324 protein-coding genes, 2 tRNA genes and 3 pseudogenes are annotated in these 381,542 nt (G+C 59.8%); 177 read left to right on the top strand and 152 right to left on the bottom strand.

Translation table 11 applies throughout. From position 1 onward, the window contains the following. Positions 1 to 196 precede the first annotated feature (196 nt). Genes BMX68_RS01650 through BMX68_RS01640 form a run of 3 tightly spaced genes read left to right on the top strand, consistent with a single transcriptional unit; the run spans position 197 to position 3,762 of the window. Positions 197 to 856 carry a paraquat-inducible protein A gene (locus tag BMX68_RS01650; protein ID WP_017130588.1) on the top strand — a complete coding sequence of 220 codons (660 nt, stop codon included), beginning with the start codon at positions 197 to 199 and terminating at the stop codon, positions 854 to 856. Beyond that, positions 843 to 1,466: a paraquat-inducible protein A gene (locus tag BMX68_RS01645; RefSeq protein ID WP_017130589.1), complete on the top strand. Its 624-nt coding sequence runs from the start codon at positions 843 to 845 to the stop codon at positions 1,464 to 1,466. Before BMX68_RS01650 ends, BMX68_RS01645 begins: the two co-directional genes overlap by 14 nt. Beyond that, positions 1,459 to 3,762 carry a PqiB family protein gene (locus BMX68_RS01640; protein WP_017130590.1) on the top strand — a complete coding sequence of 768 codons (2,304 nt, stop codon included), beginning with the start codon at positions 1,459 to 1,461 and terminating at the stop codon, positions 3,760 to 3,762. Before BMX68_RS01645 ends, BMX68_RS01640 begins: the two co-directional genes overlap by 8 nt. 62 nt (positions 3,763 to 3,824) lie before the next feature. Here the strand turns inward: BMX68_RS01640 and mksF are convergent, their stop codons facing one another. From mksF to mksB, 3 genes are read right to left on the bottom strand one after another with little or no spacing between them, the layout of a single operon-like run. Further along, positions 3,825 to 6,665, bottom strand: coding sequence for an Mks condensin complex protein MksF (gene mksF, locus BMX68_RS01635; protein ID WP_017130591.1), 2,841 nt, complete (start codon positions 6,663 to 6,665; stop codon positions 3,825 to 3,827). Then, entirely contained in the window at positions 6,662 to 7,375 is a 714-nt protein-coding gene (gene mksE / locus BMX68_RS01630) for an Mks condensin complex protein MksE (protein WP_017130592.1), read from the bottom strand. The genes mksF and mksE overlap by 4 nt, the downstream gene beginning before the upstream one ends. After that, a complete protein-coding gene (gene mksB, locus BMX68_RS01625; protein WP_017130593.1) occupies positions 7,365 to 8,645 on the bottom strand; it encodes an Mks condensin complex protein MksB in 1,281 nt (426 codons plus the stop codon). The genes mksE and mksB overlap by 11 nt, the downstream gene beginning before the upstream one ends. A gap of 168 nt (positions 8,646 to 8,813) precedes the next feature. Between mksB and BMX68_RS01620 the strand changes: the two genes are divergently transcribed. The 3 genes from BMX68_RS01620 (at position 8,814) to can (ending at position 10,775) form a co-directional block, all read left to right on the top strand. Beyond that, entirely contained in the window at positions 8,814 to 9,593 is a 780-nt protein-coding gene (locus BMX68_RS01620; protein ID WP_026013030.1) for a superantigen-like protein SSL4, read from the top strand. Next, positions 9,586 to 10,038, top strand: a complete 453-nt coding sequence (rimI, locus tag BMX68_RS01615) for a ribosomal protein S18-alanine N-acetyltransferase (RefSeq protein ID WP_017130595.1) — start codon at positions 9,586 to 9,588, stop codon at positions 10,036 to 10,038. The genes BMX68_RS01620 and rimI overlap by 8 nt, the downstream gene beginning before the upstream one ends. Before the next feature lie 92 nt (positions 10,039 to 10,130). Continuing rightward, the gene (gene can / locus BMX68_RS01610; protein WP_017130596.1) at positions 10,131 to 10,775 is read left to right on the top strand and encodes a carbonate dehydratase; all 645 of its coding nucleotides are present in this window, start codon (positions 10,131 to 10,133) and stop codon (positions 10,773 to 10,775) included. A gap of 52 nt (positions 10,776 to 10,827) precedes the next feature. Here the strand turns inward: can and BMX68_RS01605 are convergent, their stop codons facing one another. After that, complete coding sequence (locus BMX68_RS01605) at positions 10,828 to 12,003, bottom strand: hypothetical protein (RefSeq protein ID WP_017130597.1); 1,176 nt, start codon at positions 12,001 to 12,003, stop codon at positions 10,828 to 10,830. A gap of 29 nt (positions 12,004 to 12,032) precedes the next feature. Between BMX68_RS01605 and BMX68_RS25265 the strand changes: the two genes are divergently transcribed. Next, positions 12,033 to 12,233 (top strand): hypothetical protein, encoded by a 201-nt coding sequence (locus tag BMX68_RS25265; protein WP_143063216.1) that lies wholly within the window; start codon positions 12,033 to 12,035, stop codon positions 12,231 to 12,233. A 281-nt stretch (positions 12,234 to 12,514) separates the two neighbouring features. Here BMX68_RS25265 and BMX68_RS01600 read toward each other — a convergent pair whose 3' ends face one another. After that, positions 12,515 to 14,215, bottom strand: coding sequence for an acid phosphatase (locus BMX68_RS01600; RefSeq protein WP_017130600.1), 1,701 nt, complete (start codon positions 14,213 to 14,215; stop codon positions 12,515 to 12,517). 107 nt (positions 14,216 to 14,322) lie between these two features. On the opposite strand from BMX68_RS01600, the gene BMX68_RS26605 reads away from it, so the two are divergent. Further along, positions 14,323 to 14,595, top strand: a complete 273-nt coding sequence (locus BMX68_RS26605) for a HepT-like ribonuclease domain-containing protein (RefSeq protein WP_051000593.1) — start codon at positions 14,323 to 14,325, stop codon at positions 14,593 to 14,595. 82 nt (positions 14,596 to 14,677) lie between these two features. Here the strand turns inward: BMX68_RS26605 and BMX68_RS01590 are convergent, their stop codons facing one another. Continuing rightward, positions 14,678 to 16,096: a short-chain fatty acid transporter gene (locus BMX68_RS01590; RefSeq protein WP_017130601.1), complete on the bottom strand. Its 1,419-nt coding sequence runs from the start codon at positions 16,094 to 16,096 to the stop codon at positions 14,678 to 14,680. A gap of 327 nt (positions 16,097 to 16,423) precedes the next feature. Between BMX68_RS01590 and BMX68_RS01585 the strand changes: the two genes are divergently transcribed. The 4 genes from BMX68_RS01585 (at position 16,424) to BMX68_RS01570 (ending at position 19,840) form a co-directional block, all read left to right on the top strand. After that, positions 16,424 to 17,737: an MFS transporter gene (locus BMX68_RS01585; RefSeq protein ID WP_017130602.1), complete on the top strand. Its 1,314-nt coding sequence runs from the start codon at positions 16,424 to 16,426 to the stop codon at positions 17,735 to 17,737. Between the two features lie 138 nt (positions 17,738 to 17,875). Beyond that, the gene (locus BMX68_RS25805) at positions 17,876 to 18,826 is read left to right on the top strand and encodes a hypothetical protein (protein ID WP_017130603.1); all 951 of its coding nucleotides are present in this window, start codon (positions 17,876 to 17,878) and stop codon (positions 18,824 to 18,826) included. Between the two features lie 92 nt (positions 18,827 to 18,918). Continuing rightward, complete coding sequence (locus BMX68_RS01575) at positions 18,919 to 19,092, top strand: metallothionein (protein WP_074861793.1); 174 nt, start codon at positions 18,919 to 18,921, stop codon at positions 19,090 to 19,092. Positions 19,093 to 19,144: 52 nt separating this feature from the next. Then, a complete protein-coding gene (locus BMX68_RS01570; protein WP_017130604.1) occupies positions 19,145 to 19,840 on the top strand; it encodes a metallophosphoesterase in 696 nt (231 codons plus the stop codon). Here BMX68_RS01570 and BMX68_RS01565 read toward each other — a convergent pair. From BMX68_RS01565 to BMX68_RS01555, 3 genes are all read right to left on the bottom strand, one after another. Further along, on the bottom strand, positions 19,831 to 20,055 hold the full coding sequence (locus BMX68_RS01565; RefSeq protein ID WP_017130605.1) for a DUF6555 family protein: 225 nt from the start codon (positions 20,053 to 20,055) through the stop codon (positions 19,831 to 19,833). The genes BMX68_RS01570 and BMX68_RS01565 overlap by 10 nt on opposite strands. Positions 20,056 to 20,188: 133 nt before the next feature. Next, positions 20,189 to 20,671: a RidA family protein gene (locus BMX68_RS01560; protein WP_017130606.1), complete on the bottom strand. Its 483-nt coding sequence runs from the start codon at positions 20,669 to 20,671 to the stop codon at positions 20,189 to 20,191. 64 nt (positions 20,672 to 20,735) lie between these two features. Next, a complete protein-coding gene (locus tag BMX68_RS01555; protein ID WP_026013031.1) occupies positions 20,736 to 21,458 on the bottom strand; it encodes a purine nucleoside phosphorylase YfiH/LACC1 family protein in 723 nt (240 codons plus the stop codon). 143 nt (positions 21,459 to 21,601) lie between these two features. Here BMX68_RS01555 and ddlA point away from each other — a divergent pair, with 143 nt between their 5' ends. Continuing rightward, the gene (ddlA, locus tag BMX68_RS01550; protein ID WP_017130608.1) at positions 21,602 to 22,696 is read left to right on the top strand and encodes a D-alanine--D-alanine ligase; all 1,095 of its coding nucleotides are present in this window, start codon (positions 21,602 to 21,604) and stop codon (positions 22,694 to 22,696) included. 295 nt (positions 22,697 to 22,991) lie between these two features. Here ddlA and BMX68_RS01545 read toward each other — a convergent pair whose 3' ends face one another. From BMX68_RS01545 to BMX68_RS26685, 4 genes are all read right to left on the bottom strand, one after another. After that, on the bottom strand, positions 22,992 to 23,399 hold the full coding sequence (locus tag BMX68_RS01545) for a PIN-like domain-containing protein (protein WP_017130609.1): 408 nt from the start codon (positions 23,397 to 23,399) through the stop codon (positions 22,992 to 22,994). After that, the gene (locus BMX68_RS01540; protein WP_026013032.1) at positions 23,396 to 23,983 is read right to left on the bottom strand and encodes a hypothetical protein; all 588 of its coding nucleotides are present in this window, start codon (positions 23,981 to 23,983) and stop codon (positions 23,396 to 23,398) included. Before BMX68_RS01540 ends, BMX68_RS01545 begins: the two co-directional genes overlap by 4 nt. Positions 23,984 to 24,443: 460 nt before the next feature. After that, positions 24,444 to 24,520 (bottom strand) — tRNA-Met (locus BMX68_RS01535). Positions 24,521 to 24,634: 114 nt separating this feature from the next. After that, positions 24,635 to 25,846 (bottom strand): methyl-accepting chemotaxis protein, encoded by a 1,212-nt coding sequence (locus BMX68_RS26685; RefSeq protein WP_439896035.1) that lies wholly within the window; start codon positions 25,844 to 25,846, stop codon positions 24,635 to 24,637. Between the two features lie 1,182 nt (positions 25,847 to 27,028). On the opposite strand from BMX68_RS26685, the gene BMX68_RS01525 reads away from it, so the two are divergent. Then, complete coding sequence (locus BMX68_RS01525) at positions 27,029 to 28,246, top strand: MFS transporter (RefSeq protein ID WP_017130612.1); 1,218 nt, start codon at positions 27,029 to 27,031, stop codon at positions 28,244 to 28,246. A 102-nt stretch (positions 28,247 to 28,348) separates the two neighbouring features. On the opposite strand, the gene BMX68_RS01520 is transcribed toward BMX68_RS01525, so the two are convergent. The 12 genes from BMX68_RS01520 to BMX68_RS01465 form a co-directional block, all read right to left on the bottom strand. Next, positions 28,349 to 29,200: an urea carboxylase-associated family protein gene (locus BMX68_RS01520; RefSeq protein ID WP_017130613.1), complete on the bottom strand. Its 852-nt coding sequence runs from the start codon at positions 29,198 to 29,200 to the stop codon at positions 28,349 to 28,351. 14 nt (positions 29,201 to 29,214) lie between these two features. Continuing rightward, entirely contained in the window at positions 29,215 to 29,901 is a 687-nt protein-coding gene (locus tag BMX68_RS01515) for a GntR family transcriptional regulator (protein WP_051000594.1), read from the bottom strand. Further along, on the bottom strand, positions 29,898 to 31,406 hold the full coding sequence (locus tag BMX68_RS26575) for an amino acid ABC transporter permease/ATP-binding protein (RefSeq protein ID WP_017130615.1): 1,509 nt from the start codon (positions 31,404 to 31,406) through the stop codon (positions 29,898 to 29,900). Before BMX68_RS26575 ends, BMX68_RS01515 begins: the two co-directional genes overlap by 4 nt. Before the next feature lie 83 nt (positions 31,407 to 31,489). Further along, positions 31,490 to 32,344 carry an ABC transporter substrate-binding protein gene (locus BMX68_RS01505; protein ID WP_017130616.1) on the bottom strand — a complete coding sequence of 285 codons (855 nt, stop codon included), beginning with the start codon at positions 32,342 to 32,344 and terminating at the stop codon, positions 31,490 to 31,492. Between the two features lie 701 nt (positions 32,345 to 33,045). Beyond that, positions 33,046 to 34,146 carry a redox-regulated ATPase YchF gene (ychF, locus tag BMX68_RS01500; RefSeq protein WP_017130617.1) on the bottom strand — a complete coding sequence of 367 codons (1,101 nt, stop codon included), beginning with the start codon at positions 34,144 to 34,146 and terminating at the stop codon, positions 33,046 to 33,048. A gap of 22 nt (positions 34,147 to 34,168) precedes the next feature. Then, complete coding sequence (gene pth / locus BMX68_RS01495) at positions 34,169 to 34,753, bottom strand: aminoacyl-tRNA hydrolase (RefSeq protein WP_017130618.1); 585 nt, start codon at positions 34,751 to 34,753, stop codon at positions 34,169 to 34,171. Between the two features lie 170 nt (positions 34,754 to 34,923). After that, positions 34,924 to 35,520 carry a 50S ribosomal protein L25/general stress protein Ctc gene (locus BMX68_RS01490; protein ID WP_017130619.1) on the bottom strand — a complete coding sequence of 199 codons (597 nt, stop codon included), beginning with the start codon at positions 35,518 to 35,520 and terminating at the stop codon, positions 34,924 to 34,926. Between the two features lie 211 nt (positions 35,521 to 35,731). Continuing rightward, the gene (locus tag BMX68_RS01485) at positions 35,732 to 36,673 is read right to left on the bottom strand and encodes a ribose-phosphate pyrophosphokinase (protein ID WP_003171603.1); all 942 of its coding nucleotides are present in this window, start codon (positions 36,671 to 36,673) and stop codon (positions 35,732 to 35,734) included. Positions 36,674 to 36,719: 46 nt separating this feature from the next. Beyond that, positions 36,720 to 36,794: transfer RNA gene (locus BMX68_RS01480), tRNA-Gln, on the bottom strand. Between the two features lie 35 nt (positions 36,795 to 36,829). Further along, the gene (ispE, locus tag BMX68_RS01475) at positions 36,830 to 37,681 is read right to left on the bottom strand and encodes a 4-(cytidine 5'-diphospho)-2-C-methyl-D-erythritol kinase (RefSeq protein WP_017130620.1); all 852 of its coding nucleotides are present in this window, start codon (positions 37,679 to 37,681) and stop codon (positions 36,830 to 36,832) included. Position 37,682: 1 nt separating this feature from the next. Next, a complete protein-coding gene (gene lolB, locus BMX68_RS01470) occupies positions 37,683 to 38,300 on the bottom strand; it encodes a lipoprotein insertase outer membrane protein LolB (protein ID WP_017130621.1) in 618 nt (205 codons plus the stop codon). Positions 38,301 to 38,304: 4 nt separating this feature from the next. Beyond that, complete coding sequence (locus tag BMX68_RS01465) at positions 38,305 to 40,029, bottom strand: tetratricopeptide repeat protein (protein ID WP_026013034.1); 1,725 nt, start codon at positions 40,027 to 40,029, stop codon at positions 38,305 to 38,307. Between the two features lie 185 nt (positions 40,030 to 40,214). On the opposite strand from BMX68_RS01465, the gene hemA reads away from it, so the two are divergent. The 6 genes from hemA (at position 40,215) to BMX68_RS01435 (ending at position 45,573) form a co-directional block, all read left to right on the top strand. After that, a complete protein-coding gene (gene hemA / locus BMX68_RS01460) occupies positions 40,215 to 41,504 on the top strand; it encodes a glutamyl-tRNA reductase (protein WP_017130623.1) in 1,290 nt (429 codons plus the stop codon). Beyond that, the gene (prfA, locus tag BMX68_RS01455) at positions 41,501 to 42,583 is read left to right on the top strand and encodes a peptide chain release factor 1 (RefSeq protein WP_017130624.1); all 1,083 of its coding nucleotides are present in this window, start codon (positions 41,501 to 41,503) and stop codon (positions 42,581 to 42,583) included. The genes hemA and prfA overlap by 4 nt, the downstream gene beginning before the upstream one ends. Continuing rightward, a complete protein-coding gene (prmC, locus tag BMX68_RS01450) occupies positions 42,584 to 43,414 on the top strand; it encodes a peptide chain release factor N(5)-glutamine methyltransferase (protein ID WP_017130625.1) in 831 nt (276 codons plus the stop codon). It abuts the gene before it with no gap. Further along, positions 43,408 to 44,163 (top strand): molybdopterin-synthase adenylyltransferase MoeB, encoded by a 756-nt coding sequence (locus tag BMX68_RS01445; protein WP_017130626.1) that lies wholly within the window; start codon positions 43,408 to 43,410, stop codon positions 44,161 to 44,163. Before prmC ends, BMX68_RS01445 begins: the two co-directional genes overlap by 7 nt. Continuing rightward, positions 44,156 to 44,947 carry a glutamate racemase gene (gene murI, locus BMX68_RS01440; RefSeq protein WP_074861790.1) on the top strand — a complete coding sequence of 264 codons (792 nt, stop codon included), beginning with the start codon at positions 44,156 to 44,158 and terminating at the stop codon, positions 44,945 to 44,947. Before BMX68_RS01445 ends, murI begins: the two co-directional genes overlap by 8 nt. A 107-nt stretch (positions 44,948 to 45,054) precedes the next feature. Beyond that, the gene (locus BMX68_RS01435; protein WP_017130629.1) at positions 45,055 to 45,573 is read left to right on the top strand and encodes an acyloxyacyl hydrolase; all 519 of its coding nucleotides are present in this window, start codon (positions 45,055 to 45,057) and stop codon (positions 45,571 to 45,573) included. 21 nt (positions 45,574 to 45,594) lie between these two features. Here BMX68_RS01435 and BMX68_RS01430 read toward each other — a convergent pair whose 3' ends face one another. Both BMX68_RS01430 and BMX68_RS01425 read right to left on the bottom strand, forming a co-directional pair. After that, entirely contained in the window at positions 45,595 to 52,119 is a 6,525-nt protein-coding gene (locus BMX68_RS01430) for a TcdA/TcdB pore-forming domain-containing protein (RefSeq protein WP_074861787.1), read from the bottom strand. 147 nt (positions 52,120 to 52,266) lie between these two features. Then, complete coding sequence (locus BMX68_RS01425) at positions 52,267 to 52,572, bottom strand: YkgJ family cysteine cluster protein (protein ID WP_017130630.1); 306 nt, start codon at positions 52,570 to 52,572, stop codon at positions 52,267 to 52,269. Positions 52,573 to 52,694: 122 nt separating this feature from the next. On the opposite strand from BMX68_RS01425, the gene BMX68_RS01420 reads away from it, so the two are divergent. Then, positions 52,695 to 57,551 (top strand): hypothetical protein, encoded by a 4,857-nt coding sequence (locus BMX68_RS01420; protein ID WP_017130631.1) that lies wholly within the window; start codon positions 52,695 to 52,697, stop codon positions 57,549 to 57,551. 135 nt (positions 57,552 to 57,686) lie between these two features. Beyond that, a complete protein-coding gene (locus BMX68_RS01415) occupies positions 57,687 to 62,579 on the top strand; it encodes a dermonecrotic toxin domain-containing protein (RefSeq protein WP_143063215.1) in 4,893 nt (1,630 codons plus the stop codon). 72 nt (positions 62,580 to 62,651) lie between these two features. On the opposite strand, the gene BMX68_RS01410 is transcribed toward BMX68_RS01415, so the two are convergent. From BMX68_RS01410 to BMX68_RS01390, 5 genes and pseudogenes are all read right to left on the bottom strand, one after another. Continuing rightward, entirely contained in the window at positions 62,652 to 63,503 is an 852-nt protein-coding gene (locus BMX68_RS01410) for an SDR family NAD(P)-dependent oxidoreductase (RefSeq protein WP_017130633.1), read from the bottom strand. Next, positions 63,496 to 64,941, bottom strand: coding sequence for a deoxyribodipyrimidine photo-lyase (gene phrB / locus BMX68_RS01405; protein ID WP_017130634.1), 1,446 nt, complete (start codon positions 64,939 to 64,941; stop codon positions 63,496 to 63,498). Before phrB ends, BMX68_RS01410 begins: the two co-directional genes overlap by 8 nt. Positions 64,942 to 64,958: 17 nt before the next feature. Then, on the bottom strand, positions 64,959 to 65,888 hold the full coding sequence (locus tag BMX68_RS01400) for a MerR family transcriptional regulator (RefSeq protein WP_017130635.1): 930 nt from the start codon (positions 65,886 to 65,888) through the stop codon (positions 64,959 to 64,961). A 2-nt stretch (positions 65,889 to 65,890) separates the two neighbouring features. Then, a pseudogene (locus BMX68_RS01395) lies at positions 65,891 to 66,403 on the bottom strand (YbgA family protein); the annotation flags it as partial. A gap of 368 nt (positions 66,404 to 66,771) precedes the next feature. Next, complete coding sequence (locus tag BMX68_RS01390; RefSeq protein ID WP_017130638.1) at positions 66,772 to 67,758, bottom strand: NAD(P)/FAD-dependent oxidoreductase; 987 nt, start codon at positions 67,756 to 67,758, stop codon at positions 66,772 to 66,774. 187 nt (positions 67,759 to 67,945) lie between these two features. Here BMX68_RS01390 and BMX68_RS01385 point away from each other — a divergent pair, with 187 nt between their 5' ends. Together BMX68_RS01385 and hemH are read left to right on the top strand one after the other, a co-directional pair. Beyond that, a complete protein-coding gene (locus BMX68_RS01385) occupies positions 67,946 to 68,848 on the top strand; it encodes a TIGR01777 family oxidoreductase (protein WP_017130639.1) in 903 nt (300 codons plus the stop codon). Between the two features lie 13 nt (positions 68,849 to 68,861). After that, positions 68,862 to 69,884: a ferrochelatase gene (gene hemH, locus BMX68_RS01380; protein WP_017130640.1), complete on the top strand. Its 1,023-nt coding sequence runs from the start codon at positions 68,862 to 68,864 to the stop codon at positions 69,882 to 69,884. 37 nt (positions 69,885 to 69,921) lie between these two features. Here hemH and BMX68_RS01375 read toward each other — a convergent pair whose 3' ends face one another. Beyond that, positions 69,922 to 71,193, bottom strand: a complete 1,272-nt coding sequence (locus BMX68_RS01375; protein WP_017130641.1) for a uracil-xanthine permease family protein — start codon at positions 71,191 to 71,193, stop codon at positions 69,922 to 69,924. A 1-nt stretch (position 71,194) separates the two neighbouring features. Then, the gene (upp, locus tag BMX68_RS01370; RefSeq protein ID WP_017130642.1) at positions 71,195 to 71,833 is read right to left on the bottom strand and encodes a uracil phosphoribosyltransferase; all 639 of its coding nucleotides are present in this window, start codon (positions 71,831 to 71,833) and stop codon (positions 71,195 to 71,197) included. 240 nt (positions 71,834 to 72,073) lie between these two features. Here upp and BMX68_RS01365 point away from each other — a divergent pair, with 240 nt between their 5' ends. The 3 genes from BMX68_RS01365 to BMX68_RS01355 all read left to right on the top strand — a co-directional run bounded on the left by BMX68_RS01365 (position 72,074) and on the right by BMX68_RS01355 (position 74,121). Next, complete coding sequence (locus BMX68_RS01365; RefSeq protein WP_017130643.1) at positions 72,074 to 72,631, top strand: hypoxanthine-guanine phosphoribosyltransferase; 558 nt, start codon at positions 72,074 to 72,076, stop codon at positions 72,629 to 72,631. 3 nt (positions 72,632 to 72,634) lie between these two features. Next, complete coding sequence (locus BMX68_RS01360; protein WP_017130644.1) at positions 72,635 to 73,108, top strand: WbuC family cupin fold metalloprotein; 474 nt, start codon at positions 72,635 to 72,637, stop codon at positions 73,106 to 73,108. A 71-nt stretch (positions 73,109 to 73,179) separates the two neighbouring features. Further along, positions 73,180 to 74,121, top strand: a complete 942-nt coding sequence (locus BMX68_RS01355; protein ID WP_017130645.1) for an AEC family transporter — start codon at positions 73,180 to 73,182, stop codon at positions 74,119 to 74,121. A gap of 27 nt (positions 74,122 to 74,148) precedes the next feature. Here BMX68_RS01355 and BMX68_RS01350 read toward each other — a convergent pair whose 3' ends face one another. From BMX68_RS01350 to gatC, 5 genes are all read right to left on the bottom strand, one after another. Next, positions 74,149 to 75,204 carry a calcium/sodium antiporter gene (locus tag BMX68_RS01350; RefSeq protein WP_026013037.1) on the bottom strand — a complete coding sequence of 352 codons (1,056 nt, stop codon included), beginning with the start codon at positions 75,202 to 75,204 and terminating at the stop codon, positions 74,149 to 74,151. A gap of 49 nt (positions 75,205 to 75,253) precedes the next feature. After that, positions 75,254 to 75,625 (bottom strand): septal ring lytic transglycosylase RlpA family protein, encoded by a 372-nt coding sequence (locus tag BMX68_RS01345; RefSeq protein WP_017130647.1) that lies wholly within the window; start codon positions 75,623 to 75,625, stop codon positions 75,254 to 75,256. Positions 75,626 to 75,810: 185 nt separating this feature from the next. Beyond that, entirely contained in the window at positions 75,811 to 77,256 is a 1,446-nt protein-coding gene (gene gatB / locus BMX68_RS01340; RefSeq protein ID WP_017130648.1) for an Asp-tRNA(Asn)/Glu-tRNA(Gln) amidotransferase subunit GatB, read from the bottom strand. Between the two features lie 10 nt (positions 77,257 to 77,266). Next, positions 77,267 to 78,718 (bottom strand): Asp-tRNA(Asn)/Glu-tRNA(Gln) amidotransferase subunit GatA, encoded by a 1,452-nt coding sequence (gene gatA, locus BMX68_RS01335; protein WP_074861784.1) that lies wholly within the window; start codon positions 78,716 to 78,718, stop codon positions 77,267 to 77,269. A gap of 16 nt (positions 78,719 to 78,734) precedes the next feature. Beyond that, positions 78,735 to 79,022 (bottom strand): Asp-tRNA(Asn)/Glu-tRNA(Gln) amidotransferase subunit GatC, encoded by a 288-nt coding sequence (gene gatC, locus BMX68_RS01330; RefSeq protein WP_017130649.1) that lies wholly within the window; start codon positions 79,020 to 79,022, stop codon positions 78,735 to 78,737. A gap of 208 nt (positions 79,023 to 79,230) precedes the next feature. Here gatC and mreB point away from each other — a divergent pair, with 208 nt between their 5' ends. The 9 genes from mreB to tldD all read left to right on the top strand — a co-directional run bounded on the left by mreB (position 79,231) and on the right by tldD (position 96,051). Beyond that, on the top strand, positions 79,231 to 80,268 hold the full coding sequence (gene mreB / locus BMX68_RS01325) for a rod shape-determining protein MreB (RefSeq protein WP_002555108.1): 1,038 nt from the start codon (positions 79,231 to 79,233) through the stop codon (positions 80,266 to 80,268). A gap of 143 nt (positions 80,269 to 80,411) precedes the next feature. Next, entirely contained in the window at positions 80,412 to 81,542 is a 1,131-nt protein-coding gene (mreC, locus tag BMX68_RS01320; protein WP_074861781.1) for a rod shape-determining protein MreC, read from the top strand. Continuing rightward, the gene (gene mreD, locus BMX68_RS01315) at positions 81,542 to 82,033 is read left to right on the top strand and encodes a rod shape-determining protein MreD (protein WP_017130651.1); all 492 of its coding nucleotides are present in this window, start codon (positions 81,542 to 81,544) and stop codon (positions 82,031 to 82,033) included. The genes mreC and mreD overlap by 1 nt, the downstream gene beginning before the upstream one ends. 80 nt (positions 82,034 to 82,113) lie before the next feature. Then, positions 82,114 to 82,719, top strand: coding sequence for a Maf family protein (locus BMX68_RS01310; protein WP_074861778.1), 606 nt, complete (start codon positions 82,114 to 82,116; stop codon positions 82,717 to 82,719). 56 nt (positions 82,720 to 82,775) lie between these two features. After that, entirely contained in the window at positions 82,776 to 84,233 is a 1,458-nt protein-coding gene (gene rng, locus BMX68_RS01305; protein ID WP_017130654.1) for a ribonuclease G, read from the top strand. A gap of 78 nt (positions 84,234 to 84,311) precedes the next feature. Then, a complete protein-coding gene (locus BMX68_RS01300) occupies positions 84,312 to 88,127 on the top strand; it encodes a YhdP family protein (protein WP_017130655.1) in 3,816 nt (1,271 codons plus the stop codon). A 192-nt stretch (positions 88,128 to 88,319) separates the two neighbouring features. Next, on the top strand, positions 88,320 to 93,479 hold the full coding sequence (locus BMX68_RS01295; RefSeq protein WP_017130656.1) for a dermonecrotic toxin domain-containing protein: 5,160 nt from the start codon (positions 88,320 to 88,322) through the stop codon (positions 93,477 to 93,479). A gap of 261 nt (positions 93,480 to 93,740) precedes the next feature. After that, positions 93,741 to 94,586: a carbon-nitrogen hydrolase family protein gene (locus tag BMX68_RS01290; RefSeq protein ID WP_017130657.1), complete on the top strand. Its 846-nt coding sequence runs from the start codon at positions 93,741 to 93,743 to the stop codon at positions 94,584 to 94,586. A 22-nt stretch (positions 94,587 to 94,608) separates the two neighbouring features. Next, entirely contained in the window at positions 94,609 to 96,051 is a 1,443-nt protein-coding gene (tldD, locus tag BMX68_RS01285) for a metalloprotease TldD (RefSeq protein WP_017130658.1), read from the top strand. 48 nt (positions 96,052 to 96,099) lie between these two features. Here tldD and yjgA read toward each other — a convergent pair whose 3' ends face one another. Beyond that, a complete protein-coding gene (gene yjgA, locus BMX68_RS01280) occupies positions 96,100 to 96,621 on the bottom strand; it encodes a ribosome biogenesis factor YjgA (RefSeq protein ID WP_017130659.1) in 522 nt (173 codons plus the stop codon). A gap of 123 nt (positions 96,622 to 96,744) precedes the next feature. Between yjgA and pmbA the strand changes: the two genes are divergently transcribed. The 4 genes and pseudogenes from pmbA to BMX68_RS01260 all read left to right on the top strand — a co-directional run bounded on the left by pmbA (position 96,745) and on the right by BMX68_RS01260 (position 99,725). Beyond that, positions 96,745 to 98,091 (top strand): metalloprotease PmbA, encoded by a 1,347-nt coding sequence (pmbA, locus tag BMX68_RS01275; protein WP_017130660.1) that lies wholly within the window; start codon positions 96,745 to 96,747, stop codon positions 98,089 to 98,091. A gap of 305 nt (positions 98,092 to 98,396) precedes the next feature. After that, positions 98,397 to 98,645: pseudogene (gene aspA, locus BMX68_RS01270) on the top strand (aspartate ammonia-lyase); the annotation flags it as partial. Between the two features lie 26 nt (positions 98,646 to 98,671). After that, complete coding sequence (locus tag BMX68_RS01265) at positions 98,672 to 99,112, top strand: DUF2753 family protein (protein ID WP_017130662.1); 441 nt, start codon at positions 98,672 to 98,674, stop codon at positions 99,110 to 99,112. A gap of 1 nt (position 99,113) precedes the next feature. Continuing rightward, a complete protein-coding gene (locus BMX68_RS01260) occupies positions 99,114 to 99,725 on the top strand; it encodes a superoxide dismutase (RefSeq protein WP_017130663.1) in 612 nt (203 codons plus the stop codon). A 218-nt stretch (positions 99,726 to 99,943) separates the two neighbouring features. On the opposite strand, the gene BMX68_RS01255 is transcribed toward BMX68_RS01260, so the two are convergent. The 10 genes from BMX68_RS01255 to BMX68_RS01210 all read right to left on the bottom strand — a co-directional run bounded on the left by BMX68_RS01255 (position 99,944) and on the right by BMX68_RS01210 (position 106,974). After that, positions 99,944 to 100,222 (bottom strand): HPr family phosphocarrier protein, encoded by a 279-nt coding sequence (locus BMX68_RS01255; protein ID WP_017130665.1) that lies wholly within the window; start codon positions 100,220 to 100,222, stop codon positions 99,944 to 99,946. Between the two features lie 16 nt (positions 100,223 to 100,238). Continuing rightward, positions 100,239 to 101,096 carry an RNase adapter RapZ gene (gene rapZ / locus BMX68_RS01250; RefSeq protein ID WP_017130666.1) on the bottom strand — a complete coding sequence of 286 codons (858 nt, stop codon included), beginning with the start codon at positions 101,094 to 101,096 and terminating at the stop codon, positions 100,239 to 100,241. A gap of 5 nt (positions 101,097 to 101,101) precedes the next feature. Further along, positions 101,102 to 101,563 (bottom strand): PTS IIA-like nitrogen regulatory protein PtsN, encoded by a 462-nt coding sequence (gene ptsN, locus BMX68_RS01245; RefSeq protein WP_017130667.1) that lies wholly within the window; start codon positions 101,561 to 101,563, stop codon positions 101,102 to 101,104. A gap of 10 nt (positions 101,564 to 101,573) precedes the next feature. Next, on the bottom strand, positions 101,574 to 101,879 hold the full coding sequence (gene hpf, locus BMX68_RS01240) for a ribosome hibernation-promoting factor, HPF/YfiA family (RefSeq protein WP_017130668.1): 306 nt from the start codon (positions 101,877 to 101,879) through the stop codon (positions 101,574 to 101,576). A 77-nt stretch (positions 101,880 to 101,956) separates the two neighbouring features. After that, positions 101,957 to 103,450, bottom strand: a complete 1,494-nt coding sequence (locus tag BMX68_RS01235) for an RNA polymerase factor sigma-54 (protein ID WP_026013038.1) — start codon at positions 103,448 to 103,450, stop codon at positions 101,957 to 101,959. A gap of 186 nt (positions 103,451 to 103,636) precedes the next feature. Beyond that, positions 103,637 to 104,362, bottom strand: coding sequence for an LPS export ABC transporter ATP-binding protein (lptB, locus tag BMX68_RS01230; RefSeq protein WP_017130670.1), 726 nt, complete (start codon positions 104,360 to 104,362; stop codon positions 103,637 to 103,639). After that, positions 104,362 to 104,907 carry a lipopolysaccharide transport periplasmic protein LptA gene (gene lptA, locus BMX68_RS01225; protein WP_017130671.1) on the bottom strand — a complete coding sequence of 182 codons (546 nt, stop codon included), beginning with the start codon at positions 104,905 to 104,907 and terminating at the stop codon, positions 104,362 to 104,364. Before lptA ends, lptB begins: the two co-directional genes overlap by 1 nt. Then, positions 104,894 to 105,466: an LPS export ABC transporter periplasmic protein LptC gene (lptC, locus tag BMX68_RS01220; protein WP_017130672.1), complete on the bottom strand. Its 573-nt coding sequence runs from the start codon at positions 105,464 to 105,466 to the stop codon at positions 104,894 to 104,896. The genes lptA and lptC overlap by 14 nt, the downstream gene beginning before the upstream one ends. Positions 105,467 to 105,474: 8 nt before the next feature. Beyond that, positions 105,475 to 105,999, bottom strand: a complete 525-nt coding sequence (locus BMX68_RS01215; protein WP_017130673.1) for a KdsC family phosphatase — start codon at positions 105,997 to 105,999, stop codon at positions 105,475 to 105,477. Next, entirely contained in the window at positions 106,000 to 106,974 is a 975-nt protein-coding gene (locus BMX68_RS01210) for a KpsF/GutQ family sugar-phosphate isomerase (protein ID WP_017130674.1), read from the bottom strand. A gap of 289 nt (positions 106,975 to 107,263) precedes the next feature. Here BMX68_RS01210 and BMX68_RS01205 point away from each other — a divergent pair, with 289 nt between their 5' ends. The 10 genes from BMX68_RS01205 (at position 107,264) to hisC (ending at position 115,282) form a co-directional block, all read left to right on the top strand. Continuing rightward, complete coding sequence (locus BMX68_RS01205) at positions 107,264 to 108,073, top strand: ATP-binding cassette domain-containing protein (protein ID WP_017130675.1); 810 nt, start codon at positions 107,264 to 107,266, stop codon at positions 108,071 to 108,073. Continuing rightward, the gene (gene mlaE / locus BMX68_RS01200; RefSeq protein WP_017130676.1) at positions 108,073 to 108,870 is read left to right on the top strand and encodes a lipid asymmetry maintenance ABC transporter permease subunit MlaE; all 798 of its coding nucleotides are present in this window, start codon (positions 108,073 to 108,075) and stop codon (positions 108,868 to 108,870) included. Before BMX68_RS01205 ends, mlaE begins: the two co-directional genes overlap by 1 nt. Beyond that, the gene (mlaD, locus tag BMX68_RS01195; protein WP_017130677.1) at positions 108,870 to 109,337 is read left to right on the top strand and encodes an outer membrane lipid asymmetry maintenance protein MlaD; all 468 of its coding nucleotides are present in this window, start codon (positions 108,870 to 108,872) and stop codon (positions 109,335 to 109,337) included. Before mlaE ends, mlaD begins: the two co-directional genes overlap by 1 nt. An 11-nt stretch (positions 109,338 to 109,348) precedes the next feature. Then, positions 109,349 to 110,008, top strand: coding sequence for an MlaC/ttg2D family ABC transporter substrate-binding protein (locus tag BMX68_RS01190; RefSeq protein WP_017130678.1), 660 nt, complete (start codon positions 109,349 to 109,351; stop codon positions 110,006 to 110,008). After that, the gene (locus BMX68_RS01185; protein WP_017130679.1) at positions 110,001 to 110,306 is read left to right on the top strand and encodes an STAS domain-containing protein; all 306 of its coding nucleotides are present in this window, start codon (positions 110,001 to 110,003) and stop codon (positions 110,304 to 110,306) included. Before BMX68_RS01190 ends, BMX68_RS01185 begins: the two co-directional genes overlap by 8 nt. Positions 110,307 to 110,420: 114 nt before the next feature. Continuing rightward, positions 110,421 to 110,660 (top strand): BolA family protein, encoded by a 240-nt coding sequence (locus tag BMX68_RS01180; RefSeq protein ID WP_017130680.1) that lies wholly within the window; start codon positions 110,421 to 110,423, stop codon positions 110,658 to 110,660. A gap of 24 nt (positions 110,661 to 110,684) precedes the next feature. Next, positions 110,685 to 111,950 (top strand): UDP-N-acetylglucosamine 1-carboxyvinyltransferase, encoded by a 1,266-nt coding sequence (gene murA, locus BMX68_RS01175; RefSeq protein WP_017130681.1) that lies wholly within the window; start codon positions 110,685 to 110,687, stop codon positions 111,948 to 111,950. Between the two features lie 169 nt (positions 111,951 to 112,119). Beyond that, positions 112,120 to 112,755, top strand: coding sequence for an ATP phosphoribosyltransferase (hisG, locus tag BMX68_RS01170; protein ID WP_017130682.1), 636 nt, complete (start codon positions 112,120 to 112,122; stop codon positions 112,753 to 112,755). Between the two features lie 140 nt (positions 112,756 to 112,895). Beyond that, the gene (gene hisD, locus BMX68_RS01165) at positions 112,896 to 114,233 is read left to right on the top strand and encodes a histidinol dehydrogenase (protein ID WP_017130683.1); all 1,338 of its coding nucleotides are present in this window, start codon (positions 112,896 to 112,898) and stop codon (positions 114,231 to 114,233) included. Further along, on the top strand, positions 114,230 to 115,282 hold the full coding sequence (hisC, locus tag BMX68_RS01160) for a histidinol-phosphate transaminase (protein WP_017130684.1): 1,053 nt from the start codon (positions 114,230 to 114,232) through the stop codon (positions 115,280 to 115,282). The genes hisD and hisC overlap by 4 nt, the downstream gene beginning before the upstream one ends. A gap of 131 nt (positions 115,283 to 115,413) precedes the next feature. Here the strand turns inward: hisC and algW are convergent, their stop codons facing one another. Further along, positions 115,414 to 116,571, bottom strand: a complete 1,158-nt coding sequence (algW, locus tag BMX68_RS01155; RefSeq protein ID WP_017130685.1) for a Do family serine endopeptidase AlgW — start codon at positions 116,569 to 116,571, stop codon at positions 115,414 to 115,416. A 101-nt stretch (positions 116,572 to 116,672) separates the two neighbouring features. On the opposite strand from algW, the gene BMX68_RS01150 reads away from it, so the two are divergent. The 3 genes from BMX68_RS01150 (at position 116,673) to cysN (ending at position 120,515) form a co-directional block, all read left to right on the top strand. Then, positions 116,673 to 117,431 carry a Nif3-like dinuclear metal center hexameric protein gene (locus tag BMX68_RS01150; protein ID WP_060782145.1) on the top strand — a complete coding sequence of 253 codons (759 nt, stop codon included), beginning with the start codon at positions 116,673 to 116,675 and terminating at the stop codon, positions 117,429 to 117,431. 254 nt (positions 117,432 to 117,685) lie between these two features. Continuing rightward, the gene (gene cysD / locus BMX68_RS01145; protein WP_017130687.1) at positions 117,686 to 118,603 is read left to right on the top strand and encodes a sulfate adenylyltransferase subunit CysD; all 918 of its coding nucleotides are present in this window, start codon (positions 117,686 to 117,688) and stop codon (positions 118,601 to 118,603) included. Between the two features lie 13 nt (positions 118,604 to 118,616). After that, positions 118,617 to 120,515, top strand: coding sequence for a sulfate adenylyltransferase subunit CysN (cysN, locus tag BMX68_RS01140; RefSeq protein WP_074861774.1), 1,899 nt, complete (start codon positions 118,617 to 118,619; stop codon positions 120,513 to 120,515). A gap of 79 nt (positions 120,516 to 120,594) precedes the next feature. On the opposite strand, the gene yihG is transcribed toward cysN, so the two are convergent. Genes yihG through BMX68_RS01125 form a run of 3 tightly spaced genes read right to left on the bottom strand, consistent with a single transcriptional unit; the run spans position 120,595 to position 123,993 of the window. Continuing rightward, a complete protein-coding gene (yihG, locus tag BMX68_RS01135) occupies positions 120,595 to 121,500 on the bottom strand; it encodes a 1-acylglycerol-3-phosphate O-acyltransferase, YihG family (RefSeq protein WP_017130688.1) in 906 nt (301 codons plus the stop codon). Continuing rightward, positions 121,501 to 123,600 carry a phosphate acetyltransferase gene (gene pta, locus BMX68_RS01130; protein ID WP_017130689.1) on the bottom strand — a complete coding sequence of 700 codons (2,100 nt, stop codon included), beginning with the start codon at positions 123,598 to 123,600 and terminating at the stop codon, positions 121,501 to 121,503. A 54-nt stretch (positions 123,601 to 123,654) separates the two neighbouring features. Continuing rightward, positions 123,655 to 123,993 carry a DUF3565 domain-containing protein gene (locus BMX68_RS01125; RefSeq protein ID WP_074861796.1) on the bottom strand — a complete coding sequence of 113 codons (339 nt, stop codon included), beginning with the start codon at positions 123,991 to 123,993 and terminating at the stop codon, positions 123,655 to 123,657. Here BMX68_RS01125 and BMX68_RS01120 point away from each other — a divergent pair. Continuing rightward, positions 123,962 to 124,447, top strand: coding sequence for an FKBP-type peptidyl-prolyl cis-trans isomerase (locus tag BMX68_RS01120; protein ID WP_017130691.1), 486 nt, complete (start codon positions 123,962 to 123,964; stop codon positions 124,445 to 124,447). The genes BMX68_RS01125 and BMX68_RS01120 overlap by 32 nt on opposite strands. A gap of 135 nt (positions 124,448 to 124,582) precedes the next feature. Continuing rightward, positions 124,583 to 125,065 carry a glutathione peroxidase gene (locus BMX68_RS01115; protein WP_017130692.1) on the top strand — a complete coding sequence of 161 codons (483 nt, stop codon included), beginning with the start codon at positions 124,583 to 124,585 and terminating at the stop codon, positions 125,063 to 125,065. A gap of 39 nt (positions 125,066 to 125,104) precedes the next feature. On the opposite strand, the gene BMX68_RS01110 is transcribed toward BMX68_RS01115, so the two are convergent. Both BMX68_RS01110 and cysZ read right to left on the bottom strand, forming a co-directional pair. After that, positions 125,105 to 126,283, bottom strand: a complete 1,179-nt coding sequence (locus BMX68_RS01110; protein ID WP_017130693.1) for a glycosyltransferase family 4 protein — start codon at positions 126,281 to 126,283, stop codon at positions 125,105 to 125,107. A 133-nt stretch (positions 126,284 to 126,416) separates the two neighbouring features. Continuing rightward, positions 126,417 to 127,166, bottom strand: coding sequence for a sulfate transporter CysZ (gene cysZ / locus BMX68_RS01105; protein ID WP_017130694.1), 750 nt, complete (start codon positions 127,164 to 127,166; stop codon positions 126,417 to 126,419). Between the two features lie 315 nt (positions 127,167 to 127,481). Between cysZ and trxB the strand changes: the two genes are divergently transcribed. Further along, positions 127,482 to 128,429 carry a thioredoxin-disulfide reductase gene (gene trxB, locus BMX68_RS01095; RefSeq protein WP_017130695.1) on the top strand — a complete coding sequence of 316 codons (948 nt, stop codon included), beginning with the start codon at positions 127,482 to 127,484 and terminating at the stop codon, positions 128,427 to 128,429. 81 nt (positions 128,430 to 128,510) lie between these two features. Here trxB and BMX68_RS01090 read toward each other — a convergent pair whose 3' ends face one another. From BMX68_RS01090 to BMX68_RS01065, 6 genes are all read right to left on the bottom strand, one after another. Then, entirely contained in the window at positions 128,511 to 128,849 is a 339-nt protein-coding gene (locus tag BMX68_RS01090) for a HopJ type III effector protein (RefSeq protein ID WP_017130696.1), read from the bottom strand. After that, entirely contained in the window at positions 128,846 to 129,139 is a 294-nt protein-coding gene (locus BMX68_RS01085) for a DUF1244 domain-containing protein (RefSeq protein ID WP_017130697.1), read from the bottom strand. The genes BMX68_RS01090 and BMX68_RS01085 overlap by 4 nt, the downstream gene beginning before the upstream one ends. Positions 129,140 to 129,232: 93 nt before the next feature. Beyond that, a complete protein-coding gene (gene folX / locus BMX68_RS01080; protein WP_026013040.1) occupies positions 129,233 to 129,604 on the bottom strand; it encodes a dihydroneopterin triphosphate 2'-epimerase in 372 nt (123 codons plus the stop codon). A gap of 2 nt (positions 129,605 to 129,606) precedes the next feature. After that, positions 129,607 to 130,167, bottom strand: a complete 561-nt coding sequence (gene folE, locus BMX68_RS01075) for a GTP cyclohydrolase I FolE (protein ID WP_017130699.1) — start codon at positions 130,165 to 130,167, stop codon at positions 129,607 to 129,609. A gap of 24 nt (positions 130,168 to 130,191) precedes the next feature. After that, a complete protein-coding gene (gene folM / locus BMX68_RS01070; protein WP_017130700.1) occupies positions 130,192 to 130,902 on the bottom strand; it encodes a dihydromonapterin reductase in 711 nt (236 codons plus the stop codon). Between the two features lie 71 nt (positions 130,903 to 130,973). After that, a complete protein-coding gene (locus BMX68_RS01065) occupies positions 130,974 to 131,228 on the bottom strand; it encodes a putative antibiotic biosynthesis monooxygenase (RefSeq protein WP_026013041.1) in 255 nt (84 codons plus the stop codon). 221 nt (positions 131,229 to 131,449) lie between these two features. Between BMX68_RS01065 and BMX68_RS01060 the strand changes: the two genes are divergently transcribed. Beyond that, positions 131,450 to 132,409, top strand: a complete 960-nt coding sequence (locus tag BMX68_RS01060; protein WP_017130701.1) for a MerR family transcriptional regulator — start codon at positions 131,450 to 131,452, stop codon at positions 132,407 to 132,409. On the opposite strand, the gene BMX68_RS01055 is transcribed toward BMX68_RS01060, so the two are convergent. Beyond that, positions 132,406 to 133,020 (bottom strand): hypothetical protein, encoded by a 615-nt coding sequence (locus BMX68_RS01055; RefSeq protein ID WP_017130702.1) that lies wholly within the window; start codon positions 133,018 to 133,020, stop codon positions 132,406 to 132,408. The genes BMX68_RS01060 and BMX68_RS01055 overlap by 4 nt on opposite strands. Before the next feature lie 69 nt (positions 133,021 to 133,089). Further along, positions 133,090 to 133,554 (bottom strand): PAS domain-containing protein, encoded by a 465-nt coding sequence (locus BMX68_RS01050; RefSeq protein ID WP_017130703.1) that lies wholly within the window; start codon positions 133,552 to 133,554, stop codon positions 133,090 to 133,092. A gap of 156 nt (positions 133,555 to 133,710) precedes the next feature. Here BMX68_RS01050 and BMX68_RS01045 point away from each other — a divergent pair, with 156 nt between their 5' ends. From BMX68_RS01045 to BMX68_RS01040, 3 genes are all read left to right on the top strand, one after another. Continuing rightward, positions 133,711 to 134,166 (top strand): flavodoxin, encoded by a 456-nt coding sequence (locus tag BMX68_RS01045; RefSeq protein WP_017130704.1) that lies wholly within the window; start codon positions 133,711 to 133,713, stop codon positions 134,164 to 134,166. Further along, a complete protein-coding gene (locus BMX68_RS25260; RefSeq protein WP_143063214.1) occupies positions 134,120 to 134,356 on the top strand; it encodes a hypothetical protein in 237 nt (78 codons plus the stop codon). Before BMX68_RS01045 ends, BMX68_RS25260 begins: the two co-directional genes overlap by 47 nt. Positions 134,357 to 134,459: 103 nt before the next feature. Continuing rightward, a complete protein-coding gene (locus BMX68_RS01040) occupies positions 134,460 to 135,242 on the top strand; it encodes a class II aldolase/adducin family protein (protein WP_060782153.1) in 783 nt (260 codons plus the stop codon). 84 nt (positions 135,243 to 135,326) lie between these two features. On the opposite strand, the gene BMX68_RS01035 is transcribed toward BMX68_RS01040, so the two are convergent. Further along, a complete protein-coding gene (locus BMX68_RS01035; RefSeq protein ID WP_017130705.1) occupies positions 135,327 to 136,106 on the bottom strand; it encodes an N-acetylmuramoyl-L-alanine amidase in 780 nt (259 codons plus the stop codon). Between the two features lie 258 nt (positions 136,107 to 136,364). Here BMX68_RS01035 and BMX68_RS01030 point away from each other — a divergent pair, with 258 nt between their 5' ends. Then, positions 136,365 to 137,891: a glycoside hydrolase family 10-like protein gene (locus BMX68_RS01030; protein WP_017130706.1), complete on the top strand. Its 1,527-nt coding sequence runs from the start codon at positions 136,365 to 136,367 to the stop codon at positions 137,889 to 137,891. Positions 137,892 to 137,917: 26 nt separating this feature from the next. On the opposite strand, the gene BMX68_RS01025 is transcribed toward BMX68_RS01030, so the two are convergent. Beyond that, positions 137,918 to 138,712 carry an IclR family transcriptional regulator gene (locus BMX68_RS01025; RefSeq protein WP_017130707.1) on the bottom strand — a complete coding sequence of 265 codons (795 nt, stop codon included), beginning with the start codon at positions 138,710 to 138,712 and terminating at the stop codon, positions 137,918 to 137,920. A gap of 179 nt (positions 138,713 to 138,891) precedes the next feature. Here BMX68_RS01025 and hmgA point away from each other — a divergent pair, with 179 nt between their 5' ends. The 3 genes from hmgA to maiA are packed head-to-tail and all read left to right on the top strand — an operon-like array spanning position 138,892 to position 142,149. After that, on the top strand, positions 138,892 to 140,190 hold the full coding sequence (hmgA, locus tag BMX68_RS01020; protein WP_017130708.1) for a homogentisate 1,2-dioxygenase: 1,299 nt from the start codon (positions 138,892 to 138,894) through the stop codon (positions 140,188 to 140,190). Positions 140,191 to 140,193: 3 nt separating this feature from the next. After that, entirely contained in the window at positions 140,194 to 141,498 is a 1,305-nt protein-coding gene (gene fahA / locus BMX68_RS01015; protein WP_017130709.1) for a fumarylacetoacetase, read from the top strand. A gap of 12 nt (positions 141,499 to 141,510) precedes the next feature. Further along, positions 141,511 to 142,149 (top strand): maleylacetoacetate isomerase, encoded by a 639-nt coding sequence (gene maiA / locus BMX68_RS01010; RefSeq protein WP_017130710.1) that lies wholly within the window; start codon positions 141,511 to 141,513, stop codon positions 142,147 to 142,149. Positions 142,150 to 142,421: 272 nt separating this feature from the next. On the opposite strand, the pseudogene BMX68_RS01005 reads toward maiA, so the two are convergent. Then, positions 142,422 to 143,299 (bottom strand): annotated as a pseudogene (locus BMX68_RS01005) (queuosine precursor transporter). Then, a complete protein-coding gene (locus tag BMX68_RS01000; RefSeq protein WP_017130711.1) occupies positions 143,289 to 143,888 on the bottom strand; it encodes a helix-turn-helix transcriptional regulator in 600 nt (199 codons plus the stop codon). The pseudogene BMX68_RS01005 and the gene BMX68_RS01000 overlap by 11 nt, the downstream one beginning before the upstream one ends. 798 nt (positions 143,889 to 144,686) lie before the next feature. Between BMX68_RS01000 and BMX68_RS25800 the strand changes: the two genes are divergently transcribed. Further along, positions 144,687 to 144,830 carry a hypothetical protein gene (locus tag BMX68_RS25800; protein ID WP_157214218.1) on the top strand — a complete coding sequence of 48 codons (144 nt, stop codon included), beginning with the start codon at positions 144,687 to 144,689 and terminating at the stop codon, positions 144,828 to 144,830. Next, positions 144,823 to 145,320 carry a LasR-specific antiactivator QslA gene (locus tag BMX68_RS25050; RefSeq protein ID WP_017130713.1) on the top strand — a complete coding sequence of 166 codons (498 nt, stop codon included), beginning with the start codon at positions 144,823 to 144,825 and terminating at the stop codon, positions 145,318 to 145,320. The genes BMX68_RS25800 and BMX68_RS25050 overlap by 8 nt, the downstream gene beginning before the upstream one ends. 437 nt (positions 145,321 to 145,757) lie before the next feature. Here BMX68_RS25050 and BMX68_RS00990 read toward each other — a convergent pair whose 3' ends face one another. Then, entirely contained in the window at positions 145,758 to 146,561 is an 804-nt protein-coding gene (locus BMX68_RS00990) for a SirB1 family protein (RefSeq protein WP_060782159.1), read from the bottom strand. Between the two features lie 194 nt (positions 146,562 to 146,755). Between BMX68_RS00990 and BMX68_RS00985 the strand changes: the two genes are divergently transcribed. Next, on the top strand, positions 146,756 to 147,775 hold the full coding sequence (locus BMX68_RS00985; protein WP_026013042.1) for a Leu/Phe/Val dehydrogenase: 1,020 nt from the start codon (positions 146,756 to 146,758) through the stop codon (positions 147,773 to 147,775). 55 nt (positions 147,776 to 147,830) lie between these two features. On the opposite strand, the gene BMX68_RS00980 is transcribed toward BMX68_RS00985, so the two are convergent. Further along, positions 147,831 to 148,100 carry a YebG family protein gene (locus BMX68_RS00980; protein WP_017130716.1) on the bottom strand — a complete coding sequence of 90 codons (270 nt, stop codon included), beginning with the start codon at positions 148,098 to 148,100 and terminating at the stop codon, positions 147,831 to 147,833. A gap of 476 nt (positions 148,101 to 148,576) precedes the next feature. Between BMX68_RS00980 and BMX68_RS00975 the strand changes: the two genes are divergently transcribed. Beyond that, positions 148,577 to 149,014, top strand: a complete 438-nt coding sequence (locus tag BMX68_RS00975) for a phosphate-starvation-inducible protein PsiE (protein WP_017130718.1) — start codon at positions 148,577 to 148,579, stop codon at positions 149,012 to 149,014. Between the two features lie 109 nt (positions 149,015 to 149,123). Here BMX68_RS00975 and BMX68_RS00970 read toward each other — a convergent pair whose 3' ends face one another. Further along, a complete protein-coding gene (locus BMX68_RS00970) occupies positions 149,124 to 149,453 on the bottom strand; it encodes a DUF3509 domain-containing protein (protein ID WP_017130719.1) in 330 nt (109 codons plus the stop codon). A gap of 405 nt (positions 149,454 to 149,858) precedes the next feature. Between BMX68_RS00970 and BMX68_RS00965 the strand changes: the two genes are divergently transcribed. From BMX68_RS00965 to BMX68_RS00945, 5 genes are all read left to right on the top strand, one after another. Next, positions 149,859 to 150,272 (top strand): HPF/RaiA family ribosome-associated protein, encoded by a 414-nt coding sequence (locus BMX68_RS00965; protein ID WP_017130720.1) that lies wholly within the window; start codon positions 149,859 to 149,861, stop codon positions 150,270 to 150,272. Positions 150,273 to 150,521: 249 nt separating this feature from the next. Beyond that, on the top strand, positions 150,522 to 152,042 hold the full coding sequence (gene dacB, locus BMX68_RS00960) for a D-alanyl-D-alanine carboxypeptidase/D-alanyl-D-alanine endopeptidase (protein WP_017130721.1): 1,521 nt from the start codon (positions 150,522 to 150,524) through the stop codon (positions 152,040 to 152,042). Positions 152,043 to 152,213: 171 nt separating this feature from the next. Then, positions 152,214 to 152,393 (top strand): DUF6026 family protein, encoded by a 180-nt coding sequence (locus BMX68_RS00955; RefSeq protein ID WP_017130722.1) that lies wholly within the window; start codon positions 152,214 to 152,216, stop codon positions 152,391 to 152,393. A gap of 201 nt (positions 152,394 to 152,594) precedes the next feature. Next, a complete protein-coding gene (locus BMX68_RS00950) occupies positions 152,595 to 154,340 on the top strand; it encodes a phosphoethanolamine transferase CptA (RefSeq protein ID WP_017130723.1) in 1,746 nt (581 codons plus the stop codon). A gap of 365 nt (positions 154,341 to 154,705) precedes the next feature. Continuing rightward, complete coding sequence (locus BMX68_RS00945) at positions 154,706 to 154,930, top strand: co-regulatory protein PtrA N-terminal domain-containing protein (protein WP_017130724.1); 225 nt, start codon at positions 154,706 to 154,708, stop codon at positions 154,928 to 154,930. Between the two features lie 59 nt (positions 154,931 to 154,989). Here BMX68_RS00945 and BMX68_RS00940 read toward each other — a convergent pair whose 3' ends face one another. The 10 genes from BMX68_RS00940 to BMX68_RS00895 all read right to left on the bottom strand — a co-directional run bounded on the left by BMX68_RS00940 (position 154,990) and on the right by BMX68_RS00895 (position 163,393). Beyond that, positions 154,990 to 155,985 carry a 2-hydroxyacid dehydrogenase gene (locus tag BMX68_RS00940; protein WP_017130725.1) on the bottom strand — a complete coding sequence of 332 codons (996 nt, stop codon included), beginning with the start codon at positions 155,983 to 155,985 and terminating at the stop codon, positions 154,990 to 154,992. A gap of 105 nt (positions 155,986 to 156,090) precedes the next feature. Continuing rightward, positions 156,091 to 157,047 (bottom strand): LysR family transcriptional regulator, encoded by a 957-nt coding sequence (locus BMX68_RS00935; RefSeq protein ID WP_017130726.1) that lies wholly within the window; start codon positions 157,045 to 157,047, stop codon positions 156,091 to 156,093. A 98-nt stretch (positions 157,048 to 157,145) separates the two neighbouring features. Continuing rightward, entirely contained in the window at positions 157,146 to 159,470 is a 2,325-nt protein-coding gene (locus tag BMX68_RS00930; RefSeq protein ID WP_017130727.1) for a hypothetical protein, read from the bottom strand. A gap of 6 nt (positions 159,471 to 159,476) precedes the next feature. After that, a complete protein-coding gene (locus BMX68_RS00925) occupies positions 159,477 to 159,827 on the bottom strand; it encodes a hypothetical protein (RefSeq protein WP_017130728.1) in 351 nt (116 codons plus the stop codon). Between the two features lie 15 nt (positions 159,828 to 159,842). Then, entirely contained in the window at positions 159,843 to 160,259 is a 417-nt protein-coding gene (locus BMX68_RS00920; protein ID WP_017130729.1) for a hypothetical protein, read from the bottom strand. Positions 160,260 to 160,481: 222 nt separating this feature from the next. Then, positions 160,482 to 161,168, bottom strand: a complete 687-nt coding sequence (locus BMX68_RS00915; protein ID WP_086009293.1) for an RES family NAD+ phosphorylase — start codon at positions 161,166 to 161,168, stop codon at positions 160,482 to 160,484. After that, positions 161,168 to 161,572, bottom strand: a complete 405-nt coding sequence (locus BMX68_RS00910; protein ID WP_017130731.1) for a hypothetical protein — start codon at positions 161,570 to 161,572, stop codon at positions 161,168 to 161,170. The genes BMX68_RS00915 and BMX68_RS00910 overlap by 1 nt, the downstream gene beginning before the upstream one ends. A gap of 232 nt (positions 161,573 to 161,804) precedes the next feature. Continuing rightward, entirely contained in the window at positions 161,805 to 162,629 is an 825-nt protein-coding gene (locus tag BMX68_RS00905) for an SDR family oxidoreductase (RefSeq protein ID WP_017130732.1), read from the bottom strand. A 9-nt stretch (positions 162,630 to 162,638) separates the two neighbouring features. Beyond that, positions 162,639 to 163,040 (bottom strand): thioredoxin family protein, encoded by a 402-nt coding sequence (locus BMX68_RS00900; RefSeq protein ID WP_017130733.1) that lies wholly within the window; start codon positions 163,038 to 163,040, stop codon positions 162,639 to 162,641. Positions 163,041 to 163,207: 167 nt separating this feature from the next. Then, the gene (locus BMX68_RS00895; RefSeq protein WP_017130734.1) at positions 163,208 to 163,393 is read right to left on the bottom strand and encodes a hypothetical protein; all 186 of its coding nucleotides are present in this window, start codon (positions 163,391 to 163,393) and stop codon (positions 163,208 to 163,210) included. Between the two features lie 269 nt (positions 163,394 to 163,662). On the opposite strand from BMX68_RS00895, the gene BMX68_RS00890 reads away from it, so the two are divergent. From BMX68_RS00890 to BMX68_RS00875, 4 genes are all read left to right on the top strand, one after another. After that, positions 163,663 to 167,166: a Tc toxin subunit A gene (locus BMX68_RS00890; protein WP_017130735.1), complete on the top strand. Its 3,504-nt coding sequence runs from the start codon at positions 163,663 to 163,665 to the stop codon at positions 167,164 to 167,166. 34 nt (positions 167,167 to 167,200) lie between these two features. Then, the gene (locus BMX68_RS00885; RefSeq protein ID WP_074861767.1) at positions 167,201 to 172,072 is read left to right on the top strand and encodes a Tc toxin subunit A-related protein; all 4,872 of its coding nucleotides are present in this window, start codon (positions 167,201 to 167,203) and stop codon (positions 172,070 to 172,072) included. Positions 172,073 to 172,176: 104 nt separating this feature from the next. After that, the gene (locus BMX68_RS00880; protein WP_017130738.1) at positions 172,177 to 176,661 is read left to right on the top strand and encodes a SpvB/TcaC N-terminal domain-containing protein; all 4,485 of its coding nucleotides are present in this window, start codon (positions 172,177 to 172,179) and stop codon (positions 176,659 to 176,661) included. Positions 176,662 to 177,110: 449 nt separating this feature from the next. Then, entirely contained in the window at positions 177,111 to 179,969 is a 2,859-nt protein-coding gene (locus tag BMX68_RS00875) for an RHS repeat domain-containing protein (RefSeq protein ID WP_083400851.1), read from the top strand. 185 nt (positions 179,970 to 180,154) lie between these two features. Here BMX68_RS00875 and BMX68_RS00870 read toward each other — a convergent pair whose 3' ends face one another. From BMX68_RS00870 to yaaA, 13 genes are all read right to left on the bottom strand, one after another. Next, the gene (locus tag BMX68_RS00870) at positions 180,155 to 181,606 is read right to left on the bottom strand and encodes a mannose-1-phosphate guanylyltransferase/mannose-6-phosphate isomerase (protein ID WP_060782168.1); all 1,452 of its coding nucleotides are present in this window, start codon (positions 181,604 to 181,606) and stop codon (positions 180,155 to 180,157) included. Positions 181,607 to 181,715: 109 nt separating this feature from the next. After that, on the bottom strand, positions 181,716 to 182,372 hold the full coding sequence (locus BMX68_RS00865) for an alginate O-acetyltransferase AlgF (protein WP_017130742.1): 657 nt from the start codon (positions 182,370 to 182,372) through the stop codon (positions 181,716 to 181,718). A gap of 16 nt (positions 182,373 to 182,388) precedes the next feature. After that, entirely contained in the window at positions 182,389 to 183,567 is a 1,179-nt protein-coding gene (locus BMX68_RS00860) for an alginate O-acetyltransferase (RefSeq protein ID WP_017130743.1), read from the bottom strand. Between the two features lie 11 nt (positions 183,568 to 183,578). After that, positions 183,579 to 185,129: an MBOAT family O-acyltransferase gene (locus BMX68_RS00855; RefSeq protein ID WP_017130744.1), complete on the bottom strand. Its 1,551-nt coding sequence runs from the start codon at positions 185,127 to 185,129 to the stop codon at positions 183,579 to 183,581. 132 nt (positions 185,130 to 185,261) lie between these two features. Then, the gene (locus tag BMX68_RS00850) at positions 185,262 to 186,380 is read right to left on the bottom strand and encodes a mannuronate-specific alginate lyase (RefSeq protein ID WP_017130745.1); all 1,119 of its coding nucleotides are present in this window, start codon (positions 186,378 to 186,380) and stop codon (positions 185,262 to 185,264) included. Between the two features lie 11 nt (positions 186,381 to 186,391). Continuing rightward, positions 186,392 to 187,825, bottom strand: a complete 1,434-nt coding sequence (locus BMX68_RS00845; protein ID WP_017130746.1) for an alginate O-acetyltransferase — start codon at positions 187,823 to 187,825, stop codon at positions 186,392 to 186,394. Positions 187,826 to 187,836: 11 nt separating this feature from the next. Then, complete coding sequence (gene algG, locus BMX68_RS00840; RefSeq protein WP_074861764.1) at positions 187,837 to 189,453, bottom strand: mannuronan 5-epimerase AlgG; 1,617 nt, start codon at positions 189,451 to 189,453, stop codon at positions 187,837 to 187,839. Beyond that, on the bottom strand, positions 189,453 to 190,952 hold the full coding sequence (locus BMX68_RS00835; protein WP_017130747.1) for an alginate export family protein: 1,500 nt from the start codon (positions 190,950 to 190,952) through the stop codon (positions 189,453 to 189,455). Before BMX68_RS00835 ends, algG begins: the two co-directional genes overlap by 1 nt. Then, complete coding sequence (gene algK / locus BMX68_RS00830) at positions 190,949 to 192,352, bottom strand: alginate biosynthesis TPR repeat lipoprotein AlgK (protein WP_017130748.1); 1,404 nt, start codon at positions 192,350 to 192,352, stop codon at positions 190,949 to 190,951. Before algK ends, BMX68_RS00835 begins: the two co-directional genes overlap by 4 nt. Positions 192,353 to 192,361: 9 nt before the next feature. Beyond that, entirely contained in the window at positions 192,362 to 193,534 is a 1,173-nt protein-coding gene (locus BMX68_RS00825; RefSeq protein ID WP_017130749.1) for an alginate biosynthesis protein Alg44, read from the bottom strand. A 36-nt stretch (positions 193,535 to 193,570) separates the two neighbouring features. Beyond that, on the bottom strand, positions 193,571 to 195,052 hold the full coding sequence (alg8, locus tag BMX68_RS00815) for a mannuronan synthase (protein ID WP_017130750.1): 1,482 nt from the start codon (positions 195,050 to 195,052) through the stop codon (positions 193,571 to 193,573). 104 nt (positions 195,053 to 195,156) lie between these two features. Further along, complete coding sequence (locus tag BMX68_RS00810; RefSeq protein WP_017130751.1) at positions 195,157 to 196,473, bottom strand: nucleotide sugar dehydrogenase; 1,317 nt, start codon at positions 196,471 to 196,473, stop codon at positions 195,157 to 195,159. Positions 196,474 to 197,492: 1,019 nt separating this feature from the next. Further along, a complete protein-coding gene (gene yaaA / locus BMX68_RS00805) occupies positions 197,493 to 198,272 on the bottom strand; it encodes a peroxide stress protein YaaA (protein WP_017130752.1) in 780 nt (259 codons plus the stop codon). Between the two features lie 171 nt (positions 198,273 to 198,443). Here yaaA and BMX68_RS00800 point away from each other — a divergent pair, with 171 nt between their 5' ends. The 5 genes from BMX68_RS00800 to moaE all read left to right on the top strand — a co-directional run bounded on the left by BMX68_RS00800 (position 198,444) and on the right by moaE (position 202,605). Continuing rightward, positions 198,444 to 199,568 (top strand): polysaccharide deacetylase family protein, encoded by a 1,125-nt coding sequence (locus BMX68_RS00800; RefSeq protein WP_017130753.1) that lies wholly within the window; start codon positions 198,444 to 198,446, stop codon positions 199,566 to 199,568. 337 nt (positions 199,569 to 199,905) lie between these two features. Then, the gene (locus BMX68_RS00795) at positions 199,906 to 201,300 is read left to right on the top strand and encodes a PhoH family protein (protein ID WP_017130754.1); all 1,395 of its coding nucleotides are present in this window, start codon (positions 199,906 to 199,908) and stop codon (positions 201,298 to 201,300) included. Between the two features lie 141 nt (positions 201,301 to 201,441). Next, the gene (gene moaC / locus BMX68_RS00790) at positions 201,442 to 201,915 is read left to right on the top strand and encodes a cyclic pyranopterin monophosphate synthase MoaC (protein WP_017130755.1); all 474 of its coding nucleotides are present in this window, start codon (positions 201,442 to 201,444) and stop codon (positions 201,913 to 201,915) included. Further along, positions 201,912 to 202,154: a MoaD/ThiS family protein gene (locus BMX68_RS00785; protein ID WP_017130756.1), complete on the top strand. Its 243-nt coding sequence runs from the start codon at positions 201,912 to 201,914 to the stop codon at positions 202,152 to 202,154. Before moaC ends, BMX68_RS00785 begins: the two co-directional genes overlap by 4 nt. 1 nt (position 202,155) lies before the next feature. Continuing rightward, a complete protein-coding gene (moaE, locus tag BMX68_RS00780) occupies positions 202,156 to 202,605 on the top strand; it encodes a molybdopterin synthase catalytic subunit MoaE (RefSeq protein WP_017130757.1) in 450 nt (149 codons plus the stop codon). 22 nt (positions 202,606 to 202,627) lie between these two features. Here the strand turns inward: moaE and rhlB are convergent, their stop codons facing one another. Beyond that, the gene (gene rhlB / locus BMX68_RS00775; protein WP_017130758.1) at positions 202,628 to 204,103 is read right to left on the bottom strand and encodes an ATP-dependent RNA helicase RhlB; all 1,476 of its coding nucleotides are present in this window, start codon (positions 204,101 to 204,103) and stop codon (positions 202,628 to 202,630) included. Between the two features lie 75 nt (positions 204,104 to 204,178). Continuing rightward, positions 204,179 to 204,835, bottom strand: a complete 657-nt coding sequence (locus BMX68_RS00770; protein WP_017130759.1) for an alpha/beta hydrolase — start codon at positions 204,833 to 204,835, stop codon at positions 204,179 to 204,181. 470 nt (positions 204,836 to 205,305) lie between these two features. Here BMX68_RS00770 and BMX68_RS00765 point away from each other — a divergent pair, with 470 nt between their 5' ends. From BMX68_RS00765 to BMX68_RS00730, 8 genes are all read left to right on the top strand, one after another. Beyond that, positions 205,306 to 206,337, top strand: a complete 1,032-nt coding sequence (locus BMX68_RS00765) for an amino acid ABC transporter substrate-binding protein (protein WP_017130760.1) — start codon at positions 205,306 to 205,308, stop codon at positions 206,335 to 206,337. Positions 206,338 to 206,403: 66 nt separating this feature from the next. Further along, positions 206,404 to 207,585, top strand: coding sequence for an amino acid ABC transporter permease (locus BMX68_RS00760; RefSeq protein WP_017130761.1), 1,182 nt, complete (start codon positions 206,404 to 206,406; stop codon positions 207,583 to 207,585). Between the two features lie 10 nt (positions 207,586 to 207,595). Continuing rightward, positions 207,596 to 208,690, top strand: coding sequence for an amino acid ABC transporter permease (locus tag BMX68_RS00755; RefSeq protein WP_017130762.1), 1,095 nt, complete (start codon positions 207,596 to 207,598; stop codon positions 208,688 to 208,690). Positions 208,691 to 208,700: 10 nt separating this feature from the next. Next, on the top strand, positions 208,701 to 209,465 hold the full coding sequence (locus BMX68_RS00750) for an amino acid ABC transporter ATP-binding protein (RefSeq protein WP_017130763.1): 765 nt from the start codon (positions 208,701 to 208,703) through the stop codon (positions 209,463 to 209,465). A 361-nt stretch (positions 209,466 to 209,826) separates the two neighbouring features. Continuing rightward, on the top strand, positions 209,827 to 210,486 hold the full coding sequence (locus tag BMX68_RS00745; RefSeq protein WP_017130764.1) for a FadR/GntR family transcriptional regulator: 660 nt from the start codon (positions 209,827 to 209,829) through the stop codon (positions 210,484 to 210,486). Continuing rightward, positions 210,476 to 211,789: a CynX/NimT family MFS transporter gene (locus BMX68_RS00740; RefSeq protein ID WP_017130765.1), complete on the top strand. Its 1,314-nt coding sequence runs from the start codon at positions 210,476 to 210,478 to the stop codon at positions 211,787 to 211,789. The genes BMX68_RS00745 and BMX68_RS00740 overlap by 11 nt, the downstream gene beginning before the upstream one ends. Before the next feature lie 93 nt (positions 211,790 to 211,882). Further along, on the top strand, positions 211,883 to 212,200 hold the full coding sequence (locus BMX68_RS00735) for a GIY-YIG nuclease family protein (RefSeq protein WP_017130766.1): 318 nt from the start codon (positions 211,883 to 211,885) through the stop codon (positions 212,198 to 212,200). 142 nt (positions 212,201 to 212,342) lie between these two features. After that, the gene (locus BMX68_RS00730) at positions 212,343 to 213,278 is read left to right on the top strand and encodes a glutathione S-transferase family protein (RefSeq protein ID WP_017130767.1); all 936 of its coding nucleotides are present in this window, start codon (positions 212,343 to 212,345) and stop codon (positions 213,276 to 213,278) included. On the opposite strand, the gene BMX68_RS00725 is transcribed toward BMX68_RS00730, so the two are convergent. Continuing rightward, complete coding sequence (locus BMX68_RS00725; RefSeq protein WP_026013046.1) at positions 213,275 to 213,634, bottom strand: glutaredoxin family protein; 360 nt, start codon at positions 213,632 to 213,634, stop codon at positions 213,275 to 213,277. The two genes, BMX68_RS00730 and BMX68_RS00725, sit on opposite strands and share 4 nt — an antisense overlap. Before the next feature lie 3 nt (positions 213,635 to 213,637). After that, the gene (gene yejK, locus BMX68_RS00720; RefSeq protein WP_017130769.1) at positions 213,638 to 214,645 is read right to left on the bottom strand and encodes a nucleoid-associated protein YejK; all 1,008 of its coding nucleotides are present in this window, start codon (positions 214,643 to 214,645) and stop codon (positions 213,638 to 213,640) included. A gap of 394 nt (positions 214,646 to 215,039) precedes the next feature. On the opposite strand from yejK, the gene BMX68_RS00715 reads away from it, so the two are divergent. Next, positions 215,040 to 215,321: an HU family DNA-binding protein gene (locus BMX68_RS00715; RefSeq protein WP_010445708.1), complete on the top strand. Its 282-nt coding sequence runs from the start codon at positions 215,040 to 215,042 to the stop codon at positions 215,319 to 215,321. A 62-nt stretch (positions 215,322 to 215,383) separates the two neighbouring features. Here BMX68_RS00715 and rlmF read toward each other — a convergent pair whose 3' ends face one another. The 5 genes from rlmF to BMX68_RS00690 all read right to left on the bottom strand — a co-directional run bounded on the left by rlmF (position 215,384) and on the right by BMX68_RS00690 (position 222,005). Further along, the gene (gene rlmF / locus BMX68_RS00710) at positions 215,384 to 216,412 is read right to left on the bottom strand and encodes a 23S rRNA (adenine(1618)-N(6))-methyltransferase RlmF (RefSeq protein ID WP_017130770.1); all 1,029 of its coding nucleotides are present in this window, start codon (positions 216,410 to 216,412) and stop codon (positions 215,384 to 215,386) included. A gap of 109 nt (positions 216,413 to 216,521) precedes the next feature. After that, on the bottom strand, positions 216,522 to 219,368 hold the full coding sequence (locus BMX68_RS00705) for a valine--tRNA ligase (RefSeq protein WP_017130771.1): 2,847 nt from the start codon (positions 219,366 to 219,368) through the stop codon (positions 216,522 to 216,524). 237 nt (positions 219,369 to 219,605) lie between these two features. After that, positions 219,606 to 220,019, bottom strand: coding sequence for a hypothetical protein (locus tag BMX68_RS00700; protein ID WP_017130772.1), 414 nt, complete (start codon positions 220,017 to 220,019; stop codon positions 219,606 to 219,608). An 8-nt stretch (positions 220,020 to 220,027) separates the two neighbouring features. Continuing rightward, a complete protein-coding gene (locus tag BMX68_RS00695; RefSeq protein WP_017130773.1) occupies positions 220,028 to 220,456 on the bottom strand; it encodes a DNA polymerase III subunit chi in 429 nt (142 codons plus the stop codon). Between the two features lie 58 nt (positions 220,457 to 220,514). Beyond that, positions 220,515 to 222,005 carry a leucyl aminopeptidase gene (locus BMX68_RS00690; protein WP_017130774.1) on the bottom strand — a complete coding sequence of 497 codons (1,491 nt, stop codon included), beginning with the start codon at positions 222,003 to 222,005 and terminating at the stop codon, positions 220,515 to 220,517. Positions 222,006 to 222,290: 285 nt separating this feature from the next. Between BMX68_RS00690 and lptF (BMX68_RS00685) the strand changes: the two genes are divergently transcribed. From lptF (BMX68_RS00685) to pdxJ, 9 genes are all read left to right on the top strand, one after another. After that, the gene (gene lptF / locus BMX68_RS00685) at positions 222,291 to 223,409 is read left to right on the top strand and encodes an LPS export ABC transporter permease LptF (RefSeq protein WP_017130775.1); all 1,119 of its coding nucleotides are present in this window, start codon (positions 222,291 to 222,293) and stop codon (positions 223,407 to 223,409) included. After that, a complete protein-coding gene (gene lptG, locus BMX68_RS00680) occupies positions 223,402 to 224,463 on the top strand; it encodes an LPS export ABC transporter permease LptG (protein ID WP_060782181.1) in 1,062 nt (353 codons plus the stop codon). The genes lptF (BMX68_RS00685) and lptG overlap by 8 nt, the downstream gene beginning before the upstream one ends. 168 nt (positions 224,464 to 224,631) lie before the next feature. After that, positions 224,632 to 226,431: a translation elongation factor 4 gene (gene lepA, locus BMX68_RS00675; protein ID WP_017130776.1), complete on the top strand. Its 1,800-nt coding sequence runs from the start codon at positions 224,632 to 224,634 to the stop codon at positions 226,429 to 226,431. Between the two features lie 5 nt (positions 226,432 to 226,436). Then, positions 226,437 to 227,291, top strand: coding sequence for a signal peptidase I (gene lepB / locus BMX68_RS00670; protein WP_017130777.1), 855 nt, complete (start codon positions 226,437 to 226,439; stop codon positions 227,289 to 227,291). Between the two features lie 65 nt (positions 227,292 to 227,356). Further along, positions 227,357 to 227,734, top strand: coding sequence for a DUF4845 domain-containing protein (locus BMX68_RS00665; RefSeq protein ID WP_017130778.1), 378 nt, complete (start codon positions 227,357 to 227,359; stop codon positions 227,732 to 227,734). Beyond that, positions 227,731 to 228,420 carry a ribonuclease III gene (gene rnc / locus BMX68_RS00660; RefSeq protein ID WP_017130779.1) on the top strand — a complete coding sequence of 230 codons (690 nt, stop codon included), beginning with the start codon at positions 227,731 to 227,733 and terminating at the stop codon, positions 228,418 to 228,420. The genes BMX68_RS00665 and rnc overlap by 4 nt, the downstream gene beginning before the upstream one ends. Then, complete coding sequence (era, locus tag BMX68_RS00655; protein ID WP_017130780.1) at positions 228,413 to 229,315, top strand: GTPase Era; 903 nt, start codon at positions 228,413 to 228,415, stop codon at positions 229,313 to 229,315. The genes rnc and era overlap by 8 nt, the downstream gene beginning before the upstream one ends. A 110-nt stretch (positions 229,316 to 229,425) precedes the next feature. Beyond that, on the top strand, positions 229,426 to 230,115 hold the full coding sequence (recO, locus tag BMX68_RS00650) for a DNA repair protein RecO (protein WP_017130781.1): 690 nt from the start codon (positions 229,426 to 229,428) through the stop codon (positions 230,113 to 230,115). A gap of 51 nt (positions 230,116 to 230,166) precedes the next feature. After that, a complete protein-coding gene (pdxJ, locus tag BMX68_RS00645) occupies positions 230,167 to 230,913 on the top strand; it encodes a pyridoxine 5'-phosphate synthase (RefSeq protein ID WP_017130782.1) in 747 nt (248 codons plus the stop codon). A gap of 38 nt (positions 230,914 to 230,951) precedes the next feature. Here pdxJ and mltF read toward each other — a convergent pair whose 3' ends face one another. Then, positions 230,952 to 232,412: a membrane-bound lytic murein transglycosylase MltF gene (gene mltF, locus BMX68_RS00640; RefSeq protein WP_017130783.1), complete on the bottom strand. Its 1,461-nt coding sequence runs from the start codon at positions 232,410 to 232,412 to the stop codon at positions 230,952 to 230,954. Positions 232,413 to 232,700: 288 nt separating this feature from the next. Between mltF and purL the strand changes: the two genes are divergently transcribed. Next, the gene (gene purL, locus BMX68_RS00635; RefSeq protein WP_026013047.1) at positions 232,701 to 236,597 is read left to right on the top strand and encodes a phosphoribosylformylglycinamidine synthase; all 3,897 of its coding nucleotides are present in this window, start codon (positions 232,701 to 232,703) and stop codon (positions 236,595 to 236,597) included. 8 nt (positions 236,598 to 236,605) lie between these two features. Next, the gene (locus tag BMX68_RS00630; RefSeq protein WP_017130785.1) at positions 236,606 to 236,917 is read left to right on the top strand and encodes a YqfO family protein; all 312 of its coding nucleotides are present in this window, start codon (positions 236,606 to 236,608) and stop codon (positions 236,915 to 236,917) included. Between the two features lie 138 nt (positions 236,918 to 237,055). Here the strand turns inward: BMX68_RS00630 and nagE are convergent, their stop codons facing one another. The 7 genes from nagE to BMX68_RS00595 form a co-directional block, all read right to left on the bottom strand. Further along, positions 237,056 to 238,768, bottom strand: a complete 1,713-nt coding sequence (nagE, locus tag BMX68_RS00625) for an N-acetylglucosamine-specific PTS transporter subunit IIBC (protein WP_017130786.1) — start codon at positions 238,766 to 238,768, stop codon at positions 237,056 to 237,058. 23 nt (positions 238,769 to 238,791) lie between these two features. Beyond that, entirely contained in the window at positions 238,792 to 241,308 is a 2,517-nt protein-coding gene (ptsP, locus tag BMX68_RS00620) for a phosphoenolpyruvate--protein phosphotransferase (RefSeq protein WP_017130787.1), read from the bottom strand. Positions 241,309 to 241,321: 13 nt separating this feature from the next. Next, positions 241,322 to 242,344 carry an SIS domain-containing protein gene (locus tag BMX68_RS00615; RefSeq protein ID WP_026013048.1) on the bottom strand — a complete coding sequence of 341 codons (1,023 nt, stop codon included), beginning with the start codon at positions 242,342 to 242,344 and terminating at the stop codon, positions 241,322 to 241,324. Continuing rightward, the gene (gene nagA, locus BMX68_RS00610; RefSeq protein WP_017130789.1) at positions 242,325 to 243,431 is read right to left on the bottom strand and encodes an N-acetylglucosamine-6-phosphate deacetylase; all 1,107 of its coding nucleotides are present in this window, start codon (positions 243,429 to 243,431) and stop codon (positions 242,325 to 242,327) included. Before nagA ends, BMX68_RS00615 begins: the two co-directional genes overlap by 20 nt. 20 nt (positions 243,432 to 243,451) lie before the next feature. Continuing rightward, positions 243,452 to 244,183, bottom strand: coding sequence for a GntR family transcriptional regulator (locus BMX68_RS00605; protein WP_017130790.1), 732 nt, complete (start codon positions 244,181 to 244,183; stop codon positions 243,452 to 243,454). Between the two features lie 172 nt (positions 244,184 to 244,355). Then, positions 244,356 to 244,856, bottom strand: coding sequence for a L,D-transpeptidase family protein (locus BMX68_RS00600; protein ID WP_017130791.1), 501 nt, complete (start codon positions 244,854 to 244,856; stop codon positions 244,356 to 244,358). Positions 244,857 to 244,889: 33 nt separating this feature from the next. After that, complete coding sequence (locus BMX68_RS00595) at positions 244,890 to 245,447, bottom strand: NUDIX hydrolase (RefSeq protein WP_017130792.1); 558 nt, start codon at positions 245,445 to 245,447, stop codon at positions 244,890 to 244,892. A 146-nt stretch (positions 245,448 to 245,593) separates the two neighbouring features. Here BMX68_RS00595 and BMX68_RS00590 point away from each other — a divergent pair, with 146 nt between their 5' ends. The 4 genes from BMX68_RS00590 to purT all read left to right on the top strand — a co-directional run bounded on the left by BMX68_RS00590 (position 245,594) and on the right by purT (position 248,382). After that, the gene (locus tag BMX68_RS00590; protein WP_017130793.1) at positions 245,594 to 246,193 is read left to right on the top strand and encodes a CoA pyrophosphatase; all 600 of its coding nucleotides are present in this window, start codon (positions 245,594 to 245,596) and stop codon (positions 246,191 to 246,193) included. A 57-nt stretch (positions 246,194 to 246,250) separates the two neighbouring features. Continuing rightward, positions 246,251 to 246,775, top strand: a complete 525-nt coding sequence (locus tag BMX68_RS00585) for a gamma carbonic anhydrase family protein (protein ID WP_017130794.1) — start codon at positions 246,251 to 246,253, stop codon at positions 246,773 to 246,775. After that, positions 246,772 to 246,981, top strand: a complete 210-nt coding sequence (locus BMX68_RS00580; protein WP_017130795.1) for a DUF1289 domain-containing protein — start codon at positions 246,772 to 246,774, stop codon at positions 246,979 to 246,981. The genes BMX68_RS00585 and BMX68_RS00580 overlap by 4 nt, the downstream gene beginning before the upstream one ends. A gap of 219 nt (positions 246,982 to 247,200) precedes the next feature. After that, positions 247,201 to 248,382 carry a formate-dependent phosphoribosylglycinamide formyltransferase gene (purT, locus tag BMX68_RS00575; RefSeq protein WP_017130796.1) on the top strand — a complete coding sequence of 394 codons (1,182 nt, stop codon included), beginning with the start codon at positions 247,201 to 247,203 and terminating at the stop codon, positions 248,380 to 248,382. Positions 248,383 to 248,439: 57 nt separating this feature from the next. Here purT and BMX68_RS00570 read toward each other — a convergent pair whose 3' ends face one another. The 4 genes from BMX68_RS00570 to BMX68_RS00555 all read right to left on the bottom strand — a co-directional run bounded on the left by BMX68_RS00570 (position 248,440) and on the right by BMX68_RS00555 (position 255,184). Then, positions 248,440 to 249,756: an MFS transporter gene (locus BMX68_RS00570; RefSeq protein ID WP_017130797.1), complete on the bottom strand. Its 1,317-nt coding sequence runs from the start codon at positions 249,754 to 249,756 to the stop codon at positions 248,440 to 248,442. 224 nt (positions 249,757 to 249,980) lie between these two features. Beyond that, positions 249,981 to 252,941: an autotransporter outer membrane beta-barrel domain-containing protein gene (locus tag BMX68_RS00565; protein ID WP_017130798.1), complete on the bottom strand. Its 2,961-nt coding sequence runs from the start codon at positions 252,939 to 252,941 to the stop codon at positions 249,981 to 249,983. A gap of 176 nt (positions 252,942 to 253,117) precedes the next feature. Continuing rightward, complete coding sequence (locus BMX68_RS00560) at positions 253,118 to 254,359, bottom strand: HlyC/CorC family transporter (RefSeq protein ID WP_017130799.1); 1,242 nt, start codon at positions 254,357 to 254,359, stop codon at positions 253,118 to 253,120. A 12-nt stretch (positions 254,360 to 254,371) separates the two neighbouring features. Continuing rightward, a complete protein-coding gene (locus BMX68_RS00555) occupies positions 254,372 to 255,184 on the bottom strand; it encodes a cytochrome C assembly family protein (protein WP_026013049.1) in 813 nt (270 codons plus the stop codon). Positions 255,185 to 255,384: 200 nt separating this feature from the next. Here BMX68_RS00555 and ffh point away from each other — a divergent pair, with 200 nt between their 5' ends. From ffh to xerD, 6 genes are all read left to right on the top strand, one after another. After that, the gene (gene ffh, locus BMX68_RS00550) at positions 255,385 to 256,761 is read left to right on the top strand and encodes a signal recognition particle protein (RefSeq protein WP_017130801.1); all 1,377 of its coding nucleotides are present in this window, start codon (positions 255,385 to 255,387) and stop codon (positions 256,759 to 256,761) included. A 250-nt stretch (positions 256,762 to 257,011) separates the two neighbouring features. Then, the gene (gene rpsP / locus BMX68_RS00545; RefSeq protein ID WP_017130802.1) at positions 257,012 to 257,263 is read left to right on the top strand and encodes a 30S ribosomal protein S16; all 252 of its coding nucleotides are present in this window, start codon (positions 257,012 to 257,014) and stop codon (positions 257,261 to 257,263) included. Positions 257,264 to 257,268: 5 nt separating this feature from the next. After that, the gene (gene rimM / locus BMX68_RS00540; RefSeq protein WP_017130803.1) at positions 257,269 to 257,805 is read left to right on the top strand and encodes a ribosome maturation factor RimM; all 537 of its coding nucleotides are present in this window, start codon (positions 257,269 to 257,271) and stop codon (positions 257,803 to 257,805) included. A 3-nt stretch (positions 257,806 to 257,808) separates the two neighbouring features. Continuing rightward, positions 257,809 to 258,561, top strand: coding sequence for a tRNA (guanosine(37)-N1)-methyltransferase TrmD (gene trmD, locus BMX68_RS00535; RefSeq protein WP_017130804.1), 753 nt, complete (start codon positions 257,809 to 257,811; stop codon positions 258,559 to 258,561). 45 nt (positions 258,562 to 258,606) lie between these two features. Further along, positions 258,607 to 258,957 carry a 50S ribosomal protein L19 gene (rplS, locus tag BMX68_RS00530; RefSeq protein WP_003175895.1) on the top strand — a complete coding sequence of 117 codons (351 nt, stop codon included), beginning with the start codon at positions 258,607 to 258,609 and terminating at the stop codon, positions 258,955 to 258,957. 122 nt (positions 258,958 to 259,079) lie between these two features. After that, positions 259,080 to 259,976 (top strand): site-specific tyrosine recombinase XerD, encoded by an 897-nt coding sequence (gene xerD / locus BMX68_RS00525; protein WP_017130805.1) that lies wholly within the window; start codon positions 259,080 to 259,082, stop codon positions 259,974 to 259,976. A gap of 44 nt (positions 259,977 to 260,020) precedes the next feature. Here xerD and BMX68_RS00520 read toward each other — a convergent pair whose 3' ends face one another. After that, a complete protein-coding gene (locus BMX68_RS00520; protein ID WP_017130806.1) occupies positions 260,021 to 260,278 on the bottom strand; it encodes an acyl carrier protein in 258 nt (85 codons plus the stop codon). Positions 260,279 to 260,916: 638 nt separating this feature from the next. On the opposite strand from BMX68_RS00520, the gene BMX68_RS00515 reads away from it, so the two are divergent. From BMX68_RS00515 to BMX68_RS00495, 5 genes are all read left to right on the top strand, one after another. Then, the gene (locus tag BMX68_RS00515) at positions 260,917 to 261,648 is read left to right on the top strand and encodes a thioredoxin fold domain-containing protein (protein WP_017130807.1); all 732 of its coding nucleotides are present in this window, start codon (positions 260,917 to 260,919) and stop codon (positions 261,646 to 261,648) included. A gap of 138 nt (positions 261,649 to 261,786) precedes the next feature. After that, positions 261,787 to 263,091: a homoserine dehydrogenase gene (locus BMX68_RS00510; protein ID WP_017130808.1), complete on the top strand. Its 1,305-nt coding sequence runs from the start codon at positions 261,787 to 261,789 to the stop codon at positions 263,089 to 263,091. Positions 263,092 to 263,122: 31 nt separating this feature from the next. Continuing rightward, a complete protein-coding gene (thrC, locus tag BMX68_RS00505) occupies positions 263,123 to 264,532 on the top strand; it encodes a threonine synthase (protein ID WP_017130809.1) in 1,410 nt (469 codons plus the stop codon). A 195-nt stretch (positions 264,533 to 264,727) separates the two neighbouring features. After that, positions 264,728 to 268,255 carry an ATP-binding protein gene (locus BMX68_RS00500; RefSeq protein WP_039792265.1) on the top strand — a complete coding sequence of 1,176 codons (3,528 nt, stop codon included), beginning with the start codon at positions 264,728 to 264,730 and terminating at the stop codon, positions 268,253 to 268,255. 88 nt (positions 268,256 to 268,343) lie between these two features. Next, the gene (locus BMX68_RS00495; protein WP_017130811.1) at positions 268,344 to 269,582 is read left to right on the top strand and encodes an EAL domain-containing response regulator; all 1,239 of its coding nucleotides are present in this window, start codon (positions 268,344 to 268,346) and stop codon (positions 269,580 to 269,582) included. Positions 269,583 to 269,588: 6 nt separating this feature from the next. Here the strand turns inward: BMX68_RS00495 and BMX68_RS00490 are convergent, their stop codons facing one another. Continuing rightward, positions 269,589 to 270,251 carry a response regulator gene (locus tag BMX68_RS00490; protein ID WP_017130812.1) on the bottom strand — a complete coding sequence of 221 codons (663 nt, stop codon included), beginning with the start codon at positions 270,249 to 270,251 and terminating at the stop codon, positions 269,589 to 269,591. Positions 270,252 to 270,607: 356 nt separating this feature from the next. On the opposite strand from BMX68_RS00490, the gene BMX68_RS00485 reads away from it, so the two are divergent. Further along, the gene (locus BMX68_RS00485) at positions 270,608 to 270,898 is read left to right on the top strand and encodes a DUF3509 domain-containing protein (protein WP_026013051.1); all 291 of its coding nucleotides are present in this window, start codon (positions 270,608 to 270,610) and stop codon (positions 270,896 to 270,898) included. A gap of 234 nt (positions 270,899 to 271,132) precedes the next feature. On the opposite strand, the gene BMX68_RS00480 is transcribed toward BMX68_RS00485, so the two are convergent. Next, positions 271,133 to 272,332 (bottom strand): CaiB/BaiF CoA transferase family protein, encoded by a 1,200-nt coding sequence (locus BMX68_RS00480; protein WP_017130814.1) that lies wholly within the window; start codon positions 272,330 to 272,332, stop codon positions 271,133 to 271,135. A 139-nt stretch (positions 272,333 to 272,471) separates the two neighbouring features. Here BMX68_RS00480 and BMX68_RS00475 point away from each other — a divergent pair, with 139 nt between their 5' ends. The 4 genes from BMX68_RS00475 (at position 272,472) to BMX68_RS00460 (ending at position 276,447) form a co-directional block, all read left to right on the top strand. Then, positions 272,472 to 273,014, top strand: coding sequence for a YaeQ family protein (locus BMX68_RS00475; RefSeq protein WP_017130815.1), 543 nt, complete (start codon positions 272,472 to 272,474; stop codon positions 273,012 to 273,014). Between the two features lie 54 nt (positions 273,015 to 273,068). After that, complete coding sequence (gene recJ / locus BMX68_RS00470) at positions 273,069 to 274,778, top strand: single-stranded-DNA-specific exonuclease RecJ (RefSeq protein WP_017130816.1); 1,710 nt, start codon at positions 273,069 to 273,071, stop codon at positions 274,776 to 274,778. Between the two features lie 185 nt (positions 274,779 to 274,963). Then, positions 274,964 to 276,070, top strand: a complete 1,107-nt coding sequence (locus tag BMX68_RS00465; protein ID WP_017130817.1) for an NADH:flavin oxidoreductase/NADH oxidase — start codon at positions 274,964 to 274,966, stop codon at positions 276,068 to 276,070. Positions 276,071 to 276,255: 185 nt separating this feature from the next. Then, the gene (locus tag BMX68_RS00460; protein ID WP_017130818.1) at positions 276,256 to 276,447 is read left to right on the top strand and encodes a hypothetical protein; all 192 of its coding nucleotides are present in this window, start codon (positions 276,256 to 276,258) and stop codon (positions 276,445 to 276,447) included. A 99-nt stretch (positions 276,448 to 276,546) separates the two neighbouring features. Here BMX68_RS00460 and BMX68_RS00455 read toward each other — a convergent pair whose 3' ends face one another. The 5 genes from BMX68_RS00455 to ydcS form a co-directional block, all read right to left on the bottom strand. Beyond that, entirely contained in the window at positions 276,547 to 277,971 is a 1,425-nt protein-coding gene (locus BMX68_RS00455; RefSeq protein WP_017130819.1) for a gamma-aminobutyraldehyde dehydrogenase, read from the bottom strand. 166 nt (positions 277,972 to 278,137) lie between these two features. Next, positions 278,138 to 278,965, bottom strand: a complete 828-nt coding sequence (locus BMX68_RS00450; RefSeq protein ID WP_017130820.1) for an ABC transporter permease — start codon at positions 278,963 to 278,965, stop codon at positions 278,138 to 278,140. After that, positions 278,955 to 279,902, bottom strand: a complete 948-nt coding sequence (locus BMX68_RS00445) for an ABC transporter permease (RefSeq protein WP_017130821.1) — start codon at positions 279,900 to 279,902, stop codon at positions 278,955 to 278,957. Before BMX68_RS00445 ends, BMX68_RS00450 begins: the two co-directional genes overlap by 11 nt. A gap of 1 nt (position 279,903) precedes the next feature. Continuing rightward, a complete protein-coding gene (locus BMX68_RS00440; RefSeq protein ID WP_026013052.1) occupies positions 279,904 to 280,929 on the bottom strand; it encodes an ABC transporter ATP-binding protein in 1,026 nt (341 codons plus the stop codon). A 201-nt stretch (positions 280,930 to 281,130) separates the two neighbouring features. Continuing rightward, a complete protein-coding gene (gene ydcS, locus BMX68_RS00435) occupies positions 281,131 to 282,282 on the bottom strand; it encodes a putative ABC transporter substrate-binding protein YdcS (RefSeq protein WP_017130823.1) in 1,152 nt (383 codons plus the stop codon). Positions 282,283 to 282,573: 291 nt separating this feature from the next. Between ydcS and BMX68_RS00430 the strand changes: the two genes are divergently transcribed. The 7 genes from BMX68_RS00430 (at position 282,574) to BMX68_RS00400 (ending at position 289,566) form a co-directional block, all read left to right on the top strand. Beyond that, positions 282,574 to 283,293 (top strand): tellurite resistance TerB family protein, encoded by a 720-nt coding sequence (locus tag BMX68_RS00430; RefSeq protein ID WP_017130824.1) that lies wholly within the window; start codon positions 282,574 to 282,576, stop codon positions 283,291 to 283,293. A 142-nt stretch (positions 283,294 to 283,435) separates the two neighbouring features. Further along, a protein-coding gene (prfB, locus tag BMX68_RS00425) for a peptide chain release factor 2 (RefSeq protein WP_143063213.1) occupies positions 283,436 to 284,531 on the top strand; the annotation gives its coding sequence in 2 pieces (ribosomal slippage) (positions 283,436 to 283,507 and positions 283,509 to 284,531; 1,095 coding nt in all). A 105-nt stretch (positions 284,532 to 284,636) separates the two neighbouring features. Beyond that, positions 284,637 to 286,139 (top strand): lysine--tRNA ligase, encoded by a 1,503-nt coding sequence (lysS, locus tag BMX68_RS00420; protein ID WP_017130827.1) that lies wholly within the window; start codon positions 284,637 to 284,639, stop codon positions 286,137 to 286,139. 103 nt (positions 286,140 to 286,242) lie between these two features. Further along, positions 286,243 to 286,959 carry a TetR/AcrR family transcriptional regulator gene (locus BMX68_RS00415; protein ID WP_017130828.1) on the top strand — a complete coding sequence of 239 codons (717 nt, stop codon included), beginning with the start codon at positions 286,243 to 286,245 and terminating at the stop codon, positions 286,957 to 286,959. Positions 286,960 to 286,993: 34 nt separating this feature from the next. Beyond that, positions 286,994 to 288,271, top strand: coding sequence for a flavohemoglobin expression-modulating QEGLA motif protein (locus BMX68_RS00410; RefSeq protein WP_017130829.1), 1,278 nt, complete (start codon positions 286,994 to 286,996; stop codon positions 288,269 to 288,271). Between the two features lie 57 nt (positions 288,272 to 288,328). Next, positions 288,329 to 289,243, top strand: a complete 915-nt coding sequence (locus BMX68_RS00405) for an alpha/beta hydrolase (RefSeq protein WP_017130830.1) — start codon at positions 288,329 to 288,331, stop codon at positions 289,241 to 289,243. Then, a complete protein-coding gene (locus BMX68_RS00400; RefSeq protein ID WP_017130831.1) occupies positions 289,240 to 289,566 on the top strand; it encodes a PA3694 family proteiin in 327 nt (108 codons plus the stop codon). The genes BMX68_RS00405 and BMX68_RS00400 overlap by 4 nt, the downstream gene beginning before the upstream one ends. Before the next feature lie 118 nt (positions 289,567 to 289,684). Here the strand turns inward: BMX68_RS00400 and lptF (BMX68_RS00395) are convergent, their stop codons facing one another. The 3 genes from lptF (BMX68_RS00395) to BMX68_RS00385 form a co-directional block, all read right to left on the bottom strand. Further along, a complete protein-coding gene (gene lptF, locus BMX68_RS00395) occupies positions 289,685 to 290,476 on the bottom strand; it encodes a lipotoxin F family OmpA-related lipoprotein LptF (RefSeq protein ID WP_017130832.1) in 792 nt (263 codons plus the stop codon). Positions 290,477 to 290,534: 58 nt separating this feature from the next. Continuing rightward, the gene (locus BMX68_RS00390) at positions 290,535 to 290,957 is read right to left on the bottom strand and encodes a DUF4398 domain-containing protein (protein ID WP_017130833.1); all 423 of its coding nucleotides are present in this window, start codon (positions 290,955 to 290,957) and stop codon (positions 290,535 to 290,537) included. 286 nt (positions 290,958 to 291,243) lie between these two features. Then, positions 291,244 to 291,588, bottom strand: coding sequence for a hypothetical protein (locus BMX68_RS00385; RefSeq protein WP_017130834.1), 345 nt, complete (start codon positions 291,586 to 291,588; stop codon positions 291,244 to 291,246). 384 nt (positions 291,589 to 291,972) lie between these two features. Between BMX68_RS00385 and ppc the strand changes: the two genes are divergently transcribed. The 5 genes from ppc to BMX68_RS00360 all read left to right on the top strand — a co-directional run bounded on the left by ppc (position 291,973) and on the right by BMX68_RS00360 (position 297,784). Beyond that, positions 291,973 to 294,603, top strand: a complete 2,631-nt coding sequence (ppc, locus tag BMX68_RS00380) for a phosphoenolpyruvate carboxylase (RefSeq protein WP_074861761.1) — start codon at positions 291,973 to 291,975, stop codon at positions 294,601 to 294,603. A gap of 288 nt (positions 294,604 to 294,891) precedes the next feature. After that, the gene (gene adk / locus BMX68_RS00375; protein ID WP_017130835.1) at positions 294,892 to 295,539 is read left to right on the top strand and encodes an adenylate kinase; all 648 of its coding nucleotides are present in this window, start codon (positions 294,892 to 294,894) and stop codon (positions 295,537 to 295,539) included. An 88-nt stretch (positions 295,540 to 295,627) separates the two neighbouring features. Beyond that, positions 295,628 to 296,302, top strand: a complete 675-nt coding sequence (gene tsaB / locus BMX68_RS00370) for a tRNA (adenosine(37)-N6)-threonylcarbamoyltransferase complex dimerization subunit type 1 TsaB (protein ID WP_017130836.1) — start codon at positions 295,628 to 295,630, stop codon at positions 296,300 to 296,302. Between the two features lie 299 nt (positions 296,303 to 296,601). Continuing rightward, entirely contained in the window at positions 296,602 to 296,901 is a 300-nt protein-coding gene (locus BMX68_RS00365; protein ID WP_017130837.1) for a hypothetical protein, read from the top strand. Between the two features lie 13 nt (positions 296,902 to 296,914). After that, positions 296,915 to 297,784: a DUF72 domain-containing protein gene (locus BMX68_RS00360; RefSeq protein WP_017130838.1), complete on the top strand. Its 870-nt coding sequence runs from the start codon at positions 296,915 to 296,917 to the stop codon at positions 297,782 to 297,784. A gap of 72 nt (positions 297,785 to 297,856) precedes the next feature. Here BMX68_RS00360 and BMX68_RS00355 read toward each other — a convergent pair whose 3' ends face one another. Next, complete coding sequence (locus BMX68_RS00355; protein ID WP_017130839.1) at positions 297,857 to 298,471, bottom strand: hypothetical protein; 615 nt, start codon at positions 298,469 to 298,471, stop codon at positions 297,857 to 297,859. Positions 298,472 to 298,563: 92 nt separating this feature from the next. On the opposite strand from BMX68_RS00355, the gene BMX68_RS00350 reads away from it, so the two are divergent. Beyond that, positions 298,564 to 299,346 (top strand): class I SAM-dependent methyltransferase, encoded by a 783-nt coding sequence (locus BMX68_RS00350; RefSeq protein WP_017130840.1) that lies wholly within the window; start codon positions 298,564 to 298,566, stop codon positions 299,344 to 299,346. Positions 299,347 to 299,496: 150 nt separating this feature from the next. On the opposite strand, the gene BMX68_RS00345 is transcribed toward BMX68_RS00350, so the two are convergent. The 3 genes from BMX68_RS00345 to plsB all read right to left on the bottom strand — a co-directional run bounded on the left by BMX68_RS00345 (position 299,497) and on the right by plsB (position 303,724). Continuing rightward, on the bottom strand, positions 299,497 to 300,186 hold the full coding sequence (locus tag BMX68_RS00345) for a DUF4197 domain-containing protein (RefSeq protein WP_017130841.1): 690 nt from the start codon (positions 300,184 to 300,186) through the stop codon (positions 299,497 to 299,499). A gap of 295 nt (positions 300,187 to 300,481) precedes the next feature. Next, positions 300,482 to 301,102 carry a hypothetical protein gene (locus BMX68_RS00340; RefSeq protein WP_017130842.1) on the bottom strand — a complete coding sequence of 207 codons (621 nt, stop codon included), beginning with the start codon at positions 301,100 to 301,102 and terminating at the stop codon, positions 300,482 to 300,484. A gap of 123 nt (positions 301,103 to 301,225) precedes the next feature. Continuing rightward, positions 301,226 to 303,724 (bottom strand): glycerol-3-phosphate 1-O-acyltransferase PlsB, encoded by a 2,499-nt coding sequence (plsB, locus tag BMX68_RS00335; protein ID WP_017130843.1) that lies wholly within the window; start codon positions 303,722 to 303,724, stop codon positions 301,226 to 301,228. 257 nt (positions 303,725 to 303,981) lie between these two features. On the opposite strand from plsB, the gene BMX68_RS00330 reads away from it, so the two are divergent. After that, positions 303,982 to 304,191, top strand: coding sequence for a cold-shock protein (locus BMX68_RS00330; RefSeq protein ID WP_017130844.1), 210 nt, complete (start codon positions 303,982 to 303,984; stop codon positions 304,189 to 304,191). 86 nt (positions 304,192 to 304,277) lie between these two features. On the opposite strand, the gene BMX68_RS00325 is transcribed toward BMX68_RS00330, so the two are convergent. From BMX68_RS00325 to BMX68_RS00310, 4 genes are all read right to left on the bottom strand, one after another. Next, positions 304,278 to 304,655, bottom strand: a complete 378-nt coding sequence (locus BMX68_RS00325) for a hypothetical protein (protein ID WP_017130845.1) — start codon at positions 304,653 to 304,655, stop codon at positions 304,278 to 304,280. Between the two features lie 84 nt (positions 304,656 to 304,739). Further along, positions 304,740 to 305,549: a putative RNA methyltransferase gene (locus BMX68_RS00320; RefSeq protein ID WP_017130846.1), complete on the bottom strand. Its 810-nt coding sequence runs from the start codon at positions 305,547 to 305,549 to the stop codon at positions 304,740 to 304,742. Next, complete coding sequence (gene dapE / locus BMX68_RS00315; RefSeq protein WP_017130847.1) at positions 305,549 to 306,700, bottom strand: succinyl-diaminopimelate desuccinylase; 1,152 nt, start codon at positions 306,698 to 306,700, stop codon at positions 305,549 to 305,551. Before dapE ends, BMX68_RS00320 begins: the two co-directional genes overlap by 1 nt. Before the next feature lie 182 nt (positions 306,701 to 306,882). After that, the gene (locus BMX68_RS00310; RefSeq protein WP_017130848.1) at positions 306,883 to 309,474 is read right to left on the bottom strand and encodes a glycosyltransferase; all 2,592 of its coding nucleotides are present in this window, start codon (positions 309,472 to 309,474) and stop codon (positions 306,883 to 306,885) included. 261 nt (positions 309,475 to 309,735) lie between these two features. On the opposite strand from BMX68_RS00310, the gene tcdA reads away from it, so the two are divergent. After that, positions 309,736 to 310,545 (top strand): tRNA cyclic N6-threonylcarbamoyladenosine(37) synthase TcdA, encoded by an 810-nt coding sequence (tcdA, locus tag BMX68_RS00305; protein WP_017130849.1) that lies wholly within the window; start codon positions 309,736 to 309,738, stop codon positions 310,543 to 310,545. 49 nt (positions 310,546 to 310,594) lie between these two features. Here tcdA and BMX68_RS00300 read toward each other — a convergent pair whose 3' ends face one another. The 7 genes from BMX68_RS00300 to map all read right to left on the bottom strand — a co-directional run bounded on the left by BMX68_RS00300 (position 310,595) and on the right by map (position 318,604). Continuing rightward, complete coding sequence (locus BMX68_RS00300) at positions 310,595 to 311,008, bottom strand: SufE family protein (RefSeq protein ID WP_017130850.1); 414 nt, start codon at positions 311,006 to 311,008, stop codon at positions 310,595 to 310,597. Next, complete coding sequence (locus tag BMX68_RS00295; RefSeq protein ID WP_017130851.1) at positions 311,005 to 312,210, bottom strand: aminotransferase class V-fold PLP-dependent enzyme; 1,206 nt, start codon at positions 312,208 to 312,210, stop codon at positions 311,005 to 311,007. Before BMX68_RS00295 ends, BMX68_RS00300 begins: the two co-directional genes overlap by 4 nt. Positions 312,211 to 312,329: 119 nt before the next feature. Further along, a complete protein-coding gene (dapD, locus tag BMX68_RS00290; RefSeq protein ID WP_017130852.1) occupies positions 312,330 to 313,364 on the bottom strand; it encodes a 2,3,4,5-tetrahydropyridine-2,6-dicarboxylate N-succinyltransferase in 1,035 nt (344 codons plus the stop codon). 46 nt (positions 313,365 to 313,410) lie between these two features. Further along, positions 313,411 to 313,719, bottom strand: coding sequence for an arsenate reductase (locus BMX68_RS00285; RefSeq protein WP_017130853.1), 309 nt, complete (start codon positions 313,717 to 313,719; stop codon positions 313,411 to 313,413). A 142-nt stretch (positions 313,720 to 313,861) separates the two neighbouring features. Beyond that, entirely contained in the window at positions 313,862 to 315,061 is a 1,200-nt protein-coding gene (gene dapC / locus BMX68_RS00280; protein ID WP_017130854.1) for a succinyldiaminopimelate transaminase, read from the bottom strand. Positions 315,062 to 315,097: 36 nt separating this feature from the next. Then, on the bottom strand, positions 315,098 to 317,800 hold the full coding sequence (locus BMX68_RS00275; RefSeq protein ID WP_017130855.1) for a [protein-PII] uridylyltransferase: 2,703 nt from the start codon (positions 317,798 to 317,800) through the stop codon (positions 315,098 to 315,100). 21 nt (positions 317,801 to 317,821) lie between these two features. Beyond that, the gene (gene map, locus BMX68_RS00270; RefSeq protein ID WP_017130856.1) at positions 317,822 to 318,604 is read right to left on the bottom strand and encodes a type I methionyl aminopeptidase; all 783 of its coding nucleotides are present in this window, start codon (positions 318,602 to 318,604) and stop codon (positions 317,822 to 317,824) included. Between the two features lie 399 nt (positions 318,605 to 319,003). Between map and rpsB the strand changes: the two genes are divergently transcribed. The 24 genes from rpsB (at position 319,004) to BMX68_RS00150 (ending at position 346,060) form a co-directional block, all read left to right on the top strand. After that, positions 319,004 to 319,741: a 30S ribosomal protein S2 gene (gene rpsB / locus BMX68_RS00265; RefSeq protein ID WP_017130857.1), complete on the top strand. Its 738-nt coding sequence runs from the start codon at positions 319,004 to 319,006 to the stop codon at positions 319,739 to 319,741. A gap of 193 nt (positions 319,742 to 319,934) precedes the next feature. Beyond that, positions 319,935 to 320,798, top strand: coding sequence for a translation elongation factor Ts (gene tsf, locus BMX68_RS00260; protein ID WP_017130858.1), 864 nt, complete (start codon positions 319,935 to 319,937; stop codon positions 320,796 to 320,798). A 200-nt stretch (positions 320,799 to 320,998) separates the two neighbouring features. Continuing rightward, positions 320,999 to 321,742, top strand: a complete 744-nt coding sequence (gene pyrH / locus BMX68_RS00255; protein ID WP_003189161.1) for a UMP kinase — start codon at positions 320,999 to 321,001, stop codon at positions 321,740 to 321,742. Next, positions 321,739 to 322,296, top strand: a complete 558-nt coding sequence (gene frr / locus BMX68_RS00250) for a ribosome recycling factor (RefSeq protein WP_017127121.1) — start codon at positions 321,739 to 321,741, stop codon at positions 322,294 to 322,296. Before pyrH ends, frr begins: the two co-directional genes overlap by 4 nt. Positions 322,297 to 322,312: 16 nt before the next feature. Then, complete coding sequence (uppS, locus tag BMX68_RS00245) at positions 322,313 to 323,068, top strand: polyprenyl diphosphate synthase (protein ID WP_017130859.1); 756 nt, start codon at positions 322,313 to 322,315, stop codon at positions 323,066 to 323,068. Continuing rightward, the gene (locus BMX68_RS00240; RefSeq protein WP_017130860.1) at positions 323,068 to 323,880 is read left to right on the top strand and encodes a phosphatidate cytidylyltransferase; all 813 of its coding nucleotides are present in this window, start codon (positions 323,068 to 323,070) and stop codon (positions 323,878 to 323,880) included. The genes uppS and BMX68_RS00240 overlap by 1 nt, the downstream gene beginning before the upstream one ends. After that, a complete protein-coding gene (gene ispC / locus BMX68_RS00235; RefSeq protein ID WP_017130861.1) occupies positions 323,877 to 325,067 on the top strand; it encodes a 1-deoxy-D-xylulose-5-phosphate reductoisomerase in 1,191 nt (396 codons plus the stop codon). The genes BMX68_RS00240 and ispC overlap by 4 nt, the downstream gene beginning before the upstream one ends. 54 nt (positions 325,068 to 325,121) lie before the next feature. Beyond that, positions 325,122 to 326,474 carry a sigma E protease regulator RseP gene (gene rseP, locus BMX68_RS00230; RefSeq protein ID WP_017130862.1) on the top strand — a complete coding sequence of 451 codons (1,353 nt, stop codon included), beginning with the start codon at positions 325,122 to 325,124 and terminating at the stop codon, positions 326,472 to 326,474. 78 nt (positions 326,475 to 326,552) lie between these two features. Continuing rightward, the gene (bamA, locus tag BMX68_RS00225) at positions 326,553 to 328,940 is read left to right on the top strand and encodes an outer membrane protein assembly factor BamA (protein ID WP_060782214.1); all 2,388 of its coding nucleotides are present in this window, start codon (positions 326,553 to 326,555) and stop codon (positions 328,938 to 328,940) included. A 44-nt stretch (positions 328,941 to 328,984) separates the two neighbouring features. Continuing rightward, positions 328,985 to 329,488, top strand: coding sequence for an OmpH/Skp family outer membrane protein (locus BMX68_RS00220; RefSeq protein ID WP_017130863.1), 504 nt, complete (start codon positions 328,985 to 328,987; stop codon positions 329,486 to 329,488). A 3-nt stretch (positions 329,489 to 329,491) separates the two neighbouring features. Further along, complete coding sequence (lpxD, locus tag BMX68_RS00215; RefSeq protein ID WP_017130864.1) at positions 329,492 to 330,547, top strand: UDP-3-O-(3-hydroxymyristoyl)glucosamine N-acyltransferase; 1,056 nt, start codon at positions 329,492 to 329,494, stop codon at positions 330,545 to 330,547. Between the two features lie 114 nt (positions 330,548 to 330,661). Continuing rightward, on the top strand, positions 330,662 to 331,102 hold the full coding sequence (gene fabZ / locus BMX68_RS00210; RefSeq protein ID WP_017127129.1) for a 3-hydroxyacyl-ACP dehydratase FabZ: 441 nt from the start codon (positions 330,662 to 330,664) through the stop codon (positions 331,100 to 331,102). Next, a complete protein-coding gene (gene lpxA / locus BMX68_RS00205; RefSeq protein WP_017130865.1) occupies positions 331,099 to 331,875 on the top strand; it encodes an acyl-ACP--UDP-N-acetylglucosamine O-acyltransferase in 777 nt (258 codons plus the stop codon). Before fabZ ends, lpxA begins: the two co-directional genes overlap by 4 nt. Positions 331,876 to 331,877: 2 nt before the next feature. Next, positions 331,878 to 333,008 carry a lipid-A-disaccharide synthase gene (gene lpxB, locus BMX68_RS00200; protein WP_017130866.1) on the top strand — a complete coding sequence of 377 codons (1,131 nt, stop codon included), beginning with the start codon at positions 331,878 to 331,880 and terminating at the stop codon, positions 333,006 to 333,008. Between the two features lie 11 nt (positions 333,009 to 333,019). Beyond that, positions 333,020 to 333,646 carry a ribonuclease HII gene (gene rnhB, locus BMX68_RS00195; RefSeq protein ID WP_060782216.1) on the top strand — a complete coding sequence of 209 codons (627 nt, stop codon included), beginning with the start codon at positions 333,020 to 333,022 and terminating at the stop codon, positions 333,644 to 333,646. Positions 333,647 to 333,717: 71 nt separating this feature from the next. Further along, positions 333,718 to 337,239, top strand: a complete 3,522-nt coding sequence (dnaE, locus tag BMX68_RS00190) for a DNA polymerase III subunit alpha (protein WP_017130867.1) — start codon at positions 333,718 to 333,720, stop codon at positions 337,237 to 337,239. A 149-nt stretch (positions 337,240 to 337,388) separates the two neighbouring features. After that, a complete protein-coding gene (locus BMX68_RS00185) occupies positions 337,389 to 338,336 on the top strand; it encodes an acetyl-CoA carboxylase carboxyltransferase subunit alpha (RefSeq protein WP_017130868.1) in 948 nt (315 codons plus the stop codon). 167 nt (positions 338,337 to 338,503) lie between these two features. Next, complete coding sequence (gene tilS / locus BMX68_RS00180; protein WP_017130869.1) at positions 338,504 to 339,832, top strand: tRNA lysidine(34) synthetase TilS; 1,329 nt, start codon at positions 338,504 to 338,506, stop codon at positions 339,830 to 339,832. Positions 339,833 to 340,106: 274 nt separating this feature from the next. Then, positions 340,107 to 341,738 (top strand): CTP synthase, encoded by a 1,632-nt coding sequence (gene pyrG, locus BMX68_RS00175; protein WP_026013055.1) that lies wholly within the window; start codon positions 340,107 to 340,109, stop codon positions 341,736 to 341,738. Between the two features lie 5 nt (positions 341,739 to 341,743). After that, positions 341,744 to 342,589 (top strand): 3-deoxy-8-phosphooctulonate synthase, encoded by an 846-nt coding sequence (gene kdsA, locus BMX68_RS00170; RefSeq protein ID WP_017130871.1) that lies wholly within the window; start codon positions 341,744 to 341,746, stop codon positions 342,587 to 342,589. Between the two features lie 156 nt (positions 342,590 to 342,745). Next, positions 342,746 to 344,035: a phosphopyruvate hydratase gene (gene eno, locus BMX68_RS00165; protein ID WP_017130872.1), complete on the top strand. Its 1,290-nt coding sequence runs from the start codon at positions 342,746 to 342,748 to the stop codon at positions 344,033 to 344,035. Positions 344,036 to 344,202: 167 nt separating this feature from the next. Beyond that, a complete protein-coding gene (gene ftsB / locus BMX68_RS00160) occupies positions 344,203 to 344,481 on the top strand; it encodes a cell division protein FtsB (RefSeq protein ID WP_017130873.1) in 279 nt (92 codons plus the stop codon). After that, complete coding sequence (gene ispD / locus BMX68_RS00155) at positions 344,478 to 345,188, top strand: 2-C-methyl-D-erythritol 4-phosphate cytidylyltransferase (RefSeq protein WP_017130874.1); 711 nt, start codon at positions 344,478 to 344,480, stop codon at positions 345,186 to 345,188. Before ftsB ends, ispD begins: the two co-directional genes overlap by 4 nt. A gap of 365 nt (positions 345,189 to 345,553) precedes the next feature. Beyond that, positions 345,554 to 346,060 carry a hypothetical protein gene (locus BMX68_RS00150; RefSeq protein ID WP_017130875.1) on the top strand — a complete coding sequence of 169 codons (507 nt, stop codon included), beginning with the start codon at positions 345,554 to 345,556 and terminating at the stop codon, positions 346,058 to 346,060. Between the two features lie 799 nt (positions 346,061 to 346,859). On the opposite strand, the gene BMX68_RS00135 is transcribed toward BMX68_RS00150, so the two are convergent. Then, entirely contained in the window at positions 346,860 to 347,756 is an 897-nt protein-coding gene (locus BMX68_RS00135; RefSeq protein ID WP_017130878.1) for a LysR substrate-binding domain-containing protein, read from the bottom strand. Between the two features lie 107 nt (positions 347,757 to 347,863). Between BMX68_RS00135 and BMX68_RS00130 the strand changes: the two genes are divergently transcribed. From BMX68_RS00130 to rpoS, 8 genes are all read left to right on the top strand, one after another. Continuing rightward, positions 347,864 to 348,976 (top strand): S-(hydroxymethyl)glutathione dehydrogenase/class III alcohol dehydrogenase, encoded by a 1,113-nt coding sequence (locus BMX68_RS00130; RefSeq protein ID WP_017130879.1) that lies wholly within the window; start codon positions 347,864 to 347,866, stop codon positions 348,974 to 348,976. Positions 348,977 to 348,984: 8 nt separating this feature from the next. Continuing rightward, the gene (gene fghA / locus BMX68_RS00125) at positions 348,985 to 349,833 is read left to right on the top strand and encodes an S-formylglutathione hydrolase (RefSeq protein WP_017130880.1); all 849 of its coding nucleotides are present in this window, start codon (positions 348,985 to 348,987) and stop codon (positions 349,831 to 349,833) included. Positions 349,834 to 350,066: 233 nt separating this feature from the next. After that, the gene (gene ispF, locus BMX68_RS00120) at positions 350,067 to 350,540 is read left to right on the top strand and encodes a 2-C-methyl-D-erythritol 2,4-cyclodiphosphate synthase (RefSeq protein ID WP_017130881.1); all 474 of its coding nucleotides are present in this window, start codon (positions 350,067 to 350,069) and stop codon (positions 350,538 to 350,540) included. Further along, positions 350,537 to 351,595 (top strand): tRNA pseudouridine(13) synthase TruD, encoded by a 1,059-nt coding sequence (truD, locus tag BMX68_RS00115; protein ID WP_017130882.1) that lies wholly within the window; start codon positions 350,537 to 350,539, stop codon positions 351,593 to 351,595. Before ispF ends, truD begins: the two co-directional genes overlap by 4 nt. After that, complete coding sequence (surE, locus tag BMX68_RS00110) at positions 351,583 to 352,332, top strand: 5'/3'-nucleotidase SurE (RefSeq protein ID WP_017130883.1); 750 nt, start codon at positions 351,583 to 351,585, stop codon at positions 352,330 to 352,332. The genes truD and surE overlap by 13 nt, the downstream gene beginning before the upstream one ends. A 38-nt stretch (positions 352,333 to 352,370) precedes the next feature. Continuing rightward, positions 352,371 to 353,006, top strand: a complete 636-nt coding sequence (locus tag BMX68_RS00105; protein ID WP_176986606.1) for a protein-L-isoaspartate(D-aspartate) O-methyltransferase — start codon at positions 352,371 to 352,373, stop codon at positions 353,004 to 353,006. A gap of 240 nt (positions 353,007 to 353,246) precedes the next feature. Continuing rightward, positions 353,247 to 354,095 (top strand): peptidoglycan DD-metalloendopeptidase family protein, encoded by an 849-nt coding sequence (locus tag BMX68_RS00100; protein ID WP_039792256.1) that lies wholly within the window; start codon positions 353,247 to 353,249, stop codon positions 354,093 to 354,095. 107 nt (positions 354,096 to 354,202) lie between these two features. After that, on the top strand, positions 354,203 to 355,207 hold the full coding sequence (gene rpoS, locus BMX68_RS00095; protein ID WP_017130887.1) for an RNA polymerase sigma factor RpoS: 1,005 nt from the start codon (positions 354,203 to 354,205) through the stop codon (positions 355,205 to 355,207). A gap of 149 nt (positions 355,208 to 355,356) precedes the next feature. Here rpoS and BMX68_RS00090 read toward each other — a convergent pair whose 3' ends face one another. The 8 genes from BMX68_RS00090 to BMX68_RS00055 all read right to left on the bottom strand — a co-directional run bounded on the left by BMX68_RS00090 (position 355,357) and on the right by BMX68_RS00055 (position 364,922). Further along, a complete protein-coding gene (locus BMX68_RS00090) occupies positions 355,357 to 356,454 on the bottom strand; it encodes a DUF1513 domain-containing protein (protein ID WP_017130888.1) in 1,098 nt (365 codons plus the stop codon). A 2-nt stretch (positions 356,455 to 356,456) separates the two neighbouring features. After that, positions 356,457 to 357,521, bottom strand: a complete 1,065-nt coding sequence (locus tag BMX68_RS00085) for an imelysin family protein (protein ID WP_017130889.1) — start codon at positions 357,519 to 357,521, stop codon at positions 356,457 to 356,459. Positions 357,522 to 357,547: 26 nt separating this feature from the next. Further along, complete coding sequence (locus BMX68_RS00080; RefSeq protein WP_026013057.1) at positions 357,548 to 358,969, bottom strand: di-heme oxidoreductase family protein; 1,422 nt, start codon at positions 358,967 to 358,969, stop codon at positions 357,548 to 357,550. A 273-nt stretch (positions 358,970 to 359,242) separates the two neighbouring features. After that, positions 359,243 to 360,586 carry an imelysin family protein gene (locus tag BMX68_RS00075; protein ID WP_017130891.1) on the bottom strand — a complete coding sequence of 448 codons (1,344 nt, stop codon included), beginning with the start codon at positions 360,584 to 360,586 and terminating at the stop codon, positions 359,243 to 359,245. A gap of 160 nt (positions 360,587 to 360,746) precedes the next feature. Then, positions 360,747 to 362,798 carry a putative bifunctional diguanylate cyclase/phosphodiesterase gene (locus tag BMX68_RS00070; RefSeq protein ID WP_017130892.1) on the bottom strand — a complete coding sequence of 684 codons (2,052 nt, stop codon included), beginning with the start codon at positions 362,796 to 362,798 and terminating at the stop codon, positions 360,747 to 360,749. A gap of 315 nt (positions 362,799 to 363,113) precedes the next feature. Next, on the bottom strand, positions 363,114 to 363,710 hold the full coding sequence (locus BMX68_RS00065; RefSeq protein WP_017125974.1) for a superoxide dismutase: 597 nt from the start codon (positions 363,708 to 363,710) through the stop codon (positions 363,114 to 363,116). Positions 363,711 to 363,885: 175 nt separating this feature from the next. Next, the gene (locus BMX68_RS00060; RefSeq protein WP_017130893.1) at positions 363,886 to 364,488 is read right to left on the bottom strand and encodes a LysE/ArgO family amino acid transporter; all 603 of its coding nucleotides are present in this window, start codon (positions 364,486 to 364,488) and stop codon (positions 363,886 to 363,888) included. Between the two features lie 5 nt (positions 364,489 to 364,493). After that, positions 364,494 to 364,922 carry an ACT domain-containing protein gene (locus BMX68_RS00055; RefSeq protein WP_026013058.1) on the bottom strand — a complete coding sequence of 143 codons (429 nt, stop codon included), beginning with the start codon at positions 364,920 to 364,922 and terminating at the stop codon, positions 364,494 to 364,496. Between the two features lie 96 nt (positions 364,923 to 365,018). Here BMX68_RS00055 and BMX68_RS00050 point away from each other — a divergent pair, with 96 nt between their 5' ends. From BMX68_RS00050 to BMX68_RS00035, 4 genes are all read left to right on the top strand, one after another. After that, positions 365,019 to 365,912 carry a LysR family transcriptional regulator ArgP gene (locus BMX68_RS00050; protein ID WP_017130895.1) on the top strand — a complete coding sequence of 298 codons (894 nt, stop codon included), beginning with the start codon at positions 365,019 to 365,021 and terminating at the stop codon, positions 365,910 to 365,912. 52 nt (positions 365,913 to 365,964) lie between these two features. Further along, positions 365,965 to 366,963, top strand: a complete 999-nt coding sequence (locus tag BMX68_RS00045; RefSeq protein ID WP_060782229.1) for an NAD-dependent epimerase/dehydratase family protein — start codon at positions 365,965 to 365,967, stop codon at positions 366,961 to 366,963. 115 nt (positions 366,964 to 367,078) lie between these two features. Continuing rightward, positions 367,079 to 367,918 (top strand): ATPase, encoded by an 840-nt coding sequence (locus BMX68_RS00040; RefSeq protein WP_017130897.1) that lies wholly within the window; start codon positions 367,079 to 367,081, stop codon positions 367,916 to 367,918. A gap of 201 nt (positions 367,919 to 368,119) precedes the next feature. Next, positions 368,120 to 368,467: a hypothetical protein gene (locus BMX68_RS00035; protein ID WP_074861757.1), complete on the top strand. Its 348-nt coding sequence runs from the start codon at positions 368,120 to 368,122 to the stop codon at positions 368,465 to 368,467. Positions 368,468 to 368,524: 57 nt separating this feature from the next. On the opposite strand, the gene dspII is transcribed toward BMX68_RS00035, so the two are convergent. Then, the gene (dspII, locus tag BMX68_RS00030; protein WP_017130899.1) at positions 368,525 to 369,637 is read right to left on the bottom strand and encodes an enoyl-CoA hydratase/isomerase DspII; all 1,113 of its coding nucleotides are present in this window, start codon (positions 369,635 to 369,637) and stop codon (positions 368,525 to 368,527) included. A 134-nt stretch (positions 369,638 to 369,771) separates the two neighbouring features. On the opposite strand from dspII, the gene ung reads away from it, so the two are divergent. The 4 genes from ung (at position 369,772) to BMX68_RS00010 (ending at position 378,079) form a co-directional block, all read left to right on the top strand. Then, the gene (gene ung, locus BMX68_RS00025; RefSeq protein WP_017130900.1) at positions 369,772 to 370,464 is read left to right on the top strand and encodes a uracil-DNA glycosylase; all 693 of its coding nucleotides are present in this window, start codon (positions 369,772 to 369,774) and stop codon (positions 370,462 to 370,464) included. Between the two features lie 697 nt (positions 370,465 to 371,161). Further along, positions 371,162 to 373,144: a hypothetical protein gene (locus tag BMX68_RS00020; protein WP_017130901.1), complete on the top strand. Its 1,983-nt coding sequence runs from the start codon at positions 371,162 to 371,164 to the stop codon at positions 373,142 to 373,144. Between the two features lie 495 nt (positions 373,145 to 373,639). After that, positions 373,640 to 375,523, top strand: a complete 1,884-nt coding sequence (locus BMX68_RS00015) for a hypothetical protein (protein WP_017130902.1) — start codon at positions 373,640 to 373,642, stop codon at positions 375,521 to 375,523. A 342-nt stretch (positions 375,524 to 375,865) separates the two neighbouring features. Continuing rightward, on the top strand, positions 375,866 to 378,079 hold the full coding sequence (locus BMX68_RS00010) for an autotransporter outer membrane beta-barrel domain-containing protein (protein WP_017130903.1): 2,214 nt from the start codon (positions 375,866 to 375,868) through the stop codon (positions 378,077 to 378,079). Between the two features lie 79 nt (positions 378,080 to 378,158). Here BMX68_RS00010 and BMX68_RS00005 read toward each other — a convergent pair whose 3' ends face one another. After that, entirely contained in the window at positions 378,159 to 381,509 is a 3,351-nt protein-coding gene (locus tag BMX68_RS00005; protein ID WP_143063212.1) for a hypothetical protein, read from the bottom strand. Between the last annotated feature and the right edge of the window lie 33 nt (positions 381,510 to 381,542).

Here is a 381,542-nt window from a genome sequence, read left to right as displayed (position 1 = left end):
ATGGTAGTGTGGGGTTTCCCCATGTGAGAGTAGGTCATCGTCAAGATTGAATTCCGAAACCCCTATCTGCTCAGCAGATAGGGGTTTTGTTTTTTGCGCGAAATGCACCTGTAGTGCCCCGATAAATTTGCGCAGTTATTTTCGGGCTAGACCACTAGAATAGGCGCTATCTTTTACAGAGCCTGAGCCTCTATTTATGCTGGATCCGGTTGACACTACCCAAGTGTCGAAGCTGCCTCTGAACGAGCTGGTGGCTTGTCATGAGTGTGATCTGCTGATGCGCAAGCCCCAGCTCGGCTTGGGTGAAAAAGCCCAATGCCCGCGCTGTGGTTATGAGCTGTACGCCCACCGCCACAATGTCGTCGAGCGCAGCCTGGCCTTGGTGATCGCGGCCCTGTTGCTGTATGTTCCCGCGAACTTTTTGCCGATCATGCAACTCAATCTGCTGGGACGTTCTTCCGAAGATACGGTATGGAGCGGTGTGTTAGGCCTGCATGACACCGGCATGACCGGCATCGCCGTCGTGGTGTTCCTGTGCAGCATGGGCATTCCGTTGCTCAAATTGCTGTGCCAGCTGGCGGTGCTGTTGAGCATCCGCTGGGATATCGGACGCAGCTACGGCCTGCTGCTGTATCGCGTTTATCACCACCTGCGTGATTGGGGGATGCTTGAGGTCTATCTCATGGGCGTTCTGGTCGCCATCGTCAAGCTGGCGGACCTCGCAGAGTTGAGCCTCGGCGTCGGTCTGGCCTGTTTTGTCAGCCTGTTGTTGGTCCAGGTGCTGCTGGAGGTAATGATGTCACCCCACCAGATCTGGCAAGCGTTGTCGGGAGAGGATGAACATGCGGGCGATTGATGCGGGCATCCTGATCTGCACGGAGTGCCATGAACTGAACCGGCAGGAGCCCGACGCCAACGAGCAGGTCTGCAGCCGTTGTGGCGCACGGATACACCCGCGTCGGCCGAACAGCCTGATACGCACCTGGGCACTGCTGTTGACCTCGGCCATTCTCTACATTCCGGCCAACGTCCTGCCGATCATGACCGTCAATTCCCTGGGCAAGGGCGGCGCCGATACGATCATGTCCGGTGTCGTCACCCTGGTGCAGCACGGTATGTTCCCGATTGCCGCCGTGGTGTTTGTCGCCAGTATTCTGGTGCCGACGTTCAAACTGGTGGGCATTGCCCTGCTATTGTTTTCGGTACAGCGCCATCAGCCGCTGTCGGCCCGGCAGCGGATCATTATGTACCGTTTCATCGAATTCATTGGCCGTTGGTCAATGTTGGATATCTTTGTGATCGCTATCCTGGTGGCGGTCGTGAACTTTGGAAGAATAGCCAGCGTCGAGGCCAATCTCGGCGCAGTGGCTTTTGCCAGTGTGGTGGTGTTGACGATGCTTGCCGCAGTAACTTTTGATCCCCGACTGATTTGGGACAACACGGAGTCGGACGACGACCATGAGTGATTTGCCAAAAGCCAAAACCCGCCCGGCCTCGAACTGGTCGGCCATCTGGGTCCTGCCGCTGATTGCCCTGATCATTGGCGGCTGGCTGGGCTGGCGGGCCTATAACCAGACCGGTATCGAAATCCAGGTACGTTTCGAGAGCGGCGAGGGTATCCAGGCCAACAAGACCGAAATCGTCTACAAGGGCATGTCGATCGGTAAGGTCAAGGCGCTGACCCTGGACACCGAAGGCAGCACCCAAGGGGTAATCGCTACCGTCGAGATGAACAAGGACGTCGAATCGTCCCTGCGTACCAATACCCGCTTCTGGCTGGTCAAGCCGAGTGTCACGCTGGCCGGTATCACGGGCCTGGAAACCCTGGTTTCCGGCAACTATATCGCGATCAACCCCGGTGATGGCGAGCCCTCGCGCAAGTTCAAGGCGCTGTCCCAGGAACCGCCGCTGTCGGACCTCAAGCCTGGATTGCACATCACCATCAAGGCTGACCGACTGGGCTCCCTGAATCGTGGCAGCCCGGTGTTCTACAAGCAGATCCAGGTCGGCCAGATCAAGAGCTTTGCACTGTCTCCCGATCAGAACATGGTCGAGCTCAAGGTCTTCATCGAGCCGACTTATGCCAACCTGGTGCGCAAACACACGCGCTTCTGGAATGCCAGTGGCATCAGCATCGATGCCAACCTGTCCGGTGTAAAGGTGCGTAGCGAATCGCTGGCCAGTATCGTTGCCGGTGGTATCGCCTTCGCCACGCCGGAGAACCGCAAGGACAGCCCACCCACCGACCCGAGCCTGCCGTTCCGTCTCTATGAGGACTTCGATGCCGCCCAAGCCGGGATCCGCGTGAAAGTCAAACTCAGCGACTTCGAAGGCCTGCAGGCTGGGCGTACCCCGGTCATGTACAAAGGGATCGAGGTAGGTAGCCTGAAAGCCTTGAAGATCGACCCCGACCTGACCAGCGCCAATGCCGAGCTGACCCTCGATCCCCTGGCCGAGGACTATCTGGTGGAAGGTACCCAGTTCTGGGTGGTCAAGCCGTCGATCTCCCTGGCGGGCATCACCGGTCTGGAGGCCCTGGTCAAAGGCAACTACATTGCTATTCGCCCTGGGGACAAGGGCAACCATCCACAGAGGGAGTTCGAGGCCCGGAGCAAGGCGCCGCCGCTGGACCTGCGCTCCCCCGGCCTGCACCTGGTGTTGTTCACCGACAGTCTCAGCTCCCTGGCGGTGGGCAGCCCGATCCTCTACAAGCAGGTCAAGGTGGGTTCGGTGCAGAGCTACCAGTTCTCCCGTGATCGTAAGCGGGTGGTCATCGGCGTGCATATCGAGAAAGAGTACGAGGGCCTGGTCAACGCCTCGAGCCGGTTCTGGAACGTCAGCGGCATCACCCTGAGCGGTGGACTGACCGGCGGTATTCAGGTGAAAAGCGAGTCGCTGCAAACCCTGATCGCCGGTGGTATTGCTTTCGAGACGCCGCAGGAGAAGGCGCCGCTGAAGAGGCGCATTCCACGTTTCCGGCTGTTCGCCAACCACGACGATGCCCAGCAGCAAGGCACTCCGATTACGATCCGGGTCGATCGTGCCGACGGCCTGCGTAGCGGCACGCCGATCCGCTTCAAGGGGCTGGAGGTGGGTAAGGTCGAAAACGTCGAGCTGAGCGAAGATTTGCAGTCGGTGTTGCTGTCGGCCAGGATTACCGAAGTGCCAGATAAGATCGCCCGGGCCGGTAGCCAGTTCTGGGTGGTCAAGCCGGAACTGGGACTGATCAAGACCGCCAATCTCGAAACCCTGGTGAGCGGGCAATACATTGAAGTGCAGCCGGCGCTCGGCAAGCAGGGCCCGCGCAAGGATTTCGTCGCGCTTAAGCAGGCTCCGGATACCGTGACCGCGCAAGCCGGCCTGAGCCTGACGTTGAGTGCCGCCCGTCGTGGCTCATTGAAGGAGGGCGTGCCGGTGACCTACCGCGAAGTGGTCGTGGGTAAGGTCACGGGGTACGAGCTAGGCGCCACCGCCGATCGGGTGTTGATCCATATCCTGATCGAACCGCGTTATGCGCCGCTGGTACGCACGGGCAGCCGGTTCTGGAGCACCAGTGGGTTTGGTGCCGACTTCGGCTTGTTCAAGGGTGTAACGATACGTACCGAGTCGCTGGAGACGCTGATCCAGGGCGGGGTTGCCTTTGCGACGCCGGATGGCGAGCGGATGGGGAGCGCGGCGCGGCCGCAGCAAACCTTCGCATTGTTCGACAAGTTCGAGGACGAGTGGCTGACCTGGGCGCCGAAGATCCCCTTGGGCAAATAACTGAGACTAAACAAGAAGGCCGCGAGCAATGATCGCGGCCTTCTTGTTTACCGCCTTGGGAATCAGACCTCGTCCAGTTCCGGTTCCGCCGCTTCGCGGTGCTGCGTTGCCTGCACGGAGTCGTGGCGACGGATGTACTTCCAGTCCGCCTCGTCGATATAGATCCCGTTCGGTCCGCTGCCGCCTTCCAGGTCGATGGCGACATGGGCCGAGACCTGCGGCTTCACGCTCGCCAGGATCGGCACGAAGCCCAATTGCAGGCTGGTTTCCAGCAGCGCCGCCTGGTTCTTCTCGTCGATGTCCGCTGCCTCGTCGAGGTAGTACGGCAAACGCACGCGTCCGGCTTGGTCGCGGTCCATCAGGTGCAGCAACAGGTACATGTTGGTCAGCGCCTTGATGGTCATGGTGGTGCCGTTGGACGCGGCCCCGTCGATATCGGTGTGAATCACCGGCTGGCCATGCACTTTGGTGATCTCGAACGCCAACTCGAACAGATCCTTCAAACCCAACTGGTTGTGGTTGGCCGCCACCAGCCGTGCCAGATACTCCTTGGCCTCTTCGTTCTTGTTGTCCTGCTCGGCGCTCTGACTCAGGTCGAACACCGACAGCGTCTCGCCCTCTTCGTACTGGCCGGCGCTGTGGATGATCTGGTCGATATGCTTGAGCGCTTCCTTGTTCGGTGCCAGGACGATGCGGAAACTTTGCAGGTTGGAGACCTGGCGCTTGTTGATCTCGCGGTTGAACAACGCCAACTGGTGTTCGAGGCTGTCGTAGTCACTGCGGATGTTGCGCAGGGTCCGGGCGATATCGGTCACCGCCGCACGGCGTGCCTTGCCCAGGGTCAGCGCCTCGTCGGTGCGATGGTCATAAGCGTTGATCAACAATTGCAGGCGCCGTTCGACATCGTCCTCGCTGTCGAACTTCGCCACACCCTTGAGACGGACCTGGGCATACAACGCTTCAATCTGCCCGTCGACCCGCTGCAAGCCCTGCCAACTGTCCTGATAGTCGTTGAGCAATGGCAACAGGTTGTCCATGGAGTCGTCGACCGGGTCCATGAACGGCGTACCGAAGGGCAGGTCCGCTGGCAGTAACTGGCGCCGCCGCAGGGCGTCGTCGAGAGTACGTTGCTTGGCTTCCATGTCGCCGATCTGCCGACCGACCAGTTGCAGTTTTGCCGAGAGTTGCTGGACGCGCTCGGTAAAGGCGTCGCTGGAGCGCTTCAGTTCGTCCTGGGCGGCTTCCATCTGGGCCAGTTGTTCCAGTTTGTCGCCTTCCTCGGCGCCTAGGGTTTGGGCGCGCCGGAAGTCTTCCAGGGCCTTTTGTGCATCCAGTACCTGCTGATACAGCGCTTCGGTCTGGGTCTTGCTCGCAGCCCGGTCGGCCGCCACGGCCTGTTGGGTCTTCAGTTGCTTGAGTTCTTTGTCCAGACGCTCCTTCTGGTCGCGCAGGGCGGCGCGATCGGCCAGGGCCTGGAGTGCTGGCGGCTCGATATGGGACACATCGATGGACAGGCCTGGCACTTCGAAGCGCTCGCCCTTGAAACCGTCGAGGATCAGCTCCATCGACTTGACCCACTCGCCGTCGTCATCCAACGCAATGCCATGCTCACCCAGCGGTAGGCTGAACAGCGCGCTATTGAACAAACGCATCAGGCGCTCGACGTCCTGCTGCGAGAACTCTTCGCGCAGGCGTGCGTAGCTGTTGTTGTCCGCATGGTCGAGCTGCTGCTTGACCGATTTCAGACGCTTTTCCAGGTCGCGCAGGCGCTCTTCCAGGTCTTCGGCGCTGAACTGTCGGGACTGGGCCAAGGCGCCGGCCAGCTCGTCGTGGGCATCCTTGGCGGCCAACAGTTGCTGTTCCAGAACCTTTACGTCGTCGACCAGGGCAAAGCGATGTTTGAGCACCGACAACTCGCCGAGCCAGCGCTGGATGCCGCTGATTTCCCGCTCCAGGCGCATCAGTTCCTGGGTGCTGCCGCGCTGGTCGTTCTGCAGCGCGTCCTGCTCGTTGCGGTAATGCTCGGACTGGATCAGCAGTTCTTCCTTGCGGGCGCTGGCGTAGTCCGACCAGGTGCCCAGCAACGAGTCGAGCAATGGCGAGATCCGGTGCAGCTTGCCACGCAAGACATCACGCGAGCGCACGCCGGCAGCGAGGGCCTCGACCAGCGGGCCGGCGGCCACCAGCGCGTTGTAGTCTTGTTCCATGCGCCGTACATCGCGAAAAGCTTCTTCGCAGGCGGCGATATAGTCGACGCTGCCGGAGCGCAGGCTGTGCTCGAAGGCGTCGAGGAACAGTTGCTTGAGCTTAGCGGCGGTGATTTCACGCATGTGCAGCAGGTTGATGAACAACGCGCGGAAGGTCTTCAGACTTTGTTCGCTGGTGGAGCGCAGCGGGATCAGGGTCAGGTCCAGCGGGATTGACGTGTGTCCGCCGACCAGCAGGCGGCGCAGTTCGTCGGGCTTGAGTTCGTAGGCTTTCAGGCCGTTGCGCTCAAGATTGTTGAACAGCTCTTTCTGGCGCAGGCAAGTCTCGTCTTTCTGGTAGTGGGCCAGATCCAGTTGTCCGGCGTAGGCGAAGAACTGGTGACCGAAACCGCCGCCCGGACCGCGTCCGACCACGCCGATCACGTGTGGGCCATGGGGCAGGGCGACTTCGACGAGGATATAGCTGGTGTCGCTGGCGAAATAGAAGCGGCGCGATTGTTCCAGACTGTACTTGCCGAAGCTCATGTCCGACATGCGCGCCAGGATCGGGAACTGCAAGGCGTTGATCGAGGCCGATTTGCCCAGGTTGTTCGCTCCGTAGACCGACAGCGGATGTTCCAGCGGGAACAGCCCAAGGCTGTAGCCGGCGGTGTTCAACAGGGCGAAGCGGCGAATACCGTAGCGTTCCTGGCTCATGCGTCCATCTCCTGTTGTTCGGCGGCGATGGCGCGGGCCAGCGCCGCCTCTTCACTTTCTTCTTGCGGTTCGACGAATTCACTGAGGTCCAGCGGATCATCGGTTTCGAGTAACTTCTCGTCGCTGTCGTCATCCACCAATGCTGGCGTCGGCAGCGGTAGCACGCTGTGCAAGCTGGCGGCCATGTCGCGGTCTTGTTGGACCGACAGGCAGACATCGAGAAAACGGTGCATCGGTGGCAGGAAGCGGTACAGGCCGGGTTCTTCGAGGGCGAAACCGAGCTGGGTCATGCGGCGCATGATCTTTTCCTCCAACTCGTCCTGGGTGGTGACTTCGGCCTGGACGAACAGGTCGCGGTATTTATCCAGGAGCGACGGCAGCTCGTCACGGCCCAGGCTGCCGCCGTCGAGCACGGCGATCGGGTCGCGGCCCTGGTCGGCCAGGTGCTCCACCAGGATAAAGGTGAACAACGCCAGGCGCTGCGCGGTCTTGTTCACCTGCGCGGCGGCGTTGTCCGGGACGAAGTAATAGAAACCGCGGGTATCGCAAACCAGCTCGAAGCCCAGGGCCTTGAACAGCGTGCGGTACTGGTCCTGGAAGTTCGATAACTGGGCGTACAGCTCCGGGTCGCGGCGGCTGACGTGATAACCCTTGAACAGCTCGCGAAAGATCGGTGCCAGTTGGGACAGCTCGGAAAGATCAAGATGCATGAGGTGTGCTCGCGAAATTCTCGGCGGTTTCTTCAACGCGCGCGAGCAGGGCGAAGGAGCGTAGGCTGACCTGATGCTCCTGTGTGTGGTAGTCACGGCGTTCGAGGCGTTGGCGCTGGAAACGCTTTTCTCGCGACAGGCGCGAGAACCAGTACAGCAATTCGTCGGTGGCGCCGTCCGGTTCCTGTTCCAGCAGCCAGCTCATCAGGTCCGGCATCGGCAGGGCGTCGGTGCAGCGTTCGAGCATCTCCTTGACCGTGCGCGGTGCCCGTGACGACTCGCCACCCTTGGTGGACTTGTGCGCCTTGGGAAAGCGCGACGGCTTGGCTTCGAAGCGCGCCAGGGCGTAGACATAGGCCTCGACCTGCCCGGAGCTACCGAGAAAGGTACTCTGTGGGCGGGTGAACATCGGCATGGCCGCTTGCGGCACGGCGTCCAGGCCCTTGCGGCGGATCACCGACAGCGCCAGGGCCGCGCCACGGGTCACGGCATTGTGTCGGCGCGCTTCTTCGCGTAACGGCAGCAACAGTTCGCGAGCGTGACGCAGGGTCAACTGGGCGCTGGTCTGCATCTCCAGGATCCGCGCGTGGGTGCGCAGCAGCCTATCATCGTCCACCAGGTGGCCGAGACGCTGTTGTTCGCTGAGCATGCGTAGTAGCACATGCTCGACCTTGCGCACCCCTTGTTCGAAGGCGCCGTCGGCGTTCACCAATTGGATCATCGGCTCGACGTATTCGTCCCAGGTCGCCAGGACCTCGGCATAGCGCTGGCGCAGCGGGATCTGCCGGTCGCTGGTCTTGGCCCGCTCGGCGACGGCCACTAGAGCCTGTTCGTCGTTGGCGAGCTTCTTCAAGACGTCACGCACGCGCATGTCGAGCAAACGCAGTTGGCGGGCCAGGTCGTTGCCGTCGCGGATATCGAAGGCATCCTGGATATACCCGGCCAGGCGTTCGAGATGGCGCAGGTAGGCTTCGATTTCCAGGCACAGGCCCAGGCGATGCTCGCGCCGCAGATAGGCCAGGAAGTCATGGATCTGTGCGTTCAGCTCGAAACGGTTCGGGCTTTTCGCGACCGGTACCAGGATGTCGAGGCGAATCCACACGTCCAGCAGACTGGTGATGTCCTGGGGCGTGCTGTCCAGTTGCTGGGCGGCCAATTGTTGACGCAGCTCGCCGAGGCTCAGGGTGCCTTGGTCGAAGTGTTCGCACAGAGGCTCCAGAAGGGCCCAGTGCTCGGCGAGGGCGCGCAAGACGCGCTTGGGTTCGATCATGGGAGAGGCCGGCTGGTTGGCAAATTAAAAGGAGCGATTGTACTGCATGACGCGCCTGATTTATCCCCAAGTGATCAGAGGGTGGGTGGTGTTGCGATCAACCACGGGCGATCTTCGCCGAAGAACGGTAGAATCCCTGTCCTCAACTTATCCACAGATGGCTGACCTTTGCTAATCGAGTCCCGCCGCCGCGCTTATCTGACTGCCATGCAGGTGGTCCATTGGCTGCCGCGCACCGAACTGCCGTTCGCCGCGCCGTCGCGTCCTGAGCTGTTCGTCGAGCCGCCGCCGTTGGTCGAGACGCCGCCGACAGCGCCTCAGGCGCACAGCGTCGCTGAGCCTGTGGCCAAGTCGCTCGAGCGACCGAAAATCGAAATGCCACGTCCTGCGCCGATCAACCGTGCGCCAGGCCAGCCGGAGGTCGACACGCCAGAGGCGCCGGCACCGGCCAAGGTGACTCAGTTGCCGCCGCCGCGCTTCTCCCTGCAATTGCTGCGGGCCGGACGTTGCCTGCTGCTGGTGGAGCTGGTGACCGGCCAGGCGTTCCAGAGTCGCGATCCGTCCTATCTGTTGCTCAAGGACATGTTGCGCGCCGCCGGTCTGCCGGATGCCCCGCAGATCATTGGCGAGCCGGTGCATTGGCCATTGCTGGCCCGCGGCAACCTCGACCAGGGCCCCGACCGTGCCCGTGAATTTGTCCAGGGCTTTGTCCAGGCGCGCCTGGAGGAAGGCGAGTGCGCTTGCCTGTGGCTGATCGGCCTGCCGGCCATACGCTTTGCCGGGGAAGCCGACGCCGAATCGTACAACCGAGAGCTTCAGATCGAAGGGCTGGGTTCGGCCTTGGCGCTGCCCGGCCTGGAGTTATTAATGGAAGAGCCACAGCGTAAGGCTGATGTCTGGCAAGCCATGCGCCGGCTGATGGTGCGTTGGAACCGCGTTGATGAGTGATGCAATAAGCTTTCGCCTGGCCACCGAGGCGGATCTGGAGGCGATCCTGAAGGTCGAATATGCGGCGTTCAGTCATCCTTGGACCCGTGGGATTTTTCTCGATGCGCTGAAGTCTTATAAGGTCTGGCTGATGTTCGAGGGCGGTCAGCAGGTGGGGCACGGGGTGATCCAGGTCATCATCGATGAAGCGCATCTGCTCAATATTACCGTCAAGCCGCAAAGCCAGGGCCGTGGCCTGGGGTTGCGATTGCTCGAAGAGCTGATGAAGCAGGCCTATGAACTGGGCGCGCGGGAGTGTTTTCTGGAAGTTCGCGACAGCAACCAGACGGCGTATCGTCTGTATGAGCGCTACGGTTTCAATGAAGTCGGGCGTCGTCGCGACTACTACCCGGCAGCCGGTGGCCGTGAGGATGCGCTGGTCATGGCTGCTACCCTGGTCGATTGAGCCCGGTCGAAGGGTATTTGTCGCGATTGTGGACGTGACCTCGACCGTTGGTCGGTTGTCACAGCGGTGCATCATTTTCGAGGCCTTACAGCATGAACGAACTACAAGACCTGATTGATAACAACGAGCGCTGGGCCGCTGCGATCAAGGAAGAGGACCCGGAGTTCTTCGCCAAGCTGGCTCGCCAACAGACCCCCGAGTATCTCTGGATCGGCTGTTCCGACGCACGAGTACCGGCCAACGAAATCGTCGGCATGTTGCCGGGCGACCTGTTTGTCCACCGCAACGTAGCCAATGTGGTACTGCATACCGACCTCAATTGCCTGTCGGTAATCCAGTACGCAGTGGATGTGCTCAAGGTCAAGCATATCTTGGTCACCGGCCACTATGGTTGTGGCGGCGTGCGCGCGTCGATGCAGGACCGGCAACTGGGGCTGATCGACGGCTGGTTGCGTTCGATTCGCGACCTGTACTACGAGAACCGCGAAGTGCTTGCGCAGTTGCCGAGCGAGGAGGAACGGGTTGACCGCCTGTGCGAGTTGAACGTTATCCAGCAGGTGGCCAACGTCGGCCATACCACCATTGTCCAGAACGCCTGGCATCGTGGCCAGAGCCTGTCGATCCATGGTTGCATCTACGGCATCAAGGATGGACGCTGGAAGAGCCTGGATACCACCATCAGTGGGATTGAGCAGTTACCGCCCCAGTATCGCCTGCGGCCTGTCGACGCGCCCTGAGCCTGAATCAACCCTGTGGCAAGCCTGCTCGCCACAGGGGTCGGATCGGCCACTAGATGGGTGGCAGTGTGGTCAGCGGCGCCGGAGCCGGTGCTCGCAGTTGCTTGAGCTCGGTCTTGATCGAGGCGCTCGAGCATTTCTTCTGCGCGTCGGTTTCGCTCAGGTTGCGCACCGAGACATAAAACAGCTCACAGGTCTTTTCCTTGTGGGTCACCTGCCAGTTCTCGGTGCAGCTTTTGAGCAGGGTCGCTGGATCGCTGCTCGGCTTCTGGCCCATTCCGGCCTGCCAGCAGGCGGCACTCAGGTCCTGTCCCATGACCTTCAGGCCCGCCGCATCGGCCTTGGCCTGATCGCCACCATAGCTCGCCGGATCCGCTGCGTACCAGATGTAGCTCGGGTGATTGGAGCCCAGTACCGGTACCTTTACCCCTCCGCCCGGATTGATCTCGGCCAGACCGAGGACTGCGACCGTGACGCCATACTGCTGCTTGATCCAGTTACGTACCGGTGCTCCGAAGGCCACCATCGGTAGCGCGCTACCCTTGGCGGTCACACTGACTGCCTTGACCATGGTGGTCTGGTAATCGGTGAAATAGCCGTAGACCCCTTCCAGAGCACTGCCGGCGTTGGACGGCGCGGCAATCGGCGCGATGTCGACGATAGTTTGGTAAGCCGGCGTCTGCTCCGCGGGAATGCCGTTGTCGGTCAGCAGTTCGGCCCAGCGGTCGGTGGTTTTCGATTCCAGGTAGTCCTGGGCCTGGGTCAGCGAGTAATCCGGCGGGAAGTGCAGCAGCTCGACACTCTTGCGGTTATCCAGGGCCATGCCCAGCGGCAGGAACAGGTACCAGTTGTATTCCCATTTGCCATCGGCATTCAATTTCGAGGCGCCCTGATAGGCCAGGTCGCCGGCATCCAGCAGCGCCGCCAGCGGCTTGTCGTAGCCGTTCGGCACGCCACTGAAGTGAGCGTACAACTGACCGTTGTCACTCTTGACTGTCACTTTGGCGTTGTTGTAGCCGTCGCGTTGTACGCTCTGGTTCAAGTAGTGCTCGGCGGTCTGCTCCAGCGTCCAGTTGCGGTAGCAGATCACGTTGCAATTGTTGGGGTAGGCGAACAGTTGGGTGACCCGTTCGGTGCTGCCCAGCTTCAAGTCGACATCGGCGTGGGCGCTGGCCATGCCCAGGGTCAGGGCGGCGAGGGTGGACGACAGTACGGCGAGTTTCGACATGCTCAGATCCTTTTCAGCGTGAGCCCCCCATGATTGGGGTGAGTGTGCCGCTGCTCCCTGGCCGACCGGCATTGGCCTTCATCGGCGAGACCGACGGCGCTCGGCGTCAGGAACTGGCCGAGGGCATTGGGCATCCATCCATTCATGGGGTTACCCACGCCGGACGGCGGCGAAGCCGTAGCTGGTTTCCAGGTCAACGCTACGATCATTGCGGCGAAGTCTTTTTTTAACTGCAAAAAAGCTTAAGCAGAAGGGGGCCAGGGCAGGATATTACTGGATGGGGAAGGGGTAAAGAAAATGATAGCTAAAGGCTACTTTTCCCCGGTAAATAACACCCTTTGACGGTCGCCGTGGTGTCGGTGTCCCGGCTTTGGCGGATAAATCTTGTGGCGAACTCAAGTGGTGGGCACCTATTCGATTTTCTCCGACAACCGAGCCCTGGCAGCGGGATTTATCCGCGAAGAGGTCCTTGAGCAGCCTCGTGGATAACCGCTGCCCGGCAGTCAGATGATCAGGCGCTGAAGCGCAGGGCGTTGGTCAGGTCGCCCATCGGTGTTTGGCCTCGGGCGGTCATTGCGGCGTCCCGCTCCTTGATGCCATCGAGTTTCTCCAGTTGGAAGACCCGGGTAATCAGACGCAGGATCGAGGCGGTGTCATACACCGTATGATCCACCGTGCCTTTACGGGCGAACGGTGACACGACCAAGGCTGGAATCCGTGTCCCTGGGCCCCAGCGATCACCTTTGGGCGGTGCCACGTGGTCCCACCAGCCGCCGTTCTCGTCGACCGTGACGACCACCACCATGTTGTCCCATTGCGGGCTTTCGCGCAGCACTTTCAGTGTTCGCACGATATGCCGGTCACCGGCTGCCACGTCGGCATAACCGGCGTGCATGTTCAGGTTGCCTTGGGGCTTGTAGAAGGTCACCGCTGGCAGTTTGCCCGCCACCGCATCGGCGAGGAACTTGTTGGTAGTGGTCTCGTCGCCCAGGCCGGCATCACGCAGGCGCTTGGCACGCTCCTGCGGGTTTTCCGGGCCTTGGCGGCGGAAGTAGTTGAACGGTTGGTGGTGATACTGGAAGTTCGGGATCTTCGGAATGCCGCCCGAATCCTTGAACTGTTCCAGGGTCACCTGCCAGGCGCCGGCATACCAGGCCCAGTCGATGTTCTTCTTCGACAACTTGTCGCCGATATGCTCGTGGACCTGCGGTACTAGCACGGTCGGCAGGTCTGGCTTGGCGTAGTCCGGGCGCTCGAGGTCGCGGATCCAGGTTGGCCAGTACGGCGGCGCCATGGTGTTCACCGCATAACCATCGGGCGTCAGCGCGCTGGGACCAAATTGCGGTGGGCCGCTCATGGCGCTGGCCGGGGAGTTATCCAGCGGCATCAGGCGCGTATCGGTCGGATCGTCGCTCTGCAGCTTGGCGATCTGTGGTTTGGCTACCGAGTTGGCGGCGTCGGGGTAGAACGGCACCTTGGCGCTGATCAGGTACTGGTGGTTGAGGAACGAACCGCCAAAAGCGCCCTGGAAGAAGTTGTCACAGAGCACGAACTCCTTGGCCACGTCCCACAGTCGCAACGAATAACGGGTCTGGGCGTAGTGGCCCATGGTCAGGCCACCGGAGTCGGCCCAGGCGACGAAACGGTCGTTCTTGCCGCCGTTGATCTGCATCTGGTTCTGGTAGAACACGTGCCACAGATCGCGTGTCACCACACCCAGGGGCAGGTCTTCGCCGCTGGGTCCCTTGAGGGCGTAAGGCGCGTTAGGTAGGTTTTCCTGGTACTGGGTTCCCACCGGGTAGGTCACGCCGTCGAGGCTTTGCGGACCGACCTGGACTACGCCGCCCCAGGCGGGCGGTAAGGTTTGCAAGAGGCTGGCGTCGCGGTCGTATTGTTGATAGTCCGCAGGCTTGAGGGACGAAAGAGGTTTCTGGACACCCGGAAAGTCACCGAACAGATTGTTGAAGCTGCGATTCTCGGCGTAGATCACCACGACAGTCTTCACCTGGTCCCGTAGGGCCTTGTCCAGCGCCGCGCCTGACAGTTCCTCGGTCGGAGGCTGCTGGCCCGGTTCGCTCGGCGAGCCGCAGGCGCTTAGGGTCGCACCAACGCCCAACACGGCGACACCACCGAGGAAACGCCGGCGGCTGGTATCGGTGGGGGTATCGGTGTCTACGGTCTGCGACGGCTCGAGGTCTTTCTCGTCACTCATCCTGGGTTCCTGTTGGCTGGGTTGGACGTAACAAAATATTTCGCATCGCACGCTAGCAACGCAATGTGACAGAACGGCGATGGCCGTCCTGTCCACAGCCGGTCAGTATGCCGATTATCGAGGGGAGAGGGCAGTCCTGGCATTGTTGGACGCTTGTCTTTGAGGATAAGCGCACTCAACAAGCGGTCGTCATGCGCCTGGTGATCATGGGGAAGCCTCGACCAACGTTAATGATTCGATATGCCGAGTTTGCCGCCCATCACTCTCAAGTACCCTGGCGGAGGATGCACGGTATGCGTAATCGCATTGCCCATGGTTATTTCGATATCAATCTTGAGATCGTCTGGGAGGCGGTTCAACGCGCATACCGCCATTGTTGAAGTGCCTGGCGAATGAGTCTGAAGGTCCAGGTTGATCATTGCCGTTCGGGGCAGCAATGATCAGCCCTTCAGGACGTTTCAGTTAAGGCATCACCGGTCCGCTATAGGTCAGAGTCGTCCCCAGTGCCCAGAGTAGCAACAGCACCAGCGGCGCATGCACCAGCAACTGCACGAACGAGAAGCCGATCAGGTCCCGCGCCTTCAGCCCCAGCACACCCAGCAGCGGCAGCATGTAGAAGGGGTTGATCAGGTTCGGCAGGGCTTCGGCGGCGTTGTAGATTTGCACCGCCCAGCCCAGGTGGTACTTCAGTTCGTTGGCGACCTGCATCACATATGGCGCCTCGATGATCCATTTACCGCCGCCGGACGGGATGAAGAAACCGAGTACCGCCGAGTACACGCCCATCAGCAGGGCGTAGGTATCGTGGGAGGCGATCTGGGTGAAGAAGGTCGAGATGTGATGGGCCAGGGTCTGGGCGTCGACCCCCTTGACCGTGGTCATCAGCGCGGCAATCGAGCCGTACAGCGGGAACTGGATCAGTACCCCGGTGGTGGTCGGCACCGCCCGTGAGACCGCGTCGAGGAAACTGCGCGGCCGCCAGTGCAGCAGGGCGCCGACCATCAGGAACAGGAAGTTGTAGGTGTTCAGGCCCGAGATGGCGCTGATCGCCGGTTTGGTCGAGAACTCATGGAACAACCAGCCAGCGGCCAGCAGGGCCAGCAGGAGGGTCAACAGCGGACTGTGTTCCAACCATTCGCCGGGACGTGTGCGCGGGCTCAGTGGCGGCAGGTTGAAGCTCGGATCGACACCGCAAGCCTTGGCATCACGGGCCGAATTCGGACCAGGCGCGGTGGCATAGGCGACGGCCAGCGAGACCACGATCAAGGCCAGCAATAGAGCCCCGGACTGCCAGAGAAAAATGGTCTGGGTAAACGGAATCACTCCGGTGATCGACAGGATCGACGGCGGCAGACTAGCAGGGTTGGCCTGCAACTGCGCGGCGGACGACGACAGGCCCAGGGCCCACACCGCTCCCAGGCCGAGATAGGCGGCGGCGCCAGCGGCGCGGTAGTCCATGCGCAGATCAGTACGGCGGGCGAGGGCACGCACCAGCAGACCGCCGAACACCAGCGACAAACCCCAGTTCAGCAGCGAGGCGACCATGGAAATCAAGGCCACCCAGGCCACGGCGGAGCGACCGTTTTTTGGCAGGCGGGCCAAGCGGTCGATCAGTTTCACCGCTGGTGGCGAACTGGCGACCACATAGCCGCCGATGACCACAAAGGCCATCTGCATGGTGAACGGGATCAGGCTCCAGAAACCGTCGCCGAAAGCCATGGCAGCATCGGTCGGCTTGGCGCCCATGGCCAGGGTGCCGAGGGCAACGATGATCACCGCCAGCGCGGCGAACACCCAGGAGTCGGGAAACCAGCGCTCGGCCCAGTTCGAGCAGCGCAGGGCAAAGCGGGCATAGCGGCTTTCATCAATGACTGCGGCCACGGAAACACCTCGTTTTTATGATTGTGAGGAGGTCGGTCGCTCCAGGCAGAAGCGACCGAAAACTGCGTCAGAATGCGGTAATTAGCGCTCGCTGCAAAGCCATATACGTTTCAGTATCGGTTGGTTTGAATTGTCAAAAAATGGAACCCAGTACGCGAATTTCTGCTAAAAAGTGACCCGCCGATGGCTGTGAGGTGTTGATCGCCAGCAATCGCACTCATCTGTGCTGGCCGCGAACCAGGGAAGACCTGGTTCGCTTGAGTGTTTTTTGTACAGTGTTGAGCCGCCGATGACGCAGCTCGCGAATACGGTATCCAGAGTCCTTTTATGACCGTTGATTGTTACCCGCCGAATCGCCGCTTTTCCCGGTCCGATTACCGGATCTTGGGCCTGGCGGCGCTGGGCGGGGCGCTGGAAATCTACGATTTCATCGTCTTCGTGTTTTTCGCCCTGACCCTCAGCCAGTTGTTCTTCCCGCCGCAAATGCCCGAGTGGCTGCGGCTGCTGCAAAGCTTCGGGATCTTTGTCACCGGTTACCTGGCCCGACCGCTGGGCGGAATCCTGATGGCGCACTTTGCCGACCGTCTGGGGCGCAAGCAGGTGTTCAGCCTGAGTATCCTGATGATGGCGTTGCCCTGCCTGTTGATCGGGGTGATGCCGACCTACGCCCAGATCGGTTACTGGGCGCCGCTGCTGCTCCTGTGCCTGCGCGTGCTGCAAGGCGCCGCTGTGGGCGGCGAGGTGCCCAGCGCCTGGGTCTTCGTGGCCGAGCACGCGCCGCCGGGACATCGCGGTTATGCCCTGGGTGTATTGCAAGCAGGGCTGACGTTCGGGTATCTGTTGGGCGCGCTGACGGCCACCTGGCTGGCGCGAGTCTACAGTCCGGAGCAAATTCTAGATTTTGCCTGGCGCTTTCCCTTTCTGCTCGGCGGTGTGTTCGGGGTGATCGGGGTGTGGTTACGACGCTGGCTCAGCGAGACCCCGGTATTCATGGCCTTGCAGGCCCGGCGCGAAGCAGGCGACGAACTGCCTTTGCGGGCGGTGTTGCGCGATCATCGCCGTTCGATTTTTCCAGCGATGCTACTGACTTGCGTGCTGACTTCGGCGGTGGTGGTACTGGTGGTGATTACTCCGACCGTCATGCAGAAGAGCTTTGGTATGAGCGCCGGAGAGACCTTTGCCCTGAGCAGTCTGGGCATTGTGTTCCTGAATATCGGGTGTGTGCTCGCCGGCCTGTTGGTGGACCGCATTGGCGCCTGGCGCGCGGTGCTGTTCTACAGCCTGTTGCTGCCGGCGGGGGTAGCGCTGTTGTATGCCTGCCTGATCAGCGGCGGCACTTGGATCAAGCTGGCCTATGCCCTGGCTGGGCTCGCTTGTGGCGTGGTGGGCGCGGTACCGTCGGTGATGGTCGGGTTGTTTCCCAGCCGGATCCGCGTGTCTGGCATTTCGTTTACCTACAATATTGCCTACGCGCTCTGGGCAAGCACCACACCGTTGCTGTTGATCGGCCTGATGCCCTGGAGCCTCTGGGTCTGCGTGGGATATAGCCTGGTGATGGGCACGGTTGGGGGGCTGACGGCGCTGTTTTTTGGCGGGCGAATTGCCATAAGTGCCGATTCGCAGGCCTGCATCGGGCACTGAGCGTCATCCGCGAGAGTCCGATTTTTTGAAACGATGACCGTTCTGCCATTCTGAACAGGACAACGCAGGGAATAGCGGCGTCGACTCAGGCATTTTCTCGCAAGAGGCATTGCTACATTTGGCTTGGAGTGATCGTGAATGAGAACCATCGCACACAAAGTCAAACGCTATCGAAAGAGTTTTTCTGGGTTTCCCGCGAGTATGTTGAGAAGCACCATTTTTTATCTGGTGTTGACCCAACTGATACTAACGTTGGGTGCGGTGCTTTTGTATCTGTTCTTCAGTATTTATCAGCATTCCGACCTTTATCACTTACTCCCGTTGTGGGTATTGCTGTTAGAGGTTTTTCTCATGTTCGGATTTATACAGCTGCGTTTCGATCTCGATCGTAAACGCCTTGAACGACTCAATCCTGAGCTTTGCCGGGTCGCTTTCAGGAAAGCCTATTCACTTTTGGAGCGAGAGAAAGTTCGGCGCATCGAGATGCTATTTGGTCCTCGCCTCGACCTTCGTGATCTTGCTAGGGAGCTGATTGATGAATGGGAGTGGCGTCGAAGCATTCAAATACGAGCGGGGCAACCGGCGGAACGCAGGGCCAGGAATTTTTTCGGCCTGCCTTCCGCGGGCAACTTTGCGACCTACCTGGCTGGGCTGATTGCCGTTTTGGCCGCAGTGGTAGTGACCTTGATCGACAAGGTTGAGTTTTATCAGGCACTCCCGGAGATGGGAGAGAATTTTCTGAACATATTTATCTTGCTAACTACTGCGATTGTCTTGCCTATTGCCGCCAGTGTTTATCCGTTGGCAGCAATTTTAGGTGGGGCCAAGGTCGCCGCTAACAATTTATTGGAAGCACTTGATGATGATTACTTGAGCGATGCTCGTTTCTATGGATTTATCAAGGAACTCCTTGAACTCGAGGAGCGTAAGGAAAAGCGGCTGCTGATGAAAACAACAGGTCGTCTCTACTGGTGCATGCGCGCCGGCATGGCCCCTATAGGACAAGTCTCTAAAGTCATGCGCAATGCCCGCCGTTCGGTGCGGATAGAGAAGTTGAGACGCGCCGGGTTATGCAGGGCAAGAGCGTAAACGGCTGGGCGCTTTCGATGGGACTATAATCATGGGTTAACGGGCAGCGGCTTCGCTGCCTGTCGACGACCAGACGAAATGGAGTCCACCTCATGAACGAGAAAACCTGCGACTGCCCGCATTGCAACTGCAAAGTGGGCAACAATCCCATCGTCAGTGCTGGAAAGTCCTATTGCTGCCAGGCCTGTGCTGATCACCATCGTAACGGCGAGCCGTGTGCCTCGACGGCTGACGGCTGCCAGTGCTCAAAGGCCGCGCACGATTGAGCGTGTGTCTGCCCTCCGGCAACGGTTGTCGCGGGGTGCTGGAGTAACGGTCATGCCTCGGTTTGCTCACTACCCCATCAATAGCCGGGGGCGGGATTTCGCCGTTGGCGATATTCATGGTCATTTCAGTCGCTTGCAGGCAGCGCTGGATCGGCTCGGGTTCAATCCCGAGGATGACCGCCTGTTCAGCGTCGGTGACCTGGTCGACCGGGGACCTCAGAGCGAGCTGGCCCTGGAATGGTTGGGGCGTTCCTGGTTCGCGGCGGTGCAGGGCAATCACGAGGCGTTGGCGATCCGGCATGTCGAGGGCGGGCTCCTGGACTACGACATGTATCGCGCCAGCGGTGGTGGTTGGTTTCTCGATAGCGGCGCGCAGCGACAGCGATTGTTCGCCGCGCGCTTTGCGCAGATGCCAATTGCCCTGGAAGTCGAGACCCGGCTCGGCCTGGTAGGGGTGGTGCATGCCGATTGTCCTTTCGCCTCCTGGAGTGCCTTGCGTGACTATCTGCTGGGCGGCTCCCAGGTGCGGATAACCGTCGAAGAGGTCTGCCAATGGTCACGCACGCGACTGAAAAACCATGACGTCAGTGGCATCCGCGAGGTGCGGGCAGTGATGGTCGGGCATACCCCGCAGCGCCAGCCCACCGTATTGGGCAATGTCTATCATATCGATACGGCTGGCTGGGGCAGCGGTCATTTCACCTTGGTAGAGTTGGGCACCTTGAGCCTGGCGCGCCCTCAGGCCTGACGCCAGCTCACTGCCTCGATGCCGAACTTTTCGGCCATGGGCTTGCTGGTCTTCTTCACTCGTTCGCGCCCGAACCTGCCGATGCGGCCTACACCGGCATCGCAGCTTGCCCAATGCCAGGCTTCGGCATTATCCATATGTTCGGAGCGAATGATGAAGGACTTAGGATTGCCGTGAAGGGTGTAATCGATAATAAAAAGTTTCGCTGTATTCATGGATCTAAAATTCCTCCCTGGTGTTCTAGAAATGATCCTTGAGCGTAGGAAAAATTCCGTCGAGCAGCTAGATGGTGGGTTGTAACAAATGATTGAGCAGGTGAATCATGCGCCGGCCTTAGTCAGCCCTGCGTTACGGGTTGAGTGCCACGATGACATCGACTTCCACCGAGGCATTCTTCGGCAGTTGGAATACCCCAACCGAGGTTCGGGTGTGTACTCCGGCCTCGCCGAACACGTCATAGAGTACCTGCGAGGCGCCATCGGCCACTTCGCTCTGTTGCGTGAAGTCCGAGGCGCTTTGCACATACACGTTGATGCGTAGGACTTTCTTGATCCGCCCCAGGTCGCCTTCGAGCATTTGCCGCAGAATCGCCAGCGCACGCATGGTGCTGATCCGTGCTCCATGCCTGGCTTGTTCCAGGGTGGTTTGCGCGCCCACACGGCCTGTCACCATCACCGTATTGTCGACACGCGGGATCTGCCCACTGACATAGATCTCGAGATCGTTCTGTAGCGCCGGCACATAGTTGCCGCCGATCTTCATTTCACCGTCAAAGTTGTAACCGAGCTGCTCGGCGACTTGGAGAAATTGCGCATTTCTGGAGTGCGGCATCATTATCTTCCTGATGATCGAGGGGCCATGGCTTGAGGGGAGGTCAGTCAGGCGGCGCGAGATCTTATGTCCGCCGGATCCAGGAATACTGGAAGGCTTTTCTCTCGCCGGCCTCATGGGTTCGGCGCCGGTAGCTGTCAAACCTCGGTGACGAGCAATAGGTACAGTGCGAACTGACCTCGACCTGTGATTCTTCTATCCCTGCTGCCTGCAAGAGCAGCAACGCATAGGCCTGCAAGTCGAACCAGTAGCTGCCTGATTGTCTCGCTGCGGGAGGGGCGATGGCGGGAGATGAAACGGGTGCCGGCTGCTCTCGTCTCCAGGGCGCAACCGTTGTTTGCCAGAGATGCCCCTGGGCAGCCTGCAACTCGCCGACGAACCGCTCGCTGACTTCATAGCAGCACGCTTTGATCGATGGACCGATGGCGATGCGCAGCGCCTGCCGGGGAGTCTGCAACGCCTCGAAGCGCGTGATGGCGTGACCGATGATGCCGCCTTGCAGGCCCTTCCAGCCACCATGAATGGCCGCCACCCGCGAGCCGTCCGCCGCTGCCACCAACAATGGCAGGCAATCGGCGGTGATCACTGCAATCGGTCGTTTGCCATCGGTGTACACGGCATCGCCTTGCAGTGATCCCGCCGGCAGATTGTCCGGCGCCTCGATCAATCTCGCACCGTGAGTCTGTTGGCAGGTGAACACCTGGGCGGGTAGGCCCTCATTGCCCAGTGTCAGGAAACCGTGGCCAATACCCCGGATTTGACTGAGATTGTTGGCGTACTCACTCACGCTGGCTGCTCCATACGTCGTCCGAATCGCTTGCAGCATACCCGGATTGATCATTTTGGGGGTGCGCAATCGGCGCCCTGCGCATAGGCTGCACACAGAGGGAGGTGGCTCCCGCAAACACACTTTGGAAACGAGGCTGGATGATGGGCAAGTTGCGAGTCGGGATTATTTTCGGTGGGCTGGGTGCTGAGCATGAGGTGTCGCTGCAATCGGCAAAGAACGTGGTCGATGCGCTGGATCGCGAGCGCTTCGAACCGATCCTGATCGGCATCGACAAACAAGGCGGTTGGCATCTCAACGACAGCTCCAATTACCTGATCAATGCACAGAACCCCGCGTTGATTGCCCTTAATCGATCCAATCGGGAGCTGGCGGTGGTGCCGGGCAAGGCCGGCGGGCAATTGGTCGAGACTAACAGCCAGGCCCTGCTGGAACAGGTCGATGTGATCTTCCCGATTGTCCACGGCACCCTCGGTGAAGACGGCTGCCTGCAAGGCCTGCTGCGCATGGCGGACCTGCCCTTTGTCGGCTCTGACGTGCTGGGTTCGGCGGTGTGCATGGACAAGGATGTCAGCAAGCGCCTACTGCGCGATGCCGGACTGGCGGTGACCCCGTTTATCACGGTGAACCGGGTAACAGCCGCGCGCGTAGACTTCGACACGGCGCGGGCGACGCTCGGTCTGCCGATGTTCGTCAAGCCGGCGAACCAGGGCTCCTCGGTGGGCGTGAGCCGGGTAGAAACCGCTGTGGAGTACCGAGAGGCGCTGGCACTGGCCTTGGGGTTCGATGAAAAGGTGTTGATCGAGTCGGCGGTCAGCGGCCGGGAAATCGAGTGCGCAATCCTTGGCAATGAGCGACCGCTGGCCAGTGGCTGCGGCGAGATCGTTGTGCGCAACGGCTTCTACTCTTACGACAGCAAATACATCGACGCCGATGCCGCCGAAGTGGTGGTGCCAGCGGCTATCAGCGAGGAGGCCTGCGAGCGTATCCGGGCCCAGGCAATCGAGGCATTCCAAGTGTTGGGGTGTTCTGGATTGGCGCGTGTCGATGTGTTCCTGACCGACAGCGGCGAAGTGTTGATCAACGAGGTCAATTCGCTACCGGGGTTCACCCGCATCAGCATGTACCCCAAACTGTGGCAGGCGGCCGGACTGAGCTATAGCGAGCTGGTAAGCCGGTTGATCGAGTTGGCGCTGGAACGCCATGAGACACGACGCGGATTGAAGCACTGTCGCTGAGCGTCCCGTTATCCGCTGACGCCCGAGTCGCTGCCAGGCCGAAACACCAGGTGCTCCACCTGCACTCGGCACGTTGGCTTACTCCCTCGATGTGTGTTTGGCTGGAAACGAAATAAACGCGGAGGACAAGTATTTCAGGTTGTTGAAGAGGGTCGACGACATGGAGTACGGACCTAATTATCAGCCAGGAATGGCGAAAGCTTGTGCCGCAGGCTTGAGCGTCTTTTGCCGACACTGCAGAGTGTATCGGTGGAGCAGGGCAGAGTAGAACGAAAAAGTCCGGCGCTAAGCCGGGCTAGATCCTCAACTGCTCGAACTTTCCAGGCGCTGAAAAACTCCAGACGACCTTAAACGCCGCGCCGCCCGATATCAGTTCCGCCTGTCGTATTATGGCCGGCCACCAACGCACTAAATTTTCAGCCTTGCTCCAGTAGGTCGTTTGCCCCCACTGCTTTGCAAGGCAGAAGATTGGTAGGCCGCATTCTCTAAAGGCTTCTCTCTCAGCATTTCCTTTAGAAAATTTGTCCTGAGACACCACAGCCCATCCCCCTTCGGTGCTCAGCGCTGTTATCCAGTGAATGTCACTGGCGCTTGCTTGGAATTTGTCTCTCAGCGGAACTACTGCATGGCCTTCGGCCTTGCAAAGCTGGTGCAAGGCCCTGGCAATAGCTGGTGGAAGATTGTTATCAATCAGAAAATTCAAGCAGCGATCCTATGCTCAAAGTTCACTGCCGCATCCACTGCCGCAGTTGAGATTTCAAAAATCATCGAGACGCGCTTGGTGTTTTGCCCTTCGACCAGATATGCGTGATAAATCGAAGCGGTGTCGACTCCGGTGGAGGATAGGACTGGCTTACCAAAATTGCGGTTGGGATCAAGAACAATAGCCTTGCTTCGCTTGATTGGATACCAACGTTGTGCTGTCCCTTCCCCGGTATAATCAATCCCCTCATAAAGCGAAGGACCGATTACCTGCCTAAAGGCATCCTGCCGCTTCGCCAGGTCGAGAATCGCCTCGTCGCCAGTTTCATCGAAAACTGTCGCGAAGATGCTCCTGCCATCGGTTTGGAATCGCTTGCAGGTGAATGGGTAACGTTGAACGAAAATCTCTCTGGCTTGCCTTGATGCAGAGCGAATGGCTTGAAGGCTCACGCCATGTTTCCGAAAGGCATGTACAAACCTGATCTCTAGCAGATCATGGAAGCCAAGTAGCTTCTCCTCAGAAAAAGCCAGCTCCGGCCTCCAAAGCCCAGAATGCTCGATGCCCTCCGATTTGTAACCAAACATCCACCTACGGATGTCTTTAGCCGGTATGCCCGTGTATAGGGCGGCCTCCGCTGGTGTGTAGATCCCCACTCCAATGAGAGGGCTTGCTGCTTTTGCTGTTTTCATTTGCCCTCTTGTTCGTGGGTTAACCAAAAAATCCATTTTGGGGATGAGCGAGCTTTCGTTCAATAGATCTTAGACGGACTGCGCCAGAAAGGTCGTCTTTTCGACTGAAATACGGGTAGTGCTACTTAATCTACGGTATCGGTAATGAAGAAGCCCCCCGGCTTTACCGCGACTTAAGATGAGCCAACCTCCCTCGGCTCAATCTTTCAGCGAGGATACACAGGGGATACAGGGGATACAGGGCGGGAAGGTATAGGGATAGATAAGGAGATACAGCCAGAAACAAGAAAACCCGCACTAGGCGGGCTTTCTTGTTAGCTTCGTAGACATCCGCAGATATCACGAAACAGGTACTTGGTGGCTACACAGGGACTTGAACCCCGGACCCCAGCATTATGAATGCTATGCTCTAACCAACTGAGCTATGTAGCCAAGTGGCGCGCATTATTCGCTTGGATCGATGTTGTGTCAAGCAAATATCTGAAAACTTTCTCTACGCTATCAAAAGCTTAAGGCTCGCCGGTGAAGTCCCGGACCTTCGTCGTTTCAACTCAGGCGGAATCGCCCGGTGTTGTTACTCAGGGCCTTGCTGCCTTCGCTCAGGGTGTCCGCTGCACGGTTCACCGCACGAGCCCCTTCGAGTAGGCGGAGCGCCGCTTGGTCGACCTGCTGGATATTGCCACTGACTTCGTCGGCGGTGCTCGCCTGTTCGTCCACTGCCGTGGCGATTTGCGCCAGGGTATCGGTCACGCTCTGCACTGCACTGGCGATTTCCCCCAGGCGCTCGCCCAGCCCAGTTACCGATTGGGCATCGGTTTGCGCCTGGCCGCAGGCCGTTTCCATCAGGGCTACCGCCTGGCTTACGGTGGCTCGCAGGCTGTCGACGGTGCTGGCAATCTGTGCGGTGGAGCTCTGGGTACGCTGCGACAGGCTGCGCACTTCGTCCGCCACTACGGCAAAGCCGCGACCTTGTTCACCGGCCCGTGCCGCTTCGATGGCAGCGTTGAGGGCGAGGAGGTTGGTCTGTTCGGCGACACCGCGAATGGTGTCGACCACCAATTGAATCTGCTGGCCCTGCTCGCTGACCCGGCCCAAGGCGGCGGCGGTTTCGTTCAGGCGTTGGTTGAGCTGTTGGATGCTGGCGGTGGTGCGCAGGCTGTCGCGGCTGCTGTCCGAGGCAATGCGCTGGGTATTCTGAGCGCTGCCGGAGGCCTGCTCACAGCTCTGGGCGACCCCCAGTGAAGTGGCCGCCAGTTGTGTCGCCGCCGCAGCGATCTGGCTGATTTGTTGCTGCTGCGCTTCGACTTCGTTGAGGGCACCGCTGGAGTGGCTGTTGAGGGTGCGCACGGCGTCGCTCAACTGCAGGGTTTCGTGATCCACGCCCTGCAGGCTGGTGCGCAGTTGCACCACGGCGACGTTGAGGGCGGTGCTGATGGCCGCCAGTTCGTCGCGGCCTTCCACCGGTACTTGCAAGCACAGGTTGCCGTCACGCAGTGATTCGGCCAACAGGGTGATGCCGCTCGCGCTGCGGCGGATCGAGGCCTGCAGGCAGATGAACAGGTACAGCGCCGCCAGTAGCAGGCAGCCGAAGATCACCGCCACCAGAGTGAACTGGCGGATGCCCTGCCCATGGTAGTAGTCCAGGCGGCTGTCGAGGGTGGTCAGGGAGTCTTGACGTAAGCCGGACAACTGACCCAGCAAGCTGTCGAGGGTCTTCTCGAAGCCTTCGGGCTTGAGGGTGATACTGCCGCCAAACATGCCTTCGTCCAGTGCTTTGAGGCCCTCATCCAGGTGATTCAGGCTTGTCTGGTAACGTCCCGCCCAGTTTTGCAGTTCGGCCGGCAAGCGGGCTTCCAGTTGCGCACCGGTCTTGGTCAGCCGGTCGCGGGCATCACCGATGCGGCTGCGCAGGTCTTTGAGTTGCAGGCGGCTTTGCAGGCTGAACTGGCCCGACACCACCGATGCCTGGCCGACGCTGGCGAGACGGCCAACACGCTCGATCAGATCAGGTGCGTATTGGGTGGAGATTTGCGTCAGCAGGTAGGTTTCCATCCAGGGCGCGAGGATCAGCCGGCTGTCCAGGGCGATCTGTTCCCGCAGGCCTTGCAGGGCGCTCAGGGCGGAGGTGAAGCGGTCGTAGCCGTCCGGCCACCAGCCGACCTTGCTCAGGCTGGCCGAGTCGAGGCCGGAGAGGCTAGCTTGCAGGACCTGATAACGCTTCAGGGTCTCGTCGGTGGCACCTTCGTTTTTCAGGGCCTGGCCCAGTTGCTCGATGGCCTGGTTGACTTCGGGCTGGGCCTTGTCGAGTACGGCCATGGCCGCGAGGGTGGTGGGTGTCGGTTGACGATTGGTTTCCGTGGCCCGCCAGCGGGCGGCGCGGTCGCGTTGGGCGGTCAGCAGGCTGTCCAGGGAGTCCTGGGCCAGCAGTTGGCGGACACCGGCACGCTCTCCGGCAATCAGCGCCAGTTTGCCACGGTAGTCCTGGCCGATCATGTACAGACTACCCATCAGCGGTACGATGAACAGCAGGAACAGCACCTGAAATTTACGGGCGAAACCGAATCGCCCCAACAGTCGCATCCCTGGTGATAAAAAAGCCTGCATGCCCGATCACTCCTCAAGGCATCCAGCACTGTTTGAGTGCGCTCATGACGGGTTGGTCATGACGGATACCGTCGTTAAAGACCTCGGAAGATTCGTCAGTGAGGGCGTTGTTGGCCAGCCGCTGTGGCGAAACTTCCCATTCTCGAGCCTCTTTGTAAGGGGCCACGCTGTAGGCGCTAAAGTACGCAAGATTCACACCAGTAGCAAAAAGCTATCAGCTATTTTTTTGCGATTGAATAGATCGTTAGCTCAACAAGCATCTGGTGTTGCCGCACCCAAAAATGGCACATTGACGCACTTGCAATCGTGCATCCATCCATGTGACGGAATTCCCTCATGGCTCTCACTGAAACTCCCGCTGGCGCGACTGTCGCATCGACGGCGCCGCAATCCAGTCCCCTGGTGATGCGTATTATCGGCGCGGTGGCGCTGGCGCACTTGATCAACGATCTGATCCAGTCGGTCCTGCCGTCGATCTATCCGATGCTCAAGGCCAATTACGGGCTGACCTTTACCCAAGTCGGGCTGATTACCCTGACTTTCCAGGTCACGGCATCGCTGTTGCAGCCGTGGGTCGGCTTTTATACCGACCGCCATCCGAAACCGCTGCTGTTACCGGCGGGAATGATTTGTACGCTGATCGGCATTCTGATGTTGTCCCAAGTGGGCAGCTTCGCGTTGATCCTCCTGGCATCGGCGCTGATCGGCGTGGGTTCTTCGACGTTCCACCCGGAGGCCTCCCGTGTTGCACGCCTGGCTTCGGGCGGTCGTTACGGCCTGGCGCAGTCGAGTTTTCAGGTCGGTGGTAACGCCGGTTCGGCTTTTGGCCCACTACTGGCGGCGGCGATCATCATTCCGTTCGGCCAGGGCAACGTCGCCTGGTTCGGGCTGTTCGCTTTGTTCGCCCTGGGTGTGCTCTACGGCATCAGCCGCTGGTATCGCGCGCACCTGAACCTGTTCAAGCTCAAGCAGGGCCAGAAGGCCACTCACGGATTGTCGAAGAATCGGGTATTGGCGGCGTTGGTGGTGCTCGGCCTGCTGGTATTCTCCAAGTACTTCTACATGGCCAGCTTCACCAGCTACTTCACCTTCTACCTGATCGAGAAGTTCCAGCTGTCGGTGGCCAGTTCGCAGCTTCACCTGTTTCTATTTCTGGGCGCGGTCGCGGCGGGGACGTTTGCCGGTGGGCCGATCGGCGACAAGATCGGGCGCAAGGCGGTGATCTGGTTCTCGATCCTGGGGGTGGCACCGTTCACGTTGATACTGCCGTATGTGGATCTGTTCTGGACCACGCTGCTCAGTGTGGTGATCGGCTTTATCCTGGCCTCGGCCTTCTCCGCCATCGTGGTGTTTGCCCAGGAGTTAGTACCGGGCAACGTCGGCATGATCGCCGGAGTGTTCTTCGGCCTGATGTTCGGCTTCGGCGGGATTGGCGCGGCGCTGTTGGGGCACCTGGCGGACATTCACGGCATCGAGTACGTGTACACGATGTGCTCGTTCCTGCCGTTGTTGGGCGTGTTGGCGGTGTTGTTGCCGAAAACCAGGCAGGTCTGAATTGTCCCGTTCTGAATAAGGGTTACACCTTCTGACCTTTCCTCAGAAGGATTCAATGGATTCGGGGCGAGTGGGCGCCCCGGGCGTCGATTTAGCCTGTAGTTACTTTTCCCACTCGGCTTTAGGGATCAGCAGGCCATGGTTGCCGTTGTATGTGGCACGCTCGGGTTGTTTCCAGCCGTCCAACAGCGACTCGTCGAGGCGGTAGATTTCCACGCCCAATGGGCGGCAGACCTTCAGCGGGTCCTCGGCATCGGGGCCCCACATCGGCAGCGACAGGTCACCGCCCGGGCAGGTGGAGAGGGCGCACAGCAGATCGATTTCGGCGAAGAGCTCCAGGTAGTCACCCTGTTTCGCCGGGCAGGCTTTCATGAAGTACATGTCGTCGTGATTGAGGCCGGTACATTGGAAGATGTTCAGCACGTCGTGCACGTCGAACTCGGTCAGGCCATGGGGCAACACCGCACGAGTCAGGTTTGAATGGCAGTGGTGGTGGAAGTCCTCGCCGGTGAGCATCTTGTTCACGTAAGGGTCGCAACGGGTGCCCAGCAAGTCGTGCAGACGACCGCCGTGTTCGTCGATGCCGTAGTCGGCCAGGCTGTCGTCGGTGATGGTGACCATTGGCCTCAGGAAGGGCAGGTTCGACCACAGGCGGTCATACGTGCTGACGTGGGCGCCTTGTAGCTGGCGAGTTCGGGCTGCCCACATGCGTTCGCGGGGGTCGTCGGCGCTCCACACGTTGAAGTCCCCGACCTGTGGGCCGACCGGTGTGGTCACGCGAAACACATGGCCCGCCGGTACTTTCCAGGCGCGGCCGGTACGGATCGGTACTTCGAATTGCTCGATCAGAGTGCGGCCATCCTTGGACTCGCGCACGCGGTCATAGAAGGCTTTGTCAACGTGCAATGCGGCGCCTTTGCTGACTTGGTAGGCCGCTGGATAGTCCTTGTACATGGGGGATCCTCTTTTTAGTGTTGTGGGATGCTGCTCAGAATGTCCAGCAGCACCAACTCGGAGTCGTTGAGGTAGCTGCTCATGGCTTCCTCGGCTTCTTTCTTGCGGCCATCACCCAGTAGGTCGTGGATATGCCGGTCGCGTTCGAGCCAGGGTTTCTGGAAGGTTTCCTCGCTGGGAGCGTTGGAAAACACCAGACGCATCTGGGCCGCAACGTGGGTGAAGAATTCGTCGAACAGGGGGCTGCGCAGCAGGCCGACGATGTGCTGGTGAAAGCGCAGACTGTGGGTGCCGAAGGCTTGCCAGTTCTCGCGGTCTTGGGCCAGTTGCGCGGCCTCGATGGCTTCGAGCATCAGGTCGGATTGGTATTCGCGCAGCGGCTTGCTCGCGGCGATCGCCTGCAATTCGAGGGTGCGGCGGACCTTGAAGATATCGCGCACGTCGTCGATGCCCAGCCGGCGCACCATCACGCCTTTGTTACGCACGTAGCTGGTCAGGCCTTCACGACCCAACTGGTGCAACGCTTCGCGCACTGTGTTGCGCGAGGCGTTGTAAGCATTGACCAGTTCGCTTTCTACCAGCGGCATGCCTGGCAACAGACGCCCGCCGATGATGTCTTCGCGCAGCTCGATGGCAACCTGATCGGCCAGCGACAGACTTTTTTCCTTGGGTTGACTCACCGTTATGCCCCCCCGGCTCATGCCAGTTGTACGTCTTTGAGGAACTTGATCATGCGCTCGCTGCGCTGCTCCAGCATCTCTTGCGGCGCGGCGTTCTGGATAATTTCGCCGCCTTCCATAAACACCACCCGATCGGAGAGCTTGAAGGCGAAGTTCATTTCGTGAGTGACGATCACCATGGTCATGCCTTCGCGGGCCAGTTCCTCGATCACCGCCAGTACATCGCCGACCAGCTCCGGGTCGAGGGCCGAGGTCGGCTCGTCGAACAGCATGACCGAAGGTCGCATCGCCAATGCCCGGGCAATCGCCACGCGCTGCTGCTGGCCACCGGAAAGCTGGTGCGGGTATTTACCGGCGTGTTCGAGCATCCCAACCTTGCGCAGCAGCGCCAGGCTCAACAAACGCAGCTCTTCGCCACCGCCATGAGTATGATAGAGCGGTGCGAGCATGACGTTTTCCAGGGCAGTCTTGTGCGGGAACAAATTGAAGCCCTGGAAAACCATTCCGACATGCACGATGCCCTGCATATGCACTTTGTTACCCAGAGCGCCCTCCGGCGCTTTGGTACCGCGCAGGAACGGCTGGCCTTGCAGGATGATTTCGCCGTGGTCCAGGCTTTCCAGGCCATTCATGGTGCGGATCAGCGTGGTCTTTCCCGAGCCCGATGGGCCGATGATCGACACCACCTCGCCCCAACGCACATTCAGCTCGACGCCCTTGAGTACTTCCAGTTCGCCATAAGACTTGCGCACGCCCCGCGCTTGCAGAGCAAACTCACCTGGCTCGGACTGGCTGGCGGCACGCCGGGTCGCCACTTGCCCGAGTTCGGCGGAGGCGATGTGTTTCGGTTTACGCCGGGTTACGTCCAGGTGGTTCTCCAGCAGGCGCAACAGGCGGCTGAACACGGTAACGATAAGCACGTAGTAGAAGGCCACCGCGAGCATGGTCTCCATGACCAGGAAGTTCTGGGTATAGAGCTGTTGGCCCACCAGAAGGATTTCCGACAGCGAAATCACCGACACCAAAGAGGTCAGTTTGACAATGGTGATGTATTCATTGACCAGGGTCGGCAGGGCTATGCGTAGCGCCTGGGGCACCACGATCAGTCGCTGAACGCCACGATAGCCGATGCCCAGGGCCTTGCCCGCTTCCAGTTGGCCTTTGACCACCGCCAGTAGGCCGCCGCGATGAATCTCGGCGATATACGCCGCTTCACTGAGCACCAAGGCGATCAGGCCTGCCGAGTAGGGATTGGACAGCAGCGCACTGGTAGACGCAAACACCTGGGGCAGGTTATAGATGAAGATCAGTAGAACCAATAGCGGCAGGCTGCGAAAAAACCAGATATAGAGACCGGCCGCACCTCGCAGAAAACGTCGCTGCGACTGTCGCGCCAAAGCCAGGAGAAAGCCGAATACGATACCCAGTAGCCAGGTTTCCAGGCTCAGTTCGACCACGGTTGCCACGGCTCGCCAGAAATCGCCGTTCCACAACAGGCCCAAGGTGTAATACCAATCGAATTGCATGTACTTACTCCGCGTTGCTGTGATTCTTCCGCAGACCGGAAAGAATCAATGAATCCGCTACTGGGTGCGCTCGGCGCAGGGTTTCAGGGAGTGGTGGTGCCCAACGCCGCCTTGATTTCCTCGGCATTCGGTTCGGCCAGGTTGTAGCGGGTGAGCAGTTCGCCGTAACTGCCGTTCTGTTTGATTTGGCCCAGAGCAGTGGTCAGTTCTCCCAATAGCGCCAGATTGCCTTTGCGCACGGCCAGCCCGATGACTACCGGATAGATCAGTTCGCTGGAGCTGATAACGGTTTTGCCCTGCAATTTTTCGACGGTGATCTTGGCTACCGCGGGATCTTCCATCTGCACGTCGACTGCCTGGGCCAGTAGGGCCTGAGCCGCTTCGGGCGAGGTGGGAAATTCACGAGACTGGATCGCCGGTTTGCCGGAGGCCAGGCAATACTCGGTCGAAACCTTGTTGAGTTTGGGAACCCAGGATGCGCCCTTGATCGAGCCCACGCGCTTGCCGCAAAGGTCTTCGGGCCGTTGTGGTCTGAAATCGCTGGCACTGAGCACCATCAAAGAGGAGCCGGTCTTCAGATAGCTGATGAAATCCACCTGTTTGGCGCGTTCCGGGGTGACATAAAGTGCCGAGGCGACCACGTCGAAACGCTGGGCATTGACGCCCAAGATCAAGTTGGCAAAGCGGGTGTCGAGGAAACGCGGCTCCAATCGCAATTGTTTGCCTATCAATTGCATGAACTCGGGGTCGAAGCCGCTTGGCTGCTTTTGGTCCAGATAGGTGTAGGGCGGATAGGTCAGGTCGGAGCCGACCGACAGCTCTCCCTGTTTGAGCGTGCCTTTGATCTCCGCCGCAGACAGCAGCGGCACCATGCAAGCCAGGGAGATCGTCAACGCCAGGTTGGGCATGGTTTTCTTACCCGTCAGACCTTTTTGCATGTTCGTATCCTCGGTTTTTGACTGCAGTGAGCAAGATTGATTGTTCAACAATCAGTTGCTAATTGTTCAGCGTTTTTCATACCATCTTTTGAATTTCGGTCTATTTGAACACTGTTTGTTGGTGAAGCATGTTTTATGAGCGTGCGGGAGCACTGAGGCGGCGCGATTCGTTACCGAATGCAACATCGTGGAGTGCAAGAAGGTGTTTTTAGCTCGGGTGAGGTTCAGAGCTGTTACCGAGGTGGCGCGATGCCGGCATGGTTCGTAGCGAGTGGAAAACTGCAGGGATTGATCGTTATTGTGGGGGGGGGGAGCAGCCTCATGGACAGGCTCGTTTCGCTGGTTTGCCTGCCGCGCATTGTCGCTTGCGCAAGTGCTCAAGCGCTCGCCGGATCTACTGTGAGGTACGGCTTTGAATGGCCAAGGCAGGCATGCCCAAAGATGGTTTAAGCCTGTAGTTAGCGCTGTTGGTCAATTTCGAAGCCTTTGGCCTGTGTTGCTCTTCGCCATAGTGGGGCCAGGCTGGTCATGGCGCCTTGGTCATGGGCCTGTGGTATCCGAACTTGAGCTAACGAACTCACCGTACAGGCCACCAGCGCTTCACTCGCTACAGGCTATAGCAAAAACGAAAAAGCCCCGAAATTCGGGGCTTGCACGTGCTGCTAGGAGTCTGAGGTAATCTCCTGAATGCTCTCTACGATTTACACATTGAAGCGGAAATGCATCACATCACCGTCCTTGACGATGTATTCCTTGCCTTCCAAGCGCCATTTGCCGGCTTCCTTGGTTCCGGCTTCGCCCTTGTACTGGATGAAGTCGTTGTAGGCGATCACTTCGGCGCGGATAAAGCCTTTCTCGAAGTCGGTGTGGATCACGCCGGCTGCTTGTGGGGCGGTGGCGCCGACCTTGACGGTCCAGGCACGGACTTCCTCGACGCCGGCGGTGAAGTAGGTCTGCAGGTGGAGCATTTCGTAGCCGGCGCGGATCACCCGATTCAAGCCAGGTTCTTCAAGGCCCAGGGCTTCGAGGAACATGTCTTTTTCTTCACCGTCGTCGAGCTCGGCGATTTCCGCTTCGATCTTGTTGCACACCGGTACCACGACCGCGCCTTCTTCGTCGGCGATAGCCTTGACCACGTCCAGCAGCGGGTTGTTCTCGAAACCGTCCTCGGCAACGTTGGCGATATACATCACCGGCTTGGTGGTCAGCAGATGGAAGCCGCGAATCACTGCCTTTTCGTCCGCGCTCATGTTCTTCATCAGGCTGCGCGCCGGCTTACCTTCGCTGAAGTGGGCGATCAGCTGCTCCAGCAGGCCCTTCTGGACGACTGCATCCTTGTCGCCGCCCTTGGCGTTGCGCGTGACTTTTTGCAGTTGCTTCTCGCAACTGTCGAGGTCGGCGAAGATCAGTTCCAGGTCGATGATCTCGATGTCGCGTTTGGGGTCGACGCTGTTGGCGACGTGAATCACGTTCTCGTCTTCGAAGCAGCGGACCACGTGGGCGATGGCATCGGTTTCACGAATGTTGGCCAGGAACTTGTTGCCCAGGCCTTCGCCTTTTGAGGCGCCCGCCACCAGGCCGGCGATGTCGACGAATTCCATGGTGGTCGGCAGGATGCGCTTGGGGTTGACGATCTCGGCCAGGGCTTGCAGGCGTGGATCGGGCATCGGCACGATGCCGCTGTTAGGCTCGATGGTGCAAAAGGGGAAGTTCTCCGCCGCAATGCCGGATTTGGTCAGGGCGTTGAACAGGGTGGATTTGCCGACGTTGGGCAGGCCGACGATGCCGCAGTTGAATCCCATGGTGTTTCCCCTCGGGTAAGAGTCAGGCCTTCTGGGTGTGCAGGTGTTTCATCGCGCGGTTCCATTCACCGGCGAGAATATCCGGCAGCACGCCGAGGGCAAAATCGATGCTGGCATCGAGTTTTTCCTGTTCGGCGCGTGGCGCACGACCCAGGACGAAATTTGAAACCATACTCGCAACGCCTGGGTGGCCAATGCCAAGTCGCAGGCGGTGAAAGCTATTCTGGTTGCCGAGCTGCGCGATGATGTCCCGCAGGCCGTTGTGACCGCCATGGCCGCCGCCTTGCTTGAGCTTGGCAACGCCAGGTGGCAGGTCGAGTTCGTCATGCGCCACCAGGATTTCTTCGGGCGTGATCCGGAAGAATCCAGCCAATGCCGAGACGGCCTGGCCGCTGCGGTTCATGTAGGTGGTGGGAATCAGCAGGCGAACATCCTGACCCTGGTGACTGAAGCGCCCGGTCAGGCCGAAATATTTGCGCTCGGCGACAAGATGGATGCCTTGTGCGCGAGCGATGCGGTCAACAAAAAGGGCCCCCGCGTTATGCCGGGTCTGTTCGTATTCGGTGCCTGGATTTCCCAGGCCAACGATCAGTTTGATGGCAGTCACGACAGGGGCCCTTCTGTGGAGTGGTGGATAACATCGCCGCGATGTTTGGGGGCGGCAAAAAAGTGGACGAAAAACGCTTATTTACCAGGATGTAAACGTCGCATTCTCGCCCGCTTTCTCGCTACGTTCCAGTCCGCGATGTTTTCAGTCACTCCGGCGCCGGAGTAAAATTACTCTGCGGTGCCTTCTGCTTCTGGAGCAACACGTGGAGCGTGAACGTTGGCAACAGCCTTGTCGTCACCGTGTGCCAGAGCAACAAACTCAACGCCTTTAGGTGCCTTGAGGTCGGACAGGTGAATGATCGAACCGACTTCGGCATCGGCCAGGTCGACTTCGATGAACTCAGGCAGGTCCTTGGCTTCGCAGGAAACTTCGATCTCATTGACAACGTGGGAGATCTCGCCGCCTTTCTTCACTGGAGCCGCTTCGTTGATGAAGTGCACAGGAACAACAGCAGTCAGTTTCTTGCCAGCCACAACGCGAACGAAGTCGGCGTGCATGATGAACTGCTTGGCCGGGTGACGCTGCATTGCCTTAACGATCACGTCTTGCTTGACGCCGCCAATGTTCAGTTGGATGACGTGGCTGAAAGCCGCCTCGTCTTCGAACAGCTTGGCGACTTCCTTGGCCAGCATCATGATGGATTCGGGAGCCTTGTCACCACCGTAGACAACGGCGGGAACCTGGCTGGCGAGACGACGCAGGCGGCGGCTCGCACCTTTCCCCAGGTCGGTACGCACTTCGGCGTTCAGGATGAAATCAGTCATTTTGTATCTCCAAAATAGCCATGTCCGGGTGACGCCTGCGACCGACGTCAAAGCGGCATGGGCAAAAAAGCCCCGCCCCAATATGAGTATTGGGGCGGGGCGCTTTACGTCAACGAGATGTCTGCTGGGCGCGACAACTGCCTGTGCGACTATCATGCTGCGTTGAAAACACGTTGGCATGATCGCCGCTCGGCGAGTTTTCGTACAGAACCTAGCGGAACATCGCGCTGATCGATTCTTCGTTGCTGATGCGGCGAACCGCTTCGGCGACTACCGGTGCGATATCCAGTTGACGGATACGCGCACAGGCTTGTGCCGCGGCGGACAGCGGGATGGTGTTAGTCACTACCAGCTCGTCCAGCACGGAGTTTTCAATGTTTTCAATTGCCCGACCCGACAGCACAGGGTGTGTGCAGTAGGCAAAAACCTTGGCGGCGCCATGTTCCTTGAGGGCTTTGGCCGCGTGGCACAAGGTGCCGGCGGTGTCGACCATGTCGTCGACGAGAATACAGGTGCGGCCTTCGACATCACCGATGATGTGCATCACTTCGGAGTGGTTGGCCTTCTCGCGACGTTTGTCGATGATGCCCAGATCCACGCCCAGCGACTTGGCGACGGCCCGTGCACGCACGACGCCGCCAATGTCTGGAGAGACGATCATCAGGTTTTCGAAGCGTTGGTCTTCGATATCATCCACCAGCACGGGGGAGCCGTAGATGTTATCTACCGGAATATCGAAGAAGCCCTGAATCTGGTCGGCGTGCAGGTCAACCGTGAGAACACGGTCGATGCCCACCACGGTAAGCATGTCAGCCACGACTTTCGCGCTGATAGCCACACGTGCGGAACGCGGACGGCGGTCCTGACGGGCATAACCAAAGTAGGGGATCACCGCAGTGATTCGAGTGGCTGAGGAGCGACGGAAGGCATCTGCCATCACGACGAGTTCCATCAGGTTGTCGTTGGTCGGTGCGCAGGTCGGCTGAATGATGAAGACGTCCTTACCACGGACATTTTCATTGATCTCGGCGGTAATTTCGCCGTCGGAAAATTTACCGACAGAGATGTCACCGAGCGGGATATGCAGCTGACGTACAACACGCCGAGCCAGATCGGGGTTAGCATTCCCCGTAAAGACCATCATCTTGGACACGCGCAGTACCTGAAGGCTGAGGGTAACCTGGATGAGTATTAGAAAATGGCAGGGGCGGCTGGATTCGAACCAACGCATGGCAGGATCAAAACCTGCTGCCTTACCGCTTGGCGACGCCCCTGTATCTGTTGCAACGAGTACTTAGTACCCGAATTCCTATAGCAGACTCTGTAACTTGCGATGCAACATCGAAATATTGCTTCCCTTTGCTACAAACCCTGTGTGGGTCTCTGCAAGAAGGGCCGAGACTTTATCAGCTTCAGCTTTGCTTGGGAAGGCCCCAAACACACAACTTCCAGTTCCGGTTAATTTTGCCTCGGTAAATTTACCTAGCAAATTCAAGGCGTTACGTACTTCTGGATAACGTCTCGCGACAACCGGCAAGCAGTCATTTCGACTGTTTCCCTTGGGAACGGGGCGCACTTTAATGGGCGCGGAGTCACGTGTCAACAGCGGATCTGAAAAAATTTCTGCTGTACTTACAGAGACTTGCGGAACAAGCACGACATACCAGGATTCTTCGGGGTCCACCGGGGTGAGTTTTTCCCCAACACCTTCGGCAAAAGCCGCATGGCCGTGGACGAACACCGGAACGTCGGCACCCAGCGTCAGGCCCAGGGCTGCCAGGCGATCTTGATCCCAGGCCAGCCGCCAAAGGTGGTTCAGGGCGAGCAGGGTGGTCGCGGCATTCGAACTACCGCCACCGATACCGCCGCCCATGGGCAGGATCTTTTCGATCCAGATATCCATGCCGAGGGCGCAACCGGATTGTTCCTGGAGTTTTTTTGCCGCGCGCACGATCAGATTGCTGTCGTGAGGGACGCCGTCGAATTCGGTGTGCAGGTGGATCACGCCATCGTCACGCACGGCGAAACTCAGTTCGTCGCCGTAATCGAGAAACTGAAACAGCGTTTGCAACTTATGATAGCCGTCGGCACGGCGACCGATGATGTGCAGCATCAGGTTCAGTTTTGCCGGCGCGGGCAGAGTCAGGCGTAGGGGCGGCATGTCACTGTCCTAGCTGGCGGGGCTGCCAGTCCTTGATCACCAGCGTCACGTCGAGGTCGCGACCGTGCAGTTTGAGGCGCTCGGGCAGCCAGTAGCCGTTCTGCTCGGTGTAGCTGAGGTATTCGATCTGCCAGTCATCCTGATCCAGGGTGGCGAGGCGGCTGTTGTTGTCCAGGCTCAGGCGACTCTTGTCGTCGGGCGCGGGCAGGCCGCGAATCCACCAGACCAGATGGGACACCGGCAGGCTCCAGCCCATCTGTTGTTCGAGCAGGGCTTCGGGCGTAGCGGCTTCATAGCGGCCCTGGTTGGCGACTTCCAACGACACCTGGCCGGGGCGGCCGGTCAAGCGGGCAGCGCCGCGACCCAGCGGGCCGGACAGGCGGATATCGTAGTAGTTCTGGCGCTGCAACCAGTACAGGGTACCGCTGCCGGAGTCTTTCGGTGCGCGAATCCCGACCTTACCATTGATCTGCCAGCCATCAAGGTTGGTCAACTGCTGCTTGTGCCGGGCCCACTGGGTCGGGTCGCCGTGGCCCTCGACGGACTCACGGGCACCAAAACCCGCACAGCCGGCGAGCAAGGCGATCAGGCTGAAAACAACGATTTGGCGCAAAAACATAAGCTTAAAGAGTCTCGGAACCGGTCAGGCGCTTGATGGTGCCGCGCAGGAGTGGGCTATCGGGTTGGTCTTTGAGGAACTTGCCCCAGATTTTCTTGGCTTCGCTTTGTTTGCCGTTGGCCCACAGGACTTCACCCAGGTGGGCGGCGACTTCCTGGTCGGGAAAACGTTCCAGGGCCTGGCGCAGCAGGCGCTCGGCTTCATCGAGGTGGCCCAGGCGGAAGTTCACCCAGCCGAGACTGTCGAGCACCGCCGGATCTTCCGGGGTCAACTGGTGGGCCTTCTCGATCAATTCCTTGGCTTCGGCGTAGCGTGTGGTGCGGTCCGACAGGGTGTAGCCCAGGGCGTTCAGCGCCATGGCATTGTCCGGGTCGTGTTTGAGGATCGCCCGCAAGTCGTTTTCCATCTGAGCCAGGTCGTTGCGTTTCTCCGCTTGCATGGCGCGGGTATACAGCAGATTCAGGTCGTCCGGGTACTGCAGCAGCGCCTGTTGCAGGACTTTCCAGGCCGGGTCGCCGTGATTGTTGGCGGAAAGGATCTCGGCCTCGATCAGGTACAGTTGGATCGTGTAGTCCGGCTGCTCATCACGGGCGGCGGCGAGCCGCTTCGAGGCCTCGGCACCGCGACCGCTGGTCACCAGGATATCGGTCTGGCGCAGTTGGGCCGGCAGGTAGTCATTGCCCGGACCGACCTGTCCGTATTCTTCCAGAGCACCCTGCGGGTCGTTTTGCTCTTCGGCGATGCGGCCCAGGTTCAGGTGCGCGGAGTCGACGTGGCTGTTGCGGGCGATCAGTTGTTCCAGATAGCCCTTGGCCTCGTCCCAGGCCTTGGCTTCGAGGCAGACCAGCGCCAGGGAGAAACGTAGCTCGTCATCTTCTGGGTACTGCTGGACCAGGCTGGAGAACTGCACCTTGGCATCGGCCATGCGGTCCTGTTCGACCAGCATGCGCGCATAGGTCAGGCGCAGGCGCTTGTCGTCCGGGTACTTCTTGATACTTTTTTCCAGCAGCGCGATCGCTTCCTTGCCGCGATTGAGGGTCAGCAGCAGGCGTGCGCGCAGCAACAGCGGGGCGACTTCGCCGTCTTCCGGTGGATTATTCTCCAGCAGCGTCTCGGCGCCTTGGTTGTCGCCGTCCTGCTGCAGCAGCAGGGCCTTGCCGAAGATCAGTTGGCCGTTCTTCGGGTGCTTGACCAGTAGCCGGTCGAAACTCTTCATCAGGCCATTGCGGGTGTCCTGATCGGTGTCGGCCGCCGACAACGCGAGGAAATCGAAATGGGTGTCGCCCTGGCCCTGCAGGACTTTCTCCATATAGACCATGGAGTCGTCATAACGCCCGCTACGCGCCAGTTGGATCGCCGCCGCGCGTTGTGCTTCAAGATCGTCCGGAGCGTTTTTTGCCCAGATCAGCGAAGTGTCGAGGGCTGCCTGGTCAGCGCCCAGGTATTCGGCAATACGAAAGGCCCGCTCGGAAATACCGGGGTCCTGGGTATTGATCGCCTGAGTGACATAATTATCGAGCGCGATATCGAAGCGATTTCGCTGCCCGGCCAGTTCCGCGCTTAGCAGGCTGAAGACCGTGTCTTCGCTGAAGGAACTGTAGACCTTGGGCTTTTGCGCAGCCGCGGCGGCGTCCTCGGCTCGTGGCATATTGCCCGGCGATACGGGAGCCAGGGCCTGGCAGCCGCTGAGGAAGACAAAAGCGAGAAGCAACGCGGAGGATCTATTCATATAGGAGAAGGGCAACTTACCTGCGGTCGGGGCATCATGACACAAGCGGTGGGCAGAACCATACCCGTGACCGCTCACCGATGCACTTATAGCAAGGTTCCGTTAGAACAATAGTCGGCAATGGTTGTTCTGAACCGGGTGAAGTAGGACAATTGCCGGCCTCTGGACATCATCAGCGATCTTGAATGGCCTTCCTCGCACTCGGCATCAACCACAAGACGGCCTCCGTAGACGTGCGCGAGCGCGTGGCATTTACTCCCGAACAGTTGGTGGAGGCGCTGCAGCAGCTCTGTCGCCTGACCGAAAGCCGGGAAGCCGCGATCCTCTCCACGTGTAACCGCAGTGAACTGTATATCGAGCAGGATCACCTGGCTGCCGATACTGTGCTGCGCTGGCTGGCCGATTATCACCATCTGAGCCTCGAAGAGTTGCGCGCCAGTGCTTATGTGCATGAAGACGATGCGGCTGTTCGGCACATGATGCGTGTCGCGTCCGGCCTGGATTCGCTGGTGCTCGGCGAGCCGCAGATTCTCGGCCAGATGAAATCCGCCTACGCCGTGGCGCGCGAAGCCGGGACCATCGGACCGTTGCTCGGGCGCTTGTTCCAGGCCACATTCAGCGCGGCCAAGCAGGTACGCACTGACACGGCCATCGGCGAAAACCCGGTGTCGGTGGCCTTTGCCGCCGTCAGTCTGGCGAAACAGATTTTCAGCGATCTGCAACGCAGTAGCGCGTTATTGATCGGCGCCGGCGAGACCATTACCCTGGTCGCCCGTCATCTGCACGAGCAGGGCGTGAAGCGTATCGTGGTCGCCAACCGGACCCTGGAGCGGGCCAAGATCCTCGCCGAAGAGTTCGGTGCCCATGCGGTGCTGCTGGCCGATATCCCCCAGGAACTGGTACACAGCGATATCGTCATCAGTTCCACCGCCAGCCAGCTCCCGATCCTCGGCAAGGGCGCGGTGGAGAGTGCATTGAAGCTGCGCAAGCACAAGCCCATCTTTATGGTGGACATTGCCGTTCCTCGGGATATCGAGCCGGAAGTCGGCGAGTTGGATGACGTTTACCTCTATAGCGTCGACGATCTCCACGAAGTGGTCGCCGAGAACCTCAAGAGCCGCCAGGGCGCGGCTCGGGCCGCCGAGGAACTGGTAAGCAGCGGGGTCGACGAGTTCATGGTCCGCCTGCGCGAACTGGCGGCGGTGGATGTGCTCAAGGCTTATCGCCAGCAGAGCGAGCGCTTGCGTGATGAGGAATTGCAAAAGGCCCAGCGTCTGCTGGCCAATGGCAGCAGCGCTGAAGACGTGCTGATGCAACTGGCCCGTGGCCTGACCAACAAGTTGATGCATGCGCCCAGCGTGCAACTGAAAAAGTTGTCCGCCGAAGGCCGCCTCGATGCGCTGGCCATGGCCCAGGAACTCTTTGCCCTCGGTGAGGGCTCATCGGATAGCTTTTCGGATAAGAAACCGCAATGAAAGCGTCACTGCTCAATAAGCTGGACATCCTCCAGGACCGTTTCGAGGAACTGACCGCCTTGCTTGGCGATGGCGAGGTCATTTGCGACCAGAACAAGTTTCGCGCCTATTCCAAGGAGTACGCCGAGGTTGAACCGATTGTCGCGGCCTATAACCAGGTGATCAAAGTGCAGGCCGACCTTGAGGGCGCTCAGGCGCTGCTCAAGGACAGCGATCCGGACATGCGCGAGATGGCGCTCGAGGAAGCGCGCCAGGCCAAGGAACAACTGGTCGAATTGGAGTCTGCCCTGCAACGTATGCTGTTGCCCAAGGACCCCAACGACGGGCGTAATGTCTTCCTCGAAATCCGCGCCGGCACCGGCGGCGACGAGGCGGCGATCTTCTCCGGCGATCTGTTTCGTATGTATGCACGCTATGCCGAGAAGCGTGGCTGGCGGGTGGAGATCCTTTCGGAGAACGAGGGCGAGCATGGTGGTTACAAGGAAGTCATCGCCCGGGTCGAGGGCGACAATGTCTACGCCAAGCTGAAGTTCGAGTCCGGAGCCCATCGTGTGCAGCGAGTGCCGGCCACCGAATCCCAGGGGCGCATCCACACCTCGGCCTGTACCGTGGCGGTGTTGCCTGAGCCGGATGAACAGGAGGCCATCGAGATCAACCCGGCGGACTTGCGCATCGATACCTATCGCTCCTCGGGCGCGGGTGGTCAGCATGTGAACAAGACCGACTCGGCGATCCGGATTACCCACATCCCATCGGGGATCGTGGTTGAATGCCAGGAAGAGCGTTCCCAGCACAAGAACCGGGCTCGGGCCATGTCCTGGCTGTCGGCCAAGCTCAACGACCAGCAGACCAGCGCGGCTGCCAACGCCATTGCCAGTGAACGCAAGCTGCTGGTGGGTTCGGGCGACCGTTCCGAACGCATCCGCACCTACAACTTTCCACAGGGCCGGGTCACCGACCACCGTGTCAACCTGACCCTGTATTCCTTGGACGAAGTCCTGGCGGGCGGCGTCGAGGCGGTGATCGAACCGTTGCTGGCCGAATACCAGGCCGATCAACTGGCGGCCTTGGGTGATTGAATGACCATTATCGCCAGCTTGCTGCGCGCCGCCGAATTACCCGACTCACCCACCGCGCGACTGGACGCCGAGCTGCTATTAGCGGCAGCCTTGGGCAAATCCCGCAGTTACCTGCACACCTGGCCGGAAAAAATTGTCAGCAGCGAAGCCGCGCTGGCTTTTTCCGGTTTCCTGCAACGCCGTCGGGTTGGCGAGCCAGTGGCCTATATTCTCGGCCAGCAGGGATTCTGGAAGCTCGACCTGGAAGTCGCGCCGGATACCCTGATTCCGCGTCCCGATACCGAGTTGCTGGTGGAGGCCGCCCTTGAGCTGCTGCCGGCGACTCCGACCAAAGTACTCGACCTCGGTACCGGCAGCGGCGCGATTGCCCTGGCCCTGGCCAACGAGCGTCCGGCCTGGCGGGTCACGGCGGTGGACCGGGTGGTGGCAGCGGTAGCCCTGGCCGAGCGCAACCGCCAGCGGCTGGGCCTGGACAACGTCACGGTGTTGAGCAGCCATTGGTTCAGTGCCCTGGAAGGCCGACGCTTTCAACTGATTATCAGCAACCCGCCGTACATTGCTTCAGCCGACCCCCACTTGATCCAGGGCGATGTGCGCTTTGAACCCACCAGTGCGCTGGTGGCCGGTGCCGATGGCCTGGACGACCTGCGGTTGATCATCGCTCAGGCACCTGCGCATCTGGAGTACGATGGTTGGTTGATGCTCGAACACGGTTACGATCAGGCCGAAGCTGTCGGCGAACTGCTCTCGGCACAGGGCTTCAGCCAGGTTCACAGCCGCACTGACCTGGGTGGTCACCCACGCATCAGCCTGGGGCGCCTATCGTGTTGAGCGACCAGGAGCTGTTGCGCTATAGCCGGCAGATCCTGTTGCGCCAGGTCGATATCGATGGCCAATGGCGTCTGAAAAACAGCCGGGTACTGATTGTCGGCCTCGGCGGTCTCGGAGCACCGGTGGCCTTGTACCTGGCCGCCGCCGGGGTCGGCGAATTGCACCTGGCGGATTTCGACAGCGTCGACCTGACCAACCTGCAACGCCAGATCATCCACGACACTGACAGTGTCGGTTCGAGCAAGGTCGATTCGGCGCTGCGCCGGCTGACGGCGATCAATCCCGAGATCAGCCTGATCAGCCATCGCCAGGCCCTGGATGAAGATTCCATGCGGGCGGCGGTGGTCGCTGTCGATCTGGTGCTCGACTGCTGTGACAACTTTGCTACTCGCGAGGCAGTCAACGCCGCTTGCGTGGCCGCCGGCAAGCCGCTGGTCAGCGGCGCGGCGATTCGCTTCGAAGGGCAGTTGTCGGTGTTCGACCCACGGCGTGCCGAAAGCCCGTGCTATCACTGCCTCTACGGACACGGTAGCGAAGCGGAACTGACCTGCAGCGAAGCCGGTGTGATCGGCCCGCTGGTCGGTTTGGTGGGCAGCCTGCAAGCGCTGGAGGCGCTGAAGCTGTTGGCCGGTTTCGGTGAGCCGCTGGTGGGCCGGCTGCTGCTGATCGATGCCTTGGGCACCAAGTTCCGTGAGCTGCGGGTCAAGCGCGATCCGCACTGCGGCGTGTGTGCCAGCCGCGATGCGTGATGCGCCGATCGGGGTATTCGACTCCGGCATCGGCGGGCTGTCGGTGCTCAATGAAATTGCTACGCTGTTGCCCCATGAATCGCTGCTGTATGTCGCTGATTGCGGGCATATTCCCTACGGTGAAAAAAGTCCGGAATACATTCGTCGGCGCTGCGAAGTAATTTCTGGATTTCTTCGCGAGCAAGGCGCCAAGGCCCTGGTAATTGCTTGCAATACCGCGACGGTAGCGGGCGTCGCCGATCTGCGCCAGCGTTACCCGGACTGGCCGCTGGTGGGGATGGAACCGGCGGTCAAGCCTGCCGCGGCGGCTACCCGCAGCGGTGTGGTCGGCGTGCTCGCCACCACCGGCACCCTGCAAAGCGCCAAGTTCGCCGCCTTGCTCGACCGCTTCGCCGCTGATGTGCGGGTGGTTACCCAACCCTGTCCTGGCTTGGTGGAGATGATCGAGAGCGGCAACCTGCGCAGCCCGGCCCTACGCCAGTTGCTCGCCAGCTATGTCGAGCCGCTGCTGGCGGCGGGCTGCGACACGATCATCCTCGGCTGCACCCACTATCCCTTTCTCAAACCACTGCTTTTAGAGTTGATTCCGGCCTCCATTAGCCTGATCGATACCGGTGACGCCGTGGCCCGGCAACTCCAGCGCCTGCTGGCGGCCCGCGACCTGTTGTCCACGGGGCCGGCTCGCGAGGCACACTTGTGGACCAGTGCTGATGTGAATCATCTTGAAAAAATCCTTCCCTTGCTCTGGAATAAGTCGGGAGTTGTGCAAAGCTTCACGAGGTAGTGCTCCGGCGTGGAGCGCTGCACCTCGTCAACAGGCACCTAGCGTCAGGTTTCTGCGGCGGGGACTGTTGAGCCATATCTGATATGCATAAAAATAGGATGTTTCTCATGAAGCGACTGTTCTGCCTGGCTGTTCTTGCGGCCGCCACATTGGGGTATGGTGTTACCGCGCAAGCGGCAGGTCTCGAATTTTCGGTCGGTCAGACCGGTGATTCGACCGAGGTCTATCGCCTGGGCCTGCAATCGGATTGGGATAAAAGCTGGCTGCAAAGCAATGTCGGTCGCTTGACCGGCTATTGGAGCGGCGCCTACAGCTATTGGGATGGAGACACCAAGTCCAGCAACCACAGCCTGTCGTTCTCGCCAGTGTTTGTGTATGAATTTTCCGGCACATCGATCAAACCTTATCTGGAGGCCGGGATCGGTGTCGCGTTGTTTGCCCACACCGAGCTCGAAGACAATCAGCTAGGCTCGTCCTTCCAGTTCGAGGATCGCCTCGGTTTCGGTCTGCGCTTTGCCGGCGGGCACGAACTGGGCGTTCGTGCCACTCACTATTCCAATGCCGGTATCCGTATGCCGAACGATGGCGTCGAGAGTTACGCCTTGCACTACACCATGCCGTTGTAACGGATTGCCCGGCGAGGGAGGTCAATCTCCTTCGCTGCGGCGCTTGAGCTTGGCCAACGCGGCAAATACATCGTCGTCATCGATGGGGTAACGGTCGATTTGGATCAAGGTCCAGTCACCGTTCTCCCCGAGCTTTTCCAGTGCCTCGTCCGTTCCAGTGTAACCCCAGAGGGCACTGTGGTTGCTGGCGCGACGATTTAGAGGGAAATGTTCTTGCAGGGCCTGGCACGTCGCGTCGGCGGCGGCCAACTGTTGCACATAGGCCTTGAGGCCGCTGACGCCATTAAACTCGCACAAAGCCGATGTTGATGTCGGTAGATACAACAGCAGCGTTCCCTGTTGGGAATCGCCGAGCACCAGGATGTCATCGGACGGGTAGCCGTTGATACTCAAGCGATGCACCGGCACTTGTCGCGGCCCTTGGGTCGAGTCGTCGCGTTCGTGGCGGGGCAGTAATTGCAACAGCATCGAGTAGGCGGTGTCCGAGTATCCGTCTTGCAGACGTGCGCGTTGCACCTGCAACCGATATTGCGCACGCAGATAATCGCCATAGCACTTCTCGTTGTCGGGCTGACCATCGGCGCGAGGCGCGCTCCAGAATCCCGCCGAGCGTCCGCCGAACTGGCGGTATTCGGCGTTCAGATAGGCCGTCAGCGCGGCCAGTGTCGCGGCGGCATCCTGGATCTTTTTGCGCTGCGGGCTGGGGTCGATCACCAGCGATTCGGTCGACACCGGGATCTGGTACGGCTCTTCGCCGTGATCCTGCCCGTCCACGGGAATGGCCGCGAAGCTGCCATCGGTGGGGCGATAGTAAATGCCGCGGCCAGGACAGTCGGGCGCCGAGAGGTCTTCGATGTGTACCGCGCTGGCCAATCGCTGCTGGTTTTGCAGCGCTTGCAGGCGTTGCACCAGCGCGGCGACGTGTTCGTAGTCCCGTGCGCTCAATGTCACCAGCGTACAGTGGCCTCCGGCTAGATCCAGCCGGTAGGCCTCGGCGAACTTGTTGACTGCATACAGAACCTCGTTGTTTTGTACCTGTACCACAACGCCACCTAGTGTCAGCCGTCCGGGTTCGAGCTGGATATCGTCCGGGCGACTCAGGTGATCGGTATGCAGTACCCAGACTGAAGGCCGGGAGGTGGCACTACTGGACAGATTGATCATCGGACCCTCGCTCAAATAGAGGTCATATTGGCTACCCTGGCCTTCGATGTCATAGCTCAGGTACTGAGCGCTCTCGCCCGAATCCTCCATGATCAGTAGCGGCGCCGCTTGCCCCAGACTGATCCGGATGCGCGTGGCGTGGTAGCGCGGTTCCAGCTTTTCCACGACCTTCTGGAACAGGGCGACCCATTCGGCTTCGATAAATTTGCCCCCGCTCTTTTGCTCCAGCGCCTTGAACAGCTGCAATTGGGCATCGTTGCGCTGGGTCGCGCCCACCAGCCAGGTGTATTGCGGCAGGTAGGTATGTTCGGGGGTGCCCGGCAGAGCCAGGCTGCGGATGCCCGGCGAAACGGGCAGCGCCATCTGCCGTGGGAGGTCCAGGAGCAGGCCGACATCGAGCGCCTGGCGTTCATCCTCTATCACGCGCGGATCGCCCGAACGCGAATTGTCGACGGCGTAGATCTTCGGGCTACCTAGGTAGAGCTGGCCGTTGCGTTGATCCAGATGACTCACCACCACCGGACCGCCCATGCGCAGCCCATGGGTTTCGGGCTCCTCGACATAGCCGCTGCGATAGGCCTGGATCTCCTGGGTGAATTGCTCACCCGTGGCCAGGACCTTATGGACTTTGGCAAAGAACACCGCCACCAGGCTGCTGGCGCCCACGCCCAGACCGGCCAGCGGTATCGACAGCGGTCCGAGAAATTCGCCACCTTCGGTAAACCCTGCCAGTACCGTGCCCAGCGCGAGAGTGTCGAGTCCGACGTTGGTGCCGTAGGCGGCTCTTTCCTCGGCGTTCCTGGCATGGGTGAGCAGGTAGCCGTCCACCCCCAGGCTAGCCAGGACCAGCAAGGCGTTGCCGGCGGCCAACAGTGCGCCGAGGGTGAGTGTCTTGCCGCCCAGGCTGATCGCTAGACCGCTCCGGTCCAGTAGGCTGAAGCTATCCGCGCTCAGGTGCCCGGCATCCTTCAGACCAATATAAATCGCCTGGGCGAGTATTTTTCCATCGTTGGCTACGCCCATAACCACCTGGGCCAGTTGCGTGTAGAACTGCACCTGGACCGCATTGGCCAATTCCGTCGACAAGGCATAGCGTTTGCCGCTGTTGAGCAACAACAGCGCAAAGCCGGTATTCAGGCTGTTCAGGCCATCGAGTTGCGCCAGCCCATGAATCACCTCGTGGTGGCTGACACCCGGTCGCGGCTGAAGCTGACCGCCCTGGAATTCGAAGTGCCGATGGAGGGTGTCCACAGTGTTGCGGATGCGGGTTGCTAGCGCGGCCAGTGCGCTGGCTTTCTCCAGAGCCAGCGGTTGGCGCGCCGCGCCGCCTGGCCCGGTCAGCTCCATCGTATAGCCGGTGCCGCGGGACTCAAGGGTGCGCAGGTCGGGGATCTGGCCGGACACTGGCGCGTCGGTGCCGAGCCTTTGCCACTCCTGTTCTGCGGCCTGGCCCAGTGCGGCGAACTCGTCGCGTTGTGTCTGGGATTGTTCGGCAGTGGAAGGATAGGGCCTGCGCACATCGCCACCCAGGCCGGGAGCATCCATGAACTGCCAAGAACCATCGCCACGGCGTTGCACCTCATAGGTCGAGCGCCTGAAACCCTCAATGGAATGGATGATCCGGATTCGGTTGCCGAAGGTCCGGACTTCATAGCGCCGGCCTTCGTGGATGATGTACGTCCTGCCGTTCGTCGCGTGATACAGGCCTCGCACGTCCGGCCCCAACAGTTCCAGTGTCGATCTGCCGCGCACCTCATACCCTCTCAGGTAAGCTGGCTGCGATTGTGTCGAGAGGCCGGGTTCTTGCGTATTTGCAATCACCGCGTTCAGAGCGATGTTCAGTTGGGTCAGGCTGCTCAGCGTCTTGAGCGGATTGGCGAGCACCTGGCGAACCCTGGCATTGTCATAGGTGGCGCTGGTTAGTTGGGTCCACATCCTGTCAGCGATGCGGCCCGGTCGTAGTCTGAGCAAGGTGAACAGCCCAGGCGTATCGAGCAGGAGCTGCAGCCTGGTATTGGCTTGGGGGGGCGAGAGGAATTGATGAGGGCTCCATAAACGAGGGGCTGCCTTGAAGGGTAAAAGTAGAGGGGCGATGTCGTGGAGCCCCATTTGCCTGGCCAGCGCCTGCAATTCCTGTTGAAAGTCGAGGAGTCGGGATATCACTTCGTCACTCCACGACCTGATTCCGTCGGCGTTGTCGAGCAGGTTTATATGGATGATGCCGGCATCCGCGCAGCGGGTGATCAACCTCAGTCTGTCCGTCGAGATTTGCTGATCGCGTAGCAGATGGGCGATCTGAGCGATGTTGAGTCCCTCGCCTATGGGGGGCGTCAGGGTCGGCGAGCTGAAAATGATATCGAGCCGCTCAAGCAGCGCTGGAGCGCGTCCTGTTACGGCCCTGAGCAACTCGCGTCGTGCGCTGATCGGGTTGTCCATGTGGCGAAGCACATACTGGTGCAACTGGTTGGCCGTGGCACCGTACTCCAGCAGAATATGGCGGATATTTTCATCAAAAAGGAAGGCGCGGTGTACCAGGAAGTCGATGTCCGCCGCCTGCGAGGTCCCGATGAACAGCGTTTCCAGCAGTGTCCTGAGCGTCGGCTCGTTGGGGAATAGGGAGAGTGTCGGGCGAGGGGGGGCGTCGATATAATGGTCGATGATCCAGCGTATCTCCGTGGGCAGCGAGGGCTGCCCATAGCGCTCATGGACGGCGTTGAAGGCATCATCGACGGCGGCGCTGATCCTGGGTGAACGGGACGGCAAGGTCGTTTCCAGGTAACGGATGGCCGGCTGAAAGAGACCATACGGATTGGGGAATCCTTTGAGGATGGTGGTCAACTCTCGATAGGCGTCATCGCCCAGCCAGATATTCAGCTCCAGGCAATGCTCAAGTGCTTGGGCATAGAGAGGCAGATGATCGGTGGTCACGAAGGGCACGGTATCCGGATTGTGCTCGATATGGTCGGCGACGGCATTGCGCAGTCTCTCGACCGTGAACGTGTCGGCGGCCCGGCTCTGGTTCAGTGACAGAGCCACGGCATGAAAGAAGCTGTCTTCACCGGCGGGGACCTCTTCCACGTTGCCGGTGAGCCAAACGTGATAATGATTGGGCGCGGATCGGTACAGCACCACGTCATGGTGGGCACTGAAGATACTTGGGTTCACCCGGTATCCATAGGTGTCCTCGCGCAACCCGCCACGGTAGCGTACCGACCAGCCAAATCCCGGATCGTGGATGTCGATAATTACCAGGCTGCTGCCCCGTGGCCAGTCTGCCAGGTTGGTGATGAGGGGAAACGTGATCTCCATGACCTGTGGGCTCCAAGAGCCCAGGCGAATTAGACCGGCCATTGCCGAAAGACGCCGTGGTATGTTCTGTGGCGCTTGTTCGCCGGCAGGTGGGTCCATCGGTGCACCGCCCAGCAGGCGTAGGCGCGCCGTGCCGGGCGGCTTGGCGCCGGCTGCGTCTGGAAGACCTGTCGCGCGGCTGCCCGGCAGCGCCGCAATGTCTGATTGCCCGGTCGCCCTTATCCGAGCCAGAGAGTTTTTTCCGGGCAGGAAGGTGCTGATCAAACCGGCGTTCTTCTGGCCCGCCATATTGCCGAGCGCCCATTGATCGATCAGCGATTGCCAGTCACTTGCCGCGTTGCCAGGGGCGCCGTGGCTGGCCTGTTCGAGCAGCGCATCACGCTGGATATCGTAGAGGTACTGCTGCATGTTGCCCCGCATCGGAATCAGTTGCACGCGAGTGCCGTTTCCGGAGGGCGGCGACTGTAGGATTGGCGTAGTCGATTTTCTCTGCCGCTCGGCTAGATAGTTTTTCCATGCTGGATCCTGGAAATACGAGTCGAGGTCACCGGCTTGGTTCAGTACCTTGAAGTCATTGTCAGTGGGTGAATCCGGGGTATATAGCATCACTGCCGGAGCGTTCGGGTCCGCGCTGGTGATCGCGAGTACGCCGCCGCCAATGACCTGAAGCGTGCTCTGGCTACTTTTATTCTCGGGATGCGTCCACACGCCCACTGCGTTGGCGATAAGGGGGTATGTGCCGAACTTCGGGCGGGTGGTCGGGTCCGGGTAGTCGAGCACCCGTCGAATCCACTGGCGTTGGGGTGTGCCGACTTGTCCCTGGAGCGTGGCATCGAGCAGCGCCAATTGCAGGCAGGCGGCATTGGCGTATTGCCAGGCGTCGCGTATCGCCTGTGCCCGTCCTGGGGTTGTCGAGCTTGCAGGTTTTTCTTTGAGTGCCTGGACAATGGCTTCCAGTGCGTCCTTGTCGCGGATGATCGGTGTGCCGGAGTGGTCGTCGGGCGGGCTCGACGGCACCACATCGATCAAGGCCAGGGCCAGCGCGAGTCGGCCAGTCTGCACCTGTCTGGCGGCCTCCCTATAACGTTGCCAGGCTTGCCTGTCGGCCTTCTGGAAAACTTGCCGCCAGGTTGTGTATTGCAACGCTTGCAAGCGCTGATTCATTCGCCCGCCGATATCCAGGACGCCACGCAGGTCCGCGGCAGCGGCAATGCGTTCCAGCATGGCTGGCGACGTGTCCGCGGGAGACGCGGCAAACACATCGTTCACCCGTCTTAGCTGGGCATTGCGCAGTGACTGGACCTGCGCGGTGAAAAGGTTTTCGTGCTTGTCATCGCTGGTGGTGAAACGGTCTGCGATCTTTCGCCCGATTTGCACTTGCAGCTTCGTATGCAGGACTTTGAGCGAGATAAAGGATTCGAGACCATATTCCAGGGTGTAGAGCACGACCCGTCCGAGATCGCTGTGAATCTCGACCGCTTTCTTACCCTTGAATTGCTTCGGGTCGGGATTGCTGCCCTGCACAACCGCACCGTCGCGGCTGGTGATGACGAAAGCGCCGGGCCATGGCGCCGTATCGACAGCACTTTCTCCCAGGAGGGTAATGCCGTACACCGCAGGCCGATAGGAGGCGGGCGCTACCGGCAGTGCCTCTTCGCGTTGCGCTCTTGTGGGCAGGCGCAGTACTTGATCAATCAGTTGTCGATCGTCGGCCTCCAGCGTTCCATCGATGCTGCGTAGCTGTGCTTCGGCCCGCAGTTGGGTCTCCAGGCTCAGTGCGAGTCGTTGCTCGGCGGGCAGGCCGTCGCTGGCGTCATTGGGTTGTGTCCAAAACTGTTGCAGTTGCGCCAGATAACCCTGGTGCAGTTGACGTATCTGCTCACTTTTGGCCGTCCCCGGACTCACTTCGGGCAGTGTCGGCAGCTTGAGACCTTCCAACAGGGCGATGATTTGTGCATTGGACGTGTTGAGTAAGAGCAACTGCTGCGATTGGGTTGGCGCGGGATCGGTCGAAGTCGGGAGGTTATCGGTTGCGCAGGGGAGCGAAATACAGGGAGGTTCGAGGGTTTTCATGGGCCAGTGATCTCAGGTTCCGGGGCAACTGTCGAGTTGCCCGCTACTTGTGACGCGTTGGTTCCAAGTGTGGATCGAGGGGGGCACTGGATATATGGGAAGTGTCTTTGACTTGAGGATGAAAGCGCTCTGATCTGCTCCTTCAAATCATCGATACACTGTGCTGATTCCACGGCGCTCTTCCAGGCAGTCCGCCGAGCCGGTTTCGAACTCGCGGCAGATCAATGGGCGCTTCTCGTAGATCGTGCAGCGCATGCTGTCGCGATCCAGGGCCGCGCACCAGCCGTCGTCCAGCCGCAGCATCACCTCGCCACCCCACTCGTCGATATCGATAAAGCGTTCGGGCACACCGGTCTCGCTGATCAACAGGACTTCCAGTCGACAGCAACAGGCCGCGCAGGAGGAGCAAGTGATGGCCGGTGCAGTGAGGTCGGTCAGGGTAATCGTGGTCATGGGCGCCAGTGTATGTCAGTGTCGCCGGCCCGTATGCCTGAATAAACCGGCCGGCGATAGCCGGATACCGCCGCGTGCGGTTCTGTTGTTTGTCTACTTCGCCTATTTAAAGGGAGTCAGACATGACGGATAACACCACATCGCCCCGCCCGTCGCTGCAATGCGAGATGGCTGCGGCCAAGGCGCTTTTCGCCCATCCGCCGACTTTGTCAGGCGTGGTCTTGTCGGCCATCCAGGAGCATTTTTTTCCCCATTGGGATCCGCAGTACAACGCCGCATATCTGTATATCGGCGAACCGCAATGGTCACAGATCGAGGGCAAAAGAGTTTTTGGCGGATATCAATACACGGCTTTGAGCGACCTTGTGCTCAAGCAGTTCACCCAGGGTGTGGCACCGGTTTTTAGCGAAGGCTATGTGCTGGAGGTCCGCTTCGCTGACCGGCCCGGTGATCGCCATCTGCTGGCGCCGCCGGCCGCCGAGGCGCTTGGCCAATGGGGCAACATTCTGCTGGAGCTCTATCAACAGGCGCTGGTCGACTACTGGAACGAGGAGGATGCACAAGGCGCCAGTCGCCTTCAGCGTTTCAGTGCGCTGCTGGTGCGGATGCTGGCCAGCGACCGTGAACACTATCGCGCCTTCCTGACGATCGATTTGCAGAAACCCGAGCAGCGTCTGGCGCTCTATGGCCTGCAGGCCGTGAGCAGGGACTCGTGGGGCGCCAGCTACCCTGAAGCGTTGCCGGTGCTGGTTGCCCGTCGGTGGGAGCACGAGGTCGAGCAGGCTCCGCTATTGCTCAGTCTCGCCCATGGGCTGTTCAGGGCCGACACCACACAAGTGGGGTATCTGGTGCCGTTGTTCATGAGCCGCCGGGCCGAGGGGCGCGATATCGAGTATCACGAGCACCGGCTCTGGCATCAGGGTGACCCTGACGAGTTGCTTGAGCAGGCCTTTGCCTGCGTTGGCCAGGCCTTATTGGAGAACCAGCTCCAGGATATTGCGCTGATCGCCCGTGATCTCGAATGGACGGTCGAGGATTACCAGCAGCGGCTCGATGCCATCACTCGTCCCGATGACTGGTTTTTCACGCCGGTGCCGGCGCGGCCCCATGGCGTCCGCGAGCTGTCCGAGGAGCTGACGGCGCTGCGCGATGAAATGCCTTACTGGTTGCTCGGTGCCGACCCACGGGACATTGAACGCTACCGTGATCTGCTCGATCAGTTGGCGAGTGTGCAGCGCGCTTCGCGTGGCCAGGCATTTCTCGAGGGCATCGGCGACCTGATGAGTTTCACCCGTCGGGTTCTGCTGGAAAAAATCCATGAGGAACATCTCGAACCTTTGGGGATCAGCGACCCCGACGATATCCACCTGGAGCTCGACAAGGTCATCGCGGTGTCGACGGCCGGCGGCGGCGGCGGTGCCTTGGGCAGTATTGAAAAGGTCAGGATGACCCTGACCGAGTTCGCCCTCGAAAACCTGGGCTGTTTTCACCATTCGAAGATACGCCTATCGGTCAGGCACTGTACTGCCGAGGCTGTCGTACCGGCCTGGCTGACCCCGGATTACATCAGACACCTGGTCAGCGCCGTGGACATCGGCAAGACCTACCTGGATGAGCTGCGTGCCAAGCTGATCGATGACGCCGACGAGGCTCGACGTCGGGAAAAACTTTTCACCGAACAACTGCGAGTGCAATTGCCCATGGCGGCGCTGGAGCTCAAGATCAGGGCGCAGGCCGGTTTCAGCGAAGCGGGCTGGCGGCTTATCGAGGCAATCGTGAAACCGTCCCCCGCGCAGCGGCAGGTCGACGGCCAGAAAGTTGTGCTCAGGCCCCTGGGCTTTCGTGCCGAAGCGGATGCCGCCGTCGATGCAGTGGCTTCGATGTTTATCATCGGACCGAAGGACATCCGTCAGGGGCCGCACGTGCTGTATCGCCCGTTGCTCGCCAAGACTGCGGCCCATGAGTCCACGCTCCTGGGATTCCAGGCCACCTCTGGGGGGGCCTTGTGTCCTCACGACAACGACGCTCGGCCCACGCCGGCGCTCGAATCCTTGCATCAGTACGAGACCTTCGAGGCCGTGTTCGAGGCTATCCGGCAGGAGGGTGCGCTACAGGATAGCGTGCTGACCTGGATGAGCCCCCAGGCCCGACGGCTGTACGGCCATGGCGGTTTCCAGGAGCCGCACGTGCCGCGATCCTTCGAAGACGACTTTACCGCTTTCTTGACCCCGGGCCCGGCCCGCCTGAGTGACGCCGTGGTTAACGGCGATTATCTGCACCACCTGTTCACCTCGACGGCGCGCACATTGATTGAACTGGCCGACCGGCAATCGGTGTCCAACGCCGAGCAACGCTGGGCCCAGCTCAAGGAAGGGGCGTGGCAGTTGTTCAATGTGCTGCTGACGTTCATCCGTGGCCCGGCGGCCGTGGCGGGTTGGATCTATGCGGTAGTGGCGAGCGTCGATCGAGACATCCGCCAACTGCAAACCAAGGACGGTACGGGACAGGCCAGTGCCTGGGCCGATGTGTTGGTCAATCTTTCCTTCATCCTCAGTCATCGTCTCGTCGAGGCCAGGGCTACTTCATCCGCTCGCGAGGGGATACCACTCAGCACGCCGCCAGCCGAGGTGAGCCGTCCGGGGGCTGATCCTTATGTCGCGCAAGGCGCGGACCTGCCCTTGCCCATGCATCTGGAGGAGCCTGCCCTGGCGCCCTCCGGGCCGCGCCGCATCCGGATCGACGATCTTTTGCTGCGTCGCTACGAGCAGCCCTGGCCGAGCGCCGAGTCGCTCGGCACGGTGATCGCCGAGGGCGAGTTCAAGGGGTTGATCCGCTTGAAAGACACGGGCTATCTGGCCACCTATATCGGTGGGCGCCTATATCGGGTCCAGGAGGCCGAGGGCGGCGTGCGGATGATCACGCCGGACGGCAGTCGTGAAGGCTTCTACCTGCGCAGCACCGAGGCCGGCGAGTGGCGCCTGGATGTCAAGTTGCGGTTGCGTGGCGGCTCGGGGCGTGGCGGGCGTAAGACCATCAAGCAGATACAGGATGAAAAAAAAGCCGCAGCCCAGGCGTTGGCCGATCGACACCGGGACCTGGAAGTCCCCGGTAAACTCGCGGCAATGGCGGCCTCCGCCGCACGGGCCGATTTGAAACTCAAGGAGCAAGGGACTAACGCCGAGGCCACCAGCAGGGCCCGGCAACGTTATCTCCAGGAAGCAGAAAGGGCTTTCGAACTGATGGGGCAGAGCATCGTCCTGCGTGAAGAACAATCGCGGGTTGCCAACGTACCCAAATGGAAGGAGGCCGTGTGCGCATTCCTCGGTATCCAGTTGGTTGGCTGTCGTGAGGCGGTGGAAGTGCTACGCAGGGTCCGGGAGGAGCAGCGCCTCTCCCCTGCTGAATTCGAACGGGCCCAAGCCACCCATGCCGGCGCGGGTTCCAGGCTCTATGACAGTATCCTGGCTTACCAGAAAAGCAAGGTTGAGGCCAATGACCGCATGTTCGACTGGCATCGCAAGGAACGGCGCGTCAACGAGCAGTTGGACAATTATGCGGGACTGGGGCGCAAGACCCGCGACCAGGCTTTGAGCCAAACCCAGGAGGCACCGCTGGAGCTGGAGACGCGATTGTCGCAGCTCCATGCCTTGCGCTGGCTGAGCCTTCATGAGCTGGAGGGCGGCGAACAGATCAATCCTTCGCTGAGGGACAAGACCCAGGAGATGGCCCTGGCGAGTCGATCCCGGGTCAATCTGGAGCAGGATCCGGACATCCCGGCAAGACGCCGTCGGCGCGTGCTCAATACCTGCATCGAAAACTATGTAACGGGTCTGCAGACCGTCGAGTTCTGGCGGCGTCAGCAGCCGGAGGGCACGGCGCTGCCCTATACCGAACGTCTGCTTGAGCTGATCGGGCAACTGCGTGACGAAGCGCTGGAGTCATTGAGCGAGTTGCTCGACGAACAGGCCAGTGATGTCGCCGCCCAAGAGGAACTGGAGAAAGTCCCAGGGCTCATTCAGACCCGCGGGTCCAGGGGCAGTGTCTATCTGGGCAAGGTCAGGCCACCGGCCGCCGGCCAGACCAGGGAGACCGTCGAAATAGCCGTCGAAGATGAAGTCCGGGTGTTTCAGCAAAGCGACACCGGTAGTTACTGGGAGGAGATCGAGGCTCCCGAACCTGCCCCGGCGTCTACTGTCGCGCGGCCACAAGTCGGGCTCAAGCGGCTGGTCAAGGAGGCTGGTACGCAGGTGCAGAAGGCCCGCAGTGAGTTGCTCAATGCCCGCCAGGAACTGGCGAGGATGCTCGACCGGGCCGTCAGGCTGAAACAACCGGTCCGGGACCCGGTTTATCTGCAGGATGTGCTGGAGGGTGAAGCGAGGGCACTGGCCCGGCTCGCCGATCAGCTCGACAGCAGCCTGGCGGCGGCGCAAGCGTCACCCGAGCGGGTGAACGCACAGACGCAATCGGCCAACTTGCGCGCGTTGTCCCTCGAATTGACCAATGAAGGGCTGTTGATCAGGGTCAAGGCAACCAAAGCGAGCATGCCGGACATGGCGCGTGTCGACTTCCTGCATCGCCAGGGTGCCATCGAAATCAGGAAAAACGGACCGCGCAGCCTGCTCAAGTCCCAGGACTACTTGCAGGAGTACCTGATACTCGACAAGGCGGCCCCGGACAAGAAGAGCGCATTGCTCTGGGTTGCCCATTTTCACTACCGCGACCTGGCGCCGAACGATGATCTTTTCATCCCCGGGGCCGCCCACCTGAAAACCCGCGAAGAGCGTTTTCTCGGCCCCAAGGCGCAGGCCCGTGCCGAAGGCGTGCGTTTTGAGCGCATTCGCCGGGGCCAGCCGGGCCGCGCCCAGGCGGCTGTGGATATCTGGCGCAGTGCAATCACGCTGCCTATGGCCCGCCAGTTCTTCTTCGATGCCGCCGAAGCGGCGGCGGCACTGGTGGAGCAACTGAGGATTCGATCGTGAAGACTGAAGTGGCCGCTAAGCCAATACCGCATGGGCTTGGCGTGTCAGGCGTCTACTGGCCCTGTACCAGTGTTCGGTGCCGGGCAGGGTGTTTGAACCCAGGCCCGTCGGATCTGTTTGAAGGGAATAATCTGTATGAATGACACAATCACACTAGCGAGCCGGTCGCTTGGGCAGGAGATCGAGGTGGCCAAGGCGCTTTTTGTCCAGCCGCCGACATTGCGGGAGGTGGCCTTGTCGGTCATCCAGGAGCATTTTTTTGGCCGTTGGAATCCGCGGCGCAATGCTTCGCACCTGTATGTCGGCAAACTGCAGTGGCTGGAGCGCGATGGAAAAAGGTTCTCTGGTGGCTATCGATACCGTGCGGTGATCGACCTTGTACTGGAGCATTTTACTACGGGGGCTGCGCCAGTCTTTACCGCCGAGCATGTGCTGGAGATCAAGCTCGACGGTTTGCCCGGTGACCGGCTGCTGGTTGATGCCGCGACCACCCAGGCTACGCTCGGGTCGTGGGGAGATATCCTGCTGAAACTCTATCAACAGGCATTGGTCGACTACTGGAACGCGGAGGATGCGCAAGGTGGCAGCCGCTTTGCTCGTCTTGGCGGCCTACTGGTGCGCATCTTGTCAACTGATCGTGAACGGCATAGGGCCTTTCTGTCGATCAATCTGGAAAGGCCCGAGCAGCAACTCGCCCTTTATGGCGTACAGGCGGTGAGCAAGGATACGTGGGGCGGCGCCTATCCTGAAGCCCTGCCGGTGCTGGTGGCCCGTCGCAGGGAGCGGGGAGTCGAGCAGAACCCGCTGGTGCTCAGTCTGTCCAAAGGCCTCTTCAGGGCCGACACCGCCGATCTTGGACAACTGGTGCCCTTGTTCATGAGTGTCCTGGCCAATGGCCGGGATATCGAGTACCGCGAGCATCTGTTGTGGCAGCAGGGCGATCCGGATATACAACTGGAGCAGGCCTTCGCCAGCCTTGCCGAAACCTTGCTGGAAAACCAGCTCCAGGAGATTTCCCTGATCGGGGTCGACACCGAGTGGACGCTCGAGGACTACCAGTGCCGGCTTGATGCAATTACCCGCCCCGATACCTGGTTTTTCACCCCGGTGCCGGCAACGCCGCATGCGCTGGTTGAGTTGCCCGAAGAGCTGGCGGCGCTCAGCGACAGTTTGCCGCATTGGTTGCTGGGAGGCGCCAGTGAAGACATCGGCGCCTACCGCTCCCTGCTGGAAAAACTGGCCGATGTGCAGCGTGCGTCGGGCGGCAAGGCATTTCTTGATGGCGTGGGTGATCTGCCGGGCTTCGCCGTCAAGGCGTTGCTCAAGAAGATGGGGGAGGACCATCCGCAAACCGTCGATATCGCCAACCCCGATGATATTCGTTTGGAACTCGACAAAATCATTGCGGTGGCCGCTGCCGGGGGCGCGGGAGGGGCGTTGGGCACGGTGGAAAAGGTCCGGATGAGCCTGACGGAGTTTGCCCTGGAGAATCTTGGGGGCTTTCGGCATGCGAAGATGAAGATCGTTATCCGCCACTGTGGTGTGGAAAAACCGCTGCCCGAATGGCTGACCCCAGACTACGTCAAGGGTCTGGTTACTTTTGTCGATATCGGCCGAACCTACCTGGACGCGCTCAAGGCGCAGCTTATCGATAATGTCGGCGAGGCGCGGCGTCGGGAGAGCCTGTTCAGTGAGCAACTGCGGGTGCAATTGCCGATGGCGGCGCTAGAGCTGAAGATTCGTGGTGAAGCGAACTTCGACGAAACGGGATACCGCTATGTCGAAGCGATGGTGCAGCCCGAAGCGGCGCGGCGCCAAGTGAACGGCCAGGAGATTGTCCTGCGCGCCCTGGCCTTCAAGGCCGAAACCGATGCGATGGCGGATGTCGTGGCGTCCATGTTCATTATCGGCCCGCGAGACACTCGCCATGGCCCGTTCATTCTCTATCGCCCCCTGCTTGCCAAGGCTGGCCCACAGGCTTCGGTCTTTCAGCAATTCCAGTCGGCACCGGACAAAAGTTTCTGTCCTCACGACAACGACGCCCGCCCCACGCCTCCCGTCGAACCGCTCCTGCAATACCCGACGTGGGCGGCGCTGCTTGAGGCGTTTCGCCAACCCGGTGCATTACAGGACAGCGTTCTGACCTGGTTAAGCGATCAGGCCCGGCGCACTTATGCCAACGGCGGCTTTATCGAGCCCCATCTGCGGCGTTCTTTCGAGGATGATTTTGCCGTGCTATTGCCGGTGGCGCCAGCCACGCTCGATGACGCAGTGGTCCAGGGCGACTACCTGCATCACCTGTTCGGCTCGATGGCCAGGACGTTGATCGCCCTGGCGGACCGGCAATCGGTGTCCAATGCCGAGTTGCGCTGGAATACCCTGAAGGAGGGCGGTTGGCAACTGTTCAACGTGGTGTTGATGTTTATTCGCGGCCCGGCGGCGGTGGCCGGCTGGATTTTCGCGGTGGTCGCCAGTGTCGATGCCGACTTTCGGCGAATGGAGGAAAAAGACGCTGGGGCCAAGGCCAGTGCCTGGGCCGATGTTCTGGTGAATATTGCCTTTATTCTCGGGCATCGCTTGACTCGACAGCAGGCACACGCCAAGACACCGCTGCAGATCCCGATAGATGAAGGGTATCGCCCGGCGCACCGGGCGACGATCAGCGAAGGGCCGGACAGGCCGCTGCCGATGAAGCTGGATAACCCCGTGGCGCCCGGCACCGTCTCCTCGCGTCCGAGTGTCAGTTCGTTCACCTTGAAGATTTATCCACATCCCTTGCCAGAGCCGCAGACTCTGGGGGAAGTCATCGCGTCCGGCGATCTGAAGGGGCTGATCCGGTTGAAGGACTCGAACCGGCTGGCGGCCTACTTCGGCGGATGGCTGTTTGCGGTGAAGACAGATAGCGAGGGCAATGTTCGTGTGGTTACGCCGGATGGTCGCAGCGAAGGGTTTTATCTGAAAAGCGATGGCGCAGGGAAATGGACGCCGGACTTGAAGCTGCGTCTGCGCGGCGGATCGGGGCGTCCGGGATCGAACATCGGGAAAAGAAGAGCGGCCCTGCTTGAGGAGAAACGCCGGGAGCAGGAACAACGGGAGCTGGTCAGTACGCGCTTCATGGATGGGTGGAATCTACGCGTGACGGAGCAGGGGCAGCGTGCACAAGCGCTGTTTCCCGAAGTGGATGCCTTGAGGACGATGGAGGGCAATCCCGATCGTTATACCGATCAGCAGTGGTTCGCCCGGATGAATCAGCTTGGCGATCGGGTGAAAGTCTTTCTTGACGGCTACGAGCAACAGATCAACATGCTGCGGATGAACGAGACGTTATTCATGCGGGGATACAAGGGGATACTCTTTAGCACCTTGCATCAGTTCGTCATAGGGATGCAGATTACCCTGGACGGGATAAGGATCGTCGAACTTCGTTACCAGCGGATGATTGAGCGCTTGCCCTATGAGGATGAGGCAGGCCGGGTCTTGCCGGAAAGGCAACAGGTGGAACAACGGGAGAACCGCGTTGCGGACTTGTATATCGACTGGGCGGAACGAGAGGAACAGGCGTTTACCGAACTGAGCCGTCATCGCAACCAGAATCTGACGGATTACCAGGCCATTCGCGATATCAGGAACCGGGGGGACAGGGGCCGGAGTAAGGGGAGCATGGTGCGTGGATTGAAAGCCATCAGGGCCTGTCGGCTCGGGCTGTATTGCTTTAGGGAGCTGGATCCGCGGCAGCTCGAGAGCGATATCTGGATGAAGTTCGACGATCTGCGCAGTGCCTTGGCCTCCCAATCCATTCTGGAGGAGCGACCCGCTTCACCCTTGTCCGCCGAGGCAGATATAGACGTACTCAACACCTGTGTGAGTCAATATAACGAAGCGCTGGCCATGCTCGAGTACAAGATCGGGTTGTTGCCGCAAGGGGGCAGTCTGGTCTGGGGCGATCTGTTTGTCCGGCGCCTGGTCGAGTTGCAACAGGAGGCCGAGCGCAGCCTGATCGGACGTATCGAGGCGCAGGCCCCGGCGCAGGACGAGCCTGAGGTGCCGCCGGAACAACCCGCCAAGATCCGGAAAGTCATCCGCACCCGTCGCAGGAAAAACTATCTCGGCTATGTTCGAGACACGCCCCAGGATGGCCATGAGGTCGTTGAGTTGATGGATCCCCAGACCGGTAGACCGATCGATTCCTTTGTCGAAGAAGAGGACGGTTATTGGCAGCCGTTGCCCAAGCCGGCAACCCCCCCCGTGGCCAGGCCACAGCCGGGCCTCAAGCGTCTGGTGCAGATGGCTGAGAGCCAGATCCGCCAGGCCGGTCGGGAAGTCGAGACAGCCAAGCGACAGATCCCCGCCGCCAAGGACCCGGTCTATCTACAGGATGTGCTCGAAGCACGGGCACGGGGGCTGGAGGCGCTGGCTGGGCAAATCGACCGTGCGCTGGCCGAATCGAGCAGTTCCGCGACGCAAAGCGAAGTCTCCGCCGGTAAGGTTCAGGCCGCGCAGCTACGTCTCCAGGCAGGCACGGTCAGACATGAGGGATTGCTGGCACGAATTGCCGTGACCAAGTCGAGTGCGCCGGACACCGAACGGCTGTTGTTTCTCAAGGAGCGCAACGAGGTCGAGATCTTTCGCAACGGGCCGCGTACAAAACTCGGCAAAGAGGATTTCCTTCAGGAGTATGTGGTGCGTGACAAGGCGGCCGGCAAGAATCTTTGGGTGGCGCATTTCCATTATCCCGATAAAGCCACCCCGGAGGAGTTGTTCGTGATGCGCGGCGCCTTGGACAAGGACGGCAAGCCGCAATCTCATGGCGCCCATCTGAAGCGCTGGGCCGAGCGTTTTCTCGGGATCAAGGCGCAGGCCCGGGCCGAGCAGGAGCGCTTTGAACGCATCCGCCAAGGTCAACCGGGGCGAGCCTTGGAGATGTTTCGGATCTGGCGTAGCGAGATCAGCCTGAACATGGCACGCCAGCTGTTTTTCAATGCCCCGGAACGCGACGGCGTGGTACTCGAACAACTGCGCCGGCTTTAGATCATCCGGGCCGGGACGCGGGTTGCCTACTCGGCGCTGTGCCGGTCTTGCCGGCCCACGCTGTCGATACCCTCATGAGAGGTCCTTGTCCTTGCCGCTATTGCGCACCATGCGCCTGTCGATCGCCGGTTGCCGGCGCTTGGACAGGAGCGGCGGCGGCCAAAGCCCGGCCATGGACAGGGCCGGGAGGCTGATTTCCGGCGGGTGTTTAGGGAGCTTCTCGCAAATATAGCTGGCGGCCTGATCGGCCGGCCAGTTCAGAGGCATGGGGAAATCATTCTTGCGTGTCAGCGGCGTGTCGACGAAGCCAGGGCCGACAAGGGTGACGTCGATACCTTGGCAGGCCGGGTCGATACGCAGGGATTCGAACAGGTGGCGCATACCGGCTTTCGAGGCGCCTTGGGCTTCGGCGCAGGGTAGCGGCAGGAAGGTCACGGCGCTGGCGATCCTCACCAGGTGTGGTTTGATCCCGCCTCTGAGCAGTGGCAGCGCGATCTCGATGCAGTAGCTACTGGCAAGCAGGTTGGTGCGCACCACCTGTTCGACGACCGAGGCATCGAACGCTTGGGCCTCGACATATTCACAAGTGCCGGCGTTGATAATCACCGTGTCGAGACTGCCCCAAACCTGCTTGATACACTCGCCGATCTCGCGTACCTGTTGGCTGTCTGTCAGGTCACCGGGCACCACAAACACTTGGCCAGGATAACGCTCGTCAAGGGCTTTCAGCGCTTGGGCATCACGGGCGCTGACGGCCAGTTGGACGCCGCTCTTGAGCAGCACTTCGGTCATGGCGGCGCCAATCCCAGCGCTGGCACCTGCTAGCCAGATCCGGCGTGCTGGCGGCTGGGGGCCACATTCGACGTGGGTTGGCGAGTCCTGGGCAGTGCAGCGTGCGGCGAAAGGGTGCGGGAAGTCACTCATTTATACCTCCGGCATCCAGCCGCGATGACAGGTTCTTGAAGGCAGCCAGGGCACGTGCGCGACTTTTTGCCAGGTCGACGATCGGCCGTGGATAGTCAGCGACACCGAAAAGGCCGTCGAGGGCCGGCGGGCTGTGCACTTGCTTTTTGTTCAGCCCCGCCAGTTCCGGCAGCCAGTGCTTGATAAATAAGCCTTCGCTGTCGAATTTCTCCGACTGGCTGACCGGATTGAAGATCCGAAAATAGGGCGCCGAATCGGTGCCGGTGGACGAGCTCCACTGCCAGCCGCCGTTGTTGGCCGCCAGGTCCCCATCGATCAGGTGGCGCATAAAAAAACGCTCGCCTTCGCGCCAGTCGATCAACAGGTTCTTGGTCAGGAACATCGCCACCACCATGCGCAGGCGGTTGTGCATCCAGCCGGTCTCGAGCAGTTGGCGCATGGCTGCGTCGATGATCGGCAGGCCGGTACGCGCCTGTTGCCAGGCCGCCAGATCCTGCGGCGCATCGCGCCAGGCCACGGCTTCGGTTTCCGGGCGAAAAGCGCGGTGACGCGAGACCCGCGGATAGCCGACCAGAATATGTTTGTAGAATTCGCGCCAGAGTAGCTCGTTGATCCAAGTGACGACGCCGACATTGCCACTGTCGAATTCGCCCTGATTATTGCGTAGCGCGACGTGTAGGCACTGGCGAGGGGAAATCACGCCAGCGGCGAGGTAGGCGGATAGCTGGCTGGTGGCCGGTTTGGCCGGAAAATCCCGCTCACTCTGGTAATGCTCGATCTGCTGGTCGGCAAAGCTGTCCAGGCGCCGCCGGGCCTCGGCTTCTCCCGCAGGCCAGAGGTCACGCAGGGCTTGGGTCGGTGTGGGGAAACCCTCGACTTCGACAGGAATCGGGTCGCTGCCCACGCTCAGCGGCAACTGTGCTCCGGGGGCCTCGACCATTGCCGGCAATGCACCGTGAAGGCGGCTGTAACAAACCTTGCGGAACTGGCTGAAGATTTGGAAATAGCTGCCGGTGAGGGTCAGCACGCTACCGGGTTTGAAGAGTAATTGATCGAGATAACGGTGGCAGCTAATGCCTTGGGCTTCGACGGCCTTGGCCACGGCCCGGTCGCGGCGACTTTCGTGCACGCCGTATTCTTCGTTGAGATGCAGGGCTTCGACTCTCAGGTCCTGGCACAGCTTGAGCAGGACCGAGGGAACCTGGTCCCACGTGTCGGCATGGCGAATCAGCAGGGGAATATTTAGTGTGGCCAGCACTTGGCTCAGCTCCTGCAGGTTGCGCAACCAGAAGTCGACCTTGCACGGGGCGTCGTCGTGGGCTTGCCATTGTGCGGGCGTCAGCAGATACACCGCGACCATGGGGCCGCGCCGGGCGGCGGCGGTCAGGGCTGTGTTGTCATGTAGGCGCAAGTCGGTGCGCAGCCAAAGCAATTGCATAGTCATTCCACAGGCCGCTAGAGCAATCCGAGCCGAGCCAGGCTCTGGTGGGCCGCCAACGGGTCTTCGGCCAGGCTGACGTCAGGGTTCTCGTCGATATATACCGACAGCTCGGCAAAGTGGATACGCACCGTGGCGCCGACGATCAGTTTGGGGGGAACAATACGGCTCAGCAGCCTGGGCAAATGGGTCAAATTCATCGCCTTGCTGGAGTAAAGGACCACGGCCCGCGCCTTCAGGTGCTCGACGGCTAGCGCCAGTTCGCCGGGCGGCAGGGGCCAATCGAAAACTTCTACCGGGCAGTCGGCGCTGCTGGCCAGCCAGGCGGTCAGCCACAAGCGCGGTTCCAGCGGCAGGTCTGACTGGTTGACCAGCAACAGCGGCGCGCCCTTGAGCTGGCGATTGTTGTGATAGATCCGTGCGCCGAGCTTGCTGCGTAGCCAGGAGTAGAAAAAGCTTCGCTCCATCTGCTCGCCGAACTGGCCCTGCCAGCGTTGTTCGAGCTCTGCCAGCAGAGGGATCAGTAGCTGTTCGCATACCGTGCGGGGCGGGTATAGCGACATCGCCTGGTTGAAGCTTTCATCGAGCTGACGCTCTTGCAGCCGGGTAATGGCTTGGATCAAGTTGTGGTGCAACCGATGCCAGTGGTTTTCCGGGTCGACGGCGAATGGCTGCGGGGCATCGAGCAACTGTTTGAGCTGGCGAATGGCTACTCCACGATTCAACCAGGTGAGAATCGTCTGGATGCGTTGTATATGTTCGGCGCAAAACAGCCTGTGGCCCTTGGGCGTGCGGTGCGGCACGATCAGTCCGTAACGCCGTTCCCAGGCCCGCAGGGTGACGGCGTTGACGCCGGTCTGCCGGGCTACTTCGCGGATCGGCAACCAGCCGGCGACCAGAGCGCTGGCGTAGTCGGGGTTGGATTTGTCGTCTTCGGCGGTGAGCATGGTCAGATCACGTCCCGCAGGCTGAGGTGTTCCGGGTAGGGTTGCAGGTAGACCTGCAAGGCTACATAGGGATCAGGGTGTTGGCCAAAGTGCTGTTTGAGCAGGGTCAGCGGCACCCTCAACGGTACGATACCGAGGCGGTACTGGCCGATGAGTTGCTGCATGTGTTGTTTGTCTTCGGTGTTGAGGGAATGCCTCAAGTAGCCGCTGAGGTGTTGCAGGACATTGGTATGGGTGCGGCGGGTCGCGCATTGTTTCAAGGCGGCCATCAGCTGGCTGAAGTAGCGCGGACCGATCTCGTTCGGGTCTGACTTGCCCATGCTGCCTAGCAGGCGGCCCAGCACCTTGTACTGCAGCGGGTTATGGGCCATCAACAGGTACTTGTAGCGCGAGTGAAAGTCAGTCAGGCCGCGGCGGCTCAAGCCGCTGGCACGCAACTCCTGCCAGGCGGCGTAGGCGAAGACCCGGGTCAGGAAGTTGTCCCGCAACACCGGATCGGTCAGGCAGCCCTCTTCCCACTGTCGCCACTCCTTGTGTCCACTGGAGTTGCGCACCTCGACGCCCGTCGCGCAGGCGCTGATGGCGATCTTCGGTGGGTGGGCGGCGGCGGTAGTCACGGGCATTGGCGAACCTCGTAAATTTAATTGTACAAGATTTTGATTTTGTACAAGTAAATTTCATCATAGGTTCTATCGTGCGCAAGTCAAATATTTTGTATAGAGCGGTTGTGGTCGGCTATTTTGCGCCCATCTGTCCGCTTGCAGCTCGGGTTCCGGCACGGTGCCGATTTCGTCGCCGAGCAGGCGGGTGCCCAGGAAGTTTTTCACGATTTGCGAACGAACTACTGTCCCGTTCGGCTGCAGCATGCAGGAGGGGATCCGGTTCACGCCAGATGTTCCAGTAGCCGGCGGGCGGCTTCCTGGCCGCTGAGCCAGGCCCCTTCGACGCGACCGGACAGGCACCAGTCACCGCATACATACAGACCCAGGTCGGCATCGGCCAAGGCACCCCATTCGTGGGCGCCGGCTGGCCGGGCATAGAGCCAGCGGTGAGCGAGGGTGAAGGTCGGTGGTGGCATGGTGATATGCAGCAGCTCGGCGAACGCTCCGTGCAAGTGTTCGATCACGGCTTCCTTGGACAGGTCCAGGTGTTGTTTGCTCCAGTGGCTGGTGGCATGCAGGATCCAGGTGTCGAGCTGGTCGTTGCGTCCCGGCTTGCTGCGGTTGCGGGCCAGCCAGGCGAGCGGGCTGTCTTGCACGAAGCAACCTTCCATCGGCGTATCCAGCGGGGTCGCGAACGCCAGGGCAATGGCCCAGGTCGGCTCCATCTGCACCCCGGCGGCGGCACTGGCGAGTTTCGGCGCAGCCGCCAGCAAGGTGGTCGCTTGGGGGGCCGGCGTGGCAATGATGGCGTGGCTGAATGGGCCGTGGGTGAGGCCTTCGGCATCCTGTAAGTGCCAGTGCTGCTCGCCGCGGAATACTTCGGTGATGCGACAGTTGAAGTGGGTCTGCAGGTCCCCCAGCAGGCCACGGGTGATGGCGCTCATACGCGGGGTACCCACCCAGCGGATCTGCTCGTCCGGCGACACGTTCAACTGGCCGTTCTGCCAGGTGTAGAGCGTCGGGTCCCATTCGGCGACCCAGCCCTGGCTCTGCCAGCGTTGTACTTCGTTGACGAAACGCCGATCGCGGGCGGTGAAATACTGTGCACCCAGGTCCAGTGCCCCGGCATCGCTGCGTTTGCTCGACATGCGCCCGCCGCTACCGCGGCTCTTATCGAACAGTTCGATAGCGTGTCCGGCATCCTGCAATGCGCGGGCGGCTGAGAGTCCGGCGATACCGGCACCAATTATTGCGATAGGTAAAGTCATAGGGGCCTCGTTACCTGTCTGCACAGACTACGCCGTCGGTAAAACCTGTACAATATTGTTTTTAGGTATAAGTCGCGATCTTCTCATTGTCTGAAGCTGTCCTATTGTTAAACAGTCGAGAAGAAAAGAGCCCTGTTTATAAAAATAGACTAACGCTCACGGCAAAACGCTACGCGAGGACACTTTCATGCACATATTGCTGACGGGCGGTACTGGTTTGATCGGGCGCCAGTTGTGCAAGCACTGGTCGGCACAGGGGCACCGCTTGACGGTCTGGAGCCGCCGACCCGGGGAAGTGGCCCGTTTGTGCGGGGCGCAGGTGCGTGGCGTGCAACATCTGGAGGATCTGGCCGGTGAGCCGCTGGATGCGGTGATCAACCTCGCCGGTGCGCCGATTGGCGACCGGCCCTGGACTCGCAAACGCAAGTCATTGCTGTGGAGCAGCCGGATCCAGTTGACCGAAACGCTGCTCGTCTGGCTCGAAGGGCGTGAGCAACGCCCGAGCGTGCTGATCTCCGGGTCGGCGGTGGGCTGGTATGGCGATGGTGGTGAGCGTGAGCTGACGGAAGATTCGCCACCGGTCAGCGAAGATTTTGCCAGCCAATTATGTATCGCCTGGGAAGAAACCGCACAGTGCGCGCAGGCCTTGGGCATTCGTGTGGTGTGGATACGAACCGGTCTGGTGCTCGCGGCTGAGGGCGGTTTTTTGTCGCGCCTGTTGCTACCGTTCAAGCTTTGCCTGGGCGGCCCGATCGGTAACGGTCGGCAGTGGATGTCATGGATTCATCTACAGGATCAAATTGCCCTGATTGATTTTCTTCTGCATCGCGGCGACGCCGCCGGTCCTTATAATGCCTGCGCGCCTAAACCGGTGCGCAATCAGGCGTTCGCGCAGGCCTTGGGCAAGGTCTTGCATCGCCCGGCGCTGATGCCTCTGCCAGCTTTCGTGTTGCGTCTGGGCTTGGGTGAGTTATCGCTGCTGCTGCTCGGTGGCCAACGCGCCCTGCCGACCCGATTGCTGGCGGCGGGATTTGTTTTTCGGTTCAACGATTTGCCTGCGGCCCTCGACGACCTGTCGAGCCGCCTCTGAAATAGGACGTTGCATGACTGATCACGCCTTGCTTCTGGTCAACCTGGGGTCGCCAGCTTCTACTTCGGTCGCGGACGTGCGCGGCTACCTCAATCAATTCCTGATGGATCCCTATGTGATTGACCTACCGTGGCCGCTTCGGCGCTTGCTGGTGTCGCTGATCCTGATCAAGCGCCCCGAGCAGTCGGCCCATGCCTATGCCTCGATCTGGTGGGAGGAGGGTTCGCCACTGATAGTGCTCAGCCGTCGCCTACAGCAGCAGATGATTTCGAGGTGGACTCAAGGCCCGGTGGAGTTGGCAATGCGTTACGGCGAGCCGTCGATTGAGACGGTACTGACCCGGCTGGCGGCTCAGGGCATCCACCAGGTGACATTGGCACCGCTGTATCCGCAATTTGCCGACAGCACTGTGACCACGGTCATCGAGGAGGCCCGGCGGGTAGTCAGGGACAAACGGTTGGAGGTGCGGTTTTCCATTCTGCGACCGTTCTATGATCAGCCGGAATATCTCGACGCCCTGGTGACCAGTGCCCGACCGCATCTGGAGCAGGGTTTCGATCATTTGCTGCTGAGCTTTCACGGCTTGCCGGAAAGCCATCTGAAGAAGCTCAATCCCGGCCACAGCTTTGCAGGCGGTGGTGATTGCTGTGCGGGTGCGCCACCGCAGGTTGTGGCCACCTGTTATCGCGGCCAATGCCTACGCACGGCGGCAGCGTTTGCCGAGCGCATGGGCTTGGCGGACGGGCAGTGGTCGGTGTCGTTCCAGTCCCGGCTGGGCCGGGCGAAGTGGATCGAACCCTATACTGAAGCGCGATTGGATGAATTGGCCCAGGCCGGCGTGAAGAAGCTGCTGGTGATGTGCCCGGCGTTTGTCGCCGATTGCATCGAGACGCTGGAGGAGATCGGCGATCGCGGGCGCGAGCAATTTATCGCGGCGGGGGGCGAGGCGTTGGTGCTGGTTCCGTGCCTGAACGATGAACCACAGTGGGCGGCGGCGCTGAACGCCCTGTGTCAGCGGGCGCCGTTGGCATTATAGGGGATGGGGTCTGCTCCCATGGTCCGCGTGGGTCTGACTACAACGGCTCGTGCGCCTTCTTCTGCCTCCAGTTGTCATTGCCTGGCAGCAACAGATTCAGCGCAATCGCCACCACGGCACACAGCGCGATGCCCTTGAGGCCGAAGTCGTCCGGTCCGGTGCCGGTGCCCACCAGCACGCCGCCGATGCCAAACACCAGGGTTACCGAAACAATGACCAGATTGCGTGCTTCGCCCAGATCGATCTGGTGGCGGATCAGGGTGTTCATTCCCACTGCGGCAATCGAGCCGAACAGCAGGCAAAGAATTCCACCCATCACCGGCACCGGAATGCTTTGCAGCAGTGCGCCGAACTTGCCGATAAATGCCAGGCTGATGGCGAAAATCGCTGCCCAAGTCATGATTTTCGGGTTGTAGTTTTTGGTCAGCATCACCGCGCCGGTCACTTCGGCATAGGTGGTGTTAGGAGGGCCGCCGAACAGGCCGGCTGCCGTAGTGGCGATCCCATCACCTAACAGGGTGCGATGTAGTCCCGGTTTCTTCAGGTAGTCGCGACCGGTCACGCTGCCCACCGCGATCACCCCGCCGATATGCTCGATGGCCGGGGCCAGCGCTACCGGTACAATGAACAGGATCGCCTGCCAGTTGAATTCCGGTGCGGTGAAGTGCGGCAGGGCGAACCAAGGCGCGGTGGCGATTTTCGCGGTATCGACCACGCCGAAGTAGAACGACATGGCAAACCCCACCAGGACCCCGGAAATGATCGGCACCAGACGGAAGATGCCTTTGCCGAACACCGCCACGATCAGCGTGGTCAGCAGCGCCGGCATCGAGATCATCATCGCGGTCTGGTAATGGATCAGCTCGGCGCCGTCGCCGGCCTTGCCCATCGCCATGTTCGCGGCAATCGGCGCCATGGCCAGGCCGATGGAAATGATCACCGGGCCGATCACCACCGGTGGCAGCAGTCGGTCGATAAAACCGCTGCCCTTGATCTTCACCGCCAGGCCGAGGAAGGTGTAGACGAAACCGGCCGCCATCACCCCGCCCATGGTCGCCGCGAGGCCGAATTGGCCCTTGGCGAGGATGATCGGGGTGATAAAGGCGAAGCTCGAAGCGAGGAATACCGGTACCTGACGCCCGGTAACCAGTTGGAACAGCAGGGTCCCCAGGCCCGCCGTGAACAGCGCGACGTTCGGGTCGAGGCCGGTGATCAGTGGCATCAACACCAGGGCGCCAAAAGCGACGAAGAGCATTTGTGCGCCGGACAGTACCGTGCGCCACAGCGGGTCGTTGAACTCCTCCTGCATGTCAGGCGTCCTTCTGCTTAGTGCCGAAGATCTTGTCACCGGCATCGCCCAGGCCGGGGATGATGTAGCCGTGCTCGTTGAGTTGCCGATCAATGGAGGCAGTGTAGATGGTCACGTCCGGGTGGGCTTTCTCGACCACCGCGATGCCTTCGGGGGCCGCCACCAGGACCATCGCACGGATGTCCTTGCAACCGGCTTTCTTCAGTAGGTCGATGGTGGCAACCATCGACCCACCGGTGGCGAGCATCGGATCGATGATCATCGCCAGGCGCTCGTCGATTTCCGGGACCAGTTTTTCCAGGTAGGTGTGGGCTTCGAGGGTTTGCTCGTTGCGGGCCACGCCCACGGCGCTGACCTTGGCGCCTGGAATCAGGCTGAGCACACCTTCGAGCATGCCGATGCCGGCGCGTAGGATCGGTACCACGGTAATTTTCTTGCCGGCGATTTTCTCGACTTGCACGGTGCCACACCAGCCTTCGATATCATAAGTTTCGAGGGGCAGGTCCTTGGTCGCCTCATAGGTCAGCAATGCGCCGACTTCCTGGGCGAGCTCACGGAAGTTCTTCGTGCTAATGTCAGCGCGGCGCATAAGGCCGAGCTTGTGACGGATCAGCGGATGGCGGATCTCACGGGTGGGCATGGGGAAAGGCTCCGGCGGCGGGCAAAAAAAACGGCCTAGATTAATCTATCCGAGGTAGATGTCCTATAGACGCGTAGTACGTGGGTGGTCTGTACGGTGAGTTCGTGAGTTCAAGTTCGCAGGCCACTCAGCTCAACGGTAGCGGCTCGTCAAGTTTGCGCTAGTTCAGAAACGCTTGATCTGGCCTTTCGGGGTGCGTACCTTTGCCGACTTTTCCCGCACCCCCTTATGGAGAGCGCCATGTCCGCCGATCTCGAACATATCCGTCAAGTCATGCGCGAAGCCGACTGCCTGTACACCAATGATGAAGTCGAAGCGGCCATCGCCCGGGTCGGCGCACAGATCAATGCCGAACTGGCCGAGCGCAACCCGGTGGTGTTTTGCGTGATGAACGGCGGCCTGATCTTCTCCGGCAAATTGCTCACCTACCTCGATTTCCCGCTGGAAGCGTCTTACCTGCACGCGACCCGCTATCGCAACGAAACCAGCGGCGGCGAGCTATTCTGGAAAGCCAAGCCGGAAATCTCGTTCATTGACCGCGACGTGCTGATCATCGATGACATCCTCGACGAAGGTCACACCCTTGGGGCGATTATCGACTTCTGCAAGCACGCCGGTGCCCGTCAGGTGCATACGGCCGTGTTGATCGACAAGGATCATGACCGCAAGGCCCGCGCGGACCTGAAGGCTGATTATGTCGGCCTACTGTGCATCGACCGTTATATCTTCGGCTACGGCATGGACTACAAGGGCTACTGGCGTAACGCCGCCGGCATCTTTGCTGTCAAGGGCATGTAAACCATGACCGCGCCGAGCTTTCTCGACCAAGCGTTGTTTGCCGACCTGGCCGGCAGGGCCGCGACCAGTGCGCGCGGGCGAGCGCACCACAACTTTCATCAGATGGATGAACCGTGCCATCGTCTGGCGGTCGGCTTGCAACCGAACACTTATATTCCACCTCATCGGCACCTCAGTGCGGACAAGGCAGAAACCCTGTTGGTGCTCAAGGGAGCTCTGGGTCTGTTGGTGTTCGATGAGGCCGGCGCGCTGCTGGACAAGCGGGTGTTGCGGGCCGGTGGCGATTGCCCTGGCGTGGATCTCCCTGCGGGGATGTTCCATGGCCTGGTGGTCCTGGAAATCGACAGCGTGATGTTCGAGTGCAAGGCAGGCCCTTATCGCCCGGTAGCCGATGGCGAGCGGGCGGCCTGGGCGCCGCGTGAAGGCGAGGCGGGTGTCGGCGCCTACCAAGCCTGGATGCGCGCGCAGTTCGATTGAGCGCCAGAAGGACGCTTGCCGTATCATTCGCATCATTGTTTACCTGACGACAGGCAACGGGTTCCCAAGGCATGCTGGCCATCTTTCTCGCTACATTGAGCATCACCGCGCCCGTCTTCGCCATGTTGTTCCTGGGCGTGGCGCTCAAGCGCATCGGCTGGATCAACGACAGCTTCATCCATATGGCTTCGGCACTGGTGTTCAACGTCAACATGCCAGCGTTGCTGTTTCTCGGAATCCTCCACGCCGACCTGCATTCAGCCTGGCAACCTGCGGTACTGGGGTATTTCGCGGTTGCCACGCTGGCAGGGTTCGCCGCTGCCTGGGGCTGGGCGATCTGGCGTTGCCCAAAGGAAGATCGCGGGATCTACACTCAGGGCGCCTTTCGCGGCAACAACGGGGTGATCGGTCTGGCCCTGGCGGCCAGCCTGTATGGCAACTACGGCATTTCCCTCGGAGCGATCCTCGCGGCGCTAGTGATCCTGTTCTACAACACCCTGTCGACCATTGTCCTGGCGGTCTACAGCCCGGTGATCAAATCCGACCCCTGGAGCATCTGCAAAAGCGTATTCAGCAATCCGCTGATCATCAGTGTGATTGCCGCGGTGCCCTTTGCTTATTTTCAGATCGGCCTGCCCAGATGGTTGGAGACTTCCGGCAATTACCTGGCGCAGATGACTCTGCCGCTGGCATTGATCTGCATCGGCGGTACCCTGTCCCTGGCGGCATTGCGTAAAAGCGGTGATATGGCGCTGAGTGCGAGCCTGCTGAAAATGGTCAGCCTGCCGATCATTGCAACCTTGGGTGCCTGGCTCTATGGGTTTCGCGGCGCGGAACTGGGGATTCTGTTTCTCTACTTCGGCAGCCCGACAGCGGCGGCCAGTTTTGTCATGGCCAGGGCGGCCAATGGCAATCACGAGCTGGCGGCGGCGATTATTGTGATCACCACCCTGATGGCGGCGATCACGACCAATATCGGCATCTTCGTGTTGCAGTGGGGGGGTTGGATCTAGCGCTATGATCTGCCAGCGCCTTGGCTCCTAGGCGTGTTGGCGACGCCAGGCTCTCAATGTGCTGAACAGCAGATACGCCAACAACACCGGCAGAATGAAAAACAGCATCAGGTGCTCCAGTCGCTGGGCCATTGGCATACCGGTGGTAAACCATATCACGTGCAGCCCATAAGCCAGGTACAGGCCGAGAAACAGTAGGCCCTCGGCGCGAGTGATGCGATAGCCGGAGTAGAACACCGGCCAGCACAACGCCGCAACACCGAGCATAATCGGTAGGTCGAACGACAATGCGTTGGGCGATACCGATAGCGGCGCCGGGGCGATCAGCGCGGTGACGCCCAGTACCCCCAGCAGGTTGAACAGGTTGGCGCCGATGACATTGCCCACGGCGATACCCTGCTGGCCACGGAACGCGGCGATCAACGAGGTCGCCAATTGCGGCAGCGAAGTGCCGACAGCGACCACGGTCAGGCCGATGATGCGCTCGGACAAGCCCAGCTCGGTGGCGACTTCCACCGCCGCATCCAGGAGCAAGTGACCGGCCAGCGCCAGCAGTCCCAAGCCCAGCAGTATCCGGATCACACAGCTGATCCACGGTGCGTGCTGGCGTTGATGGCCGTGCTCGGGCGGATGATGGGCATGTTGGCGGGATGGCGAAGTGCGCAGCAGTAGTCCCAGGTAAAGGACGAAAATCAGCAGCATCAGCGCGCCGTCCAAACGGCTTAGCTCCTCGTTGAAGGCCAGGCCGAAGACCAGTAGGCTGGCGACGATCATCAGCGGAATATCCAGGCGTATTAACTGGCGCGAGACCCGCAAAGGAATGATCAACGCCGAGAGGCCGAGGGTCACCAGGGTGTTGAAGATATTGCCACCGATCACGCTGCCGACCGCGATATCGGCGTTTTCATACAGGGCCGCCTGCAGGCTGACGGCCATCTGCGGCGCGCTGCTGCCGAAGGCGACGATGGTCAGGCCGATCAGCAACGGACGTACCCGCAGACTGGCCGCCAGGCGCACGGCGGCGCGCACCAACAGTTCGGCGCCGACAATTAGCAGCAACAAGCCGCCGAGCAGTTGGATCAGGCTCAATAGCGGCAGGGCGGTCAATCCGAAAATGATGCAACTCCCAAAGTCAGTCGTTGAGGCTTTGCACGCGTACACGCGCGGTGCCGCTTTGCAGCATACCCAACTGTTTGGCCGCTTCCTGTGAAAGATCGATCAGGCGCCCGCGGGTATGAGGCCCGCGGTCGTTGATACGCACCACGACGCTGCGGTCATTGGCGAGGTTAGTGACTTTTACCTGGGTACCGAAGGGCAGTTGGCGGTGGGCGGCAGTCAGGCTGTGCTGATCGAACGGCTCGCCGCTGGCGGTGCGCTTACCGTGGTGGCGGGCACCATAGTAGGACGCCACGCCGGTTTCGTCGTAGCCACGCGGGTCGATGTCGTGGGTGGCACAACCGGCCAGCAGGGTGAGGAGGGTGCAGGCGCCGAGCAGGCGTTTCATTGGATATCCTCGGTGGTACGGCGATAGAACAAGGGTGGCGAGGGGTTTGCCCCGTTCGGCTGCGAAGCCGTCGTAAAACCAGGTGCCTCGTTCTGTCTGAGGCACCGAGATTATTGGTTTTAGGGCCGCTTCGCGTCCCGGTGGCGCACTGTCCACAAAGGTGGTGCCAGCCCGCCTGAGCGCTATCAGCCTTCGAGTTTGCTTTTCAGCAGCTCGTTGACCTGTTGCGGGTTGGCCTTGCCCTTGGAGGCTTTCATCGCCTGGCCGACAAAGAAGCCGAACATTTTGCCGCGCTTGGCTTCATCCGCCGCACGGTATTGCTCGACCTGCTCGGCATTGGCCGCGAGGACTTCGTCCAGGACCTTCTCGATGGCACCGCTGTCGGTCACCTGCTTCAGGCCACGAGCCTCGATCACCTGATCCGCGTTGCCTTCGCCGTTAGCCATGGCTTCGAAAACGGTCTTGGCGATCTTGCCGGAGATGGTGTTGTCCCTGATCCGCAACAACATCCCGCCCAGTTGCTCGGCAGTTACCGGCGCCTGGTCGATTTCTACGCCCAGCTTATTTAGCAGGCTGCCCAGCTCGACCATGACCCAGTTGGCCGCCAGCTTGGCGTCGCCGCCAATGCTCGCGACCTGCTCGAAGTACTGCGCCTGTTCGCGACTTGAGGCCAGTACGCTAGCGTCATACAGCGACAGACCGTACTGGGACTGGAAGCGCTCGCGTTTCTGTGGCGGCAGCTCCGGCAGGCTGGTACGGACTTCATCAAGGAACGAATCTTCGATGACCACAGGCAACAGGTCGGGATCGGGGAAGTAACGGTAGTCGTTGGCTTCCTCCTTGCTGCGCATGGCGCGGGTCTCGTCCTTGTTCGGATCGTACAGGCGGGTTTGCTGGATGATTTTGCCGCCGTCTTCGATCAGCTCGATTTGCCGTTGGACTTCGGTGTTGATCGCTTTCTCGATGAAGCGGAACGAGTTGACGTTCTTGATTTCGCAGCGGGTGCCGAACTCGACCTGACCCTTGGGCCGTACCGACACGTTGCAGTCGCAACGCAGCGAACCTTCGGCCATGTTGCCGTCGCAGATGCCCAGGTAGCGCACCAGCGCATGGATCGCCTTGACGTAGGCCACGGCTTCCTTGGCGCTGCGCATATCCGGCTCGGAGACGATTTCCAGCAGCGGCGTGCCTGCACGGTTCAGATCCACACCGGTGAAACCGTTGAAGGCGTCGTGCAGGCTCTTTCCGGCATCTTCTTCCAGATGCGCGCGGGTGATCCCGACACGCTTGACCGTACCGTCTTCCAGGGTGATATCGAGGTGGCCCTTGCCGACGATCGGCAGCTCCATCTGGCTGATCTGGTAACCCTTGGGCAGGTCCGGGTAGAAGTAGTTCTTGCGGGCGAACACGTTGTGCTGGCCGATCTCGGCGTCGATCGCCAGGCCGAATTTCACGGCCATGCGCACGGCTTCTTCGTTCAGTACCGGCAGCACCCCCGGCATGCCCAGGTCAACCAGGCTGGCCTGGGTATTGGGCTCGGAGCCGAAGGTGGTCGAACTGCCGGAGAAAATCTTCGATTGGGTGGCGAGCTGGGTATGAATCTCCAGCCCGATCACGACTTCCCATTGCATGTGTTTCTCCTCAGAAGCCTTCAGGTGTGCGGGTGTGCCAGTCAGTATTGAGCTGATACTGGTGCGCCACGTTGAGCAGACGGCTCTCCTGGAAATAGGGGGCCAGCAATTGCACGCCGACCGGCAAGCCGTCGACGAAGCCCGCAGGCATGGACAAGCCCGGCAGGCCCGCGAGGTTGGCGGTGATGGTGTAGAAGTCTTCCAGATATTCGGCGACCGGATCGTTGTTCTTGGCACCGATCTTCCACGCCGGATTGGGCGTGGTCGGGCCGAGAATGATGTCGACGTCGTTGAAGGCGCTCATGAAGTCGTTCTTGATCAGGCGACGGATCTTCTGCGCTTTGAGGTAGTAAGCGTCGTAGTAGCCGGCTGAAAGCGCGTAGGCACCGACCATGATCCGGCGCTGCACTTCGCTGCCGAAACCTTCGCCACGGGAGCGTTTGTACAGGTCTTGGAGGTCTATCGGGTTTGCGCAGCGATGGCCGAAACGCACGCCGTCGAAACGCGACAGGTTGGACGAGGCCTCGGCTGGAGCGATCACGTAGTAGGCCGCAATGGCGTGCTGGTTGTTTGGCAGGCTGATGTCCTTGATCACCGCGCCAAGCTTCTCCAACGCCTTGAGGCTGTTGTGTACCCGTTCGGCGATGCGCGGGTCGAGACCGGCGCTGAAGTATTCCTTCGGTACCCCGATGCGCAGTCCCTGGATCGAGTCATTCAGGCCTGCGCTGTAGTCCGGCACCGGTTCATCGATGCTGGTGGAGTCCTGTGGGTCGAACCCCGCCATGCCTTGCAGCAGCAGCGCGCAGTCTTCGGCGGTGCGGGCCAGGGGGCCACCCTGATCGAGGCTGGAGGCGTAGGCGATCATGCCCCAGCGCGAAACGCGCCCGTAGGTCGGTTTCAGTCCGGTGAGGTTGGTGAACGCCGCCGGCTGGCGGATCGAGCCCCCGGTGTCGGTCGCGGTGGCGGCCGGTAACAGGCGTGCCGCCACGGCGGCTGCCGAACCGCCGGATGAACCGCCCGGCACGTGTTCCAGGTTCCACGGGTTCTTGACCTTGCCGTAGTAGCTCGACTCGTTGGCCGAACCCATGGCGAATTCGTCCATGTTGGTCTTGCCCAGCGTCACGGCGCCGGCAGCCGCCAGTCTGGTCACCACGGTGGCGTCGTAGGGCGCCTTGAAGTTGTCGAGCATCTTCGAGCCGCAGCTGGTACGCACGCCCTGGGTGCAGAACAGGTCCTTGTGGGCGATCGGCGCGCCGAGCAGGGCACCGTTCTCGCCAGTGGCCCGCCGTGCGTCGGCGGCCTTGGCCTGTTGTAGCGCCAGCTCTTCGGTGAGGCTGATAAAACTGTTGATCTTCGGATCGAGCTGGGCGATGCGCGTCAGCAGGGTCCGGGTCAGCTCTTCGGCGGAAAACTTCTTGTCGGCGAGTCCGCGGGCGATCTCGGCCAGAGTCAATTGATGCATTGCAGGCTCTTTCCCTTTAGTCGATGACTTTCGGAACCAGGTACAGGCCGTTTTCGACCGCTGGTGCGATGGACTGATAGGCCTCGCGATTATTTCGCTCGGTGACGGCGTCTGCGCGCAGGCGTTGGCTCGCTTCCAGGGGGTGGGCAAGGGGTTCGATACCATCGGTATCGACAGCCTGCATCTGGTCGACCAGACCCAGAATGCTGTTCAGGGCTTCGGTAGTCTGTGGAAGATCGGCTTCAACCAGGCCCAGGCGGGCCAGATGAGCGATTTTTTCCACATCGGAGCGGTCAAGCGCCATGGGAATCTCCAGTGGAAAATAAAATGGAAGCTGTCTGTGTTAGATTAGCGGAACACTACCGCATTTTTGCGGTCACATGGCCGCGATTGTATGGAATGGTGCTCAGAAAAACGCCTAATTTAGCATATTGGCGCCTTGCCCAAAATCCCCGTCGTTGTTAGAGTTTGCCGCACTTTTTTACCCACGCGTTGCCCAGAGTCCCTTTCCAATGTTCAAGAAACTGCGTGGCATGTTTTCCAGCGATCTCTCCATCGACCTGGGCACAGCCAACACTCTTATTTACGTGCGCGAGCGCGGTATCGTTCTGAATGAGCCATCGGTTGTTGCGATTCGCACCCATGGTAACCAGAAAAGTGTCGTTGCCGTCGGTACTGAAGCTAAACGTATGCTCGGTCGTACACCGGGCAACATTGCTGCCATTCGTCCGATGAAGGACGGTGTGATCGCCGACTTCAGCGTTTGCGAAAAGATGCTGCAATACTTTATCAACAAGGTTCACGAAAACAGCTTTCTACAGCCCAGTCCTCGTGTACTGATCTGTGTGCCGTGCAAGTCGACCCAGGTCGAACGTCGCGCCATTCGTGAGTCGGCCCTGGGGGCTGGCGCCCGCGAAGTGTTCCTGATCGAAGAGCCGATGGCCGCCGCGATCGGTGCCGGCCTGCCGGTTGAAGAAGCGCGTGGCTCGATGGTCGTCGATATCGGTGGCGGTACCACCGAAATCGCGCTGATTTCGCTGAACGGCGTGGTCTACGCCGAATCGGTACGGGTTGGCGGCGACCGCTTCGACGAAGCGATCATCACTTATGTGCGCCGCAACTACGGCAGCCTGATCGGTGAATCGACTGCCGAGCGCATCAAACAGGAAATTGGTACGGCCTACCCAGGCGGCGAAGTCCGTGAAGTCGATGTGCGTGGCCGTAACCTGGCCGAAGGCGTACCGCGTGCCTTTACCTTGAACTCCAACGAAGTGCTGGAAGCCCTGCAGGAGTCTCTGGCAACCATCGTCCAGGCGGTGAAGAGCGCCCTGGAGCAGTCGCCTCCGGAGCTGGCTTCGGACATCGCCGAGCGCGGCCTGGTGCTCACCGGTGGTGGCGCCCTGCTGCGTGACCTCGACAAACTGCTGGCCCAGGAAACCGGTCTGCCGGTGATCGTTGCCGAAGATCCGCTGACCTGTGTTGCCCGTGGCGGAGGCCGTGCCCTGGAAATGATGGATAAGCACACCATGGATCTGCTTTCCAGCGAGTGAGTTCGCTGGCAGGCATCTATGATGTTCCGTTCACGGGCAGCACTTTGCAGTGCTGCCTGTTGCGTTTATCTTCTGTCAATCTTCATCCAGGCCGGTTTGATGCCGCATGAATAAAATGACTCATTGCCTGGGAGGAGCGGCTTATTAAACCGCTTTTCGCCAAAGGCCCCTCATTGGGCGTGCGCTTGTTGGTGCTGGTCGTGCTGTCGGTCGCGCTGATGGTGGTCGATGCCCGTTTCACGCTGCTCAAGCCGGTGCGCAGCCAGATGTCGCTGGTGTTGATGCAGTCATACTGGATCACCGATCTTCCGCAACGGTTGTGGCAAGGTGTGGCCAGCCAGTTCGGCAGTCGTACCGAATTGGTCGCCGAGAATGAAAAACTCCAGACCGAGAACCTGCTGTTACAAGGGCGCTTGCAGAAACTCGCGGCCTTGACCGAGCAGAATGTGCGCCTGCGCGAATTGCTCAACTCCTCTGCGCTGGTCAACGAGAAGGTCGAAGTGGCCGAGCTGATCGGCATGGACCCCAACCCCTTCACCCATCGCATTATCATCAACAAGGGTGAACGCGACGGTGTGGTGCTCGGGCAACCGGTACTCGATGCCCGTGGCCTGATGGGCCAGGTGGTCGAGTTGATGCCGTACACTTCCCGGGTCTTGTTGCTGACCGATACCACCCACAGCATCCCGGTGCAGGTCAATCGCAACGGCCTGCGCGCGATTGCCAGCGGGACTGGCAACCCCGAACGTCTGGAACTGCGCCATGTCGCCGACACCGCCGACATCAAGGAAGGCGACCTGCTGGTGAGCTCCGGCCTGGGCCAGCGATTCCCGGCCGGTTATCCGGTGGCGACGGTCAAGGAGGTGATTCACGACTCTGGGCAGCCTTTCGCCATTGTTCGTGCAGTGCCGACTGCGGCCTTGAACCGCAGCCGTTATCTGTTGCTGGTGTTCAGCGACAGTCGCACCCCGGAGGAGCGTGCTAACGAAGCGGCCCAGGCCCAGGAAGCCGACAAGCAGGGTGACGGCGCCCCGATCATACCGGCTACCGTGCCCAAACCGGTGGCAGCCCCGGCAACCCCAGCAGCGATCGCGCCACCAGCAGCGCCGGCTGTGGCGGGCAAGCCGCCCGCTCATGGCGCCAGCACCAACCCCCATGCACCGACTCATGCGACACCGGCCTCCAAGCCCGTCATCGTCAAACCCGCGGCTACCCAGCCACCGGCCAGCCAGCCCTCCGCGGTTGCACCGGCCACCCAACGGCAGGAGGAATAATGGCGGGCGCTACTCTTTCGCGTAATGGCTGGATCGTCTGGCTGACATTTGCTGTCGGTCTGTTGCTCAGTGTCTCGCCGTTGCCGCAGTTCATGGAAATCCTGCGTCCGCTATGGTTAGCACTGTTGCTGGCCTTCTGGTCGCTCTACCTGCCGCACAAGATCGGCATGGTGACTGCCTTCCTGCTGGGGCTGGCCGAAGATGTGCTCTACGGCACCCTGCTCGGACAGAACGCCCTGATCCTGACATTGATCACCTTCCTGGTATTGTCGCTGCAACAGCGTCTGCGGATGTTTCCGATGTGGCAGCAGAGCCTGGTGATCCTGGTGATCTTCGGGCTGGCGCAACTGGTACAACTCTGGCTCAGTACCCTGACCGGCAACCGTCAGCCGACCCTGGCGCTGGTGTTGCCGGCCCTGGTCAGCGCCCTGCTGTGGCCGTGGGTCAGTTTCGGGCTGCGCGGGCTGTGTCGACGCTACAAAGTCAGCTGACTGAGTCGCGCCGATTTTCCGTGAGCTGGATGATGTTGATGAGCAGTCCCGATAAAGCACCCTGACACGGAGATGTCCTGATGAAACCGCTCTACCTGGCTTCCGGCTCACCGCGTCGGCGTGAACTGCTTACCCAGATCGGCGTGCCCTTCACCGTGATCAGCGCGGATATCGATGAAACTCCCCTGACGGATGAATCTGCGGCGGCCTATGTCGAGCGCCTGGCGCGTGGCAAGGCGGCAGCCGGTGGTAGCCTGCTGGTGAGTGCTCAGGTGTCGGCGCCGTTCTGTGTGCTGGGTGCCGATACCGCCGTGGTGCTGGACGGGAAGATCCTCGGCAAGCCGCTGGATGAGGCAGCCGCGGTGGCCACACTGCTGGCATTGTCCGACCGCGAACACGAAGTGCTCACCGCCATCGCGCTGTTGGAGGGCGATCGTTGCGAGTCGCGGGTGGTCCGTAGTCTAGTGAAATTTCGCACGATCAAAATAGAAGAAGCCTCCGCCTACTGGGCCAGTGGTGAGCCTTGTGACAAGGCCGGAAGCTATGCCATACAAGGCCTCGCCGCGGTTTTCGTGGAGAGTCTGCACGGCAGCTATTCGGGCGTAGTAGGCTTGCCGGTGTGCGAAACTGCGGAACTGCTTGGCCATTTCGACATACCCTGTTGGCAAAACCTTATCGTGCGCTGATTACCGCACGCCTGTGAACGGCAATTATTGTGAACACGCCTGAACGAGAGCCAGCCATGAGTGAAGAGATCCTGATCAACATCACGCCGATGGAATCGCGCGTGGCGGTGGTGGAAAACGGTGTGTTACAAGAAGTGCATGTCGAGCGTACACAAAAGCGCGGTATCGTCGGCAATATCTACAAGGGCAAGGTGGTGCGGGTCCTGCCGGGTATGCAAGCGGCGTTCGTCGATATCGGCCTGGATCGGGCTGCATTTATCCATGCCTCGGAAATTTCCATGCGCGAAGGTCCCGCACTGGAAAGTATCAGCGCGCTGGTTCACGAAGGGCAGAGCCTGGTGGTGCAAGTCACCAAGGACCCCATCGGTACCAAGGGCGCTCGCCTGACCACGCAACTGTCGATTCCCTCGCGTTACCTGGTGTATATGCCGCGTACCGCCCATTTGGGCATCTCGCTGAAGATCGAAGACGAAGCTGAGCGTGACCGGCTGAAGAAAGTCGTCAGTGACTGTGTGGCCGAGGAAGGCATCCAGGAAGCTGGCGGGTTTATCTTGCGCACCGCCGCCGAAGGGGCGGGGGCCGACGAAATCATGATGGATATCCGTTATCTGCGCCGACTCTGGGATCAGATCGGCGTGCAGATCAAGACCATCGGTGCTCCCAATGTCATCTACGAAGACCTTGGCCTGGCGCTGCGGACCTTGCGCGATCTGGTCAGCCCGAAGATCGAGAAGATCCGCATCGACTCCCGGGAAACCTTCCAGAAAACCACGCAGTTTGTCGCCGAGCTGATGCCGGAAATTGCCGACCGTCTCGAACATTATCCCGGTGAGCGACCGATCTTCGACCTCTACGGTGTCGAGGACGAGATCCAGAAAGCCCTGGAACGCAAGGTGCCGCTCAAGTCGGGTGGCTACCTGGTGGTCGACCCGGCTGAAGCCATGAGTACCATCGACGTTAACACCGGGGCCTTCGTCGGTCATCGCAACCTCGAAGAAACCATCTTCAAGACCAATCTCGAGGCCGCCACCGCAATCGCCCGCCAACTGCGCCTGCGTAACCTGGGCGGGATCATCATCATCGACTTCATCGACATGGAAGACGAAGAGCATCGGCGCCAGGTACTGCGAACCCTGGAAAAGCAGCTGGAGCGCGATCACGCCAAGACCAACATCATCGGTATCACCGAGCTGGGCTTGGTGCAGATGACCCGCAAACGCACCCGTGAAAGCCTCGAACAGGTGCTCTGCGAGCCGTGCAGCAGTTGCCAGGGACGCGGCAAGCAAAAAACCCCGGAGACGGTTTGTTACGAGATTTTCCGTGAAATCCTCCGGGAGGCCCGTGCCTATCAGGCCGAAGGTTATAGAGTGTTGGCTAACCAGAAAGTCGTCGACCGTCTGCTGGATGAAGAATCGGGCAATGTCGCTGAATTGGAGGGGTTTATCGGACGTACCATTCGTTTCCAGGTCGAAACCATGTATTCCCAGGAACAATACGACGTGGTGCTGCTCTGATTTCTTGCTCTGTATATACACTGTCCATGCTGGCTGGCGTTGGCCTGTTCATCGAACCTTGCCTTAGGGGCCACTGACATGGAGCGTCTGACACGCTTTGTTGCCGCGTTGACCCGCTGGGCTGTGGGGATCTGTGCGCTGTCGCTGGTATTGGTGGCCTTGTATGCCAGCCTGGGGCGACAGTTCGTGCCGCTGGTGGCCGAGTATCGGGCCGAGATCGAAAGCGAGGCGCAGGCCGCGCTGGGCATGCCGCTGTCCATCGGCAGCCTGGAAGGACGTTGGAGCGGTCTGGCGCCAGTGTTGTTGGCCCACGATGTGACGGTCGGTGCCGGTGTTTCGGTGTTGCGCTTGGATCATGTCCAACTGATCCCGGATCTCTGGGCCAGCCTGCTAGCCCGCGAAGTCCGCGTTGCCCGGCTGGAACTCAACGGCCTGCAACTCAACCTCCAACAGGACAAGGAGGGGCAGTGGGCGCTTGAAGGTTGGCCGCATGCGGACGATCAGCCGCTGGATCCCGAGGAACTGCTGAACCACCTGCAGAGGGTTGCGCAACTGTCGGTGCTGGACAGCCAGGTCACCCTGGAACCGTTCGGCGAATCGCCGCTGACCTTGACTTATGTCGGTCTGAACCTAAGCAGCGGCCAGTCTCGCCAGCGCCTGGATGTACGCCTGACCTTACCCGACGGCCAGCCCCTGGCCCTCAACCTGAGTAGTCGGTTGCGGGCCAGCGCCTGGCGCCAGGGTTCGGCGGATGTCTACCTGAGCCTGCCGCAGAGCGACTGGGCCCGCTGGTTGCCGGCTAGCTTGAAGCAGCAATGGAACATCGCCGAGCTCAAGGCCGGTGGCGAGTTCTGGTTGAAATGGGCCGATGGCACGGTGCAAAGCGCCGTGGCGCGACTCAACGCTCCACAGTTTCGCGGCGCCTATGCCGAGCGCAAGCCGGTGAAGATTGAAAACCTGGCCCTCAACGCCTATCTGCAACGCAATCAGCAGGGTTTCAGCCTGCTGCTCGACTCGCTGGCGATGAACCTGGGGAAGACCCGTTGGCAATCCCATCTGCAATTGCAGCAGACGGCGGCAACCGACAAGACCGCAGAGTTGTGGCACGTGCAGGCCGACCGCCTTGATCTGACGCCGATTACCCCGCTGCTTGATAGCCTGGCGCCTCTACCGGAAGGTTTGGCGACCGTGGTCGATCACCTGAAGGTCACCGGTGCCTTGCGCAATGTGTTGCTCGATTACCGCCCGCAGGAAACCGGCGACCGACGTCTGAGCTTCGAGGCCAACCTGGAGCAAGTCGGCTTCGATGCCTATCATGGCGCGCCAGCGGCGCGCAATGTCAGTGGCAGTATCAGCGGCGACCTGGGGCAAGGCGAGCTGCGGATGGACAGCAAGGACTTCTCGCTATTCCTGTATCCGATCTTCAACAAGCCCTGGCAGTACCTCCAGGCCAATGCCCGCTTGACCTGGAAACTCGACCAGCAGGGTTTCACTCTGATCGCCCCTTATATCAAGGTGCTGGGAGAGGAAGGCAAGATTGCTGCCGATTTCCTGATTCGCCTGCATTTTTCCCATGATCAGGAAGACTACATGGACTTGCGGGTCGGCCTGGTGGACGGTGACGGACGTTTCACCCCCAAATACCTGCCGGCGGTGCTGAGTCCCTCCCTCGACGAATGGTTGCGCACTTCCATCCTCCACGGAGCGGTGGAGCAGGGCTTCTTCCAGTATCAGGGCTCGCTGGATCACGATGCCAGCGAGGCCGCGCGCAATATCAGCCTGTTCTTCAAGGTTCACGACGCCGAGCTGGCCTTCCAGCCGGGCTGGCCGCATGTCAGCAAGGTCAGCGGCGATGTCTTCATCGAGGACAGCGGTGTGCGGATCAAGGCCAACAAAGGTCAGTTGCTCGACACCCAGGTCAAGGATGTCGTGGTCAACATCCCTCATTCCTCGGATGGCAAGGCGCCTCACCTGTTTCTCGACGGTGGTTTTGTCGGTGGCCTTGGCGATGGCCTGAAGATTCTCCAGCAAGCTCCGATCGGCACCGCTTCGACTTTTGCCGGCTGGCAGGGGGATGGTGATCTGCAGGGTAAGGTCAAGCTGGATATCCCGTTGGCGAAAGGTGAGGAGCCTGCGATCCAGGTGGATTTCGCGACTGACAAGGCGCGTCTGAAACTGGCCGATCCATCCCTGGAGCTGAGCCAACTCAAGGGCAATTTTCGTTTTGACAGTGCCAAAGGGCTGAGCGGCGATGGGATCACTGCCCAGGCTTTCGACCGGCCGATCACCGCGCAGATCGCCGCCTCCGGCCAGCCGGGTAATCTTGGCACCCGAGTGACCGCCGAAGGCCAGGTGGCGGTCAAAAAGCTCACTGACTGGCTGGGTCTCAATCAGCCGCTGCCGGTCTCCGGTGACTTGCCGTATCAGTTGCAACTGAACCTCGACGGTGCCGACAGTCAGTTGATGATCAACTCCAACCTCAAGGGAGTTGCCGTCGAGTTGCCGGCGCCCTTCGGCATACCAGCCAGCCAGGGTCGTGACAGCGTGTTCCGTATGACCCTGCAAGGTCCTGAGCGACGCTATTGGTTCGGTTATGGTGGGTTGGCGAACTTTACCTTTGCCGCGCCGAGCGGCAAGCTCGGCGAGGGGCGTGGCGAGCTGTTCCTGGGTGAGGGCGATGCCCTGTTGCCGACGATCAAGGGGGTGCGCGTCGCTGGTGTCCTCTCGGAACTGGACCTGGAGCCATGGAAAGCGGTAATTGATAAATATGCTGGCCAGGATCCCGGCGGCAATGCCAAACAGTTACTCAGCAGCGTCGACCTCAGGGTCGACAAGCTCACTGGCTTTGGCACCCGGTTCGATCAACTGAGCCTGCAGATGGTGCGCAGCGCCGCTGCCTGGGGCTTGATGATTGACAGCCAGCAGGCCAAAGGCAGCGTGACCTTGCCGGATGCCCAGGGCGCGCCGATCGGCGTCAATCTGGCGTATGTGCGGCTGCCCGCGCCGGATCCGAGCGTGGTGACCGATGAAAATGCCCCCGACCCGTTGGCCTCGGTGGACCCTCGGCAGATTCCGGCGCTGGATATCACCATCGATCAACTGTTCCAGGGCCAGGATCTGCTGGGGGCCTGGTCACTCAAAGCCCGACCGAACTCTAACGGGGTCCGGCTCAATGACCTCAACTTGGGCCTTAAGGGCATGCAACTCCAGGGTGACGGTGGTTGGGAGGGTCTGCCGGGCAGCGGCAACAGTTGGATCAACGGTCGGGTGGAAGGCAAAAACCTGGCGGACGTGCTGAAGGCCTGGAGCTTTGCGCCGACCGTGACCAGTGAGAATTTCCACCTCGATGTCGACGGTCGCTGGCCCGGTTCGCCGGCCTGGGTCGGGCTCAAGCGTTTCTCTGGCAACCTGGGGGCCACCCTGCGCAAGGGCCAGTTTGTCGAAGTCGAGGGGGGCGCTCGTGCGCTGCGAGTGTTTGGCCTGCTGAACTTCAACTCCATCGGTCGCCGCCTGCGCATGGACTTCTCCGACCTGCTCGGCAAAGGCTTGAGCTATGATCGGGTCAAGGGTCTGCTGGTCGCCAGCGACGGCGTCTATGTCACCCGTGACCCGATCACCCTGACCGGACCGTCGAGTAACCTTGAGCTCAATGGCACACTGGATATGGTGGCTGACCGGGTTGATGCGAAGCTGCTGGTGACATTGCCGGTGACCAACAACCTGCCGATCGCCGCCTTGATCGTCGGTGCTCCGGCCATCGGTGGTGCCCTGTTCCTGATCGACAAGCTGATCGGCGACCGGGTGGCCCGCTTTGCCAGCGTCAAGTACAGCGTCACTGGCCAGTGGAAAGAACCGAAAATCACCTTCGAAAAGCCGTTTGATAAATCGAAGTAAAAGTTGGGATCAATCAAATCCCGACGGGCTTTGGCATTAAGGTTGAAACCGCTCGACCCGTTGCTGAGTCAGTAGCGTATAGCAGGATACCGCCACGGTTCAGTCCCTTGCGCTAGATTTTTTTGCCTATGACCCGCGATGCCTTGACTACCGGGGCCCAGCGATTCGTCAATACGAACGAAGGCAAGAACAATGTCCATTGAATTTCCTTACTGCTTCTCCGAAGTTATGGAGCCGCGCCAGGCCCCGAGTGAGAGGGAGCGCTTACTGAAGATCACCCAAGCCGATCGCGAATGGCTCAGAGCGGTATTGCTTCCTGATCATCAAGCCCGTCAGGCCCTCGAGAAGCCCATGCTCGTAGAGAAGCTCTCTTTCACTATGCGCAACTCCAAGGTCGTGGACTTGGCGGGAAGTTTTCTGATGACTGCGCGAGCCCGCGACAGTGCCTTTCTCTATACGCCGGGCTTTGGTATCGAGCACTTTGACTCTCGCTCACAGGCCGTTGACCGCCTGACTGAGCGCCTGAACGACCCGGAGCTGCGCGACGAGCTGCTCCGTTTCGTTGCTCTGAGGGTCAAGGCATCACTCGATTTCACACATTCGGCAACCGTGTTGACCGAGGTGATCAGAGGAAGAGTGTTCCCTGATCGGCGCCGCTCAATTGACGCGAGTCTGGAAGATAACCAGGACTGTCTGCAGACAGAACTACTCAAACTCCCTACGTTGAGATCGCTGCTCATCAGAGCCCTGGCTGTTGAGGCAGGACAATGTTTTGCACAGGTCAGTCTAGAGTCCGTCACCGTGATCAGTTATGCCAGCGGAGTAGATGATGAGTGCCGACTGAAGCGATGCCAATTATCGATCTGTTCATTGACCGACGTACTGCTCAAACACTACAAGGAAAGCGCCTGGCCCCAGAACCAGACTCGAGAATTTATCGCCCCGGGATACAGTCCGGGCACTGGGGATACGCACCACTGGGAAGCGATCATAGAGAAAGTTTCAACCCGCTTGATCCACCATTTTCGACGTGAGCTTTCGAACTTTTGGAATGCTCCTCTGGACAACGGGCGAAGCCGTCGGAATTTTTTCGCCGAGGCCATGGGTACAACCTTTCGCTCAGAGCTGTTGAAACAACAGCTATCGGAAAACCTCAGCCCCCATGATCACTACTGGTTGAGCGGGCTTTATCCTCACGCACCTTCGCGACTGAAGCAGATTAGCGTTCGCTCAGTCAGTGGCAAAACTCAAAAGGCTTCGTATATAGAAGTCACCCATGCGTTCCAAGGCAGCAATCGCGCCGTGGCGCCAGATAAGTTCTTTCTCTATATAAGTGAGCGACTCAAGGTATTCGACAGCTCGGAGTCCCTGGATGAAAGTGTCCGGCGGCAATGGGTGAATCCGCACCAGGAAATCCTGTCGGCTCTGCCTTTGCAGGCCCGCGCCGATCTGATGCAGTTTCACGTCGTGCCCGAAGGAGAAAGAGCAGTCTCCCTCCCGCTGTTCCAGAACATCATAGAAACGATCCTCTCCAGCCAGTTGAGCAATATTCGTTACATCATTGAGCGTTATCGGCAGAGAGGGGGAGATCTGAATCTCGACGCCGCCTTCGATATTGCCTTGGATATTCGCGCAATGTTCGACAGGCGCCTGCTTTTATCCGATGCCCGAGGACGCTGGAGCACTCGGCTTGACCTGTTAAACACGGAATACTCTCACTCCGCCCCCCTTCAAGCAGCACCCGCCACAACGCTGGAAGAGGCCAAGCAGCGGTTGCTCGCACTCGAAACCCTCAAGACCGAGGTACTCAATGGCTTGGCAAACCGTCCTCAGCTAATGACCTACGCGGAAAAAGTACTGTCCGGTGAGCTGGTGGCCGCACACAGGTCAGACCTGACGCCAACGAACATCTACATCAACCGTGACACCGGCACTCATGCCCAACAAGGATCACATCAGGCACTGTCGTCGACCACGCTGATCGAACACCTGCTTGAACGTTCCGTGGGCCGGGTCGGGCCACTTTCCAATACAATCGGCCTTGGGCTGTTCAGCCAATCCCCGGAAGGTAGCTGGTTGCCCATCAACAATCTGGACATCGCGACCACCAACGAAATCGTCACCCTGGCCTTGAAGCACTTTCTTCCCAACTTCCTGCGCCAACACCGCTCAGTCTACGCCTCGATCCGCGAAAGGCTGATCGAGGCCGTGAGCCAGGGGTTGCGAAACGAGGTCAGCCAGCGAATGGTTGACAGCTCCCTGAAGCAAAACGCCCGGAAATTGCTCGACATTGTCCTCGACAGTCCCGACATTCAGCGTCGCAGAAGTCTGAACGGCTTCATTCCCGACGCATTTCGCCTGACCCTGAAACGCAGTCAATTGTCGCTACCGGAGCTGCTGTTCAACTGTTTCCTTATTACCGAACGGGGCGGCTTGGATCCTCACAATTCAGGGAATGCACTGCTGTGGACGCCAGAGTATGGTTTGGAGATCTTCGACTCGCCCTACAGCGTCGAAATTGAACTCAATCGCCGGTTGATCGACCCCGTCGAGCGTCTCCCCCTTCTGACAAATAGCGCGCGAATTCGTCGAGCCTCCGAGGCTCAGCCGGATAACCATCAGAGTGAGCCACGGATAGGCTTTGAACTGATTGAACAGGGTTTTCTGAGCAGTTGCTTCCAGTCATTGACCGACAAGGCTCTGGATGAGATTGCCTACACCGCTTCAATGGGGCTGTCGGCCAACAACCTGCACAATCGCGTTCAATCCTGCCTCGCCGAACACGCCAATGTCGAGCACCTGGACAAGTCCATCGACGCCACACGGAACAACGCCTTACGTTTGAGCTTGCCTGCATGGTTGGCAACGGCTGAGCATGACGGGCAGTTGGCCTTGGCGGCATTGCTTGACCAATACCGGCAACAGGCAGATGCCGCCAAGGACATTCACTATGATATTCCCGATCTCCACAGTTTCACCCGGGCTAAACTCAGCGCATTGCTGCACAGAGACTTTCCGGGAGAGGGGCTGGATCCGGATCAACTGACTGTTTCAACGCTGCTGCCTGACACGAAAGCCGTCTCATCCCTGAGTTTGGTGACTTATGCACTACAGCATGTCGATAACCTAAAGGTTCATGCGAACGTTGCCCGTGCTAACGGCTCCGATCCTCTCCCTGATGCGCTCACGGGCGGATACCTGAAATCCTTGATCAAGGAGACAGCTATCGGTTCGCAATACGCCTCTCTGCTCGATTCATTTCTTTCCCCCAGGGGCGGCTCGCGGGAGCGTCAGACTGTATTTAGTACACATCTGCTTTGGCAATGCCTGGAGCGGGGCCTTACGCAAGTCCTCCAGAAGCGCCTTTCGAACTCGGCCTACCACCTGATCAAGCAAGTGCTAGGCATGCCTGATGGCTTGGCTCGAACCGCCCTTGACGGCCTCTCGATTATCTTTCGACCGCTCGAGTTGGTGACCGCCGGTCGAGTCGCTCCGGATCTTGCGCGAGGTCTCTATCTCATAGGGTCATCCTTGATCGAACAAGGACCGCAGGTTCTTCTCTCTACCCATGGAGAAGGGGCGGTGTTCAGAGAGTATTCAAACGAAGCTGCGCTGCTCAGGGCACTCAGTCATACCGGCGAACTACAAAAAGAGGTACTGAACAAGCTGCCGCAAGCGGCTCGCCATTATTACGCCAACACAGTCTTTACCTCGTCGCAGCCCGCTGTACGCATTACCAACAACGCAATCCAAGGCAATCTGTTCGCTCGTTTGTACAACGACCACCTTCTATGGCTCAAAAAGAAACTGAACTTTCAGCATATGACGGGAGAACGTCATGCATGGGATTGGGTCGTCTCACTGCTCAAGACTGGTCTGTATCAGGGGGCGCAATTCATGCTCGGTCGGTTGCGATTACCACTGGTCATCTGGCAGACCTTTTCGCAGCTCAAGGACGCCTACGATAACGCCTGGAAAGGCCATTGGAAGACGGCCATGGGAGAATTTGTAAGTGTCTTGGCGCAGTTGGCATTGGCGCAAAAAGGGCAGGCCTCTGCGCTATCATCGGCAACCATCGCCGACACCTCCTCCGCGGAAGCCGAAACTGCGATCCATGCACCCTACCCGCGACTCGGTTGGGCACACCCCATACTGACCAAGGAGCAAATCGCGCGATTGCACAGCTATGAAGTCACAGATGTCGCTTTGAAGGACCTCAGCCATGAGGCTTCGCTGAATATCTATACCCATGCAGCCTCTAACCGACAGTACGCTGCGGTGGGTGGCAGCATTTTTCAGGTGGGCAAGGAAAATGAACGCTGGCGAATCCTCACAGAGGTCGAACAGGGCCCCTGGATCAAGAAAGATACGCAAGGCCAGTGGGCCCTTGACCTGCCTGGCCGACTACTGGGGGGCGGCTTGGTAACCCAATGGCGTGATCGCCTGGAGAATCAGCGCACGCTACGCCAAGAATTGGAAGTGCAGGCTGTTGGGATGCCAGCCATTAAACGACTCTTTCCAGACAAAGCCCGAAGAATCGGGCAGGCTCATGAGTTGGCCGTCACCTATTTGAAAAATGCCGAAGTGCGCTTGCAGTCACTCACGAATGACTCACGGCTGGATCGTCAACGGCATGCATACGTCAAAGACTTTTTTGGCGTTTCGAGCCTCAGTCGTGCTCTGCGTCAAGAAATAGAGGCCATGATCAATACGCTCCTGCAAACGGCGCTTGATCCAGCGCGCGCTCCCGCCACCTCGGACCTCTACGTCATCGGTGCCGGAAAGAAACTTGATGAGCCTTGCGTCGCGTTCGTGCTGACTTGCGAGGCAAAGAAGAGGATCTATTTGAGCGAGAAGTTTTTCGAGCCAAATCTTCAAGCCTATCAACCGATCAGACCCAGAACATTCAACATGTTACTCCATAGCATGGCGAGTACGCTGCTCCATGAATTTAGTCATATCGCGCTCGATGCTCTGGATATTTCCTACTTGAATGCGTTTTACCCCTTCCACGATCTGATCGATACCTCGACTCCAGATGGCGAGGAGCGGCAACGGTGGGTGAGGGAGATTCAAGAGGAATCGCTGTCCCACCGCACACCCGTTCTAAAGCTGTTCAGGACAGAGGATACGCTCAGCGGAGGTTGGACTGATGTGGAAGGAAAGGCATTTGAGCGCGTTCTAACGTTGACGGGGGCCAAGGAGCTCTATCAGGCAAGGAGCCACTTTTTGTCCGACCCTGTGAAAAGGGCGAACGTGATATTAGCCAATGCAGATTCGGTTGCATTGTTGATCAGTCACTTGGGCCGACCCATTGAGTCATATCCACTGTTCGCCGGCTTTGTACCTTGAACTGAGTCCAAAGCATGCTGAACCGGTCGCGGCATAGCCCTGCCCTGAATAGTAGGGGCTTAACCAACCAGGGAGTCGCCCATTGGCTTGACTTTCGTCATTGAATATTGAATAAGTCAACACCTCGCTTGTTACCGCAGCAGGGTTTCAGGAACGCTAGAGTATTTCTAAGTGTTTTGCTCTGCACCATAACTTGCGTATGTTTTTTACCCCTCTCTGAAGATGGAGTAGCATGGCGCCATGTCTTTGAAGGAGTGCGCCATGACTTTTTCCGTCATTCAAATGGTCAGCCAGAACGATGTCCTGGCCAACCTGGCCCAGGCACGTGCGTTGCTGGAGCGCGCGGTCGAAGGTGGCGCACGTCTGGCAGTGCTACCGGAAAACTTTGCGGTCATGGGCCGTCGGGATGTCGCGGCCATCGGTCGTGCCGAAGCGCTCGGCGAAGGACCGATCCTGCCTTGGTTGAAACAGACCGCACGTGACCTCAGGTTATGGATAGTAGCAGGCACTTTACCGCTACCACCGGTCGATCAGCCACAGGCGAAGGTCAATGCCTGCTCGTTGCTGGTGGACGAACAGGGCGAGACGGTGGCTCGCTACGACAAGCTGCATCTGTTCGACGTGGACGTGGCGGATAATCGCGGGCGTTATCGTGAATCCGATGACTATGCTCAGGGCAGCCGGGTGGTGGTGGCCGATACGCCAGTGGGACGGTTGGGTTTGAGCGTGTGCTATGACCTGCGTTTTCCCGAGTTGTATAGCGAACTGCGCCTGGCCGGAGCCGAACTGATTACCGCGCCTTCGGCATTTACCGCAGTGACCGGGGCGGCACATTGGCACATCCTGATCCGTGCGCGAGCCATCGAAACGCAATGTTATGTGCTGGCCGCCGCCCAGGGCGGCATACACCCAGGACCACGGGAAACCTTCGGTCATACGGCCATCGTCGACCCTTGGGGGCGTATCGTCGCTGAACAGGATCAGGGCGAGGCGATGTTGCTGGGCCAGCGCGACAGTACTGAACAGGCGTCCATCCGGGCGCGAATGCCGGTGGCGAGCCATCGGCTTTTTTTCTCGCAGGGCGCTCAGCGACCTGCATCGGAATGACGAAATTAAGGCGCAAAAACCCATGAGCGAGTTGTTGTCCTCAGTCAGTGAACATCTGTTGGCACCGGGTGGCGTGACAATCGAAAACCTTCAGTCGGTCCTCGGTGATCTGGCCGGACCGGGTATCGATGCCGCCGACCTGTATTTCCAGGGGCAGATTTCCGAGTCCTGGGCCCTTGAGGACGGCATCGTCAAGGAAGGCAGTTTCAACCTGGATCAGGGCGTGGGGGTCCGGGCGCAATCGGGCGAGAAAACCGGTTTCGCCTATAGCAATGCGATCACCCTCGAAGCCCTGGGGTCCGCCGTGCGCGCGGCCCGCTCGATTTCCCGTGCCGGACAGAACGGCACCGTGCAGGCGTTTACCTCCCGGGATGTGGCGCAGCTCTACGCACCGGACAATCCATTGGATGTCATGAGCCGCGCCGAAAAGGTTGAGCTGCTCAAGCGTGTGGATATCGCTACCCGTGCCTTGGACCCGCGTATCCAGCAGGTCTCGGTGAGCATGGCGGGGGTCTGGGAGCGGATTCTCGTGGCCTCCACCGACGGCGGTCTGGCGGCGGACGTCCGACCACTGGTGCGCTTCAATGTCAGCGTGATCGTCGAGCAGAACGGTCGACGCGAGCGTGGCGGGCACGGCGGCGGCGGTCGTACCGACTACCGTTATTTCCTCAGCGAAGACCGCGCCATGGGCTATGCCCGTGAAGCCTTGCGCCAGGCGCTGGTCAATCTGGAGGCGATTCCCGCTCCGGCTGGCACCTTGCCGGTCGTGCTGGGCTCCGGCTGGTCCGGGGTACTGCTGCACGAAGCGGTCGGCCATGGCCTGGAAGGCGACTTCAACCGCAAGGGCAGTTCGGCCTACAGCGGGCGCATGGGCGAGAGGGTTGCCTCCAAACTCTGTACCATCGTCGATGACGGCACCCTGGCCGGGCGTCGCGGCTCCCTCAGCGTCGATGACGAAGGCACGCCGACCGAGTGCACCACACTGATCGAAAACGGCGTGCTCAAAGGTTATATGCAGGACAAGCTGAATGCCCGATTGATGGGGGTGGCGCGGACCGGCAACGGTCGTCGCGAGTCTTACGCGCATCTGCCGATGCCCCGTATGACGAACACTTACATGCTGGGAGGCGAAAGTGATCCGGCGGAAATCATCGCTTCGGTGAAGAAGGGCATCTACTGCGCCAACCTCGGCGGTGGCCAGGTCGATATCACCAGCGGCAAGTTCGTGTTCTCCACCAGCGAGGCCTATCTGATCGAGGACGGCAAGATCACTGCGCCGGTCAAAGGCGCGACGCTGATCGGTAACGGTCCGGAGGCCATGAGCAAAGTGTCGATGGTCGGAAACGACCTGTCGCTGGACAGCGGCGTGGGCACGTGTGGCAAGGATGGGCAATCGGTGCCGGTGGGCGTCGGCCAACCAACCCTGAAAATCGATGCGATTACCGTGGGCGGCACGGGGTCGTAGAGGCAAGGAGCTTGGGTAAGCGCCGGCGGCACTCACCCGTAACGACGATCAGCGCAAGCCGCGTTGAGTGTCGTCCAGCTCCCGGATGTACTTGAAAATTTTACGGCTGGCAGACGGTGGCTTGCTCTGGGCAAGTTCGTGCTGGGCCTGGCGAATCAGGGAGCGCAGTTGCTGGCGGTCCGCATCGGGATAGTCGGCGACGAACTTTTCCAGGACATCGTCGGTGCCGGCGATCAATCGATCACGCCAGCGTTCGAGATTATGGAAGCGTTCGTTGTATTGGCGGGTAGAGGCGTCAAGCTGGTCCAGCAACACCAGGATGGCGTCAGTGTCCTGGTCGCGCATCAGCCGGCCGATAAACTGGATATGCCGTTTACGGGCGATATTGGCAGTGTGCTTCGGCGCTTCGGCCAGGGCACGGCGTAAACCGTCGGTCAGTGGCAATTTTGCCACCAGGTCAGGCTTGAGTGTGGTCAGGCGCTCGCCGAGATCAACCAGAGCGTGCAGCTCGCGCTTGACCTGGGTTTTGCTTTTCTCCCCATTGAGGGAGTCGTCGTAAGAATCAACCATGGTGGCAGTCCGTAAAGAAACGCCGCCATGATAACCAGTCGGGGGCCGCTTGTCCGGCCCGGTCGCTCGAAGGCCTTAACCGAAAGCTGCATTTGAGTGGAGAAAAGCTGAGTGGAAAAAACCATGAGTGCGGCACAAAGCGTCGGCCCGCAGGCTTTGCCGGCACTGCAAGAGCAGGTCGAGCAGATTCTCGCCGAAGCCAAGCGTCAAGGCGCCAGTGCTTGTGAAGTGGCGGTGTCCCTGGAGCAGGGCTTGTCGACCTCGGTACGCCAGCGAGAAGTGGAGACGGTCGAGTTCAACCGCGACCAGGGCTTTGGCATCACCCTGTATGTGGGGCAGCGCAAGGGCTCGGCCAGCACCTCGGCCAGCGGCGCGGAGGCGATTCGCGAAACCGTCGCGGCGGCGCTGGCGATTGCCAGGCATACCTCCGAAGACGAGAGCTCGGGGCTCGCGGATGCTGCCCTGATGGCAAAGGAGCTGAAGGATTTCGACCTGTTTCACCCGTGGGAGATCACTCCGGAACAGGCTATCGAGCGGGCGCTGGTCTGTGAGGCAGCGGCGTTCGATGCCGACCCACGGATCAAGAATGCCGATGGCACCACGCTGACGACGGGCCAGGGCTGCCGTGTCTATGGCAACAGCCATGGTTTTATCGGGGGCTCGGCGTCCACCCGCCACAGCCTGAGCTGCGTGATGATCGCCGAAGGCGATGGGCAGATGCAGCGCGATTACTGGTATGACGTGCATCGCCAGGGCGAGTTGCTGACCGATGCCGCGATCATCGGCCACAAAGCCGCACAGCGGGCGGCAAGCCGCTTGGGCGCGCGGCCGGTATCGACTTGCGAAGTGCCGGTGCTGTTTTCAGCCGAGTTGGCCGGTGGCCTGTTCGGTAGTTTTCTCTCGGCGATTTCCGGCAGCAACCTGTACCGCAAGTCCTCGTTCCTCGACGGTGCGCTGGGGCAGCGGTTATTCCCGCAGTGGCTGACCCTCGACGAGCGCCCACACCTGATGCGGGCCATGGGCAGTTCGGCATTTGACGGCGATGGCCTGGCGACTTACGCCAAGCCGTTCGTCGAGAATGGCACCCTGGTGTCCTATGTCCTGGGCACGTATTCGGGGCGCAAGCTGGGCATGCCGAGTACCGCCAACGCCGGTGGTGTACATAACCTGTTCGTCAGCCACGGCATCGAGGATCAGGATGCCCTGATTCGGCGCATGGGACGTGGCCTGCTGGTCACCGAACTGATGGGCCATGGTCTGAATATGGTCACCGGCGATTATTCCCGGGGCGCGGCGGGTTTCTGGGTCGAGAACGGCGAAATCCAATTCCCGGTCCAGGAGGTGACCATCGCTGGCAATATGCGCGACATGTTCAAGCAGATCATCGCCGTTGGCAGCGACCTTGAGCTGCGCAGCAATATTCGCACAGGCTCGGTGCTGATCGAGCGGATGACCGTAGCGGGTAGCTGATTGCGCTTGTTCGGCCGCACAAAAGCGTGTCATCCAGTGGATGGCGCGCTTTTTTTTCGCTGAACGCCCAACCCGTGGTGGTGCCGCTGTGGCGAGTTCGCCTGCCTCCTGATACAGCGCGTTCTTCGGCTTTAGGAGGGACCTTGCCCTTCAGCGAGACGGCGTGGCGTTCCGATAAGCCCACGCACCATAATTGTGTGCATTTATTTCCTTGTTTTGATTCTCAATATCATATAATAATAAATCTCATTATCTGGCGAGCTTGGATCATGAGTTCTGCCTTACATGAACAACCCCGCCAGGACAGCTTGTCGCTGCCGACCATCGCCCAGAACCTGCTGAGCAGCATCGAGTTGTTGGCGAAGGTCAGCCGCCTGTTGGCCGATCAGACCATCGCCAGTTTCAAGGTCAACATCAAGCAGGCGTTGTCGCGTCATCCGATCCTGCTCACTGCGCTCAACCCGATTATCGAGGTTGCGCTTGAACACACCGATCTGCCTCGCAGCCAACTGGAAACTCTGCCTCCTGAAAGGCTCACGGTTGGCGGCGTGTAACCTAACGCATTGCCTGGAGGTTCGTCATGGAACACTGGAAACGCATGATCGAAAGGGCCAACCGTTATTTCAACCTAGGCGAGCTGGTCGATGCCCGCGAACACTACTTGCAGGCTCTGGCCCTGGCACAGGTGCTGTTCGAGCGCTGGCCGGACGCGGAGGAGGCGGTGGTCGCCTGCGTGATTTCCCACCACAACCTGGCGGACCTGCACCTGCGGCTCAATCAGCCCGAAGAAAGTGTCGAGTACCTGTGTGCGATCCATCAGCGCCTGTTGCAGACGATGCAGGACAGTCGCCTGGCGCCGCAACTGCGCGAAGCGGCGCTGCGCCAGAGCAGCAAGACCTACGTCCAATTGCTTGCCTTTATCAGTGAGCACGGCGAATACCCTCGCACCAGCCGCCTGCTCTACAGCCAGGCGGCTTCCTCGGGATCGACCGCGTCGCGTTACCCACATGGAGTTCATTGAAATGACCTACGCCTTGCCTGCGCTGCCTTACCACTACGATGCCCTGGAGCCGCATATCGATGCCAAGACCATGGAAATCCATCATACCAAGCACCATCAGACCTACATCACCCACCTCAATGCGGCCGTAGAGGGCTCCGAGTGGGCCGACTGGCCGGTGGAAAAACTGGTGGCTGCGGTCCAGCAACTGCCAGAAAAAATCCGCCCGGCAGTGATCAATCACGGTGGTGGCCATGCCAACCATTCGCTGTTCTGGGCGGTCATGAGCCCGTTGGGTGGTGGTGAGCCGGAGGCGGCTCTAGGGCAGGCGATCAATGAGCAACTGGGCGGCTTCGAGGCGTTCAAGGAGGCGTTTACCAAAGCGGCACTGACGCGCTTTGGCAGCGGCTGGGCCTGGTTGAGCGTGACCCCGCAGAAAAATCTGGTGGTTGAAAGCAGTGGTAACCAGGACAGTCCGTTGATGAACGGCAATACCCCGATTCTCGGCCTGGATGTCTGGGAGCATGCCTATTACCTGCTGTACCAGAACCGTCGTCCAGAATACATCAACGCGTTCTACAACGTGATCAATTGGCCTGAGGTCGAACGGCGTTATCTTGCGGCATTGGCGTGAACCGCCTGGTTAACAAGATCCAAAGCCGATAAGGGAGGCTGAAACCGTGGCAATGAGCAGAGGGCGACTATTTCGCCTCGGAGTCGGCTGGCTGCTGCTGTTGGCAGGGGTGGTGCTGCTCGCCGCCCGGCTGCTGGGTTGGTTGGGTGAGATTGCCTAGGGAGCCAGGACGCTCGCCACGGTGATGGTCTTAGCCGGATGCTATCGCCGTGGTGAGCTTATCCGCCTTCGTCGAAGTAGTTGTTGATCAGCACTACCAGCGCATCCAATGCTGCCTGTTCTTGTTCACCTTCGGTACTGATATGGATCTTGCTGCCCTTGCCGGCAGCCAACATCATCATGGCCATGATGCTCTTGCCATCGACCATGCTCTCGGGCTTGGGCGTGCGACCTACCCGGATCTGACAGGGGTACTTGCCGGCCACGCCGACGAACTTGGCGGATGCGCGGGCATGCAAACCCAGTTTGTTGATAATTTCAATTTCCAGAGCGGGCATCGCGATGGTGATCCTTTCAGCTAAGGTCGCGGTGGCGGACCTGGACGTTCTTCAGGGATTGTTGCAGAACCCGGCCAAGGCGTTCGGTCAGGTAGACGGAGCGGTGATGCCCGCCGGTGCAGCCTATGGCAATAGTGACATAAGCCCGGTTGCTGGCAGCGAAGCGTGGCAACCATTTGAGCAGGTAGCTGGAAATGTCCTGGAACATTTCCTCCACATCCGGTTGCGCGGCGAGGTATTCAGCCACTGGTCCGTCGAGCCCGGACTGCTCGCGCAGTTCAGGTTTCCAATACGGATTGGGCAGGCACCGCACGTCAAACACCAGGTCGGCGTCTACCGGCATGCCGCGCTTGAAGCCGAACGACTCCACTAGGAACGCGGTGCCCGGCTCCGGCTGGTTCAGCAGGCGCAGTTTGATGGTGTCGCGTAGCTGGTACAGGTTGAGGTGGGTGGTGTTGACCTTGAGGTCGGCCAGGTCGGCAATCGGTCCCAGCAGACTGCTCTCGTCGCGGATAGCTTCGGCCAGCGAACGGTTGGCGCTGCTCAGGGGGTGGCGCCGGCGGGTCTCGGAGAAGCGCTTGAGCAGGGTTTCCTCGTCGGCGTCCAGATACAGCACGTCACACTGGATATGCCGACCGCGAACTTCGTCCAGCAGCTCGGGAAAGCGCGACAGGTGGCTGGGCAGGTTGCGCGCATCAATGGAGACGGCGACCAGCGGTTGCGCCAATTCGGTATGGATCAGCGCCCGTTCGGCCAGTTCCGGCAGCAGGCCGGCTGGCAGGTTATCGATGCAGTAATAACCGTGGTCCTCGAGGACATCGAGGGCAGTGCTTTTACCTGAGCCGGAGCGGCCACTGACGATGATCAAGCGCATGGTGACTAACCGTTCTGTATGTCCAGGACAACCTTATACAGGGCTTCGTTGCTCGGTGCGCCGCGCAGGCGGTCGCGCACCTCTTTGCGGTCCAGCATACTGGCGATCTGCCGGAGCAGTTCCAGGTGCGCATCGGTGGCGGCCTCCGGGACCAACAACACGAACAGCAGATCGACCGGCGCGCCGTCGATGGCGTCGAAATCGATGGGAGCATCCAGGTGCATCAGGGCACTGATGGGCAGCTCGCAGCCTTTGAGGCGGCAGTGGGGAATAGCGATGCCGTTGCCAAAACCGGTTGAGCCAAGTTTTTCACGGGCAATCAGGCTCTCGTAGACATCCTGCATTGCCAGATCGGGCACTTCGCGGGCGATCAGGTTGGCAATTTGTTCGAGGGCGCGTTTTTTACTGCCGCCCGGCACGTTCACCAGGGAACGGCCGGGGGTCAGGATGTTTTCAAGTCGAATCATGGGGGGCGAGTTAACGACCTGTACCTTGCAGCAGGTGCAGATTCTTTTCCTTGTGCTTTATGAGTTGGCGGTCGAGCTTGTCGTAGAGCGAGTCAATCGCCGCATACATGTCGTCATGTTCTGCATTGGCAACCACCTTGGCATTCGGTATATGCAGGGTGGCCTCGATTTTCTGCTTGAGCTTATCGACCTCCATGATGACCTGCACGTGAGTGATCTTGTCAAAATGCCCCGCCAGCTTGTGCAGCTTGCTTTCGGTGTACTCACGCAGGGGCTTGGTCACTTCCAGTTGGTGTCCACTGATGTTGACTTGCATACAGCTTCTCCTTCGTTGCCAGTGCATGAAGCGGCAGGCGTATGCCTGCCACTGGAACGCTGTGGCACGCCCGGCGGTTACATCAACCGCTTCCGTTCGCTGGAAGGTGCGATCCCGAGGGATTCACGGTACTTGGCGACGGTGCGACGGGCGACCTGAATGCCTTGTGCCTCCAGTAAACCAGCGATCTTGCTGTCACTCAACGGCTTTTTCTGATTTTCCGCCGCAACCAGTTTCTTGATGATCGCGCGGATCGCCGTGGACGAGCATTCACCGCCTTCGGAGGTGCTGACATGGCTGGAGAAAAAGTATTTCAACTCATAAATACCGCGAGGGGTATGCATGAATTTTTGGGTGGTGACCCGGGAAATCGTCGATTCGTGCATACCCACGGCTTCGGCGATGTCATGCAGGACCAGCGGTTTCATCGCTTCATCACCGTACTCCAGGAAGCCGCGCTGGTGTTCGACGATCTGGGTGGCGACCTTCATTAGGGTTTCGTTACGGCTCTGCAGGCTCTTGATGAACCAGCGGGCTTCCTGCAACTGATTACGCATGAAGGTGTTGTCGGCGCTGGTATCGGCGCGGCGGACAAACCCGGCGTATTGCGGATTGACCCGCAGGCGTGGCACCGACTCCTGGTTCAGTTCTACCAGCCAGCGCTCGCTGTCCTTACGCACGATGACGTCGGGCACCACATATTCGGCTTCGCTGGATTCGATCTGCGAGCCAGGGCGCGGGTTGAGGCTTTGCACCAGCTCGATGACCTGGCGCAGTTCGTCTTCCTTGAGCTTCATACGGCGCATCAACTGGCTGTAGTCGCGGCTGCCCAGCAGGTCGATATAGTCGTTGACCAGACGTTTCGCTTCGCTCAGCCATGGGGTCTCGCTCGGCAGTTGGCGCAGTTGCAGCAGCAGGCACTCGCCGAGGTTGCGGGCGCCGATGCCGGCCGGTTCGAACTGTTGGATGCGGTGCAGGACGGCTTCGATTTCGTCGAGCTCGATGTCCAGCTCCGGATCGAAGGCGTCGAGAATTTCCTCGAGGGTCTCGTCCAAGTAGCCCTGACTGTTGATGCAGTCGATCAGGGTCACCGCGATCAGCCGGTCGGTGTCGGACATCGGTGCCAGGTTCAACTGCCACAGTAGGTGGCTTTGCAGGCTTTCGCCGGCGGAGGTGCGGGTGGTGAAGTCCCACTCGTCGTCATCGCTGCTAGGCAGGCTGCTGGCGCTGGTCTGGTAAACGTCTTCCCAGGCGGTGTCGACCGGGAGTTCGTTGGGAATGCGTTCGTTCCAGTCGCCTTCCTCGAGGTTGTCGACCGTGGGCGCGGTTTCCTGGTAGGAGGTTTCCTGGACGTCGGTAGTGGGCTTTTGCTCGGTGCTGTCGGCCAGTGGATCGGCATTATCGAAGTCGTCGCCTTCTTCCTGGCGTTCGAGCATCGGGTTGGATTCCAGGGCCTCCTGGATTTCCTGCTGAAGGTCCAGGGTTGACAATTGGAGCAGGCGGATGGCCTGTTGCAGCTGCGGTGTCATCGTCAGCTGCTGGCCCATTCTTAGGACTAGCGATGGTTTCATGGCAGGGGCTTAACACCTTATTTGCCGGCGCACATGCGCCATCCACTACAGGGCGCCGGAGCGCCAAACATAAGCAAATTATATGCCTGAAATCCAAGCGTTTGCCTAGAGTGCCGTAACAATAAAAGCATAGGATGCTTTATCGAACATTCCGGCACTCAGGCGGGTAGCCAAACACCGTCGGGCTTACAGGCGGAACTCATGGCCCAGATAGACTTCCTTGACCAGCTCGTTGGCCAGGATGGTGGCCGAATCGCCTTCGGCGATCAGTTGTCCATCATTGACGATATAGGCGGTTTCGCAGATGTCCAGGGTCTCGCGAACGTTGTGGTCGGTGATCAGTACACCGATGCCCTTGGCCTTGAGGTGGTAAATGATCTGCTTGATATCGCCGACGGAAATCGGGTCGACACCGGCGAAGGGTTCATCCAGCAGGATGAATTTCGGTGCGGTGGCCAGGGCGCGGGCGATTTCCACTCGGCGGCGCTCGCCACCGGACAGGCTCATGCCGAGGTTGTCGCGAATGTGACTGATATGGAATTCCTGTAGCAGGCTTTCCAGTTCCTTGCGCCGGGCGGCCTTGTCGAGTTCCTTGCGGGTCTCGAGGATTGCCATGATGTTGTCGGCCACCGACAGCTTGCGAAAAATCGAGGCTTCCTGGGGCAAGTAACCGATGCCCGCACGGGCGCGGCCATGCATCGGCTGGTGACTGACGTCATGGTCGTCGATCAGCACGCGTCCCTGGTCGGCCTGAACCAAGCCGACGATCATGTAGAAACAGGTGGTCTTGCCGGCACCGTTGGGGCCGAGCAGGCCGACGATCTGTCCGCTTTCGATCGACAGGCTGACGTCACGCACCACCTGGCGAGTTTTGTAGGCTTTGGCCAGATGCTGGGCTTTCAAAATTGCCATTACTGGGCCTTTTGCTCGTCGGTTTTCTTTTTCGGTTGGATAACCATGTCGATACGCGGCCGTGGCGTGGCAATCGGCGTGCCATTGGCGCGACCGGCGGTGGCCACCTGCTTCACCGTGTCGTAGACGATCTTCTCGCCTTCGGTGGTGTTGCCTTCGTTGACCACTTTGGCCTGGTCGATCAGGACGATACGGTTCTGCTGGGCGAGGTATTGGATGGTTTTGCCATAACCCTTGACCGGTTGTGTGTCGGTGACCTTCTGTCGCTGTTCGAAGTACGCCAGGTTGCCCACGGAGGTCACCACGTCGATGTCTCCCGAGGCAGTACGGGTGAGCGTCACGGTATTGCCCCTGACGACCATCGAACCTTGAGTGATGACAACGTCGCCCTTGTAGGTGGCAATGCCTTGTTTGTCATCCAGTTGAGCATCGTCGGCTTGAATGCGGATGGGCTGATCTCTGTCGTTCGGCAGAGCCCAGGCATTCACGCTTCCCAGTACTGCGCCCAGGCTGAGCAAAATCGGGAGGGTTTTAACGAGACTCATACTGTCCTCTTACGTTCGATAGCAGGTGCATCCTGCTTTCTTCCAGATAGGCTTTCATGCCCGTACCCGTGGTGACGCCATTGGGACCGTCGATTCTAACGGCTTGCTCGGTCTGCGCATATTGCTTCTGTGGGAATACTGTCATTCGGCTACTGGTGATGAGTATATTGCGCTGTTTTTCGTCGGTGCGCGCGATGCGGACCGAGTCGATCAGTTCGACCTGGGTGCCGTCCGGGTTGACCTCGGCACGTTCGCTCTGGACGTGCCAGGGGAAGGCGGTGCCGCGATAGAGCTGCAGGTTGGGCTTGGTGACCAGGGTTGTGTCGGAGACCTTGAAGTGCTCGACCTTGTCGCCGGTCATGTCGTACTGCACCTTGCCGTCTGGCAGGTACTGGACACTGTGGGCGTTGATCGCATAGTAGTCGATCAGCGTGTTATCCACAGGCGCAGCCGTTTGCTCCAGGAAACGTTCCGGGTTGATGTTCCAGTAGCCCACGGCCGCGAAGAGGGCGGCAATACCGGCGAACAGCAAAATATTGCGAATTTTCTTGCTCAGCATAAATAGCTCTACAGGTAGGCGGCGTGGGCCGCTTCAAGGCTGTCTTGGGCGCACAGGATCAGCTCGCAAAATTCGCGGGCGGCACCTTCTCCACCGCGGGCCTGGGTAACGCCGTGAGCGTGTTGGCGAACGAAGCCTGCGGCATTGGCCACGGCCATGCCCAGTCCGACGCGACGGATCACTGGCAAGTCCGGCAGATCGTCGCCCAGATAAGCGACTTGTTCATAGCTTAGATTGAGTTCAGCCAGCAGGGCGTCCAGAACCACAAGTTTGTCTTCACGGCCCTGGAACACATGGGGGATGCCCAGGTTTTTCGCCCGACGCTCGACCAGCGAGGTCTTGCGACCGCTGATGATAGCGGTCTGTACGCCTGCGGCCATCAGCATCTTGATACCCTGGCCGTCGAGGGTGCTGAAGGACTTGAACTCGGTGCCGTCCTCGAGAAAATACAGGCGACCGTCGGTCAACACGCCATCGACGTCGAAGACCGCCAGCTTGATGGGTTTGGCGCGTTGCAGCAGATCGGTGTTCATTTACATCACTCCTGCGCGCAGCAAATCATGCATGTTCAAGGCGCCCACCGGGCGCTCCTCGTCATCGACTACCACCAGCGCGCTGATTTTATGGTCTTCCATGATCTTTAGGGCTTCAGCGGCGAGCATTTCGGCCTGCGCGGTCTTGCCGTGCGGGGTCATCACTTCTTCGATCAAGGCGCTGTGGATATCGATGCTGCGATCCAGCGTGCGGCGCAGGTCGCCATCGGTAAAGATCCCCGCGAGGCGGCCATCGGCCTCGACCACCACGGTCATACCCAGGCCCTTGCGAGTCATTTCCATGAGTGCGTGTTTCAACAATGTGCCGCGCAACACCTGCGGCAGTTCGTCGCCGCAATGCATGACATTTTCCACTTTGAGCAACAGGCGGCGGCCCAGGGCTCCTCCCGGATGGGAAAAGGCGAAATCTTCAGCAGTGAAACCACGGGCTTCCAGCAACGCCACGGCCAGGGCATCGCCCATCACCAGCGCGGCGGTGGTCGATGAGGTGGGCGCCAGGTTCAGTGGGCAGGCTTCATGCTCGACACGCACGTTCAGGTTGACCTCGGCGGCCTTGGCCAACGGCGAGTCCGGGTTGCCGGTCAAGCTGATCAACTGGATACCCAGACGCTTGATCAGCGGCAGCAGGGTAATGATTTCCACGGTCGAGCCGGAGTTCGACAGGGCCAGGATAATGTCATCCCGAGTGATCATGCCCATGTCGCCATGGCTGGCTTCCGCCGGGTGGACAAAAAAAGCCGTGGTGCCAGTGCTGGCCAGGGTCGCGGCAATTTTGTTGCCGACGTGCCCGGACTTGCCCATGCCGACCACGACCACGCGGCCCTTGCTGGCCAGAATCATCTCGCAAGCGCGTACAAAATCTGCGTCGATATGGGCCAACAAGCCTTCTACGGCCTCTACTTCGAGGCGGATGGTGCGTTGTGCTGATTGAATCAGGTCGCTGGATGGGCTCATGTCAGAAATCGTATAGCCTGATGAAAGGGCGCGATTATAACGGTAACTAACAATTCCCTCACGCTTGATCGTTGTGCTTTGCTCAATCAGTGTAGGACGTTGCCATGGGTTTTTGCTTTGCAGTCTGTCAAACCCGGCTGTATTTAGCACGAACAAGCAAAGCTTCGGTCTTGGGCGGCTCGTATCAGCAGTGATATAGTTCGCGACCAGTTCGGCCCGCTCAGGAAGTGCGCGTCTCTATAATGGAGGCCTGGTGTCCGAGTCAGAGGCTGCATCGCAAGGAGTTTAGATGAGCGCCGATAACGCCTACGCTGTCGAGCTGAAGGGTGTCACCTTCAAGCGCGGCGCGCGCAGCATCTTCAATAATGTCGATATTCGTATTCCACGAGGCAAGGTTACCGGCATCATGGGACCTTCCGGGTGCGGCAAAACCACTCTGTTGCGGTTGATGGGTGCCCAGTTGCGCCCCAGCCGCGGCGAGGTGTGGGTCAACGGTCAGAATCTTCCGGCGTTATCTCGCGGGGACTTGTTCGATGCCCGCAAGCACATGGGTGTTCTGTTCCAGAGCGGCGCGCTGTTCACCGATCTCGATGTCTTCGAAAACGTTGCCTTTCCGCTGCGGGTACACACCGAACTGCCGGAGGAGATGATTCGCGATATCGTCCTGCTCAAGTTGCAGGCGGTCGGTCTGCGCGGCGCGGTCGACCTGATGCCCGATGAGCTGTCCGGCGGCATGAAGCGTCGTGTGGCGCTGGCACGGGCGATTGCCCTCGATCCGGGAATTCTCATGTATGACGAGCCTTTCGTCGGCCAGGACCCGATCGCCATGGGCGTGCTGGTGCGCCTGATTCGCCTGCTCAACGACGCGTTGGGGATTACCAGTATCGTCGTCTCCCATGACCTGACGGAAACCGCGAGCATTGCCGACTACTTGTATGTGATGGGCGACGGACAGGTGCTGGGGCAAGGCACGCCCGAAGAATTGATGAACGCCGATAACCCGCGTATTCGCCAGTTCATGACCGGCGATCCAGACGGTCTCGTGCCGTTCCATTACCCGGCGCCGGACTACCGCGCAGATTTGTTGGGGAAGCGCTGATGCGCAAGAAATCATTAATCGAGAGAGTTCGTCTGTTCGGCCGTTCGAGCATCGATGTGCTCGCGGTGCTTGGGCGTTCGACGTTGTTTCTGTTTCATGTGCTGTTCGGTCGTGGCGGAATCGGCGGTGGCTTCGGCCTGCTGATCAGACAACTGTACTCGGTAGGGGTGATGTCCCTGGTAATCATCGTCGTGTCCGGGGTGTTCATCGGTATGGTGCTGGCGCTACAGGGGTTCAATATCCTTTCCAGCTACGGTTCCGAGCAGGCGGTGGGGCAGATGGTCGCCCTGACGTTGCTGCGCGAGCTGGGGCCGGTAGTCACCGCTTTGCTATTCGCCGGCCGCGCTGGTTCGGCGTTGACCGCGGAAATCGGCAACATGAAATCCACTGAGCAGCTTTCCAGCCTGGAGATGATCGGCGTCGATCCACTCAAGTATATTGTCGCGCCACGGCTATGGGCCGGCTTCATCTCCCTACCGTTGCTGACGATGATTTTCAGTGTGGTCGGGATTTGGGGTGGTTCGTGGGTGGCGGTGGACTGGTTGGGTGTCTACGATGGCTCGTACTGGGCCAATATGCAGAACAGCGTGACCTTCAACGGTGACGTGCTGAACGGGATTATAAAAAGTATCGTGTTCGCCTTCGTGGTGACCTGGATTGCCGTGTTTCAAGGCTACGACTGTGAACCCACTTCAGAAGGGATCAGTCGTGCCACGACCAAGACCGTGGTCTATGCCTCCCTGGCAGTCCTCGGCCTGGACTTTATTCTGACTGCCTTGATGTTTGGAGATTTCTGATGCAAAACCGCACCCTGGAAATCGGTGTCGGCCTTTTCCTGCTGGCTGGCATCCTGGCTTTGCTATTGCTGGCGTTGCGGGTCAGTGGGCTGTCCCCGACGGCAAATACCGAAACCTACAAACTTTATGCCTATTTTGACAATATCGCCGGATTGACTGTCAGGGCTAAGGTGACCATGGCCGGTGTCACCATCGGCAAGGTCACGGCAATCGATCTGGACCGCGACAGTTTCACCGGCAGAGTGACCATGCAAGTCGAAAAACGCGTGAACAACCTGCCGACTGACTCCACCGCGTCTATCCTCACCGCGGGCTTGCTCGGTGAGAAGTACATCGGTATCAGCGTGGGCGGGGAAGACACCTTGCTCAAGGATAGTGGAACTATTCATGACACCCAGTCGTCGTTGGTATTGGAAGACCTGATCGGTAAATTCCTGCTCAATACCGTTAACAAAGACGCCAAATGAGGAATTCTTCCATGATCTCTACCTTGCGCCGTAGTCTTTTGGTGCTGCTTGCGTCGCTGCCGCTGATGGGCAATGCCTCGGCGGCAGTTTCTGCCCACGACCTGATACAAGACACCACCAATCGGATGTTGGCCGACCTGTCGGCGAACAAGGAAAAGTACAAGCAGAACCCGTCGGACTTCTACAACTCGTTGAACACCATCGTCGGCCCGGTGGTGGATGCCGAAGGCATTTCCAAGAGCATCATGACGGTCAAATATTCGCGCAAGGCGACACCCGAGCAGATGCGTCGCTTCCAGGAAAACTTCAAGCGCGGGCTGTTCCAGTTCTACGGCAATGCCTTGTTGGAGTACAACAACCAGGGCATCACCGTCGATCCGCCGAAGGATGAGTCGGGTGACCGGACCAGCGTCGGCATGACCGTCAAAGACAACCACGGTACGGTCTACCCGGTGTCCTACACCCTTGAGAAGATCAACGGTGAATGGAAGCTGCGTAACGTGATCATCAACGGTATCAATATCGGTAAGCTGTTCCGCGACCAGTTCGCCGATGCCATGCAGCGCAACGGCAACAACCTGGACAAGACCATCGACGGCTGGGCCAGTGAAGTGGAGAAGGCCAAGGTCGAATCCGAGAAAAACCCACAGAAGAGTAGCGGCGGTGAGTGAGGCCAGCATTCGCCTCGGCGAACCGGGTGAAGTACACCTGGCGGGTGTGCTCGATTACACCACCGGCCCGGCTTTGCGCAAGCAGGGCCAGGCGCTGATCAAGGCTAGCGAAGCGCCGGCCCTGGTGGTCGACTGCTCGGCCGTGGAGAAGTCCAGCAGCGTCGGCCTGGCCCTGCTACTGGCGTTCATGCGGGACGCGGCGCAGGATGGCAAGTCGTTGAGCATTCGCGCGATGCCTCTGGACATGCGTGAAATCGCCGAAGTTTCCGAGCTGACGGAACTGTTGGCTGTCCATTAATTGCCACAAGCAGACAAGCCCCCCATCGGAGTCCTGCAATGCGGGGTTCGCAGGCGCGGGGCTTTTTTGTATGATGGCCGACCCGCGCGCGTTGGGCGCCGATTGAGGTTGAGCATGCAGGCCACCGAAGTAAAGAGTTTCCTTGAAGCAAAGCTGCCAGGAACTCAGGTTGAAGTTGAGGGCGAGGGCTGTAATTTTCAGCTGAATGTGATCAGCGACGAACTGGCGGCATTGAGCCCGGTCAAGCGTCAACAGCAGGTCTATGCCCATTTGAACCCGTGGATCACCGATGGCAGCATCCACGCGATCACTATGAAATTTTTCAGCAGCGCGGCCTGGGTCGAGCGCACCTGAGCCTGAATTGGCGTCGAGATTCCTATGGATAAACTGATTATTACCGGCGGTGTTCGTCTTGATGGCGAAATCCGCATTTCCGGGGCGAAAAACTCTGCCCTGCCTATCCTGGCCGCCACCCTGTTGTGCGATGGCCCGGTCACTGTCGCCAATCTGCCGCACCTGCACGACATCACCACCATGATCGAGCTGTTCGGGCGCATGGGCATTGAGCCGGTGATCGACGAAAAACTCTCCGTGGAAATCGATCCGCGCACCATCAAGACGCTGGTGGCACCTTACGAGCTGGTGAAAACCATGCGTGCCTCGATCCTGGTGCTAGGCCCGATGGTTGCCCGTTTCGGCGAAGCCGAAGTCGCCTTGCCTGGCGGTTGCGCCATCGGTTCGCGTCCGGTTGACTTGCACATCCGTGGCCTTGAAGCCATGGGCGCGATGATCGATGTGGAAGGCGGCTACATCAAGGCCAAGGCGCCGGAAGGCGGTCTGCGCGGAGCGAACTTTTTCTTCGATACCGTCTCCGTGACCGGTACCGAGAACATCATGATGGCTGCGTCCCTGGCCCGTGGTCGCAGCGTGCTGCAGAACGCCGCGCGCGAGCCGGAGGTGGTCGATCTGGCGAACTTCCTGATCGCCATGGGCGCGAAGATCTCTGGCGCCGGTTCCGACACGATCACCATCGATGGTGTGGAGCGCCTGCATTCGGCGACCTACAAGGTCATGCCGGACCGTATCGAAACCGGCACCTACCTGGTGGCCGCTGCTGTCACTGGCGGGCGGGTGAAGGTCAAGGATACCGATCCGACCATCCTCGAAGCCGTCCTGGAAAAGCTCAAGGAGTCCGGCGCGGTGATCACCACCGGCGAAGATTGGATCGAGCTGAACATGCATGGCAAGCGGCCCAAAGCGGTCAACGTGCGTACCGCGCCGTACCCGGCGTTCCCGACCGACATGCAGGCCCAGTTCATCTCCCTCAACGCCATTGCCGAAGGCACTGGTGCGGTGATTGAGACCATCTTCGAAAACCGTTTCATGCACGTGTATGAACTGCATCGCATGGGCGCCAAGATCCAGGTCGAAGGCAATACCGCGATCGTCACCGGCACCGAGATCCTCAAGGGCGCTCCGGTCATGGCTACCGACCTGCGGGCTTCGGCCAGCCTGGTGATTTCGGCGCTGGCCGCCGAAGGCGATACGCTGATCGATCGTATCTACCATATCGACCGTGGCTACGAGTGCATTGAAGAGAAGCTACAGATGCTCGGTGCCAAGATCCGCCGCGTTCCGGGCTAGTCCCACGTTCCACTGAAGGCGCGAGCTTGGCTCCTGCAGTGGAGCGGCGTAGGGATACGCCAACCATTGGTTTTACGCGTCGAGCCTGTATCATTGCAGGCTCGATCTATGTCCGGCGCCCGTTGTCGCCGGGCATGAGTATCCTGATTTAAGGACCTAGGTTTCCCCCATGCTGACCATTGCACTGTCGAAGGGCCGCATCCTCGACGATACCCTGCCGTTGCTCGCCGAAGCGGGTATTGTGCCGACCGAGAATCCGGACAAGAGTCGCAAGCTGATCATTCCCACGACCCAGGCCGACGTGCGCCTGCTGATCGTTCGCGCCACTGATGTGCCGACCTATGTCGAGCACGGTGCCGCCGACCTCGGCGTTGCCGGTAAGGATGTGTTGATGGAGTACGGTGGCCAGGGCTTGTACGAGCCACTGGACCTACAGATCGCCCAATGCAGACTGATGACCGCCGGGGCCGTCGGCGCGGTAGAGCCCAAGGGCCGCCTGCGGGTGGCGACTAAGTTCGTCAATGTCGCCAAGCGTTACTACGCGGAGCAGGGGCGTCAGGTCGATATCATCAAGCTGTATGGTTCGATGGAGCTGGCGCCGCTGATCGGTCTGGCCGACAAAATCATCGACGTCGTCGACACCGGCAACACCCTGCGGGCCAACGGCTTGGAGCCCCAGCAACTGATCGCGACCATCAGCTCGCGCCTGGTGGTGAACAAGGCCTCGATGAAAATACAACATGCCCGCATTCAGTCCCTGATCGACACCCTGCGCAAGGCAGTGGAGTCGCGACACCGCAGTTGATTCACATGCGCGGCCTTGAGTCGCGCCCATCTATCCGTGTCATAGCCAGAATTCTCAGGTGCCCGCGCGGATGGCTTGGTAGGCTGGGGCGCCTGAGATTTGCTGTTCCCAAGCATTCGCCAATTATTGAGGCCCTCGCTATGACCACGTCCACCGCTATTCGCCGACTCAACGCTGCGGACCCGGATTTCGCCCATCATCTGGATCATCTGCTGAGCTGGGAAAGTGTGTCCGATGACTCGGTCAACCAGCGGGTGCTGGATATCATCAAGGCGGTACGCGAGCGCGGCGATGCCGCCGTGGTCGAATTCACCCAGCGTTTCGACGGCCTGCAGGTTGCCTCGATGGCCGACCTGATCCTGCCACGCGCGCGCCTGGAACTGGCCTTGACCCGGATCAGTGCGCCTCAGCGCGAGGCGCTGGAAAAAGCCGCCGAGCGTGTGCGCAGCTACCACGAGAAGCAAAAGCAAGAGTCCTGGAGCTACACCGAAGCCGATGGCACCGTGTTGGGCCAGAAGGTCACGCCACTGGATCGCGCCGGCCTCTATGTCCCTGGCGGCAAGGCGTCTTACCCGTCATCGGTACTGATGAACGCGATCCCGGCCAAAGTGGCCGGTGTCACTGAGGTGGTGATGGTGGTCCCGACCCCACGCGGCGAGATCAACGAGCTGGTACTGGCGGCGGCTTGTGTCGCCGGCGTCGACCGCGTATTCACCATCGGTGGCGCGCAAGCGGTCGCCGCATTGGCCTATGGCACTGAAAGTGTGCCGAAAGTCGACAAGGTCGTCGGCCCGGGCAATATCTATGTGGCGACCGCCAAGCGCCATGTGTTCGGCCAGGTCGGCATCGACATGATCGCCGGCCCGTCGGAGATCCTGGTGGTCTGCGACGGCCAGACCGACCCGGACTGGATTGCCATGGACCTGTTCTCCCAGGCCGAACACGACGAAGACGCCCAGGCGATCCTGGTCAGCCCGGACGCCGCGTTCCTCGATCGGGTGGCGGCGAGTATCGCCAAGCTGCTGCCGACCATGGAGCGGGCCGCTATCATCGAAACCTCGATCAACGGTCGCGGTGCGCTGATCCAGGTACGCGACATGCAGCAGGCGATCGAAGTGGCCAATCGCATCGCGCCGGAACACCTGGAACTGTCGGTCGCCGACCCACAGGCCTGGTTGCCGCAGATCCGCCACGCCGGGGCGATCTTCATGGGACGTCACACCAGCGAGGCCCTGGGTGATTATTGCGCCGGTCCCAATCACGTCCTGCCGACGTCGGGTACCGCACGCTTCTCGTCGCCTTTGGGCGTGTATGACTTCCAGAAACGTTCATCGATCATCTTCTGCTCTGAACAGGGCGCCTCGGAACTGGGCAAGACCGCTTCGGTGCTGGCCCGTGGCGAATCCTTGACCGCCCACGCCCGTAGCGCGGAATACCGGATCGTCGCCGATGACAACGCACAGGGGAAACCAGCATGAGCAAGTTCTGGAGCAAGTTCGTCAAGGACCTGGTGCCCTATGTGCCAGGTGAGCAACCGAAGCTGAGCAAGCTGGTCAAGCTCAACACCAATGAAAATCCCTACGGCCCTTCACCCAAGGCCCTGGCGGCGATGCAGGCCGAGGTCAACGACAATCTGCGCTTGTATCCGGACCCCAACGGCGACCTGCTCAAGCACGCCGTAGCCGAGTACTACGGGGTGCAGACCAACCAGGTGTTTCTCGGCAACGGTTCCGACGAAGTCCTGGCGCACATTTTCCACGGTCTGTTCCAGCAGGATAAGCCGCTGCTGTTCCCGGATATCAGCTACAGCTTCTATCCGGTCTATTGCGGCCTGTACGGTATCGACTACGCCGCGCTGGCGTTGGATGAGCAGTTCCAGATCCGTGTCGCCGACTACGCCCGGCCTAATGGCGGGATCATCTTCCCTAACCCGAATGCGCCGACCGGCTGCCTGCTGGCGTTGGAGGCGGTCGAACAGATCCTCAAGGCCAGCCCCGATTCGGTCGTGGTGGTGGACGAGGCCTATATTGACTTTGGCGGTGAAACGGCCATCTGCCTGGTCGACCGTTTTCCGAACTTGTTGGTGACGCAGACCTTGTCCAAGTCACGTTCGCTGGCGGGCCTGCGGGTCGGGCTGGCGGTCGGGCATCCCGATTTGGTGGAAGCCCTGGAGCGGATCAAGAACAGCTTCAACTCCTACCCGCTGGACCGTATGGCGATTGCCGGCGCGGCGGCGGCGTTCGAGGACCGGGAATATTTCCGGCAGACTTGCAACAAAGTCATCGAAAGCCGCGAGTGGCTGGTGGCACAGTTGCAGACCAAAGGCTTCGAGGTATTACCGTCGGCGGCTAACTTCATCTTCGCCCAGCACCCGCGGCACGATGCGGCGGCGTTGGCGGCCAAGGTGCGTGAGCAGGGAGTGATTGTCCGTCACTTCAAGCAGGAGCGCATTGCCCAGTTCCTGCGGATCACCATTGGTGCGCCGGAGCAGAACCAGGCGTTGATCGACGCGCTGGGCGATCTCTGACGGATCGGGACGCTATCCGCCTGAAGCCCAACGCGATCTTGTGGCGAGCCCACTCGCCACAACTCTCGACCCGGCGTGAGATCGGCTCTGAACTGACTCAGTGAGCCAAACGCTGTTCTTGCGATGCTGTGTTATTCCTCTTCCTGCGGGGGCATCTGCTGCGGCGGACGCAAGCCGATTTCCGCGGTCAGCTTCAGTTCCTTGCCATTGCGCAGCACCTTAATCGCCACTTTGTCGGTCGGTTTGATCCGCGCCATCTGGTTCATCGAGCGACGACCGTCATTGGCGGGCTCGCCGTTGATGCTCAGGATCACATCACCCAGTTGCAGGCCGGCCTTCTGTGCCGGACCGTCACGGAAAATCCCCGCCACCACGATTCCCGGACGCCCGCTCAAGCCGAACGACTCGGCGAGTTCCTGGGTCAATGGCTGAACTTCGATACCCAGCCAGCCACGAATCACCTGGCCATGTTCGATGATTGCCTTCATTACCTCGACGGCTAGATTGATCGGAATCGCAAAACCGATACCTTGGGAACCGCCGGACTTGGAGAAGATCGCAGTGTTGATCCCGGTCAGGTTGCCATTGGCGTCCACCAGCGCGCCGCCGGAGTTACCGGGGTTGATGGCGGCGTCGGTCTGGATGAAGTCTTCGTAGTTATTCAGGCCCAGTTGGTTGCGCCCGGTAGCGCTGATGATGCCCATGGTGGTGGTCTGGCCGACCCCGAATGGGTTGCCAATGGCCAGGGCGATATCGCCGATGCGGATCTTGTCCGAGCGGCCGATGGTGATCGACGGCAGGTTCGGCAGATCGATCTTGAGTACCGCCAGATCGGTCTCCGGGTCGCTACCAATCACCCGGGCCAGCGTCTCGCGACCGTCCTTGAGCGCCACAACGATCTGATCGGCGCCGGCGGTCACGTGGTTGTTGGTCAACAGATAGCCCGTCGAACTCATGATCACCGCCGAGCCCAGGCTTGACTCCATGCGTTTCTGCTTGGGCAGGTTATCGCCAAAAAAACGCCGGAACTGCGGGTCATCGAACAATGGATGGCTGTTCTTGTTGACCATTTTCGTGGTGTACAGATTGGCGACCGCCGGGGCCGCGAGGTCCACTGCATCGGCATAGGACACTGGGCCCTGCTGGACCGTCGCGGTCTGCGGGGCTTGTTGCAGGTTCACATCCTTATCCGGCAGCCCGACCCACTGTGGGTAACGCTGAATAATCAACAAAGCAATCAGCACGCCGACCAGCAGCGGCCAGCCAAAAAAACGCAGAGCCTTGAGCATTGAGCAAGTCCTGGGAGGTTGCAGGCCATGTCGGACGGCCCATAATGTCGCGCATTATACGAGGCTGCGAGCGCCTCTGAACGGGATATTCAGGAGTTTTTATGGCTGTTGCACTCAGTACCCTGGTGGAAGAGGCGGACCGCTTCCTTGGCAGTTCGCGAATCAGTGATTATTGCCCCAATGGTTTGCAGGTCGAAGGCCGGCCACAGGTCACGCGGATCGTCAGCGGAGTCACCGCCAGCCAGGCGCTGCTCGATGCGGCGGTCGAGACCGGAGCTGACCTGATACTGGTGCATCACGGTTATTTCTGGAAGGGCGAAGACCCTTGTGTGGTGGGCATGAAACAGCGTCGACTCAAGACCCTGCTCAAGCACGATATCAGTCTCCTGGCCTATCATCTGCCGTTGGACCTGCATCCAGAGGTGGGCAACAACGTGCAACTGGCCCGCCAACTGGACATCACCGTTGAAGGTCCGTTGGATCCCGACAACCCGAAAGTCGTCGGTCTGGTGGGCTCTCTGAGCGAGCCGATGACACCGCGCGACTTTGCCCGCAAGGTCCAGGATGCCCTGGGGCGCGAACCGCTGCTGATCGAAGGCAGCGAGATGATCCGACGGGTCGGCTGGTGTACCGGTGGTGGCCAGGGTTATATCGATCAGGCGGTGCGGGCCGGGGTCGATCTGTACCTGAGCGGCGAGGCCTCCGAGCAGACGTTCCACAGCGCCCGGGAAAACCACATCAGCTTTATCGCCGCCGGTCATCATGCCACCGAGCGCTATGGTGTACAGGCTCTGGGCGACTACCTGACCCGGCGGTTTGCCCTGGAACACCTGTTTATCGATTGTCCGAATCCAATCTAGAGCGGGTTTGGTCTGGGTGGCATCCGACGAAGTGGGCGCCATGGCCGGATGGCTTGCGTAGTGCAAGTACGCGCTTTGGTGGGCATCGCCCCACAAGCCCTGCCTCTTCCAGGACAATGCGCCCAAACGCGGCGGTATATTATTATACCGTTTCGATCTAGTGGGCCCCCTCAATAGAATAGGTCGCTGTGCTAGCATGCCTCGCTCGAACACGGCCCGCTGGCCGTCCATAAGAACGCTTTTCGTGAGTAGCCATGGTCGACAAACTGACGCATCTGAAACAGCTGGAGGCGGAAAGCATCCATATCATCCGCGAGGTGGCCGCCGAGTTCGATAACCCGGTGATGCTGTATTCCATCGGTAAAGACTCCGCCGTGATGCTGCACTTGGCGCGCAAGGCGTTTTTTCCGGGCAAGCTGCCGTTTTCGGTGATGCATGTGGACACCCGCTGGAAATTTCGGGAAATGTACAGCTTTCGCGACAAGATGGTCGCCGAGCTTGGCCTGGACCTGATCACCCATGTAAATCCTGACGGCGTGGCGCAAGGCATCAACCCCTTCACTCACGGCAGCGCCAAGCACACCGATATCATGAAGACCGAGGGCCTCAAGCAGGCCCTGGACAAGTACGGCTTCGACGCGGCCTTCGGCGGCGCCCGGCGTGACGAGGAGAAATCCCGTGCCAAGGAGCGCGTGTACTCCTTTCGCGATGGCAAGCACCGCTGGGACCCGAAGAACCAGCGCCCGGAGCTGTGGAACGTCTACAACGGCAGGGTCAACAAGGGCGAGTCGATCCGCGTCTTCCCGCTGTCGAACTGGACCGAGCTAGACATCTGGCAGTACATCTATCTCGAAGGTATCCCGATCGTGCCGCTGTATTTCGCCGCCGAGCGTGAAGTCATCGAGAAGAACGGCACCCTGATCATGATCGACGATGAGCGGATCCTTGAGCATCTTTCCGATGAGGACAAGGCCCGCATCGTCAAGAAGAAGGTGCGTTTCCGTACCCTTGGCTGCTACCCGTTGACGGGCGCGGTGGAGTCCGAGGCTGAAACCCTCACGGACATCATTCAGGAAATGCTCCTGACGCGAACTTCCGAGCGCCAGGGCCGGGTCATCGATCACGATGGCGCCGGTTCCATGGAAGACAAGAAACGTCAGGGCTATTTCTAAACAGGGTCTAAGCATGTCGCATCAATCTGATTTGATCAGCGAGGACATCCTCGCCTACCTGGGCCAGCACGAGCGTAAAGAACTGCTGCGTTTCCTGACGTGCGGTAACGTCGACGACGGCAAGAGCACCCTGATCGGGCGCCTATTGCACGACTCCAAGATGATCTACGAAGATCATTTGGAGGCCGTCACCCGCGATTCGAAGAAGGTCGGCACCACCGGTGACGATATCGACCTGGCGTTGCTGGTCGACGGCCTGCAAGCCGAGCGCGAGCAGGGCATCACCATTGATGTCGCCTACCGTTACTTCTCTACCGCCAAGCGCAAGTTCATCATTGCCGACACCCCCGGTCATGAGCAGTACACTCGCAACATGGCTACCGGTGCCTCCACCTGCGACCTGGCGATCATCCTGGTGGACGCCCGCTACGGCGTGCAGACCCAGACCCGTCGCCACAGTTTTATCGCCTCCCTGCTGGGGATCAAACACATCGTGGTCGCCATCAACAAGATGGACCTCAAGGACTTCGATCAAGGTGTGTTCGAGTCGATCAAGGCCGACTACCTGAAATTCGCCGAAGGCCTGAAGATGAAGCCATCGAGCATGCACTTCGTGCCGATGTCAGCCTTGAAGGGCGACAACGTGGTGAACAAGAGCGAGCGTTCGCCGTGGTACACCGGCCAGTCGCTGATGGAAATCCTCGAAACCGTGGAAGTGGCGGGCGACCGCAATTTGACCGACCTGCGTTTCCCAGTGCAGTACGTCAATCGGCCGAATCTGAATTTCCGTGGTTTTGCCGGCACCCTGGCCAGCGGTGTCGTCAAGAAGGGCGACGACGTGGTTGTGCTGCCATCGGGCAAGACCAGTCGGGTCAAGTCGATCGTCACCTTCGACGGTGAGTTGGAACACGCAGGTCCAGGCCAGGCCGTGACCCTGACCATGGAAGACGAGATCGATATCTCCCGTGGCGATTTGTTGGTGCATGCCGACAACGTACCGCCGGTGACCGACAGCTTCGAGGCCATGTTGGTCTGGATGGCCGAGGAGCCGATGCTACCGGGCAAGAAGTACGACATCAAGCGCGCCACCAGCTACGTGCCGGGCTCGATTGCGAGCATCGTCAACAAGGTCGATGTGAACACCCTCGAGGAAGGCCCGGCCAGTGCCTTGCAACTGAACGAGATCGGCAAGGTCAAGATCGCCCTGGATGCCCCGATTGCCTTGGACGGTTACGACAGCAACCGCACCACTGGCGCGTTCATTATCATTGATCGCTTGACCAATGGCACCGTGGGCGCCGGTATGATCGTCGCTCAGCCGCTGGCCCATGGCAGCGCCACCCACCATGGCAAGCTCGCCCATGTAGCGACCGAAGAGCGCGCCCAGCGCTTTGGCCAGCAACCGGCGACCGTGCTGTTCACCGGCCTGTCGGGCGCGGGCAAGAGCACGCTGGCTTATGCGGTGGAGCGCAGGTTGTTCGATCTGGGCCGAGCGGTGTTCGTCCTGGACGGCCAGAACCTGCGCCATGACCTGAACAAAGGCTTACCGCAGGATCGTATCGGACGCACCGAGAACTGGCGACGTGCCGCCCATGTGGCGCGTCAGTTCAACGAAGCCGGCCTGCTGACCCTGGCCGCGTTTGTGGCGCCGGATGCCGAAGGCCGTGAACAGGCCAAGGCGCTGATCGGCGGTGGGCGCCTGCTCACGGTCTATGTCCAGGCATCGCCGCAGGCCTGCCAGGAGCGTGACCCCCAGGGCCTGTACGCAGCGGGTGGCGACAACATTCCGGGGCTATCTTTCCCCTACGACGTGCCGCTCAATGCCGAGCTGGTGATTGATACGCAATCGTTGTCGCTGGAAGACAGCGTGAAGAAGGTGCTGGAGTTGCTGCGCCAGAACGGCGCGATCTAAGCATTGCCGGCATTGAAAAAGCCCGCTGTCGAGTAATCGACAGCGGGCTTTTTGCTGGCGCCATAACCGCCTTTATGGCTCAAGAACTGGCTGGATATTCACGGTGCATCTGTGCCAGCAGTGCATCTTTGTTTTCCCATAGTTGGTTGATCCAGCCTTGGAACGCCAGGCGGTACTCGCCGTCCTGGTCATAGTTCCCTCCGATGAACTGCGGCGGGATCTGCAGCTCTTCGAAATGCACCACCACGTCCCGCACGTTGCCGCATAACAGGTCCCAATAGCCAGGTGTTCCCCCTGGATAATGTAGGGTCACATTGATGATGGACTCCAACTGCTCGCCCATGGCATCCAGCACAAAGGCGATCCCACCGGCCTTGGGTTTGAGCAGGTAACGGAATGGTGATTGCTGCTGCGCGTGTTTGCCTGGGGTAAAGCGTGTGCCTTCGGCAAAGTTGAAGATAGCCACCGGGTGGTTGCGAAACTTCGCGCAGGTCTTGCGGGTGGTTTCCAGGTCCTTACCCTTTTTTTCCGGGTGCTTGTGCAGATACGCTTTGGAGTAGCGCTTCATGAAAGGAAAACCGAGGGCCCACCAGGCCAGGCCGATCACCGGTACCCAGATCAGTTCCTGCTTGAGAAAGAACTTCAATGGACGGATCTTCCGGTTGAGAACGTACTGCAGGACCATGATATCGACCCAGCTCTGGTGGTTACTGGTCACCAGATAGGAGTGCTGGTAGTCCAGGCCTTCCAGGCCGCTGACATGCCAGCGAGTGTGCCGGACCCAGCGCATCCAGACCTTGTTGTGGCTGATCCAGACCTCATGGATATGGTTCATCAACCAGTCGCTGAAACGCCGCGTCAAGACAAAAGGCAGGGCCTTGAACAGCGCCACGCAGAACAAGAACGAGCACAGCAGGAGGGTATTGAACGCCAACAGTAGGGAGGCAATCACGCCTCGCAACGGGGCCGGGAGGAAGCTGATCATTTAGATATCCACAGGTCGGTTGGCGGCTTGGATCGCGGTCAGGGCGATGGTGTAGACGATATCGTCCACCTGGGCGCCCCGTGGCAGATCGTTGACCGGCTTGCGCAGGCCTTGCAGCATCGGTCCCAGGCTGACGCAGTCGGCGCTACGTTGCACGGCTTTGTGGGTGGTGTTGCCGGTGTTCAGATCGGGGAACACGAACACCGTGGCGCGACCGGCGACCTGACTGTTGGGAGCCAGTTGCCGGGCGACATTTTCGTTGGCGGCGGCGTCGTACTGCAACGGGCCGTCGATCAACAAGTCGCGCTGAGATTCGTGCGCCAACAAGGTGGCTTCGCGAACCTTCTCGACTTCCTCGCCGCTGGCCGATTCACCACTTGAATAGCTGATCATCGCCACCCGTGGGGTGATGCCGAACGCCTGTGCCGAGTCGGCACTCTGCAGGGCGATTTCCGCCAGCTCGGCAGCGGAGGGGTGCGGGTTCATCACGCAGTCGCCGTAGACCAGCACCTGCTCGGGGAACAGCATGAAGAACACCGACGAGACCAGGGAGCGGCCCGGCGCGGTCTTGATCAGTTGCAGGGCCGGGCGGATGGTGTTCGCGGTCGAGTGGATCACCCCGGACACCAGGCCATCGACCTCGTCCAGGGCGAGCATCATGGTGCCGATCACCACGGTGTCCTCCAACTGCTGCTCGGCCATGGGCGTATTGAGGCTCTTGCTCTTGCGTAGGGCGACCATGGGCTCGGCATAACGTCCGCGAATCTCGTCCGGGTCGAGAATCTCCAGGCCCGGTGGTAGTTCGAAACCGTGAGCCTGGGCAACCGCCGCGACATCCGCCGGTTTGGCCAACAGGACGCAACGGGCGATGCCCCGCGCCTGACAGATCGCCGCAGCCTGGACCGTCAACGGTTCGCTGCCCTCGGGCAGGACGATACGCTTGTTGGCTTGCTGGGCTCGCTGGATCAACTGATAACGGAATACCGCCGGTGTCAGGCGCATTTCCCGTGGAGTGCCGCAGCGTTGGTGCAGCCATTGAGCATCGAGGTGGCCGGCGACGAAGTCGGTGATGATTTCCGCCCGCTCACGGTCATCGATGGGAATTTCCTTGTTCAGGCTGTTGAGTCGATTGGCGGTGTCGTAGGAGCCGGTACTGACCGACAACACCGGCAGGCCGGCCTGCAAGGCGCCGCGACACAGCTCCATGAGGCGCGGGTCGGGCTTGGTGTCGCTGGTCAGCAGCAGGCCGGCCAGGGGCACGCCATTGAGCGCCGCCAGGCTGACGGCGAGGATGATGTCGTCGCGGTCGCCTGGCGTTACTACCAGCACGCCCGGCTTGAGCAATTGCAGGGTATTGAGCACGGTGCGGGCGCAGATGATGATGTTCGACATGCGTCGGGTTTCATAGTCGCCGGCGTTGAGCACCTGGGCTCCCAGCAGGTCGGCGACATCGCGGGTACGCGGGGCGTTGAGCTCCGGCTGGTACGGAATGCAGCCCAGTAGGCGGAAGTCCCCGCTGCGCAGCAACGGCGAGTGCTCCTTGAGGCGAGCGGCAAAGTCTTGCATGCTTTCCTCGGTACGCACCTTGTTGAGGATCACGCCGAGGACCTTCGGGTCCTTGGGACCGCCAAACAACTGCGCTTGTAACTCCACTCGGCCGGACAGTTCGGTCAGCACTTCGTTTTCCGGCGTCGAGACCAGGATCACCTCGGCATCCAGGCTTTTGGCCAGATGCAGGTTGACCCGCGCGGCATAGCTGGCGCTGCGGGTCGGGACCATGCCTTCGACCACCAGCACATCCTTGTCGACGGCGGCCCTCTGGTAGAGCGTAATGATTTCTTCCAGCAGTTCGTCGAGCTGGCCGTCGCCAAGCATCCGTTCGACATGAGCCAGACCCAGTGGCTGTGGGGGCTTGAGGCCATGGGTGCGGGCCACCAGTTCGGTCGAGCGCTCAGGTCCGGTATCACCCGGATGCGGCTGGGCAATGGGTTTGAAAAAGCCGACTTTCAGGCCGGCGCGTTCCAGTGTCCGTACCAGCCCGAGGCTGATCGAGGTCAGACCCACGCCAAAATCGGTGGGCGCGATAAAAAAAGTTTGCATGCCTAGTCTCTAAAGGAGCGAGTGCGAGGATCTATCACTGGCCCATCGCAGGATTCAGACGGCAAGGTTAGCGCTAACCTTGCCTTGTGCGCACCAACCACATGCAAAGGGCTGGCCGATTTTTGCCGCACGCCGGGCGGGATCCAGCACCCAGTCACGGGACTGCCACGGCGGCTGATGGCGCAGATGCTGAGTATGACCGCAGGACAGCTCGACCACCCAGTGTCCGTCCTCATCCTGATGGAAGCCGCTGATGATCGACTGGTTCGTCATGACCCGCCCATCCGGGTTCCGTTCGCTTTCGGATGAATCCTTGTTTAAACTTGTACACTCTTCATTCTTATGCAAAAGGTCTCGCCCCATGCTGATCGCCGCTAATAAGGCTGTCTCCATTGACTATACCCTGACCAACGACGCTGGTGAGGTCATCGACAGCTCTGCCGGCGGCGCGCCGCTGGTCTACCTGCAAGGTGCGGGAAACATCATTCCGGGCCTGGAAAAGGCCCTGGAAGGCAAGGCGGTCGGCGACGAGCTGAGCGTAGCCGTTGAGCCTGAAGATGCCTACGGCGAATACGCCGCCGAGCTGGTCAGCACCCTCAGCCGCAGCATGTTCGAAGGCGTCGACGAACTGGAGGTGGGCATGCAGTTCCACGCGTCCGCGCCGGACGGCCAGATGCAGATCGTGACCATTCGTGATCTGGACGGCGACGACGTTACCGTTGACGGCAACCACCCGCTGGCTGGCCAGCGTTTGAATTTCCAGGTCAAGATCGTCGATATCCGTGACGCCAGCCAGGAAGAAATTGCTCATGGCCATGTCCATGGCGAAGGTGGTCATCACCACTGATTGGTGTTGCCAGGCTCTGCTAGCTGAAGGCGCCCACGGGCGCTTTTTTTAGTCCGACGCGGTTTTTATCTGGAAACCGCTCGGGGTGTCAGGCCACAATGTCGCGACGTCACACGGGAATATCGGGAGTTCGTCATGAGTGTTTTTCACGACCTTACGCTAGAAGCGCTGGATGGCCAGGACCTACCTCTGGCACCCTTCAAGGGGAATGTCGTGCTGGTGGTCAATGTTGCCTCCAAGTGTGGTTTGACGCCGCAGTACGCCGCGCTGGAAAACCTCTACCAGCAATACAAGGATCAAGGCTTGATGGTGCTGGGCCTGCCGTGCAATCAGTTTGCCGGGCAGGAGCCTGGGACCAAAGAGGAAATTCGCGAGTTCTGCAGCCTCAACTATGGCGTGAGCTTTCCGTTGAGCAGCAAGCTGGAGGTCAACGGTCCCGCCCGCCACCATCTGTATCAGTTGCTGGCGGGTGAAGGCGCCGAGTTTCCCGGAGACATCACTTGGAATTTTGAAAAATTCCTGTTGGGCAAGGATGGGCGTGTGCTTGCGCGTTTCTCGCCGCGTACCGCGCCGGACGATCCATCGGTGGTCCAGGCTATCGAGAAGGCCCTGGCCTGATACCCGCTTCCCGTCGGAGCAGGCTTGCTCACCACTGATTTACCTGGCGGCGGGTGTTGCATGGGGTTGCCCATGCTCCGCTTCACAGGCTCCCCGAAGTTGCTTCTCGAACTGTTCGACGATCGCCCGCCAGCCCTGCCGGCTGGCATGCTGGCGGGCATTCAGGCGCACATTGCGTAAGGTTTCCCGGCCCTCGAGCAACCAGCAAGCTGCCTCACAAAAAGCTTCTTCGTCCCCAGGCATTGCCAGCACGCCGTTGTAGCCATGCCGAATATGCTGGGCGGCGGCAGCCTCGTCGTAGGCGACCACCGCTAACCCCGAAGCCAATGCCTCAAGCACCACGTTGCCAAAGGTTTCGGTGAGGCTCGGAAACAGGAACAGATCCCCTGAGGCGTAGTGGGCCGCCAGCGCTTCGCCGCGCTGGGTCCCACAGAAGAGTGTCTCAGGCAGGTTTGCTGCCAGGGAGGTCCGCTGCGGGCCGTCACCGACTACGATCAGCTTCATCACTCGCTGCGGATAAGTCGTCTGCAAAGCCCGGAATGCGCGGACTAGCAGGCCAAGGTTTTTCTCGGTCGCCAGGCGCCCGACATACATCACTGCAATATCGTCCTGTGTCAGTCCCCAGCTTTCGCGCAAGTCGTTCAGCCGTTTGGCCGGGTGGAACAACTGGCTATCGACACCCCTGGATAGCAGCTCCAGTCGTTCGAAGTGTCTGCGCTCCAGCTCCAGACGTTGACTGACACTGGGCACCAGGGTCAACTTGGAACGATTGTGAAACCAGCGCAGGTAATGGGTCAGGGGCCGCGTGAGCATCCCCAGTCCGTACTGGTTGGAGTACTGCTGGAAATTAGTATGGAAACCGCTCACCACCGAAATCCCCAGGCGCCGGGCAGCACACAACGCAGAAAGGCCCAGCGGCCCCTCCGTAGCGATATACAGCACATTCGGACGCTGGTGCTTCCAGCGGCGCAACAACTTGTGCATCGACCACTGTCCCCATTGCAGGCCCGGATAACCGGGCAGTGGCCAGCCGCGGCAGAGCAGCAGTTCGGTGTCGCTGGGGCGGGTCTGGTCGGCGCTTTGGCGTGGACGCACCAGCTCGATGCGGTGACCACGAGCGCGTAGACCGTCACATAGGCGGCCAAGGGTATTGGCCACCCCGTTGATCTCGGGCGGGTAGGTTTCGGTGATCAGGGCGATATGCAGAGGTGTCATCATGCATGAAGTATCGTGCCATGCCGTTGCGACACCGTGGCAGTTGGGTGATGAATTTATGACGGGGCTGTTTTTGCCCTCTTGCGCCGAATTGAACGCCGGAGGCTTGATCGGCTCCGGCGCCATCTGCCTGGTGCTAAGGTTGCGCCAAGGCCTCGTTGCCGCGTTCACGCACCCAGAACAGGGTGGCGCCAGCCACAGCCGCCGGCATCATCAAAATGTTCACCACCGGAATCAGCAGCACCAGGTAAACGATGCCGCCGAAGCTCATGCTCTGCCAGCGCTTCTGGCGCAGCCAGGCGAGCATTTCGTTCCAGCCCAGTTTGTGGTTATCCGCCGGATAGTCGATGTATTGGATCGCCATCATCCACACCCCGAACAGCAGCCACAGCGGCGCGGCAATGATATTCACCACGGGGATGAAGGACAGCACGAACAAACCGAGGGCCCGTGGCAGGAAGTAGCCCAGCTTGCGCATTTCCCGCGCCAGCGTCCGTGGCACCATCGCCAGCAGTTCGGTCCAACTGAAGGCCGGGAAATCATCGGTTCCGCGTACCACCACTTCGACCTTTTCCGCGAGAAACCCATTGAAAGGGGAGGCAATGATGTTTGCCAGCAGGGTGAAGCTGAAGAACACCATCAGTATCACCAGCGCCACGAATAGCGGCCAGAGAATGTAGTTGAGAAAGCTCAGCCAATGGGGCAGGGTCGGCATCAGGTGATCGACCCAGAGGCTGAACTGATGCCCGGCGAAATAGATCAGTCCGACGAACAGCACCAGGTTGATCAGCAACGGCAGCAGGACAAACAGTCGTAGCCCAGGGCTTAGGACCAGCTTGAGGCCCTCGCGCAGGTATTGTGGGCCGGACATGACAGGTGCGGGCATAGCGGGCTCCGAAGCAGGGGAAAACGCGCAGACCTTACCGGCTTTGCACGGGCGGTGAAAGGGCTGATATTTGCGGTAACGGTTTCACTAATAAAGGTGTCGCGCAGGACCTGGTTCAGAATAGAGACCTGCTATGAGCTGGATTGTTATTGCGTACTTCCTTAATCTTCGCTCCCTCGATACGCTACGCATCATTATTTTTCGGGACTGTGTGCTACAAAGCCTTCCCCAAGCGCTTTCGCGGTTCTTTTTTATTCCAGCCGGTTTACCGGGGTTTCGACCCGGTGCCTTATGGGCGATCGATAGGAGTGAGTCATGTCTGAAGTACGCCATTCGCGAGTGATTATTCTCGGTTCCGGCCCTGCCGGTTACAGTGCTGCGGTCTATGCGGCTCGCGCCAACCTCAAGCCGCTGCTGATCACTGGCATGCAGGCTGGCGGTCAGTTGACCACCACCACCGAAGTCGACAACTGGCCCGGTGACGTACATGGCCTGACCGGCCCGGTGTTGATGGAGCGTATGCGTGAACACGCCGAGCGCTTCGAAACGGAAGTCATCTTCGACCACATCAATGCCGTGGACCTGGCGAAGAAGCCCTATACCCTGGTGGGCGACAGCGGCACTTTCACCTGCGATGCGCTGATCATCGCCACCGGCGCCAGCGCCCGTTATTTGGGCTTGCCTTCGGAAGAAGCCTTCATGGGCAAGGGCGTTTCCGCCTGCGCTACCTGCGACGGTTTCTTCTATCGCAACAAGCCGGTCGCCGTAGTCGGTGGCGGCAACACGGCGGTGGAAGAGGCGCTGTATCTGGCCAATATCGCCAGCACTGTGACCCTGATTCACCGCCGCGAGACTTTCCGCGCCGAAAAAATCCTGATCGACAAGCTGCACGCCCGCGTCGCCGAAGGCAAGATTGTGCTCAAGCTCAACGCGACTCTGGATGAAGTCCTGGGCGACAATATGGGCGTGACCGGTGCTCGTCTGAAAAACAATGACGGCAGCTTCGACGAGCTGAAAGTCGATGGTGTGTTCATCGCTATCGGCCACACGCCGAACACTTCGTTGTTCGAAGGCCAACTGGCTCTCAAAGACGGCTATCTGGTGGTGCAGAGCGGTCGTGATGGCAATGCGACCGCGACCAGCGTTGAGGGGGTGTTCGCTGCGGGCGACGTGGCTGACCACGTGTATCGTCAGGCAATTACCTCGGCCGGTGCCGGTTGCATGGCCGCGTTGGATACCGAGCGTTATCTGGACGGTCTGTAGATCGCTAAGTTCTGCCAGCCTATCGCACTCAGGCTGGCAGAACATAGCGCTGGTCGTCGAACCTCGACCAGCGTTCTAGAATCAGCGGCGCTTGAGCGGCTGCGCGGTGAATTCCACGCCCGCCAGGCCGTGCTTGATCAGCGCGCGGATATTGCCGTGGTCACTGCCCTCGGGAGTGGCCAGTACCGAGCGGTAGTGCTCGCCGAATGCCAGCAGCGCTTGCTGATCGCTCAGGCCTTCGAGCAATGCGAGGCCCAGGGTCTTGCACGAACCTTCGTTCTGCCCGGCGGCATTTTCCAGGCCGCCATTGTTGAAAGCCTGTGGCTGGTAGTCGTAGCCCGCGGCGATAAACGCCAAGGTGTCGGCAAAGAGATGCTCGCCACTGTCGAGGCTTGCGCGCAGGGTATTTATATCAGTCATGAATTTTCCTTTTTGGCGAATGTCGCCTGTTGTTCGGCACTGGCTTCTCGCTGGTATTGGGCTTTCCACGCAGCATAAGGCATGCCGTAGACCACTTCATGAGCCTCGTTGAGGCTCAGCGCGATCTGGCGTTCATCGGCTTCGGCCTTGTACCACTTGGACAGGCAGTTACGGCAGAAGCCGGCGAGGTTCATCAGGTCGATGTTCTGGACGTCCTTGCGGCTGTCCAAGTGGGCGACCAACCGACGAAAGGCGGCGGCTTCGACTTCGAGGCGTTCTTGCTCGGTCATGGTGGGCTCTGTGCTTGAAGGGGGAGTTAAACCTAGGCCGCGATGATAAGAGCCTGGCGCGTCGAATGCCAGGTCACTCAAGGGAGCAGTGGCTCAGCGGCTTGCCGCCAGGGTGATCGACACCGACTCGGCGAATCGCAGGGCATGGGGCTTGTCGACTTCGACTTCGGCGTAGAGCACCGGCTCGTTGCTCATGACCAAGTCCAGCAACTCCTGGGTCAAGCGTTCGAGCAGCGCAAAGCGGTTGCCTTCCACATGCTGAATGATCGCTTTGGTGATGGTGCGGTAGTTCAGCGCGTGGTCGATATCGTTGTCGCGCACGGCTTCCTGGGCGGCATACAGGATGGTGAGGTTGATCAGCACATCTTGCTTGTTGAGGATCTCCTCCTCGTTGATGCCGATAAACGTGCGCAGGTTCAGGTCCTTGACCCGGATCCGGGCCATTCCCGGTTGAAGTTGTGGCATCGTTACTTGCTCCGTCCGATCAGTTGCAGGAACTCCATGCGGGTGGTGTTCGAGTCGCGCAAGGCGCCGAGCATCACCGAGGTGTTCATGGTCGAATTCTGTTTTTCCACGCCGCGCATCATCATGCACATGTGCTGCGCTTCGATGACCACCGCGACACCGGCGGCGCTGGTCACTTGCTGGATGGCGTCGGCGATTTCCCGTGTCAGGTTCTCCTGGATCTGCAGGCGCCGGGCGAACATGTCGACGATCCGCACGATCTTCGACAGCCCCAGTACCTTGCCGGTCGGGATATAGGCCACATGAGCCCTACCGATGAAGGGCAACAGATGGTGTTCGCACAGCGAGTACAACTCGATGTCCTTGACGATCACCATTTCGTCGTTGTCGGAAGCGAACAGCGCGCCGTTGACCACTTCATCGAGGTTCACGGAATAGCCGTGACACAGGTACTGCATGGCTTTGGCTGCCCGTTTCGGGGTGTCCAGAAGCCCCTCGCGGTCGGGGTCTTCGCCCAGACCCAGGAGAATCTCGCGATAATGCTCAGGCAACGTAGCGCTCATTGCAATGTTTCCTCGCGGTGCGGCTTATTTAAGGTGCCGACCGCCATTGACGGTCAAGGTTGTGCCAGTGACGTAGGGGTTGTCCAGCAGGTAGCGCAGGCTCTGGTATAGCACCTCGGCGCCAGGCTCGATACCCAAGGCCGATTTGGCCAGAGCCTTGGCGCGGTACGCTGCCTCGTCGTCAGGGTTGAACATTAGCAGCGCTGGGGCGATGCCGTTGACCTTGATTTTTGGCGCGTATTTAGCAGCGAAGGACAATGTCAGGTTGTCCAGTCCAGCCTTGCTGGCGCAATAAGCGACGTGCTTGCTGCTGCCCTTGCGCGTCACGTCGTCGCTGATATGCACGATATCGGCGAGTGGCGATTGCCGCAGCAGGTCGGCGCAATGCAGGTTGATCAGGTACGGCGCCAACATATGGATGCTGAACATCCGGGTAAACGCTTCGGTTTCGTCTCCCGGTGTTTCGGCGAGCCAGGCCGAGGCGTTGTGAACGATCGCCCGCAGGCTGTCGGTGTGCTGCTTCAGGCTGTCGATAAAGGTTAGGATGCCGACTTCGCTGGCAAAGTCGGCGAATAGCGTGATCGCCCCCCGTTTGCGCAAGGCCTGCAGACCAGGCCGCTCACTGCGGTAACTGACAATCACTGGACAACCGTCCGCCAGCAGCCGCTCTGCACAGTACAGGCCGACGCGCTGGCTGGCGCCGGTGATCAGGATCGGGGCGGGGAACGATGGCATCGAGGGCTCGCGACAAGCAGTGAGGAGGTGTGGATTGACGTTGAAGTCAAACTATACCAGCGACACGCCTTCTACAACCCTGTGGCGAGTCCGCGCAAGGCCTGCGAACAGCTCGCTGCCACGTTCAGGTACAAGGTCGAGCGCTCCGGGGCATGCAAGGTGGCGTCGCTGAAACTCAAGAGCCTCTGGAAGTGGCTGTCGGCGAGAGGCGAGGCCAGCACACCGAAAGCCAAGTAGCCCTGCAGTCGGTAGCCGGTTGTTTCACCTTCCTGAAACAGGGCCAACATATCCTGATGACGGTCGGTGGCGACGCGATGTCCGATCATCGTGGTGATGAGTGAGGACGTTAGGTCTTGGCGCAAAACCGAGTAGGGCTCACTTAAAACGCTACGCTCAGTAGTGGGCTGTGTCCGAAAAACAGGCAAGAGTTATTCCCTGTTTTTTGGAAAAACTGTCCGAGATATCGAATACATTGTTCCATGTTTGAAGAAAGTCAGTCGATGTAAGCTAGAATATCTACAAAATTTTACACATTGATGTGGAAAATATGGCCGTCATTACCGAACTTGCACCATTATCGCTGTCTTTGCCGGCGTTGAAGCAGGACGAGTTGTTTCCCATTCGGGAGGTTTCGCGCCTGACGGGTGTGAATCCGGTCACCCTGCGCGCCTGGGAGCGCCGCTACGGCCTGATTCAGCCGACACGTACCGAAAGCGGTCATCGGCTCTACGCCATGAGCGATATCGAGACTGTACGCAGCATTCTCGGTTGGATCGAGCGTGGGGTGGCGGTCAGCAAAGTGGGCAAGATCCTGGCAAAGACGGCGGCGGCCCGTGCGCCGTCGACTGACCCCTTGGTGCCGCTGCCTGTGGATGATTGGCGCCAATGCCAGATTCAGTTGGGCGGCGCGATCAGTGCCTTTGATGAGCTGGCGCTGGAACGTGTGTACGGGCAGATTTTTTCCAGCTACCCGCTGACGGTGGTCTTCCAAAATATCCTGATGCCGCTCTGGCAGGATCTGCGCGCCCAGCGCGGTGCATTCGGGCAGGCCAGCGAATGGCTGTTCCTCGACAGTTTCCTGCGTGGTCGGGTGTTGCAGCGACTGCAATCGGCCAGAGGGGCCCCCCTGGAGCGGATTGTCCTCGCTGCATTGCCAGGGGACTGTCGCGAGCTGGAATTATTGGTGGCCGGCTTGTTGCTCGGCAACGGCGAGCGCCCGGTCAGTGTGCTGGCCATCGGGCAACCTTTCGATGAGTTGCCGCTGATTTGTGAAAAGGTCCGGCCGCGGGTGTTGGTGCTGTACTCCAACCGTTCGCCGGCCTCGGATTTGTCGCGCCGGCTGAATCGGCTGGCGCTGGCGGTGGAGTGCCCGGTGATGCTTGCCGGCGATGTGGCGGATCTGCTGCAAGACTCCCTTGAAGGCACCAGTATTGGTTGCCTGGGGCATGACGGGCAGCAGATGCGCCAACGCCTGCAGCAACTGCTGGCGGGCAAGCTGGATACCTAATGGGGCTCGCTGTGAAATTGCGGATGGGCCAGGCGATGCTGTTGCAGAATGTACTGGCGCAGCCGTTCGGTTTCGCTCTCATCGCTCTGGCTGAGCCGATAGGCATATAGGCCTTGCTCGGCTTCCCGCTCGAACCGCCCACGCAAGGCAATGCGCTCATACCCCGGAGGGCTGAACCACTGGGCGAACTGCCTGGGGGGCTTGATGCCGTTGCGACTTTCCACCAGCACACCCTGGAACGATACCGCACGTACCGCCAGGGCGCTGGATTGGCCTCGGGAGTTTTCCAAGGCCACTGGCTCGTCCAGAGTCAGCCGCCAGGGACGGGCTATCGGCCCGTCCTCGTAGATACTCGGCACTCCCACGTGCAAATGTTGGGCGTGGAATTCGTCTTCCACCAGGTGCAGGGGGAAGGTCATTTTCTGGTTTTCGAAGCGCGCCTGGATCGTCACTTGCTCATGGGTCGCCAGGCGCGTCAGCAGATCGCGGATTTGCGACACCCCATTGACCAGCAAGCTTGAAGAAGTATCGCGCTTGTTGAGCTGCGGGTTGTGTTGCAGGGTCCGTATGAAATCCAGCTCGTCCGGAGTCAGAAGGGCGTCGCGGTGCATGATCAAGCTCAAAAAGTGGGAAACGCGCCTGCAAAAAGCGCTGAATGTACCTTCAGACAACGGATTCCACTATTGGTTGGCACCGCCGGTCGCCTTGAGCGCTTCGAGTTCTGCCTTGACCTTGGCCAGTTGCTCTTCCAATTGGGCCACCCGCTGCTGAGCCTTGACCTGGACCGTCACATCTTTTTGGACTCCGACAAAATAGGTCAGTTGGTCGCTCTCGTTGAATACTGGAGAAATCGACAGCTCGTTCCAGAAGTGCGTGCCGTCCTTGCGATAGTTGCGCAGGATCTGGCGACAGGGCTTGCGGCTGCGTAACGCTTCGCGGATCAGCTCCAGGTTCGGCTGGTCGCGGTCGCCGGACTGCAGGAAGCGACAATCCTGGTAGAGAATTTCTTCGTTGCTGTAGCCGGTCAGGCGTTCGAACGCCGGATTGGCGTAGATCAGGATGTTGTCTTCGCCTTCCTGTTCGGCGACGACGATACCGTCGTTGGAGGCATCGATTACCAGTTGCAGCAGTTTTGGGTTGATCATCGTTGAAATAATCCGCAGTCCATTGGCAATCTCAGGAGTGTAAAAGAATGTCCTGGATGGTCAATGCCAAGTCAGTAGATACAAATGAATTTTCAGTGGGAATGTTTCTCACCTGTTAATATCCTACGCTTTTTACTCTGCTCCAGGATCAGATTGATGAAGGTCGCCATCCTTTCCGGCTCGGTCTACGGCACAGCCGAAGAAGTCGCCCGTCACGCCCAGCGGATTCTCGATAACGCCGGATTCGAAGCCTGGCACAACCCTCGCGCCAGCCTGGCCGATATTCTGGCCTTCGCCCCACAGGCCTTTCTGGTGGTGACCGCCACCACCGGCCTGGGTGAATTGCCGGATAATGTACAGCCGCTCTATTCGGCCATTCGTGACCAGTTACCGGCAGCCTGGCGTGGCCTGCCCGGTGCGGTGATCGCCTTGGGCGATGCGTCTTACGGCGACACCTTCTGTGGCGCTGGTGAGCAGTTTCGCGAGCTGTTTGCCGAACTCGGTGTGGCTGAAGTGCAGGAGATGCTGCGCTTGGATGCCAGCGAAAGTGTCACCCCCGAAACCGATGCCGAGCCTTGGCTGGCTTCGTTTATCAGTGTATTGCGGGGCTGATTGGGCGTTCACCTCGAACAAGATCAAGCCGACCGCGTTGCAACCGGGCAGCGGCTGGCTGATGGCGCAGATGCCGCTGTTCTATTGCGGCGTTGATGAGCCTGCTGAAGTTGTTTGCTGCGCCGTTGTTGCGGGCGCTGATTTGATGCGCAGTGGACTATTTCTTACGTCATCGAAGCTGACCCGCTGAGTCATCAAGCTGGCTGGCAATGCAACCCCATGGTGGCGACGGGCTGACTAGACTGTTGGACAATCGAGTAAGATCAAAACAGAACAATGCCGAGGTCAGTACTGTGAGCGTAGCCCCTGTTGCAACCCCAGCGAGCATAAAGGATCAAGTCAGCGCCGCCGAATGGCAGACTCGCGTCGATCTGGCAGCCTGTTACCGTCTGGTGGCGATGCATGGCTGGGATGACCTGATCTTCACGCATATCTCGGCCAAGGTGCCGGGTACCGAAGATTTTCTGATCAACCCTTATGGGTTGATGTTCCATGAAATCAGCGCCTCGAGCTTGGTGAAAGTCGACCTGGCCGGGCACAAGCTGATGGACAGCCCCTATGAGATCAACCCCGCCGGCTACACCATCCACAGCGCCGTCCACGAAGTCCGCCATGATGTGAGCTGCGTGTTGCATACTCACACCGCCGCAGGCGTGGCGGTTTCGGCGCAGCGCCAAGGGGTATTGCCCATCAGCCAGCAGTCGCTGTTCGTCCTGTCGAGCCTGGCCTATCACGCTTATGAAGGTGTAGCCCTCAACCATGAGGAAAAGGCCCGCCTGCAGGCCGATCTGGGGTCGAACAATTTCTTGATGCTGCATAACCATGGTCTGTTGACCTGTGGTGCCAGTATCGCCGATACCTTCCTGATGATGTTCGTCTTCCAGCGCGCCTGCGATATCCAGGTCCTTGCGCAAAATGGCGGTGCACAGCTGATTGCCATCGAACCGCAGGTTCTCGCCGGCGCCAAGGCGATGATTGCCGGAGTGACCCGCAGTGCCCAGGGCATGGGTGGGGCACTGGCCTGGCCGGCCTTGTTGCGCAAGCTCGACCAGCAAGACCCTGGGTTCAGAGTGTAATGCCGCGGGTCGAGATGCCCTTAGGCGTCTGGTCGACATCGCCAACTGCGTTGGCCTCGGATCTGTCTGTGCTCCAGCCTTTTCTCAGATCGCGGAGGCAGGGAAGTATTTTTTCACCAGCGCCGCGAGGCGAGCGGCCGTCTCGATATCCAGGCGACCGTCATAGTTGCTGGCCCTGAAATGCAATTGAAAGGCGCGGATCAATTGCCACAAACCCTGCTCCGAGGTCGCTTTCGACGTCTCGTAGCCGTAGGTCTTGAACAGCGTCAGCAAGCTGGCTTGCTGGGGCAGGCCCCGCTCAGTGAAACGATTGACGTAATGATCTTTTGTCGTCTCGTCGTACCAGGCGCCGATGCCGGCTTGATGCAACTGCTGCCATGGGAAGGCCGCGCCCGGATCACTTTTTCGTCCTATTGAAATATCACTGTGGCCGACCACGTTGACCGGGCTGATGGTGGGGTAACGCGCCAGGATATTCAGCGCCAGCTCCTTGATCGCCTCGATCTGGGTGGGGGGATAGGGGGGGAAAGTGAACTGCCCATTGTCGTCGGTCGCCAGGTTGACGATTTCGATGCCGATGGAACTGTCGTTGAGATTGATCCGGTTACCCCAGGCGCTGGCTCCCGCGTGCCAGGCGCGGTCGTTCTCGTTGACCAGGTTGAAGATATTCTGTGCACTGTAGCCGGCAGCAATGTAGGACGCATCGTCTGGATCCGGCACCAAATAGTGGGCACTGACATGGGGGCCGGTCAAGCTGTTGATCGAAGACTGGAAGTTGGTCGCCGTATAATGCATCACCAGAAAACGGACTCGGCTGTCAAAACTTTTATCAGCACGGTAAGCGTTGTATTTTATTATGTTCATGAGGTGAACTCTTTTAGGTGTGAATGCATACAATAGTTGCTGCGGGGAAATATTTTTTTAAGAGTTTTCTTAAAAAGCAGTAGGAGGTTTTGAAGTTTGTTTTCTGAATTTTCAGGAAATATATTGACTCAGATCCACGGCTTGACGGTGTTTGTCTATTTTGTTTTTTTAAAGCCTGAGTGCTCAATGATACATCGCTTGTTTCGAGGCATGAAATGGCGGTTTGGGCCTGTCTATCGATAAAACAGGAACATTCAAATGAACACCGATATTATTCATGCGGATAAACATCATTTGCGCGCCAGTTGGATGGCGACGGTAGCCAACCTGGATTGGCCGTCACGGGCGTCATCAACGATCGGCGATGAGGCCGAACGGGTCAGAGTACAGAAAAACGAGCTGATCGAGCAGTTGGACGAACTGGTCAAGCTGAACATGAATGCCGTGTTCTTTCAGGTAAAGCCCTGTTCGGATGCATTTTTCCGGTCGGCCATCCTGCCCTGGTCGGCCTGGCTCACCGGTACGCTGGGCCAGGACCCCGGCTTCGATCCGCTGGCATTCGTCATCGAACAGGCCCATGCGAGAAACCTGGAGTTGCATGCCTGGTTCAACCCCTACCGTGTATCGATGGATACCCGGCAAAGCACCGTCGACTCATTGCGCAACACGTTACCGGGGGCCCCCTCCAGCGTGTATGTCGCGCACCCGGAATGGGTCGCAGTGGCCTATGATCGCTTCGTGCTGGATCCGGGCATCCCCGAGGCCGTTGACTGGGTCATTCAAGGCGTCTTGGAAGTGGCGCTCAACTATGATGTCGACGGTATTCATTTCGACGACTACTTCTATTACGAATCCGCCAGCTCAAGACTTGACGACGCGGCGACATTTTCCCGCTATGGGCAGGCGTTTGATAATAAAGGCGATTGGCGTCGTGATAATACCTACCGGTTGATTTCACAGTTGTCTCGCAAGTTGCGTGAACTCAAGCCTGCCTTGAAGTTCGGTGTCAGCCCCGCGGGTGTCTGGCGTAACCGCAAGGACGACCCCCGAGGGTCCGATACTTCGGCGGGTATTCCGAATTATGACGCCGGTTATGCCGATACCCGACTTTGGGTCACGGAGGAACTGATCGATTACATTGCGCCGCAAGTGTATTGGACTTTCGGTCTGAAGGCGGCGCAGTTCGATATCGTGACGCGCTGGTGGGCGGATACCGTGCGCGGAAAAAATGTTCACCTCTATATCGGTCAGGCACTCTACAAAGTGGGGGTGCCCAGCCAGCGGGAGCCGGAATGGAGCGAAGGCGAAGGGGGCGCCGAACTCGATCGGCAATTGCGATGGAATCTCGATATTCCCGAGATTCGCGGCAGCATCCTGTTTCGCCAGCGCTTCCTACGAGCGCCCCAGACTCAGGCCGCCATCGCGGCCATACGCGCGGATATCTGGCGTTATCCGGCGCTGATCCCCTCCATGCCCTGGAAAGCCGGGCAGCCGCCAGCGGCGCCGTCTTGTGTGCAGCAACAGCAGCATAACTGGGGAACACAGGTCAAATGGCATGAGAGCAGCGCCAATGCCGTGGACAAGACCCGGTACTACGCGATTTACCGCTTCCCCTCAGGAGTGGCTGTGGACATCGCCCGGGCCGATTGCCTGGTGGCAACCCTGCGTCGCGCCGGTTGCCTGCATATCTGGAACAGTCCGCCGCAAAGCGAGCCTGCGTGCGTCTATGCCGTCACCGCCCTGGACGAGAACCATCGGGAAAGCCGGATGACCCTCTCGGATTGATCGCCCGACCGAACGCGACCGGCGATTCAGGTCTTCTGATACCCCATCCGCCAACTGATGGCTTCGCTCGCCGCCAGCAGGCGCTTGGCCGCCGGGCCATCTTCATCGGCTTGGAACAGTGAGGTCGGGCCGACCACAGTCAATACTGCCGCCACCTTGCCCACGGCATCGAATATCGGTGCTGACAATGCGTCGACCCCCGGCATCAACAATCCGTGGACAAAATGCAGGCCGCGCCGGCGGATCTGTTCGCAGGTCATGGCGTAGGTCGGCGCATCGGCCAAGGGGTGAGGGTGGCCGGCCTTGAGCTCGGCCTCGCGCAAATCGCTGGTCTCCCGATCCGGGAGAAAGGCGTTGAACACCAGTCCGGTGGATGAGCTGAGCAACGGTAGTACTGAGCCTAACTGCGTCACTACTGTCACCGCACGCACGGCCGGTTCGATATGCACCACGGTCGCGCCGTGGTTGCCCCAGACCGCGAGGAAACAGCTTTCATTGAGGTCGTCGCGCAACTCCGCCAGGGGGAGCGCGGCCACCTGCAGCACATCCATGCCATTCAGCGCCGCCAAGCCGACCCGCAGTGCCTCGCGGCCGAGACCGTAGTGGTTGGTGGCCCCGTTCTGTTCGGCAAAGCCGCTGGCAATCAGCGCCTGCAGGTAACGATGGACCTTGCTCGCCGGCATCTGCACACGCTCGGCCAGGCGCGACAGCGAGGTGCTGGGCGACAGCTCGGCCAGGGCCTTGAGGATGTCGGTACCGACCTCGGCCGAGCGGACTTTCTGTTTAGCGTTGCTGTCGCGGGTACTGCGCGGCTTTTCCATGGAGGCAATGTGATCTCAAGACGAATGGGCGTCTTTATAGCTTGACGAGCATCGTCAATCAAATTACGTTTTTCATAATCAAATTACGTAATACATAATTTCGATCTAATAAAAACAAGCCGAGCTTGCTGTCTGTCGATGACCGAGGCAGGCAACGCTTTACTCCATCAGGAGGTTCCATGAATCTCGACGCCACGGCGCTGGCCTATCAGTCCGGCTTCGGCAACGAATTTAGCAGCGAGACGTTGTCCGGTGCTTTGCCGGTCGGCCAAAACTCGCCGCAAAAAGCGCCCTACGGGCTCTACACCGAACTGTTTTCCGGCACGGCCTTCACGATGGCCCGCGGCGAAACTCGACGGACCTGGATGTATCGTATCCAGCCGTCGGCCAAGCACCAGGCGTTCGCCCGGCTCGACCGGCAACTGGCCGGTGGTCCGCTAGGCGCCGTGACGCCCAACCGCCTGCGCTGGAGCCCGCTGGAGATCCCCGCCGAGCCGACTGATTTCATCGATGGGCTGGTGAGCATGGCGGCCAACTCAGACGCGGACAGGCCCACCGGGGTCAGCCTCTACAGCTACCGTGCCAACTGTTCGATGCAGCGGGTATTCTTCAATGCCGACGGCGAACTGTTGCTGGTGCCCGAACTGGGTCGCCTGCGTATCACCACGGAGCTCGGCGTTCTGGAACTGGAACCGCTGGAAATTGCCGTGCTGCCACGGGGGCTGAAATTTCGCGTCGAACTGCTCGACCCGCAGGCCCGCGGCTATATCGCCGAAAACCACGGCGCGCCGCTGCGCCTGCCGGAGCTCGGGCCCATCGGCAGCAATGGCCTGGCCAATTCCCGTGACTTCCTCACGCCGGTGGCCCATTACGAAGACCTCAGGCAAGCGACCACCCTGGTACAGAAATTCCTTGGAGAGCTGTGGGGTTGCCAGCTCGATCATTCGCCGCTGAACGTAGTCGCCTGGCACGGCAACAACGTGCCGTACAAATACGATCTAAGGCGCTTCAATACCCTGGGTACGGTCAGCTTCGATCATCCGGATCCGTCGATCTTCACCGTCCTGACCTCACCTTCCAGTGTCCACGGCCAGGCCAACCTCGACTTCGTGATCTTCCCGCCGCGCTGGATGGTAGCGGAGAACACTTTCCGACCGCCCTGGTTCCACCGTAACCTGATGAACGAGTTCATGGGCCTGATCCAGGGCACCTACGACGCCAAGGCCGAAGGCTTTCTACCAGGTGGCGCCTCGCTGCACAGCTGCATGAGTGCTCATGGCCCGGATGGCGAAACCTGCACCCGGGCGATTGCCGCCTACCTGGCGCCGAGCAAGATCGACCACACCATGGCCTTCATGTTCGAGACCAGCCAAGTGTTGCGCCCAAGCCGCTTCGCCCTTGGCTGCCCGCAGTTGCAGGACCATTACGACGCTTGCTGGGCAACCTTGCCCGTCACCTTCAATCCGGATCGGAGATAACCCATGACTCAACCGACCTTCACACGCAGTTGGGTTGCGTCCGCCAACGGGCACACCGACTTCCCATTGCAGAACCTGCCGCTGGGCGTTTTCAGCCGCCCAGGATCGGCACCGCGCAGCGGCGTGGCGATCGGCGAGCATATCTTCGACTTGCAGGCCGCCCTGGAAGCCGGCCTGTTCGACGGGGCCGCCAAGGCAGCGGTCGAGGCCTGCCAGGGTGGCCAGTTGAACGCCTTCTTTGCACTCGGTCGCGCTGCCCGTGTGGCCCTGCGTGAGCGTCTGATGGACCTGCTGGGCGAAGGCAGCAGCCTGCGCGGCCAGGTCGAAACCCTGGGCAAGAATGTGCTGGCGCTGGCAGCGGACTGCGTGATGCACCTGCCGGCAAAGATCAACGACTACACCGACTTCTACGTGGGCATTGAACACGCGCGGAACGTCGGCAAGCTGTTTCGCCCCGACAACCCACTATTGCCTAACTACAAGTACCTGCCGATCGGTTATCACGGCCGGGCCTCGACCATTCGCCCATCCGGCACCGACGTGCGGCGGCCATGGGGTCAAACTTTGCCGGCCGGACAGAGTGAGCCGGTATTCGGTCCCTGTGCGCGCCTGGATTATGAATTGGAACTGGGGATCTGGATCGGCCAGGGCAATGCCATGGGCGACTCGATCGCCATTGCTGACGCGGCGGATCACGTCGCCGGTTTCTGCTTGCTCAACGACTGGTCGGCGCGAGACGTGCAAGCTTGGGAATATCAGCCGCTGGGGCCATTCCTGTCGAAGAGCTTTATCACCAGTATTTCGCCCTGGGTGGTCACCGCCGAGGCCCTGGCACCTTTTCGCCAGGCCCAACCACCACGCCCGGTGGGCGATCCACCGTTGCTGTCGTACCTGTCCGATCCACTTGACCAGGCAACCGGCGCCTTCGATATCGAACTGGAAGCGCTGCTACTGACCGAATCGATGCGCGAGCAGCAGCTGCCGCCCCAGCGCCTGACCCTGAGCAACACTCGCCATATGTACTGGACCGTGGCCCAGATGATCGCGCACCACAGCGTCAACGGTTGCCAGTTGCAGGCTGGCGATCTGTTCGGCTCGGGTACCTTGTCGGGGCCCGAGGCCGGGCAGTTCGGCAGCTTGCTGGAGATCACCGAGGGCGGTAAGAAACCGCTGGAACTGGCGTCGGGCGAAATGCGCAGATTCCTCGAAGAGGGTGACGAAATCATCCTGCGGGCCCGTTGCCACCGTGAAGGCTTCGCCTCCATTGGCTTTGGCGAATGTCGCGGGAAGATTCTGCCGGCACGTTGAGAGGAGCGAACCATGGAGCTTTACACCTATTACCGTTCGACCTCCTCCTATCGCGTGCGGATCGCGCTGGCCCTCAAGGGGCTGGATTACCAGGCGCTGGCAGTCAACTTGATTGCCGCCGGCGGCGGCGAGCACCGGCAGGCGGCGTACCTGACGATCAACCCGCAAGGACGGGTGCCGGCGCTACGCATCGATGACGGTCACGTGTTGACTCAATCCTCGGCGATCATCGAATTCCTGGAGGAGTGTTATCCCCAGGTGCCGCTGCTGTCCCGCGACCTGTCGACCCGAGCCCGTGAACGGGCCGTGGCGGCCTTGATCGGCTGCGATATCCATCCGTTGCACAATGTCAGTGTCCTCAACCTGCTACGCCAATGGGGGCACGATGAGGAGCGGGTGCAGGCGTGGATCGGGCATTGGATCAGTCAGGGGTTGGCCGTCGTCGAGCAACTGATCGGCGACGTCGGTTATTGTTTTGGCGACGAGCCGGGCTTGGCCGACGTCTATCTGCTTCCTCAATTATATGCCGCCGAACGCTTCAAGATTTCCCTGGAGGTGTATCCGCGCATTTGTCGGGTTGCCGCGTTGGCGCACCAGCACGCTGCATTTATCCAAGCCCACCCGGCCAACCAGCCGGATACTCCGGCCTGATAAGCGACACTCTGGGCCTTTGCTGGAGCAGGCTTGCTCTAGGTAGTTCTGTTAGGCTCTGTAGGAAATGTATCTGTGCTCGCCCATATGGCGTTGAAAGCCGATTCGCAATGCTCATTGACCACCCGTCAACTGCGCTTGTTCGTTTGCTTTCGCCTTGCCTGGCCCCTTCGCTCGAAAACATTTCGTACAGAACCTAGTCAATTGCGGCGCCCCCAGTCTCTGACCGCATTGTTGGAAGAGCATTTTTTTCAGCAATAAATTTTTAATCGTCACACTTGATTTTTGGGTGCGTATTTTTTAAATAGTGACCTTGCGCCATAGGCAGGTAATATATTAAAAAAAGCGAAAAATATTTTTATGATTACCTGTACGTAAATCATGCTGACTATGTCGCTGTTTTGCATACTGCCGTAAAAAGCGATATAGCAAAAAAGAATGCTATCTATTATCACGGCAAACAAAGTGCTTAAAAATACTCGCAAAAACAAGAATCTTGAATTTGTCAGCTCCTTAATTTTACATAGCAGATACGAATTGACATATTCAGAAAATAGAAACGAGACAGAAGATGCCAAAAGCACAGAGGCACATGAGTAATGATTTCGTTATATGGAGAGTCAAGTTTCCAGCCGGGTAATCCCGGAAGATAGGTAGAGGCACTCAGCAAAAGTATGATAAGGGCATTACCTGCAAAAGCAAGTAATATAGCTCTTCTTGCGAGCTTAAGCCCGTATGACTCATTCAATAAATCAACAATTAAAAAAGTCAGGGGATAGAGAAAAATACCCGGAGTGACAATGATGTCGAGCCGCTCCACATAAATGGGCTTGGTCGCGGCAAGATTGGTAAAAATATAAAGCGTGAATAGCAGTAGATTCAGCGCGGTATAGATCATCCATGAGGTTTCATGGTGGTCATTCACCTCATATACTGTCGATATTTTTTCGCTGGAATAAAATCTCCTATATATGTTTTTTATCTCCGATTTACTTGGGTTGTCTATTGTTTCACTTTTAAGTAACTCGCTCATTTTTATTTTAATGACCTTTCCCGTGGAAATAATCATGATGACTGCAAAGCGCCTACAACTCTCAAATCCTAATAGTTTGTATTTGACGCTTTTGATACTTTCCACATCAGTGACCATTGAGTCTCTCGTCTATTAGATCGCCTATAACACAGAACCGCTCCAGATCAATATTTTTCTTGTTTGTCACAAATAATTTTTTAATTATTTTGTCGTACACCAATTTTTCAGCATGGACATTGGAAATCCCCCTTTTTACAATCAACAAATCTCCCGGCTCATTAAATCCCGTGATTTCATTTTCCAGCAATACACCGATCAAGTTGCATGACACGCCAAAATAATAAGTCAAGGGATGATTCGTTACCAACTCTCCAACTCTTTTATTCAGGCTCTGCAAAATAAAGGCTTCCTGAATGATAGGGACAGCTGCTGGATTCATGTTTCCGTCCAGGGAAACGCTGTTTTCTATGGTTTCTTTCACTTCGAAGTCAATAGTCTCTATTTCCTGATAAAAAACACCAAAAAAATCGGAGATTTTGCGAATTGTTGAATGCTGTACATTGATCACTCTGCCTTCCAGGATGTTATATATGGTAGTCCTGGTCAAGCCGCTGGCATTGCATAGAGATAGCTGCGTTTCCCCACGGCTTTTTATCAAATACTTGATGTTGCTTCTCAAATGTTCGGTTTTTTCCTTCTTGTGCATACAATACTTACCACCTGCCTATAACAGAGACTATATTTCTATGTGCTCCATGAATAAGCTTCAGCAATACGACGAAAATAATCAGGCTGGTTAACTATTCAGGAGAGCGTGTATGTTCAATATTTTAGCTACGCATCTGCAGTCAATCATGTGCGCTTGTCGAAGTGCCGGATGGAAATAGCTAGCAGTCCAGCATAAAAATTTATATAAAAATAATATAAAATGTACTTTGTTGTCCATGCTGATGGCTTCATCGAAGTGAGAGTTTTTAATTTATTTTGTAACGCGCCTTACTCTGCTGGCCGTCAAGATTTTTGTATGCGTTTGGAATGGCTCGTCTTTGTTCTGAGTCTCTTTGAGTATATCAAATTAGTACTTTTTACTATTCCCAGCACAATCATAAATTGTTGTCGGTGATTTTTTTTTGTCATGTAAAATTCCTACAGAAATTCGTGTGCACGCACTGCATGCACAGTGTGTTAAATTCCGATACTTTAAAAAATAAGCATTTAATTACAAAAGTGCTTAATTTTTTGATTGGTTTTATGGATACTGTCCCCGAAAATTCTATGGTCTATTTGAGGGCCGCCTCGCACACCGCATTCCCTACTGTCGAACGGGCGATTGTATTACATGCGAGCTATCTATGAGTGAGTGTCACATTTTTTGAGGGGAAATTTTTAGGCACTAATCACCATGTCGTTTCGACTGAGAACCGAAGGAGTCTTTCGGAAGGAACATCTGCGGCGGAGCGGCTCAAGGAGCTTGCTGATATGCTTTTGCATAGGAGCTAATGGAGTGAGCAACAACGTTAATCCAAATGACAGAAATTTTACCGATCACCTGCTGCTCATATTCGAGGCCGGTAGTCAAAAGGCACATCACGATCTGTTTCAAACCCATTTAGCGCACATCAATGATGGACACCCTTTTCATGATTGAGCGCTCATTGCTCTGCTGCCTGCCCGCGCACCTCCTGAACTCCAGCGAAGCGGTCGATCATTTGCGCAATATCGCCTGTCTCTTTCTCGACGGTGTCCACACGCTCACTTTTCAGGGCGATCAACAACAGGCGCTGGCCAATAAGCTGATCAAGGATGCCATCGCTCTATACGACATGGCGATCCTGCGACAACAGCATATCTTGTCGTGTGCCTGTGCGCCCTCCACCAGTGCCAACGGGAGTATCAATGATTCACCGCTTCCCCTCAGGGACGAACAATTTGCTCAGGAAATTGCCAGTGGCGCACGCTGCGCCAACCTCTGGCTGGATCGGCGAACCACCCATCCTTTATGGGGGCAGTTGGCCCAGGCTCGTCGCGACTACCCGGAAGGTGATCAACGCGATGCCTTCGAAATCGGCTTTCTACGGCATTTGCAGCAACATCTGATTAGAGCGCGGTACCAACAGTTGCGAAAATCAACTGCCTGACGGCGAGGCACAATTGTTCTCATTACCTGGACCTGGGCGGCTGATTGCATGGTGAATCAGGAGAGGTTTATAGGCGAGTCTTGGCGGCCAGCCAGCGAATGAATTTTTGTAGTCCGTATCAATAGCGCCGCAAGCCTGCTGTTTGCTTTTTTATAAAGACCGAAGCGAGTGTTGTTGTGCCAGTTTGTTCTGGATTGATTTTTGGAAAAAAGTTATAAGGATTTGCCCCCGGAAATAAAGACTCAAATAGTGCATGACTATGCCAACGGCGGGCACGAATGTGACGGGGGAGTCATCAGAGAACATTATCGCCGGGTGTCGCGGGAAACTGACGAGTCGATGAGCGATAAAGGACCTACGAGAAAAATGAACGTCCAGGTGCTACTGAGATCATGGTTGCTTCAAGCAGAAGGGGCTGGCGTAAGGTTTCATCTGAGCTAATGCACCACCGTATTGGGTGGCAACTGCCCCAGCCGCTCCGTCAGGCGTAGCTGCTGGAGGGGGTCGTCGCTAAGTAGCAGGGCCCGCTCCAGGTCGTAACGTTCGGCCCTCGGGCATTCCAGCTTCTGGTACAGGCTGGCGCGAGCCAAGTAGTCGCCGGCGTTGCCCTGGCCCAGTTCCAGGACCCGTTCGGCATCCCTCAGCCCGGCGAGGAAATCATCGTTGGCCAGATGCAATTGCCGCAGGTTACGCGACAGGCGCTGGAGCATCTGTATCGGCGTGGCGGTTTGCATATGCTCGGCGTGCAAAAGCATGCCTGGGCCGTATTGGCGGCTAAGCAGTTCGCGGCAATCGTTGGGGTAGAGGCGGCGACCGCCACACGGGTCGAGCAAGTGGTCGGCTCCCGGCACTCGCAGCAGGAAGTGTCCGGGGAAGTTCACCCCTTCCAGCGGGATTTCCAGGCCACGGGCCAACTCCAGGGCAATCAGCGCCAGTACCAGCGGCTGCCCACGCTTGCGTTGCAAGACCTTATCGAGCAGCGCCGCATGAGGGCGCAACGGGGTGAACTCATCCTGCTGGAAACCCAGGTCGTTGAGGTGGCACAGCAGCGGCTGCGCCAGTTCGCTGACCGGCAGCATCGGTAAGCCTGCGCTGACCCGCTGCTGCAAGTCCTTGAAGTCTCGCAACAGGCTGTCGGGTCGTGCATCCGGATCATGCTCGGCGGCCAGCCACAGCGCGGCTTCGAACATGGCGGGCGGAGTGCGGTCCAGGCAGGCAAAGAAGGCTTGACGGGGGGTCATCGAAATCTCCGGCAGATGCTCTGTTTTAGTCCTGTGGCGAGGTTTCGTCCAGTGCCTTCGGAGCCCGGATGAGTTATGTCATAAAGCTTGCAGCGGGCATCGGCTTATTCCTCAGTACTTGGGCATTCTCTGCGATGAAGCCTATAATCGCTGTACGAGACTTGCTGTACAAGAAGTGATCAGGGGGCTATTCGATGTTTGCTCTTATGCAAAGCACTCGCCTTGAATCGCTGCACCTCAGCGTCGACCCGGTGACTGGGTTGAAGGCGGTGATTGCCATCCATAACCGTCGCCTGGGACCTGCCCTGGGCGGTTGTCGTTACCTTGCCTATCCTGATGATGAAACGGCCATGATCGATGCCATTCGTCTGGCTCAGGGCATGAGCTACAAGGCCGCTCTCGCCGGGCTGCCGGTGGGCGGCGGCAAGGCGGTGATCATCCGGCCACCCCATGTCGAAAGCCGGGCGGCCTTGTTCGAGGCGTTCGGGCGCTGTATCGAACAGCTCGACGGTCGCTATATCACAGCGGTCGATAGCGGCACCTCGACGGCGGACATGGATTGCATCGCCCAGTGCACCCAGCATGTCACCAGCACCACCAGCGCCGGCGATCCGTCACCCCATGCGGCCATGGGCGTGTTCGCCGGCATTCGCGCCACTGCCATGGCGCGTCTGGGCAGCGACAATCTCGAAGGTCTGCGGGTGGCGGTCCAGGGACTGGGCAATGTAGGTTATGCCCTGGCCGAGCAGTTGCACGCGGCGGGGGCGGAACTGCTGGTCAGTGACAATGACCAGGGCAAAGTGCAACTGGCGATGGCGCAGTTCGGCGCACACCCGGTGATCAGCGAGGCGTTGATCAGTACGCCTTGCGACATCTTTGCCCCTTGCGGCCTGGGCAATGTCCTGACTAGCCAGAGCGTGATGCAACTGCGTTGCGCGGCGGTCGCGGGTTCCGCCAACACCCAGCTGACCAGCTTGAGCGTCGCCGATCAACTGGAAAAGCGTGGGATCCTCTATGCGCCGGACTATGTGATCAACTCCGGCGGCCTGATCTACGTGGCGCTCAAGCATCGGGGCGAGGAGCTGGCGAATATCACGGCGCACCTATCGCGGATCGGCATGCGCCTGACCGAAGTCTTTGCCCATGCACAGGCGGAAAAGCGCTCGCCGGCGCGGGTAGCGGACGCGCTCGCGGAGCGACTGCTGTACCGCTGAGGTATTCATGGCAAAGGCCCTGGATTTGAAGCCGGGGGCCTTCTTGTACAAGGCTTCACGCTTGGCTTTCGACCGGAGCCGAAAGCAGCTCGGCGAGGGCATCTGGCTGGCTCTTGAAGGCCTTGGCAAACACATCGCGGTTCTTCGCCATGTAGATACCGACTTCTTCCACCTGTTGCTCGCTCAGCGAGGGCACGGCTTTTTGCAGGACTTCAGCCAGCAACTCGGCCAGTTCGAGCATCTTGTCATGACGATCAGCTTCGGCTTTATCCATGAACAAGCGCTCCAGATCTCGGCTGCTGCGGTATACCACTTCGACGGCCATTTACCACCTCATATGCCTTCACGATAAATTGTCTTTGCGATTACTGTATTTATATACAGCATAAAGGATAAGCGAATCCCCAGGGTTTGGGTAGTGGCTTTTTAACGTAGCAGGGTTTCAGGGTTTGTCAGGGGCAGCGCTGGATTGGCTGCTTCGTGGGCGAGCTCCGCTCCCGTGGCACATCGACGTGCCTTGAAACACAGGCTGCCCCTTTCATCCTGGTTCCTGGTCTCTTTTTTGCTCATATTTGGATGCGGCCATAGACATTGAAACAGTCACCTTCTACCCGCATCATCCGATCGAGCTGAGGACCTGTACCGTGAAAACCAAGCGGACCGAGAGTCTGCGGCAAAACGTGCAGCCGTTGGTCGAATCCCAGGGCGACCTGTTGTCGCGTCATCATGGGGGCGGTGTGTGGGTGTCGTAGCCGGTTATGAACAATTTTCAGTCGATTCGACGGAGTAGGGGAGAATGCTATGAAATGGGTAGATCGTATGCGAGTAAGGCTTCACGGCGAAGCTAACAGCTTGGGCAACCTTGCCGTAGAAGGGTTTCACTACCTGGCTTTGTTTGGCATTGGGGCTATCACCGCCTTTGCAGCTATAAGAGCATTCATCGCAATGCTCGGGCAAGAATACATTGCCGTGGACGATATTTTGCTGTTGTTCATTTACCTTGAATTAGGCGCGATGGTCGGGATCTATTTTAAAACTAATCATATGCCTCTGCGTTTTTTGCTGTACATCGGCGTTACGGCATTGATTCGTTTGTTGATTAGTGATGTGTCACATCATAAGGCGCCTGATATGGGGATCGTCTATGTGTGTGGCGGAGTACTGTTGTTGGCATTCTCGATTCTCGTCGTAAGGTACTCTTCCTCAAAATATCCTTCTGTCAAAGAAAAACCAGAGTAAGAGCAGAACGCTCCCGCAACCAGCCACCGTGTTTATATTGCCCGGCAAATACCGTGGAGAAGAATATGCTCTAGGCTGTCCCGGCGCCCGACAATAGAGGGTTGCTGCCTTAGAGACCATTGCTCAGGTAGCCGCTGCGCGGTCCAGCGACGTTGGTTGGCCGGGCCAGCACCTTGAGGTTGTTGCTGTCGGTCATCGCGGTGAGGATATCCCGTGCGCTGTGACCCTGCTCGATGGCGATGCCGAACTGCACGCTCTGGATCAGACGCTGCAGGCGCCGCCGGTCGTTGCGTTGCTCGGCGCTGATCATCCGTTTGGCAACGACCCCGTCTGCGTTTGACAGGGTGAGCATGATGCTGCCATCCAGGCGTTGCAGGCTCAGATTGACCCGGTATTCGGGCTGGAAGGCGTCGTTGATCAACTGAAAGGGATTGTCCATGGTCTTCACCGCTCTGATCGAAACACGCAGTCATTGACTGCTCGGCACCCGGATTAGTTCGTCATTGCGGACCACCGGCAGGTTGACTGCCCTGTCCGCATGCAGGACAGGACCTCGACAATGTCGAGGTTGGCGTCGATCGATTCTGCTCGGAAAGAGTCCTTCCACTCGCTTTTTCAGTGAGCTTGTATCAAAAAATGACAACAAAGCACCCCGACCCAACTCCCGACCTTACCAGTGCTTTTGCGGCTTGTCCGGCTTTTTTCGTCGGAAAAAATTATCTTTCAAAAAGGCTTGAATTGTTTTTTCAGCTGCCCAACTCTGTCAGTGAGAGGTTACGTTTTTGCACCGCTTTCCAGCGGTGTAGCGAGCCTCTTGCGAGCTAGCTGAAATAAGGGAATAACTATGCAAATCCAAGTCAATAGTGATAACCATATTCAAGGCAGCCTTCGACTGAAGGAGTGGGTCCGCACAACGATTGAGAGCGCACTCGAACGTTATGAGCAAGATCTGACACGGGTCGAAATTCACCTGAAGGACGAGAACGGCGACAAGCCGGGTCCGCATGATATGCGCTGCCAGATAGAGGCGCGGCCAAAAAACCATCAACCGATTTCGGTCACCCATAAAGCCGATACGCTGGAGCAAGCGATCGATGGGGCGGCCATCAAGCTGGAACGTGCGCTGGAACATCTGTTTGGCAAGCTGCAAGCTAAACGCGCGACGCTAGTCAACGGCGAGCGTCGCGATCTGGAAGACGCTCTGCTGGAAGAGGAATTTGAAGAAAAGGAGCGCGTGCGCCTGGCCGCCAATGGCTGATCGTCGACGCTGAAGGAACCACGGGTCTGCATTGCAGGCCCGTTTCTTTTGCGCCCATCCACGAACAACCTGAACACCCACGGTCCCGTCTCAGAAAAGCGGGTCAATCCCCCGTGGATTCCCTGGATAGTGTTACCGCATAATTCAGCACGTTGACTCGATAAGTGCCTTGTCCTTACGTGCCTCCTGAGTGGTGGGCCGCGCTTTCGGTGCGGCTCTTCTGTGTGTCGATTGAAGTTGAGGCAGACGATGAAGTGGCTCCAAGGCTGCATCGGCAAGAGGGGAGCGACGGCTGTGCTGGTGCTGCTGAGTGCCTGCTCCAGTCACCCCCCGAAAGCGCCGGAGCCGAAACGCACGGTGATCCTGCAAGCGGCGCAGTTGCCTTTGCCGCTGCCCCGCTCGAACTTTTGCGCCAGTCTCGACAGCAGGTTGCGTAGCCCGGTCATGCAGGGAGCGCTGACCTCGCTGGTAGTACGCGAGGCGGACGGCGGCAAACTGGTCTGTGAATACAACGCGCAAACCCGGTTGGTTCCGGCCTCCAGCCTGAAGCTGGTGACTACTGCGGCGGCAATGGAGGTGCTCGGCGCCAACTACCGCTTCGCCACCAGCGTGCTGACCACCGGAACGCGCCAGGGTGGTCTGTTGGTCGGTGATCTGTATCTGCGCGGTACGGGCGATCCGACGATGCGTCAGGAAGACTACCAGGCCCTCGCAGCCGAGTTGGCACGCCAGGGCATTACGCGGGTTCGTGGTCGGCTGATCCTCGATGACACGGCTTTCGACCGTGAACGGCTCGGGCTCGATTGGGAGCGTGCCGATGAGCAGCAGTATTTTTCCGCGCAGATTTCCGCGCTGAGCGTATCGCCTAATGACGACTTCGATGCCGGTTCGATCCTGGTCAACGTGAGCTCCGCTGGTGTGCGCCAACCGCCGCGTGTCAGCTTCACGCCCGATAATCGCTACATGACGCTGATCAACCGCGCTACCACCGGGCGTGCCGGTCCACTGCTGGTCAGCCGCGGTTATGGTGGCAACCTATTGCGCATTGATGGGGCGCTGCCCAAGGGCGCCCGGCGCGTCGCCCAGGTCAGTGTCTGGGAACCGACCGGACTGGTCGCCGATCTGTTCCGTAGCGCTCTCGTTCGCGAAGGTATTGTGGTCGAAGGCGCCAGCGTGCTGGGGGTGGCCACGCCGGCCATGGCTCGGTCGCTGATCGAACATCAGTCGCCAGTGTTGGCGGACTTGATGGCGCCGTTGCTGAAGTTGTCGAACAATAATATGGCGGAAATCTTGCTCAAGTCGATGGGACGCAAGACCGCCAATGCCGGCACCGCGACGGCAGGTGCGGCGGCGGTGAACGGCTTCCTACGACGCCACGGTATATCGCCAACGGGTTTGCAACAGGTCGACGGCTCCGGTTTGTCGCGCAGTAACCAGATTTCCGCACAGACTCTCGGCGATCTGCTACTAGCGGTGCGAACCCAACCCTGGTTCCAGGCCTGGTACGCCGCGTTGCCGGTGGCTGGCAATCCGGAGCGGATGATCGGTGGCACCCTGCGCAAGCGTCTGCGCGGGACGGCGGCGGCCAACAACGTGCACGCCAAGACCGGCAGCCTGCGTGGCGTGTCGTCGCTGGCTGGCTACGTTACCGACCGCGACGGGCGGTTACTGGTGTTCGCCCTGCTGACGAACAACTATGAGGTGGCGGGGCGGCAGATCAAGGCGCTGGAGAACTCAATCGTCGAGTCCCTGGCCAACAAGGGCGATTGAGTCCGGTCATCGAGGAGCCTTACGCTCGGCGGAGCGTGGGGGACACATCGACAACAAAAAATAAAAAAGTTCCCAAGCACGGAAAAAGAACCCAAAATTACTCTGAATGAGCCGTGCGCTGCGCTCCAGCGACGCGGACTCCCGCGCAACAGACCCTTCGCGAGGTGAGCAATGGGTATGGTATCGGCAGTACGTCCTCCCCAAACCCTGTATGTCACGATCCGTCGTGATGAGCTGCGGCAATTGAAAGACGAACGCGAAGCCCTGCAACAACAGGTGGCTCAGTTGCGTGAAGCGCTTCGCACGCAATCGCTGGCGGCTCAAGTCCCGGTGCCACAGCTGAGCCAGTGATCGACTGACGCCCGTCGGCAGCGTGTCTGGCGCTGCGTATTCTGTATCGGGGTCGGGGGTGAATGCTTCCGACTCACGAACTTTTCACATGCATCTATCGATACTTCAACCCGTTTAGTCGTGCGTCAGTCGCACGACCGGTTTTCGCGAGCGCTTTTTTATCGGCGTCACGATTCAGATAGCGAGTGGTTGGGGTGTTCTATGGTGATGTTCAAACGCAGCCCAAAGTCTGCGCAAGGTTTTGATTGGGCTGGATTCGGCTGGCTGTTCCTGTTCTTCTGGTACTTCTCGGGTATCACCCAACTGCTCATCCAGTTGACCGGCACTTCCGGTTTTGCAGGGTTTCGCCAAGCGTTCTTCATGAGCGCCATCTGGTTGGCGCCGATGCTGCTGTTTCCAAAAAAGACCCGTCTGCTCAGTGCCGTGATCGGCCTGGTGCTATGGGCCTGTTCCATGGCGAGCCTGGGCTACTTCTTCATCTACCAGCAGGAGTTTTCGCAAAGCGTCATCTTCATCATGTTCGAGTCGAACATCTCTGAAGCCGGCGAGTACATGACCCAGTATTTCCGGTGGTGGATCGTGCTGGCGTTTATCGCTCATACCGCCGTGGCGATCTTCCTGTGGACCCGTTTGCGCCCGGTCCATCTGCCACGCCGGCAGGCCATGGTCGCGGCGACGGCGATTCTGGTCGCAGTGCTCGGTTATCCGCTGTTCACCCAGATCAACCGCAGTGCGACCCTGGCCGATGGCCTGGAGCGTTTCGAAGCTCGCGTCGAGCCGGCGGTGCCCTGGCAAATGCTAGTGGCCTACCGCCGCTATCGCGAACAACTGGACAATATGCAGGGCATGCTCGACGACGTCAGCAAGATCCCGCCGCTGCATAATCTCAAGGACAGCCAGGCCGGGCTGCCAGCCACCCTGGTGCTGGTCATCGGCGAGTCGACCAATCGCCAGCGCATGAGTCTCTATGGCTATCCTCGGGAAACCACGCCGAACTTGGACAAGCTCAAGGAGCAACTGGCGATCTTCGACAATGTCGTCACGCCCCGACCCTACACCATCGAAGCCTTGCAACAGGTCTTGACGTTCGCCGACGAAGAAAATCCCGATCTGTACCTCAAGACGCCATCGCTGGTCAGCGTGATGAAGCAGGCGGGCTACAAGACCTGGTGGATTACCAACCAACAGACCTTGACCAAACGCAACACCATGCTCACGACCTTCTCCGAGCAGGCCGACGAACGGGTGTACCTCAACAACAATCGCAATCAGAATGCCCGGCAATACGACGGCGATGTGCTGGAGCCGTTCAACCAGGCCCTGGCGGACAGCGCGCCACGTAAGCTGATTGTGATTCACCTGTTGGGCACGCACATGAGCTACCAGTACCGTTATCCATCGAGCTTCGACAAGTTCACCGACCGCACCGGTGTTCCCGCGGGCCTGAGCGATGATCAGGTACCCACCTACAACAGTTACGATAACGCCGTGCTGTACAACGACTTCGTGGTGTCCAGCCTGATCAAGGATTACGCTAAGACCGACCCCAACGGCTTTTTGCTGTACCTGTCGGATCACGGCGAAGACGTGTTTGACTCCGCCGGCCATGCCACCCTCGGGCGTAACGAGGGCAAGCCGACCGCGCCGATGTACACTATTCCGTTTATCGCCTGGGCATCGCCGAAATGGCGCGAAACCCATGACTGGAACTTCGCTTCGGACGTGAATCGGCCCTACAGCAGTTCCAACCTGATTCACACCTGGACCGACCTGGCCGGACTGAGTTTCGATGAGCAGGATCTGAGCAAGAGCGTGGTCAGCGATCAGTTCAAGGTCCGCCCATTGCTGATCGGTGATCCCTATGCCCGCCCACAGAAGGCCCTGATCGATTTCAGCCTGATCAAGCCCAAGACCGCCTCGGCACCTGCCGAGATCGCCAAGAAGTAATCCCTGGGCCGGTTCTCATGTCCACCATGAGAGCCGGCCCGCGAGAACTGTATGGAAAGCAATCCTGACATTAAAATTGTCGTTATTATTAACGCAGCATTATGTGTTGAAGGAAAATAGTTTAATTTAAATCTTCTGATTGTTTTCGTTGCATCATTTCTTCCTCCCTCCAAGAAAATCACACCGCCTGTCGCCTGCTTTCAGCCACTAATGGCGCCAGGAGCGGGCTCCAGCCTGCCGCTCTGAAAACACCTCATCAGCACTGCATGTTGTTAATCGCGACTTAATACAAGTGTTCGATAGTACTTCTAAATTATCAGCCCGCTGAGACGGCTCTCTTTTTTGCATACTTGGAGAACAAGTCCATGAAACTGTCTACATTGATTATTGCCGGTTTATTATCCGTTAGTTCATTCGCCGCACTGGCCGAAGGCGGTTCCGACCGCGTCATCGAGCGTTGGCAAAACTTCCAATTGAGCCAGCAGGCCGCTCGGGAAGAGGCTCAGCAGAAGACCCTGACGGCGCAGGCGCAAAAGATCGACGCTTCTTCAACTGAGTCGAAGGACGCCAAGCAGCGCCCCGAGACCTGAGTCGGACGGACATCGAGGTCCGGAGCGGACCGAAGCACCCAGCTACGGCTGGCGGCGGATCAGGACCGACCTTCGGATAGCCGATCCTGCCACACCTGTGGATTGACCAGATCGCGTGGCCGCTCGCCGAGCAGGGCACTGCGCAAATTGGACAAGGCCCGATTGGCCATGGCCTCACGGGTCTCATGGGTGGCCGAACCGATATGCGGCAGGGTCACGACGTTCTTCAGATGGAACAACGGCGATTCAGCCAGTGGTTCCTTCTCGTAGACGTCGAGCCCGGCACCGCGAAGTGTGCCCGCTTGCAGTGCCTGAGTCAGCGCCGGCTCGTCCACCACCGGGCCACGGGAAATGTTCACTAGAATTGCGCCGGGCTTCATCAGGCCCAGTTCGCGCTGGCCGATCAGGTGGTGGGTCTTATCGCTCAAGGGCACCACCAGCACCACGAAGTCGGCTTCGGCCAGCAGGGCCTCAAGGCTGCGAAACTGCGCGCCCAACTGCTGTTCGAGCTGCGGCTTGCGGCTGTTGCCGCTGTAGAGAACCGGCATGTCGAAGCCGAGGCGACCGCGGCGGGCGATGGCGGCGCCGATATTGCCCAGGCCGACGATGCCCAGGATCTTGCCATGCACATCGGTGCCAAACAGCTCCGGGCCGACCGTGGCTTTCCATTGGCCGGCCTTGGTCCAGGCATCCAGTTCGGCAGCCCGACGAGCGCAGCTCATGATCAGGGTGAAGGCCAGGTCGGCGGTACTTTCGGTCAGCACGTCAGGGGTATTGGTGAGCATGATCCGGCGCTCGCTGAGGTAGGCCACATCATAGTTGTCGTAGCCGACCGACACACTGGAGACCACTTCCAGCTTGCCGGCGTTTTCCAACTGGGCCGGCCCCAGTTTACGGCCCACACCGATCAGCCCGTGGCTGTGAGGCAGGGCTTCGGCGAACTGGGCATTGAGATCACCGAGCTTGGGATTGGGAACGATCACCTCGAAGTCCTGGCGCAGTTGCTCAACCATGGCTGGGGTGACGCGGCTGAAGGCGAGTACGGTTTTTTTCATCGTAAAGCTCATCGAACGACGGGAATAGCTAGCACGCTATCATTTTTTGCCGAATTTGTGCGGTGGACTCTGCGTCGAGAGCGATCTCAAGCTCGCTCGCCACAGTCAGGTCGCGAGGGGGACTTGTCCCATTTCATAGGCCGTCAACTCGGCCTGGTGGGCTGCGAGGATCTCCGGCAGAGAGCTATGTAAGTGTTCGACCCAGGTCTTGATCTTGGCATCCAGATACTGGCGCGACGGGTAGATCGCGTACAGGTTCAGTTCCTGGGAGCGGTAGCTGGGCATCATGCGCACCAGGCTGCCGTTGCGCAGGCCCTCGATGGCGGCGTACACCGGCAGCACACCTACCCCCATGCCGCTGGTGATCGCGGTTTTCATTGCGTCGGCCGAGTTGACCAGGAACGGCGAACTGGACAGAGTCACCGCTTCCTGACCATCGGGGCCGTTGAAGATCCAGTTGTCCAGGGCAGTCACCGGACTGACCAGGCGCAGGCAGGCGTGGTTGAGCAGCTCGCTGGGCTTGCGCGCGCAGCCATTGGCCTTCACATAGTCGGGCGAAGCACAGACGATGCTGTAGGTGATGCCCAACCGCTGGGAGACAAAGCCCGAATTCGGCAAGTCCTTGGCGAGCACGATGGACACATCGTAGCCTTCGTCCAGCAGGTCCGGCACACGGTTGGCCAGGGTCAGGTCAAAGGTTACGTCGGGGTGGGTCTTGCGATAACGGGCGATGGCGTCGATCACGAAATGCTGACCGAGCCCGGTCATGGTGTGTACTTTCAACAAGCCGGCGGGCCGTGCGTGGGCATCACTGGCTTCGGCTTCCGCTTCCTCGACATAGGCGAGGATTTGCTCGCAGCGCAGCAGATAACGTTTGCCGGCCTCGGTCAGGGCGATACGGCGGGTGGTGCGGTTGAGTAGACGGGTTTGCAGGTGAGCTTCCAGGCTGGAGACCGCGCGCGAGACATTGGCAGTTGTGGTATCCAGTTGAACGGCGGCGGCGGTGAAACTCCCGGCCTCGGCCACGCAACTGAAGGCGCGCATGTTTTGCAGAGTGTCCATGGGGTGTTCTCTGGGGCGATGGCAAATTGTGACATGAAGTAAGTGGGTGATGTCAGTTTGTCGTGGGCCGCGCCTGCGCCGCCTTTACGGCAGGCGGCTCATGAGGTCACGCGCCAGGCTGCCTTCACGTTGGCGTCATAGTAATCGTCGATGTAGGCGGTCAACACAGTTTTGAGGGCTTCCCGAGCCGTGCGCATGGTCGTGGTATCCGGCCGGTCGCGGGCTGCCTGGGCTGCACTGATCAGTTGGTCCACCACTTCTTTTCCGGAGGTTATTTTCTCCTTGATCGCCGCCAGTTCACGGCTGATCAGCGTAGCTTTGTCCGTCTCGGCAATATTGTTGAGCAAGGCGTCAAAAGCCTGCGCATGCTTTTCGACATAGCGGTCCCACCAGGAGGTATCTCCGCCCTTGGCCAGTTTGGACAGGGCAATCGGCAGGATCATGTCCAACGACTGGCTACCCAACTGTTCCTCGCGCAGCGTCTCAACCTCGCTGCCAAGGGTTACTTCAACCGCCACGGGACTGAGTGTCGGGAGGGTCTGGTTGAATGCATCCTTTTGGGTGAAGAATAGCTGGCTAAGCAAAAGCACCGGTTTACCCTCCTTGATCTTCAGCGAGAACCTCGCCGAGACGCCGTGGGATTGATAGAATATCGTGCCGATGATCTGGCCAATAATCGGAGCGGGGTCGAAATCGGTAATGCCTGCCTTGGACAGGCCATTGGAGATCAGGTACTGGAGGTTTTCCCGTGTATCGAACTGGGCGTTGAGCGTAATGTCCAGATAAGTGCCGGACAAGTGCGGATCATCGTCGATGACTGACGACCGGCTGACTTTGACGCCAGCTTGCGCGCTCAGGCCTGGGGCCAGTTTGAGCTTCGATTCGACAGTAATGGTCTGGGTCTTGGTGTGGGCCTTTATCGTATACGACTTCAGGATCTCGGGACGCAACAGGATCGCGTGAGCTTCGAGCAATTGGCGGATGATTTTATCTTCGTCCGAGCCATCGGCGATTGTTCCAAGGGTCTTGAAGTAGATGTATTCCCTGGTCAATTGCCGGGATCGGCTGTCAAGTTTCTCACCAATTTGATGTAGCGCCTGGGCGTTTTCTCTGTTCAATTGCGCACGGGTCAACTGCAGGCTGCTGTCGTTGATATGCTCGCGCAGGTTTTCGATCAGTTTGCCCGGTGTGAGAGCGGGGTCGTATTCGCGGGGACTACCGAGTTGCTCCTTGGCTCTGATGGGTGACCAGTCGTACAGTCCGATGATATCCAGTGCTTGGGTTTTCGTGGTTCGCAGCAGATCGCCTTTTGCATCCGCCGAAGCTGTGACGAGACCCAGGACGTCGAACCGCGAGCTTGCCGCGAGTGCCTCTCGCTGCCCGTATTCGATCTGGATAGGTTGGGTGGTGGGGATATGAGGCTCGAATCGCGGCGAAGCCAGGCCGCGCTCCGCCAACTTTGTTTCCAGGTACGGCAGACTCTGGGCGGCCAGCCGGGTATTTCTCTTATAGTGGTTGCAACTGGAGAACAAGGTCCTGCTCTGGGTGAGCATGTCCCGCTTGGAGCCATTCCACCAAGTCCATTTGGAGAGTGCCCTGGCATCGGTATAGCTGTCGATATTGCTGTACTTGCGGGTGGTGATCCACTCTGCGTTCACACCTGCCTCTGCCGATATGGTATGGGTCAGCGATAGTCGTGCCGCCACCCCGGCAGAGGTGCTGGACGTGTCCTTGAGGATGCGAGTCTGCGTGGTTTCCAATTTTGACGACAGCTCGATGCTGGGCACGATATTGGCTCCCAGCGGTGTGCCGGTACCGATCGGCAGCCCGAGCTTGATCCGGCTACTGTACAATCCACCCTCGGCGACCGTAGCGCGGCTTTTGGCCAAGGCCTGCGCGAGGACGGTCTTGATTCGTTTGTCCCGGCTTGCCCGAAATTGCCATTTGAGCATTCTGCACAGGTCGCGCAGGTCTTCGTACTCCTGTGGCTTTTGGGCATCAGTCTGGGAAGCCAGATTGTCGAAGGCTCCCTGGGCGGTTTTGAAGTACTGGTAGCAGGCCTGCAATTCTTTTTTGCCGAGGTTGTGCGGGTCGTTGAGGCCGGTGGTCAATAAAAGGACCTGCCGATGAAGCTTTTGCAACGGTTCGAGGGCCCGGTGTTGCTCGGGCGGGAGGCTGTCCTGCAGATGCTGCATGATGCGCTCGACCGCGGCCCCAAAGGGCTGAGCGCTATCTTCCGGTCGCTGCGCGATCGCTGCGTCGAGACCTTGCAAGTTATCGCCGAGGCAGGTGTCGTCCGGTCTCAAGTCGGGCGCTTGATGGAAGATCGAGTTTTTTTCCCTGTAGCTGATCAAGCACGGTTCTGAGGCCGGCTGATGAAACAATGAGGTGGGGCGGGCATGGACGGCATGAAGGGTGCTCATGGGCGATCACTCCTGCATCAGCGGTGCATGGCAGCGTTGCAGGAATAAATCACAGGTATCGAGGATGACCTTCCTGTCGGGAAACGCCAGCTTGAGAAAAAGGGCCTGGGCGGCCTGGTCCTGAAACCAGGTGTCGAACAGCAGGGCCAGAGAGCCACCGGGACCCTGGATAACAAAATCAGCGGTTGGGGAGCCGTCCATCGGCGGCGTAAGCATGATCAGCAGCCCTTGCTGGCCGTACTCCAGCCATAGCCTGCGATTATCGTGATCAAGCGCTATCTGGAAGTAATCGGCCTGGCTGTCGGGCATCAGGGTGTGTAACTGGCGAATCAGGTCGTTGCGGCTGGCTTCGGACATGATTGCAGGTCCTGTTCAGTGGGCGGTGTGTTTGGCGGCGTTGGAGAGGTTGAAAAAGGCGGCCAGGCTTTTCAGGGTCAGCTCCTGGGACGCTTCCTCGACGATCAGGCCGTTGATAACCGGGGTCTGGCCCTGGCACTCGATACTCATGTAGTGCCGACACAGGCTCAGGTTCAAGCTCAACCACTGTTGCACGCTGACGTCCTCGACGCCGTGCAGGGTCCGACGCACCAGATAGGCGCCGACATACTCAAGCGTGCAGGGGTCACCATCGAGGGTTCGAAAGTGCAAGCGGTCGTCCCGTTGCTCGACGGCGATCCCGAGGCTTTTCACCAGACATTCCCGCAGGGCGTTCAGGGGCGGCAGGGGGACGTGTACGAGGGGATTGTTGAAGCGATTGCGGCGTTTCTGCAGTTCTAGAGACAGGTTCATCGGGTGCCTCTGCCTTATGTTTTTGTTGTCAGGCTGGTGTCAGGTCGGTGTAGGACGAAGCCTCGCATGGCCGCGTCGCCGACCAATATCACATTGCGCTCATGCCGCCGCCGAGCCGCCGCTGGCTGTGACGGCTGTTGGAACAGGGACTAATGGCCATGGCCTATGAACACACAGATAACCAGACCGCTCCCACAAAAACCGACTCCCACGGCATTGCTATCAGGCGTCAGTGATCTGGTTGACGCTGGTGATTTTGTCGTGCCAGATCATTTCGTAATGAGCGGTTTGAACGATCGATAAAACCAGGCGTGGGGTCATCAGCGCCCAGCAGTGGTGACCGGGGTGGCGCACGGACCGGTAACGTAGCCCAGGGCACCTGTCCGCTTTGATCGCGCTGCCCAACACGCGGGAGTGGGTGTAATCATCGGGATCGTAAATGGGATCTGTCAGTGGCAGGCATGCGGCATCCTTCATAGCCGCCTCCGTGAAGTGGCAGGAAAGACCACGAAAAACAAACCGTTCGTAGTTGAGGCCGCGCACGTTCGACCAGTAGTTGTTCTGGTGATACCGCACTTCGGCCAGCGCCGTTTCCATGGTCTGGGCCAGGTACAGCACGCCAAAGCGGCCAGCACTGAACCGTGAACCTGCCGGATTGACGTGAGTGAAGGGCGCGGTCGCATAGGCGCAACCAGGAATACCGAAGGGGATCTCGTCACGCGGGATCAGTTCCAGTCGACCCAGTTCGTTCTGTAGCCGCGGATTGGTGAGGGCCTGAATCTGGTAAAGCACTTCGAACTCGTCAGCGTCCGCCACGTCATCGAACAAGGCAATTGGCGGGAACTTGGAGTTGACCAAACGATAGGCGTGCAAGCGATCACCGCACAACACGGGCAAATGGCCGGTGATCACCACTGCGCGCCCCGCAGAGCGTCAATCCGGCGGAACGTCTCGTACAGCGAGATCATGTCGCCCTGCGCCATGATGTCTAACGGGGTGCGCCCGTTGAAAAACGCGTTATCGTTCGCCATCGCCGCAAAACCATAGACGTTCTCGGGATTATCGAAAATAACCCGCAAGGTTGCGTGGATGTTCAGGACAAAGCTGATCCGTTGCATCTGGTCGGCATCCAGGGCAACGGACCAATCGGGGTCATGCTGTTTGGCACGGGTGTAAGTGCTGCGGGAAATACGCAAGATACGGCAGGCTTGATCACTCGATGCCAGCCACTTTTCGAGTATCCCTACGGCCGCTCTCAGGCCTGTCACGCCATGGGCTTTGGTCAGCCGTTGGGCTGCTGAAGTGATGGTCATGTTCACCTTCTTGAGGATTGATCTGTAGATTCAAAAGTAAATAAAATGAATCTGTAGATTCAAATCTTATACCTCATAGACCAACAGGGCTATCGGCGGCAGTGCGAGGGCTCCAAAAAACATCTGTTGGTTTTTCAGGCCTGAACCAAGGTCCTGCCAAATACCGCCACGACGCCTGTCCACTCGGTGGTTTTTCAAGCAGCCCTAACGAACTCACCAGGCAGGTCAATAGCTACAGGCGCGTAGCCAAGCCAAAGCGCTTCATCAGCACCTTTTCCAGCAGGCCTTTGGGCAGCAGGTTCGCCAGCAACGGCAACGCTCGGCAACCGTTGCCCAGGCGCAGCAAGCGTGGAGGTCGTGCTTTACGGGCAGCCTTGAGCAGGTCGGCGGCAAAGCGGGTCGCCGAAGTCGGATTGTTCTGTGAGGCATTGGCCCTGGCACGTATACCCTCGCGCAACGGCCACCAAGGCGATGTCTCGGCCATCAGTTGCTCGGCTTCATGGCTGGCATTCCTGGCGAACTGGGTATCGATGGCGCCAGGCTGGACCTCCATCACGCGGATGCCCAAGGGTGCCAATTCCATGCGTAGGGCATCGCTCAAGGCATGTACCGCTGCCTTGGAAGCGCAATAGGCGCCGGCGAAAGGCGTAACCAAGACACCCGAGACACTGCCGATGTTCACCACCAGGCCCCGGTTTCGGCGCAACCCCGGTAGCAGCGCACGGGTGACACCGACGATGGCGAAGACGTTGGTTTCGAACTGGCGCCGCATGGCTTCGACGCCACCGTCGAGCAGCGGTCCCATAGCGCCGTAACCGGCATTGTTGATCAGTACATCGAGACCGGCGTGCTGCTGCTCGATACGTTGTGCCAGTTGTTGCAGTGCCTGACCGTCGTTGACATCCAGTTGCATGGCGGTGAATCCGGTGGCGGCCAAGGTCGCCACGTCTTCAGGTCGGCGTGCCGTGGCCCAGACCTCATACCCCGCGTGTCTGAAAGTGTCCGCCAGGGCGCGACCGATGCCGCTGGAACATCCGGTGATCAAGGCTACGGGCATGGCACATCCTTATTGGGCCTGAAAGTCGAAGACTGCCGAGAATACCTTGTCCGTGACAAAAAAGAGCGAATCGAGTCCTTGTTTGATCTTTACCCGGTCGGTGCCATGCATACGGGTCTGGGCACCATGGCCGTCGAGAAAGAACAAAGTGGGTACGTACTGGATTTCGATACCGGGCTGCAGCAATTTGAAGATCGGGAAGCTGAGCTGAAAAAATGCCACGTGCTCTCGATAAGGACCTGACGCCAAGGCTTCAAGTAGCTGCTTGAGACGATCGCAAGGTGGACAGCTACGGCTGTAGACCAACACCACCGATGGCTTCGGACGAATCAGAGGAATCTCCAGGCTGCCCAGCGCGGCACGGAATGCCCTCCGGGTCTTGATCTCGGTGACGGTGGTCTTGCTCTTCATCCTAACTCCCGGTGCGGTAGCTTCACCTCCAAGGGGGCTATTCAACGTTAAATACAAAAGCTTGTAACCTGTCAGAAATGACAGGTGGCGATTTGATACTGCTGTCGCTATCGGCCCGAAAAACTGCTGTGCGGGTGCTCGGCCCGAAACTCCGTGGTGTGCGGGCGCTAGCTGGGGCGTAACGGTGGTATCGGCAGACAGTCTTCCCAGAGCGCCCGCGGCATGCAGTTCGCCAGGGCTGCGTAGCGTGGCGCGGTATAGCTGTTTTCGACCGGGTTGACGATATCTGCCGAAGCGTAGGCGGTGAGGCATCTGGACAGGTCGGTCAGGGGTATGTTGTTGTCGTTTTTCATCTTCGGTTACAAAGTGCAGCAGTCGGTCGACGGGACAGTGTTCGGGAGCATAGCCGATGCGCCTTTGCAAATGCCTCCGTCCCAATCCGGCCAATCACCCCCCGCTACCGGCAATAATGCGCTGCCCATGGACCTTTTTTTATTTCCAATGGGTCTAGAAGACTGTCATTTCTGACAGTGGGCACGCTATCGGCTCTGACCTTATTGTTTTTCCCGGCGTGCGGAACTCATCCGCGCGGCTCCCGAGACAAGCGATAGGGAGAACTCGGATGGATAAGCTCGACCTCTTATTGCTCAACCTCGTCGAGGATATGCCTGCGCGGGGCCTGCGTGAAGGCAGAGTCGACTTTGCAACCGCCATGGAGCGACTCGATATTCAGTCGGTATTCGATATCGTCCGCCAACCCAAGGCGCTGTTCAGCCGGAAGTTGGCCAGTCTCAGCGATGTCGATGGCGAATTGGTCTATGACAATGCCTTGTCCTACGCGGTACAGATCGGTCGTGAATACCGCGAACAGCAGCTTAGCGATGGGCGGGCGCAGCACCTGAGTCGACGTACCGGCATACGCTCGCTGGTCGATATCGGACCGAGCTACAGCAACCTGTTCAAGGAAAACTGGGACGAATTCTGCAAGGTCGGCGCCATGGCCGCCGTCGATTCGCCGGTGGCTTACCTGCGTGATCTTTATCATCTGGTTACGACGCAGTTGGAAGACAACGTCACTGGCCCGGATCCGACACGCAAGATCCGCCTCGACATCCGGCGACCGGACCTGAAGGACCTGTTGATCGATGCCCAATCGACGTTTACGCCCATCCCGATGCTGATGATCGTCAATGAGGTGGTGAGCAAAGGCATCGAGCGATATCGGGCGGACAAGGCCGACAAAGACAAGCCGATTCACCAGTTGTTGGCCGAGCGACGCCACCCTTTTCTGTTTCCCTACAACTTCGCCTACCACCAGTGCCAGTTGGGGTTGTCGGGGAAAAAGCCGACGCTCGGGGAACTGAACTATCGGATCAGTCCGGCCCTGCCGATCAGCCAAGACGCGGATAACGCCTTCGGCCAGCGGCAGACCGATGCCTGTGTTGCGCAATGCCTATTGTCCGGTCTGGGGCCGGAGCAACAGCGGCTACTCACGGAGCCCAGTCTGTTCACGACGTTCTATTACCCGTGTAACGAAGAACTGAACAGCCGATGGACAGGCCCGAGCATCTGTTACCTGAGACCCTACATTGCCGGGGTCTATACCAGCTTCCTGGTGCCGGATGGGCAAGCGAACGTTGTGGAAACGGTACCATCGGCAGCCGTTGTGGGATTGGGGGGGCCAGTGACCCGCGCGACCCTCAAGCTGATCAGCGGTCCCTCGAGCTATTACATCAGCCTGGACATGATCTCCAGCCGTCTGCGCCATTCGGGCAGATACGCCATCAATCAAAAACATCCCTCGGGAGCCGCACCGGTTTTTCCCTACCTCCAGTACAACGGTCAAACGGTCATCGACCCGCCGCCGTTCAATTCCGGTCTGAGCGCCACCTTTGATTTCGTCACCGTCGATGCAACAGCCGCCACTGCGCTAAAGCTGGCGTGCCAGAGCCTGACGGTGGTGATGGCTGACGACTACCAGCTGTCCACGGAGGAGCGGGAATTTTTCCACAGGTGTTATGGCGCTCAGGTGTTAAGCGTCGGAGACCGCTCGCTGGCTGTCATGAAGACGTTCATGCAACAGACCGAACTCGATGCCGGGCAGGTTGAAGCGCTGCTCGCACGGCGCACCCGCCAGCCTCGTGCGTCGGTTAATTGCCCCAACAGCAACCTGCCCAGCGCAGGTTCCGTCTATGGCCTGCCTTTTCCCCATCCCTCCCACTATGGCGCCTGCTACGTCAACGGATTGGGTAGCGATCAACTGGATAGTTCCAGTGCTTTCGCGACCGAGCAGGACATCTTCGACAACGCCATGGACTTGGAGGAGGTGAAGGAGGGGGCGGTCAGCACCTGGTGGCTTACCAAGACCTCATTGAATCGCTTCGACCGCTTGCAACGCATGATCCGCCTGCAACGCTGGACGGACATTCCCTTCGCCGAGCTCGATACCCTGATCGCTGCCGCCGTGCGAGCCGAAGGCGAAGCCAACCTGACCCTGGAGCTCAATGCCAACACCCTACGGACCCTGGGCGTGTTTCGCTATTTCAACCGAAAAAGTGCGATCGGCGCCGAAGAGTTCGCCGCGTTTTTACATCATATTTGCCCCTATACCAGCGGGGACGAGCTGCCGTTGTTCGACCGTGTCTTCAACAGTCCCGCTTTGTTCGACACACCCTTCGTCCTGGATCAGAAAGCCTTTTCTGCGACCGGCGCGACCCCCGATAACTTGAAAACGCTTTACCAGCTCTGCGCCGGCCTCGGCCTGCAAGCGACCGAAGCCTCCCTGCTGCGCTTGTTGCAGAACACGCGGGATTGCGTAGGCCCCTTGCGGCGCTCGCTGGACACCGTGTCCTCCCTGTACCGCCAGGCGCGTATCGCTAGGATGCAGGGCTTGGCGGTCGAAGACAGTTGGGCCCTGGCCGACCTGCTCGGCGGCAACGATTATCACCGCGCCATGGCGACCGGCGCGCTGCGCACCTCGGGCGAGGCGCCGGATATCCTCGATGTGTTGATGCAGATGGATTGGGCATTGAACTGGCTCAAGGACAGTCAGCGAAGCATCGGCGAAGTGCGCCGCCTGCTGGCGCTCGATCCCCATGAGTTCCTTTCGCCCCAAGCGTTACTGGAACGTTTGAATCGGTTGGCCGAGGAGGTGAAGTCGGCGCTGGTGAGTCCGGAGGAAGTGGAGCGCCTGAACCTGCCCGCGATCGATACGGCGCAGCAACCGATTTTCTGGCGGGAGCATCTGCAAATCCAATTGCTCGACCTGGACGGGGTGGTATTCGACCTGCCGGAGTTATCTCTGGGTGACGAAACGGCGGCGCTGATCGCCAGGCGCCTGGACGAAATCTTCAAGGTCATCAAGCTCTCGGCGGAGGACAAGGCGCAGGCGCGTCAGCGGCTGGGCGAGCTTCTGCTGGTGGCCCATGACCGGCAGTCGCGGGTGATCGAAGGGTTTGTGCAGGAGAGCAGCGACCTGCCGATGGCCCAGGCCAAAGGTGTGACCCGATGGGCCGGGGATTCGGTCCAGGGGCTGTTCAACCTGATGCACGGCGACCCGGCGTATCGCTGGCCGCTCAGCGAACTTCCGGTGGAGCTGGCCAGCCGCTTGCAGCACCTGTTGCGCCACGCTGATGCGCTACGCCAGTTGGGTGTCAGTGCCCGCGCGTTGCGGCTTTTCCTGATCAAGCCCAAATGGCTCGGAGCCCCTGACGGTCGCTCCCACCTGTCTCTGGCCAGCTTCTACTTGCTGGAGCGCTACAGCCAGATGATCAAGACCTTGGGCAAACCGGAAGCCGAGCTGCTGGATTATTTCATGCTGACCCATCCGGATAGCAAAGGTCGGATCGGTAAGGCCCGTAAAGCCGATTGGGCCGATCAAGCGGCGGGCACCCTGGCGCAACTGTTGGACTGGAACAAGCACGAAATCCGCATCTTAAGCATGACCTTGCCCGAACAGCGTGCCACCTCCCTGGCCGAGGTCGATTGGCTGCGGCGTTGTCAACAGGCGTGCAAGGACAGCGGGCTGACCGCCGACACCGTGCTCCAGGCCACGGCCTTGAATATCGCCAGTCCCGCCGCCGACTGGCAGGCCGTCGGCCAAGCGGCCATGGCCGCCTGGCGCTGATCATCTATCGAGCCCATCCCACGGAGGACGAGTCATGTCTGCATCCATCGACAGTCAACTCAACGAGGCCCTGCGCGATGCACTCTGTGCCTACTACCTCGATGAAGTAGTGCCCAATGACCCGCAGTTGCAGGCGTTGGGAGTGTCCGACAAGCTCAAGACCCTCAACGACCTCTATGAATTCCTGCTGCTCGATGTCCAGGTCAGCCAGGATGTGCGCAGCAGTTGGGTGGCGTCGGCCATCGCCAGCCTGCAGCAATACGTCAATGGCGTGCTCATGGCCATGGAGCCGGGTTATGAGGACAAGACCCTGGAGCCCCACGAGATCGTCGAGTGGCGCGACCGGCAATGCCAGTACCCTTTATGGGCTGCCAATCAACAATTGGCCTATCACCCCTCGATCTATATCGACCCTAGCCTGCGTCTGAAAAAATCCAGTTATTTCCGGCAACTGGAAGACGACATTAATCAGAACAAGATCCACTTGGACACCACGCAGGAGGCGGTCAAGAGCTATCTTGCCCGTTTCGAAGAGGTAGCCAACCTGACCATTGTCAATGGCTATATCACCAGCACCGATTTTGCCAACGCTCATTATTACTTCATCGGTAAGTCGCGAGCCGAGCGCAAGTACTACTGGCGCTCGGTGGATATGTCCGAGCGCCCCTTCAAGGGCGACGCCGGACCTGGCAGGCCGAAAGTCGACTACCCGGCACCAGGTGCCTGGTCGGACTGGGTACACGCGGACCTGGGTATTTCCGAGGCCACGGTGGAAGGCTCGATCCGTCCGGTGTTTTTCAACAATCGGTTGTTCGTGATCTGGGTCGACGTGGTGGAACTCAACGGCGACCCGCAAGTCAGTCGAACCACGAACGATACGACGGTCACCCTAACGCCGCAGACGGCCATGCGCTGCAATCTTTCCTACAAGAAGTACGATGAGACCTGGAGTGTGCCGCTGACTTATATCGAACATATCAGCGAGGCTGACGTATTTCCCAATGCCGAGGCATTGGAGGGGGTATTGCAGACTATCGCGACGGTGGATGACTCGGGCTCGTTGTTCATCGCTCTGTATGCCGGTTATGTCCCCGGCCCGGCTGAGGACGGCGTGCTGGATAAATACGCCTTTATGAAAACCGCGCAGGTCGACAAGAGTTTCAATGTGACCCCGTTGTTTCCGAAGCTGGGGTATGTGAAAGGCACGCGCAGTAATCTTCCTGAGGTGAAAATGCCGTTCGTGTTGAAAATCGGCCGGTTATTTGCTTTGACCAATAGGCAGAACTTTCAATTTGCCATGCCTGGTCTCCGTATCGCAATGAAAGAGGTAGTGACGAGTTCTCCTCATGGGCAATCCAGCGAATGGAATTTCTCCGGTGGGCAAAAAAACATTGCAGATCCGAGTAGCGCAAGTGATGTTGTCTATAATCAGACTAGCAAAGCGCTGGAGGTGACGGTTAAGACGAGCAATGCCTTTCCCTCGTCGAGCACTCGTAATATGGCGAACTTTGATGTTGCCCACGCTCAAGGCGGACTGAGTGCAAGCTTTTGTTTTGTTATATCGTTGAGTACCTCATCCGAAGGTTTTTTCAGGCTTTTGGAAGGTTCTTATATGATTTGCTATGATGTGTTCTATTTCAGGGGTTCAAACTACAGATTTCATGTTAGGCAGTCGGATCAAGGGGAGCCTAATTGTGATTTTTATTTGAGGGATAACCAGGATTTACAGACGCTTTCACTTAAGGGTTTGCAATGGGGCGAAGAGGTCAGTCTTGCTGGAAAGTATATAAAAACTGAAGTTTTTGACCGCCTTGCGAGAAGTCCCGTGTCTCACGTAGGTAAAGACAATGCGAGTGAAACCAATGTTTCGAATATATTGAATGTAGCGCTTAAGAGCAACTACCTATTTCACCACTTCATGGCATGGCTTAAAAACACCCCGCTTACGCCTCCAGAAAGCTGGTACGGCTTGAACACAAACTTGGCGACTACTCCGGGTTTTCGCCCGATTGTCCAGCCACCGGATGCCCTGACGGCCACCATTGCGATCAACCAGGAAACCTTGCTTCCGGACTGGAACACAGCCTGGCCACAAGACTCGAAAGTTATTCCCATCGCTCATGGCATGTACATCTTTGAGCAAGTGACGCCGACGGCTTCCCGTTACGTGGGCAGTGCTCTCAAGTACACGTGCATAGAGCTTCAATTGGAACCCTCGCTGCCCGTCACCCGCCCCTTGAGAGCCCCCGGCATTGGCAAGCGGGGGAGTCCGACCCTGGGCATCGCTGAATTCATTGACTTTGCCGATTCCGATATCTACCTGTCGGACGGTTCTGCCACGGCGCCGCGGCAGCCGATCCGAATGAACACCCTGTTCGCCCGCACCCTGGTGGAAAAAGCCAATGTCGCGCTGGAGAGTCTTCTGTCTTGGGAAACCCAGCATCAATTGGAGCCGCCGCTACAGCCGCCCGCCGCCAACGACTTCATGGATTTCAACGGCGCCAACGGCCTGTATTTCTGGGAGCTATTTCTGCACTTGCCCTTTGCCGTGGCCCATCGACTGAACCTGGAAATGAATTTCAACGAGGCAGAGTTCTGGTTGAGTTTCATTTTCGATCCCAGCCATAAACCCGACAGCAGCGGACGCCTGCTTTACTGGAACGTGCGTGCGTTGCTCGACCCCGGCGACCCCGGTTTCGCGGCGCGCGCACCGGTGGATCCCGACGCGATCGCCAGCAGTAAACCGGTGCATTACCGCAAGGCGGTCTATGACTTCTACCTGAAAAACCTGATCGACCGGGGGGATCGTGCCTACCGTCAGCTCACACCTGACAGCCTGGGTGAAGCCAAGCTCTGGTATGTGCGGGTGCTCGATCTGTTGGGGCCACGCCCGGATGTCCGGCTGATCGACCACTGGACACCGATCACCCTGCATCAATTGGCCAACGACACCAGCGCGGCGCTGCGCGACTACGAGCGGCGGTTGGCCCGGCAGGAGCGCCTGCGCGAGGACAGTGCGCGAGCCGCCCACGGCGTCGCTACCTGGCAATTCGCCGAGTCGCCATTGCTGTTGCGCAGCCATGCTCCGGACCCGACGCTGTTCACCCTGGACTCGCCCCATCTGCGCATACCGATGAACGCTCACCTGATCGAGCATTGGAATACCTGTGAATCCCGATTGCACAATCTGCGCAACAATCTCAGCCTGGATGGCAAGGTATTGAGCCTGCCGCTGTTTGCCGCGCCGCTGAACCCCAGCGACCTGCTCGCCGCTTTCGGACAAGGTGCGACGGGCGGTGGTGCGGCGCGCCTGCTGGCCCCGGACGTGCCGCCTTACCGGTTTACCGCCATGGTCGGCATGGCCAAGGACGCGGTGGCCAATCTGGTAGTGTTCGGCAACACCCTACTGTCGATCATCGAGCGTAAGGAGCAGTCTGAAGGCTTTGAATTGCAGCAACGGCAACTCTGGGACATGGCGCCGTTTGCGAAACAGATGGTCGAACAGCAGCAAAAAATCGATTTGGAGCGGCGGCATGCGTTGGAGGCCGGCAAAGCCAGTGTCGAGCAACGCCGGGAGTTCTTCAGTCGGCGCAGTGACGAATATGTCAGCGCCGAGGAGGAGGGCGTCAGTTCCCTCAACAACACTGCGCGTGCCTTCACGGTTGCCCAGTTCATCGCGGAGGTCACGGCAAATGCCTTGAAGCCCGTTCCGTCAGGCTTCGAGGCGGAGGGCGGTGGCGGGGCGGTGGGTGGCGTGGCCAATGGTGCCGGCGCCAGCGCGGGGGCGGGAGTCACGGGCATCGAAGCCGAAGGTGTTGCTGGGGCCATGGCAAAAATTTCCCAGGGCGCCTCGTTGCTCGCCAAGTCGGTGGCGGATGGGATAGACCGTACTGCGTCCTTGCGTCGCCGCCACCAGGAATGGATGCAGGCGCGCGAGCAAGCCGAACTGGAAATCGCCCAGATCGATGCCCAGTTCATGGGTCTGAGCGAGCAAGAGGCATTGACCACCATTCAACTGAATCAGGCTCAGCTCACGCTGGACCAGGCCATCGTGACCCAAGACTTCCTGTCGAAACGCTTCACCAACGCGCAACTCTATCAATGGCTCAATGGCCAATACGCGCGTTTTTATTATCAGTTGTACGACAGCACCCTGTCCCTGTGCCTGGCCGCCCAAGAGTGCTGGCGCTATGAAAAGGGTGACTACGCCATCAACTTCATCCAGCCCGATGCCTGGAGCGACGTTCGTCGTGGTCTCACCGCCGGTGATTCGCTTCGGATGAACCTGCAGAAAATGGAAGTGGCCTATATGGATCGCAACGAACGCGGGTTGGAAATCACCAAGACCGTCTCACTGCGCCACCTGAAGGCCCTGGACCCGGAGTCGCCGATCAATCTGCACTGGGACACCCTCCATGAAAAACTCTGCCTGGAGGGCAGTATCGAGTTCGAACTGACACAGAAGATGTTCGAGGCCGATTACCCCGGCCATTATCGCCGGCGGATCAAACGTATCGGCCTGTCGCTGCCTATGGTGGTGGGGCCTTACGAGGATGTCCGGGCGATCCTCACCCAGACCTACAACGCCGTGGTGCTGATGCCCGGCGTGCCGCCCAGGGAAAACCTGCGGGCCAGCCAGCGGATAGCGGTGTCCTCCGGAATCGACGACGACGGTATGTTCAGGCTCAACTTCGACGATGCTCGCTACCTGCCGTTCGAGCTCACGGGCGCGGTTTCACGCTGGAGCCTGCGATTTGCCAATCACGCCACGCAAATGGCGGCGCTCGAATCCCTGACCGACATCATTGTGCATGTGCAATACAGCGCTAGTGGCCTGTACGGTGAGTTCGTTAGCTCAAGTTCGGATGCCATAAGTCCATGGCCAAGACGCTGTGACGAGTCATAGCCGGGCTATGGCGAGGAACAGCAACGCAGGCCAGGGATTTAGGGCGCCGAAATGGACTCATAGAACCCACCACACAGGCCACTAGAGCATGAGAGGGCATCGACATGGACCATCAGCAGCCCCTTACGATCACCCCGCCCAGCTTGCCCAAGGGCGGCGGGGCGATTCACAGCATCGGCAAGGGCTGGGGCAGCGTCGGCGCCTTGGGGGGCGCGTCGTTCGATATCGCTCTGCCAATCTCCGCCGGACGCGGTTTCGCCCCCTCGCTGGCACTGGTCTACAGCAGCCTGGCTGGCAACAGTGAGTTCGGCCTGGGTTGGTCCGTGCCCTTGGGGCACGTAGCCCGGCGAACCAGCAAGGGTGTGCCGCGCTACGACGAAGAGGATGCCATTGTCGGTCCCGGCGAGGTCGAATGGCTACCTGAACGCCACGCTGACGGTACAGTTAGGCGCGACCGCGTAAGCCACTACCAGGACCGGGATTTGGCACGGACCTATGAGGTGACTCGCCATTTTCCACGAGTCGAAGGCGCCTTCGACCTGATCGAGCATTGGCGCGTGGGTGTCACGGACCCGGGCTTCTGGCTGGTGCACGGTGCCGACGGCAGCCTGCATCTGTACGGCAAGCGCACACAGGCGCAGGTCGGCGCACCGCCGGGGGGTGTGGCGCAGTGGCTGCTGGAGGAGTCCGTGAGCGCCCATGGCGAACACATCCTCTATGAGTACCGAGCGGAAGACGCCAGTGGCCTGATGTCTGGGATACCGCCTGACCCCACTGCTTGGCGTTACTTGAGCCGGGTCCGTTATGGCAATCCGAGCGCGTATTCCGGCTTGTATCTCTGGGAGGAAAGCACGCTGCCGACCGACTGGCATTTCGATCTGCTGTTCGATTATGGCGAACGCCCCTACGGCTTGACCGACAAGCCGGGTTACGAGGCGGTACAGCCGTGGCCGTTGCGCGAAGATCCTTGTGCGAGTTTTGCCTTCGGCTTTGAGTTGAGCACCTTGCGTTTGTGCCGGCAGGTGCTGATGTTTCATCACTTTCCCGCGACCTTGGGCGATGCCCCTTGCCTGGTCCGGCGCCTGCTGTTGGAGCATCGCCCCACCGCTTTGGGTTACAGCCAACTGGTGGCCGCCCATGACCAGGCCTACGACGCCGCCGGGAGCCTGCGGGACTGGCCGCCACTGGAGTTCGACTACGCGGGTTTCGACCTTGGCGAGAGCCGATATCGCCCGTTTGACGCCCTGCCTGGCCTGAACGACGACCAAGGCTATCAATTGGTGGATCTGTACGGCGAGGGCCTGCCGGGTATGTTGTATCGCAGTGACAAGGCCTGGTACTACCGCGAACCGCTGCGTGCGCAACCGGCGGCGCATGCCGATGACGTGGCTTACGGCGAGTGGTGCGAAGTGCCGCAACTGCCGCTGGCCGACAGCGCTGCCTCGGTGCGCCAGTCACTCACCGACCTCACGGGAGACGGGCGTCTCGACTGGCTCGTCTGCGCGCCCGCAATGAGTGGGTTTTTTACCTTGAACCCGGACCGCAGTTGGTCGTCATTCGCCAGTTTCGCGGCGTTTCCCCAGGAGTTCTTTCATCCGCAGGGGCAAATGGCCGACTTGATCGGTGCCGGCCTGTCCGACCTGGCACTGATCGGCCCACGCAGCGTGCGTCTGTATGCCAACCGACGCGAACAGGGATTCGCCGGCGCCTGCGAAGTCGAACGCCTGGCGCCGGACGACGCCTTGCCCCTGCCAGGCGAGAGTGACACGGAGCTGGTGGCTTTCAGCGATGTGCTGGGCAGCGGCCAGCAGCACCTGGTGCGCATCCGCCACGACGAAGTCAAATGCTGGCCGAACCTTGGTCATGGGCGCTTCGGTAACGGTCGTCGCCTGGCGACGTTGCCCTATACCTATGAGGCGTTCGAGGCGGCGCGTATCCGCTTGGCCGATCTCGACGGCTCGGGAGCGACGGACATTTTGTACCTCACGTCCGAGCATATCGAAATCTTCATGAACCGTGGCGGCAATGCGTTCGAAACCACAGCGTACAAGCTGCCTTGGCCGCCGGGGGTGCGCTACGATCGGCTGTGCCAAGTGAGTGTCGCCGACCTACAGGGGCTGGGTTGCTCCAGCCTGGTCCTGACTGTGCCGCATATGTCGCCACGGCATTGGCGTTGTGATTTTGTTCACGCCAAGCCTTATTTGTTGACGACCACGAATAACAATATGGGCGCTGCCGGCACGGTGAGCTATCGGGCCTCGGCGCAAGAGTGGCTGGATGAAAAACAGGCGCTGCAAGCCGAGGCGCGGGCGGTCGAGTGCCTGCTGCCGTTGTCCATGCACCTGGTCAGCCGGCAGGAACAACGGGATGAAATCAGCGGCAATCGCCTGACGCAACACTTCAGCTACCGCCAGGGTTTTTACGATGGCCGGGCGCGCAAGTTCCGTGGCTTTGGCCTCCTGCTGCAAACCGATGCCGAAAGCACTGACGCCGAAGCCTTGACCGAGGGTTATACGGCGCCGGTCCTGAGTAAAACCTGGTTTCACACCGGGCGCTTCCCCGACATGCCGCAAGAGGGCTATGACCGCTCGGACACCGAGGCCCATCCGTTGGGCAAGACCTTGCTCAGTCATTTCGATGAGCCCATCGGACGTGACGTGATCGTCGAACCCGATACTCCTGATACCTTGTCGGAAATGGCCAATGCCTTGGTCGGGATGCCGCTGCGGATCGAGATATTCGGCTTGGATGACAGTCGCCTGGTCAGTTTGCCTTATTGCGTGCAGCAGTGGCGTTATCTGGTCCGGCAACTGCGGCCGGCTTGTGAGCAGCAGCCCATGGCGGTGATGCTCCCTCTGGAGTTGGAATCGATCAGTTATCAATACGAACGCCAGCCCGACGACCCAGTCTGTCAGCACCTGATTCATCTGGCCCGAGATGCCTACGGTGGATCGACCCGCGAACTGACCGTTCATTATGCGCGGCGCAAGCGTGCGAGTGATCCGCCGCCCTGTGCCGATCCTCACGAGGGCGACTGGTGGCGCGCGGCCCACGATGCCCAGCAAGCCTATTATTACCTCGATGAAATCCGCCGCCGCGCTATCCACCTGAGCGACCGACAAGGCTGGCGGCTGGGCTTGCCCTATCAGTCGCGGCACAATGTGTTGGTGCTCGAATCCCGGCGACTGACGCCCGCCGATCTCGGTTACGAACGCTGCCTGGACCCGGAAGGCCTCATAGATTCGGCGCCGGACTGGGCACTGGGCAGCCTGTCCTTACAGCGTTATCAAAAACCTTTGAGTGCGGGACTGGAGCCGGATGGTCAGGCGAATTTCCTGGCGCTACCTGGCGAACTGGAAGTCGCCGAGCTCGATGAGACGGCCTTGCAGGCTTACGAGCGGGTGCTGGAGCGGCCGGCTCTGGAAGCTGAATTAACGCACCTTGGCTACCGCCGCATGCCGGTGTTCCTGCCGGACGATCCGGTACCGGTGCTCTGGTCGGTGCGTAAGGGATTTGTTGCCTACGCCGGAGCAGAAGGCTTTTACAAAGTGCTGTCGGTCAAGGCAACGGCAGGGCAGAGCGTCACCCAGGTGATTTATGACCCCTACTATTGCCTGCCGATCAGTGTCACGCGGTCGGCGGATGGCTGCACCACCGAGGCGGTCAACGATTACCGATTCCTGCGGCCGGTTCGGGTTATCGATCCCAATCTCAATGTCCAGGAAGCAGTCTACGGTCCCTATGGCGAGCTCCAGGCCACCAGCTTTCAGGGCACCGAGCGCGGCGAACCGGTGGGCTTTGCCCCTCTTGACGATTACCGCCGGCCCTTCGAGAGTCCCGAACAGGCGCTGAATGATCCGCAGTCGGCACTCCAGGATGCTGCCAGTGCCTTGTTCCAGGACCCTTGCAGTTGGATGGGCCGTCTGGACCCGCACACGCATGAAGCGTTCGCTCGGCGTGTCAGCCAGGGCGACTTGTTGCCCAGTGGCCATATCCGTTGTTCGGCCCGCTGGCGTCTGGCCGCAGCGCCCTCGAACGAGGTCGTGGATTCGACCTGGGCGAGCGCCGTGCGCGAAGCGCGGCGGGAACCGGTGCATGCCCTGACCTTGCAAGCGGACCGTTATCCCGGTGATCTGCAACGGCAGATCCGCGTGTCCGGCACCAGCTGGGATGGTTTCGGGCGAGTGCTGCAAACCCGGCAAAAGGTCGAACCGGGCGATGCCTACCAGGTCGACGAGCAGGGCGCCCTGGTGCTGGAGGACGGGCGCCCGGTGATCGTCGAGGCTGCCGAGCGCTGGCGTGTCAGCGAGCGGGTCGAATACAACAACAAAGGGTTGGCGATCCGCACCTATCGTCCCTATTTCGTCGACCGGCAGCGCTACATCAATGATGCCTCGTTCCGCCAATTCGGTTATTGCGACCAACAATACTATGACCCCTTGGGGCGCCCGACCCTGACCGTTACCGCCAGGCAGCAGTGGCGCCGCCAACGCTACCTCGGCTGGTACGGCATCAGCGAGGATGAGAACGATCTGCATGAGGAGGCGATGGCGGCCAAGGTTCATCAGCCGGGCGGGGATGAACGATGACACTGTGGCGTTGCACAATCTCCATGACGTCGTCTGGCAGGTAAGGCTACAGGTTGACGGGATCTTTAGTCCATGTCGTGGACTAAGTTGGCTCCTCAAGCCATCCATTGAGGCAATACCATGCAGATTCACAACATCCCTGTTGCCAAGCTGGTTCCCATCACCGCTCCCAAGCGGCGCGGAATGCTGACCGGCGTCACCTCATCGTGACCCCTTCGGTCGCATCATGGTGGCCCAAGCGTTGGTCGAGGGTATCAGCCTGGTAACCCACCACGGCACCCTGCAGGCCTACCCGCATACGCTGGTCGTTTGATCTCAAATTCGGTCAAACGAAAGGGAATAGTCGTAAACAGCTCGATACCATTTGTCGGCCCTGTCATTTTTGACAGTAGTCGCGGCCTGGATTTAGGTGGTTACTAGGCTGGCGCCTCCCATGAAGAAGCTGAGCCATGTCGGGACTGATGGTGGATATTCACACTCACACACCGACCCTGACGGTCATTGATCCGCGCGGGCTGGCGGTGCGTTCGGTCGCCTATTGTCGTTCCGTCGAGATGACGCAGGCCGAGGAGCGGGTCAACCGTAATGCCTACGACGCGATGGGGCGTTTGGTCAGGCAATGGGACCCCAGGCTGTGGGCGCTTAGTGCCGATGATGCGGCGACACCGGCCAACCTGATCAATTGCCAGTCACTTTCCGGCAAGGTGTTAGGCTCCTCCAGCGTCGATGCCGGCGAGCGGATCAACCTGTTCGGCGAGGGCGATCAGTTGATGCGAACCTGGGACGGTCGGGGTACTGAACGGCGGATCGAGTATGACGATCTACGGCGACCGCTGGCCATCTCCGAGCAGGGCGCGGGCCAGGCGGCGCGCTGCACCGAACGTTATGAATACGCCGATGCCGGCACCGATTTCGCCGCTCACAATCAATGCGGGCAATTGATCCGGCACGATGATCCGGCGGGTACGCGGACATTGGACGAGTACGCCCTGACAGGCCAGGTACTTGAACAGACTCAGCGCTTTTTGAGTGTGCTGGACACACCGGATTGGCCCCCGGAGCTGTTGGCGCGAGACGCGCTGCTGGAGCCTTTGGAGCAGGCGGCCACCACTCGGTCGGGCTGCAACCCGCTGGGCGATGTGTTGGAGCAGGTTGATGCCAAGGGCAACCGACAACTGTTCGATTACACGGTTGCTGGCCAGTTGTTGGCGAGCCATCTGCAACTCAGCGGTCAGGCCACACCTCGAACGCTGGTCAGTGCCATTCGCTACAGTGCTGGCGGCCAGGTCGAACAGGAAACGGCCGGCAACGATGTGGTCAGTACGCTGACCTATCGTCCTGAAGATGGCCGCCTGATACGGCTTCAGGCCCGATATGGAAATGAAGTCACCCACCAGGACCTGCAGTATGCCTACGATGCGGTAGGCAACGTGCTGAGCATTGAAGATGCGGCCCTGCCGATCCGCTATTTTGCTAATCAGCGAGTGGAACCGGTCCAGCGATACGGCTATGACAGCCTTTATCGGTTGATCAGGGCCACCGGTTGGGAAGCCGGCGGCGCCAGCCGAGGGCCGGGACTCGATCGTTTCGAGGATCCGCGCGCGATAGCTAATTATCAGCAGACCTATCGCTATGATGCTGCTGACAACTTGTTGGAACTGATCCATGTCGGTCCACAAAGTCACAGTCGCAAACTGACGGCGGCCCGCTATAGCAACCGCTGCCTGCCCGAACGCAATGGCCGCCCGCCCACCGAAGACGAGATTGGCGCTGCTTTTGATGACAGCGGCAATTTGCAGGAGCTGCAACCGGGACAGACGATGACTTGGGACCTGCGCAATCAGTTGCGTGAGGTGCGACCGGTGCAACGGGACGGCGCCGAGGCTGATCGGGAACTCTATCTGTACGGTGGTGATGGGATGCGTCGGCGAAAGATCCGCTCGGCTCAGGCTCATGCACGTTCGTTGATTTCCGAGGTTCGCTACCTGCCGGGCCTGGAAGTTCGAAGCCATACAGGTACTGGCGAAGTGTTGCAGGTGATCAGCCTGCAAGCCGGACGCAACAGCGTGCGGGTACTGCACTGGGAAACAGCGCCGCCCTGTGCAATCACCAATGACCAATACCGCTACAACCTGGCCGACCATCTGGGTTCCAGCAACCTGGAGTTGGATGGCGAAGCCGAGGTGATCAGCCAGGAGACCTATCACCCTTACGGTGGCACCGCCTGGTTTGCCGGGCGCGGTGACGTTGAGGCGAGTTACAAGACCGTGCGTTATTCGGGTAAGGAGCGCGACGCGACGGGGCTTTATTATTATGGGTTCAGGTATTACATGCCATGGCGACAACGTTGGCTCAATCCTGATCCGGCCGGTAATATCGACGGATTTAATCGCTATCAATTCGTACAAAATAACCCTGTTATGCTCAGCGATGCTGCCGGGTTGGTCGGGAAACGCTGGAACAAGGCGATGGAAGGTGCGCGACTTAATCTTGCTAATGATGCCAACTTCAACGGCTTCGATGAAAACAAGTCGCCGCGCTATTCTTTTCCGACGAGTCAAATAATCACCCATCGAGGCCTGCTCTCTATCAATAGATCCAGCCCTCAGGCGGGTAAGACCATTGCCGCGGCAATCATGCGCGCCCATACGATGTTGGATAATGCGGTCGCTGCGCTTTCGGCAGAAAATCAAGAGTTTTACGAATACCCTGGCAGCGAGATATTGCACAACTTCACAGGGAGCGAGCAGCGACCGACAGCCGGTTTTGGCGGTGGCTTGCTTGAACATTTGAGAGATCAGGCGTACACCGTTAATCCTGCTCGAATAGTCGGCTTTGAGGCGAGCGGGCGTAGGGATAATGCCTATGTTTATAAGGGTGATGCGGATAAAACACTATATATTAATATGTCCTCCTCTGTGCTGGAAGACTCCGAAAGATTGGCTGTGACTCTTATTCATGAGTGGTCACATCAATATCTTAAAACGAAGGATTATTGGTATATGAATAAGGGGAATATATCCAGGCATGAAGACATATGGACCTATTTAGATCTTAAGATGCAAGCCTATGACATCGTTAAAAACGGCCCCTCTGAGGGGCAGGTAAAAAATCTCCCGGTCGGATTTTCGAACAAACAAACGTTTGTGAATGCCTTCAATCGTGATCCCGTGGTGCGGCAACTGGCTATGACCGATAATGCCGACAATATCGCCCTCCTGGTTTACGCACTAAACCATGAGTATGAGCGTGTGAACGCTCCGCCGCCAACGTTGTTCGGCCGCATCAGAAGTTGGCTTGGGGGTTAGTCCCTATAGCGCGCTGTAGGCCTGCGCGCCTGAGTTCTGAGAAGCCCACCTCCAGGAGAACGACACGGTCGGGAAACCTGGGTTGGGCCACTACGCTTTGATTCGCCAAAAAGAACACCCCCGGTCCCACTCGCTGCGGATAGGGGGCGCAGCCAGCGGGGCGGGGGTGGGTGGAACGCTGGGAGTTACTGGGCGATGGTTTTCACCGAGATACCACGCTCGACCGGCGTCGAACGCCCGTAGATATCTTCGAACCGCTCGATATCGTCTTCGCCCAGGTAGCTGCCCGATTGCACCTCGATGATTTCCAGCGGAATCTTGCCGGGGTTGCGCAAGCGGTGTACCGAGGCAATCGGGATGTAGGTGGATTGGTTTTCGCAGAGCAGGAACACGTTCTCGTCGCAGGTCACTTCGGCGGTGCCGCTGACCACGATCCAGTGTTCGGCGCGGTGATGGTGCATCTGCAACGACAGGCAGGCTCCGGGTTTGACCGAGATATGCTTGACTTGGAAGCGTCCGCCCATGTCCACCGAGTCATAGGAACCCCACGGACGATAGACTTCGCAGTGGTTCTGGGTTTCGCTACGGCCCCGCTCGTTGAGGGTGTTGACCATCTGTTTCACGCCCTGAACCTTGTCCTTGTGAGCGATCATCATGGCATCCTTGGTTTCGACGACCACGATGTTTTCCAGGCCGATCACCGACACCAGCTTGCCGTTGCCATGGATCATGCAGTTGCGGCTGTCCTGAATCACCACGTCGCCTTTGCTGACGTTGCCGTTCTCGTCTTTTTCATGCACGTTCCACAGCGACGACCAGCAACCTACATCGCTCCAGCCAGCGATCAGCGGCACCACGCAGGCGCGCTGGGTCTTTTCCATCACCGCGTAATCGATGGAGTTATCCGGGCACTGGGCGAAGGTGGCTTCGTCCAGGGTCACGGTGTCAGCCTCGTGGTGGCTGCGCTCCAGGGTCAGCAGACAAGTGTCATAGATATCCGGATCGTGCTTCTTCAATTCTTCGAGGAAACGGCTGGCGCGGAACAGGAACATGCCGCTGTTCCAGAAATAACCGCCGGCTTCGACGAACTCGATGGCGCGTTTTTCATCGGGCTTTTCGACGAAGTGCGAGACCCGGCTGACGCCTTCGGGCAGCAGTGCATCGTTGCTCGACTTGATGTAGCCATAACCGGTTTCCGGTTTGGTCGCCGGCACGCCGAACAACACCATCTCGCCGCGCTCGGCGGCCACGGTGGCCAGGGCCAGGGCGCGTTGCAGGGCTTTCTGGTCTTCCAGTACGTGGTCGGCGGGCAGCACCAACATCAACTCGTCGCGACCCTCGTTGAGCAGCAGCATCGCGGTCAGGGCCACGGCCGGTGCAGTGTTGCGGCCGAACGGCTCCATCAGGATGCGCTGGGCTTCGAGGCGGCGGCTATTGAGTTGCTCATTGACGATGAACCGATGGTCCTTATTGCAGACCACGATAGGCGCATCCATGCCTTCGAACACCAGGCGTTCGAGAGTCTGCTGGAATAACGTCTGTTCGCCGGTGAGGGCGAGGAACTGCTTGGGAAACTGTTTGCGCGAAAGTGGCCAAAGGCGTGAGCCGCTACCACCTGACAGAATAATCGGAATCATGGTGTTTCTCCTTTGAGCAATTTATCTATGGGCTATGGGGTAGAGCTGTGTGGCGAGGGGGCTTGCCCCCGTTCGACTGCGTAGCAGCCGGAAAACCAGAAACCTCGAATCAACGGGTCGACACCGGACGCTTGACCCAGACCGGCGACAAGCTGCTGCCGTTGCCGGTGACGTAGAGCACCGCCGCCTCACCGCGCTCCAGAGCCACCGGCTTGAGGTCGCTGAGCTTCTGGTTGCCGTCGTACAGGGCGAAGCTGACCTTCACCGGATTGATCTCGCGTTCGCCGCGACCCTTGGCGGCCACTGCTTGGACGACATCGGTCTTGCCATCGGCAGTCTTCAGGGTCAGGGCCTTGTCACTCAGGTTCTGCACCCGCACCAGGGATTTTTGCTTGTTCTTGAACGGCGGTTCCTCGATCAGTTGTGGCTGGCCGCTGGCATTGTTGACCAGAGTGTAATAGTGGTCGGCGGCGAGTTTCACCGACAGGCTTTGGCTGCCGACCTTGGCGCTGTAGTCGCCACCGGGCATAAAGCTGAAATCACTGCTGGCCAGGGGCGCGACATCATTGAGGGCGGTGGCGCCGACGGTGGCGCTGATTTCCTGGTTGCTGGCGTTGTACAGGCGCACGAAGCTCGATCCCTTCGGCGCGGTCGGGCCGTATAGCGCGGCGTCGCCACCCGCCCAGACCTGCAGTGAGAGTAGGCTCAGGCCGGCGGCAATGGCCACGGTCCTGACGGTATTTTTACGAGTAGTGTCGAAGGTCATGGTGTCTACCTCTCTTTCAGTTTTGCGCCTGTACAGGCGACTCGGATTGGGTTGTGTTCCGGACCAGGTTTTGTTGGCGGATCCCAGCGGCTTTCAATTGCGCGACCCACTGCGGATCAGCATCGCCGATGTCGTTGTTGGCCGGCAGGTAGCGTTCCGGGAACTCCCAGATCAGCACCTGCGGCGGGTTGTTCTTGAAGGCATCGCTTTTCAGGTAGGCGAGCATCGGCGAGATCGGGCCGTGACCCGCCTCGGCGTAATTGATCACGTCGCTGTGCAGGGCCTGCTTGAGGGCGCCGACGAAGTTCCAGTTCGGGTTGGCGCTGTAGCTGGTGCCGATCAGCGCCACCGGGACTTCGTTGTCGGCGAACAATGCGTCGCCGCCGGCCGACGGGTCTTCAGCGGCACGGGTGATGCGTTTTTCCAACGGCTCTTGCGCAGGCATCAGATTGTCGAATAGCGGGTCCAAGGGCAGGAACAGGGTCAGGTCGCCCTTGTGCGGCTCAGTCTTCTCGGTTTCAGTGACAAAGCGCTGTGGCGTACCGCTGAGCGGCGTCTGTGCGGCGATGGCACTGGCCAATTGGGTCGCGGCGACCTGCGCGCCGTCTGGGGTCCAGTGGGTGTCGGTACGTAGGAACACTTGCCGGCCTTGCTGCTTGGCCTGTTGCAGCGGACCGAGCAGGTCGGGAGCGAGGATCCGGTCGGCGGCGACGCGGGCATGGAAGTCCTGATAGAGGTGGCTATGGATGCCCGACGGGCGGGCTGTGCCGAGGTGTTCAGGGTACAGGCGGGCCTTGGCTGGAAGGATTGCCATCACCAGGTTTACACCTTTGGCCTTGAGGGTCTGGCGCACGCCTTCGACCAACGCATAGTTGCCTTGCAGGTTCTGTTGCCCGTTGGCGATGGGGTTGAATTCCTCGTCGCTGTAGAGCCAATGGTCACGGCCCAGTACCACGCCCGGACGGCCTTCGTTGAACAGCTTGAAGTCCAGCGCGGCCCAAAGGTTGGTGCCCAGGCGCTTGATTGGGAACTCGCCGTCGTAACGAGTCTCGATAGCCTTGGTCCAGCGCCCGTTGAGCACGGTCGCGTCGGCGTTGGTGCTGAAACCGATGAAGCTGCGCAGAGACCATAGTCCCAGCGCCAGCAAAATGAAGAGAAACAGGCCAGCGTAGAGGATGCGTAATGAGCGGGTCATGGTCGGCTCCCTCAGAATTGGAAGTAAAGGAACGGCGAGAAGCTTTGCGCCGAAAGTTTGAGAATCGAGGCGATAAACAGCAGCAACACCAGGGCACGCATCAGGTAGCGCGGCCAGTCTGCCACCCAGTAAGCCGGTTGCACCTGGGCTTCGATCCCGACGCTGTAGCCGGGCTCGTGGATGCTGCCAGCTGCCTCGCCGGGGGCGGCCTTGATCAGGCCGGGTTGCGCCGTGGCCGGGCCGTCGGCGGGCTTGGCTTTTGGCGCGGGCGGGTTGCTGTAGAAGTCGCGCAGGCCAAAGAACGCCAGGGTCGCGTAGGCCACCACCAGAGTCGCTATTTGCAGGCCGGTGAGGCTGGCGCGGTTGAGTTCCGACAGCGACCAGCCATTGAAGCCGAACATGGCGCCGTACATGCGACCGGCCACGTGCAGGTTTTCGGCCCGGAAGATGACCCAACCCATGATCACCAGCAGGAAGGTCAGGACCCAGCGGATCGGGTTGAAGCTGCGCGGGGTGGTGTTGATGCCCAGGGCTTTTTCAATCGCCAGCCAGATGCCGTGCCAAGCGCCCCAGACGATGTAGGTGATGTTCGCGCCGTGCCACAGGCCGCCGAGCAACATGGTCAGGAACAGGTTGCGGTAGGTGGTCAGCGTGCCTTTGCGGTTGCCGCCCAGGGTGATGTACAGGTAGTCGCGCAGCCAGGTCGACAGGCTGATGTGCCAGCGTCGCCAGAACTCGGTGATCGATTGACTGATGTAGGGCTGCTTGAAGTTCTCCATGAAGCGAAAGCCCATCATCAGGCCCAGGCCGATGGCCATGTCGCTGTAGCCGGAGAAGTCGAAGTACAACTGCGCGGTGTAGGCCAGCGCGCCGAGCCAGGCATCGCCGGTGGTGGGGGCCTGCAGGGCGAAGCAATGATCGGCGACCACCGCCAGGGTGTCGGCGATAAAGACCTTCTTGATGAAGCCCTGCATGAACCGCGTGGCGCCTTCGGAGAATTTGTCCAAGGTGTGGGTGCGGTTGTTGAATTGGTCGGCGAGGTCGCGAAAGCGCAGCACGGGACCGGCGATCAGGTGCGGGAAGATCGCCACGAAGGCGGCGAAGTCGATCAGGTTGCGGGTCGCCGGAGTATCGCCGCGGTAGACGTCGATGATGTAGCTGATGGACTCGAAGATGTAGAACGAGATACCGATCGGCAGCAGCACATGAGTCAAGATAAACGGTTCGAGACCCAACGAGGTCATGATCGCATTGAGGTTGTCGACCCCGAAGTTGGCGTACTTGAAGTAGCCAAGAATGCTCAGGTCGACGGCCACGCCCATCAGCAGCCAGCGCTGGGCTGACTGGGTGCGCACACCGGCGGCGCCGACCTTGAGGCCGATCCAGTAGTTCCACAGGGTGACGCCGACGAACAGCGCCAGGAAGTCCACCCGCCACCACGCATAGAACACGTAGCTGGCGATCAGCAGCAACAGGTTGCGATAGCGTTGCCCGCTCAAGTAATACAAGCCGAGAAAGATCGGCAGAAACAGAAACAGGAACACATTGGATGAAAATACCATTCCGATCTCTCCTTGTTTTATCAATGTTCGGGAGCCGCAGCCCCCCCAAACCCCCCGTGCAACCGGAGAGTCATTACCTACATCCGTGGCGAGGGGCTTGGCCTCTCGCCACAACAGCCGTACCAGCGCGTTTTAATCGCCTTTCTGGGTGCCCTTGTCATGGGTCGGGTCGTAGACCTTGGTCAGGTCGCCACCGAGGCGGAAGGTCTTGAACGGTTGCAACTTATGCTTGTGTTCGAGTACATCCGTCGGGCAGGTGTAGAGCGTGCAGTACGGTTCCAGCCAGGCGAATTTCGAGTCGATCTTGAGGTCGGTCATGTCCTGTTCCTTGCCGTTTTTCGCCTGGAATTCCTCGGGGTCTTTGATCCCGGCCAGCACCCGGTCGCCCAGGCGCTTGAGCGCATTGTTGTTTTCCTGGCGCAGGTCGACGCCGTTGACCAAGGCGAAGCTGGCGATCATCGCCAACGGCGGCAGCGCGTAGTTGTGGTAGGCCAGGGCGCGTTGCTGGCGCTTGAGTTCGTTGGGTAGGAAACCCTGTGGGTCGACCTGACTGGCACCGACCTTGTATTCCTTCACGGCCCAGTCGAACAGGTCGCGACGGTCGGTGGCGACGGCGGTCGCCATCACCGACCAGGCGGCCCAGTACGAGTGGTTATTGGTTTTCTCCAACGGCAGGTTGTCCCAGTCGCTGACCACCTGGTCGGCCATTTTGCTGAACCAGGCCTCGATCTGTTGCGCTTCTTGCAGGTGGGTCGCCAACGGACGAGAGTCGGAGAACTTCAGCCGCAGGTAGGCCGAGGCCATGCTACCCAAGGCCCATTTACGCATGGACTTGCCGGTGTGGTTGAAATCCTTGGACATCAGTGCATCGGCTTGGGCCCAGGCGGTGAGCCAGCTCAGGGTGCAGCTCAATTGCTCTGCACGACCGTCGCGCATGAACTGCATCACGCGCTTGCTGGTACCGCGCTCCATCTTGGTGATGTCGGCAGTGGTGTCGCGAAAGGCTTTTTCCGACTGCTCGTTGAGGGTTGCGCGGGCCTTGTCGGAGCCCTCGTATTTACTGCGAAACTGCAACTGGCCGGTATAGGGTGTGGGCATGGCTTCACAGCCTTCGCTGCTGTCGCTGGCTTTGAACTTGTCGACGGCAGCAAAGTATCCCTGGGGCGGGCGCAACGGCGCGGCGGCCTGGGCCGAATTGGCCAGGATTGCCAGGCCAAGCAGTGAAGGAGCAAGCAGTGTCCGGAGTTTCATTGGCGCATACCTCATAACCCGGCTTGAGCCGCATGGGGCTCGGCGCTGGGGAATACATTGCGTTTGCAAATCTTCGCTTCGACTTTCTGCGCTGCGGCGCCCGCTTCCGGACCCTCGACTTCGACGGCCAGCAGGTTCTGGTTGGCCCAGTCTTCGTCAGTGCGCAGTTCGAAGGCGAAGCGTCCGTCGGTGTCGGAGGTTTCTGGCTTCTCGATCTTGATGTCCTCATGGCGTCCGTTCATGTACCAGAGGGTGGCGTGCAGGATTTTCACCGAGGTATCGGCGAAGCGGATGTCGACCTGGTGCCCGCTGTTGCGCAGGTCGCGGTTGCTGCTGTTGACCAGCAGTTCGTTCTTGCCCGGCTTGACTGTGGTGCTGGCGCTCATGTCGGCACTCTTGCCTTCGCAACCGTTGTCGAGCAGCGCCATCATCTGCCGGTAGATAGTTTCCTGGTCGAGACGGTACAGCGGCGAGAATTCCCAGATGAGGATCTTCGGCGGGGTCTTCTGGAATTCGTCACTGCCCAGGTACTGCAGCATCGAACCTTCCAGGCCACCGCCGGGGAAGGCGACGTTGAGGATGTCGGCGCCGATGTACTGTTGCAGGAAACCGGCAAAATTGTAGTTCTTGCCACTGTGACTGGTGCCCACCAGGGTGATCTGCGGGTTGCCGGCGTCACCGAACAGGTCGCCATCCGCCGCCTCGCCCTTGGGCTCGGTGCTGAACTGCTCCATGTACTGGATCGAGTAGCTGGTGCCACATAGCTGGCCGGCCATGTTGTGCAGGGTGCCGGTTTTGCCCATACGCCCGGAGACTTTGGTTTCGTATTCGCGATGGGGGATGTCGGCGAAGCCGGGGATCTGTTTCACCGTCTCGGCGACGATCTTGGCGGTGCGCTCGGCGCCGTATGGGGTCCAGTGCTGGTCGCCACGGAAGTAGAAATCGTGGGCTTGCTGTTCGTTAGTCAGGGGCGACAGGTCCGGGACGTGATAACCCATTTTTGCGAAGCGCGTGAGCATGGCCTGGTAGTTGTACAGGGCCTTCTCGTAGTCGAATTTGGCGCGTTCGGCTGGGAATAGCTTATTGCGGTCCACCAGGCCGCGGGTCGGCTGATAGACCACCACCAGCTCCACGCCTTTGCTCTTGAAGGCGTCATGCAGCTGTTGCATGCGCCTGTAGCCGGCGGGGGTGGTATCGAATTCGGTGCGCAGGTCTTCCTGGGTACGAAACAGCCAGTCGCCCTGGGCCTGCACCAGCGTCGTGAAGTTCTGCTGGTAGCGGGTGACGTAGTTCTTTGCGTCATGGGCCGCCGGGCACAGGCTGCAGCAAGGCTCAGCGGTAAAGTTCGGCGCCTGGATTTCCTCGGCGCGCAGGCTGGCGCTGGCCGCGTAGATCGCCACGGCGAAGCCGGACAGGCCGAGCAGTTTGATCAGGTGTGGGTTCATAAAGGTCATCCTCAATCACGCAATTGGGTCTGGCGTTCGACCGGGTCGATCAGCACGGCTTTCTGCTGGCGCACCAGCAGGTCGAGAATCTGGTCCTGGTGATCGCCGAGAATCCCATTGAAACTGATACCGCTGTTCTTCGCCGGGGCGAGCATGAACACCCGGTACAGCTCGACACTCAAGGGCGAGTCGATGGACAGCGGGCCGCTGCCGTTGCCGGCCAGTTCGCCACCGACCACGATCAGCGACACCTCGGCGTCGAACGGATCGAGCTTGATGTCGCGGTCGGTGTCGCTCAGGTCCTTGATGTGGCCGTAGACGCCGGTCAGGCCGTTGGCCAGGGCGAGGTTCTCGTACAGGCGGATGTTCACGCTGTTGCGGATACGGATACCGTGGCGTTTGTTGCTGATCACTTTGTTGCCGTAGATCAGGTTGTCGGCACTCTCGTAGAGGGTGATGCCGTCGGTGTGATTCTTATAGATCTCGTTGTAGGCGATCAGGTTGTTGATGCTGTTACGGTCGATCACCAGGCCCGAGAGGTGGTTGTCATAGCTGCGGTTGTTGAAGATGAAGCTGTCGTTCACTTCTCGGGAAATGATGATGCCGTGCTTCTTCTTAGTCCCGTGGACGGTGTTGTCGGCGATGATCAGCCGGTGCGAACGGTCGTGGGGGTCGATGCCGTAGACGATGTTGTCGCGGTAGGTATTGCCCTTGATCACGAAGTCGCGGGTCTCGTAACAGTAGAAGCCGTACCACATGTCCGAAAACTGTGAGCCGATGATCCAACCGGTCGGTTCGGGCCGCTTGAGGACCTTGGCCATGTTTGGCGTGTATTGGGAAATACTCACGCCGTAGGATTTACTGTTGGCGTAGCCGAAGCTGGCCATCTGGCTGTCGACGATATAGGTCTCGGTGCCGCCCCAGGCGAGCAGAAACGGACGGAACTCGTTGGGCGAGCGGAAGGTGGCGGGAGCGTTGTCCGCTTCGCGCCAGCCTGTGATCTTGGTATCGCGAATGAACAATTGCCCGTCGTTGACCAGAAACGAGCCGCGTTCCTGGGACAGCCGCAGTTCTTTGGTTTGCCGGTCGATTTCGAGAATACCCTTGCGCCCGACGACGATCGGCAGCCTGGCGAGGAACACCCCTGGCGAGGTTTCGCTGATGTAGTTCTTCGGCAGCTTCTTGCTCAGGTCCTTGAGGTTGATATAACCGTCGTCGACGAAGATCGCCTGGGGAATGCCGTGTTGACGGACCACCCATTCGGCCATCTTGTTGTCGCCGCCGATAAAGTCTTTCAGGGCGTCTTCCTGCATCATCCGACGCACACTGATCTTGCCCGGCTTGCTGCGCACGATCTTCGCCGCCGCTGCCTCGGCGGTGTAGCCACTGAGGTCCGGCAGTTTCGGTTTCTCCAGGTGCAGCGGTGCGGTCGGCGCGCTGCTGACGGTATAGGTCTTGGCCTGTTGCAGTTCCTTGGCAAGGATCGGCGGGCGCTCCGTCTTGGCGAGCGGCGGCTCGACATTGCCGAAGGCAGCGCTGCTGGCCAGCAGCAGGGCTACGGCCAAGACACTGAGCGGCCCTTGCGTGGCGATATGGTTCATCTCGGACACTCCCTTCGCGAGCTGCATCAGAAGCGCCAGATCACGTCAATGAACGCGCGGTGCATATAGGAATCGACATTGTTGCCGTAGGCATCGCCCGGCTTGAACACGCCGCCGCGAAAGCGCACCAGCGCCGAGGGTTCATCGATGGATTGGCTGAGCGCTGCCGGCAGCAGGCCCTGCTTGAAGTATTTGGTGACCACCAGATCAATCTCCTGGCCCATGTCCTTCTCGCCGTCGCGCAGTGGCAGCGAGGCACTGGAAAGCAGGGCACCGGTGGCGTCGTCGTAGTTGTTCTGTACGGCGTTGATACCGTTGCTGCCGACGTCCTTGTTACCGTCGACGCGCCAGAACTTGTGGTAGACCAGGCTGGCGTCGTAGTCCTCGCGTAACTGCCAGGAACCGAACAGGGTGGCGGTCTGCAGGTTGTTCAGTTCGCCACGGAAGGCTTCTCCGAAGCGGTGGGTGCGCGAGCGGGTGCCGGTGAAATTCGAACGGTTGCTTTCCAGGCCATTCTGCTCGTAGTCCTCACTGGCACGGGCATAGGCGGCGCCGACCTGCCAGTTGGGATCGAGGCGCAGGCGCACACCGAGGTCGGTGGCCCAGCCGTTGATGTTGTCGCTGTGCTTGGCGTCGACCGGGCGCGTGTTGTCGGCGTTGAGCGCATTAACGCTGTCGCGATTGCCGCTCATGCCGGTCAGGCTGGCCCAGTAGTTGACGGTATTGGTATTGCGCCAGTTATAGGCGTCGCTGTTGGCCTCCAGGCCGAGCCAGGTCAGGTCGCCGTTTTCCTTCTTGTCCAGCGGATCGGCGGCCTCACCTGGGGTCGGGTAGTCGAGCTTGCCGTCGTCGTGGGTGTGGTGAGCGCGCACGCCGACCCATTGTCCTGGGGTCCACTGGTAGGCGACGTCGCCATAGACATGCAGGCGGTCCTTGTCCTTGGGCGCCAGTTCCGTGAGGTCGGTGCGGTAGTCGCTGAAGCGCTCGGCGGTGCCCAGGTTGGCGCGCAGCAGGGTGGTGTCGAAGGTCCAGTTCAGCGCTTCGATATTGGTGTCGCGCCATTGCCCGTCATCGTTACGCAGGCGTTGACGACCGAACTTGAGAATCTCGCCCGGATAGGGCGTCAGACCTTTGTAGCCGACCCAGAATTCACGCAGGGCCAGGTAGCTCTTGTCCGGCTTGCGCGCATCGTTGCTCGAGGTTTCCTGGCTGCCATCGGACTGCTGCAGGGTGTCGGTCTCAATGATATCGGTGGCGGTCACGGCCTGGCCCATGACGTAGGCGCTCCAGTTGCCGCGTTCACCGTAGGCCCATGGGCGCAGGTCGAGGCCGACGCCATTGGCATCACCGCCCTTGAGGGTCCCGAGGTCGCGGTCGTTTTCCGATTGACCGGTGATTTTCACTTCGAGGCCGAAGTTCTGGGTATCGGTGATCGCGGCCAGGCTCGCGGTAGACCAGATCAGGGTGAAGCCGACCAGGGCAAAGCGCTGGCCGATACCGGCCTTCACGAAAGGGTTGAATGTCATAGGGTCTTTTCCTCGCTGTCGCCTTCTTGCAGGGCTTGTTGCAGGTCCAGCGTGCGGGGGCTCAGGGTCCCGCGCAGGCGCTGTTCCTGTTGCAGCAGGCGCTGGGCATCGGCGCGCTGTGCGGGCGGCAGTTGTTCGTCGAGTTGTTGGGCCAACTCATTGGCTTGCGGTGTGTCCTGGAGCTTGGCCAGTTGGCTGAAAACGTAGGCGTTGAGCGGATCGGGCTTGGTCCCACGGCCCTGGGAAAACATCTGGGCGAGGGCGAAGTCGGCGCTGTTCTGGCCGTTGCGGGCCGCCTTGAGCAGGTGGTCCAGGGCCTTTTTCGGATAGACCTGGTCGAGGTAGCCTCGACGATAGATCTGCCCCAGGTAGTAATCGGCGGCGACTTCCTTGCCGAGGGCTTTCTGAAAGTGCGCCTCGGCCTGCCTGGCATCCGCCGGTACCCACTTGCCTTCGTAGTAGAGTTTGCCCAGCAGCAGTTCGGCGCGGGGCTGGTCGGCCGCACGGCCGTTGTTCAGATACTCCATCATCCGGTCGACATCGCCCAGGTCGGGGAAGTCGTAGAGCAGTTGCGCCAGGCTGACCCAGGATGCCGGGTAGCCGGGGGCGATCTGTTCGAGCATCGCCTGCGCGGTTTTCGTATCCGGTTGGCCGAGACTCGAGTCGCTGAGTACGCGGGCTACGCTGTCCATCCGCTGGGCGCCGACAGTACCTCGGCTGTACGCCGCCTGCAGTTGCTTGAGCAATTCGGCCTGCTGGTCTGGCTGGGCGCGTTTCTGATACACGGTCGCCAGTTCGACGTAGCAGATATCCGTGCTGTTGAGCGCGGCCTTGCAGATCCTTTCCACTTCATCGAGGTGCTGGTCGTAGGTGTTCTGGGTACGGTAGAGCAGGACTTGGGCCAGGCCCGCTTCCGGATAGCCGGCGCTGTGCCATTGGTTGATCTGGCGCTGAGCATCGACGTTGGGAAAGCTCTGCGGGAATTGCAGGTAGAGCATTGCCAGCGGGATCAGGGTGTTGCCTTCACCGTTGGCGAAGGCCTTTTTCAGCAGGCCTTCGGCTTCGTGGTGTTCGGCTTCGCTCGCGCCGGGCTTGGCCACCAACAGTCGACCCAGGCGCGCCTGGGCACGGGGCGAGGTGTCGGCGACGGCGCGGTAGGTTGCCTCTGCCTGTTTGATCTGGGCCGGATCGCGGCTTTCTACCTGAATATCGGCCAGGCCGACCTGTGCGTCGCTGTAGCCCAGGTCCGCCAACTTGCGATAATTCTGTTCGGCCAGGGCGGTATCGCCGCGCTTGAGCGCTTCATTGGCCAGGCGCTGGTCGGGCAGGCCGGCGCAACCGGCCAGGCTGATCGCCATGGCCAATGTCAGCGGCAAGGTTCGTAAGGTCGTCACGGGCATGTCCTCTACTTACAGACCAGCCGCCATGGCTTTGTCGATCAACCAGTTCATGTTCGGTCCACGGTCGCTGTTGACTTCCACCGGGCGGCCGGCAAGGGTACTGTCGAGGTGTTCGTCAGGCTTGATCAAGACGCGGATATCCGAGGACAGGTCGTCGCTTTTCAGGCTGGTGCTGCTGACGATCTTGCCCTGGCGGACCTGATCTTCGCCGGCGACCTGGAAGCTCACGCGGGTGCCCGGACGCACCTCGCCGAACTGGCGATAGGAGAACCGCGCCTCGACGTTAGCGACGCTGTTGCGGGGCACCAGTTGGAAGATCACGTCGCCCTTGTTAGCGTATTGACCGTTAGCGACCAGTTGCTGGGCAACGGTGCAGTCGCAAGGCGACGTCAGGGTGCCGGTCATCTGCTTGCCGAACAGCTCCTCGACCTTCGCAGGCTGTAATTGATCTTCGTCCAGGTGCCCCTTGAGCACATCGAGCATGCTGGTGCTGAAGGTCGCCAGCGGGGCACCCTTGGCGGCAATGCCATCATTTTTGATCAGGCTCTGCACGGTGCCGTCGCGGGGCATGGTGACGTTCATCCCTTGTACGCTGACCAGGCCGGCCTGGGCGTGGCTGACGAAGTACATGCCATAGACCGACTTCAGGACAAAGCCGAAGGCCGCGAGGCCGACGACGAAGACGCCGAGGCTGAAGGTCACGGCGCGCAGTCGGCCGAGCGCGCTCATGCCGCTGCCGTCATCCTTTTTCTTGCGCGCCTTGGTGAAGTTGTCGCGCTGCAGCGTGGCGAGCACGTCGCCCATGCTGACGATGTCGCCGGCCAGATGTGAGGTGATCAGGTGACGTAGGGTGGCGATATCCTGTTGTTCCAGGTTCTGGAACTGGCAACCGACACGACCGTTCTGGCGATCATAGGAGCGAACCTGCAACTCCACGTCCATGGCCAGGCCGAGGTTGTCGATGACAAATTGCAGGCGCCCTTTGCACACCTCGCCGAGAGCCAGAGTCTGTTGCTGCGGCAAGTTGAAACTCAGGCCGCCGGCGGACAGGTCGTGGACCCGGGCTTCCAGCGGCTTGCCCTCGGTGCCGAAGAATCGCAGCTTGGCGGGAATTTTCACCCGGGCATGCTGGCGCTGGGCTTCGGATTCGTGGACGACATTGGCGTTGACTTTCGAGTTCATGGGTAAAGCTCCGTTAGCTAATTCAGGCGAGTCGGGTCAGACCATTGTCATCAGCACGGCAACGAAGATGCTGCCGGCGGAGAAGGTCATGGTCCGAGACGACCAGGTGTTGAACCAACCTTGAAAGCTGGCGAGGTCGCGGCTCAATTTGGTGTCCTGGCGAGTCCAGGATTGACGGTCGAGGCGGAAGAACACGTAGATCTTCATCAGCGCTCCGACGATTTGGTTGTAATAAAGAATCGCCGGGTAGGCCGGACCGATGCTGTGTCCCGAACAGACCAGGAGGATCGTCAGGATCAGGCGGGTGATGCCGATCCATAGGAGGTAGGCGAGGATGAAGGCGATGCCGTACTTAAAGCTGGCGATCAGTGCCACGGTCAGTCCCAACAAGGAGGTCCACATCGAGACGCGCTGGTCGAACAGCACGACGCTGGTGAACAGGCCGAGGCGGCGGATCCCCAGGCCCAGCGCCCGAGAGTTCTGTCGCAGGTTGTTGCCGTACCAACGGTACATCAACTTGCGACTGGATTTGATAAAGCTCTTTTCCGGCGGGTGTTCCACGGTGTGGATCGCGGCGTCGGGCACGTAGAAGGTGTCGTAGCCCAGACGCATCAGGCTGAACCAACTGGACTTGTCGTCGCCGGTGAGGAACTTGAAGCGGCCCAGGCGCCAGTGTTGCAGCGAGTCGCTTTCGACGTCGGCGATAAAGCCCGGATCGGTGACTACGCTGGCACGAAATACCGACATGCGCCCGGTCATGGTCAGTACGCGCTGGGATAGGGCCATGGAGCACATGTTGATATGGCGCTGGGCGAAGCGCAGCTTGTGCCATTCGCTCATGATGTAACCGCCACGTACTTCGCAGAATTCGTTGGTGGTCAAGCCGCCGACATTGCCGAACAACTGGAACCAGGGCACGGTTTTGCGCACAACGCCTTCGCTGAGTACGGTGTCGCCGTCGATAACCGCGACCACCGCTCGCTGGTCCGGCAGGTGTCGGGAGATCGCCCGAAACCCGAAGGCCAGGCCATCGCGCTTACCGGTGCCGGCGATACGGACGAAGTCGAGCTTGACTCGTCCAGGGGGGTTCATTTTTTTCCAGAGACTCTTGACCAGCAATTCATCGGACATTTCCACCAGGGAACAGACCACGGTGGTCGGGAAGCCGCAGTCGATGGCCTCGCGAATTACTGAGCTGTAGACCTGGGCGGTGGTCAGAGCGTCGATGCGAAAGCTGGTGACCATCAGGAACACCTGGGACGGGTCCGTGGCCTTGCCCAACTTGCGCAGTTTGCGCCGCAGGTGCGGGTAAACGATGTAGAGGAAGATCATCCCGCGCACGAAGTGGGTCGCGCCCATGGAGTAGCGCCAAATGCCCACTGCGCCGATCAGGAAGATGAAGTCCTTGGATTCGGCGTCGAAGGTCGAGGGGGGCAGCAACGTAGCCAGGCCCAACAGCAAACTCAAGTAGAACAGCCAACCGGCGGCCTGAAGGAGGCCGTGCTTTAGCCTGTGCATAATCTGCGTCCGTCTCTATCTCGGGCGAGCCTGGCAGGCAGCCCGGTGGGGTTAAGGCAGGCGTAAGGTCCGCCCCCGGAGCGATCCAGGGGCGAACGGCTGATTTACCAGCAGATACCTTCGGTCCGGCCACTGGCACTGGTGGCCTGAGACATGAAGCCGACCAAGTCGATGACCTGTTTGCCGTGCGGGGCGTTCTCCGCCAGGGCGCGGAACTTCTCATCACGGTTGCCGAGAATGATCACGTCACTGTTATCGATTACCGAGTCGAAGTCGGCGTTGAGCAGGGACGACACGTGGGGAATCTTCGATTCGATGTAGTCCTTGTTCGCGCCGTGGACACGGGCGTACTCGACGTTCTTGTCGTAGATGCTCAAGTCGAAGCCCTTGCCGATGAGCATTTCCGCCAATTCCACCAGTGGGCTTTCGCGCAAGTCGTCGGTGCCGGCCTTGAAGCTCAGGCCGAGCAGCGCGACCTTGCGCTTGTCATGGCTGGCGACGATGTCGAAGGCGTTCTGCACCTGGCTCTCGTTGCTGCGCATCAGCGAGTTGAGCAGGGGCGATTCGACGTCCAGGGCGCCGGCGCGGTAGGTCAGGGCGCGGACATCCTTGGGCAGGCAGGAACCGCCGAAGGCGAAGCCCGGACGCATGTAGTACTGAGACAGATTGAGGGTTTTGTCCTGGCAGACCACATCCATCACCACGCGCCCGTCGACGCCGACGGCTTTGGCAATGTTGCCGATTTCGTTGGCGAAGGTGACCTTGGTGGCGTGCCAGACGTTGCAGGTGTATTTGATCATCTCGGCCACTTCGATGTCCTTGCGGATGATCGGCGCGTCGAGTTCTTCGTAGAGGGCCTGGAGGACGTCGCCCGAAGCGCTGTCGAATTCGCCTATGACGGTCATCGGCGGGAAGTCGTAGTCCTTGATCGCGGTGCTTTCGCGCAGGAACTCAGGGTTGACCGCGACCCCGAAGTCGACGCCGGCCTTTTTGCCCGAGCAGTCTTCGAGGATCGGGATCACCACGTTCTTCACCGTGCCCGGCAGTACGGTGCTGCGCACAACGATGGTGTGGCGGGTGGTCTTGTCACGCAGGACAAAACCGATTTCGCGGCATACCGATTCGATGTAGTTAAGTTCCAAGTCACCGTTCTTCTTGCTGGGAGTGCCCACGCACAGCATTGACAAGTCGGTGGCGCGAATTGCCTCGGCAAAGTCAGTGGTGCCCCGCAGCCGACCGCTGGAAATACCTTGCGCCAACAAGGCTTCAAGTCCCGGCTCGACAATCGGCGATTTGCCGTTGTTGATCAGGTCGATCTTGTCTTTGGAAATATCAACGCCAACGACATCATGGCCTCGTGCAGACAGGCAACCGGCACACACTGCACCGACGTAGCCCAAACCAAATATGCTAATGCGCATCGCATTTACCTCTATCTTAATCATGCCATTAAATGGCCGGAGTTAATTTCGCCAATGATCGTACTGCGCTCGAAGTGTGACAAAGTGAAGTCAGTCTCCAAGTTTGTGCATATAAATATCGAGTGGCTAAATAATTGCACTCAAATTGTGCGTAACTCGGTCTTGTTATGGGGACATGCCCTTTAATGTCGCCGGCCTTCATTGAAAAAGCCCCCTGCCAGTGTGCTTGCAATCTTGTTGCGCCTGCGCTGGGGCCTTGTTAATCAACAAGTTATAAGTCACTTGCACGTGCTTTGTCTGAGGGCCGACCTTGGCCTGCACAGGGGATATTGTTGCTGTGTATCTCCTGTCCTTTTGATTGAGTTCAAACGATGGAGTGCAATTGTAAGCCGGTGATTGCGGCTTAAACGTCCAATCCTGCTCCGCGTAAGTCATCTCTTACAAAATCGCCAAGAATCGTTACGGGTGGTATGAGCAATACTTTGGAACATAAGTTCCTGTCCGCTCATCTTATTTTCGAAATTTTTTGAAATATTGTGAAAGATGGCACTGCTTTCATATTGATAGCACTTTCCGTTTCGCCCTTTAGTTACGGGGATGAAAAGTACCTGGATGGTTGTATGCCATTATGGGAAAAATTTTTAGGTGCCACTACGCAAAAAAAATCGGAATGTCGAATGAAAGAATTTTCATGGCTGTTGCAGTCGATTTGTTGGCGTCAAGTAATTGTTTTTTTGGTGCGGCGGGAGAAATGATCCGGTGGGATTATCGGTGATTACACATCGCGTATAGTGCCCCGAATAGGTGCGCAGTAACAAACATGTTGAGTGGTGAGCGGGCAAGCCGCTCGCCACGAGTGGCCGGTACGGTTAGTTGGTTGGCTCAAATTCGGCTGCCGCAGGTTCATGGCCGAGGCGCCGTAAGCAGTCATCGCCCGCTATGGCGAGCAGAACGCAGGCCAGGGGCCCGTGTTGCCGAAATAGACTGGCAGAGTTCGCCACCCAAGCCCCTGGGTGGTGTTATTCGGACGCGTGATCGCGCAGGAACACCAGGTTGTCGGGCCTGGAGAGCTCCGTGCTAAATCGGTAGCCTCCTTCGTCGAATGTCTTCAGTTGGTCGGGGTTCTTGATGCGTTCTTGGATCACGAAGCGGGCCATCATGCCGCGGGCTTTTTTCGCATAAAAACTGATGATCTTGTATTGGCCGTTCTTTTGATCGCGAAATTCGCTGTTGATGATCCGCGCATTGAGGGCCGAGCGCTTCACCGCCGAGAAGTACTCGTTCGAGGCCAGGTTCAGTAGCACATCGTCGCCTTGTTCGGCCAGGGCTTCATTGAGCCATTCGCTGATGCGCGTGCCCCAGAAGGCATAGAGATCCTTGCCCCGGGCATTGGCCAGCTGGGTGCCCATTTCCAGGCGATAGGGCTGCATCAGATCCAGCGGGCGCAGCAGACCGTAGAGACCGGAAAGCATGCGCAAGTGAGTCTGAGCGAAGTCAAAGTCGGCGGCACTGAAGTCTTCGGCATGCAGGCCGGTGTAGACGTCGCCCTTGAAGGCCAGCAGCGCCTGCTTGGCGTTGTCTGGGGTAAAGAGCGGATTCCAGCTACCGAAGCGCGCGGCGTTGAGGCCGCCGATCTTGTCGGAAACGTGCATCAGCTCGCTGATCTGTGCCGGACTGAGGGTGCGCAGTTGTTCGATCAACTCCTGGGAGTGATCAAGGTACCGCGGCTGAGTGAACTGTTTGGTCACCGGCGGTGTTTCGAAATCGAGGGTCTTGGCGGGGGAAATCACCATCAGCATGAAGTCGTCTCCTGTAATCGTTTGGGGATTCTAGGGGCTTGAGCGGTTTTACTCCACCTATGAGGGCGATAGCCTCGGCGTTGCTATCCCCTTCGTGGCGAGCGAGCATCGAAGGGGCTCAGGTCGGCAGATCGGCTATAGTGCGGCGGGTTCTGAAATGGAGTCACCTCTGTGCGTATCGCTCTTTTCCTCTGGGCCCTGCTGGCCTGTTTCGGTGCCGTCGCCGCGCCGAACGACGCAGTGACCCTGGATCGCAGCACCTGGCCCGAATCGTTGAGTAGCCCAGCGTTGTTCGATGTCGCCTCGCGGGCGGAAATTCTCTCTTTCGCCCACGCTCTGCTGATCAGCGAAATGACCGACGAGTCGGCACTCAAGCAGCGCCTGGGCCTTAAGCAGATCAATCTGACGTCGATCAATCGTGTACGAGAACGCCTCTGGCGGCGCTTGCTGGAAAACTACAACTTCGCCCGGCAAAGCTGCGATCAGGATGCCTCGTTCTGTTATTACGTCGAGGACATGGACAGTCTGAAGGAACAGGCCGGCAAGTTCCGGGTGGCCGAGGATTCCTTTTATGCGCGCTGGGCCGAACCGAGCCGGGCGTTTCACCAACGTTACCTGGACGAGTTGCTGCGCCTGGCTGCGCTGTTTCCCCAAAGCAGCAGCGAGATCGCCCTGTTCGGTGAGCCGGAGCGCAACGGCGAGGCGTTCAATGACCGGCTGTTCCTGCTGACCTTCGACGGTGGTCCGGGGGCTTTGGCAGGCCATACCGAGCAACTGACCGGCTACCTGCGTCGGCAGAAAATGCATGGCCTGTTCTTTGTCCTGGGTAGCGCCTTGCAGGCGCGGGTGGACAAGGCGTCGATCATGGCCGCGCGCGATCTCTATAACGGGCAATGCGTGGGCATCCTGGGTTGGCAGTATCGTTCCCACGGCCATTGGCAGGATTGGCAGGACTCGGTCAAGCGTAGCGCTGTGCTGGCGCAAAGCGTGTTGCCGGAGAACTACCTGCCACTGTTCCGCCCGCCCTACGGACAGCGTCAGGCGGACAGCGGGGCGTTCTTCACATCCCTGGGCTTGCAGGTGGTGTTGTGGGATATCGACTCGCTCGACGCCACCGGCAAGCTCACCGCCGAACAATCGGCCCAACGGGTGATGACCCTGATGCTGTTGTGGCGCCGTGGCGTAATCGTCTTCCATGACACTCAGGACAAAGCTCTCGGCGCATTATCCTGGCTACTCCAACAGACCGCACAAAGCGGACTGGGCTGGAAAGGCTGTAATGAGGCGTTTCGATAGGGAACCCAAGAGGCCCGTATTTGCGGGGCTTGTAGGAAATTTCTTGTAAAATTCGATGCAGGCGGACTTATGACTTTAACGGTGTCGGGCCGGCTCGCCAAGGGCTATTCGTCACTCTGAAAAATAAACTTCAAAAAAGCGTCAAAGTGCTTTTTCCTGTCACGGGTTTTGCGGTATTACGGAGTCAGACCGCCGAAACCTGCGACACAGGTGGCGTCTCCCAAGGTCCTACCTTGTGCACAGAGCGCCTGTCCCCTCCAGGCGAATTCGGCGGTCACTTCGAGGCGCGATACCGTCAAGGTCTCGCGTCGACTGGCTCCCACAAAGGTGACCGAGTATGGATGATCACGGACGCATTCCTTCTTCCAACCAGCCAATCCTTTACGTGCTCGATACCAACGTACTGATCCACGATCCAAACGCGCTGCTCAATTTCGAAGAACACCACGTCGCCATCCCAATGACCGTCCTGGAGGAACTCGACAAACTCAAGAGCGGCCATCACAGCGTGGCCTCCGAATGTCGCCAGGCCATTCGCCTGATCGACAAGACCCTGGGTGACGCCAGCCCCGAGGATGTCGAACTGGGTGTGCCGATCCAGCGCGGCAAGAGTGGGCCCAAGGGGTTGCTGTCGATTTTGATGAGCAAGCGCAGCGAACCCAATGTGCTGCTGCCGGAAAACCTCAACGACAACATCATCATCAACCAACTGGTCGACATGCACGCGCGCGACAAGGGCCTGCGCCTGGTGCTGGTGACCAAAGACATCAACATGCGCCTCAAGGCGCGCGCCTGCGGTATCGCTTCCGAGGACTACAGCACTGACCAGTTGGTCGATGACGTGGATCTGTTGCCCAAGGGCTTCCACAATGTGGTTGGCTCCTTCTGGGACCGTGTCAGCAAGGTCGAGACGCGCCAGGACCATGGTCGAACCTGGCACCAGGTGCAGATGACTGACAACCTGCCGGCCGTGCATGTCAATGAGTTCATCATCGATGAGCAAGGATTTGTCGGTTGGGTCAAGGAGATTCGGGCCGATGTGCTGTTGATCCTCGATTTACATCAGGAACCCTTGTTGCACCAGGAGGCCTGGGGCCTGAAACCGCGTGACATCTACCAGAGCCTGGCGCTGTTCGCGTTGCTCGATCCGGATATCCACCTGGTCAACCTGACCGGCGCCGCCGGTTCCGGGAAAACCATCCTGGCCCTGGCGGCGGCCATCGAGCAGACCATGGTCAGCAAGCGCTACCGGCGAATCATCGCAACCCGTAGCGTGCAGGGCCTGGATCAGGAAATCGGCTTCCTGCCCGGCACCGAGGCGGAGAAGATGGAGCCGTGGCTGGGGGCCATTACCGACAACCTCGAAGCCTTGCACATGGATGACGAAAACACCCATGGCAGCGTCGACTACATCCTCAGCAAGGTGCCTTTGCAGTTCAAATCCCTCAACTACATTCGAGGCCGCAGCTTCCAGCAAAGCCTGATCCTGATCGATGAATGCCAGAACCTCACGCCGCACCAGATGAAGACCATCATCACCCGTGCCGGCGCCGGTTCCAAAGTGGTGTGCCTGGGCAACCTGGCACAGATCGACACCCCTTATCTGTCCGCGACCAGTTCCGGGCTGACCTACCTGACCGAACGTTTCAAGGATTTCCCGAACGGTGTGCACATCACCCTGCAGGGCGTGCCGCGCTCGATCCTGGCCGAATACGCCGAATCCCACCTGTAATCCTGATCCGGGCGGCTGATACCGCCCGGTTTTTTGTCCGTCAGGAACTACCTTGAGGGGCGGCCGACAGGCCACTTGATCAGGCGTGGGCAAAGCTGACCCGCAGGTTTACAATCGACGCTCCTGATCAGGAGTATCGCTGTGCTGACTCATCTCGATTCCCAAGGTCGCGCCAACATGGTCGACGTCACCGACAAGGCCGTGACCTTCCGCGAGGCGGTGGCTCAGGCCCGCGTGCGGATGTTGCCCGAGACCCTGCAAATGATCGTCAACGGCGGCCACCCCAAGGGCGATGTGTTCGCGGTGGCGCGAATTGCCGGTATCCAGGCGGCGAAGAAAACCTCCGAGCTAATTCCCTTGTGTCATCCGCTGATGCTCACCAGTGTCAAGGTCGAGCTGAGCGCCGACGGTGCGGATGCCGTGCGTATTGTCGCGCGCTGCAAGTTGTCCGGGCAGACCGGGGTGGAAATGGAGGCGCTGACGGCAGCGAGTGTGGCGGCGTTGACGATTTACGATATGTGCAAGGCGGTGGATCGTGGCATGACCATCGACAGTGTGCGGCTCTTGGAAAAGCTCGGCGGCAAGAGCGGACACTACCTGGCGGATAAGGCATGAAGATTGTCGTGAAGTTCTTTGCCCGCTACCGCGAAGCGCTCGGAGTAGAGGAGCTGTCGCTGGAGGGAGAGTTCGCCACCGTCGATGATGTTCGCAGGCTGCTGCTCGCACGCGAGGGCGCACAGGTTTTGGGCGAACAGAACCTGATGTGCGCGCGCAATGAGGACCTTTGCCAGCTCGATGAAGCGCTGTTCGATGGCGATGAAGTGGCGTTTTTCCCTACCGTGACCGGAGGCTGAGATGGCGATTCGAGTGCAGACAGAGGCGTTCGATCCGGGGTTGGAGGTCAATGCCTTGCACGCCGCCAATCTGGGGATCGGTGCGGTGGTGAGCTTTGTCGGCTATGTCCGCGATTTCAACGACGGGCGTGAAGTGGCGCAGATGTTTCTGGAGCATTATCCGGGGATGACCGAAAGGGCCCTGAACAAGATTGTCGTGCAGGCCCAGGAGCGTTGGCCGTTGCTTGGATTGGAAGTGGTGCACCGGGTCGGCAGCCTGGAGCCGGGTGAACCCATCGTGTTCGTCGGGGTGACCAGTGCCCATCGCCAGGCCGCGTTCGATGCCTGCAATTTCGTCATGGACTACCTGAAAACCCAGGCACCGTTCTGGAAAAAGGAAACCACCGCCGATGGCTCGCGCTGGGTCGAAGGTCGCGCCAGCGACCAGACGGCGGCGGGTCGTTGGAAATAAACGGACCGCCGAGCGCGTCGTTTCAAGGGCGTTGGCGAATCACCGGGCGCAACAGTTCGGCCGGTGGGGTTTCGCAACTGATCTTGCGCCCCAGTAAGGCCTCGATCGAGGGCAACTGGTAGGAATCATCTTCCCCGGCGAAGCTGATGGACACCCCGTCGGCTCCGGCACGACCGGTCCGACCGATGCGGTGCACATAATCATCCGGCACCTCCGGCAGCGTGAAGTTGATCACGTGGCTGATACCATCGATATGGATTCCGCGCCCGGCAACATCGGTGGCAACCAGGACGCGGATCTTGCCTTCACGGAAACCTTCCAGGGTCTTGATGCGCTTGTGCTGCGGCACATCGCCGGACAGTTGCGCAGCATTGACGCCATCACGTACCAGGCGTTCTTCGATACGGCGTACTTCGTCCTTGCGATTGGCGAAGACCATGACCCGTTCCCAACCGTTGTCGGTGACCAGGTTGTACAGCAGCTTGTACTTGTCGGCGCCGGCGACGGCATAGATGTGCTGTTCGACATTCTGGCTGGCGACGTTCTGCGATTCGATCTCGACGATCGCCGGATCGGTAGTCCACTGCTTGGCGAGGTTCATCACGTCTTCGGTGAAGGTTGCGGAGAACAGCAGGGTCTGGCGTTCGCTTTTCGGTGGGGTCTGGCGAATGATCTGCCGGACCTGCGGGATGAAACCCATGTCGAGCATCCGATCGGCTTCATCCAACACCATCACCTCGACCATGTCCAGGTGCACTTCGCCACGCTGGTTGAAATCCAGCAGCCGGCCTGGGGTGGCAACGAGGATGTCGCAATGGCGGGCTTCGAGGTGTTTGAGCTGCTTGTCGAAGTCCATGCCGCCGACGAACTGCATGACGTTGAGGCCGGTGTACTTGGTCAGGTCGGCGGCGTCCTTGGCGATCTGTACCACCAGCTCACGGGTGGGCGCGATGATCAGCGCTCGCGGCTCGCCCATGTAGCGCTCTTTCGGCGGAGGAGTCTGCAACAGTTGGGTGATGATCGAGATCAGGAAGGCAGCGGTCTTGCCGGTACCGGTCTGGGCACGCCCGATAGCGTCCTTGCCAGCCAGGGTGTAGCCCAGCACTTGTGCCTGGATCGGCGTGCAATAAGGAAAGCCCAAGTCCTGGATAGCGTGCATCAGTTCCAGCGACAGCTTGAAGTCGTGGAAGCGGGTCTTGCCTTCCTGGGGCTCGACGACGAAGTCTTCGAGTTTCCATGGCAAAGGCTTCGGTTTCGGCGCTCGCTCACGGCGCGGTTGCTCGGCTTTGGGCTTTTCGTTACGTGGCTTTTCAGCTTGCTCGGGTGCAACGCGAGGGGTTGCCGGTTGGGCTTTCGGCTGGGTGGCAGGTTCGGAGCGCCTCGACGGTTGGCCGGCGGTACGGCTGTCTGGGCTGGGGGTGGGAGCGCTAGGACCTGGTGCGAGCTGCTCAGCCTCGCTTTTACCGAATATTTTTTTGAGTGCTTTGAGCACGGTCATCTCATCAATGGGTTAAGGAATGTACGCCGGCCAGTGTAATGCAAGAATCGGGCGCGGCGTAGTGCGTTACAACGATCAGTGCAAACGATCGGCCAGCCAGGTGCCGATGTCGTTGATTTCCTCAGGTAACACTTCGTGCCCCATTGGGTACTCCTGCCATCTCACGGTGACATCGAGGCGTTTCAGGTGTTCATACGCCGTGCGACCCATGGCGTTCTGCACCACCTCGTCATAACAACCGTGCAGGCAGTACACCGCAATCCGCTGCTGGCTGGCCGAAAGCTGCAGGGTGTCGCTGAAGGTCGGGGCGTAGGTCGACAGGGCGAGTACGCCACCCAAGGCACCTTTCCACCTCAGAAACGCGGTATGCAGGACCACGGCGCCCCCCTGGGAAAAGCCGGCCAGGAAAATCCGCGTCGGGTCGATCCCCGCCTTTTGCTGGTCTTCGATCAATTTGATGACCGTGTCGGCGGAAGCTTCGAGCTCTTCGTGGCTGATGGCGCGGGCTGGGCTCATAGCCCGGATGTCGTACCAACTGGGCATCGCGTAGCCGCCGTTGATCGTCACCGCACGCGTCGGCGCCTGGGGTAGCACGAAACGGGTACTCAGCAGGCGCTCTTGCAGGGCCTCGGCCACCGGCATGAAGTCATAGCGGTCCGCGCCCAGGCCGTGAAGCCAGATAACACAGGCGTCGGCAGGCTTGGCGGGGTGGATGATCAAGGGCTCGGTCATGTCTGCTCCATGGGTGTGCGTGCGCTCCGATTGGGTGCGTTATTGTGGTGCGCGATGGCTGATCTATTAACAATATGTCGTAACTTTGAAAGTTTTTCGGTTGACCAATGGCAGAGTCGCGATAAGCGCCACTGTGGTACGGGCTTTGCTACGGCAGGCACGAGTGTGTGCTTTCTCGCCTGGCGGTAACACTATCAGGCTAACGCCCGCTGTGGGATAGCACAAATCCGGGTAACGGATTCAGATTGACGTTCGCCAATGGCCGGGAAGGCTTCGCGAACACGCAGGGCGCAAGCCCGCTCGACCGATTGGTGGGCAATGAGTGCCCCGGGGGATTTTCCCCCTCTAGACTCATAGCTCAAGTTCTTTGCCACTTGACCCAAAAAATAAGCCAACGCGGGTCAACAGCGCCTCATAAGGGTGCGGTAAGACTCTAGCTCCGACACAACAAGAGCAAACTGGAGGTTTGAATGAAGATGTTGAAATCCACCCTGGCAATCGTGACCGCAGCAGTCGTTCTCGGTGTCAGCGGTTTTGCCCAAGCGGGCGCCACCCTCGATGCCGTACAAAAGAAGGGGTTCGTACAGTGCGGCGTGAGTGACGGATTGCCAGGTTTCTCGGTGCCTGATGGCACCGGTAAAATCCTCGGTATCGATGCTGACGTCTGCCGTGCGGTTGCTGCTGCGGTATTCGGTGACGCGACCAAGGTCAAATTCAGCCAGTTGAACGCCAAGGAGCGTTTCACCGCGCTACAGTCCGGCGAAATCGACATCCTGTCGCGTAACACCACGATGACCAGCTCCCGTGACGCGGGCATGGGCCTGAAGTTTCCTGGCTTTGTCACTTACTACGATGGCGTGGGCTTTCTGGCCAACAACAAACTGGGCGTGAAAAGTGCCAAGGAACTGGATGGCGCGACCATCTGTATCCAGGCCGGTACTACTACCGAGCTGAACGTTTCCGACTACTTCCGCGCCAATGGCCTGAAGTACACCCCGATTACCTTCGACACCTCCGACGAAAGCGCCAAGTCGCTCGAGTCCGGTCGTTGCGACGTCCTGACCTCCGACAAATCCCAGTTGTTCGCCCAGCGCAGTAAGCTGGCTTCGCCGAAGGACTACGTGGTTCTGCCGGAAACCATTTCCAAGGAGCCTCTGGGTCCGGTCGTGCGTAACGGCGACGACGAGTGGCTGGCCATCGTTCGTTGGGTCGGCTATGCGCTGCTCAATACCGAAGAAGCCGGTATCACGTCGAAAAACGTCGAGGCTGAAGCCAAGTCCACCAAGAACCCGGATGTTGCCCGGCTGCTGGGGGCCGACGGTGAATACGGCAAAGACCTGAAGCTGCGCAAGGATTGGGTCGTGCAGATCGTCAAGCAAGTCGGTAACTACGGCGAAATCTTCGAGAAGAACCTCGGCAAGAGCACCCCGCTGGAAATCGACCGTGGCTTGAACGCCCTGTGGAACAACGGCGGCATTCAATACGCACCACCGGTGCGCTGATTGATCTATCGCCCGGCGGACTAACCGTCGGGCGATGTTTCTGTTCCGTTTTTTCTGGGGCACTACATGCAAAATCAAATCGGCGCACCAAAGCAGAGGTTTACCCTCAGCGATCCGCGAGTGCGTGCGTGGTTATTTCAGATCATCACGGTTGTCGCGGTGATCGCCTTGGGCTGGTACCTGTTCCACAACACCCAGACCAACTTGCAGCACCGAGGCATTACCTCGGGTTTCGGTTTTCTCGAGCGCAGTGCCGGTTTCGGTATCGCTCAACACCTGATCGACTACACCGAGGCGGACAGTTATTCGCGGGTCTTTGTCATCGGCCTGCTCAATACCCTCCTTGTGACCTTTATCGGTGTGATCCTGGCGACGCTGCTGGGCTTTATCATCGGTATCGCGCGACTGTCTTCGAACTGGATCATCAACAAGCTGGCGACAATCTATGTGGAGGTGTTCCGTAATATCCCACCTTTGCTGCAGATCCTGTTCTGGTACTTCGCGGTATTTCTGACCATGCCGGGGCCGCGCAATAGCCATAACTTCGGCGATACCTTCTTCGTCAGTAGCCGTGGCCTGAACATGCCGGCGGCACTGGCCTCCGAAGGTTTCTGGCCGTTCGTGGCCAGTGTGGTGCTGGCCATCATCGCGATCGTGTTCATGTCCCGTTGGGCCACCCGACGCTTCGAAGAAACCGGCGTACCCTTTCATAAGTTCTGGGCCGGGCTGGCGCTGTTCATCGTGATCCCATCGCTCTGTGCGCTGATTTTCGGTGCTCCGCTGCACTGGGAAATGCCTAAGCTTCAAGGCTTCAATTTCGTCGGCGGCTGGGTATTGATCCCTGAACTGCTGGCCCTGACCCTGGCTCTGACGGTGTACACCGCCGCGTTCATCGCCGAGATCGTGCGCTCCGGGATCAGGTCGGTCAGCCATGGCCAGACCGAAGCTGCGCACTCCCTGGGCCTGCGCAATGGTCCGACGCTGCGCAAAGTGATTATCCCGCAAGCCCTGCGCGTGATCATTCCACCGCTGACCAGCCAATACCTGAACCTGGCGAAGAACTCGTCACTGGCCGCCGGTATCGGCTACCCGGAAATGGTCTCGCTATTCGCCGGTACGGTGCTGAACCAGACTGGGCAGGCCATCGAAGTCATTGCCATCACCATGAGTGTGTACCTGGCGATCAGTATCAGCATTTCCCTGCTGATGAACTGGTACAACAAGCGCATTGCGCTGATCGAGCGGTGAGGAAACGCCCATGAGTTCCCATACTTTCAAACCCGACATGCCGCCGCCAGCCAAAGTCTTTGGCCCGATGGCCTGGATACGGGCCAATATGTTCTCTAGCTGGATCAACACGTTGTTGACCCTGTTTGCTTTCTACCTGATCTACCTGGTGGTGCCGCCGATCCTGCATTGGGCGATTTTGGACGCCAACTGGGTCGGTACCAGCCGTGCCGACTGCACCAAGGAAGGCGCCTGCTGGGTGTTCATCCAGCAGCGTTTCGGCCAGTTCATGTACGGCTACTACCCGCAGCAACTGCGCTGGCGCGTGGATTCGACCGTGTGGCTGGCGATCATCGGTGCGGCGCCGTTGTTTATCTCGCGCTTCCCGCACAAGGCACTCTACGGCCTGGGCTTCCTGGTGGCGTTCCCGATTGCTGCCTACTTTTTGCTGCACGGCGGTTTCGGCCTGGAAAACGTAGCCACCAGCCAATGGGGTGGATTGATGCTGACCCTGGTGATCGCCACCGTCGGTATCGCCGGTGCCTTGCCGCTGGGGATTCTGCTAGCGCTGGGGCGTCGTTCGAACCTGCCGGCGATCCGGGTGGTCTGCGTGACCTTCATCGAGTTCTGGCGCGGCGTACCGTTGATCACCGTGCTGTTCATGTCCTCGGTAATGTTGCCGTTGTTCCTGCCTGAAGGCATGAACTTCGACAAGCTGCTGCGGGCGTTGATTGGGGTGATCCTGTTCCAGTCGGCCTATGTCGCCGAGGTGGTCCGTGGTGGGCTGCAAGCGATCCCCAAAGGCCAGTACGAGGCCGCCGCCGCGATGGGGCTGGGCTATTGGCGCAGCATGGGCCTGGTGGTGCTGCCGCAAGCCCTGAAGCTGGTGATTCCCGGCATCGTCAACACGCTGATTGCGCTGTTCAAGGACACCAGCCTGGTGATCATCATCGGTCTGTTCGACCTGCTCAACAGCGTCAAGCAAGCTGCCGCCGACCCGAAATGGCTGGGCATGGCCACTGAAGGCTACGTGTTTGCCGCCTTGGTGTTCTGGATTTTCTGTTTTGGTATGTCCCGCTATTCCATGCATTTGGAACGTAAGCTGGACACAGGCCACAAGCGTTAGGAGTTTTTTCATGAGTGAAGCGATCAAACAGCCTGTGAGCCCTGAAGGCATTATCCAGATGCAGGGCGTGAACAAATGGTACGGCCAGTTCCATGTGCTCAAGGACATCAACCTGAACGTCAAGCCGGGTGAGCGTATCGTTCTGTGTGGCCCATCGGGCTCGGGCAAGTCCACTACCATCCGCTGCCTCAACCGTCTGGAAGAACACCAGCAGGGCCGCATTGTGGTCGATGGCGTGGAACTGACCAACGATCTCAAGCAGATCGAAGCGATTCGCCGCGAAGTCGGCATGGTGTTCCAGCACTTCAACCTGTTCCCGCACCTGACCATCCTACAAAACTGCACCCTGGCGCCGATGTGGGTACGCAAGCTGCCCAAGCGCAAGGCGGAAGAGATCGCCATGCACTATCTGGAGCGGGTGCGTATCCCGGAGCAGGCCCACAAGTTTCCGGGGCAGTTGTCCGGCGGTCAGCAGCAGCGCGTGGCGATTGCTCGTGCGCTGTGTATGAAACCGAAGATCATGCTGTTCGATGAACCGACCTCGGCTCTCGACCCGGAAATGGTCAAGGAGGTACTCGATACCATGATCGGCCTGGCCGAAGACGGTATGACCATGCTCTGCGTCACCCATGAAATGGGTTTTGCCCGTACCGTGGCGAACCGTGTGATCTTCATGGACAAAGGCGAGATCGTCGAGCAGGCGGTGCCGAACGAGTTCTTCGACAATCCGCAGAACGAGCGGACCCGGTTGTTCCTGAGCCAGATCTTGCATTAATCGATAGGCGCTGTATGAAAAACCCGGACTTGTTCCGGGTTTTTTTGCATTGGGGTTCGCGCTATGTGACCAGTTATGGCGAAGAACAACAGCGAGGTCAGGGGCTTATGGTGCCGAAATTGGCTAACGGAACTAACCACACAGGCCAATGGGTCTGCACGAAATGTTTTCGAGCGCAGGCAAGGCGAAAGCAGGCGAGCAGACGCAATTGACGGGTGGCCAATGAGCATTGAAGGGTAATTTTTAGATAGATGGCATCTTCTGCGTGGGTTGTAGGAATCGTTAACCCTTGAGCTCATTACGGGATCTGGGATAGGCTATTTGTAAACTCATCCGATGATTGGATGTTAAGGCCAATTCCATGTCTTCCAGCATTCCCCTGATCAAGCGTTCCCTGGTTGACCAGGCTCTGGAGCAATTGCGTGAACGTATTACCCTTGGCACCTGGGTCGTGGGCGAGCGTTTGCCGACCGAGCCGGAGCTGGCTGCCGAGCTGGGTATCAGCCGCAATACCGTGCGCGAGGCGATGCGCGTGCTGGCGTTTTCCGGGTTGATCGAGATCCGTCAGGGTGACGGCAGCTACCTGCGCGCTAGCACCGATCCGTTAGCCACCATGCAAGCGCTGTCGCGCTGTTCCTTGGATCAGGCCCGTGAGACGCGGCACAGTTTTGAAGTCGAGGCTGTTGGCCTGGCGGCCCTGCGCCGCACCGACGAGGACCTCAGAGGCCTGCGCGAGGCCCTGGCGATCAGTGGTGATCACTATCACGGCGACCTCGACAACTATATCGCCTGCGACCTGGTGTTTCACCAACGCCTCATCGACGCTGCACACAACCCGATGCTCAGCGAGCTGTATCGTTATTTTTCCAGTGTGATTGCCGGTGCGCTGCACCAGACGCTGGATATCACGCCCCGTCGCCAATCGGTGTTCGATCTGCATGTCGCCTTGCTCGAGGCGGTCGAGCAGCGCGACCCGGAACGTGCCAAGGCCCTGTGCCGGACTTTGATCAATGAACCTTGAATCCGAGAGCACTATGCCCCGTTCTTTTTCAGCTACCGATACACCCACGCCCGTCCAGTCGTCGGAGCTCGACAAGCTGCTGATCGATGCCGAAGCCGATGACGCCAGCGTCCAGCAGGGGCAACCGTTGCTGCGCCGTCCCTGGTTGTTATTGTTGGGGCTGATCCTGGTGGCCCTTAATCTGCGTCCCGCGCTGTCGAGCATGGCACCGATGCTCAGCGAGGTGTCCCGCAGCCTGGGTCTGTCGTCGGCCAGAGCCGGCTTGCTGACTACCTTGCCGGTGCTTTGCCTGGGGCTGTTTGCACCCTTGGCGCCAGTGTTGGCACGACGCTTTGGCAGTGAGCGGGTCGTGCTGGGGATTCTGTTGACCCTGGCGGCTGGCCTGATCGTGCGCAGTTCTTTCGGCGAGTTCGGTTTGTTTGCTGGCAGCATCATGGCGGGCGCGAGTATCGGGGTGATCGGTGTCCTGTTGCCGGGAATCGTCAAGCGCGACTTTGCCAAACAGGCCGGGACCATGACCGGGGTCTACACCATGGCCCTGTGCTTGGGCGCCGCGATGGCGGCGGGGGCGACGGTACCACTGAGCCAGCACCTGGGTAACAGTTGGTCGCTGGGCCTGGGCTTCTGGGTGATCCCCGCGTTGGTGGCGGCGCTACTGTGGTTGCCACAGGTCGGCAGCAAGCACGGCGCCCATCGGGCGGGGTATCGCGTGCGCGGTCTGTTGCGCGATCCCCTGGCCTGGCAGGTGACGTTGTACATGGGACTGCAATCGTCCTTGGCCTATATTGTCTTTGGTTGGCTGCCTTCGGTGCTGATCGGTCGCGGCCTGACGGCGACCCAGGCGGGGATCGTGCTGTCCGGTTCGATCCTCCTGCAATTGGCCAGCTCATTGGTCGCGCCCTGGCTGGCGACCCGTGGCAAAGACCAGCGTCTGGCGATCCTGGTGGTCATGCTGCTGACCCTGGGCGGTCTGTTCGGTTGCCTGTATGCGCCGCTCGATGGGCTGTGGGGCTGGGCGATCCTGCTGGGACTGGGGCAGGGTGGCACTTTCAGCCTGGCGCTGACCCTGATCGTGCTGCGCTCACGGGATGCCCATGTGGCGGCAAACCTGTCGAGCATGGCCCAGGGTGTCGGTTACACCCTGGCTTCCATGGGGCCGTTCGCGGTGGGGTTGGTGCATGATTTCACGGGTAGCTGGCAGACACTGGGCTGGATCTTCGGCGTGATCGGTCTAGGTGCCATCATTGCCGGCCTTGGCGCCGGTCGGGCGCGCTATGTGCAGGTCAGCAGCGAAAAACTCTGAAGTACCTCGCGCTATACGGTTTGAAGGGATTCCAGGCGAGCCGCTAAGGTCTGCTAAAATGCCGGCCCCGCTGCCACCGAGTTCTGTTGTCACGTGAACACCTGCCAAGCGCCGATTGCCGTCACTGAAGTTGCCAAGCCCTGGTTTGTCTATCTGGTCCGGGCAGCCAACGGCTCGCTGTATTGCGGCATCAGCGATGATCCCCAAAGGCGCTTTGCTTCGCACCAGAGCGGTAAGGGCGCGCGCTTCTTCCAGTCGAGCCCAGCAGTGGCGCTGGTGTATGTCGAGGCATGCGGGGACAAGGGCGAGGCCTTGCGCCAGGAACGCCTGATCAAGAAATTGCGAAAAAGTGCCAAGGAACACTTGGCGGCGAGTTTCAGCCTGAAGGACTTTTCGGCTAGCCAAAAATGACAAAGGGCGTCTTTCGGCGCCCATCACAAACAGGCTGGCCTGTCATTGATACCAGTGCTAAGGCGACATCAGGCCACCCAGGTAGGCTGCCTGCGACTTGCGGGCTAAGCTGCGAGTTCCTATCTGTCCGAGGGACGCCAGCATGTCTGAGTTGATTCTTCACCACTATGCCACTTCTCCTTTCGCCGAAAAGGCCCGGCTGCTGCTGGGGTTCAAGGGTCTGTCCTGGCGTTCGGTGACTATTTCGCCGGTGATGCCCAAGCCGGATCTGACGGCATTGACCGGTGGCTATCGCAAGACGCCGGTGTTACAGGTGGGCGCGGATATCTATTGCGATACCGAGCTGATCGCTCGGCGTCTCGAACAACAAAAGGCTTCGCCGACGCTGTTCCCCGAAGGGCGGGAAATGGTCGTGGCGACTTTCGCCGCTTGGGCCGACTCGGTACTGTTCAGGCACGCGGCGAGCCTGGTCTTCCAGCCGGAGTCGGCGGCGGTGCGTTTTGCCCGATTGTCCGCGGAGCAGCTCGAGGTCTTCAAGGCTGATCGCGCCGGCCTTTTCAGTGGTGGTTCGGCCACGCGGGTGCGCCTGGAAGAGGCCAAACATCAGTGGCCGACCTTTATGGCGCGCCTGGAACAGCAGTTGCAGCGTGAAGGGGGTGACTTCCTGTTTGGCGAACCATCCATTGCCGATATTGCAGTGGCCCATTCGCTGTGGTTCCTCAAGGCCACGCCTGTCACGTCGCCGCTGGTTGACGAGTATCCGGCTGTCTCTGCCTGGTTCGCTCGGGTGATGAGGTTCGGGCATGGCGCTTCGAATGTCATGAGCGCGGACGAAGCGTTGCAGGTCGCTCGGGAGGCCACGCCAACCGATCTCCCCGATGAAGTCTTCAATGACCCGAACGGCTTCAAGGCCGGTCAGGAGGTGGTAATTGCCGCAACCGATTACGGTGTTGATCCGGTGGTCGGCGAGTTGCTGTTTGCGGGGTGCGAGGAACTGATCCTGCGACGTGAAGATGAACGCGCGGGTGTTGTGCATGTGCATTTTCCACGCCTTGGGTTCAAGATCGAGGCTCGTTAGGGGGGGGATTTCAGGGCGGCGATGATCGCCTCCGGCTGATAACCGCGGATCAAGGTGCCGTTGACATCCAGCATGGGAATGCCCGCGCCGCCCAGGGCAGTATAGGCCTTGCGCGCCTCGGCGTTTTTCTCGATATCGAATTCCTTATAGGGAATCCCTTGTTGGTCGAGAAAACGTCGGGTCGGCTTGCAGTAGCCGCACCAGTCGGTGGCATAGAGGGTCACTCGGGCCTTGGCCAGGGTTTGTTCGGGGACCGCCGAACCGAGATTGAGCAGCCGCTCGATCTTGCCCCAGTTCTGATGGACCACGACCACCAGCAGGATTAGCAGGAATTTCTTCAACATGCCATGGAGCACGATTCAGTCCTTGCGGCGCTTGAGCTGATCGGTGAGCTGGGTCGGCAGGCCCTTGATGATCAGGGTCCCGGCTTCCTCGTCATATTCGATCTTCGAGCCCAGCAGATGCGCTTCAAAACTGATGGACAGACCTTCGGCGCGACCGGTGAAACGACGGAACTGGTTCAGGGTGCGTTTGTCGGCTGGGATTTCCGGCGACAAGCCATAATCCTTGTTACGGATATGTTCGTAGAACGCCCGCGGGCGGTCTTCGTCGATCAGCCCCGAGAGCTCTTCCAGGCCCATGGGTTCGCCCATCTTGGCCTGGCTGCTGGCGTAGTCCACCAGAGTCTTGGTTTTCTCGCGGGCATCGTCTTCGGGCAGGTCTTCGCTTTCGACGAAGTCACTGAAGGCCTTGAGCAGTGTCCGAGTCTCACCCGGACCGTCGACACCTTCCTGACAGCCGATGAAGTCGCGGAAGTACTCCGAGACCTTCTTGCCGTTCTTGCCCTTGATAAAGGAAATGTATTGCTTGGATTGCTGGTTGTTCTGCCACTCGGAAATGTTGATGCGCGCAGCCAGGTGCAACTGGGCCAGGTCCAGGTGACGGGAAGGGGTGACGTCCAGCTCGGCATTCACTGCCACGCCTTCACTGTGGTGCAACAGGGCAATCGCCAGGTAATCAGTCATGCCTTGCTGATAGTGGGCGAACAGGACATGGCCGCCGACCGAGAGGTTGGACTCTTCCATCAGCTTCTGCAGGTGCTCCACGGCGACCCGACTGAACGCGGTAAAGTCCCTGCCGCCATCCAGGTACTCTTTCAGCCAGCCGCTGAAAGGGTGGGCGCCGGACTCGGCGTGAAAAAAACCCCAGGCCTTGCCCTGCTTGGCGTTATAGCTTTCGTTGAGGTCGGCCAGCATGTGTTCGATGGCCTGGGACTCGCTCAATTCGGAGTCGCGGGCGTGGAGTACGGCAGGTGTGCCATCGGGTTTCTTGTCGATCAGGTGGACGATACAATGACGGATCGGCATGGGCTTCTCGGCTGATTGTCAGGGGGAGCAGCAGCTCCCCGGAAAAGCTATCAGTGTACCGTAGACGCGGACGGAATCAGCGTTCGCGAGGCCAAACGGGGTCGAGCGGCGGTTTCTGGCAGTTTTTTTCGAAAACCGGAGCAAAAGCTGGCCAAATGGCTAGGTAGAAGCGGATATTTCCCCGTCTCTGTGCTAGTTTTGCCCCGTCTTGCGCCCAGTAAGGGCGCAAAGCGCGCATTCAGCAGCTATCAGGTCGAACCAAACCCCGCTTTTGTTATCTACATCCGCGATCCGTGGTGGTTTATCAGCGGGGTGTCAGGTCCACAAGACTTGGCTCGACGGCTGACACTGCACTCTGCAATCCAAATGAATTTGATAGGGAAGGAACATCTCAATGGCTATTACTAAAGACCAACTGATCGCTGATATCGCCGAAGCTACCGCTCTGCAGAAGACTGAAGTGCGTAAGGTTCTCGAGCAACTGACCGATATCGTTGCTGATCAATTGGAAAATGGCGGCGAAATCACTCTGCCAGGCGTTGGCAAGCTGAAAGTGACCGAGCGTCCTGCCCGTACTGGCCGTAACCCTTCGACTGGCGCCGCCATCGAAATCGCTGCCAAGAAAGTTATCAAGCTCGTCGTGGCTAAGGCTCTGACTGACGCGGTTAACAAGTAAGACGCAGCGCAACCGTGCTTCGGAGCGATCCGGGCGCGGTTTTTTTTCGCCTGGTGAAAGACTCAGGCGCGAGCCGCGCTCCAGTGCTGCCGTGCCCAGGCTTGTTGCTGGGCCTTGTTGTGGAAGGTCCAGGCAATGAAACGGCTCTGCTTCTGGCCCTGAGACATTTCCACCACCTTGCTCTCCACGGCGCCGACCTTCTTCAGTGCCACGTCGATGGCCGGCAGGTTTGAGGCCTTGGATACCAAGGTGCTGAACCACAGCACCTGGTTCGCCAACGGCGGGCTTTCGCTGATCAGTTGGGTGACGAAGCGGGCTTCGCCACCTTCACACCATAATTCCGCCGATTGGCCGCCAAAATTCAGCACCGGCAGCTTGCGCTTGGGATCAGCCTTGCCCAGGGCGCGCCATTTGCGCCGGCTGCCGCTCCGGGCCTCGTCCAGGGAGGCGTGAAATGGCGGGTTACACATTGTCAGCTCAAAACGCTCGGTGCTTTCCAGCAGGCCACTGAGGATGTGCTTTGGATTGCCTTGCTGGCGCAGGCTGATGGCCTTGTTCAAGCCGTTGGACTGGACGACTGCCTTGGCGGCCGCCAGCGCGGTGGTATCGATGTCCGAGCCGAGGAACTGCCAGCGATAGTCGCTGTGGCCGATCAATGGGTAGATGCAGTTGGCGCCGACGCCGATATCCAACACGCGCACGGCGGCGCCACGAGGAATGTTGCCTTCATTGCTTTCGGCCAGCAGGTCGGCGAGAAAGTGCACATAATCGGCACGTCCCGGCACCGGTGGGCAGAGGAAGTCGGTGGGAATATCCCAGTGCTGGATACCGTAGAAGGCCTTGAGCAGCGCCCGGTTGAACACGCGCACGGCGGCCGGGTCGGCAAAGTCGATGCTTTGCTTGCCATGGGGGTTGAGGATGACGAACTTGCCCAGTTCGGGGCAACCCTTGATCAGTTGCGGGAAGTCATAGCGGCCCTGGTGACGGTTGCGTGGGTGCAGGCTGGCTTTCTCGCGTGGCTCGACGGCCTTGACCGAGGCGACGGGCTTGGGCTTCTTGCGCGGGGCTTTGGGGTGGCTCGGGGCGTTCATGGGCAGGATCGATTCGGGTAGGACTTGAAGGGCAGGCATTGTCCCATATTCACCGGTAGTGCCCATGAAAAAGGACTCCGCAGAGTCCTTTTTCAGTCAAACATCAGCCTTACAGGCTGGCAATCCGCGCATGTTGCTCGGCCAGCTTGCCCAGGGCCTGTTCGGCCTCGGCCAGTTTGGCGCGCTCTTTGTCGATGACTTCGGCGGGCGCCTTGTCGACGAACGCGGCATTCGACAGCTTGCCGCCCACCCGTTGCACTTCACCTTGCAGGCGCAGGATTTCCTTGTCCAGGCGGGCCAATTCGGCGCTCTTGTCGATCAACCCGGCCATCGGCACCAGCACTTCCATCTCGCCCACCAGGGCGGTAGCGGACAGCGGGGCCTCGTCGCCAGCAGCCAGCACGGTGATCGATTCGAGCTTGGCGAGCTTTTTCAGCAGTTGCTCGTTCTCGTTCAGGCGACGCAGGTCTTGCTCGTTGAGGTTCTTCAGGAACAACGCCAATGGTTTGCCCGGGCCGATATTCATCTCGGCGCGGATGTTGCGCACGCCGAGCATCAAGCCCTTGAGCCATTCGATATCGTCTTCGGCAACCGGGTCGATACGCGCTTCGCTGGCCACCGGCCACGGTTGCAGCATGATGGTCGGGCCGACAGCGCCGACCAGCGGCGCCAGGCGCTGCCAGATTTCCTCGGTGATGAACGGCATGAACGGATGTGCCAGGCGCAGGGCCACTTCCAGCACGCGCACCAGCGTGCGACGGGTGCCGCGATGGCGCTCGATCGGTGCGTTCTCGTCCCACAGGACCGGCTTGGACAGCTCCAGATACCAGTCGCAGTACTGGTTCCAGATGAACTCGTAGAGGGCCTGAGCCGCGAGGTCGAAGCGGAACTGGTCGAGCTGGCGGGTCACTTCGGCTTCGGTGCGCTGCAACTGCGAGATGATCCAGCGATCCGCCAGGGACAGCTCGTAGGCTTCACCGTTCTGGCCGCAGTCTTCGCCTTTGTCCAACACATAGCGAGCGGCGTTCCAGATCTTGTTACAGAAGTTGCGATAGCCTTCGACGCGGCCCATGTCGAACTTGATGTCGCGACCGGTGGAAGCCAGTGAGCAGAAGGTGAAGCGCAGGGCATCGGTGCCATAGCTGGCGATACCTTCGGCGAACTCGGCGCGGGTCTGCTTCTCGATGGTCTTCTGCAACTTAGGCTGCATCAGGCCGGTGGTGCGTTTGTGCACCAGCGCTTCGAGTTCGATACCGTCGATGATGTCCAGCGGGTCGAGGACATTACCCTTGGACTTGGACATCTTCTGGCCCTGGCCATCACGCACCAGGCCATGGACGTACACGGTCTTGAACGGAACCTGCGGCGTGCCGTCCGCGTTCTTCACCAGATGCATGGTCAGCATGATCATCCGGGCGACCCAGAAGAAAATGATGTCGAAGCCGGTCACCAGCACATCGGTGGAGTGGAAGGTTTTGAGGGCGTCGGTCTGCTGCGGCCAGCCCAGGGTGGAGAAGGTCCACAGGCCCGAACTGAACCAGGTGTCGAGAACGTCGTTGTCCTGTTGCAGGACAACATCCGGACCGAGGTTGTGCTTGGCACGGACTTCGGCCTCATCGCGACCGACATAGACCTTGCCCGACTCGTCGTACCAGGCCGGAATCCGGTGGCCCCACCACAGTTGGCGGCTGATGCACCAATCCTGGATATCGCGCATCCAGGAGAAGTACATGTTCTCATACTGTTTGGGCACGAAGGCGATGCGGCCGTCTTCCACGGCGGCGATGGCCGGTTCGGCCAAAGGTTTGGTCGACACATACCATTGGTCGGTCAGCCATGGTTCGATGATGGTGCCGGAGCGATCGCCCTTCGGCACTTTCAAATTGTGGTCGTCAACGCTGACCAGCAGGCCGGCGGCGTCGAAAGCGGCGACGATCTGCCGACGCGCTTCGAACCGATCGAGGCCGGCGTATTGCGCCGGGATCTTGCCGTCGATGCTGTCATTGAGCGTGCCGTCGAGGTTGAACACCTGGCAGGCGGACAGGACGCGGGCGTTCTTGTCGAAGATGTTCAGCAATGGCAGCGCGTGGCGCTTGCCGACTTCATAGTCGTTGAAGTCGTGGGCGGGGGTGATCTTCACGCAGCCGGTGCCGAATTCAGGGTCGCAGTAATCGTCGGCAATGATCGGGATACGGCGGCCGACCAGCGGCAGTTCGACGAACTTACCGATCAGCGCCTTGTAGCGTCCGTCCTGTGGGTTGACCGCGACGGCGGCGTCGCCAAGCATGGTTTCCGGACGAGTGGTTGCCACGATCAGGTAATCCAGGCCTTCAGCGGTCTTGGCGCCATCGGCCAGCGGGTAGCGCAGGTTCCACAGGAAACCCTTCTCGTCGTGGTTTTCCACTTCAAGGTCGGAAATCGCCGTGTGCAGTTGGGTGTCCCAGTTGACCAGGCGCTTGCCGCGATAGATCAGACCGTCTTCGTGCAGGCGCACGAACGCTTCCTTGACGGCTTCCGAAAGACCGTCGTCCATGGTGAAGCGCTCGCGGCTCCAGTCCACCGAAGAGCCCAGGCGACGGATCTGCCGGCTGATATTGCCGCCGGATTGATCCTTCCATTGCCATACCTTCTCGAGAAACTTCTCGCGTCCCAGGTCGTGACGGCTCTGGCCCTGGGCTTCGAGCTGGCGCTCCACCAGCATCTGTGTGGCGATCCCCGCGTGGTCGGTGCCTGGCTGCCACAAGGTGTTGCGCCCCTGCATGCGGCGGAAACGGATCAGGGCGTCCATGATCGCGTTGTTGAAGCCGTGACCCATATGCAGGCTGCCGGTGACGTTCGGCGGCGGGATCATGATGGTGTAGGAGTCGCCCGCGCCTTGCGGGGCGAAGTAATTCTCGGACTCCCAAGTCTGGTACCAGGAAGTTTCAATGGCGTGCGGTTGGTAGGTCTTATCCATGCGCGGCGGGACCCTTAGGCATTAATTCAGGAAAGCCGACAAGTATAACGGGGATATTGCGCGGGGCGTAGAGTGAGGCGAGGGCTGGCGGTACAAATATGCGCGCTGGCTTTTCAGTCTCGGTCAGCTCAGAGAGTTTGCAATCGAGCGCGCTCACCACGAGGTCGCGCTCGGCGTCGATTTTTTTGCCAACGGGTATTGGAACAGGCCCTGCTTCCACAAGGTGGGCGAGATGCGTCAGGAAGGATACTGGCTCAGCAGGCGCTCCATCCGGGCTTCCAGGCGGCGTTTGATCTCGGTTTCGATGTGCGGGGCGAAGTCGTCGATCACATCCTGCATGATCAGTTGCGCGGCGGCGCGCAATTCGCTGTCCAGGTGCAACAGGGCGTCTTGGCCACTGGTTTTCAGCGGTTGCGCTGCCACGACGCCGACGGGCGCCGGTTGCGCTTCTACGGTGGGGGCGATCTCAGGGAGCGCGTCGGCTTCGGCTTTTTTGCTCACCCTGTCGAATAACAGCGGAATCTGCCCTTCGTTGGTCACCGCTTCGGTCAGCAGCGGTGGCTGCAGGGTGTCATCGCCCAGCAACTTGCGGATCGATTCGAGCTCATCAAGTAGCGGTGCAGCTTTTTGTGGTTGTTTTGGCGTGTCCATCGGGGTGCTCAAAATCGCTGTAGACGGTGATCTTGCAGAGGATATCCCTGTTCGCGGTAGAAGCGGAAACTCTCTCGCGCCGCCTGGCGGATCGCTGGGTCCTCCACCACCACTTCCGCCACGCGGGCAAAGCGCGAGGCAAAGGTCGGTACTTTCATGTCGAGGTTCACCAGCAGGTCCTGATGAGTGCCGGGGTCTTCGCCCAATCCCAGGACCACGCTGCCCTCGGGCTCGCTTTCCGCCGGGCCGTGGGGGATAAAACACTCGCCTTTGAAACGCCACAGACGGGCATCCAGCTCATCGCGCTGGCTGGCATCGCTGCAGTGCAGGTAAACCTTGTGTCCCAGGCGCCAGGCTTTTTCGGTCAGTTTGCAGGCAAAGTCCAGCCGCGCTGAAGGATCGGGGCTGGGCAGGATATAGAAGTCGACTTGGGTCATAGAGGCTCCTGAGCCATGGCGCCATCCTCCGCCGAGGAGGACGCCGTGGTCGGCAATGTCAGGCCTTGGCGCGATCCAGCAGGTACTGGGTCAGCAGGGGAACCGGACGACCGGTGGCGCCCTTGTCCTTGCCGCCGCTGGTCCAGGCCGTGCCGGCGATGTCCAGGTGAGCCCAGTTCAGGTTCTTGGTAAAGCGCGAAAGGAAGCAGGCGGCGGTGATGGTGCCGGCTTTCGGACCGCCGATGTTGGCGATGTCGGCGAACGGGCTGTCCAGTTGCTCCTGATACTCATCGAACAGTGGTAGTTGCCAGGCGCGGTCGTCGGCCTGGCGACCGGCGTTCAGCAATTGTTCGATCAGTTCGTCGTTGTTGCCCAGCAGGCCCGAAGTGTGGGCGCCGAGGGCAACGATGCAGGCGCCGGTCAGGGTGGCGATATCGATCACTGCCTGGGGCTTGAAACGCTCGACGTAGGTCAAGGCATCACACAACACCAGGCGGCCTTCGGCGTCGGTGTTGAGAATTTCCACGGTTTGGCCGCTGAGGGTGGTGACGATGTCGCCCGGACGGCTCGCACCACCGCTTGGCATGTTTTCGGCGCAGGCCAGGATGCACACCAGGTTGATCGCCAGCTTCAGTTCCAGCACGGCTTGCAGGGTACCGAAGACGCTGGCGGCACCGCCCATGTCGTACTTCATTTCATCCATTGCGGCGCCTGGCTTGAGGCTGATGCCGCCGGTGTCGAAGGTAATACCTTTACCGACCAGGGCGAACGGCTTCTCGGATTTCTTGCCGCCGTGGTACTGCATGACGATCAGGCGTGGTGGTTGGTCGCTGCCCTGGCCTACCGCGTAGAACGAGCCCATGCCCAGTTCCTTGATCTTCTTCTCGTCGAAGATCTCGACCTTCAGGTCCTTGTAGGTCTTGCCCAGATGCTTGGCCTGCTCGGCGAGGTAGATGGGGTGGCAGATGTTCGGCGGGGTATTGCCCAGGTCGCGAGTAAAAGCCATGCCGTTGGCGATTGCCTTGGCATGGGTCACGGCGCGCTCGACTTCGGCTTGGGCGGCCTTGATGGTGACCAGGGTGATTTTCTTCAGGGCCTGCGGATCGGTTTTCTGGCTCTTATAGGCATCGAAACTGTATTCGCCATCCAGTAGGCTTTGTGCCAGGAGACGGGTTTTGCCGTAGCTGTCGCGGCCCTTGACCACCAGTTCGTCGAAGGCCAGCACGGCATCGCTGCCACCCAGGCCCTTGAGGGTGCCGAGGATGCCGGCGACGGTCTTGCGAAATGGCCGGTCGCCCAGCTCGGCGTCTTTGCCCACGCCCACCAGCAACACACGCTCGGCTTTCAGATTCGGCAGGCTCTGTAATAGCAGGCTTTGGCCGACCTTGCCGGCCAGGTCGCCGCGCTTGAGGATCGCACTGATGGCGCCGCCAGTCAGTTCATCGACTTTCTGCGCGACAGTACCCAGTTTGCGGCCTTCGCCGACAGCGAGTACCAGGGTGGCGGTTTTCAACGTTTCCGGGCTAACGCTCTTTACAACCAGTTCCATGTCTGGGTCCCTGAATAAAGGTTCAGTGGGCGCCGAGCGTGCGCTCCGCGTTGGGTGGCTTGGCAGCGCGGTAGCGTGCAAGCGACAAAGGCCGCAGTTTGAACCTCGCCGCCCGCCGCTGACAACCCTGCATTGCAGCTTTGCGTGCGCGGTTGAGCGTGCGCAGTGACAGGGGCGGTCAATCACAGGATAATGTGCCATCTTTTTAGGCGGTCCACCGTGTGGGCCGATGTTGATTGCCTGCTTGTTCGGCCGCCTTAGCCTGACAACCCTGGAGTGTCTGGTTTGATCGTCTTTCGTTATCTGTCTCGCGAAGTCCTGGTTACATTGACTGCCGTCAGCGCCGTGCTGCTGGTGATCACCATGAGCGGGCGCTTCGTCAAGTTCCTCGCCCAGGCCGCTTCGGGCGCGCTAGATCCGGGAGCATTGTTCCTGATCATGGGCTTTCGCCTGCCTGGTTTCCTACAACTGATTCTGCCGTTGGGGTTGTTTCTCGGGATTTTGCTGGCCTATGGCCGGTTGTACCTGGAAAGCGAAATGACCGTGTTGTCCGCCACCGGCATGAGCCAGCGGCGGCTGCTCGGCATGACCATGGCGCCGGCCCTGCTGGTGGCTCTGTTGGTGGCCTGGTTGAGCCTGAGCCTGGCGCCCCAAGGGGCGTACCAGTTCCAACTGGTGCTCAACAAGCAGGATGCCCTGACTGAATTCGACACCTTGGAGCCAGGGCGCTTCCAGGCACTGAACGATGGTTCGCGGATCACCTACACGGAGAAGCTGTCGGATGACCGCACCCGCCTGGGCGGCGTGTTCATTTCGGAAAAGCGTCTCGGCCAGGACAAGAAAGACCGTGGCATCTCGGTGCTGGTCGCCGATCACGGGCGCCTGGAGGTCAAGCCTGACGGTAATCGTTACCTGATTCTCGAGAACGGCTACCGCTATGACGGCAGTCCGGGGCAGGCAGATTATCGCTCGATCAAATATGACACCTATGGCGTGCAGATGGAAAAACCGGAAATCAGCAACGAGGTGACCGACCGCGACGCCCTCGCGACCCGCGACCTGTGGGGTAGCAGCGAACGTAAGGCGATTGCCGAGCTGCAATGGCGTCTGTCGTTGCCGCTGCTGGTGTTTATCGTGACCCTCATGGCGGTGCCGCTGTCGCGGGTCAATCCGCGCCAGGGTCGCTTTCTCAAGCTGTTGCCGGCGATCTTGCTGTACATGGCGTACCTGACCATGCTGATTTCCGCCCGTGGTTCGCTGGAGAAAGGCCACCTGTCGCCACTGCTCGGCTTGTGGTGGGTGCATGGGTTGTTCTTGGTGATCGGCCTGGGGCTGCTGTATTGGGAACCGTTGCGTTTGAAGCTGGCGAGTCGCCGCCACCTGAAGGAGATGGCTCGTGGTTAAGCTCGACCGCTACATTGGCAGCACGGTATTCCTGGCGATCCTGGCGGTGCTCGGGATTATTCTGGGCCTGGCCTCGTTGTTTGCCTTTATCGACGAGATGGGCAATGTCAGCGACACCTACACATGGGGCGATATCCTCGGTTTTGTCGCGTTGACGGCGCCTCGTCGGGTCTACGACATGTTGCCGATGGCCGGCCTGATCGGTTGCCTGATTGGCCTGGGCAGCCTGGCAAGCAACAGCGAGCTGACCATCATGCGTGCAGCGGGTGTGTCCGTCGGGCGTATCGTCTGGGCGGTGATGAAGCCGATGTTGGTGCTGATGATCGTTGGCGTGTTGGTGGGCGAGTATGTGGCACCGGTCACCGAGAGCAAGGCCCAGGCCAATCGTGCACTGGCCCAGGGTTCGGGTGATGCCCAGAGCTCCAAGCATGGCCTGTGGCATCGCCAGGGCGATGAGTTCATCCATATCAACGCCGTGCAACCCCAAGGGCTGCTCTATGGGGTGACTCGCTATCATTTTGACGAGCAGCGGCATCTGCTGTCGTCGAGCTTCGCCAGGCAGGCCCGCTTCGACAAAGATCACTGGAACCTGACGGATGTCACCACCACCTATTTCCGGGGTGACCACACCGAGGTCATCAATACAGCGGAGGAGGTCTGGGGTGTATCCCTTAGCCCGAATCTGCTGAGTACCGTGGTGATGGTGCCCGAAGCACTGTCGATCAGCGGCCTGTGGGGTTACATCCATTACCTGTCGGAGCAGGGGCTGGCCAACGGCCGTTACTGGTTGGCGTTCTGGGTCAAGATCCTGCAGCCACTGGTCACGGGCGCGCTGGTGCTGATGGCGATCTCGTTCATCTTCGGTCCTTTGCGTTCGGTGACCTTGGGCCAGCGGGTGTTTACCGGCGTGCTGGTGGGCTTCACCTTCCGTATCGCCCAGGATCTGCTGGGGCCGTCGAGCCTGGTATTCGGCTTTTCGCCGCTGTTGGCGGTGCTGGTTCCGGCGGGAATCTGTGCCGTCGCCGGGCTCTGGCTGTTGCGTCGTGCCGGATAAGGCTGCCAACCACGTCAGGCTGGCCGAAAAAAAGCCTCTGCCGGTTGGCAGGGTTTTTTTGTGCCAGTCGCCTTGCCTGTGAGCGTGACGCCTAGGTCGCGCATCAGGTACAATTCCCGGCTATTTTTCGGCGGGCAGTCTGCCTGCAACCTTTTTGAGTGTTGACCCGTGAGTGATTTGAGTCATATCCGCAATTTCTCCATCATCGCCCACATTGACCATGGCAAGTCGACTCTGGCCGATCGCTTCATCCAGATGTGCGGCGGCCTTGCCGAGCGCGAAATGGAAGCGCAGGTGCTGGACTCCATGGACCTTGAGCGCGAGCGCGGGATCACCATCAAGGCCCACAGCGTTACCCTGTACTACAAAGCCAAAGACGGCATCACCTACCAGTTGAACTTCATCGATACCCCAGGCCACGTCGACTTCACCTACGAAGTCAGCCGTTCCTTGGCTGCCTGTGAAGGTGCATTGCTGGTGGTCGACGCCGGTCAGGGCGTCGAGGCCCAATCCGTCGCCAACTGCTATACGGCGATCGAGCAAGGCCTGGAAGTCATGCCGGTGCTGAACAAGATCGACCTGCCACAGGCCGAGCCCGAGCGGGTGAAGGAAGAAATCGAAAAAATCATCGGCATCGATGCCACCGACGCCGTCACCTGCAGCGCCAAGACCGGCCTGGGTGTCGATGAGGTACTTGAGCGCCTGGTCGCCACGATCCCCGCACCGACCGGCAATATCGAAGATCCGCTGCAAGCGTTGATCATCGACTCCTGGTTCGACAACTACCTGGGCGTGGTATCCCTGGTGCGCGTGCGCCACGGTCGCGTGAAGAAGGGCGACAAGATCCTGGTCAAGTCCACCGGCAAGATGCACTTGGTCGACAGCGTTGGCGTGTTCAATCCCAAGCACACCGCCACCGTCGACCTGAAGGCTGGCGAAGTGGGCTTTATCATCGCCGGTATCAAGGACATTCATGGTGCGCCGGTGGGGGATACCCTGACCCTGAGCACCACTCCCGATGTCGACGTGCTGCCGGGCTTCAAACGCATCCAGCCACAGGTTTACGCCGGCCTGTTCCCGGTCAGCTCCGACGATTTCGAAGACTTTCGCGAAGCCCTGCAAAAGCTCACGTTGAACGATTCCTCGCTGCAGTACACGCCGGAAAGCTCCGACGCCCTGGGCTTCGGCTTTCGTTGCGGGTTCCTCGGCATGCTGCACATGGAGATCATCCAGGAGCGCCTGGAGCGCGAGTACGACCTGGACCTGATCACCACCGCGCCGACGGTCATCTTCGAGCTCAAGCTCAAGAACGGCGAAACTATCTACGTTGACAACCCGTCCAAGCTGCCGGACCTGTCCGCCATCGAAGACATGCGCGAACCGATCGTGCGGGCCAATATCCTGGTACCGCAGGAACATCTGGGCAACGTCATTACACTGTGTGTCGAAAAACGCGGGCTCCAGCATGACATGCTGTTCCTCGGCTCGCAGGTGCAAGTCACCTATGATCTGCCGATGAACGAAGTGGTCCTGGACTTTTTCGATCGCCTCAAATCCACCAGTCGCGGCTATGCCTCGCTGGATTATCACTTCGATCGCTACCAATCAGCTAATCTGGTCAAGCTGGATGTGCTGATCAACGGTGAGAGGGTCGACGCCTTGGCGTTGATCGTGCATCGTGACAACGCGCACTACAAAGGGCGTGCGTTGACCGAAAAGATGAAAGAACTGATTCCTCGTCAGATGTTCGATGTTGCCATCCAGGCCGCCATTGGCGGGCAGATCGTGGCGCGCACAACTGTCAAGGCGCTCAGAAAGAACGTACTGGCCAAATGCTATGGTGGTGACGTTAGCCGCAAGCGCAAGCTGTTGGAAAAGCAGAAGGCCGGTAAAAAACGCATGAAGCAAGTAGGCAACGTGGAAATTCCACAGGAAGCCTTCCTTGCGGTGCTCAAGTTGGATAGTTAGGTCCTATGTCACTCAATTTCCCGCTGTTGCTGGTTATCGCCGTCGCCGTCTGCGGTTTGTTGGCGTTGCTCGATCTGGTCTTTCTGGCGCCACGTCGGCGTGCTGCGATCTCCACCTACCAGGGCAGCGTCTCGCAGCCCGAGGCCGAGGTGGTCGAGAAGCTGAACAAGGAGCCTTTGCTGGTTGAGTACGGCAAATCCTTCTTCCCGGTGCTATTCATCGTGCTGGTGTTGCGCTCGTTTCTGGTCGAACCGTTCCAGATTCCATCCGGCTCGATGAAACCGACCCTGGATGTCGGTGACTTCATCCTGGTGAACAAGTTCTCCTATGGGATCCGCTTGCCGGTGATCGACAAGAAAGTGATCCAGATGGGTGATCCCAAGCGCGGCGATGTGATGGTGTTTCGCTACCCCAGCGATCCGAATGTCAATTACATCAAGCGTGTAGTCGGGCTGCCGGGTGACGTGGTGCGTTACACCAGCGACAAGAAGTTGTTCGTCAACGGCGAGTCCGTGGCCCAGCAACTGGTGGGCAGCGAGCCCGGCATGCTCGGCAGTGCCGAAATCTACAAAGAGAAGCTGGGCGCCGCCGAACACCTGATCCGTCAAGAGATGGGCCGTTATCGCGCGCCGCCTGACCATGAGTGGAAAGTGCCTGCCGGGCACTATTTCATGATGGGCGACAACCGCGACAACTCCAACGACAGTCGCTATTGGGATGATCCCAATATTCCCAAGGAGGAACAGGGCATGGTTCCCGACGAGAATATCGTCGGCAAGGCCTTCGCGGTCTGGATGAGCTGGCCTGATCCGAAGTTCAGCCACCTGCCGAATTTCTCGCGGGTCGGCCTGATCAAGTAACCCAAGCGGCGCTGTGAATACGGCGCCGAATGCTTTTCAGGTGCTTGAACAATATGAGAGCAACGATGAAATCCGCCGCTTCCCAGAAAGGTCTGTCGTTTTTTGGCTGGTTGTTGGCGCTGGCGCTGGTTGCCTTTGTCGCCAGCACGGCATTCAAGTTGGTCCCACATTACCTCGACTACCTGTCGATGAAGAAAATCATCATGTCGGTGGAAACCGACAAGGTAGCGGGCGTCATCACCGTCAGCGACTTTTACACTCATGTTGCCCGCGGTATGCAGGTCAACAGTATTCAGGATGTGGATTTGAACAAAGCGTTAAGCGTGACGGTGGAGAACAATCGGTTCCTCGCCCATTTGAAATACGAGCAGCGTGATCCACTGATCCAAAACATCGATCTGGTGGTCAAGTTCGACCACGAATTCAGCGTGGGTAAACCGTGACCGTGTCCTTGAGCCGTCTCGAGCGTCAGCTCGGCTATACCTTCAAGGATCAGGAGCTGATGGTCCTGGCCCTGACTCATCGCAGTTTTGCCGGGCGCAACAACGAGCGCCTGGAGTTTCTCGGTGACGCAATTCTCAACTTCGTGGCCGGTGAGGCGCTGTTCGATCGCTTTCCACAGGCCCGTGAAGGCCAGTTATCGCGTTTGCGCGCACGCCTGGTAAAAGGTGAAACACTGGCGGTACTGGCCCGTGGTTTCGAATTGGGCGATTACCTGCGTCTGGGCTCCGGTGAGTTGAAGAGTGGTGGTTTTCGCCGTGAGTCGATCCTGGCCGATGCCCTGGAAGCGCTGATCGGTGCGATCTATCTCGACGCGGGCATGGACATGGCCCGCGAGCGTGTGCTCGCCTGGTTGACCTCGGAGTTCGACAGCCTGACGCTGGTGGACACCAACAAAGACCCCAAGACCCGTTTGCAGGAATTCCTGCAGTCGCGTGCCTGTGAACTGCCGCGCTACGAAGTGGTGGATATCCAAGGTGAACCGCATTGCCGGATGTTCTTCGTCGAATGCGAAATCACTCTATTGAATGAAAAAAGCCGAGGACAAGGCGTGAGCCGTCGTATTGCCGAACAGGTAGCGGCCGCTGCTGCATTGATCGCCCTGGGCGTGGAGAATGGTAATGACTGATTCAACTGCAACACGCTGCGGCTACGTCGCCATCGTTGGCCGGCCGAACGTGGGCAAATCCACGCTGCTGAACCATATTCTTGGACAAAAGCTGGCGATCACTTCGCGCAAGCCTCAAACCACCCGCCACAACATGCTCGGGATCAAGACCGAGGGCACCATCCAGGCGGTCTACGTCGACACACCAGGCATGCACAAAGGTGGCGAGAAGGCGCTGAACCGTTACATGAACAAGACAGCCTCGGCGGCGTTGAAAGACGTCGATGTGGTGATCTTTGTCGTCGACCGCACCCGCTGGACCGAAGAGGACCAGATGGTCCTGGAGCGGATCCAGTACGTCGAAGGTCCGGTGATTGTCGCGTTGAACAAGACGGACCGAATCGAAGACAAAGCCGAGTTGATGCCGCATCTGACCTGGTTGCAGGAGCAGTTGCCGAACGCGCAGATCGTGCCGATCTCCGCCCAGCAAGGGCATAACCTCGATGCCCTGGAAGGCCTGATTGCCCAGCATCTGCCGGAAAATCAGCATTTCTTCCCGGAAGACCAGATCACCGACCGTAGCAGCCGTTTCCTCGCCGCTGAGTTGGTGCGCGAGAAAATCATGCGCCAGCTAGGCGCGGAACTGCCTTACCAGATCACCGTGGAAATCGAAGAGTTCAAGCAGCAAGGCAAGACCTTGCATATCCATGCGCTGATCCTCGTCGAACGTGACGGTCAGAAGAAGATCATCATTGGTGACAAGGGCGAGCGCATCAAGCGCATCGGCACCGAGGCACGCAAGGACATGGAACTGCTGTTCGACGCCAAGATCATGCTTAACCTGTGGGTCAAGGTGAAGGGCGGCTGGTCCGACGACGAGCGAGCGCTGCGCTCGTTGGGTTATGGCGATCTGTAACACGGCACCCTGTGGCTAAGCACGCGCTCTGGTGGCGAGCGGGCAAGCATGCTCGCCACCATCAGTTTGCCCGCCACACGTAGTATCCTTTCAGAGACATTCATACGCCGATGTCCACCCAGCCCCCTCCCGGCCAACCGGCCTACGTCCTGCACTCCCGTGCTTACCGCGAAAGCAGTGCGCTGGTGGATTTCATCACCCCACAAGGCCGGCTTCGTGCGGTACTACGCGGTGCGCGGGGCAAAGCCGGGACTCTGGCGCGACCCTTCGTGCCCCTTGAAGTCGAGTTTCGCGGTCGCGGCGAATTGAAGAACGTTGGTCGCATGGAAAGCGCAGGCGTCTCCACCTGGCTCAACGGCGAAGCACTGTTCAGCGGCCTCTACCTCAATGAACTACTGATCCGCCTGCTGCCCGCCGAAGATCCGCACCCGGCGGTCTTCGACCATTATGCCGCGACCTTACTCGCCCTTGCCGAAGGGCGTGCGCTGGAACCGCTGTTGCGCTCGTTTGAATGGCGACTGCTGGACGATCTCGGCTACGGCTTTGCCCTGGACGTGGATATCCATGGCGAACCACTGGCGGCGGACGGTTTGTATCGCCTGCAAGTCGATGCCGGTCTTGAGCGGGTCTACCTGCTGCAACCCGGATTGTTCCAGGGCACCGAGCTGTTGGCGATGGCCGAAGCCGACTGGAGCGCGGTCGGAGCTCTGCCGGCGGCCAAGCGCCTGATGCGCCAGGCGCTGGCGGTGCATTTGGGGGGCAAGCCGCTGATTAGTCGCGAGTTGTTTCGAAAGCCCTGAGATCCCCGTGTATGCTGTGGGGCGAATCCTCAACTGTTCAGGAGCCTTCCAGTGACCACCCGCACCCGCATTCTTCTTGGCGTTAATATCGACCACGTAGCGACTTTGCGTCAGGCCCGGGGCACGCGTTACCCCGATCCGGTCAAGGCCGCGCTGGATGCCGAAGAGGCGGGGGCCGATGGGATCACCGTACACCTGCGTGAAGATCGCCGGCATATCCAGGAGCGTGATGTGCTGCTGCTCAAGGATGTGCTGCAAACCCGCATGAACTTTGAAATGGGCGTGACCGAAGAAATGATGGTGTTTGCCGAACGTATTCGTCCGGCGCATATCTGTCTGGTCCCGGAAACCCGTCAGGAACTGACGACCGAAGGCGGCCTGGATGTGGCCGGGCAGGAGGCGCGGATCAAGGCGGCGGTGGAGCGCTTGAGCAGGATTGGCAGTGAAGTCTCCTTGTTCATCGATGCCGACGAGCAGCAGATTGCCGCGTCCAAGCGGGTCGGGGCTCCGGCGATCGAATTGCATACCGGGCGTTATGCCGATGCCCAAACCCCAAGCGAGGTGGCCGAGGAGCTGAAGCGAATCGCCGATGGAGTGGCCTTTGGCGTGTCCCAGGGGTTGATCGTGAACGCCGGGCACGGCCTGCATTATCACAACGTCGAGGCAGTGGCGGCGATCCCTGGAATCAATGAATTGAACATCGGCCACGCGCTGGTGGCCCATGCGTTGTTTGTCGGTTTCAAGGGCGCGGTATCGGAAATGAAGGCGCTGATCCTGGCGGCTGCGGCCAAGGCCTGAGATCATTCCTGGCTTCTTGCCGCATGATCATGGCGAGCTTATAGCTGCGGCGATTGCTCGGTTGGTTTGGTCTTGTCGACGCCTGGCACATGCAGGGCACTTTCCGTCACCTGGCTGCCTTCCAACTGCGGTTGGGTCACCCAGGTCAGGATGTCGTAATAGCGACGGATGTTGGCGACGAAATGCACCGGCTCGCCGCCGCGGGCGTAGCCGTAGCGAGTCTTGCTGTACCACTGCTTTTGCGCCAGGCGTGGCAGCATTTTCTTCACATCCAGCCATTTGTTCGGGTTCAGACCTTCGTTTTCGGCCAGTTTGCGGGCATCGTCCAGATGACCGCCGCCGACGTTGTAGGCGGCCAAGGCAAACCAGGTGCGATCCGGCTCCTCGATTTTCTCATCGAGCAGGTCCTTCACGTAGGCCAGGTACTTGGCGCCGCCACTGATGCTTTGTTTGGCGTCCAGGCGGTTAGATACACCCATGGCCTGGGCGGTGCTCTGGGTCAGCATCATCAGGCCGCGCACGCCGGTCTTGGAAGTGACGCCCGGTTGCCATAGCGACTCCTGATAGCCGATGGCTGCGAGCAGGCGCCAGTCGATCTTTTCTTCCTTGGCCGAGGCCTGGAAGTATTTCTCGTATTTGGGCAGCCGTTGCTGCAGGTGCTGAGCGAAGGTATAGGCGCCGACATAGCCGAGGACGTCGACGTGCCCGTAATAACGGTCTTTCAAGCGTTGCAGAGTATCGTTCTTCTGTACCTTGTCGAGGTAGGCGTTGATCTCGTTGAGCAGGCTATTGTCTTCTCCCGGGGCGACCGCCCAGCGTTGGTTGCGGACGTCGCCGAGGTCGAAGGCGACCCGCACGTTGGGGAAGTAGACCTGGTTCATCGCCACTTCGTTGGAGTCCACCAGGGTCAGGTCGATCTGGCCCTCATCAACCATGCGCAATAGGTCGATCACTTCGACGGCGTCGGATTCTTCGTATTCTATTGCGGGATTTTGCTTCTTCAGTTCGGCCAACTGTTCCGCGTGGGGGCTGCCTTTCAATACTGTGATGCGTTTGCCCACCAGATTCGCGGGGGTGGTGGGGCGGGATTGGCCGTTACGGTAGATGACTTGCGGGGTGACTTCCAGATAAGGGTGGGAAAAGCGCGCCTGTTGCTTGCGTTGATCGCTGCCTACCAGGCCGGCGGCTGCCAGGACCGGGCCGTTGGGTTGGCCCAGTTGCTTGAACAGATCGTCAAAATTGTCGGCGGTTTCGATCTGGAGCTTGACCCCCAGGTCATCGGCGAAGCGCTTGACCAGCTCGTATTCGAAGCCGGTTTCGCCGTTGCGATCCTGGAAGTAGGTCGCCGGGCTGTTGCGGGTGATCACGCGCAGTACGCCATCCTCCTTTATGCGCTCAAGCGTGCTGGGTTTTTCAACACAGGCACCGAGCATCAGGAAGAGTCCGGTTGCGATGAGCCACTTGGCGCAACGCGGGCGGAAAGTCGTTTGGGAAAACATGTGCGCAGTATACGCAAAGGACCCCGGCCGCCATATCTCGACAGATGGGTGTCGGTCTGCTAGCGCAACCCGGATAGTGCTGAAGACCTCGGAAATGGGGCGTGGCGCCGGGGGAAACGGAGCAAAAATAACCGCTCCGGATGTCCTTGATGCCTATTAATAATAAGCAGGCCCACCCGGACCGACGTCTGGCGCACGGCAAACGTGCCGTTTCGGGTGTCGTGGCGGGCGGTTTAGGCTAGAATGCACGGCCTCAAAGCACACCCCCTTCCCGAGGCTGTCCCGAAGATGTTGATCCTGCGCGGTGCTCCTGCCCTTTCCGCCTTTCGCCACGGCAAACTTCTTGAGCAACTTAGCCGATGCGTTCCGGCTGTCAGTGGCTTGTATGCCGAGTTCGCCCATTTCGCCGAAGTCACCGGTGTTCTGACGGACGACGAACAGCAAGTGCTGGCCCGTCTTCTGAAATACGGCCCGAGCGTGCCGGTTCAGGAGCCTGACGGCCGTTTGTTCCTGGTGTTGCCGCGTTTTGGCACTATTTCGCCATGGTCAAGCAAGGCCAGCGACATTGCTCGCAACTGCGGCCTGGGGAAAATTCAGCGTCTGGAGCGCGGTATTGCCTTCTACGTCGCCGGCCAGTTCAGCGACGCCGAAGCCGAGCTGATCAGCGCCAACCTGCATGACCGCATGACCCAACTGGTGCTGACCAATCTGGAGCAGGCCGCCGGCCTGTTCAGCCATGCCGAGCCCAAGCCGCTGACGGCCGTGGATGTCCTCGGTGGGGGGCGTGCCGCGCTGGAAAAGGCCAACCTCGAGTTGGGCCTGGCCTTGGCCGAAGACGAAATCGATTACCTGGTGAATGCGTTCATTGGTCTCAAGCGCAATCCGCATGATATCGAACTGATGATGTTCGCCCAGGCTAACTCCGAGCACTGTCGTCATAAAATTTTCAACGCCAGTTGGGATATTGATGGCCAAAGCCAGGAAAAAAGCCTGTTTGGCATGATCAAGAACACCTACGTGATGCACAGCGAAGGTGTTCTGTCGGCCTACAAGGACAACGCCTCGGTGATCGTTGGCCATGTCGCCGGTCGCTTCTTCCCGGACCCCGAGACCCGCCAGTACGGCGCGGTGCAGGAGCCGGTGCACATCCTGATGAAAGTCGAGACCCACAACCACCCGACTGCGATTGCCCCGTTTCCGGGCGCCTCCACCGGCTCCGGTGGCGAGATTCGCGACGAAGGTGCCACCGGACGCGGCGCCAAGCCGAAAGCCGGCCTCACCGGTTTCAGCGTATCCAACCTGCGCATTCCCGGCTTTGAGCAACCTTGGGAAGTGTCTTATGGCAAGCCCGAGCGTATCGTCACCGCGCTGGACATCATGATCGAAGGCCCGCTGGGTGGCGCGGCGTTCAACAACGAGTTCGGTCGTCCGGCCCTGACCGGTTACTTCCGTACCTTCGAACAATCCATCACCACCCCGCGTGGCGAGGAAGTGCGCGGCTATCACAAGCCGATCATGCTCGCTGGCGGCATGGGTAACATCCGCGCCGAGCACGTGCAGAAAGGCGAAATCAGCGTCGGCTCCAAACTGATCGTACTCGGTGGCCCGGCGATGCTGATCGGCCTGGGCGGCGGCGCGGCGTCCTCAATGGCCACCGGCACCAGCTCGGCGGACCTGGACTTTGCTTCGGTACAACGGGAAAACCCGGAAATGGAGCGCCGTTGCCAGGAAGTGATCGACCGTTGCTGGCAGTTGGGCGACAAGAACCCCATCAGCTTTATCCATGACGTCGGCGCGGGCGGCCTGTCCAATGCCTTCCCGGAGCTGGTCAATGACGGCAACCGTGGTGGCCGTTTTGAACTGCGCAATATTCCCAACGACGAGCCGGGCATGGCCCCGCACGAAATCTGGAGCAACGAATCCCAGGAGCGTTACGTCCTGGCGGTCGATGCCGCCGATTTCGAGCGCTTCAAGGCGATCTGCGAACGCGAGCGCTGCCCGTTCGCGGTCGTCGGTGAGGCCACCGCCGAACCGCAACTGACAGTCACCGATAGCCACTTCGGCAACAGCCCGGTGGACATGCCCCTCGAAGTGCTGCTGGGCAAGGCTCCGCGCATGCACCGTTCGGCGGTTCGCGAAACCGAGCTGGGCGACGATTTCGATCCGAGCAGCCTGGCGATTGCCGACTGCATCGAGCGCGTCCTGCACCATCCAGCCGTGGCGAGCAAGAGCTTCCTGATCACCATCGGCGACCGCACCATCACCGGCCTGGTTGCCCGCGACCAGATGGTTGGGCCATGGCAGGTCCCGGTGGCTGACGTCGCCGTCACCGCCACCAGTTTCGACGTCTACACCGGTGAAGCCATGGCCATGGGCGAGCGTACCCCGCTGGCCTTGCTCAATGCCCCGGCGTCCGGTCGCATGGCGATCGGCGAGACCCTGACCAACCTATCGGCCTCGCGCATCGGCAAGATTTCCGATATCAAGCTCTCGGCCAACTGGATGTCGGCGGCCGGTCATCCGGGTGAAGATGCTCGCCTGTATGACACGGTAAAAGCGGTGGGGATGGAACTGTGCCCTGAGCTGGGCATCACCATTCCAGTGGGCAAGGACTCGATGTCCATGGCCACTCGCTGGAACGACGAAGGGGTCGACAAGAGCGTCACCTCGCCGTTGTCGCTGATCGTGACCGGCTTTGCGCCGGTGCTCGATATCCGCCAGACCCTGACGCCTGAACTGCGCATGGATAAGGGCGTTACCGACCTGATCCTGATCGACTTGGGGCGCGGCCAGAACCGCATGGGGGCATCGATTCTCGCCCAAGTGCATGGCCAGCTCGGCAAACAGGCGCCGGACGTCGATGATGCGGAAGACCTCAAGGCTTTCTTCGCTGTGATCCAGGGGCTCAACGCCGACGGTCACTTGTTGGCCTACCATGACCGTTCCGACGGTGGCCTGCTGGTTAGTGCAGTGGAAATGGCCTTCGCCGGCCACTGCGGCCTGAACCTGAACCTCGATGGCGTGGCGGAAAGTGCCGCCGAGATCGCGGCCATCCTGTTCAACGAGGAGCTGGGTGCGGTGATCCAGGTTCGCCAGGATGCGACTGCGGACGTGCTGGCGCAGTTCAGCGCCGCTGGCCTGGGCGATTGCGTGGCGGTGATCGGCCAGCCATTGAACAACGGCGAAGTCAGCATCACCTTCAACGGCGACACGGTGTTCGCCGGCGAGCGTCGTCTGCTGCAACGCCAGTGGGCGCAAACCAGTTACCGGATCCAGCGCCTGCGTGACAACGCCCACTGCGCCGACCAGGAATTCGACCTGCTGCTCGACGAGAGCAACCCTGGGCTGAGCTACAAGACGCGCTTCGACGTCAACCAGGACATCGCCGCGCCCTACATCAAGAAGGGCCTTCGCCCGCAGGTGGCGATACTGCGCGAGCAGGGTGTCAACGGCCAGGTGGAAATGGCGGCGGCGTTCGATCGTGCCGGCTTCAATGCCATTGACGTGCACATGAGCGATATCCTCGCCGGTCGTGTCGACCTGAACGCCTTCAAGGGCCTGGTCGCCTGTGGCGGCTTCTCCTACGGCGACGTCCTGGGTGCCGGTGAAGGCTGGGCTAAGTCGGCGCTGTTCAACGCCCGTGCCCGTGATGCCTTCCAGGGCTTCTTCGAGCGCAGCGACAGCTTCACCCTTGGCGTGTGCAACGGTTGCCAGATGCTGTCCAACCTGCACGAATTGATTCCGGGCAGCGAGTTCTGGCCGCACTTCGTGCGCAACCGTTCCGAGCAATTCGAGGCGCGGGTGGCGATGGTGCAGATCCAGGAGTCGAACTCGATCTTTCTGCAGGGTATGGCCGGTTCGCGCATGCCGATTGCCATCGCCCATGGCGAGGGTTATGCCGAATTCGACAGCGAAGAAGCCCTGCTGCAAGCCGACTTGTCGGGTTGCGTGGCCATGCGCTTTGTCGACAACTATGGCAAGGTCACCGAAACTTACCCGGCCAACCCGAACGGTTCGCCGCGTGGGATCACCGGACTGACCAGCCGTGACGGTCGCGTCATGATCATGATGCCGCACCCTGAGCGGGTGTTCCGCGCTGTGCAGAACTCCTGGCGTTCGCAAGACTGGAGCGAAGACGCACCCTGGTTGCGTATGTTCCGTAGCGCTCGCGTCTGGGTCGACTGAGTCGCGTCATGTACAAGCTCAGCTTTTTTGTTCCGCCAAGCCATGTGGAGCAGGTCAAGAGCGCCGTATTCGCCGCCGGTGGCGGACGGATCGGCGCCTATGACCACTGCGCCTGGCAGGTGTTGGGTCAGGGCCAATTTCGCCCGTTGGACGCCAGCCAGCCGTTTCTCGGGCAAACCGGGGTGGTCGAGCAGGTGGCGGAATGGAAGGTTGAGCTGGTCGTGGAGGATGCGCTGATCGAAACCGTGGTCACGGCCCTCAAGCACAGTCACCCTTACGAGACGCCGGCCTATGAGGTCTGTCGTCTCGCCGATTTTTGATAGCCGGATCGTTCCTTCGATCAGGGCTACGCCTTAACGGCTGCTGCACCCCCGCCTCGGAATGGAGGCGGGGAGCGTTGGCCGGACCAGCGCTCACTCACGCAAAAGTCTTCGGGAAATCGGGACGGCTGTACGACATCAGGACGATAGTGCCGAAGGTCTCTTGAGATTCAGTGCGGGGGCCAGCGCTTCGCTCATCCCGCCAGCGCGATTGCCCACCAACAGATGCCAGACGCCTTTGTCCAGTTGGCTGACACCCTGGCAGCCTAATGTCTTCAACGCCTTTTCCGACAAGCGCTGATCTTCCTCCAGCCTGACCCGTAGGCGGGTCATCGCCACGCATTCCAATTGCAGCACATTGGCCTTGCCGCCCAGTGCGGCGAGCCATTGTCGTACCTGCTGCGCGGTCAGCGGTTCCTGGGCGCTCGCCTGGTCGGCAACGGCGCGTACTGGCGACGCCGCGGTGGGCAGTGCCAGGCGAATCTCATCGGCGATACTGTCCGCCAACGGTCCGACCACCACCTGCAAGCTGCCAGCATGGCCGGGGCGCACCACAGCCATAGCGCCGAGTGCCTTGAGATCGACATCCACAGCCTTATTGCGATCCAGCAGCTCTACCCGCAACCGTGTGGTGCAGGCGCCCACCGTCACCAGGTTATCGGCCCCGCCCAGCGCCTGGATGTAAGCTAAGGCGCGCTGGTTTTCGCTGAGTGCCTTGGCCGTTACCGTGTTGCCGATGGGTTCGCGCCCTGGGGTCTTCAGGTCGAAACGACGGATGCAGAAATCGAACACGAAATAGTAGACCAGCGCATAGGCCAGCCCTACCGGCAGCACCCGCCAGCCGTTGGTGGACTTGCCCCAACCCAGTGCTATGTCAATGGCGCCACCGGAAAAGGTGAACCCCAGGTGGATGTTGAGCAGGTTGGTGATGGCCATCGAGAGTCCGGTGAGCAGCGCATGCAGCACATAGAGCAGCGGCGCGAGGAACATGAAGGCGAACTCGATGGGTTCGGTCACCCCGGTCAGGAACGAGGTCAAGGCCATCGACAGCAGGATTCCGCCCATCAGCTTGCGGCGCTCGGGTAAGGCGTTGCGATACATCGCCAGGCAGGCGGCGGGCAGGCCGAAGATCATCACCGGGAACATGCCGGTCATGAACTGGCCGGCTTTCGGGTCGCCGGCGAAGTAGCGCGCCAGGTCGCCAGTGATTATGCGACCGGTCTCCAGATCGGTGAAGCTGCCGAAGACAAACCACATCATGTTGTTGAGGATATGGTGCAATCCGGTGACGATCAGCAGGCGGTTGAAAACGCCGAAAATAAACGCGCCAATGCTGCCGCTTTCGACCAGCAACAAGCCCAGGCTGTTGATGGCGCTTTGGATCGGCGGCCAGATCAGCCCGAAGATCACCCCCAGGCCCACCGCCGAAAAGCCGGTGACGATCGGCACGAATCGCCGTCCGCCGAAGAAGGCCAGGTATTCCGGCAGCTTGATATCCTTGAAGCGGTTATACAGTGCGCCGCCGAGCAGGCCACTGATGATCCCCGCGAGCATGCCCATGTTGATGCTACTGTCGAGCACCTGGAGCGTGGAGCTCATCACCAGGTAGCCGATGGCGCCCGCCAGCCCGGCGGTGCCGCTGTTGTCGCGGGCAAAACCTACGGCGATGCCGATGGCGAAGATCAGCGCCAGATGGGTGAAAATGGTGTTGCCGGCATCGTGGATGATCGCAATATTTAGCAGGTCGGTATCACCCAGGCGCAGCAACAGGCCGGCAATCGGCAGGATGGCGATGGGCAGCATCAGTGCGCGGCCCAGGCGTTGCAGACCCTCGATAAACAACTGGTACATGGCGTGTCTCCTTATTGTTGTTATCAGCTCAGCGGCCAGTGTCGGCGGCAGCTCTCGCGGACGCTGGCGGCACTGCCGAGCTGGAGCAGCGACTGGCTGATCCGGCGACATTCGGCGGCGTCGAGACTGCGTACCCGTTCCTTGATCTCGCCGATCTGCGGCGGGCTCACGGACAGTTCACTGACGCCCAGACCGATCAGCAGTGGCGTCGCCAACGGGTCCGAGGCCAGGGCACCACAGACGCCGACGCAGCGTTGATGGCGAGCGGCGCCCGCGCAGGTCTGGGCAATCAGGCGCAGCACCGCCGGGTGCAGGGCGTCCACCCTGGCGGCCAGGCCCGCATGGTCGCGGTCCATGGCCAGGGTGTATTGCGACAGGTCGTTGGTGCCGATGGAGAGGAAGTCGGCGTGCTCTGCCAACTGTTCGGCCAGCAGGGCGGCGGATGGGACCTCGATCATCACCCCCAGCTCGGGACGCTGGCTGATGCCCAGCTCGGCGGCCAGTTCGTCGAGGCGCTGGCGGATTTGCAACAGTTCATCGACCTCGCTGATCATCGGCAGTAGGATCCGACAGCGTTGCAGCGGGCTGACTTGCAGTAGGGCACGCAGTTGCTGATCCAGCAGTTCTGGCCGGGCCTGGGCCAGGCGGATGCCACGTAGGCCGAGCACAGGGTTGGCTTCGGCGGGGAGTGGCAGGTAGTCGAGATGCTTATCGCCACCGACATCGATGGTGCGGATGATGACGGGCTTGTTGCCCATGGCATCGATCACGCCCTGGTAGGCGTTGCGCTGTTCTTGTTCATCGGGCGCGTGCTGGCGGTCGACAAACAGAAACTCGGTGCGCAGCAGGCCGACACCGTCGGCGCCGCCTTGATTGGCCTCCCTGGCTTCATGGGCCGAGGCGACATTGACCAGCACCTCGATGGACAGGCCGTCACGGGTCCGTGCCGGTGAGTGGCTGTGCACCTGTTGCTGCTGGCGCCGCAACTGATGTTGCCAGTGGGCCAGGGCGACTTCTTCGAGGCGTGTGGTATCGGGGGTCAGTTCGAGGCGTCCGTGATCGGCATCGAGTACCAGCTGCTGACCGGGAGCGATTTCCAGCAGTCGCGGGCCGAGGGCTACCAGGCAGGGCAAACCCTTGCCCCGAGCGAGGATCGCCACATGGGAAGTGGCGCCGCCTTCGGCCATGCACAGCCCGGCGATTTTCTGCTGGCTGATCAGCAGGAGGTCGGAAGGGGTCAGCTCTTGGGCGACGACAATCGAGCCTTGCGCCACTTCAGGGTGCCAGGCCTTGCCGAGCAGGGCACGCAATACCCGTTGGCGCAGGTCGCGCAAATCGTTGGCGCGTTCGGCGAGCAACGGGTTGCCCAAGTTCAACAGCACCTGGCATTGGGTTTCGATGGCCTGGCTCCAGGCATGGGTCGCCGCGCTGCCCTGTTCGATGGCCTGGCTGGCGGCATCAAGCAGGGCCGGGTCTTCGAGCAGGGCCAGGTGAGCGTTGAAGATCGCTTGTTCTTCGTGATCCTGGCGCCCGTGGGCCTGTTGCAAGGTATCGTAGATCTCGGCGCGGACCTTCTCCAGGGCGATATCCAGGGCCTGCAGTTGTTCGTCGGCGATATGCCCACGGGTATCGGGCGCCAGCTCGATGGCTTGCAGGTGTGCGAGCGGGCCGCTGACCAGTCCGGGAGCGGCGCACACGCCATGCAGCACGCCGGACTCGGCCGGTTGGCTGGAGGTGGTTGGGTGGGACGGGGCTGCGTGATGTTTGCCTTCGGCCAGCGGTGTTTGCAAGACCTGCAGCAGTGCCCGCAGGGCCGCTTCGCGATCGGTGCCACGGCAGGTGATTTCCACCTGGGCCTGTTCGGTGACGCCCAAGCCCATGATGCCGATCAGGCTGGTGAGGGAGGCAGATTTGTCTCCCAGGCACAGCCGCGCTTCACAGTTGAAACCTTGTGCGGTCTGGCGCAGCAAGGCCGCCGGACGCGCGTGGAGGCCGCCGCGATGGGCGACCCGGGCACTGCCACGGACTTCTTCGGGCATCGTGTCGGTAACCGTTGCCGGTGGAGGGGCAGTCTGGCGCGACAGGATCTGCAGTAACGGCTCACCGACCTTTACCGAGTCGAGGGGCAGGAGCCGTAGTTGATAGTGTTCGCCGTTAGTCAGCACCAGCGGGCTCACCAGGCTTGTGCAGCGTCGGGCGACCCGGTCGAGATCGAAGCGCAGCAGGGCCTGGCCGGCAGTGACCTGGGCGCCTTCCTCGATCAACAGAGTAAAACCTTCGCCTTGCAGTTCGACCGTATCCAGGCCCAGGTGCAGCAGCAGTTCGGCGCCGTTGTCGGCACGCAGGGTCAAGGCGTGCAGCGTTCGCGCGATATGCACGATCACTCCGGCACAGGGCGCATGCAGCGTGTCGTTGAGCGGATCGATGGCGATGCCTTCGCCCATGGCCCCGCTGGCGAAGACCGCATCCTCGACGCGGGTGAGGGGAAGTACGGGGCCGCTCAGCGGAGCGCCGAGGGTGATCTCATTATTGTTATGCATGGCGCTGTACTCGTCAGTGGGTACGGGTGACTTTGCTCAGGTGACGCGGTTGATCAGGATCCATGCCGCGGGCCTCGGCCAGTTGAGCGGCCATCACATAGAAGCTCTGGATCGCCAGGATCGGGTCGAGGGCCGGATGTTCGGCGCGGTCCAGGTCCAGGTCGCGTTCGGCGATATCGGACGGCGCGGCGAGCAGCACGCGGGCACCGAGTTCGCGCATGTCGGTGGCCAGCTTGAGCAGTCCGGCCTGTTCCGCGCCCCGTGGGGCGAAGACCAGCAATGGGTAACCGGTGCCGATCAGGGCCATCGGGCCGTGGCGAACTTCTGCGCTACTGAAGGCCTCGGCCTGGATCGCCGAGGTTTCCTTCAACTTCAATGCGGCTTCCTGGGCAATGGCAAAGCCGGCGCCGCGACCGATCACCATCAGCCGCTCGCTGCCGCGCAGCACCTCGATGGCCTTGCTCCAGTCCAGGGCAGCAGCCTGTCGCAGGCCGGCGGGCAAGGCCTGGCCGGCGTCGAGCAGGGCGCGATCCTGTTGCCAATGACCGAGCAGCCGGGCGCTGGCGCTGAGGGTGGCAATAAAGCTCTTGGTGGCGGCGACGCTTTGCTCGGCCCCGGCCAGCAGCGGTACGGTGTATTCACAGGCGGCCTCCAGCGGCGAGTCGAGCGCGTTGACCATGGCCACGCTCAGGGCGCCGCGCTCGCGCAGTAGGTGCAGGCTGTCGACCAGGTCGGGGCTTTGGCCTGATTGGGAAAAGGCCCATACGGCCTGCCCGCTGACCCGCAGGGGCGAATGTCGCAGGGTGACCACCGACATCGGCAGCGACGCCACCGGCACGCCAGTCTTCTGCATGGTCAGGTAGGCGAAATAACTGGCGGCGTGGTCGGAGCTACCACGGGCGACGGTCATTGCCACATGCGGCGGCTGCTGGCGCAGGCGGGCGGCGATCTCGCTCAGACCGTCGTCGAGTTGGCGCAGCTGGCGGCTGACCGCTTCATGGGAGGACAACGCCTCTTCAAGCATTCTGGAAGTCAACGGCTTCTCCTTCGACCCTTACCGAGGTCAGTGTCAGTGAGCGATCCAGGCGTACACAGTCGGCCCAGGCTCCAGGCTCCAGGCGTCCGCGTTGTGCCAGGCCGAGGTAGTCGGCGGGGAACTGCGAGAGGCGTTGCGAGGCTTCGGCGATGGACAGGCCGATCTTCACCAAGTTGCGCAAGGCCTGATCCATGGTCAGGGTGCTGCCGGCCAGGGTGCCATCGGCTAAGCGCACGCCGCCCAGGCATTTGGTTACGGTATGGCTGCCCAACCGGTACTCGCCATCCGGCATGCCGGCGGCAGCGGTCGAATCGGTCACGCAGTAGAGGCAGGGGATCGAGCGCAGGGCCACGCGCATGGCGCCTGGATGCACATGCAGCAGATCGGGGATCAGTTCGGCGTAGCGGGCATGGGCCAGGGCGGCACCGACGATGCCCGGCTCGCGGTGATGCAGCGGGCTCATGGCGTTGTACAAGTGGGTGAAACTGGTGGCTCCGGCGTCGAGGGCGGCGACGCCTTCTTCGTAGCTACCCAGGGTGTGCCCGATCTGCATGCGTATGCCACGCTGGCTGAGGGCACGGATCAACTGGGCGTGACCGGCAATTTCCGGAGCGATGGTGATCACCCTGATCGGTGCGCGGCGCAGGTATTCATCGATCTCGGCGGCGATTGCCGTGTGGGCGAAATTCGGTTGGGCGCCCAGTTTGCCGGGGTTGATGAACGGGCCTTCGAGGTGGACGCCGAGGACACGGGCGGTGCCGGGCAGGCGCTGTTCGCAGTAATGGCCGAGCTGGGTGAGGATTTCGCCGATTTCCTCGGGCGGTGCGGTCATGGTCGTGGCCAGCAACGAGGTGGTGCCGAAGCGTAGGTGGGTGCGGGCGATGGTTTCGAAAGCCTCGTCACCCTGCATGACGTCCTTGCCGCCACCGCCGTGGACATGTAAGTCGATAAAACCGGGCAGCAGGTAGGGCAGGTCGTTGTCGGCCGGATCGCAGAGGGTGCCTTCTATACGTTGCACTTTGCCCGCCTGATGGACCAGGCGGCCGCGAATCCAGCCTTGCGGGGTAAGGATATTGTCTTCGGACATGGCAGGTTCCCCTGGGCAGGCTAACGTCGCAGCTCGGCGACGAAATCGTAATAATCGTTACGGCAATAGGTGTCGGTCAGTTCGATGGGGGTGTTGTCCTCGAGGTAGCCGATACGGGTCATCAATAGCATCGCGGTGCCGGGCTCGATGCTCACCAGGGCGGCGAAGTCCGGTGAGGCATTGATCGCGCGGATATGTTGCAGGGCGCGGACCACGGGTCGACCGATGCTGTCCAGGTATTCATAGAGCGAGTCGCCGACCTGTTCCGGCTCGGGGATCAGCGCGGCGGGCAAGGTGCTCATCTCGATGGCCATGACCGTGTCGTCGGCCTTGCGCAGCCGTTTGAGGCGCGCGACCTTGTCACTGGGGGACAGGCCCAGGCGGATCAGTTCTTCGTGGCTGGGCAGGGCGATATGGCGCTCCAGCCATTGCGAGCTGGGCGCAAAACCCTTGGAGCGGAGCATTTCGCTGAAGCTCGACAGGCGTGACAGCGGTTGCTCCAGGCGCGGGGTGATAAAGGTTCCCGAACCCTGGTTACGGCGCACCAGGCCTTGTTCGAAGAGGATCTCCAGGGCCTTGCGGGCCGTTACTCGGGAGATCCCCAACTGTTCGCTCAAGTTACGTTCCGAGGGCAATGCCTGCTCGGCTTTCCATTGGCCGGCATGAATGGCGGCTTCCAGGTTGCGCGCCAGTTGCAGGTACAACGGCGTAGGCTGGGACTCGTCGGGACGCAGGGCGAGCATATTGTTCATGTAGGATTTCCGATGCGGTTGTTGGAGGTTTTTCGCTCGGGTAGTGGCACCAAACTAATACCACTTGAATACCATGTCAATGCCACTGGTGATCTTCGAGCGCAATAAAATGCCCGGTATGACGAGCATGCCGGGCATTCTGGGTTTTGCTGGTATCAGGGTGGAGGGCGCTTCAGGGGCGAATTTCCACCAAGGTGCCGTCCTTGACCAGGCTCCACACTTCGCGCATGTCGACGTTGCGCATGCCGACGCAACCGTCGGTCCAGTCAAGGGTATGCAGCCACTGCTCCGGGTAGTCCTCGGAGTCCGGTGTGCCGTGGATCATGATCATGCTGCCGGGGTTGAGGCCTTCGCGGCGGGCGCGTGCGGCATCGCTGATATTGGGATAGGAAATGTGCATCGATAGATTGAATTTGTCGCTGGTCTTACGCCAGTCGATCCAGTAGAACCCCTCCGGTGTACGGCGATCGCCTTCAACCTGTTTCTGTCCCTTGGGGTTCCTGCCCAGAGAAATCCGGTAGGTTTTCAGTGGCTTACCGTCGCTGACCAGTTGCAACTGGTGGGCGGACTTGAGGACCAGGACCTTTTCAATCATCCGACCTTGCAGCGGGTCGGCGGAAGCCTGGGTCAGCGCGGCGAAGGACAGGCAGAAAACGGCAAGCAACCAACGCATTGAAACGGTATCCCTGAAAAATGGTGGAGTGGATTATTGGGGGTAGGCTGCTTTGGGCATCATGGGCGACACGGCTTCGTTGCGCACCGGAAACCGTTGCGTGGGGCGGTCGGCGAAAAAACATTCCAAGGTACGCCTGACAGTCTTGAACGCCAGTTCGGACCAGGGGATCTGGTGTTCTTCGAACAGTCGTACTTCCAGGCTTTCGGTGCCGGCACGGAAATCCAGGTCGGCCAATTCAGCGCGGTAGAACACATGGACCTGATTGATATGCGGCACATCGATGAGCGTGTAGATGTTCAAGTTACGTACCCGCGCATAAGCTTCCTCGAAGGTTTCCCGACGCGCGGCGTCCTCGACGGTCTCGCCGTTCTCCATGAAACCGGCCGGCAGGGTCCAATAGCCCAGGCGCGGCTCGATGGCGCGTTTGCAGAGCAGCACCTGGCTGCCCCACACCGGCAGGCAGCCGGCGACGATATTGGGGTTCTGATAATGAATGGTCTGACAATGATCGCAGACAAAACGCAGGCGCGTGTCGCCCTCGGGGATGCGTTGACTGACCGGTTTACCGCACTGGCTGCAAAACTTCATGCTGGACTCTCTGGATGGCCCGTCTATCTTCGCGTGGTCGGTCGCCTGTCGGCAAGTTGTGCTTTCGCGATATGCATCGGTTGAGGGGTTGGGCGACCTGTCGGTTTGGTGCATGATGCAGGGTAAGTCAGAAATTGAGATTAGCCATGCTGGATGAGCTACTTCGACGTATAAGCGAGCATACTCCGCGCACCCTGGAAACGGATCGACGTTTTCCCGAAGCGGCGGTATTGGTGCCGATCACGCGCAGCGAAGAGCCCGAACTGGTGCTGACCCTGCGGGCCAGCGGTCTTTCGACCCATGGTGGCGAAGTCGCGTTTCCCGGTGGTCGCCGCGATCCCGAAGATCCCGATCTGGTCTTCACCGCGCTGCGTGAAGCCGAGGAGGAGATCGGTCTGGCGCCGGGCTTGGTGGAAATCGTTGGTCCGCTCAGTCCGCTGATCTCGCTGCATGGGATCAGAGTAACGCCGTATGTCGGGGTGGTTCCGGATTTTGTCGAATACCGGGCCAACGATGCCGAGATCGCCGCCGTGTTCAATGTGCCGCTGGCGTTCTTTCGCCAGGACCCACGTGAACACACCCACCGCATCGACTATCAGGGCCAGAGCTGGTACGTCCCCAGCTATCGCTATGGTGAATACAAGATTTGGGGGCTCACGGCGATCATGATCGTCGAGTTGATCAATCTGCTGTATGACGCCAAGATCAGCCTGCACAAGCCGCCCGAGCGGTTTATCAATCTATAGCGAAGCGTACAGGCCATCATCTGCATGGCGTCGTAGCCGATCCGTGAGGACTACCGTATGAAATACCGTTTGGGCGACTTTCGCGTCGAAGCCCACCCGCGGAGCTGGGTGGCCCCCAATGCCGTGCTGGTGGGCAAGGTCAAGCTGCAAGAGGGTGCCAACGTCTGGTTCAACGCGGTGTTGCGCGGTGATAACGAGTTGATCCTGATCGGTCGTAACAGTAACGTCCAGGACGGTACGGTGATGCACACCGACATGGGGTATCCGCTGACCATCGGCACTGGCGTGACCATCGGTCATAACGCCATGCTGCATGGCTGTACCGTGGGCGACTACAGCCTGATCGGCATCAACGCGGTGATTCTCAATGGTGCGAAGATCGGCAAGAACTGCATTATCGGCGCCAATTCGTTGATCGGCGAAGGCAAGGAAATTCCCGATGGTTCGCTGGTGATGGGATCGCCGGGCAAGGTGGTGCGTGAGCTGACCGAGCCGCAGAAGAAGATGCTCGAAGCCAGTGCCGCGCACTATGTGCATAATTCGCAGCGATACGCTCGCGAGCTGCGGGAAGACCTCGAATGACGCCGCTGGAGCGCCCTGTGCCCTCGCCCTGCGTCAGTATCTGTGCGTTGGATGAGCAGGATGTCTGCACCGGCTGCCAACGCACGGTCGAGGAAATCACCGGTTGGAGTCGGATGGATAACGTCGAGCGTCGCGAAGTGCTCGGGCGTTGCCACGAGCGGGCCAAGTCTAGCGGCTTGCTGTGGATGGCGAACGCCAGGGCCTGACTATCGGCACGGTGTGAAAGTGGCCCCTTGCAGCGAGCGGACTTGCCCGAATGCAGCGACCGACGGCTCTTCAGCGGCACTCGACGCCCGCTGCTCCGGCGCCCATGGAATCCGGCCTGAAACGATTGGCTCCAGTTCATGTAAAATGCCCGCCTTTAATTCCCAATAGGTGGCCGGTGATGGGGCACCTTCGATGATCTGCTTCCTTGAGGACCTGAAATGACCCGTATCGGAACTCCACTGTCGCCGACCGCGACGCGCGTATTGCTCTGTGGCTGTGGTGAGTTGGGCAAGGAAGTCGTCATCGAGTTGCAACGCCTGGGCGTCGAAGTGATCGCGGTTGACCGTTATGCCGATGCGCCGGCCATGCAGGTGGCGCATCGCAGCCATGTGATCAACATGCTTGACGGAGCGGCTCTGCGAGCGGTGATCGAAGCCGAGCAGCCGCACTTTATCGTCCCTGAAATTGAGGCCATTGCCACTGCCACCCTGGTGGAGCTGGAGGCCGAGGGCTTCACCGTGGTGCCGACCGCCCGCGCCGCGCAGTTGACCATGAACCGTGAAGGTATCCGGCGCCTGGCCGCTGAAGAACTGAAACTGCCGACCTCGCCTTACCACTTCGCCGACACCTTCGAGGCCTACAGCCAGGCCGTTGAGGATCTGGGCTTTCCGTGCGTGGTCAAGCCGGTGATGAGCTCCTCGGGCAAGGGCCAGAGCCTGCTACGTGGCGTCGATGATGTGCGCAAGGCCTGGGATTATGCCCAGGAAGGCGGGCGCGCCGGTAAAGGCCGGGTGATCGTCGAGGGCTTTATCGACTTTGACTACGAAATCACCTTGTTGACTGTGCGCCACGTCGGCGGCACCACGTTCTGTGCGCCGGTCGGCCACCGTCAGGAGCAGGGCGACTACCAGGAGTCCTGGCAGCCACAGGCGATGAGCCCGGTGGCCCTGGCCGAGTCGGAGCGAGTCGCCAAGGCGGTGACCGAAGCCTTGGGCGGGCGTGGCATGTTTGGCGTCGAGTTGTTCATCAAGGGCGACCAGGTCTGGTTCAGCGAAGTGTCGCCGCGTCCCCATGACACCGGGATGGTCACCATGATTTCCCAGGATCTGTCGCAGTTCGCGTTGCATGCTCGGGCCATTCTCGGCTTGCCGATCCCGTTGATCCGTCAGTTCGGCCCATCGGCCTCGGCGGTGATCCTGGTGCAAGGGCAGTCGAGCCGGACTGCTTTCGCCAACCTTGGCGCGGCGTTGAGCGAGCCAGATACCGCCCTGCGCCTGTTCGGCAAGCCAGAAGTCAACGGCCAGCGTCGCATGGGTGTAGCGCTGGCGCGTGATGAGTCGATCGAAGCCGCGCGGGCCAAGGCGACCCGTGCGGCGCAGGCTGTTGTGGTAGAGCTGTAGCCGTAGCGCTCTTCGCGGGCTTGCCCGCGAAGAGGCCGTCAAGACCTCACCGTCCGATCAGGCTACTTTGTTCAGATCGCTGTAGCGCGTTTCCTTCAAGCAGAAAATCGCTATCAGGCTCAACGCCGCCGCTCCCGATACATACCCGCCGACCCAGCTCAGACCGCCCATTGTCACCAGTTTCTGGGCAAAGAACGGCGCAGCCGAGGCCCCGACGATACCACCCAGGTTATAGGCCGCCGAGGCGCCGGTGTAACGCACGTGGGTAGGAAACAGCTCCGGCAGCAACGCGCCCATCGGCGCGAAGGTAATCCCCATCAGGAACAGTTCCAGGCACAGGAACAGTGCGACACCGGTGGTCGAGCCATGCCCCAGCAGTGGTTCCATGGTGAAACCGGACAGCAGTGCCAGCACACCGCCAAGAATCAGCACTGGCTTGCGTCCGAAGCGGTCGCTGGCCCAGGCCGCCAGTGGTGTGGCCGCGGCCATGAACAGCACGGCAAAACACAGCAGCCCGAGGAAGGTCTCGCGGCTATAGCCAAGGTTGGCCACGCCATAGCTCAGGGAAAATACCGCCGAAATATAGAACAGCGCGTAACACACCACCATGGCCGCCGAGCCCAGCAACACTGGCACCCAGTAGCGGCTGAACAGCTCGACCAGCGGTATCTTCACCCGCTCCTGGCGTGCCACGGCATGGGCGAAGACCGGACTTTCCTCAAGCTTGAGACGAACGTACAGGCCGACGATCACCAGCGCGGCACTGAGCAGGAACGGAATGCGCCAGCCCCAGGAGCGGAACTGCTCGTCGCTCAAGGTCATGGCGAGGATCAGGAACAGGCCGTTGGCGGCGAGAAAGCCGATCGAAGGCCCCAGTTGCGGAAACATGCCGAACCAGGCGCGCTTGCCTTCGGGGGCGTTCTCGGTTGCCAGTAGCGCGGCCCCACCCCATTCACCGCCCAGTCCCAGGCCCTGGCCGAAGCGCAGCAGGCACAGCAGAATCGGTGCCCAGGCACCGAGGGTCGCGTAACCGGGCAGCACGCCGATCAGCGTGGTGCAGATGCCCATCAGCAGCAACGAGGCGACCAGCGTCGATTTGCGCCCGATGCGATCGCCGAAGTGGCCGAACAGGATCGAGCCCAGCGGGCGGGCGAGGAACGCGATGCCGAAGGTGAGGAATGCCGAGAGCATCTGCGCGGTGCTATCGGTCTGTGGAAAAAACACCGGGCCGATCACCAGCGCTGCAGCGGTGGCATACACATAGAAATCGTAGAATTCGATGGCGGTGCCGATAAAGCTGGCGGTTGCCACTCGCGAGGTGGAGTTCAGCGGTTTGTTCGGCGTGGCATCGTCAAAGGTGCTGCTGGAGGTCATTGCGAGCTTCCCTGAAAGTCTTGCACGTAGGCATTATTAGTATGGGTACAAGACTCTATACCAGGTCGGCCTCACCGTTCACGCACTGGCGTGTTCTCGGGATACAGCAGGCCGCCTTTCGCGCCCATGCGGAGGTTGCGGGGTAGCGGTGCAGTCCGCTCCCCGTGATCGCAAGCTCGCTGGGCAATCCAACGCCAGATGGCTATCAAACTAGCTTGCTGCGATTAGAAACTCATCTGCCATTGGCCGATCAGCCCGTGATTGCGGCTGTTGCTGCCGATTTCGCCGGTATAGCCGATGCCCAGGCTGTGCCGCGCCGACAGGCCCACATCCAGCCCGGCCTCCAGCAGCAGGCTGTCGTGGTCCAGCGCGCTGCCTTCGACGTTGAATGCGCTACCGCCCATCAAGAAGGCCTGGCGAGTGTTGCTGTCGACATCGCCGTAGGTGTGTTTCCAGCCGGCGCTGAGCCGTGGCGTCAGGCTGATACCGTTCTCCAATTGGCTCAGGTGCGCCAGGCGCAGACCGAAGGTGCTGGTGAAGTTGTCCTGGGTTTGTCCGTCGACGTGCAGCGCCGCGGCACCGCCTTTTTCGTTGTAGCTGTCGCGCTGGTAGCGCTGGTAACCGAGGGTGGCGAACGGCTCGGCACTCAGGCGCCCGCTGCCCATGGCGTAACCCAGTTCGGCGAAAGCCTGCTGGCTGTTGGCATCATAGTCACCCTTGGGGCGGTCGCTAAAGCCATTGAAGGACACGGTACGTTTGCTGTCGCCCTGATGCCCGCTGTAGGCGGCGCCCAGGCGCAACGCAAGGGCGCCGCTCTGGTGCATGGCATAGAGGCCGGCGTGCCAGCTATCGACGTCGCCGTCGACGCCGGTGGTGTCCAGGTCGGTCTTCGAGTAGCCGCCCAGTACACCCACGCGCCAGTCGGAATCCAGCGCCCAATCGACACCGATCACCGTGCCCTTGGTGCGTTGGGTCAAGCCGTTGCTGCCGTGTTCGCCGTCGAGCTTGCCGTAGCTGCCGATGCCTTGCAGCCACAGGCGCCCACGGGCGTTGGGGTCATTCAGGTTGCGTGCTTGGGCAGGCACGCCAGTGGCGGCAAGTACCGGCGTGTCGGTTTGATCCAGCCCGACCAGCAGCCCCGCGCCGCCGCCCAATTGATGCATGGCCGCGAGCATGCTGCTGCCCACCTGGGCGCTGGCGCCGAGGGTGGCGCTGGTGAGGTTGGCGGTGCTGCTGCCGGCCAATTGTTCGATGGCCGCGCCAGCGGTGCCGGTGGTGGTGCTGAGCAGGGCGTTATACAGCGCATTGTTGTTGCCCAGGGTGGCCAGACTATTGGCGGCACTGGCGGCGTTGCCGGTACTGGCGAACTGGTTGAAGGCGATATCGTTGCGGGTGTAGGTCAGGCCGACCTGGTTGGCACTGTAATCGAGGGTAGGCGCGAGGAAGGCGTAGTCACTGGTGACCCTGCCAAAGGTGCCGTTGATGCTGGCGGCCTGCAGCACGGTGTAATGATTCTGCCCAGGGTAGGTATCGGAGGTGAGCGCCAGGGTCGCGCCATTCAGGTAGGCGGTGCCACCGACCTGCACGGGCGCGCTGCCGCCGTTGGCATTCACGCCATAGGCCAGGGTCGAGCCGCTGGTCATGGTCAAGTCGCGGGTAATGCTGGCGGTGCCCAGCGCGGTATTGGTTTGCAAGGTGCCTTTGACCAACAGGCTGCCGACGCTGTCACCGCCAGCATAAGTCCCGCCTTCATCGACGCTCAGGTTGCCGGCAATGCCGCCTTGGTTGATCAACTTGGCGCCGCTGAAAATCTCGCCGCCGTCGCTGAAATCACCGCTACCTGTGAGGGTCCAGGCGCCTTGTTTGACGTCCAGCCATTCGAAGTTGCGGCTTTCGCCAAAACTGCCGCCGGCCGAGTCGTCCATGCTCAGGCGGTCGTTGCCGCTGCCGCCGTCGACCAGGCCGATAAAGCGGCTGGCGTTGCGCAGGATCAGCTTGTCATCGCCGCCACCCAGGTCCAAGGCCAGGCCATTGCTGCCGCTGATGGTGCCGGCGTTGATCACCGTGTCGGCAAACTCACCGACGAACTTCACCCCAAAGCCGCCCAGGCCCTGGATGGTGCCGTGGTTTTCCAGGGTCGTGGCCGCCACACCGGGACCGTCGCTACCATCGTCTACCAGGACCGCGTTGTTGGCACCGCTGACCAGCGCGCCAATGCCATTGAATACATAGCCGCCGCCGAGGGCAATACCTTCACTGCCGTTGGCAAACCCGTTTTTGTCGACGCCGCCAGCGCCTACGCCCTGAATGATTCCGTAGTTTTCGATATGGGCGATCTTGTCGATGTCCACGCCGTCACCATCACCATCCGGTTGCAGCCCCGAGAAGGCGCCGGTGATGGTGCCATGGTTGATCACCGTGCCGTCGCCGTCGGAGCCGAAGCCTGAGCCATTGCGACCGATCACTGTGCCGTAGTTGGTCAGGGTCGCGCCCAAGTCAGTGGTGATGCCGTGGCGGCCGCCGGAAATCAGGCCGTAGTTGGTCACCGTCACACCAGTGGCCGAGTCGATATCCACACCGTCGTACTTTTCGTCGGAGGAGTGAGTGTCGCCGGTGGAAATCTCGCCATAGTTGGTGATGGTCGCGTTGCCGCCGGTTTTCATGCCGTCGCTGGCATCACCGCGAATCAGCCCGCCCGCACGGTTGATGAGGGTGGTGGTGACGTTGGCGCTGCGTATCGCATCCAGGTCCAGCGCCTGACCGGTAGCCGAGCGAATGGTGCCGCTATTGTCGATCAACAGACTGCCGCTGGCGAAATTGCTGTCGATGCGCAAGGCATCGTTGGCGCCCTGGATCACGCCGCCGACACGGTTGTAGATCGAATAATTGCGCGCAGCATTGAGGTCACCCGAACTGTCGATAGCCCGTCCGCCCGTGGAGGCGATGGTGCCGGCGTTATCGATCACCACACCCTTGGTACTGGTGCCATCTTTCAACGTCACCGCGACTTTCGTCGTGCTCAGACTGCCTGGCGCCGAAACCGTCAGTGAGTCGCTGCTGCTCAAGGTTTGTGCGGTGGCGGTCGATGTATCGATTTGCACCGTCTGGGCTTGAGCCAGTTCAACCATCCCACTGCTGGCGAGCAGGGCGAGGGTGAGCGTCAGGCGACGAGGTGAAGAGGGCATGCTGGGCGACCTTATATTAATAAGCGGGCCGACCTATATAGCAAAAGGCGATTACAAGATTATGTCGGAGAGGTTACGGAAAGGGCGCCGAAATTGACTAACGGAACTCACCCCACAAGCCACTTGAGCCTGTTGCTGTCTCGCGCCAACCCGGTGGATGGCGGCGAGTGCGCTGCTTATGGCGTGATAGGTAGGGAACTGGTATGCCAGACCAGGACGCGGCTGACGCGGTTGTCCTCGGTTTCGAGGATTTCCAGGCGATAACGACCGATCTTCAGGCAGACCGAGCTTTCCGGAATGGTCTCCAGGGCTTCGGTCACCAGGCCGTTGAGGGTCTTTGGGCCATCGCAGGGCAGGTGCCAGCCCAGGCTCTTGTTCAGTTCACGGATCGATGCGGCGCCTTCGATCACCAGGCGGCCGTCGGCTTGTGGGTGAATATGCGGGTTAGCCAGGCTGTGCTCGCTTTCGAATTCGCCGACGATCTCTTCGAGGATATCTTCCAGGGTGACAATGCCAAGGACTTCGCCGTACTCGTCGACGACCATGGCCAGGCGCCGTTGCTGTTTGTGGAAGTTCAGCAATTGCAACTGCAGCGGTGTGCTCTCGGGGACGAAATACGGTTCGTGACAGGCGCCGAGCAGGGCTTCCAGGGTCAGGCTGGCATCCGCCAGCAAATGGCCTAGCTGGCGGGTGTTGAGCACCGCCTCGACTTGGTTGATATCGCTGTGGAACACCGGCAGGCGCGTGCGCTTGTTGTTTCGCAGTTGGGTGATGATCTCGTCGATCGAGTCGTCGAGGTTGATCCCATCGACTTCACTGCGTGGTACCAGGATGTCGTTGACGGTGATGTTGTCCAGCGCGTGAATCCCGGACAGCGACGTCGACCGCTTCGAATGATCCTGCCCTGGCTCGGTGTCGAGGTCGACCGGCGGCAGGTCCTCGTCGCTCTGCCTGACCGCGCCGGTCTTGCTGATAAAGGGTCGCAACAGAAGACGGGCGGCGCCGTTGAGCAGCCAGGCCACGGGATAGAGAATTTTCAGCGGGACACCGAGCAGGGCATTACCGATGGCCAGGATGGCTTCGGGGTAGCGAGCGGCGAGGAGGCGCGGCAGGTAATCGGCCAATACCAGCAACGCTACCGTGCTGGCGAGGCAGGCCAGCCAAGGGCCGTGTTCGCCCCAGAGCAACAGCGAGAGCAGGGTGGCGATGATCACCGCGACGATACGGCACAGGGTGTTGCAGAGGATCAGGCTGTTGTGCGGGAAGCTCAGGTGCGCGGCGGACCTGTCGCCCGAGCGCGAGGCCGGACGCCGTGCCGTGAGCAACTGCTGGGCGACTTCGATAGCGGTGAACAGCGCCGACCAGAGGATCAGCAGGCCCCATAGGGCGAGCAGCGGCCCGGCGGGTAGATTGTCCATAATCTCGGCCCGTCAGATGTGGAGGATGTATTCGCGGACCAGCTTGCTGCCGAAATAGGCCAGCATCAGCAGGCAGAAGCCGGCCAGGGTCCAACGGATTGCCTTGTGTCCGCGCCAGCCGAGGTGGTTGCGGCCCCATAGCAACACGCTGAACACGACCCAGGCCAGACAGGCCAGCAGGGTCTTGTGCACCAGGTGCTGGGCGAACAGGTTTTCGACGAATAGCCAGCCGGAGATCAGCGACAGCGAAAGCAGTGTCCAGCCGCCCCAAAGGAAACCGAACAGCAGGCTTTCCATGGTTTGCAGCGGCGGGAAGTTCCTGATCAGGCCGGAAGGATGTTTGTGCTTGAGCTGGTGGTCCTGCAACAGCAGCAGCAGGGCTTGAAACACTGCGATGGTAAACATGCCATAGGCAAGGATCGACAGCAGGATATGCGCAAGAATGCCCAGTTCTTCATCAATGACCTGCACCGTGCCCGACGGCGCGAACTGTGCCAGCAGCACCGTCAGCCCGCCCAGCGGGAACAGCAGGATCAGCAGGTTCTCCACGGGGATCCGCGAGCAGGCGATCAGCGTCAGGCCGATCACGGCGACGGCGATCAGGCTGGCGGCATTGAAGAAGTCCAGGCCCAGTCCGACCGGAGTCGCCAAGTGGGTGAACAGGGCAATCGCATGGGCCAGCACGGCGAAGACGCCGAGCCCGACCAGCAGGCGCTTGTCGGCCTTGGCAGACTGGCGCAGGCGAGTGCCTTGATAGAGAGTCGCAGCGGCATATAAACAGGCGGCGGCGAGGCTGGTCAGCAAACTGGGTGACAAAGAAAGCATAAGTCCTGTGAAGCAAGCCCGAAAGGCGCTGAGTTTGGCACACAACCGCCAGTCCACGAAAGACCGTGGCGCTAGTGCCGCGCCCACAGTCTCGCTATAATCCGCGACCGGCCCACGCCGTAGGCTCGCCAGGCACGCTTTTGAACACGCCGGCTGCCTATTACCTCGGTTCTATTATTAGGGGCCTCAAAGGATCGCGCATGTTTGAAAACCTGACCGACCGTCTCTCGCAGACGCTGCGCCATGTCACTGGCAAGGCCAAGCTGACCGAAGACAATATCAAAGACACCCTGCGTGAAGTACGCATGGCGTTGCTCGAAGCCGATGTCGCCTTGCCGGTGGTGAAGGACTTCGTCAATTCGGTCAGGGAACGCGCTGTCGGCACTGAAGTGTCGCGCAGCCTGACGCCGGGTCAGGCGTTCGTGAAGATCGTCCAGGCCGAGCTCGAAAGCCTGATGGGCGCCGCCAACGAAGACCTGAACCTCAGCGCCGTGCCGCCGGCGGTCATCCTGATGGCCGGCCTGCAGGGCGCGGGCAAGACCACCACGGCGGGCAAGCTGGCGCGCTTCCTTAAGGAGCGCAAGAAGAAAAGCGTGATGGTGGTGTCGGCGGACGTATACCGCCCGGCGGCGATCAAGCAGTTGGAAACCCTGGCCAACGACATCGGCGTGACGTTCTTCCCGTCCGATATCAGCCAGAAACCGGTGGATATTGCCGAAGCGGCTATCAAGGAAGCTCGTCTCAAGTTCATTGACGTGGTTATCGTCGACACCGCCGGTCGTCTGCATATCGACGCCGAAATGATGGGCGAGATCCAGCAACTGCACGCGGCGATCAAACCGGTGGAAACCCTGTTCGTGGTCGACGCCATGACCGGCCAGGACGCCGCCAACACCGCCAAGGCCTTTGGCGATGCACTGCCGCTGACCGGCGTGATCCTGACCAAGGTCGATGGCGATGCCCGTGGCGGCGCTGCGTTGTCGGTCCGCGCCATCACCGGCAAACCGATCAAGTTCCTCGGCATGGGAGAAAAGAGCGAAGCGCTCGACCCCTTCCACCCGGACCGGATCGCCTCGCGCATCCTCGGCATGGGCGACGTGCTCAGCCTGATCGAACAGGCCGAGCAGACCCTCGACAAGGACAAGGCCGACAAACTGGCCAAGAAGCTGAAGAAGGGCAAGGGCTTCGACCTTGAAGACTTTCGCGACCAGCTACAGCAGATGAAGAACATGGGCGGTCTCGGTGGCCTGATGGACAAGCTGCCGAGCATCGGCGGCGTCAATCTCGCGCAGATGGGCAATGCCCAGGGGGCGGCGGAGAAGCAGTTCAAGCAGATGGAAGCGATCATCAACTCCATGACCCCGGCCGAACGTCGCGACCCCGAGTTGATCAGCGGTTCGCGCAAGCGGCGGATTGCCATGGGTTCCGGCACCCAGGTACAGGACATCGGTCGCTTGATCAAGCAGCATAAGCAGATGCAAAAGATGATGAAGAAATTCTCGGCCAAGGGCGGTATGGCCAAGATGATGCGCGGCATGGGCGGTATGCTGCCCGGCGGCGGCATGCCGAAAATGTAAATAATCTGCGCCGGCTGTCATGTCGGCGTTGCCTCGCACGGACGCGGGGATCTCCAGCAAACCTGCGCTATGCAGGAGCTGATCTGCCGTTTTTACTGCGGCTCTATGGCAAATCTTGATTGCATGGCGCCAGGCGCCGGAAAAAGTCATTTGCAAAAGGCCGGATATTCCTTAGAATATGCGGCCTTTCGGGCACCTATGCCCGCTGTGCATTTAGATTTGCAGCACCGACTACAGGAACGATGTTCACATGCTAACAATCCGTCTTGCCCTTGGCGGCTCCAAAAAGCGCCCGTTTTACCACCTGACCGTAACCGACAGCCGCAACGCTCGTGACGGTTCGCACAAAGAACAAGTGGGTTTCTTCAACCCGGTTGCTCGTGGTCAGGAAGTTCGTCTGTCCGTGAACCAAGAGCGCGTAGCCTACTGGCTGAGCGTTGGTGCACAACCTTCTGAGCGCGTTGCTCAGTTGCTGAAGGAATCTGCTAAGGCTGCGGCCTGAGCAATATGAACGCGGCGCCTGCTTCTACCGATGATTTGATCGTTATCGGCAAGATCTATTCTGTTCATGGCGTTCGCGGCGAAGTGAAGGTTTATTCCTTCACGGATCCGATCAAAAACCTGTTGGACTACAAAACCTGGACGCTCAAGCGCGAAGGTAGCGTGAAACAGGTAGAGCTGGTGAGTGGGCGTGGGAACGACAAGTTCTTGGTCGCGAAGCTCAAGGGTCTTGATGATCGTGAAGAAGCGCGTCTTCTGGCCGGTTATGAGATTTGCGTGCCGCGCAACCTATTCCCTGAACTGACCGACGGCGAGTACTACTGGTACCAACTGGAAGGTCTCAAGGTCATCGACACCCTCGGACAACTGTTCGGGAAGATCGATCATCTGCTCGAGACTGGCTCGAACGATGTCATGGTGGTCAAGCCTTGTCCGGGCAGCCTGGATGATCGCGAACGCCTGTTGCCCTATACGGAGCAATGCGTGTTGGCTGTCGACCTTGGCGCTGGCGAGATGAAGGTGGATTGGGATGCGGACTTCTAAGCGATGGCTGGCCTGCGCGTAGAAGTGATCAGTTTGTTTCCCGAAATGTTTTCCGCCATCAGCGACTACGGTATCACCAGTCGTGCGGTGAAACAGGGGCTCTTGCAGTTGACCTGTTGGAATCCGCGGGACTACACGACCGATCGACATCACACTGTGGATGATCGCCCATTTGGCGGTGGTCCGGGCATGGTGATGAAGATCAAACCCCTTGAAGACGCCCTGGTTCAGGCTAAGGCGGCGGCAGGGGAGGCGGCGAAGGTGATTTACCTGTCGCCCCAGGGCCGGCAACTGAATCAGTTGGCGGTGCGCGATCTGGCGAACGAGGAGGCCTTGATCCTCATTGCGGGTCGTTACGAAGGCATTGACGAGCGCTTTATAGAGGCTTATGTCGATGAAGAGTGGTCGATTGGGGACTATGTTCTTTCCGGTGGCGAGCTGCCGGCGATGGTTCTGATAGATGCGGTTACACGACTGCTGCCTGGAGCTTTAGGGCATGCGGACTCCGCGGAGGAAGATTCCTTCACGGATGGTTTGCTGGATTGCCCGCACTACACCCGTCCGGAGGTGTATGCGGATCAGCGTGTTCCCGACGTGTTGCTCAGTGGCAACCACGCACATATCCGGCGTTGGCGTCTGAAGCAGTCCCTTGGCAGGACCTCGGAACGACGCGCCGATCTTCTGGAAAGCCGCTCGCTTTCTGGAGAAGAGAAGAAGCTGCTCGAGGAATACATCCGCGAGCGGGACGATAGTTAACAACGTATCGATGGTAGATCAGACGATTTGCCTTAGGAGCACAACATGACCAACAAAATCATCCTTGCACTCGAAGCAGAGCAGATGACCAAAGAGATCCCTACCTTTGCCCCGGGCGACACCATCGTCGTTCAGGTGAAAGTGAAGGAAGGTGACCGTTCGCGTCTGCAAGCGTTCGAAGGCGTGGTAATTGCCAAGCGTAACCGTGGTGTAAACAGCGCGTTCACCGTGCGTAAAATCTCCAACGGTGTTGGCGTAGAACGTACTTTCCAGACCTACAGCCCGCAAATCGACAGCATGGCTGTCAAGCGTCGCGGTGATGTACGTAAGGCCAAGCTGTACTACCTGCGCGATCTGTCGGGTAAAGCCGCTCGCATCAAGGAAAAACTGGCTTAAGTCCAGCTTCCGATGCAGAAAAAAGCAGCCTACGGGCTGCTTTTTTGCATTCCGGGTTTTGAAAAGATCGTGACGCGCTGTCACAGTTGACCTGCTTATCGCCTTTTGCTTTTCGAGCGCTTATGCCCGCCATCGATCACCCGCTTATCGACCAGTTTCTCGACGCCCTGTGGCTGGAAAAGGGTCTGTCCGACAATACCCGGAACGCTTATCGCAGCGACCTGGCGCTGTTCAACGGCTGGTTACAGGAAAAAGGCCTGGAACTGGCGCATGCCGGTCGCGAGCTGATTCTCGACCACCTGGCCTGGCGTCTGGAGCAGGCCTACAAACCACGCTCCACGGCCCGCTTTCTTTCCGGCTTACGTGGATTTTACCGTTACCTGTTGCGCGAGAGGCTGATTGCTGTCGATCCGACCCTGCAGGTGGAAATGCCGCAGTTGGGTCGACCATTGCCCAAGTCGTTGTCGGAAGCCGACGTCGAGGCCTTGCTGAAAGCGCCGGACCTGAGCGAAGCCATCGGCCAGCGCGACCGTGCGATGCTGGAAGTGCTCTACGCCTGTGGGCTGCGGGTGACGGAGTTGATCAGCCTCACCCTGGAGCAGGTCAACCTGCGCCAGGGCGTGTTGCGGGTCATGGGCAAGGGCAGCAAGGAGCGCCTGGTGCCAATGGGCGAGGAAGCGATTGTCTGGGTTGAACGCTACATGCGCGATGCCCGTGGCGAACTGCTCGGCGGGCGGCCGAGCGACGTGCTGTTTCCCAGTCTGCGTGGCGAGCAGATGACCCGCCAGACCTTCTGGCACCGGATCAAGCACCAGGCCAAGGTCGCCGGGATCGGCAAGTCGCTGTCCCCGCACACCCTGCGCCATGCCTTTGCGACCCATCTGCTCAACCACGGCGCGGACCTGCGGGTGGTGCAGATGCTGCTGGGGCATAGCGACCTGTCGACCACGCAGATCTATACTCATGTCGCCCGTGCCCGCCTGCAGGACATGCACGCTAAACATCACCCGCGTGGCTGAAGCGGTTGCACAAGCATTGCGTGAATGGGAGCGATCATATGCTCTCAGTCGGATGGGTGGGTGATGAGGTCGACGATTTGCCTGATTGTGGTAATGGCGTTCCGGTCTTCCTGGGATGAATGCAATTTGAACTGCCATTCCACCTGCATCACGAAGCAGGTAAGGTCATCGTCAATGATCTTGAAGTCGCGAATGAAGTCGGTTTGCTCCGTCACCTGCTCTCGTTCGAGAAAACCGATGGTGTCGACAAACAGTTGGATAACCTTTTCGGTGATTTCATCTCGATTCAGTCTATTTTCCATGCCTTGCCTCGTAGGCGCACAGGCCGGGTCTGATCCGGTCGAAGACAACCAGGCCAGGCTCTAGCGTGCGCTTCCCCCTCCGGTTGGGGTGGTTTCTAGTGTTACCTGATGGGTGAAAAGCTCAATGCCATCGACTCGGCCTTGTAGTGGATATGCTGCGGTTGGCTCGCTCACAATCTAAATCCCTGTAGCGCCAATCGCTTGTAGGCAATGTCTGTAAGTGAGTCGGAATCTTCTTCAAGGCGATTCAGGGGCTGGAAATAAGCACATGAGATCGCTCATTGTCGCGAGGAAGCAGCCAGCAGCCAGCAGCCAGCAGCCACCGCCGCCACTAACGCCCTATCCGCGAGATTGACGCGCGGCTCGACAGGTCTGGCGATGAAATCGGTGATTGGGCTGATGTTTCTCAAGGCATTAGCCGGGAAACGACGGTCATGTTCATTTGAATCGAGTCGCTTGCTTCGCGAGTCAGGGTGCCCACAAAAAACATCAAACTTCACCACGCCTCGCATCGCTGGGAGTCGGTCATGCCGGCCTTATGTGATAGGCTTGACGCGTTTGCACGATGGGCGCCCGGAACTCGAAACTACACTCAGTGTTTCCCCCCTCCCATTAGTTGCCCGCCTTCAGGAGTACCCATGCGCTTGACTCATATTTTCGCCGCCGCCGCCCTGGCGTTGGTCAGCAACTTCGCCCTGGCCGATGGCGCCGCCGAACAGGCGATTCGCAAGAGCCTCGACAGCCTGCAGATGGACACTCCCGTAGAGAGCATTACCGCCAGTCCCCTGGCCGGCCTTTACGAAGTCAAGCTCAAGGGCAGCCGCGTGCTGTATGCTAGCGCCGACGGTCAGTTCGTCATGCAGGGCTACCTGTTCCAGCTCCAGGACGGCAAGCCGGTCAACCTCACCGAAAAGACCGAGCGCCTGGGCATCTCCAAGCTGATCAACGGTATTCCGGTGGCCGAGACCGTGGTCTATCCGGCCATCGGCGAGACCAAGTCGCATATCACCGTGTTCACCGACACCACCTGCCCGTACTGCCACAAGCTGCACGCTGAAGTGCCTGCGTTGAACAAGATGGGGATTGAGGTGCGTTATGTCGCCTTCCCGCGTCAGGGCCTGGGTTCGCCGGGTGACGAGCAGTTGCAGGCGGTGTGGTGTTCGAGCGACAAGAAAACCGCCATGGACCAAATGGTCGATGGCAAGGAAATCAAGGCCGCCCAGTGCGTCAACCCGGTTTCCAAACAATTCGCCCTCGGTCAGTCGATCGGGGTCAACGGTACACCGGCCATCGTCCTGGCTGATGGCAAGGTGATACCAGGCTACCAGCCGGCGGCACAAGTTGCCAAGCTGGCGCTGGCTGCCAAGTAATCCAGGCTCGTCGCGGTCGTCTTTGACGAGCATGATCCCGGGCATCCGTCCCGTGGGTCCTAAATAGCCAGCCGCTGGTGGTCCAGCGGCTGTTTTCCACGGCCGACCTCGCGTCGGCCGTTTCATGGGGAGTTCAGAGTGAAACCGGTCAAAGTAGGCATCTGTGGGTTAGGTACCGTCGGTGGTGGCACCTTCAACGTACTTCAGCGTAACGCCGAGGAAATTGCTCGTCGTGCCGGGCGTGGAATCGAAGTGGCACAAATCGCCACTCGCACGCCAAAGCCTCAGTTCCAAACGACCGGTATTGCGATTACCAACGATGTCTTCGAAGTGGTCACGAACCCTGAGATCGACATCGTCATAGAGCTGATGGGCGGCTATACCGTGGCCCGTGAGCTGGTACTCAAAGCGATCGAGAACGGCAAGCACGTGGTCACCGCGAACAAAGCGTTGATCGCGGTGTACGGCAATGAAATCTTCGCCAAGGCCCGCGAGAAAGGCGTGATCGTGGCGTTCGAAGCGGCGGTGGCCGGCGGTATCCCGGTGATCAAGGCAATCCGCGAAGGCCTGTCGGCCAATCGCATCAACTGGGTTGCCGGCATCATCAACGGCACCGGCAACTTTATCCTCACCGAAATGCGCGAGAAGGGTCGTACCTTCGAGGACGTGCTGGTCGAGGCCCAGGCTTTGGGTTATGCCGAAGCCGATCCGACCTTCGACGTTGAAGGCATCGATGCCGCGCACAAGCTGACCATCCTGGCGTCCATCGCGTTCGGTATTCCGCTGCAGTTCGACAAGGCCTACACCGAAGGCATCACTAAGCTGACCACCGCCGACGTCAACTATGCCGAGGCCCTGGGCTATCGCATCAAGCACCTGGGTGTGGCGCGCAGCACCGCCGCCGGTATCGAGTTGCGGGTCCACCCGACCCTGATCCCGGCTGATCGCCTGATCGCCAACGTCAACGGCGTGATGAACGCCGTCATGGTCAATGGCGACGCAGCCGGTTCGACTCTGTTCTACGGGGCCGGTGCCGGCATGGAACCCACCGCGTCGTCGGTCATCGCCGATCTGGTGGACGTGGTGCGGGCGATGACCTCCGACCCGGAGAATCGGGTACCGCACCTGGCTTTCCAGCCAGACTCGCTGTCGGCCCATCCGATTTTGCCCATCGAAGCCTGCGAAAGTTCCTATTATCTGCGTATCCAGGCCAAGGACCATCCAGGCGTCCTGGCCCAAGTGGCAAGCATTCTGTCGGAGCGTGGGATCAACATCGAATCGATCATGCAGAAGGAGGTCGAAGAGCATGATGGCCTGGTGCCGATGATCCTACTGACCCACCGCGTGCTGGAACAGCATATTAACGACGCTATCGCCGCGCTGGAGGCCCTGCAAGGTGTGGTTGGCCCTGTCGTGCGGATCCGCGTCGAGCACTTGAACTAAGCCGGCGCTGCCGATTGGAGAGGAATTGTTCATGCGTTACATCAGTACCCGTGGCCAGGCACCGGCCCTGAATTTCGAAGACGTGCTGCTGGCTGGCCTAGCCAGTGACGGTGGCCTGTACGTGCCGGAAAACCTGCCCCGTTTCACCCAAGAAGAAATCGCTTCCTGGGCTGGCCTGCCGTACCACGAGCTGGCGTTTCGAGTCATGCGCCCGTTCGTCACCGGGAGCATCCCGGACGCCGACTTCAAGAAAATCCTTGAGGAAACCTACAGCGTCTTTGCCCATAACGCGGTCGCGCCGCTGCGCCAGCTCAATGGCAACGAATGGGTGCTCGAGCTGTTCCACGGCCCGACCCTGGCCTTCAAGGACTTCGCTCTGCAACTGCTCGGTCGCCTGCTCGACTATGTGCTGAAAAAGCGCGGCGAGCGCGTGGTGATCGTCGGCGCCACCTCCGGCGATACCGGCTCGGCTGCCATCGAAGGCTGCAAGCACTGCGAGAATGTCGACATCTTCATCCTTCATCCGCACAACCGGGTGTCCGAGGTGCAGCGGCGGCAGATGACCACCCTGTTCGGCGACAACATTCACAACATCGCTATCGAAGGCAACTTCGATGACTGCCAGGAAATGGTCAAGAACAGCTTCGCCGACCAGAGCTTCCTCAAGGGCACGCGCCTGGTCGCAGTGAATTCGATCAACTGGGCGCGGATCATGGCCCAGATCGTCTACTACTTCCACGCGTCCCTGCAATTGGGTGGCCCAGCCCGTTCGGTGGCGTTCTCGGTGCCGACCGGTAACTTTGGCGACATTTTCGCCGGCTACCTGGCGCGCAACATGGGGCTGCCGATCAGCCAACTGATTGTCGCTACCAACCGCAACGATATCTTGCACCGTTTCATGAGCGGCAATCAGTACGTCAAGGAAACCCTGCACGCTACCTTGTCGCCGTCCATGGACATCATGGTCTCGTCGAACTTCGAACGCCTGCTGTTTGACCTGCACGGTCGCAATGGCGCGGCTATCGCAGGCCTGATGGAGACCTTCAAGCAAGGCAGCGGTTTCAGCGTCGACCAGGATCGCTGGAGCGAGGCGCGCAAGCTGTTCGACTCCCTGGCCGTGGATGACACGCAGACTTGCGAGACCATCGCCCAAGTCTTCGCCCAGACCGGCGAGGTGCTCGATCCGCATACCGCCATCGGTGTCAAGGCCGCCCGTGAGTGCCGCCGTAGCCTGGATATTCCGATGGTGATCCTGGGCACGGCGCATCCGGTCAAATTCCCTGAAGCAGTGGAGAAAGCTGGTGTAGGAAAAGATCTTGAGCTGCCGGCACATCTTTCCGATTTGTTTGAAAGAGATGAGCGTTGCACGGTCCTGGCCAACGACCTGAAAGCTGTCCAGGCCTTTGTCAGCCAGCATGGCAACCGCGGCAAGCCGCTCTGACCGACTAGAAAGGTCACACTTTAGAGCCCGCCCCTTGGCGGGCTTTATCGTTTTTGCGTGCCAAACTTGCGCCTGGTTTTTTCATGTTCCAAAAAAGGGAGCAGGTACTTCGTCATGGTGTTTCAGGGGAGATCGCTACATTCCACTCTGGTGTGGCTGCTATTGGCGCTGTTTGCAAGCCTGCCGGGCCGGTCGATGGCGGCCCAGGGCCTGCTATTTAGCCTGCCTGCATCGTTTGTCGAACTCGACCGGTTGCCCCTGAGTGCGGACGAACAACGTTGGCTGGGAGCCGATCGCACGTTGCGGGTGGGTATTTCTGTGGCCGACTACGAGCCGGTGGATATTACCAACGATCGCAATCGCTACCAGGGTATCAGCGCCGACTATGTGGGACTGATCCGGGATCGGCTCGGGGTGGCGGTGGAGGTCATCGGCTTTGCCGAGCGCGACCAGGCGGTGGAAGCGCTGCGTGACGGGCAGATCGATTTCCTCACCAGTGCCAACGGATTCGAGCGAGGAGTGCCCGAACTGGTGTTCTCCAGCGACTACATGCCCGACCGGTCGGTGATCGTCAGTCGCGATGAAACCCTCGACCTGGATGACCTCAAGGACCGTAAGGTGGTCTTGCTGGAAGGTTATGCCGACGCGCAGGTGGTGCATGCCACCTATCCCGAGAGCAAGATCATCCTCGCGCCCACCCTCTACAGTGCATTGGAGGCATTGGCCCAGGGGGAGGTCGACGCCTTTATCGGCAATGAAGTGATTGTCCGGGCCCACAAGACCATACGGCCTTACATGGGTTTGCAGATCCGTGGACAGAGTGCGCTGCCTCCCATCGGATTCGCCTTCGCCTCGCGCAAGTCGCAGCCGCTGCTCAGCGGCTTGATCCAGCGCGCGCTGGACAGTATCGACGAAGCTACCCGGCGGGAGATCCTGGCGCGCTGGACCACCGGCTTTGGCTCGGATATCACCCAGCCACGGGTGAACCTGACCCCCACGGAGCTTGCCTGGATCGACAAGCATCCACGGGTGGTGGTCGCCTCTCAGCAGTATCCGCCACATATCTACAAGGATGGCCATAACCGCTGGGTGGGTTTCAATGTCGACCTGCTGGCGCGTATCTCGCGCATGACCGGACTGCAGTTCGCCTTCGAGGAAAGTTTCTCCACGATGCAGACCATTGGCATGCTCAAGGCAGGCAAGGCCTTGATGAACGGCTCGCTGGCGGAGAGTCCCGAGCGCAAGACGTTTCTGAATTTTACCTATGCCTTCGGCGGCAGTTCCTGGGTGTTTGTCGTACCGGTCCACGACTCCCCGCTCGGCTCGTTCAAGCAACTGTCCGGGCGTGTTCTAGCGTTACCCGAAGGGCATGCGCTGCAAGCGATGATTCGCCGTGAGCACCCGGATATCGTGGTGCGCAGCGTCGGGACTCCCGAGGAAGCCAGGGCCATGGTGGAGAATGGCGAGGCCGCCGCGACCATCCAGAGTGACGCCCGGGCTTACTTGTATCCACCTGGTAGGCTGAAGGTCGGACGTAGCGTGGAAGGGCTTTGGTCGGCCGACAGTTTCTCGGTGGTCAAGACTTCTCCCGAGTTGCTCAGCATTCTTAACAAGTCGTTGGAGGCATTTCCCGTCGCGGAGCTGCGGGCGTTGCGGATCAAATGGCTCGGCGCGGTGCCCGTGGCGCCGCCGCCGTCGGTGTGGAAGCGGGTGCCACGCTGGGTCTACGGACTGACCGGAGCCCTGTTGCTGCTAGGGGGCGTCTCCCTCGCCTGGAACCGTCGCCTGAATATCCAAATTCGCCAGCGACGCCAGGCCGAGCGGGAACTCAATGATCGATTGGCCTTCCAGCGGGCGCTGCTGGACGGCATCCCCAATCCCATTTTCGTGCGTGACCTGCAGGGACGGCTGATCACCTGCAATCGCAGTTACGAGCAGAGCCTGTCGACAACACTGGAGCAGGTGCAAGGGCGGCGCGTTACCGAAACCGGCCTGCTGTCGCAGGAGATCGCCCGGCAACTGCATGATGAGTTCATGCAGTTGCTGGAGGAGCAGCAACCCGTCTTCAAGGATCTGCGGCTTGAGTTTCTCAATGGCAGTATCGATGTCTATCAATGGATGGTGCCCTTCTACTCGGCCGGAGCACAGTTGCAGGGGCTGTTGGGCGGATGGATCGATATTACCGAAAGAAAACGACTCGAGGCACAACTGACGGAGGCCCGTCGGCAGGCCGAGCAGGCCAGCCAGGCCAAGAGTGCCTTCCTGGCAACCATGAGTCATGAAATTCGCACGCCCATGGGCGCAATCATCGGCTTGCTCGAAGTGGAGCGTGAGCAGGCGCGGGCCAGGGGAGAGGCATTCTCGCCGGGTTTACAGGTAGCCTATCAATCGGCGCGGGATCTGACGGTGCTGATCGGAGACAGCCTCGACCTGGCAAAAATAGAGGCCGGACGCATGTGTCTGGACCTGCAACCCACCGATTTGAAGCATTTCCTCGAAGGCGTCGTGCGCTTGTTCGAGGCCCAGGCGAGAGAAAAGGGGATCGAGCTGAGCCTGGAGATCGACGCCTTGTTCGTGGACGACCATCGGCTCGACCCGCTGCGCTTGCGCCAAGTACTGCACAACCTGATCGGTAATGCCCTGAAGTTTACGCACGAGGGGTTCGTTCGCGTTCGAGTTGTCCAGCTTTCGCAGTTGGCGGAAATCGACCGTCTCTGTATCGCTATCGAAGACAGTGGCAAGGGTATCGGCCCGGAGCAACAGGAGAGGCTGTTCACACCCTTCGCGCAGGTCCGCGACGAAACCGCTGAGCAATATCGCGGAACGGGCCTGGGCTTGAGTATCTGCAAGCAACTGGTGGAGCTGATGGGCGGTAGCATCGAGCTGCAAAGTCATGTGGGACAAGGTACCCAGGTGCGCCTGGAGCTGCCGCTCAGGCGCGAGGCCCGCTGCTCGGCACCGGTATCGATACCGCTGAACAATGGCGGAGCCGAGCTGCCGTCCTTGAACGTCATGATCGTCGATGACCTTTCCGCCAATCGCCTAGTGTTGCATCAGCAGCTCGGCGTACTCGGTCAGCGTGTCGAATCGTTCCAGACGGCGCAAGCAGCGCTGCAGGCGTGGCAGAGTGGGCACTTCGACCTGGTGATCAGCGACTGCAATATGCCCGGCATGACAGGCTATGAATTGGCTGAGGCGCTGCGCCGGATGGAGACCGAGGAGCAGCGCCCGGCGTGCCTGATTGTCGGGTGCACGGCCAACGCCATGAGCGATGAACGTCGACGCTGCCTGCAGGCCGGCATGAACGACCTGTTGGTCAAGCCCGTTGTCCTCGCGGACCTGGCTCGCCTGCTGGCGGATATTGCGCCGAGGGAAAAATCCTTCAATATCCAGACGCTGCGCAACATGACGCTTGCCGATACCGAAGTGCTTCAGCGCATGCTGCTGGAGCTCTGGAAGAACCTGCGGGAGGAGCGTAGCGAGCTGGAAACCACGGTAAGTCGCACTGATTGGGAAGGCGTGGCGATGTCCGTGCATCGCCTCAAGGGTATTGCCTCCCTTGTCGATGCAATTGCCCTGGCACGGGCCTGTGTCGATATGGAAAGTTGCCTGCGCCTGCAGGCGACCGAGCGACTGCAACCTGATTGGCGGGTACTCAAGGCGGCGATCGATCAAGTCATCGGCGACATTGAACCGAGTCTGCAGCAAGGAGCGATATTTTAGGACTTGTCCTATGGGTAACGCTGTCTTCCCTGGTTAAGGTGGACAGCCCCATGCGGATAACGATCGCTTCAACCTGCGGAGATCATCGATGCGCGCGCTCAAGATCCTGGTTCTTGAAGACAACCCCTTTCAACTGATGGCGTTGCACCAGATGCTCAATGCCAACGGTGTCTTCGATGTGCTGACGGCTGAAAACGTCGAGAGTGCCCGTCAGTCCCTGGCCAATCGCGGACCGGTCGATATTGCCCTCTGCGATCTCTCCCTGGAGGACGGTGACGGCCTGCAACTGATCCGGCACCTGGCGCAAGCGCGCGAGGCCCAGGCTCTGATTATCCTCAGCAGTCTCGACCAGGAGGTGCGCGAGGGTGCGGTATGCGTTGCTCGGCAGCAGGGGTTGCATGTACTGGGTTGCCTGCTGAAGCCGGCATCGGCAGCGATCCTGGGTGAGTTGCTGGCGACCTACCAGCAACGCTTCGGCCGACGGCGCCCTGAGTTGCCGTTGGCTCAGGTCCATGAATTACTCTCGTTGCATGACCTTCAAGCGGGAGCCGGGTCCCAGGCCATCCGGCATTACTGCCGCGCCTACTTTCAACCCAAGGTGACGTGTGACGGCCTGGTGCACGGCGTCGAGGCGCTGGCTCGCTGGCAGCATCCAGAACAGGGCATATTGTTGCCTGCTGCCTTTATGCCAGTGCTCGAGTATGCGGGGCTCTGGCAGACCTTGGTTTGGCAGATGCTCGAACAGGCCGTCCGGTTATCGGTCGAAGTGCACCTGGGCACGGGCGAGTATTTGCCGGTGGCGGTGAATATTCCAGGGCTGATGGTCCAACAAGCGGACTTCGCCGAGCGCTTGAACGAACTATTGGGAGGTTTTCACCTGCCCGCTCAATGGCTGACGCTGGAGGTGGTCGACAACGGGGAACGCCACACCGAAGCGGCCCAGCTTGAAGGCATGTTGCGCCTACGGATGCTAGGTTGCCAACTGTCGATCGGCAATTTTGGCGTTGCCGGCGCCGGCTTGCAGAGACTGCTCGAACTGCCTTTTTCGGAGTTGAAGATCGCCCCGCAGTTAGTCACCGGCATGGCCGAGGATTCGCGCAAGCGCTCGATTGTCGCGGGAATCCTGAGCATGGCCAAGGGCATGAACCTGCGGGTGGTGATCACTGGGATCGAAACCGATCAGGAGTATCGATTGATTCAAGAATTGGGCGATCTGCTTGTCCAAGGGCGATTCATTGCCGCGCCCATGAGCCGTGTCGAGCTGCTGCCGTGGTTGAGCATCGCCGGTCGCGTGAGTGTCGCGGAGCATGAACAACAACCTGGCTGACGATGATCAGGACAGCCCGTGTTCCTGCAGGTAGAGAAACAAGGCGGCATCATTGGACAGGCCGAGCTTGCGCATGGCACTGACTTTTTGGGCGCTGACGGTCTGTTTGCTGCGACACAGCCGGGCCGCAATCTCGCCCACCGTTCGACCTGCCGCCAGCAGGCGGGTGACTTCCAGTTCCCGCGGTGAAAGCTGCTCCTGATCGCCCAGTCGAAGCGTGGCGGTTTCCCCAGCCTGCGCCAGGGTCTGACGTACCGATTGGGCGAGGAACGTCTTGCGTTGTCGCACATGACCGATCGCCAAAGGCAACTCGGCCGCCAGGCTGGCCTTGCTCAACAACCCCAGGACCCCCAGGTCCAGGATGTAGCGGAACAGACCGGCATTGTTGAGCATGGTGACTACCAGGATCAGTGGGGCCGGGTAGTGCCGGACCAGAGTCTCGATCATTCGCAGACCGTCGTTCTGATCCGCCGTCGGCATCATGAAGTCGGTGATCAGCATGTCGCACGGGCACTGGTCCAGCAGGTCGAAGAGTGCCTGCGGGGTGCTGGCTTCACCGACCACGCTCAAGCCTGGATCGCGCTCCAGTACGGCCCGCATGCCAATCAGGAAAATCGGGTGATCATCCGCCAGGACAATCCGTAGCGGCGTGCGTGCGGATGAATTCAAGATGGGTCTCCAGTAAGCGCGATGATGATGCGCACGAAAGCAGAGCAACAAACCAGATGCCTGGGCTCATGTCTGTGAGCGAAGTCGACGCAACCTGTAGTAAAAGACTGAAAGGTTAGTGGCCTGAGAGCTTGAGCTAACCAACTAACCGTACAGGCCACTTGTGAGCTGATTCTAGCCAGTGGCGGCCCTGGCCGTTTTTTTTCTGTCATCTTTCTCGTTCATCCTCGATAGACGTCGATTAGCTCGTAAGGCCCTGCCGGGGCCAACGAACTTTCCTCTCTGACTGGCGGTCATTGACTCCAGGCACCTTTGTTTTCGACTTTGCGGTTTTTGACTACTGAGTGATGATCGAGATGGAAAGTATCAGCTTGTTGCTCAATGAGGCATTGAGTCCGTATGCCGTTACCCTAACGCCATCAGGTGGACATGGGGAGTGCGTGGTGAGTGTGAAAGGCGTCACTGGCCTGATTCTGCTGGAGCGTAGGGTCAATCAGGCGCAACTGACGGACAAGCGTCTGCTGACGGACGTGGTCGATGGTTTGCATCGTGATCTGCGAATCGTCGAGGGGCGCCTGGAGCCCTGTATGCTTGCCGCCTGGCGCAACGCCACCGAACACCGAATGTTCCGAGCCGCCAGCCGATAGAGATTTTTTTGAACCTTCCCTTCCAGGGGCGTGTCATATCCAGAACGGCAAGAGCAGGCATTGTGCTCCGATACTTGTGGCTTGCCGTACTGGTCTTTGTAGGCCACGTTTAACCCCGAGTCGTCTCCCCACTTCTCGGGGTTTCTTTTTGCCTGGAATTTGTCACTGTTCATCGGGGGCGAGGAAAAATTCCTTGGCGTTTTCCCGGTATTTGTCCTGCTTAGGCCCGGGGGGTTAAATGGCACCACTTTCGCGTAGTCGGGCAATTTGTGCCTTGTCATAACCGAGGCTGCCAAGCACCTCGCCGTTGTGTTCGCCCAACTGTGGGCCGACCCATTCGCTGGAGCCCGGTGTTTCTGAGAGTTTTGGCACGATGCCGGGCATTTTGAAGTCCTTGCCGTCAGGCAGCTTGGCTTGCAAGAACATCTCGCGAGCGAGGAATTGCGGATCGCTGAACATGTCTTCGGCGCTGTAGATGCGACTGGCGGGAACCTCGGCTTCATTCAGGGTGGCGATCACCGTATCCAGGGGCAATGAGTTGACCCAGCGCTCGATCACTCCATAGATCTCGTCACGCCGGCTGTCGCGTCCGTCGTTACTGGCCAACAGCGGGTCGTTCGCCAGGTCCTCATGGCCGATGGCCCGCATCAAGCGCTTGAAGATCGCATCGCCATTGGCGCCGATCTGCACGTGTCGACCATCGGCTGTGGTGTGGATCGACGAAGGGGTGATGCCGGGCATGATATTGCCGGTGCGTTCGCGGATGAAACCGAACACATCGAACTCCGGCACCATGCTTTCCATCATCGCGAAGATGGCTTCATATAGCGCGACATCCACCACCTGCCCCTGACCGCCATTGACCTCGCGATGACGCAGTGCCATCAGGGCGCCAATCACGCCCCACAGTGCGGCAATCGAATCGCCGATGGAAATCCCGGTACGCACTGGCGGACGGTCTTCGAAACCGGTGATATAGCGCAACCCGCCCATGGACTCGCCCACCGCGCCAAACCCCGGCTGGTCCTTCATCGGTCCGCTCTGGCCGAATCCGGACAGGCGCACCATGACCAGCTTTGGGTTCAGCGCCTGCAGGGTTTCCCAGCCCAGTCCGAGTTTTTCCAGGACGCCGGGGCGAAAGTTCTCGATGAGGATGTCGGCGTCGCCGAGCAACTGCTTGAGAATCGCCAGGCCGTCCGGGTTTTTCAGGTTCAGCGTCAGGGATTTCTTGTTACGGGCTTGGACAAACCACCACAGCGATGTGCCTTCGTACAGCTTGCGCCATTTGCGCAGCGGGTCGCCGCCGTCCGGCGATTCGACCTTGATCACCTCGGCCCCGAATTCGGCGCAGATCCGCGAGGCGAAAGGGCCGGCGATCAGGGTTCCGAGTTCGATGACTTTCAGGCCGGAGAGGGGTTTGGCGGTGAGCGGCATGGGCGATCCTGTAGGACAAGGCGAGGGCGGTAGAGCTTTTTAACATGACGCGAACCATCTTCATAACCATCGGCAGTCGTGGATTGGCCTGCGTATCGGTTAGACTTGGCGCCTTTCCTCGTCTCTAGAAGTCCCGTTCATGGCCCAGCCGTCCACGACCTACAAGTTCGAACTCAACCTCACCGACCTGGATCGCAGCGTCTACGAAAGCGTCAAGCAGACCATTGCCCGCCATCCTTCGGAAACCGAAGAGCGAATGACCGTGCGTTTGCTGGCTTATGCACTCTGGTACAACGAACTGCTGGCTTTTGGTCGTGGCCTGTCGGAAGTAGACGAACCGGCGCTATGGGAAAAAAGCCTGGATGATCGCGTCCTGCACTGGATCGAAGTGGGTCAGCCAGATGCCGACCGCCTGACCTGGTGCTCGCGTCGTACCGAGCGCACTAGCCTGCTGGCCTACGGCAGCCTGCGGGTCTGGGAAACCAAGGTGATCCCGGCGGTCAAGAACCTGAAAAACGTCAATATCGCCGCGGTTCCGCAGGAAGTCCTGGAGACCCTCGCCAAGGACATGCCACGCGTTATCAAGTGGGACGTGATGATCAGCGAAGGCACGATCTTCGTCACCGACGATCGTGGTCAGCATGAAGTCCAGCTCGAATGGCTGATGGGCGAGCGCGGTTAACCACGGTTCCGCCGTTTCAACTCCTGTGTATTGAAGAGAAAACCCACCAACGCCATGCGTATCGAACCCCGTCCACTGCCCGCCACCTTGCCTTTTCTCGGCGACCTGCCGCCGCTGCTGACCCGCTTGTACGCGGCGCGGGGGGTCGAATCGGCTGCAGAGCTGGATAAAAGCCTGGCGCGCTTGATTCCCTTCCAGCAACTCAAGGGGATCGACGCTGCGGTGGACCTGTTGGTGGTGGCGCTGGAGCAGCGCCAGCGGATCCTGATTGTCGGCGACTTCGACGCCGATGGTGCGACCGCCAGTACCGTGGGGCTGTTGGGTCTGCGCCTGCTGGGGGCGGCGCATGTCGATTACCTGGTGCCGAATCGTTTCGAGTACGGCTACGGCCTGACCCCGGAAATCGTTGCTGTGGCGTTGCAGCGTGAGCCGCAATTGCTGATCACCGTCGACAACGGCATCTCCAGTATCGAAGGTGTACTGGCGGCCAAGGCGGCTGGCCTGAAGGTGTTGGTTACCGATCACCACTTGCCGGGTAACGAACTGCCGGTGGCCGATGCCATCGTCAACCCGAATCAGCCGGGCTGCGAGTTTCCGAGCAAGGCGCTGGCCGGGGTCGGCGTGATCTTTTATGTGTTGATGGCCCTGCGTGCGCGCTTGCGCGGCCTGGGCCGGTATGAACATCAGCCGCAACCGAATATCGGCGAACTGCTCGACCTGGTGGCGTTGGGCAGCGTGGCCGATGTGGTGCCGCTGGATGCCAACAATCGAATTCTGGTACATCAGGGCCTGGAGCGCATCCGCGCCGGGCGCGCCCGACCGGGGCTGAAGGCAATTCTCGAAGTGGCCAAACGCGATCACTCGCGGCTGACCTCAAGCGACCTGGGGTTTATCCTCGGGCCGCGCCTGAACGCGGCGGGTCGCCTGGACGACATGAGCCTGGGCATTGAATGCCTGCTCTGCGAAGACCCGGCATTGGCCCAGGAAATGGCCACCCAGCTGGATGAAATGAACAAGGACCGTAAGTCCATCGAGCAGGGCATGCAACGCGAAGCCCTGGCCCAGCTCAAGGATTTGCCGGTGGAGTCAATGCCGTTCGGCCTGTGTCTGTTCGATCCGGACTGGCACCAAGGGGTGATCGGTATTCTTGCCTCACGGATGAAAGAGCGTTATCACCGCCCGACCATCGCCTTCGCCGATGCTGGCGACGGCATGCTCAAGGGCTCCGGTCGTTCGGTCGCCGGGTTCCATATTCGCGATGCCTTGAGCGTGGTCGCGGCGCGGCACCCGGACTTGATGGGCAAGTACGGTGGCCATGCCATGGCCGCCGGCCTGAGTCTGCCCCAGGAAAATTTTCCGTTGTTTGCCCAAGCCTTCGATGCCGAAGTACGCCGTCAGCTCAATGAAGATGACCTGACCGGACGCTTGCAGACCGACGGCACCCTGGCCCTGGAAGAGTTCAACCTGGAATTGGCCCGGGCACTACGCAACGCCGGCCCCTGGGGCCAGCACTTCCCCGAGCCGTTGTTCCACGGGGTGTTTCAACTGGTGGAAAAGCGCATCGTCGGCGAGCGGCATCTGAAAGTGGTGCTCAAAAGCGAGTGTGGCTCGGTGAAGCTCGATGGCATTGCCTTTGGCATCGACCCGCAAATCTGGGCAAACGCACGGGTCGATTGGGTCGAGCTGGCCTACAAGCTCGATCTCAACGAGTTCCGCGGCAAAGAAAGCGTGCAACTGATGATTGCCCACATCGAACCGCGCTGAGCTTTATATCGGCTGAACCCTTCGGCGTCCTTCATTGTCGACTAGGCTCTAAGCACTGTCTGAATGGTCTTGTGACGTTATCTTCCTTATTCATCCGCCGGGGGGCGGACGGCCTATTTTTCCTGTCACGCGTCGACGTTCTCACAGAACCCTGGAGCCAGCCCACTTGATTTGAGAGGTGCCCCATGAGTCTGCTGCTTGAACCCTATACCCTTCGTCAATTGACCCTGCTCAATCGCATCGCGGTCTCGCCAATGTGCCAGTACTCCAGCGTCGATGGCCTGGCCAATGACTGGCATCTGGTCCACCTTGGTAGCCGTGCGGTAGGCGGTGCCGGACTGATTTTTACCGAAGCCACGGCAGTGACCGCCGATGGCCGTATCACCGCCCAGGATCTGGGCCTGTGGAATGACGAACAGATCGAACCCCTGCAACGCATCACCCGGTTTATCGCGGCCCAGGGTGCCGTCGCCGGGATCCAACTGGCCCATGCCGGACGCAAAGCCAGCACCCATCGACCCTGGCTGGGCAAGCCTGGCAGCGTCAAGCCGGAGGAGGGCGGCTGGATCCCGGTCGGGCCCTCGCCCATTGCCTTCGACCCGCAGCACACGGCCCCGGCACAGCTGGATGAAGGGCAGATCGCCGAGGTGATCGAGGCGTTTGTCGCGGCCGCCCGACGCGCCCTGGTCGCCGGTTTCAAGGTAGTCGAGGTGCATGCCGCCCACGGTTATCTGCTGCACCAGTTTCTCTCACCCTTGAGCAATCAGCGCCGTGACCAGTACGGCGGCTCGTTCGATAACCGTATTCGCCTGGTCCTGCAGGTCACAGAAGCGGTGCGGGCGGTCTGGCCCGAGGAGTTGCCGTTGTTCGTGCGTGTCTCGGCCACCGACTGGGTGGAAGACGGCTGGAACCCGGACGAAACCGTGGAGCTGGCACGGCGTCTGAAAGACCTTGGCGTCGACCTGATCGACGTGTCTTCGGGCGGTACCGCCGCCAACGCGGAAATCCCCACGGGGCCCGGTTACCAGACTCGTTTCGCCGAGCGCGTGCGTAAGGAGTCCGGGATTGCCACCGGCACCGTCGGGCTGATCACCGAGCCGGCCCAGGCCGAGCATATCCTGCGCACCTGCCAGGCCGACATCATCCTGCTCGCCCGTGAGTTGCTACGCGATCCGTATTGGCCGCTGCATGCCGACGATGACTTGGGTGGGCACAAGGCCACCTGGCCGGCGCAGTACCAGCGCGCTACCCATCGCGACCAACCGATCCATGAGGCGGATCTGCGCGAGTGAGCGATTGACCTGACTTGTGTGAAAACACCGAGACCCGTCGACCAGGCGGGTTTTCTGTATGTTGAGTGATTTCCTTCTGTAAATTCCGAAATGATCTTAGCTTAATGCAGATTCTTCCTACCCTTATGCTAAGTCTGAGACGACCTGTCCAGGCGTTCCTGTGCAGTCACAGAAGGAAGTCACCCATGTCAAAGGAACGAGGCATTCTTGGGTTCATGCTGTTTCTCTGGACATTCAGGGCGCCACCCCCGCATCGGGTGTGCAAGCTCAGCGATGAAGAGCGGCAATTGGTGGAGCATTACCGGAGTTTGTCGGCGGAAGATCGTAATGCCCTGCGCTGCCTCTTGAATGCGATGGAGAGTGTTTCGCGGTTTTGAGCCGTTTGATCTTGATTGACGAATCAGTGGCGCTTGTTCTTCCATCGGCCGGACCGGGCCATGACGGCCCGGTCCGGTAGTTTTGTGAGGGATCCGTCATCAGTGCTTGAACATCACATGGCGCACGGTGGTGTAGTCCTCCAGGCCGTACATGGACATGTCCTTGCCATAGCCGGACAGCTTCTGACCGCCATGGGGCATCTCGTTGACCAGCATAAAGTGAGTGTTGACCCAGGTGCAGCCGTACTGCAAGCGAGCCGCCAGGCGGTGGGCGCGACCGACATCGGCGGTCCACACCGAGGATGCCAGGCCATAGTCCGAGTCATTGGCCCAGCCCAGTACCTGGGCTTCGTCGTTGAAGCGGGTGACCGAGACCACCGGGCCGAACACTTCGCGCCGCACGATCTCGTCGTCCTGTTGGGCGTCCGCCAGCACCGTGGGTTCGAAGAAGAAACCGTTGCCGTCCACGGCCTTGCCACCGGTCACCAGGCGGATATGCGACTGTGCCACGGCACGCTCGACAAAACCGGCGACACGATCACGGTGCTTGGCGGTGATTAGCGGGCCGAGTTCGGTGGTCTGATCGTCCTGCAGGCCGTACTTGATGGTACTCACCGCGGCGCCCAGTTGCTCGACGAACTGCTCGTAGATACCGGCCTGTGCGTACACGCGGCAGGCGGCGGTGCAGTCCTGGCCTGCGTTGTAGAACCCGAAGGTGCGGATACCTGCCACGGCGGCGTCGATATCGGCGTCGTCGAAGATGATCACCGGGGCCTTGCCGCCTAATTCCATATGCATGCGCTTGACGCTGTCGGCAGTACTGGAAATGATGATCGAGCCGGTGGCAATGGCGCCGGTCAGTGACACCATGCGCACTTTTGGATGGCTCACCAGCGGGCTGCCGACGGTCGGGCCGCGACCGAACACCAGGTTGAGCACGCCCGCCGGGAAGATTTGCGCCGCTAGTTCGGCCAGGCGCAACGCGGTCAGCGGGGTCTGCTCCGAAGGTTTGAGCACCACGGTGTTGCCGGCGGCCAGAGCCGGTGCAATTTTCCAGGCGGCCATCATCAGCGGGTAGTTCCACGGGGCGATGGAGGCAATTACGCCCACCGGGTCGCGGCGGATCATCGAGGTATGGCCCGGCAGGTATTCGCCGCCGGCCAAGCCGTTCATGCAGCGGCTGGCGCCGGCGAAGAAACGGAACACATCGGCAATGGCCGGGATTTCGTCGTTGAGCGCGGCGCTCAGGGGTTTGCCGCAGTTGTCCGACTCCAGCTTGGCCAGTTCCGCGCCGTGGGCCTCGATGGCATCGGCGAGCTTGAGTAGCAACAACGAGCGGTCTTTCGGCGCGGTCTGCGACCAACTGTCGAAGGCAGCATCGGCGGCGCGCACGGCGGCGTCCACCTGGGCTTCGCTGGCTTCGTTGATTTCCACCAGCACACGGCCCAGCGCGGGATTGAAGACGGCTTGGGCAGGGCCTTCGCCAGCAACGAGTTGACCATTGATCAGCAGTTTGGTTTGCATGGTTATGTCCTCATGGAGCGATCAGGTGATTCTGTGGGCAGCGAGTTTTCAGGTGTTTGAGGAAACCTTCTTATGGCAGCGAAGCTTGCCCCGAAGAGGCCCTCAAGAGCGTTAAAAGCGTTGTCGGAGCATAGGCCGGGATTCGCCATTTACCTCAGGTAGTCGGTTATGGGCCGCCGCTGCCGGCCACACTTTCACCGCCACGGGTCAAGTAGTAGGCGCCGAGAATCGGCAACATGGTAATCATCATCACCAGCAAGGCGATCACGTTGGTGACGGGTACATCTCGTGGTCGACCGAGCTGGTTGAGCAGCCAGATCGGCAAGGTGCGTTCATGCCCCGCGGTAAAGGTGGTGACAATGATCTCGTCGAACGATAGGGCGAACGCCAGCATGCCACCGGCCAGCAGCGCCGAGACCAGATTGGGCAGGACGATGTAGCGCAAGGTTTGCCAGCCATCGGCACCGAGATCCATTGAGGCTTCGATCAGGCTGTGGGAGATACGCCGCAGCCGGGCAATGACGTTGTTGTAGACAATCACTACGCAGAAGGTTGCGTGGCCGACGATGATGGTGAACATCCCTGGCTCGATCCCCAGCGTCTTGAAGGTCGCCAGCAGGGCGATCCCGGTGATGATCCCCGGCAAGGCAATCGGCAGGATCAGCATCAGCGAGATACCCTGCTTGCCGAAGAACTCCCGGCGATACAACGCGGCCGAGGCGAGGGTGCCGAGCAGCATGGCGATCAGAGTGGCGATGGCGGCGATCTTCAGCGACAGCTTGATCGCTTCCAGCACGTCTGGACGTGCGAAGGCCACGCTGAACCATTTCAAGGTGAAGCCCTGGGGCGGAAAGCTGAACGCTGCGTCCTCGGTGTTGAAGGCGTATATGAAGATGATCATGATCGGGATGTGCAGGAACAGCAACCCGCCCCACGCGGCGATACGCAGCCCCAGGGAAGCGCTCTCCCCGTGCTCTTGCGACTTAGAGTGCATCGAAGGCCCCCAGGCGTTTGACGATGGACAGGTACACGGCAATCAGCACGATCGGCGCCAGGGTGAAGGCGGCCGCCATCGGCATATTGCCGATAGCCCCCTGCTGGGCGTAGACCATGCCGCCCACGAAGTAGCCGGGTGGGCCGATCAGTCGCGGCACGATAAAGTCGCCCAGGGTCAGCGAGAAGGTGAAGATGGAGCCGGCGGCAATGCCTGGGATCGAGAGCGGCAGGATCACCTGCATAAAGGTCTGGCGTGGCTTCGCCCCGAGGTCGGCGGAGGCTTGCAGCAGAGAGGGCGGCAGGCGTTCCAAGGCCGCCTGGATTGGCAGGATCATAAACGGTAGCCAGATATAGACGAACACCATGAACCGGCCCAGGTGCGAGGTCGACAGCGTGCTGCCGCCGATCCCGGGGATGCCCAGAACCCCTTGCAGCAGCGGTTCCAGCCCAAGGTGCTGGACAAACCACTGGACCACGCCGCCCTTGGCCAGCAACAGGGTCCAGGCATAGGCCTTGACGATGTAGCTGGCCCACATCGGCAGCATCACCGCGATGTAGAAGAACGCTTTGGTCTTGCCGCTGGTGTGGCGCGCCATGTAGTAGGCGATGGGAAAGGCGATGATCGCGGCGGCGATCGAGACCGTCACCGCCATAGTCAGGGTCCGCAGGATGATGTCGAAGTTAGCCGGATTGAACAGCGCGGCGAAGTTTACCAGGGTCGGGTCCGCAGTGACCGCCATGGTGAAATCGTCGAAGGTGTAGAACCCTTGCCAGAGCAGGGTCAGCAGCGAGCCGAGATAGATCGCGCCAAACCAGATCAGTGGCGGCACCAGCAGCAGCGTCAGGTAGAAGTTGGGGCGGCGGTAGAGCAGGTTGCAGAGCCGCCGCATCAGCGATGGGCTGGCCGTCGTGGGTGTCAGAGCCAGAGTGCTCATGTCACACCTCACTTGCCAGCACGGTCATGGCCTCCTGCGCCCAGCGCGCGGTGATGCGCTGGCCAGTCTGGTGTTGGAAGCGGGTATCCGGCCACTGGGTGTTGGCCTGGCTGATATTCAGGGTCTGGCCGTTTTCCAGTTTCAGCTCATAGCGGGTGGCGCTGCCCTGGTACTGGATATCGTGGAGTAGGCCGCTGACCTCGACTTCATGAGCCTGTGCCGGGCCTTCGGCGAAGCGCACGTGTTCCGGGCGGATCGAGAAGGGCAGGTCGCTGCCGCTCAACTGCCTGGCCAACTCGCCGCGAATCACGTTGGAGGTGCCGACGAATTCGGCGACGAAGGCGGTGGCCGGTTTCATGTAGAGATCGCGCGGTGTGTCGACCTGTTCGATGCGACCCTTATTGAACACCGCTACGCGGTCGGACATCGACAGCGCTTCGGTCTGGTCGTGGGTAACGAAGATAAACGTGATGCCCAACTGTCGTTGCAGTTTTTTCAGTTCGCCCTGCATCTGCTCGCGCAGCTTGAGATCCAGCGCGCCCAGGGGTTCATCGAGCAGCAGCACCCGTGGGCGATTGACCAGGGCTCGGGCCAGAGCCACGCGTTGGCGCTGGCCGCCGGACAGTTGCACCGGTTTGCGATCGCCGTAGCCTGCGAGGGCGACCATGTCCAGGGATTCCTCGGCGCGCTTCAGGCGTTCGCGCTTGCCGACGCCTTTGACTTTCAGGCCGTAGGCGACGTTGTCGCGCACGTTCATGTGAGGGAACAGCGCATAATCCTGGAACACGGTGTTCACGTCACGCTGGTACGGAGGCTGCCCGGCGGCTTCTTCGCCGTGGAGGCGAATCGAGCCGGCGCTGGGTTGTTCGAAGCCGGCAATCAGGCGCAGGCAGGTGGTCTTGCCCGAGCCGGAGGGGCCGAGCATGGAAAAGAATTCGCCGTCCTGAATGTCGATGGAAACCCGGTCAACGGCTTTTACTTCGCCGAATTGACGGGAAACATCAGTGAATTGGACTGCTGGCGTCATCATGCGGTGCTCCAAAAAAGTCTGTGTGGCGAGGGGACCTGTCCTGGACTTCTGGAAAGTCTGAATTGAATAACGATAGGGCGTATGTGGCGGGGGCGCCCCGCGCCCTGTCCGGCACAGCGCAATCTCTGATTTCAGCGCCGCCGCGCAGCCCGGCGCGAACCCGCCTGCTCGCCACGGGCGCGAGCGGCGTCACCGGCCTTAGCGACCGCCCATGATCGCAATATAGTCCTGGGTCCAGCGGCTGTAGGGGACAAACTGGCCACCCTGGGCCTGCGGGGTTTTCCAGAAGGCAATCTTGTCGAAGGAGTCGAAGCCGTTGGTCTTGCAGCCTTCGGCGCCGAGTAGTTCGCTTCCCTTGCACGCCGCCGGAACGGCCGGCAGCGAACCGAACCATGCCGCTACGTCACCCTGGACCTTGGGCTGCAGCGACCAGTCCATCCATTTGTAGGCGCAGTTGGGGTGTTTGGCATCGGCGTGCAACATGGTGGTGTCGGCCCAACCGGTGACGCCCTCCTTTGGAATGGTCGAGGCCACGGGTTGTTTGTCGGCTTGCAGGCCATTGACCATGTAGCCCCAGGAGCTGGAGGCGGCGAGGCCTTCGTTCTTGAAGTCACTCATTTGCACGGTCGCATCGTGCCAATAGCGGTGCACCAGCGGTTGTTGGGCGCGCAACAATTCGAGGACCGCCTGGTATTGGGTCTCGGTTAATTCATAGGGGCTCTGGATTCCCAGCTCCGGCTTGGCGGACTTGAGATACAGCGCCGCGTCGGCGATATAGATCGGGCCGTCATAGGCTTGCACGCGCCCCTTGTTCGGCTTGCCGTCCGGCAGGTTCTGCGCGTCGAAGATCACCGCCCAACTGGTTGGCGCCTGCTTGAACACGTGAGTGTTGTACATCAGCACATTCGGGCCCCACTGGTAAGGGGTGCCGTAGGTCTGTTTGTCGACCACGTACCACGGGGCATTCTTGAGGCGCGAATCGAGGTTCTTCCAGTTCGGGATCAACTCGGGGTTGATCGGCTGCACCCGTTTGCCGGCGATCAAGCGCAACGAGGCGTCGCCTGAAGCGGTGACCAGGTCATAGCCGCCTTTGGCCATCAGACTGACCATCTCATCGGAGGTGGCGGCGGTCTTCACGCTGACCTTGCAGCCGGTTTCCTTCTCGAAACCGGTGACCCAGTCATAAGCCTTGTCACTTTCACCACGTTCGATATAACCCGGCCAGGCGACGATATCGAGTTGGCCTTCAGCGGCGCCGACAGCTTTCAGCGGTTCGGCGGCCTGGAGGCTGACGCTGGCCAGCACGGCGGTGGTGAGTGCGCTGAGTAGCGCGGTCTTGTGCGCGAACATGGGGTTTCCCTCTCTTTTAATTAGGGCCGGGACAGTAGTCGAACAGGTGATACATGTCGGTTGTGGCTGCTTGTTTAGGCTCGGCAGGTTCATGGGTGAAATACCTTGCCGTTTTTTCCGACACGCGGTTTTTATGGATGTACGCCAGTGTAGATCTTTTTAATCGATGGCTTGATTGACGAGTCAGGATTCAGGCAACAAGCCGCGCAACATTTGGAAGCACTCTTGCCGACAACCATCTGACCGGTCGTTTTACTCTGTGGGTCCATTCGCCGTTTGCGCAGGCTACCGATGAATACCCGTGGGTTGCTCGATCAATTACTCAAGTCCGGCCAGGATCTGCTGCAGAACCGGACCGGCGACAGACAGGACAAATCCGCTGATAAAGGCGCGCTTGGCGGTCTACTCGGTGGCGGCTCAAGTGGTTTGGGCAGCCTGCTTTCCGGGGCGGGTGGCGGTGCGTTGGCGGCGGGAGCCATGGGCGTGCTGCTCGGCAACAAGAAGGCCCGCAAGTTCGGTGGCAAGGCGCTGACCTACGGTGGCCTGGCGGCGCTGGGGGTGTTGGCCTACAAGGCCTATGGCACCTGGCAGGCGCAACAGGCGAGTGCGCCTCAGGGCGAACCGCAAACTCTCGACCGCCTGCCGCCGGCGCAGGTCGAGCAGCACAGCCAGGCGATTCTCCAGGCACTGGTGGCTGCGGCCAAGGCCGATGGGCATGTCGATGCCCGCGAGCGGGAGTTGATCGAAGCCGAGTTCAGCAAGCTGGGCTGCGACCGAGAGCTGCAACAGTGGTTGCATGACGAATTGAACAAACCCCTGGACCCCGCCGATGTGGCCCAGGCTGCGGCAACGCCGGAGATAGCCGCGCAAATGTATATCGCCAGCGTGCTGCTGGTGGACCAAGAAAACTTCATGGAGAAGGCGTATCTGGACGAGTTGTCGCGACAACTGCGACTGGAACCAGGATTGAAGCTGGAGCTGGAACGGCAGGTGCGGCAGGCGTCGCTGTAAGCGGCGTTTGTAAAAATGCTGTCGGCCAGGTCTGATGCCGAAGCAGACTTTGCTCTCCACCCCGCCAAGCGGGCTGCCGGGATGGTGACAGTTGGGGTATACTCGCCGGCTTTCAAAAGTTCACCGACGAGTGCTGCCCGCCATGGAAATCAACCCGATCCTTAACAGTATCAAGGACCTGTCCGAGCGCTCCGAAACTATTCGGGGGTATCTTTGACTACGATCAAAAGCATGAGCGCCTGACCGAAGTCAATCGCGAGCTTGAAGATCCGGCTGTCTGGAACAACCCCGAATACGCCCAGAACCTGGGCCGCGAGCGCTCTGCGCTGGCCCAGATCGTCGAAACCCTGGATGAAATGTCCGCTGGCCTGGCCGATGCCCGGGACTTGCTGGAAATGGCTGCCGCGGAAGAAGACCAGGGGGCCGTCGATGACGTAGCCGCTGAAGTGGAACGTCTGCGCGAAGCCTTGGAAAAGCTGGAGTTTCGTCGCATGTTCAGCGGCGAAATGGACCAGAATCACGCCTACCTGGATATCCAGGCCGGTTCCGGCGGCACCGAAGCCCAGGACTGGGCCAACATCCTGCTGCGCATGTACCTGCGTTGGGCTGACAAGCGCGGTTTCGATGCGACCATCATGGAACTGTCCGCCGGCGAAGTGGCCGGAATCAAGGGCGCAACCGTGCATATCAAGGGCGAGTATGCCTTTGGTTGGCTGCGCACCGAGATCGGCGTACACCGTCTGGTGCGCAAGAGTCCGTTCGACTCCGGCAACCGTCGTCACACCTCGTTCTCGGCGGTATTCGTGTCGCCGGAAATCGATGACAACATCGAAATCGACATCAATCCGGCCGACCTGCGGATCGATACCTATCGTTCCTCCGGTGCCGGTGGTCAGCACGTGAACACCACTGACTCGGCGGTGCGTATCACCCACGTACCGACCAACACCGTGGTCAGTTGCCAGAACGAACGTTCCCAGCACGCGAACAAAGACACCGCGATGAAGATGTTGCGGGCACGCTTGTATGAACAAGAAGTGCAGAAGCGCAACGCCGCTTCCCAGGCCCTGGAAGACACCAAGTCGGACATCGGCTGGGGTCACCAGATCCGCTCCTACGTACTCGATGCCTCGCGGATCAAGGATCTGCGGACCAACATCGAGCGTAGCGATTGCGACAAGGTGCTGGACGGCGACATCGACGAATACCTGGTGGCCAGCCTCAAGCAAGGGCTGTAAGCCGGACCACCGGCCTGGCGGGAGGTCGCGCTGGTGCAGCGTGACCCGCCCGCGAACCCCGGCGAATGCCCGGGGCAACGAACCTGTGATGGAAAATCTGAAGACATGAGCGACCAACAACTCGACCCGCAAGCCCTGCAACAGGAAGAAAACGCCCTGATCGCCCTGCGCAAGGAAAAGCTTGTCGCCGAGCGTGCCAAGGGCAACGCCTTCCCGAACGACTTCCGCCGCGACGCCTACTGTGAAGACTTGCAGAAACAGTACGCGGACAAGACCAAGGAAGAGCTGGCAGAGGCGGCGATCCCGGTCAAGGTTGCCGGTCGCATCATGCTCAACCGTGGCTCCTTCATGGTGATCCAGGACATGTCCGGGCGCATCCAGGTCTACGTCAACCGCAAGACCTTGTCGGAAGAAACCCTGGCGGCGGTGAAAACCTGGGACCTCGGTGACATCATTGCAGCCGTTGGCACCCTGGCTCGTTCCGGCAAGGGCGACCTGTACGTTGAAATGAGCGATGTGCGCCTGTTGACCAAATCGCTGCGCCCGCTGCCGGACAAACACCATGGCCTGACCGATACCGAAACCCGCTATCGCCAGCGCTACGTCGACCTGATCGTCAACGAAGAGGTCCGCCAGACCTTCCGCGTGCGTTCGCAAGTCATCGCCCATATCCGTCACTTCATGATCAAGCGCGACTTCATGGAAGTGGAAACGCCGATGCTGCAGACCATTCCTGGCGGCGCTGCGGCCAAGCCGTTCGAAACCCACCACAACGCACTGGACATGGGCATGTACCTGCGCATCGCACCGGAGCTGTACCTCAAGCGTCTGGTGGTCGGAGGCTTCGAGCGTGTGTTCGAGATCAACCGCAACTTCCGCAACGAAGGCGTGTCGACCCGGCACAACCCTGAATTCACCATGTTGGAGTTCTACCAGGCCTACGCCGACTACGAAGACAACATGGACCTGACCGAAGAGCTGTTCCGTGAATTGGCCCAGGCTGTCTTGGGCAGCACCGATGTGCCATACGGCGATAAGGTGTTCCACTTCGGCGAGCCCTTCGCGCGTCTGTCGGTGTTCGACTCGATTCTCAAGTACAACCCGCAACTCACCGCCGAAGACCTGCTGGACATCGACAAGGCGCGCTCGATCGCCAAGCAAGCGGGTGCCAAAGTGCTCGGCTTCGAAGGCCTGGGCAAGCTGCAGGTGATGATTTTCGAAGAATTGGTCGAGCACAAACTGGAGCAGCCGCACTTCATTACCCAATACCCGTTCGAAGTCTCGCCACTGGCTCGGCGCAACGACCAAAACCCGAATGTCACCGATCGTTTCGAGCTGTTTATCGGTGGTCGTGAAATCGCCAACGCCTATTCTGAGTTGAACGACGCGCAAGACCAGGCTGAGCGCTTCCAGGCCCAGGTGGCTGAGAAAGATGCGGGTGACGACGAAGCCATGCACTACGACGCCGACTTCGTGCGCGCCCTGGAGTATGGCATGCCGCCCACGGCCGGCGAAGGGATCGGCATCGACCGTCTGGTGATGTTGCTCACCAACGCCCCGTCGATCCGCGACGTTATCCTGTTCCCGCATATGCGGCCTCAAGCCTGATTGTGCCGAACAGAAAGCCGCCTTGACCAGGCGGCTTTTTATTAGTGGTAGGATGCTACTGATTCTTATTTCATCTTTCTTTGATCGCTGAGGGAGACCTGTCGTGAACCGCGCAATAGCTCAAAAGGGCGCCGCTGGCATCGCCACTGCGGTAGCTGAAAGCGTCCAATACCAAGGGCGCAAGGCCAGCCGACATGGCAGTGAGCAACGGCGACAGGATATTCTCGATGCGGCCATGCGCATTGTCGTGCGTGAGGGCGTGCGGGGTGTGCGCCATCGTGCGGTGGCTGCCGAGGCGTGTGTGCCGTTGTCCGCTACCACCTATTACTTCAAGGATATCGATGACCTGCTGACCGATACCTTCGCCCAATATGTCGAACGCAGCGCGGCTTTCATGGCCAAGCTGTGGGAAAACACCGAAGGAGTGCTGCGCCAGCTGCTGGCCCGCGGTGATGGCAGTCTGGCTTCGCGGGGCCAATTGGCCGATGATATTGCCCAGATGACCGCCGATTATATCCAGCGCCAATTGCACAACCGTCGGGAGCACCTGATGGCCGAGCAGGCGTTTCGCCAGGAGGCCTTGCTCAATCCGCGCCTGGCGATGCTGGTGCGTTCCCATCAGCAGATTCTGCTGCAGGGTACTTGCCAGTTTTTCCAGGTCCTGGGCTCCAGGGAGCCAGAACAGGATGCCAAGGTGTTGACGGCGATTATCGGACGGATGGAATATCAAGGCCTTCTCAGCGAAGCGCAGCCCGAGGCGGAACAAGACAGGCTCGGGATCCTCACACGTTATCTGCATCTGGTGTTGGCGTCCGTCTAGTGGCAGTCACCGAAGCAACGATCAGGAGTTTTCCTTGGACGATTACCAACTGACGATACGCAGCCTGTCCGACCGCATTGTGCTGGCACAGACACCGATTCGTGTGCTCGATGCGGTGAAGTGGGACGAGAACATTCGCCAGGGCTTTCTCAAGGCCAAGGGCAAGGAAATGCCGGCGGTGGACCACGAGTACTACACCTCGCGGCCGTTGTCGTTCGACGCCAGCGCGGTGAAGCTGGAATTCCAGAATATCGAACGGGACATCACCCGTCAGCTCGGGCAGTTCAACCCGGTCGGGCAAATCATGCGGCGCATGTGCAAGGAATATCGCATGGTCGTGCGCATGCTCGAAGCGCGGGGCACCGCGGACTTCGGGCTGATCTCCCAGGAACTCTACGGCGCCGCCTCCGATGCGTTCCATGCCGGGGATCCGACCCTGGCCGACCTGGGGCTGATGCTTTCCGACTACTTGAACAATATCGATGGCCGTGGCGACCTCAAGGACGAACCCAAGACGCTGACCGCCAAGGATGCCGTCGAACTGCTGCAGAGCCGCTTGAACAAGGTGTTCGGCGAGGCCGAGGAAACCATCCGCGTGTTCGAGTCCGACGGGATCGTCGCTGATGCGGCAGCCGGTGCCGACTACATCAAGATTCGCGCCGATGCGCTGTTCAACTCTCGGGATGTACGCGCACTGGAGGTCCACGAAGGTCTGGTGCATGTCGGTACCACGCTGAATGGCTTGAACCAGCCGATCTGCACCTTCCTGTCCAAGGGCCCGCCGTCCTCGACCGTCACCCAGGAAGGCCTGGCGATCCTGATGGAGATCATCACCTTCGCTTCCTACCCGAGCCGCTTGCGCAAGCTGACCAACCGGACCAGAGCCATCGACATGGTGGAGCAGGGCGCGGACTTCCTGCAGGTGTTCGAGTTCTTCCGCGGGCAGGGTTTTGATCTGGCGCAAAGCTACGGTAACGCCAGCCGGATCTTTCGTGGGTCGACGCCTACGGGGCTGCCGTTTACCAAGGACTTGTCTTACCTCAAGGGCTTTATCATGGTGTACAACTACATTCAGTTGGCCGTGCGTAAGGGTAAGCTGGAGCAGGTGCCGTTGTTGTTCTGTGGCAAGACTACATTGGAGGACATGCGCACCCTGCGCCAGTTGGTGGATGAAGGCTTGGTGGTCCCGCCCAAGTACCTGCCGGAACAGTTTCGCGATATGAATGCGCTGTCGGCCTGGATGTGTTTCAGCAACTTCCTGAATCACTTGAGCCTGGATCGGATCGAGGCGGATTACTCCAATATTCTGTGAGAGGCTCCCACAGTGGGTTGTCCTTGTTTCCAATAACTATCGCGAGGTTTCGAACGGATGAGAATCCTCGGCATCCTGTGCCTGCTGCTGACCCTCAACGGCTGCAGTTCCCTACTGTTCTATCCCGAGCCGGGCCTGCCGTTCACTCCGGATAACGCTCATCTCCAATACCGCGATATCACCCTGACAACCGCTGACGGTAAGCGCTTGCGTGCCTGGTGGCTGCCGGCCAGGGCCGGGGTGCCGGTCAAGGGCACGGTGCTGCACCTGCATGGCAATGGCGGCAATCTGTCCGCGCACTTGGGCGGTAGCGGGTGGTTGCCGGAGCACGGCTATCAGGTGCTGATGCTCGACTATCGTGGCTACGGCGTATCCGAAGGCGAGCCGAGCCTGCCGGCGGTTTACCAGGATATCGATGCGGCGTTCGACTGGCTGCAACAAGCCCCCGAAGTGCAAAACAAGCCCCTGGTGGTGCTGGGCCAGAGTCTGGGCGGAGCCTTGGTGGTTCACTACCTGGTGGAACGCCACCCCGACTATCAGTCGCGCCTCAAGGCCCTGGTATTGGATGGTGTGCCAGCCAGCTATCGCTCCGTCGGACGCTTCGCCCTGGCGGGTTCCTGGCTGACCTGGCCCATACAGGTGCCGTTGTCCTGGCTGGTGCCGGACCGCGATAGTGCGTTGGACGCCATGCCGCGCTTGACCGGTGTGCCAAAGCTGATCTTCCAGAGTATCGACGACCCACTGGTGCCGATGTCCAACGGGATTGTCCTGTATCAGTCGGCGCCACCGCCACGGGTGCTGCAACTGACCCGTGGCGGTCATGTGCAGACCTTCGCCGACCCGACCTGGCGCCAGGTGATGCTGCGCTACCTGGAAGATCCGCAACACTTCAACGGCCTGCGCCGATTGGGCGAGATCCCCAATTACCCCGCCGTGCCGAATTCGCAAGTTGAACCAGAGAGTGTGCAATGACTGAAGAACGCAACGCCATTCCCCTGATTATCACGGGTATCGTCAGCATCATCGGTACGGTGGGATGCCTGTGGTACTACGGCTACCTGCATTTCGCCAAGCCGGAGGATGCGCTGCTGCTCAAGCAGTTCACCCTGCTCAAGACCGTGCCGGGCGAGGACTACAAGGTGTCCCTGACCCCGGCCAACGAAGTCGCGCAGTGCATCGATGGTGTGCTGGTATTGTTCGACACCGAACAGAAAGGCCTGAGCGGTGTACTGATCAACGACCAGAAGCAGGCGGTGCGTTGCATGGGCCAAGAGACGCCGAAACTGGTGCAGTGACGTTACCGGATCGTCCGATTGCTCCTCTGCTTCGTGTGGCAACGATCAACGGATCAACAATTGAAAAGTCCCCGTCTGATCGGATCAGACGGGGACTTTTCATGGAAGGGGCAACCGATCAGTAAGCGCTTGTGACCGACGAACGTGGCGCCACAGGTTGGTTGTCGTTGGAAATGGTCACCTCCACGCGACGGTTCATGGCTCGTCCCGAGACACTGCTGTTATCCGCCACCGGATACTCCTTGCCATAACCTTGGGTGACGATGCGGGCAGGGTCCACGCCCATCTTGATCAGGGCAACCTGGACCGAGGTCGCGCGCCGCTCGGACAGGCTTTGGTTGTACGCCGCCGCGCCGGTGCTATCGGTATAGCCTTCGACAATCACCTTGCGGTCCGGGTTTTCCTGGAGGAATTGCGCCAGCTTGTTGATGTTGACCAGGCCGCTAGACTTCAAGTCGGCCTTGTTGGTGGCGAACAGCACGTCACCGAAGGTCACCAGTGTGCCGCGCTCGGTCTGTCTGGCGTTCAGGCTGTTCTGCAACTGCTTGATCTGCGCGTCACGGGCATCCAGGCGAGCTTGTGCCCGTTGTGCCGCCGCATTTTTCAGGTTGGCTTCGGCGGTGCGCAGGGCGATGGTCTGCTTGGCCACTTCCACCCGCTGGTTGGTCAGGTAGGCCAGTTGGTCGACGGTCTGCTCTTTTTCACCGTTCTGGTAGGCCTTGTCGGCCTTGTCCAAGTAATCACTGGCGTCCTTGGTTTCCAGGGCCGCGACCTTGCTCGCCTGTGGATTGCTCTGTAGGCCGGAGAAGTTGGTCCGGGCCTGCTCCAGGCTGGCGTTGGGCTTCGATGAGCAGGCTGCAAGCGCTACGCTCAGAGCCAGAAGGGCAGGGATCATCAATTGTTTAGGCATAGTGGTTCGTCCTTATCTATCCATTGAAACTTCAGGGTGCGGGAGGCGATGCACAGGCTTATTGCGCGGGCTGCACGGAGCGTTGGCTTTCCTGGCGCAGTTCCTGAACGCCTTTCTGGGAGTCCTTCAACGCCAGTTCGGCCTTGGTGGCCTGGGCCTTGCGCTCGGCGACGCGGGCATCCCATTCGGCTTGTTCGGCCAAGCGCCGGGCGTCGTCGTATTTCTTGTCATGCATGGCCAGCTCGGCTTGTTTGAGCTTGTCCTGGGCCGACTTCATTTCGACGGCGGCGTATTCGGTACCTCCGGCGCTGACCGCGCTGTTGACGGCAGATTGTGTCACCGCGTACTGCTCGCTCGGCGGGTTCCCGGCGCAACCGGCCAGGATGAAGCTGGTGCCGAGGGCCAGCGCGGCCAGTTTCAGCCCATGCAGGTGGTTAAACGAGGATTTGGCGGTGCTGGTCTTCATGGTCTTCAACTCCATTGGATAACTCCTGAAAAACATCAATACCCATCACCGTCCCGAGGGCCTTCGGCATCGATCCCGCCCTGCCGGTCGGGGGCGTCTTACGGCGCCTGTTTCGATGATGGCTGTTGGCTGTGACCTGCGGCTTTTTTGAATAGTTCAGGAAAAGATGGCTAATTGCCCGAAAAAATATTGATCGATCGGTCAATGCAAAAAAACTGAACTTTGGCGACGCGCGGCGGTATCCCGGAATCGGAGTGGAGCCAGGGATACCGGGGCTTTGAGGAGAGAGTCCGTTAAGGTTTCAGTGCTTTGGCTCATCGGCCTGGGAGGCCAAATCGTGCAAGTAACGACGTGACAGCATGAGAAAACGTGGCGTTGCGCCAATGTCCTCATAAAGCGGGTCACCCTCTTCGTCGGTGGTGACCACATGCGGTCCCTGGACATAGGGAAAGCTCGCTTCGAGTTCTTCCAGGGCCGCTCCGATCAACTCGCCCAACAGCTCCTGTGGGCTGCGTTTGGGGTACATTTCGGTAATCGCGGCGAGACGAGCAGCGGCTTCCAGGTCCAGATGAATGGTATACCCGGTATCGGTCAGGCGACCCTTGGCATGTTCTTCCCAGTGCTGGGCTAGCTCGCGGATTTTCATATCGACCTCAATTCGCATCCGCCGATGGCGGCTATTGATGAGTGGCCGGACTGGCATTTAGAGCCGGTGGGGCGAGTTCCGTTAGTCAATTTCGGCGCCACAGGCCCCAAGCCCGTGTCGCTGTGGCTCACCATGGCGAACTATGACGTGTCACCTGGCCATGGCGGTATGGCGTTCGAACGTGAGCCAACGCAACCCCACAGAGCCCAGGCAGGGCTGGCGACCCGCTCTTGTAGGGCCTCATCATCAGACTAGCTGCTGGAGACGAGGTTCAGCGGAGAATATTTGCCGGCCAGCAATTGCTCGGTCGGCTTGTAAGCTTTCGTCGCTGTGGTGCACTCTTGGGTTCGGGAACCGCCTCAGAGTCCACCGGAGAGCCTGTCGATGTCCGATATTGATGTGCGTTTGCGTGAAGACGTTCACCTGTTGGGTGAGCTGTTGGGCAATACCATCCGAGACCAGCATGGCGATGAGTTTCTCGACAAGATCGAGCGGATTCGCAAAAGCGCCAAGGCGGATCGCAGCAACTGCGCGAGTGCGCAGTTGAGCGCCAGCCTCGATGATCTGGGTGACGACGAGTTGCTGCCGGTCGCTCGGGCCTTCAACCAGTTTCTCAACCTGGCCAATATCGCCGAGCAATATCAACTGATCCATCGGCGCGACGAGTCCCAGCCGGCGCCGTTCGAGTCGCGAGTGTTACCGGAACTGCTCGCCCGCCTGCGGGCGGAAGGCCATGGCGCTGAGTTCCTGGCGCGACAACTGGGCCGCCTGGACATCGAGTTGGTGCTCACCGCGCATCCTACCGAGGTGGCGCGTCGCACGCTGATCCAGAAATACGACGCCATCGCCGCGCAACTGGCGCTGCAGGATCACCGTGACCTGACCGGGGCCGAGCGCGAACAGATCCGCCAACGTTTGCAGCGGCTGATCGCCGAGGCCTGGCACACCGAGGAAATCCGTCGTACCCGACCGACCCCGGTGGATGAGGCCAAGTGGGGCTTTGCGGTGATCGAGCATTCCCTCTGGCAGGCGATCCCGAATTATCTACGCAAGGCCGACCAGGCCCTGCATGCCGCCACCGGCCTACGCCTGCCGCTGGAGGCCGCGCCGATTCGCTTTGCCTCCTGGATGGGCGGCGACCGCGACGGCAACCCGAATGTCACGGCCAAGGTTACCCGCGAAGTGCTGCTGTTGGCACGCTGGATGGCCGCCGATCTGTATCTGCGCGATGTCGATCACCTGGCCGCCGATCTGTCGATGCAGCAAGCCAGCGAGGCCTTGCGTGCCCAGGCGGGTGACAGCGCCGAACCTTATCGCGCGGTGCTCAAGCAATTGCGCGAACGGCTGCGCACCACCCGCCAGTGGGCTCATGCTTCGCTGGCGGTGACCCAGCCGGCTTCGGAGGCGGTGCTGCAGAACAATAGCGAGTTGCTGGAGCCGTTGCAGCTCTGCTATCAGTCCCTGCACGAATGCGGTATGGGCGTGATCGCCGATGGACCGTTGCTCGACTGTCTGCGGCGGGCGGTGACCTTCGGGCTGTTTCTGGTCCGCCTGGACGTGCGCCAGGACGCGTCGCGACATGCTGGCGCCCTGAGTGAAATCACTGACTATTTAGGGCTGGGGCGCTATGAAGACTGGAATGAAGAGGCGCGCCTGACATTCCTCACGAGTGAGTTGGCCAACCGTCGACCGCTGCTGCCGGCGTACTTCGAGCCCTCGGTGGACACCGCCGAAGTGCTGGCGACCTGCAAGGAGATCGCGGCGGCACCGGCGGCATCGCTGGGCTCCTATGTGATCTCCATGGCGGGCGCGGCCTCCGATGTGCTTGCGGTGCAACTGTTGCTCAAGGAGTCCGGGGTCTTGCGGTCGATGCGCGTGGTGCCGCTGTTCGAGACCCTGGCCGACCTGGATAACGCCGGCCCGGTCATGGAGCGCTTGTTGCTGTTGCCCGGTTATCGCGCGCGTCTGCAAGGCCCGCAGGAGGTGATGATCGGCTACTCCGACTCGGCCAAGGACGCCGGTACCACGGCGGCGGCCTGGGCGCAGTATCGGGCTCAGGAGCGGCTGGTGGAAATCTGTCGGGAACAACAGGTCGAACTGTTGTTGTTCCACGGTCGCGGCGGTACTGTCGGGCGTGGCGGCGGTCCGGCCCATGCGGCGATCCTGTCGCAGCCGCCAGGCTCGGTGGCAGGGCGTTTGCGTACCACCGAACAGGGCGAGATGATCCGTTTCAAGTTCGGTCTGCCGGACATCGCCGAGCAGAATCTCAACCTTTATCTGGCTGCCGTGCTCGAAGCCACCTTGCTGCCGCCACCACCTCCACAGCCGGCCTGGCGCAGCCTGATGGACCAATTGGCGGCGGACGGCCTCAGTGCCTATCGCGCCGAGGTGCGGGACAATCCGCAGTTCGTCGAGTATTTTCGCCAGTCGACCCCGGAGCAGGAACTGGGGCGCTTGCCGCTGGGCAGTCGTCCGGCGAAGCGCCGGGCCGGTGGCATCGAGAGCCTGCGGGCCATCCCGTGGATCTTCGGCTGGACCCAGACGCGCCTGATGCTGCCGGCCTGGCTGGGCTGGGAAACGGCCTTGCGCAAGGCGCTGGAGCGCGGTGACGGCGAACTGTTGGAGCAGATGCGCGAGCAGTGGCCATTTTTCCGCACACGCATCGACATGCTGGAAATGGTCCTGGCCAAGGCCGACGGCGACATTGCACGGTCCTACGACGAGCGTCTGGTGCAAGCTGAACTGCTGCCGCTGGGGGTGCATTTACGCGACCTATTGTCGCAGGCATGTGCGGTGGTTCTGGGCTTGACCGGCCAATCGCAACTGCTTGCCCGTAGCCCCGAGACCCTTGAGTTCATTCGCGTGCGCAATACCTATCTGGACCCGTTGCACCTGTTGCAGGCCGAGCTGCTCGCCCGTTCGCGTCGCCAGGAAGCTGCCCAGGACAGCCCGCTGGAACAGGCTTTACTGGTGTCTGTGGCGGGGATTGCCGCCGGACTGCGCAATACCGGCTAACGTGCCCGGAGATCGCGGACGCAGGTCGCCACACAAAAAGACACGGCTCCTGACTGCGCGGTGGTTTTTTGTGTGGCGACACTTTGTGGTTGGGTTGCGAGGTGCGATAGCGCGTTTGCGCTGCCATGGTGGCACTGATTATTGCGACTTTCGGCGGCTTGTGTGGGGTCGGTCGGCTGTGTATCTTGATCAACCTTTGGCCGTTTGGGCGGCCATCACCCTATTGTTGAGATTGGCCCCACGAGGCGAATCCGAGCGTTTCTAAATAAAAAATTGAGGAGCACATCGATGCGCGTCATTCTGCTGGGAGCTCCCGGTGCCGGTAAAGGTACTCAGGCTAAGTTCATCACCGAAAAATTCGGCATCCCGCAAATCTCCACGGGTGACATGCTGCGTGCGGCGGTCAAGGCCGGCACCGAGCTAGGCATCAAGGCCAAGGGCATCATGGATGCCGGCGGCCTGGTTTCCGATGACCTGATCATCGCGCTGGTCAAGGACCGTATTGCCCAGCCCGATTGTGCCAAGGGCTTTCTGTTCGACGGTTTCCCACGCACCATTCCCCAGGCTGAAGCGCTGGTGCACGCCGGTGTCGAACTGGACAACGTGGTCGAGATCGCCGTCGACGACGAAGAGATCGTCCAGCGCATCGCCGGTCGCCGTGTCCACGAAGCTTCCGGTCGCGTCTATCACATCGTCTACAACCCACCCAAGGTCGGAGGCAGGGATGACCTGACTGGCGACGAGTTGATCCAGCGCAAGGACGATACCGAGGAAACCGTGCGCCATCGCCTGTCGGTCTATCATTCCCAGACCAAGCCGCTGGTGGATTTCTACCAGAAGCTGGCGGCCGCCTACGGCAAGCCCAAATACAGCCACATCGCTGGCGTCGGTTCGGTCGAAGTCATCACCAACAAGGTGCTCGATGCCCTGAGCTGATGATTGCCAGCCTCTACAACAGCCCGCTTGCGGGCTGTTGTTGTTTATACTGTCGCACTTTTTTCACTCTGACCTGACGGAAACATCGATGAGCACCTTGCTGGCCCTGGACACCGCGACTGAAGCCTGCTCCGTTGCCTTGCTGCATAACGGCAAGGTCACGAGCCACTACGAGGTGATCCCGCGCCTGCATGCGCAGAAGCTGCTGCCAATGATCCAGCAATTGCTGGCCGACGCCGGCATCGCGCTGTCGGCGCTGGACGCCATTGCCTTTGGTCGCGGACCGGGCGCTTTCACTGGCGTGCGGATCGCCATCGGCGTGGTCCAGGGCCTGGCGTTCGCCCTGGAGCGACCTGTGTTGCCGCTGTCCAACCTGGCGGTGCTGGCGCAGCGGGCGTTTCGCGAGCATGGCGTCAGCCAGGTCGCGGCGGCTATCGATGCGCGGATGGATGAGGTGTACTGGGGCTGCTACCGCGAAGCAGCCGGGGAAATGCGCCTGGTCGGTGCCGAGGCGGTGCTGCCGCCGGAAGTCGCCGCCCTGCCGGAGGGGGCCAATGGCCCATGGTTCGGTGCGGGGACCGGCTGGGGTTATGGCGAACGGATTAACGTCGTCCTCGCCGGTCAGGATGCTGGCATGCTGCCCCATGCCGAAGACCTGCTGACCCTGGCGCGATTCGCCTGGACGCGTGGCGAAGCCGTGGTTGCCGACGACGCGCAGCCGGTTTATCTGCGCGACAAGGTCGCGACCCCGAAGGCCCGTTGAGATTGCCAGGTTGATAGAGAGGCGTCTCATCGCGTAAGACCCATTGGCTTCTCACCGGCAAGCCGGCTCCCATAGGGATCTGCGCTGCTCGATAAATTCCAAGCTAAACTGAACCTTGACCCCAACGGATAGAAAACCCAGCCGGGTCAGTCAAAAATGTGCCGTCCGTCATGTTTTGCAGCGATGGATGTACTGGTGTGAAAACCTTTTCCAGGTTCTGTGGTCTGGTTATCACTCGGGCAATAGCTATGTGCGGTGCGTGCTGCTAAATTGCCATCATCTACACCGGGCCTGCCTCAATGCGTATAGACGGTGCTTCATCACAGTCCTACCCCATCAAGCGCAAACCCCGCAAAGTTGGCGTGGTGCTCGATGGCGATGAGGAAGTGCTGGACAGCGAAACTGACGATCTGTCGGACATCGCCGCTCGCGCTCAAGCCGCTGGCGGTCGCCTGGCCAATTTGCCCGCCCGCCCGCAGGATATGATCTTCCCGCGCTCGATGAGCAAAAGTGTCGCGACCGCCTTGGCCAGCTACCTGACCACTGCCGGTTTTGTCGAATGGGATATGGAAGTACTGGGGCTCGACCTGCATATCTGATCTAATCAGTGTCATGACCGGTCCCGTTCTGCCTTACTACCTTGGTTGCCCTTCCTGGAGTGAAAACGCCTGGCGCGAATTTCTGTACCCGGAAAACGCCCGTCCGACCGATTTCCTCGATCTCTATTCTCAGGTCTTCAACGCGGTTGAGGGCAACACCACCTTCTATGCGCGGCCGGCGCCGGCTACCGTCGAACGCTGGGCGCAGGTCATGCCCGGACATTTTCGCTTCACCGCCAAGTTCCCCCGCGATATCAGTCATGGCGGCGATTTGCGTGAGCAAGCGCCGGCAGCCGAGGGCTTCCTGCAACTGCTTGCACCGCTGGGGGAGCGCGTGTCGCCGCTATGGTTGCAATTGCCGGCGAGTTTCGCCCCCCATCGCCTGAGTGAACTGGTCGGTTTCATCGACGATTTGCAGCGACCGCTGGCCATTGAGGTCCGCCACCCGGAATTCTTCGCCAGAGGCGATGCCGAGCGGATGCTCAATCGCCTTCTGCTCGACCGTGGCGTGGAGCGCATCTGCCTCGATCCCCGGGCACTGTTCAGCTGTACTTCGACCGAACCTTCGGTGGTGCACGCCCAGTCGAAAAAACCCAAGGTACCGCCACGTCCGGCGGCCTTTACCCAGTGCCCTCAGGTGCGTTTTATCGGCCATCCGGAACTGGCGGCCAATGACATCTTTCTCACGCCCTGGATCGAGAAAGTCGCCGTCTGGATCGAGGAGGGGCGCACGCCGTATATCTTCCTGCACACTTCGGACAACCGCCTGGCGCCGGAGCTGGCTCGACGTTTTCATCAGCGCCTGATGGCACGTTTGCCTGGCTTGCCGGCACTGCCTGAGCTATACAGAGAGCCCGCTGTGGAGCAACTCGGGTTGCTCTGAGGGCGATACGGTTCGGCAGGATCAAGCCGATGTTCAACGCGTGAGACAGGGGTTGAGACAGGGAGTGGCGGCTCAGGCCGCCAGGCGCAGGTTGTGGGCCACCAGCGGGCGAGCCCAGAGCAGGTCGTAGTCCATTGCTTGCTGTTGCCGGGCCAGTGTCTGCTCGTCGAATGGCACAGGTGGTTTTTCCAGCAGGTCGAGTTCGAATTCGGCGATTGGCAAGTGCAGCGGGCGCGGTCGTGGCGCTACGCCGGGATTGGGCAGCGGCTGACCGGCACTGAGTACGAGCGGGCGAACCCAGCCGTTATCGAAATCCTGTTGGTGCTGTTGCGCGACGATTTCGTCGTCCGGATAGGGCGGTGCGGGTTTTTTCAGCAGGTCCAGTTCAAACTCGGCGATGGGCAGGAACAGCGGCTCCGGCGGACGAATCGGCGTTTCGGTGACATCGCAGTGCCGCTGGTCAACGATCTGCGCGAGCATTTTCGCCCCTGCGGTCGGCTCGACCGGACCATCGACCGGCAGATCGACAGCGGCTTGCTCGGGCGCATCACCCACTTGCTCGGCCATGGCCCGGACAAAGAAATCCTGCCACAGATGGCTGACGCCGCTCAGTGCTTGGGAATTTCGCAAGCCGTAATCGCCGACCGGCGATAGATAACCTATGGATGTGCGTTGAAAGTCTGACATAGCTCTCGATCGACGCCCGGCTCTGGCAATATGGTGGATACTTCTGTTATCGGCAGTGTTTGCCGATCATTAAATTTTTGAGCGTGTTTTTCATGAGTGAGCAGCAAGCGGCCATACGAATCAGGGTCGAGGCTTTGGCCGTAGAGTTTCAGCCTCAGGCCGAGCAATGGGCTGCACGGCTGGGGCTGCCCCTGCAGGAGCCGGGGGCTGAGTTTGCCTTGCAGGTGGGCGAGTGGGGGTTGCAACTGCAGCAGCTCGGGCCGGATGCGCCGGGCCCGGTACGGGTGGATTTCGTCGAAGGCGGCGCTGCGCATCGTCGCCTGTACGGTGGTGGCAGCGGCCAGATGATCGCCAAGGCGGTCGGGATCCAGCAAGGAGTGCGTCCGCGGGTACTCGATGCCACGGCTGGGCTGGGCAAGGATGCGTTTGTGCTGGCCAGCCTGGGTTGTGAGATGAGCCTGATCGAACGTCAGCCGCTGATCGGCGCGTTGTTGGAAGATGGCCTGCTCCGTGGTCAGAATGATTTCGATGTGGCGCCAATTGTTGCGCGCATGCGCCTGCTCAAGGGCAACTCGATCGAAATGATGCGCCACTGGGAAGGTGAGCCGCCACAAGTGATCTACCTGGATCCGATGTTCCCGCACCGGGAGAAAACCGCCTTGGTGAAGAAGGAAATGCGCCTGTTTCGGCCATTGGTCGGCGATGATCCTGATGCCCCGGCATTGCTTGAGGCCGCGTTGGCGCTGGCCACTCACCGAGTGGTGGTCAAGCGCCCGCGCAAAGCGCCGTGCGTTGCCGGGCTCAAGCCCAGCCATGCCCTGGATGGCAAGTCGAGCCGCTACGATATCTATCCGAAGAAAGCGCTAAAGCCCTGAAGTCAGCGGCTGGCCCTGAATGATTCAGGGTCTGGCCTCACCACCTCGAGCACATACGCCTGGTCTTTCTCGGCATTCCGGGGTTCGCCGCAGCCATCGCTCTGGCGCACCTTGCGCAGCAGTCGTTCCCTCTCTGTGAGAGGGAAGTGCCTACAGCGCGCCGAACACCTTTTTCGCCAAGCTGGTCGCCGCTTGCGCCGGGTTGGCGCGGATGCCTTCTTCCTTTTGCGCGATCATCTTGAAGAGGCCATCCAGAGCCCTTTCCGTCACGTAGTTTTCGATGTTGGCACTCTTGGCATCGAGCACGCCGAGGGTCGCGGCTTGTCCGGCGAACGAGTTGTACTGCTTGGCCAGGCCGACCTGGTCGGTGGCCTGTTTGACGATCGGCAGGAACTTGGCGCGGATTTGCTCGCGGCTACTCTTGTCCAGGTACTGGGTGGCCGAGTCCTTGCCACCGCTGAGAATGCCCTTGGCATCGGTTACGGTCATCTTTTTCACCGCGTCCACCAGCAGCGCCTGGGCCTGTGGTATGGCTGCCTCCGCGGCCTTGTTCATACCGGTTTCCAACTGTTTGACCTGTTCGCCCATGCCGAACTGTTTCATCTTGCTGGCGACTTTGCCTAGCTTGCCCGGCAGTTCGATCTTCACTTCAGGGTTATTGCTGAAGCCGCCCGGTTTGCCGAGCGTCGTCACAGCCGCCACGGCACCCTGGGCCAGGGCATCCTTGAGGCCGCCCGAGGCTTCGCTTTGGGAAAGGCTGTCCAGAGACAGGGCCAGGGCGTTGGTGCAAATCAGCAAACCGGCACAGAGGCCAAGCAGATGTAGGGAAGGGCGGCGCATGGAAAGCTTCCTTATTCGAGAGGTGAGAAATGACCGGGCAGACGACACGGGTCCGCCAGGGTTGCGGAGAAGCAACCTGGCACCCACGAGAATCTAACGGATTTGCCGCCGAACGTCAGCGCTCGACGGCTACTGGCCTGGACGGTGGGTGCGTTAGCTCAAGTTCGGATGCCAGCAGTTCATGGTCAAGGCGCTGTGACTCGTCTAGCCGGGCTATGACGAGGAACGACAACGCCGCTCAGAGACCTGTGGCGCCGAAATTGACTCATGGAACTCACCACACAGGCCGCTAGTCTCAGGCGCTCAGGGTAAGGTTTTGCGGTTTTTCCTTCTGCAGCACCACGGTCCTGGGGATAGGTTTCATAGTGAATTTGCGACGGCCGCCGAAGGTGCCTTGGGTCTCGTAGGCCTGGCCGGGTTTGACCTTGAGCGGATCATAACGCAGGTAGCGGGGAATCGAACCCTTGAGCAAGGTGATTTCCTCGCTGAGAACATACGGCGGAATGCCGGGTTCGGTGAGGGCGACGAGTTTCAGGGTGGCCAGGGTGTTTTCTTCCGTACCGATCAACGGCACCAGGGCGGCGCTCAGGTAGAGATAGCCGGGTGGGCTCAGGTGAAAATTTTCTTGCTGATTGTCTTTACGCCAGCGGAAGCTGTACTTGAGGTCGGCCAGCAGCGAGACACCGGCGACGCTCAGGTCGAACTCGATCTCGATTTTGCAGTTGTACCTGAGATCCTGCGGGAGTTCGAAAGTGAAGCGCCACGGCGCTTGGGCGGGAAGTCGGGCAGCGGTCCAAGTACCCAGGACCGTACCGGTACAGCGGTTACGCAGGATGATCCGGGTCTCGGCCATGGTTGGGATCGAGTAATCCGGCGGGAAGTGGAAAATAGCGGTCACGGCATTTTTTGCAGTCATCTCGATATCCTTATCGAACGCGTCAAAAGCAACGCAGGGTTCAGTCTATACGACTGTGCGTGGGTAAAAATCAATAAGGAAACATCCGTGTTTCTTTGCTGAATTGTCTGACGTGAGGTCTGCTTATTCTCCGAGATTGGCCGGTTGGTCGGCTGCATCTTCGCTACGGTGCAGTGCCACCTGGCGGATCGATAAGCGGATCTCTGCGGGTAACACGCGCTTGGCGGCGCCTTCCGCCAGCTCGCCGAGCAGTTCGTGATAACTCAGTTTGCCGGCCTCGTCTCGGCGCAGGACGTCGAGGTTGAGCAGGGTCTGGATAAAGTGGCGGAACAGGCTCTTGTCGAAGAACTCCGGCGCGTTGAGCCCATGCAGGATCGACAGGCGCTGGGCCATGACCGTACACAGGTCCTCCAGCTCTTCGGCGCTGATGCTGCTCTGGCCGCTGTTGAGCAGCAGCGAGATGGCCATGTAAAAACGCTGTAGGGTCTGGGCAATGCTTTTCGACAGTAGGGTCAGCAGTACGAAATGCCGCGAACTGGGTGCCGGGCGCAGGTAAACTTCGTTCTCGAAGCGCAGCAGACCCTGTTCGACAAAGGCTTCGAGCCACTGATCGATCACTGCGTCGAGTTCGTCGAGGGACCAGCGAATGAACAGTTCCGATTGCAGGTACGGGTACAACGCCCGGGTATAGCGCAGGATCAGTTCACGGCTCATGCGTGACGAGCTCTGGAAGAAACTCGCCAGCAATGCCGGCAGGGCGAAGATATGCAGGACGTTGTTGCGATAGTAGGTCATCAGGACGGCATTCTGCTCGTCCAGGTAGAGGATTTTGCCCAGAGCATCGCTTTGCTCGGAGAGCAGGTCCATCTCCTTGACGTGCCGGATCAGCGCCTGGCCGTCGCCTTGCGGCAGGGTGGTGTGCGGCGAGTAGGGCACACGGCGCAGCAAGGCCAGGTAAAGATCGAGGACCCTGGCCATGGCGCGGTCGTCCAGGGCCAGGCGGCTGGTGGACAGTAGGGCCAGGGCCACCAGGTTCACCGGGTTGATCGCGGCGGCTTCGTTCAGGTGCCGGGCCACACGCTCGCCGAGGCGGTGGGTGGTTGCATTTAACCACGCCGGTTTGAACTGCGGCCCCAGCGCCTGAGTACGCCAGTCGGGCTGCTCCTGGTCGAGGAATTCGGCGAGCTTGATCGGCTCGCCGAAGTTGACGGCCACTTGGCCGAAGCGCTGCTTGAGGGCACCGATGACTTTGAAGATGTCGAAGATCGATTCCTTTTTCTTGCTTGCTCCGCGCAGTTCACCGAGATAGGTGCGACCTTCCAGTACCCGCTCGTAGCCGATGTAGACCGGAACGAAGACAATCGGTGTGTGCGAGGAGCGCAGGAAGCTGCGCAGGGTGATGGCCAGCATCCCGGTCTTCGGTTGTAGCATGCGCCCGGTGCGCGAGCGCCCGCCCTCGACGAAGTACTCCACCGGAAAACCCTTGGTGAACAGGGTATGCAGGTATTCATTGAACACCGAGGTGTAAAGCGGATTGCCCTTGAACGTGCGGCGCATGAAGAACGCACCGCCACGACGCAGCAGGCTGCCGATCACCGGCATGTTGAGATTGATCCCGGCAGCGATGTGCGGCGGGGTCAGGCCGTTGCGAAACAGCAGGTAGGACAGCAACAGATAGTCGATGTGGCTGCGATGGCAGGGCACATAGATCACCTCGTGACCAGGGGCCACGGCTTGTACGCCTTCGATGTGGTTGACCTTGATGCCGTCATAGATCTTGTTCCAGAACCAGCTCAGCACCACTTCGAGGAAGCGGATCGCGGTGTAGGTGTAGTCCGAGGCGATCTCGTTGCCGTAACGCAGGGCCTGGGCCTTGGCCTTTTGCGTGGAGATGTTCTCACGCTGGGCCTGTTCGAGGATCGCCTGGCGTACCAACGGCTCGTTGACCAGGCCTTTGACCAGATTGCGTCGGTGGGACAGGTCGGGACCGATGACGGCGGTCTTGAGGTGGCGAAAGTGCACCCGCAGGATGCGCTGGGCCATGCGCACCGTGCGCTCCAAACCCTTGTTGTGTTCCACCAGGTCGCGCAGGTGGATCGGCGCGGAGAACTGCACGCGGGTCTTGCGCCCGAGAATCAGGATGCTCAGCAGCCGGCGCAGGCGCCCGGTGACTGCCCAGCTATCGGCGAACAGCAGTTTCCACGGGCTCGATTCGCTGTCTGGCGACTGTCCCCAGAACACGCTGACTGGGATGATCAGGGTATCTTCGGCGGCGTGTTGGCTCAAGGCATCGACCAGGCGGGTCAGGGTCGGCGGTGCGCCGCGCTTGTCCTGGCGGCCCAGCCAGTCCGGATCCGGGGTCAGGTAGAAAAATGCCGCCGGCTCCATCAACGACCCTACCGATACCGGCAGCACCGGGCGTGGCAGGCTGGCCCGGGTGCATTCGTGGTCGACCACGGCCAGATCGCTCAGCGACGGCGATTGCAGAACGTAGAACACTGGGCGACTACGGTCGAGGTTGAGCGTCAGGGCCGACTGATTGATCGTCTCCGAGCGCACCCACAGATACAGCAGGCGGCGCAAGGTGCCAAACGCAAGACGGCGGAGCGGGGAGCGGGTCATACGGCTTCTGCTTAAGGTGGCTGCTTCAGGAGAAATAGACCGAGTGTTCGCTCGGGGTTGGTAGTGTGCCGTATCTGCCGAAAATCGGCAAAAAGGCGACGAAGTAATATTGATTGAGAGTTTTTCGAGCTGTCTTATACTCCCAGGTTCGCCATGAGCGGTATGACCCATGCGCGTCACGTGAAGCTCTGGCGATCAGGCTTGGAGAACCCTACGAGCGGGGTTCATTCGATAATAAAAAGACGGAGTACGGATTCATGGCAACTCGCGAGACAGGCAGTGTGAAGTGGTTCAACGATGCCAAGGGCTACGGCTTCATCCAACGCGAAGACGGCACGGACGTGTTTGTGCATTACCGCGCGATTCGTGGTGAAGGTCATCGTTCCCTCGCCGATGGGCAGCAGGTCGAGTACGCGCTGGTGGAAGGCCACAAGGGCTGGCAGGCTGAGGACGTGGTCGGGCTGTAATACCGTGTGACGTTGCTGACAGGAGATATTGTGGCGAGGGCTGGCCGCTCGCCACAGAGGATCCATGCAAGCCCGGCTTGCGGCGGTTACACGGTACGCCAGGTGATCTCTTCTTCGCCATCGGTGCTGACGCGGATCCAGCGATCGGCGCTTTCCTCGCCTTCTTCCTCGACCCAGCTCCCCGGCGCGCAGCGCACTTCGATGTTCAGCGCGGCAAAGGCGGCGCGGGCGCAGGCAATGTCGTCGTCCCACGGCGTCTGATCACTTTCCAGGTACAGGCTGTTCCACTTGCCCACGGCCTTGGGCAACCAGGTTACCGGCACGCCTCCTGCCTGGCACTTCCAGGTCTGACCCTTCTGGCTCCATTCGGTACATGGACCAAGGGCTTCGCCGAGCCAGATGGCAATGGCTTTGTGGTCGACGTCAGCGTCTTTCAGATAAATCTCGATATCGGGCTGGCGCATGGATATCCTCGTTGCGGCCACTGAAAAAATCCATTCGCGGATTCGGTCGATCGCCAACCGGAGCTGGCGAAGCAGGTTGTAGGGTTAGGGCACAACGAAGTAATCGTAGCGCATCGACACACTGACTTCGAATGGCTCGGCCTGTTCGATCACCAGGGCGCGCCGCTCGGCGCTGGCGCGCCAGCCGTGCGGAGTCATCGCCAGCAAGTTGGCGCGATCCTGGGTACTGGTCAGGCTCAGCTTGAACTCCAACACTTCGCTGTGTTGCAGCGTCATGCCTTCCGGTACCAGCGCCAGGTGCTTGTCGTCGGTGTATTCACGCACCTCCTCGTAGAGCCGTTCGCGCAGCTCCATCAGGTGACCACTGGTCGGTCCGACCTTCATCAGGCCGCCGCCGGGGCTGAGCAGGCGCCTGGCTTCCTGCCAGTCCAGGGGGCTGAAGACGCTGGCAAGAAACTGGCAACTGGCGGTGGCCAGCGGAATACGCGCCATGCTGGCGATCAACCAGGTCAATTGCCGATTGCGCCGGCAGGCGCGCTTCACCGCTTCACGGGAGATGTCCAGGGCATAACCGTCGGCGGCGGGCAGCGCCTCGGCGAGCTGCGCGGTGTAGTAACCCTCGCCACAGCCGATATCGACCCAGCGCCCTGGGTTGCGTTCGGCGGCCAGCTCGGCCAGGCGCCTGGCCACCGGGGCGTAATGCCCAGCATTGAGGAAGTCTCGCCGGGCCTCGACCATTGCTTGGTTGTCACCTGGCTCGCGGCTGTTCTTGTGCTGCACCGGCAGCAGGTTCAGGTAACCCTGGCGGGCGCGGTCGAAACGGTGTCCTGCCGGACAGGCGACACCGTTGTCGACTGCACTCAGCGGTGCGCCGCAGAGAGGGCAGGTGAGCATCAGGCGAGCAACTTGATCAGAGTCTGGTAGTAGATTTCGGTCAGTACATCGAGATCGCTGGCCAGGACCCGCTCGTTGACCTGATGAATGGTCGCGTTGACCGGGCCCAGTTCCACCACCTGGGTGCCGAGGGTGGCAATAAAGCGTCCATCAGAGGTGCCGCCGCTGGTGGAGGCCTGGGTCTCGCGGCCAGTGATCGCCTTGATGCTGGCCGACACCGCATCGAGCAGTGCGCCTGGTTCGGTGAGGAACGGCAGGCCGGACAGCGCCCAGTCCACGTGCCAGTCCAGTTGGTGCTTGTCGAGGATCGCCGCGACCCGCTGCTGCAGGCCCTCGACGGTCGACTCGGTGGAGAAGCGGAAGTTGAACAGCGCGGTCAGCTCGCCGGGGATCACGTTGGTCGCGCCGGTGCCCGAGTTGAGGTTGGAAATCTGGAAGCTGGTTGGCGGGAAAAACGCATTGCCTTCGTCCCAGTGCTCGGCGGCCAATTCGGCCAGAGCCGCGGCGGCCAGATGGATTGGGTTTTTCGCCAGGTGCGGGTAGGCCACGTGGCCTTGCACGCCCCGTACACTGAGCTTGGCGCCGAGAGAGCCACGGCGACCGTTCTTGACCACGTCGCCCACCAGCGAGGTGCTCGATGGCTCGCCGACGATGCACCAGTCCAGGCGCTCCTGGCGGGCGGCCAGACGTTCGATCACGGCTTTGGTGCCATGATGGGCCGGACCTTCTTCATCGCTGGTGATCAGGAAGGCCACCGAGCCCTTGTGGTCCGGGTAGTCGGCGACAAACCGCTCGGCCGCCACCAGCATCGCCGCCAGGCTGCCCTTCATGTCGGCGGCGCCGCGTCCGCAGAGCATACCGTGTTCGTCGATCACGGCATCGAAGGGATCGTTTTGCCAGGCCTGGAGCGGGCCGGTCGGGACCACGTCGGTATGACCGGCGAAGCACAGCACTGGACCTTCGTGGCGGCCATGGCTGGCCCAGAAGTTATCCACATCTTCAATTCGCATCGGCTCCAGCTTGAAACCGGCATCACCCAGGCGCTGCATCATCAGCTTCTGGCAGTCGGCGTCGACGGGGGTCACCGACGGGCGACGGATCAGATCACAGGCAAGTTGCAGGGTGGGCGAAAGGTCGGCGTGGGCCGTCATGGGAAACTCCGAAAACATGAAAGACAGGCTCAGTCCACGGTATGTTGGTTTGGCCGTGGAACCGTGCTCGACCAAGGCGTGGAAAATGGCGGATATCTTAAAGCAAAACGGCGACCAGAGGCCGCCGTTTAGTGCATTTGTGGGGCGCTGGCGTCGCCGCGACGCTTTTGCGCGCCAGCGCGCTACGCTACAGGCAGTTGTTCCGGCGCCCCGATTGGTTTGGGCCGCGAAGAAACAAAGGCCATGACCAGGGCGGCCAGATACGGCAGCGACTGCACCAGCAACATGGTCACCCAGAAACGTATGTCGTTGCTTGGCAGGCCTTGTACCAGGAAGATCCCCAGTGCCGCCCCCCATAGCAGCAGCATGATAAACAACTCTTCCCGAGCTTCCGAGATCGCCACCCACAGGCCGTGATTGTCGGCGTTCTTCGGCGTGCGGAAGAACGGAATGCTGCTGGTGAAGAAACCGTACAGCACGGCCTTGGCAATGGTGTGCGACAACGCCAGGCCGGCGAGTGCGGCGGCAAAGGCATCCTTCATGTTGACTCCGACCGCGCGGCGGTAGAGGAACAGGATTTTGGCGACCTTGAACACGAACAGCGCCAACGGTGGGATTGCGAAAATCAGTAGTGGCGGATCGACCCGCTGCGGCACGATGATCATCGCCGCCGACCAAAGCAGAGCACCGACGGTGAAGAAGATGTTCATACCATCGGCGACCCACGGCAACCAACCCGCGAGGAAGTGGTAGCGCTGGCCACGGGTCAGCTCGGTGTCCTTGCCGCGCAGCAGGCTGGCGGTGTGTCGCTTGATGATCTGGATCGCTCCGTAGGCCCAGCGGAAACGCTGTTTCTTGAAGTCGATAAAGGTATCCGGCATCAGCCCCTTGCCATAGCTTTCGTGATGATAGGCTGCCGACAGGCCTTTCTCGAATACCCGCAAGCCCAGTTCGGCATCTTCGCAGATGCACCAGTCGGCCCAACCCAGCTCTTCGAGCACCGAGCGCCGGGTCATGGTCATGGTGCCGTGTTGGATGATGGCGTCCCGGTCGTTGCGCGTGACCATGCCGATATGGAAGAAACCCTTGTACTCCGAGTAGCAGAGCTTTTTGAAGGTGCTTTCGCTCTGGTCGCGGTAGTCCTGTGGCGATTGCACGATGGCGATCTTCGGATCGGCGAAGTGCGGCACCATATGTTTGAGCCAGTTGCGGTCGACGCAGTAGTCCGAATCGATCACCGCGATCACCTTGGCATCTTTGGCGGTATGCGGGATCAGGTAGTTCAGCGCCCCCCCTTTGAAACCGGCCAGCGGTGCGACGTGGAAGAAGCGAAAGCGTGGGCCCAGGGTTTCGCAATAGGCCTGCACCGGCTCCCAGACCGCCGGATCCTTGGTGTTATTGTCGATGATCAGGACTTCGTAGTCCGGATAATCGAGGGCCGCCAGGGCGTCGAGGGTTTGCTTGACCATCTCTGGCGGCTCGTTGTAACACGGTACATGGATCGAGACTTTCGGGCGGTAGTGTGAATCACCCTCCACCGGTGGGAATTCGCGCCGACGCTTGCGGGTCCAGACCGTCTCAGCCAGTTCGTGAGCCTCGGTCAGTAGCACGATAAATACCCCCAGTGCGCCGAGAGCCAGCAGCAAACCTACCGTCAGGCTGAACCAGGTACTGTATTGCTGGCTGTAGTCATAGCCGATCCATACCAGCACCGAACCGCAGAGGAACGCGATGAAGGTCAGGAAAGTCCGGCCACGCTGGCGCAGGGCGGAGCCGTCGATCAGGAGCGTGGCCAGGGACAGCATCGCCAGCACCACCGAGCCAATAGCCAGTAGGCGCCATTGCGGGATGGCGACTACCGGGCCTTCGAAGTTGAATTTCTGCTGGCGGGCCGCGTTGTACACGCCCCAATAAGCGCCCACGGAGCCTTCGTCGCTGGCTTTCCAGGGCTGGTCGAAAGCCTCGATCACGAAGTAGTTGAAGCCCTGGCGGTTAAGTTTGTTCACCAGCGTGCGCAGGTAGATCGCTTGGTCGGCTTGGGTGGCATCGGCGCCGCCGCGCATCCGGCCGTTGCTCGGCCAGCCGACTTCCGACAGCAGCAAGGGCTTCTTCGGGAACAGGCGCTTGAGTTCGCGGGCGCGGTCCAGCACGTACTGGCCGGACTTCTCCATCGGGATGAATTCCCAGTACGGTAGGATATGCGCGGCGACCAGGTCGACATGCTTGACCAGTTCCGGATTGTGTTCCCAGATGTGCCATTGCTCGGAGGTGGTGACCGGCACTTTGACAGCTGCACGCACGCGGTCGAGCAGCACACCCAGTTCCTTGGCGGTAATTTCCTCGCGGAAAATCGCCTCGTTACCCACCACCACGCGAACCACGCTGCGCGAGGTATTGGCCAGTTCGATGGCACGGCTGATTTCCCGTTCGTTACGCTCCTGGTCCGGACTGATCCAGATACCCAGGGTCACTCGCAGGCCGAACTCCTCAGCCAGTTTGGGAATATCCTGCAGCGTGCCGTCGACCGAGTAGGTACGGATGTTGTCGGTCAGCTTGCTGATGATTTCCAGGTCGCGACGCATATCATCGTCGGTCGGAAACTGGTCTTTCTGCGGGAACTGGCCCTGCTGGAACGGTGAGTAGGAGAAGCCGGAAATGTGTTCAGGCCAGTTGGGGGCCGATACCGGACGGTTGATCAATGCCCAGAAGCCGGTGAACAGCGCGGCGATCGCCAGCACTACCACCAGATTGAGTCCAAATTTACGCGATGACATAGGTATTTCGGATTCCGAAAGCTAGAACGTTGAACGGCGCGGCGCGCATCCTACACCTGCAATTCGCTGAGCGCACAGCAAAGTGGTGGATGGTTGAGCTTTGGCAATGACAGCTTGCTTAAGTTCTTTCCTGGATCTTTGTAGCTTGTTTCTGGTGAAGATGGTGTCATTTTTACTCAAGCGACAGCCATTCGTAGCCTGAAGGTGCCTGCGGCCTTCGAACGGCCCTATAATGCGCGCCGATTTTTCGGGTTATTGGTCATGAGCGCAGAAGATCCACGGTTTGCCGGCGTTGCCCGGTTGTATGGCATTGAAGGGTTGGCGCGGTTGAAGGCTGCGCACGTGGCCATCGTCGGTGTGGGCGGGGTCGGCTCCTGGGCAGCGGAAGCGATTGCCCGCTGTGGCGTGGGGGCGATTTCCCTGTTCGACCTGGACGATGTCTGCGTCAGCAACAGCAATCGCCAGCTACACGCCCTTGACAGCACCGTGGGCCGCGCCAAGGTCGAGGTCATGGCCGAGCGCCTCAAAGGCATCAACCCGGAATGTCGCGTACAGGCGGTGACGGATTTCGTCACCCGCGACACCATGGCCGAGTACATCACGACGGATATCGATTGCGTGATCGACTGCATCGACAGCGTCAATGCCAAGGCGGCGCTGATTGCCTGGTGCAAGCGGCGCAAGATCCAGATCATCACCACGGGCGGCGCCGGTGGGCAGATCGATCCAACACTGATCCAGGTCTGCGACCTGAATCGCACCTTCAACGATCCGTTGGCGTCCAAGGTACGCTCGACCCTGCGTCGCGATTACGGCTTCTCCCGCACGGTGACTCGCCATTACAGCGTGCCCTGTGTGTTTTCCGCTGAGCAACTGCGTTATCCGAAGCCCGATGGCAGCATCTGCCTGCAGAAAAGTTTTGTCGGCGATGGTGTGAAATTGGACTGTGCCGGAGGATTCGGCGCGGTGATGATGGTCACCGCGACCTTCGGCATGGTGGCGGCCACCAAGGCGGTGGACAAGATCGTTGCAGGTGTGCGACGGCCATCGGAGCGGATAAAACCCGAGTAGCGGACGGACTCGTGGCGAGTGAGCTGGCCCGCTCGCCACGGGAGTCCGTTCAACCCCGCGTGCCGGTCAGCTCATGCATCCGCTGCAGCACGGCGTGCAGGCCGTTGCTACGGGAGGGCGACAACTGCCGGGCTAGCCCCAACTGGTTGAACCAGTCTGGCAGGTCGATCCCTTGCAGCTCTTCAGCGGTCAGGCCATTGACCCGTACCAGCAGCAACCCCAGCAGTCCGCGGATTATCCGTGCATCGCCGTGGGCCACAAACCGCCAGCGGTTGTCCTGCAATAAGCCGGTCAACCAGACTTGACTCTCACAGCCGTGTACCCGGTTAGCCTCGATCTTGTCGACATCGGCCAAGGGGGGCAGGCGTTCGCCCCATTGCATCAGCAACCGTGCTCGTTGCTCCCAGCTCGCTGCCATCTGGAAGCTCTCCAGGGCGCTCTGCGCTTGTTTGGGCAAACTCATCGCAACAGATCCATTGCCTGATCCAGCGCTTCGAAAAAACGCTCGAGATCATCGGAGTCGTTGTACAGCGCCAGCGATACGCGGATCGCGCCGTTCAGGCCGAGGCGTTTCATCAACGGCATCGCACAGTGATGGCCGGCCCGGACCGCGATGCCCTGTTCGGTCAGCAGGTGGGCAAGATCGGCATGATGCATGCCGTCGACGACAAAACTGGCCAATGCCGTTTGCGGCTCGCCGAGTAGCCGAATGCCCTTGCGCACTCTCAGGCCTTGCAGCAGGTGGGCGTGCAGCGCTGCTTCGTGGGCGAAGACGGCGGATTGGTCCAGGCCGGTGAGGTAGTCGAGGGTCGCCCCCAACCCGATCACGCTGGCAATGGCGGGTGTCCCGGCCTCGAAACCCAGCGGAGCGGGGCGAAAGCTGGCGTGTTGGTAATCGGCATCCTGGACCATCTCGCCGCCGAATTGCCAATGACGCAACTGATGCAGTGCCTCATCGCGACCATAGAGCACGCCGAGCCCTTCGGGACCGTACAGCTTGTGGCTGGAGAACACGTAGAAGTCGCTACCCAGCGCCTGCACGTTGTGGCGGCCGTGTACCACCCCCTGTGCGCCGTCGACGACCGTCAGGGCGCCCTGGTTCTTCGCCCATGCCAGCAGCTCCGGCAAGGGTTGCCAGGCGCCGAGCACATTGGATAGCTGGCTGACGGCCAGGAGGCGGGTGCGTTTACCGATCAGGCCACACGCAGCCTCAACATCGATCAGGCCAGCCGCATCGATGGGCAAGACGATCAGCTTGAGGCTTCGGCGTTGTGCCAGTTGCTGCCAGGGCAACAGATTGGCGTGGTGTTCCAAGGCACTGATAACCAGCTCATCGCCCGCTTGAAAAAGCGCTTCCAGGCCATAAGCCAGCAGGTTCAGCGCCGAGGTGGCGCCATGGGTGAAGATCACTTGCCCGCTGTCTGCGATGTTCAGCCATTGGCCGACCTTGATCCGGCTGTCTTCGAAGGCCTGGGTCGCATGGGCGCCGGGCAGGTGCTGGGCGCGATGGACGTTGGCCGCGCCATTGGCGTAATAATGCGCCAGGGCATCGAGCAGGGCTTGCGGTTTTTGCGTGGTGGCGGCGCTGTCCAGATAGATCTGGTCCTGTCGTTGCAGGGCGGCGATGGCCGGAAAGTCGGCACGCCAGGGAGAGGGAATCAACATAGTGTTCGGCCCTGGTTGCATGGACGGGGATGCGCAAACCCGGAGGCGCCGAGCTGGCTGGCGAAGGTGGCCTTGTGGGCACCCTCGCCGGCAAGCCGGCCTTACAACAGCGATCCTGCTCAGTTATGCGCGTGCAGGGCTTCGTTCAGCTCGATGGCCGACTTGTGGGTCTTGCATTCCACCGCGCCGGTTTCCGAATTGCGCCGAAACAGCAGGTCCGGCTGGCCGGCCAGATCGCGGGCCTTGATCACTTTAACCAACTGGTTGTTCTCGTCGAGCAGCGCGACCTTGGTGCCGGCAGTCACGTACAGGCCGGACTCCACGGTGTTGCGGTCGCCCAGCGGGATACCGATACCGGCGTTGGCACCGATCAGACAGCCTTCGCCGACCTTGATCACGATATTACCGCCACCGGACAGGGTGCCCATGGTCGAGCAGCCGCCGCCGAGGTCCGAGCCCTTGCCAACGAATACACCCGCCGACACACGGCCTTCGATCATGCCCGGGCCTTCGGTACCGGCGTTGAAGTTGACGAAGCCTTCGTGCATCACGGTCGTGCCTTCGCCGATATAGGCGCCCAGGCGAACCCGTGCGCTGTCGGCGATACGCACGCCGCTCGGCACCACGTAGTCGGTCATTTTCGGGAACTTGTCCACCGAGAATACCTCCAGCAGCTCGCCACGCAGGCGGGCTTCCAGTTGGTGCGCGGCCAGCTCGGAGAGGTCGATGGCACCCTGGCTGGTCCAGGCCACGTTCGGCAGCAACGGAAACACGCCGGCCAGGCTCAGGCCGTGGGGCTTGACCAGGCGGTGGGACAGCAGGTGCAGCTTAAGGTAGGCCTCGGGGGTGGAGCTCAGTTGGGTGTCTTCGGCCAACAGGGTGGCCACTAGCGGCTTATGGCTTTCGGCCAGGCGGGTCAGCAGCGCGGCCTGGGCGGCGTCGACCCCTTTGAGCGTTTCGGCCAATTGCGAGGCTTGAGCGGTGGTGAAACCGATCGCCTGGTTGCCGCCGGTGTAACCCAATATTGGCGCAATGGCTGCGACCAGTTCGGCGGACGGTTGGATCAGCGGTTGGGCGTAGAACACTTCCAGCCAGGCACCTTGACGATTCTGGGTACCAACGCCGAAGCCCAGGCTGAACAGAGTAGTGGACATGCAGTTACCTCTTGCAAAAATGAGTGGGGGCCTTGAGCGCTCTGGCTCAGTTGAGGGCCGCCGCGTAGCTATCTGGCTTGAAGCCAATCAGCGTTCGGTTACCGAGATCGAGCACCGGGCGCTTGATCATCGAGGGCTGAGCGAGCATCAGCTCGATCGCTTTCGCCTGGTCGAGATCGGCTTTATGTTCGTCGTCGAGTTTACGAAAGGTGGTTCCGGCGCGGTTCAGCACTACTTGCCAGCCGTGCTCGTCGCACCACCGGGTCAGGTGTTCGCGGTCGATGCCGGCGGTCTTGTAGTCGTGAAACTCATACGGCACGGCCTGCTCTTGGAGCCAGGTACGGGCCTTTTTCATGGTGTCGCATGCCTTGATTCCGAAAAGGTGCAACGTTTTGCTCGAAGCGGTCACAGCAATTGCCTCCCCTTTGGAGATGTGAGGGATGAAAGGTTGAAGATTATGCCATGACCCGGCGACTTGAGAGCGTTCCTGGCTGTAACTACTTGCGGCGTTGGATAAACGCGCGGATCCGCTCAGCGGCTTCAACGCATTCGGCGAGTGGCGCAACCAATGCCATGCGCACGCGCCCGGCCCCCGGATTGACGCCGGCCACTTCGCGGGACAGGTAGGAGCCGGGCACCACGGTTACATGCTCTTGGGCAAACAGATCACGGCAGAACGCCGCATCGTCGCCTTGCACATTCGGCCACAGATAGAAGCTGCCATCCGGCCGCTGTACATCCAGCACGGGTGCCAGGATCTCCAGCACCGCATCGAATTTCTCCCGGTACAGCGCACGGTTAGCGCGTACATGGACTTCGTCGTTCCAGGCAGCCACGCTAGCCAACTGGGTCTGCACTGGCATCGCGCAACCGTGATAGGTGCGATACAGCAGGAAAGCCTTGAGAATATCGGCGTCACCGGCAACAAAACCCGAACGCAGCCCCGGCAGGTTGGAACGTTTGGACAGGCTGTGGAACACCACGCAACGCTTGAAGTCCTTGCGGCCCAGCGCCACGCAGGCGCTGAGCAGGCCCGGCGGTGGTGTCTGCTCATCGAAGTACAGTTCGCTGTAGCACTCGTCGGCGGCGATCACGAAGTCGTGTTCGTCAGCCAGGGCAATCAGTTTTTTCAGGGTCTCTACTGGAATCAGTGCGCCGGTCGGGTTGCCCGGTGAGCAGAGAAACAGAATCTGGCAACGCTGCCAGGTCTCGGTCGATACGGTGTCGAAGTCTGGGTTGAAGCCGTTCTCATCCAGGCACGGCAGGTAGTGCGGCTTGGCCCCGGCAAGGAAGGCCGCGCCTTCGTAGATCTGATAGAACGGGTTGGGGCTGACCACCAGTGCATCGTCGTCACGGTTGACCACGGTCTGGGTGAAGGCGAACAGCGCCTCGCGGGTGCCATTGACCGGCAGGACATTGCGCGCCGGATCGATCCAGCCGCTCGGCACGCCGAAACGCCGCTCGCACCAGCCGGCGATGGCTTCACGCAGGGCCGATACGCCGAGGGTCGTCGGGTACACGGCCATCTGCTCCAGGTTGGCGCTCAGGGCCTCGGCGACAAACGCCGGCGAGCGGTGTTTCGGTTCACCGATGGACAGGGCAATCGGCCGCTTGTCCGCGTTCGGCGTCACGCTGGCGAGCAGGGCGCGCAGCTTCTCGAACGGGTAGGGCTGCAACTGGTTCAGGGCGTTGTTCATCGGTAACGGTGCTCGCTTCATTCAGGTGTCGGTGCGTCAGAGACTCAGGCGCGTCGTTTCAGGGGGCGGTTCGGCGTCGACACTCAACTGTTCGACGATAGCGTCTTGCAATCGGCTGCACAGTTGCGGGTCGGACAGCGGTTGGTTGTCGGCGTCGGTAATGAAGAACACATCCTCCACCCGTTCGCCGAGGGTGGCGATCTTGGCGTTCTGCAGCGACAGGTCGAACTCCAGGAAGATCTTGCCGATCCGTGCCAGCAGGCCGGGCCGGTCTGGAGCGCTGAGCTCAAGTACAGTCACCGGGCGCTGGGCGTCATTATGGATGGTTACCTGCGGGGCGAAGGCGAAGTGCTTGAGCTGGCGCGGTACTCGGCGTTGGATGATGGTGGGGTAGTCGTCGGGATTGCGCAGGGCCTCGGTCAGGCCATCGCGGATCTGCCGGACCCGCTTCGGGTTGTCGCCGATGGCGCCGCCGTCGTTGTCTAGCACGATATAGGTGTCGAGGGTGAACTGGCTGCTGGAGGTGATGACCCGGGCATCATGGATGTTCAGGTTGAGCTGGTCCATGGCGGCCACGGTCACGGCGAAAAAGTCATGTTGGTCCGGGGCGTAGATGAAGATCTGCGTGCCGCCTTCGAATTCGCGCTGTGTGGTTTCCTTGATCAACACCAACGGTCCGCCATCGGCCGGCTGCTGGAGGATTGCATCGCTGTGCCAGGCGACATCGCCGGCGGTGTGACGCAGAAAGTAGTCATCGCCCAGTTGCGACCAGAGTTGCTCGACATCGTCGGGGTCGGTGCCCGCGCGCACCAGGATATCCAGGGCGGCGCTTTGGGTCTGGCGAATCTGCTCTTCGCGGTCTACCGGGTTTTCCAGGCCGCGGCGCAGGGCGCGCTTGGTCTCGGTGTAGAGCTGGCGCAACAGGCTGGCGCGCCAGGAGTTCCACAGGCTCGGGTTGGTCGCGTTGATATCGGCGACGGTGAGCACGTACAGGTAATCCAGGTACACCTGGTCGCCGACGGTCTGGGCGAAGTCATGGATGACCTGTGGATCGGACAGGTCCTTGCGCTGGGCAGTGGTGGACATCACCAGGTGGTTTTGTACCAGCCAGACGATCAGGCGGCTGTCCCAGGCGGGCAACTGGTGGCGCTTACAGAAGGCGTCGGCGTCGATTGCGCCGAGCTCCGAGTGGTCGCCGTGGCGGCCCTTGCCGATGTCGTGGTAGAGCCCGGCCATGTAGACCAGTTCGGGCTTGGGCAGCTTGGCCATCAGCTTGGCGGCCAGTGGGAATTTCTCGGAAACCTGGGTGTACTGCAGCTTTCGCAGATGCTTGATCAGGTTCAGGGTGTGCGCATCGACCGTATAGATGTGGAACAGGTCGTGCTGCATCTGCCCGACGATGTCGCCGAACTCCGGCAGGTAACGCCCGAGGATGCCGTAGCGGTTCATCCGGCGCAGGTTGCGGTGGATACCGATCTTGCACTTGAACAACTCGATGAATAGGCTGGTGTTGCGGATGTCGTTGCGAAAGTCATCGTCGATCAGGTGACGGTGTTCGCGCAGCAGGCGGATGGTGTCGGCACGCACGCCCTTGATTTCCGGTTGCTGAGCCATCAGTACGAAAATTTCCAGCATGGCAAATGGCGTGCGTTTGAAGACGTTCGGCTTGCTTGCTTCGATATAACCGTCGTGCAGTTGGAAACGCGAGTTGAGCGGCTGCGGCGCCGCCTGGTCTGCCGGGGCGAGGATGACCTCTTCGAAGTGCTGGATGATCAGGTCGCTGAGCTGGGCAATGCTCATGACCACCCGGTAATACTGCTGCATGAAGTTCTCAACGGCCTGCTTGGCGTCGTCGCCCTGAAACCCCAGCAGCCCGGCGATGCTGCGTTGATGGTCGAACAGCAGGCGGTCCTCGGAGCGCCCGGCGAGCATGTGCAGGGCATAGCGGACCTTCCAGAGAAACTCCTGGGAGGAGGCCAGCAGTGCGTTTTCACTTTCCACCAGGAAGCCTTCGCCAGCCAGGGCGCGCAGGTTCAGGGTGCCGTACTGGCGACGGGCAACCCAGAGAATCGTCTGGATATCCCGCAGACCGCCGGGCGAGCCCTTGACGTTGGGTTCCAGGTTGTATTCGGTGTCGTTGTATTTGTGGTGGCGGGCCTTCTGCTCGGCGTGTTTGGCCAGGAAAAAGTTCTTGCTCGGCCACATGTGGGCGGTGCTGGTGACCGCGAGCATGTGCTGGCGCAGGTGCTCGGGGCCGGCGATGGTGCGACTTTCCATCAGGTTGGTGATAATGGTCAGGTCGGCGCGTGCCTCTTGGGCGCACTCGTCGATCGAGCGAACGCTCTGGCCGACTTCCAGGCCGATATCCCAGAGCAGGGTCAGGAAGCGCTCGATGGAGTCGCGAAAAATCTCGTGGTCGGCGCTGTCCAGCAGGATCAGCAAGTCAATGTCCGAGTAGGGGTGCAATTCACCCCGGCCATAGCCGCCGACTGCCACCAGGGCGATATCGGCATCTTCGTTCCAGTCGAATTGCTCCCAGGCTTTTTGCAGGATGTTATCGACGAACCAGGCGCGATCCTCGATCAGCCGACGGATATCGCGTCCGCTGCGAAAGCGTGCGTCGAGGACCTCACGAGCCTGGCGGATGGCTTTCTTGAATGCCGCTATCGGGCTGGCCTTCAAGGCCAGCTCCGCCTGGAACTGACCGCGGTCGAAGAGTTCGGGGTCCACCTGCGGCATCGATTGGTTTACCTTTGTGGATCAGGCTGAGACGCGGGGGATAGTGTCATCGCGGCGCAGGGTGAAGATCTCGTAGCCGGTTTCGGTGACCAGCAAGGTGTGCTCCCACTGGGCCGAGAGCTTGCGGTCCTTGGTGATAGCGGTCCAGCCGTCGCCCAGCACCTTGGTGTCGGCCTTGCCCTGGTTGATCATCGGCTCGATGGTGAAGGTCATGCCGGCTTTCAGTTCCATGCCGGTACCGGCGCGGCCATAGTGCAGAATCTGTGGCTCTTCGTGGAAGACTTTGCCGATGCCGTGGCCACAGAATTCGCGAACCACCGAGAAGCCATTCTTTTCAGCGTGTTTCTGGATGATTTCGCCGATATCGCCCAGGCGGCAGCCAGGCTTGACGATCTCGATCGCTTTGTACATGCATTCCTGGGTCACTTGGGACAGGCGCTCGGCCCAGACCGGCACGTTGCCGACATGGAACATCTTGCTGGTATCGCCGTGGTAGCCGTCCTTGATCACGGTCACGTCGATGTTCACGGTGTCACCATCCTTGAGCGGCTTGTCGCCGGGGATGCCATGACAGACCACGTGGTTGACCGAGGTGCAGATCGACTTAGGGAAACCCTTGTAATTGAGGGGCGCGGGAATGGCCTGTTGTACGTTGACGATATAGTCGTGGCAAAGGCGGTCCAGTTCCTCGGTGGTGACGCCAGGCTTGACGTATTCACCGATCATTTCCAGTACATCGGCGGCCAGCTTGCCGGCGACGCGCATTTTTGCGATGTCCTCGGGAGTTTTGAGGGTGACGGTCATACAGGCTCTCTATGCGCTCGTCGGCGCTGATAAACACGGGAAAAGGTCGAGCAGGGCAACATCCGGTCATGGAGTGTTGCGTTCTCAAAACCCTGAAAAATGCGATTCTAACAGACTGAGGAGGCAAATCATGAGGTCCGGATATCGCTTGTCTCCATAAAGAATGGGGGCTTCAGGTGCAAAACCAAGGGGCGCACCAAAGTCCTTGATAGGAAATACGAATCCAGGTTTCGTTTTTGTCCTCCCTGTGGTATAACATGCGCCGCTTTGCGGGGATGCCCCGAAAGGCTTAAATCCACACACGTGTCGACACGATGACCTGGGTGCCTTCAGCTTGATGCTGCCGGGTTGGTCATTGGGATGCGTGGAGGCCAAACCCGACTTAATTAAGGAACTATCATGTCCCAAGTCAACATGCGCGATATGCTGAAGGCCGGTGTGCACTTCGGTCACCAGACCCGTTACTGGAACCCGAAAATGGGCAAATACATTTTCGGCGCGCGTAACAAGATCCACATCATCAACCTCGAAAAAACCCTGCCAATGTTCAACGAAGCGCTGACTTTCGTAGAGCGTCTGGCCCAGGGTAAAAACAAGATTCTGTTCGTCGGTACCAAGCGTTCCGCTGGCAAGATCGTCGCTGAAGAAGCCGCGCGTTGCGGTTCGCCGTATGTCGATCACCGTTGGTTGGGCGGCATGCTGACCAACTTCAAAACCATCCGTGCTTCCATCAAGCGTCTGCGTGACCTTGAAGTGCAAGCCGAAGATGGCACGTTCGCCAAGCTGACCAAGAAAGAGGCGCTGATGCGCACTCGCGATCTGGAAAAGCTGGATCGTAGCCTGGGTGGTATCAAGGACATGGGCGGTCTGCCAGACGCACTGTTCGTGATCGACGTTGACCATGAGCGCATCGCGATCACCGAAGCCAACAAGCTGGGTATCCCGGTCATCGGCGTTGTCGATACCAACAGCAGCCCGGAAGGTGTTGACTACATCATCCCAGGCAACGATGACGCCATTCGCGCCATCCAGCTGTACATGGGTTCGATGGCTGACGCGGTGATCCGCGGTCGCACCAACGTTCCTGGCGGTACCGTTGAGTTCACCGAAGAAGCACCGGTTGCCGCCGCTGAGTAATCGACGCCCTGGCGTTGGCTCAGTAAGCAAAAAGGGGGCCTGGCCCCCTTTTTGCCCCCTTGAAAACCATTTGTCTGGCGCGCCGTTGCAATGTCTGTAACGTGTAGCTGCTAACGAAGGGTGGTTCGAGAAGAATTGAACGCCCGTTCGATCGGGTGGAATGGTTGATAACCTATCCAAGAGGAATTTTGAAATGGCAGAGATTACTGCAGCGTTGGTCAAAGAACTGCGCGAGCGTACCGGCGAAGGCATGATGGACTGCAAGAAGGCCTTGACCAAGGCCGGCGGCGACATCGAAAAAGCCATCGATGACATGCGCGCATCGGGCGCCATCAAAGCCGCGAAGAAAGCAGGCAACGTTGCTGCCGAGGGCGCTATCGCGATCAAGGACGACGGTAAGTCTGCCGTTATCCTGGAAGTGAATTCGCAGACCGACTTCCTGGCTCTGCAAGACGACTTCAAGAACTTCGTTGCTGCCAGCATTGAAAAAGCTTTCGCTGACAAACTGACCGATGCCGCTCCGCTGATCGCCGCTCAAGAAGTCGCTCGCGAAGCCCTGGTTGCCAAAGTGGGCGAGAACGTCAATATCCGTCGCCTGGCCCGTATCGAGGGTGACGTGATCGGTTCCTACCTGCACGGCAACAAGATTGGCGTGGTCGTGGCTCTGAACGGCGGTAACGTCGACCTGGCCAAGGACATTGCGATGCACGTAGCGGCCAGCAACCCTGAGTTCCTGCTGCCTTCGCAAGTCTCCGCTGAAGCTATCGAACGCGAAAAAGCCGTGTTTCTGCAGTTGAACGAAGAGAAGATCAAAGGCAAGCCGGAAAACATCGTTGAGAACATGGTCAAGGGCCGTATCAACAAGTTCCTGGCCGAAGCCAGCCTGGTTGAGCAGGCGTTCGTCAAGAACCCTGAAATCAAGGTCGGCGAGCTGGCCAAGAAAGGTGGCGCTGAAATCGTTTCCTTCACCTACTTCAAAGTAGGCGAAGGTATCGAGAAGCCAGTCGACAACTTCGCTGAAGAAGTGGCTGCACAGCTGGCTGCCGCCAAGCAATAAGACGGTTTTCGACTGTCGACCCAAGAGGCTGCCCGCTTACGCGCGCAGCCTCTTTTCAAATGGGAAGAGGGTTTCTCTTTTTCCTTTCGGAACCGGCTTACAAGGCTGTGTTCCGATGGCGCTGTAGCAGCGCCCAGCTAGTGTTAGCGCGAGTTGCAAACAGCTCGCAAGTTTTTTAAACGCCGCAGGAGAGATTCGCAATGGCTCAGCAGGGCAGTGGTTATCAAGCTCGCTATAAACGCATTCTACTCAAGCTGAGTGGCGAGGCCCTGATGGGCTCGGAAGAGTTCGGGATCGATCCGAAAGTCCTGGATCGCATGGCGCTGGAAGTGGGTCAGTTGGTCGGTATCGGTGTGCAGGTCGGCCTGGTGATCGGAGGGGGTAACCTGTTCCGTGGCGCCGCCCTGAGCGCTGCGGGGATGGATCGTGTCACCGGCGACCATATGGGTATGCTGGCTACCGTGATGAACGCGTTAGCGATGCGCGACGCGCTGGAACGTGCGAATATCTCTGCCATCGTGATGTCGGCCATTTCCATGGTCGGCGTGACCGATCATTACGATCGTCGCAAGGCAATGCGTCACCTCAATTCCAAGGAAGTGGTGATTTTCGCAGCGGGTACCGGCAATCCGTTCTTTACCACGGATTCGGCCGCTTGCCTGCGCGCAATCGAAATCGATGCCGACGTGGTGCTCAAGGCGACCAAGGTCGATGGTGTCTACACCGCCGATCCGTTCAAGGATCCGCATGCCGAGAAGTTCGATCATCTGACCTACGATGAAGTACTGGATCGCAAGCTCGGTGTCATGGACCTCACCGCTATCTGCCTGTGCCGTGATCACAAAATGCCGCTACGTGTATTTAACATGAACAAGCCCGGCGCCCTGCTGAACATCGTGCATGGCGGCGCTGAAGGAACCCTGATCGAGGAAGGCCAACAATGATCAACGAACTCAAGAAAGACGCTCAAGAGCGCATGCAGAAATCCCTGGAGTCCCTGGCTCACAACTTCGGTCGCATCCGTACCGGACAGGCTCACCCGAGCATTCTGGAAGGCGTGATGGTGCCTTACTATGGCGCCGATACCCCGATCAAACAGGTGGCTAACATCACCGTCAAGGATGCACGGACCCTGCAGGTGGTGGCATTCGAGCGCAACATGCTCGGCGCGGTGGACAAGGCCATCGGTAGCGCCGGCTTGAACCTGAACCCGACCAACCTGGGCGAGCTGCTGCTGATTTCCATGCCGGCCCTGACCGAAGAAACCCGTCGTGGTTTCACCAAGCAGGCCCGCGAAGAGGCAGAAAACGCCCGAGTTGCGGTGCGCAACATTCGCCGTGACGTGCTGGGCGACCTGAAGGACCTGGTCAAGGAAAAGGAAATCAGCGAAGACGAAGAACGTCGTGCTGCCGACGAGATCCAGAAGCTGACTGACAGCTTCGTGGCTAAAATCGAAGTGGCCGTGAAGCAAAAAGAAGCGGACCTGATGGCTGTATAAGGGTCAGGACGTTTTCATGGAAAAGACCAAGCAGGCAGGGCTGTCCTCGGTACCGCGCCACGTCGCGATCATCATGGATGGTAATAATCGCTGGGCGAAGAAGCGTTTCTTGCCCAGTGTCGCCGGCCATAAGGCCGGTGTCGATGCAGTGCGGGCGGTGATCGAGGTGTGTGCCGAGGCCAAGGTCGAGGTATTGACCTTGTTCGCCTTCTCCAGTGAGAACTGGCAGCGCCCCGCTGACGAGGTCAGCGCCTTGATGGATCTGTTTTTCAAGGCGTTGCGGCGCGAGGCCAAGCGCCTCAACGATAACAACATCAGCTTGCGGATCATTGGTGATCGCTCGCGATTCCATCCTGAACTCCAGGCAGCGATGCGCGAGGCGGAAGCCGTGACGGCGGGCAACAATCGTTTCATTCTGCAAATCGCCGCCAACTACGGTGGACAGTGGGATATCGCCCAAGCGGCGCAACGTCTGGCTTGCGAAGTGCAGGCCGGGCATCTGCGTCCGGACGACATCACCCCGCAGTTGCTGCAGACCTGTCTGGCAACTGGCGATCAGCCGCTGCCGGACTTGTGCATTCGTACCGGTGGCGAACATCGCATCAGTAACTTTTTGTTGTGGCAGTTGGCGTATGCCGAGCTGTATTTCTCCGACCTGTTCTGGCCGGACTTCAAACACGATGCCATGCGCAACGCGCTGGCTGATTTTGCTTCCCGCCAGCGTCGCTTCGGTAAAACGAGCGAGCAGGTCGAAGCGGGGGCCCGAGTTTAATGCTCAAGCAACGCATCGTCACGGCACTGATCCTTCTACCCATTGCCTTGTGCGGTTTTTTTCTGCTCTCAGGGTTCTGGTTTGCGCTGTTTATCGGCGTAGTCATCACTCTTGGTGCCTGGGAGTGGGCCCGCCTGGCAGGCTTTGAGGGGCAGCCGGCGCGTGTGGCGTATGCGGCGTCGGTCGCGGTTTTGCTGTTTTTCATGTACGTGCTGCCGAACCTGGCACCCTGGGTGCTGGGAGCGTCGGTGTTGTGGTGGGGGTTGGCGGTCTACCTGGTGCTGACCTATCCGCAGTCCAGTGCGCACTGGTCGAGCACGGCGAGCAAGCTGGTGATCGGTTTCCTGATCCTGTTGCCGGCCTGGCAGGGGCTGATCGAAATCAAGCAGCATGCTTCCGGCCACGGCAACCTGTTGATCATGGCGGTGATGATCCTGGTCTGGGGTGCCGATATCGGCGCCTATTTTTCCGGGAGGGCCTTTGGCAAACGCAAGCTGGCGCCGGCGGTCAGTCCGGGTAAGAGCTGGGAGGGTGTCTATGGCGGCCTGCTGTTGAGTCTGGTGATTACGGCAGTGGTTGGCCTGGTGTACGGCTGGGGCTTTGGCCAGATCCTGGCGAGCCTGTTGGGTGCGGCGGTCATCGTGTTCATTTCGGTCGTCGGCGACTTGACCGAAAGCATGTTCAAGCGTCAGTCCGGGATCAAGGACAGCAGTAACCTGTTGCCCGGTCATGGTGGCGTGCTCGACCGTATCGACAGCTTGACCGCGGCGATCCCGATGTTCGCGGTGTTGCTGTGGATCGCCGCATCGTGAGCCGCCCACAACAGATCACGGTATTGGGCGCTACCGGTTCCATCGGCATGAGCACCCTTGATGTCATTGCTCGGCACCCCGAGCGTTATCAAGTGTTTGCCTTGAGCGGCTTCAGCCGCTTGGCTGAGCTGTTCGCCTTGTGCGTGCGTCACAGGCCGCGTTTTGCAGTGGTGCCTGAGCGAGCCGATGCTCGTCGTCTGCAGGAGGATTTGCGCACCGCTGGCCTGTCTACCGAGGTAGTGGTAGGCGAAGAGGCGTTGTGCCAGATTTCGTCTGACCCCGAAGTCGACACCGTGATGGCGGCGATCGTAGGTGCGGCAGGCTTGCGTCCTACCCTGGCGGCGGTTGAGGCCGGCAAGAAAATCTTGTTGGCCAACAAGGAGGCGTTGGTGATGACCGGCGCCCTGTTCATGCAGGCAGTGCGCAAGAGCGGTTCGGTGCTGCTGCCAATCGACAGTGAGCACAATGCGATTTTCCAATGCCTGCCAGGCGATTTCGCCCGTGGACTGGGGGCAGTGGGAGTGCGACGCATTCTGCTGACCGCCTCCGGTGGCCCATTCCGGCAAACGCCGTTAACCGAGCTGGAGCATGTGACACCTGATCAGGCCTGTGCGCACCCCAACTGGTCAATGGGGCGCAAGATTTCCGTCGACTCCGCGAGCATGATGAATAAGGGGTTGGAGTTGATCGAGGCCTGCTGGCTGTTCGATGCTCTGCCGAGCCAGGTCGAGGTGGTGATTCACCCGCAGAGCGTGATCCATTCGCTGGTCGATTATGTCGATGGCTCGGTGCTCGCCCAATTGGGCAATCCGGACATGCGCACGCCGATTGCCAATGCGCTGGCGTGGCCGGAGCGCATCGATTCCGGTGTCGCTCCATTGGATTTGTTTTCTGTGGCACGGCTGGACTTCCAGGCGCCGGATGAGCAGCGTTTCCCTTGTTTGCGCCTGGCGCGGGCCGCCGCCGAAGCCGGCGGCAGCGCACCGGCGATGCTCAATGCGGCCAATGAGGTGGCCGTAGCCGCGTTTCTCGAACGGCGCATCCGTTATCCCGAGATCGCGAGTATCATCGAGGCAGTGTTGAATCTGGAACCTGTTGTTGCGGTCGATGAACTCGGCGCGGTATTCGCAGCAGATGCCAAGGCACGGGCATTGACCGAACAGTGGCTGAGTCGCAACGGGCGTTGAGCCCGGTGTAGCGTAAGCGCGATGCGACACTTGATAGGATTGCGGAGAAAGTAGATGAGCGCGCTCTATATGATTGTCGGCACCCTGGTGGCATTGGGTGTGCTGGTTACTTTTCATGAATTCGGTCACTTCTGGGTGGCGCGCCGCTGCGGCGTCAAGGTGTTGCGCTTTTCCGTGGGGTTCGGTACGCCGCTGCTGCGTTGGCATGACCGTCATGGCACCGAGTTCGTGTTGGCGGCGATTCCGCTCGGCGGCTACGTGAAGATGCTCGACGAGCGTGAAGCGGCGGTTGCGCCGGGCGAGCTCGATCAGGCCTTCAATCGCAAGACCGTGCGTCAGCGCATCGCTATTGTCGCTGCCGGCCCAATCGCCAACTTCCTGTTGGCAATCGTGTTTTTTTGGGTGCTGGCGATGCTCGGCAGCCAGCAGGTACGTCCGATCATCGGCGGGGTGGAGAGCGGCAGTATCGCAGCCAAGGCGGGTTTGAACGTCGGTCAGGAAATTGTCGCCATAGATGGCGAGCCGACCACCGGTTGGTCCGCCGTCAACCTGCAGTTGGTCCGTCGGCTGGGAGAAAGTGGCACGTTGCACTTGCAGGTGCGTGAGCCGGGTTCGACCAGCGACTCTCCCCGTGAGCTGATCCTTGACCACTGGCTGCATGGCGCTGACGAGCCCGACCCGATCAAGTCCTTGGGGATTCGTCCGTGGCGCCCGGCGCTACCGCCATTGTTAGCCGAACTCGACCCCAAAGGCCCGGCTCAGGCCGCTGGCCTGAAGACCGGCGATCGCCTGCTGTCGTTGAATGGCGATGCCGTCGATGACTGGCAGCAAGTGGTGGATTGGGTCCGTGTACGGCCGGATACCAAAATTGTGCTGCATGTGGAGCGCGATGGTGCTCAAATCGATGTCCCGCTGACCTTGGCTTCCCGGGGTGAGGGTAAGTCTGCCAGCGGTTACCTGGGGGCAGGCGTCAAGGCCGTGGATTGGCCGCCGGAGATGGTCCGAGAGGTCAGCTTCGGGCCTTTGGCGGCGATCGGCGAGGGGGCCAGGCGTACCTGGAACATGAGCGTTCTGACCCTGGATTCGCTAAAGAAAATGTTGTTCGGCGAGCTCTCGGTAAAAAACTTGAGTGGACCGATAACCATTGCTAAAGTGGCGGGCGCTTCGGCCCAGTCGGGTGTCGCTGATTTCCTGAATTTCCTGGCTTATTTGAGCATCAGCCTGGGCGTTCTGAATTTGTTGCCTATCCCGGTACTGGATGGGGGGCATTTGCTGTTTTATCTGATCGAGTGGGCCCGTGGTCGCCCGTTGTCGGAGCGAGTACAGGGTTGGGGGATACAAATCGGCATCAGTTTGGTGGTTGGGGTGATGCTACTTGCCCTGGTCAACGATCTGGGTCGACTGTAACGCGCCGAAGAAATTGCGAGTTCGCCGCATTTTTTTGCGGCAATTTGTTTATTGCCAGTTGGAATAAGAAAGGACTTCATGAAACGTCTGCTGCTAACTGCGGTTCTCACCGTATTGATGATCGCCGAAGTTCACGCCGAGTCCTTCACTATCTCCGATATTCGTGTCAATGGCCTTCAGCGGGTATCCGCTGGTAGTGTGTTTGGCGCGTTACCATTGAACGTTGGGGAGCAAGCGGATGATCGGCGCCTGGTGGAATCCACTCGCGCGTTGTTCAAAACCGGGTTTTTCCAGGATATCCAGCTGGGGCGCGACGGTAACGTTCTGGTTATCACGGTGGTCGAGCGGCCTTCGGTGGCCAGTATCGATATAGAAGGCAACAAGGCCATTTCGACTGACGACCTGATAAAGGGTCTGAAGCAGTCCGGTCTGGCCGAAGGTGAGATCTTCCAACGCGCAACCCTCGAAGGTGTTCGTAACGAACTCCAGCGTCAGTACGTGGCCCAAGGCCGCTACTCCGCCGAGGTCGAGACCGAAGTGGTGCCACAGCCGCGCAATCGCGTAGGCTTGAAAATCAAGATCAACGAAGGCACCGTTGCCGCCATCCAGCACATCAACGTGGTGGGCAACACGGTATTCCCCGACGAAGACCTGATCGATTTGTTCGAACTCAAGACCACCAACTGGTTGTCGTTCTTCAAGAACGACGACAAGTATGCTCGTGAAAAACTTTCCGGTGACCTGGAGCGCCTGCGTTCCTATTACCTGGACCGTGGCTATATCAACATGGATATCGCCTCGACCCAGGTTTCGATCACGCCGGACAAGAAAAACGTCTATATCACCGTCAACGTCACCGAAGGTCAGAAATACAAGGTTCGCGAGGTGAAGCTCAGCGGTGACCTGAAAGTGCCTGAAGACCAGGTCAAGTCCCTGCTGCTGGTCGAGAAGGGCCAGGTATTCTCGCGTAAGCTGATGACCACTACTTCGGAGCTGATCACCCGTCGCTTGGGTAACGATGGTTATACCTTTGCCAACGTCAACGGCGTACCGACGCCGAACGACGAGGATCACACCGTCGATATCACCTTTGTGGTCGATCCGGGCAAGCGTGCCTACGTCAACCGGATCAACTTCCGTGGCAACACCAAGTCCGCCGACGAAGTGTTGCGTCGTGAAATGCGCCAGATGGAAGGCGGTTGGGCTTCCACCTACCTGATCGACCAGTCCAAGACCCGTCTCGAACGCCTGGGCTTCTTTAAGGAAGTCAACGTCGAGACCCCGGCGGTTCCAGGTGTCGACGACCAGGTCGACGTGAATTACGCGGTGGAAGAGCAGGCTTCGGGTTCGATCACCGCCAGCGTCGGTTTTGCCCAGAGTGCCGGTCTGATCCTCGGTGGTTCGATTACCCAGAACAACTTCCTCGGTACGGGTAACAAAGTCAGCATCGGCCTGACCCGCAGTGAATACCAGAGCCGTTACAACTTCGGCTACGTCGATCCCTATTGGACCACCGACGGTGTCAGCCTGGGTTACAACGTGTTCTATCGCACCACCGACTACAAAGACCTCGATGTCGATGTTGCCAGCTATGCGGTAGATAGCCTGGGTGCCGGTGTGAGCGTGGGTTACCCGATCAGCGAGACCTCGCGTCTGACCTTCGGTCTGACTGCGCAGCAGGACAAGATCAAGACCGGCCTGTATACCGTGGACGAGATCTTCGACTTCGTGAACCGCGAGGGCGACAGCTACCTGAACTTCAAGGCCTCGGTCGGCTGGTCGGAATCGACCCTGAACAAGGGCGTCCTGGCCACCCGTGGTCATTCCCAGAGCGTGACCCTGGAAGCCACCACGCCAGGCAGCGACCTGTCATTCTTCAAGCTCGACTACCGCGGCCAAGTGTTCGCGCCGCTGACTGATACCTACACCATGCGTTTCCATACCGAACTGGGTTACGGCGACGGCTATGGCTCGACCGAGGGCTTGCCGTTCTACGAGAACTACTATGCCGGTGGTTTCAACTCGGTCCGTGGCTTCAAGGACAGCACCTTGGGTCCTCGTGGTACGCCAAGCCGCGGTGTGGGCGTGACGGGTAACGTCGGTACCATTGCCGACTCAGACAATGATCCGCTGCCGTTCGGTGGTAACGTGCTGATCCAGGGCGGCGCGGAGGTGCTGTTCCCGCTGCCGTTCGTCAAGGATCAACGCTCCCTGCGCACCTCGGTATTCTGGGATGTGGGTAACGTGTTCGACTCCAAGTGCGATCAGGTCAAGAACACCAACGGTTCAGCTTCCAATACACAGTGCAACGATATCAGTTTGAGCAACCTCGCCAGCTCCGTCGGTGTGGGCGTGACCTGGGTCACTGCCCTGGGCCCGTTGAGCTTTGCCCTGGCGATGCCAGTCAAGAAACCGGATAACGCTGAAACTCAGATATTCCAATTCTCCCTCGGTCAGACGTTCTGATAGTCTGACCCAAGATAACGACAATGAATTTGTAGGAGTTTATCGTGCGTAAGTTGACTCAACTGGTGCTGCTGGCGACCGTCCTGGTGGCTACCCCGGCGTTTGCCGAAATGAAGATCGCTGTCCTGAACTACCAGATGGCGTTGCTGGAATCCGACGCGGCCAAGAAATACGCCGTGGATGCCGAGAAGAAGTTCGGCCCGCAACTGACTAAGCTGAAAGCCCTGGAAAGCAGCGCCAAGGGCATCCAGGACCGCCTTGTCAGCGGTGGCGACAAGATGCAACAGGGCGAACGTGAGCGCCTTGAGCTGGAATTCAAGCAAAAGGCCCGTGACTTCCAGTTCCAGTCCAAGGAATTGAACGAAGCCAAGGCCGTAGCCGACCGTGAAATGCTCAAGCAATTGAAGCCCAAACTGGACAGCGCGGTAGAAGAAGTCATCAAGAAAGGTGCTTTTGACCTGGTGTTCGAGCGTGGTGCAGTGATCGATGTCAAACCTCAGTACGACATCACTCGCCAGGTTATCGAGCGCATGAATCAGCTGAAGTAATCCATGACTGCAACTATCAAGCTCGGCCAATTGGCCGAGATCCTCGGCGCCACCCTGCGTGGTGACCCGGAGAAGGAAATCACCGGGCTGGCCACCTTGCAGGAGGCTGGCCCAGCTCAATTGAGTTTTCTGGCAAATCCCCAATACCGTAAATACCTCGCGGACTGCCAGGCCGGCGCTGTGTTGCTCAAGGCCGCCGAGGCCGAGGCTTATGCTGGGAATGCCTTGGTAGTGGCCGATCCCTACCTAGCCTATGCAGGTATTTCGCACCTGTTCGACCCGAAACCCAAGGCGGCGCCAGGTATTCACCCGAGTGCTGTCGTGGCGGCGGATGCGCTGATCGACCCGGCGGCGAGTATCGGCGCTTTCGCGGTGATTGAGAGCGGTGCGCGCATTGGCGCGGGCGTGACCATTGGCGCCCAGTGCTTTGTCGGCGCTCGTTGTGAAATCGGCGATGGCGGCTGGCTGGCGCCACGGGTCACCCTGTACCACGACGTGCGTATCGGCAAGCGTGTAGTGATCCAGTCCGGCGCGGTGCTCGGTGGTGAAGGCTTCGGTTTCGCCAACAAAAAGGGCGTTTGGCACAAGATCGCCCAAATCGGCGGCGTGGTGATCGGTGATGACGTGGAAATCGGTGTGAATACCGCCATCGATCGCGGCGCATTGGCCGATACGATCATCGGTAACGGCGTCAAGCTCGACAACCAAATCCAGATCGCCCATAACGTCCAGGTGGGTGATCACACCGCAATGGCGGCCTGCTGCGGCATTTCCGGCAGTACCAAAATCGGTAAGCATTGCATGCTCGCCGGTGGCGTCGGCCTCGTAGGGCACATCGAAATTTGCGATAACGTGTTCCTGACCGGGATGACCATGGTGACCCACTCGATCACTGAGCCGGGCTCCTATTCTTCCGGTACGGCCATGCAGCCGGCCGCCGAGTGGCGCAAGAGCGCGGCGCGTATTCGCCAACTCGATGACATTGCGCGGCGACTGCGACAGCTGGAAAAACGTGTCGGGGACGTGACCCCGGACGCGAACGCTTCATCTGAAGGCTGATACCATTTCCATATCAAGTAGTCGCCTGAGTCTGTACGAAAGCTAACTTCTTGATTTGCTAGAGGCGCATGCCCGTGGCGTGCTCCCCATCTTTACTACAGGCTTCCCCACGAAATGATGGACATCAACGAGATTCGCGAATACCTGCCTCACCGTTATCCGTTCCTGCTGGTTGACCGGGTGGTGGAACTGGATGTCGAGGCCAAGCGCATTCGTGCTTACAAGAATGTCAGCATCAACGAGCCTTTCTTCAATGGCCATTTTCCGGCGCATCCGATCATGCCGGGCGTATTGATCATTGAAGCCATGGCCCAGGCTGCCGGCATCCTTGGTTTCAAGATCCTGGACGTGAAGCCTGCCGATGGCACCCTTTACTATTTCGTCGGCTCCGACAAGCTGCGCTTCCGCCAGCCGGTCAAGCCGGGCGATCAATTGATCCTCGAAGCCACCTTCATCAGTTGCAAGCGCAAGATCTGGAAATTCGAGTGCCAGGCCTCGGTTGACGGCAAACCGGTGTGTTCGGCCGAGATCATCTGCGCGGAACAGGCGGTATGAGTTTGATTGACCCTCGCGCAATCATCGATCCGGCGGCCGTGCTGGCCGACGGCGTCGAGGTCGGCCCTTGGTCGATCATCGGCGCAGGTGTGGAAATCGGCGAGGGAACAGTGATCGGGCCGCATGTGGTCCTCAAGGGCTCGACCCGGATTGGCAAACACAACCGCATCTACCAGTTTTCCTCGGTGGGTGAGGATACCCCTGATCTTAAGTACAAGGGCGAGGACACTCGTCTGTGGATCGGTGACCACAATATCATCCGCGAAGGCGTGACGATTCATCGCGGCACGGTCCAGGATCGCTCGGAAACCACACTGGGTGATCACAACCTGATCATGGCTTATGCCCATATCGGCCATGACAGCGTGATCGGCAACCATTGCATCCTGGTCAACAACACGGCGCTGGCCGGTCACGTGCATGTCGATGACTGGGCGATCCTTTCCGGCTACACGCTGGTGCATCAGTTCTGCCATATTGGCGCCCACAGTTTTTCCGGCATGGGCACCGCCATTGGCAAGGACGTCCCGGCCTATGTCACGGTGTTCGGCAACCCGGCCGAAGCCCGCAGCATGAACTTTGAAGGCATGCGCCGTCGGGGCTTCAGCGAAGAAGTGATCCATGCGCTGCGCCGGGCCTACAAGGTGGTGTATCGCCAGGGCCTGACGGTGGATCAGGCGATTGTCGAACTGGCCGAGCCTGCCGCGCAGTACCCGGAAGTGGCGGTGTTTCTCGAATCCATCCAGTCCTCGACCCGCGGCATCACCCGCTGATCATGGCCAGCCTGCGTATTGCACTGGTTGCCGGTGAAGCGTCCGGCGATATTCTCGGTGCCGGTCTGATGCGGGCGCTCAAGGCGCGGCATCCCGCTGTCGAGTTTATCGGTGTGGGCGGTCCCTTGATGGAGGCGCAAGGGTTGGTCTCCTATTTCCCCATGGAGCGCCTGTCGGTCATGGGCCTGGTCGAGGTGCTCGGGCGTTTGCCTGAGTTGCTCAAGCGGCGCAAGACGTTGATCCAGACGCTGATTGCCGAAAAGCCGGATGCCTTTATCGGCATCGACGCCCCCGACTTCACCCTCAACATCGAACTCAAGCTGCGTCGAGCCGGGATCAAGACCGTGCACTACGTCAGTCCATCTGTCTGGGCCTGGCGCCAGAAGCGGGTGCTGAAGATCCGCGAAGGCTGTGATCTGATGTTGACGCTGTTGCCGTTTGAAGCGCGTTTCTACGAAGAGCAGGGTGTGCCGGTGCGATTTGTCGGGCACACCCTGGCCGACACCATTGCGCTGCAGACCGATCGCTCGGCAGCGCGTGCCGAACTCGGTTTGCCGGACGGCCCGTTGGTGGCGTTGATGCCCGGCAGCCGTGGCGGCGAAGTGGCACGCCTGGGTGGGTTGTTCCTGGATACGGCGCAACGGTTGCAAGCGATGCATCCGGGCATTCGTTTTGTCATGCCGTGCGCCAGTGCGCAGCGTCGTAGCCAGATCGAGGCGTTGCTGGCGGAGCACGACCTGCCGTTGACGCTGCTGGATGGCCAGTCCCATAAGGCACTGGAGGCCTGCGATGCGGTGTTGATCGCTTCCGGCACGGCTACCCTCGAGGCATTGCTCTACAAACGCCCGATGGTGGTCGCCTACCGCCTGGCGCCGCTGACCTTCTGGATTCTCAAGCGCCTGGTGAAAAGCCCCTACGTCTCCTTGCCCAATCTGCTGGCCCAGCGTCTGCTGGTGCCCGAACTGTTGCAGGACGATGCCACGCCTGAAGCGCTGGCCAACGCCCTGTCGCCGCTGATCGAGGATGGTCGGGAACAAACCCGCGATTTCGAGGCGATCCACCGGACCCTGCGCCTGGATGCCTCGAACCAGGCCGCCGATGCGGTCCTGACGTTGATCGGTAAGCCGGTATGAGTAACGTGAAGATGCAGATGGGACTGGACTTCAGCCTGGTGGCCGACGCCGAGGATCTGGTCGCCGGCGTCGATGAAGTTGGTCGCGGTCCGCTCTGCGGTGCGGTGGTCACGGCAGCGGTGATCCTTGATCCCAAGCGACCGATTCTCGGGTTGAACGACTCGAAGAAACTGACCGAGGCCCGGCGCGAAAAACTGTATGACGAAATCTGCGAAAAAGCCCTGAGTTGGTGCGTCGCCCGAGCCGAGGTCGAGGAAATCGATGCGCTGAATATCCTCCATGCCACCCTGCTTGCAATGCAGCGGGCGGTCGCGGGCCTGCATATCCAGCCCAGGTTGGCAATGATCGACGGCAACCGCTGCCCGCAACTACCGATGCCGGCGCAGGCTGTGGTCAAGGGCGATAGCAAGGTACCGGCGATTGCGGCGGCGTCGATTCTGGCCAAAGTCAGCCGTGATCGTGAAATGGCGGCTGTTGAATTGATCTATCCCGGTTATGGGATCGGCGGGCACAAGGGTTATCCGACTCCGGTACACCTGGAAGCCTTGAGTCGTCTGGGGCCGACGCCGATTCACCGGCGCTCGTTCGCGCCCGTGCGGCTGGCCTGGGAGGCCCGTGAAAGCCTTGTCGAGCTTTAGTCTGCTGATGTTTTAGCCCAGGCCCGGTACAATCCGGGCCTTGTCGTTTTTCATGCTTCTACAGGATCACTATGCCGGCTTCATTCGTTCACCTGCGCCTGCACACTGAATATTCCCTGGTCGACGGTCTGGTGCGGATCAAGCCGCTGGTCAAGGCCCTGGCCGGCTTGAATATGCCCGCCGTGGCGGTGACCGATCAGAACAACATGTGTTCCCTGGTCAAGTTCTACAAGACCGCCATGGGCGCCGGAATCAAGCCGATCTGCGGTGCCGACCTGTGGCTGTCGAACAAAGACTCCGATGCGCCGTTGAGCCGGATCAGCCTGCTGGCGATGAACCCCCTGGGTTATCGCAACCTGACCGAGCTGATTTCCCGTGGCTTCATCGAGGGTCAGCGCAACGGCATGATCATCGTCGAGCGTGAGTGGGTCGCCGAGGCCAATGCGGGCCTGATCATGCTGTCGGCGGCAAAGGAGGGCGAGATCGGCATGGCTCTGCTCGGCGATAACGCCGCCGAAGCCGAAGCCCTGGCACGTGAGTGGATGGCGGTGTTCCCGGAGCGTTTCTACCTGGAGATCCAGCGCACCCATCGCCCGAACGACGAAGAACAGCTACACGGCGCCGTGGCCCTGGCCGAGAAGCTGGGGGCGCCGCTGGTGGCGACCAACGATGTGCGGTTTATCAAGCAGGAAGATTTCGAGGCTCACGAAACCCGCGTCTGCATCGGTGAAGGCCGGGCGCTCGATGACCCGCGTCGCTCGAAGAACTACAGCGACCAGCAGTACCTCAAAAGCGCCGAGGAAATGGCCGAGCTGTTCAGCGACCTGCCCGATGCCCTGGAAAACACCGTCGAGATCGCCAAGCGCTGCAATATCGAGGTGAAACTGGGCACGCACTTCCTGCCTAACTTTCCGATTCCCGATGGCATGACCATCGACGAGTATTTCCGCAAGGTGTCGTTCGATGGTCTCGAAGAGCGTCTGGCGGTCCTGCTACCCAGGGACACCACTGAAGACTACGAGGCCAAACGCCAGGTCTATGTCGACCGCTTGAATTTCGAGCTGGACATCATTATCCAGATGGGCTTCCCCGGTTACTTCCTGATCGTCATGGACTTTATCCAGTGGGCCAAGAGCAACGGCGTGCCGGTCGGCCCTGGCCGGGGGTCGGGTGCCGGTTCGCTGGTGGCCTATGTACAGAAGATCACCGACCTCGACCCGCTGGAATATGACCTGCTGTTCGAACGCTTCCTCAACCCGGAACGGGTTTCCATGCCCGACTTCGACGTCGACTTCTGCATGGACGGTCGTGATCGGGTGATCGACTACGTGGCCGAAAAATATGGCCGCAACGCGGTAAGCCAGATCATCACCTTCGGCTCCATGGCCGCCAAGGCCGTGGTACGCGACGTGGCGCGGGTGCAGGGCAAGTCCTACGGCCTGGCGGATCGCCTGTCGAAGATGATTCCTTTCGAAGTCGGCATGACCCTGGAAAAAGCCTACGAGCAGGAAGAGATCCTGCGTGACTTCATCAAGGTCGATGAAGAAGCGGCGGAAATCTGGGAGATGGCCCGCAAGCTTGAAGGTGTGGTGCGCAACGTCGGTAAGCACGCCGGCGGGGTGGTGATCGCGCCGACCAAGCTGACTGACTTCTCGCCGATCTATTGCGATGAAGAAGGCGAAGGCCTGGTGACCCAGTTCGACAAGGATGACGTTGAGGCGGCCGGCTTGGTGAAGTTCGACTTCCTGGGCCTGCGGACCCTGACGATCATCGATTGGGCGCTGAAGACCATCAACCGTGACCGGGCCAAGGTCAACGAACCGCCGCTGGATATTGCCTTTATCCCGCTGGACGACAAACCGACCTACAGCCTGTTGCAGAAGGCCGAGACCACGGCGGTGTTCCAGTTGGAATCGCGTGGCATGAAAGAGCTGATCAAGAAGCTCAAGCCCGACTGCCTGGAAGACCTCATCGCCCTGGTGGCGCTGTTCCGTCCGGGCCCGCTGCAGTCCGGCATGGTGGATGACTTCATCAACCGCAAGCATGGTCGTGCCGAGCTGGCGTACCCGCACTCCGATTACCAGTACGAGGGCCTCAAACCCGTATTGGCGCCGACCTACGGCATCATCCTGTACCAGGAACAGGTGATGCAGATTGCCCAGGTCATGGCCGGCTACACCCTTGGCGGCGCGGATATGCTGCGTCGGGCCATGGGTAAGAAAAAGCCCGAGGAAATGGCCAAGCAGCGCGGTGGATTTATCGAGGGCTGCAAGACCAACAACATCGACCCGGACCTGGCCGGTAACATCTTCGATCTGGTAGAGAAGTTCGCCGGTTACGGTTTCAACAAATCCCACTCCGCCGCCTACGGCCTGGTGTCGTACCAGACTGCCTGGCTGAAGACCCATTATCCGGCGCCGTTCATGGCCGCAGTGCTCTCGGCCGATATGCACAACACCGACAAGATCGTGACCTTGATCGAAGAAGTGCGCACCATGAAGCTGCGTCTTGACGCGCCGGACGTGAATGCTTCGGAGTTCAAGTTCACGGTGAACGACGAAGGCCGGATCATCTACGGCCTCGGCGCCATCAAGGGCGTCGGCGAAGGCCCGGTGGAGGCGATTACCGAAGCGCGCCAGGACGGTCCCTTCAAGGACCTGTTCGATTTCTGCGCACGGGTCGATCTCAAGCGCATCAACAAACGCACCCTCGACGGCCTGATCCGCAGTGGCGCGTTGGATCGGCTCGGTCCGTATTTCCACGACGAGCCCAAGCCTTACCAGGCCAATATCGACCGTAACCGCGGGGTCCTGCTGGCGGCGATGGAAGAAGCGATCAAGGCCGCCGAACAGACCGCGCGCACCCATGACAGCGGCCACGCCGACCTGTTTGGCGGATTGTTCGTCGAGGCAGACGCGGATGTCTATGGCAATCACCGCAAGGCCAAGGAACTGACCCTCAAGGAGCGCCTGAAAGGCGAGAAGGACACTCTCGGTCTTTACCTGACCGGTCATCCGATCGATGAGTACGAGGGCGAGATTCGTCGTTTCGCCCGCCAGCGCATCATCGACCTGAAGCCGGCCCGGGATACCCAGACCGTGGCGGGGATGATCATCAACCTGCGGGTGATGAAAAACAAAAAAGGCGACAAGATGGGCTTTATCACCCTCGACGACCGCTCGGCGCGAATCGAGGCGTCATTGTTCGCCGATGCTTTTATGTCGGCCCAATCGTTGTTGCAGACCGATGCAATGGTGGTGGTCGAGGGCGAGGTCAGTAACGATGATTTCTCCGGTGGTCTGCGCCTGCGGGTCAAGCGTGTGATGAGCATGGAGGATGCCCGTACCCAACTGGCCGAGAGCCTGCGCCTGAAGGTGCAAAGTGCCAGGCTCCAGGGCGATGAGCTGCGCTGGCTGGGCGAGTTGTTCAAGAAGCACCGAGGCGCCTGTCCCATCACCATGGAGTACACCGGTCCGGATGCCAAGGCGCTGTTGCAGCTCGGCGACAGTTGGAAGATCGACCCCGCTGACAGTCTGATTCAGGCATTGCGTGACCAGTTCGGGCGAGACAACGTCTTTCTCCAATACCGTTGAGGTGGTGGTGCTATCAATGCGTCCCGACCTGGAACTTACTTTTAATCTCGACCTGAGCGCGCCATATCCCTTAAGGTAGGGCGCGATATAGATCAATCGGCCGGCCAGGCTGTGTAAAAACTACTGTGCTCGACCCAAGACGGATGCTTATGAACCCGAATTTTCTTGATTTCGAACAGCCGATCGCTGACCTGCAAGCCAAGATCGAAGAACTGCGCTTGGTCGGTAATGACAATTCGCTGAACATCGGCGATGAAATCGCTCGCCTGCAGGACAAGAGCAGCACGCTGACCGAAGACATTTTCGGCAAACTGACCAGTTGGCAGATCGCGCGCCTGGCGCGTCATCCACGTCGCCCCTACACCTTGGACTACATCGAGCACATCTTCACCGAGTTCGATGAACTGCACGGCGACCGCCATTTCTCCGACGATGCCGCGATCGTCGGCGGTATCGCCCGCCTGGAAGACCAGCCAGTGATGGTCATCGGTCACCAGAAAGGCCGTGAAGTGCGCGAGAAGGTGCGTCGCAACTTCGGCATGCCGCGCCCGGAAGGTTATCGCAAGGCCTGCCGCCTGATGGAAATGGCCGAGCGCTTCAAAATGCCGATCCTGACCTTTATCGACACGCCGGGCGCTTACCCGGGCATCGATGCCGAGGAGCGCAACCAGAGCGAAGCCATCGCCTGGAACCTGCGGGTCATGGCGCGCCTGAAAACCCCCATCATCGCCACGGTTATCGGTGAAGGTGGTTCCGGCGGTGCGCTGGCGATCGGTGTCTGCGACCAACTGAACATGTTGCAGTACTCGACCTACGCGGTGATTTCTCCGGAAGGCTGTGCCTCGATCCTCTGGAAGACCGCCGAGAAGGCCCCGGATGCCGCGGAAGCCATGGGTATTACCGCCGAGCGTCTGAAAGGCCTGGGCATCGTCGACAAAGTGATCGCCGAGCCGCTGGGCGGCGCTCACCGTGATCCGGTGGCCGCAGCCGGGCTGATCCGTGCTGAACTGAGCGCGCAGCTAGCGATGTTGCAGAAATTCGACAACGATGCGTTGCTGGCCCGTCGCTATGAGCGGTTGATGAGCTACGGTCTCTGATAGAACCCCCATTGGCGTTCCTCGCGAGCACGCTCGCCCCTGCATGGACTGTAGGCGCCGGGCTTGCTTGCGAACCGCTACAGGCGACCATTCGGTGAATTTCATCACCTAGGTGAAATCGCTTTTGTGAGCAGGCTCGGCTCCTACAGGATCGGGGGCGTCAAGTGATGCGTCAGTCAGATATCGATTTACCTTCCAGGCTTCTCCACGCCCTGGCCCCTTGGCGCACTGCCTCGACCTGGCGCCTGGCCTTCTCCGGTGGCCTCGACTCCACCGTCCTTCTGCATCTGCTGGTCCGACTGGGCAAGAGCCAATCCCTGCCTGAGCTTTCGGCCCTGCATATCCATCATGGCTTGCAGGTCGCCGCCGACAGTTGGCCCGAACACTGCCAGGCGTTCTGCGACACGCTGGGCGTGCCCTTGCAGGTGGTACGAGTGAGCGTCCAGCTCGGTGCCAGTCTTGAGCGTTCCGCCCGTGATGCGCGCTACCTGGCATTCGCCGGGGTGACTCGGTTGAACGAAGTCCTGCTGACAGCCCAGCATCGCGACGACCAGGCCGAGACGCTGTTGTTCCGACTGTTGCGCGGCGCCGGGGTTAGGGGGCTGGCGGCCATGCCGAGCGAGCGTGAAGTGGGCGGTGGGTATCTGGTCCGGCCGCTGCTTGATGTTTCGCGTGCGGAGCTGGAACAGTACGCCCGCGATCAGGGTTTGCATTGGATCGAGGACCCGTCCAACGCCGATCAGCAGTTTTCCCGCAATTACCTGCGCCACCGGGTTTTCCCCGACCTCAGCGAGCGTTGGCCGCAGGCGGTCAGCAGCATGGTGCGCAGCGCCGCACACCTGCGCGAGGCCCAGGAGTTGCTGGATGAGCTGGCTGACGTCGATCTTGACGGCGCTCAGGCCCATTCCCGCTACGACTGGCTGGGCATGCCGTCGCTGGCGCTGGACGCGGTGATCGAGCTGTCGCCGGCGCGCCAGCGCAATTTGTTGCGTCACTGGCTGGCGCCGTTGACCCGCCTGCCGGACAGCGATCACTGGGCTGGTTGGGATGATTTGCGCGATGCCGGGCACGATGCGAGACCGAAGTGGCGCCTGGCCGAAGGCGAATTGCACCGCGCCGACGAGCACTTGTGGTGGTTGAGCGGTTCCTGGCTGCGCCAGCCGGTGGCGGATATCGAGTGGACCCACCCAGGGCCTTCCCTGGAGTTACCGGACAACGGCGAATTGCTGATCATCGGCGATGCGCCGCCCGGCCCGTTGCGAGTGCGCTATCGTCAGGGCGGCGAGGTGCTGCATCTGCCAGACCGCGGGCATCGTGATCTCAAGCGCCTGCTTAACGAAAGCGGGGTGCCCTGGTTTGTCCGCGGCCGATTGCCGCTGGTCTATCGGGGCGAGCAATTGCTGGCTGTGGCCAACCTGGCGGGACTCGATGGTAGTTCGTTCGGAGACTGGCATTTGCGCTGGCACCCACCTTCGAGCGATCAAGGTTTGAGCTGAAAGCTGCTTTCCGGTAGACTACGCTCCCTTCTTGATACAACTTCTGTGGATTCGCCTGAATGGCAGGAGTTGCCGATTACCAAGCAGTCTTTGCTGGGCGATTCCAAAAAATGTGTAGCGAGCAACGTACCGGTGTTATCACTTGCGGTCCGTCCCAACGCGGCGGTTTTTTTGAAAGATGCACTGTGATTAATGCAGGTGATCGGGGGCTTTGGCCTTCCTTCGCTTTCCCCGGCGGCTCGGACCGCTTTAACGCAGACTTCTAGGGTTTTTCATGACGCGCTACATATTCGTCACGGGCGGTGTTGTTTCTTCATTGGGGAAAGGCATTGCCTCGGCTTCATTGGCGGCCATCCTGGAGGCGCGGGGACTGAAAGTCACCATGCTCAAACTGGACCCGTACATCAACGTCGACCCGGGCACCATGAGCCCGTTCCAGCACGGTGAAGTGTTCGTCACCCACGACGGCGCCGAGACCGACCTGGACCTGGGCCACTACGAGCGGTTCATTCGCACGACGATGACCCAGAACAACAACTTCACCACTGGCCGTGTCTACGAGCACGTGCTGCGCAAGGAGCGCCGTGGTGATTACCTGGGCGCGACCATCCAGGTGATTCCGCACATCACCGACGAAATCAAGCGGCGCATCATCAAGGGCGCCGGCGATGCCGACGTAGCCCTGGTGGAAATCGGCGGTACCGTGGGCGACATCGAATCGCAACCGTTCCTCGAAGCCATCCGCCAGTTGCGCGTCGAAGTCGGCTCCAAGCGCGCGATGCTGATGCACCTGACCCTGGTCCCGTACATCGCCACCGCTGGCGAGACCAAGACCAAACCGACCCAGCACTCGGTCAAGGAGCTGCGCTCCATCGGCTTGCAGCCTGACGTGCTGATCTGCCGCTCCGACCACCCGGTGGATGTGTCCTCGCGTCGCAAGATCGCGTTGTTCACCAACGTCGAAGAGCGTGCGGTGATCTCCCTGGAAGACGTCGACACCATCTACAAGATCCCGGCGGTCCTGCACGCCCAGGGTCTGGATGATTTCGTCGTCGAGCGTTTCGGCTTGCAATGCAACGGTGCCGACCTGTCCGAGTGGGAGCAGGTGGTCGACGCCAAGCTCAACCCCGAGCACGAAGTCACCATCGCCATGGTCGGCAAGTACATGGAACTGCTGGACGCCTACAAGTCGTTGATCGAGGCGATGAGTCACGCCGGCATCACCAACCGCACCAAGGTCAACCTGCGCTATATCGATTCCGAAGACATCGAGAACCAGGGCACCGGCTTGCTCGAAGGCGTCGATGCGATCCTCGTGCCGGGCGGTTTCGGCCTGCGTGGCGTGGAAGGCAAGATCACCGCTGTGCAATACGCCCGTGAAAACAAAGTGCCCTACCTGGGTATCTGCCTGGGCATGCAGGTGGCCGTGATTGAATTCGCCCGTAACGTGCTGGGCTGGAAAGATGCCAACTCCACCGAATTCGATCGCACCAGCGCTCACCCGGTCGTCGGCCTGATCACCGAGTGGGAAGATGCCACCGGCGCGGTCGAAACCCGCACCGAGGCCTCTGATTTGGGTGGCACCATGCGCCTGGGTGCCCAAGACTGTCTGCTGGAGCCGGGTTCGCTGGTTCACGGTTGCTACGCCAAGGACGTGATCGTCGAGCGTCACCGTCATCGCTACGAAGTGAACAACAACTTGCTGCCGCAGATCATGGAAGCTGGCCTGAGGATTTCCGGTCGTTCCGGTGACGGTGCGCTGGTCGAAGTGGTTGAGTCCCCGGATCATCCATGGTTCGTCGCCTGCCAGTTTCACCCAGAGTTCACTTCGACCCCGCGTGATGGCCACCCGTTGTTCAGCGGTTTCGTCAAAGCGGCCTTGGCCCAACACCAGAAGAAGGCGTAACGCTGATGGCCCAGAAGATCATTCGCGTTGGCGGCATCGAGATCGCCAACGACAAGCCGATGGTGCTGTTCGGTGGCATGAACGTGCTGGAAAGCCGTGACATGGCGATGCAGGTCTGCGAAGAGTACGTCAAAGTCACCGAAAAGCTCGGTATCCCCTACGTGTTCAAGGCCAGCTTCGACAAGGCCAACCGTTCCTCCGTGACCTCCTACCGTGGCCCTGGCTTGGAAGAGGGCATGCGCATCTTCCAGGACATCAAGCAAGCGTTCGGCGTGCCGATCATTACCGACGTCCACGAGCCGGCCCAGGCCACCGTGGTCGCCGAGGTCTGCGATATCATCCAGTTGCCAGCCTTCCTGTCGCGCCAGACCGACCTGGTGGTTGCCATGGCCAAGACCGGCGCGGTGATCAACATCAAGAAGGCCCAGTTCCTCGCGCCCCAGGAAATGAAACACATCTTGGGCAAGTGCGTGGAAGCCGGCAATGATCAGTTGATTCTCTGCGAGCGTGGTTCGAGCTTCGGCTACAACAACCTGGTGGTGGACATGCTCGGCTTCGGCATCATGAAGCAGTTTGAATACCCGGTGTTCTTCGACGTGACCCACGCCCTGCAGATGCCGGGCGGCCGCGCGGATTCCGCCGGTGGTCGTCGGGCCCAGGTCACCGACCTGGCCAAGGCCGGCATGAGCCAGAGCCTGGCGGGGCTGTTCCTCGAGGCACATCCTGACCCGGACAACGCCAAGTGCGACGGTCCTTGCGCTCTGCGCTTGGACAGGCTGGAGCCGTTCCTGGCACAACTCAAGGCGTTGGATGAACTGGTGAAGAGTTTTCCGACGATAGAAACCGCGTAATCCTCAAATCTCCGGTAAAGTACCGCACGATTTAAGGCTCTGGCCCCAGCTCCAGAGCCTTTTCGTCTGCAAGACTGCCCGCATTCATTGACTTGCCGACGATAAAGAATTTCCTTCAGCTGCGTCGTTTTCGTCAACTTTGGAGTGTTTACAACAATGGCAAAAATCGTCGACATCAAAGGTCGTGAGGTTCTCGACTCCCGTGGCAACCCCACCGTGGAAGCGGACGTCCTTTTGGACAACGGCATCATCGGCAGTGCCTGCGCTCCGTCCGGTGCTTCTACCGGCTCGCGTGAGGCACTTGAGCTGCGTGATGGCGACAAGAGCCGTTACCTGGGCAAGGGCGTGCTGAAGGCTGTCGGCAACATCAACGGGCCGATCCGCGAGCTGTTGCTGGGCAAGGACCCTTCCGATCAGAAGGCCCTGGACCACGCCATGATCGCGCTGGACGGCACCGAGAACAAGGCGACCCTGGGCGCCAACGCCATCCTCGCCGTGTCCCTGGCCGCCGCCAAGGCCGCTGCCCAGGACCAGGATCTGCCGCTGTACGCGCATATTGCCAACCTCAACGGTACCCCCGGTGTCTACTCCATGCCGGTGCCGATGATGAACATCATCAACGGCGGCGAGCATGCCGACAACAACGTCGACATCCAGGAATTCATGGTCCAGCCGGTGGGTGCCAAGACCTTCTCCGAAGGCCTGCGCATGGGCACCGAGATTTTCCATCACCTCAAGGCGGTGCTGAAGGCGCGTGGTTTGAGCACCGCGGTGGGTGACGAGGGTGGTTTCGCGCCGAACCTGGCGTCCAACGAAGATGCCCTGAAAGTCATCTCCGAGGCTGTCGCCAACGCCGGTTACAAGCTGGGCACCGACGTGACACTGGCCTTGGACTGCGCCGCCAGCGAATTCTTCGAAGACGGCAAGTACAACCTGTCCGGCGAAGGCCAAGTGTTCACCGCCGAAGGTTTTGCCGACTACCTCAAAGGCCTGACCGAGCGCTATCCGATCATCTCCATCGAAGACGGCCTGGACGAGTCCGATTGGGCTGGCTGGAAGGTTCTTACCGACAAGATCGGCGAAAAGACCCAACTGGTGGGCGACGACCTGTTCGTGACCAACACCAAGATCCTCAAGGAAGGCATCGATAAGCGGATCGCTAACTCCATCCTGATCAAGTTCAACCAGATCGGCACCCTGACCGAAACCCTGGAAGCCATCCAGATGGCCAAGGCCGCCGGCTATACGGCAGTGATCTCGCACCGTTCCGGTGAAACCGAGGATTCGACCATTGCCGACCTGGCCGTGGGCACCGCCGCCGGCCAGATCAAGACCGGTTCGCTGTGTCGTTCCGACCGCGTTTCCAAGTACAACCAACTGCTGCGTATCGAAGAGCAATTGGGCGCCAAGGCGAAGTACAACGGTCGTTCCGAGTTTCGCGGTTAAGCGCTAGATGGTAAAAAGGCACCAGGTTGTGTCGGAAAAGTCGCTGCGGCGACCTTTTCGCAACTAATCTGATGACTGACAAGCACAAGCCTGGTCCTTCCAGGTTTGTGCTGTTGGGTATATCGAAGTGGGCTTGGTTGTCTTTTTCACTGGGTAAACGAAATTCGATGCGCAGTCCCAATTGGTTGTTCCTTGTCTTGCTCTTGCTGCTGGCTGGCCTGCAGTACCGCCTCTGGGTGGGTAATGGGAGTCTGGCGCAAGTCGCCGACCTGACACAGCAAATTGCCGACCAGCACGCCGAGAACGCGCGTTTGCTGGAGCGTAACCGTGTCCTCGATGCGGAAGTTCTTGAACTGAAGAAAGGCATGGAAACCGTTGAAGAACGGGCTCGCCATGAACTGGGCATGGTCAAGGACGGCGAAACCCTTTATCAGTTGGCACAATGACTGACTTATCGCTACCGGCCTTCTGGGCCGTGATTCCTGCCGCGGGCGTGGGGGCTCGTATGGCGGCCGACCGTCCCAAGCAATACCTGCAACTGGGCGGACGAACCATTCTCGAACACAGCCTCGGCTGTTTTCTCGATCATCCGGGGCTCAAGGGACTGCTGCTCTGCCTGGCGCCGGCTGATCCCTATTGGCCTGGCCTGGCTTGTGCCAGTGACCGGCGTATCCAACGCGTCGACGGTGGCGCCGAGCGCGCCGACTCGGTACTCAATGCCCTGCTGCATCTACATGCCCAGGGCGCGGCGGATGAGGACTGGGTACTGGTCCATGATGCGGCCCGACCGAACCTGTCCCGTGACGATCTCGACAAGTTGCTGGGCGAACTCGCCGACGATCCGGTGGGTGGCTTGCTGTCCGTGCCGGCTCGGGACACCCTCAAGCGTGTCGACCCGCACGGTAGGGTGGTTGAAACCGTTGATCGCAGCTTGATCTGGCACGCCTACACACCGCAGATGTTCCGTCTCGGCGCCTTGCATCGGGCGCTGGCCGACAGCCTGGTGGCGGAGGTCACCGTCACCGACGAAGCCTCGGCGATGGAGTGGGCGGGCCAGGCACCGCGCCTGGTGGAAGGGCGTGCGGACAATATCAAAGTCACCCGCCCCGAAGACCTGGAGTGGCTGCGCCTGCGTTGGGCCAATCGGCGCTGAGGTTCTTGAGCCTGACCTCGGTTACACGAGCACCATCGTCGGCACGCTGGTCAGCACATCACCTACTCGAATCGTTTGGCCCTCCTTGAGATTTTTCGGTTATTACCGATTTTTCCGGCGCAGGTGGCAAGCTCGCGGCGTTATCGTTGAAACCTGTTACCTACTTTTCAGATCGCTGCCACGCAAGACCACGGGAGGCGGCTGCGAAGCGGTGCGCAAGCGGGTGATTTCCTTGGCTCTGAATCTTGATGTCCTACAGGTATATCAGATCAGCCCTATTTTTAATGTTCCCTGGTTCTTGTAGCGTTTAGTCCCTGCTGCTGCAAAAAATCCAGTAGGACTTATCGGCTGTCGAGGAAACCCATATGAGTATTGAGCGATATCGCTATCAGGGAAACTGGGGCATTGTTTTTCATGTCAACCGTTTTATCGTTCAGCCTGCTGATCGCGGAAATTTGTACAATTCCTTATATTTTTGCGAAGCGCGTGCCGCCCAGTACAAAGTGACGCAGTTGATCGTCCAGCTATATGACAAGATGCTGGCTCAAGAGCGCCCCTGTTTGATGATGGTCGCCTTTTCGCAACCGTTGACCCGGGAGCAAGGGGATCTTTTGAATAATCAGCGTACTCTTGTCTCAAATCTTACATCATCAGCCTTTGGCGCCATGGGGGCGGCTATTCCCAGTGGGTTGGCGCAGCGCATTGCCAGAGGCGTTATTTGGGCATCGACGAGCAAGTTTGTAGGTGGAAAATTGCCGACCTATCACGCGAGCGATGTTATCGTAAGTCTTGTCGCCGTCGTTGATGGCGGGATTGGTCCGCAGCAGTCGTCTTCTTCCATGATTTTGAAGTCCGGAGAATACGGCTATTAAAAATTAGTTTGCTCAATATTAGATTATATTTTTCATGTTAATGGTTGTTGGGTCTAATTCTTCGGAGGCTACGGCACAAGTTAGCGTCTAGCGTGCTCTGTGTATTCAGGCCTTCATGATTTTTGGTTTTTTATGGAAATTTATAAATCCAGATACCAAGAGTGCGATAATGTATTTAATAGACTTGCTGATTTCTCTTTTAATATTCGGTTTTATCCAGCTCCTGCTTTATATGTCATTGCGCTATAAGTTGCGGCACAGATACAGGGTCTGCTTCGGTTTGCTCCTGTGTGTCCTGACCATTCGCGTGCCTTGGTATTCCCTGCTTTCTCCTTATCAGATCGATGCTGCAATCGCCATGTCCACACTGATGCTGGGTGGTATCTGGTTTATAATAACTATGGATAAGGATACCTAAGGAGACTATGAGAAACTTGTCGTCACTTTTCCTGAGGTCAGAGTCTTGATGTCTTACAGATATATAGGATCAGCCCTACTTTTAATGGTTTTTAACTCCATGCGATGAGGGTGTGAGGATGTATTTAGTAGAGCTGATGATTTCTCTTTCTATATTCGGCTTCCTCGAGTTTCTGCTTTATATGTCACTGCGCTATAAGTTGCGGCACAGATACAGAGCCTGTTTCGGTTTGCTCCTGTGTATCCTGGCCATTCGCGTGCCTTGGTATTTCCTGCTTTCTCCCTATGAGATCGATGCGGCAATCGCTATGCCTACACTGATGCTGGGTGGTATCTGGTTTATAATAACTATGGATTAGGTGGTCATTATGTGGGTAATGGATCAAGCGGCGTACTCGGGGCGTTTCGCCAACTTCTCCTTGAGATAATCCACCAGCTTGCGCACCTTCGGTGACAGGTGTCGCTGTTGCGGGTACAACGCCCACACTGCCGTATTCGGCGGCTGGTGGGTTTCCAACAGCGAAACCAACTGGCCGTTGTGCAGGTGTTCCAGCACGTAATAATCCGGTAACTGGCACAAACCCACCCCTTGCAACACCGCATCGAGTACCGCCTGGCCACTGTTGCAGCGCCAGTTACCCTGCACCCGCTGGGAAAATTCGCGCCCGTCCTGGGCCAGTTGCCAGATATCTGAACTACCGATCAAACAATTGTGTCGGCTCAGTTCCGAGAGACTGTGAGGACGACCATAACGTTCCAGATAGGAGGGCGACGCGCACAGATACATCCGTCGCGGTGCCAGCCGCGTCGCCACCAGTCGCGAGTCCTGCAGGCGACCTAAGCGGATCGCCAGGTCCAACCCTTCATGCACCAGGTCCAGGGTGCGATTGCTCAGCTCGATATCCACGCGCAGTTGTGGATACAGGCCCATGAAGCGGGTCAACAGTGGCACGATAAAACGCTCGCCGTAGGCCACGGCACAGGTCATGCGTAACAAGCCTTTGGGCTCGCTGTGCAGGTCACCCACCGCCCGCAGGGCTTCGTCGCGGCCATCCTGCAAGCGCTGGCAATGTTGCAGGAAGGTCTGGCCGGCTTCGGTCAGCGTGACGCGCCGGGTACTGCGATACAGCAGGCGCGTTTGCAGCCGCTCTTCCAGCCGGGCGATCTGCCGGCTGATATGCGAAGAAGATACCCCCAGCCGTTGCGCGGCGGCGGTGAACTGGCTGCACTCGGCCACGGCGACAAATTCGTCGATGCCTTCCCAGCGGTTCTCGTTCATCTGATTATCCCTGTACAGCAATAATGTTTTGCTTTTGGCTGGATTATTCATCAACAAACGATGATTTACACTGCAATCTTTCGCGTTCACTTTTCAGGAGTTGCTGGATGATCAAGTCACGTGCCGCCGTTGCCTTCGAGGCAAACAAACCTCTGGAAATCATCGAAGTCGATGTCACTTTGCCCAAGGCTGGTGAAGTGCTATTGCGTGTCGTAGCCTCCGGCGTCTGCCACACCGACGCCTACACCTTGTCCGGCGCTGACCCGGAAGGCATTTTCCCGGCGATCCTGGGTCATGAAGGCGGGGCGATTGTCGAGGCCATCGGCGAAGGAGTGACATCGGTGGCGGTCGGTGATCACGTGATCCCGCTGTACACCCCGGAATGCGGCCAGTGCAAATTCTGCCGGTCGGGCAAGACCAATCTCTGCCAGGCAATCCGTGCTACCCAGGGCAAGGGCCTGATGCCGGACGGCACTTCGCGTTTCTCTTATAAGGGCGAGACGATTTTCCACTACATGGGCACCTCGACCTTCTCCGAGTACACCGTATTGCCGGAAATCTCCGTGGCCAAGATCGCCAAGGACGCACCGTTGGAGAAGGTCTGCTTGCTGGGCTGCGGCGTCACCACCGGCATCGGCGCGGTGATCAATACCGCCAAGGTCAAGCCGGGTGACACCGTGGCGATCTTCGGTCTCGGCGGCATCGGCCTGTCGGCGGTGATCGGCGCGGTCCAGGCCAAGGCGGCGCGGATCATTGCCATCGATATCAACCCGGCCAAGTTCGAGATTGCCAGGCAACTGGGGGCCACCGATTGTGTGAACCCGAAGGACTTTGATCGACCGATTCAGGAAGTTATCGTCGACATGACCGAGGGTGGTGTGGATTTCTCCTTCGAGTGCATCGGCAATGTGCAATTGATGCGTGCAGCGCTGGAATGTTGCCACAAGGGCTGGGGCGAATCGGTGATCATCGGCGTGGCCGGTGCGGGGCAGGAGATCGCCACGCGTCCGTTCCAACTGGTGACGGGTCGCGTTTGGCGCGGTTCGGCCTTTGGCGGCGTGCGCGGGCGCAGTGAACTGCCGAGCTATGTGGAGATGGCGCAGAAGGGCGAAATCCCATTGGACACCTTTATCACCCACACCATGGGCCTGGAAGAGATCAACAAGGCCTTCGACCTGATGCATGAAGGCAAGAGCATCCGCAGCGTCATTCATTTCTGAGGTCGGTCATGAGCCTGGAAAACCTTTCCTGCCAGAAAAGCTTCGGCGGCTGGCATAAACGCTATAAACATCATTCCGACGTACTCAATTGTGACATGGTGTTTGCCGTCTATCTGCCGCCGCAGGCGGAACAGGGCGTCAAGCTGCCGGTGCTGTATTGGTTGTCGGGGTTGACCTGCACCGATGAAAACTTCATGCACAAGGCCGGCGCCCTGCGTATGGCCGCGCAACTGGGGCTGATCATCGTCGCGCCGGACACCAGTCCGCGTGGCGCGGGCGTCCCCGGCGATCCCGAGAACGCCTGGGATTTCGGTCACGGGGCTGGCTTCTACCTGAATGCCACGCAGGAGCCCTGGGCACACCATTACCGGATGCACGATTATGTGGTGCAGGAGCTGCCGGCCCTGATCGAGGCGCATTTTCCCGCGTCCGACAAACGTGGCATCAGCGGTCACTCCATGGGCGGGCATGGTGCGCTGATCTGTGCCCTGCGCCATCCTGGGCGTTACCAATCGCTGTCGGCTTTTGCTCCGATCAGCCACCCAATGGATTGCCCGTGGGGACAGAAGGCCTTCTCGCGTTATCTGGGAGAAGAGCGCTCACGCTGGCGCGAATGGGATGCCTGCGCGCTAATCGGCGAAGCGAAGGAAAAGCTGCCGATCCTGGTGGATCAGGGCGACCGGGACGACTTCCTGACCAACCAGCTCAAGCCTGAAGCCCTGCGGCAGGCGGCCAGGCTGGCGCAGCATCCGTTGATCCTGCGGATGCAGCCAGGCTACGACCACAGCTATTTCTTCATCGCCAGCTTTATTGAGGACCACTTGATCCATCACAGCGAAGCGCTTGGCGCAGGCTAGTGGCCTGTACGGTGAGTTCGTTAGCTCAAGTTCGGATGCCATAAGTTCATGGCTAAGGCGCTGTGACGAGTCATAGCCGGGCTATGGCGAGGAACAGCAACGCAAGCCAGGGATTTATGGCATCCGAAATTGACTCATAGAACTAACCACACAGGCCACTAGTGCTCGTACTAGAACCTAATGTCGGACAAAATAGGTAGAATCACGCCCTGACTAACTCGGGGCGTTTTTTTATGCGTATTGGCCACGGCTATGATGTGCACCGTTTCGCCGAAGGCGACTTCATCACTCTGGGCGGCGTGCGCATTGCACACCATCACGGATTGCTGGCTCACTCCGATGGCGACGTGTTGCTGCACGCCCTGAGTGACGCGCTGTTGGGGGCGGCGGCACTTGGGGACATCGGCAAACATTTCCCGGACACCGATCCCACCTATAAAGGCGCCGACAGCCGCGTGCTGTTGCGCCATGTGGTGTCTCTGATCAAGGCCGAGGGTTGGAAGGTCGGTAATGTCGACAACACCATCGTTGCCCAGGCGCCGAAAATGGCTCCGCATATCGAATCGATGCGTGCGCTGATTGCCATGGATCTTGAAGTTGAGTTGGATCAAGTGAATGTAAAAGCCACCACCACTGAAAAGCTCGGCTTTACCGGGCGCGAAGAAGGCATCGCGGTGCATTGCGTTGCCTTGTTGTTGCGCGCATGACGGAACGCGAACTGCTGGGCCCCCGTGCCTATGGCGACGCCTTGGGCCGTGCGGTGCTCAAGGCCAGCGCGGAAGACTTCCAGGTCGATGAAGTGCTCGACATCCCCTTGTCCGGCGACGGCGAGCATCTATGGCTGTGGGTCGAAAAACGCGGCCTGAACACCGAAGAGGCCGCCCGGCGCCTGGCCAGGGCTGCCGGCGTACCTTTGCGCACGGTCAGCTATGCGGGTCTGAAGGATCGCCAGGCCCTCACCCGGCAATGGTTCAGCATCCAACTGCCGGGCAAGGCCGACCCGGACATGGGCGCGGCGCAGAACGACACCTTGCGAATTCTCAAGCGTACCCGGCACAAGCGCAAGTTACAGCGCGGGGCCCATGCGGCCAACGGCTTCACCTTGCGCCTGAGCCAACTGGCAGCGGACAAGGATGGCCTGCAGCAACGTCTCGAACAGATCAGCCGGCAGGGGATTCCCAACTATTTTGGTGCCCAGCGCTTCGGCCATCTGGGCGGCAACCTCGGCGAGGCGCGCGACTACGCCGCACGCCAGGCCCTGCCCGAGCAGCGCAACCTGCGTTCGCGACTGCTGTCCAGCGCCCGCAGCTACCTGTTCAACCAGGTACTGGCGGCGCGGGTCGCCGACGGCAGTTGGAATCGCGCCCAGGTCGGCGACTTGCTGGCTTTTACCGACAGCCGCAGTTTTTTCCCGGCGGGTGAGGCCGAGTGCAGCGATCCGCGTCTGGCGATTCTCGACCTGCACCCGACCGGTCCGCAATGGGGCGCGGGGCCGTCGCCGACGACAGGGGTGACCTTCGAACTGGAGCAAGCCGTCGCCGAGCGTGAAGCCGAGCTGTGCCAATGGCTGGTCAAGGCGGGAATGGAGCACGAACGTCGCATCCTGCGGCTGCCCATTGGCGGGCTGACGTGGCATTATCCCTCGCTGGACATTCTGCAATTGGAATTCGTCCTGCCGGCCGGATGCTTCGCCACTGTTCTGGTGCGCGAGCTGGTTGATCTTGTGTCGGTAGGGCAGACGGACAGCTCATGCGTATTTTGATTTCCAACGACGATGGGGTTTTTGCTCCCGGTCTCGCCGCGCTTCATGCTGCGCTGGCGGATTATGCCGAGTGCCGGGTGATTGCCCCGGACCAGGATAAAAGTGGTGCCAGCAGCTCGCTGACGCTCGATCGTCCGCTGCATCCACATACCTTGCCCAATGGCTTTATCAGTCTTAACGGGACGCCTACCGACTGCGTGCACCTGGGGCTCAACGGCTTACTGGAGCAGGAGCCGGACATGGTGGTATCGGGTATCAACCTGGGCGCCAACCTGGGCGATGACGTGCTCTATTCCGGCACGGTCGCTGCCGCGCTCGAAGGGCGCTTCCTTGAGCGAACCTCGTTTGCCTTCTCGTTGGCCTCGCGCCAGCTCGATAACCTGGCGACTGCCGGGCACTTTGCGCGGTTGTTGGTAGAGGCCCATGCAGGGCTCCGCTTGCCGCCGCGCACGGTCCTCAACGTCAATGTGCCGAACCTGCCGCTGGAGCATATCCGTGGTATCCGACTGACCCGTCTGGGCCATCGGGCACGGGCGGCGAAGCCGATCGTCGAGGTCAATCCGCGAGGCAAGGCCGGTTACTGGATCGCTGCGGCCGGCGATGTGGAAGACGGTGGTCCGGGGACGGATTTCCATGCACTGATGCAAGGTTTCGTTTCTGTGACACCGCTGCAACTGGACCGCACTTTTAACGATGCCTTTAGTAGCCTCGACGGTTGGCTGGAGGGGCTTGCTTGATGGCGCGTGAAAACGATTTGCTGCGCGGCGGAATCGGCATGACTTCGCAGAGAACCCGTGAACGCCTGATCCAGCGGCTTTATGACGAGGGCCTGTGCAACGCCAGGGTGTTGGAAGTGATCCGTCGAACCCCGCGCCATCTGTTCGTCGACGAAGCACTGGCTCACCGTGCCTATGAAGACACCGCGCTACCGATCGGCCACAACCAGACCATTTCCCAGCCCTATATGGTGGCACGCATGAGCGAGCTGCTGCTGGAAGCCGGCCCGCTGGACAAAGTGTTGGAGATCGGTACCGGCTCCGGCTACCAGACCGCTGTGCTGTCACAGTTAGTCGAGCGGGTGTTTTCGGTCGAGCGGATCAAGATCCTGCAGGATCGCGCCAAGGAGCGCCTGGTCGAGCTCAACCTGCGCAACGTGGTATTCCGCTGGGGCGACGGCTGGGAAGGCTGGCCGGCTCTTGCACCGTATAACGGCATTATCGTCACTGCGGTGGCCACCGATGTGCCACAGGCGTTACTCGACCAGTTGGCCCCTGGCGGGCGCCTGGTCATCCCGGTAGGGGCGGGTGAAGTCCAGCAACTGATGCTGATTGTGCGCGAGGAACATGGATTTTCCCGGCATGTACTCGGTGCGGTGCGCTTCGTTCCGCTGCTCAATGGGCCACTGGCCTGAGCATTTGTTGCATTTGTTTAAGCGATGCGCTGAATTCTGTTGAACGTTGTCGGTCATAGGGCCGGATCTTGCAGATAATAGGTGTTTAAAAGTGTGTCCAGTGTCACTGTCCAACCGTGCCAGGGGGACGCTTGTCGAGCTTTGCTGTCCGTAAAACTTCAACGGCCAGTTATACTTGCGCACACTAAGGCCTATACGGGCACTCTATAGTTATTTCAGCCAACACAAAGGGAGCGGCGGGTGAGTCTCACAGTCATTTGGCAGCGTATGGGTAAAACAAGCGTTCAACGTCTGATGATCGGTCTTGCCCTCAGTGCTTTACTGGCTGGTTGTTCCAGTGCCCCGAAGAACGGCGTGCGCGTGGTGGATCGCAATGGCAATGCGAGCAGTGTCGGTGGCGCACCGCAACGACCGATGACCACCACGGGCCAGCACGTGGTGGTTCGAGGCGATACATTGTTCTCGATTGCCTTTCGCTATGGTTGGGACTGGAAAGCCCTGGCCGCACGCAACAATATTCCGGCGCCCTACACTATTCAGGTCGGTCAGGCGATTCGCTTCGACGGTCGTGCAAATTCAACACCGGCAGTGGCGACGGTGACGAGCACGTCGTCGAGTTCATCCTCCAGCAAAACCACCATTACCCGGCGTCCAGTGACGGCTGCCGGAACGGCACCGACTGCAATGGCGACGCCGACGCCTGTACCTGGACCCGCCCCGAAAGGCTGGGCATGGCCTGCAAACGGCATTCTGATTGGAAAGTTCTCTTCAAACGGTAGTTTGAATAAAGGTATTGATATCGCCGGAGATTTGGGACAGCCTGTTTTAGCTGCATCTGATGGGTCAGTGGTTTACGCCGGGAGTGGATTGCGGGGCTACGGTGAACTGGTCATCATCAAACACAGCGATACCTACGTCAGTGCTTACGGCCACAACCGTAGGCTGTTGGTTCGGGAGGGGCAGCTGGTCAAAGTCGGACAGACAATTGCCGAGATGGGATCAACTGGTACAGACCGGGTGAAACTGCACTTTGAGATTCGCCGCCAGGGCAAGCCCGTAGACCCATTGCAATTCCTGCCTCGTCGTTGATCCGTTTGCCAGCCTGTTCTCATGACGTAGAGGGAACAGGCTCTAGCGTTGCCAAGGATAAAGGTGCCGCTTGAGCTTGAGGTCGAACTCACCAAAGGATTATAACAATGGCTCTCAGTAAAGAAGCGCGGGGGTTTGACATCGACGATGAGGTGCTCCTTGCGGACTCCGACATTGTCATGGACATGATGCCGGAGGACGACAGTTCTTCACCCCCAGTTCGTGCTAAGACCAAAAACGCTGCTGCGCTCAAGCAGCACAAGTACATTGACTACACCCGGGCTCTGGATGCGACCCAGTTGTACCTCAATGAAATCGGTTTCTCCCCTTTGTTGTCCTCCGAAGAAGAAGTCCATTTTGCGCGTCTGTCGCAAAGCGGCGATCCGGCGGGACGCAAGCGCATGATCGAAAGCAACCTGCGTCTGGTGGTGAAAATCGCCCGGCGGTATGTCAATCGTGGGCTTTCCCTGTTGGACTTGATCGAAGAGGGCAACCTCGGATTGATCCGGGCGGTCGAGAAGTTCGACCCGGAACGCGGCTTTCGCTTTTCAACCTACGCTACCTGGTGGATCCGACAGACCATTGAACGGGCGATCATGAATCAGACCCGGACCATTCGCCTGCCGATTCATGTGGTCAAGGAACTCAACGTCTATCTGCGGGCGGCTCGCGAGCTGACCCAGAAGCTCGACCATGAGCCGTCCCCCGAAGAGATCGCCAACCTGCTGGAAAAACCGGTCGGAGAGGTCAAGCGCATGCTTGGCCTGAACGAACGGGTATCCTCGGTGGACGTCTCGCTCGGCCCGGATTCGGACAAGACCCTGCTCGATACGCTGACGGATGACCGGCCAACCGATCCTTGCGAGCTATTGCAGGACGACGACCTGTCCCAGAGCATCGACCAGTGGCTGTCCGAGTTGACCGACAAGCAGCGCGAGGTGGTGGTGCGCCGCTTCGGCCTGCGCGGTCACGAGAGTAGCACGCTGGAGGACGTTGGCCTGGAGATCGGTCTGACCCGTGAGCGGGTGCGGCAGATCCAGGTCGAAGGCCTCAAGCGCCTGCGTGAGATCCTCGAAAAGAACGGCTTGTCCAGTGAGTCGTTGTTCCAGTGACGCAACACAGGCTTTTCTAGAAAGCTGCTTGCCGGTGATGACGGTCGATCAAACGACCTCATCGCTGGCAAGCCACTCTTGTGGCCCATGATAAGCGTTCTGCAGGCCTTGCTGTGCGCCTGAGTCGTGCGGCGTCGGCTCCAACGGCATTACACCAGATGCAGATGATTGTCCCAGAGCCCGGCGGGTAGATCCAGTGGTTGGGCGGTCAGTTCTTTCTGGCGGCAGTCATAGAAACGGCAGCGGCCCTGTCCAGATGTGACGACGAAACCATCGGCAACCGCGCCGACCCCTGCACAATCAGGTAGCGGTGCATCCAACCGTAACGCGCCGCTGTCCAGGTCCCAGATGAAGAATCGATTGCCTCGCGGCGCGGTCAACGCCACCAGGCGCAACTCGCTGTGTACTGCGACGCTGGCGGTATAGTGTCCCATGGCCTGCAATTGCTGTTCGGCCACCGTAAAGGCGACAAAGGGCTGGCCGGGGCGCTTGATCGCCAACAGTTCCGACGACTCGTGAGCCGGCCCCATGAACTGCTGGCCGGAGACGATGGTGCCGTCGTCGGCCACGCCAAGGTGGCGCACGCTGTTCATCTGTTGAGCCAGGGTTTCCTTGCTCAGCAGGGTGCCGTCGCGCCGCATCAGCACCAGGCTTGGCTCCATAGCGTCGAGGTTCATCTCTACCCGACTTTCGGCCTCGGTACGAATGCCGCCGTTGGCGACGATCAGGGTCTCGCCATCGGGCATCCACGACACCTGGTGCGGACCGATGCCATGGGTGGAAATTTCCCCGCTGTGAACCAGCCGTTCACCTTCGAACTTGTAGACCCCGAGCAGGCCGCGACCCGGATCGCGGGTGTCATTCTCAGTGGCGTATACCCAATCGCCGCTCTTGTGGATCACCGCATGGCCGTAGAAGTGCCGGTTCGGTTGCGAGGCGATCGTTTGCAGCAGGCGCCCGTCACGCAGATCGATCAAGTAGCTCTCGGTACCGGGGCGACGTGCGACGAACAGCGCTTGCGCTAGTGTCGGGTGATTGATGATGTCGTGGCAACGCTGGCCAACCTGGGTTGCGAAGACCTGTTGGCCGTCTAGCCGATAGCCCACGGCATAGTGCCTGCCATTGCTATCGTCGCGGGCGGAAAGCAGCAGTGGGCTTTGGCCTTTTTGCCGCAACAGCGTCCAACCGCCCAGGGTGATCGCGCTGAGCAGGAGGCTACCGAAGGTCAAGGCCTGGCGTCGTAACATTATCAATCACCGTCGTTGGCATTGAAGCCCAATTGGATGCCCAGCGCCTTGGCCAACTCGCCTTCGTGCAGGCGATGGACAACGTTGAGGCTGTCATACAGATCATTGAGCTGCTGGCGACCGCTATCGTCGTCGAGCATGTCGGTCAGCGAGCGCTGGTTGCTGGCGAACAGTTTCAGAGAGGCGGCATAAGCAGCGTCGATCTTCTCGGCGAGCGGCTTCTGCTCGGCGGTCAGCAGGCCGCGCAGACCTTTGTTGTCGACCCCGACCCAGACAGTGCGGGCGGCGGCCAGGCTGGCCTCCAGGCCCTGTAGCGAAGACTGGCTGCGCCAGGCGTCGGCCTGGAACGGCTGTGGGATACCTTTGGTCTGGCGACCCATCGGTGTGCCGAGCTTCTTCTTCAGGGTATCCAGCGCGGTCACCTGCACGCGCAGCAAATCGGCGATGGCTTCGCGGGAATCGGCATAGCGCTGGTTCGGAAACTTGCTCATCTGCGCGAGCATGCCGTCGTTGCTGTTCCATCTCGACAGGATTTCCTCGGCGAGGGTTTTCTGGCGTTCGCCAATGGCGGTCAACAGTGGGCAGTAGCGGGCTTTCTGTGTGCTGTCGGCCATGTCGATCTTGCTGTCGAACAGGATGTATTCATAGGCCGACAAGCCCTGGACCACCACGCTGGATTTGGCCAGGGTAGCAGCATCCACCTGCGGCTGGGTGCTGACCAGTTGCTCGACCTGGCGTCCCACCAGGTTTTTCTTGTCAGGCCAGAACTGCACTTGCCAGGAACGGTTACCCTCGGCCAGCGGGCCGATCAGCAAGGGTTGCAGCTCGGCCCAGGCTTTCTGCGCATGGAGGAAATCGGCACGGGCGGTGCTCAGGCTCTCCTGGTCTTGGCAGAAGGCCAGGGCGCTGATTGCCAACTGGCGGTCGGCCTCGACCCAGCGGCTGTAGGTCGGCAGGATCACCTGCTTGGCGATGGCGGCCGAGGTCAGGGCCTGTGGATCCTGTGGCGAACAGGCGCCGAGGGCAAGGGCGGCAAGGCTGGTGAACAACAGTTTGGGGCGGAACATGTCCGTGTCCTCTTTTTAGAGAAGTCTTATAAGGAATTCAGGAAGGCCAGTAGCGCGGCACGCTGCTTGGCGTTGAACGACAGCACCTGTTGCTGTGCCGGCAAGGCTTCGCCGCCGTGCCAGAGTATGGCTTCGAGCAGATTACGCGCACGGCCATCGTGTAGAAACTGGGTGTGACCGCTGACGGTCCCGGTCAGACCGATCCCCCATAGCGGCGGGGTACGCCAATCGCTGCCGCCGGCCTGGAATTCGCTGCGCTGGTCCGCCAGCCCTGGACCCATGTCATGCAGCAGCAGATCGCTGTAGGGACGGATCACCTGGCCCGCCAGCTCAGGCTCGGCAGCCGTGGTCGACGTGGTGAACCGTGGCGTGTGGCAATTCTGGCAGCCGGCCTGATGGAACAGGCTCTTGCCGGCCAGTACCTGCGGCGCGTCGACATCCCGTCGTGCCGGGACCGCTAAGTGGCGGGTGTAGAACAGCATCAGGCGCAGAATGTTATCGCTGACTTCCGGTTCGCCGTTGGCGCCGTTGCCATTGGGGGCATTGCGACAGGCGGTCTGGATCAAGGTGCAGTCATCGGCAGGTCTCAGGGTTGTGGTGAGGCCCATATCACCAGAAAGTGCGTGAACATTTTGTTGATTGAGGTTCGGCTGCCCGGCTTTCCAGCCAAAACGGCCAAGTACGGTCTTTTGCAGGGCATCGTCCCAGACCCGGTTAGGCCGGCCGGCGATACCATTGCGTTGCTGCTCTTTCGCATTGGCGAGAATGGCTTCCTCGGGAATGGCTTCTAACAAGCCGAGGCCGATCATCGGCGGGGCGATACGAGCGGAAAAACGTGTGTCCGGGTGCATCGGACCGTAGCCTAATTGGCTGATCAGCAGTCGCGGTTTGCGCAGTTCGATTTCAGTACCATCCTGGAAATGTACCGGTACGGTATCGTATTCGACCCGTACCTTGCCCTCCGGGGCAACGCCCGGAATCGCCATATCCTGCAACTGGCTGCCATAGACCGGTTCGGGGACCACGCCCTGTTGCTCGATAAGGCGTGCGTAGGCAGGCGCGTTGGGGATCGACAGGCGTATCAGCATCGACACGGCGTTGTCGGCATCAGGCCCTGGAGGGTGCCCGCGTCCGTCCCGGATATGGCAATTTTGGCAGGCGTTGGTGTTGAACAACGGGCCCAAGCCGTCGCGTGCGGTGGTGGTCGAGGGAGCGATCACCCACGGGCTACGAAAGAAACTGTTGCCGACACTGAATTCCAGGCGGCGGGTGGGCGACAGGTTGGCTGCTGGCAGGGAAAAGGCATTGCGATCGGTAGCGCGCACGGTGGTGGTGCCAGCGGAGCGTTCCTCGCCGGGTTCGGGCTTGGTAAAGCGTAGCGCGTCATCACAGGCGCTCAGGCCCAGGGCCAGGAGTAGCGACGACAGGCGAAGGGGCAGCGAGGGCATCGGCATCCAGAACAGGCTTCAAGACAGGGCGCGAAGTTTATCAGGCCGGGGTGTATGGAATCAGCGCAATCGACGTTTGCTTGATCTGCGGCAAAAGCTCTGCCGTTGCCTGTGCTGAACCTCTTGTGGCGAGTGGACTTGCCCGCGCTCGGCTGCGAAGCAGCCGCAAAACCGACTATCTCGTTTGATCTGGCAAGCCCAGATCAGCGGTTTCAGGACCGCTTCGCGGTCCTGTGGAGCAAGCATCCCTCGCCCACACGGGCAGGGCGTCGATCAGAACTCGTGATCGGCGTTATCCGGGTTCAGGTCGCTGATGCCCAACTTGCCGGCGGCCTGTTCGATCGAACCCGTCTGTTTGACCAGCGCGGCGATGGCATCACGCACGATCTTGTTGCCCGCGTCGTTGCCGGCAGCGATCAATTGATCGTAATGCTCACCTTGGTTGGCGTGGTCGACCATGATCTGGATCTTCGCCTCGGTCGCTTCCAGGTCGCCCTTGAGCGCGCTGTCGGCAGCCGGATCCACCTTCGCTACCAGCGACGACAGGCTCGGGCCGGTCAGCTTGGTGCCGTCCAGACGAGTGTATTCGCCCAGGTAGACGTTACGAATGCCTTTGGCATCGTAGAAGTGTGAGTTGTGAGTGTTGTCACTGAAGCAATCCTGCTCGTCTTCCGGCGAGTTGGCTTCCAGGGAGACCTTCATCCGTTCGCCCGCTAGTTCACCGAGGGACAGGCTACCCATGCCAAACAGCATCTTGCGCAGACCGCTTTGCGCAGGCTCCGCTTCCAAACTGGCGCGGTAGTTGTCGGCTACGTTCGGCTGCCAGTTGCCGACCATCTCTTCCAGATCGTCGACCAGCAACTGGGTCACGGCCTTGAGGTAGGCGCGGCGGCGATCGTTATGGCCGCCCGTGGCACCGGGCCCTTGCAAGTAGTCCGAAGCCGGACGGTTGCCGGCGCCTGGGCCGGCACCGTTCAGGTCCTGACCCCAGAGCAGGAATTCGATGGCGTGGTAGCCGGTCGCCACGTTGGCCTCGGAGCCGCCCAGTTCGTTCAGACTCGCGAGTTTTTCCGGAGTGATCTCGGTCACATCGACCTTGTCTTCGCCGATCTGGATTTGTTTGTTGGCGATGATATTGGCGCTAGCTCCCGGATTACCCAGTGCGTGCTCATAGGAAGCATCGACGTAGTCGATCAGACCTTCGTCCAGGGGCCAGGAGTTCACCTGGCCCTCCCAGTCGTCGATGATGGTGTTACCGAAGCGGAACACTTCGCTCTGCAGGTACGGTACGCGAGCAGCGACCCAGGCTGCCTTGGCGGCCTTCAGGGTATCGGCGTCTGGCTTGGCGAGGAAGGCGTCGACAGCGCTCTGCAAGGTTTTCGCGGTGGATTGGGCATCGCTGTAGACGGCGAACACCATCTCGGCGTAATGCGCGACCACGGCCTTGCCGGCTGCTTCGTCAACTTTGCCGGCACTGTCGCTGGCTGGCGTGGCGATGACTGTGGCAGCGGGTGTTGGTGAGACGGTCGCGTTTTTTTCTTTGTCCTTGTCGCCACAACCGGCGAGAGCGATGGCGATGGCCAACAGACTGGCGGTGGCCAGAGGCATACGAATCATGACGGATATCCTGCTTCGAGAGGTTGGGCGGGAGCGCGGGGGCACGCAGAACCGGCACATAATGCGAAAGAGTTGCATTTGAGTAAAGATTTAGTTATTAAAATATTTGGTATTAATTATTTAAAATGTTCCACCGCACTCTGCGGGGCTATTTGTCGTCTCACAGGATTGCCGCATTAGTGCGCTGAGCTTGCTTGAGGTAAGCGCCCAGTTCGCGGGCCGGCAGCGGCTTGCTGTAGTGATAGCCCTGGCCTTCATGGCAGCCCTCGGCAATGATATAGGCCTCCTGCTCGACGGTTTCCACGCCTTCGGCGATGACCTGCATGCCCAGGCTTTTACCCAGTTGGATGATCGCTCGCACGATGGTGGCGTCGTCGTCATCGTCCAGCAGATCCTGGACAAAGCTTTTGTCGATCTTGATCTTGTCCAGCGGCAGGCTCTTGAGATAGCTCAGGGACGAGTATCCGGTGCCGAAGTCGTCGATGGCGATCAGCGCGCCGGAGCGGCGCAGGCTCAGCAGATGCTGGGCAGCCGTGCTGATGTCTTCCATCAGGCCGGTCTCGGTGACTTCCAGCTCCAGGCTGTGCAGCGGCAAGCGGTACATTTGCAGTAGATTGTTGACCACTCGCGGCAGCTCGGCGTGGTGCAGTTGCACGGTGGACAGGTTGACCGCCATGCGCAGGTCAATGAAGCCTTGGTCGTGCCACTCGCGCAATTGCCTGCAGGCCTGGTCCAGCACCCATTCGCCGATGGCGATGATGGTGCCGTTTTGCTCGGCCAACGGAATGAACTGATCGGGTGGCACCAGGCCATGCTCCGGATGTTGCCAGCGGATCAAGGCTTCGACACCCACCACGCGATGATCGCGGTAGCTGATTTGCGGCTGGTAGAGCAGGTGGAACTGGTTGCGGTTAAGGGCGTCGCGCAGGTCCTTTTCCAGCTCGCGGCGGCGGCGTATTTCGCTGTCGACGCTGGCGATATAGAACTGGTAACGGTTGCGTGAGCGGGTCTTGGCCAGGGTCATGGTCTGTTCGGCTTTCTGCAGCAGCTTTTCGGTGCTGGCGCCATCTTCCGGGAACAGGGTGATGCCGATGGTGGCGCGCAAGCGGATTTCCTGATGATCGAGGGCGAACGGTGCTTCCAGGTCATCGAGGATGCTTTGCGCCAATTCGGCGGCCTCATAGGGCTGTTCGATATCTGCCTGGATCAGGGCGAACTGATCGCCCCCCAAGCGCGCCAGGGCGCCGAGGCGGCCGCTGTGGGTACGCAGGCGATCGGCGAGGGCCAGCAACAATTGATCGCCGGTCTGGTAGCTGAACTGTTCGTTGATACCCTTGAAGTCGTCGAGGCCGACCACCAGCACCGCGACCCGGCGTTGCGGGCGCAGGCAATCGGACAGGATCTTGTCCAGTTGCTGTTGCAACTGCTGGCGGTTCGGCAGGCCCGTCAGAAAGTCGTATTGAGCCATGCGCAGCAGGCTGTTTTCCGCCTCATGGCGCAAATGGGTATTGCGCTCGATCGAGGCCAGCAACTGGTTGGCAGTGTTGATCCAGATCCCCAACTCGTTCTGTTCATGGCCCTTGAGTAAGGGCAACTGATGCGCGGCCGGACGATCCGGGTTGATATTAGTCAGGTGCTCGATGATCCGCGACAGTGGCTTGGTGAGTAGCCAATGATAGACCAGGTACAACACCAGTCCCATGAGCAAGGCCCGCAGCACGCCGGAAATGAAGATGATCACTGAACTGACGATAAAGCCCTGGCCGTAGGTCGCGGTGTCGAGGGTGATGCTCAGGTCGCCGTAATACTCGCTGTAAGGGCCGCGCCCGACCAGTTGCGTGGTAAAAGTGCGTTCCTGGCCGAGGATCAGGTCGGTGAGCCAGCGGCTGGAGGAGGTCTGCAGGTCGCGGAGCTTTTCGGCAAGCATGGGTTCGTTGGGGTGGCCGATGGAGGCCATGCGCACGGACTTGTCCTGGAACAGACCTTCGATCACCTGCATGCCCATCTCCCGGTCGAGGCTGTAGACGGCCTGGGTCGAGGGGTCGCGGAACATATCGAGAATTCGCTGGGCGTCGGCGGCAACCGCCTGGCGGGTCTTGTAGGCGTCGAAGACGATCTGCGCACAGCTCAGTACCACGCCGACAATCAGTGCCGACACCAGCACCACCCGGAGCAACTTCACCGACAAGCTGTTCTTGAGTTCCAGCTTCAAAGGGTTATTCCTTGTTCCATGCGGGTAGCATCAAGTCGCTATGAGTATTGGCAATCCAGCCCCGGCAGTCAAAGAGGCAATGCGACCGGGGACGATCCGTGCCTGAGCCTGGGTAAAATGTGCCTGTCGAACCTTTTCAGACCATAGGTACTGTGTCGTAGGGAGGCTGCATAACTTGAGGATCTGCCATTCAATTTAGCGGATTATTCAGCGTAGCCCCGGACGAAGTGGGAGCAAGGGACTATCGGTCATGGGGGGCACGGTGCGGACATAAAAAACCCGGCCTGGCCGGGTTTTTTCTCAAACGATTGAGTCTCAAGCGGTGAAGGTTTTGCCTTCGAACTGCTCGGCGACGAATTTCCAGTTCACCAGGTTCCAGAACGCTTCGACATACTTTGGACGCACGTTGCGGTAGTCGATGTAGTAGGCATGTTCCCAGACGTCGCAGGTCAGCAGCGGAGTGTCGCCGCTGGTCAGCGGGTTGCCGGCGCCAATGGTGCTGGCCAGGGCCAGGGAGCCATCAGCCTTCTTCACCAGCCAGCCCCAACCGGAACCGAAGGTGCCGACGGAAGTCTTGGTGAACTCTTCCTTGAACTTGTCGAACGAGCCGAACGCAGCGTTGATCGCTTCGGCCAATGCGCCAGTAGGTTGGCCGCCAGCGTTTGGCGCCAGGCAGTTCCAGTAGAACGTGTGGTTCCAGACTTGAGCGGCGTTGTTGAAGATGCCACCCGAGGAAGACTTGACGATTTCTTCCAGGGTCTTGCCTTCGAACTCAGTGCCTGGCACCAGGTTGTTCAGGTTCACGACATAGGTGTTGTGGTGCTTGTCGTGGTGGAACTCCAGGGTTTCCTTGGAGATGTGCGGCTGCAGGGCATCGTGTGCATAGGGCAGCGGTGGCAATTCGAAAGCCATGGTTATTCTCCTAATCAGGTCAGTTGCGGTGAGCGCAAGGCCGATCACGGGCGGCCGAACTATGCGCCGGGGAGTCTGTACTCTTTACGGCGCAGGTTCGCGATCATAGCACCGGGGTTGCGGCATAACCACGCAACAACTGTGTGGAATAGAGGTTCCAGAGCTTTTTGGAATATCACGCGGCACCGATCAGTTGTACCGCCACACTGAACATCATGACCGCCACCAGCAGATCGAGAACCCGCCAGGTTGCCGGGCGTGCCAGCCATGGCGCCAGCTTGGCCGCACCCAGGGCCAGGGTGAAAAACCACAGCAGCGAAGCACTGGCGGCACCGACCACGTAGGCGCCAGGCTCGGTCTGCTGAGCGCCGAGGGAACCGATCAGCAGCACGGTGTCGAGGTAGACGTGGGGATTGAGCAAGGTCACCGCCAGGGCGCTGAGCAGCACGGCACGCAGTGAGCGCACCGTCTGGGCCTGCCCCTGGTGCAGGCTTTGCCGCGAGCAGGCGCGGCGCAGGGCCAGGCTGGCGTACCAGAGCAGGAAGGCGACACCGCCCCAGCGAGCAATCGCCAGCAACGTCGGGTTGTGTGCCAGCATCGTGGCGAGGCCGAAGACGCCCGCCGCCACCAGGATCGCGTCGCAGACCACGCACAAGGCCGCGACCGGCACGTGGTGTTCACGGCGCAGGCTCTGGGCCAGGACAAAAGCGTTCTGCGTACCGATGGCCATGATCAGTCCGGCGGCAACCAGTAGGCCATTGACATAACTTTGCCACATGAAGCTTACGCTCCTGATTGTTGACGGATTTGCCGCTCGCTCTGGTGGGCCAGGTCCCGCAATACGGACATGGCGCGTTCGGCGTCGTCGCGGGCGACGAACAGATGGTCGTGGTAGTAACCGGCGATCACGTTGCAACTGATACCGGCCTGGCTTAATGCGCCAGCGAAGGTGGCGGTGAGGCCGACGGCTTCCAGGGCCGAATGCACGTTCAGAGTGATCCAGGCCGCGAGGTAGTCGAAGGGCAGGCCCAGCGCCGCTGCGTCTTCACGCTGGAGAATCACCGTCAGGCCCTCACGCTCGCGAAAGCTGCCGATGGCTTCGCGGCCCTTGAGCAAGGCGGCATCGGCGATGCTGCAGAACACATAGTCGCCATCATTGAGGTGGGGGCTCATGCTGCGCAACAGGATTGCCAGGGAGGTTTCGCCAGCCATGTCACTGTCCTTCATTCAAAGAGTACCGGTGGGCATTCTCCAGAGGGATCCTGTATAAGAGAAATCAATATTAGTGATCGCTCATTAGGAAAACTGATGTTCGACTATAAATTGCTCTCGGCCCTCGCCGCCGTGGTCGAACAGGCCGGTTTCGAGCGGGCGGCGCAGGTGCTGGGCTTGTCCCAGTCGGCGATATCCCAGCGGATCAAGTTGCTGGAGGCGCGGGTTGGCCAGCCGGTTTTGGTGCGGGCCACGCCGCCGACGCCGACCGAGATCGGCCGGCGCCTGCTCAACCATGTGCAACAGGTGCGCTTGCTCGAACGCGACCTGCAAGGCCAGGTCCCGGCGTTGGACGAAGAAGGGCTGCCGGATCGCCTGCGCATTGCCCTGAATGCCGACAGCCTGGCGACCTGGTGGGCCCAGGCGGTGAGCGATTTCTGTGTTCGCCATCATGTGTTGTTGGATCTGGTAGTTGAGGACCAGACCGTCGGCCTCAAGCGCATGCGTGCCGGTGAAGTAGCGGCTTGCGTCTGTGCCAGCGAGCGCCCGATTGCTGGCGCTCGCAGCCTGCTGCTCGGGGCCATGCGCTATCGGGCACTGGCGACGCCGGCATTTATCGCCCGGCATTTCCCTGACGGAGTCGATGCCCGTTCGCTGGCGCAGTCACCGGCACTGGTGTTCGGTCCGGACGACCTGCTGCAACATCGCTACCTCGCCGCGTTGGGCGTGGAGGGTGGTTTCGAGCACCATCTGTGTCCCTCCGCCGAAGGTTTTCTGCGGCTGAACGAAGCCGGGCTGGGCTGGGGCCTGGTTCCCGAATTGCAGGTGCGCGAGCAGTCGGCGCGGCGCCAATTGGTGGAGTTGATTCCAGATAAGCCGGTCGACGTGCCGTTGTACTGGCATCATTGGCGCAACGGCGGTCAATTGCTGGCGCGGTTGACCGAGCATCTGGCGCGCTCGGCGGCGCAATGGCTGGTGCCTCTGGCGTGACGGGCAGCGTTTAAGTAACAGGCAAGACGAATCAAGGTATTTGGAGCACGACATGAAAATTTTGGTCACCGGCGCGAGCGGCTTTATTGGCGGGCGCTTTGCGCGTTGCGCCCTGGAGCAGGGCTATGACGTGCGGGTCAATGGCCGTCGGGCCGAAAGCGTCGAGCATCTGGTACGCCGTGGTGCCGAGTTTGTCCAGGGCGACCTGACGGACCCGCAGCTTGTGCGCAATCTGTGCCGCGATGTCGAAGCCGTGGTGCATTGCGCCGGTGCCGTCGGCCTGTGGGGCCGCTACCAGGACTTTCACCGGGGCAATGTGCTGGTTACCGAAAACGTCGTCGAAGCCTGCCTTAAGGAGCGGGTGCGGCGCCTGGTCCACTTGTCCTCGCCCTCGGTCTACTTCGATGGTCGCTCGCACTTGGAGTTGACCGAGGAACAGGTGCCCAAGCGCTTCAGTCACCCCTACGCCGCCACCAAGTTTCTCGCCGAGCAGAAGGTCTTCGGCGCTCAGGAGTTCGGCTTGGAGGTTCTTGCCCTGCGTCCGCGTCTGGTCACCGGGGCTGGCGACATGAGCGTCTTCCCGCGCCTGCTGAGGATACAGCGCAAGGGGCGCCTGGCGATTGTCGGCAATGGCTTGAACAGGGTCGATTTCACCAGTGTGCAGAACCTCAACGAAGCATTGCTGAGTTGCCTGCAAGTAGGGGGCTCGGCCCTGGGCAAGGTCTATAACATCAGCAACGGCGCGCCGGTGCCGTTTTGGGACGTGGTGAACTACGTGATGCGGCAGATGCAGGTGCCGCAAGTCATGCGTTACCGCTCCTTTGGCTTGGCCTACAGCGTCGCGGCGTTGAACGAGGCTGTTTGCGGGTTGTGGCCCGGGCGCCCGGAGCCGACCCTGTCACGACTCGGGATGCAGGTCATGAACAAAGATTTCACCTTGGACATCAGTCGCGCACGGCATTATCTAGGGTATGAGCCCAAGGTCAGCCTGTGGGCGGCGCTGGATGAGTTCTGCCATTGGTGGCAGGCCCAGGAACCGGCGACCCGGTGAAACATTCAGTGACCAGGGTTGAACCCTGCGCCGGGTTCAGAGTCGATCAGCGCGGTGGGTAACGGGTTTATACTCGGTATATTTCGCCATCAATGTGGTCCGCAAAGGTTCTTTCATGCGTAACGATGCCAACGACGATTTCGACGATGTACCGAGCCTGCGCGCCGACGTGGGCGATGAGGATGATTTTCCGGTGACGCCGGCTGCCCGTGAGCGCACGAGAGTCGCTTCGCGCAGCGCCCCGGTGGCCAAGATCAAGGGACCGGGCACCGGTCCGTTGTGGGCGCTGGTGGGGGCGCTGTTCTTCGCCTTTGCCGGGCTGGCCTGGTGGAGCTTCCAGCAGATCTCGCTGATGGAGCAGCAGCTGGTTGCCACCCAGGAGAGTTTTGCGCGGATCAGCGAGGACGCGGCGGGGCGCCTGCAGGCAATTTCCGGCAAGGTGGTGGCCACTGAATCCAACGTCAATAGCGACAGCGAAGCGTTGAAGCTGCAGGTCAAACAACTGGAAGGCAAGTTGCTGGAACAGGGCAAGCAACAGCAAGGTGTCGCCGGTCAGCAGACCGGACTGGAGCAGCGCCTGCAACAGATGAGCGCGCAAACCAGTGAGCTGCAGAGTGCCAATGGCCAGTTGCAGGCCCAGGTCAAGAGCCTGACGAGCGACCTGGCGACGCTGAAGGCCGCTCAGGCGGATGCCGGCAAGCTCGATGCCGAGCTCAAGGGCCATGCCGCCGATATTGCCGCGTTGAAGAAACAGGGCAACCCGAGCGTCGCCCTGGAGCGTCTGGAGCAGGATATGATCGTGCTCAAGAGCGAACAGGACAGCCGCCGGAGCGCGGGCGGTCAGAGCGCCAGCACCGCGGAGTTCGACGCCTTCCGTGGTCAGGTCACGCGCAATATCAACACCCTGCAAAGCCAGATCCAGAACCTGCAACAGCAACTCAATGCACGGCCCTGAGTCCCGGCCCTGATCGTTCCCACGCGCCAGCCTGGGAGCGATCCGTCAACCCTGCTCTCTCTTAAAAAGCATGTTTCAAAATATTGCTTAAACGGCACTTCATGCCGATTTCAAAGTCTTAAATGACGTGCGTGGATGGGTTTGTCGACGCATGCTTACCAGCGTCGCTGGTGTAGCTTCTTCGCGGTCCAGGAGGCCGCCATGTACCCTCGACTTCTGCTCACGGCAAGCTTGGCTTTGACTCTTTGCGCGTGTGTGCCTTATTACGATGGCGGTGCGAACTACTACCGTTCCGAGGTCTACACAGTGCCCGCCCCGGTTTACTACGGCGGCGGTTCCTACTACCGTCGAGACTACTACTACGCGCCACAACCGCGCTATTACTCGCCGCGGCCTCGCTATTACGCCGCACCGCGTTATTACACACCGGCGCCACGGGGCTATTCGAACGGCTATCCGAACCATGGCTGGGGCCAGCCTTACCGATACGGCGGGGGCGATCATGGTGGCAACGGCAGATACGGACACGGCGCGGGCCGTGGGCACTAGTATTGTGGCGAGGCAGAACTTCAGCATACAACTTCACTCCATCACCTCGACCATCCTTCAGTAATCCGACAGGTCCGCCAACGGATGCCGCCCCTCCCAGACCTTGTGGAAATGTGCCTCGACCACCGTCCGTGGCACCGCCGTCACATCCGGCCAATGCCAACGCGGTCGTTGATCCTTGTCGATCAAGCGGGCCCGCACGCCCTCACTGAATTCCGGGTGGCGGCAGCAGTTCAGGCTCAGGGTGTATTCCATCTGGAACACCTGAGCCAATGACAGGTGCCGTGCCCGAGCGATCTGTTCCCACACCAGGTGAGCCGTCAACGGGCAGCCGCCCTTCAGGTTTTTCGCCGCCATGGCCATGAGTTCGTCGGCATCCTCGCTGTGCTGGACCAGCGTTCGCCAGGCACAGGCCACATCGCTGACATCCAGCAGCGCATCGATCCGCTCCCGGCGTGGCAGCCACTGTGCCGCCGGGCTCTGCTCGCGAGCCTGATGTTCCAGCGCCTTGAGCAGGCTGTTGAGCTGCCTGGCCGTCTGTTCCTGCCAGTTGAGCCGGAGCAGGCCATTGATCAAGTCTTCTTGCTGATCGTCGCGCAGCAGGCGGTCGGCCAACCCGAGGTCCACTGCATCGCGTGCATTCATTCGCGCCCCGGTCAGGCCGAGGAACAACCCCAACTTGCCCGGAAGGCGAGAGAGGAACCAACTGCCGCCGACATCCGGGTACAGGCCGATGCCGATTTCCGGCATCGCCAGTTGGCTGCTGGGTGTCACGATGCGGATACTGGCACCTTGTAACAAGCCCAGGCCACCACCGAGCACATAGCCATGACCCCAACAGATCAGCGGCTTAGGATAGGTGTGCAGGCGATAGTCAAGGCGGTATTCCGCAGCAAAAAACGCCGCCGCCAGCGCTGGCACCTCGCCCGGTCGGGCGCGGCATTCCTGCGCCAGGCTACGGACCTCACCACCGGCGCAAAAGGCCTTGGCGCCGTTGCCGCGCAACAGCACGCCGGCGATCTGTAGATCCTTGGCCCAGGCATCGAGCCGTTCATCAAGGGCCGCGATCATCGGCAGCGAGAGGGCGTTGAGCGTGTGTGGGGCATTCAGGCTGGCGACGCCGATCCGCGCGCCATCGGTGCCGATGAGTTCTTCGAAGTGCAGATTCATTGCGACCTCAAACTGCGGGTTGAATGCTCAGTATGATCCTTGTGTGGGAAACTGCCGGTAATGCGTCGGATCAATTGACAAGCGTGATCGGCTTTCCTAGTGTCCGCCCCATGGCTCACTCAGGACAGGACCTCATGACCGACGACGACCGCATCAAACTCGAACCGAGCTGGAAACGCGCCTTGCGTGATGAGTTCGACAAGCCCTACATGGCCGAGTTGCGTGAGTTCCTGCGCCTGGAACATGCTGCCGGCAAGCAGATCTATCCGCCGGGGCCGCTGATCTTCAATGCGCTGAACGCCACCCCGCTGGACCAGGTGAAAGTGGTGATCCTCGGCCAGGACCCGTATCACGGTCCCGGTCAGGCTCATGGCCTGTGCTTCTCGGTGCAACCCGGGGTGCCGGCGCCGCCGTCGCTGGTCAATATCTACAAGGAATTGCAACGCGACCTGAACATCGATATCGCCAACCACGGCTACCTGCAAAGCTGGGCCGAGCAGGGCGTGCTGCTGCTCAACACCACCATGACCGTGGAACGCGGCAATGCCGCCTCGCATGCTAACCGGGGCTGGCAATTCTTCACCGATCGCATCATCGAAGTGGTCAGCGAGCGCCAGGACAAACTGGTATTCCTGCTATGGGGTGCCCATGCCCAGGGCAAGCAGAAGCTGATCGACGCCACCAAGCATCTGGTGCTCAAGTCGGTGCATCCCTCGCCGCTGTCGGCGTATCGTGGGTTTATCGGTTGCGGGCATTTCAGCCGGACCAACAAGTTCCTCGAGCAGAATGGCCTGGCGCCGATCGAGTGGGCGTTGCCGCCGCTCTGACAACTGCCTCGATCCTTGTGTACAAGGGGGTTGCCAGCGATGAGAACCTCAAAAACGCCAAAAACCTTCGCAGACAAACCGTAGATCCGCAGGCCTGTATTTCAGAGGTAAGCACTGACCCATCATTCTTAACAGTATCCGCCCCAGGGCTTTACGCATTAGATGTTTGCCACGGCCTTGTCGGTTGATCATGTCAGAAATGACAGTAGCGCCGAGCGTAGCCACGATCTGCGATAAACAACCGAGAAGGAGTGGGAAGTTCGGCCTGTCCCGCCGCTCCGGTTAACTTGTGACCCGGTTTTCGACAATCAAGCCATTGCCGCGCGGGAATTAGTTTGCATTGTTCGTCACCACTGCCACCACCAGCCCGGCGCTTCTGGCGTGCGTGGCGATATGCAAGTCATTCACGCCAATGGTAATGCCTTTTTTCCTCAAATCGCAGCGAATGGAGCCCTAGTGACAGGGGCTTTTTTGTCGTAATGCAGCACATCAAGCCAAAAAACTGCCAGGCAATCCCCGATCAACGGCATCTGGCGGCTTCGCTTTTCAGACGTAAGGCCCCGCGACCTGTCATTTCTGACAGTATCCGCTCCAGGGCTTTGCGCATTAAATGTTCTCCACGGCCTTGTCGGTTGGTCATGCCCCAACCCGGTGGTCAGCGGCCGCTTCGTTGGTCAACCTCGCAAGGAGAACAGACATGCCTGAAGCCAAGTCAGCAGCCACTGGGTTTCCCTCTCGAAACGAAGAAACCCCGAAGGCGCTCAAGGAACCTCATGTCCCCGATGCACTGCCGCTGCTAGCGGACGAGAGCGCCTACGTGATCCCCCGTTCAGCTCAATCCCAGGACTTACGGGTAGAAGTCGTTGAGCTGTGGGGTGGATCGGGGACGCTGGACCCCGGAGAAATTACAACGGTCGAGTTTTATTGGGACGATGAGGCCAAGCCGGTTGACACGCGCACCGTGATGGCCCCTTATGGAAGCGAAATCATTCCCTTTTTCGGATTTATCCCCGCTCTCAAACTGGGCGTTTCAGGCCCACATCAGGTGCGCTATGTGGTCGAACTGGTATCGGGAAACCCGACGGAGCTTTCGCATCCGATCAGTGTGAATATCGATAAGGAAGGGCCCAATCAGGCGCAACCGTGGGTGAAACTGAAGTTCCCGGCGGAGGTGGAGAGAGATGGGGTCACCGATGCCTATCTGGCGGTCAATGGTGATCGCGTGGTCGCCACCGTGGAGCACTGGTCCGACATACGTCTTGAGGATGTGGTCGAAGCCTATTGGGAGCGTTTACCCTTTCGAGATCTCGATCCGGTGGCTAGCGTTGAAATCGAGCAAATGCACAAGGACGGCGCGCCTGTCGAGCTGATCTTCGAGGGTGAGGATATTCGTCGCAACGGCAACGGTGAATTCACAGCCTACTACCATCTGATCGACAGGGCTGGAAATACCGGCTTGCGCTCTGATCGTGCCTTGGTTCGGGTCAACCTGACGGCTTCTCCCATAACATTGCCCGCTCCCCGGGTGCCACAAGCAGACGACGGGCTGGTTGACTTGGAGGACGCCCGTTCCCCAGGTGGCGTTTATATGCTCATCGACCGAGTCCTCGATCTCGAGGATGGAGATGTCATCAGCCCGTTCTGGAATATGATTCCTCTGCCCGTGATCGTGTTCGACGCCTCCCTGACCTGGCCGCAAAGGGTCGCTATCGATTGGAGCATTTTGTCCGCTGGAGGCTTCGAAGTCACGCCGGGTACCGTTCTGGCCCGTTATACCTGGCGCCGGGGTATCGGCACCGCAAGGCCTTCCGATCCACGCTTCGTACCGGTTGACCTGACCGTCGCTGGTCCGGTCAATCCGGGCAACCCTGATCCGATCAATAATCGGCTCGAACAGGTGACGATCAAGGGGGTAACCGGCGATAACATCATTACCGGCGCCGATGCCGGCAGGCCCGTTCGAGCTGTCGTGCCCTTGTATGCAGATCCCCGTCCGGGTCAGGAACTCGAATTGATGTGGGCCGCGCATCCTACGCCGGTGGATACCCACACCGTACAGACCGGCGAGAGAGAAGGAGATGAAGTGGAGTTTTTCATCCCCTGGGCTATCGTCGAACCTGTCGGCAACGCCGTGGTGCAGGCCTACTACTGGACATTCAATGGGGTGAACCGGCAACGCGCGCCTGACACACCGATCAACGTCAATGTGATCCCCATCATCGGATTGGCGCGCCCTGAGTTTCCGGATGTTACTTATGACGGGGGACCTAGCTCGGGGTTTATCAACTGTTCGCATCTGCCCTGGCTTGGGGTTCGGGTGAGAATACCGGGTGACCCCGTGCGGTTGGCGATGGGCGATAAAATAGAACTGTCCTGGGTCGGCCATGCCGGTGCCACCAACAACGCACCGGTCATCCCGGAAACGGTGGAGGTGTTCCCGCATACATTGACAGCGGAAGAGGCCCTCAATGGTTATATTTTCGTAGTGCCGTTCGATCCTTACGTCAAACTTCCCGGGTTGATCAAGCCTGCGGAAGGGTCGGACAGCCCGAGGAATGGCTGTGCGGTTGTAGGTTACAGGTTGATCAAGGCGCAGGGTGGGGTGGGCAAATCGGGGGAGAGATTGCTACCTATCAGTCTGATTCGCGTCAACCAGCCTCCGTGCCTTGGCGAAGACTGAATCGTCCGGCTTGTGGCGATCTGTCTATCAGAAGGGCCATGGCCCTTCTGATCCTTTTGTTGCACTCAATAAATGAACCCCTTCATATAGGTCTGATAGCTTCAATTCAACATACCCGACGTTCGGTTGAACTCTTTCTTGAGACTGCTGAATACCTCCAAATTCTTTAGAGTGATTTGGAGCAGGGCGGTGGTTGTTTGCTACCCAGTGTTATGACACAAGGTGTTTTTTCTAGCAGGTTGAAAAAAATATACAACATTTGGCTGATGCACATTTTCGGCTTTTTGGCACCTGTCAACACTGACAGTTTCGCCAACAACCGGATGTTTGTTTAATGGTTTTGACTTCAACGCAAGCCGACCGATTTCTTTCCCGATTCGTCTACGGCGCGTTGTTGGGTGGAAGTACCTTTCTTTCATCACGACATCCTTTGGGCGTTCGCCCATGGTTTTGTTCAGCCCGGGATTTGTCCGCTTTTGTAAGGAGCTTGCAAACATGTCAACGCAAAAGATTACTTCTATTAATAATGGTCTGTTAGACAACGATCCTCCCGCAGCGGCGCCGATTCCGACCAATACTCTGGAGGACATCGTCGGCGACAGTCAGACTAACGTAGTCCCCGTTGAGGCCCAAGTGAATGGGGTTGATTTTGATATTCCGTTGTGGATGCATGCGTCGGACCAACTTGGGGAGGTGGACACGGTCATCGCCTACATCGGAACTCGACCGGTTGGTATTTTCGACTTTCCAGGCCCTATCACGGACGACCCTGTGTCAATCACCGTCCAATCTTCTTTGCTCCAGCAGCATGGAGAAAAAGAAATCAGGTATATCGTTACGCTGAACGGTGAAAACCCTGCGGAATCTGATCCTGTTACTATTTTTGTAGACACTGTGGACCCCAATCTCAACAATCAGCCGAGGGCGATCGAACTGCCTGCGGATTTGCCAGGAAATACCCTCACGCCCGAGTACCTGAGTAGTCATGGCAACGGTATTACGCTAACTATCCCGCGTCCTGTAGACAGCAGGCCCGGCGACACCTGGCAAATACGTTGGGGCACAAGCCCTACAGCGACCCTGGATGGCCTCGTCCCTGATATTGGACCGATTAACGTCTTCGTATCGTCCCTGATCATCACGAACCGTGGAGAAGGTGACAAGGCGATTACCTATGAGATCGCGGACCGGGCCGGCAACTTTACCCAGACCTCGTTTCCGACGACAGTCAATGTTCAACTCAGTAACCCGCCTACTGGGCTGCAGCCTCCGGTTGTCGTAGGGGCACCGTTGATCAATAAGGAAATGGCACGCAATGGCGTGGTGGTGGAAGTGCCGACCTTCACCGATTACCTGCAAAATGATGTGGTCTACTGCTACTGGCACGGTACATACATCGGTGATCAACGACTTGGACTGGCACCTTTATTTCCCTTGTCATTCATCGCCGATTACAACGTGGTGGCGGCACCGGGTAATGAGTACGACGCAAACGTGACGTACATTGTCAGGCGTGGTGATGGCGATTACGGCGCTCCACCAGCTTCAGTGGAAGTCAATTTGACAGAGCCGGGTGTGGTCAACCCTGGACCGGGTCCAGAGGACCCAATCCTTGAGCTCCCTCTGGTAAAAGGCACTTCGCAAATGGATAACGTCCTGATCCCGAGCGATCGGGGGGACGACGCCCACGCGACTTTTACCATCTATCCAGGCTCTCTGGCGGGCGAGACCATTGAGCTGTATTACGGTACGGCGCCGGGCGTATTGACAGATAGCTACACGGTACAGGGAGACGAGGATCCCGACTTTGAAGTGAGGTTGACTATTCCGTGGAGCACTATTGACTTGTATGGCAATGGCCAGATTCCTGTCTATTACAAGATTAGTAATGCAAACAACTACAAACATTCTCCGTCAGAAACTGTCAGTGTCCGTGTTTTTGTTTTGGAAGGATTGCAGGATCCTGTTTTCGAAAAAGTAAATGCCAACGACACTATTCTGTGTGCCCATGAACCATGGCTGGGAGTTCCCATCAGAATTTTCGACAGCAGCACGTTGGAACCTGGTGATATTGTCGTTGTTCATGCGGTCAGATATACCTTCAACCCCATTGCATTGGTACCCGGAAGCCAAGTGGACTCTTCTGAATATGAGGTGAGGCTCAATGACGTCCAGGATGGTTTTACTCGTGAGCTGAATTTGCCCTATTTCGGCATGTATACCGAGACGGGAGGTCGGGGTTATGTCGGTATTACCTGGAGCCTTTTCAGGCCATCGAGCGAGGATCGGGGGACTTCCGATGAGGTGCGTGCCAGGTGGGATGTGCGCAGCGGCGCCGTGTCTGGGACTTGTGTGCCGGGTGCCACACGAGGCCACTAGCGGGTTTGAAATACGTTGACTCAGCATCCGGGTAGCGTGCTACCTGGATGTTTTTTTATATTGCACGTCGACATCTTCCGATTGAACCTGTAAGTCAACGTAGCGGTTACGCAGAGAATGTGTGTTTTGATTATTTTTTATAATACTTTTACTACTTATAATGGAGAAAAATCCTACATAGGTAAGTTAAGTCGGTATGTAGTCTGAACGGCCTTGAAAACGGAGACCTATTCGATACGGGGATCCGGGTTCTAACTGGAACTTTTCTGAGAGCCGCATGACATGAGTAATATCAAAACACCACGTTTTCATCACACACGATTATTTACAGCTATCAAATTGATGGCTATCGCACCTTTGTACTTTCTTGGCGGACAAGCTTTCGCTGCCACTGAAATCGATGGCAAAACCTTTAATGTCACCTCCTCTACTCTGTCGGACAGCTATATCCTGAGGAACGGTGCGACCTTGAATGTTCATGCCGGTGGCCGGACCAATGATATTCGGGCAATGGCAGGCTCCACCCTGAACATGGACGGTGGCCGGGTACGCTCTACTGCTGCAACGGTAGCCGTAAGTCTGGCCAACAGCCATGGCACGATTTCCAACTCTAATATCAGCAGCACCATGGCCGGTGGCCTGGACGTGGTACGTAACCCTGCGACCACTACTGGCTCCGAAGCCGTGGTCAACAACAGTACGATCACCGGTGCGACCTACGGTGCGAACGTTACACAATTCAGTACCTTGTTGCTGAACAACTCCGCCGTGACCGGTGAGAGCCGTGAAGGCCTGATCTTGCGTGGCGGTGAAGCCACGGCTGTTGGCAGCCTGATCACCGGTGCCACCAACGGTGTGCTCATGACCCGTGACAGTAATTCTCCGAGCGGTACGCAGCCTGAGCTGACCCTGGATAACAGTCATGTAATCGGCCAGGCCGGACCGGCGATTCTGCTCGACACCCTGATCACTGGCGAAATTGACGTGCGCAACGGCTCGACCCTGGTGGGCAGTAACGGCAACATGGTGGAATTGGCCAACGGTGCCAACGCCAATATGCGCGTCAGCAACAGCGCCCTGACCGGCAATATCCAGGTCGGCAACGCCAGCACCCTGGACCTGAGCCTGGACGGCGCTTCCATGACCGGCGATGTGGTCAAGGATGCCGGTGGCACCGCCCACGTGGCCTTGAACAACGGTTCGGTCCTCACCGGTCGCCTGGACAATGTCGATACCCTGGCGCTCAACAGTGATGCCACCTGGGTGATGACCGACCACCAGAGCATCGGTGACCTGAACATGGCCGGCGGTAACGTCAAGTTCGGCGACCCCGGTGCGTTCTATCAACTGGACGTGGAAAACCTGGCGGGCAACGGTACCTTTATCATGACCGCCGACTTCGCCCACCTGCAGAGTGATTTCCTCAACGTTACCGGCACCTCCGAGGGCGAGCACAAACTGTTGATCAGCAGCAGCGGTGCCGATCCGCTGTCCGAGGACCGCTTGCATGTCGTGCGCACCGCCGATGGCGGCGCGACCTTCAGCCTGTTGGGCGACCGCGTGGACGTCGGGACCTACTCCTACAGCCTGATCGCCGATGACGATGGCAAGGACTGGCACCTGGACCCGTCCACCAAAGTCATCAGCCCCGGCACCCGTTCGGTGCTGGCCCTGGCCAATGTCGCGCCGACCGTGATGTACGGCGAGCTGACCTCCCTGCGTTCGCGCATGGGTGAACTGCGCTTCAACGGCGGCCAGAGCGGTGGCTGGATGCGCACCTATGGCAACAAGCACAAGGTCGATGCTGGCAAGGGCGGCGCCTATGACCAGGTTCAGCAGGGCCTTTCCCTCGGTGCGGACGGGCGTCTGCCGGTGGGTGACGGGCAATGGCTGGCCGGTGTAATGGCAGGCTACAGCAAATCCGACTTGAGCCTGGGCCGTGGTACCCATGGCACGGTGCACAGTACCTACATCGGTGGATATACCACTTGGCTGGATGAGCAGAGCGGTTACTACTTCGACGGTGTGGCCAAGCTCAACAGCTTCCACAACAAGGCCTCGGTGGCGCTCAGCGACGGCCAGAAGGCCAAGGGCAACTACAAGGATCTGGGTGCCAGTGTTTCCGGAGAGTTCGGCAAGCACATCAAGCTGGACAACGACTACTTCGTCGAGCCGGCGGTACAGGTCACGGCGATGGCGATAGGAGCCAAGGACTACAAGCTGGACAACGGCCTGAAGGCGGAAAACGGTCGCACCTTGTCGTTGCTCGGTAAGGTTGGGGTGACGGGCGGGCGCAACTTCGACATGGGTGAAGGTCGCGTGGCTCAGCCTTACCTGCGCACGGCGTTCGTGCAGGAGTTCGCCAAGAACAACAAGGTGCAGGTCAACGACAACACGTTCCACAACGACCTGTCGGGTTCGCGGGTGGAGATCGGTACTGGTGTGGCGATGTCGTTGAGCGAGAAATGGCAAGTGCATGCAGACCTGGACTTCAGCAAGGGCGAGAAGATTGACCAGCCCTGGGGTGCCAATGTCGGGATCCGCTATAGCTGGTAAGCGATCCGTGTAAACCAAAAGAGGAAGCCTTGGCTTCCTCTTTTGGTTTTCTGTGTCCCGTCCTGAATAAGACAAAGAACTATGGCGCACTAAAGGTAATGCTGTTGGTTAATACGAAGCTGTTATACAAAAGTCTGTTTGTCCCCATAAAAGATTCGAGGAGTGTTCCAGCCGAAATTGTACCTGTGGTCACAGTTCCTACTTTTACAAACTCCAACGTTGCCATGTTGCCAATGACGTTGTAAAAAGTAGAGCCTGCGGCAAGAAGTCTTGGGCCTACGATCTGCGCGGGCCTATCACTTAGAGTGTATCGATACCAGATTCCAGGTACGTTGGTCGGATTTAAATTTGATGAGGGGGCAGGTTCGCTTCCGATTCGATTGATAAAATAGTGATGCATCGCTTTTGAGTCGGCTTCACGTATTCTGGTGACTCTATCCGTGCTATTCGCATGGGTGGTTAGCAGCACCGTATAGTCTGGGGTAGCGGGGAGTGTAATGATGAGCGTTAAGGGAGCCGTCAGCCGATAGCTATGAGGGGATGTGCCGTCAAGATAGGTGGCACGACCGGTCAGTGCGGTATTAACAATGGAAATGCTCCGCGTCGGCGATGGTGGCATTTCCTCGATTGCGCCCTTCGGTAGCACACGGTAGTAGATCCTTACCGTTCGATTATGGTTGGGCGTAATGACGGTACTGCTGACCGAGAATGTCTGGCGCCCCAGTGTCGTGACTGTTTTGGTTTGTGTTGTGGAGCCTGCTCCAACCGTACCTTCCCAGACCATTGTGATCTGGTCCTGTAGTTGCATACCCAGGTAATCAACTTCGATGGTGACGCTCGTGACGGGTTTTACCAGGTTGAGAGTGTCATTAAGTAAGTCCGACTCTCGCATGGCCGGCGCCGTCAGGGTGCGCGGGTTGTTTTCCACCCTCAATCCGTGCGCCGGGAACGTCAGCGCATTGGCCTCGACGCTGCTGCGATCAAACGTCGCCTTGAACGTCGCCGACAGGGAAGTTCCATGGCCCAATCCACTCAGGTAGCTGGCCGGTACCGATATCTCCGCATGGCCGTCGCTGACCCACGTCGATGAAACCGTGGCGGCTTCCCACAGGGTGTGATTGTGCGGCGCGTTGTTGGCGTTCAGTCCCTCCAGCCGCAGCCAGACTTTTTGTCCTGCGGCAATCAACGGCCAGGAGAGCAGGCGCATTTTTATGGTCTTGCTGACATCAAGCGTATCGCCGGTCACCTCGACATTGTCTGCGTAGAATTTGGGCATTGGCAGACTGGTCTGCGGGATTTCCTGCACCCAGAGGTTCAGTTCATCCGAAGGTTGGGTCGCCCCGGCTTGGGTCACCTCATAGCTGACTTCCACCATTTTACCGATATTGGTCCCTACGGCGGTGGCGCCCGACAGAGTGAAGTCGACGTATCCGAGGGTTGCATTTCCCGGTTTGGAGCCGATGGCCGGGCTGCCGATACCGGCGACGCCTTTCCAATAAGGTTGGATATTGTCCGAATTGCTCATGCCCTCGTAACGCACCCTGACCGTGACGGCGGTCTGCGCGTTGATCGGGTTGAGCTGATTGCCGCCCGGTTCGGTGGTTTCCAGTACTTCGGGTTTTTCCAGGACCAGGTTGGCTCCTACCCTGATGGGGTAGACATGAGAGTAACGCACCGGCTCGCGCCCGCGTTCGACGATATAAAAGGCCTTGACCGAGCCGCCTTTGTTGGCATCGACATATTCGCGTTCGATCGGAAACGGAATATCGCTGTTGAGCCAGGCGCTGGTGACCTCGAATTTGTGGTGAATGAAGCTGCCACCGGGTTTGCTGCCTTGCCAGTACACGCTGAGCAGATCGCCTTCCTCCAGATCAGCGGCCCTGGGTACTACCACCGTGGCGCCACGAATCGAGGCCTCCGGGTCCAGCACGCCACCAGGGGCCTCGGGGACGTTCGGGGCCGGCAGGGTCGCGGCGGCTTCACCGACACTGAGCAGGGTATGAAAGGATTCGCGCTCGCCTTCGGCATTGGTTATCAGATAGTGCAGTTCCAGCTTGCCGCCGTTGAGTCCGGCAATATCCAGGTCCAGGTCATGCTGCAAATAGAAGAGCACCGGAGCGTTGCTGCTGCCGGCCATCTTGAAGAAGTGCCAGAACTCCAGATCGCCGTTAGCTCGCGTGCCGAGTAGGTACAGGTCGACGCGATCACTGGATTGCTGGCCCAGATAGGGGCTGATTTCCACGGTGGCTACTGGAGACGCGGGATCGAGGAAGTCGCCGACTGCTTCGAGCAGCAGGGGTCGGGCCAGGCGGCTGAGGGTACTGCCGATGATGACGAGACGAGTCACTTCCGAGGGTTGCGGCTCGCTGCCAGCACGAATCCGTTCGTAGCTGAGGACCGCCGTGCCGCCGACCAATTCGCGCAGGATCTCGTTGCGCAGGGGCAGTTCGATATTTCTGCGGGTGTCGGCGTCGTTGAGCGAATAGTCAATGGTTTCACGGATGATGGCGCCTTGCGCAGTACGTCCCTCCAGAACGACATGCACGGCATCTCCGTTCAGATAGCCCTGGTGGATGGTGGTGATGACGAGGGTGGCATCGTCGTCCTCGCCGATGAGGTCGTAATCCACGGTATCGAATTCTGCACCGAACTCCGCTGATTCCTCGATATAGGCGTAAGCCAGACGAGGTCGGCTGTCATTGCCGATATTGACCTTGAGCACCACCTGTGGCGACCACTTCACCGAGTAGTTGCCGCACTGGTCGATGACCTCGTATTCGAGCACCTTCTGGCCGTCGCCGACCTTGAGCCAGGTTTCGTAGTAGATGGTGATGGTCAGCGGTAATCGGTTGTTGGCCTCGTCCCAGGTGACAGTGTGCACCGGTGTGACCAAGACGCCGCCGATAAACAGGCGGATCTTGTCGTACTCGGCCATTCGCCAGCTATGGGGCGTGGAGTCATCCAGTGGGTAGGGTTTGATGGTGATCGGCACGCCGTGTTCGGCGGTGTCTTTGTCGACCCCGAAGTCGATGACGAATGGCGGCGGTTCCGGTGGGGCCAGTTCTTCGTGCCAGGGCGTGCTGGGGATGGGATCGTAGGGCCCGGCGGGCGGGATGGTATCGACCAGCAGGCTTTTGTGCAGGGTTTCTTCGCTGTTGCCGCCGGTATAGCGGGTGAGGCGAAAGAACACCGGCTGGATCACGCCGTCGGGCAGGCGGGCACGAGGGATGAACAGGGGAATTTTCTCGTCTTTGTCCGCTTGGTCCTGGGTCACGGAGGTGACGGCCACTGGATCGTCGGCATTGCCGCAGAACAATTCGACAAAGTCGCCCTCCGCCTGCGACAGATAGGGGTGCAGGTAACACAGCAGGCCGTCGAGATAGTAGGTGTCGAGGGCGGCCTTGTTGACACCGATATCGGCGCCGATCACTGGGCGCTGGCCATAGACCTCGATCACCAGGTC

Origin of the sequence: Pseudomonas agarici (genome assembly GCF_900109755.1) — a bacterium.
Lineage (GTDB): Bacteria > Pseudomonadota > Gammaproteobacteria > Pseudomonadales > Pseudomonadaceae > Aquipseudomonas > Aquipseudomonas agarici.
The sequence above is the reverse complement of the archived record's forward strand: the minus strand, read 5'-3'. Positions and strand labels throughout refer to the sequence as shown.

Bases quoted from the DNA above. Each gene is read 5' to 3' on its own strand.
- algG (WP_074861764.1), bottom strand. From the start codon at position 189,453: ATGCAGCTCGCGAAGGGAGTGTCCGAGATGAACCATATCGCCACGCAA.
- BMX68_RS00400 (WP_017130831.1), top strand. From the start codon at position 289,240: ATGACTGAAGAACGCAACGCCATTCCCCTGATTATCACGGGTATCGTC.
- BMX68_RS01400 (WP_017130635.1), bottom strand. From the start codon at position 65,888: ATGCTCACCGCCGAAGACGACAAATCCAACCCCGACTACGCCAGCGCT.
- BMX68_RS01565 (WP_017130605.1), bottom strand. From the start codon at position 20,055: ATGAATACAGCGAAACTTTTTATTATCGATTACACCCTTCACGGCAAT.
- BMX68_RS01430 (WP_074861787.1), bottom strand. From the start codon at position 52,119: ATGAAAACCCTCGAACCTCCCTGTATTTCGCTCCCCTGCGCAACCGAT.
- hemA (WP_017130623.1), top strand. From the start codon at position 40,215: ATGGCCTTCCTCGCACTCGGCATCAACCACAAGACGGCCTCCGTAGAC.
- folX (WP_026013040.1), bottom strand. From the start codon at position 129,604: ATGCCACAACTTCAACCGGGAATGGCCCGGATCCGGGTCAAGGACCTG.
- pta (WP_017130689.1), bottom strand. From the start codon at position 123,600: ATGCAAACTTTTTTTATCGCGCCCACCGATTTTGGCGTGGGTCTGACC.
- BMX68_RS00885 (WP_074861767.1), top strand. From the start codon at position 167,201: ATGTCTGCATCCATCGACAGTCAACTCAACGAGGCCCTGCGCGATGCA.
- BMX68_RS00975 (WP_017130718.1), top strand. From the start codon at position 148,577: ATGAAATGGGTAGATCGTATGCGAGTAAGGCTTCACGGCGAAGCTAAC.
- BMX68_RS00040 (WP_017130897.1), top strand. From the start codon at position 367,079: ATGCGTAACGATGCCAACGACGATTTCGACGATGTACCGAGCCTGCGC.
- BMX68_RS00365 (WP_017130837.1), top strand. From the start codon at position 296,602: ATGCGTATAGACGGTGCTTCATCACAGTCCTACCCCATCAAGCGCAAA.
- BMX68_RS00630 (WP_017130785.1), top strand. From the start codon at position 236,606: ATGTACAAGCTCAGCTTTTTTGTTCCGCCAAGCCATGTGGAGCAGGTC.
- pyrH (WP_003189161.1), top strand. From the start codon at position 320,999: ATGGCTCAGCAGGGCAGTGGTTATCAAGCTCGCTATAAACGCATTCTA.
- rimI (WP_017130595.1), top strand. From the start codon at position 9,586: ATGAGTGATGCAATAAGCTTTCGCCTGGCCACCGAGGCGGATCTGGAG.
- yjgA (WP_017130659.1), bottom strand. From the start codon at position 96,621: ATGGTTGATTCTTACGACGACTCCCTCAATGGGGAGAAAAGCAAAACC.
- ispD (WP_017130874.1), top strand. From the start codon at position 344,478: ATGACTGACTTATCGCTACCGGCCTTCTGGGCCGTGATTCCTGCCGCG.
- BMX68_RS00940 (WP_017130725.1), bottom strand. From the start codon at position 155,985: ATGAAAAAAACCGTACTCGCCTTCAGCCGCGTCACCCCAGCCATGGTT.
- BMX68_RS00760 (WP_017130761.1), top strand. From the start codon at position 206,404: ATGCAAAATCAAATCGGCGCACCAAAGCAGAGGTTTACCCTCAGCGAT.
- BMX68_RS00935 (WP_017130726.1), bottom strand. From the start codon at position 157,047: ATGGACACTCTGCAAAACATGCGCGCCTTCAGTTGCGTGGCCGAGGCC.
- BMX68_RS00430 (WP_017130824.1), top strand. From the start codon at position 282,574: ATGAATACCCGTGGGTTGCTCGATCAATTACTCAAGTCCGGCCAGGAT.
- trmD (WP_017130804.1), top strand. From the start codon at position 257,809: ATGGCTGGCCTGCGCGTAGAAGTGATCAGTTTGTTTCCCGAAATGTTT.
- BMX68_RS00595 (WP_017130792.1), bottom strand. From the start codon at position 245,447: ATGAAGTTTTGCAGCCAGTGCGGTAAACCGGTCAGTCAACGCATCCCC.
- BMX68_RS00880 (WP_017130738.1), top strand. From the start codon at position 172,177: ATGGACCATCAGCAGCCCCTTACGATCACCCCGCCCAGCTTGCCCAAG.
- BMX68_RS00955 (WP_017130722.1), top strand. From the start codon at position 152,214: ATGGGTATGGTATCGGCAGTACGTCCTCCCCAAACCCTGTATGTCACG.
- BMX68_RS00890 (WP_017130735.1), top strand. From the start codon at position 163,663: ATGGATAAGCTCGACCTCTTATTGCTCAACCTCGTCGAGGATATGCCT.
- ydcS (WP_017130823.1), bottom strand. From the start codon at position 282,282: ATGTTCGCGCACAAGACCGCGCTACTCAGCGCACTCACCACCGCCGTG.
- uppS (WP_017130859.1), top strand. From the start codon at position 322,313: ATGGAAAAGACCAAGCAGGCAGGGCTGTCCTCGGTACCGCGCCACGTC.
- BMX68_RS00730 (WP_017130767.1), top strand. From the start codon at position 212,343: ATGTCTGAGTTGATTCTTCACCACTATGCCACTTCTCCTTTCGCCGAA.
- BMX68_RS25805 (WP_017130603.1), top strand. From the start codon at position 17,876: ATGAGAACCATCGCACACAAAGTCAAACGCTATCGAAAGAGTTTTTCT.
- BMX68_RS00240 (WP_017130860.1), top strand. From the start codon at position 323,068: ATGCTCAAGCAACGCATCGTCACGGCACTGATCCTTCTACCCATTGCC.
- moaE (WP_017130757.1), top strand. From the start codon at position 202,156: ATGGCGATTCGAGTGCAGACAGAGGCGTTCGATCCGGGGTTGGAGGTC.
- dacB (WP_017130721.1), top strand. From the start codon at position 150,522: ATGAAGTGGCTCCAAGGCTGCATCGGCAAGAGGGGAGCGACGGCTGTG.
- BMX68_RS00740 (WP_017130765.1), top strand. From the start codon at position 210,476: ATGAACCTTGAATCCGAGAGCACTATGCCCCGTTCTTTTTCAGCTACC.
- gatA (WP_074861784.1), bottom strand. From the start codon at position 78,718: ATGCATCAATTGACTCTGGCCGAGATCGCCCGCGGACTCGCCGACAAG.
- mksF (WP_017130591.1), bottom strand. From the start codon at position 6,665: ATGAGCCAGGAACGCTACGGTATTCGCCGCTTCGCCCTGTTGAACACC.
- BMX68_RS01585 (WP_017130602.1), top strand. From the start codon at position 16,424: ATGACCGTTGATTGTTACCCGCCGAATCGCCGCTTTTCCCGGTCCGAT.
- BMX68_RS00785 (WP_017130756.1), top strand. From the start codon at position 201,912: ATGAAGATTGTCGTGAAGTTCTTTGCCCGCTACCGCGAAGCGCTCGGA.
- BMX68_RS00050 (WP_017130895.1), top strand. From the start codon at position 365,019: ATGTTCGACTATAAATTGCTCTCGGCCCTCGCCGCCGTGGTCGAACAG.
- rplS (WP_003175895.1), top strand. From the start codon at position 258,607: ATGACCAACAAAATCATCCTTGCACTCGAAGCAGAGCAGATGACCAAA.
- BMX68_RS00865 (WP_017130742.1), bottom strand. From the start codon at position 182,372: ATGACCTTCGACACTACTCGTAAAAATACCGTCAGGACCGTGGCCATT.
- frr (WP_017127121.1), top strand. From the start codon at position 321,739: ATGATCAACGAACTCAAGAAAGACGCTCAAGAGCGCATGCAGAAATCC.
- cysN (WP_074861774.1), top strand. From the start codon at position 118,617: ATGTCGCATCAATCTGATTTGATCAGCGAGGACATCCTCGCCTACCTG.
- BMX68_RS00515 (WP_017130807.1), top strand. From the start codon at position 260,917: ATGCGCTTGACTCATATTTTCGCCGCCGCCGCCCTGGCGTTGGTCAGC.
- BMX68_RS01045 (WP_017130704.1), top strand. From the start codon at position 133,711: ATGAAGGTCGCCATCCTTTCCGGCTCGGTCTACGGCACAGCCGAAGAA.
- BMX68_RS01415 (WP_143063215.1), top strand. From the start codon at position 57,687: ATGAATGACACAATCACACTAGCGAGCCGGTCGCTTGGGCAGGAGATC.
- BMX68_RS01525 (WP_017130612.1), top strand. From the start codon at position 27,029: ATGGCTCTCACTGAAACTCCCGCTGGCGCGACTGTCGCATCGACGGCG.
- BMX68_RS01425 (WP_017130630.1), bottom strand. From the start codon at position 52,572: ATGACCACGATTACCCTGACCGACCTCACTGCACCGGCCATCACTTGC.
- tilS (WP_017130869.1), top strand. From the start codon at position 338,504: ATGCGTCAGTCAGATATCGATTTACCTTCCAGGCTTCTCCACGCCCTG.
- rseP (WP_017130862.1), top strand. From the start codon at position 325,122: ATGAGCGCGCTCTATATGATTGTCGGCACCCTGGTGGCATTGGGTGTG.
- BMX68_RS01410 (WP_017130633.1), bottom strand. From the start codon at position 63,503: ATGAGTGACTTCCCGCACCCTTTCGCCGCACGCTGCACTGCCCAGGAC.
- BMX68_RS00690 (WP_017130774.1), bottom strand. From the start codon at position 222,005: ATGGAACTGGTTGTAAAGAGCGTTAGCCCGGAAACGTTGAAAACCGCC.
- recO (WP_017130781.1), top strand. From the start codon at position 229,426: ATGTCCACCCAGCCCCCTCCCGGCCAACCGGCCTACGTCCTGCACTCC.
- BMX68_RS01560 (WP_017130606.1), bottom strand. From the start codon at position 20,671: ATGCCGCACTCCAGAAATGCGCAATTTCTCCAAGTCGCCGAGCAGCTC.
- BMX68_RS00285 (WP_017130853.1), bottom strand. From the start codon at position 313,719: ATGAAAAAGGCCCGTACCTGGCTCCAAGAGCAGGCCGTGCCGTATGAG.
- ung (WP_017130900.1), top strand. From the start codon at position 369,772: ATGACCGACGACGACCGCATCAAACTCGAACCGAGCTGGAAACGCGCC.
- BMX68_RS00855 (WP_017130744.1), bottom strand. From the start codon at position 185,129: ATGGTATTTTCATCCAATGTGTTCCTGTTTCTGTTTCTGCCGATCTTT.
- BMX68_RS01520 (WP_017130613.1), bottom strand. From the start codon at position 29,200: ATGTACAAGGACTATCCAGCGGCCTACCAAGTCAGCAAAGGCGCCGCA.
- BMX68_RS00320 (WP_017130846.1), bottom strand. From the start codon at position 305,549: ATGCTCACCTGCCCTCTCTGCGGCGCACCGCTGAGTGCAGTCGACAAC.
- BMX68_RS00345 (WP_017130841.1), bottom strand. From the start codon at position 300,186: ATGCGCCGCCCTTCCCTACATCTGCTTGGCCTCTGTGCCGGTTTGCTG.
- BMX68_RS01000 (WP_017130711.1), bottom strand. From the start codon at position 143,888: ATGCACAAGAAGGAAAAAACCGAACATTTGAGAAGCAACATCAAGTAT.
- hmgA (WP_017130708.1), top strand. From the start codon at position 138,892: ATGAATCTCGACGCCACGGCGCTGGCCTATCAGTCCGGCTTCGGCAAC.
- BMX68_RS00065 (WP_017125974.1), bottom strand. From the start codon at position 363,710: ATGGCTTTCGAATTGCCACCGCTGCCCTATGCACACGATGCCCTGCAG.
- ychF (WP_017130617.1), bottom strand. From the start codon at position 34,146: ATGGGATTCAACTGCGGCATCGTCGGCCTGCCCAACGTCGGCAAATCC.
- BMX68_RS00870 (WP_060782168.1), bottom strand. From the start codon at position 181,606: ATGATTCCGATTATTCTGTCAGGTGGTAGCGGCTCACGCCTTTGGCCA.
- BMX68_RS01540 (WP_026013032.1), bottom strand. From the start codon at position 23,983: ATGTTTGGTTACAAATCGGAGGGCATCGAGCATTCTGGGCTTTGGAGG.
- BMX68_RS00405 (WP_017130830.1), top strand. From the start codon at position 288,329: ATGAGAATCCTCGGCATCCTGTGCCTGCTGCTGACCCTCAACGGCTGC.
- BMX68_RS00700 (WP_017130772.1), bottom strand. From the start codon at position 220,019: ATGGACACGCCAAAACAACCACAAAAAGCTGCACCGCTACTTGATGAG.
- BMX68_RS00970 (WP_017130719.1), bottom strand. From the start codon at position 149,453: ATGGACAATCCCTTTCAGTTGATCAACGACGCCTTCCAGCCCGAATAC.
- tsaB (WP_017130836.1), top strand. From the start codon at position 295,628: ATGAGCACCTTGCTGGCCCTGGACACCGCGACTGAAGCCTGCTCCGTT.
- BMX68_RS00475 (WP_017130815.1), top strand. From the start codon at position 272,472: ATGGCCCAGCCGTCCACGACCTACAAGTTCGAACTCAACCTCACCGAC.
- mlaE (WP_017130676.1), top strand. From the start codon at position 108,073: ATGCGCAAGAAATCATTAATCGAGAGAGTTCGTCTGTTCGGCCGTTCG.
- BMX68_RS00920 (WP_017130729.1), bottom strand. From the start codon at position 160,259: ATGAACCTGTCTCTAGAACTGCAGAAACGCCGCAATCGCTTCAACAAT.
- adk (WP_017130835.1), top strand. From the start codon at position 294,892: ATGCGCGTCATTCTGCTGGGAGCTCCCGGTGCCGGTAAAGGTACTCAG.
- ptsN (WP_017130667.1), bottom strand. From the start codon at position 101,563: ATGATTCGACTTGAAAACATCCTGACCCCCGGCCGTTCCCTGGTGAAC.
- ptsP (WP_017130787.1), bottom strand. From the start codon at position 241,308: ATGCATAACAATAATGAGATCACCCTCGGCGCTCCGCTGAGCGGCCCC.
- BMX68_RS01605 (WP_017130597.1), bottom strand. From the start codon at position 12,003: ATGTCGAAACTCGCCGTACTGTCGTCCACCCTCGCCGCCCTGACCCTG.
- ftsB (WP_017130873.1), top strand. From the start codon at position 344,203: ATGCGCAGTCCCAATTGGTTGTTCCTTGTCTTGCTCTTGCTGCTGGCT.
- mltF (WP_017130783.1), bottom strand. From the start codon at position 232,412: ATGTTTTCCCAAACGACTTTCCGCCCGCGTTGCGCCAAGTGGCTCATC.
- BMX68_RS00965 (WP_017130720.1), top strand. From the start codon at position 149,859: ATGCAAATCCAAGTCAATAGTGATAACCATATTCAAGGCAGCCTTCGA.
- algK (WP_017130748.1), bottom strand. From the start codon at position 192,352: ATGCCCGTGACGACCTTACGAACCTTGCCGCTGACATTGGCCATGGCG.
- BMX68_RS00990 (WP_060782159.1), bottom strand. From the start codon at position 146,561: ATGACCCCCCGTCAAGCCTTCTTTGCCTGCCTGGACCGCACTCCGCCC.
- BMX68_RS00750 (WP_017130763.1), top strand. From the start codon at position 208,701: ATGAGTGAAGCGATCAAACAGCCTGTGAGCCCTGAAGGCATTATCCAG.
- mreD (WP_017130651.1), top strand. From the start codon at position 81,542: ATGGCGGGCGCTACTCTTTCGCGTAATGGCTGGATCGTCTGGCTGACA.
- lpxD (WP_017130864.1), top strand. From the start codon at position 329,492: ATGACTGCAACTATCAAGCTCGGCCAATTGGCCGAGATCCTCGGCGCC.
- BMX68_RS00980 (WP_017130716.1), bottom strand. From the start codon at position 148,100: ATGGCCGTCGAAGTGGTATACCGCAGCAGCCGAGATCTGGAGCGCTTG.
- BMX68_RS01055 (WP_017130702.1), bottom strand. From the start codon at position 133,020: ATGCACCGCGACGCCCTTCTGACTCCGGACGAGCTGGATTTCATACGG.
- BMX68_RS00295 (WP_017130851.1), bottom strand. From the start codon at position 312,210: ATGTTGATTCCCTCTCCCTGGCGTGCCGACTTTCCGGCCATCGCCGCC.
- purT (WP_017130796.1), top strand. From the start codon at position 247,201: ATGACCCGTATCGGAACTCCACTGTCGCCGACCGCGACGCGCGTATTG.
- mksE (WP_017130592.1), bottom strand. From the start codon at position 7,375: ATGCATCTTGATCTTTCCGAGCTGTCCCAACTGGCACCGATCTTTCGC.
- phrB (WP_017130634.1), bottom strand. From the start codon at position 64,941: ATGCAATTGCTTTGGCTGCGCACCGACTTGCGCCTACATGACAACACA.
- rimM (WP_017130803.1), top strand. From the start codon at position 257,269: ATGAACGCGGCGCCTGCTTCTACCGATGATTTGATCGTTATCGGCAAG.
- BMX68_RS00325 (WP_017130845.1), bottom strand. From the start codon at position 304,655: ATGCGCCAGCCCGATATCGAGATTTATCTGAAAGACGCTGACGTCGAC.
- murI (WP_074861790.1), top strand. From the start codon at position 44,156: ATGCGTGATGCGCCGATCGGGGTATTCGACTCCGGCATCGGCGGGCTG.
- purL (WP_026013047.1), top strand. From the start codon at position 232,701: ATGTTGATCCTGCGCGGTGCTCCTGCCCTTTCCGCCTTTCGCCACGGC.
- truD (WP_017130882.1), top strand. From the start codon at position 350,537: ATGACGGAACGCGAACTGCTGGGCCCCCGTGCCTATGGCGACGCCTTG.
- BMX68_RS00480 (WP_017130814.1), bottom strand. From the start codon at position 272,332: ATGCCGCTCACCGCCAAACCCCTCTCCGGCCTGAAAGTCATCGAACTC.
- BMX68_RS01215 (WP_017130673.1), bottom strand. From the start codon at position 105,999: ATGAACACCGATCTGCTGCAACGCGCCAAACCCATCAAGCTGGCGGTC.
- BMX68_RS01295 (WP_017130656.1), top strand. From the start codon at position 88,320: ATGTCCATTGAATTTCCTTACTGCTTCTCCGAAGTTATGGAGCCGCGC.
- alg8 (WP_017130750.1), bottom strand. From the start codon at position 195,052: ATGCACAGGCTAAAGCACGGCCTCCTTCAGGCCGCCGGTTGGCTGTTC.
- prfA (WP_017130624.1), top strand. From the start codon at position 41,501: ATGAAAGCGTCACTGCTCAATAAGCTGGACATCCTCCAGGACCGTTTC.
- rng (WP_017130654.1), top strand. From the start codon at position 82,776: ATGAGTGAAGAGATCCTGATCAACATCACGCCGATGGAATCGCGCGTG.
- lysS (WP_017130827.1), top strand. From the start codon at position 284,637: ATGAGCGACCAACAACTCGACCCGCAAGCCCTGCAACAGGAAGAAAAC.
- BMX68_RS01235 (WP_026013038.1), bottom strand. From the start codon at position 103,450: ATGAAACCATCGCTAGTCCTAAGAATGGGCCAGCAGCTGACGATGACA.
- dapC (WP_017130854.1), bottom strand. From the start codon at position 315,061: ATGAACAACGCCCTGAACCAGTTGCAGCCCTACCCGTTCGAGAAGCTG.
- ffh (WP_017130801.1), top strand. From the start codon at position 255,385: ATGTTTGAAAACCTGACCGACCGTCTCTCGCAGACGCTGCGCCATGTC.
- BMX68_RS00035 (WP_074861757.1), top strand. From the start codon at position 368,120: ATGTACCCTCGACTTCTGCTCACGGCAAGCTTGGCTTTGACTCTTTGC.
- lptC (WP_017130672.1), bottom strand. From the start codon at position 105,466: ATGCTGAGCAAGAAAATTCGCAATATTTTGCTGTTCGCCGGTATTGCC.
- BMX68_RS00460 (WP_017130818.1), top strand. From the start codon at position 276,256: ATGTCAAAGGAACGAGGCATTCTTGGGTTCATGCTGTTTCTCTGGACA.
- nagE (WP_017130786.1), bottom strand. From the start codon at position 238,768: ATGTACCAGTTGTTTATCGAGGGTCTGCAACGCCTGGGCCGCGCACTG.
- BMX68_RS01150 (WP_060782145.1), top strand. From the start codon at position 116,673: ATGGCTGTTGCACTCAGTACCCTGGTGGAAGAGGCGGACCGCTTCCTT.
- BMX68_RS00900 (WP_017130733.1), bottom strand. From the start codon at position 163,040: ATGAAGAGCAAGACCACCGTCACCGAGATCAAGACCCGGAGGGCATTC.
- xerD (WP_017130805.1), top strand. From the start codon at position 259,080: ATGCCCGCCATCGATCACCCGCTTATCGACCAGTTTCTCGACGCCCTG.
- BMX68_RS00185 (WP_017130868.1), top strand. From the start codon at position 337,389: ATGAACCCGAATTTTCTTGATTTCGAACAGCCGATCGCTGACCTGCAA.
- gatB (WP_017130648.1), bottom strand. From the start codon at position 77,256: ATGCAATGGGAAGTCGTGATCGGGCTGGAGATTCATACCCAGCTCGCC.
- BMX68_RS00770 (WP_017130759.1), bottom strand. From the start codon at position 204,835: ATGACCGAGCCCTTGATCATCCACCCCGCCAAGCCTGCCGACGCCTGT.
- BMX68_RS01600 (WP_017130600.1), bottom strand. From the start codon at position 14,215: ATGAGTGACGAGAAAGACCTCGAGCCGTCGCAGACCGTAGACACCGAT.
- BMX68_RS00090 (WP_017130888.1), bottom strand. From the start codon at position 356,454: ATGTTACGACGCCAGGCCTTGACCTTCGGTAGCCTCCTGCTCAGCGCG.
- mksB (WP_017130593.1), bottom strand. From the start codon at position 8,645: ATGATCGAACCCAAGCGCGTCTTGCGCGCCCTCGCCGAGCACTGGGCC.
- BMX68_RS00665 (WP_017130778.1), top strand. From the start codon at position 227,357: ATGAAATCCGCCGCTTCCCAGAAAGGTCTGTCGTTTTTTGGCTGGTTG.
- BMX68_RS00875 (WP_083400851.1), top strand. From the start codon at position 177,111: ATGTCGGGACTGATGGTGGATATTCACACTCACACACCGACCCTGACG.
- BMX68_RS00300 (WP_017130850.1), bottom strand. From the start codon at position 311,008: ATGAGTTTGCCCAAACAAGCGCAGAGCGCCCTGGAGAGCTTCCAGATG.
- BMX68_RS00330 (WP_017130844.1), top strand. From the start codon at position 303,982: ATGGCAACTCGCGAGACAGGCAGTGTGAAGTGGTTCAACGATGCCAAG.
- BMX68_RS00600 (WP_017130791.1), bottom strand. From the start codon at position 244,856: ATGCGTTGGTTGCTTGCCGTTTTCTGCCTGTCCTTCGCCGCGCTGACC.
- BMX68_RS00105 (WP_176986606.1), top strand. From the start codon at position 352,371: ATGACTTCGCAGAGAACCCGTGAACGCCTGATCCAGCGGCTTTATGAC.
- fabZ (WP_017127129.1), top strand. From the start codon at position 330,662: ATGATGGACATCAACGAGATTCGCGAATACCTGCCTCACCGTTATCCG.
- dapD (WP_017130852.1), bottom strand. From the start codon at position 313,364: ATGTCCACTACTCTGTTCAGCCTGGGCTTCGGCGTTGGTACCCAGAAT.
- BMX68_RS00075 (WP_017130891.1), bottom strand. From the start codon at position 360,586: ATGATTCGTATGCCTCTGGCCACCGCCAGTCTGTTGGCCATCGCCATC.
- BMX68_RS01345 (WP_017130647.1), bottom strand. From the start codon at position 75,625: ATGAAACGCCTGCTCGGCGCCTGCACCCTCCTCACCCTGCTGGCCGGT.
- ispE (WP_017130620.1), bottom strand. From the start codon at position 37,681: ATGCCGCCCCTACGCCTGACTCTGCCCGCGCCGGCAAAACTGAACCTG.
- lptB (WP_017130670.1), bottom strand. From the start codon at position 104,362: ATGGCAATTTTGAAAGCCCAGCATCTGGCCAAAGCCTACAAAACTCGC.
- BMX68_RS01420 (WP_017130631.1), top strand. From the start codon at position 52,695: ATGACGGATAACACCACATCGCCCCGCCCGTCGCTGCAATGCGAGATG.
- BMX68_RS00755 (WP_017130762.1), top strand. From the start codon at position 207,596: ATGAGTTCCCATACTTTCAAACCCGACATGCCGCCGCCAGCCAAAGTC.
- gatC (WP_017130649.1), bottom strand. From the start codon at position 79,022: ATGGCGCTTGACCGCTCCGATGTGGAAAAAATCGCTCATCTGGCCCGC.
- recJ (WP_017130816.1), top strand. From the start codon at position 273,069: ATGCGTATCGAACCCCGTCCACTGCCCGCCACCTTGCCTTTTCTCGGC.
- hisG (WP_017130682.1), top strand. From the start codon at position 112,120: ATGCTGACCATTGCACTGTCGAAGGGCCGCATCCTCGACGATACCCTG.
- BMX68_RS01570 (WP_017130604.1), top strand. From the start codon at position 19,145: ATGCCTCGGTTTGCTCACTACCCCATCAATAGCCGGGGGCGGGATTTC.
- folE (WP_017130699.1), bottom strand. From the start codon at position 130,167: ATGAGCGCTACGTTGCCTGAGCATTATCGCGAGATTCTCCTGGGTCTG.
- BMX68_RS00450 (WP_017130820.1), bottom strand. From the start codon at position 278,965: ATGCACTCTAAGTCGCAAGAGCACGGGGAGAGCGCTTCCCTGGGGCTG.
- BMX68_RS01090 (WP_017130696.1), bottom strand. From the start codon at position 128,849: ATGACTGATATAAATACCCTGCGCGCAAGCCTCGACAGTGGCGAGCAT.
- BMX68_RS00485 (WP_026013051.1), top strand. From the start codon at position 270,608: ATGGAAAGTATCAGCTTGTTGCTCAATGAGGCATTGAGTCCGTATGCC.
- BMX68_RS00695 (WP_017130773.1), bottom strand. From the start codon at position 220,456: ATGACCCAAGTCGACTTCTATATCCTGCCCAGCCCCGATCCTTCAGCG.
- BMX68_RS00455 (WP_017130819.1), bottom strand. From the start codon at position 277,971: ATGCAAACCAAACTGCTGATCAATGGTCAACTCGTTGCTGGCGAAGGC.
- BMX68_RS26605 (WP_051000593.1), top strand. From the start codon at position 14,323: ATGCCGATTATCGAGGGGAGAGGGCAGTCCTGGCATTGTTGGACGCTT.
- BMX68_RS00275 (WP_017130855.1), bottom strand. From the start codon at position 317,800: ATGCCGCAGGTGGACCCCGAACTCTTCGACCGCGGTCAGTTCCAGGCG.
- BMX68_RS01035 (WP_017130705.1), bottom strand. From the start codon at position 136,106: ATGAACATAATAAAATACAACGCTTACCGTGCTGATAAAAGTTTTGAC.
- rhlB (WP_017130758.1), bottom strand. From the start codon at position 204,103: ATGACCGTGCTCAAAGCACTCAAAAAAATATTCGGTAAAAGCGAGGCT.
- BMX68_RS01300 (WP_017130655.1), top strand. From the start codon at position 84,312: ATGGAGCGTCTGACACGCTTTGTTGCCGCGTTGACCCGCTGGGCTGTG.
- BMX68_RS01210 (WP_017130674.1), bottom strand. From the start codon at position 106,974: ATGAGCCCATCCAGCGACCTGATTCAATCAGCACAACGCACCATCCGC.
- tsf (WP_017130858.1), top strand. From the start codon at position 319,935: ATGGCAGAGATTACTGCAGCGTTGGTCAAAGAACTGCGCGAGCGTACC.
- hpf (WP_017130668.1), bottom strand. From the start codon at position 101,879: ATGCAAGTCAACATCAGTGGACACCAACTGGAAGTGACCAAGCCCCTG.
- BMX68_RS00135 (WP_017130878.1), bottom strand. From the start codon at position 347,756: ATGAACGAGAACCGCTGGGAAGGCATCGACGAATTTGTCGCCGTGGCC.
- BMX68_RS00570 (WP_017130797.1), bottom strand. From the start codon at position 249,756: ATGACCTCCAGCAGCACCTTTGACGATGCCACGCCGAACAAACCGCTG.
- BMX68_RS00860 (WP_017130743.1), bottom strand. From the start codon at position 183,567: ATGACCCGCTCATTACGCATCCTCTACGCTGGCCTGTTTCTCTTCATT.
- pmbA (WP_017130660.1), top strand. From the start codon at position 96,745: ATGAGTGCGGCACAAAGCGTCGGCCCGCAGGCTTTGCCGGCACTGCAA.
- tcdA (WP_017130849.1), top strand. From the start codon at position 309,736: ATGAGCGCAGAAGATCCACGGTTTGCCGGCGTTGCCCGGTTGTATGGC.
- tldD (WP_017130658.1), top strand. From the start codon at position 94,609: ATGAGCGAGTTGTTGTCCTCAGTCAGTGAACATCTGTTGGCACCGGGT.
- BMX68_RS01640 (WP_017130590.1), top strand. From the start codon at position 1,459: ATGAGTGATTTGCCAAAAGCCAAAACCCGCCCGGCCTCGAACTGGTCG.
- BMX68_RS00360 (WP_017130838.1), top strand. From the start codon at position 296,915: ATGACCGGTCCCGTTCTGCCTTACTACCTTGGTTGCCCTTCCTGGAGT.
- BMX68_RS01025 (WP_017130707.1), bottom strand. From the start codon at position 138,712: ATGGAAAAGCCGCGCAGTACCCGCGACAGCAACGCTAAACAGAAAGTC.
- rpoS (WP_017130887.1), top strand. From the start codon at position 354,203: ATGGCTCTCAGTAAAGAAGCGCGGGGGTTTGACATCGACGATGAGGTG.
- BMX68_RS25265 (WP_143063216.1), top strand. From the start codon at position 12,033: ATGATTGGGGTGAGTGTGCCGCTGCTCCCTGGCCGACCGGCATTGGCC.
- BMX68_RS00930 (WP_017130727.1), bottom strand. From the start codon at position 159,470: ATGAGCACCCTTCATGCCGTCCATGCCCGCCCCACCTCATTGTTTCAT.
- hisD (WP_017130683.1), top strand. From the start codon at position 112,896: ATGACCACGTCCACCGCTATTCGCCGACTCAACGCTGCGGACCCGGAT.
- mreB (WP_002555108.1), top strand. From the start codon at position 79,231: ATGTTCAAGAAACTGCGTGGCATGTTTTCCAGCGATCTCTCCATCGAC.
- fghA (WP_017130880.1), top strand. From the start codon at position 348,985: ATGAGCCTGGAAAACCTTTCCTGCCAGAAAAGCTTCGGCGGCTGGCAT.
- ppc (WP_074861761.1), top strand. From the start codon at position 291,973: ATGTCCGATATTGATGTGCGTTTGCGTGAAGACGTTCACCTGTTGGGT.
- BMX68_RS01030 (WP_017130706.1), top strand. From the start codon at position 136,365: ATGAACACCGATATTATTCATGCGGATAAACATCATTTGCGCGCCAGT.
- lpxA (WP_017130865.1), top strand. From the start codon at position 331,099: ATGAGTTTGATTGACCCTCGCGCAATCATCGATCCGGCGGCCGTGCTG.
- lepB (WP_017130777.1), top strand. From the start codon at position 226,437: ATGTCACTCAATTTCCCGCTGTTGCTGGTTATCGCCGTCGCCGTCTGC.
- BMX68_RS00340 (WP_017130842.1), bottom strand. From the start codon at position 301,102: ATGACTGCAAAAAATGCCGTGACCGCTATTTTCCACTTCCCGCCGGAT.
- BMX68_RS01505 (WP_017130616.1), bottom strand. From the start codon at position 32,344: ATGCAAAAAGGTCTGACGGGTAAGAAAACCATGCCCAACCTGGCGTTG.
- BMX68_RS26685 (WP_439896035.1), bottom strand. From the start codon at position 25,846: ATGTTTGGCGGCAGTATCACCCTCAAGCCCGAAGGCTTCGAGAAGACC.
- BMX68_RS00390 (WP_017130833.1), bottom strand. From the start codon at position 290,957: ATGGAGTTGAAGACCATGAAGACCAGCACCGCCAAATCCTCGTTTAAC.
- BMX68_RS00905 (WP_017130732.1), bottom strand. From the start codon at position 162,629: ATGCCCGTAGCCTTGATCACCGGATGTTCCAGCGGCATCGGTCGCGCC.
- BMX68_RS00080 (WP_026013057.1), bottom strand. From the start codon at position 358,969: ATGCCCTCGCTGCCCCTTCGCCTGTCGTCGCTACTCCTGGCCCTGGGC.
- BMX68_RS00560 (WP_017130799.1), bottom strand. From the start codon at position 254,359: ATGGACAATCTACCCGCCGGGCCGCTGCTCGCCCTATGGGGCCTGCTG.
- mlaD (WP_017130677.1), top strand. From the start codon at position 108,870: ATGCAAAACCGCACCCTGGAAATCGGTGTCGGCCTTTTCCTGCTGGCT.
- algW (WP_017130685.1), bottom strand. From the start codon at position 116,571: ATGCTCAAGGCTCTGCGTTTTTTTGGCTGGCCGCTGCTGGTCGGCGTG.
- rnhB (WP_060782216.1), top strand. From the start codon at position 333,020: ATGCAGATGGGACTGGACTTCAGCCTGGTGGCCGACGCCGAGGATCTG.
- BMX68_RS01050 (WP_017130703.1), bottom strand. From the start codon at position 133,554: ATGATCAACCCAAAACTGCTGCAACTGGTAATCGATGCCTCCAACGAC.
- hisC (WP_017130684.1), top strand. From the start codon at position 114,230: ATGAGCAAGTTCTGGAGCAAGTTCGTCAAGGACCTGGTGCCCTATGTG.
- BMX68_RS00310 (WP_017130848.1), bottom strand. From the start codon at position 309,474: ATGTCATCGCGTAAATTTGGACTCAATCTGGTGGTAGTGCTGGCGATC.
- BMX68_RS01385 (WP_017130639.1), top strand. From the start codon at position 67,946: ATGCACATATTGCTGACGGGCGGTACTGGTTTGATCGGGCGCCAGTTG.
- upp (WP_017130642.1), bottom strand. From the start codon at position 71,833: ATGCCCACCCGTGAGATCCGCCATCCGCTGATCCGTCACAAGCTCGGC.
- BMX68_RS01115 (WP_017130692.1), top strand. From the start codon at position 124,583: ATGAGTGTTTTTCACGACCTTACGCTAGAAGCGCTGGATGGCCAGGAC.
- cysZ (WP_017130694.1), bottom strand. From the start codon at position 127,166: ATGCCCGCACCTGTCATGTCCGGCCCACAATACCTGCGCGAGGGCCTC.
- BMX68_RS01490 (WP_017130619.1), bottom strand. From the start codon at position 35,520: ATGACTGATTTCATCCTGAACGCCGAAGTGCGTACCGACCTGGGGAAA.
- yejK (WP_017130769.1), bottom strand. From the start codon at position 214,645: ATGCCGATCCGTCATTGTATCGTCCACCTGATCGACAAGAAACCCGAT.
- BMX68_RS00585 (WP_017130794.1), top strand. From the start codon at position 246,251: ATGAAATACCGTTTGGGCGACTTTCGCGTCGAAGCCCACCCGCGGAGC.
- BMX68_RS01375 (WP_017130641.1), bottom strand. From the start codon at position 71,193: ATGCAGGAGGAGTTCAACGACCCGCTGTGGCGCACGGTACTGTCCGGC.
- plsB (WP_017130843.1), bottom strand. From the start codon at position 303,724: ATGACCCGCTCCCCGCTCCGCCGTCTTGCGTTTGGCACCTTGCGCCGC.
- folM (WP_017130700.1), bottom strand. From the start codon at position 130,902: ATGCCATCGTTCCCCGCCCCGATCCTGATCACCGGCGCCAGCCAGCGC.
- BMX68_RS00055 (WP_026013058.1), bottom strand. From the start codon at position 364,922: ATGGCTGGCGAAACCTCCCTGGCAATCCTGTTGCGCAGCATGAGCCCC.
- BMX68_RS00010 (WP_017130903.1), top strand. From the start codon at position 375,866: ATGGCTATCGCACCTTTGTACTTTCTTGGCGGACAAGCTTTCGCTGCC.
- BMX68_RS01060 (WP_017130701.1), top strand. From the start codon at position 131,450: ATGGCCGTCATTACCGAACTTGCACCATTATCGCTGTCTTTGCCGGCG.
- BMX68_RS00385 (WP_017130834.1), bottom strand. From the start codon at position 291,588: ATGAAAATCCGCGAGCTAGCCCAGCACTGGGAAGAACATGCCAAGGGT.
- BMX68_RS01390 (WP_017130638.1), bottom strand. From the start codon at position 67,758: ATGACTTTACCTATCGCAATAATTGGTGCCGGTATCGCCGGACTCTCA.
- BMX68_RS01365 (WP_017130643.1), top strand. From the start codon at position 72,074: ATGTCCGCCGATCTCGAACATATCCGTCAAGTCATGCGCGAAGCCGAC.
- BMX68_RS00925 (WP_017130728.1), bottom strand. From the start codon at position 159,827: ATGTCCGAAGCCAGCCGCAACGACCTGATTCGCCAGTTACACACCCTG.
- BMX68_RS00355 (WP_017130839.1), bottom strand. From the start codon at position 298,471: ATGTCAGACTTTCAACGCACATCCATAGGTTATCTATCGCCGGTCGGC.
- BMX68_RS00745 (WP_017130764.1), top strand. From the start codon at position 209,827: ATGTCTTCCAGCATTCCCCTGATCAAGCGTTCCCTGGTTGACCAGGCT.
- BMX68_RS01435 (WP_017130629.1), top strand. From the start codon at position 45,055: ATGAAGCGACTGTTCTGCCTGGCTGTTCTTGCGGCCGCCACATTGGGG.
- BMX68_RS00795 (WP_017130754.1), top strand. From the start codon at position 199,906: ATGGATGATCACGGACGCATTCCTTCTTCCAACCAGCCAATCCTTTAC.
- pyrG (WP_026013055.1), top strand. From the start codon at position 340,107: ATGACGCGCTACATATTCGTCACGGGCGGTGTTGTTTCTTCATTGGGG.
- BMX68_RS00565 (WP_017130798.1), bottom strand. From the start codon at position 252,941: ATGCCCTCTTCACCTCGTCGCCTGACGCTCACCCTCGCCCTGCTCGCC.
- cysD (WP_017130687.1), top strand. From the start codon at position 117,686: ATGGTCGACAAACTGACGCATCTGAAACAGCTGGAGGCGGAAAGCATC.
- BMX68_RS01255 (WP_017130665.1), bottom strand. From the start codon at position 100,222: ATGCCCGCTCTGGAAATTGAAATTATCAACAAACTGGGTTTGCATGCC.
- BMX68_RS00825 (WP_017130749.1), bottom strand. From the start codon at position 193,534: ATGAACTCGAAAGTCAACGCCAATGTCGTCCACGAATCCGAAGCCCAG.
- BMX68_RS00500 (WP_039792265.1), top strand. From the start codon at position 264,728: ATGGCGGCCCAGGGCCTGCTATTTAGCCTGCCTGCATCGTTTGTCGAA.
- BMX68_RS01310 (WP_074861778.1), top strand. From the start codon at position 82,114: ATGAAACCGCTCTACCTGGCTTCCGGCTCACCGCGTCGGCGTGAACTG.
- rapZ (WP_017130666.1), bottom strand. From the start codon at position 101,096: ATGCGCTTGATCATCGTCAGTGGCCGCTCCGGCTCAGGTAAAAGCACT.
- surE (WP_017130883.1), top strand. From the start codon at position 351,583: ATGCGTATTTTGATTTCCAACGACGATGGGGTTTTTGCTCCCGGTCTC.
- BMX68_RS00590 (WP_017130793.1), top strand. From the start codon at position 245,594: ATGCTGGATGAGCTACTTCGACGTATAAGCGAGCATACTCCGCGCACC.
- BMX68_RS00910 (WP_017130731.1), bottom strand. From the start codon at position 161,572: ATGACCATCACTTCAGCAGCCCAACGGCTGACCAAAGCCCATGGCGTG.
- lptA (WP_017130671.1), bottom strand. From the start codon at position 104,907: ATGAGTCTCGTTAAAACCCTCCCGATTTTGCTCAGCCTGGGCGCAGTA.
- BMX68_RS00895 (WP_017130734.1), bottom strand. From the start codon at position 163,393: ATGAAAAACGACAACAACATACCCCTGACCGACCTGTCCAGATGCCTC.
- thrC (WP_017130809.1), top strand. From the start codon at position 263,123: ATGCGTTACATCAGTACCCGTGGCCAGGCACCGGCCCTGAATTTCGAA.
- BMX68_RS00495 (WP_017130811.1), top strand. From the start codon at position 268,344: ATGCGCGCGCTCAAGATCCTGGTTCTTGAAGACAACCCCTTTCAACTG.
- nagA (WP_017130789.1), bottom strand. From the start codon at position 243,431: ATGTCCGAAGACAATATCCTTACCCCGCAAGGCTGGATTCGCGGCCGC.
- murA (WP_017130681.1), top strand. From the start codon at position 110,685: ATGGATAAACTGATTATTACCGGCGGTGTTCGTCTTGATGGCGAAATC.
- rpsB (WP_017130857.1), top strand. From the start codon at position 319,004: ATGTCCCAAGTCAACATGCGCGATATGCTGAAGGCCGGTGTGCACTTC.
- BMX68_RS01645 (WP_017130589.1), top strand. From the start codon at position 843: ATGCGGGCGATTGATGCGGGCATCCTGATCTGCACGGAGTGCCATGAA.
- BMX68_RS00130 (WP_017130879.1), top strand. From the start codon at position 347,864: ATGATCAAGTCACGTGCCGCCGTTGCCTTCGAGGCAAACAAACCTCTG.
- BMX68_RS00605 (WP_017130790.1), bottom strand. From the start codon at position 244,183: ATGAACAATATGCTCGCCCTGCGTCCCGACGAGTCCCAGCCTACGCCG.
- BMX68_RS00150 (WP_017130875.1), top strand. From the start codon at position 345,554: ATGAGTATTGAGCGATATCGCTATCAGGGAAACTGGGGCATTGTTTTT.
- BMX68_RS01065 (WP_026013041.1), bottom strand. From the start codon at position 131,228: ATGATCGGACATCGCGTCGCCACCGACCGTCATCAGGATATGTTGGCC.
- BMX68_RS00440 (WP_026013052.1), bottom strand. From the start codon at position 280,929: ATGACGCCAGCAGTCCAATTCACTGATGTTTCCCGTCAATTCGGCGAA.
- BMX68_RS00715 (WP_010445708.1), top strand. From the start codon at position 215,040: ATGGCTATTACTAAAGACCAACTGATCGCTGATATCGCCGAAGCTACC.
- era (WP_017130780.1), top strand. From the start codon at position 228,413: ATGACTGATTCAACTGCAACACGCTGCGGCTACGTCGCCATCGTTGGC.
- BMX68_RS01515 (WP_051000594.1), bottom strand. From the start codon at position 29,901: ATGAGCCGGGGGGGCATAACGGTGAGTCAACCCAAGGAAAAAAGTCTG.
- trxB (WP_017130695.1), top strand. From the start codon at position 127,482: ATGTCTGAAGTACGCCATTCGCGAGTGATTATTCTCGGTTCCGGCCCT.
- lpxB (WP_017130866.1), top strand. From the start codon at position 331,878: ATGGCCAGCCTGCGTATTGCACTGGTTGCCGGTGAAGCGTCCGGCGAT.
- BMX68_RS00945 (WP_017130724.1), top strand. From the start codon at position 154,706: ATGAAACTGTCTACATTGATTATTGCCGGTTTATTATCCGTTAGTTCA.
- BMX68_RS00580 (WP_017130795.1), top strand. From the start codon at position 246,772: ATGACGCCGCTGGAGCGCCCTGTGCCCTCGCCCTGCGTCAGTATCTGT.
- BMX68_RS26575 (WP_017130615.1), bottom strand. From the start codon at position 31,406: ATGCAATTCGATTGGTATTACACCTTGGGCCTGTTGTGGAACGGCGAT.
- BMX68_RS01360 (WP_017130644.1), top strand. From the start codon at position 72,635: ATGACCGCGCCGAGCTTTCTCGACCAAGCGTTGTTTGCCGACCTGGCC.
- ispF (WP_017130881.1), top strand. From the start codon at position 350,067: ATGCGTATTGGCCACGGCTATGATGTGCACCGTTTCGCCGAAGGCGAC.
- can (WP_017130596.1), top strand. From the start codon at position 10,131: ATGAACGAACTACAAGACCTGATTGATAACAACGAGCGCTGGGCCGCT.
- BMX68_RS00985 (WP_026013042.1), top strand. From the start codon at position 146,756: ATGTTTGCTCTTATGCAAAGCACTCGCCTTGAATCGCTGCACCTCAGC.
- rlmF (WP_017130770.1), bottom strand. From the start codon at position 216,412: ATGAACGCCCCGAGCCACCCCAAAGCCCCGCGCAAGAAGCCCAAGCCC.
- BMX68_RS00015 (WP_017130902.1), top strand. From the start codon at position 373,640: ATGTCAACGCAAAAGATTACTTCTATTAATAATGGTCTGTTAGACAAC.
- BMX68_RS00350 (WP_017130840.1), top strand. From the start codon at position 298,564: ATGAGTGAGCAGCAAGCGGCCATACGAATCAGGGTCGAGGCTTTGGCC.
- BMX68_RS00555 (WP_026013049.1), bottom strand. From the start codon at position 255,184: ATGCTTTCTTTGTCACCCAGTTTGCTGACCAGCCTCGCCGCCGCCTGT.
- BMX68_RS25050 (WP_017130713.1), top strand. From the start codon at position 144,823: ATGATTGAGCGCTCATTGCTCTGCTGCCTGCCCGCGCACCTCCTGAAC.
- BMX68_RS00445 (WP_017130821.1), bottom strand. From the start codon at position 279,902: ATGAGCACTCTGGCTCTGACACCCACGACGGCCAGCCCATCGCTGATG.
- BMX68_RS00520 (WP_017130806.1), bottom strand. From the start codon at position 260,278: ATGGAAAATAGACTGAATCGAGATGAAATCACCGAAAAGGTTATCCAA.
- lptF (WP_017130832.1), bottom strand. From the start codon at position 290,476: ATGCCTAAACAATTGATGATCCCTGCCCTTCTGGCTCTGAGCGTAGCG.
- yihG (WP_017130688.1), bottom strand. From the start codon at position 121,500: ATGATCAGCTTCCTCCCGGCCCCGTTGCGAGGCGTGATTGCCTCCCTA.
- BMX68_RS00845 (WP_017130746.1), bottom strand. From the start codon at position 187,825: ATGAACCCACACCTGATCAAACTGCTCGGCCTGTCCGGCTTCGCCGTG.
- BMX68_RS01190 (WP_017130678.1), top strand. From the start codon at position 109,349: ATGATCTCTACCTTGCGCCGTAGTCTTTTGGTGCTGCTTGCGTCGCTG.
- BMX68_RS01265 (WP_017130662.1), top strand. From the start codon at position 98,672: ATGGAACACTGGAAACGCATGATCGAAAGGGCCAACCGTTATTTCAAC.
- map (WP_017130856.1), bottom strand. From the start codon at position 318,604: ATGACCGTCACCCTCAAAACTCCCGAGGACATCGCAAAAATGCGCGTC.
- lolB (WP_017130621.1), bottom strand. From the start codon at position 38,300: ATGTTTTTGCGCCAAATCGTTGTTTTCAGCCTGATCGCCTTGCTCGCC.
- BMX68_RS00835 (WP_017130747.1), bottom strand. From the start codon at position 190,952: ATGACATTCAACCCTTTCGTGAAGGCCGGTATCGGCCAGCGCTTTGCC.
- dspII (WP_017130899.1), bottom strand. From the start codon at position 369,637: ATGAATCTGCACTTCGAAGAACTCATCGGCACCGATGGCGCGCGGATC.
- eno (WP_017130872.1), top strand. From the start codon at position 342,746: ATGGCAAAAATCGTCGACATCAAAGGTCGTGAGGTTCTCGACTCCCGT.
- rpsP (WP_017130802.1), top strand. From the start codon at position 257,012: ATGCTAACAATCCGTCTTGCCCTTGGCGGCTCCAAAAAGCGCCCGTTT.
- BMX68_RS01180 (WP_017130680.1), top strand. From the start codon at position 110,421: ATGCAGGCCACCGAAGTAAAGAGTTTCCTTGAAGCAAAGCTGCCAGGA.
- BMX68_RS00850 (WP_017130745.1), bottom strand. From the start codon at position 186,380: ATGAAACTCCGGACACTGCTTGCTCCTTCACTGCTTGGCCTGGCAATC.
- BMX68_RS00020 (WP_017130901.1), top strand. From the start codon at position 371,162: ATGCCTGAAGCCAAGTCAGCAGCCACTGGGTTTCCCTCTCGAAACGAA.
- BMX68_RS00060 (WP_017130893.1), bottom strand. From the start codon at position 364,488: ATGTGGCAAAGTTATGTCAATGGCCTACTGGTTGCCGCCGGACTGATC.
- dnaE (WP_017130867.1), top strand. From the start codon at position 333,718: ATGCCGGCTTCATTCGTTCACCTGCGCCTGCACACTGAATATTCCCTG.
- BMX68_RS01085 (WP_017130697.1), bottom strand. From the start codon at position 129,139: ATGACCGAGCAAGAACGCCTCGAAGTCGAAGCCGCCGCCTTTCGTCGG.
- BMX68_RS01120 (WP_017130691.1), top strand. From the start codon at position 123,962: ATGCTGATCGCCGCTAATAAGGCTGTCTCCATTGACTATACCCTGACC.
- kdsA (WP_017130871.1), top strand. From the start codon at position 341,744: ATGGCCCAGAAGATCATTCGCGTTGGCGGCATCGAGATCGCCAACGAC.
- BMX68_RS00045 (WP_060782229.1), top strand. From the start codon at position 365,965: ATGAAAATTTTGGTCACCGGCGCGAGCGGCTTTATTGGCGGGCGCTTT.
- BMX68_RS01290 (WP_017130657.1), top strand. From the start codon at position 93,741: ATGACTTTTTCCGTCATTCAAATGGTCAGCCAGAACGATGTCCTGGCC.
- BMX68_RS00705 (WP_017130771.1), bottom strand. From the start codon at position 219,368: ATGGATAAGACCTACCAACCGCACGCCATTGAAACTTCCTGGTACCAG.
- hemH (WP_017130640.1), top strand. From the start codon at position 68,862: ATGACTGATCACGCCTTGCTTCTGGTCAACCTGGGGTCGCCAGCTTCT.
- BMX68_RS01575 (WP_074861793.1), top strand. From the start codon at position 18,919: ATGAACGAGAAAACCTGCGACTGCCCGCATTGCAACTGCAAAGTGGGC.
- ddlA (WP_017130608.1), top strand. From the start codon at position 21,602: ATGGGCAAGTTGCGAGTCGGGATTATTTTCGGTGGGCTGGGTGCTGAG.
- BMX68_RS01125 (WP_074861796.1), bottom strand. From the start codon at position 123,993: ATGGAGACAGCCTTATTAGCGGCGATCAGCATGGGGCGAGACCTTTTG.
- BMX68_RS00765 (WP_017130760.1), top strand. From the start codon at position 205,306: ATGAAGATGTTGAAATCCACCCTGGCAATCGTGACCGCAGCAGTCGTT.
- BMX68_RS00810 (WP_017130751.1), bottom strand. From the start codon at position 196,473: ATGCGCATTAGCATATTTGGTTTGGGCTACGTCGGTGCAGTGTGTGCC.
- yaaA (WP_017130752.1), bottom strand. From the start codon at position 198,272: ATGCTGATGGTGATTTCCCCCGCCAAGACCCTCGATTTCGAAACACCG.
- fahA (WP_017130709.1), top strand. From the start codon at position 140,194: ATGACTCAACCGACCTTCACACGCAGTTGGGTTGCGTCCGCCAACGGG.
- BMX68_RS01110 (WP_017130693.1), bottom strand. From the start codon at position 126,283: ATGATGACACCTCTGCATATCGCCCTGATCACCGAAACCTACCCGCCC.
- BMX68_RS00950 (WP_017130723.1), top strand. From the start codon at position 152,595: ATGGTGATGTTCAAACGCAGCCCAAAGTCTGCGCAAGGTTTTGATTGG.
- prmC (WP_017130625.1), top strand. From the start codon at position 42,584: ATGACCATTATCGCCAGCTTGCTGCGCGCCGCCGAATTACCCGACTCA.
- BMX68_RS00085 (WP_017130889.1), bottom strand. From the start codon at position 357,521: ATGTTCCGCCCCAAACTGTTGTTCACCAGCCTTGCCGCCCTTGCCCTC.
- BMX68_RS25260 (WP_143063214.1), top strand. From the start codon at position 134,120: ATGCCGAGCCTTGGCTGGCTTCGTTTATCAGTGTATTGCGGGGCTGAT.
- bamA (WP_060782214.1), top strand. From the start codon at position 326,553: ATGAAACGTCTGCTGCTAACTGCGGTTCTCACCGTATTGATGATCGCC.
- BMX68_RS00465 (WP_017130817.1), top strand. From the start codon at position 274,964: ATGAGTCTGCTGCTTGAACCCTATACCCTTCGTCAATTGACCCTGCTC.
- BMX68_RS01260 (WP_017130663.1), top strand. From the start codon at position 99,114: ATGACCTACGCCTTGCCTGCGCTGCCTTACCACTACGATGCCCTGGAG.
- BMX68_RS01355 (WP_017130645.1), top strand. From the start codon at position 73,180: ATGCTGGCCATCTTTCTCGCTACATTGAGCATCACCGCGCCCGTCTTC.
- BMX68_RS01465 (WP_026013034.1), bottom strand. From the start codon at position 40,029: ATGAATAGATCCTCCGCGTTGCTTCTCGCTTTTGTCTTCCTCAGCGGC.
- maiA (WP_017130710.1), top strand. From the start codon at position 141,511: ATGGAGCTTTACACCTATTACCGTTCGACCTCCTCCTATCGCGTGCGG.
- BMX68_RS01205 (WP_017130675.1), top strand. From the start codon at position 107,264: ATGAGCGCCGATAACGCCTACGCTGTCGAGCTGAAGGGTGTCACCTTC.
- dapE (WP_017130847.1), bottom strand. From the start codon at position 306,700: ATGACGGCCCACGCCGACCTTTCGCCCACCCTGCAACTTGCCTGTGAT.
- BMX68_RS01650 (WP_017130588.1), top strand. From the start codon at position 197: ATGCTGGATCCGGTTGACACTACCCAAGTGTCGAAGCTGCCTCTGAAC.